Origin of the sequence: Luteimonas mephitis DSM 12574 (assembly GCF_000422305.1) — a bacterium.
Lineage (GTDB): Bacteria > Pseudomonadota > Gammaproteobacteria > Xanthomonadales > Xanthomonadaceae > Luteimonas > Luteimonas mephitis.
The window spans coordinates 145,001-526,227 of record NZ_AULN01000012.1 but is presented as its reverse complement, the minus strand read 5'-3'; the positions used below and the strand labels follow the sequence as shown (position 1 = coordinate 526,227).

The window sequence follows — 381,227 nt, the reverse complement described above, 5'->3', positions numbered from 1 at the left end:
CACTGCCCGAATCGATGATGCCGTACATGCTCTGCGCCAACGGCGTCTTGTCCTCGGCATCGGCGACGGTCAAGTAGCTGCCAGTGCCAAACAATACCCAACGGCGGTAAGTACGAGGGTCGAGTGCCACCGTAATCCCACCCGTGATCGGCTGGGCCTTGCCGGTAACATCACTGACCGCCGTGAACAGCTTGGTGGCAGTCCAATCGTCCGGGTTGGATTTCGTGAGGTCGAACTTCCAGACATTGCCCAGCAGATCGCCCGCATAGGCATAGGCAAGGGACTTGCCATCCGGGCCAACCGTGCCGGTCGGCGCGGACAGTCCGTTGGGGGTTGCTACCGAACCAACCCCAGTGTCGATCTCGCGAATGACATCACCCGTTGCCAGGTTCACTACTAGAAGCACCGCCCTGCCATTCTTGCTGTTCACACCATTGCCCAGCACGGCTGCCGCGGTGCGGGTCGTAGCGCTGGTCCTGACATCGGCAAGAATCGGCCTGCCCAGTACGAGCCCCATGTTCTCGCCATCTGTTTCGGCAAGCTCCCACTCCACATCACCTGTGCCGAACGACCCGGGAGTAGTCACGTCGAGACCGTATAGCCCCTTGCCACCCCGGCCGAGCGCACCCACCAGCAGGTTCTTGTTCGGCGTAAGCTTCCTGCTACTGACGACGATGGGGCCGTCGACGAAGAACCTGTGGGTGTAGTCGCCCCGGCTCAACGTGGCCAGATGATTGAAATTGATGATGCCTGGGACATAGGCGAACTGCTCCACGCCCGTGCTGGCATTGAATGCATGCAACATGCCGTCGTTCGCGCCGACATACAGCGTATTGGTATCTTCCACATAGGCCGGTGAAGAACCTACGATATCCCCCAGGACGCTGGTGCGGTTGCGCAAGAGACCACCATTGGCGAGTTCCCTGCTTTGGTCTCCCTTGATGTAATTGGCGTTCTCCTGGCCAGTGACCGGGTAGTTAACCGGCGTACCTTCGCGAAGCAACGCGGCTTCCTGCGCCGTTGTCGGGAAAGTTGCTCCACCAGTGCCTCTTGAGGTGAACACCTTGCGTGTGTTCCATCTCGGCATGGTTGCCGACCATGCTTCTGCAGCCGGTTCGCGATTCTCATCAAGCGCCCAGGCCTTCACCGCGCCTGTCCAGGTGCCGGACACATAGCTGGCGTTGAACACCAGCCCACCGGTCCGCAAGGACGCGGCATTGGTTGCAACGTTGGAGTACGAACTGGTGCGCTGGGCAATGGCAGCCAGTGCCTTTGCCAGACCTGCCGTGAATTCCGACGGGTTGGACGCCGATACGAACGCGCCGTGGCCATTGACGGCAGCATGCAGCAAATCGTCGATGCGGTCAGCGTCTTCTGCGTTGTTCGGATTGTTCCACGTAGCGGTAGCCGGCACATCCTCGACCGAGTTCCACCCGCTGGTTCCGGCCAAGCCAATGGAAATGCCGAAGGTCACCATGTGCTGCCAGAACGCAGGGTCTGCATCACTCTTGGGCACATTGTTGGTCAGCGTCGTGCGCAGGTCGTTCTTCCAGTACTTCATGGCCACATCGGCCAAGGTCCCGGAATCGCTGCTCTTGTAGGGCGCTGCCGGCGAGTACGTATAGCTCTGACTGTTTGATCCGGTGATCGTGGCTCCAGCAGCATTGTCTTGTTCGCCTACCCCGCCACTCCAGGAGCCGTTGCTCAGGCTACCGCTGTAGTTCGAGGAGTCATTCCAATAGCCGTCTGTTGTCAGAATGGCGAAGTTCTGCCGACAACTGTACTGGTCTACAGTCGCCTGCGGCCCGTAGGGGCCCGTGGCGCTGGTATCGCTAAAATACTGGCCAGCCTTGTCCAGCGCGCCATGCAAGGGAGTGCCGTTGTAACCAATTGCACTCTGGAGCCGCCTGTACCAGGTTGAGCGCGTGGTCGTGGACTCGTCGCCGACCGTATTCGGATCGTTCGGATTGTCCACGAAACGGCCGTCGTTGCCGTCATCGACGGGAATCGGCTTGTCGTGGCTCGCCCCACGCTCCCAGATGGTGCGGAAGCCCACGCGCACTTTGCTGTCCAGCGGATTGAACGCATCGCTGGCCCCGGCCTTCGCAGCCTTCATGCGGGTCCGATGATAGGAGAACCAAGTGGCAAAGTTACTTAGCTCGGCGCCCAGGTCACGTGTAGTCGTAGGCAGAGTAGCCGTGCAATCGACCCAGTCGTTTGCTCCGGAACCCGTGCCGCAGCGATTCGTACTGAAGTAGCTCGCCGACAAGGAATAGCTCGCGTCGGAGTTCGTGTTATTCCATCGCGACGTAATCACCTGATACGAGCCTGCGCTAGTGGAATTTATCGTGCAAGCTTGCGTGTTTCCTTCGTTTACCTGCCCATTACAGACATTGTCCCCACCGGGTGCCTTAACCACATACAGCACCGACCGTTGGGTCGACCTGATCGAGATCTCGAGCCTGGCATTCACCGGAACCGCACTTACCACATGGGTGTTGCTCCCATTGCCACGAACAGAACCTGCATTGGGGGTGACCGCGACATTCTGCGTTGTTTCAACCACGCCCCCCCACGAAGCGCGCTCTATCCTCGATCCGCCTGATGCGATTCGATATCGATAGTAATTACTGGCATCTCGCAGGTAGGAATTGCCTGTGTTGGACGGATCCCTAGGCACATAAAAGACCTGCTCTCCGCCACAAACATTCGTACCAGACGAGGGCTCGTCCACAGTGGCATTGGTGTTCCTGTTGAACGTGTGGCAACTATTGGAACTGCCGAGATTAATGGTTGTACCGCCTACCAGATTGAAGCTGCCATATGCAGCGCTGTAACTGGTACCGCCGGTCATGCGATTCCCGTTCGCCTGCATCCACGGCTGATAAATGACCGCCGGATTGTAGTAAAGCGTATTGCCGACATACGTGGTGTCGGTGATATTGGTTCCGCTGATGCAGTTGTTTGAACTGTTCCTTCTACAGATGGTTCCAACTTGCGCGCTCGGCATGGTTTCAAACGCCATCGATCCCGAGTCATCCAGGATGAACAGGATGTTCGGCGCAACGCGTGCAGCCGTGGTCAGCGGATCGTCCGGAATCGCAATATCTGCATTGACCGGCAAGGCCAGCATGGTGACCAGGAAGGCAGCGGGCGCGGACCACCACTGGCGCTGTACCGGCTTGGCGCGACGAGAGTGCATGCGTTGGGTTTTCATAGGATTCACAGCCGCGGGAAGCGATAGATGACGTCGTTCTGCAGGATCACCTCGGCGCGGCCGTTGCCTTGGCTGCGGGCGGTGATGCGGTACATCGGGCCGGTGGTCACGGAATCGGGCGAGGGGATCGTGCCGCCTGTCTCCATGTGGGCCTGGTTGATGCCGAGATATTCGATCCAGTAGTCGCTGGGCGTGTCCGGTACGTTCGAGTCGCTGGCGCCCAGAATCGGCCCCGCCCTCCACGTCGCTTCGCCCTGCTTCTTGAAGGTCGGGCAGATGCTCGAGTCAATGCAGTCCTGGTCGACAGGCACGGTGTCCTGCCACTTCGGCGCGGCGTTCAGCGCCTGCTGGCCGGCGTTCAAGCCGAGTTCTGCCGCCTGCATGGCCAGACTGCGGTCGTACATGTTGCCGCTCATGCGTTCCTGCATGGCCGAACTACGCAATACGGCGATACCGAGTACAGACGTAACCAGCAACAGGATCAGGACGACAAGGAGCGAGATGCCGGCTTGTCTCCGTCGCGGGCGAAAGGCATTGCATTGGATAGCATTCATGGCATGCGACTCCTGATTCCGATCACCGTGGCTGCGTTTCGCGTGAGAGTGTCGCCCTCGACCTGCTGCTTGCCATCGAGCTGCATCGTCATGCGGACGGCATTGACGTAAGCCCAGTCGCTGGGCGTGGCGGTATAGACATCGGGATTGCCGCCGGACGTCTGATGAAAGGTCATTGCCAGCTCCTGCACACCTTCCGCAACTTCCTGTTCCGCACCACCGAACCGCGATACGAACAGGGAATTGCCTCCCCTGCCATTGGCGTCGACGGACCAAAGGGAACTGCGCATCCGGGCGATGGAAATGCTGCCGGCCGCGGCATTTCTCGTATCCGACGGATCGAACTCAAGCGATGTCTTGAATGTAACCACCTTCCCCGACGTCGATGCCACCTCGACGAATCCGGTCATCGACGCATTGCAGACCATGACGATGTCGCCCTCATCGAAGATGTCGGACGCCACGGGGTTGTCCTCGGTTAGCGTGACCGAATTCGTCGTGGCGGTGAGCACGCGATAGGACAGGTCGTCGGCCGAAGTCAGGGCCAGCGCGTTGGCGTCGCCGCTAATCGGAGCCCTGAAGGCAATGCTGGTGTCGTCCGTTCCCATGACCAGGGCTTCGTTGGAACACGCCGAACTGCCGGTCGAACGGATGTCCCGCGACATCATTTCATAGGCCACACGGGCACTTTCCTGGATCCGGTTCAGCTCTTCGTTGGCGCCGTATGTGCGCTGGTTGGACTGGAAGACCGCGAACGCTGCGCCCAGCACCAGCAAACCAAGCACCATGGCGATCATCAGTTCGATCAGGCCGAAACCGGCCACGTGCCGCACAGCTGCGTTGTGGTTGTTCATATGCTGGCCCTGGTGACGAGTTGCCGTGTTCCCAGACCACCCGCGCGCTGGTCATTCCATTGCACGGTAATCAGGCAGTCATTCGCGGCGCAGCTGATCTGACCGCAGGCGGATGCATCGCCGCGGGTGATGGTGTCTTGCAGCGAACTCACCCAGGCGTTCAGGTCGTTTCCGGCCAGGGTCGTGGCGGCCGTGGTTGTGCAGCGCATGGCACCGCCGGTGTCGTAGCCGGCCACGTTGAGACGATTGGCCCGCATCGCCTCGATGATCGCGGTGGTCTGCATCACTGCCTGTGTGCTTTCCAATGAACTCTGCCCCCCACGCAATGCCACCGACTGCATGGCGGCAATGCCCAACATGCCCACGCCCAGCACCAGGACAGATACAAGGACTTCGACCAGGCTGATGCCGCGCATTTGCGTGGCGGCATTCGCCGCACCGTTGCAACGACGACGAACGACTGAAACAGCTTCCCGAAAAAGAATCATGCGCACGCACCGCCGCCATCGTGAGGAGTTGTGAAAAGGCTGCCGCTGATCATCACGGTGATGACCCGCTGGTTCTGCGCCGGGTTGGACACCGGCACGCATGCGGTGACTGTGGCCTGCGCATCGATGATGCCCGAGGGGCGGAAGACGATGCCTGCCGCCGGGCCAATGATCTGCACCGAACCGGACGGGGTCTGGTCGCGAATCACTTCGTTGGCTCCCGCGCTGTTGTCAGCACCAAGGACGATCCAGCGTGCCCACGTGCCGCTGTTGGCACAGGTGAGGCCATCGTTGCTGGCACAGACCGTGACCCGGGCATTGCGGCGTATCGCTTCGGCACGCGCCAACTGCAAGGTGGCGGTCACTTCGCCCGACGCACCACTCAGGCGATTGGCATTGAGCAGGCCCGTCATGCTGGGCACGGCGATGGCTGCCAGGATTCCCGCCACCGCCAGCGTCACCATGAGTTCAATCAGCGTGAACCCGGTATGCCGCAAGCGCCTCCGCTGTTTCCGGCACTCGACCAGCATGTTGCCCCATAACCTCGGCATACTGCCCCCTATAGTTCCGATTGCCACGGTAGCGACGGTGATTGACGATGGCCACGCAGCGCCGATGAGCGGCCTGTTCCCCGGCACGGGCGGTCAGATGCCCCTCGCGCGCCGTTGAATGCTTGCCACACACGAATTGGGGGAGAGCCGTCCTTGCCACCTTCTTCGCCATCCAATCCGCTGGAATCGCTTTGGCGCCCGACCGCGCTGATCACCATACTGCTGGCCGGTGAGGCGCTCGCCTTGATACTGACGCTGGCGCCCGGCGGCCAAGGCGACCGATTGGTGCGCTTCGGCTTGGCCTCGCTGGGTATCCAATGGATCGCGCTGGGCACGCTCGGGGCGATCTACCTGTCGCGGCGCCAGCTGGCCAGACTCTCGGCACCGGCGATGGCTTGGGCGTGCCTGGGCCTGCTACTGGCGCTGACGGCGATAGTCGCCGTTGGCGCATGGCAAGTCTTAGAGCTGGCCATGGACCCGGCGAGCAGCGGTGTGCAGTTCGTGCTGCAACTACTGGCGATGGCACTGGTAGTGGGCCTCCTGGCGCTCGTGGCCTTCCAGAATTACTTGCACGCGCAGCAGCTGCTGTTGCGCGCCAAGCAGCTGGAACTGGAAGCGCTGCAGGCAAGAATTCAACCCCATTTCCTGTTCAACACCCTCAATACCGGCGCGGCGCTGGTGCATGCGCGTCCGGACGAGGCCGAACGGGTGCTGCTTGACTTGGCCGACCTGTTCCGCTGCGCGCTGCGCGGGCCGCAGCATATTCCCCTGGCCGACGAGCTGGCACTGACTCAGCGCTACCTGGACATCGAATCGCTCCGCTTCGGCGAGCGGCTCCGGCTTGAATGGGATGTTCCGGACACCTTGCCGGACGTACAGGTGCCGTCGCTGTCGATCCAGCCGCTGGCGGAAAACGCGATCCGCCACGGAATCGAGCGTTTGCCGCAGGGCGGGCGCGTCGACGTGTCGGTGCAGGTCAGCGCCAGCGAGGTTGTCGTCAGCGTGGGCAACGACATGCCGAGCCTTGCCGGTGGAAACGGCGGGCATGCGGTAGGGCTGTCGTCCGCGCGCGAACGCGTGGACGCGCTGACCGAAGGCCGCGGCCGGGTGGAGGCGCGCGTCGAGGACGGGCGCCACCTCGTGCGAATGGTGTTGCCATTGGGGTGATTCAGGCGCGGGCGTGGGGCGGCCGCACGGCGTCTGTCGGAGGCCGGGCGCGTCGGGGGCGCAGCGGCGTCGGGGCATAGCCCGCTCGGGTACAGCGGAAGCGTCGGGGGCGTAGCCCCGACCTACGCGACCACTTCGTAACAGGGCCTGTAGTCGCCGCTGATCTTCATGCGGCGCTGCTCGACGAACGCCCGCAGCAAGGCGTCCAGCGACTCCATCATGTCCTTGTCTCCGTGGATCTTGAACGGGCCATGCTGCTCGATCCGGCGCATGCCGTCTTCCTTGACGTTGCCGGCGACGATGCCGGAGAAGGCGCGGCGCAGGTCGGCGGCCAGTTCGTGCGGCTTGCGGCCGTGGTGCAGGTCCAGCGCGGCCATCGCCTCGTGCGTGGGCTGGAAGGGCTGCTGGAACTCCAGCGGCACGTCCAGCGACCAGTTGAAGTAGAACGAGTCCTTCTGCGCCAGGCGGTACTCGCGCACGCTGCCGATCCCGGCGGCCATGCGCTTGGCCACCTTTTGCGGGTCGCCGACGATGATCTCGTAGCGCCCGGTCGCGGCGTCGCCCAGGGTCAGGCGGATGAACTTGTCGATCTGCTCGAAGTACGGCGCCGATGCCACCGGGCCGGTGAGGATCAGCGGGAACGGCAGCCGTGCGTTTTCCTCGCGCAACAGGATGCCGAGCAGGTAGAGGATCTCCTCGGCGGTGCCGACGCCTCCCGGGAACACGATGATGCCGTGGCCGAGCCGGACGAACGCCTCCAGGCGCTTTTCGATGTCCGGCATGATCACCAGGTGGTTGACGATCGGGTTGGGCGATTCGGCGGCGATGATGCCCGGCTCGGTGATGCCGATGTAGCGCATGCGGCGCTGGCGCTGCTTGGCATGGGCGATGGTGGCGCCCTTCATCGGCCCCTTCATCGCACCCGGGCCGCAGCCGGTACAGATGTCCAGGCCGCGCAGGCCCAGTTCGTAGCCCACGCTCTTGGTGTACTCGTACTCGTCGCGGCCGATCGAGTGGCCGCCCCAGCAGACCACGAGGTTGGGATCGGCCGGCTGCAGCACGGTGGCGTTTCGCAGCAGGCGGAACACGGCGTCGGTGATGCCGCCGGAGGTGTCGAGTTCGTCGGCGTATTCCGGGGCGAGTTCGATCGCGGTGTAGATCAGGTCGCGCACCACGGCCGCGAGCAGCTCGGCGACGCCGCGGATGATCACGCCGTCGACGAAGGCCATCGCCGGCGCATTGACCAGGTCGATGCGCACGCCGCGATCCTGCTGGCGCACCTCGATGTCGAAATCCGGATAGAGCTCCTGCGCCGCGCGCGGGTCGTCCGAGGTGCTGCCGGTGGTGAGCACGGCCAGCGCGCAGCGGCGCAGCAGGTCGTGCATGCCGCCGGTCGAGGCGCCGCGCAGGCGCGCGACCTCGTCGCGCGAGAGGATGTCGAGGCCGCCGCGCGGGTAGATGCGGGCGTTGACGGTGGGAAGCGGAGTCGTCGCCGGGGTGTCCTGGATCTTGGTCATTCAGTCGTCTGGTCTTGTGCTTGTCGTCGGACAGGGACTTTAACGCAGCCCGGGCAGTGCGAGCAGGTGCTGGCACCTGGATGGTTGGCATCCGTCCAAAAAAGAAACGGCCGGGTCGCCCCGGCCGTCCGATGTCGCAGCTTGCAGTGGAATCAGAACTCGTAACGCAGGGTCAGGAGCAGCGACCAGCGCGACACCAGGCGCGAGGGGTTGCGCGAGTCCGCGTCGTACGTGCTCAGGTTCTGCCACGACGGCTTGGTAGCGCTGCCAAGGTCGTACACGTAGGAACCATCGGGATTGACCCCGCCCAGGCGCGCCAAGTAACGGGTGTCGAAGCCGTTGATCTGCTTGGTCAGGCCCCAGTCCTTGTTGAGCATGTTGAGGAAGTTGTACACGTCCAGGCGGACGATCGACTTGTGCTCCTTGAAGAAGCCCGGCAGCTCCTGCTGGATGCTCAGGTCCAGCTGGTTGACCCACGGCATCCGGGTTTCGTTGCGGCCGGCGATCTGGCCACGGCGCGCCTGCAGGTACGGGTTGTTCGAGATGTACTCGTGGAACGCCGCAATCTGGGCAGGCGTGGCCGAGCCGTAGCTCACCTTGGAATCGTCGACCAGCGGGATGTAGGCCGGATCCTGGAAGATGCCGTCACCATTCATGTCGCCGTCGATCAGCCAGGTGTACGGCAGGCCGTTGCGACCGTTGTAGTAGGCGGTGACGCTGGTTTTGTAGTCACCGAAGAACGCACGCTCCCAGCCCAGCGAAGCCTTGATCGAGTTGCGGATCGCGCGGCTGGCGTTGGTGGAGATCTCCTCGTTCGGGTTGACCCGCGACACGAACTGGTAGCTCGACCAGGCCTGCGAGCTGGCATCCGAACCCACTTCCTGGGCATCGGTATAGGTGTAGCTGATGTTGCCGTACCAGCCGTTGGCCAGGGGCTTGTTCAAGGAGAACGTCACCGAGTTGGAGAAGCCCTTGTCGGTGTTGCCCAGGATGGTGGACTGGTTGCTGAAGTTGGAATCGCGGCCGCAGTTCTTGTTCGAGCTCGAGATCGAACCCATCGTGCACCAGTAGCTTCCGCGGCCGTCTGCCATCTGCCCGGTCGGCGCGTCGTACAGGCCCGACTCCGGGTTGTAGGCACCGATGTTGATCGCGCGGTAGAAGGCGGCATCCCTGGCGCGGATGGACTGCAGCTCGACCGAGCCGATCAGCCCGTACCACGGCAGTTCCGCGTCGTAGCCCAGGCTGAATTTCCAGACGGTCGGCAGCTTGAAGTCCGGATCGATGGTGTCGATCGAGAAGCCCCTGCCGTTGCCCGGCACGTTCTGGTTGTAGGGATCCGCGCTGAACGGCGTGGTCGCCGGGTCGAACGAGCGATACGACAGCAGGGTGACGCCGTTGTTCTGGTACGGGTTGGCCAGCCAGACGAACGGCGGCACGCTCTGGAACGAACCGATGCCGCCGCGCAACTGGGAGTAGCGCTCGGTATCGAAGCTGTAGTTGAACGAGAAGCGCGGCAGGATGACCTTGTTGCCCGAACCGAGTTTGTAGGCGTTCGAATAGCCGAAGGCCTGCTCGAAGCCCGGTGCGCTTTCCGGCGCCTTGTTGGCCTTCGGGATGTTGACGCGCACGCCATACATCAGCGACAGCTGGTCATTGACCTGCCAGGTGTCCTGCAGGAACGGGCTGACCTGGGTGTAGACCAGCGCGGCGGCGGTGTCGTTGATGGTGAAGCCCGGAGCGGGCGTGCGCAGGTCGTACTGGTCGTAGTTGCCGGTGGCGAAGTCCGCCAGGTTGGCAAACACGTACGAACCATGCAGGTCGCGGCCGTACAGGTTGAACACGTCGTGACGCTGGTAGTCGACGCCGCCCTTGATGACGTGGTCGCCGGCGTAGAACGTGCCGGAGATCGACCCGGCGAGCCGCTCGGTATTGATCTGGTTCTCGTGGCGGTTGTTGTCCTCGCCGATGAAGATCGAGCCACCGTTCGCGGTTTCGATCTCGACTTCCGGCTGGTTGATCGCGTTGCCGTTGACCTGGTCGAAGGTCTGCTTGCTCAGCTTGACCTCGGTGGAGAAGTTCTCAGTCCAGTCGCTGAACAGCTGCAGCGAGGTGTTCTTGGTGATGTTGTCGATGTCGTACCAGTGGCTGCTGAGGATCACGTTCTCGGCACGGTCGTCGTAGGGCGACGGGCGGAACTCCTCGGTCTGCTGGTAGGTCAGGCTGGCGCGGTGGTTGTCGCTGATGTTCCAGTCCAGCTTGGCCAGGTAGCGCTTGTTGTCCAGGTTGACGCCGGTCGAGCCGTAGGTGCCCGGGAACATGCCCAGCGCGGTCGCAGTGGCGATCGCCTCGTCGATCTCGGCCTGGGTGACGTTGCCGTTGGCCAGGCCATCGGAAGAGGATTCACCGCCGAAGTTCTTGATCGTCTGCTCTTCGTACGAACCGAAGAAGAACAGCCTGTCCTTGAGGATCGGGCCACCGATGGTGACACCCTTGGTGATGTCGGTGTCGAACAGCGCGTAGTCCTTGCCGTCGCGCTTGCCGACCATGCTGTCGGCGTCCTTGTACACGTAGTACACCGAACCGTGGAACTCGTTGGTGCCGGACTTGGTGACCGCATTGATGCTGGCGCCGACGGTGTCGGACGTGACGTCGTAGTCGGACACCTTGATGTCGTAGGCGGCGATGGTGTCGACCGAAATCGGCGAGCCGGTGTAGGGCATGCCGTTCGAGTTGAGGCCGAAGGGGTCGCCCTGCGACAGGCCGTCGACGGAGATGGTGTTGAAGCGGTTGTTGATGCCGGCGACCGAGATCGAGCCCGATGCCTGGTCGGTCACCTGGATGCGCGGGTCGAGACGGGCGATGTCGTCCACCGAGCGGCTGCTCTGCGGCGTGAGTTCCAGCTGGCGGCCGCTGACCGACGTGCCGACGCCCTTGTTGTCGGAATTGAACGTGGCCAGCGCGCGCGAGGCGGTGACCGCGACCGTGCCCAGCGTGGTGGCGTCGCCGGAGGCGAGTTGGGCATTGATGGTGCTGATCTTGTTCAGATCCAGGTACACGCCTTCTTCGGTGTCGACGCCCGCGCCGGGCTTGGTCACCGAGATCGTGTACGGACCGCCGACGCGCAGGCCGCGGGCGTTGTAGCGGCCGCTGCTGTCGGTGGTGGAGCGGCTGACCGTACCCGACTCGACGTGGGTGATGGTCACTTCAGCGCCCGCGACGGGTTCGCCGGTCGCATTGGTGACGAGGCCGTCGACGCCGGCGGAAAAACTCTGCGCAAAGACCGGCGCGGCGGCAAGTACGGCGATCAGTCCAAGTGACAGCTTGGAGAGTCGAAGACGGGAATGGGTCATGTCTGGTTGGCCTCGATACGATTGACGATGTTGCGCACGCGTGCGCAATCCTTTGGAAATGCGAAAACCTGGGAGATCCCCACCCCACGCGAGCTCGTCGCCCGTCTTCGGGGTTAACAACAGATTAACACGATAGGACGTCCGGATGACAGCCGGGTGACAGTTTCGGGAGCCCTTTTTCCGCGGGGAATTCCCGCCAGAACCTCTTCATCCCGACGCACTTCAGCAACCGGCGCTAAGTGTTTGTTGCTTTGTCCGGATCAGGCGCTGGAAGCGATTCCAAGATAGGCGCCGATGCCGTCGAGGAACATCTGCACCGAGATCGCGACCAGCAGCATGCCCATCAGCCGCTCGACCGCGGTCAGCGCGCGGGAGCCGAGCAGTTTGTACAGGACGGTGGCCGACAGCAGGATCACCGCTGTCGCGCCCCAGGCGATCATCAGGGCCAGGCTCCAGGCACCGAGGCGGTCGGGCTCCTGGCTGCCCATGAGCATCACCGCCGCCATCCCGGACGGGCCGGCGATCATCGGGATCGCGATCGGCACGATGAACGGTTCGCCGCCGGGCAACGCGCCCATCAGGCCCTCCGGCGGCGGGAAGATCATGCGGATGCCGATCAGGAAGAGCACGATGCCGCCGGCGATCGACACCGACTCCTGGCGCAGGTGCATCAGCTCCAGCGCGTACTTGCCGAACCACAGGAACGCCAGCAGCACGACCAGCGCGATCAGCAACTCGCGGACCATGACGATGCGCTGGCGCCTGGGCGTGAGCGGGCGCAGCAGGCTCAGCACCACCGGCACGTTGCCTAGCGGGTCGAGGATCAGGAACAGCAGCAGCGCGGCGGAGATGATGGTCATGGGGCGTTGCGTGTGTTCGTCACGGCGCGTTGCACGCTGGAGCGGCCCATGGGCGCGACGGCTTCATCGGGCTGCCATCGTGCCCATCGGGCGCTGCAGCGGCGGTCATGGCAACGGGCTCCACACCTGCCCGCGGCGCGCCACGCCCGCCGTCGACAGCAACGTCACGCAGTCATCCGCGTAGCGGGCGGGTTCGACGGCTTCACGGTCATCCTCTTCGACATAGGCCTGCGCCCGCAGCGACGTGCGCATCGGCCCCGGCTGCAGGCCGCTCACGCGCACCGGCGAGTTGGCCAGTTCGGCATGCAGCATGCCCACCAGCGCCGCGGCGGCGTGCTGGGCGAGGCCGTAACCACCCCAGTAGGCGCCACCGACCCGGCCCGGGTCGTCGACCACGAACACCACCGCGCTGTCGGGTGCCTGGCGCAGCAGCGGCAGGCAGGCCTGGGTCAGCCACGCGCGCGCGGTGAGGTTGACGTGCACGGCGCGTGCGAACGCCGCGGGGTCGCTGCGCTCGAGCGAGGTCAGGCCCCTGAAGTCGGCTGCGCAATGCAGCAACCCGTCTAGGCGCCCGAAACCGTCGCCGATGCGGTTGGCGAGTTCGGCATGGTCGTCGGGCGAAGCGCCTTCGAGGTCGAACGGATAGTTCACCGGTTCCGGCAGCCTTTCGCCGGACTTGGCAATGGCGTCGTAGACGCGATTCAACTTCGGCACCTTGCGGCCGAGCAGGACCACGGTCGCGCCCGCGCGCGCGCAGGCGATCGACGCCGCGCGCCCGAGCCCGCCGTGCGCGCCGGCGACCAGGATCACGCGGCCCTGCAGCGCGCCGGACTGCACGTCCGTCGCCATCGGCGCAGCCGCGCTCACGCCTTCTGCACTTCCGCGATCATGCGTGCCAGTTCACCGGACTCGTAAAGCTCCATGGTGATGTCGCAGCCGCCGATCAGTTCACCGTGGATGAACAGTTGCGGGAAGGTCGGCCAATTGGAATAGCGCGGCAGGTTGGCGCGGATCTCCGGCTCCTCCAGCACGTTGACGCTGTGCAGGTCGCCGACTCCGGCGGCCTTGAGCGCCTGCACGGTGCGGCTGGAAAAACCGCACATCGGGAACTGTGGCGTTCCCTTCATGAAAAGGACGATGGGATGGCCTTCGACTTCGGCCTTGATCCGCTCGAGAACGGGCATTGCACTCTCCTGCATGGCACCGCGCCGCGACGGGCACTGCCGCGGCCGTGCGTGGGGTTTCGGAAGGCCGTATTGTAAGCCCACGCACGGCGCCGCACCCGCATTGCGCCTTCCCGACCGCCCCAGGACGCCATGGCCATCGAACTGCCCCCCCTGCCCTACGAACACAGCGCACTGGAGCCGCACATTTCCGCGGAAACCGTCGAGTTCCACCACGGCAAGCACCAGCGCGCCTACGTGGACCGGCTTAACGCGCTGGTCGCCGGCACCGGGTTCGCCGAGGCTTCGCTGGAGGAGATCGTGCGCAAGGCCCAGGGCGAGATGTTCAACAACGCCGCCCAGGCCTGGAACCACGCCTTCTACTGGCAGTGCCTGCGGCCCTCGGCGGGCGGTGGCGGGGGCACGCCGTCCGGGGCGCTGGCCGAGGCGATCGACAAGGCGTTCGGCGGCTTCGATGCGTTCCGCCAGCAGTTTGATGCCCTGGCGATGAGGACCTTTGGTTCCGGCTGGGTCTGGCTCGTGCGCCGCACCGACGGCGGCCTCGCGCTGGCGACAACCGCGAACGCGGCCACGCCCCTGACCGGCAGCGACACGCCGCTGCTCACCTGCGACGTGTGGGAACACGCGTACTACATCGACTACCGCAACGCGCGGGCGAAGTACCTGGAGGCGTTCTGGAACGTCGTCAACTGGGATTTCGTGGCGTCGAACCTGTAGGTCGGGACTACAACCCCGACGCACGCAACAACACGCCGCGACGGATCACGATCCGCAGCGTCGGGCGCGTAGGCCCGACCTACGTCCTGGCGCGCGCAGCATCACGTCGCAACGGATCACGACCCGCAGCCTCGGGCGCCAGGCCCAGCCTACGCGCCTGACAGGCGTGCGATCACCGGCGCCACCTGCGTCTGGCGGCCAAGCGCCGCGCCTATCCGCTGCAGGGATTGCGCCAGTTCCGTCGGCGAATCCGCGCGCACGGTGGCGTGGCCGACCTTGCGTCCCGGCCGCGGCGACTTGCCGTAGTCGTGCCAGTGCGCGCCGGCCACGCGCAGCACGGCGTCGGCATCGGGCAGTTCGCCGATCCAGTTGAGCATGCAGGCGTGGCCGCGCATCGACGTCGAACCCAGCGGCCGCCCCAGCACGGCGCGCAGGTGGTTCTGGAACTGCGAGGTCTCGGCGCCCTCGAAGCTCCAGTGGCCGGAGTTGTGTACGCGCGGCGCGAGTTCGTTGGCCAGCAGCACGCCGTCGCGGCAGAACAGCTCCAGCGCGAACACGCCGACGTAATCCAGTTCCTCGGCGAGCCGCCTGGCATGGTCGAACGCGGTGGCCGTCAACGCGTCATTGGCGTACGCCGGTGCGAGGCTGGCCGAGAGCACGCCGTCGACGTGCCAGTTCTCGGTCAGCGGCCAGGTGCGGAATTCGCCGTCGCGGCCGCGCACCGCGACCACGCTGACCTCGCGGTCGAACGGCACGAAGGCCTCGAGGATCAGCCCCACCGTTTGCGCCTGCGCGCCGAGCGCATCCCAGGCGGCATCCGCGGTCGCGCCGGTTTCGGGCCGGATGCGGAACTGCCCCTTGCCGTCGTAGCCAAGCCGCCGGGTCTTGAGGATGCACGGGGTACCGATCCTGGCGACGGCCGCGTCGAGTTCTTCGCGCGACCCCACGTTGGCGAACTCCGGCACCGGCACGCCGACCTTGCGGAACAGCGTCTTTTCCGCGAGCCGGTCCTGGATCACCGCCAGCGCGCGCGGATTGGGGAACACCGGCACGCGTTCGCTGAGCCACTGCGCCGATTCGGCCGGCACGTTTTCGAAGTCGAACGTGGCCACGTCGACCCGCGAGGCAAATTCGGCGAGCGCCCGCTCGTCGCGGTAATCACCGACCAGCAGCGGCGCGAACTGCCCGGCGCAGGCGTCGGGCTCGGTGTCCATGACCAGGAAGCGCAGGCCCAGCGGCGCGCCGGAGAGGGCAAGCATGCGGGCGAGCTGTCCGCCGCCCAGTATTCCGACCGTGGTCATGCGCGTGACTGTCCCGGCAATCCAGCTTGCCCACCACGATGAACCCGCATGGCTGCGGCGATGGCCATGTCAGCTCCGGACCGGAACGCGCGGGTCGTCGTTGCGGGCGACCTCGTCGCTCTGGTGCTCGCGGAACGCTGCGAGCGCGGCAGCGACATCGGCGTGCTCGGGCGCCAGCATCGCGGCGGCGAACAGCGCCGCGTTCGCCGCGCCGGCGTTGCCGATCGCAAAGGTCGCCACCGGGACACCCGCGGGCATCTGCACGATCGACAGCAGCGAGTCCATGCCGTTGAGCGCTTTCGACTGCACCGGCACGCCCAGCACCGGCACTGCGGTCTTGGCCGCGAGCATGCCCGGCAGGTGCGCCGCGCCGCCGGCACCGGCAATGATCGCGCGCAGGCCGCGTGCCTGCGCCGTGGCCGCATAGTCGAACAACACGTCCGGCGTGCGGTGCGCGGACACCACGCGGATCTCGTGCGGCACGCCGAGCGCTTCGAGCCTCGCGGCGGCGTGCTGCATCGTCTCCCAGTCGGAGCGCGAACCCATCACGATGCCGACCAGTGCTTGCTTCGGATTGGCTGACATGGCCGCTCCCGGTGACAAAGACGTATTCTAGGGCCTGCCGGGCAAGTCCCGCGAATCCCATCCCCACGGTATCGCCATGGATCGCAAGCTGCTCGATCTCCTCGTCTGTCCCGCCAGCCGCCAGCCGCTGGCGCTGCTCGAAAAAGCCGGCCTCGATGCGCTGAACGACGCCATCGCCGCCGCCGGCGTCAAGCGCGGCGACGATACGCCGCAATCCGAACCGCTGCGCGAGGCATTGGTCACGCATGACCGCAAGACTGTCTACCGCGTCGACGACGGCATCCCGGTGCTGCTGGTCGAGGAAGGCCTGGCGACCGCGCAGGTGCCCGGTTTCCCGCAAGCATGAATGCAGTGGCGCCGATCCTGCCGCCGCAGGACGTGGTCCAGGCCGACGTCGCGCGCGCTCTGTCCGAGGACATCGGCAGCGGCGATGTCACCGCGAACCTGCTGCCCGACCACGACGACATCGCCTACGTGCTGTGCAAGGAGCCCGCCGTGGTCTGCGGGCGGCCCTGGTTCGACGCCTGCCATCGTGCCCTGAACCCCGACGTGGGCATCGAGTGGCGGGTGGCCGAAGGCGACCGCGTCGAGGCCGGCACCGTGCTCGCTACCCTTGCCGGAAGCGCGCGCGCACTGGTCAGCGCCGAGCGCACGGCGCTGAATTTCATGCAGACGCTCAGCGGCACCGCCACGATCACCGCCGCACACGTCGATGCCGTTCGAGGCGCGCGCGCGCCTGCGCCGGATCCGCAGATCCTCGACACGCGCAAGACCATTCCCGGCCTGCGCGTGGCGCAGAAGTACGCGGTGCGCGTCGGCGGCGGCGCCAACCATCGCATGGGCCTGTTCGATGCGGTGATGCTGAAGGAAAACCATGTCCGCGCCGCCGGCTCGCTCACCGCGGCGATCCGTGCCGCGCGCGCGCAGCAGCCATCGCTGCCGCTGATCGTGGAAGTCGAAACGCTGGCCCAGCTCCGGGAAGCCCTGGCCGAGGGCTGCGCGCGGATCCTGATCGACGACTTCGACGCCGCGACCCGGCGCGAGGCGGTGCGCATCGCCGCGAGCGCGCCGTTCAATCGCGCGATTCCGCTGGAAGTTTCCGGTGGCGTCGACCTGGCCGGCCTGCGCGCGATCGCCGAGGACGGCGTCGACTGCATTTCGATCGGCGCGCTGACCAAGCACGTGCACGCGATCGACCTGTCGATGAAGCTGGGACCGCCGCCGACCCCGTAGGTCGGGGCTACGCCCCCGACGCCCGGCGACGTGTCCGAAACCGACTTCGCCAGATCCGTGCCACCTGCGGGTTTTCGATATTGCTCGATCGTGCCGTAGGTCGGGGCACGCCCCGGCGCCTCGCGGCGTGCCCACAGCCGGCTTCGCCCGAACCGCGCGACCCCGCGCGTTCTCGACATCACATCGTCGGGGGTGTAGCCCCAACCTACGGCGCAGCGCGGGAAGCGGCCGGCTCAAGCCGACTCCGCGAATCGCGCCTCCCAGCGGGTCTTCGACATCACATCGCCGTGGTGTAGTCCCGAGCCATTTCGTAGCAAAGGATTGCGAACCGCGCATGCACCTGCCTACATTGGCGCCATGCCCAGCCTCGTGATCCTGATGATCGTCGGCGCCATCGCCGCGGCCCTGTGGAGCTCCGCCCGTGCCGCCGCGGAGCGGGCGGAAATCGTCGGGCGCAACGCCTGTCGCGCCGCCAACGTCCAGCTGCTCGACCAGACCGTGCACGCGACCGGCGTGCGCCTGCATCGCGGCGCGGACGGGCGGCTTGGCTTCGAACGCGCGTTCCGGTTCGAGTACTCCGAAGGCGGCGATGATCGCAACGTCGGCCGGCTGGTGCTGCGCGGCGGCGAACTGGTCTATTTCAGCGGGCCGGCGCAGGCGGCGAGCGTGGTGCACCTGCACTGATGCTATTCCCGCGCCGCCTGTAGGAGCGGCCCATGGCCGCGAACCGTTGCTGTTGCCCTGCAGGAGCGGCGGAAGCCGCGATGGCTCTTCCGGGGAAAGCTTCGCGGCTTGCGCCGCTCCTGCGAAAAGCAGGACCGGAAGCTCGCGGCCATGGGCCGCTCCTGCAGGTTGCGGGCGACCTCATCCGTGGCCCTCGGCCTTGCGCGGCTACTTGACCACGCGCAGGTGCCCGCCGCGCCGCGGGGGCGTGGGATCGTCGTCCGGGCCGGCGTCGGGCGACGCGTCTTCCAGTCCGGCCGCCGCGTCGGCACCGGCGGAGTCGCCGCTGCCGGCGATATCGTCCGGCAGCGCCATGCCCTGCCCGGTTTCGCGCGCGTAGATCGCCAGCACCGCCGGGATCGGCACCACCACCGGCTGGCTGACCCCGCCGAAACGCGCCGTGAAGCGCACGCTGTCGTTGTCCATCTCCAGCTTGGCCACCGCGCGGTCGGCGACATTGAGCACCACGCGGCCGTCCTTGATCGTGTGCGGCGGCACGCGGACGCCGGGCTGCGTGGCATCGACCAGCAAATGCGGGGTCATGCCGTTGTCGGCGATCCATTCGTAGAGTGCCCGCAGCAGGTACGGGCGATGGCTGGTCATGGGATGCGGCGCGTCGCTCATCGCTGAAGTCTAAAGCAAGCCACCCGAGGCGATGGGATCGCGCGTGCGCAGTGAATGGCTCGCTGCCACGCGGCACCCGCGGAAACACCGCACCGCACGCCCGACGGGCCTAGAGCGGTATGTCGCGCAGGTTCTTTTCCTGCGTGGTCAGGCTGCGGGCGAAGCCGGGATTGCGGAAGATCCGGTTGCCGTAATCCTCGATCGCCTTGCCGTCCTTCGGCAGCGGCACGTCGAGGGCCGGCAGGCGCCAGATGATCGGCGCCATGGCGCAGTCGGCCAGGCTCATCTCGGGGTTGAGGAAGAACTTGCTGGCCTTGAACAGCGGCACCGAGGCGGTCAGCAGTTCCTTGAGCCTCTTGCGGGCGGCATCGGCCTGCTGCCTGGTGCCGAACTGGATCGCCTGCACCTGCGGTACCCAGTCATGTTCGATGCGCAGCATCGCCAGGCGCAGGCGGGCGCGCGAAAGCGGGTCCACCGGCATCAGCGGCGGGTGCGGATAGCGTTCGTCGAGGTACTCGCTGACCACGCTGGCCGCGTAAAGCACCAGGTCGCGCTCGACCAGGGTCGGCACCGAGTGGTACGGGTTGAGGTCGATCAGGTCCTCGGGCGGGTTCTGCGGATCGACCGCGATCAGGTCGTAGGTCACGCCCTTGGCCGCCAGCACCAGGCGGACGCGATGGCACAGGACGTCGTCGACGGAGGAAAACAGGGTCAGTGCATTTCGCATACGCGGACTCGCAGCCATCATGGGCCTCTCCAACGACCGGAATCCGCCGGCCGCATCGACGCCGCCCGCGCATCGCGGACGGTCGCCCGGTTCCCCGAGCCATTCCTCCTGCGCAGGCATGGCCGGTGCGAAACCGGGCCACGCCGGAGCCGCGCGCGCGGCCCCGATGGTCGCCTGCGCGGAATTACTTCACGTCGCGCCAGTATTCCTTCTTCAGGAGGTAGGCAAGGAACGTGAAGAACGCCAGGAACAGGATCACCCAGACGCCAAGGCTCTGGCGCTTGAGCGCGGCCGGTTCACCGGCGTACTCCAGGAAAGTGGTGATGTCACGAACGGTCTGGTCGAACTCGACCTTGTTCTGGGTGCCGGGCTGCGCGATCTCGAGCCGTTCCACCGGCGCTTCGCCAGTGGCGGCGTCCTTCTTGCCGTAGACCGGACGCTGCAGTCCCTGCATTTCCCACAGCGGGTTGGGCATCGAGGCGTTGGCGAACAGGGTGTTGTTCCAGCCCAGCGGGCGCGACTCGTCCTGGTAGAAGGACGTGAGGTAGGTGAAGATCCAGTCGCTGCCGCGCACGCGCGAGATCACGCTCAGGTCCGGCGGCATCTTGCCGAACCACTGCGTCCCATGCTCCGGGGTCAGGGCGACCTGGATCTGCTCGCCGAACTTGGCGCCGGTGAAGTTGAGGTTGTCCATCACCTCTTCCTCGGTCAGGCCCAGGTCCTCGGCCATGCGCGAGTAGCGCAGGTACTTGAGCGAGTGGCAGCCCGAGCAGTAGTTCATGTACAGCTTGGCGCCGCGCTGCAGCGAAGCGATGTCACCGACATCGGTGCCCGATTGCCGCAGGTTGCCACCGCCGGCGGCGAGCGCCGACATGGAAAGCACCAGCCCGCCGGCCAGCAGGAGGGCACGCATGGCCAGCCGCGGAGTCTTGAAGATCTTAGTCATGCATCGTCACCCGTTCCGGCACCGGCCTGGTCTTGTCGAACTTGGTCCACAGCGGCATCGTGATGAAGAACACGAAGTAGAGGAAGGTCAGCACGCGGCCGATGATGGTCTCGACGGGATCGGTGCCGGGGCCGGCACCGATCTTGCCCAGCCACAGGAAGCACACCGTGAACATCGCCAGCATCAGCCACGACAGCTTGCCGCGGTAGCGGTACGACTTGACCGGGCTCTTGTCCAGCCACGGCACCAGGAACAGCACCGCGATCGCGCCGAACATCACCAGCACGCCCCACAGCTTGATCGCGAAGAACGACGGCACCACGCGCAACATCGCGTAGTACGGGGTGAAGTACCACACCGGCTTGATGTGCTCGGGCGTCACCAGGCGGTTGGCCTCGGTGAAGTTGTCGTGCTCGAGGAACCAGCCGCCGAAGGTCGGGGCGAAGAAGATGATGAAGGCCGCGAGGATCAGGAAGAAGCCGACGCCCACCAGGTCCTTGACCGTGTAGTACGGATGGAACGGGATGCCGTCGGCCGGCTTGGCGGCGTCCCAGCGGTTGCCCTTCGGGCCGTGCTTGATGTCCACGCCGTCGGGGTTGTTGGAACCCACTTCGTGCAGCGCACCCAGGTGCAGCACCACCAGCAGCAGCAGCACCAGCGGCAGCGCGATCACGTGCAGGGCGAAGAAGCGGTTCAGCGTCGCGTCGGCGGGCAGGTAGTCGCCCATGATCCATTCGGTCAGGCCGTTGCCGATCACCGGTATCGCGCCGAACAGCGAGATGATCACCTTGGCGCCCCAGAACGACATCTGGCCCCACGGCAGCACGTAGCCCATGAAGGCCTCGGCCATCAGCACCAGGTAGATCAGCATGCCGAGGATCCACACCAGCTCGCGCGGCTTCTGGTACGAGCCGTACATCAGTCCGCGGAACATGTGCAGGTAGACGACGATGAAGAACAGCGAGGCGCCGGTGCTGTGCATGTAGCGGATCAGCCAGCCCCACTCCACGTCCCGCATGATGTACTCGACCGACGAGAACGCTTCGGCCGCGGACGGCTTGAAGTGCATCGTCAGGAAGATGCCGGTGAGGATCTGGTTGACCAGCACCAGCAGGGCCAGCGAGCCCATGTAGTACCAGAAGTTGAAGTTCTTCGGCGCGTAGTACTCGGTCATGTGCTTCCGGTACACCGGCATCATGCCGGGCACGCGCTCGTTGACCCAGTCCCACACGTTGTTGGCGGTTCGCGAAATCACGTTCGACATGGCTTATGCAGCTCCCTTGCCGTTCGTCGGGTCGACACCGATGACGATGGTGGTGTCGTTTTCGTAGTGGTGCGGCGGCACCAGCAGGTTGATCGGCGCGGGGACGCCCTGGAAGACGCGGCCGGCCATGTCGAAGCGCGACTTGTGGCAGGGGCAGAAATAGCCGCCCTTCCATTCCGGGTCGAACGGCTCGGGCTTGATCTCGGCGACCATCTCCGGCGCGCAGCCCAGGTGGGTGCACAGGCCGACCAGCACGGAGATCTCCGGCTTGATCGAGCGCAGTTCGTTGCGGGCGTAGTCGGGCTGCTGGTCGGTGGTGGACTCGGGGTCGGCCAGCCGCGGGTCGAGCGTCGGCAGGATGTCCAGCATCTGCTTGCTGCGCTTGACGATCCAGATCGGCTGGCCGCGCCACTCATCGACCAGGCGCTGGCCTTCGGCCAGGGCGCTGATGTCGACGACCACCGGCGCGCCGGCCAGCTTGGCCCGGGCGCTCGGGTTCCACGACTTGATGAAGGGCACCGCGGCGAACCCGGCGCCGACCGCGCCGACCACGGCCGTGGTGGCGGTCAGGAAGCGGCGGCGGCCCAGATCGACCGTTCCCCCACCTTCGACAGGATCAAGCACTCGTTCATTGGCCATCCGGCACTCCGCAAATCTTTCGGTCGCTAGTCATTGGCTGCCGCGACCGCCCGGAAGGGAGCGGCCGCAAAAGACGACAAAGTGTAACGGAACGCTGAATCGCCCGACAATGCTCTGAACGCGAAGATCCCGTCAGTGGGCCGCCGAACCGGGGCCGGAACCCCGGAAAACGCCGTGCTGGCGGCTAGTTCGCGGTCGCCAGCGAACTGCGGTAGCGCGCGGCCAGGACGCCCACGCGCTGCACGTAGCGCTGGGTTTCGCTGTAGGGCGGCACGCCCTTGTACTTGTCGACGGCCCCTTCGCCGGCGTTGTAGCCCGCTGCGGCCAGGGTCAGGTCGCCGTTGAAGCGCTTCAGCAGCCAGGCCAGGTATTGCACGCCGCCCTGGATGTTCTGGCCGGCGTCGAACGGGTTGCCGACCCCGAAACGCTGCGCGGTGGCCGGCATCAGCTGCATCAGCCCCTGGGCGCCGACGCGCGACAGTGCGTTGGGGTTGAAGGCCGATTCGGCGTGGATGATGGCGCGCACCACGGCCTCGTCCACGCCGTACTGCTTCGCGGCCCTGCTGATTTCCGAGGAATAGGCGGACGTGTTCAACCGCAGCGTGCTGAAGTTCACGCCCGGGGCGCTGGCGCAGGCGAAGCAGGTTTCGAGGAAGCTGTAGCGGATCGTGCGCAGCGCGGTGGCACCGGCCACGCCCTTGGGCGGCTTGCTGGCGTAATGGCGCACGCCGTCCTTGATGTAGGAGTACACCTGCCCCTGTACCAGCCGCGTCGGCTTGCGTGCGGGCGCCGCGGAGGCCACCACGGGCGGCGCGGGCACGGCGGAAGCCGAGCCCGAATCAGAGCCCATGAAGGTGGCCGGCGCATTGGCGTTCACCCCGGCAGGCGCCGCAGGCGACGTGGCCGGGCGCCGCGGGGCGGGACTGGAATGGGCGATGGCGACGCACTTGGCGCCCGCGACCCGCTTGCTGACGTAGCTGCGGGCGCCGTCGGGCGCATCGCAGCGATACAGCGTGCCGGCCGCGGCCGGAGCGGCCAGCAGCAGGCAGGCGACCGTCAGTAGTGCCCCGACTCCCCTCATCCTGCCCCCCTTCATCGCGCGGAGTGTCACCCGTCCCTCCCTTCTTGCCAAGTCTCTGGATGGTCAAACGTGGCCCTGCGCCGTGGCAGGACGTGACCGATTACACTGATTGGACCTTTTCCAGCCATCCGGCGCGGACTAATCGCCGCCTCCCGGGCCCGCCATGACCGAATCCCAGTTCCCGGCCGACGCCGCCCCTGCCCCGTCCGCCTCGCATCCTGCCGGCAGCAAGTCCGCGCCAGCCGCCGGCTCGCCGGCCGGGAAGCTCTACATCCAGACCCACGGCTGCCAGATGAACGAGTACGACTCGGCGCGGATGGCCGACGTGCTGGCCGCGGCCGACGGCCTGGAACTCACCGACGACGTGACCGAGGCCGACGTGGTCCTGGTCAACACCTGCTCGATCCGCGAGAAGGCGCAGGAGAAGGTGTTCAGCCAGCTGGGCCGCTGGAAGTCGCTGAAGGCGGACGGCAAGCCGGTGATCATCGGCGTCGGCGGCTGCGTGGCCTCGCAGGAGGGCGCGGCGATCGTCAAGCGCGCGCCCTACGTGGACCTGGTGTTCGGGCCCCAGACCCTGCACCGCCTGCCCGAACTGATCCGCGCCCGCCGCGAGACCGGCACCCCGCAGGTCGACATCAGCTTTCCGGAGATCGAGAAGTTCGACCGCCTGCCGGAGCCGCGCGCCGAAGGCCCCAGCGCCTTCGTCTCGATCATGGAAGGCTGCTCGAAATACTGCTCGTTCTGCGTGGTGCCCTACACCCGCGGCGAGGAGGTCAGCCGGCCGTTCGAGGACGTGCTGGTGGAAGTGGCGCAACTCGCCGCCCAAGGCGTGCGCGAGGTGAACCTGCTCGGCCAGAACGTCAACGCCTATCGCGGGCCGATGGCGCCCGCCGAAAGCGGCGGAGCCGACGAGTTCGCCGACCTCGGCCTGCTGATCCGCACCATCGCGCAGATCGACGGCATCGACCGCATCCGCTTCACCACCTCGCATCCGCTGGAATTCAGCGATTCGCTGATCGAGGCCTACCGCGACGTGCCGCAGCTGGCCAACTACCTGCACCTGCCGGTGCAGTCGGGCTCCGACCGCATCCTCGCGGCGATGAAGCGCGGCTACACCGCGCTGGAGTTCAAGCAGAAAATCCGCCGCCTGCGCGCGGTGCGGCCCGGCATCTCGATCTCGTCCGACTTCATCGTCGGCTTCCCCGGCGAGACCGAGGCCGACTTCGAAAAGACCATGAAGCTGATCGAGGACGTCGGCTTCGACCAGTCGTTCTCCTTCATCTACTCGCGCCGTCCCGGCACGCCGGCCGCGGATCTCGAGGACCACGTGTCCAGCGAGGAGAAGCACGCGCGGCTGGCGCGGCTGCAGGCGCACATCAATGCGCATTCGGCCGGCATCTCGCAGGCGATGGTGGGCAGCGTGCAGTCGGTGCTGGTCGAGGGGCCGTCGAAGAAGGACGCCAACGAACTGACCGGCAAGACCGAGAACATGCGCTCGGTGAACTTCGCCGGCCATCCGCGCCTGGTCGGCCGGTTCGTCGACGTGGTGATCACCGAGGCACGCACCAATTCGCTGCGCGGCCGCGTCGCGATCGCCGACGGGGGCGCTGCGGCATGAGCAACCTGCCGCTGCACCGCGCGCCGGTTCCCCGCATCCCGTGAACGGACAACCGCCGGACGAGGCGCGGAACGACGCGGCCGCGCCGCGCGCGCCCTCGCTGATCCGCCGCTGCGCACTGGGCATCTGGCTGTGCGGGATCGCGCTGCTGGGCATGGTCGAGTTCCGCCGCTACGCGCAGGCCGGCGAAGGCCTGGCGATGACGCCCGTCGCGTGGATGTGGCTGGCCGGGTCGACCGTCACCGGCATCATCGGCGTCGCGCTGTTGCTGCGCGAACTGCGCAGGAATCGCCGCGCTCCAGAATGATACGAGGGGCTGTCCCTCCATGGCCGGGTAGCACGGCACGCAGCCCTCCTAGGAGCGGCACATGGCCGCGAGCCTTTGGACATTGCATCAACGAAAAGCTCGCGGCCATGGGCCGCTCCTGTGTGCTCCGGGAACGCACGACCCGTCAGGCCGGCTGCATGAATCCCAGGTTGCGGCTGGCGAAGTTGCCCAGGTTCGGGAAGATCAGGTCGATCTCCGATTCGCCGACGCCAAACCAGCGCGCCAGCGTCGCCGCGTACTGGTCGACCGACGTGGTGGGAATGATCTGGCCCCAGCCGGCGTCGTCCGGGCCGTCGTTGGCAAGCACCGGCATCCTTCCGTAGAAGCGCCCGCCGCGCACCGCGCCGCCGGAGACGAAATGATGCGCGCCCCAGCCGTGGTCCGAACCGTCGCCATTGGACGACAGCGTGCGGCCGAAGTCCGAGGCGGTGAACGCGGTGACGCTGTTGGCGACGCCGAGCTCCACGGTGGCCGCGTCGAAGGCGGTCAGCGCCTGCGACAGCTCCGCGAGCAGGCCCGGCTGGTTCTCGAGCAGGCGGTCGTGGTGGTCGAATCCACCCATCGAGACGAAGAACACCTGCCGCCGCAATCCGAGCGTGGCGCGCACGCTGATCAGGCGCGCCACCATCGACAGTTGCGCGCCCAGCGAACTGCCGGGGAACACCGTGGCCAGCTGCGGCGCGCCGTCAAGCGCGTCGGCCATCGCCTCCGCGTTGTCCATGTAGCGGTTGAACGCGGACGCATAGCCGCGCTCCAGCGGATTGGCCTGCGTTCCGGGCGCCATCAGCGGCATGAACCCGGCGCGGCGTTCGGCGTTCCACTGCAGGTCGCCGATGTTGCGCGGGCCGCCGCTTCCGATCACGTACTGGTTGCTGAAGGCCGCCCGGCCCAGTTCGCTCTCGAAGTTGAGCGAGAGCGCCATCGGGATGCTGGCGCCGGGATTCGCGTCCTGCAACAGGTCGGCGATGCGCCCGCCCCAGCCGAGGTTGCGCGCATCGTCCGAGCGCGAGGTCTGCCAGTAGGTTTGCTGGTCGTTGTGCGAGAACAGCTGCGGCGGCAGCGCTGCGGTTCCGGACTGGTACCGCGCCTTGGTCACCGGCGTGACCAGGGTGCCGACGTTGCCGAGGATCGCCGCGCGGCCCTTGTTGAACAGCCCCTGCAGCCCCGCCATGCCGACGGTGTCGCCGCCGCCGGTGGCCGATTGCAGTCCGTAGCTGGCGCCGTCCGAGGCGCCACCCCCTGCCAGCGGCACCAGCGGCAGCAGGTCGGATTGCGCGACCGCCAGGGTCGCGCGCGCCGAGGCGTACTGCGCGTAGTGGGTCGCATCGCGCGGGACCACCATGTTGAGGGCGTCGTTGCCTCCGTACATGAAGACGCATACCAGCGCCTTGTAGTCGCTGAAGGCGTTCGGGCCGTAGCCGCCGATCGCCGCCTCCAGCAGCTTCAGGTTGCCCATCGCGCTGTACAGCCCCACGCCGCCCAGTGCGGTGCAGATCGACCTGCGCAGGAAGTCGCGTCTGTTCATTGTGTCCGGCTCCGGGGCACGCTCATGCCTGCATGCTCATTTCTGCACGATGTATTCGGGCGAGTTGATGATGAAGTACAGCGCTTCCTGCACCCGGTCGCGCCCGCCGTTGGCATTGGGAATGGCGTTGAGCCGCGCCAGCAGCCGCTGCCGCATCGTTGGCGACATCTGCCCTGACATGAACAGCAGGTTGTAGCGATCCAGCAGCGCCCCGGGCGTCGCAGCCAGCGGCGCGTCGCGGGCAAGGTTGACGCTGATGTCGTCCGGGCCGACATCCGGATTGCCTAGGTAGTACTTGAAGATCTCCTCGCCGAACGCGGTCTGGGTCGCGGGGATCACGTTGTCGGTCGCCAGCTGCAGCTCCGGCGCCACCAAACCCAGCATCGTCAGTTCGCCGGTGGGCATGTAGTCGGGGCTGTAGAAGTTGAACACCGAAGGCGCTTCCAGCGGCGCCTGCGACAGGTAGGCCGCCGGATTGCGTTCGGACATGCGCCCGGTGCCGCTGCGCGCGTCGAGCGCGCGCCAGCCGTGGGTCAGGCGCAACAGCGGTTCGCGCACCTTGCCGAAGCCCGGCGGCTGCGCACCCACGTGACGCGCCTCGTCGTCGAGCAGGATCGCGCGCACCACCGCCTTCATGTCGCCGCGCACGCCGCCGCCGTTGTTGTCGAAAGCCGCGGCAACGCGCTGCACGTAGGCAGGGCTGGGATTGCTGGTGACCATGCGCTGGATCAGCTGCCGGCTGATGAAAGGACCGACGTTGGGATGCCCGAAGATATTGTCGAGCGCCGCCTTGAGGTCGCTGCGCGCGGTGCCTCCGGCCGGCAGCAGGCCGTTGGCCAGCTTCACGCCCGGATATTTCAGAAGCTGCTTGCTGTTGAGCGAATCATGCTCGGCCGCGTAGGGCGACATCGGCTGGCGCCACGCCGGCGCGTCGTGCTCGTAGTACCAGCACCATTCGAACCGCGTGTTTTCGCAGCCGGCCATGTTCCAGCCGGTGTAGACATGGGCGAAGCCGCGGACGGTGAACTGGTCGTAGGTCGGGAACTTCCTGCCCTGCGCATCCAGCTTCGGCGTGCCGTCCGGGTTGAGCATGACCAGGCCGACGCTGAACAGCTGCATCGCCTCGCGCGCGAAGTTCTCGTCGGGGCGGATGTTGAGTGCGGGGTTTGGCTTGCGGTTGCCCTGCGTGGACAGGTACACGCCCATTGCCGGATGCAGCGCCACCTGTTCGAGCAGCTGGCGATAGTTGCCGAAGGCGTTGCGCACCAGCACGTCGTAGTAGCTGGCCAGCGCATCGGGCTGGTTGCTCAGTGCCGAGTTCTCGTCCGAGACCACGAACACCTGGCTCAGCGCGAACGCCACCCGCTGGCGCAGCTGGTCGCGGTGCACGAGCGCAGCGTTGAACGGATTCTGCCCGCCGAGCGCATGCATGAACCAGGCCTCCATGCGCGCGCCGTGGTTGAGCTGGTACACGGCGTCCGCGCCGAGCTCGTCGAGGTACTCCACTTCATAGGACGCAGGCAGCGCGAACTGCTCGTCCAGCCAGCGCCGGTAGCCGATGCTGCGCACGTGCGCGATCTCGTCCAGCTTCGGGCCGAAGGTCGCCTGGGCGAGGAAGCGCGCCGCCGCCGCGTCCGAGGTGACTTCGCGCAGGGCGGGCGAAGGCCCCGACATGGGCGGCGCGGGACGCGCGGCGGTCGGCGCAGGCGCAACCGCCTGCGATCCCGGCGGCACCGGCGATTCCGGCTGCGGCACCGACGCACGGAACAGCAGCACGAATACCGCCAGCGGCAGCATCCGCGACGACAGCACCACCCACGTCCAGCGCGTCGACAACCATCCCATGGCAACCCCATCCCCGGTGTGTCGAGGCGATGCTAGCCTGCCGGCCCCGGGGGGAACATGACCGCCGGCACGCTCCGGCCTTCCGAGGCCGGGCGGATCAGTCCAGCCGCTTGCGGAAGCGCAGGATCGCCGCCGCCATCATCACCGTGGTGAACACGAGCAACGCCGCCACTTCCGGCCACAGTTCCACGAGGCTGGCACCGCGCAGCATCACGCCGCGGATCAGGCGCAGGAAATGGGTGAGCGGCAGCAGTTCGGCCAGCCACTGGACCGCGCGCGGCATGCCGGCGAACGGGAACATGAAGCCCGACAGCAGGATCGAGGGCAGGAAGATGAAGAACGTCATCTGCATTGCCTGGAACTGCGACTTCGCGCGGGTGCTGATCAGCAGACCAAGGGTCAGGTTGGCGACGATCAGCAGGATCGACGCGACGTAGACGTCCAGCACGCTGCCGCGCACCGGCACGTTGAACAGCCACATCCCCAGCGCCAGCACCAGCGTGGTCTGCAGCAGTCCGATCGCGATGTAGGGCAGCACCTTGCCGACCATCAGCTCCGAGCGGCTGAGCGGCGTGGCGATCAGCAGCTCCATGTTGCCGCGCTCGCGTTCGCGCACGATGGCAACTGCGGTGAACAGCACCATCGTCATGGTCAGGATCACCCCGATCAGGCCGGGCACGATGTTGACCGCCGAGCGCCGCTCGGGGTTGTAGAAGCTCACCACGCTGACCTGTCCGGGGCCGCCGCGCTCGTTCTTCGCGTTGCTGGCCGGCCGGGTGTCCAGCGGCAGCTGCGCAAGCTGCATTGCCGCGCTCTGCACCACCGTATCGCTGCCGTCGACCAGCACCTGCACCGCCTCGCGACCGTCGAAGCGGCGGCGTTCGAAGTCCGGCGGGATCACCACGCCAACGCTGATCTCGCCGCGCCGCAGCGCCTCCATCAGCTGTCGTGGCGAAGTCGCGCTCAGCGACGGACTGATGACACCCGTGGCCACCATGTCCATGACCAGCGCGCGCGAGGCAGCCGTGTTGGACTGGTCGGCAATGCCGGCATCCAGCCCGCGCAGGTTGAGGTTGATCGCGTAGCCGAACAGCACCAGCTGCAGCACCGGGATGCCGAGGATCATCGCCAGGGTGACGCGGTCGCGGCGCAGCTGGCGCACCTCCTTGACCACGATGGCGCCGAGGCGGCGGAGGTTCATGGCTGGATCCGCCTCGACCCATCATTCCCGTGCAGGCGGGACTTCGAACCGGCGAACGTCTGGTCGTCCGCGGGCCCTGGTCCAGAGGAACGGGTATCGACGGCAACGCCCATGGGCCTGCGCCCGCGCAGCAACGACGATCGGAACAATCCCGTGGCGCCCAGGGTTCTCATGCCGCATCCGCCTTGCCAGGCCGGTCGCCATCGCTGCTGCCGCTGGTCGCCGACACGAACACGTCTTCGAGGTTGGGTTGCGAGGCATCGACGTGCGCTCGTACGCCCGCCTTTCCGAGGACGTCGCGGATCCGCGCCGCCGCGTCGCCGTTGCGATCGGCCAGCACCCGCAGGCTGTTGCCGATCTGCGCGACGCTGAGCACGCCGGGTACGTCGACCAGCGCCTTCTGCGCGCGCCGCGGCTCGGCGGCGTCGACCAGCACCGTGCGCCCTTCGAGCGCGGCGGTCAGCTCGCGCGGCGTGCCGTCGGCCACCAGCGCGCCGTGGTCGAGGATCGCGATGCGATGGCAGCGCTCGGCCTCGTCCATGTAGTGGGTGGACACCAGCAGAGTGGTGCCGGCGTCGGCGAGGTCGAAGAGTTTTTCCCAGAAGTCACGGCGTGATTCGGGATCGACCGCGCTGGTGGGTTCGTCGAGGAACAGCAGTTCGGGCTCCTGGATCACCGCGCCGGCGAGCGCGAGACGCTGCTTCTGGCCGCCGCTGAGGGTGCCCGCGAGCTGCTTCTCGCGATCGCCGAAGCGGTACTGCTCGACCAGCGCATCGATCCGCGCGCGCGCCTTCGCCTTCGGCACGTCCTGCACGGCGGCGAGGAACTCGAGGTTCTCGCGCACCGTCAGGTCCTCGAACAGCGAGAACTTCTGGGTCATGTAGCCGATGCGGCTGCGCAGCTGCTCGGACTGCGCGGGGATGCGCAGGCCCAGCACTTCGATCTCGCCCTCGGTCGGCGTCAGCAGGCCGCAAAGCATGCGGATGGTGGTGGACTTGCCGGAGCCGTTCGGGCCGAGGAACCCGTACACGCAGGCCTTCGGCACGGACAGGTCGACCCGGTCCACCGCGAGCACTTCGCCGAAGCGCTTGCTCAGGCCGCGGGCGCGGATCGCGAGATCGGCGGCGGCTTGCGCGGGCGCATTCATGGAGCGCAGCCGCTGCGTTCCACCGTCGTTTCCGCCGCCGGGAAGCAAGTGCTCACTGCCCGCCCCCGCCCTCGAATTCCACCCGCAGCGGCACGCCGGCAGGCAGCGCCGCGGCGTCCTTGTCGAGCTGGATCTCGGCCAGGTAGCTCAGCCGCGCGGCGTCCGCGCCGGCCAGTGCGTAGTACGGGGTAAAACTGGGCTCGCTGCGGATCATGCGCACCGTGCCAGCCAGCGCCGCGTCGCGGCCATCGACGAACACGCGTGCGCGCTGGCCGACGGCGACGCCTGTGCGGATCGGTTCGGGCACGTACACCCGCGCGTACGGCGCGCCGCCGACCAGCATCACCACCAGCGGCGCGCCCACCGGCGCCTGGTCGCCGAGCTTGTAGGGAATGCTGTCCACGCGGCCGGCGCGCGGCGCCACCAGGTCCAGTTTCTGCAGGGTGGCCTGTTCGGCTTCGGCCTGCGCCTGCGCGGCCTGCAGCGCCGCCTCGCCCTGGGCGATCTGTTCGCGACGGGTGCCGTGTTCGAGTTCCGCGAGCGCGGCCTGCGCGGCGCGCACCTGTGCCTGCGCATTGCCGGCCGCGGCGCGGGCGCGATCGACCTCGGCCGCGGCGACAAGCTGTCGCCTCCCGAGCGGCTGCAGGCGTGCGTAGTAGGCGCTGGCATCGCGCGCCTGCGCCTGCGCCGCGTTGAGGTTGGCGCGCGCCTGGGCGATATCCTCGCTGCGCGGCCCCGCCTGCAGTTCGGCCAGCACTTCGCGCTGCCGCTGCACTTCGGCCAGCGCCGCCTGTGCCTGCGCGCCGGTGCGGGTGCGCTCCAGCGTGAGAAGTTTCGCACCGGCCTCGACCCGCTGCCCTTCGCGCACGTCGATCGAGACGATGCGCTCGGCCACCGGCGCCGGCAGGGTGACGCGGTCGAATTCCAGCGTGCCCAGCGCCTGCGGCGCGTCGTGGCGACAGCCCGGCAGCAGCACCAGGCCCATTGCCAACACCAGGAACCGGTTGCCAGGGGTTGTCATCGAAGTCTCCACCCGCGGCACTCCTGCAGACTCGCGCGGAGGGCACAGCGGGAATCGCGATGGGAGCGGAAGTGCTTCATTTCGCCGAAGGCTTCAGCTCGAGACCGCGGTCGAGCAGCGCGATGGCATGCCGGCGCACGTCGTCGAGGCCGAGGTCGTCGGCTTCGAACAGCGCGCGCCAGATCGGCGCGCCCGCCGCGGGCAGCAGGGTCAGGCCGACCAGCGAGGTCATCAGCAGGCGCGGGTCGAGGTCGGGGTTGAGTTCGCCGCGCGCCTGCGCCGCGGCGAACCGGCCGGCGATCGTGCGCGCCAGTTCGGGCGCGATCCGCGTCAGCAGCAGATCGCGCAGCGCGCCGCCCTCGCACAGCACTTCGCGCACCCACAGCTGCGGCCACCAGGGATGGCGCTTCATCGCTTCCGTCAGGCCGCAGACGAAGGCGGCCACGGTGTCGGCGACGTCGTCGCCGGCCGCCGCCACGCGCTCGCGCACCACGGCGAACGCCGGCAGCATCCGATCCTGCACCAGCGCCTCGACCAACTGCGCCTTGTCTCCGTAGTAGTAATGCAGCAGCGCCGGGGTGACATGCGCCTGGGTGGCGATTTCGCGCAGCGACGTCGCGGCGATGCCCTTGGTGGTGAAGCAGGCGATGGCGGCATCCAGCAGTGCCTCGCGAACGTCGCCGTGTCGCTGTCCCTGCTTGCGCACGGGCCGACCGGGCGCGCGCTTGGCACCGGGCTGGGCACCGGGCTTTCCCGGCTTCGCGCCGTCTGCCGCCGCACCCTTGCGCGTCGGCCGGCGTCCGGGTGCAGGCGCGGGAGCCGCTTTCGATGTCGCGGCCCGTTTCACGTGCCCCGCGGGCGTCCCGGATTTGCTTCGAGTCGGCATGGCGGCAAAATTTAATTCTTCAATTAATTAATTGCAAGGGGCGCGAATCGACGCCGCTCCGTGGCCATGCGTGCCCGCCGGCGCTACCCTTGCCATCCCCCGCCGACCGCCGCTTTCCGCGCGCCCGCATGCCCAATCCCCACCAGCGCGACTTCACCCTCGAACCCGACAACGCCGAACACCTGGCCAACTTGGCCGGCCCGTTCGACGGCCACCTGCGGCAGATCGAACTGCGCCTTGGCGTGGAGATCGCCAACCGCGGCAACGTGTTCCGCGTCACCGGCCCGGAAGCCGCGCCGGTGGCGCAGGCCGAACGGCTGCTGCGCACTCTGTATGCCGAGGCCGGCGAGGAGACGTTCGACGGCCAGTCGATCAACCTGCGCATGAACGCCGCCGGCGCGGGCGCCGACGCCGATGCCAGCGCCAGTGCGTCCAGCGGCAGCGGCGATTACGTTCCGCAGGAAGTCGCGATCCGCGTGCGCCGCGGCACTGTCCGCGGGCGCGGCCCCAACCAGCAGAAGTACCTGCACGCGATCGCCACCCACGACATCAACTTCGGCGTCGGCCCCGCCGGCACCGGCAAGACCTTCCTCGCCGTGGCCAGCGCGGTCGAGGCGCTGAACGAATCGCGGGTGCAGCGGCTGGTGCTGGTGCGCCCGGCGGTCGAGGCCGGCGAGAAGCTCGGCTTCCTGCCCGGCGACCTCTCGCAGAAGGTCGACCCGTACCTGCGCCCGCTGTACGACGCGCTGTACGAGATGCTCGGCGTGGAGAAGGTGCTCAAGCTGCTGGAGAAGAACGTCATCGAGATCGCGCCGCTGGCGTACATGCGCGGGCGCACGCTCAACGACGCCTACGTGATCCTCGACGAAGCCCAGAACACCACCATCGAGCAGATGAAGATGTTCCTGACCCGGCTGGGCTTCGGCAGCACCGCCGTGGTCACCGGCGACCTGACCCAGATCGACCTGCCCAAGCACGTCAAGTCCGGCCTGCGCGATGCAGTGGAAGTCCTGCACGAGGTGGAAGGCGTGAGCTTCACCTTCTTCGAGGCTCGCGACGTGGTCCGGCACCCGCTGGTGGCACGCATCGTCAACGCCTACGAGCGCCGCGATGCGCAGGATGCCGCCACGGGACCGGCGTAGACTGCAGGATCCGCCCTCGCACCGCCCGCCATGATCCGTCCCGTGTTCCTGAGCGCCGCCTCCGTGATCGCACTCGCGTCCGCGCTGTTCGTGCCCGCTGCCGACGCGCGACAGGAACAGGCACCGGGCGAGCGGAAGGCCGAGGCCCGGCCATTCATTGAAACCAGTTACGTGATCGCGCCGGAGCGGATCGGCGAGTTCGTCATCGAAGGCAGCAGCTACGACGCTGCGAACAAGTATGCCGGTGCCGGGTTCCGCTATGCCCTGCCGGGCCACCAGGAAACCCGCTTCGACGTCTACGTCTACCCCGCGGGACGCTCGGCCGAGGCCGACGCCGTCGAACGCGGGATGGTCGAGTTCAAGGCGGGATTCGCGGAGGCCGAGGAGGCCGGCTACTACGGCAACGTGCGGATCGTCGAGGAAAGCGACTTTACGCTGGAATTGCCGGGACCGGAGCCCGGATCAGCTTCGCCCGGCGACATGGCAGCGGACGCCGCCGCGCCGACCCGCGACGCGTCGGAACGGGAAGCGCCCGGCGAGCTCGACACCGGGGAGGCTGCCCTCGCCCGCATGCTGCTCGAAGCCAGCCAGCACACCGGGCGCCGCGTGAGCGTGCAGCTGGACCTGTTGCCGCAGGGCATGCCGATGCATTCCGACGGATACCTGTTCCACAAGCAGCTCTACTTCTTCAAGGTGCGCGTGTCGGCGGCGCGCGAGCGCATCGACGACGCCGGCTTCCGGGCCTTGGCCGACCGCGCGGCACGCAGCCTCGTGCCAGCCATCGACGTCGTCAACATCGGCGACTGCGCGAACGCGGTGATCACCGTGGATCCCGACGGCGACCCGCAGGCGATCGCCGAGGCCCTGGTCACGCAGTCCGTGGCTTACCAGCGCGAGAACTGCTTCAAGGACGCGGCGACCGCTGGCATCACGGAGAAGTCGGCGGACGCACGCGTGGTCGAGATCGGATTCGACGCACAGGATTGGCGCGGAAGATGACTCGTGGCCCCGTCCGCCTCGACGTTTCCGTGGGCTACGCCCTGCCCCGCGCCGGCCTGCCGGCGGCGGTGAGTTTCCGCAAATGGGTGGCCGCGGCGCTGGCCGGTCGCATCCGCGAGGCGGACCTCGCCGTGCGCCTGGTGGACGCACGCGAGGGCCGCGCGCTCAACCGCCATTACCGCGGCAAGGACTACGCCACCAACGTGCTCAGCTTCCCGGCCGACATGGCCGAGGGCGTCAAGCTGCCCAAGGGCGTGACGATGCCGCTGCTCGGCGACCTGGTGCTGTGCGCGCCGGTGGTCGCCCGCGAGGCCCGCGAGCAGCGCAAGCGGCTGAACGACCACTACGCCCACCTCACCGTGCACGGCGCGCTGCACCTGCTGGGCTGGAACCACGAGGATGCGCAGGAGGCCGAGTGCATGGAGGCGCTGGAGCGGGAAATCCTCGCCGGGCTGGGCATCTCCGACCCTTACCGGGACGAATTCGACGCCTGAAACGCGCGCGCATGCGCGGCCGTCCATGCCGGCGGAACCGCCATCCCGTTTCACCAGCCCGCCGCCGGGCCGCGCTAGACTCCCCCCGTGGCCCATCCGGGCGCTGACAAGACTGCAATGCCAGAGGACGACAGTAGTACTCCCCACGCCACCGAGATCCCGGACAAACGGCGCTCTTGGCTGGACCGCATCGGCTCGATGCTGTCCGGCGAACCCTCCACCCGCGACGACCTGATCGAACTGCTGCGCGACGTGCAGGCCGATGGCCTGATCGCCGCCGACACGCTGAAGATGATGGAGGGCGCGCTGACCGTGTCCGAGCTCAGCGTGGGCGACGTGATGATCCCGCGCTCGCAGATGGTGATGCTGTCGGCCGACGAGAAGTTCATCGACCTGATGAAGCACGTCGTCGAGTCGGGGCATTCGCGCTTCCCGGTGCACGGCGACGACAAGGACGAGATCCTCGGCGTGCTGCTGGCCAAGGACCTGCTGCGCGGCGTGGTCGCCGACAACGGCCCGGGCACCATCCACGAACTGCTGCGCCCGGCGGTGCTGATCCCGGAGTCCAAGCGCCTGGACGTGCTGCTGCGCGAATTCCGCCAGTCGCGCAACCACATGGCGATCGTGATCGACGAGTACGGCGGCGTCGCCGGGCTGCTCACGATCGAGGACGTGCTCGAGCAGATCGTCGGCGAGATCGACGACGAGCACGACGATGCCGAGGATCCCGGCGCGCTGATCGCCGCACAGGCCGACGGCCAGTACGTGGTCGACGCGCTGACGCCGATTTCCGACTTCAACGAACGCTTCGGCGCCGACTTCGACGACGACGAGTACGACACCATCGGCGGACTGGTCACCGCGGCCATCGGCCACCTGCCCGAAGCCGGCGAGGAACTGGCGCTGGGCCGCTTCGGTTTCCGCGTCGCGCGGGCGGACGCGCGGCGCCTGCACGCGCTGCTGGTGAGCATCCACGGCGATGACGACTGAGTCGCGGCGGCCGCTCTCGGCGCACTGGCATCCCGCGTCCTGCCTTCCCGCCGCGGCACGCGCGGGCACTCGCCTGTTGCTGGCATTGCTGCTGTCGGCGCTGGCCTGCGGGGCCGCGCTGGCCTCGCCTGCCCCGCGCATCGGCGTGGCGACGATGCAGCCGGGCACGGTGTTCTTCGAGCGCTTCGGCCACGACGCGATCGTGGTCGAGGACGCGGTGACGGGCACGGCCACGTCTTACAACTTCGGCTTCTTCGACCCCGATGAATCCGACTTCATCTCCAACTTCGTCTACGGCCGCATGCGCTACCGGCTGCAGGCGCTGCCGTTCGCCGACGACATGGCCTACTACCGCGACGTCGGCCGCGGCGTCTCGATCCAGTGGCTTAACCTCAGCGACGGCGAGGCCGCGCGCCTGGCCGCGGCGCTGGCCGAGAATGCGAAGCCCGAGAACGCACGCTACGGCTACGACTATTTCACCGACAACTGCGCCACCCGCGTACGCGACGCGCTTGACGCAGCGCTGGACGGGTCGCTCAAGCGCCAGATCGAAGGCCGTTCGCACGGCAGCACCTACCGCAGCGAATCGGTGCGCCTGGCCTCGCCTGCGCCATGGATGTGGCTGGGCTTCGACATCGGCCTGGGACCGGCCGCCGACCAGCCGCTGTCGGTGTGGCAGGAGTCGTTCGTGCCGATGCGCCTGGCCGACGCGCTGCGCGAAGTGGACGGCAGCAACGGCCAGCCGCTGGTGCTGGCCGAGGAAAAGATCCTGCCGCATCGCATCGCGCCGGAACCGGCCGAGGCGCCGCGGCCATGGTGGCCGTGGATGCTGGCCGGGCTCGCGATCGCAGTGGCCGTGGTGCTGGCCGCACGCCGCGCGCCGCGCACGGTCGCCGCGTGCGCACTGCCGTTGTGGGGGCTTTGCGTGGTGCTGGGCGCCTTGATGCTGTTCCTGTGGATCTTCACCGCGCATCGCTTCGCCTGGGGCAACCACAACCTGCTGCTGTTCAACCCGCTGTGCCTGCTGCTGCTTCCCGGCGGCTGGCGCATCGCGCGCGGACGCGCGGCCGGACCGTGGTTCGGGCGCTGGCTGGCGGTCGTCCTCGCCTGCTCCATTGCGGCCCTGTTCCTGCTGTGGCTGCCGGTGATCCCGCAGCGCAACGCATCGTGGATCGCGCTGCTGCTGCCGGTGCATGCGGGGCTGTGGCTGGCGTTGGGCAGGGGTGCGACGCGGCTGCGTCACGAATTCGAAGCGTCGGGGACGTAGATCGGGATTGCACCCCCGGCATTCGCCAGCCCGGACAGCGCGGGGCTGCGGCGCGAATCCATGCGTGGCGAATCCAGCCGCCGCGAGGATCTCGTGCGTCGGGGGCGTCGCCCCGCCCTGCGCCGGTGTTACTTGTCGGCCCGGCGCGGTAGGGGCACGATGACTGCATGACCCCGATCACCGACACCAGCCGCGCAGCCGCGCGCCCCGACGTCCCCGCCTGCGTGGTCAATGCGTCCGTCTACGACACCAGCGGCAAGCTGCGCGACATCTCGCTCGACGAGATCAGCGACGTGCTGGCGAACGAAGACGGCAGCTTCGTCTGGGTCGGCGTGTACGAGCCCGAAGGCGCCGTGCTCGACAAGCTGCAGGAAGAGTTCGACCTGCACGACCTCGCGATCGAGGACGCACGCAACGCACACCAGCGGCCCAAGCTGGAGGCCTATGGCGACTGCCTGTTCATCGTGGTCAACACCGCGCAGGTGGTGGACGAACGCATCCGCTACGGCGAGACCCACGCCTTCCTCGGACCGCGCTACCTGGTGACCGTGCGCCACGGCGCATCGCTGTCGTACGCGCCGGTGCGGGCGCGGGTCGAGCGCGAGCCGGAACTGCTGGAGCTCGGGCCGTCGTACGCGCTGTATGCGGTGCTCGACGCCGTGGTCGACAACTACCTGCCGATCGTCGACGAGTTCAAGCATACGCTGCTGGCGCTGGAGAAGGACATTTTCACCGAGGATTTCCGCCGCGGCACGATGGTGCGGCTGTACGACCTCAAGCGCGAACTGACCTACATGCGCCTTGCAGTCACCCCGCTGCAGGACGTGCTGTCGCAGCTGGTGCGCTCGCCCAGCGCGCTGCTCGTCCCCGAAGTGAGGCTGTACTTCCGCGACGTGCTCGACCATTCGGTGCGCAGCAACGAGACCATTGACGCACTGCGCGACATGCTTGGCACCGCGCTGGGCGTGAACCAGGCACTGGTCACGCTGTCGCAGGGCGAAGTGGTCAAGCGCCTGGCCGGCTGGGCCGCCCTGCTGGCCGCGCCGACGCTGGTGACCAGCTGGTACGGCATGAACTTCGAGCACATGCCCGAACTGGGCGGGCGCTACAGCTACCTGATCCTGATCGGCGCGCTGGCGCTGGGCTGCTTCGGCCTGTACCGCTACCTGAAGAAGGTGCGCTGGCTGTAGGTCGGAGCTACGCCCCCGGCGCCCGGGATCATCGACATTACGGAGCGTCGGGGGCGTAGCTCCGACCCACGGCCGCTCCCACAGGGGCCTCGGATTGATCCGGGTCAAGGCATGCGCCCACGCGCGCGATTACCTTTGCCTGCATGCTCGCCAATCCCACCTTCGACGCCGACCTGCTGCGCCGCTACGACCGGCCCGGCCCGCGTTACACCTCGTACCCGACCGCGCCGCAGTTCGCCGCCGGGTTTGGCGAGACGCAGCTTCGCGAGGCCGCACTGGCCAGCAACGGCGACCCGATCCCGCGCCGGCTGTCGCTGTACGTGCACGTGCCGTTCTGCCTGAGCCCCTGCTTCTACTGCGGCTGCAACCGCATCATCACCCGCGACAAGTCGCGCGCCGGCACCTACCTGGCGCGCCTGTACCGCGAGATCGGCCTGATGGCGGACCTGTTCGACCGCGACCGCGAGGTGATCCAGGTACACCTGGGCGGCGGCACGCCCAACTTCCTCGACGGCGGGCAGCTGCGGGAGCTGATGGAAACGCTGGCCAGCCAGTTCCGCTTCTCGCAGTCGCCTGCGCGCGACATCTCGATCGAGCTCGACCCGCGCTTCGTCTCGCCCGCCGACATCGCCGGCATGGCCGAGCTCGGCTTCAACCGCGCCAGCTTCGGCGTGCAGGATTTCGACCCGGCTGTGCAGGAGGCCGTCAACCGCATCCAGTCGGTGGAGGAAACCCGCGCGGTGGTCGATGCCTGCCGCGCGAACGGCTTCCGCTCGGTCAACATCGACCTGATCTACGGGCTGCCGAAGCAGAACGCCGCGGGTTTTTCGCAAACCCTCGACACAGTGCTCGGGATGCGTCCCGACCGCCTAGCGGTGTACGGCTACGCGCACCTGCCCGGGACGTTCAAGGCGCAGCGGCAGATCCTCGCCGACGACCTGCCTTCGCCACAGGCCAAGCTCGGCCTGCTGCAGCTGGCGATCGAGAAGCTCACCGCCGCCGGATACGTGTACGTCGGCATGGACCACTTCGCCCTGCCCGACGACGACCTCGCCCAGGCGCAGGCGCGCGGCGGCCTGCACCGCAACTTCATGGGCTACACCACCCACGCCGACAGCGACCTGGTGGGCCTCGGGGTCAGCGCGATCAGCCACATCGGCGACAGCTTCAGCCAGAACCCGCGCGACCTGCCGTCCTGGCAGCTGGCGATCGACGAAGGCCGGCTGCCGGTGTTCCGCGGCATGCGCCTGTCCGAGGACGACCGGCTGCGCGCCGACCTGATCCAGCAGCTGATGTGCCAGGCGCAGATCCCCATCAGCGCGCTGGAGCGGCGCTACGCGATCGATTTCCGCAGCTATTTCGCCGATGCGCTCGAGCAACTGGGCCCGCTGCAGGACGACGGGCTGGTGCGGCTCGAGCCCGACCGCATCGTCGCGACCACCCAGGGCCGGCTGTTGTTGCGTAATATTGCCATGTGCTTCGACCGCTACCTGCCACCTGCCGACGACGCCGGCGCCACGCCGCGCTTCTCACGCGCGATCTGACCACGCCGGAGATCCGCGCGTGAGCAATACCGCGTTCCCGCGCGTCGACCGCAGCGTGCTCGCCGACGACGGCGACGAGCTGAATTTCTGCTCGACCTGCGCGTTCTCGCAGGCCTGCCTGTCGCAGGGCATGGACAAGTCCTCGCTGCAGGACCTGCACATGCTGGTCGAGCACATCGGCCCGCTGCACGCGGGCGAACACGTGTTCCGCGTCGGTGACCCGTTCGAGGCGATCGCCGCGGTGCGCGCCGGCACGGTGAAGACCTACGTCATCGACCGCGACGGCCGCGAGCACGTGCTGGGCTTCCACTTCCCCGGCGAGGTGATCGGCCTGGACGCGATCGACGGCGACACCTACCCGTGCAATGCAGTGGCGCTGGACACGGTGATGCTGTGCCGGTTCTCGTTCCCCAAGATTTCGGTGCTGGCCGCGCGCCTGCCCGGGTTGCAGCAGCACCTGTTCCGGCTGCTGAGCCGCAGCATCGGCCGCGCCGCGCTGCTGGCCGGCGATTTCAGCGCGGACGAGCGCATGGCCGCGTTCCTGATCGGCATGTCCGACCGCCTCGCGGCACGCGGCTTCTCGCCCAACCGCTTCGCGCTGACGATGCCGCGGACCGATATCGCCAACTACCTGCGGCTGGCGCCGGAAACGGTCAGCCGCGTGCTCAAGCGCTTCCAGGAAGACGGCCTGCTGCAGGTCGAACGACGCGAACTGGAACTGGTCGGCCGCGAGCGGCTCGAAGCGCTGGCCGCGCCGGTGCTGCGGCACTAGACGTTCGCGGGGGATTGCGCGGCCTCGCGGCGGCGCAGCCGGCCGGAAGGCAGCCTCGACCACGCACTGCTCCACCCACGACCTGCAGGCACGCGCCCGCAGGCCCAAGGCTGCCCTCGCACGGGCCTGGCCTTCGCGCACTCCCGGCACGCGGCACGCGAGCTCGCCCCTGCTTGATTCAAATCAACATGCCGCCGCCCACGACTGGCGAAGATGGCGCACCTGTCCGGGAGAATGAGTCATGGAACCCAAAAGCGTGCAGATCACCAGGCGGCTATGGTGGGGCCTTGGGGCCCTGCTGGTCGTCAGCTTCGGCATCATGTTGTGGATCGGCAAGGACATCTACCAGACCGCGCCGCCGATGCCGGAGCAGGTGGTAACCGAAAGCGGGCAGGTGGTCTTCACCCGCGCGGACATCGAGCAGGGCCGCCACGTCTGGCAAAGCATCGGCGGCCAGCAGAACGGCTCGATCTGGGGCCACGGCGCACTGATCGCGCCCGACTGGTCGGCCGAATGGCTGCATCGGGAGGTCATGGCGATGATGGGCCTGCGCGCACGCGCGGAATTCGGCCTGGCCTATGACGCACTGAACGACAGCGAGAAGGCCAAGCTCCAGGCCGAGATCAAGCCGGAGCTCCGCCGCAACACCTACGATCCCGCCACCGGTTCGATCGTCGTTTCCGACGAGCGCGCGCAGGCGATCACGCAGGTGGCCGCGCACTACATGAGCGTGTTCTCCAACGACCCGGCCACCGCCGACCTGCGCGAAGCCTACGCGCTGCGCGAGAATCCGGTGCCGGATCTCGAGCATCGCCGGATGATGACCGGGTTCTTCTTCTGGGCCTCCTGGGCCACGGTCACCGATCGTCCGGGCGACGTGAAGTCCTACACCAACAACTTCCCGCACGAGCCGCTGGTGGGCAACGTCCCCACTGCCAGCAGCTTCATGTGGTCGATGTTCTCGATCCTCTTCATGATCGCCGGCATCGCGCTGCTGGCCTGGCACTACGCGGTCTACCACGGCAAGGAGAAGCCGCTGGTGCCGCCGGCCAGGGACCCGGCGCGCGCCATCGCGGTGACGCCGTCGATGCGGGCCACCGCCAAGTATTTCTGGGTGGTGATGGCGCTGTTCCTGGTGCAGATCCTGATGGGCGCGACCACCGCGCACTACCAGATCGAAGGCCAGGAGGCCTACGGCTTCCAGCTCGCCGAGTACCTGCCGTACGCGGTGACGCGCAGCTGGCACACGCAGCTGGCGATCCTCTGGATCGCGACCGCGTGGCTGGCGACGGGCCTTTACCTTGGCCCGGCGATTTCCGGGCATGAGCCGAAGTACCAGCGGTTCGGGGTCAACTTCCTGTTCGTCAGCCTGATCATCATCGTGGTCGGCTCGTTCGCCGGGCAGTGGTTCGCGGTGATGCAGAAGCTCGGCCTGGCCAACAACTTCTGGTTCGGCCACCAGGGCTGGGAATACACCGACATCGGCCGCTTCTGGCAGATCTACCTGTTCATCGGCCTGATGCTGTGGCTGCTCCTGGTCGGCCGCGCACTGTGGCCGGCACTGCGCAGCAAGACCCACGAGGCGCGCCACATCGCCGCGCTGCTGTTCCTGTCCACCGTGGCCATCGGCCTGCTCTACGCGGCCGGCCTGATGTGGCGCGAGGACACCCACATCTCGATCATCACCTACTGGCGCTTCTGGATCGTGCACCTGTGGGTGGAAGGCTTCTTCGAGGTGTTCGCGGTCGCGGTGATCAGCTTCATCTTCGTCAAGCTCGGCCTGGTGCGCGGCAGGTCGGCGACGATCAACGTGCTGTTCGCCACGATCGTGTTCATGGCCGGCGGCGTGCTGGGCATGTTCCACCACCTGTACTTCGCCGGCGTCGCCACCAGCGTGGTTGCGCTGGGCGCGAGCATCTCGGCGCTGGAAGTGGTGCCGCTGGCGCTGATCGGGCTGGAGGCGTACGAAACCTGGAAGAGCAGCCGTGCCACGCCGTGGATGGCGCGTTACAAGTGGCCGATCATGTTCTTCCTCGCGGTCAGCTTCTGGAACCTCGTCGGCGCCGGCCTGCTGGGCTTCCTGATCAACACGCCGCTGGCGCTGTTCTACATGCAGGGCACCAACCTCACCGCGGCGCACGGCCACACGGCGCTGTTCGGCGTGTACGGCATGCTCGGCATGGGACTGATGCTGTACTGCCTGCGCGGCCTGCGCCCCGACGTGGTCTGGAAGGAAGGCCTGCTGCAGGGCGGGTTCTGGTCGATGAACATCGGCCTTGCGCTGATGGCGATCCTGACCCTGCTGCCGATGGGCGTGCTGCAGCTCGAGGCGAACCTGGAGCACGGCTACTGGTACGCGCGCTCGGCGGAGTTCATGAACCGCCCGATCATCGACCTGCTGGTGTGGCTGCGAGTCCCCGGCGACACGATCTTCTCGGTCGGCGCGCTGCTGGTGGCACTGTTCGTGTTCCGGCTCTGGGTCGCGCCCAAGCGCGAGCCGGAGCCGACGGACGCGATCGAGGCGACGGGCACCCGCTAGCGGAAACACCCGCCCGGGCCGCGGCATTCGCCATGGCCCGGGCGGCACCTGAGCCGCCCCCGGGACCTCTTCAGGGAGGCCCCGGGGGCGATTCGCTTCACGGATCCGTGAATACGCTGCGTGCGCCGGGAAGCCGGCGCTCCGGCACGATCATGGATTGCCTCCACACGGTCCGCGGGCACCGCTGACCTGGATCAAGGCAGCGCTGCCCGCCTCGACGCACACTTCACGCCATGGACAAGCCATCCCCTTCTTCTCCGCAGCACATGCTCTCGCCGGCGATGCTCGCCCGCGCGCCGCACCGGCTGCTGTTCTTCATCGGCGCGGCCAACGTGTTGCTGGCGATGTTCTGGTGGACGCTGTGGCTGGTGGACGCGCGCTGGCACGTGATCGGCCTGCCGCAGCCGCAGGTCTACGGCGGCTGGATCCACGCCATCGTGATGCAGTACCACGTGCTCGCGCCTTTCATGTTCGGCTTCCTGCTGACGGTGTTCCCGCGCTGGATGGGGCAGGACGAACTTACCCGCTGGCACTACGTGCCGGTCGGGCTTGGCCTGTTCGGCGGCCAGCTGCTGACCCTCGCCGGCGCGCTGGGACCGGCGCACCTGCTGCACCTGGGCGCAGTGTTCACGCTGGCCGGCTGGGGCACGGGCCTGTTCTACCTGCTGCGCCTGCTGTGGCGCGACGGCGGCAAGACCTGGCACGCAGTGTCGTGCGCGGGCGCAATGTTCCTCGGCTTCGTCGGGCTGCTGGCGTACGCGGCGTTCCTGCACGTCGAGGACGCGCGGCTGATGTTCGCGGCGATCAAGATCGGCACGTTCGGGCTGCTGCTGCCGGTGTACTTCACGGTCGCGCACAGGATGTTCCCGTTCTTCGCCGGCAACGTGGTGCCGGGCTACAGGCCATGGCGGCCGATGTGGCTGCTGGCCGCGTTCTGGCCGCTGGTCCTCGCGCACCTGGCGCTGGAACTGGTGCACGGCTACCAGTGGCTGTGGCTGGCGGACGCACCGCTGCTGGCCCTGGCGGGCACGTGGCTGTGGCGCAACTGGCCGCGCGGGCCGGTGCCTGCGCTGCTGCGGGTGTTGTTCTTCGGCTACGCCTGGCTTCCGGTCGCGCTGGCGCTGTTCATCGCGCAGAGCCTGGTCTATGCGTTCGACGGCGACTTCATCCTCGGCCGCGCGCCGGCGCACGCGCTGTTCATCGGCTTCTTCGGCAGCCTGCTGGTGGCGATGGTGACGCGGGTGACGCAGGGGCACTCGGGGCGGCCGCTGGTATTCGGCGGCGTGGCCATGTTCGCCTTCATGGTGATCCAGCTGGTGAGCTTGATGCGCATCGCCGCCGAGCTCGTCCCCGACCAGATGGCCTGGCATGCCGCCGCTGCACTGGGCTGGCTGCTGGCGTTCACGCCATGGGTGCTGCGCTCGCTGCGGATCTACCTGGCGCCGCGCGCCGACGGCAAGCCGGGCTGATGACGGAGCGATACGGATGATCGAGTTCTACCCCCAGATCCGCAGTGTCCACATCCTTGCCGTGGTCCTCAGCGGCAGCCTGTTCGCATTGCGCGGGCTGTTCGCCGTGGCCGGCGCGCGCTGGCCGCACGCCGCGCCGGTGCGCTACCTGAGCTACACCATCGACACCACGCTGCTGACCGCGGCGCTGATGCTGCTGACGATCCTGCCCGGGGCGATGTTTGCCAACGGCTGGCTGGCGACCAAGCTGGTGCTGGTGGTGGTGTACGTGGTGCTCGGCGTGCTGGCGATGAAGCGCGGGCGGACGCGCGGCATCCGCTGGGGCTGCTATGTCGCGGCGCTGGCAACCTTCGCGATGGTCTACGGCATCGCGCGCGCGCACCATCCACTGGGTTTCCTGCATGCCTGGCTTGCCTGACGCGCCTGCGCAGGGCGCGGCGGATCCGGATCGCGGCTGGCTCGACGCGCTGTTCCTCGGCCCATACGGCGAGAACGACGCGCTGCTGGAGAAGCTGATGGTCGAGTTCCTGCGCGACCACGTCTACTGGCGCCGCAACTTCCATCCCGAAGACCCGCCGGCGATCCCGACCCACGCGGCGCGACATCCCGGCTACCAGGCGTTCGAATCGCGGCTGCGGCGCGAACTGCACCAGCTGTCGGCCGCGCTCAAGCGCTCGGTGCCGTTCCACAGCCCGCGCTACATCGGCCACATGGCCTCGGACCTGCTGCTGCCCGGCCTGGCCGCGCAGATCCTGACCCTTCCCTACAACCCCAACAACGTCAGCGAGGACGCGGCGCCGGTCACCATCGACCTCGAGGTCCAGGCCGGCCTGCAGCTGGCGCGGATGCTCGGCTATCCGGACGACACCTCGCGCCCGGACTGCGCGTTCGGCCACCTGACCTCGGGCGGCACCGTCGCCAACTACCAGGCGCTGCGGCTGGCGCTGGCGCTCAAGGCGTTCCCGGTCGCGCTGCGCGCCGGCGGCGTCCCCGACATCGACGTGCCGGCGGACGACTGGACCGCGTTCAACCTGGGCCCGGACGCCGGCATCGCCCTGCTCGAGCGCGCCAACGCCTGGCTGGCCGCACAGCCGCCGCGCGAGCAGCGCCGCTGGGTGCGCACGGTCGCCGCGCAGCGGATCGAGCAACTCGGGATGGTCGACTTCTTCGCCCGCCATCCGGCGCTGAAAGTGCCGAAGGTGCTGGCGCCGATCACCGCGCACTACTCGTGGAGCAAGGGCCTGAAGCTGCTGGGCCTGGGCCGCGGCCAGCTGGAACTGCTGCCCGAGCGCGGCATGCGGCTGGACGCCGATGCGCTGGAAGATGCGCTGGCGCGCTGCGAGCGCGAACGGCAGCCGGTGCTGATGGCGGTCGCGGTGCTCGGGACCACCGAATACGGAACGGTCGACCCGGTCGACGCCGTGGTCGATGCGCGTGATCGCTGGACCCGGCGCGGGCTCGGCTTCAGCGTGCACGTGGACGGCGCCTGGGGCGGCTACCTGGCGACCCTGTTCCGCAATCCAGACGGCAGCCTGCGCGCGCTCGCGGACGTGCGCGAAGGCTTCGCCCGCTTCCCGCTGCCCGAGGTGCATGCCGCCTTCGCCGCACTCGGCCGCACCGACTCGGTGACGGTCGACCCGCACAAGCTCGGCTACCTGCCCTACGGCGCCGGCGCCTTCATCTGCCGCGACCATCGCGCGGTGGCGCTGCTGGCCGAGTCGGCGGACTACGTGTTCCAGGACGCGCGCGACGCCGACTACCACGCGCGCTACCGACAGCTCGGCCAGTTCGTGCCCGAGGGCTCGAAGTCCGGCGCCATCGCCGCCGCGGTGTACGTGACGCACAAGGTGCTGCCGCTCGACCACGCCAACTTCGGCCGCCTGCCTCGGCAGACCGTGCTCGCGGCCGAGGCCTTCCACGCCGGCGGCGAACGGCTGGGCGCAGCGCTGCAAGGCGTGGCGCACGTCACGGTGCCGTTCGCGCCCGACAGCAACCTGGTGTGCCTGGCGATCAATCCCGCCGGCAACGCCGACCTTGCGGTCGCGAACGCCTTCGTCCGGCGCCTGCACGACGAGCTGCGTGCCGATCCGCGCCAGCCGCTGCAGGTCAAGCAGTTCTTCGGCTCGATGACCACGCTGCGGCCCGAGGCGGTGGGCGACGCGGAAATGCACCGCATCCTCGCTTCGATCGGGATCGACCCGGCCACGCTCGACTCCGACGGCGACGACAGCGACCGGCTGGTCATCCTGCGCCACACGCTCATGAACCCGTACCTGCTCGACCACGCCAACGGCATCAGCTACATCGACCAGTACATCGACCACCTGGGCCGTCGCATCCGCGCACTGCTCGCAGCAAGCCCGGAGCCGGCATGAACGCACGCCCCACCTCCATCATCGGCGACGATCCGCGCGAGTGGGCCATCGACGCTGTCGCCCGGCTGCACCGCGAGGCCGCGCGCTCGGCCGATACCCACCTGCTGCACGCCACCTTCCCGGGTTTGCCGGGCATCGACTTCTACTTCAAGGACGAAGCCGCGCATCCGACCGGCAGCCTGAAGCACCGGCTGGCGCGCTCGCTGTTCCTGTACGCGCTGTGCAACGGCCGGCTGCGGCCGGGGCAGGCGGTGGTGGATGCCTCGTCGGGCAGCACCGCGATCTCCGAGGCCTGGTTCGCGCGACTGCTGGGGCTGTCGTTCACCGCGGTGATGCCGGCCACCACCGCACCGGCGAAGATCGAGGCGGTGCACGCATTGGGCGGACACTGCGAGCTCACCGGCGCAGGCACCTGCCCGCAGGCGCGCGCGAAGGAGATCGCCGCGCGGGGCGCCTGCTTCCTCGACCAGTTCGGCCTGGCCGAACGCGCCACCGACTGGCGCGGCAACAACAACATCGCCGAATCGATCATCGGCCAGATGCAACGCGAGCGCTTCCCCGAGCCGGCATGGATCGTCTGCGGCGCCGGCACCGGCGGCACGTCGGCCACGATCGGCCGCTACCTGCGCTACCGCGGCCTGCGCACGCGGCTGTGCGTGGCCGAGCCGACCGGCATGGCGTTCGCCCGCGGCTGGCACGCGCGCGACCACGACGCACGCGCCACCCATGCAACCTGCATCGAAGGCATCGGCCGGCCCAGCGCGGAGCCGGGCTTCCTGTTCGAAGTCGTGGATGAGGTCGTCGAAGTGCCCGACGCGGCGTCGATCGCCGGCATGCAGTTGCTCGAGCACCACCTGGGCCGCCGCTACGGCGGTTCGTCCGGCACCAACCTCGTCGCCTGCCTGCAGCTTGGCGAGGCCATGCATCGCCGCGGCGAAAGCGGCAGCATCGTCAGCCTGCTGTGCGATCGCGGTGAACGCTACGACCGCACCCTGTTCGATCCGCAGTGGCTGTCGCGCAGCGGCATCGATCCGGCGGCGTGGCTGCAGCGCCTGCGCGCGATCGCCGACGGCGACCGCGCGCAGGACTGACACCTGGCACTCACTCGGCCGCGTCTTCCGCTGCCGGCTGCTCGCTGCCCGGATCGTCGAACAGCCGCGTGTAATCCGCGAGCGCCTCGCGCATCGACGCGATCGGGGCGACGTCGCTTGGGCTCGACTTCAGCGCCGAGGCATTCATCGCAAGCTTGCCGATGATCGGGTGCAGCGCCGCATCGGCGGCCGGCTCGAGCTTGCAGTTGGCGACGATCCAGCTGATGTCGCCGCCGATGCCTTCGGCCAGCGCCGCGGCGCGCGTGTCGCCCATGTGCCCCATCTCGTGGTGGCGCAGTTCGTCCACCTTCGCGCGGATGCGGCCCATGCCCGCGCGCAGGTCGGCGTCGGTCGCCCAGCGCTGGCCCTGGGCCGGCTGCGCGGCGGCGGGCGCCGATGCGTGTTCATGCGCATGGGCATGGCCGGCGTGCTCCTGTGCCAGCAGCGGCGTGGATGCAATGGCGAACGCGAGCGGAAGCACGATGCTCAGGATGCGCGGGATTGGCATGTCCATGGGGGTCTCCTTGGGAAGTCGGGATGGCGCCATGGTGGCCGCACGGCATCGGCCGCGCCCTGATCCAGGTCAATACCCGCGCCGCTGGCGCGCCGGGCGCGGGCCAGCAGCGATGCCGCTCGCGCCCGGGATCGCGGCTACAGGCTGCGGAACACCAGGGTGCCGTTGGTGCCGCCGAAGCCGAAGCTGTTCGACATCACCGTGCGCAGCTTCGCGTCGGTGCTTTCGCGCAGGATCGGGAAGCCCTCCGCGCGCGGATCGAGCTCGGTGATGTTGGCCGAGCCAGCCATGAAGCCGCCGCGCAGCATCAGCAGGCAGTAGATCGCCTCGTGCACGCTGGCTGCGCCGAGCGAGTGGCCCGACAGGCCCTTGGTCGACGACAGCGGCGGCAGCTTGCCGCCGAAGGCTTCGCGCACCGCTTCGAGTTCGACGATGTCGCCCAGCGGCGTTGAGGTGCCGTGGGTGTTGAGGTAGTCGATCGGCGTGTCGACGCCGTCCATCGCCATGCGCATGCAGCGCACCGCGCCCTCGCCCGACGGGGCGACCATGTCGACGCCGTCGGAGGTCACGCCATAGCCGACCAGTTCGGCGTGGATGCGCGCGCCGCGCGCCTTGGCGTGCTCGTAGTCCTCCAGCACCAGCATGCCGCCGCCGCCGGCGATGACGAAGCCGTCGCGGCCGGTGTCGTAGGGCCGCGAGGCGCTTTCAGGCGTGTCGTTGTGATGCGTGGACAGCGCGCCCATCGCGTCGAACTGCGCGGTCATGCCCCAGTGCAGTTCCTCGCCGCCGCCGGCGAACATCACGTCCTTGGCGCCGTGGCGGATCATGTTGGCGGCCGCGCCGATGCAGTGCGCGGAAGTCGCGCAGGCGGCGGAAATCGAATAGCTGATGCCGCGGATGCCGAACGCTGTCGACAGCGCGGCCGACACCGTTGATCCCATCGTGCGCGGCACCATGTACGGCCCGACCTTGCGCACGCCGCGGTTGCGCAGCAGGTCGCCGGTCTCGATCTGCCACTGCGGCGAGCCGCCGCCCGAGCCCGCGATCAGGCCGGTACGGGTGTCGCGGACGCTCTCGTCAGCCAGTCCCGCATCGGCGATCGCATCGCGCATCGACACGTAGGCGTACGCCGCGGCGTCGCCCATGAAGCGCTTGAGCTTGCGGTCGATCTGCGCGTCCAGGTCGATCTCCGGCGCGCCGGCCACCTGGCTGCGCAGACCCAGCTCTGCGTACTCGGGCATGAAGCGGATACCGGCCTTGAGCTCGCGCAGCGAAGCCGTGACGCTGGCCTGGTCGTTGCCCAGGCACGAAGCGATGCCCATGCCTGTGACGACGACGCGGCGATTGCCATCGGGGCCATTCATCAGAAGCCCTCCGTCGTGCGGAACAAGCCCACGCGCAGGCCTTCGGCGACGTAGATCTCGTTGCCGTCGACCAGCGTGCGGCCGTCGGCGATCACCAGCGCGAGCTTGCCGCGCATGACCCGGCGGATGTCGATTTCATAGCTGACCAGCTTCGCGTCCGGCAGCACCTGGCCGCTGAACTTCACCTGGCCCACGCCCAGCGCGCGGCCGCGCCCGGGTTCGCCCAGCCACGGCAGGTAGAAGCCGGTGAGCTGCCACATCGCATCCATGCCCAGGCAGCCGGGCATCACCGGGTCGCCCTCGAAGTGGCAGCCGAAAAACCACAGGTCCGGGTGGATGTCGAGTTCGGCGCGGATCAGGCCCTTGCCGAACGCGCCGCCCTCGCTGGCGATCTGCGTGATGCGGTCGAACATCAGCATCGGCGGCAGCGGCAGGCGCGCGTTGCCGGGGCCGAACATTTCGCCACGCCCGCAGGCGAGAAGCTGTTCGCGGTCCAGCGAAGAAGGTCTCGTCATTGATCCGATCCGGTCTTGGGGGAAACGGGAATTATGTCAGCAGTGCGGCGGAACCACGCGACCACACAGCACCATCGCGCCATACGGCAAGGTAGGTTCCGGGCGCGCGGCGGCATGCGGCGCTTTGATCCGGATCAAGCGCGTCCCCACCGGAAGCACACACAATTGTGCCGCTCCGGGCTTCATCCGGCTTGACTCAGGTCATGGGGTGAATGCCGCATCACGCTTACCGTACGCATACGGATGTTCATGCCCGCCCGGCATCGTCCTCCGCCGTATGAACACGCGAACACAACGCACTTCCATGCTTTAGTAAGTCACCCCAAACGGGAAAGGGACACAGACCATGAAACACCTCATCGCCTGTCTCGCCATCGCGACCCTCGTGGCCGCGGCCGGCTGCAAGAAGGACGCGACGCCGGAGGCCACGGCCACGCACGCAGCCGCGACCGCCGACTCGGGCGGCTCGCTCAAGGGCGACTTCGGTCCGCCGCAGGGCAAGCCGATCGAAGCGATCCTGACCTCTCCGCCGCACGTGCCGCCGCCGACCGGCCGCGACTACCCGGCCAAGGTCATCGTCGAACTCGACGTGGTCGAGAAGGAAATGGAAATCTCGGAAGGCGTGACCTACACGTTCTGGACCTTCGGCGGCACGGTGCCCGGCAGCTTCATCCGCGTGCGCCAGGGCGACACGGTGCAGTTCCACCTGCGCAACATGCCCGACAGCAAGATGCCGCACAACATCGACCTGCACGGCGTCACCGGGCCGGGCGGCGGCGCGGCGTCGAGCTTCACCGCGCCGGGCCACGTCACCCGCTTCACGTTCAAGGCGCTCAACGCCGGCCTGTTCGTCTACCACTGCGCCACGGCGCCGGTGGGCATGCATATCGCCAACGGCATGTACGGCCTGATCCTGGTCGAGCCGCCGGCAGGCATGCCGCCGGTGGACAAGGAGTACTACGTGATGCAGGGCGACTTCTACACCTCGGGCAAGTACCGCGAGAAGGGCCACCAGGACTTCGACATGCAGAAGGGCATCGACGAGAACCCGACGTATGTCCTGTTCAACGGCAGCGAAGGCGCGCTCACGGGTGACAAGGCCCTGACGGCCAACACCGGCGAGAACGTGCGCCTGTACGTCGGCAACGGCGGTCCCAACCTGGTGTCGAGCTTCCACGTGATCGGCGAGATCTTCGACAAGGTCTGGTTCGAAGGCGGCACGCGCTTCAACGAGAACGTGCAGACCACGCTGATTCCCGCGGGCGGCGCGGCGATCATGGACTTCCACCTGGAGGTGCCCGGCAGCTACGTGCTGGTCGACCACTCGATCTTCCGCGCCTTCAACAAGGGTGCGCTGGCGATCCTCAAGGCCGACGGCGCCGAACGCCCCGACATCTACTCGGGCAAGGAAGTCGACGCGATGTACATCGGCGACCGCGCCGCGCCCAACCTGGCCGCGGTCAGCACGGCGGCCAAGGCGCAGCAGTCGGGCGACCTGACGGTGGAAGAACAGGTCGAAGCCGGCAAGGCGCTGTTCGCCGGCACCTGCTCCACCTGCCACCAGCCCAGTGGCGAAGGCATGCCGGGGGTGTTCCCGCCGCTGGCGAAGTCCGACTACATCGCCGCCAACCCGAAGCGCGTGCCGGAAGTGATCCTGCACGGCATGCAGGGACCGGTGAAGGTCAACGGCCAGGACTACAACTCGATCATGCCGCCGATGAGCCAGCTGACGGATGACGAGGTGGCCAACATCTCCACCTACGTGCTCAACACGTGGGGCAACCCGGGCGGCCGTGTGACCAAGGCCGATGCGGCGGAGATCCGCAAGGTCAAGCCCGCCAACGCATCCGAAGGCCATTGAGGCAATCGCCATGCGCCGCATCGCCGCCCTGCTCTGCCTGCTGCCCGTCGCCGCCGTCGCCATCGCGGCGGCCGGCGGCGCGGCCTGGGTGAAACTTCCGGGTGGCAATTTCCGCTCGGCGCTCAAGTACGAGGACGCGCGCCAGGTGAAACTGGCGCCGTTCGAATTGCAGAAGCGTCCGGTCACGAACGCCGAGTTCCTCGAGTTCGTGAAATCGCACCCGCAGTGGCGGCGCGACAAGGTCGCCTCGGTGCTGGCCGAAGGGCGCTACCTGTCTCACTGGGCCGGCCCCGAAACGCTGGGCGGTGACGTGCTGCCGGAGCAGCCGGTGGTGCAGGTCAGCTGGTTCGCGGCATCGGCCTACTGCGAGGCGCAGGGCGGCCGGCTGCCGACGTGGTCGGAATGGGAATACGCCGCCGCGGCCGACGAGACCCGTCGCGACGCGCGCATGGATCCGATCTGGCGCGAGCGCATCCTCGGCTGGTACTCGAAGCCCTCCAACCAGGCGCTGCCGCGCGCCGGCCTGCAGACGCCCAACGCCTGGGGCGTGCAGGACCTGCACGGGCTGGTGTGGGAATGGACCGACGACTTCTCGTCGCTGCTGGTCTCCGGCGACAACCGCACGCAGGGCGACGCCGACAAGTTCAAGTTCTGCGGCGCCGGCGCGCTGTCGATGGACGACCGCGAGAACTACGCGGTGCTGATGCGGGTGGCGATGCTGTCTTCGCTCGACGCAGACGACACCACTGCAAATCTCGGCTTCCGCTGTGCAAGGGACGTGAAATGAAACTCTTCCGGACATCCATCATCTGCCTGCCGCTTGCGCTGCTGTTGCTCGCGGCCGGCGCGGTTGCGGCGCCGAAGCAGGCACCGCTGCCGCGCGATTCGGTCTACCAGCTTCCGGCCACGCTTACCGACCAGAACGGGAAGTCGTGGGACTGGCGCAGCCGGCGCGGCACGCCGCAGGTGGTGGCGATGTTCTACACCTCCTGCCAGTACGTGTGCCCGCTGATCGTCGACAGCGGCAAGGCGGTTGAGCGTGCCCTGACCGAAGCGGAGCGCGCGAAGCTCGGCATCCTGCTGATCAGCATGGATCCGGCGCGCGACGATCCCGAGGCGCTGATGTCGGTGGCGCGCAAGCGCAAGCTCGACGAAGCGCGCTGGTCGCTGGCCAGTCCAACACAGGACAACGTCCGCGGCGTGGCCGGCGTGCTGGGCGTGCGCTACCGGCAGCTGGCCGACGGCGAGTTCAACCACACCAGCGCGCTGGTGCTGCTCGACCGCGACGGTCGCATCGTGGCCCGCACCGAGCAGATCGGCAGCCAGGTCGACCCGGAGTTCGTCGCCGAGGTCCGGCGCGTGCTGGCGAACTGAGCGCCACGACTCCTCCTGCCTTGCAGCGGCGGTTCCCGCCGCGCCTCCTTCCCCATCCGGCAAACGGCCGGAAAGCGCGCGGCTGAAGCCGCTCCTGCACGGAAGCCCTGCCGTCGCCCGCGGACTACGACCAATGTCGTAGACCGTTTTTGCGCCGCAGCATCGTTTTCGCATTGACCGCCCGCAGCGCAAGCGAGACCCTGCCGGTTCCGGACGGAGGGCGACACATGAACGGTGGCTTCGCGAAGAAAATCGCATGGGCGGCGCTGGCGCTGCTGGGCGCGTTCTGCCTCGGCACCATCGCGCTGCGGCGCGGCGAATCAATCAATGCGCTGTGGATCGTGGCGGCCGCCGTTTCGATCTACCTGGTGGCCTACCGGTTCTACGGCAAGTTCATCGCCGACAAGGTGATGGGGCTGGACGGCAAGCGTGCGACGCCGGCCGTGCTCAACAACGACGGCCTCGACTTCGTGCCCACCAACCGGCACGTGCTGTTCGGCCACCACTTCGCCGCGATCGCCGGCGCCGGCCCATTGGTCGGCCCGGTGCTGGCCGCGCAAATGGGCTACCTGCCCGGCACGCTGTGGCTGATCACCGGCGTCGTGCTCGCCGGCGCGGTGCAGGATTTCATGGTGCTGGTGATCTCCAGCCGCCGCGACGGCCGCTCGCTCGGCGACCTCGTCCGCGAGGAGATGGGGCAGGCGCCCGGCACCATCGCGCTGTTCGGCGCCTTCCTGATCATGATCATCATCCTCGCGGTGCTGGCGATGATCGTGGTGAAGGCGCTCCAGGGCAGTCCGTGGGGCATGTTCACGGTGATCGCGACGATGCCGATCGCGATCTTCATGGGCATCTACATGCGCTACATCCGGCCCGGCAGGATCGGCGAGATCTCGGTGGTCGGCCTGGTGCTGCTGCTGGCCGCGATCTGGTTCGGCGGCCAGGTCGCCGCCAGCCCGACCTGGGGCCCCGCCTTCACCTTCACCGGCACCCAGATCACCTGGATGCTGATCGGCTACGGCTTCGTTGCCGCCGTGCTGCCCGTGTGGCTGCTGCTGGCACCGCGCGACTACCTGTCGACCTTCCTCAAGATCGGCACCATCGTCGCATTGGCGATTGGCATCGTGATCGTGATGCCGGAACTGCGGATGCCGGCGCTGACCCAGTTCACCGACGGCACCGGGCCGGTGTGGAAGGGCAGCATGTTCCCGTTTCTGTTCATCACCATCGCCTGCGGCGCCGTCTCCGGCTTCCACGCGCTGATCGCGTCGGGCACCACGCCCAAGCTGCTGGCCAACGAACGCGACGCGCGTTACATCGGCTACGGCGGCATGCTGATGGAATCGTTCGTCGCGATCATGGCGATGGTGGCCGCGTCGATCATCGATCCGGGCGTGTACTTCGCCATGAACAGCCCGGCCGCGATCATCGGCACCGATGCGGCCACCGTCGCGCAGACCGTGTCGAGCTGGGGCTTCGTGGTTTCGCCCGACCTGCTCACTGCGACCGCGCACGAGATCGGCGAAAGCAGCATCCTTTCGCGCGCTGGCGGCGCGCCTACGCTGGCGGTCGGCATCGCACAGATCCTGCACAGCGTGCTGCCGAGCGCCAACATGATGGCGTTCTGGTACCACTTCGCGATCCTGTTCGAAGCGCTGTTCATCCTCACCGCGGTCGACGCCGGCACCCGCGCGGGCCGCTTCATGCTGCAGGACCTGCTCGGCAACTTCGTGCCGGTGATGCGCCGCACCGAGGCCTGGGTCCCGAACCTCGTTGCCACCGGCGGCTGCGTGGCGCTGTGGGGCTATTTCCTCTACCAGGGCGTGACCGACCCGCTGGGCGGCATCAACATGCTGTGGCCGCTGTTCGGCATTGCCAACCAGATGCTCGCGGGCATCGCGCTGCTGCTGTGCACGGTGGTGCTGTTCAAGATGAAGAAGGAGCGTTACGCCTGGGTGTCGATCGTGCCGACGGCGTGGCTGCTGGTCTGCACCACCGCGGCAGGCTGGATCAAGATCTTCGACAAGGACCCGGGTGTGGGCTTCCTCGCGCAGGCCGGCAAGTATCGCGAGGCGCTCGCGGCCGGCGAACTGATTGCGCCCTCCAGGGATTTCGGAGGAATGCAGCAGATCATGATCAACAACTACGTCAACGCCGCGCTCACCGCGCTGTTCCTGTTCGTGGTGCTTGCGGTGCTGTTCTACGCGGTCAAGGCGATCGCCAGGGCGCGCGCCAGCACCACGCGCACCGATCGCGAACAGCCCTATATCGCGCTCACCCCCGAACAGCAGGCGTCGCAACCCTGATGGGCACCGCACTCGTCCCGCTCGGCCACTACCAGGCCCACAAGCTCGCCTGGCGACGGCTGGTGCAGGCCGCGCGGCTGTGCTGCGGCGTGCCGGACTACGACAACTATGTCCGGCATGTCCTCGAAAAGCACCCCGACCGCGAACCGATGGACTACCCGACGTTCTTCCGCGAGCGCCAGGAAGCGCGCTTCGGCGGCAGGAGTGGATTCCGCTGCTGCTGAGCCGGGTTTCGGATTGCAAGAACCCGGGACGCGATCACGGAATCGCGGCTGCATGGGCGTCGAAGCGATGCTAGGATCGGATCGAGTCGCGCCACAGGACACCCGCGCGACGCGAACGCAACGCAGCCGGAAAGGAACCCGCACATGCGCAAGCACGTCCCTGCCCTGGCGGCACTCGCGACATCCATCCTGATGGTTTCATGCGCCGCCGACCCGGCCGGTGCAAAGGAGCAAACCAGCATGTCCGCAGCGCTCAAGGACCCCGCCGCCCTTCCCTTCCACGATCCCGCGATCACACCCATGGCCGAAGCAATCGCCAAAGGCGATGTTTCCGCGATTCGCGCCCTCGCCCCGGCGACCGACCTGTCCGCGCGCGGCGACGACGACGTCACCCTGCTTGAATGGGCGATCTGGAACCAGAAGCCGGCCGCGCTGTCGGCACTGCTGGAAGCAGGGGCAGACCCCGCCGCGCCGGGCATGGACAACGAAACCGTCGCGCACATGGCCGCGCTCGTCGACGATCCGCAGTACCTGCAGGTGCTGATCGAGCACGGTGCCCCGGTGGATCTCGTCAGCACCCACGGCGGTCGCACCCCCATCTTCCGTGCGGTGCAGAGCCGTCGGGATGCCCAGTTCGACCTGCTGGTGCAGGCCGGAGCAGACCTCCGCCGTACCGACACGATGGGCAACTCTCTGCTGCACGTGGCTGCGCAGGTCAACGATGCCGATCGCGTGCTGCAATTGCTGCAGCTGGGCGTCGATCCAAACGCGGCCAACAGCCGCGGAGACACGTTCCAGGTCGCGCTGTTCTCCGGTTCGGATGCGCGGCTCAATGCCGCAGGCCTGCAGTCGCGGCAACGGGTCCGCGACTGGCTTGTCGCGCACGGGATCGCAATGCAGTAACGCAGTGCAGGAACGCACGGCGCCACCAGTCAGCTGGCGCCGCGAATGCCCGCCCACGAAGGGCCAGCTCACGCAAAGGAATCGCGCATGAACGTTTCCACAGGGATGTCCAGCACCTCGCCTTTCACTTCGCCTGGCGGCGGCTTTGCCGGCGATGTCTTCGGACAGCAACCGCATGCGGTCGACCGCGTGTTGTCGAGGCTGATCCAGGACAACTATGACGTTGCCGATGCGCGCCGCGGGGAACCCTTGCCCGAACCCGACCTGCCCGGCACCTGGGCACGCATGGATAACGCTGCGGTCCAGGCAGCGGGCATCGACCCGAGCCTGTTGCACGATGCCAAGACCGGCTTCGATGCCTCGCTCTACCGCGACGCCAGCGGGGCCGTTGTGGTGGCCTACGCCGGCAGCGACGAATTCCAGGACTGGCCCCACAACTTCCGCCAGGGCTTGGGGTTCCAGGACGCCCAGTACGACGAAGCCATTGCATTGGCACAGGAAGCGAAACGGGCATTCGGCGACAACGTGATCCTGACCGGACAATCACTAGGCGGCGGCCTGGCAGCTGCGGCAAGCATGGTCAACGAGGTTCCCGCGGTGACCTTCAACGCCGCCGGCGTGCACGACAAGACGCTGGAACGCTACGGCTTCGATGCCGACGTGCTGAAGCGGGAGGCCGAGCAAGGCCTGATCCGCAGCTATCGCGTCGAGAACGAGATCCTGACCCACCTGCAGGAAGACAGCATCCCGCTCAAATGGGCGATGCCGGACGCACCCGGGCACGAGATCGTCCTGCCGGATCCCGATCCGCTGTCGTTCTTCGAGCGCCTCGTGCCCGGCAAGATGCTGATGCATCGCGTCGACCTGCATTTCATCGAGGCGGTGATGGAGGCCCAGGACCTGGCACAGCTGCAGGTGCGCGAGCGCAGCGCAGGCATTCCTCCGCGCGCCACCGGCGACGCGGACAGCACATCGAGCCGGCTGCTGGGCGGCGCGCTCGGCGGCCTGGCCGCACAACGCCGGCAGCTGGACCTGGACGACAACGAACGCTTCTTCAACGTCGCTGCGGGCGTGGCGGCGCGTGCACGCATGGACGGACTGGAACATATCGACCACGTGCTCGCTTCCAGCAGCGGCGACCGCGTGTTTGCGGTGCAGGGCAACCTGCAGGATCCGGCCCACCGCCGTGTCCAGGTTGATATTGATATCGCCAGCCGCGTGCCGGCACAGCACAGTGCGTCGCAGCTGCGCGAACAGGACGCCCAACAACAGCTGCAAACCCGGCAGGTGGAAGAACGCCAGCAGCGTGCCGCGCTGGCGTTCTAGGTCCCACGCCTCTAACCGCCGGCCATCGACCTGAGGATGACCCCGAGCAGGTACGCCAGCCCGGTTCCGGTCGCGTAGCCAAGCGTGCCCAGCAGCGCGCCTACCGGCGCCAGCGACGGGTGGAACACCGATGCCACCACAGGTGCCGACGCGGGACCGCCGATGTTGCTCTGCGAGCCGATCGCGAAGTAGAAGAACGGCACGCGCAACAGTTTTCCGAACGCCCAGAGCAGGCCGATGTGGATCAGGATCCACACCAGTCCGAGCAGGAACAGCTCCGGCCGCTGCAGCAGCGCCATGATGTCCATCTGCATGCCGATGCAGGCGATCAGGAAGTACAGCAGCAAGGTGCCGATCTTCGACGCGCCCGCGCCTTCATAGGTGCGCGCACGGGTGAAGCTCAGCGCCAGGCCGATGAAGGTCGACAGCGCCACCACCCATACGAACGGTTCGTGCAGGCTGACCGTCTTCGCCCACGACACGTTGGCGCCGAACCAGGTCGACACGGGGGTCGCGATCGCGTGCGCAAGCCCGACCGCGCCGAAGGCAATGCCGATGATGATCATCAGGTCGGAAAGACTGGCGATGCGGGCGTGCTGGGCCTGGAAGCTGGACATCCGCTGCTTGAGGTCATCGAGCGCGCGCGTATCGGCGCCGCTGCGCTGGTCGATCGCGTCGGCGCGCCCGGCGAGGAAGATCAGCACCGCCATCCACACGTAGCCCACGCCCACGTCGACCACGGCGAACTGGCCGAACGTGGTGGCGTTGACCTCGAAGATCTCCTTCATCGCCATCATGTTGGCGCCGCCGCCGATCCAGCTGCCGGCCAGCGCGGTCATGCCGCCCCAGGTATCGCCGGCCACCGTCGCCGGGTGCACCGCGGCGAACAGCGCAAACGCCGCCACCGCGCCGATCATCACGCTGATCGACGACGCGGCGTACATCAGCAGCAGCTTCGGCCCGAGCCGGAGGATGCCCTTGATGTCGATCGTCAGCGTGAGCAGCACCAGCGCCGCCGGCAGCAGTACGCGGCTGGCCACGGGGTTGTAGAGGCTGGTGTTGTTGCCGTCGATCAGGCCGACGCTGTTGTAGATGCCGGGGATGAAGTAGCACAGCAGCAGCGCCGGCACGTAGGTATAGAACTTCTTCCAGATCCCGGTCTCGCGCGATTCGGTCCAGAAAATCACGCCCAGGGTGGCGGCGATCAGGCCGAGGACGACGATGTCGTTGGTGATCAGGGCGTGGCTGGCGCCATCGGTCATGGTCTGTGGTTTCCGGTTGGCAAAAAAACACGCCGCATCGCTGCGGCGTGTCGGGTGTCGCGTGGACTACTGGCCCAGGTGCTGCTTCAGCCAGCCATTCACCGTATCGTGCCAGAGAATGCTGTTGTCCGGCTTGAGCACCCAGTGGTTCTCGTCGGGGAAGTACAGGAACTTCGACTCGATGCCCTGGCGCTGCAGCGCGGTGAACGCGGCGATGCCCTGAGAAACGGGAATGCGGTAGTCGAGCTGGCCGTGGATCACCAGCATCGGCACGCGCCAGTCCTTGACGTGGTTGACCGGGTTGAACCGCTCGTAGCCCTTCGGGTTGTCGTACGGCGTGCCGCCGTTCTCCCACTCGCTGAACCACAGCTCCTCGGTGGCGTAGCCCATGATGCGGTTGTCGAACACGCCATCGTGGTCGACCAGGCACTTCCACGCGCCGGACTTCGGCGTGTGCCAGTTGCCGGCCATCCAGTACACCATGTAGCCGCCGTAGCTGGCGCCCAGCGCGCAGGCGTTGGCGCCGTCGAGGAAGTCGTACTGCTGCTGTGCTGCCGCCCAACCCTTCTGCAGGTCTTCCAGCGGGCGATCACCCCAGTGCTGGCTGATCGCATCGGTGAACGCCTGGCCGTAGCCGGTGGAGCCGTGGAAGTCGATCATCACCACCGCGTAGCCCTGGCCTGCATAGGTCTGCGGGTTCCAGCGGTAGCTCCAGCCGTTGCCGAAGCTGCCCTGCGGGCCGCCGTGGACCAGGAACGCGACCGGATATTTCTTCCCTTCCTCGTAGTTCCACGGCTTGACCACGTAGCCGTGAACGGTCTCGTTGTTCCAGCCCTTGAAGGTGAACTGCTCGAAATCGGCGAACGTGGCGTCCGGCACCATCTCGCCGGCGCTCGGGGTGATCGCGCGCAGCGATGCGCCGTCGAGGCCGGTGGTGAACAGCTGGTCGCCGGTCTTCATGGTGTTGCGCGAGAACGCGAGCGTTGGTCCGGCAATCTCGAACGAGGAAACCGTGCCGTCGCCAACCACCTTCTTCGCTTCGCCCGTGGCCACGTCGATCGCGAACAGCGGGTGCTCGCCCACGTCCTGCGCGGAGGTGTAGATCGTCTTGCCGTCCTCCGACAGGACGATGGCGTCGGCCGAACGGTCCCACTTCGGCGCGATCTCCCGGGTGTCGCCGCTGCCCAGGTCCATCGCCATCAGCGCGAAGCGGTCGGCCTCGAAGCCGGGGCGCTTCATCGCGCGGTAATAGAGCGTCTTGCCGTCGCTGCCGAATACCGGGCCGGTGTCCCAGGCCTTGTTCGCTTCGGTCAGGTTCCTGGCAGTGCCGCTGCCGTCGGCGCTGACCAGGTAGAGGTCGAAGTTGGTGGACCACGGCTCGCTGCGGTCGGACTTGCGCGCGCTGAGCACCAGGGACTTGCCGTCGGGTGCCCAGGCGTACTCGCTGCTGTCGCCGAATGGCTTGGACGGCACGTCGCCGATGACGTCGCTGCCGACAAGCGTCGCGCTGGCGGCGGCCTTCGCCTTCGCCGCGGGAAGCCGGGTGACGAACAGGCGGTTGAGGCGTCCGTCGTTCCATGTGTCCCAGTGGCGTATGAACATGCGGTCGAAGACCATGCCGCTGGCCTTGTTCTTTTCCGCCTGGTCCAGTTTCCCCTTGGTGCAGTCCAGCACGCCCTGCCCTGCATCGCCCTTGCAGTCCGGGAACGCACCTGCGCTGAAGGCAACGCTGGCGCCGTCGGGCGAGAGCTTGAACGAGTCGACGTCGACCGGGAACGCGGTCAGCTGCACCGGCGTGCCGCCCGCGGCCGGCATCGCGTACAGCTGCGACGAGCCGCCCTTCGCGCTGAGGAAATACACGGTGCTGCCATCGGGCGAGAACGCCGGCGTGTTGACGTTCCAGCCATCGGGCGTGAGCCGCTTCGGCGGCGCGGCATCGCGTGCGAACAGGTCCTCGATCCACAGCGAGGTGCTGGCCTTCCCGCTCTTGTCGTCCAGCACGCGCTTGGCGAACACCAGCCTGCGCCCGTCCGGTGACAGCGTCGGCGACGAGTAGCGGTCGAGCTTGACCATGTCGCGCACATCGAATCCGCGCGTGGCGGCCAGCGACGGCATGGCGATCAGCAGGGCGAAGGGCAGGACGAGGTAGCGGGATTTCATGACGACTCCTGGAATTGCGGATGCTGCAAGGGCTTTCTCCTTCCCCCAAAGGGGAAGGCCGTGATGGGGATGGGGTTGTCGATTCAAAGCAACCCCGTCCCTACCCAACCTTCCCTCGAAAGGGAGGGCTTCGAAGCGGGTTACATCGGGCCGGGTTCGGCGTCGCCGAGCGCGTTCTTCTTCGCGCCGCTGCGATACAGCAGCCAGCCGACCACGACCAGCACCGCCAGGCCGGCCAGCTGGCCGAACTGGAACTGTTCCGGCAGCGCCAGCACGTCGGCGCGTTCGGACACCACGATCGGGATCGCGATGGCGATGCCCATCAGCGCCTCGCCGGTGATCAGGCCGGCGGAGAACAGGGTGCCGGGTCGGTGGATGCGATCGCGCGCTTCCTCGTCACCCTTCTTCAGGCCCTTCCTGCGCTCGACCAGGTACGACAGCAGACCACCGATGAAGATCGGCACCATCAGTTCCAGCGGCAGGTAGATGCCGATCGCTGCGGCCAGCACCGGCACGCGGAAGCTGGACTTGCGCGCCTTGAGCCATTCGTCGAACGCGATGATCGCCGCGCCGATGCCGACACCGATGCCGATCATCGTCCACGGCAGTTCGCCGCCGAACATGCCCTTGGCCACCGACGCCATCAGGGTGGCCTGCGGCGCCGCCAGCGACTGCGGACGATCCGGCGTGGGTGCACCGATGCCGTATGCGGTTGCCAACAGGTTCAGCACCGGCGCCATGATCAGCGCGCACGAGAATGCGCCGATCGCCAGCATCAGCTGCTGCTTCCACGGCGTGGCGCCGACGATGTAGCCGGCCTTGAGGTCCTGCAGGTTGTCGCCGCCCACCGCGGCCGCGCAGCACACCACCGCGCCGATCATGATCGCGGCGACCGCCCCGATCGGCGAATCGCGCCCGAGCAGGAGCATCAGCACCACCGAGGCGAACAGGATGGTGGCGATGGTGATACCCGACACGGGATTGTTCGACGAACCCACCAGGCCGGCGAGATATGCCGACACCGACACGAACAAAAATCCGGCGACGATCATGATGATGGTCATCGGGATGCTCACCATCCACTGGTCGACGATCGCCTGGTACAGCAGGCCCAGCGGCACCACGAAGGCCACCAGCGCCACCAGCATCCACTTCATCGGCAGGTCGCGGTCGGTTTCGGCGACAACTGCGCCGGCGCCCTTGCGCGCGGCGGCAAAGCCGCTCTTGATGCCGGACGCGAGCGACTTGCGCAGCGAGAACAACGTCCACACCCCGCCGATCAGCATGGTGCCGACGCCGAGATAGCGGATCTTGGCCGACCAGATCGCCCCGGCAATGTCGGCCGCGCCCGCACCGGCCACCGAGGCGGCCAACGCCGGGTCGCTGTCCATGAAGAACGAGTGGTAGATCGGGATCGCGATGTTGAACGACAGGATGCTGCCCGACACCACCACGATGCCGACGTTGAGGCCGACGATGTAGCCCACGCCCAGCAGCGCAGGCGACAGGCCGGTGCCCATGTAACCCAGGTACTTGCCGAGGAAGCCGGCGCCGATCGCGCTGTCGGGGATCATGCGCAGGCCGCTGGCCGCGGCCAGTTTCACCGCTGCGCCGATCACGCCCGACAGCGCCAGGATCTTCAGCCCCGGCCCCGGGTTGTCACCGGCCTTGAGCACTTCGGCCGCCGCCTTGCCCTCGGGGAACGGCAGTGGCTCCTCGACGATCATCGTGCGCCGCAGCGGCACCGAGAACAGCACGCCGAGCAGGCCGCCGAGGCCGGCGATCGCCAGCACCCACGAGTAGCGGAAGTCCTGCCAGTAGCCGAGGATGATCAGTGCCGGGATGGTGAAGATCACACCCGCGGCGATTGACGAGCCGGCCGAGGCGCCGGTCTGGACGATGTTGTTCTCCAGGATCGTGCCGCCGCCGAGCAGGCGCAGCACGCCCATCGATACCACCGCCGCGGGAATCGCGGTGGCGATGGTCAGGCCGGCGAACAGGCCGAGATAGGCATTGGCGGCGGCCAGGATCATCGCCAGGATGACCGCCAGCAGGACCGCCCGCACCGTGAGTTGCCGTGTCGCCGGCTTGTTCATCTTCTACCCCTGTCCACGAAAGCCCAACACGCTAATCGCTGCCCCGGGCCAAGTCCAGTGCGCCCGGGCGCGCCCGCTATACTCGCGCGGATTCCGTACGGAGCAGCATGTGGCCGCCAGCATCGCGAGTGAAATCCCCGCCGGCGAGGACTTCCTCGGCCACCCCAAGGGCGTCTACGTCTGCTTCTTCACCGAGATGTGGGAGCGCTTCTCGTTCTACGGGATGAAGGCGCTGCTGTTGCTGTACCTGACCAAGTACCACCTGTTCGGCGACGGCCCCGGGCTCGACCTGCTCGGCGCCTACGGCGGCCTTGTCTATTGCATTCCGGTGATCGGCGGCGTGCTCGCCGACCGCTGGCTGGGCATGCGCAAGGCGGTGGTGTTCGGCGGCATCCTGCTGTGCCTCGGCCATCTCGGGATGGCATTCGAAGGTCACGCGGCGGTGAACGTCGGCGGCCAGGTCGTGCGCGACGAGGGCGCGCTGCGCATTACCTACCTCTCGCTGGCGCTGATTATCATGGGTGTCGGCTTCCTCAAGCCCAACATCTCCACCATCGTCGGCAAGCTCTACGCCGACAACGATCCGCGCCGCGACTCGGGCTTCTCGCTGTTCTACGCCGGCATCAACCTCGGTGCGCTGTTCGCCTCGCTGGTGTGCGGTTTCCTCGGCGAGGTCTACGGCTGGAAGTACGGTTTCGGCGCGGCCGGCATCGGCATGCTGGTCGGGCTGGGCATGTTCCTGTGGGGGCAGAAGTACCTGCACGGCCACGCCGAGCCGTCGGCGCCGCACACCCTGCGCGAACGCGTTGCCGGGGTGCCGCGCGAATGGCTGATCTACGGGCTCGCCATCGTCGGCGTGCTGCCGGTCGCGTGGCTGATGTGGGCGGCCGGCTCTGGGGCGTTCGCACTCGGCGGCCAGGTTTCGCTGGCGCTGATGCTGATGATCGTGGTGCTGGGCGTGGTGCTGCTGTGGTTCGCCTGGTTCACCGGCACCCAGTGCACGCCGGTGCAGCGGCAGCAGATGTTCGCGCTGATGACGCTGATCTTCATGGCGCTGGTGTTCTTCACCCTGTACGAGCAGACCTACGGCTCCTGGGTGACGTTCACCGACCGCATGCTGACCAAGGACATCGTGCCGTCGCTGGTGATCCAGGGCGGCACGCCGCTGCCGTGGTCGATCGCATCGCTGCTGCTGGCGCCGCTGTCGTTCGTGGTCGCGGCGCACATGTCCGACCGCAACCCGTCATCGGGCGCGCCGCGCGCACTGTTCATCGCGGTGGTCGCGCTGATGCTGGTGCTGCTGGTGCGCGACTGCGTGGTGCTGCCGCAGACCGCCGGCTCGCTGACCTATCTCGGCGCACTGTTCCTGGTGCTGTTGGCGCCGATCTTCGCCGCCCTGTGGGCCTGGCTCGACCGGCGCGGGCTGGATCCGTCGAAGCCGGTGAAGTCGGCCTGGGGGCTGGTGTTCGCCGGGCTGTCGTTCATCCCGCTGGCGTGGGCCGCGCAGCAGGTCGGCATGACCGGGCAGATGGCCAGCGTGTGGTGGCTGGTGCTGGCCTATCTGGTGCTGGAGATCGGCGAGATGTGCCTGTCGCCGGTGGGCCTGTCCGCGGTCACCCAGCTCGCGGTGCCGCGAGTGATGAGCCTGATGATGGGCACCTGGTTCCTCGCCACCGCGTTCTCCGAAACCCTGGCCGCGCTGTTCGGCAAACTCGCCGCGATCGACGTCCCCGAAGGCGAGGTGATGGACATCGCCCAGGCCTCGGCGAAGTACGCGCACTTGTTCTGGCTGATGATGTGGATCGGCCTGGGCTGCGCGGCGGTTGCGTTCATCGCCGCGCCGCTGCTGCGGCGGATGATGCATGGGGTGAAGTAACACGACCGAGGCGCGATGCACGCATCGTTGCGACACCCTCCGCGTCGACAGGTTCTCCGCAGGCGCAATGATCTGGTCGCGGGTTACGGTGCGGTCTGGTCGGTACTGCCCCCTCCTTTGGTTCGGGCCGCCCCGATGTTTCGATCCAGGAAGGCCAGCAGGCGCTGATAGAACTCGACTCGATGCGCCTGCACGTAGAAGCCATGCCCTTCGTTCGAGTAGTACAGCGACTCGACCGGCGTGCCGGCCTGCCTCAATGCGGCTTCCATCTTGCGGCTGTGCTCGATCGGCGCGATTTCGTCCTCGCCACCGGCGGCAAGGAATACCGGCACGCGGATCCTGTCGGCCAAGCGGTTCGGCGACACCGAGGTCAGCAGGGCCACGTCCGTGCCAACCCACTCGTCATTGAACGTCGCCAGCGACTTGCTTTTGCGCCGATCAGCCGAGGTCATCATCGGCAAGTCGTAGACGCCCACGTAACCGGCCGCACAGCGGTAGAGCGCCGGTTCCCTGGCTGCCCCCATCAAGGCGGCATAGCCGCCGTAACTCGCGCCATAAATGCATATCCGATCCGCATCCGCGATTCCCTGCGCGATTGCCCAGCGCGTGGCATCGGTCAGGTCGTCCTGCATCCTGCCGCCCCATTGCAGGGCACCGGACTGCCGGAACTCACGACCGTAATTTCCTGATCCGCGAAAATTCACACGCAGGACCGCGTAGCCCGCCTTGGCCAGCAACTGCACTTCGGTATTGAAGCGATTGGTCTCGAAAACGCCGAAGGGCCCACCGTGCGGAAACACGACCAGAGGCAATGCCTTCTGCGTGATGCCCAGCGGGGTTGTCAGGAATCCATGCAGCTGGACACCGTCACGCGCCCCCAGCGAGATGGCCCGCGTGGGTGCCATCTTGTCCGGATCGAACCAGTTGCCACGGCTGAGCAGGTACGCAACCTTTCCATGGCTTATGTCGAATACGTAGAAGTCGCCCGGGTTTCGGTCGCTGCTTACCTCAACCAGCGCCAGCGCACCGTCATCGGTCCGGGAGGTGATGTAGACCTCCTGGTCCGGGAACGTCGCCTCGAGCTTCCGATACAGGATCGCATCAGCAGAGTGCTCGTCGAAGAAGGCGGTCCTGCTGCGTGCACCACGGTACATCACGCCCACCGGGGCACTTCCATCCACGGCGTACAGCACGACGGAAGGATCGACGACAGGGTCACGCAACAAGGGCTTGCGTTCACCGCTTGCCGGGTCGAACGCCACGATCGCATCGGGTCCTTCGAGTTGCTCGGATCTCAGATAGGCGAGCTTGCCGTCGCTGGAGAACCCCAGCGGCCATTCCCGACGATGATTCAGACGCTCGTCATTGATCAGGCGCCACTCGCCATCCCGCCCGTCACGGTAGTAGAGCTTGTTGGCGTTGTCGCTGCCGGCGCCGTATGCGAAGCGCACCTCGCCCGCCCCGTCGGTGACGAATTCGGCATTCTGCACCGGCGCGCGCGCGACAACCGTCCTCCTTCCGCTATAGACATCGAGCCGCTCCGCGCGCGTGAAAGGATCGTCCTTGAACGGCCAGGCCGAAACGATGACACCCTTGTCGTCGGCGCGCAGATCATCGACCATGAACGCCGCGATCTTCTCCTGCTTCTTGGGGTTGATGCGGGTTCCCGCGCCGGCGCCGACCACGCGCTGGCCCACGAGGATCTCGGCGTCCTTGCCATTTGCATTGATCGCATACAGTTCCCCGGTCGGCTGCGGCTCGGCCAGCAAGCCAAACTTCTCCGAGATGCTGATCACCAGGCGCTCCGGGTTCACCCACCAGACGCGATCTACATGGCTGTTCTTGCCGAGCGCGAAGCTCGCCGTGACCTTCAGGTCGCTGCGCTGGAACACTACGACGCCCGTCCGGTCCTCCTTCGGGACGGTGGCCGCCAGGTACCTGCCGTCGGGGGATATCTCGATCGTCGTGAAATTGTCCTTGCGGACGTAGGGTTCCACGTCCACCTGCGCGGTCGCCGCAGTCATCCAGGCCGCCAACAGCAGCATCAGCCAGCGCGTCTTCATCATGTCCCCCTTCCCCTGTGCATGCCGCCACTCGTGCAAGCCGCTGCCAGCGCCCCCGCGCTGCGGCAACTCGGACTTTACCCCCTCCAAGGCGCGCGTGCGATCCTGCGCAAGTAGACGACAGCAGGCAATCCGCGGCTTTTCGGGAACGCGGCCTTGGCCGCCAACGCCCTGCGGGAGAAGACGGCGCGGCTACCTGATTCGCGCACGAATCAGGCGCGGACGCCACCAGCCAGCCTATCCAGGACTTGCGCCAGCGCATCGCGCCAATCCATTCCCGACAGGCCGAAATCGTCCTGCAGGCGGCTGTTGTCGAGCACCGAGAACGCGGGTCGCGCGGCGGGTGTCGGATAATCACTGGTGGGAATCGGGAGTACCCCCGGCGCCTTGTCGAGCAGCCCGCGCTCGACCGCGCCCGCCATGATCGCATCGGCAAAGCCGTGCCAGCTGGTTTGCCCGGTACAGGTCAGGTGCCACAGGCCGCTTTGGCGTGCGCCCTGCGCGAGGATGGCCGCGGTGGTGTCGGCGATGTGCGCCGCGGAGGTCGGACTGCCGACCTGGTCGGCGACCACGCGCAGCTCGTCGCGCTCGGCGGCCAGGCGCAGCATGGTCAGCAGGAAGTTGCGGCCGTGTGCGGCATAGACCCAGGACGTACGGAAGATCATGTGGCGCGCGCCGCTGTCGCGAACGGCCATTTCGCCGGCCAGCTTGCTGGCTCCGTAGACGCCCAGTGGCGCGGTCGGATCGTCCTCGCGGTACGGCCGCGCCGAGGTGCCGTCGAAGACATAGTCGGTCGAGTAATGGACGAGCAACGCATCGCGCGACGCGCAGGCTGCCGCGATCGCCGCAGGCGCCAGGGCATTGGCACGCATGGCCGCGTCCGGTTCCGTTTCCGCGCGGTCCACGGCCGTGTGGGCCGCGGCATTGACGACCAGGTTTGGCGCGACGCGATCGATGAGCGCCGACAGGCTTTGGGGATCGTCAAGATCCGCGACCTCGCAGGCCGAACCGTCCGTGAGCACGCCGTTGCGCGTTGCGACCACGACTTTCCCGAGCGGTGGCAGGCTGCGCCGCAGCTCTGTGCCAAGCTGGCCATTGCCGCCGAGCAGCAGGATTTTCAAGGTACGTACACCGGCAGCCGATCCGGTGCGACATCCGCAAGCAGCGGCGCGCGCATGTCCTTGTCCGACAACACCGGCTCGGCCACCGGCCAGTCGATTGCCAGCGCCGGGTCGTCCCAGCGAATGCCGGCATCGGCGTCGCGATCGTAGGTCTGCGTGCACAGATAGGTGAATGTCGCGCGCTCGCTGAGCACGGCGAAACCGTGCGCGAAGCCTTCCGGAATCCAGAAATGTCGCTTGTTCTCACCGCTGAGCAGCACTGCCTCCCACTTGCCGAACGTCGGCGAGCCGCGGCGGATGTCGACCGCGACGTCCCAGACCTCGCCGTCGAGCACCGACACGTACTTGCCCTGCGGCTTGGGCCATTGGTAGTGCAGCCCGCGCAGCACGCCACGCGTCGAGGTGGACACGTTGCCCTGCACGAAATTCGGCTCAAGCCCATGTGCGGCGAGCTTGTCGCGGTTGAAGGACTCGAAGAACTCGCCGCGGGCGTCGCCGAACACCTGCGGCTCGATCACCACGCAGCCCGGAAGCCCGGTTTCAATCAGCTTCATGCGACGTATCCACGTTCGATCAGGTCGAGCAGGTAGCGCCCGTAGCCGTTCTTCACCAGTGGCTGCGCCAGGGCACGGAGCTGCCCGGCATCGATCCAGCCGCTGTGGAAGGCGATCTCTTCGGGACAGCACACGCGCAGGCCCTGGCGTGCCTCGATCGTCTGGATGTAGTTCGAGGCTTCCAGCAGGGAACCGTGCGTGCCGGTGTCGAGCCAGGCGTAACCACGGCCGAGCTGTTCGAGATGCAGGTCGTCTTCTTCAAGGTAGCAGCGATTGAGATCGGTGATCTCGAGTTCGCCGCGAGGTGAGGGCTTGAGCGCGGCGGCAAAGTCGCTGGCACGCCCGTCGTAGAAATACAGTCCCGTCACCGCGTAGTTGGAACGGGGCTTTTCCGGCTTTTCCTCGAGGCCGACCACCTTGCCATCGGCACCGAACTCGGCCACGCCGTAGCGTTCCGGGTCGCGAACCCAGTAGCCGAACACCGTCGCGCCATGCTCGCGCGCGTCGGCGCGCTTGAGCAGCGCAGTCAGGCCGGGGCCGTGGAAGATGTTGTCGCCCAGCACCAGGCAACTGGGCTTGCCGCCGACGAACTCCCGGCCGATCAGGTAGGCCTGCGCCAGCCCGTCGGGGCTGGGCTGAACCGCATACTCGATCCGCATTCCCCACTGCGAGCCATCGCCGAGCAGGGTCTTGAACAGCGCCTGTTCGTGCGGCGTATTGATGATCAGCACTTCGCGGACCCCCGCCAGCATCAACACGCTGAGCGGGTAATAGATCATCGGCTTGTCGTAGACCGGCAGCAACTGTTTGCTGATCGCCTGCGTGATCGGATACAGGCGCGTACCGGAGCCGCCTGCCAGGATGATGCCGCGTCTGTTCGTCATTTCAATTCCCTGCAAGAACTTCTCTTGCCATCGATGGACACGGATGAGCATGCACCAGGACGAATCAATTCATGGGTAACGCTTGATTCGTGCAAACCGGTGTGGTCCTCCGTGGCAAGCACCCTTTGACTCTCGTGGCGTCAAACCGTCGCGCCAATGCGCTCGAGCCGATAGCTGCCGTCAAGCACGCGCTGCACCCACGGCTGGTTGTCCAGGTACCAGTCGACCGTGTCGGCAATGCCCTGCTCGAAGCTGTGCGCGGGCGTCCAGCCCAGCTCCGATTCCAGTTTCGAGGCGTCGATCGCGTAGCGGCGATCATGGCCGGGCCGGTCCTTGACATAGGTGATCTGCGAACTCCGCGGCTGGCCGTCCTCGCGCGGGCGGCGCTCGTCGAGCAGCGCGCAGATGACATTCACCACTTCGATGTTCGGACGCTCGGCATTGCCGCCGACGTTGTAGGTCTCGCCGACGCGGCCTCCGGCGAGTACGGCGCGGATCGCGGAACAGTGGTCGCCGACGTAGAGCCAGTCGCGCACGTTCATGCCGTCGCCGTAGATCGGCAGCGGCTCGCCGGCGATGGCTTTGGCGATCACCAGCGGGATGAGCTTTTCCGGGAACTGGTACGGCCCGTAGTTGTTGGAGCAATTGGTGGTCAGCACCGGCAGGCCGTAGGTGTGGTGGAACGCGCGCACCAGGTGGTCGGAAGCGGCCTTCGAGGCGGAGTACGGAGAGTTCGGTGCGTATGGCGTGGTTTCGACAAACTTGCCGCTGTCGCCGAGCGAACCGTAGACCTCGTCCGTGGACACGTGCAGGAAGCGGAACGCATCCCTGGCACCGCCCTCCAGCGACTTCCAGTAATCCCGCACGGCCTCCAGCAGCACCAGCGTGCCGACGACATTGGTCTGCACGAAAGCACCCGGGCCATCGATCGAACGGTCGACGTGGCTCTCGGCGGCGAAGTTGATGACGGCATCAGGCCTGTGCTCGGCAAGCAGCCGGGCCACCAGGTCGCGGTCGCCGATGTCGCCCTCGACGAACACATGGGCCGGGTTGCCCTGCAGCGATGCCAGCGTGTCGAGGTTGCCGGCGTAGGTCAGCACGTCCAGGTTGACCACGCGAATCCCGTCGGCAATCGCCTCCAGGACGAAGTTGCCGCCGATGAAGCCGGCTCCGCCGGTTACAAGCCAGGTGGTCACGCTTGAACTCCTTGGTGTTTTCACTGTACTGGGGAATCAGACCAAGCCACCACGGCGTCCGAAATCCCGGGATCGGCTGCAAACGGATGCAGGCGCGACCGGGGCCGTAGCAGCGCATCGCTGATTGTAAGACAGGGCCCTTCCCTACCGCCGCGGGGAGACCTGCCCGTTGTAATCGTGTTGAGCGGGCAATCCCTGCCATTTTTTGTGTTTTCGTGGCGCTGGACGTTCTGCGTATCGTGTCTTGCTCAAGCTGCCTGTGCAGATGAACCGCTGGCCTGCGGAAAGTCAGTCGAAGCCACTGTTTCCGTCATACAGAACATTGGCATCAGCAAAATGCCGACCATGGGCAACAGCTCGCCAGAAACTGGACATTGGAAGGGCTCGCCAGGAGCAGGCCCTTGCGAACCACGCTCTGGCCGACGCGTCGCCCCTAGAACGGAATGTCGTCATCCGAAAAATCATCCGCCGGAGGTGGCGCCGACTGGCGCTGTGGCGCCTGCCGCTGCGGCGGGGCGGACGACTCCTGGCGCGGGCGCGACATGCGCTCGCCACCGCCACCGCCTTCCGCGCGGCCGCCAAGCATCTGCATCTCGTTGCCGATGATGTCGGTGTAATAGCGCTTCTGGCCGTCGTCGCCGGTGTGTTCGCTGTAGCGGATCTCGCCTTCGACGTAGACCTGCGAGCCCTTGCGCAGGTATTCACCGGCGATCTCCCCGAGCTTGCCGAAGAAGGTCACCCGGTGCCACTGCGTGCTTTCCTGCTGGTTGCCGTCGCGATCCTTGCGGACGCTGGTCGTCGCCAGGCTGACCTTGGTGATGGCCATGCCGCCTTGGGTGTACTTGATTTCCGGATCGTTGCCGAGATTGCCGACCAGGATGGCCTTGTTGATGCCGCGTGCCATGGATGACCTCTTCTGGATTCTGTATTGGTGGCTTGCGCGCCGCCGCCTTGCATCCCTGCGCGGGACCTGCGGGCGAGCGCAGAATGGTTGCCCGTGCATGATACCGGGCTGGCCCGATTGCCGCGCCAGGACCACCCTACGGCGCCACCCGGGCACCGGCAACCTGAAAGTTGGGTCAGGGAACTCCGATCGCCGCGTCCGGGCACCGTGTTATCCTCGCCGCCCCCTTGGGGAGTAGCCTGCCTCCGGCGACGCCGTGAAGCGCCCGCGTCAACATGCTCGGCATCGCAACGTGCCGTGGCGCGGGCAACCAGTCCAGGTTGGCGAGACCATCGGCCTCCGGCGCAACGGAAGTTGGGCGCGCCGGCGTGCCGTCGTCGCCAAGCCCGACCCCGGATCAACCTGCATGTCCCCCGTTTCGATTTTCCTGATCGGCATCGCGATGTCGACGGACGCGTTTGCAGCCGCCGTCGGCAAGGGCGCGGCGATGCGCAATCCTCGCCTGCCCGAAGCGCTGCGCGCCGGGCTGATCTTCGGCACCATCGAAGGCCTGACCCCGGTCATCGGCTGGGCATTGGGCAGCGCGGCCTCGCGCTACATCACCGCCTGGGACCACTGGATCGCGTTCGCGCTGCTGGCCGCGCTGGGCGTGCACATGATCCACGCCGGGGTGCAGCCGCCGGACGACAGCGAAGACATGCCGCGCCGCCATGGGTTCTGGGCACTGGCCACCACCGGCTTCGCCACCAGCATCGACGCGATGGCAATCGGCGTGGGCCTGGCGTTCCTGGATGCGCAGATCGCGGTCGTCGCGATCGTGATCGGCCTGACCACGCTGGTGATGGTCACCCTGGGCATCATGCTCGGCCGCAGCCTGGGCCGCCTGGCGGGCAAGCACGCGGAAATCGGCGGCGGCGTGCTGCTGATCCTGATCGGGCTGGCGATCCTGTACGAACACCTCAGTGGCGCTACCGGCATCCCCGGCCAATAGCGCGCCGGCGGCGACGTCTGCATACAGGCATTGCTCCCTATAATCGCGCCTTTCCCATCGCCGGACCCGGCATGTCTGCTCCCGCAAGCCTGCAAATCCCCGCCCTGCCCGCCATCCAGGCCTTCGCGGCCGCCGACATGGCCGCCGTCGACGCGTTGATCCGCCGTCGCCTGGCCTCGGACGTGGTGCTGATCAACCAGGTGGCCGAGCACATTGTCGCCGCCGGCGGCAAGCGCCTGCGGCCGATGCTGCTGCTGCTGGCCGCGCGCGCGCTGGGCCACCAGGGCGCCGACGCGCACCAGCTTGCCGCCGTGGTCGAGTTCATCCACACCTCCACCCTGCTCCATGACGACGTGGTCGACGAATCCGACCTGCGCCGCGGCCGCCAGACTGCCAACGCGGTGTGGGGGAACGCGGCAAGCGTGCTGGTCGGCGACTTCCTGTATTCGCGCAGCTTCCAGCTGATGGTCGAACTCGACTCGATGGACGTGCAGCGGATCCTCGCCGACACCACCAACCGCATCGCAGAGGGCGAAGTGCTGCAGCTGCTGCACGTGCACAACCCGGACGTTGACGAAGCGGCCTACCTGCGCGTGATCGAGCGCAAGACCGCGGTGCTGTTCGCCGCCGCCACGCAGCTCGGCGCGCTGCTCGCCGGCGCCGACGCGGCCACCCGGCGGCGCCTCCACGATTACGGCCTGGCGCTGGGCCACGCCTTCCAGATCGCCGACGACGTGCTCGACTACAGCGCCGACGAAGCGGCGCTGGGCAAGCACTTGGGCGACGATCTCGCCGAAGGCAAGGCTACGCTGCCGCTGATCCACGCGATGGCGCATTCGGATGCCGCTACCCGCGATCGGCTGCGCGCCATCATCGAACAGGGCGACATCGACGCGCTGCCCGAGGCCGTTGCCGCGATCCGCGCGCAGGGCAGCCTGGACTACAGCCGTGCGCGCGCCGCGGAATACGCCGAAGCGGCCGAACGCGCGCTCGACGGGCTGCAGGACAACGAAGCGGTGGCCGCACTGCGCGGCCTGGCGCGCTACGCGACCGAGCGCGACCACTAGGCGCCAGCGGGGCGGAAGCTGTTGGTCACGGATGAACGCCGAAAGATCGCTGACAGCGCAAATGAAGATGCGGAGCGATGCAGCAGGTGGCTGATGCTTGGGTTGCAGGCCAGGCACAACCCGCTGCAGTCCATCCCCGAAACGCTTTATCCGCGCCTTCCGCGTTCATCCGCGGCAAACAGCGTCCGTCAATCCTCGCCGAAACGCTCGTCGAAGAAGTCTTCCATCATCCGGTAGGCCCGCTTCGCCACGCGCGGGTTGTAGACGCAGCCCGGCGGCCGGTTGGCAGCCTTCAGTGCGAAGCAGTGCACCGCGCCGCTGAAGTTGACGAACGTCCAGTCGGCACCGGCGGCATTCATTTCCTTCTCGAAACCGTCGATGTCCGGCGCGGTTCCGCGGTCGTCCGCGCCGTTGAGCACAAGCAGCGGCGTCTTCACCGCACCGGGTCTGGCCTGCGTCGTCGTCGACAGGCCGCCATGGAAAGTGACGATGCCGGCCAGCTGCGCGCCGCTGCGCGCCAGCTCCAGCACCGACGAGCCTCCGAAGCAATAGCCGAACGCGCCGATCCTCGTTGCATCCAGCGGCGCCTTGCCCACCTGCGCTTTCAGCACCTCCACCGCCTTTCCGACGCGCGCGCGCATGGCCGGCACGTCGGCGTAGAGCGTCTTCACTTGTGCCTGCGCCTGCTCGCTGTTCTCCGGCCGCACGTTCTTGCCGTACATGTCGGCGACGAGGATGACGTAGTCATCGCCGGCCACGTCACTTGCCTGCGCAACCGCGGCGTCGGTCACGCCCATCCAGTCAGGCACCATCACCAGGCCGGGACGCTTGGCGGACGAGGCATCGTCGTAGACCAGCACGCCGCTGAACGCCTGGTTGCCGACCTTCCATTCCACGGGTTTGGCCTGCATCGAGGCGAACACGGATGCGGACAGCGGCAGCAGTGCCAGCAGCAGCGCGGCGCGGCGCAGGATACGGCGGGACGATCGCATGGCTCTCTCCAGCGGAGGCGGTGCCGGCCAGCGTACGCGGGCGGCATTCAAGCCCGGTGAACGGGCGCCGATGCCACCGCTCCTGCGGCGGAGCGCCTGGCCGCGGGCTCCCGCCTCGCCGTCCTTTTCGTGGGCGAGGCTTGCGGCTGAAGTCGCTCCTGCCAGGGTACTCGGCACCCGCATCGCTCAGGCGATGCCGAGCCCCGGAATCCCGCTGATCGCGCCCGGGTCGAACCCGGCCAGTTCGGCGAAGTGCCGCCCGCGCTGCGTGTAGTCGCGATATGGCCCGAAACTCGGTGCACCGGGCGAGAGCAGTACCACGCCTTCGCCTGCAAGCGCGTCGCGTGCCGTGGCGACCGCCTCGGCCAAGTCGTCCGCGCTCGACAGGGCGAAGCCTGCCGCCCTTGCCACCGGCGCAAGCAGGTCGTGGATCCGCGGGCCGTTCTGCCCCATCGTCACGATCGCCGCCGGCGCGTGCGTCTTCATCGCCTCGGCGAACCCGGACCAGTCCAGGCCGCGATCGTGTCCGCCGGCGAGCAGCGCGACGCGGCGGTCGCGGAACACGTCGAGCGCGGCTAGGCTCGCGTGCGGCGTGGTGCTGATCGAATCGTTGACATAAGTGATGCCGTTGCGCACGCCAAGCGTCTGCAGGCGATGCGGCAACGGCCGGAACGAAGCCGCATGCGGCGCCAGCGCCGCGCCGTCGAAGCCGAGCGCCTCGACCGCGGTGAGCACGGCGCACAGGTTGCCGCGGTTGTGGCGGCCCGGCACCGGAACGTCGCGGGTGTCGAGGACGAAATCATCGCCGCGATGCAGCGCGTCGCCGCGCATGTGCCAGCCGTCCGCGCTGCCGAACCAGCGCACGTCGCTGTCCGGCAGGCGAAGCGCCGCCAGCCGCGGATCGCCGGCGTTGAGCACCGCGATGCGCGGCCGTGCTTCGGTCAGCAGCGCCAGCTTGTCCTCGACGTAGCTCTGCTCGCTGCCGTGCCAGTCCAGGTGTTCGGGGAATATGTTGGTCACCACCGCGATCTCGGGGCGCACGCCGCTGGCGGCGACGTCGCGCGTCTGGTAGCTCGACAGTTCGATCGCCCAGAGCTCGGCGTCGCCCTCGAGCAATTCCAGCAGCGGCAGCCCGATGTTGCCGCACAGCGCGGTGCGGTGGCCGCCCGCGCGCAGCAGGTGCGCCAGCAGCGCGGTGGTGGTGCTCTTGCCCTTGGTGCCGGTGACGCACACCGTGCGTGCCTCGGGCCGTTCGGCGAACCACAGCGCGGTCCCGCCGATGAAGAGCGTGCCGCTCTCGCGCGCAGTCAGCGCTTCAGGTCGGTACGGGCTGATCCCCGGCGACTTGATCACCACGTCGAAGGCGGAAAGCCGCGCCGCGCTGGCCTCTGTTTCCACCTGCAGCGCCCGATCACCGAGTGCGCGCACCTGCCCTGCTTCGTGCGCCGTGCAGAACAGCGTCAGCGGCAGCGTGCCCCGCTCCTCCGGGCCCCGAATCCCGGACCCCGAATCGCGCGCGCGCAGCGCGCCATATGCCGCGCGCCCCTCGCGTCCCCAGCCCCACAGCGCGACGCGCTTGCCTTCAAGCTGCGAAATGCGCACGCAGCTGCTCCCAGAGCGCGGGCGGGATTCGATGCTCGTCGTCGATCACCAGCAGCGGCGCGATATCGAGTTCCGATGCATCCAGCTGCGGCAGGATCTCGCGCGCGAAGCGCTTCACGATCGCGTCCTCGCGCCACTCCGGGCGCTGCGCCAGGGTCGCCATCGCCGCACGCGACTCGCGGCCCTCGCCGACGCACTCGAACGGCTTGTGGTCCCGGTATTCGAGCAGCGCATCGAAGCCGGGCACCTGCTCCGTGTCGTCAAGCAGGTTGCGGCCGAAGATCGCCACCAGTCGCGGTTTTGGCATGAACGGCGCGAGCGCGAGGAACACGAAGTGGCACTTCGGGCAGACCCCGCACCAGCGCCCGACCGGGCGTTCGCCCAGCAGGTGGAAGTTGCGGTTGCAGCTCGAGAAGTAGGCGTCGTAGCGGTCGCTCCTGGCGAACTGCCGCGCCACGGCCAGCTCGCTCAGGGGACGCAGCAGCGAGTAGTAGTGCAGGTCGGCGGCCACTTCGCGATGGATGCAGGCGCCGAAATCGCGCTCGAACGCCCAGCCCTTCGACCACTGGTGGTTCACCTCGCGGGTGTCCTTGCCGTCCTCGGACACGATCAGGCTGCCGTAGCTGGCCGAACGCTCGTTGGAAAAGACCACCTGGTCGGCATCCAGCAGCACCGCGGCGAAGACCATGATCGCCGAGTTGATCGCAGTCACCGGGATGTGCCCGTTCCACGCGCCCTGGCGGTTGTATTCGAACAGTTCCGGGGCCAACTGGCGGCCGATGTTGAGCGTGGGCAGCGCGGTGCGCCCGGCGCAGGCCCGGATCAGCTGGGAGCCGCCGATCCAGGTCACGGTCTGCTCGACGCCGGCAGTGCGCAGGGCTTCGATGGAAACCAGCGAATCCTTTCCGCCGCCGATGGCAACCAGCGCATGCTGTCGCAGGCCGAGCGTTGCTCCACCGGGCGTGCCGGCTTCCCCACCTTCTCCTTCAAGGGCAGGACTGGGATGGGGATGGGTCCCGCCAGGGCGCGGACGAACCGCATTCCCACCCGATCCCGCCTTTGCAGGGGGCGGCTTTGTAGCGGGGAACCTGATCTTTCCATGCAGGTCCAGGCCGTTGCGATACGCGAACTCGCCCAGCCCGTTGAGGTAGATCCCTTCGAGCATCCGGGCCGTCCCTGCGTCGATCGCGTATGAATCGATGCGGATGTCCCCAGGCACCGCCGCCTTGTAGTAGCTCACGCCGGCAATCAGGTGCAGCAGCCGCAGCGCCTGCTCCGCGGCGTGCGCACGCGCGCCATCGAGCGCGAACGGCGCGCCCGGTACGGTGATCGTCTCGATCAGCTCCGGGCCGTCGTCGAAGGCATACACCAGCTCCGCGACGCCGGTACCGGCGTCGAACCGGCAGCGCACGAAGCGGAAACTGCGCACCGCCTCCCGGTCGAACGGCGTCATCGTGCCCCCTTCAGATCCAGGCCGCGTGCCTGCCGCAGGAAGCGGCGGCACAGGAAATATTCGATGCACAGCGCCGGCATCGCGCCCAGCAACAAGCCGAACAGCACCGCGTACACCGCGATCGCGGGCACCCAGGCCAGCGCGTCGCCGAGGCGGCCGGATGCGCCGGAAAGCACGTGGCTGGCGCTTTCCATCGCCCCCATCCACAGCGTCGCCAGCGGCGCGAACATCAGGAACGCCAGCACCACCGTGCGCAGCGCCAGCCCGAACGCCGTCCACTTGCGCGCATCGCGATCCACGTTCTGCCACCACGCGGTGATCCACCACGACGCCAGTCCGGCCGCCATCGCCGCGGCCGGCGCCACGCTCAGCGAGGCGCGGGCATTCTGGTGCCACGACGCCAGTCCGGCGCCGCTGAGCATGCCGACGGCGATGTAGGCGAACAGCGCCAGCGCCGCCGCCGACGCCGCGCTTGCCCATGCCAGCTGCTTGCGCGTCATTCGAGCACGTCCTCGCGCGGCAGCGCGCGCAGGTTGTAGCGGTTGGCCATGACGAAACCGTAGGCGCCGGCATCCGCGACCAGCACCACGTCGCCCTCGCGCGTGGCCGCAGGCAGCATCCGCTGCGCGCCGAGCACGTCACCCGATTCGCAGATCGGGCCGACGACGTCGAACACGGCCTCGTTTCCTTCGTCCAGCCGCGAAAGGTTGTGGATGCCGTGGTACGCCTCGTACAGCGCCGGGCGCATCAGCGCGTTCATGCCCGCGTCGACGCCGACACGACGGATGCCCTGCTTCTCCACCACCTGGGTCACGTGCGCCAGCAATACGCCGCATTCGGCGACCAGGTAACGCCCCGGCTCCACCGCCAGCGCGTAGCGCGGGTATGCCGCCTTGATCTCGGCAAGCCCGGTCGCCCAGGCCGCGATGTCGAACGGATGCGCGTCGGGCTTGTACGGGATCGGCAGGCCGCCGCCGATGTCGATGGTGTCGACCGTGCCGACGCTGTCGGCGAAGCCGGCCAGTTCCGCATAGACCTCGCGCCAGTGCGCCGGGGTCACGATGCCGCTGCCCAGGTGCGCATGGATGCCGCCGATGCGCGCGCCGAGCCGCCGTGCTTCGGCCACGAAGGCATCGAAGGCCGCCAGCGGCAGCCCGAACTTCGACGCCGCGCCGCCGGTGACCACCTTGGCATGGTGGCCGTCGCCGCGGCCCAGGTCGATGCGCAGCCACAGCGTGCGGCCGCGGAAAACCTCCGGCCAGTTGTGCAGCGCCTCGACGTTGTCCAGCGTCACCGTCACCCCGAGCGCGAACGCAGCCTCGTACTCGGTGCGCGGTGCGAAGCTCGGGGTGAACAGCACCCGCGCCGGATCGAGTTCGGGCAGGGTCGCGAACACGTGCTCCAGTTCGCCCAGCGACACGCATTCCAGGCCGAAGCCCTCGGCCACCAGCGCCCGCAGCAATCCCGGATGCGGGTTGGCCTTGATCGCGAAGTAGCGGCGGTCGATCGCCTCGACGTCGAGCAGCGATCGCGCGCGTTCGCGCAGGGTCGGCAGGTGGTAGACGTACGCCGGCGTGCCTTCGGCGGCGCGTTCGAGCAGGCGCTCGCGCTCGCCCTGCCACCACGGCGCGACGCGCGGCGGCCGGCCGTGCTCGATTTCGTGCCAGCTCGGGCCGAACACGCTCGCGTCGCGCACCGGCATCGCCTCGCTTTCGATCAGCTCGGCGTGCAGCACCGGCAGCAGGCCGTCGGCGTCGGCCTCGTCGATCACGAAGGTCAGGTTGAGGTCGTTGGACGACTGCGAGATCAGGTGCACGCGCTCGCGGCCGAACGTGGCCCACACGTCCGACAGCTTGTGCAGCAACGAGCGCATGCCGCGCCCGACCAAGGTGATCGCGGCGCACGGCGCGATCACCTTGACCCGGCAGACCTTGGCCAGGTCCGCGGACAGCTCGGCCAGCACGTCGGTGGTGACCAGGTTCTCGCTAGGGTCGAGCGACACGGTGACGTTGGTTTCCGACGAGCCGATCAGGTCGACCGACAGTCCGTGCAGCTTGAACAGGTCGAAGACGTCGGCAAGGAAGCCGACCTGCTGCCACATGCCGGCGCTTTCCATCGAGACCAGCACGATGCCGTTGCGGCGGCTGACCGCCTTGACGCCGGGCACGGTGGTGCCGTTGCCGTCGATGCTGGTGCCCGGGAGGTCGGGCCGCTCGGTGTCGAGGATTGCCATCGCCACGCCGGCGTCGCGGCAGGGCTTGATCGAACGCGGATGCAGCACCTTGGCGCCTGTGGTGGCGATTTCCTGCGCCTCGGCGTAGTCCAGCCGGGTCAGCAGGCGCGCGTCGGGCACCACCCGGGGGTTGGCGCTGAACAGGCCTGGCACGTCGGTCCAGATCTCGACCCGGCGTGCGCCGAGCAACGCACCGAAGTACGCGGCAGACGTATCGGAGCCGCCGCGCCCGAGGATCGCGGTGCCGCCGTCGGCGTGGCGGGCGATGAAGCCCTGGGTGAGCAGCATCCGCGCCGGCTGCGCGCCGAAGCGCTCGTGGAAACCATCCGCGGGCTCGCGCCGGCACGACACCGACAGCCGCGTCGACCAGGCGTTCTGGTTCGGCAGCGCGATCGCGTCGAGCCAGTCGCGCGCGTCGCACCAGCCGAAGTCCAGGCCCTGCGCGCGCAGGTAGGCAGCGCCGAGTGCGGAAGACAGCAACTCGCCTTGCCCGAGTACGTCGGCCTGCCAGTCCAGCGCGCATCCGGCGGCGCGCGGGTCGATGCCCAGCACGCGCAGCGCGGCCAGGCGCTCGCCGATCACCCGGTCCGGGTCGAGGTCAAGCTCGCGCGCGAAGGCTTCGTGGCGCTCGACCAGCGCGGCGATCCGGGCATCGCGGTCCGGCGCGCCTTCGGCGATCGCCTGCAGCTCGTTAGTGACGCCCGACAGCGCCGACACCACCACCAGCACGCGCGAGCGGTTGTCATCGGCACGCTGTTCCGCCAGCCGGCCGATGGTCTCCCAGCGGTGGCGGCGCGACACCGAGGTGCCGCCGAACTTGAGCACGATCCAGGGATGGGAAGGGGAATTGATGGGCATTGAAGTCACGGCGCGCCCGCGAGCCGGGCATGAACACGCGATTCTAGGGCTTGCCGTCGCCCGCGCCCACCCTGCCCGAGCCGGGAAAACCGCAACGGCGACTCCAGGCGCGAATCCTTGATCGTCGCGTTCCCGCCCGCGCAACACTCGCCGCTGCTGCGGTTCCCGCCAACGGTTCATGCCATCGCGCGACGATGGCCGCCTACACTGCCCACCCCACGTCCTCCCCCGCCGCAAGGATCGTCCATGTCCAGCCGTCCCTACCTCCAGCTCGACGTCTTTGCCGATCGCCCGGGCGCCGGCAACCCGCTTGCGGTGGTGCTCGACGCGCAGGGCCTGGACGACGACGCCATGCAGGCCATCGCGCGCTGGACGCGCCTGCCCGAGACCACCTTCGTCTTTCCCGCCACCACGCCCGACGCCGACTACCGGCTGCGCATCTTCAGCCCGCGGCACGAGGTGCCGTTCGCCGGGCACCCCAGCGTGGGCACCGCGCACGCGGTGCTGGAAGCCGGGCTGGTCGCGGCACCCGACGGCCTGCTGGTGCAGGAAGGCATCGCCGGCGTCCTGCCGCTGCGGGTCGCGGGTCGCGGCGATGCGCGCACGATCGCGGTGCGCACGCCGCGCGCGCGGCTGCTGGAAATCGCCACCGCGACCGACCCGCGCCTACGCGACGCGCTGTCCGGCCTGGCGCCAGGCACGCTGCCGCCGGCGCTGATGGACGGCGGCCGCCGCTGGTGGCTGGCGGAGCTGCGCGACGAAGCCGCGCTGCGTACGGCCGAGCCCGACTGGGATGCGATCGGAAAACTCGCGCATGCCACCGGCAGCATGGGCCTGTGCGTGTTCGCGCGCAGCGAAGACCCGGTCTACTACCTCGCGGTGCGCGCCTTCGTCGGCGCGCCGGCGCGGTTCGAGGACGCCGCCTCGGGCGCGGCGAACGCGACGCTCGCTGCCTGGCTCGCCTCGCAGGATGCCCTGCCAAGCCGCGACGGCCACTACCGCGTCAGCCAGGGTCGCGAGGTCGGCCACGACGCGATCATCGAACTGTTCGTCGACGCCGCCGGCGAGGTCTGGTCCGGCGGGCGCGTGCAGACGGTGGTGCGGGGCGAGATCGACTGGTAAGGCCGCCGGCCGCGGCGGGGCTCAGCTGCCCCAGTTGGTGAAGACGCCGACCGCGAGCTCCGCCCACACCCACAGGAAGCCGAGCACGACGGCGATGCCGGCCCCCAATTGCGCCCGGCGCGACCGGAAGAGCGCTCTCGCCAGTTCAAGCGCCGAGCAGGTCGCCAGCAGCAGCACGCCGAAGACGACGAAGTCGCCGGCACTCCAGTTCACGCCGCTGTCGAATCGCATCGCCACCAGCGGCAGCAGCCACAGCGCCGCGGCGGCGCCCCAGATCACGATCCGCCAGCGCTTCACGCCGCGCCCGTCGCGGTTGCCGGTATTGGTGCCGATGTCCGCTGCCATTGCCGGGCCTCCGTTCTGGATGGGCTGTAGCCTGGGCGGCACCGGTGAGCGCACGAAGGCGCCGGCATGAAGCGGCGGTGAAGCGGGCCGGCCCCTACTTCGCTTCGTAGACCGGCTTGCCGTCGACCCAGGTCGATTCGATCTGCAGGTCGTCGAGCTGCGACGCCGGCGCTTGCAGGGGATCTTCGGCGAGGACCACGAAGTCCGCGCGCATCCCGGGCGCCAGCTTGCCGACTTGCTTCTCGTCGAAGCCCGCATATGCGGCATCCGAAGTGAATCCGCGCAGCGCCTCGCCCGCGCTCAGGCGCTGGTCGGGCAACCAGCCGCCGGGCGGCTGGCCGTCGCGATCCTGGCGCGTCACCGCCGCATACAGGCCCAGGCGCGGGTCGGGCGATTCGACCGGGAAGTCGGAGCCCAGCGCCAGCCGCGCGCCGCTGTGCAGGAACCTCTGCCAGGCGTAGGCGCCGAACAGGCGATCCTTGCCCAGGCGATCCTCTGCCCACGGCATGTCGGACGTGGCGTGGGTCGGCTGCATCGAGGCGATCACGCCCAGCGGCGCGAAGCGCGGGATGTCCTCCGGTGACACGATCTGCGCGTGTTCGACGCGCCAGCGATGGTCGCTTTTCGCATCGTCGCCGAGCACGCGTTCGTAGGTGTCGATGACGATGCGGTTGCCGCGATCGCCGATGGCGTGCGTCGCCACCTGCACGCCGCAGCCCTTGGCCTTGCGCACGATCCCCTCGTAGGTCGCGGGATCGGTGACCAGCAGGCCGCGGTTGCCGGGCTCGTCGCTGTAGTCGGCCAGCAGCGCGGCTCCGCGGCTGCCGAGCGCACCGTCGATGAACAGCTTCACCCCGCGCATCTGCAGGCGCCCTTCCAGATGATGGTAGGCGCCGTGTTCGCACAGGTCGGCCAGCGCCTGGCCGTCGCCGTCGGCGTAGGCGTCGATGCGCAGCGTCAGCTTGCCGGCATCGGCGAAGCGCTTGTACAGCGCCAGCGTCTGGCTGGACACGCCCATGTCGTGCACGCCGGTCAGGCCGTCGCGCGCGGCGGCGACGAGCGCGCGCTCGAGTGCCTCCGTAAGCCAGGCCTCGTCGGGCTCCGGCATCTGCGCCCGCACCAGGCCCATGGCCTCGTCGACGAACACGCCGGTCGCCTTGCCGTCGGCGCGCAGGATGCGGCCGCCGTCGGGTTGCCAGTCGCCGGCCAGCGGTTGTTCGGGATTGGCCTGTTCGACAAGCTGCATCGCCGCGCTGTTGGCCCAGCCGGCGTGTCCGTCCACGCGCTCCAGCCACACCGGGCGATCCGGGAACGCGGCGTCGAGGTCGGCAGCGGTCGGAAATGCCTTCTCCGGCCAGTCGTTCTGGTCCCAGCCGTTGCCGACCAGCCAAGCGCCTTCGGGCAGCGCTTCCTTCTCCGCGAAGGCCTTGAGCCGCGCGACGACGTCGCCCCTGTCGCGAGTGCCGACCAGGTCGGCCTGCATCAGCGCGTAGCCCAGGCCCATCAGGTGCCCGTGCGCATCGATCAGGCCGGGGACCACGGTCGCGGCGCCGGCATCGACGCGTTCGGCATCCGGGTAGCGGGCCAGCAACGCCTTGGCATCGCCCACGGCGAGCACGCGCCCCGAACCGTCCCAGGCCATCGCTTCGACCTGCGGTTGCGCGGGATCGGAGGTGTGGATGCGCGCGGCGGTGAGCAGGTGGACATCGGCCGCCTGCGCGGTGGCGGCAAGGCAGGCCAGCGCGGCGAACCAGGTGATGCGGCGCATGCGGGCGACTCCGTGTGGAATCGCGCCACTATGACGCCGCGCGCCGGCCACGGCAACGCACGCGCGCGCCCAAGCCCGGCGAGTGGCTTCAGCGGCGAGCAGTCATTTTGACTGCGTGGAAGCGGGCGCCTGGCGCGCGACCCCGCGGCCAGAACGCCTATTCCGCCGCCTGCACGTCGACGCGCACGCGGATCGTGTCGCCGGGGTGGTGGTCGGTGCGGGTGGTGTAGGTGCGCCCCGCGTATTCGTAGGTCACGTCGTAGGCGCCCACGCGGCTGTCGTCGACCGTGTAGCCGTTGCCATTCGCCGGCACGGGGTCGCAAACCGTGACCACCCGGTCGCGCTGCGGACGATGGCTGCTCTCGTAGACCTGGCGGCCGGCCATGCCGCCGACCATCGAACCGACCGCCGCGGTGGCATAGCGCGCCGAGCCTCCGCCGACCTTGCTGCCGAGCACCGCCCCGACCACGCCACCGATCACCGTGGCGACATTGCGCCCGGCGTCGCTGCCGGTGTTGCTGCCGGTGTTGCGATAACCGCCGTCGCGATAGCCGCCGTCGCGATAGCCATCATCGCGGTAGCCATCGTTGCCATAGCCGTCGTCGCGATAGCCGTCACCCGGATAACGACCGTTGCCATACGGATCGCGATAGCCATCGTTGCCGACGTAGCCGTCATTGCGCTGCGAATGGCAGCGCTGCCCCTGCCAGCCGTCACCGCCCTGCCCGTAGCCGGACACGATCACCGGATCGACGCGGACCACGCGCGCCTGGTCGTAGCGCACGTCGGTGGAACTCCCGTACGCGTCATCGCGAACAGGTGGATAGGCATTCGTCGGATAGCCGGACTGCGCGAAGGCGCTGCCGGTGGCAGCCGCCAGTCCGAGGACCAGCAGCGAAGCGGCGAAACGGTGCATGGCAGGCTCCCTGGCACCCGGGTCGGGCGCGGGAGACACGCTAGCGCCTGTGCGATAACGCATGCCTGAATCAAACGCACCGGCCCGCCTTGCCCTCGCCCGTGTTTAGCGCGCCGACAGCCACGCCAGCGCCTGCGCCGCGGCCTTCGCCGCATCGCGCCCGAGCAGCGGGCCGGCGTGGCTGAGCGCATCGACGCGGAGCAAATCCGCGTTCCAGGCCAGCGCGAGGGCGGCGGACAGCGCTGGCGGCACGTCTTCGTCGAGCTGCGAGGCGATGCACAGCACCGGGCACGCGGGGGGCTCGATGTCCACGCCCGCATACGCTGCGCGCATCACCGCACCGCTTTCGTCGCGCCAGTGGCGGAATGCGAACAGCGCGCTGGCATCGTCTGCATCGGGCACCGCGCGGCGGGTCGACGCAAGTCGCGCATCGCGCCGCCACGGAACGATGCCCGGCCATTCGCGCGGCGGCAGCTGCGCATGCCACGGCGCCGGTGGCAGCGGGTTGACCAGCACCAGCGCATCGGCGTCGTCCGCCGCCATCGCGGCCAGCAGGCCGCCGAGGCTGGCGCCTGCCAGCGCGCGCGGACGCCGCAGGCCGCGCAACGCATCGCGCACCTGCTGCAGGTAGTCCCCGAGGCCGGTGTGTTCGAGCCCCGCGGCGGACGGTGCCAGGTCGGGCGCTTCGACCCGCATGCCCGCAGCACCGAACACGCCGCGCCAAGCATTCCATTCCCAGCCGCCCGCACCCGCGCCGTGGACCAGCAGCGCGGACGCGAATGCATCAGCCAAGCAATTCCGCCTTCAGCGTGATCGGCACCGCCGAGAGCGCCTTGGAAACCGGGCAGTTCTGCTTGGCGTCGTCGGCGATCGCGCGGAACCGCGATTCTTCGATGCCCGGCACCTTCGCCCTGGTCTCCAGGCGGATCGCGCTGATGGTCGGGCCGCCGTCCAGCGTCAGGTCGACCTCGGCGCGGGTGTCGACCGACTCGGGCGCGTGTCCGGCCTGCGCCAGCGCGTTCGACAGCGCCATGGTGAAGCACGAGGCATGCGCCGCGGCGATCAACTCCTCGGGGTTGGTGCCCCGCTTGTCGCCGAAGCGGGTGTTGAAACCGTAGGCGGTCTCGGCCATCAGCCCGCTTTGCGGCGTGCTGATCGTGCCGCCCCCGGTCTTGAGGTCGCCGGACCAGTGGGCGGTGGCGTGGCGGGTGGTGGCCATGGGTGTTGCTCCGATGCTGTCGTGGGGAACGGCAGGTTAGCCACGGCCGCGTTACGCCCGCGTTCGCCATGCTGCGTTGCAACGGGACGCTGCGTTTGCCGCCGCGCTATCGTCCCGTTCCCGCCATGACCGCCCGCCGAGCACGCCGCTCGGTCGACGCGCTTCCCCAGCGGACAGCCATGACGTCGCGTGCGGATCCGTCGCGCCACCCGGCCTTCCACGGCCGGCCTCGCAGCCCGATCCGTCCACGGGAGCCCGGCCCGCTGGCCGGACTCTCCCTGCACCACGACGGGAGGAACTGGCCATGCCGTATTCGACTCCGGACATCCGCAACGTTGCCCTCGCGGGCCACCCTGGCGCCGGCAAGACCACGCTGTTCGAAGCCCTGCTGCATGCCGGCGGCGCCATCCAGGCGGCAGGCACGATCGAACGCGGCAACACCGTGTCCGATTTCGACCCGATGGAGAGGGAGCGCGGCCACTCCATCGACGCCACCATCGCCAGCATCGACCACGCGCCGGCCCCGGGACGGGCGATCCACTTCAACCTGATCGACACCCCCGGCTACCCGGATTTCCGCGGCCCCACCCTGTCGGCGCTGGCGGCGGTGGAAACGGTGGCGATCGTGGTCGACGCCGACAAGGGCGTCGAGTACGGCACCCGCCGGATGATGGCGCGCGCCCGGCAGCGCGGGCTGTGCCGCGTGGTGGTGGTCAACAAGATCGACCACGACGCGGCCGATTGCGCGCGCGTACTCGACGAACTGCGCGGCGAGTTCGGCGCCGAGGTGCTGCCGCTGAACCTGCCGGCCGACGGCGGCAAGGCGGTGGTGGACTGTTTCGGGCAATCGCCCGGCGGCGCGCTTGATGGAAGCAGCGACCTCGGCCCCGTTGCCGACTGGCACCAGAAGATCATCGACCAGGTGGTCGAGGTGAACGAAACGGTGATGGACCATTTCCTCGACCTGGGCGAAAAGGGGCTTGCCGGCGACGAGCTGCACGACGCGTTCGAACAGTGCCTGCGCGAAGGCCACCTGGTGCCGGTGTGCTTCGTTTCGGCAAGGACCGGCGTTGGCGTGGAGGAACTGCTCGATATCGCCGGGCGCCTGTTCCCGCACCCGGGCGAGGCCAATCCGCCGCCGTTCGCCAAGGGCGCCGGGGCGGATGCCGTGCCTATCGAGGCGCGCCCGGATCCGGATGCGCACGTGATCGCCGACGTGTTCCGCATCGTCAACGACCCGTTCGTCGGCAAGCTGGGCGTGTTCCGCGTCTACCAGGGCACGGTGCGCCGGGATTCGCAGCTGTTCGTCGACGATGGCAAGAAGCCGTTCAAGGTCGCGCACCTGTTCCGCCTGCAGGGCAAGGACCATGTCGAGATCACCCAGGCGATCCCCGGCGACATCGCCGCGGTGGCCAAGGTGGACGACCTGCACTTCGATGCGGTGCTGCACGACTCGCACGCCGACGACCACCTCCACCTGGCACCCCTGGATTTCCCGAAGCCGATGTTCGGCCTCGCCATCCAGGCCGGGAGCAAGGGCCAGGAGCAGAAGCTCGCCGCCGCGCTGCACAAGCTGGCGGAGGAAGATCCCTGCTTCCAGGTCGAACACCTGCCGGACACCAACGAGACCGTGATCCGCGGCCTGTCCGACCTGCACCTGCGCATCCACCTCGACCGGCTGAAGGCCCGCCACGGCGTCGACGTGAGCACGCGACCGCCGCGCATCGCCTATCGCGAAACAGTGTCGGGCAAGGCCGAAGGACATCATCGCCACAAGAAGCAGACCGGCGGCGCCGGCCAGTTCGGCGAGGTGTTCCTGCGCATCGAACCGCTGCCGCGCGGCGCGGGCTTCGAGTTCGTCGACGAGGTCAAGGGCGGCACGATCCCTGGCCAGTTCCTGCCCGCGGTGGAAAAAGGCGTGCGCCAGGTCCTGAGCGGCGGCGCGATCGCCGGCTACCCGATGCAGGACGTGCGCGTGATCGTCTACGACGGCAAGCACCACCCGGTGGACAGCAAGGAAGTCGCCTTCGTCGCCGCGGGCAGGAAGGCCTTCCTCGACGCCATCGCCAAGGCGCGCCCGCAGGTGCTCGAACCGATCGTCGACCTCGACGTGAACGCGCCGGAGCAGCACATGGGCGACATCAGCGGCGGCCTGGCCGGCAAGCGCGCGCGGATCAACGGCACCGATTCGGTGCGCGGCGAGATCGTGGTCAAGGCGCAGGTGCCGCTGTCGGAACTGGAGGGCTACGCCGCGGAACTGAAGTCGGTCACCGCCGGCCGCGGCCGCTACTCGCTCGACTTCAGCCACTACGAACCGGTGCCCGCGCCGGTGCAGCAGAAGCTCGTGGAGGCGTGGAAGCCGAAGCACGAGGACGAGTAGGCCACCCGCGGCACCGCTGGCCGCCCGCGCGCTCATCCCCGGCTACGCTGGCGGGGTGGTGCAGGCGACGCGCTCCACGTGGCTCCGGGGGTTCGCACGAAACCGCCGCGACCTGGCAGTCCAGGCCGCGGCAGTGCTCATCTTGCGGTGACCCGTCAGAGTGGATTGACGTAGTTCGACCCGCCCAGGCTGTTGCAGTTGACCAGCCCGAGCGCCAAGGACAGTGCGCCAGTGCCCAGCACCGTGTTGTCCTGCGCGACGCCATTGAGCACCAGGGCCTCACCGCAGCGGATACCGGCATCCAGCGTCAGCAGGCCGCCATTGAGGACCACCGTGTTGGACTTCACGCTGACCCGGTTGCCGCTGTCCACCCAGATGCCGCGGCGGAATCCGGACCCGGCCGGAACCAGTTCGCGCACCCGGTTGCCCTTCACCGTGCCCGCATCCATGTTCTGCAACAGGATGCCGTAGACATTCCCGGTGCTGCCGCTGGTGGCCACCACGCCGCTGATGGTGTTGTCGATGACGTCCATGCCGCCGGATGCCCGGATTCCTTCGATCTGGGTGACCCCTGACGCCGTGCCGCCGCCGGTGTCGATGACCTCGTTCCTGCGGATCGCCGATCCGCTTCCGGTGACGAGAATGGCGGTCCGCGTGTTGCCGTCGAACCGGTTGTCTTCGACCCGGGCCTCGCCGTTGAGCAGGGAAACGCCGGTCTGGAACCCACGGATGCCGCAATTGCGCACCGTTACGTTGATTTTTTCGACGGCACTGATGCCGGTCGCCTGCGTGCCGGGCCCCGCAGCGAGGTTGCCGATCTTGAACTCGTTGCAATCGATGGTCACGTTGTTGGTGTTGATCGTGATCGCGTTGCCAGATGCCAGACTCCCGCTGACGTGGTGCTTGAGACAGTAAACCCCCTGTGTACTGATGACGGCAGGGATCGAGTCGATCTCGTTGCATTCAATCGTTTCCGCGGCAGAGGGCTGCATCCATCCCGCGATGGCGAGCACACCGACTGTCGCGAATCCCCTGCAATAAATTCCGGTACTCATACTGCACTCCTTGCCATGCCGGCGTTAATACCGGCTTCCGACTAATATCAACCAAAGTGACCGGATGCTGTGCGCCACATCATGTAATTCCAGCGAAAAAACCGCGTTTTTCGGAAAGTTTGGATTCTGTGCGCACCATCACTCGGAATTATTCTCATGAAACTCCCGCGGCTGCACTTTTCGTCACAAGTGCATGCCCGGGCAATTTTCGCGCCAATCCTTTCTGGATGCCGTGGCAATGATTTGCATCGTCGCGCTCTCGCCTTGCATCCCATCCGGAATTCTCACTCGCAACCGATGTCGATCACATGCCCAGGCCGGCGGTGTTTGCCCGGACGTGGACACGTTCCGGCCCGCGCATGCCGTGCGCGGATCGAGTCGCCCACGTTACGGCACGTGCCGTTCCCGATCCGAGTCCGGCAGGCCTTCCCCATGCATCCGGGAGCAACACGCCAAGCGCTCCCGCGCAGCCAGCCCGGGACTCGTCCGCGACCTCGGACAACATGGTCGCGTCGATGCCTTGGGCGCCGCTTCCCGGGCCTGGCGGCGGGTCGGCATGAAGCCGGTAAACATGGGGTTTTTCTTCAGAAAACACTTGGCGCGGCCGGTTTCTTGTCCTACATTGCGCTTGCCGACGGGTTCGGCCCATCAATCAACCAACGAATACGGAATCACACACACATGGCGAAGAAAGCGAAAAAGGCAGTCAAGAAGGCTGCACCGAAGAAGGCCGCTGCTGCCAAGCCGGCCGCGCCGAAGCCGATCAAGGAAGCCCTGAGCAAGTCGGGCCTGGTCGCCCACATCGCCAACGCCACCGGCGTTGCCGCCAAGGACGTGCGCGCCGTGATGGCCGCGCTCGAAGGCGCCGTGCACGGCTCGGTCAGCAAGAAGGGCGCCGGTTCGTTCACCCTGCCGGGCCTGCTGAAGATCACCGCCGTGAGCGTGCCGGCCAAGCCGAAGCGCAAGGGCATCAACCCCTTCACCAAGGAAGAGCAGTGGTTCGCCGCCAAGCCCGCCTCGGTCAAGGTCAAGGTGCGCCCGCTGAAGAAGCTCAAGGACGCGGCCGCCTGATCCAGGCAAGCGCGTGACGGTGGAGCGGCTCGCCGCTCCGCCTGCAATCCGGGCCGGATGCCTTTCCTTCGGGAAATGCTCCGGCCTTTTTGTTTCCCCTCGTCTTTGTGTCCCCTCGTCCGCCCATGGAACGCAGCGTCTGCGCATCCCCGTCCACGGCGGACGGTGCGGGCATAGACTCCGTTTTTCCCCCAAGCCAGGCTGGCGGAGACTGGCGCGCAGGCCCGCTGTGCATCGCCGGCCTGGCCCGCATCCTGTCCATGGAGCAATACCGTGACGTCACTGTTCGATGCAACGACCCTGCTTGCCTATCTCGCCGCCGCAACGGTGCTGGTGCTGATCCCCGGGCCGGGCACAGCCTGGATCGTCGCGCAAACGGTCGCGGGCGGGACGCGCCGCGGATTGCAGGCGGGGCTGGGGCTCGAAACCGCAACCCTGATCCATGCCACCGCGGCCGGGTTCGGGCTGTCGGCGCTGCTGGCCACTTCCGCGCTGGCGTTCGAACTGCTCAAGTACGCTGGCGCCGCCTATCTGATGTGGCTCGGCATCATGGCCTGGCGCGACAAGGCCGAAGTGCCGGCAGCGGTCGCCGCGCCGCCGGCGAAGGCACACGTCTATCGCCGCTCGGTGCTCACCGGCGTGCTCAACCCGAAGGTCGCGCTGTTCTTCCTGGCCTTCCTCCCGCAGTTCGTGCATCCCGAACGCGGCATGGCCTGGCTGCAGTTCCTGGTGCTGGGTGCGCTGCTGTCGACGATCGGCTTCGCCAACAGCGCGACCCTGGCCTTCGTGATCGGCCGGTTCGGCCGGCGGCTGTCGGCCAGTCCGCGCCTGGCACGCTGGCGGCAACGGGCGATCGGCACCATCTTCCTCGGCATCGGCGTGCGGCTCGCGCTGCAACCGCGAGGCTGACATGGCCAAGGCACGCAATGCGGGCGAAGCCCGGCAACTGGCCGACATCCCCAACATCGGCCCGGCGATGGTCGAGGATTTCCGCAACCTCGGCATCGAGCGTCCCGCGCAGCTGGCCGGCAAAGATCCCTACGTGCTGTACGAGCGCCTGTGCGCGGTCACCGGCGTGCGCCACGATCCCTGCGTCATCGATACCTTCATCAGCGCGGTGCGCTTCATGGAAGGCGCGCCGCCGCATCCGTGGTGGCATTACACCGAAGTACGCAAGCAGCATGTCGCGGCCATGAAAGGCCACTGATCCGCGCACCTGCATTTCGACATCCATGGCAATCGAAACGCGGGCGATCCACGGCCGTTGCGGCGCACCGATGCGGACAGCTGCCCGGACACGCGCTAGCATCGCCCCAAGCCCAAGGACTCCAGGGGAGTCACCGATGCAAGGTCGTTTGTTGTGGGGGCTCCTGGCCACCGTGCTGCTGGTGTTCGCGATCGCGGGTTTACGCAGTTGCCGACAGGATCCGGTCATTGCTGCGGCAGTCATTCCGCCTGTTCCTGACACCACCTCGACCGCACCGACGCCGGAGGCTGCCAGTGACGTCGAAGCAGCAAAGTTGCGCGCGCGAATCAGGCAGCATGACGATGCGTTGTATGCAGCAGTCGCGGCGCTCCAGCAATATCTGGCGGCGCTTGGCGGCGGAGATCGCGCCAAGGCGGACGCGTTCTGGGTGGACAAGCGTCCGCCGATTGATTCGCACGAAGCCGACCTGCGTGAACTGAAGAACCTGCGTGGCCTTCGGATCGAAAATGGCAGGCCGAAGCCACTGGATTCAGACCCGGTACCGACCGCGCTCGAAATTCCGGTCGAATTGCGTGTTGGCGTCGAAGGCAGCCCGCTGCGACGCTACCGCGGCTGGTATCGCCTGCGCCGCGCGGTCGCTGATGGCCGGTGGGAGATCAGTTCCGCCTCCATCGACGCGGTGAAGCGCGCGGAGTAGCATCGCCGCGACATCGACGCAGCCCGCTCGATGCGTTGCCTGCAAGGGAGCACGCCATGGACAAGCGGTTCTGGGTCTGCGGACTGGTCATGTCGATCGCCGCGTTGCTGCTGGGCTTCATCGTGCACGGCCTGCTGCTGGCGCCGGACTATGCCGCGCTTGGCGCCATGTTCCGCAGCGACGACGACAGCCGTCACTACGTGCACTGGATGGTGCTGGCGCACGTGCTGATCGGTTTCGCGATGACCTGGATCTACGTGCAGGGTTTCTCCAGCGGCCGCTCCTCGTCGATGCAGGGCCTGCGCTTCGGCCTGGCGATGGCGCTGTTCTCGACGGTCCCCGGCTACCTGATCTACTACGCGGTGCAGCCCCTGCCTGCGGCACTCGTGATCAAGCAGTTGCTGCTCGGCATGGCGACCATGTTGCTGCTCGGCCTGCTCGTCGCCTGGCTGCAGCCACGGCGCAAGGTGCTTGCAGAATTGCCGTGAACGGTGGCGTCGCGTCGGAGACGATGCCGGCCGCCTTTCCGGGCGCGGCCTTTCCTCTTCCGGAAGACGCGGCCTGGCCATCCTTGTCCAGGCGGACGAGGTGGCGACTGATGCCGGCGGCGCATCGGCCGGACGCGCCCGCGAACCCTAATGCCGCGTTCATTTCTTTCGCGTAAGGTGCGCGCCATCGCTTCGCAACACGGATTCCCCATGCACAAGGCCGCACGGCTCCTGCTCGTCGCCACCACCGCCACACTGCTCGCCGCGTGCGCGACGATGGGCGCAATGTCGGCCTGGCTCAACGACCAGGTCGTGTTCACGCCGACGCAGCTGCAGCACTCTCTGGACAAGCGCTTCCCGCGCACGTTCGACAAGCTCGGCGGACTGGTCGCGGTGACACTGGCCAACCCGCGCGTGTCGATCCCGCCGGGCGAGACGCGGCTGCGGCTGGAGTTCGACGTCGGCATGGGCGCGCTCGGCAGCGAAGGCGCGCCGACCGGCCACCTCGCGCTGGCCAGCGGCCTGCGGTACGACCCGGCCACGCAGGGCCTGCACCTGGTCGATCCGGACCTGCAGCAGTTCGACCTGCCCGGCTCCGGCACGCTGCTCAAGGGTGGCGCGCGCGGCGTGGTCAACAGCCTGCTCGCCGAATACGCGCGCAGCGAACCGGTGTACCGCCTCGATCCCGACCTGCTCTCCAGGCTGCCCGCAGGCAAGCGCATCGGCAACGTCGGCATTGAACAAGGGATCGTCGTCATCCACCTGGATCGTTGAGTCGAGGTCATCCATGTCCGTGATTCAGAAGCTCTCCGCCCTCACCTGTGCGCTGGCCTGCGCCATCGCGCTGCCGGCATGCAACGACCATTCGGCAAGCGACGCACAACTGGCAGCCGGCCAAGGCGATGCGCTGCCGGCTCCGGCCCAGCCGGGCGATTCGGTGACCGGCATGTCTTCGCGCCCGGGTCCGGGGGAGGTACCGCTGTCCGGCACGCCGCCACAGCCTGCGGAAGCGGCCGAGCCGGCGGACCAGGTGGACCTGCTCAATCCCGAGACCGGCCTGCTTCCCGACCCCGCGATGCAACCGGCCGGGGACGCCGCATCGACTGGCCTGCCCGCCGAGCCCACCCCGCAGGACGCGGTGGCGGTGATCCGCGACTACTACGCCGCGATCGACGGCGGCAGCCATGCGCGCGCCTACGCGCTGTGGTCGGATGGCGGCAGGGCCAGCAAGCAGACGCCGCAGCAGTTCGCCGATGGTTTCGCCGGCACCGCGCACGTGGTCGCCACGATCGGCGAACCCACCAACTCCGATGCCGGCGCCGGACAGCGCTACATCCAGGTCCCCGTGGCGCTGACCGCGACCCGCACCGACGGCAGCGTGCATCGCTACGCCGGCACCTACACCCTGCACCGCACCGTCGTCGACGGCGCCACCGACGAGCAGCGCGCATGGCGCATCGCGTCGGCGGACCTGCGCGAAGTGAAGGCGGCGGAATAAGGCGGCCGTCGGCGCCGATGGTCGTCGATCAGATTTCGAAGCGGTAGCTCAGCTTCACCAGCAACTGTTCGTCGTCGCGCAGGTCGAAGCTGTCGCGCAGGCCGTCGAAGGGATCTTCCGGGAACCGGTCCTCGCGGTAACCGCCGCGGCCATAGACCACGTACAGGTAGGACAGCGGCGCCAGCTCGTAGCGGTAGCGGATCTGGAAGCCGAGGTTGCGCACGCTGAAGTCCTCGATCGGCTCGTCGCTGGGCACGGCGTTGCCCGAACCGTCCACGCGCCATGCCTGCAGCGCGCGCGCATCGATCGCCAGCGCCTGCAGCTTCACCCGCAGTTCCTGGCGGCTGCCGATGCTCCAGTCCAGGCCGGCGTTGAAGTGCCACTCGCGGCCTTCGAAGCTGCCGATCAGGTTGTCGTGCTGCCACACCAGCCAGTCGGGCGTCCGGTCCGCATAAAAACCGGCATTGATGCTGAAGGCGTCACTGACGAAGTAGGTCGGTTCGAACTCGAACGCATAGCCGACCTTGTCATTGCCCGCCAAGCCGCCGCTCACCGCATCCACCTCGAAGCCGTACGCCCAGTTGCCCTTGCGCGGCCGGTTGTATTCGAACCCGGCGTTGAAGTTCGCCGGCAGCTCCACCACGCCGTGACCGCGGGTGAGCAGGTCGTCGACGCCGGCACTGTTGACGTTGATCTGCGCGTACTCGCTGCTGCCGTTGCGCAGCTCGCTGCGGCGGCTCATCCGGAACTGGTCATTGAGCAGCTGGCCGTGGTCGTTGGTCACCCTGCTGACGCGCCAGCGCCAGTCCTTGGAGGCGTAGCGCGACGCCTCCGGCAGGCCGGTGAAGCGGCGCGACACTTCCCAGTGGCCGTAGTTGAGGTTGTTCCGCGACAGGTAGCCCAGGTCGTTGACCTGCAGTTCGTCGCCGAAGTGCATCGCGATCCACTGCTGGCGCCAGCCACCGTCCATCTCGTAGTCGGCCCAGAGCGTGGCGCCGAGGTCGTCCGCGTCCTGGCCCGGCTGCCGGACCTGGCTGCCGAACAGGCGGCTGCGGATGTTCCAGCGCTGGTTCGGGCGCCAGTTGTGGTCGACGCCCAGCACGGTCGCCTCGCGGTCGAGGTACGGCCGGTCGACACGGGTCAGCATCAGGCCCAGGTCCTGGCTGCCGAAATCGCGCACCAGCCGCAGCGCGCCGAACGTGCGGCCCGCCGCGCCCGATTCGTCGGCGGCGAACACGCCGTACTTGGTCGCGCCGAGGCTGCCGTTGAGCTTCACCGCCGCGGTGATGTCACCCGAGCCATCGCCATCGTCGGCCGGGCCGCCGACGCGGCGCGTGTACAGCAGCTGGCTGTAGTCCGACGGCGTGGTGTACTCGAAGATGCCCTGGTTCTCGGTGAAGAACGGGCGCTTGTCGCTGACGAAGGTTTCGGTCGCGTCGAAGTTGACCACAAGGTCGTCGCTCTCGACCTGGCCGAAGTCCGGGTTGAGCGTGGCGGTGAGCTGGAACTGGCCGCTGGGCTTCCAGAAGATGTCGGCGCCACCGCCGAAGTCGCTGTCGCCGCCGACGTTGTCGTACAGGCCGGAAACGTACGGCGTGACCGCCAGCAGCGACTGGTTGTACACCGGCACCTCGAGCGGTTCGAAGCCCGACAGGAAGCGCGACTGCATGAAACTCACCGCCGGCCACGCCGCGCGCTCGCCGGTCGAACCGATGACGCGGTCGACGTAGACCTTGAGCGTGCGCCTGCCGTCGCTGCCCTTGCGCATCGGCGCGATGTACCAGGGGATCAACATCTCCGCCGACCAGCCTTCGGCATCGTTGCTGGCGGAGTGCTTCCAGTTGCCGTCCCAGTCCTTGTTGAACCGCGTCTCGTTGGTGACCACGGCATCGAACACGCCGTCGGTGGAGCTCACGGTGAAGTTGTAGCCGGTGCGGCCGTCGCCGTCGAAGTCGACCATCAGGTTGACGCGGTCGACCTGCTCCTCGAAGTCGCGCTGCACGCGCTGGCTGGTGCGCGGCACCGACGCCGGCTGGGTGTTGCGGAACGCGACCGCCAGGCCCTCGGGCGTGGCCAGGATCCAGGCTTCGGTGGGCAGCGAGGCCGGCTCGCCGGACAGCGGCTGGACCTTGCGGAAATCGGTGACGTGGCGCGCGCCCTGCCATTCGGCCGGATCGATGCGGCCATCGATTTCCACGGCAGACGCGGGCGCGGACAGCAACGGCAGCAGCGCAAGGGCAAGGCGTGCAACGCGCATCGGAATTCCATCTCGTGCGGGGCGTCGCCCCAAGGTGCGTGCAACTTAACCGCGTGCCGGCGCGCGACCGACTGGCACAAGTCATGCAAACCTTCTGTCCATCTGCCGCATCCACGGTGCGGAAGCCCGCCGAGGCGGGCTTCCGGGTCAATGAATGTGACAGGCTCCGCGGATCCGGAACGCCTCAGCGCTTGGGCTGCAGCATCGTCCCCGTGCAGTTCTTCGCCCCGCACTTGCAGGCCCACAATTTCTTGAGCTTGGCGGTATGCGGCTCGTCGAGGGTGATGCCGTAGTTGTAGGTGAGTTCCTCGCCCGGCTTGATCCTGCGGATCGCCTCGATGAACACCTTGTCCTTGTGGCGCTTGCCCTTCTGGTTCTCCTCGATCACCGCCTCGCAGTTGGGCTTGCAGCTGTGGTTGATCCAGCGCGCGATGTTGCCGCCGACGTTGGCATCGACCACGTAGTCGTCGTTGAGGGTGAACAGGAAGGTATGTCCGTCTTCCTCGAGTTCGCCGTATTCCTCGTCCACCTCGTCGTGGCTGCGCAGCGTGCCGCGGTAGCGGACGATGCGTTCGCCCTTCTCGATGGTCTCGGTGGCGAACACGCCGTTGCCGTGGATGGGCGAGAGGCGGGCGGCGATCTTCTTCTTGGCCATGGGTCCGTTGGATGGTGTGCGGACCGCCATTGTGTCCCGAATCGCGCGGCGACGGGGCGCATTGGAGACTCGATGGCCGGCGCTGCCGCCGGCGCACGTTGATCCTGCGTCTCCCGCCGGAACCACGCCATGCGACTGCACCCGCTTCCGCTTCTGCTCACCGTGTCCATCGCCGCCGCGGGCGGCTGCTCGCAGTCCCGGGGCGGCGAGATCGGCGCCGCCGCCGCGCCCCATCCGCCCGCCACGATCGCCGACGCAGACGCACTGCTGGCGCGCGGCGAATACCTGGTCCGCATCGGCGGCTGCAACGACTGCCATACCCCCGGCTACGCCGAACAGCAGGGCGAGGTCGACAAGGCGCAGTGGCTGACCGGCTCGTCGCTGGGCTACCGCGGCCCCTGGGGCACCACCTATGCCGCCAACCTGCGACTGCTGGTGGCGGACATGGACGAGGCGCAGTGGCTGGACTACAGCGCCAAGCTGCGCACCCGCCCGATCATGCCGGACTTCACCCTGCGCGCGATGAGCGAAGGCGACCGGCGGGCCCTGTTCCACTTCGTCAAATCGCTGGGAGGGGCCGGAACGCCCGCGCCGGCGTACCTGCCGCCTGACAAGCAGCCGCCGCCACCCTATTTCGACCTGGTCCTACTCCCGGCACCGGCCGCGGCCGCACCGGCGGCCGGCTGACGCGCACCCCGGGGTTCAGCGCATGGGTTGGCGGCTGCGGGCCAAATCAGTACAATTTCGGTCCTGATTGATTCCCGCAGCCAGAACCGGTCCTCCGAGGCCGGGTTCGAGCCACCCGCCCATGCTCCGCGTCACCAAGCTCACCGACTACGCGACCGTCGTGCTCACCGTGCTGGCGAGCGCGCCCCACGTCGTCTCCAGCACCACCGAGCTGGCCGAACGCGCCGGGCTGGAAGCACCCACCGTGGCCAAGCTGCTCAAGCCGCTGGCCCAGGCCGGCCTGGTCGAGGCCTTCCGCGGCGCCAGTGGCGGCTACCGGCTGGCGCGCCCGGCCGACGGCATTTCGCTGTTCGAGATCGTCGAGGCGATGGAAGGCCCGCTCGGCATGACCGAATGCAGCGTCCACGCCGGCAGCTGCGGGATCGAGGATTCCTGCGGCGTGCGCGCCAACTGGCGCCGGATCAACGACGTCGTCGCCGACGCGCTGCGCGGCGTATCGCTGGCGCAGATGCTGTCGCCGCACTTCATTCCAACTTCCGGCAAGCCGTCGAGCAGCCGCGAGATCCCCGCGCGCCTGACTGCCAGCTGAGAAAGAGAGAACCCCACGTGTCCGTCGAAAACGCAGAAATCATCGAACAGCTCGGTCGCCGCTACGACGCCGGCTTCGTTACCGACATCGAGTCGGACAGCTTCGCGCCCGGCCTGTCGGAGGACGTGGTGCGCGCGCTGTCGGCGAAAAAGGAAGAGCCCGAGTGGATGGCTGAATGGCGCGTCGCCGCCTATCGCCACTGGCTGACCATGCCGGTGCCCCACTGGGCGAAGCTGAAGATCGCGCCGATCGACTTCCAGGCCATCAGCTACTACTCCGCGCCCAAGGGCCCCAAGTACAAGTCGCTGGAAGAGGTGCCCAAGGAGCTGCTCGACACCTACGACAGGCTCGGCGTGCCGCTGCACGAGCGGGCCAAGCTCGCGGGCGTGGCGGTCGACGCGGTGTTCGACTCGGTCTCGGTGGGCACCACGTTCCGCAAGGAGCTGGCCGACAAGGGCATCATCTTCTGCTCGATGTCCGAGGCCATCAAGGACCATCCGGACCTGGTGAAGCAGTACCTGGGCAGCGTGGTGCCGACCGGCGACAACTACTTCGCCGCGCTCAACTCGGCGGTGTTCTCCGACGGCTCGTTCGTGTTCATCCCGGCCGGGGTGCGCTGCCCGATGGAGCTGTCCACCTACTTCCGCATCAATGCCGGCCACACCGGCCAGTTCGAACGCACCCTGATCATCTGCGAGGACCGCGGCCACGTGTCGTACCTCGAAGGCTGCACCGCGCCGATGCGCGACGAGAACCAGTTGCACGCGGCAGTGGTGGAACTGGTGGCGCTGGAAGACGCCGAGATCAAGTACTCGACCGTGCAGAACTGGTATCCCGGCGACGAGAACGGCGTTGGCGGCATCTACAACTTCGTCACCAAGCGCGCCGAGTGCCGCGGCGACCGCAGCAAGGTCACCTGGACCCAGGTCGAGACCGGTTCGGCGATCACCTGGAAGTACCCGTCCTGCGTGCTGCTGGGTGACGACTCGACCGGCGAGTTCCACTCGGTCGCGCTCACCCACCACCGCCAGCAGGCCGACACCGGCACCAAGATGGTCCACGTCGGCAAGCGCACCAAGAGCAAGATCATCAGCAAGGGCATCAGCGCCGGCCGCGGCCAGAACACCTACCGCGGCCTGGTCAAGGTGGCCGCTTCGGCCGACGGCGCGCGCAACTACACCCAGTGCGACTCGCTGCTGATCGGCAAGAAGTGCGGCGCGCACACCTTCCCCTACATCGAAGTGAAGAACCCCGGCGCCACCGTCGAACACGAAGCCACCACCTCGAAGATCTCCGACGACCAGATGTTCTACTGCCGCTCGCGCGGCATCTCGCAGGAAGACGCGGTGAGCCTGATCGTCGACGGCTTCTGCAAGCAGGTGTTCCGCGAACTGCCGATGGAGTTCGCGGTGGAAGCCAAGAAGCTGCTGGAAGTCTCGCTGGAAGGATCGGTTGGCTGATGGTCATCCCTTCTCCCGCTTGCGGGAGAAGGTGGCGCGAAGCGACGGATGAGGGCGCTCGTGGCGAAAAGCCGCACCCTCGCCCCAACCCCTCTCCCGCTGCGCGGTAGAGGGGCTCAAGAAACGAAACGGATGACAACATGTTGAAGATAGAAAACCTGCACGCCTCCGTCGCCGGCCGCGAAATCCTCAAGGGACTTTCGCTGCAGGTGAAGCCCGGCGAAGTCCACGCCATCATGGGTCCCAACGGTGCCGGCAAGTCCACGCTCGGCAACATCCTCGCCGGACGCGAGGGCTACGAGATCGGCGAAGGCAGCGTGCAGTACGACAGCCGCGACCTGCTGGCGCTCGAACCGGAGGAGCGCGCAGCCGCCGGCGTGTTCCTCGCGTTCCAGTACCCGGTGGAAATCCCGGGGGTGAACAACACCTATTTCCTGCGCAGCTCGCTCAACGCCCAGCGCAAGACCCGCGGCGAGCCGGAACTCGACTCGATGCAGTTCCTGAAGATCGTGCGCGAGAAGCTGGCCGTGCTGCACCTGGACGACCAGCTGCTGCACCGCGGCGTCAACGAGGGCTTCTCCGGCGGCGAGAAGAAGCGCAACGAAATCTTCCAGCTGGCGGTGCTGGAGCCGAAGCTGGCGATCCTCGACGAGACCGACTCGGGCCTGGACATCGACGCGCTCAAGACCGTCGCCGAGGGCGTCAACGCGCTGCGTTCGCCCGACCGCGCGTTCATCGTCATCACCCACTACCAGCGCCTGCTCGACTACATCAAGCCGGACGTCGTGCACGTGCTGGCCGACGGCCGCATCGTCGAAAGCGGCGGTCCGGAACTGGCGCTGGAACTCGAAGCGCACGGCTACGCGTGGATCAAGGACCGGGTCGCGCCGGAGGCGGTTGCGTGATGGATGGCTGCCTCGCACGCCCCGACCTTGACCGCGTCTGCGACGGTGGTGCCCGATGAGCGCCCTCCTCGACTCGCTCGCCGGCAATTCCAGCGGCGACGGCAGCCGCAAGGCCACGCTGGACGCCATCGTGCGCGACGGCCTGCCCGGCCCGCGCAGCGAAGCGTGGAAGTACACCCCGCTGCGCGCGCTTGAACGCCGCACCTTTGCGCCGGTCGACGCCGCCGTCGCGACGTTCGATCCTGCGCTGCTCGCGGACATCCCGGCACCGCGGCTGGTGTTCGTCAACGGCGTCCACGACCCCGCGCACTCGGACCTCGGCGCATTGCCGTCCGGCGTCACCCTGGCGCCCGGCAGCGCCGGCGGATCGATGCCCGAAGACGGCACCGATGCGCGCGGCCGCGGTGACGACGTGTTCGCCAATCTCAACGCCGCGCTGGCGACAACCGGCGCGGTCGTCCGCGTCGAGGCCGGCGCACAGGTCGAAACGCCGCTGCACCTGGTCTTCATTGGCGCGTCCTCCGACGCCGACCGCGCCTGGCACCTGCGCCACGTCGTCGAAGTCGGCGAAGGCGCATCGGTGGCGCTCGCCGAGCACCACCTGGCCGCGGGCGCGCACCGCCACCTCGACACCGCGACGCTCTCGCTGCGGCTTGGCGCGCGTTCGCGCCTTCGCCACGCGCGGATCCACGATGCCGCCGACGGTGCGACCACCTTCCTGCGCACCGACGCCGCGCTCGCCGAGGACGCCGAGTACCGGCGCCTGGACCTGGAGCTGGGCGCCGCGCTCTCGCGCCACGAACTCAACGTGCGCCTGCTCGGCGACCGCGCACGCGTGGTCGCCAACGGCGTGCTGCTGGCCACCGGCAAGCGCCACCTCGACACCCGCCTGAGCATCGAGCACGTCGCCCGCGACACCGCCTGCGACCTGACCTGGCGCGGCATCGGCGCCGGTCGCGGCCGCGCGGTGTTCCACGGCGGCATCACCATCCACGAGGGCGCGGACGGCAGCGACGCCAACCTGTCGAACAAGAACCTGCTGCTGTCCGAAGGCGCGGAAATCGACACCCAGCCGGTGCTGGTGATCCACGCCGACGAGGTCAAGGCCGCGCACGGCGCCACCGTCGGCCAGCTCGACCCCACCGCGATGTTCTACCTGCGCTCGCGCGGCCTGCCGGAAGCCGATGCGCGCCGCCTGCTGACCACGGCCTTCGTGCGCGAACCGCTGGGCGTGCTCGCCTCCGACACGCTGCGCGCGGCGCTGGAAGCCCGGCTCGACGCTGCGCTCGCATCGCTGGCAGGCGACGCATGACGCCCGCCGCCGCCACCGGACCCCGCCCGGCGACCGGCGACCCGATCGACTGGGCAAGCGTGCGCGCCGACTTCCCGCTGCTGCGGCGCGAGGTCAACGGCAAGCCGCTGGTCTATTTCGACTCGGCCAACACCGGGCAGAAGCCGGCGGCGGTGATCGAGGCGGTCGACGACTTCTACCGCCGCCACAACGCCAACGTCAGCCGCGCCGTGCACACCCTCGGGGGCGAGGCGACCGAGCTTTACGAGAACGCGCGCCGCAAGCTGGCGCGCTTCATCAACGTGCGGCCGGAAGAACTCGTGCTGTGCAGCGGCACCACGTTCGCGATCAACCTGGTCGCCTACTCGTGGGCGCTGCCGCGGCTGAAGGCCGGCGACGCGATCCTGCTCACGCGCATGGAGCACCACGCCAACATCGTGCCCTGGCAGCTGGTGGCGCAGCGCACCGGCGCGCGCATCGAAGTGGTGGAACTGCTGCCCGACGGCGCGCTCGACCTCGACATGCTGCGCGCGAAGATGACCGCGGACGTGAAGCTGCTCGCCATCGCCCACGTCAGCAACGTGCTGGGCACGGTCAACCCGGTGCGCGAGATCTGCCACGAGGCGCGCCGCCGCGGCGTCGTCACCGTGGTCGACGGCTCGCAGGCCCTGCCGCACCGGCCGGTCGACGTCGCCGCGATCGGCTGCGATTTCTACGCCCTCACCGGCCACAAGATGTGCGCCCCCACCGGCACCGGCGCGCTGTGGGCGCGGCGCGAGCACCTGGACGCGATGCCGCCGTTCATCGGCGGCGGCGAGATGATCAGGGAAGTGCGCTTCGACGGCACCGTGTTCAACGACGCGCCACGCAAGTTCGAGGCCGGCACGCCGAACATCGCCGGCTTCGCCGGGCTGGGCGCGGCGGTCGACTACCTCGATGCGCTGGGCATGGCGAACGTCGAGGCACGCGAGCAGGAACTGCTGGCGCACCTGGACGAGGAACTGGCAAAGGTCGACGGCCTGCGCGTCTACGGCACCGCGCCGGGCAAGGCCGCGGTGGTGTCGTTCCTCGTCGAAGGCGCGCACGCGCATGACCTGGCCACCCTGCTCGACATCGAAGGCGTGGCGATCCGCTCCGGCCAGCACTGCGCACACCCGCTGCTGCAGTGGTTCGGCATCGGCGCCACCTGCCGCGCGTCGCTGGCGTTCTACAACACCCACGAGGAGATCGAAGCCTTCGTTGCCGCGCTGCGCAAGGTGCGCGGGCTGCTGGGCTGACGCCGGGATTCGGGATTCGGGATTCGGGATTCGGGATTCGGGATTCGGGATTCGGGATTCGGGATTCGGGAAAGGCTCTTGCCTTTGCCCCCTTTGGAAAAGGGGGTATGGGGGATTTGCTCTTGATCTTGCGATGCCAACCGCGGCCCCCCAAAAAGCTCGCGGCTTCCGCCGCTCCTGCAGACAGTTCCAAGGGCTATGGAAGAATCATCCCCCCCCATGACCAGCCTCACCTTCCGCAGTGCCACGCCCTCCGATGTCGACGCCATCGTCGCCCTCGTCACCTCCGCCTATCGCGGAGACGCCAGCCGCGCCGGCTGGACCACCGAGGCCGACTTCCTCGACGGCAACCGCATCGATCCCGGCGTGCTGCGCGCTGACATCGAGCGCGCGCGCAGCTGCGTCGTGCTCGCCGAGCGCGATGGCACGCTGCAGGCCTGCGCCCACGTCGCCGACGAAGACGGCCACGGCTACTTCGGCATGTTCTCGGTGGTGCCCGGCCTGCAGGGCGGCGGCATCGGCAAGGCGCTGCTTGCCGAATGCGAGCGCATCGCGCGCGACGACTGGCGGCTGCCCGACATGCGCATGACCGTGATCGACATCCGCGACGAACTGATCGCCTTCTACGAGCGCCGCGGCTATCGCCGCACCGGCGTGTACAAGCCGTTTCCGCACGGCGACGAGCGTTTCGGCATCGCCAAGCGCGACGACCTGCGCTTCGAAGTGCTCGAAAAACCCCTGTAGGAGCGCCCCGAGGGCGCGATGCCTTCGGTTGCGTTCCAGCGCGCCCACGGGGCGCTCCTACAATGACCGCATCCGACACGAGTGCCTGCCATGACCGACTGGATCCGCGTCTGCGCCACCTCCGAACTGCTGCCCGGCGAAACCGCGGTGGCCTGGGACGGCGACACGCCGATCATCGTGTTCAACGTCGACGGCGACTTCTATGCCCTGGAAGACCGCTGCAGTCACGAGGATTTCGAGCTGTCGGCCGGCGCCTTCGACGGCGGCGACGGGACGATCGAATGCACCCTGCACGGCGCCCGGTTCGACGTCCGCGACGGCCGGGCGCTGTGCGCGCCGGCTTATGCGCCGGTGGCGAAGTTCCCGGTGAAGGTCGAGGACGGCGCGGTCTGGACGCGCGACGACCGGTAGGAATCGCCCCGCTCCCGGACCGCGCTGCACCGCCAATGCGAAAAGTATTGCGAATCATTATCGTTTGCGGTTGAATACGCGCACTCCGCCGCCCTCTCCGGCGCCAGACCCAGGCCCTGGCCCCGAAAGACCGCGTCGAATCCAAACCGCCCCCAGCCCGCCCACAGGCCCGCTACGAGGTTCCGGATGTCCGCCGCCTCCCGCCCGTGTGCGCGTCTGGCCGGCCGGGCGCCACCCATACCGCAACGAAGGCAACATGGTCCACATCAAGAGTCGCAAGCACGCCGTTCCGGCCAAGTCGCCCCAGTCCCTCACCGCCGCCACCCTGCTCACCAGCCTCGCACTGGGGCTGCCGGCCAGCGCCGTGGCCCAGGAGGTCGATTCGGGCCCCAGCCCGGAGCCGCAGGCCAAGACGCTCGAAACGGTCGAAGTGCACGGGCTGAACAGCTTCGTGGTCTCGCCCAAGTTCACCCAGACCCTGCAGGACACCCCGCAGACCATCGAGGTGCTCGACAAGGAACTGCTCCAGCAGCAGGGCGCAACCACCCTGGCCGAAGCGTTGCGCAACAGTCCCGGCGTGGGCACGTTCTATGCCGGTGAAAACGGCAATACCACCACCGGCGATGCGCTCTACATGCGCGGCTTCGACACCTCCAGCAGCATCTTCGTCGACGGTGCGCGCGACCTCGGCGCGGTATCGCGCGACCTGTTCAACATCGACCAGGTGGAAGTGGTGAAGGGCCCGGCCGGCACCGACACCGGCCGCTCGGCGCCGACCGGCGCGATCAACATGGTGTCCAGGCAGGCCAGCCTGCGCGAAGCGGCCTCCGCCAGCATTTCTGCCGGGAACGACGGCCAGCAGCGCGCCACCGCCGACTGGAACACGCGGCTGGGTGAAACCGGCGCGCTGCGCCTGAGCGGAATGTGGCAGGACAGCGACGTGGCCGGCCGCGACCACGTCAACAACTCGCGCTGGGGCATCGCGCCGTCGCTGGGCTTCGGCCTGGGCAGCGACACGCGCGTGTTCCTCAACCTGCTGTACGTGAAGCAGGACAACGTGCCGGACGGCCTGGTGCCGACCATCGGCCTGCCCAGTTGGGCGCCGCAGCCGGGCCTGGAGCAACTGGCCGGGCATCCGGTCGATCCGGAGAACTTCTACGGCAGCGAGTTCGACCATGACGACGTGACCTCGCAGATGGCCACGCTCCGGTTCGAGCACGACTTCTCCGACACGCTGAAACTGAGCAACACGCTGCGCTGGGGAAAGACCAGGCAGGACTACCTCATCACCGCCTTCATGGGCACCGGCGGCACACCCGGCGACGAGCAGGCCGGCAACATCCACTGGACGGACAAGGACGACCTGTCCACCTACACCCTGGCGCGCGGCACCTTCAGCAGCCGCGACCAGCAGAACACGATCCTCACCGACCAGCTGAACCTGCGCGCGGATTTCGCCACCGGCGCGGTCGATCATTTCCTCAGCGCGGGACTGGAACTGACCCGCGAGGAACAAACCGCCCACGGCATCGCCATCGACAGCGCGCTCGACCCGGCCAGCCTGTACAACCCGGACTGGCGCGGCACCGGCACGCTGGCCTACGGCCGCAACGGCACGGTGGCCAACGGCAGGACCGACACCGCGGCGCTGTACGCGTTCGACACGCTTAAATTCGGCGAGCGCTTCCTGCTCACCGCCGGCGTCCGCGCCGACCGCTACACCACCCGTTACGACGCCACCGGCATCTGCACCACGGTGGTTCCGCTGCCGCGGCGCGGCATCGCCTGCCCGAGCGGCGTCGCCGACGGCAGCATCATTTCCATCGCCGACCTGAAGTCCTCCGACACCCTGCTCAACTACAAGCTCGGTGCGGTGTACAAGCCGGTCGAGGTGCTGAGCCTGTATGCCAACGCCGCGCTGTCGCAGCAGCCGCCGGGCGGCGCCAACTTCAGCCTGAGCACCGCCGCCAACAGCGCCGACAACGTCAACAACGACCCGCAGAAGGCGCGGACCTACGAGGTCGGCGCCAAGTGGGTGGCGCCCGGCAGCGGCCTGGCGCTGAACCTGGCGCTGTTCCAGACCACCGTGACCAACGAGATCACCGCCGACGACACCGTGCCGGGCGGCTATTCGCAGACCGGCGAGAAGCGCGTGCAGGGCGTCGAGGTGTCCGCGGTCGGCAACATCACCGACAACTGGAACATCTCGCTGGGCTACCTGCACCAGGACGCCAGTGTCAGGGAGGGCGCCGCCGTGAGCGAGGACGGCAGCAACCACCTGACCTACACGCCGGACGAAGCGATCACCAGCTGGACGACCTACCAGTTCCCGTCCGGGCTGACCGTCGGCGGCGGCATCCGCTACACCGGCGGCCTGCACAGGGGCAGCGACGGCGCGGTCGGCACGCCGGAATACACCAAGTCATGGACGGTGTACGACGCGATGGTCTCGTACGCGATCAGCGACAACGTCAGCCTGCGCCTGAACGGTTACAACCTGTTCGACAAGCAGTACGTCGCCGCCATCAACAAGAGTGGCTACCGCTACACTCCGGGCGCGCCGCGCACCTTCGTGCTCAGCGCCGACATCCGCTTCTGACCCGCATCGCTGCCAGGGCCTCGAGGAAACTCCACCATGCTGCTGCACGTCCCCGCGATCCTCGATGCTGCGCAGGTGGCGCATTTCCGCAAGGCGCTCGACGGCGGCGAATGGATCGACGGCAAGGCGACGGTCGGCGCGCAGGGCGCGCAGGTCAAGCGCAACCAGCAGCTGGCCGACGGCTCGCCGCTGGCGCGCGAACTCGGCGCGGCGGTGCTCGCGGCACTCGCGGCCAGCCCGCTGTACCACGCCGCGGTGCTGCCGCTGCGCACGCTGCCGCCGCGCTTCAACCGCTACCACGGCGGCGGCCAGTACGGACTGCACGTCGACGGCTCGGTGATGCACGTGGCCATGCCCGGCCAGCCCATCGGGGCATTGCGCACGGACATCTCGTGCACGCTGTTCCTGTGCGAACCGGACGAGTACGACGGCGGCGAACTGGTCGTCCACGACACCTACGGCGAGCACGAGGTCAAACTGCCGGCCGGCGACCTGATCATCTATCCGTCGAGCAGTCTGCACCGGGTCGAACCGGTCACGCGGGGCGCGCGGCTGGCGTCGTTCTTCTGGGTGCAAAGCCTGGTTCGCGACGACGGCCAGCGGCGGCTACTGTTCGAGCTCGACGCGTCGATCCAGAGCCTGACCCGATCCGGCGCCGACCGCGCCGCGCTGCTGCAGCTGACCGGCGTGTACCACAACCTGCTGCGGCGCTGGGCGGAGACCTGAGAGCAAGAACCGACGGCCAGGGCAACCGCACGACACGAGCGATTACTGGCGCCAGACGTGAGAATGATTCTCATCCATGCTCTATACTGTGCCTTTCCGCGCCGAATCTCCCGCCTTGCCACCGCCTTCCTTTTCTTCAAGCGACCCCGTACCCGCGCAACAACGCCGCGGCTTCTGGCTGCGCACCCTGCACCAGTGGCACTGGATCAGTTCGGCGGTCTGCCTGGTCGGCATGCTGCTGTTCGCGGTCACCGGCATCACCCTCAACCACGCGGCGAAGATCGAGGGCGATCCGCAGGTCGCCAACCAGGCCGCCACCCTGCCCGCGCCGCTGCTGCAGGCGCTCGGCACGCGCGAGGAAGGCAACGCGCCGCTGCCGGGCGCGGTGGCCGAATGGCTCGATGACACGCTCGGCACGTCGATCGGCACGCGCGATGCCGAGTGGTCGCAGGACGAGATCTACCTGTCGATGCCCGGTCCCGGCGCGGATGCGTGGCTGAGCATCCAGCGCGGCGACGGCGCGGTCGAGTACGAACGCACCGCACGCGGCTGGATCTCGTACCTCAACGACCTGCACAAGGGCCGCAATGCCGGCCCCGCGTGGGGCTGGTTCATCGACGTGTTCGCGATCGCCTGCGTGGTGTTCACCGTGACCGGGCTGTTCCTGCTGCAGATGCATGCGCGCCAGCGCCGCATGACCTGGCCGTACGTCGGCCTCGGCCTGCTGGTACCGGTGCTGCTCGCGCTGCTGTTCATCCACTGACTTTCCCCTGATTCCGATCGACGAGGTTTCCATGCGCGTCACGCTCACCATCGCCCTCAGCGGCCTGCTTGCCATGCCGGCGTACGCCGCGCAGTTCGACGTCGACGTCCAGATCCCGCAGCTCAAGGTCGCCGAGTACCACCGACCCTACGTGGCGGTCTGGATCGAGGGCGCCGACAGCAAGGCCGTCGCCGACCTCGCCGTCTGGTACCAGGACAAGGACACCAAGGAGGGCCACGGCACCAAGTGGCTGCCCGACCTTCGCCAGTGGTGGCGACGCTCCGGGCGCACGCTCGACCTGCCGGTGGACGGCGTCACCGGGCCGACGCGCCCGGCCGGCAAGCACGCGCTGGGCTTCGACTCCACCGACCCGCGGCTGGCGAAGCTCGCGCCCGGCAGCTACACGCTGGTGGTCGAGGCGGTCCGCGAAGTCGGCGGCCGCGAACTGCTGAAGATCCCCTTCACCTGGCCGGCGACCGCGCCGCAGTCCGGCAAGGCGCAGGGCAAGACCGAACTCGGCGCGGTCGCGCTGGCGATCAAGCCCTGATCGCGCCTTCTCCCATCCCGTCCGAATTCCGGAGCACGCCATGAAGCATTCCCTCGCCCCAGCAGTCGCACTTGCACTCGCCCTGGCCGCCGCGCTGCCGATCACCGCATCCGCGCACAAGGCCTGGCTGATGCCGTCGCAGACCGTCATCGCCGGTGAGAACCCGTGGATCACGGTCGATGCCGCGGTGTCCAACGACCTGTTCTACTTCAACCACGTGCCGCTGCGGCTGGACAACGTCGCGGTCGTCGCGCCCGACGGCAGCAAGGTGGAAACGCAGAACGCCGCCACCGGCAAGTACCGCAGCGTGTTCGATCTCGAACTCACCCAGCCCGGCACGTACAGGATCGGCATCACCAGCCACAACCTCACCGGCCGCTGGGAGCAGGACGGCAAGCCCAGGCGCTGGCGCGGCACCGCGGCAACGTTCGCCAGCGAGGTACCGAAGGACGCGAAGAACCTGGAGGTCGGCGAGTCGATCAGCCGCGTCGAGACCTTCGTCACCAGCGGCTCGCCCAACGACACCGCGCTCAAGCCCGATGGCATTGGCCTTGAACTGGTGCCGGTGACGCATCCCAATGACCTGTTCGCGGGCGAACAGGCCACGTTCCGCTTCCAGATCGACGGCAAGCCGGCGGCGGGCCTGGACATCGAGATCGTCCGCGGCGGCACCCGCTACCGCAACGCGCAGGACGAGATCAAGGCCACCACCGACGCCAATGGCGAGTTCAGCGTCACCTGGCCGGAAGCCGGCATGTACTGGCTCGATGCCTCGGCGCTGGACGACAAGGTCTCGATGCCGCAGGCAAAGCAGCGCCGGCTCGGCTACGTGGCCACGCTGGAAGTGCTGCCGCAGTAAGCCATGCGCCGTCGCGCCACCGCGGCGACGGCGCCCGGCCAGCGACTTCGCCCTTGAACCACACCACCACTTCCGGCGCGCGCGTCGTGCACGTGCTCCATGGCGACACCATGGGCACGCGCTGGCGCGTGTGCGTGGCCGCCGACGCGCGCCTGGCGCTGCCACCGCTGCATGACGCGGTGCAGGCAACGCTCGACCGCATCGTCGCGCAGATGAGTACCTGGGAGCCTGCGTCGGACATCAGCCGCTACAACCGCGCCGCGGCCGGCAGCTGGCAGGCGCTGCCGCAGCCGTTCGAAGCGGTGCTGCGCTGCGCGCTGGACGTCGCGCGGGCCAGCAACGGTGCCTACGACCCCACGGTCGGCCCGTTGGTGGACCTGTGGGGATTCGGCGCCGGCGGTCGCGACCCGCGCGTCGCGGATGCCGCCGAAGTCGCCGCCGCCAGCGCGCGCATCGGCTGGCAGCGGATCGCGCTGCGCGACGACCCGCCCGCGGTGCTGCAGCCGGGCGGCATCGCGCTCGACCTGTCCGCGATCGCCAAGGGGTACGCCGTGGACGCGGTGGTGGCCTGCCTGCGCGAACGCGGCATCGCCGACGCGCTGGTCGACATCGGCGGCGAACTGTTCGGCTGCGGCCGCAAGCCGGACGGCACGCCGTGGCGGGTGCTGGTCGAAGCCGCGCCCGATGCCGATGACGCGACGCCCTGCGTGCTCGCGCTTGAGGATTTCGCCGTGGCCACGTCCGGCGTCCATTGGCACCACTTCGAACACGATGGCCGGACCTTCGCGCACACGCTCGATCCGCGCACGGGTGCGCCGGTCGAACGCGCGCCTGCGGCGGTGACGGTGATTGCCGACGATGCGATGCGCGCCGACGCCTGGGCCACCGCGCTCACCGTGATGGGGTTCGACGAGGGCTTTGCATTTGCCCGGACGAACGGCCTTGCCGCGCGCTTGGTCGCCGCCGATGCCGGCGATGATGGCATCCGGATGACCGCCGCTTTCACTGCCCGGCTGCTCGCATCGTGAGCGCGAACATCGCGAGTACGGGCACTCCCGGCGTGCGTCGCGTGCCGTACGCCGCGATCGGCAACGGGTTCGCACTGCTTGGCTTGCTCGCACTTGCCATTGCCTTCGTCCCGCTGCATGACGACGCATGGTGGCCGGCTTCGCCGCAGCGAATGCGCTGGATCTGGGCGGCGGTCGCGATGACGTTGTATGCCGCCATCAGCGGCCGACTGCTGTGGCGTTCGCGTTCGCGTCCGCGCCGCGCGCGCGATGCGGCGACGAGCGGCGATCAGGTGCTGGTCGCGTGGGCCAGCCAGACCGGGTTCGCGCAGCAGCTTGCCGAGCGCACTGCCGCCACCCTCGCCGACGCGGGCATGGACGTGCAGCTGCGCGCATTGGCGCAGGTCGACGCGGCCACGCTGGCCACGGCATCGCGCGCGCTGTTCGTGGCCAGCACCACCGGCGAGGGTGATCCACCCGACCCGGCGCTGGCCTTCGTCCGCGACGTGCTTGCCGCGCCGGCCACGCTGCCGTCGCTGCAGTTCGCGGTGCTGGCGCTGGGCGATCGCGAGTACGAGCACTTCTGCGGCTTCGGCCATCGCCTCGACCAGTGGCTTCGCAAGGCAGGCGCGACGCCGCTGTTCGACCTGGTCGAAGTCGACAACGGCGACGCCGGCGCGCTGCGCCACTGGCAGCACCACCTCGGCCTGCTCGCGCAGCAGCCGGAACTGTCGGACTGGTCGCCGGTCACCTATGAGCCGTGGCGGCTGCGCGAGCGCGTCGAGCTCAATCCCGGCAGCGTGGGCGGTCCGGTATTTCGCCTCGCCCTCTCGCCGCCCGCCGGCATGCAGCCGACATGGCAGGCCGGCGACATCGCCGAGATCGGCCCGCGCAACGCGGCTGACGCCGTCGAGTCGCTGCTCGCGGCGCTCCAGCTTCCAGCGGCTGCGCAAGTCCGCTTCGGAGACCGCCAGCTTGCGCTCGGCGACGCGCTGTCGCGCGCGCACCTGCCGGAATCCGCCGCCGTCGCCGGCCTGGAGGCGCAGGCCCTGGCCGACACCCTCAAGCCACTGCCGCACCGCGAATACTCGATCGCCTCGCAGCCTTCGGAAGGCAACCTGCAGCTGCTGGTCCGGCACATGCGTCGCCCCGACGGCCGCAGCGGCCTGGGCAGCGGCTGGCTGTGCGAATACGCACAGCCGGGCGCGACCATCGACCTGCGCATCCGCGGCAACCCCAACTTCCACCCGCCTGCGCCGCAGCGGCCGATGATCCTGATCGGCAACGGCACCGGCATCGCCGGCCTGCGCGCACACCTGGCCGCGCGCGCCGAAGCCGGGGCACGGCGCAACTGGCTGCTGTTCGGCGAACGCAACCGCGGCCATGATTTCCTCTGCCACGACGACATCGAACGCTGGCAGGCCGACGGCCTGGTCGAGCGCGTCGACCTCGCGTTCTCGCGCGACGACGCCCAACGCCGCTACGTCCAGCACGTCCTGCGCGACGCCGCCGACACCCTGCGCACGTGGGTCGACGACGTCGCCGCCATCTACGTCTGCGGCAGCCTGCAGGGCATGGCCCCCGGCGTGGACGCCGTACTGCGCGAGGTGCTGGGCGATGCGCTCGTCGAGCAGTTGCTGCGCGATGGGCGCTACCGCCGCGACGTGTACTGATTCGATCCGCCGGGCAGGAGCGTCTCACGGGCGCGGTCTGGCCCGCCTGGAATGCGCATCGCGCCCGTGGGGCGCTCCTACGGGTTCGCGGCGGTCTCTGCCAGCCGGATCACCAGCAGTTCGCCGCCGCCATCCAGCAGGAAGCGCGTCCGCTGCGGCTCCTCGAGCAGCGCCGTATCGCCTGCCTGCAGCGGCGCCAACCCGGACCCTGCACCGAACCGCGCCTCGCCTGCCAGCAGGTGCAGCGCCCACATGGTGCCCGGTTCGGCAAAGAACACCATCGGCCCGACCAGGGGCCGGTGCAGCAGTTCGGCTGCCATCGCGTCGCGTCGCCACATCAGGTTGAAATCGTGCGTGGGGCCGTCGACCAGTTCGCCGGTCAGCGCCCGTTCGCCGGCGAAGCGCAGCCGGCCGTGCGGTGGTTCGAGCAGGTGCGCCTCGCCGTCGTCGAAGCGCAATCGCAGGCCGTTGCCCCGCAGCAGCACCAGCTCGCGGTCGACGCCGGGGAACGCCGAGAACGGCGCATCCCGTTCGATTTCGGCGATCGACAGCCGCCAGCTCCAGTCGCCGCCCTGGTCGGGTCGCTGCGCGTGGATCTCGCGGGTCCAGCCGAAGCCGTTGCGCCAGCGTTCGCGGCGATACTCGTTGGCGGGAATCACCCGCGACTGCTGCGTAGAGGACATGCCGCGAGTGTAGCGGGCGGGATGCGCCGTCCGGAACCGCGCCGGCGCGGGCCTCATTGGACGCGCGTCCGGCTACGCGCGGAAAAGATGCTGCTCGTGACCGAGGGGGAGAATCGCTGCGTTCGCGGGATGGCGTACGGCACGTGGCCGGGACCAGGCACGAACCTTTCCCGGAGTCCGGCGAAGAAAAAAAGCCACCCGTGCCGTACGAATTCCCGTACGGCGCGGGTGGCAAACGTCCCTGTAGGGCGTCATGCCCGTTCCAGCGGAGCCTCCGGCTCCCGACCGCCGGCCCCACCTTCCCTGGCGGGCCCCGGTGACGATCAACGCATCAGCGGTTGGCGGCGCCCATGTTCGCCCCTGCCGCTGACCTGACCGGCGTGGCCTTCCTCGCCGTGCCGAACGAGATGCGGTCACGGTTTTTCTCGACCGTCTTCAGGCCGATGCCCTTGACCATTGCCAGCTGCTCGACGCTCTTGAACGCGCCGTGCTCCTTGCGGTAGGCGACGATGGCCTCGGCCTTGGACGGCCCGACGTTGACCAGCACCCGGTCGATGGTGGCCACGTCGGCGGTATTGATGTTGATGCGCTCGCCGGCGAGCGCGCCTCCGGCCAGCAGCAGCGACAGCAGCAGCGAAGCGAAGATGGTCCTGATGGATGTCATGGCTTGAACTCCCTTGTAGAGGTGGATTCCGTTCCCCGGCGACCGATTGCGCCGGTGGGGACAGTCTCCGCCAGCGCATCGGCCGCGCCTATCGCCGCAAGCCGTCGCGTGGCGCAAGGCTTTGCCGCGTCCGGCCGTAGGAAAATTCCTACCCGGCTGCGAGGCGTAGAATCAGGGCATTCAAATCAGCGAGGCCCTTCCATGGATGCCAGCAAGATCGAAAGCTTCGTCGGCGCGAAGTGGGACGACGAGATCGTCCCGCAGCTCGTCGAATACATCCGCATTCCAAACAAGTCGCCGATGTTCGACACCGACTGGGTGAAGAACGGCTACATGGACGACGCGGTCAAGCTGATGGAGGCCTGGGCGCGCGCGCAGCCGATCCCCGGCATGCAGCTGGAGGTGGTGCGCCTGGAAGGCCGTACGCCGCTGATCTTCATCGACATCCCGGCATCGGGACCGGAAACCGGCGATGACTGCGTGCTGCTCTACGGCCACCTCGACAAGCAGCCCGAGATGACCGGCTGGGACGACGACCTCGGTCCGTGGAAGCCGGTGCTGCGCGGCGACAAGCTGTACGGGCGCGGTGGCGCCGACGACGGCTATGCGATCTTCGGCTCGCTGGCCGCGATCCAGGCGCTGCAGGACCAGGGCGCGCCGCACGCGCGCTGCGTGGTGCTGATCGAGGCCTGCGAGGAATCGGGCAGCTACGACCTGCCCGCCTACGTCGACCACCTCGCCGACCGCATCGGCAAGCCGTCGCTGGTGGTGTGCCTGGATTCGGGCTGCGGCAACTACGAGCAGCTGTGGTGCACCACCTCGCTGCGCGGCCTGGCCGGCGGCAACTTCACCGTCAAGGTGCTGGAAGAGGGCGTGCATTCGGGCGACGCGTCCGGCGTGGTGCCGTCGAGCTTCCGCCTGCTGCGGCAGCTGCTTTCGCGGATCGAGGACGCCGACACGGGCCGCATCCTGCTTGAAGGCCTGCATGCGGAAGTCCCCGCCGACCGGCTGGCGCAGGCGAACAAATGCGCGGAGGTGCTGGGCACCGCCGTGTTCGACAAGTTCCCGTTCCTGCCGGGCATGACGCCGATGGCCGAGGACCTCACCGAACTGGTGCTCAACCGCACCTGGCGCCCGGCGCTGTCGGTGACCGGCGTCGACGGCATGCCGCCGCTGGCCTCGGCCGGCAACGTGCTGCGGCCGCAGACCGCGGTGAAGCTGTCGCTGCGGCTGCCGCCCACCCTGGATGGCAAGGTCGCCGGCGACCTGCTCAAGGACGCGCTGCTGCGCGACCCGCCCAACGGCGCCCACGTCACCCTCGAACTCGAAAAGGCCTCCACCGGCTGGAACGCGCCGGCGATGTCGTCGTGGCTGGAAAAGGCGATCGACGACGCCAGCCAGGAGTTCTACAGCCAGCCGGCGATGTACATGGGCGAAGGCGGCTCGATCCCGTTCATGGGCATGCTCGGCGAGAAGTTCCCCGGCGCCCAGTTCATGATCACCGGCGTGCTCGGCCCGCATTCCAACGCGCACGGCCCCAACGAGTTCCTGCACATCCCGATGGGCAAGAAGGTCACCGCCTCTGTGGCGCGGGTGATCGCCGAGCACCACGCCGCCAGCCTGCGCGGCGAAACCACGGGCGCGGCGGTCGCCGCCGACAGCGGATCGCGGCACGGCGACCACGGCTGCTGCTGACGATCGACACTGGTGGCCGGGCCGCGGGCTGTTAAGCTTCGGCCCGGTCCTCCACCACGAAGGGGTTTGGAATGGAAGGTCTGTTCGGCAGCAGCAACTGGCTCTACATCATCCTGATCGGATTCATCGTCGGCGTCCTGGCACGCTTGCTCAAGCCCGGCAAGGACGGCATGGGCATCATCCTGACGACCCTGCTGGGCATCGCCGGCGCGCTGCTGGCAGGCTGGATCGGACAGGCGACCGGCTACTACCAGTCGGGCGAGCCGGCGGGGTTCATCGCCGCGCTGGCCGGCGCGATCGTGATCCTGGTCGTCGTGGGCCTGTTCCGGCGCAAGCGCACCACCTTGCCTCCACGCTGAGCGCGCGGGCGGCAAGGAAGGGCCGGATGAATGCCCGGCTCTTCCGGTTCTTCATCAAGCCACTGGAGTAATTGCTGCGGGTCTGGCGAACCTACGAGCGCCCGTAAACGTCCTCGTAGCGGACGATGTCGTCCTCGCCCAGGTAGTCGCCCGACTGCACTTCGATCAGCTCCAGCATCTCCTTGCCAGGATTCTCCAGCCGGTGCTTCGCGCCCAGCGGGATGTAGGTCGACTGGTTGGCGTGCAGTTCGAACACGTCGTTGTCGCGGGTCACGCGCGCGGTGCCGCGGACCACGATCCAGTGCTCGGCGCGGTGCCTGTGCGACTGCAGCGACAGCCGGGCGCCGGGCTTGACCTTGATCCGCTTGACCTGGAAACCGTCGTCCTGGTCGACGGAGTCATAGCTGCCCCACGGCCGGTGTACCTCGCGATGCAGGATCGCGTGGCTGCGGTGCCCGGCCTTGAGCCGGGCGACCACGTCCTTGACCTGCTGCACCTTGTCCTTGTGCGCCACCAGCACCGCGTCGTCGGTCTCGACCACGACCAGGTTGTCCACGCCAACCAGCGCCACCAGGCGCCGCGCATAGGCATAGCTGTCGTGGCTGTCGACCGCGATCACGTCGCCGTGGCGGGCGTTGCCGTCCGCGTCCTGCTCGCTGACGTCCCACAGCGCCGACCACGAGCCGACATCGTTCCAGCCGATGTCGACCGGCAGCACCATCGCGCGGTCGGTCTTCTCCATGACCGCGTAGTCGATCGAATCGGAGGGGCTGGCGGCGAACGCGTCCTTGTCGAGGCGGATGAAGTCGCCGTCGCGCTGCGCGGTTTCGAACGCGGCGCGCACGGCGGCGAGGATGTCGGGACGGAAGCGCTCCAGTTCGGCCAGGTAGCGCGAGGCGCGGAACAGGAACATGCCGCTGTTCCAGTAGTAACCGCCGGCGTCGAGGTATTGCCGCGCGGTCGCGGCATCGGGCTTCTCGACGAAGCGCAGCACGCGGCGCACGCCTTGGTCGCCGCTGTCGACTCGGCCGGCGTCGGCTTGAATGTAGCCAAACCCCGTTTCCGCCGACTCCGGCACGATGCCGAACGTGACCAGCGCGCCCTGCGCCGCTGCCGGCATGGCCGCGCGCACGGCGGCCTGGAATGCCGGCACGTCGCGCACGACGTGGTCGGACGGCAGCACGAGCAGCAGCGGGTCTTCGCCGCCGGCGACAGCCAGCAACGCGGCAGCGGCGATCGCCGGCGCGGTGTTGCGGCCCACTGGTTCGAGCAGGATCGCGGCGTGTTCGATGCCCACCTGGCGCAGCTGTTCGGCGGCGAGGAAGCGGTGCTCCTCGTTGGCGACCACGATTGGCGCCGCGCCGGCGGCCAGCGGCGCAACCCGCTGCCAGGTGTCCTGCAGCATGGTGAGTTCACCGGCCAGCGCCAGGAACTGCTTGGGATAGGCCTCGCGCGAGAGCGGCCACAGGCGCGTCCCGGAGCCGCCAGAAAGCAGGACCGGTTGCAGGCGCGTGGCTTGGTCGGACATCGGCGATGCTCGTCGGGGAAGGCGCCGGGAGTTTACCCTGTGCCCCGAATGCTTCCGTTGCCCGGAGTCCGGATGCCCACGCCAGCCACGCCCCCGACGCGTGAAACGCTCTCCCCTGACGGCGCAGCGCACGCCATCGGCGTCCCCGACGAAGTGCCGGCACCGCGGACGCGGCGGCCGGCAGCGGCATGAAGGCGCTGATCTTCGCCGCCGGCCTCGGCGAACGCATGCGGCCGCTGACCGACACCACGCCCAAGCCGCTGCTGGAAGCAGGCGGCAAGCCACTGATCGCCTGGCACCTGGAAAAGCTCGCCGCAATCGGCGTGCGCGACGTGGTGGTCAACATCTCATGGCTGGCCGACCGGTTCCCGCAGGTGCTGGGAGACGGGGCACGCTGGGGGCTGCGGCTCATCTATTCGCACGAAGGCCCGGTCCCGCTGGAAACCGGCGGCGGCATGCACCACGCCCTGCCGCTGCTGCGTGGAAACGACGATGCGCCTTTCATCGCGATCAACGGCGACATCTGGACCGATTACGACTTCGCCCGCCTGCCGCGCGAACCGGCCGGCGACGTGCACTTGGTGCTGGTCGACAACCCGCCGCACAACCCGCGCGGCGACTTCACCCTCGTCGCCAGCGGGCAGGTCGCCAGCGACGGCGACGAGCGCCTGACCTTCGCTGGCATCGGTGTCTACCGCCCTGCGCTGTTCGACCGCTGGCGCGACGTGATCGGTGACGCGCCAGGCGCCGACGCAGCGCCGCCTCGCTTCAGGCTCACGCCATTGCTGCGCGCAGCAATGACCCGGGGCCGCGCCAGCGGCGAGCACCACCATGGACGCTGGACCGACGTCGGCACGCCGCAACGGCTGGCGGAACTCGACGCAGCGCTGGCCTGAGCCGCGACGCGGCGCTCCCGGCATACGCACGCTGCGACGATTGCGTGCCTCCGCGCGTACCTTGATGCAATGTCCGATCCCTCTGATGCCAAGGATGACGAAACGCAACTGGTCCGCCGCGCACGCCGGGGGCAGGAAGCCGCGTTCGCCGAGATCTATCGCCGCCATGCGCGCGCGATCCACTCGCTCGCGCTGCGCCTGACCGGCAACCACGCGACCGCCGAAGACATCACCCAGGAATGCTTCCTGAAGATGCTGCAGTTCCTCGGCGGCCTGCGCGACGGCACGCCGCTGCGGCCGTGGCTGAAGCGGGTGGCGGCCAACGCGGCGATCGACCGCATCCGCCGCGACCGGCGCCTGCTCGCCATCGAGGACGACGACGCACAGCCCGCGAACGGGCCCGATCCACTGCTCCACGCCGAATCCCTCGGCCTGCTGCGACGGTTGAGCCCCACCGAACGTACCGTCGTATGGCTGCACGCAATGGAAGGCTGGTCGCATCCGGAGCTGGGCCGGCGCTTCGGACGCAGCGAGAGCTGGTCGAAGTCGATCGTCTCGCGAACCCTGGCACGGCTGCGGCTGGAACTGGACGAAGCACACCCCCATGACAACGAATGACGACATCCTGCAGGAGCACCTGCGGCAGCTGCCGGAAGCACCGCTGCCGGACAACCTCTGGTCGCGCGTCAACGGCGCACGCCGGCGCGGCCGCCAGCGACGGCTCGCCGTTGCGGCCACCACGCTGGCGGTGGCCGCGGTCATCGCCTTTTCGCCTCTGATGCAGCCGTCCGCGCCGGAAAACGCGCAACCTGCATCCACCGTGGCAGCGGCCGCTCACGCGCCCCGCAAAGCGGGTCCCGACGACGTGGACGCCGAACTGCGCGCGCTCGATCGCGCCCTGCAGGCCGGTTACGCCCGCAATGCCAGCGACGCCGAACTCGAACCTCTCTGGGCGCAGCGCCGGCAGCTGCTCGCCGGCAACAACGCCACCACCAACTCCCCGCTGCCCCGCAGCCTGCGCATCTGACCCGAGGATTTCCCCATGTCCGTCATCCGCGGCTTCACGCTCCTCGTCTGCCTCGTCGTCCCCGGCCTGCTGCTTGCCGCTGACAACGGCAAGCAGGTCGAGGCGGAAATGGACGCCACCCTCCTGCACCTGGCAGAGCGCGGCGCGCTGGGCAATTTCGACCAGCCGCTCGTCATCGCCCGCCCGGCACAGGTGCGCTATGAACTGGGCGCGGTGGTGGACGTGCGCAAGCCCGATCCGCAGGGGCTGGAAGTGCTCGCGATCACACCCGATGGCGCCGCAGCGCGCATGGGCCTGAAAACCGGCGACCGGCTGGTTGCGATCAACGGCCGCCGCCTCGACGGCCAGGCCACGCCCGCAACTTTGCTGCGTGACGCGATGGCGGCAAGCAACGGCAGCGTGCGGCTGCTGGCAGCTCGCGGCAAGACGCGCGTCGAACTCGCCGGCAGTGCCGATGCCGCAGCCGTCCCCGCCTACCGGCTCACCATCGGCGAAGCCACCGCGAACCACGCAACCGGCTGCGGCTATGTGACCTATTCCGCGTTGCCGCCGCGCAGCAAGGGCCTGTTCGAGGCGTTCATCAGCACCATCGACGGCCGCAGCACGCCGCCCGGACTCGTCAATCGCCTGCGCGTGGACGCCGGGCGCCACGTCCTGACGGTGCAGGAGCTGATTCCCGAGCATCGGCTGCTCCCCTCCCAGAACATGCAGCGTTCGTTGATGCAGCGGCAATCCATGGCGCGCGCCTACAAGCCGTTGGTCGTGGACATCAAGCCGGACACCGACTACCGGATCGGCGCGCGCCTGCGCAAGGAGCGGTTGGACCGTGACAGCATCCGCGCCAACGAGTACTGGGAACCGGTGGTGTGGGAGCAGCGGGCCGCCAAGTGCCGGTGATCCGCCACCAGTCGCTCAAGGGAAATCTGCAGACCAAGGGAGATGCAACATGTCGGGACCGCCAGCCATTGCATCCGGGCTCGGGTTGGCACTCGCGCTGTCGCTGCTTCCTTCCGGCTACGCACTGGCGCGCGACGACGGCCGGGCACCGCGCGTCTTGACCCTGCAGCCCCCGGTCGAACGCGAAGTGCGCGGCAATTACATGGGTGAGCCCGGCATCGATCCGGGCATCCTGACCGAGGGGTTCCTGTCCTCGCACCCCGACATCCGCTGGCGGCGCGAGGGCCTGTACTCCTACAACCGCAAGGAATACGACATCGCGGTGGCGCAGTTCCTGCGCGCGGCGCGCCATGCCGACAAGCCGTCGCAGGCAATGCTCGCGGAGATGTACTGGGAGGGCATCGGCGTGCCGCGCGATCGCGAGCTGGGTTACGCGTGGATGGACCTGGCGGCGGAGCGGATGTATCCCAACTTCGTCATCCTGCGCGAGCGCTACTGGCAGAAGCTGGGCGCGCGCCAGCGCCGCGACGCGATCGAACGCGGCCAGGCGCTGCTTGCCGAATATGGTGACGATGCGGCGAAGCCGCGGATGGAGCGACAGCTGCGGCTGGCGAACCGGCAGGTCACCGGCAGCCGCCTTGGTTTCGTCAACCCTGGGCTTTCGGTCATCCCCGTGACCGGTCCCCTGAGCGGCGTGTCCCTTGCCGGTGAAACGTTTTACAAACCCGAGTACTGGCGGACCAACAAGTACTTCGAGTGGCAGGACGAAATGTGGCATGCGCCGGCCCGGACGGGGCACGTGGACGTCGGCGACCTGCAGCCCGTCCATGACGACGCCAAGCCCGACCGTCCATCCCGCAGCCATCCGCCGGAGCCTGCCGGGTAGCGCACGTGTCCTTACCGGCGTCCCGGCATGCCGGGCCGAACACCGAAACCCCTGCGAAGGAGCACACGCATGAAAACGGCAATCGCCCTGATCGTCCTCGCCTCGTTGCCATCGCTCGCCAGCGCGGCGCCCCAGGAGACGACGAAGCGAACGCCGACGGCATCGTTCAGCACGCCGGACACGCCGGTGACCGGGCGGATGGTGCTGCGCGAGTCGACCGGCGACGCGCTCGCCACCCAGACCCAGGCGCTGCTCACGGCACGGCCTGACATCCGCTGGCGCATCGCGGGCGAACAGGCCCGGTCCGAAGGCCGCGACGAGGAAGCCTACCTGCGCTTCCAGCGAGCAGCCCGCTATGGCGACAAGCAGGCCCAGTCGATCCTCGCGCGCATGCACCACGATGGCTCCGGCGCCGTGCGCGACCCTGCGCTAGCGTTCGCATGGATGGCGATTGCGGCCGAGCGCGGCGACGGCACCTACGTCCAGCTCCGCGACCGCTATTGGCGGCAGCTCGATGCGGCGCAGCGCACGAAGGGCGAGGCCCATGTGCAGGCACTGCAGGCCGAGTACGGCGACGCACAGGCCGTCCCCAGGCTGCGACGGAGCATCCGCACGGCGCGCCACCAGGCAACCGGCAGCCGGCTCGGCTACGCGGGCGCGCTGGAAGTCACCACGACCAATGGCAGCAGCGATACTTCCGGCACTTCGCTGTCCGGGCCGGAGTACTACGATAAAAAGTACTGGCGCAGCCCGCAGTCCGCGGCCAACCAGGCGCCACCCCCGCCGGCCGGCACCTCCAAGGGAAAGAACAGTGGGCAATGAACTTCATTTTCGTGAAGACATCGGTCCAGTCCACCACGGTGGTGCTGGGCTTCCTGCCCGCCCCGCCACCTCGGCCAGCCCGCGCCATCGTGCGCTAGCCGCATGGATGTCGTCGTTCCTGCTCTGCCTTTCGTTCGCGGCCACGGCGCAGGCGCCGGCAAACGCGCGCGTGCTGACGGCGCAGCCGCCGCCCGAGCGCGCGGTGTACGGCAACTACCTCGGCGAACCTGGCATTCCGCCGGAAATGCTCACCTCGGGCTTCCTTACCGCGCATCCCGACATCCGCTGGCGGCGCGAAGGCGCGTATTCCTACAACCGCAAGGAGTACGAGCTGGCACTGGACCAGTTCACGCGCGCCGCGCGCTACGCCGACAAGCCCTCGCAGGCGATGATCGCCGAGATGTACTGGAAAGGCCTGGGCGTGCCGCAGGACCGCGAGCTGGCTTACGCCTGGATGGATCTGGCGGCCGAGCGCATGTATCCCAACTTCGTGATCAAGCGCGAACGCTACTGGGCACTTCTCGACGCCGACCAGCGCCGCGACGCGATCGAGCGCGGCCAGCAGCTGCTGGCCGAGTACGGCGATGACGCCGCCAAGCCGCGATTGGCGAAGGTCATGCGGCAGGCGAAGCGGGAAACCACCGGCAGCCACGCCGGCTTCGTCGGCGGCGGCCTGCGGATCACGCCGATGACCGGGCCGCTGGCCGGCACCGGCATGACGATAGCGCCGGAGAAGTACTACGCGGCCGAGTTCTGGGATCCGCAGGCGTACTTCGTGGCCCAGGATGCCGAATGGGGCTCAACCAGGCATGGACAGGTCGATGTCGGCGAACTCGAGAACGTGCCGGCAACGGAAGAAGCCACGCCTGATCCCGAGGCAACGCCCGAGCCCTGAGCGGCCGTCGCGCTGCCGGGGTACCCGCCTCCCGGGAATGCATCGGCCTGCCCTCGCCCACGCGGGCATGCCGGCGCGAGGCACCACGAGCCGCGACTGCGCTATTGCGTTCCCTGCCCCGTCTCGCCGCCCAGCACCTGGCGCAGGAACGGCACCGTGATCCGTCGCTGCTCGGCGAGCGAGGCGCGGTCAAGCCGGTCGAGCAGCCGCGCCAGGCTCGACAGGTCGCGGTCGACGCGGCGCAGCAGCCAGTCGATCGCGGCCTCGTCGATCGCCAACCCGCGCCGTTTCGCACGCAGCCGCAGCACCTGGCGGCGGCCGCCGTCATCCAGCGGCGCAAGTGCGATGCGCGGGCACTGCGACAGCCGCGAGCGCAGGTCGGGCAGCACCAGCGGCAGCGCATCGGGTGCGGCTCGCGCGGTGTAGAGCACGGCGATGCCGGCGTCGCGGGCGCGGTTGTGGAAGTCGAACAGCGCGACTTCGTCCTCGCGCCGGCCCGCCACCAGGTCGAGGCCGTCGAGCGCGATGAACGGCGTGTCGTGCAGCGCGTCGAGCGCTTCGCGCATCCGCCCTGCGGCGGCCGCGAGCGGCAGGTACGCGCTGCGGCGCGTGGCAGCCTGCGACGCGGCGCAGGCAGACAGCGCGAGATGGGTCTTGCCGGAGCCCGGCGCGCCCACTAGGTACAGCCAATCCGCGGAATGTCCGAGGGCCAGCGCCTCGATCTGCGCCAGCGCCCCGGCCGGCGCGGCGACGAAGCCGTCGAACCGCTGGTCCGGCGGATAGCGCAGCGCCAGCGGCAGCTGCGCGGCCGCCGGGGCATCCGGGCGGCTCACGCCTTGCCTTCGCCTTCGACGCCCGTATCGCCCGCGCCGCCACCGGGAACGATGATGCTCCCGCCGCTGGCGCGCTCGGCCGGGACGACGATGGCCGGGGCCTGCCCTGCGTACAGCCGGCTCTGGGTGTAGCGCACGTGCGCGTAGCGCAGCAGCACGTTGGCCACCGCCGCCACCGGCAGCGCCAACAGCATGCCGAGGAAGCCGAACAGCTGCCCGCCGGCCAGCACGGCGAAGATCACCGCCACCGGATGCAGGCCGATGCGGTCGCCGACCAGTTTCGGCGTCAGCCAGTAGCTCTCGATCACCTGGCCGACGCCGAACACCGCCAGCACCCCGGCCACGTGCTTCCAGTCGCCGTGCTGCACCAGCGCGGCGAGCACGCCGAACACCAGGCCACTGGTGGGGCCGAGGTAGGGCACGAAGGTCAACAGGCCGGCGACGATGCCGATCAGCAGGCCCAGGTCCAGGCCGATCGCCCACAGGCCGATGCCGTACATCGCGCCCAGGATCAGCATCACCGTGAACTGCCCGCGCAGGAAGCCGCCGAGCATGTCGCTGGACTCCGCCGCCAGCTGCGACACGACGCGCAGGTGGTCGCGCGGCACCAGCGAAGCGGCGCGTTCGATGAACACGTCCCAGTCGCGCAGGAAGAAGAACGTCAGCACCGGGATCAGCACCACGTTGGCCACCATCGCGAACACCGCGAAGCCCGAGCGCGACAGGTAGCCCAGCGCGGTGGTGGCGATGCCGCCGGCGCGGTCCCAGTGCACGCGCAATTGTTCGATCAGGTATTCCGGGTCCAGCCAGGTCGAGAGCTGCAGGCGCGTGCGCTGCTCCAGCCACGGGATCGCGGTGCCGGCGAACCACTCGCGGTAGTGCGGCAGCGATTCGACCAGGGTGACGACCTGGCGCTGCAGCGTCGGCACCAGGATCAGCAGCGCCAGCGCCAGCAGCAGCGCCATCAGCGCGAACACCAGGATCACCGCGGTGTTGCGCGAACGCCCGGCCCGTTCCAGCCGATCGACCATCGGGTCGCCCAGCCAGCCCAGCAGCGCGGCGACCACGAACGGCGTCAGGATCGGCCCAAGCAGCCACACCAGCCAGCCCGCGGCCAGCGCGACCAGCGCCCACTGCAGGCGCTTGAGGAAGCGGGCGATGTCGCTCGCGGCGGTGTCGTCCATCGGCAGCGTTCTCAGAGCAGGCGGAAGACTGCGGGGGCGACCACTTCGCCCGGCGTGGATCCTTCACCGACAGCGCCGACTTCCATCAGCACCTTGTCGTCGACCATGCGGCGAAAGCCCGGCAGGCCGGTGAGCAGGTCGAGGTCGACCTCGAGCCCCTCCGGCGTCGCCCGCAGCGGCGTCATGCCGCGCACCACCGACATGCCCTGCAACAGCGCGGACAGGCGCACATAGTCGGCGCCGTCGTCGATCCCGGTGAAGGTGACGCGATACTTGCCCGCGGGCCCGGCCGGGCTGTGCTTGGCATACCGCTTGGTCAGCGCATCCGCGGCCCCGTCGGCGCCGCCGGCCATCGCCCGGCGCGCGTCGCCCTCGCTGTTGCTCCAGCTCGACAACACGCGGCCGTTGTCGATGAAGGTCCAGTCCGCGGTCCAGCCGCCCTTGCTGCGATAGAGCTTCCCGACCAGTTGCATCGGCGGGCTGTAGCGCGAGGACAGTCGAGCGATGGCCGCGGTGTCGCCGCGCCAGATCGCACCCACCGCGGCCTGCTCCGCGGCGCTGCCCGAAGGCAACCCGAGGCTGAAACCGCGTGCCTTGGCCCGCTGCAGCACCGAACGGGCCACGTTGTTCTGCGCCAGCGCCACCAGGCGCGGCCCGGAACCGTCATCGATCGCCAGCCACAGCACCGGCTTGGGCCGCGGCGCCGGCCACACCGGCAGCCCCAGCGCGGAGGCGAGGCCATCGATATCGTCCTGGCGGAAGCGCACCACCAGCTTGGTGCTGAAGCTGGGCGCGCCGCTGGCCGAAACGCCTTCGTCCTGGCGATAGTCGTAGCCGTCCACGTAATCCCCGGCGCGGCGCAGCTCGCGGCCGACGCCCGGCCTGGACGCCGCACTGCGATCGCCCGACAGTTTCGCCAGCACCTCGGCCAGCGCGCGCGAGAAACCGGCGTTGCGTTCGGCCTCGCCCTGGCTGTTGACCGGTACCTCGGCGGCATAGAGCCCCTGCGCGATGGCGCGGTCGCCCTCGACGCGCTGCGCGCGGGCGCCGGTGGCGGCCAGCATCGTGGCCAGCAACAGCGCGGTCGCCCACGCCCACCGGGTTCGGATTGATCCCTGCATCGTTCCTTCCTGCCTGCACGCCAGTCGAAATGGTGCCACAAAGGCGCCCCTGCGATTCCGTGAACGCCCGGCGGGACCGCGTCACCCGGCAAGCCGCACCTGAACCGTCCGGCTGCCTGCCAGGCGCGGCCCAGGCCGCCCCGGCTGCTAAAATTGGCGCTTTCCCAGCCCAGCGAGCCATCGTGACCGGCACCAATCCCCCAGCACCCACCCCGATGACCTACCGCGAGGCCGGCGTCGACATCGATGCCGGCAACCAGGTCGTCGAACGCATCAAGCCGCTGGTCAGGCGCAGCTTCCGACCCGAGGTGATGGGCGGGCTGGGCGGCTTCGGCGCGCTGTTCGACCTGTCGGGCAAGTACCGCGAACCGGTGCTGGTGTCCGGTACCGACGGCGTCGGCACCAAGCTCAAACTCGCCCAGCAGCTCGGGCGCCACGACACCATCGGCATCGACCTGGTCGGCATGTGCGTCAACGACGTGCTGGTGCAGGGCGCCGAGCCGCTGTTCTTCCTCGACTACTTCGCCACCGGCAAGCTCGACATCGATACCACGGTGGCGGTGGTCGGCGGCATCGCGAAGGGCTGCGAGATGGCCGGCTGCGCGCTGATCGGCGGCGAGACCGCCGAGATGCCCGACATGTACGCGCCGGGCGAATACGATCTCGCGGGCTTCACCGTCGGCGCGGTGGAAAAATCCGAACTGCGCGACGGCGGCCGCGTCGAAGCCGGCGACGTGCTGCTCGGCATCGCCTCCAGCGGGCCGCATTCGAACGGCTATTCGCTGGTCCGGCGCATCTTCGACCGCGCCGGCCGTCCCGGCGACCTCGACCTGGGCGGCATTCGCCTCGAAGACGCGCTGATGGCGCCGACCGCGCTGTACGTCAAACCCATCCTGGAACTGCTGCGCGGCGACAACGGCGCCTCGATCCACGCCATGGCCCACATCACCGGCGGCGGGCTGACCGAGAACATCATCCGCGTCGTGCCCGATGGCCTGGGCCTCGACATCGAGGCGTCGGCCATCGTGCTGCCGCCGGTGTTCGACTGGCTGCAGCGCGAAGGCGCGGTGGCGGACTCGGAAATGTGGCGCACGTTCAACTGCGGCATCGGCTTCGTGCTGGTGGTCCCCGCATCGGCGGTGGCCGCGGTTGAATCCGAACTCGACCGCCTCGCGCTGTCGCACCGCCGGATCGGTGAAGTCGTCACGGCCAACGGCGGTGGTGAACGTGTCCACATCGGCTGACAGCGCGCCCGAATCCCGAATCCCGAATCCCGAATCCCGGTCTTATCGCATCGCCGTCCTCGCCTCCGGGCGCGGCAGCAACCTGCAGGCGCTGCTCGATGCGATTGCCGATGGCAGCCTGCCGGCGCGGATCGTGGGGGTGTTTTCCGACAAGCCCGCAGCCGTGGCCTTGCAGCGCGCGCGTGACGTCGGGATCCCCGCGCGGGCGCTGAGCCCCAAAGCATTCGCCAGCCGCGTCGACTTCGACGCCGCCCTGTTCGCGGCCGTGGACGAGGTCCGGCCGGACCTGATCGTCTGCGCCGGCTACATGCGCCTGATCGACGGCGCCGTCGTCGACGCCCGCCGCGGCCGCGTGATCAACATCCACCCGTCCCTGCTGCCGGCCTTCAAGGGCCTGCACACGCACCAGCAGGCGCTGGACGCGGCGGCGACCGAGCACGGCGCGAGCATCCACTTCGTCACTCCCGACCTCGACGGCGGCCCGGTGATCGCGCAGGCGCGGGTGCCGGTGCATCCCGGCGACGATGCCGACGCGCTGGCCGCACGCGTGCTCGAACGCGAGCATCCGCTGCTGGTGGAGACCCTGCGCTGGTTCGCGGCGGGCCGCATCCGGCTGGCTGAAGACGGCGTTCATGTCGACGGCCGCGCAAGCGTCCCGCTTCAGCTGGCAGCCAACCTGCGCTTTGCATGATGTCGACCCCATGAAGCCCTTCCCCGCACTTGCCCTGCTGGCGCTGCTGGCCTGCCTGCCTGCACGCGCCCAGGACACCACCGCGCCACCGGCCTCCGTCGCCGTCGAGGCCGAACAGGCACAGCCTCGCCCGCTGGAGCCGTTCGTCGCCACCTACGAGGCCTTCAACAAGGGCGACCTGGCCGGCAGCGCGACCATGCAGGTCGTGCACAACGAAGGCACCCAGTGGCGCGTGGACCTGGGTATCAAGGGCAACCGCGGTTTCGCCGGCATCCTCGGGCTCAACATCCAGCAGAGCACGGTGTTCGACGACATCGACGGCCAGTTCCGCCCGCTGACCCAGAGCACGATCCGCAAGGGCCTGTTCCTGGGCAAGAAGATCAACGGCGTCTATGACTGGAGCACCCGCAGCGCCCGCTGGCAGGGCAGCATCAAGGACGAGCGCAGCAAGCCGATCGCACTGCACGACGGCGACATGAGCGGCCTGCTGATCAACCTTGCGGTGATCCGCGACGCACGCCCCGGCGCGCGCCTGCAGTACAGGTTCGTCGACGGCGGCCGCGTCCGCGACCACGTCTACCAGGTGGCCGACCAGACCGAAACGATCAAGGTCGGCGAGCTGAGCTACGACGCGATGCGGGTTTCACGCGTCAACGGCGGCAACGATGAGACCATCTTCTGGGTCGTCAACGGCGTGCCGACGCCGGTCCGCATGCTGCAGCGGGAAGATGGCCGTGACGGCATCGACCTGCGCCTGATCGAATACCAGGGAATCCAATGATGAAGATCCTCCGCAAGAACAGGAAGTCCATCCTTTCCGCCGCCGCGCTGCTGCTTCTCGCCAGCATGCCGGCGCTGGCGATCGAGCCGTTCACCGCCATCTACCAGGCCAGCTACATGGGCCTGCAGGGCAACGGCCGGATGACCCTGGAGCCGCAAGGCAACGATCGCTGGAAGTACACGCTCAGCATCGGCAGCGGCGGCATCAAGCTCGACCAGAGCACCGTGTTCGAAGACCACGACGGCAAGTGGCGCCCGCTCTCGGGAACCGACTCGTCACTGCTGCTGATCAAGAAGACCGACAAGCAGGCGACCTACGACTGGGGCAAGGGCGTTGCCACATGGAGCGGCGACGTCAAGGCCGAGCGCGCCGGCCCGGTGAAGCTGCAGGCCGGCGACGTCGATGCGCTGCTGCTCAACCTCGAACTCGCCCGCGACGTTCCCGCGGGCAAGCCGCTTTCGTACCGGATGGTCGAGGACGGCCGGGTCAAGAAGCTGACCTACAAGGTCGTCGGCAAGGACACCATCACCGTCGGCGGCAAGCCACGCCCCGCGACCAAGGTCTCGTACGCCAGCGGCAACAAGGAAACCGTCGCGTGGGTCGTCGAAGGCCTGCCGGTGCCGGCGCGCATCCTGCAGCGCAAGGACGGCAAGGACGAGATCGACCTGCGGATCCAGTCGGTGCAGTAGAGCCGTTCCCGGATCGCAGTGCCGTTCCGGGAATCGTGCGGTCTGATCCGTCCTCTTCGAAGACGGGTTTCCAGCAGGGGAACGCCTGCTCGTCCAGCGCCTCCGGCATCACTTGCCAAAGCCCCTGCCCCTCGCCTTCCAATTTGACGGCAGCCGTCGGGTCATCCTCAGACCTTGGGACTTGGCTTTTCTTGCTTTTCCGCAAACAAATCTACGCCGCAGCTCCGCAGACCCGGAGGCGCCGCACGTCGTGTGCGGCGCCCTTCGGGTCTGCGGGAATGCGGTGTGAATTCATTTGCGGGAAAGAGCAAGGGCAAAGCAAAAGCTGGGGGCTGGGGGCTGGGGGCTGGGGGCTGGGAGCTGGGGGCTGGGAGCTGGGAGCTGGGGGCTGGGAGCTGGGAGCTGGGAGCTGGGGGCTGGGGGCTGGGGGCTGGGGCAATGGAACGGCTATTGCCGGCTACCCATGACGCATGGATCCCGCGTCAGTCTTCCTGCCCGGAAAACGTCGTCCGGCAGTCCACCCGGATCGGCTGGCCATCTTCTTGGCCGCGCCAGAAGAAACTGTGGCATTCGCGCTTGCCCTCGCGCGTGCTGCGCACGGTCACCGCGTACCACGACTGCATGGCTTCGCGCGTGGACACCTTGCCATCGCCGTTCCAGTCCATGTCCTGCGTGGCGATGCCCGAGGTGAACGCCAGGCCCGCATGCCACGCATAGCCCGAGTACAGGACCAGCAGCGCGAGCGCGCCGAACAGCAGCTTGCGCCGCAGCGGGATTCCCGATGGCCGGCCGGCGGGCTGCATGCTCAGTCGACGCGGCGGATCCGCGCGCCCAGCCCCGACAGCTTGCGCTCGATGTTCTCGTAGCCGCGGTCGAGGTGGTAGATGCGGTCGATGGTGGTGTCGCCCTCGGCGACCAGCCCGGCGAGGATCAGCGACGCCGAGGCGCGCAGGTCGGTCGCCATCACCGGGGCGCCGCTGAGTTTCGCCACGCCGGTCACGATGGCGCGGTTGCCTTCGACGTGGATCTCGGCGCCCAGGCGCGCCAGTTCCTGCACGTGCATGAAGCGGTTCTCGAAGATCGTTTCGTCGATGGTGCCGACGCCGTCGGCGATGCAGTTCATCGCCATGAACTGCGCCTGCATGTCGGTGGGGAAGCCGGGGTGCGGCGCGGTGACGATGTCGACCGCCTTCGGCCGGCGCCCGCGCATGTCGACGGTGATGCGGTCGCCACGCGTGCCGACGTCGGCACCGGCCTCGACCAGCTTGTCGAGCACCGCGTCGAGCGTGCCGGGGCGCGCGTGCGTGGCGGTGACGCAGCCGCCGGTCATCGCCGCGGCCACCAGGAAGGTGCCGGTTTCGATGCGATCGGCAACGACCCGATGGCTGCCGCCGTGCAGGCGTTCGACGCCGCGCACCACGATGCGGTCGGTGCCGGCACCCTCGATGTCGGCACCCATCGCCACCAGGCAGTCCGCCAGGTCGACGATCTCGGGTTCCTTCGCCGCGTTGTCGATGACCGTTGTCCCGTCGGCGAGGGTTGCTGCCATCAGCACGTTCTCGGTTGCGCCGACGCTGACGATGTCGAACGACACGTTGCCGCCGCGCAGCCGCGCGGCGCTGGCCTTGATGAAACCGTGCTCGACGGTGATCCGGGCGCCCAGCGCTTCGAGCGCCTTGATGTGCAGGTCGACCGGCCGCGAGCCGATCGCGCAGCCGCCGGGCAGCGAGACCTCGGCCGCGCCATGCTTTGCCAGCAGCGGGCCGAGCACCAGCACCGAGGCGCGCATGGTCTTGACCAGTTCGTAGGGCGCGACGTGGCTGCGCACGGTGCGCGGGTCGATCTGCAGGTCGGCGCCGTCCTGGACGATGACGCCCGCGCCAAGTTCGGCCAGCAGGCGCAGCGTGGTCTTGACGTCATGCAGGTCCGGCACGTTGCCGATCGATACCGGCTCGTCGGCAAGCAGCGTGGCGCACAGGATCGGCAACACGGCGTTCTTGGCGCCCGATATGGCCACCTCGCCGTTGAGCGCAATGCCGCCGCTGACGATGATTTTCTGCATTCGGGGCCTGCTGGCTTGGTGAGCGGACCGCGCCGGCCTCGGGGACACGCGCGGCAGGGGAAATGGAAAGTGTATGTCGATACGGACCGGGCACCGGAGCCGCGATCCGCGCTCTTGCCGCGCGGGCTGGTCGCCGGGGCGACTTCTACTGGGCGTGTTCTTCCGGGGTCAACGTGCGCAGCGCCAGGGCGTGGATTTCGCCGCCCATGAGATCGCCGAGCGTGGCGTAGACCAGCCGGTGCCGCGCCAGCGGCAGCTTGCCCCGGAACGCGTCGGAGACGACCAGCGCCTCGAAGTGCACGCCGTCGTCGCCCTGCACCGCGACGCGCGCGCCGGGCAGTCCCTGTTCTATGAGCTGGCGGATGGTGTTGGTGTCCAATGCCTGGAATCCTCGTGAAGCCCGCATGAGCGGGGGCGGCTCGCGGCCGATCGAGCGGGCTTTTACGCCGCGAAACGCATAAAATGAACCGATTAGCCTAACCCAAAGACCCCGGCTTCGATATGGCCGACAACACGGCTCCCTCCCCAACACCGCCCGTCGACGACGCCACGCTGGCCGCCAGCGGCCGCCGCGTCCTCGAAACCGAGGCCCGCGGGCTGGAAGCCGTCAGCGACCGGATCAACGGCGACTTCTCCAGCGCCTGCCGCATCCTGCTCGCCTGCCGCGGGCGCGTGGTGTGCATCGGCATGGGCAAGTCCGGGCACGTGGCACGCAAGATCGCCGCCACGTTCGCCTCCACCGGCACCCCTGCGTTCTACGTGCATCCCGGCGAGGCCGGCCACGGCGACCTGGGCATGATCACCGACGCCGACGTGGTGCTGGCGCTGTCGTACTCGGGCGAATCCGACGAGATCCTGATGCTGCTGCCGGTGCTCAAGCGCCAGGGCAACCCGCTGGTGGCGATGACCGGGCGCCCGCAGTCGACGCTGGCGCGCGAGGCCGACGTGCACCTGGACGTGAGCGTGCCCGTCGAAGCCTGCCCGCTGCACCTCGCGCCGACGTCCAGCACCACCGCTTCGATGGCGATGGGCGACGCACTGGCGGTGGCGCTGCTGGAAGCGCGCGGCTTCACCGCCGACGACTTCGCCCGCTCGCACCCCGCCGGCGCGCTGGGCCGGCGCCTGCTGCTGCATATCGGCGATGTGATGCACGCCGGCGACGAAGTGCCCGTCGTGCCCGCGGACGCTTCGCTGGCCGACGCGCTGATGGAGATGAGCCGCAAGCGCCTGGGCATGACCGCGATCGTCGACGGCGGCGGCCGCCTGCTCGGCCTGTACACCGACGGCGACCTGCGCCGCACGCTCGCCGATCCGTCGATCGACGTGCACGCCGCGCGCATCGCCGACGTGATGACGCGCTCGCCGGTGGCGATCGATGCCGGCGCGTTGGCGAGCGAGGCGGCGCGGCTCATGGAGGACCGCAAGATCACCATGCTGGTGGTACTCGACGACGAGCGCCGCGTGGTGGGCGCGCTCAACATTCACGACCTGTTGCGGGCCCGGGTGGTTTAAAAGCGGGGATTCGGGATTCGGGGTTGGGGACAGCCCGAGTCGCGTCGCGAAACCTTCCATGACCGCATGATGCGAACGCACTAACACGGACACGAAGCCAGCCGCATGCCGAACCACGACATCCCAGCCGACATCCTCGACCGCGCCGCGAAGATCCGCCTGGCGTGCTTCGACGTCGACGGCACGCTTACCAATGGCCGCCTGTACTTCGACGCCGACGGCCGCGAGTCCAAGGCCTTCAGCGTGCTCGACGGGCAAGGCCTGGCGCTGCTGCGCAAGTCGGGCATCGAGGTCGCCTTCGTCACCGCGCGCAGCAGCGCCGCCGCCGCTCACCGCGCACGCGACCTTGGCGTGCGCTCGCACGTCGGCGTCGGCGACAAGCTCGCCTGCGTCGAAGGGCTGGCCAGCGAACTGGGCATCGGGCTGGCGCAGGTGTGTTTCATGGGCGACGACCTGCCCGACATCCGCGTCATCCGCGCCGTCGGCCTGGGCGTGGCCCCGGCCAGCGCGCACGCCTGGACGCGCGAACGCGCGCACTGGTGCACCACCGCACGCGGCGGCGAAGGCGCGGCGCGCGAGCTGTGCGACCTGCTGCTCTCCGCCCAGGGCCACGTGGACACGCTGCTGGCCGCGGTGGACGCGCCATGAGCTGGCGCGGCGTGCTCACCCTGGTGCTGCTGGTCGCTGCCGCGGTCACCGGCTGGGCGGTGTGGCGCCAGCGCGCACCCGAACCGGCAGCGGCCGCCGCCGTGGCACGACCCGACTACGTGCTGCACGATTTCGAACTGGTGGCGCTGGACAAGCAGGGCAAGGAGGCCTTCGTGCTGCGCGCGCCGGAGCTCAGCCGCAGCCCCGACGACAAGACCCTGTCGATTGCCACGCCGCTGTTCCTGATCCCCGACAAGGAAGGCAAGCGCTGGGAGGTTCGATCGAAGACCGGCTGGGTCGCCGCCGACAACAGCGAGATCCGCCTGCGCGGCAAGGTGGAGGCCACCAGCCCGCCCGGCGATTCACGCCCCAGCACGATGAAGACCGAGCAACTGAACGTATTCCCGGATGCGAACAAGGCGGCTTCTGCCGTTCTGGTGACCGTCACCGGCCCCACCTCTACAATGCAGGGCACTGGAATGCGGGCCGACCTGGCCACCAACCGCATCCAGCTCCTTTCCAAGGTCAGCCTGAGCCATGATCCGACGCACCGCTAGTTTTCCGACGGTCCTCGTCGCGCTGCTGTGCCTGTGCGTGGGAAGCGCGTGGGCCAAGTCGTCCGACCGCAACCAGCGCATGAACGTCAGCTCCGACAGCAGCGACTGCTCGGTCAATGAATCCGAACCCTGCATCCTGCGCGGCAACGTGCACATCGTGCAGGGCACGCTCGAGATCCATTCGTCGAAGGCGGACGTCCGCCGCGGCGGCAACGAGCAGGTCATCAAGCTCAGCGGCTCGCCGGTGAAGATGAAGCAGCAGATGGACGACGGCGGCTGGATGAATGCCACCGCCGCGCGGATCGACTACGACCAGAACCGCGACACCGTGGTGTTCAGCGGCAATGCGGTGGTGAAGCAGCCCGGCCGCGGCAGCATCTCCGGCGAGCGCATCGTCTACAACATGGCGACCGGCCAGGTGCAGAGCGGCGCGGCCGCCGGCGCCGGCGGCCGCGTCAACATGACCTTCGAGCCGAAGAACCAGGCACCGGCCGGGGACGCGAAGCCCGAGCCGAAGGCCGAGCCGGCGCAGCAGGACAAGAACTGATGCTGGTCGCCAAGGGACTGCGCAAGCGGTACCGCTCGCGCGAGGTGGTGCGCGACTTCGGGCTGACCCTCGACGCCGGCGAGGTCGTCGGCCTGCTCGGCCCCAACGGCGCCGGCAAGACCACCTGCTTCTACATGATCGTCGGCCTGGTCCCGGCCGACGAGGGCGAGATCGTGCTCGACGGCCGCGACATCACCGCCGAGCCCATGTACACGCGCGCCCGCCTGGGCGTCGGCTACCTGCCGCAGGAACCGTCGGTGTTCCGCAAGCTCAGCGTCGCCGACAACATCCGGCTGGTGCTGGAGCTGCGCGACGATCTCGACCGCAACGCGCGCGAACGCGAACTGTCCAGCCTGATGGACGAGCTGCAGGTCGGCCACGTCGCCGAGCAGATCGGCGCCAGCCTGTCTGGCGGCGAGCGGCGCCGGGTCGAGATCGCCCGCGCCCTGGCAGCCAACCCGCGGTTGATGCTGCTCGACGAACCGTTCGCCGGCGTCGACCCGATCTCGGTCGGCGAGATCCAGCGCATCGTCCGCCACCTCAAGAACCGCGGCATCGGCGTGCTGATTACCGACCACAACGTCCGCGAGACCTTGGGCATTTGCGACCGGGCGTATATCCTCAGCGAAGGCAGCGTGCTCGCGCAGGGGGCTCCGGACGCGCTGCTGGCCAATCCGGACGTGCGTCGCGTCTACCTGGGCGAATCCTTCCGCCTCTAGGTCGAGGACGCATGGCAGGCGCCTCGAAGCGTCTTCCTCATCCTTGGCGACCGGCGATGGAAGGCCGGCCGCAACCTCCGGCACCGATGCCGTCCCGCCCCGGACGGCAGGTAGGATGGCCGAGGTCGGGTCCGGATATCGACGGGCGCTGCAGGGGAAGATGAAACCACGCCTCCAGACATCGCTGGGACAACAGCTCGTCCTGACGCCACAGTTGCGCCAGGCGCTGCACCTGCTGCAGCTTTCGGCGCTGGAACTCGAGGCCGAGATCAACGCCGCGGTCGAGAGCAACCCCCTGCTCGACTGGGATGAATCCGAACCGCTGCGCGTCGGCGACGGCAGCGACGATGCGCCGGGCACCGAGGCGGACGACGGCGACGCGAAAGACACCGAATTCCGCGACGACGACTGGGGCCAGTCCGGCGAAGCGTGGCAGGAATCGCGCGGCTGGCAGGGCGACGACGGCGACGATCCGGCCGACCGCGTGGCGCAGGCCGACTCGCTGCAGGACCACCTGTCATGGCAGCTGCACCTGACCCAGATGTCCGGGCGCGACCGGCGCATCGGGCTGATGCTGATCGACGCGATCGACGACGACGGCTACCTGCGCGAGTCGCTGGACGCGATCGCGCAATCGCTGCTGCCGGAGATCCAGTGCACGACCGACGAGGTGCTGGCCGTGCTGCACCACGTGCAGCGCCTCGATCCGGTGGGCGTCGGCGCGCGCGACCTCGGCGAATGCCTGGTGCTGCAGCTCGACAACCTGCCCGACGACACCCCCGGGCGCGCATTGGCGCGCCGCATCGCCACCGACCACATCGATCGCCTGCCCAGGATCGGCATCGAGGGCGTGGCCGCCGAGCTGCGCTGCGAACTGGAGCCCGCCGAACAGGCGCTGGCGCTGCTGCGCTCGCTCGACCCGCGCCCCGGCGCCCAGATCGGCGACCTGCCGGCCAACACCTACGTCACCCCCGACTGCGTGATCACCCGCCAGAACGGCATGTGGCGGGTGGCGCTGGCCAACGAACGCCTGCCGCGGCTCACCATCCATCGCGGCTACGAGCAGATGATCCAGCACGCCGGCAGCAGCGATGCCGGCTACCTGCGCGGCCGCCTGCAGGAAGCGCGCTGGCTGCTGAAGAACCTGGCACAGCGCGGCGAAACCCTGCTCAAGGTGGTGCAGTGCCTGGTCCGCGAGCAGTCCGGGTTCCTCGAATTCGGCCCGCAGGCCCTGCGCCCGCTGACCCTGCGCGAGGTCGCGGCCGAGGTCGGCCTGCACGAATCGACCATTTCCCGCTCGATCTCGCGCAAGTACGTGCGCACGCCGCGCGGGACGATTCCGCTGCGCGCGTTCTTCGCTTCCGGGATCGGCACCGATGGCGGCGGCGAGGCGTCGAGCATCGCCATCCAGGAAATGATCAAGCGCCTGATCGAGGCCGAGAACCCGCGCAAGCCGCTGTCCGATGCGCGCCTGGCCGAGACATTGAAGGCCAGCGGCGTGCCCGTGGCCCGGCGCACCGTGGCCAAGTACCGCGAACTGCTCAACATTCCCTCCTCGCACGAGCGCGTCCGCGTGGCGTGAGCACGCCCCCGCCCGCCCTGAACCTTCCCGCCGCCGGCACGCTGGGTTAACCTGTTTTTATCCCTTGCGCGCCCGCTTCGGGCGATGCTGGATCCCCGGCCAGCCCGGCCGGAAAACCAGGAGGTGGCGAATGCGTATCGATATCCACGGCCATGAGATCAAGGTGACCTCCGCGCTGCGCGAATACGTCGAAAGCAAGTTCGAGCGCCTGGGGCGCCATTTCGAACAGCCCTTCGAGATCCGTACCCAGCTCAGCCTCGACAAGCCCAACCACTGCGCCGAGGCCACGATCAACGTGGCGGGGCAGAACCTGCACGCCGATGCCAGCGCCGTCGACATGTACGCGGCGATCGACCTGCTGGCCGACAAGCTCGACCGGCTGCTGCTCAAGCACAAGCAGAAGATGGTGGACAACTACCGCCGCGGCGAAAGCATCGCGCGCAGCGGCGAATTCACCTGATCCGCACGGACGGCGCCGTCCCATGCCGATCGCCGACCTGCTCGCCCCCGGGCGCATCGTGATGCTGACTGGAGCGGGCAACCGGGACCAGGTCCTCGACGCCGCAGCCCGGCTGCTGGCGGACGCCTCGCCCGCCATGACCCCGCTCATCGGGACCGCGCTGCGGGAACGCGAGGCGCTGGGCAGCACGGCCATCGGCCACGGCGTGGCCATCCCGCACGCCCGCAGCAAGGCGTTCAGCGTCGCGCGCGGGGCCTTCCTGCTGCTCGACCACCCGGTCGACTTCGGCGCCCGCGACCACGCGCCGGTCGACCTGGTGTTCGCGATGAGCGTGCCGCAGCACTCGCCGCAGCAGCACCTGGAAATCCTGTCGGAACTGGCCGAACGGTTTTCCAGCCAGGGATTCCGCGACGCGCTGCGCGACGCCCGCGACGTGCGCACGCTGCACGCCATCCTGCTGGGCCTGCCGCAGCCGACCATGGCAATGCTGCATTGAACGCGAGCATCACCGCCGCCGACCTGTTCGAGCAGATGCGCGACAGCCTCGACCTGCACTGGATCGCGGGGCAGCGGGGCGAATCGCGCGTGCTGGAGGCGGTCGACACCGTTGCCCGCCGGCCGTCGCTGGCCGGCTACCTCAACACCATCTACCCCAACAAGGTGCAGATCCTGGGCACCGAGGAGCTGTCCTGGCTGGACTCGCTGGACTCGCGGCTGCGCTGGGAAATCATCGAGAAACTGATGCGCTACCGGCCGCTGGCGCTGGTGATCAGCAAGGACCAGCGCTGTCCCGACGACCTGGCCGAAGCGGCCGAGGAGTCGGACACGCCGCTGTGGAGTTCGCCACGGCGCGGCCATGAACTGCTCAACCACCTCCAGTACCACCTGGCCCGCAAGCTGGCGCCCCGGGTCACCCTGCATGGGGTGTTCATGGAGATCTACTCGATCGGCGTGCTGATCACCGGCGAGTCGGGATCGGGCAAGAGCGAGCTGGCGCTCGAACTGCTCTCGCGCGGCCATCGCCTGGTGGCCGACGACGCGCCCGAGTTCACCCAGATCGCCCCCGATGTGCTCGACGGCACCTGCCCGGAACTGCTGCAGGACCTGCTCGAACTGCGCGGCCTGGGCGTGCTGAACATCCGCGAGATGTTCGGCGACACCGCGGTGAAGCGGAACAAGTACCTGCGCCTGGTCGTCCACCTGACCCCGCCGCAGCTGGCACCGAAGCCCAGTGCCAGCGACGGCATGGAGCGCCTGACCGGTGATCTTGGCGTGCGCCGCGTCCTCGACCTGGACGTGCCGCTGATCACCCTGCAGGTGATGCCCGGCCGCAACCTGGCGGTGCTGACCGAAGCAGCCACGCGCATGCATATCCTGCGGGCCAAGGGCGTCGACCCGGCGGCGGCGTTCATGGCTCGCCATTCGCATTTCCTGGAGCGCGGCGTGCCATGAACGAATCCGTCGGCGAACCGACAACGAACGACACCAAGCCCGTCCTGCTGGTGGTCAGCGGAATGTCCGGCAGCGGCAAGTCGGTCGCGCTCAAGACCTTCGAGGACCTTGATTTCTACTGCGTCGACAACCTGCCGGCCGAACTGCTCGCCAGCTTCGTGCACAGCGTCGCCGAGGGCGACGGCGCGCCCCGCAAGCTCGCCGTCGGGATCGACGTGCGCAACCGCCACGGTGACCTCGCCAGCCTGCCGCAGTGGCTTTCGGAAGTCGGCACGATGGGGCTCGACCCGAAACTGGTGTTCTTCGACACCCGCGACGAGATACTGCTCAAGCGATATGCCGACACCCGGCGCCGCCACCCGCTGAGCCACCTCGGCCTCGCGCTGGCCGACGCCATCGCGCTCGAACGCCAGGTGCTCAAGCCGCTGCGCGCGCTGGCGGACGTGATCATCGACACCAGCGACCTCAACGTCCACCAACTGCGGCGCCAGGTCACCACCGACCTCAACCTCGGCCTGGACGCCTCGCTGTCGCTTCTGTTCGAGTCATTCGCGTACCGTCGCGGCGTGCCATCGGACGCGGATTTCGTGTTCGATGCGCGGGTGCTGCCCAACCCGCACTGGGATCCACGGCTGCGGCCGCTGTCCGGGCGCGACCGCGAGGTCGCCGACTACCTCGCCGCGCAGCCGGATGTGCGCGAGTACGTGACCCAGGTGACCGGCTTCCTCGACCACTGGCTGCCGCGGATGCGCACCGACACGCGCAGCTACGTGACCGTGGCTTTCGGCTGCACCGGCGGCCGCCACCGCTCGGTCTACCTCACCGAGACCCTGGCCGCGCATGCCCGCGAAGCCGGCTGGCCGGACGTGGCCACCTACCACCGCGAGCTCGACTGACCCTCGGCGGGCGCAAACCGCTACTCGCGGCATGCAACGCCGCGGCTTGCGTGCGACCATGCCGGCGCCGGGCTTCGCATTACCGCGAAGCGGCGCGGCATCCATGCACAGGGGAGCTCCATGTCGTATCGCATTTCGAGGGGCCCGTCCGGGTGGACGGGGTGGTTGAAGCGTCTTGCCTGCACCGCCTGCATCGCGGTCTCCGGTACATCCCTTGCGGCCAGCCTGCCGCCCGAGCAACTGCCGGCGATCCAGGCCGCGACCTTCGAGGTGGTGGCGGCCAAGCCCACTGACGATCCGCTGAGCTACGAAAAGCCGCTTCCGCTCGACCTGCTGCCCTTCCAGGAACGCAACGACAAGTACCACTCCATCGGCACGGCATTCGCCATCGGCAACGGGCGCTACGTGACCGCGGCGCACGTGCTGATGATCGGCGTGAACAGCCTGTGGGGGCCGCCGGCGCTGCGCGACAACGGCGGCCGCGTGTATGGGATCGCCGACGTGCAGAAATTCTCGCTGCAGCAGGATTTCGTGGTGTTCACCCTGGCCGAGCAGCCAAGCGCCATGCCGCTGGAGATCAACACCGTGGCCGCGGCCGGGCAAACGGTGTTCTCCGTCGGCAACGCGTATGGCACCGGCGTGGTGCTGCGCGACGGTCTGTACACCTCGGATACGCCCGAACAGCAGGACGGGCGCTGGAAATGGATGCGCTTCTCCGCGGCGGCCTCGCCCGGCAACAGCGGCGGCCCGCTGGTGGACCAGGACGGCAAGGTCATTGGCGTGGTGCTCGCGAAATCGCCCAACGAGAACCTCAACTACGCCCTTCCCATCGGGCTGGTGATGGACGCGCCCGATGGCCAGGCCGACATCGACGTGCGCAGTTCCTACCAGTTCGACGTCTTCGACAGCACGCTCACCGACACCCTCAAGGAGCGCTTTGCACTGCCGCTGCCGTTGGATGCGTTCTTCAAGACCTTCAGCAAGCGCACCAACGCCCACTTCGACACGCAGCTGGCCGCGTTGCTCGCGCAGCAGCGTGAACGGCTGTTCCCGAACGGAGAAGGCTCGACCAGGCTGCTGCACGAGATCGCCGACATGGGCGACTTCCCCAAGGTGATCGCGCGCAACAGCAATGGCGGCTGGGTGCTGTCGGGCAAGGAGGACAGCGACCTGCGCCTGTCGGCAAACGGCTACCTGACACCCGGATCGTTCGGCAAGAGCATGCTGTTCCACCTGCGCCGGCCCGACGACGTGCCCGCCGACAAGCTCTATTCCGATCCTGCCGTGCCCATGGACCTGCTGCTCAAGTCGGCGTTCATCAAGCGCACCATCGGCAGCGAGAACATCACCGTGACCTCGCTGGGCAAGCCGACCCTGGACGAGGCGCACGTGGATGCCTGGGGCCGCCGCTGGCAGGTCTGGGTATGGCCGATCCCGTATGCCAACACCCGGCTGGTGATGCTGGCGCTGCCGGTCCCCAATGGCTACGTGGGGCTGGCACGCTACGCCAACTCGATCCAGGACCACGACCAGCTGATCAACGCCAAGGCCCTGGCCGACTTCATCTACGTCAACTACGACGGCACGCTGGCGCAGTGGCGCGACTACCTGAAGCACGCGCCGCTGCATCCGGCCGCGATGAAAGACCTGCGCATCGATTTCGAGTACGGCAAGCGTTTCAGCTACGCCTCGAAGCGGATGGAGCTTTCGATCACGCCCGAGGTGCAGCTGATCCAGGCCGACAGCACGCTGACGCTGGGCTTCGCCTTCTTCCGCGACGGCGGGAAGGTGACCTGGGACGTGGCGGAGCTGTGGCTGTCGGCCAGGAACGACGACCGCAACTACATCATGGCGGTGCGCAGCCAGGCGCCTGCGGCGTCGATGGACGACGACGACAGGAACCAATGGGACAGGATCCTCAACCGCCGCCATCCCTACAACGCCACCGCACGCGACAGCGACGACCGCAGCAGGATCACCGACGTGGTCGGGCCCGCAGCCGCGGACAAGCCCGACGTCCTGTACTCGGTGCACTACGTCGAGGAAGGCAAGCAGGACGCCGAAGCGATGAAGGCCAAGCTCGACCTGCTGGTCAAGGGCGTCAGGATCCTGGAGTACTGAGGCCGACCAGCACCCCGGCGTCAAAACCGCGCCGGGCAACTGCCTGGCACTGCCATCGCAGCCGGCGACCACCACGCGAACCAGGCTGAGCGACGCACCTGTGTCGACGCCTCGCGCACCACCCGCATTGCACCACGCTCGCACCCCGCGTCGATGACGTTGGACGCGATTCGCATCGCGCGAAACCAGCAGCCGAATGATGTTGGCCGCAATTCCTGGCCATGTGCGTTCCCTCCGTGAGGGGTCTTGACCGAATCCGCGGAAGTCTTGGCCGAAAAGGCCCCGAAGGACACGCCATCCACTTCTGGAGAACATCAATGAGACTTGCTTCGCCATTTACAGCTATCTTGCTGGCCATGGCAGCCCTGCCGGCCCAGCTTGCCATCTCCACGCCAGCGCATGCGGTTGAAACGTTTCATACCTGCACCGGCTTCATCGATTCCATCCCGACGACGATCAGCACGCAGGGCACGTGGTGCCTGCGCAACAATGTCTCCACCTCGATTACCAGCGGCGCGGCGATCACCATTGCCACCAACAACGTCACCATCGACTGCAACGACTTCAAGATCGGTGGGCTCGGCGCCGGCGTCAACACGAATACTTCTGGCATATACGCGTCTTACAAGCTCAACGCCACAATCCGCAACTGCAGCATCCGCGGATTTCGGACGGGCATTAACTTGGGTTCAGCCGATGCAGCCGTGGTCCAGGACAACCGTCTCGACCAGAACACTTACCGGGGCATTTCCGTATCCGGCAACGGCACACTGATCCAACGCAACCAGGTCAACGATACCGGTGCCGGCCCTGCCGCCATCACGGAGGTCAGCGCCATATACACATCCGGCAGCACGACCGTAGAGGACAACATCGTCCAGAACGTGATCGCCTCCAACGGTACCAACGTGAGCGTCTACGGTTTCCAGATTACTTCCGGCGTTGGTTCCAGCGTCTCCCGCAACATCGCTCGTAATCTGGTAGCCAACGGGACTGGAGGCTCTTATGGCATCTATACCTCGAACGGCTTGAAGGCATTCATCACTGGCAACCGTGTGGCGGTAACCAACGCGAACGGCATCGGGATCCGATGCAATGCTTCGAACGGCAGCGCGAAGGACAACATCACCTGGGGATTCTCGACAGGCATCGATTCAGGCTGCTACAACGACGGTGGCAACACCAGCCACTGAGCCGCAACGGGGGGGCGGCGGCTTGCCGCCGCCCCGGACTTCACGAACAGCTCCGGGGCAAGCCGGACGCCGGCGCGCCGGGAGCAACCTGCCCCGGCGCCCCGATTCCGCCGCGCTTCCGGCGCGGCGCCCGCGTCTGTTAAGTTGACGGCATGGCCGTCGGCATTCTCCTCGTCACCCACACCGGCATCGGCAGCGCACTGGTTGCGGTGGCGTCGTCGCTGCTGCGCAACCTGCCGCTGAAGGTCGCGGCGTTCGAGGTGCCGTTCGACGGCGATCCCGACGTGCTGCTGCCGCAGGCCAGCGCGGCGCTGCGCAAGGTGGACTCGGGCGACGGCGTGCTGGTGCTCACCGACCTGTACGGCGCCACGCCCAGCAACCTGGCGGCGAAACTCGCCCACCTGGGCACGCCGGTGCGGCGGGTGGCGGCGCTGAACCTGCCGATGTTGCTGCGGGTGCTGAACTACCCCGAGCTTCCACTCGACGAACTGCCGGCGGTGGCCACCGCCGGCGCCCGCAACGGCGTGGTGATCGACGATGCATGAGCCGCAGCGACCGTTGAGGTGGAGCCGCGCGGCATGCGTTCCCCTGCCCTTCCCCACGCTCGCCCGTTGCCGCAGCGCGCGAGCAGAGACTGCCCGATGATCGAACGCGAACTCCTGGTCGGCAACAAGCTTGGCCTGCACGCCCGCGCCACCGCGAAACTGGTGCAGGCGCTGGCGCCGTATCGCTGCAACGCCACGCTCACCGCCAAGGGCCGCGAGGTCAACGCCAAGAGCATCATGGGGGTGATGCTGCTGGCTGCCGGGCACGGCACGCTGGTGGTGCTGCGGGTCGAGGGCGAGGACGAAGCGGCCGCGGCCGACGCCGTCTGCGCGCTGTTCGAGCGACGATTCGACGAGGAGAGCTGATGCGCCAGGTGCTGTCCGGTCATGGCGCATCCAGGGGCAACGCGCTGGGCCGGGCACGCCTGCGCCTGCCGCACGTCCTGGACGTTGCCGAAGACCGGATCGATGCCGCGGCGGTCGATGCCGAGCTGGCGCGCCTGCACGCGGCCGTGGCCACCGTGCGTTCGGAGATGCTGGCCCTGCGCGACCGCCTGCACGGCGCGCTCGCGCACGAAGTCGGCGAGTTCATCGACATGCACACGCTGCTGCTCGACGATCCCGAGCTGTTGCACGGCATCGAGGACCTGATCCGCAAGGGCCTGTACGGCGCCAACTACGCGCTGCGCCTGCAGCGCGACCGGCTCGCGGGGCTGTTCGCGGGCATGGACGACGCCTACTTCCGCAATCGCATCGACGACATCGACCATGTCATCGGCCGCCTGCACGCCGCCCTGCACAAGCGCAACGCGGAGGTGCGCGGCGTGGCCGGCGAGATCCTGGTGACCGACAACGTGGCGCCATCGGAGCTGGCGCAGCTTCAGTCGCAGGGCGTGGTCGCGATCGTTACCACCGGTGGCAGCGCGCTTTCGCACAGCGCGATCCTCGCGCGCAGCCTGCACCTGCCGCTGGTGGTGGGTGCGGCCCAGGCACTGCAGCAGGCGAACGACGGCGACGTCCTGGCGGTCGATGGCAGCAGCGGCCTGGTGGTCATCGAGCCCAGCGCAGCAGACCTGCGCGAGCACCGCACCCGCGTTCGCGGCGAGAAACGTGAACGCAAGCAGCTGCACCGGCTGCGACGCGAACCATCGCGCACGCTCGACGGCATCGACATCCGCGTCTACGCCAACGCCGAATCGCGCGAGGACGTCGCCGAAGCGCACGCGCTGGGCGCTGCCGGCATCGGCCTGTACCGCACCGAGTTCCTGTTCATGGGCGAGGAACTGCCGGACGAGGAAGCGCAGTTCCGCGCCTATCGCGATGTCGCCCTGGGCATGACCGGGCGCACGGTGACCATCCGCACCCTCGATATCGGCGCCGACAAGGCCGACCGCACCGGCCTGGCGTTGAGCGACGAACCCAACCCCGCGCTCGGCCTGCGCGGCGTGCGCCTGTCGCTGGCGCGCTCGGGCATCTTCGAGACGCAGATGCGCGCGATCGTTCGCGCATCGGGCTACGGGCCGATCCGCGTGCTGGTGCCAATGGTCAGCAGCCGCGACGAGATCGTTGCCGTGGCCGCCCTGCTCAAGCGCGTGCGCCACGACCTCGCAAGCCAGGGCCACGAGATCGCCGAGCACATTCCGCTCGGGGCGATGATCGAGGTACCGGCAGCGGCGATCTCGCTGCCCGGCTTCATCGACGCGGTGGATTTCCTGTCGGTCGGCACCAACGACCTGGTCCAGTACCTGCTGGCGGCCGACCGCAACAACGAAGCCCTCGGCGAACTGTATACACCGCTGCACCCGGCGCTGCTGCGCCTGCTCGAAAGCGTGATCCGCATTGCACGGCGCCGTGCCAGGCCGGTGGCCGTGTGCGGCGAGATGGCCGGCGACGCCCGCTTCGCGCCGCTGCTGCTGGCGTTGGGGCTGGAGGAGTTCAGCCTGCACCCCGGCACGCTGCTGGAACTGCGCCACGCGATCCGCGCCTGCGACCTGGGCACCCTGCGCGCGCGCGCGCCGGCGCTGCTGCGCGCGCGCGACCGCGCCGCGATCGAAAAGTGGCTGCAGGCGAACACGCCAATGGCGTCGTAGGAGCGCCCCATGGGCGCGAAATGCTTCACCGGGAAACCAGTTCGCCCAATGCGACGCTCCAGCCGGGCTCCCGCAGGGTGGGCAGATGTATGGCGACAAGCGATAATGCGCGCATGAACGCTTGATCCCTGTCGCGCGCACGCGTGCCGCGACGCAGCCACGGAAGTCCCGCATGGCCGAACCCGTCCGCCACGACAAGACCGCGCGCCAGCTGCGTCTGCTTTCGGACGCACTCGACAGCGGTCGCCTCGGGCCGGTACGGCGGCTGGTCAACACCCTCGCGCCGGCCGAGATCGGCAACCTGCTCGAATCGCTGCCGCCGGCCAAGCGCCAGGTGGTCTGGGGCCTGGTCGATCCTGAAGACGACGGCGAGGTGCTGGTCCACGTCGGCGACGAGGTGCGCGAGAGCCTGCTCGCCGACATGGATCCCGACGAGATCGTGGCCGCGGTCGAGGACCTCGACATCGACGACCTCGCCGACCTGGTCGAGGACCTGCCCGACACGGTCATCGACGAAGTCCTCAAGTCGATGGATCGCGAGAACCGCGAGCGCCTCGAGCAGGTGCTGTCCTATCAGGAGGACACCGCCGGCCGCCTGATGAACCCGGACGTGGTGACGGTGCGCGCCGACACCACCGTCGACGTGGTGCTGCGCTACCTGCGCCTGCGCGGCGAACTGCCCGAGCACACCGACCATCTGTACGTGGTCAGCCGTCGCCACCAGTACCTCGGCCGCATCGCGCTGCAGGTGCTGCTCACGCACGAGGCCAACACCCCGATCAACCAGCTGATCGACGACGAGCAGCCGGCGATCGACGTGCAGGAATCCGCCGAGGAAGTCGCGCGCCAGTTCTCCGACCACGACTGGATCAGCGCGCCTGTGGTCGACGACGGCAACATCCTGCTCGGCCGCATCACCATCGACGACGTGGTCGACATCATCCGCGACCAGGCCGAACACCAGGCGCTGTCCGCCGCCGGCCTGGACGAGGACGAGGACATGTTCAGCCCGGTGCAGCGCGCGTTCCGGCGCCGCGTCGTGTGGCTGGGCGTGAACCTGTGCACCGCGTTCCTCGCCGCCAGCGTGGTCGGCCGCTTCGAGGGCACGATCCAGCAGATCGTCGCGCTGGCGGTACTGATGCCGATCGTCGCCGGCATGGGCGGCAATGCCGGCACCCAGGTGCTGACGCTGATGATCCGCGGCCTGGCGCTCGGCCAGATCGGCAGTTCCAACTCGCGCACCCTGTTGTGGAAGGAAGTGCGGGTGGCGCTGATGAACGGACTGACCCTGGGCACCGGCCTGGGCCTGATCGTATGGATCTGGTACCGCGATATCCCGCTGTCGCTGGTGATTGCCTCGGCGCTGACGATCAACCTCAGTTCGGCCGCGCTCGGCGGCGTGCTGGTGCCGCTTGCCCTCAAGCGCATGGGCTTCGATCCGGCGCTGGCGGGCGGCGTGATCCTGACCACCATCACGGACGTGATGGGCTTCCTGAGTTTCCTCGGCCTCGCAACGCTGATCCTGCTGCGCTGATCCTGCTGCGATCGCCGTGCAGCGTCGAGCAGGCTGGCCGAGATCGTGTCGCGCGGGCAGCGTGCGTGAAACCAGGGTTCATCATCGCTGCCCTAGATTTCCCGGACCCGGCTTCCGGGAAAGGAGGACACGGATGAAGATCAATCTTGCCGCCTGCATGGCGGCCGGCCTGCTTGCAATCATGGGCATTGCGCATGGCGCGGACGGCGCCGACCGCGAGCAGCAGGACGCCAGGGTCGCCCAGTTCGCCATTCCGGGCCACGACGACAGTTCGCCCGGCTTCGAAAGCCTGTCGTTCCGGAGCGGTCCGCGCGGACGGAGCATCGATTACGAATACGGCGCCGACCACAAGCGCGTACGGCTGCGGAACCTCGGCACGAGCGCCGACGGCGGAGGTTTTGCCGTGCGTTTTCCGAACGGACTCGTGCTTGACGTGGTGCCCCAAGGCGACGCCCTGCAGGTCAGCGACCGCGGCGGCAAGTACAGCAAGACCTTCGAGTGGAAGTACGAAGGCCCGGTCAACGGCCGCGGCACGTTCTGCCAATCCTGCGTCGACAAACCCGAAGCGATCGCCTTCGTGCGCGAGCATTTCATGCACTAGGCTCGCAACTCCCGGCATCACCCATCGCAGCATCGCCGCACAGGATGGGTTTCGCTACGCCCTACCCATACTGCGGGCCTGCCGCCGGCGCCAGCAGCGCCTCCAGCACTGCCATCCGCGCCGCGACGCCGTTGGCGACCTGACGCAGCACCAGCGACTGCGGGCCATCGGCCACGTCACCATCGATCTCGACCCCGCGGTTCATCGGCCCCGGATGCATCACCACTGCATCGGGCGCCGCACGCCTGAGCCTCGCTGCCGTCAGGCCGTAACCGCGGTGGTAGTCGTCCAGCGACGACACCAGTCCCTGCGCCATGCGTTCGCGCTGCAGGCGCAGCATCATCACCGCGTCGACGCCTTCGAGCGCCTCGTCGAAGTCCTGCACAACTTCGCAGCCGGCGAGCGTGGTGTCATCAGGCAGCAGTGATTGCGGCCCGCAGGCGCGGAGCTGCCCGACGCCAAGCGTGCGCAGCGCCTGCAGGTCCGAGCGTGCGACGCGCGAGTGGCGGATGTCGCCGACGACCAGCACCTTGAGCCCGGAGAAATCCGCGCCCTTGGCCTGGCGCAGGGTGAGCATGTCGAGCAGGCCCTGGGTGGGGTGCGCGCTGCGGCCGTCGCCGGCATTGACCAGTGCGGTTTCCGGCTGCGCCTGCGCCGCCAGCGCGGCGACACCGCCGTCCTCGGAATGTCGCACCACGAACCCGCGCACGCCCATCGCCTCGATGTTCTTCAGCGTGTCGAGCGCGGTCTCGCCCTTGGTGGTGGACGACGTGGACGCGTCGAAGTTGAGGACGTCCGCGCCGAGCCGCTGCGCGGCGCGCTGGAAGCTCAGCCGCGTGCGCGTGGAGGGTTCGAAGAACAGCGTGCAGACCGCGGTGCCGGCCAGCGACCGGCCCGCTTCACCGTCGACGAAAGCCTGCGCACGGTCGAGCAGCGCGACGAGGTGATCGCGCGACAGGCCTTCGAGGGTGAGCAGGTGGCGCAGGCGGCCGTTGGCGTCGAGTTGCGGTGTCATCTGGGGCCCAGGTGCATAAAACCGTTTCGGTTGTCCACGGGAACGCCCTGTGGGCGCGATGCCCCGCAGGAGCGCCTTCGCGCCCATGGGGCGCTCCTACAGGTGCGTGGCATCGCCAGGCGCGGCAAACCAGCGTTCGACGATCACCGCCGCCGCCACCGCATCCAGTGCCGCGGCATCGCGGCGCCGGCGCCGGCCTTCGGAACGGTCGAGCGCAAAACGCTGTGCTGCCTCGACCGAACTGGAGCGTTCGTCCATCAGCACCACCGGCAGCTGGTAGCGCGCCTGCAGTTCCCGCGCGAAGGCGTGCGCGCGCTGGCGGATCGGCTGGTCGCCGCCGTCGAGCGTCATCGGATCACCGACCACCAGCCCATCCGGACGCCATTCCTTGAACAGGCGATCGATGGTGGGCCAGTCGATGTTGTCCGCGTGCACGTCGATCACCGCCAGGGCCCGGGCACCGTGGCCGAAGGCGCTCCCGACCGCAACGCCGATCCGGCGAGCGCCGACGTCGAAGCCGAGCACGGTGCCATCGGGCTTGATCGCCGCGGTGTTCATGCGTGGCCGCTGTAATCGGTCATCCGTGCCATGTCGACGCCGATGCGTCCGGCAGCGGCCTCCCAGCGCGCTTCCAGCGGCGTGGCGAACAGCAGGTCGGCGTCGGACGGTGCCGTCAGCCAGCTGTTCTCGGTCAACTCGTACTCCAGCTGCCCGGCACCCCAGCCCGCGCAGCCGAGCGCGACGGTCGCCCGTCCCGGCCCCTCGCCGCGGGCAATCGCCTCGAGCACGTCGCGCGAGGTGGTGACGAACAGGCCCTCGCTGATCGCCAGGCTGGAATCCCACTCGCGCGCGCCATCGTGCAGGACGAAACCGCGTTCGGGATGCACCGGGCCACCGGCGAGCACCGGTTGCCCGCTCAGCGCGGCATCGCCGGTCTTGATCCCCATCTGCTCGAACACGTCGCCGAGGGTGTACTCCGACGGCCGGTTCACCACCACGCCCATCGCGCCGTCCTCGTCATGCTGGCAGATCAGCGCCACCGACCGCGCGAAATTGGGATCGGCAAGCGACGGCAGCGCGATCAGCAGCTGGTTGACCAGCGATGTGGACTGGGCAGGCATGGGCGCATTCTACCGGGCAGGCCGCGGCGCGTCGCCGCTCAGGCGATGCCGAACTGGATCTCGTCGGGCGTGGCCAGGCGCACGTCGATGACCTCGACCCGGGCCCGGAAAGGGGATCCGGCCAGCGGATGGTTGCCGTCGACCGTGATCGTGTCGCCGTCGACCGCGGTCACCACCACGTCGAGCGGGCCGCGCGCGGTCTGCGCCTTCAGTCGCGCCCCGACCCGTGGCGCGTCGCCGGCGCCGAGCATGCTGCGCGGCAGGGTCTGCACCAGCCCGTCGTGGCGCTTGCCGAAGCCCTGCTCGGGCGCGATTTCCACCTCGAACTGGTCGCCGGTCTTCTTGCCCGCCAGCGCTTCTTCCAGTCCCCGCACGATGCCGCCGGTGCCGTGCACGTAGACCAGAGGATCGTGGCCGTGGGTGGTGGTGACCTGCCCGCCCTGCTGGTCGAGCAGGGTGAAGTGGATGGTGGCGACGCGGCGGTCGGCGATTTCCATGGTGGACCTGTCGTTGCGAGGGATTGCCGGCATGGTCGCGCAGCGATGAATCCGGTTGCAACCCCGGGCCGGCCGCAGGCGCCGCGGTTCGCTAGACTGTCCGGCATGGGCAGCTGCTACTGCGACATCGCGCCGGGACATCCGCTGCACGGGCCGTACCACGACCACGAATACGGCTTCCCGCAGCGCGATGAACCCGTGCTGTTCGAGCGCCTGCTGCTGGAGATCAACCAGGCCGGCCTGAGCTGGGAAACGATCCTGCGCAAGCGCGAGGGGTTCCGCCTCGCGTACGACGGCTTCGACGTGGACACCGTCGCCGACTACGGCGAGGCGGACCGCGCGCGCCTGCTGGCCGACGCCCGCATCATCCGCAACCGGCTGAAGGTGGACGCGGCAATCCACAACGCCGGGGTAATCCGCGGCCTGCGCGACACGCATGGCGGCTTCGCGCAGTGGCTCGACGCCCACGCAAGCGAAAGCAGCCGCCCGCGCGACAAGGCGTCGTGGGTGAAGCTGTTCAAGCGCACCTTCAGGTTCACCGGGGGCGAGATCACCGGCGAATTCCTGATGAGCCTGGGCTACCTGCCGGGCGCCCACAGGGCCGGGTGTCCGGCGCTCAGGCGGATCGCGGCGGCGCGCAAGGCACTTGGCGTCTGATCGATCGCATCGCTTTAGCCTTGGCCTCGGCCTTGGCCTTGGCCTTGGCTTTGGCTTTGGCTGGCTTTCACGTTCTCCACGAATGAAGCAGCGCCGAGAATCCGCAGACCCGGAGGGCGGCGCACATGGATGTGCGCCATTTTTCTATGAGGCAGGAAGCCGATTAGAAAAATCCCCGCGTCAATGAATCACCTGGTGAGCTCTGTGCGGGGAAGCGTTTTTCTTTGCTTCCGTTTCTTTGACGCTTATCAAAAGAAATGAAGCCGCCGAAGGCGGAAGCTTCTGACTTTCGCCATTGATCTTCGCCTCTTATTTCTTCGGCCGGAATTGCACCGGAAGCCGAAGATCAAGAGCGTTTCGTCCGCTCCGCGGCCGAGTTCATTTCTTTGATAAGCGTCAAAGAAACGAACCAAAGAAAGCGCTTTCCCCGTACACACCTCCCGCAGCAGCGTCGCGTTGCGCAGGGATTTTTCTAATCGGCATCCTGCCTCATAGAAAAACGCCGCACGTCCTGTGCGGCGCCCTCCGGGTCTGCCGGATGACGCCGTTGATTCACTGACAGGGCGACGGCAACGGCAACGGCGAAAACAAAGGCGAAAGCAAGGGCGAAAGCAAGGGCGAAAGCAAGGGCAAAAGCAAGGGCAAAAGCAAGGGCAAAAGCAAGGGCAAAAGCAACGGCAAAAGCAACGGCAAGGCAAGGCAACGGCAAATGCTGCGCCGTTCCGCAGCCGCCGGACTCCGGATGCTCCAGAACGAAAGAGGCCCGGCATTGCCAGGCCTCCTCCAAAACATCATGCGGCTGCCGCTAACACGCGGGGCTGCGCCAGGCTCAGCCCTTGACGGCTTCCTGGTAACGACGCTCGACCTCGTTCCAGTCGACCACGTTGTAGAACGCGCCGATGTAGTCCGGGCGGCGGTTCTGGTATTTCAGGTAATAGGCGTGCTCCCACACGTCCAGGCCCAGGATCGGGGTGTTGCCCGAACCAATGCCCTTCATCAGCGGGCTGTCCTGGTTGGCGCTGCTCTCGACCGAGAGCTTGCCGGACTTGTCGACGCTGAGCCATGCCCAGCCGCTGCCAAAACGGGTCAGCGCCGCCTGGGTGAAAGCTTCCTTGAACTTGTCGAAGCCGCCCAGGTCGCTGTCGATGTGGCTGGCGACATCGCCGACCGGCTGGCCGCCGCCCTTGGGCGACATCACGGTCCAGAACAGGGAGTGGTTGGCGTGGCCGCCACCGTTGTTGCGCACGGCGCCGCGGATCTTCTCGGGCAGCGCGTCGAGGTCGCGGATCAGCTCCTCGGCGGGCTTGTCGGCCAAGTCGCTGCCTTCCAGCGCCTTGTCGAGGTTGTTGATGTAGGCCTGGTGGTGCTTGGAGTGGTGGATCTCCATCGTCTGCGCGTCGATGTGCGGCTCGAGCGCGTCGTAGGCGTAGGGCAATGCGGGGAGGGTGTGGGCCACGTCGATCTCCTGTCTGGAAAGCTGAACCGGTATTGTCCTATGGATGGAGTAAAGAAGGCGAAAAGAAAAGGGCGCGTTTGCGCCCTTTTCCCGGTTTCGCCACAACGATGTGTTTCAGTCCGGCAGCTCAGTTCGCCTCCGCGACCTCCACCCCGTCCAGCCCCTGCGACAGCGTGCGTGCGTCACCGCCCTGGGCAAGCTTGATGCGCAGGCGTACCTCGTTGGCCGAGTCGGCGTAGCGCAAAGCATCCTCGTAGCTGATCTCGCCGGCCTGGTAGAGTTCGAACAGGCTCTGGTCGAAGGTCTTCATGCCGAGGTTCGTCGACTCCTTCATGACTTCCTTGAGCTTGTGGATCTCGCCGTCGCGGATGTAGTCCTGCACCAGCGGCGTGCCGAGCATGATCTCCATCGCCACGCGCCGGCTCTTGCCGTCCGGTGTCGGGATCAGCTGCTGCGCCACCACGCCCTTGAGGTTGAGCGACAGGTCCATCAGCAGCTGGCCGCGCCGGTCCTCGGGGAAGAAGTTGATGATGCGGTCCATCGCCTGGTTGGCGTTGTTGGCGTGCAGCGTGCACAGCACCAGGTGGCCGGTTTCGGCGAAGGCGATGGCATGGTCCATGCCCTCGCGGGTGCGCACTTCGCCGATCATGATCACGTCCGGCGCCTGGCGCAGGGTGTTCTTCAGCGCCGCGTCCCAGCTGTCGGTGTCGATGCCGACCTCGCGCTGGGTGATGATGCAGCCCTCGTGCTTGTGCACGAATTCGATCGGATCCTCGATGGTGATGATGTGGCCGGTCGAATTCTGGTTGCGGTAGCCGATCATCGACGCCAGCGACGTCGACTTGCCGGTGCCGGTGGCGCCGACGAAGATGATGATGCCGCGCTTGGTCATCGCCAGGGTCTTGATGATCGCCGGCAGGTTGAGCTCCTCGATCGTCGGGATCTTGGTCTCGATCCGGCGCAGCACCATGCCCACCTGGTTGCGCTGGTAGAAGCAAGAGACGCGGAAGCGACCGACGCCGGACACGCCGATGGCGAAGTTGCACTCGTGGGTGCGCTCGAACTCCTCGCGCTGCGGCGGCGACATCACGTTGAGCACCAGCTCGCGCGCCTGCTGCGGCGTCAGCGGGTTCTGGGTGATCGGCGAGATCTTGCCGTTGACCTTCATCGACGGCGGCATGCCGGCGGTGATGAACAGGTCCGACGCCTTCTGGTGCGCCATCAGCTTGAGGAACGAGGTGAAATCGATGCTGCTCATGTTTGGCTCCTGCGGAGCCGGGGATCGGGGATCGGGGATTGGGGATTCGGAGAAGCGCGCCCGCGCCATCGTCGAATCCTGTCCCTGCGCCCTTCCCGGCTTTTACGAATCCCGAATCCCCAACCCCTGATCCCGCCTACTCGAAAAGACGCTTGTCCTTCGCGTAATCCTTCGCCTGCGCGCGCGTGACCAGGCCGCGCTTGACCAGGTCCTGCAGGTGCTGGTCGAGTGTCATCATGCCGTGCTGCTGGCCGGTCTGGATCGACGAATACATCTGCGCGACCTTGTCCTCGCGGATCAGGTTGCGGATGGCGGGGATGCCCACCATGATCTCCCACGCCGCGGTGCGGCCGCCGCCGACCTTCTTCAGCAGCGCCTGCGAGATCACCGCGCGCAAGCTTTCGGACAGCATCGAGCGCACCATCGGCTTCTCGCCGGCGGGAAACACGTCGATGATGCGGTCGATGGTCTTGGCCGCGCTCGAGGTATGCAGGGTGCCGAACACCAGGTGACCGGTTTCCGCGGCGGTCAGCGCCAGGCGGATGGTTTCCAGGTCGCGCAGCTCGCCGACCAGGATGTAGTCCGGGTCCTCGCGCAGCGCCTCGTTGAAGCCGTGGGTGTCGCGGTGCACCTCGCGCTGATTGATCAGGCACTTCTGCGCGGTGTGCACGAACTCGATCGGGTCCTCGATGGTGAGGATGTGCCCATACTCGTTTTTGTTGACGTGGTCGACCATCGCCGCGAGCGTCGTCGACTTGCCCGAGCCGGTCGGGCCGGTGACCAGGATCAGGCCCTGCGGCTGGTCGATCAGCTCCTTGAAGATCCGCGGCGTGGCCAGGTCCTCGAGCGTGAGCACCTCGGACGGAATGGTGCGGAACACCGCGCCCGCGCCGCGGTTCTGGTTGAACGCGTTGACGCGGAAGCGCGCCAGCCCGGCGATCTCGAACGAGAAGTCGACCTCGAGGAACTCCTCGTAGTCGCGGCGCTGCTTGTCCGACATGATGTCGTACACCAGCGCGTGCACCTGCTTGTGGTCGAGCGCCGGGATGTTGATGCGGCGCACGTCGCCATCGACGCGGATCATCGGCGGCAGCCCTGCCGACAGATGCAGGTCCGATGCCTTGTTCTTGACCGAGAACGCCAAAAGTTCGGCGATATCCATGCATGCTCCCCTGGCACTGCGACTGGAAATGAACAACCCCTGCGCGGCAGTATAGCCCCGGACCCGCGCCAGAAATCCAGTCCGTCCCCGCCGGAACCGCATGTACGCGCAAGCCCTGAACGCCGTCCTCGAACGCCTCGCCGCAGCCGCGCGCGACGCCGGGCGCCCGCTGCCGCGCCTGCTCGCGGTTTCCAAGACCCAACCTGCGACGGCCGTCGCGGAAATGGCGTCCGCCCTGCGCGCATCGATCCCGCCAGGCGCCTCCGCAGCCGGCCTTGCATGCGCCCCGGCGTTCGGCGAGAACTACGTCCAGGAAGCGCTCGCAAAGCAGTCCGCGCTGGCTTCGGAAACGCTGGAATGGCACCTGATCGGCCACCTGCAGTCGAACAAGGCCCGCGAGGCCGCGGCCGCGTTCGACTGGGTGCAGACCGTCGATCGCGACAAGCTGGTTGCCGCGCTAGCCCGCCACCGCCCCGCCGGGCTGCCGCCGCTGAACGTGCTGGTGCAGGTCAACATCGACGACGAGTCCAGCAAGCACGGCTGCGCGCCGGAAGAGGTGCCTGCGCTTGCCGCCGCCGTCGCCGCGCAGCCGCGGCTGCTGCTGCGCGGACTGATGGCGATTCCCGCCCCGCACCCGGACCCCGGCCGTCGACGCGACGCTTTCGCCCGGATGAAGGCACTGTTCGATGCGCTGGCCGGGCAGTATCCGCAGGTCGATACGTTGTCGATGGGCATGAGCGACGACATCGAACTGGCAGTCGCCGAGGGCGCGACGATGGTGCGCGTGGGGACGGCGCTGTTCGGGGCCAGGGGCAAGTAGCCGGGATTGGGGATTGGGGATTGGGGATTGGCAGAACGGCCGGCCTGCCCGGCGCCCGCGCAATGCCGGCAGCCATGCCGCGCGCGGCGATGTCCTACCATCGGCGTTCCACCCGCAATGCTTTGATCGCCGATGGCTGCTTCCCCGAATCCCGAATCCCGAAATCCGAAGCCCGGTTCCTCGGACCGCATCGCCTTCATCGGCGGCGGCAACATGGCCCGCAGCCTGATCGGCGGGCTGGTGACGCGCGGCGTGCAGGGCGACTCGATCCGTGTCGCCGAACCGGTCGAGGCCGCACGCGAGGCGCTGGCGGCCGACTTCGGCGTCGCCGCGTTCGCGACCGGCACCGAGGCCGTGGACGGCGCCGGCGCGTGGGTCCTGGCGGTCAAGCCGCAAGTCCTGCGCCAGGTGTGCGAAGCGCTGGCGCCGCAGGCGCGGGCGCAGCGGCCGCTGGTGATCTCAATCGCCGCCGGCATCACCTCGGCGCAGATCGCGCGCTGGCTCGGCGGAGACGATGCGGCAACGGCCATCGTGCGATGCATGCCCAACACCCCGGCCATGCTCGGCGCCGGCGTCACCGGCCTGTACGCGACGCCCGCAGTCGATGGCCCGGGCCGCGCGCAGGCCGAAGCATTGCTGTCGAGCGCCGGCAAGACGGTGTGGATCGACGACGAAGCGAAGATGGACGCGGTCACCGCCGTGTCCGGCAGCGGACCGGCGTATGTCTTCCTGCTGGCCGAAGCGATGGAGGACGCGGCCCGCCGCCAGGGCCTGCCCGACGACACCGCCCGCACCCTGGTGCTGCAGACCGTGCTCGGCGCCGCGCGCATGCTCACCGAATCGGAGGAACCGCCGGCCGAGCTGCGTCGCCGCGTCACCTCGCCCGGCGGCACCACCCAGGCCGCGATCGAGACCTTCGAACGCGGCGGCCTGCGCGCGCTGGTGGACGAGGCCATCGGCAACGCCGCCGAGCGGGGCCGGCAGCTGTCGGCAGCCAATGACTGACGCAGCGCGCCGCGCCGCGATGGCGCTGCTGGTCGGCCTGGGGCTTGCCGGCTGCGGCAGCGGCGCACCCGGCCCCGCCGGCAACCACGCGCAGGCGCAGCTCGAGGCCAGCGCGCGGATCGGCGACGTCATCGTGCGCGTCAACGCCGTCCCCACCGCGAGCCTCGGCGAGGCGGTCGCCCGCCAGTACGGCATCGAGCGCAGCAACCGTACGATCATGCTGCTGGTCGGCGTGCGCCGCGACGACGGCAACGGCAACGAAACCGCCCTGCCCGCACGCGTGGCCGCCGTGGCCACCGACCTGCTCGGCAAGCGCCAGCAGCCGGCGATGCGCGAGGTGCGCAGCGGCGAGTTCATCGACTACGTCGGCACCGCCAGCGTGATCGCGCCGGACACGCTGCGCTTCGACATCGACATCACCGTCGAGGGCGGTCCGGCGATGGAACTGCACTTCAACCGGGACTTCTTCCCGGATCGTCCGTAGGAGCGCCCCATGGGCGCGATGGCCTCATGACGTTCGCTGCGGAAAACATCGCGCCCATGGGGCGCTCCTGCGAGTCCGGTTGCGGCCCTAGCGCTGGTTGATCGCGTAGCGCCCCGGCCCGAACAGCGCGATCGCCAGCGCGGTGAACAGGAACATGCCCTGCAGCTCCAGCGCCCAGCCGCCCTGGTCGTTGAGCTGGCCGAGCTGGCCCATGTGCACCAGCGCGATCGCGAACAGCATGTTGATGGCGACGATCACCGCGCCGATCCGCGCATACGCGCCGAACAGCAGCATCAGCGGCGCCAGCACCTCGCCGGCCAGGACGCCGTAGGCGAGGAAGCCCGGCAGTCCCCGGGCCAGCACCATGCCCTCGATCGGGCCGAGCCCGTTTTTCAGCTTCGAGATGCCGTGCAGCAGGATCAATGCGCCCAGCGCGATACGCAGCACCAGCTTGCCGAAGTCCTGCATTGCCGCCTGGTTCATCGCCGTGTCCCCGTTGGTTGGACGCGCATCATCGCAGGGCGGGGGGAGCTTGTGTGTTGCTGCGCGACCGGCTCCATCGTAGGAGCGCCCCATGGGCGCGAGCTTCGTGGCAACGCCTTGTCGCGCCCATGGGGCGCTCCTACGGCAGCCTTGCCTTCTGCGACCAGTCGCGGATGATCCGCGCGATCTCGCCCACGCCGTCGGTCAGCGCCGCCGGGCCGGGCTGCAGGATGATCGGCGACTTGATCTCGTGCAGCTCGCCGTCGCGCACCGCGGGGATCGCGTCCCAGCCCGGACGCGCGGCCACCTTCTCCGGGCGGAATTTCTTGCCGCACCAGGAGCCGAGGATGATGTCCGGCGCGCGCCGCGCCACTTCCAGCGGGTCGGCGAGGATGCGCTGCTTCGCCAGCGATTCAGCGGCCAGTTCCGGGAACACGTCGTCGCCGCCGGCGATGCGCACCAGTTCGGCGACCCAGCGGATGCCGGTGATCGGCGGCTCGTCCCATTCCTCGAAGTACACGCGCGGCCGTCGCGGCAGGCGCGCGGCTTCGGCGGCGATGTCGTCCAGGCCTCGCTGCAATTCGTCGGCCCAGGCATCCGCGCGCCCGCCGGCGCCCACCAGCGCGCCAAGCCGGCGCACGTAATCGATGATCCCGGCGACGCTGCGATGGTTGCTGATCCACACCTCGACGCCGCGGCGCACGAGTTCGGCGGCGATGTCGGCCTGGATGTCGGAGAAGCCGACCACGAAGTCCGGTTCGAGCTTGAGGATCTCGTCGATCTTCGCGCTGGTGAACGCGCTGACCTTGGGCTTCTCCCGGCGCGCCCGCGGCGGCCGCACGGTGAAGCCGCTGATGCCGACGATCCGGTCCTGCTCGCCGAGCGCGTACAGCACCTCGGTCGGCTCCTCGGTCAGGCAGACGATGCGCCGTGGGCCGCAAAGCCGGGATTGGGGATTGGGGATCGGGGATTCGGAGAACCTGCGATTCCGCTCTTCCGAATCCCCAATCCCCAATTCCGAATCCCGGCTGCTCACGGATACAGCATCCGCTTGGTCCAGCCCCCCGCCACCGGGTCGCCCTCGTACAGCCAGCGCTCGTGGAGGCGGGAATCGCCGGCGTACCAGAACTCGATCGAACGCGGGCGCACGCGCAGGCCGGTCCAGCGCGGCGGGCGCGGCACTTCGCGGCCTTCGAATTCGGCCTCGGCCGCGGCCAGCGCCTGCTCGAAGGCCTCGCGCGATTCCAGCGTCTCCGACTGCTTCGACACCCACGCGCCGACCTGGCTGCCGCGCGGGCGCGTGGCGAAGTAGGCGTCGGCTTCCACGTCCGGCACCTGCTCGACCATGCCCTCGATGCGCACCTGCACGCCGCTGCGCACGCGCGGCCAGTGGAACAGCAGCGCGGCGCGGTGGTTGGCCTGAAGCTCGCGGCCCTTGCGCCCGTCGAGGTGGGTGTAGAACACGAAGCCGTGCTCGTCGTGCGCCTTGAGCAGCACCGTGCGCGCCGAGGGACGGGCAGTGTGCGATGCGGTGGCGACGACCATCGCGGTGCGGTCGGGCTCGCCGGCCACCAGGGCTTCGTCGAACAGCTGGTCGAACGTGGCGAGGGCTTCGGCGAGCAGCGGGTCTGTGGCGTTCATTGGGCTATTGTGGCCCGATGTCCACGGGTACGCACGCCGCCGCCGAACCGGGCTTTCCAGCCGACTTCGTCGCCCGCTGCCTCGACGACGCACTGGCCCACGGCGCACGCACGTATGGCATGACCGGCCTGCAGGGCACCGGCAAATCCACCCTCGCCGCGCAGGTGGCGGCACTGGCTTCCGATCGCGGCCTCGCGGTCGCGGTGCTGTCGGTGGACGACGTCTACCTCGACCACGACGTGCGCGCCGCGCTGGCACGCGACGTGCACCCGCTGCTCGCCACCCGCGGGCCGCCGGGCACGCACGACGTCGGGCTGGCCTGCCGCACGCTGGATGCATTGCGCGCCGGCGAACCAACGGTGCTGCCGCGCTTCGACAAGCTCGGCGACCGTCGCCTGCCGGAACCGGCCTGGCCGCGTGCCGGCGCGGTCGACCTGGTGCTGTTCGAAGGCTGGTTCCTCGGCACGCCCGCGGAACGGGACGCGGCGCTGGACGAGCCGGTCAACGACCTCGAACGCAACGAAGACCCCGACGGCCGCTGGCGCCGCTGGTGCAACGATGCGCTGGCGCGCGACTATCCCGCGCTGTGGCGGCGCATCGACCGCCTGCTGTTCCTGCAGGGGCCGGGTTTCGACATCGTGCCGCGCTGGCGCTGGCAGCAGGAGCAGGCGCTGCAGGCCAGGCATCCCCGGCGCAAGGCGATGACCCGCGAACAGGTCGAACGCTTCGTGCAGTTCTTCGAACGCACCAGTCGCCGGGCCATGCGCACGCTGCCCGGCATTGCCGACCGCACCGTGCGGCTCGACGCCGATCGCACCCCCCCGTAGGAGCGCCCCATGGGCGCGATCGGGCTTCACCGGGGGGCGCCATCGCGCCCATGGGGCGCTCCTGCGGGCCCATCCCCGCCAAGCCGGCGGATGCGACACCGCCCACGACGGTGTCGCGATGCATCCGGGACTACGCCACCACGAACGTGATGCGCAGGTTGACCCGCCATTCGGTGATGTCGCCGCTGTCGTTGGTGACGGCCTTGATCTCGTTCACCCACACGCCCTTGATGCCCTTGACCGTTTCCGCGGTCTTCTTCAGGCCGTGCCGGACGGCGTCCTCGACACTGGTGGTCGACGATGCGTTGACTTCGATGACCTTGGCGACTGCCATTGCGTTTCTCCTGTCGGGGCGGCGGCGCCGCCGGAACGCGCAGGCTAGTCCGCGCCGCGTCAAGGCCGCGCGACGCGGTGCTAGCATCCGGCCATGGATCCGGCACCCAACCTCGTCCTCGTCGGCCCGATGGGCTCGGGCAAGTCGTCGATCGGCCGGCGCCTGGCCGAGCGGTTCGGGCTGGCGTTCTTCGATGCCGACCGCGAGATCGAGGCGCAGGCCGGCGCCAGCATCGCCACCATCTTCGAATGCGCCGGCGAAGCCGCGTTCCGCGCGCGCGAACGGGTCGTCCTGGCCGCGCTGCTGGCCAACGAGGGCGCGGTGATCGCCACTGGCGGCGGCGCCGTCCTCGACCCGCGCACCCGTCAGCTGCTGCACCAGCGCGGCTTCGTCGTGCACCTGCACGTCGACATCCCGCAGCAGCTCGCGCGGCTGGCGCGCGACCGCAGCCGTCCGCTGCTGGCCGGCGACGACCGCGAAGCCGTGCTGCGTCGGCTCGCCGACATCCGCGACCCGCTCTACGCCGACGTCGCCGACCTGCGCTTCGACACCGCGTCGATGAGTGCCGCCGAGACCGCGGCGAAGCTCGGGCGCCTGCTCGATGCGCAGTGGCACGTCCCCGCGTCCACCGCCGCCGGCGGCAGCTGCCCATGAGCGTGCGCACGGTCGACGTCGGCGGCGCGCAGCCCTACCGCATCACCATCGGCGCCGACCTGCTTCGCGACGGCACGCTGCTCGCACAGCCGCTGCGCGGCCGCCACGCGCTGGTCGCCAGCGACGCCAACGTCGCCCCGCTGTACGCACGGCGCGTCGTCGACGCCCTGCGCGCCGCGCGCCCGGACGCGCACATCGCCACTTGCGTGATGCCGGCGGGCGAACAGGAAAAAACCCTGACGCGCTTCGGCGACACCATCGACGCACTGGCCGCGCTCGGCGCCACCCGCGACGCATGCGTCTACGCGCTGGGCGGCGGCGTGGTCGGTGACCTGGCCGGCTTCGCCGCCGCGTGCTGGATGCGCGGCATCGACTGCGTGCAGCTGCCGACCACTCTGCTGGCGATGGTCGACTCCTCGGTCGGCGGCAAGACCGCGGTCGACCTGCCGCAGGGCAAGAACCTAGTCGGCGCCTTCCACCCGCCGCGCGCGGTGCTGGCCGACGCCACCACGCTGCGCACCCTGCCTGCTCGCGAACTGCGCGCCGGCCTGGCCGAAGTGGCGAAGTACGGCGCGATCGTCGACGCCGCGTTCCTCGACTGGCTGGCCGGGCACTCCGAAGCGCTGCTCGGCGGCGATGCGGAGGTGCTCTGCGAGGCCATCGCCCGCAGCTGCGCGCACAAGGCCGCGATCGTCGAACGCGACCCGTTCGAACACGGCGAACGCGCGCTGCTCAATTTCGGCCACACCTTCGGCCACGCCATCGAGGCCGCGCAGGACTACGGCGCGCTCAACCATGGCGAAGCGGTCGCCATCGGCATGGTGCTGGCGGCTCGGCTTTCGGCTGCGCTGGGGCTGGCCACCGATACCGACACGATGATCCTGCGGGCCCTGCTGCAGCGCTTCGGCCTGCCGACCGCACTGCCCGCCGGCCTGGACCCCGACGCGCTGCTTGCCCGCATGCGCCTGGACAAGAAGGCCCAGGCCAGCGGCCTGCGTTTCGTGCTGTGGGAGGGCCTGGGCCGCGCCCGCGTGGTGCCGGATGTGCCCGAAGATGCAGTGCTGGGAATCCTGCGCAACGCATGAAAAGCAACATGCTTTCGTAGGAGCGGCGGCAGCCGCGAGCTCTTGCGTTGCGGCGTAAAAGCAAGAGCTCGCGGCTGCCGCCGCTCCTACGGACACCCCCGCGGATTGCCGCCGTCCGAAATTCGCCGCTGAAGCCGCTCCCACAACAGTCGGTTCCAGATGCCGACCCGGCCGCTCGCCCCGCCCGCGCCGTACAATGCCCGGCCCATGCGCCTGTTCCTGCAACAACGCCCCGACAGCCACGACGCGCCGCGTTTCGTGCAGCTGATGCTGCAGCCGGACCTGCTCGGCGGCTGGGAACTGGTGCGCGAAACAGGACAGATGGGCGGCCGCAGCACCGTTCGCCGCGAACAGTTCCTCGACCAGGCCAGCGCGGTCGCCGCGCTGGAGCACGCGCGGGACCAGCAACTCAAGCGCGGCTTCCAGCTGACGTTCGCGCAGGGCTCGGACGCCCCCAAAAACCCGTAGACCGAGGTGACACCCCCGACGCTCGCGACTGCCGGGGTCCCGGCGTCGGGGGTGTCACCCCGACGCCATCCTGACTTGTCCGGAGATTCCGCTTGGCCATCACCCCACTGAAGAACGACCGATTCCTCCGCGCCCTGCGCCGCGAACCCGTGGACCACACGCCCGTCTGGCTGATGCGCCAGGCCGGCCGCTACCTGCCCGAGTACCGCGAAACCCGCAAGCGCGCCGGAAGTTTCCTGGCGATGGCGAAGAACCCCGAGATCGCCTGCGAAGTCACCCTGCAGCCGCTGGCGCGCTTCCCGCTCGACGCCGCGATCCTGTTCTCGGACATCCTCACCATCCCCGACGCGATGGGGCTGGAGCTTTACTTCGTCGAAGGCGAAGGCCCGAAGTTCCGCCATCCGGTGCGCGACGCCGCGGCGATCGCGAAGCTCGCGGTGCCGGACATGGAAACCGAGCTGCGCTACGTGATGGACGCGGTGCGCGTGATCCGCCGCGAGCTGGACGGCAAGGTGCCGCTGATCGGCTTCTCCGGCAGCCCGTGGACGCTGGCCTGCTACATGGTCGAAGGCGGCGGCAGCAAGGACTACGCGCGCATCAAGGCAATGGCGCACAACGATCCGAAGGCGCTGCATGCGCTGCTGTCGGTCAACACCGACGCCGTGATCGCCTACCTGTCCGCGCAGCGCGCGGCCGGCGCGCAGGCGCTGCAGGTGTTCGACACCTGGGGCGGCGTGCTGTCGCCGGCGATGTACCGCGAGTTCTCGCTGCCCTACCTCACCCGCATCGCGCGCGAACTCCCGCGCGGCGAAGGCAGCGAACGCACGCCGCTGATCCTGTTCGGCAAAGGCAACGCCACCCACCTCGAAACACTGGCCGACAGCGGCGCCGAGGGCGTCGGCGTCGACTGGCTGGTTGAACTGGGCGAAGCGGCGCGCCGCACCGGCGGCAAGGTCGCACTCCAGGGCAACCTCGACCCGGCCACGCTGTACGGCTCGCCCGACGCGATCCGCACCGAGGTGCGCCGCGCGCTCGACAGCTACCGCGACGGCAACAACGGCTCGCGCGACGGCCACGTCTTCAACCTCGGCCACGGCATGTCGCCGGACATGAATCCCGACCACGTCGCCGCACTGGTCGACGAAGTGCATGCCTACAGCGCGCGCTGACGCACGCACCACGCAGGCCGGGGCCCCGGCCCCGGCCCTGCGAACCCGAAGCCACCCGCAGGTCCGGGATACGTGCGTGACGAACCGCGAACCGCGAGCCGCGATCCGAAGATCAAAAGCGTCGCGGATGTAACCCCGACCTACGCCTCCGGCGCCGGCTGCAGCTCCGTCGCCAGCTCCTCGAAATCGGCGATCACGCCCTCGAGCGCCTCGTGCAGCTCGCCCCCAGACAAGCGCTTCCCCGTAGGTCGGGGCTACGCCCCCGACGCCCGGCGAACCGCAAACCGTGAACCGCGAGCCGCGAACCCGAAGATCAAAAGCGTCGGGGATGTAACCCCGACCTACGCCTCCGGCGCCGGCTGCAGCTCCGTCGCCAACTCCTCGAAATCGGCAATCACGCCCTCAAGCGCCTCGTGCAGCTCGCCCTGGCGGACCATCAGGTCGTCGATCTTCGCGGTCCTGCCCAGCTTCGACAGTTCGCCGTCGAACAGCAGCCACTGCGCGGTCAGCGTTTCCACGTTGTTGGCGGAGTAGTGGCGCATCTCCTTGAGCTGCGCCAGCGTGTCCTGCACGTGGTCCAGTTCGGTCTTGGCATGGTCGGGCATCGCGCACCTCCGGAACGATCGGATGGCGCCCACCCTAGCGGCGGCCGGGGAACGACAACGTCAATTCCCGCGCGCGAACATGAACGCTTCCCACGCGCGCGCCGGCATTGTTCGGAGTTTCCGGACAATCCATCCAGCCGGCGCCGGCCAATCGCGGGCACCCCGCTTCATAGAATGAACTCCCCTCCACGGGAGATTCCGCATGGCCGACCATTCGATCCAGGGCAAGGTGGCGCTCATCGCCGGCGGCGCCAAGAACCTCGGCGGCCTGATCGCCCGCGACCTCGCGGACGGACACTGGCTGGTGGCTACGCGGCGTCCGGCAGCGGCCGCGCGATGCCCTGGGAGCACCTGGACGCGGACGGCGCATTACGTACCGCGGCGCTGCCCGCGCGGGTCGTCGTCGACAACGCCGAAAGCTATATCGCCTGCTGCCGCGCCGGGCTGGGGATCATCCAGGTCCCGCGCTACGACGTGCAGCCGATGATCGACCGCGGCGAACTGGTCGAAGTGCTGGCGCAGGCGCGCGCCGCGCCGATGGCGGTGTCGATGCTCTACCCGCACCGGCGCCAGCGCTCGCAGCGTCTGACCGCTTTCGTCGACTGGTTCCAGGCGCTGATCGCGCCGCACCTGGAGCCGCCGGCACGCGGCGCCAGCGCGCCGCGCTAGTCGGCGCACCGTGATCCGGGTTTCTTCCGCCTCCGCAAGCACGTGCGGACGCGACCGCCCAACAGCAGTCCATCGAAAGTGATGTGCACGCCGCACGCCGCACGTCGGAACCGCGCGCGCCGACGCACCCGGCGCACCGCGCGGTCAGCCGCGCAGTTCCGCCTCGATTGACAGGTTCTCCAGGTCGCGCCCCACCGACGCCGCGGCGACGAGTTTGCCGCGCCGGTAGTAGCGCGCGGTGAAATCGCGCGCGGACGGCTCGCCGTCGATCCGCACTTCGTCCCAGCCGTGCAGGGTGCCGCTGCAGCGCAGCTCCACGCCCTGATGATGGGTCCAGAAGAACGGCACGTCCGTGAACGCCTGCGCGGCGCCGAGCATGTTCGCGGCCGCCGCCTGGCCCTGGCGTTCGGCGTGCACCCAGTGCTCCACCCGCACGCGCTGCCCGTCGTGCGGATAGCGCGCCACGTCGCCCGCGGCATAGATGCCTGCCACCGACGACTGCAGTCGTGCATCGACCACGATGCCGTCGTCCACGTCCAGCCCCGCCGCCGCGGCCAGCTGCGTGCGCGGCGTGACACCAACGCCGACGACCAGCATGTCGGCGTCGATCGTGGTGCCGTCGGCCAGCGTGAGCACGCGCCCGTCGAAGCCGGTCGCGGTCGCGCGCAGGTGGAACACGACGCCCTGCGCGCGATGCAGTCCGGCCAGGAAGCCGCCGACTTCCGGCCCCAGCGCGCGCGCCATCGGCACCTCGCCCGGCTCGACCACGTGCACCTCCAGGCCGCGCGTGCGCAGTGCACCGGCGGCTTCCATGCCGATGAAGCCGGCGCCGACGAAGGCCACCGATCGCGCGTTCGCGCAGGCCGCGATCATCGCGCGCGCATCGGCCAGCGTGCGCAGCGTGAACACGTTGGGCCGGTCGAACCCGGGCAGCGGCAACCTGCGCGGCTCGGCGCCGGTGGCGATCAGCAGGGCGTCGAAGCCCAGGCGTTCGCCCGATCCGGTGACCACCTGCCGCGCCGCGGCGTCGATCGCGGCGACTTCGCAGCCCAGCCGCAGGTCGATCCGGTGTTCGGCGTAGAACTCCGGGCCCTGCAGCGGAATCCAGTCCTCGTCCGCGGTGCCGGCCAGGTAATCCTTCGACAGGTTGGGACGGTCGCAGGGCGCATCGGCGTCGGCGCTGAGCATCGTCAGCCGACCGCTGAAGCCCAGGTCGCGCAGCCGCGTGGCCGCCGCGAATCCCGCCGCGCCGCCGCCGACGATGACGATCGCGCCCGGATCGACGCGCGGGCGCGACGGCTGCGCCGGCGCCGCATCCTCCTGCGCGCGCACGAACACCGTGTCGCCCACCACTTCCGTGTGCCACCGCGCCAGCGGCGCGAACGCCGGCGCGCGCAGCGCCTCACCGGTGCGCAGGCTGAAGCACGCGTGGTGCCACGGGCAATGCACCTCGCCATCGACCACCAGTCCCTCGCCCAGCGGCGCGCCGTAGTGGGTGCAGCTGCCGCCGACCGCGTGGCAACCGTCGTCGAGCCGCGACAGCAGCACCGGCTCGCCATCGACGTGTCCTGCAAGCACGCCGCCGCGCGTCACGCTCGCCAGCGGCACGCCCTTGCCCAGGTCCGGGCCGGGCGGAACCGAATCAGTGTGTGCCATGGCCAACCTCCTCGAATGCAGTTGCGAAAGCATTGGCGGGAGCGCGCATCGGCGCGACTCGACCGCGACGGAACATCGCGCCCATCGACGCATTTCTGGCAGTACGGCGCTGCGTCCAGCGTACGCCGCATTGGACGAGGCAGGCGTCATCAGGTTCCCGCCTGCCGCTGCCGCGCGGGAACCTCACGCGCGCTGGCGCATCTGTTCGGGTATCCCCGCTTGAAACCACGCCATGCTCGAAGACCTCCAGACCAGCGTCGAGAACACACACGCGCTGCAGGACAACCCGCCGCCGCACCTGCGCCCCAGTCGCGAGGAAGCCGAGGCCGCGGTGCGCACCCTGATCCGCTGGGCCGGCGACGCGCCAACGCGCGAAGGCCTGCGCGACACGCCGGCGCGCGTGGTGCGCGCCTACGAAGAATGGTTCGGCGGCTACGCGCTCGACCCCGACCGGATCCTCGGCCGCAGCTTCGACGGCGCCGGCTACGACGACATCGTGCTGCTGCGCGACATCCCGCTGCGCTCGATCTGCGAACACCACATGGCGCCGATCCGCGGCGTCGCCCACGTCGCCTACCTGCCGCGCGAACGCGTGGTCGGCATCTCCAAGCTCGCGCGCGTGGTGGATGCCCATGCTCGCCGACTGCAGATCCAGGAACGCCTGACCCGCGAGATCGCCGACAGCCTCGAGCGCGTCCTGCATCCACGCGGCGTGGCCGTGGTCATCCAGGCCAGCCACGAATGCATCTCTTCGCGCGGCATCGGCATGCACGGCGTGGCGATGGTGACGCGGCGGCTGACCGGACAGTTCGAACGCGACCCGTGGCGACGCGACGTACTCGACGCACTGGCGATCTGAGAGGATGACCCTGGTCACCAAACACCTCCAGCGAAACCCGCAGGACGCAACTGCAGGACGCAACCTGTAGTAAGAAACCTGCATGAAGAAACCTGTGCAAAGAAACCTGCAGGAGCGGCTTCAGCCGCGAGCTCTTTGCCAACGGGATCGGAACGAAGAACTCGCGGCTGAAGCCGCTGCTACAACAGCAGGCTGATGTCAGCTCCCGCCGCCGGTCACCGCCGCGCCCCGTGACGGCTCCGGCCCGAGCTTGAAGCGGCAGACCTGGCCGCCGCGGACCATGCATTCCATGTGGTGGATGCGGCGCCCGGTGGCCGCCTCCATGTAGGCGATGTCGAACTTGCACACCTGCGGATGCTGCCTGGCCAGGCCATGGAACACGCAGTTGAACGCCTCCACCTGCCAGTCGTCGCCATGCCGCGCCGGGATCGCTTCGTAGCCGAGCGCGTCGAGCCGCTGCGCCAGCGCACGCGCCAGCGCTTCGCCGCTGTCGGCCTGCAGCGGGACCTGGGTGGCGGCCACCGTGGTGCCGAGTTCCTGCAGCATCGCGCCTACTTCCGCCTCGCCCACGCGCGCTACCAGCTGCGAGATCAGCGCCGCCGAAATCGCACCGTAGTTGCGCGGGAACAGCTCCCGTCCCTGCTCGGTCAGCGCATAGCGCGCCTGCGGCCGGCCGCCAGTCGGGCGCGGCTCGACGCGCTGGACCAGGCCGCTGACGATCAGCGTGGTCAGGTGCTGGCGTACCGCGTTGTGGCTGATGCGCAGGCGCTCGCACAGCTCCTCGACCCCGGTCCCGTCGCGGGCCAGCAGCAGCTGCCTGAGCAGCCGCTGCCGGGTATCTCCGAACTGCGCGAGCCCTTGCATCGTCGCGCCCTCAGCTGGCCTTGTCCGGGAACTGCTTTGCGATGGCGGCGGCAAGTGCGTCGGCGATCATGTCCATGTGCGCCTGCATCGCGGCCCACTCCTGCGCCTCGCCTGCGGTGTCGTCGGCCAGGATCAGGTTGATCTGCTGCGCATGGTGCGCGCCGTGCGCCAGCATCAGGCCGTGCACGGTGTCTTCGGGCAGGTTGGGATTGGCGCCGGCGAGGAACTTGGCGATCGCGGCGGCGTTGGCGTTGAGGTCGTCGATTGCCTTGGTCGCGCCGGCGTCGTCCTTGGCCGCGCGGGCATCGGTCAGCGCCTTCACTGCGCCCCAGTGGCCACCCAGCAGGGTGAGCATCTGGTCGCCGCCGGCCTGGCCGTAGAAGCCGGCGACCGCGCCGCTGATCTGCCTGGCGTTGTCGACCACCGCATCGGCGGCGGCCTTGGCGTCGGCATCGTTGCCGGCATGCACGGCGATCACGTAATCGCGCGCGTGGACGATATGGCCGTGCCACAGGTCGCGCATCGCCGCCTGCAGCTGCGGCGCGGGGACGGCGGCGGCTTCGGCGGCCGGCGCGGCGTCGGCCACGGTGGTGGGGGCCTCGGCCGCGGTGTCGGCCGGAGGCGCCAGCTCGGCGGTGTCGGCCGACGGCGCGGCCTGGCTGCAGCCGGCCAGCGCCAGCGCAACGGCAAGGCCAAGGGGTTTGAATGAGGTGGACATCGGAGGGCTCCCGGACATCGCGGATCGCGACCAGGACATCCTGCGCCGCCGGAAGTTATTCCACCATGACATATGTGTAAAGCCCGCCGTCACTGGCTTTTCGGCACAAAAAGCCGCCGCCTTCGCGCCCCCTGGCTGCAGGGGACCGGAAGCGCCGCGCACCTACCCCGCCGGCATCGCCTCCGGATCCATCCAGAACGGCCCCCAGATGTGCCCGTCGGGATCGCCCAGGTCGCGGCCGTACATGAAGCCCAGGTCCTGCACCGGATTGATGTCGCCGGTGCCGCCGTGCGCGGCGGCCGCTGCGTTCATCGCATCCACCGCCTCGCGGCTGTCCATCGACAGCGCCAGCGACACCTCGCTGGACGTCGGCGGCGGGATCGGCCGGCTGGTGAACGTGCGCCACTTCGCGTGCGTCAACAGCATCACGTGGATCACCTCGCTCCAGACCATGCACGCGGCGGTGTCGTCGCTGAACCGCGGGTTGTTGGTGAAGCCCAGGGCTTCGTAGAAGGCCATCGAGGCCGGGAGATCGGAGACCGGGAGGTTGACGAAGATCATGCGGGCCACGGCGCGTTCCTTTTCGTTGGGTGATGCCCGTGCGACGAGCGAGCGGGGCCGGAATCGACAATCCCGGGCCCATCGCTTCGAAGCGCGCAAGAGAACGGGTGCCGTAAACGATTACGCCTGCCCGCCGCTGAACACCGCCGGCCGCCCTCAGAGCCTATTCATCGGCCATGCGCAAAGTGGATGCCGGGCCAACCGCTACGTTGGCGCGCTGAAGCAGGTGACCGACATGACACTTTCCCTCTCCCGGCAGATCGTGGGCCCGATCGCGCTTGCCGCCGTTCTGGCCATGGGCGTTGCATCGCCCGCCGCCGCGCGCGACCAGCCGCGCGGCGAACGCGTGGACCAGCAACGCCAGCACGATGATGCACGCGACAACCGGCAGAAACACCAGCGGCCCGAACGCCGCGACAGCGACCGGCAGGACGCCCGGCGCGACCAGGCCTCGCGGCAGCAGGCCGAACGCCGTGCAGGCGAACAACGCCAGCAGGCCGAGCGCCGTGCCGGCGAGCAGCGACAGCGGGCCGAGCGACAGCAGGCCGCGCAGCGCCAGGCGGTCGAGCAGCGCCGGCAGGCCGAAGCGCGCCGCGACAGCGACCGCCGCGCCGGCGAACAGCGCGCCCGCCAGCAGCAGGCCGAAGCGCGGCAACAGGCACAGCGCGAGCAGGCCCAGCGCCAGCAGGCCCAACGCCAGCAGGCCGAGCGCCAGCAGGCCCGGCAGGAGCAGGCGCGTCGCAACGAGCAGCGCCTGAATCGCGAGCGCACCGAGCGTCGCGCACAGCTGCAACGCCACGATGACGACCGCGCGCGCGCCAATGCCCGCGAACAGCAGGCGCGCGAACAGCGTGCCCGCGACCAGCAGGCACGCGAAGCACGCGAACGCGAGGCCGGTGCGCGCGACGCACGCCAGGCACGCGACGCGGACCGGCGCCCGCAACAGCGCCGCCACGACGCGCCGCGCGTGGTGGGCGGCGCCCTGCCGCGCACCCGCGCCAACGACGACGGCCGCCGCGACAGCGAGCGCCGCGCACGCCAGCGCATCGAGGACCAGCAGCGCCTGGGCCGCGAACAGCAGCAACGCCGCATCCGCGAAGAGCGCCAGCGCGCCGAGCGCTACCGCCACGAGCGCCGCGACTGGGAGCGCAGCGCGGAGCAGCGCGCCTACCGGCTGCAGCAGCAGCACCGCATGGCCAAGTACCGCTACCAGCAGCAGTACTACAACCGCGTGCGCCAGCAGCAGGCGCGCTGGAACGCCCGCGCCTACAACTACTACAACGACCCGTACTACTACACGCCCGACAACTATCGCTACTCCTACCGCGGCAGCTGGCAGCGCACCAACCGCTACGGCGCCGAGCTGATCCGCCAGGCCATCAACTATGGTTACCAGGAAGGCCTGTACGCCGGCCGCGCCGACCGCCAGGACGGCTGGCGCGACGACTACCGCGACGACTACGCCTACCAGGACGCCAACTACGGCTACAACGGCTATTACATCCCGCAGAGCGAATACAACTACTACTTCCGCCAGGGCTACCAGCGCGGCTACGACGACGGCTACGGCGACCGTTACCGCTACGGCTATCGCGACGACAACGGCAACTACGCCATCCTCGCCGCAATCCTTACTGCGGTGGCCGGGTTCCAGCTGCTCAACTAGGCAGCGCATGGCAGGCCCAAGGCGCGGTGCCTGCGGCTTCCGTCCGGCTCGTTCGGCGGAAGCCGCATCGCCGCGGATCCGCGAAACGGGTTGCGCTTGAACGGGCTGTCAGCTGCGCGGACTTGATCGCCGGGATGCCGCCGCGCACTTGCCGGTCAATGCATCAAGCTCCCTGAACAGCTGCGGATCGTCGGCGGTGAAGTTGAAGCACGACTTGCCCTGCATCCTCTTGCGCAGCGCGTCGCTGATGCCGTCCAGGAGCGCGGGATCCTCGTACACCGGCATCAGGTGGTAGCTGACGTAGGACTTCTTCGCCTGCACCGCACCGAAGAACCCGGGCTTGGCCCTGGGCGTCGCCGCGGGAAGTTCAACGTAGAGGTTGCCGGGCACATCGGTCTTGATGGACATCCCGGCAGCGTGCCTGCGAAGCAGCGCGGACAGCGATGCGAAGGTGGGGCCGAAATCCGTCATGCCGTGCTCCTCGTTGATTCGGACTGGATGGCCGCGCGGCTTGCACCCGCGCCTGCGGCCACCTGGGGATGAGCGGTCAGGCCTCGACCCGATCCGCCGGGTGGTTGACCCCGTCATTGACGGGCACGTCCGCAATGGCGAACGGGTTGACGCCCTCGAGGCATCCGACATTGAAGCCGTACTGCCCGGGATTGGAGCGGCGCTGATGATGCGTGTAGATGCCACAGATGCCGCAGAACCAGTGCCTGGCCGTGCGGGTGTTGAACTCGTAGAGCCGCAGGTGCTCCGCACCTTTCACGACACGGATGCCGGACAAGGGCACGGAGGCCACCACGGCACCCTTGCGACGGCAGATCGAGCAGTCGCACCGGCGTGGATCCTCGATGCCGTTGGGCAGGTCGAGCTCCAGCACCACGGCGCCACAGTGGCATGAGGCCAGGTGCCTGGGCTGGATGGCAACGCCGCCGACTTCTCTGAGCACCTGCAGGCCCTCCCTCGAAATCCAACGCCCGGATCAAACGGCGCCACGGAGCGGCACCGGCCCCGGACGAATGGCCAGGCCGCGCCGATGCCGGCAACCTGGAAGCCCGGCACAGGCGATGGCCATCTGCACGGCAAAGGCCGTGAAGCGGATGGTAACCGCCCGCGGCGGCGCGGAAGCCGCGTGAACGGCCGACTGGAAGATCCCGGCACCAGGCCACGGGCGGGCCAGGGGATCCGCCATGGCCGGACTGTTCGAGGCGATGGCAACTTCGTGGCGATGGCAACGGGAAGAAGCGCGCCGGGCATGGGAAGTTTCTCGAGATCGTTGGCGTGCGCCGGGCAAGCCGCCGCAGGAAGGGCGACAGGTTGGCGTTGCCAGGCGTGGAGCCGTCAACACGCATCTCCGCGCAACACCAGCTGCCACCGGACGGCTGCCATGAGGGCGAGCAGTACAAGCGTCCAGGCGATGAAGGCAGTCAGTGCGATGGCGCCGGGCAAAGACGTTGCGCACCTCCCCGGCGAGGCGGGGTTTCCTGCCCATCCCCGGCAATGACGGGCAGCAGCGCCGAACCCACCGCCCCCGGCATCAGGCGACCAGCGCGACATGGCCCGCCGGCAGGGCGATGCGCCGGGCGCGCGACGGCGCCGCCCCGGATCCTGCCATCACGGCCACCACGGCCACCGGCCACGGGAGACCTGCCACCCGCGACGAAAAAAAAGGCCCCGCGATGCGGGGCCTTCCGTGCGTGGATCGCGTTGCCAGGGGAGGAGCCACGCGATCACGCAGCAGCGGGTTACGGCGAGGACTCGGGTGTGGGCGTGGGCGCCGGCGCTGGGGGGGCCGCGGCGGGGCGCGGGCTGCGGGCGAAGCGGGCGGAAAGCATCTGCCGCAGGCTCTCAAGGCCCGCGCCCTTGCCGGACACCTTGAGCACCGCGTAGCCCTCCAGCGAGTTCGCCATCAGGTCACTGCCCAGCGCCGTTTCGGTGTCCTGCATGCGCTCGAACAGCCGGCCCATCTTCGACAGGCGCGGGCGCAGCGCGTCGAGCATGGCCAGGTCGCGCCGGTAGGCGTCCAGGTCGAAGTTGCGCGGCAGCACGTCCGGGTTCTCGGTGAAGGCGACCACCGCCTGCCGGCAGAACGCCTCGGACTTGTCGCCCATCCGGCTGAGCCCCTTGCGCTCGTCCGGGCTCAGCCCGACCAGCGGGGCGAGGTGTTCTTCCAGCACGCCCAGCGCACCGTCGACGGCCGCCAGGGCCTCGGTGGAAAGTTCGATATCGATGCGGTTCTGACTCATGTGCATTCCTTTGTCCGTGTCGGACCTGCCTGATGGATGGAAACCGGCCTGCCTGACCGGTGCAGACAGTTGACCGCAAACCGCCCGCCCGGCCTATCAGCGGCAGCCGCGTCCTCGCGTAGGAAAAGTCCGCATTGGGCGGTCGGAATGCCCTGACTCTCGCCTCCGACCGCCCCCGCCGGCGGCCAACCACCGACCGCCTACTACCAATCGCCAACCGCCCACCACCCATCGCCCGCCACCGACCGCCGTAGGTCGGGGCTACGCCCCCGACCGCTGCGCCCTCACCTCCCCTCGACCCCTGCGCCCTCACTCCACCTCCCCACGCCGCCCCAACCCCGCAAGCCGCGGCCCCTTGCGCGCAAGGGTCGAAGCCTTGCGCGCAGACCCCGGACCCTTGCGCGCAAGCCCGTAACCGCTGCACGCAACCCCCGAACCCCTGCGCGCAAGCCAAAAACCCCCGACCGCCGACCGGATCACCCCGAACGCCGCCGCCCAGGCTTGCGCGCAAGCCCCCGGCGCCCCGATCCGCAAGCCCCCGACCCTTGCGCGCAAGGGTCAAAGCCCCGCGCTCCGACCCGAAACCCTTGCGCGCAAGCCCGCGACCCTGCGCGCAGGCCCGGAACCTTGCGATCCGCAAGCCCCGCACCCTTGCGCGCAAGGGTCCAGGCCTTGCACGCAAGGCGGATCGGTCGGAAGCCGGCACTTTTTCATTCGCGCGCAAGGGTTTTGCGCTGGCGCGCGGCGGTTCCGCCATCGCACGCGGGGCTTTTCGGTTGGAACTAGGCGCTCGCCGGTTCGCGGGGCGGGTTGTTTCGCCGGCAACTCGCGGTGCCCTGCCGACGTGCGCCAGTGGCTGGGCGGGATTTCGCAGACCACGGCTGGCGTTCGCCGCGTGAAGCTTGATGCGCTGAGCTATTGCTTGCAGCGTTGGACGGATATCACCCGCGGCTCAGCCCGACGCGCTACGCCTGCTTGCGCTCCCCGAGCGTCCTTCCTTGCGCATCCTTCCATTCGATCCAGCCATTGGCGGTGCGGCCGGTCACGCAGGCCGCGGCGCCGCTGGGCGACTGGAACAGGTGGTCGCGGGTGAAGCGAATGCGTCCACCTTCGGCCGCCAGCACCCCCTGCTCCAGCAACTGCTCGCGCACGCGGTGGTAGCCGTGGCTCTGGAAGGACGGCACGGTGTCCAGGCGGCCGCTTGAACCGGCCAGCACCACGAAGCCTTCCTCGGTGTAGAGGCCGCGCGCGTCGGCCTCCGAGGCGCGGCAATAAAACACCTCGTCCGGCTGCGCCACCACCTCGGACCGCGCCAGCGGCTGGAAGACCGGGTAGCCGAGTGTCGCCAGCAGGACCCGGATCGTCTCGTGCAACTCATCGCACTCGGCTTCCAGCGGCGGCGGGGTGTGCGGCCGGCCGCCGGCATTGCCGTTGTCCAGCAGGTAACGACCGGCCTTCTGCGCCTGCGCGATGGACAGCCATTCCAGATAGCTGGCATGGGTGTTGGTCAGGCTGTTCGTCAATGACACCGCCACCAATGCGCGATTCCAGAATTCCTTCTGCTGGCCGTGCTGCGACAGCCGCTGCCTGAGCGTGCCGGTCTGTCCGATGTACGCCTTGGGCGCGCCGGCCTGCTCGTCCTCGCCGAACAGGAAGTACACGCCGACCTGCTCGGCTTCCGGCATCCTGAAAAAATCGGACAGCAGGCTGCGCGGCACCTCGATCATGCGCACGATGCGGGTGGTGATCTCGGCGGTCCGGATGCCCTGCGGGTCGCCGGACGGCAGGAAAATCTGGATGGTTTGCGGGCGGCGATCCATGCTCATGGCAAAGGCGCCAACCCAAGCTCCGCGAGAAACGCATTGTGGCGCTGCTTCGCCTTGTCGATCTCCGTTGCGATCGCTTCCAGCTCTGCGTGCACGTCCTTGAGCACGATCTCCTTCTCCGCCTCTGCCGTGCTGACATAGCGCGAGATGTTGAGGTTGTAGTCGTTGTCGATGATTTCCTGCATCGGCACGCGGCGCGCGTAGCGCTCAACCGGTTTCTCCGGGCGCTGCTGGTAGGTATCGACGATGCGCCGGATGTGCCCGTCATCCAGCTGGTTCTGGCGCTTGCCCTTGCTGAAGTGCTCGGCCGCGTTGATGAACAGCACGTCGTCCGGCTTCTTGCACTTCTTCAGCACCAGGATGCAGACCGGGATGCCGGTGGAATAGAACAGGTTGGCCGGCAGGCCGATCACGGTGTCGATGTGACCGTCCTTGAGCAGCTTGGTACGGATGTCCGCTTCCTTGCCACCGCGGAACAGCACGCCGTGCGGCAGGATGATGGCCATCACGCCGTCGTCCTTCAGGTAGTGCAGGCCGTGCAGCAGGAAGGCGAAGTCAGCGGCGCTCTTGGGTGCCACGCCATGGTTCTTGAATCGCATGTCCTCAGCCGTGGCCTCGCCCGGCTCCCAGCGGTAACTGAAAGGTGGATTGGCCACCACCGCATCGAACTGCGGCTTCTTCGCCGGGTTGGTCTCGCGGAGGAAGTCCCAGTCGTTGGTCAGGGTGTCGCCGTGATGGATCTCGAATTCGGTGTCCTTCACCCCGTGCAGCAGCATGTTCATCCGCGCCAGGTTGTAGGTGGTGATGTTCTTCTCCATGCCGTAGATGCGGCCGATGCTACCGCCCGCCTTCTTCATGCGGTGCCGCACGTTAAGCAGCAGCGAGCCGGAGCCGCAGGCGAAATCGAACACGCTGTCCAGCTTGCTGCGCGGGCCGGCCTTCGGCTCCTGGCTGTCCAGGGTGACGATGGCGGAGAGGATGTTGGAGATCTGCTGCGGGGTATAGAACTCGCCGGCCTTCTTGCCGGAACCCGCGGCGAACTGGCCGATCAGGTATTCGTAGGCATCGCCCAGCGCATCGACGTCGGTGGAGAACTCGGCGATGCCCTTGGCGATCTCGGTGATGATCGCGCACAGCTTGGCGTTGCGGTCGGCGTACTTGCGGCCCAGCTTGTCCGAGGCGAGATTGATCTCCGAGAACAGGCCCTGGAAGTGGCTCTGGAAGGATTCTTCCTCGATGTACTTGAAGCCCTGCTGCAGGGTGTTCAACAGCTCGTCGTTGTGGGTCTTGGCCAGATGGACGATGTGGCCCCACAGGTACTGCGGCTTGACGACGTAATGCGCCTTGCGCCGCATCTGCTGCTCGAACGCAGGCACGTCGGCAGCATTGTCCGCATACCACACCGACAGCGGCGTCCTGCCGCCGTTGCCGATTGCTTCCGGGTCCGGGTAGTCGGCACCCAGTTCCTTCTTCGCGGCCTCCTCGTAGTTCCACGACAGGTAGCGCAGGAACAGGAAGGACAGCATGTAGTCGCGGAAGTCGTCCGCGTTCATTGCGCCGCGCAGCTGGTCGGCGATGGCCCAGAGGGTCTTGCCGAGTTGTTTCTGGTCTTTGTCGTTCATGGCTTCAAACGTTTCTTGATCCTGTTTTCCAGCGCGGCCAGCTCGGCCTCGTCGGCGGCATCGGCGGCACGGGCTTCCTGCTGTTTTCGCTGTTCGGGTTGTAGACCGCGACCAGCCGGCGCACTTCGCGCCCGCCCTCGCGCTGAACTACCGAGGATTCCTCGGTAGTTCGTTCAGGCTCCAACTTCCTGTCTGAAATGATGTTTTTCAGATGCTGGCAGATGTTTTCGGTGGTGACATCGAACAGCTCCGCCATCTCGGCCTGCGTCAGCCAGACGGCCTGGCCGTCGGCGCGCAACTGGATGCGGCTGGCGCCGTCCTCGGTGGTGTAAAGGATCACGCCGCTCATGCGCTGACCGCTTCCGGCGCGGGGAACAGCTGCTGCATCAGGCCCTGCTTGTGGGTCTTGAGGGCGGCGAGCTCTTTGGATTCGGCGGTGATTCGGGTGTCGAGGGAGGCGAGGCAGTCGGCAATGCGTTGTTGTTCGGCAAGAACTGGCGCAGAGACTTTCAGAGCTAGTACGTCGGTCTTGCCGATGTTCTTCATCGTCCCCGAAGACCCTGCCGCCAACTCAGACAATGCAGCTCTCCCTTGGTCTGAGCCAAGAACGTAAGCCAGGAAGCGCGGATGTCCTTTGCCTGTCGCCTTCGCGGCCCACAGTCTGTCAGGAAGGAACAGGCCCGGCATGTCCCTCTCAACGAATGCATTGGCGCCAACCAACGCAATCGTATTCATCCGACTGATAATTATCGTGTTTGCGCGGACGGGTTCCTTCACGCGTCGAAGCTCATGTGCTTCAAGGACAACCTTGTTCTCGGAATGATCGAAAACGCCATTGGTTACGCAACTTGTCTTCAGAATTCCGACCTCCTTTTCAAGGGCAGGCCGATCTCCTGAATTGACACTCACACCTGCATCCAAGGTTTGGATGTAGCGAGATAACGGGTCAACTCTCCACTCCGGCGCATCGCGGAACTCGGGGAAGCGGAGGCGGGGGCGGGTTTCGCCTTCGCGGGGGAACAGCTGCTGCATCAGGCCGCGCTTGTGCGCCTTCAACGCTTCCACCTTGCGCCCCTGAGCGGCAATCACCTCGTCCAGCGACGTCAGGCAGTCGGCGATACGCTGCTGCTCAGGAAAAGGCAGGTCGGGAATCGCGAGCTTGGCGAATGTCTCGCGAGTTAGGTGCCTGATTCCTCCACCCGTGAACAAACTCTCAAAGGCAGTTGTTCCGGCAATTGCCTCCAAGTACAGAACAAGAATCTTCGGCACAAACGGCCCGTGAAAACGGACTCGATGAATTGCCTTCTGAAATTTCAGATCAGGAAGTCGCCCATCCCAAACCGCAGAACGTCCCGGCTCACCACCTTCGCAGACCAAGACATCGCCCTCTTGTAAGCCGTAGCGCTCGAGTTCGCTTTCCTTGAAGCGCATCTGAGGAAGGCTTGATGTATCCACGCTATTCCATCGCAACGAAATATTGTTGATGTAGGGAAGCAGGCGCCCATCCGTGTGCTTGTTGGCGTCAAGCATCTTTCCTAGTTCTATCTCGGCAATTTTTCCAAGCGAAGTCCGTTGCCATGCCGGAGCGTCTCGAAACTCCGGAAACCTCAGCTTCGGCAGAACGAAGCGAGAAGTAGAAAGTGAGCAGTTGGAAGCAGGCGAAAGCGTAGCCAGCTTGCCTGCGCTGCTTTTCTTTCTCACTTCTGATTTCTCATTTCTCACTTTTCTGTCTCATAGGCAGAAAGCCCGGCGATCTCGCGCCCGCCAGCGCGCTTGCGTAACAGCGGAGTCAACTCATCCATCAGCGCTTCTTCCTTCTGCGCGCGCGCCTTCCAGCCCAACTCCAGCGGCGCCAGTAGTTCGGTCAGCGCCTCGCCGTCGAGGATGCGTCGCGCCAGCACGGCTTCGACGAAGGCCTGCAGGCGGGCGACCGGCAGGCCGTGCGTTTCTGCCACCGCAGCCAGCGCACGGGCGGCCTTGTCCTGCTTGAAGGCCTCGTAACCGGCACGAATGGCGGCTTCGTCCAGGCCGGCACCGGCCTTCAGGCCGCGCACGTACTCGCTGATCTCCTCGCGCTCGTCGATGAACTTGGCATCGCCGGCGATCAGGCCGATCAGCTGCTCGCGGCTCATGCTGGCCTTGCCGGCCGGCTGCATGGAGATGTCCGCCGCCAGCTTCATGATGTAGTCGTAGTCGATGGTGGCGGAGGCGAACAGCACGAACTCGAAATCGAGCTGGTCGATGTCCTCGTTCTTCTTGCCGTCCGGCTTGGCCTGCTGCGCGCGCAGGCGCTGCGCGGTTTCGAGGTAGGCGCCGCGGAAGGCGTTGAGTTCGTCGCGCGGCAGCACCTGGTCGATCTGCTGCGCCTGTTCGGGGGTGAGGTCGGTGTACTGATCCAGTTGCACCTTCAGCTTCTGCACCTGCTTGAAGCGCTCGACGAAGCCGGCGCGGGCGGCATCGCCCTTGAGGTTGGCGATGTCCTCGGGTTTCCCGCTTAGGCCCTGCGAGGCCATGAAGCTGTCGAGTTGGTCGCGCGCTTCCTTGAGCTTCTCGATCACCACCGGCGCGGTGTCCACCAGCCAGATGGTGCGCGCCTGCTCGGCCTTGACCCCGGAGAACAGGGCGATGGCGGCATCGACCTCCTTCTGCTGGCCGCGGAAGTCGAGGATGTTGCCGTAGGGCTTGGTGTCGTTGAGCACGCGGTTGGTGCGGCTGAACGCCTGGATCAGGCCGTGGTGTTTGAGGTTCTTGTCCACGTACAGGGTGTTGAGGTACTTGCTGTCGAAGCCGGTGAGCAGCATGTCCACCACGATCACGATGTCCAGCTTCTCGCGGCCCTTGCGCGGCAGGTCGGCATTGGGGAACTGCTGGTCCTTGATGCGCTGCTGCACGTCCTGGTAGTAGCCGTCGAACTCCTCGATGCGGTGGTTGGTGCCGAACGCGGCGTTGTAGTCGCCGATGATGGCCGCCAGCGCCGCCTTCTTTTCCTCGGGATTCCTCTTGTTGTCGGCCTGCTCCTGCGGCAGGTCTTCCTGCAGCTGCTTCACGTCGGCGCTGACATCGGCCGGCGGGGAGAACACCGCGGCGATGTTGAGCGGCACGTAATCGGGATCGGCCTGCTGCTTCTCGGCCTGCGCGGTCTTGAACAGCGCGTAGTACTCGATCGCGTCGTTGATGCTTGCTGTGGCCAGCAGGGCATTGAAGCGGCGCCCGCCGGTGGCGGTGTGGTGCCGGGCCAGAATGGCCTCGACCACGGCGCGCTTGGCCAAAGGCTCGCCGGGCTTGACCGGGTGCTTGCCGTCGGGCTTGAAATAATCCACGTGGAACTTCAGGACGTTCCTGTCCTCGATGGCGTGGGTGATGGTGTATTCGTGCAGGGACTGCTGGAACAGATCTTCCGTGGTCTTGAGCGTCTGTTCCTCGCCCTCGATGCGCTTGTAGCTGGCGTTCTGTTCGAAGATGGGCGTGCCGGTGAAGCCGAACAGCTGGGCGTTGGGGAAGAACGCCTTGATGGCCTGGTGGTTGTCGCCGAACTGCGAGCGGTGGCATTCGTCGAAGATGAACACGATGCGCTTGTCGCGCAGGGCCTGGAGCTGCTCGGCGTGCGTGGTGAGGCCGCGCTGCTCGCGGCTCTGGTTGCGCGTGCTGCCGCCGTCCAGCGCCAGACCCAGCTTCTGGATGGTGCAGACGATGACCTTGTCGGCCGCATCGTCGGACAACATGCGCCGCACCAGTGCGCCGGTGTTGGTGTTCTCCTCCACGCAACCTTCCTGGAAGCGGTTGAACTCCTCGCGGGTCTGGCGATCCAGGTCCTTGCGGTCGACCACGAACAGGCACTTCTCGATGGCCGGGTTGGCCTTGAGCAGGATGGAGGCCTTGAAGCTGGTGAGGGTCTTGCCGCTGCCGGTGGTGTGCCAGACGTAGCCGTTGCCCCGGTTCTCGTCGATGCATTTGACGATATTCTCGACCGCGTAAATCTGGTACGGCCGCATCATCAGCAGCTTCTGCTCGCTGGCCACCAGCACCATGTACCTGCTGATCATCTGACCCAGCGTGCACTTGGCCAGAAAGGCCTCGGCGAAGGCGTCGATGCCCTTGATCTTGCGGTTGTCCGGTGCGGCGTATTCGTACACCGGCAGGTAGCGCTCGTCCGCGTTGAAGGAGAAATGCCGGGCGTTGTTGTTGGCGAAATAGACGGTGTTGTCGCGGTTGCTGACCACGAACAGCTGGATGAAGCACAGCAGTGTGCGCGTGTAGCCGTTGCCGGGATCGTTCTTGTACTCGACGATCTGCTCCAGCGCGCGACGCGGGTTGATACCCAGCGTCTTGAGTTCAATCTGCACCACCGGCACGCCGTTGATCAGCAGGATCACGTCGTAGCGGTGGTGGCTGTAGTCGGTATTGATGCGCAGCTGGCTGGCCACCTCGAAGGTGTTCTTGCACCAGTCACGGATGTTGACCAGGGTGTAATTCAGCGGCGTGCCGTCGTCGCGGGTGAAGGCGTTGCGGTGGCGCAGGGTGTGGGCGGCGGCGAAGACGTCGGGAGTAACGATGTCTTCCAGCAGGCGCTGGAACTCGGCGTCGCTCAGGGTGACGCGGTTGAGCGCCTCGAAATGCGCGCGGAAGTTGCGCTCCAGCGCGGCGCGGTCGCGAATGTCCGCGCGCTGTGTGTACTTGAGCTCGCCGAGTTTATCGATGAGTTCCTGCTCGATGGTGCTTTCCTTGACGTGCATGGAACCCTCGTGAATCGGTCTCCCACTGTGAACCGACTGGTCTATGAGCAGTGAACTTGTGGTGCAGGAGAGTTTAGCTGCTGTCGGGAGATCAGCGGCTTCTCTGCGTGCGCCTACATTTCTGGAATCGCGTCCAGTGCGGCCCGATTTCCCGTCGCCTGTGGTAGCGAGCCTGATGCCCGGCCACGTTCGGTATCGGCGCGGAATCGGGCGCGCAAGGCCGGGTCGAGGGAGTCGACCTTGCGTTCGCGCTGCAGCAGGGCGACGTCGCCGGGGGCGAGCTGGCAGTTGCGGCCAAGGCTGTCGGCTTCGTCGCGGGTGCGGGGATTGGCGTTGCGCAGGTGGACGACGACGGCGAGGGTATCGCCGAGCGGTTCCAGCCGCTGGCAGACCTGGTCGATGAAGCCGTAAGTGCGGAGTTCGGCGCCGGTGATGCGCACGAGCAGGTTGCTGCGATCGAGCCAGGCGACGGAGCGCACGCCGGGCATGGTGCGGATGGCGGCGCGCGCGGATTCCGGGTCGATGGGGCGGCCGGCGTCGGGCAATTTCATGGCGCGGCGCACGTCTTCGGTCATGGCTTCCATGTTCTGGCGCACGCCTTCCTGGTTGCCGGTGATGGCGGCCACGCGCGCGGCGGCGATGTGGCCGGCGGTCTTGAGGGGGTCGACGGGCTGGCCGGCTCGCTGGGGCGCGGGCGCCTCAATGGTGCTGGCACGGGGTTCGTGCTGCGGCGTTTCCGCGACGCAGGCGGCGGCGAGCAGGCAGGCCGCGAGGGTGGCGATGGGTTTGGTTGTTTTCATGCGCGCGCCCTCCCCTGGTGCGTGCTGTTCATGGCTGCGTCTGGGGAAACCTCCGCCCGGGGTCGATGCCCTGGCTCCGGGCCGGACAAATCGCGGCCATGGGCCGCTCCTACGAAGGGCGCGTGGCGCGGTGGTTATGCCCCCGCGCGGCAAATCCTCGAAAACGAAGCACTCCCCGGCTGCGCGTTGTTGATCGTGTGCAGGGCGATCTTGCAGGCCTGCCCGCTGGCGCTGGTGTAGGCGATCGCTTCGCCGGGGTTGAGGGTCTTGCGCACCGAGGTGTCGCTGTCGCGCGAGGTGAGGTTGATGGCGACGTAGCTGGCGGCGACGCCGTCCAGGCCGATGGATGTCTCGGGGTCGATCTGCCAGGCGCTGTTCTCGCCGACGATGAAGTCCGAGCCGCCTTCCATGCCGGTGGCGTCGCGCACGGCCTGGCGCAGGGTGTCGTTCTCGCGCTTGGCCAGGGTGAATTCCTCGATCAGGCGGGCGTTGGTGTTCTTCAGCGCTTCGGCCGCGGAGGCGACGTTGCGCAGGGCGGCGTTGCCGCTGCCGTCGAGCGAGCCCTTGAGTTCGGACAGGCTGTTCCTGAGGGCGTCGAAGTTCTGCTTCTGCTCGTCCTTCATCTGCACGAGGAAGTCGTCGGGCTCGCGGAAGTTCTGCATCACCCGGTCGGCCGCTTCGTTGCCGAGCACGCCGAGCACGAACAGCGCGATGGCGAACACGGCGCCCTTCAGCGGGTGTGCGGTGATGGTGGTGCGCCAGGTGCGGAAGTCGCCCAGTTGCCGGGTGAGCCAGCCGGGCGCCTGCTCGGGTGTCGCGGCCTGGGTGGTTGCTGCGGTGCCGGTCTGCTGTTCCATGTCCCGATCCCCTGTCGTTGGACGTTGTCGCGAGGTTTCAGTGGCAGTCGAGGATGCGCCGGCGCTCGACCTCTTCGGCCGAGCGCAGCGGCAGGCGCGGCCTGTGGCCGGCCAGTTCGTGCATGCGCCCGACGGCGATGTCGAATTCGCCGGCAACCACGACGTTGCGGGTGGCGAACACGTGCGCCAGCGACTGGTAGTAGCCCAGCGTGCCTTCGCGGCCGCCGTTGAAGCGATCGAACACGGCCACGCCGATGGCGGCGTTCTCGAGGTCCTGGACGATGGCGCGGGCGTTGTGGAGCTTTTCGCAGGCGCTGACGAGCAGCACGCTGTCGTCGGCGTCGATGGTGTTGGCCAGGTGGGCGCGCTTGCGGTCGTACCAGTTGCTGCGGGCAATCTCGGGATCGGCATCGGCGGCGCGGGCTTCGGCGGAGACGTCGGTGCAGGCGATGACGATGTCGACGACGGCCTCGCCGAACAGGGCGCGGATCATGGCTTCGTGGGCCTGGCCGCAGTCCTCGATGGTGTCGTGCAGCAGGGCCGCGATGGCCTGGTCCTCGTTGCCGCCGAACTCGATCACCAGCGCGGCGACGCCGAGCACGTGGCTCAGGTACGGGACGTAGGTGCCCTTGCGCAGCTGCCGCGCGTGGGCGATGCGGGCGTAGTCGACGGCCCGGCTGAAACGATCGGTCAGTGTGGTCATGCTCCCCCCTGTCCTGCCCTGCGTGCGACGGGACCGACGCGGGGCAAGGGAGGGAATGGTAGCCGCGGGAAGGGGTGGATCGGGGCCGGGGGAGAAGTTTTCCTAGGAATGCCGGGCCGCGCCGGGCGATTCCTGGTGGGGCTGCGTGCGGGCTGCTTTGCTTGCCAACAAAATGGGGTGACGCGGGTTCGCGGCTGAAGCCGCTCCTACAAGGGCGGGGCAGGCGGGGCCGGCGGGACGGCGGGGGCGCTGGCGGGGGCGGCGGGCAGCAGCGCCTGGATGGCGTCGGCGAGGATTTCGCCGGTGACGGGTTTGCGCAGGAAGCCGTCGAAGCCGGCGGCCCGGGCCTGGGGTTCGGCATCGGGGTCGGCGCGGGCGGTGACGGCGAGCAGCGGCTGGGTGAAACCGCTTGCGCGCAGCTGCCGGGCCAGGGCGAGGCCGTCGAGGCCGGGCAGGTCGAGGTCGAGCAGGGCCAGGTCGAAGCGCTGCGCGGAAGCCTCGGCCAGCGCGGCCAGGCCGTGGGCGGCGTGGACCACGCGGTGGCCCTGCGCGCGCAGCAGGCCGGTGATGACTTCGGCCACGGTGGGGTCGTCTTCGACCAGCAGCAGCTGCTGGGGGCCGGGCGCGGCTGCCTCGGTCGCGGGGCGGGCGGCGGCGGCCGTGGCCGGGGACGCGACGGCGGGCAGCGGCAGGTCGACGCTGAAGCGGGTGCCCTGCCCCGGCGCGCTGTCGACGACGATCCGGCCGCCCATGGCGTCGGCGAGTTCCTGACAGATCGCCAGGCCCAGGCCGCTGCCGCCGTAGCGGGCCGCGGTGCGCGCGCCTTCGGCCTGTTCGAAGCGGCGGAACAGGCGCTGCTTCTGCTCGTCGTTGAGGCCGGGGCCGGTGTCGCCGACCACCGCGCGCACGCCATCGCCGTGCGGCTGCACGCGCAGCGCGACTTCGCCCCGGTCGGTGAACTTGATGGCGTTGCCGAGCAGGTTGAGCAGGATCTGGCGCAGGCGCACGGCGTCGCCGCTGACCCAGCGCGGGGTGTCGGCGGCCAGCGATTGCTCGAAGCGCAGCCCGCGCTTGCGCGCCACCGGCGCCATCAGCGCGACCACGTCGGCGACCAGCGCATGCAGGTCGAACGGACGGGCGTCGAGTTCGAGCTTGCCCGCTTCGATCCGGGCCAGGTCGAGGGCGTCGTTGACCAGCCGCATCAGGTGGTCGCCGGCATTGCGGATCGATTCGGTGTAACCGCGCTGGCGGGCATCGAGGTCGGTGGCCAGCAGCAGCTCGCTCATGCCCAGCACGCCGGTCATGGGCGTGCGCACTTCGTGGCCCAGGGTGGCGAGGAAGCGGCTCTTGGCCTGCGAGGCCTGCTCGGCGACTTCGCGCTGGTGCTGGGCCATCTGCCAGTCGCTGCGGCGGCGCAGGCGCTGGCGATAGTCGGTGGCGCCCTTCCACAGCATCAGCAGCGCGGCCAGCACCAGCGCCACGCGCGCCCACGCGGTGCGCCACCACGGCGGCCGCACGACGAGCTTGAGCACCTGCTCGCCGGCGGCGGCGCCGGCGGCGTCGGCGGCGCGCATGCGCAGCGTGTACCTGCCGGCGGGCAGGCCGGTGAAGCTGCGTTCGCCGCTGGCACCCTGCTGTACCCAGTCGCTGTCGAAGCCTTCGAGCTTCGACCAGTAGCGGTTGGACTCGGGGTCGTCGTAGGCCAGCAGGCGCGCGCGCACGGTGAACTCGTGTTCGCTAGGCGACAGCGACATCGCCGGCTGCAGCGGCAGCGGCTGCCAGCGGCCGTCGCGGCGCACCGCGAACGAATCGATCCGCAGCGTCGGCGTGGCCGGCGCGTGTTCTGCAGCGAGGGTATCGACCAGCACCACACCGCCGTCGGCGGTGGTGGCGGCGAGCATGCCGCCGGCGGTGATGGTGATGGCGCGCTCGAGGAATTCCTGGCTGCCGATGCCCTGCTGGACGCCGTACTGGCGCAGGCGCAGGGTCGACGGCGTCCAGCGGAACAGGCCGCGCGTGGTGGACATCCACACCCGGTGCTGCGCGTCCACGAGCAGACCGGCGGCACCCACCGACGGCAGGCCGGCTTCGACGCCCACGCTGGCGCTGCGCCGCCACTGGCCGTTGTCGCGTTCGTAGCGCTCCAGCCCGGACAGGCGCTGCAGCCACAGCGCATCTGGGCCGTCGAAGGCGAAGGCGAACACCTTGGCGCCGGCCATCGCCGGCACCGGCACGAAACGGCCGCTGGCGGCATCCAGGCGCGCCAGGCCTTGCGCACCGGCGATCCACGGTTCGCCGCTGCCGGGGGCGAACGCCAGTTCCTCGGTTTCGCCATTGCCGACGCCGTCGCCATCGCCCGTCGGCCAGGCATGGAGCACCGCGCCATTGGCGGGGTTGCGATGCTGGATGCCGCCGCCCTTGCTGGACAGCCAGAGGCTGCCATCGGGGGCGATGCGCAGCAGGTCGACGTAGCCGGGCAGCATGGCGTCGCTGGTGCGCGCGCGCTTCCACTCGTCGATGGCGCCGTCGGACGACAGCCGCAGCAGGCGCCCGCTGGCGCCGATCCACAGGCGGCCGTCCAGGTCCTCGGCGATGGCGTACATGCGCACGTCGCGCAGCCGGTCGCGCACGTCGTCGCCGAAGCTGGAAATCTCGCCTTCGGCGTCGATGTGCTCGACCAGGCCGTTGTAGGCACCGAGCCACACGCCGCCGTCGTGCGCCGGCGCGATGGCGCGATAGAACTCGCCCTGGAGCACGCCGCCGGCGCGCGAGAACTGCGCGACCGAGCGCCAGTCCGAACGCAGATACCCCAGGCCCGCGCCGGCGACCGGCACCCACAGCGCGCCGTCGTCGGTGCGCAGCAGCGCGGTGATCGGCCTGACGATGCCCGGCCCGCCCAGCGGCACCGGCACCGGCACCTGTCCCGGCAAAACGCGCCACAGGCCGCGCTGGCTGCCGAGCCAGTACGCACCGTCGTCGTCGCGTGCGATCTGGATCAGCGCGTTGGGGCGCTCGAACATCGGCGTCCATTCCGGCTGCGACCAGCGCTCGCCGGCGCCGAGCACGTACACGCCCTGCGCGGTGCCCACCCACAGGTCGTCGTCCACCAGCGTTGCCGCGTACAGCAGCGGCGTTGCCTCCATCGGCATGGCAACGCGCTGGACGCGGCCGTCGGCGAACTTCGCCACGCCGGCGCGGGTGCCGATCCACAGCGTGCCGTCGCGTGCGAACGCCAGCGACATGATGGTGTCCGACGGCAGGCTGTCGGGATCGCCGTCGTCGTGCGCGTAGCGGGTGATGCGGCCGTCCGGCGCGAGGTGGTGCAGGCCGCCTTCGTAGTTGCCGAACCAGATGTCGTCGCCGCGGCTGGCGATGGCGAACACGTCGTCGCTGCCCATCTGCGGGTGGTCGGCCTTGCGGATGTGGCGGAAGCCGCGGCGATCGCGGTCGAGCACACTCAGGCCGCCATTCTCGGTGGCCACCCAGACCCGGTCGCGGTGGTCGACATGCACGTATTGGACGTTGTTGCCGGGCAGCGACTCCGGATCGCCGGGCTCGTGGCGCCAGACGCGCATCTGCAGCCCGTCGTAACGCGCCAGGCCGTCGCCGGTGGCGATCCAGATGTAGCCGTCATGGTCGCGGGCGATGCCGAAAAAATCGGTGGACGGCAGCCCCTGCGCGGCGCCGATGATGCGGAAGCGCGGCGTTTCCGGCACCGCGGCGCGGGCGCTGCCGGCGATGGCCAGCAGCGCGAGCAGCACTGCGAGCGGCAGCACGATCAATGTGCGCAACATGGTTCCCTCCCCCGGCGCGCGCTCCCCGGCGCCCGTGAATCCTCGCAACGCAGCGTTGCGCATGCAAGGCCGGCCCCGCCCGGGATGAACGGCCACGACCGGCCGCATGCCCCTAGAATCCCCCTCATGTCCCCGCCGACTCCCGTCCTGGCACGCAGTTCCCGATTCGCGTCGTGGCCCGCATCGCGCACGGCTCGCCTGCATGCCGCTGCCTTGCTGCTGGCGCTGCTCGCCGCGCCGGCGGCGGTATTCGCGCAAGCCGAACGCTACGCCATCGATCCGGTGCATACGCGGGTGATGTTCGAAATCTCGCATGCCGGTTATTCGCAGGCGATCGGCACGGTGTCGGGCAGCACCGGGACGCTGGTGTTCGATCCCGAGGACTGGGCCAGCGCGCGCGTCGAGGTCAGCGTGCCGCTGGCGCGGCTCGACCTGGGCGACGACAAGTGGAACCGCGCGGCGCTCGGCGGCAACCTGCTCGACGGCGACGGCCATCCGCATGCGCGCTTCGTGTCGACGCGGGTGGAGCCGGTCGATGCAACCCACGCCCGCGTCTTCGGCACGCTGACCCTGCGCGGTGTGTCGCGCGAGGTGCAGCTCGACGTGGCGTTCAACCAGCTCAAGCGCTACCCGCTGCCGCCGTTCCGCCGCACGGCCGGCTTCTCGGCGACCGCGACGATCAGCCGCAAGGCCTTCGGCATCGACGCCTGGCCGACGGTGATCGGCGACAGCGTCACGCTGCGCATCGAAGCCGAGGCGCAGCGCGTGCGCGGCGGCGACGCACGCGACGACATGCGCGACGACAACGACAGCCAGGCGCCTTCCGAAGACACCAGCCCCGCCGAACCGACCACGCCCCCGGACCCGACGCCATGACCTGGAAGAACACCGCCGACCGCTGGGGCCCCGTCAGCCAGCTGCTGCACTGGCTGATCGTGCTGCTGGTCCTGATGCTGGCGATCGTCGGCCTGACCCTGGACGAGCTGCCGAAGACGCCGAAGTACTTCTGGGTCTACACGATGCACAAGTCGGTCGGCATCACCGTGCTGGCGCTGGTGCTGGTACGCATCGCCTGGCGGCTGTACGCGGGCACGCCGAAGCCGGTGGCCGGCACGCCGTCGTGGCAGCTGCGGGTCGCGTCGCTGACCCATTTCCTGCTGTACGCGCTGCTGCTGGCGATGCCGCTGTCGGGCTGGCTGTACGACTCGGCCAGCGGGCTGCGCCCGTTCCGCTGGTTCGGCCTGGTGCTGATGCCGAAGCTGTCGGCGCCGAACCAGGGCCTGAGCGAACTGTCGCACGATGCGCACGAACTGCTGTTCTGGGTGCTGGTGGCGCTGGTCGCGATGCACGCGGCGGCGGCGTTCTACCACCACCTGTTCCAGAACGACGCGACGTTGACGCGGATGCTGCCCAGACGGCGCAGTCGCGACTCTTCGAATCACCGGTAGGAGCGGCCCATGGCCGCGACGGGAACGATCGCGGCCATGGGCCGCTCCTACATGTCCCCACAGGAGTCCTGACATGTCCCACAAACTCACCACGCCGGCTGCCGTTGCCGCCACCCTCGTCGCGCTGCTGGCCGCCGCGCCCGCATCGGCTGCCGACTACGTGCAGGACGCCGGCTCGACCCTGGTGTTCGCGACCAAGTACGACGGCGAGGTGTTCACCGGCACCTTCCCCGGCTTCTCGACGAAGCTCAGCTTCGACCCGGCCAACCTGGCAAGCGGGAAGCTCGACGTCACCATCCCGCTGGCCGGCGCAAAGACCGGCAACGACGACCGCGACGCCACCCTGCGCGGCAGCGACTTCTTCAACGTGGCGAAGTTCGCCCAGGCGCGCTACCGCGCGACCGGGTTCCGCAGCCTGGGTGGCGACCAGTACGCCGCCGACGGCACCCTGGAACTGCGCGGCGTGAGCAAGCCGGTCACCCTGACCTTCACCTGGACCCCGGGCACCGCGCCGGTGCTGGCGGGCAAGGCGACGGTGAAGCGGCTGGCGTTCGGCGTCGGCGGCGGCGACTGGTCCGACACAGCGACGATCCCCGACGAGGTCGCGGTGAGCACGAAAGTGGTGTTCAAGCCGGCCCGATAGCGGCACCCGCCGCAGGTCGGGGCTACAGCCCCGACGGCTCTTGGCCGCGCGCATCTGCTGGACGGCGACGACGGGTTACGCAGGGATCAGGCGCATAGCGGAGCGTCGGGCGCGCAGGCCCGAGCTACGGCTGGCTCTTGGCCGCGGGCATCCCGCAGACGATGACGATGAGTTACGCGGAGCGTCGGGCGCGTAGGCCCGACCTACGGCTGGCTGTTGGCCGCGGAGCATGCAGCGGGCGGCAGCGATGGATTGCGCGGAGGCGCCCAGGCGGCCTACCCCGTTGCCCAGCCCGGGACAACCCTAGGTAGGGCACGCCCGGGATGGCCGGTGCCGTGGCGCGATGTTGGAATCGACGCAGCTGGAGCACGGGGAGCTCGGGCGTCACCTTCCGCGAGCGCAAGGAGCATCCATGGGCATTTCGCCGGTCTCTTCCCAACACAACCCGGCCGCGCGCAACGCGCAGGCCAGCTACACCATCGAGCACGGCGACACGCTGTCGGCCATTGCCCGGCAGAACGGCGTCTCGCTGTCGGCGCTGCTGGCGGCCAACCCGCAGATCCGCAACCCCGACGTCATCTATCCCGGCGACCGGCTCGACATCCCGGGCGGCGGTTCGCCAGCCGGTTCGACCGGCAGCGCGGGCAACGCCAGTCCCGCCGGCGACGTGGCGTCGACCGGCGGCAAGTTCGACTACGACCGGATTTCCGGCGTGCAGGGCAACCCCAACGTGACCCCGGCCTTCATCAAGGGCGTCGAGGACATGGCCGCGCGCCTGGGCACCAAGCCCGAATACCTGATGGCGGTGATGAGCTTCGAGACCGGCGGCAGCTTCTCGCCCGGGCAGAAGAACAACGCCGGCAGCGGCGCGACCGGCCTGATCCAGTTCATGCCCAATACCGCCTCCGAGCTGGGAACCAGCACCTCGGCGCTCTCGCGCATGAGCTCGGTCGACCAGCTGCAGTACGTCGAGAAATACTTCATGCAGCGCGCCGGTGCGCACAACGGCAAGCTGTCCACGCTCGAAGGCGTGTACACCTCGGTGCTGTACGGCTCGCCCAAGTCCGATCCCGCCTCGACGCTGTGGTCGAGCGGCAGCAGCGCCTACCGGTGGAACAGCGGGCTGGACCGGAACGGCGACGGCCGCATCACGGCCGGCGAAGCGGCGAACGCGGTGCGCGGCCGCGTCGACGGCAACATCGACCAGGGCGGTTCGTCGATCCCGGACAAGCCGGGCCCGACCGACCCGGGCAAGGGCGGTGGCAACAGCGGTGGCACCAGCAGCAGCTATACCGTGCGCTCCGGCGACACGCTGTCGCAGATCGCGGCGAACAACGGCATGTCGCTCGATGCGCTGATCCGCGCCAATCCGCAGATCAGCAACCCCAACCTGATCCATCCGGGCCAGGCCATCCACCTCTCCGGCGGCGCGGGCGGTGGCAGCTACACCGTGCGCAGCGGCGACAACCTGTCGGCCATCGCGGCCAGCCACGGCGTTTCGCTGTCGGCCCTGGTCAACGCCAACCCCCAGATCCACAACCCGAACCTGATCTACCCGGGGCAGCAGCTGCATATCCCGGGTGGCGGCGGTACTTCGGGCACTTCAGGCACTTCGGGAACCTCGGGCACATCGGGGACGTCAGGCACTTCGGGCACGTCCGGCACCGGCAACGGCAACATCGTCGACATCGCCCAGCGCTTCCTCGGCCGCAACGCCTCGGACCTCAAGCGCAGCGGCGAGCTGCCGATGGAGTCCTGGGTGCCGAACAACGTCAACTGCGCCAACTTCGTCACCGCCGTGCTGCAGAAGGCCGGGGCGATCAACTGGCACGACAACACCGTGGCCGGCACCGCCAGCAGGCTCAAGGCGCAGGGCTGGAAGGTGGTCCCGGCAGCGCAGGCCAAACCCGGCGATGTGTGCATCCTCAACTACGGCGGCCACGTCGAACTGGTGGCCAGCAACAACAACGGCAACGTCAAGCTGATCGGTTCCAACAACATCAACCCCGACGGCTCGCAGCAGGTCAGCTACGGCAATCCCTACGGCAACGCCTACTACCTGTCGCCTCCTTGATCCCCCAGGGGATGGCGGGCGACGACGCCCCAATCGTCGTCACCCGTCGGCCCAGCCCCCCGGGCCACGGACGAACGGTCGCGCAAGCGGCCGTTCGTCTTGTCTGGCTCGCACGTTGTCCTGTTTGCACACGGGAATGACGCGGCGCTTCCGGCCTGTCGTTGCGGGAGCGGCTCCAGCTGCGAGCTGTTGCAAGGATGCGGCGCAAGAAGCAAGCCCGCCTGCGCCGAAGGCATTTCCTCGGCGTGCCTTGCTGCTGTTTCCTCGGCATGCCTTGCTGCAGGCGGTTTTGCGCTTTCCAGAATCAACCGCGCGGGGTCGCGAACGCCCGCGGCTGGAGCCGCTCCGGCGAATTACGGCAGGCGCCGCATCGCGCGTGGGCGCCGGGCCTGCCGGCGCGGCGTCATTCCTCGAACAGGGCGTGCGGCGCGCCGTACTTCTCCGGCCAGGCCAGCCACACCATGTCGGTTGGGCCGATCGCGTCGGCACGCAGCACCCATTGGCCGTCAACGCGCTGCAGCAGCGCCACGTAATCGGGCGAGACGTAGCCTTGTTTGGCCGCGTCCGCGAGCGGGGTGCCGGCATAGTCGATCACCGCTCCGCTTTCGTCCTGCATCCGTGCATACACGAATCCCCAGCCTTCGCCGATGCGGACCTGTTCAACCGCGAAGCGCACATCGCGACCCAGCTTCTGCCGTACCGGGGCGCGCGCCGTGTCGAGCAGCTGCTGGCGCTCGCTGCTGCCCTTTTCCGGGGTGTGGATGGCGTCGGCGGCGTAGCTGCTGTTCATGAGGATCATGCCCAAGAAAAGGAAAGGAAGGCGTTTGCGGATCGGCGTGCGCGGCAGCGGCATGCTTCGCATCGGTCTGCTCCTGGCGCGGCGGCGCGTTGCCGCGAACCGGGCCAGTATCGCCATCACGGCGTTAACGATGCGACTAGGGCCTGCCCTACCGGGCCGATCCCTGGCCTGCCGGCCCTATCGGGCGAGCCTGCGTTGCATAACCTGCAACCACCACGCACGGACACGCTCGGCATCGAATGGCCAGTCCAGTTCCGCGCCGCCAACCGTGTCGCGCAGCACCGGCACGCGCGCGCCGTACGCGGTTTCCAGCGCATCCACGTCGTCGATCCAGACCGTGTCGAACTCGGGCACGCGGGCGGCGGCGAGCACGGCCAGCGCCTGGTCGCACAGCGGGCAGTCGTCGCGCTGGATCAGCTGCAGGCCGGGAGCGGCATTCGTGGTGGAAGGATTCATGGCGGGGGCCTCCATGGCCGGAGCCGGCCCTTGCTCGCGGTTGGCGGCATAGAATACCCGCATGGCCGTCAGCACCTTCGACCTCTACAAGATCGGCATCGGGCCGAGTTCCTCGCACACGGTGGGGCCGATGCGCGCCGCGGCGCGTTTCGTCGAGCACTGGCTGCAGGACGCTGGCCGGCTGCAGGACGTGGCGCGCATCTGCGCCGAAGTGTTCGGTTCGCTGGCCCTGACCGGACGCGGCCACGGCACCGACAAGGCGGTGCTGATGGGCCTGGAAGGCCACTGGCCCAACCGGATCGATCCGGACATCATCCCCACCGCGCTCGAACGCATCCGCGGCGAAAAGCGCGTGCTGCTCGGCGGCATCCACGCCGTTGCCTTCGACGAGAAGCGCGACCTGGTGATGAACAAGCGCCAGAAGCTGCCGTACCACACCAACGGCATGCGCTTCACCGCGTACGACGCCAGCGACGGGATCGTGGCCACGCGCGACTACTACTCGGTCGGCGGCGGTTTCGTGGTCAACCAGGACGAGGCGGCGGAAGACCGCATCGTCGCCGACACCACGCCGGTGCCCTATCCGTTCCACAGCGGCGACGAGCTGCTGGCGCAGGCCCGCGAACACGGCCTGAGCATCGCGCAGCTGATGATGGCCAACGAGAAGTCCTGGCGCAGCGAGGACGAAATCCGCGCCGGCCTGCGCGAGATCTGGGACGCGATGCAGTCGTGCATCAACCGCGGCATCGCCCAGGGCGGCACCCTGCCCGGCGGCCTGCACGTCTCGCGCCGCGCGCCGGCGCTGCATGCGGAGCTGTCGAGCAAGCCGGAGGCGGCGATGCGCGACCCGCTGACCACGCTCGACTGGGTCAACCTCTACGCCCTGGCCGTCAACGAGGAGAACGCCGCCGGCGGGCGCGTGGTGACGGCGCCGACCAACGGCGCGGCCGGCATCCTGCCCGCGGTGCTGCGCTACTACGACCGCTTCATCCCGGGTTCGAACGAACAGGGCGTGTTCGACTTCCTGCTCACCGCCTCGGCGGTCGGCATCCTCTACAAGGAAAACGCCAGCATCTCCGGCGCCGAAGTCGGCTGCCAGGGCGAGGTGGGCGTGGCCTGCTCGATGGCGGCAGCGGGTCTGACCGCGGCGCTGGGCGGCAACCCCAGCCAGATCGAGAACGCCGCCGAAATCGGCATGGAACACAACCTCGGCCTGACCTGCGACCCGATCGGCGGCCTGGTGCAGATCCCGTGCATCGAGCGCAACGCGATGGGCGCGGTGAAGGCGATCAACGCCTCGCGCATGGCGCTGCGCGGCGACGGCAAGCACAAGGTCTCACTCGACAAGGTCATCAAGACCATGCGCGACACCGGCCGCGACATGCAGGACAAGTACAAGGAAACCAGCCGCGGCGGGCTGGCGGTGAACGTCATCGAGTGCTGAGCGACCCCTCTTTCTTGTAGGAGCGCTTGTAGGAGCGGCGGAAGCCGCGAACTCTGGTGTCCGGAGAAGAGCGAAAAGCTCTCGGCTTCCGCCGCTCCTGCAGGAGCAATCCTGCCTCCCCCTTTCACGAGCCCGCTGCGCCGCCGTCCCTATCCTTGGCGCGATCCGCTTCCGGACTCCGCCATGCACCGCCCGCTCCTGCTCGCCCCGGCCCTCGCACTCGCGTTTGCCGCCGCGCCCGCTCCGGCCGCGCAGCCGCCGTTCTACGGCCCGCGCCTCGAAGGCTTCGCCTATCCGCATCCGGTCAGGCATTTCGAATTCGAATCGCAGAAGCAGGCGCTGTCGATGGCCTACATGGACATTGCGCCCACGGTCGAAGCCAACGGCCGCACGGTACTGCTCCTGCACGGCAAGAACTTCTGCGCCGCAACCTGGGAGTCGGCGATCACCGCGCTCGCAGGCGCCGGTTTCCGCGTGATCGCGCCGGACCAGGTCGGCTTCTGCAAATCGAGCAAGCCGCGCCGCTATCAGTTCAGCCTCGGCCAGCTGGCCGACAACACCCACGCGCTGCTGCACTCGCTGGGGATCACGCGCGCGGTGGTAGTCGGCCATTCGATGGGCGGCATGCTCGCGGCGCGCTACGCGCTTCAGTACCCGGACGGGACCGCGCAACTGGTGCTGGTCAACCCGATCGGGCTGGAAGACTGGCGCGCCGAGGGCGTGCCGTGGCGCAACGTCGACGCGTGGTACGCGGGCGAGCTCAAGACCAGCTTCGACAGCATCAAGGCCTACCAGCAGAAGGTCTATTACGGCGGCAAGTGGAAACCCGAATACGATCGCTGGGTGGCGATGCTCGCCGGCATGTACGCCGGGCCCGGCAAGGCCGCTGTGGCCTGGGACCAGGCGCTGGCGTCGGACATGATCTTCAACCAGCCGGTGGTGTACGAATTCCCGCGCATCCGCGTGCCGACCACGCTGCTGATCGGCCAGCGCGACCGCACCGCGATCGGCCGCGACCTCGCCTCGCCCGAGCTCGCCGAACAGCTCGGCGACTACCCTGAGCTCGGCAAGCGCGCCGCGCGGCTGATCCGCAACTCGCGGCTGGTGGAGTTCGAGGAGCTCGGCCACTCACCGCAGGTGGAGGCACCGGCGCGCTTCAACGCCGCGCTGCTCGAAGCGCTGGAATAGACGCGCCGGTGGCGGTATCCGCCGCCGATGGCAGGCCTGCGGAAGGCATCCAGACGCCGGCAAGCCCGCGAACACCCGACCCGTGCCTGCCATCAGGGTGGGCATCCGCGGAGTCGCGGTCGCCGCGCAGGTGCCGCGCTGCCAGAGGCGCACATGTGGTGATCCAGTGGTTCCCGCGTCCGCGCGTCCCCGCGCTATCGCCCGGCCACGATGCGCAACAGGTCATCCACCAGCGCCGCCGCCGTTACCCCCGCGCCTGCGCCCGGGCCCTGGATCAGCAGCGGCTGGTCGCGGTAGCGATCGGACCAGATCGCGACGCGATTGTCGGTGCCGGCGCCGGCGGCGAGCGGATCGGCGCCGTCGAGAGCCTCCGGCCCCACCGTCGCGCGGATGCCGCCGTCGTCGTTGCACTGCAGGCGGGCGATGAAGCCCAGTTTCGCGCTGCGCTTGCAAGCCGCCGCATAGCGTGCGCGCAGCGGCGCATCGAGGTCGCCCAGTGCAGCGTCGACAGCGTCGTGCGAAGCGGCCGCCAGTGCGGGCGTCAGCAGCGACTCCACGGCCACCTCGCGCGCTTCGAGCGCGATGCCGGCCGCACGCGCCAGGATCAGCAGCTTGCGGCGCACGTCCTCGCCGGACAGGTCCTCGCGCGGGTCGGGTTCGGTATAGCCGGCGTCGCGGGCCTGGCGCACGAAACCGGAGAATGGCCGGCGTCCGTCGTAGCGGTCGAACAGCCATGCCAGCGAGCCCGAGAGCACGCCGGCGATCGCACGGATGCGGTCGCCACCGGCGCGCAGGTCGCGGATCGAACGCAGCAGCGGCAGCCCGGCACCGACGGTGGCGGCGTCGCCGTAGCAGGCGCCGCCTTCCAGCTGCGCGCGCGCGACGGCCCGCGCGCGCTCGCCATCGGCACCGGCGCCGAGCTTGTTGGCGGTGACCACGTGGATGCCGCGCGCCAGCCATTCGCCGTGCCAGCCGGCGACCAGGTCGCTGGCGCTGGCATCGACGAGGATGTCGCCGCGGCGCAGCGATTCGGCCTCCACCCACGGCGACCACGGGCCCGGGTGCGGCGGCGCCGCGCGCAGGCGTTCGAGCGCAAGTCCGGGCACGCCGTCGACGCAAGGGTCCAGCGCGCGCGAGTTCGACAGCCACGCGAACGCCGGCAGCGGCACGCCCGCCGCGCGCAGCGCGTCGCAGCGGGCGACGAAGGCGCCGCCGACGTTGCCGGTCCCCAGCAGCGCGATGCGCGGCGGATGCGCGGTGCGCGCGGCCGCGACGGCAGCAGGCAGGGGCAGGCTGACGACGTTGTTCATGCGTCCACCTTCGCGGCCTGGCGGCGGGTGGCGCCGTCGATCACCGCCTGCGCGCGCGCCAGCGCAGCGGCGAGGTCGGCATGCAGGTCGGCCAGCGCCTCGATTCCGACCGACAGCCGCAGCAGCCCGTCGGAGATCCCGGCATCGGCACGCGCTTCCGGCGACATCGCCGCGTGCGTCATGGTGGCGGGATGCGCGACGAGGCTTTCCACCCCGCCCAGCGATTCGGCCAGGGTGAAGCACTGCAGGCCGTCGAAGAAGGCGCGCACCGCCAGTTCCCGCGCCGCATCGTCATCGCCACCGAGCTCCACGCCCAGCATCGCGCCGAATCCCTTCTGCTGGCGCGCCGCCAGCGCGTGGCCCGGATGCGTCGCCAGACCCGGGTAGTACACCTGCGCCACCGCGGGATGCGCGTCGAGCTGCGCGGCGATCGCGGCGGCGTTCTCCTGGTGCACGCGCAGGCGCGCGTCCAGCGTGCGCAGCCCGCGCAGGGTCAGGAAACTGTCGAACGGCGCGCCGGTGATCCCCAGGCAGTTGGCCCACCACGCGAAGCGTTCGTGCAGCTCCGGCGTGCGCGCGACCACCGCGCCGCCGACCACGTCGCTGTGGCCGTTGATGTACTTGGTGGTCGAATGCACCACCGCGTCGGCGCCGAAGTCGATGATCGGGGTTTGCAGCGCGGGCGACAGGAAGGTGTTGTCGACCACCGCCAGCGCGCCGGCGCGGTGCGCGGCGTCGATCACGAAGCGCAGGTCGGTGACGCGCAGCAGCGGGTTGGACGGCGTCTCGATCCACACCACTTTCGGCGCCGGTTGACCGTCTGCAGGCGAAAGCGCCGCGGCCAGAGCGCGCGGATCGGTCAGGTCGGCCAGCACCAGTTCGAACGCGCCCTTGGCCGCCAGCGCCTTGAACAGCCGCCAGCTGCCGCCATACCCGTCGTGCGGCACGACAAGGCGGTCGCCGGGTTGCAGCAATGCGTGCAGCACCAGGGTGATCGCGGCCATGCCGGTGGCGGTGATGGTGCCGCCGGCGCCGCCCTCGAGTTCGGCCAGCGCTTCACCGAGCAGGTCGCGGGTGGGATTGCCGCTGCGGGTGTAGTCGTAGCGGCGCTTGTCGTTGAAGCCGGCGAAGCTGAAGTTGCTCGACAGCACCAGCGGCGGGGTGACCGCGCCGAAGGCTTCGTCGCGGTCGATGCCGGCGCGCACGGCGCGGGTGGCAGGCCGGCAGCCGGCTTCCGCGGGCAGGTCGTGCAGGCTCATGGCGCACCCCCGTTGGCGCGCAGCGCGGCGGAAAGAATCGCGTCCATGCGGTCCGGCTCCTTGAGGAACGCGTCGTGGCCGTAGCGCGAGCGCAGCAGCCGCAGCTTGCCCAGCGTGCCCAGGCCTTCGACCAGGGCCACGGCGTCGGACAGCGGCACCAGCCGGTCGCCTTCCACCGCCACCACCACGGTGGGGATGCGCACCTGCGCCGGATCCACGCGGTGCAGGTCGATCGATTCGGACAGGCGCCGGAACGCGGTGGCCGGCGTGCGCCCGACGTAGCGGGCACCGACGGCATCGAGGTAATCCTCGGCCGCGACGCGCACGCGGCCGTGCACGAGTTCGGGCGCGGCGTCGAAGCGCTGTTCGAACTCTTCCGGCGTGCGATACGACAGCATCGCGAACTGCCGCGCCAGCGACAGCCCCTGCCCGTCCGCGCACTGCAGCTGGCCCAGGTCCACCGCCTTGCGCTGCAACGCGCGCCACGCCGCCGCATATGGATGCGGGCGGTGCGCACCGCTGACCGCGACCAGCTTGCGGACGCGTCGCGGATGCCGCACGGCCAGCTGCAATCCCACCAGCGCGCCATACGAATAGCCGACCACGGCGTGCAGCGCGTCGATGTCGAGCGCGTCGAGCAGGCCGCGGATCGCATCGGCCTGGTCGGCCGGGTCGATCGGCGCGTCGAGCGTGCCATCGGCGCCGATGTAGTCGAAGGCGAGGATGCGCCGGCGCGCGGGATCCAGCGCACGTCCCGGGCCGACGAGGTCGTTCGCCCAGCCAGCCTCGGGAAAGCGTGCGCTGGCGGCGACGTGCCGATGCGCGGAAATGCCGCCGGCCACCAGCACCACCGGCGCATTGGCCGCGCCGACGACCTCGAACGCGACGCGCACGCTGCGCACGCCGGCATGGCGCATCGGCAGCAGGAGGTCGACGTGTCCACGCAGCGCGGGCACGGACGCGGACGCATGGTCTTCGGCCGGTGGCGCGAAGCAGGGCTGGAAGTGCGGGACGGGACTTTGCCCGGCAGGGCTTTCGACAAGGCTCATTGGCGCATTCCGATGGCGGGGAGAGCCATCAAGTCGCGCGGGGCATGCCGAAAGCGGCCGCGTGGCGGCACGTGCGAGCCCGCCGCAAAGGAGGATCCGCAACCATCTTCCGGTGGACGCACAGGTCCCCGCAGGAATTGGCACCGCGATCGAGCGCATCCACAAGGGAAGCGCTCCATCAGGTTGCCCCGGCGTCTTCGGGCCTGTCCCTCAGCCGGTCTCGATGGAGCGCACAGGTTGCCCGTGGAATCCACACCTGTCAATCGCTTTATCGGCATGAAGCGATAAATTTCTCGAAGGAGTGGCCCCGGCCGCCTGTCGACCTGCCTGGACCGTCTCGCGCATACTCCGCCGATGTCGAAGAATGCCCTGTTCAGCATTGCCGCTGCCGTCTGCCTCGCAGCCTGCACCACGCCCGCGCCGCGAACGCCCGCGCCGCCGCCCCCCGCGAACGTCCCGCCCACCGTGGTGATCCCCGAACGTTATGTGTCCGCCGAGGATCCGCGCGACGAGCTCGACTCGCTGGCCACCTGGCCCGCCGAAGACGGCCAGACCTGGCTGATCGCCACCGCCAAGTCGACCCATTCGCTGGTGGTGTTCGACGCCGATACCGGCGAGCGCCTGCGCAGCTTCGGCCACAAGGGCCAGGCGCCGGGCGAGTTCAAGCGCCCCAACGGCATCGCGGTGCAGGGCGATCACCTGTTCGTGGCCGAGCGCGACAACCACCGCGTGCAGGTGTTCTTGCTGCCGGATTTCACCCCGCTCGGCACGTTCGGCGCCGACCAGTTGCGCAGCCCCTACGGACTGTGGATCCACGAAAGCGCACCGGGCGAGTACGAGGTCTACGTCACCGACAGCTTCATGGAAGGCGAGCATTACGACGTGGTGCCGCCGTTCGACCAGCTCGACCGGCGCGTGCGCCGCTACCGCATCATGTTCGGCGACGACCAGGCGCGCTTCACCGTGCGCGACGAAGGTTCGTTCGGCGACACCAGCGAGGCCAAGGCGCTGCGGATCGTCGAATCAATCGCCGGCGACCCGGCACAGCAACGACTGCTGGTCGCCGACGAGTTCACGTCCGGCGAAGGCGGAACCCACGCATCCAACCTGCGCGAGTACACCTTCGACGGCAAGCCGACCGGGCGCGAGCTGCCCGTGGGCACGTTCGAGGCCGAAGCCGAAGGCGTGGCGCTGTGGAGCTGCACGCCGGACGCCGGCTACTGGGTCGCGGCCGACCAGCGCTATCCGCAGACCCATTTCCTGCTGTTCGACCGCGACACCCTGGCATCGCGCGGCGGATTCATGGGCGAGGTCACCGCGCATACCGACGGCATCGCCCTGCATGCGGCGACGACCGCCGCGTTCCCCGCCGGTGCGCTGTTCGCGGTGCACGACGACAAGGCGGTGGCTGCGTTCGACCTGGGCGAAGTCGCCCGCGCGCTCGACCTGGACCCACGCTGCGTCCAGTAGCGGCGCAAACGAAATCGCCGGCCCGAAGGCCGGCGATCCGGATGCGGTGCCGTCGATGCGGGGACGTCAGGCGCGCCCGATCGTGATGTTGACCTCGAGCTCCGTCTCGAACGGCAGCGGCAGTGCGATGCGCTCGGACTCCTCGCTGCCGGAGTCGAGGGACACCGACAGGAACTGGCCGGAGAACGAAACCGACAGCAACCCGCTGAACTCGCGGAACATGCTGCTCAGCTGCGCAACCATCGAACTGCCCTGCAGCTTGACCTCGTCGGTCGCGTTGATGAACGCCTGGTCGACGCCGCGCAGCTTGCCCTCGCCGTCGACCGCGACGAAGCCGCGGCCGTTCTCGTTCTCCTGCAGGACGTTGCCCTCGCGCACATTGCTGGTGAGCCTGCCGGTGCCGCCGGTGACATCGATGTCGACGAAGCCGAGGTCCCCGCGGGTATTGGAGTCGACGCCCTCGATGTGCGCGCCGTACTGGCCGCCACCGTCGAGGATGGTGACCTGCGAAGCGACCGTGGCGCCGTTGTGGCCCTCGTTCCACGGCGTGGTGGCGATGGTGACGCGGGTGCCGTCATCGAGCACGAAGGTCGTCTGCCCCCAGAAGTCGAAGGCATGCTTGCCGTCGACTTCGACGTGCGGGTCGCCCCAGATCCGGTAGTTTTCGCCGGTCGCCTTGTTGTGGATCATCACCTCGTTGTTGTCGTCGGCGGTGATGCGATAGTTGTCGTTCTCGAACTGGACCTTGCCGTCGGCGGTCCGGCTGGTACTGGGGCCTTCGCCGCGCCCGATGCAGCCGCCCGCGGCGATCTGCTGGCTGGCGCCGAGGCTGATGTTGCCGCTGATGAAATCGCCCATCGCTGTCCTCCCGGGATGCGTATCCATGCATGATTCGTGCATGCATTGGAACGCCAGCACCACCGGCCTGCCATCTAGGGCCTGCCCCACTGGGGACAACCCGAGTGCGCCCGCGACGCGCGGTGGCCCGCGCCGGCGCGGCCGACGCCTGCACCGCCTGCAACCGGCGCTGGCACTGCTGCTCGGACTGGTCGCATGCGCCGTCGCGCCTGCAGCGGACCGGAGCGACGACGTGCGTCTCCGCGTCGAGGCCGGCGACGGCGCCTGGCTGGCCTGGGCCGACAACACGCTCCCCGGCCCGGTGGAAGTGATGCTGCGCTCCAGCCGCGACGGCGTCGCGGGCGAGCCGGCACTGCCCGCGCGCGCCACCGTGCCGGCCGACACCAGCGTGCTGGTCGCGCGCGTGCACCAGGGCGCCACGTCGCGTGGCGGCCTCGGGCTGCGCCTGGACATCGTGCCGGGCAGCGTCAACGCCCGTCCGCGCGATTACGAATACCTGTTCCCGCTGCACTTGCCCGAACCACGCGTCGAGCAGGCCTGGGGCGGCAGTTACAGCCACGCTGATGCGGAGAACCGCTATGCGGTGGACTTCGCCGCGCCGCCGGGCACGACCGTGCTTGCCGCGCGCGACGGCGTGGTGCTGCAGGTCGAGATGTCGACGGTGGAGACCCCCGGCCACCATGGCGATGCCAACCTGATCCGCATCCTCCACGACGACGGCGGCATGGCCGTGTATGCCCACCTGGCACCGGACGGTGCGCTGGCCAGGCCGGGACAGCGAGTGCGGCGCGGCCAGCCGATCGGCGTTTCCGGCAACAGCGGCGCCAGCACCGGGCCGCACCTGCACTTCGCTGTGCAGGCCAACCGCGGCATGCACCTGCAGTCGATCCCGTTCCGCATGTTCGGTCCCGGCGGGATCCTGCGCTTCAGCGAACCGGCCGCCGACGCGCATTGAGCCGCCACGGCATTCGCCCGCCGCACTCCAGCGCCTGGCGTTCATCCTGCCCCGGGCCGCTCGCGCCGTCCGTGGCAAAACAGGCTCCCGCCCCCGGCGAACCGTATAATCCGCCCCTCCCCGAATCACCGTCGCGCCATGCAGGCGCCTTTCGCCATGCCTGACGTCGCCGCCGAAGCCGCCCGCCGCCGCACCTTCGCGATCATTTCGCACCCGGACGCGGGCAAGACCACCCTGACCGAGAAGCTGCTGCTGTTCGGCGGCGCCATCCAGATGGCCGGCTCGGTCAAGTCGCGCAAGACCAATCGCCACGCCACCTCCGACTGGATGGCGCTGGAACAGGAGCGCGGCATTTCGGTGACCAGCTCGGTGATGCAGTTCCCCTACGAGGGCCGCATCGTCAACCTGCTCGACACGCCCGGCCACGCCGACTTCGGCGAGGACACCTATCGCGTGCTGACCGCCGTGGACTCGGCGCTGATGGTGATCGACGTGGCCAAGGGCGTCGAAGAGCGCACGATCAAGCTGATGGAGGTATGTCGGATGCGCGACACGCCGATCATGACCTTCATCAACAAGCTCGACCGCGAGGGCCGCGACCCGATCGACCTGCTCGACGAAGTCGAAAGCGTGCTCGGCATCCAGTGCGCGCCGGTGACCTGGCCGATCGGCATGGGCAAGCGGCTGAAGGGCGTGGTGCACCTGGTCAGCGGCGAGGTGCACCTGTACGAACCGGGGCGCAACTTCACCCGCCAGGACTCGACCATTTTTGCCTCGATCGACGACCCGCAGCTCGAAGCGAGGATCGGCGCCAGCATGCTGCGCGAGCTGCGCGACGAGCTGGAGCTGGTGCAGGGCGCCTCGCATCCGTTCGACCTCGAGGCCTACCTCGCCGGCCGGCAGACGCCGGTGTTCTTCGGCTCGGCAGTCAACAACTTCGGTGTGCAGCTGCTGCTGGATTTCTTCGTCCGCCACGCGCCGGCGCCGCGACCCCGGGAAACCACCACGCGCATGGTCGAACCGGCCGAAGCGAAGCTCAGCGGCTTCGTGTTCAAGATCCAGGCCAACATGGACCCGATGCACCGCGACCGCGTCGCGTTCATGCGCGTGTGCTCGGGCCGGTTCGTCGCCGGCATGAAAGCCCTCCACGTGCGCAGCGGCAAGGAGGTCAAGCTGGCCAACGCGCTGACCTTCATGGCCAGCGACCGCGAGATCGCTGCCGAGGCGTTTCCCGGCGACGTGATCGGCATCCACAACCACGGCACGATCTCGATCGGCGACACCTTCACCGAGGGCGAGCCGGTTTCGTTCACCGGCATCCCCAACTTCGCCCCGGAGCTGTTCCGCCGCGCGCGGCTGCGCGACCCGCTGCGGCTCAAGCAGCTGCAGAAGGGGCTGGCGCAGCTCTCCGAGGAAGGCGCCACCCAGTTCTTCCGCCCGCTGATGAGCAATGACCTGATCCTGGGCGCGGTCGGCGTGCTCCAGTTCGACGTGGCCGCGTACCGGCTCAAGGACGAGTACGGGGTGGAAGCGGCGTTCGAGCAGGTGCAGGTGGCGACCGCGCGCTGGATCAAGTGCGACGACGCGAAGAAGCTGGAGGAGTTCCGCGAGAAGAACGCGCTGAACCTGGCCATCGACGGCGCCGGCGAACTGGTCTACCTCGCGCCGACCCGGGTCAACCTGCAGCTGGCGCAGGAGCGCGCACCCGGGGTGGAGTTCATGGCCACGCGCGAGCAGGCGCACATCGTCGCGGCGCGCTGAGGCGCCGCGGCACCGCGACTGCGCGCAGGGCGGGGCGATCGGCCATCTCCCGTGCGCAGGCCAGCGCTGCGCCCGCGTGAGCTTTCTCCGCCGCAGGCACCAGCGAAGCATCGCAATGCCGCTCCGGGGTGCCTGTCGAGCAATTGCTCGGTACGTGCGGCGCATGGTGTGCGGATGCACGCCGTGCCTGCCATCGTCCACGACCCGCGCGAGGAAATCGCCAGCGCGCTGACCCACGGCGTCGGCGCGGCCGCGGCGCTGGCCGGCGGTGCGGTGCTGATCGCGCTGGCGGCGCTGCGCGGCGACGGCTGGCAGCTGACCGCCGCGATCGTGTTCGGTATCTGCCTGCTGCTGCTCTACGTCGCCTCCACGCTGTACCACGCGGTTTCGCACCCGGTGGCCAAGACCCGGCTGAAAGTCTTCGACCACTGCGCGATCTACCTGCTGATCGCCGGCACCTACACCCCGTTCACCCTGGTCGGCCTGCGCGGCACGCTGGGCTGGTCGCTGTTCGCGGCGATCTGGACGCTGGCGCTCTCCGGGGTGGTGTTCAAGCTGTTTTTCACCGGCCGCTTCAAGCTGCTGTCCACGGCGATCTACGTCGCCATGGGCTGGCTGGTGGTCGTGGCGATCAAGCCGGTGATGGCCGCACTCGACAACTGGACGCTGGGCTGGCTGCTGGCGGGCGGCCTGTTCTACACGCTGGGCACGGTGTTCTACCACCGCGAATCGCTGCGCTATTCGCACGCCATCTGGCACCTGTTCTGCATCGGCGGCAGCGTCTGCCACTACGTCGCGGTGATGGCGCAGGTGCTGCCGGCGCGATGAACCGCCACTGAGCATGTTCACCGGCACTTGATCGGCATGCGGCGAAGGTGGCGGCGTGTCCACTCCTTCCCCGCCAACCGCAGGCAAGCGCGCGCGCGACGCCGTCACCGGGCACCCGTGGCGCACGATCGCGGCCGCCGTCGCGCTCGCGCTGGTGGTGCTGGCGCTACTGTGGGACTGGAACTGGTTCAAGGGTCCGGTCGAGCGCGCGGTGGAAGCGCGCACCGGGCGCAGCTTCGAGATCGGCGGCGACCTCGACGTCGACCTCGGCCGCACCACGACGATCCGCGCCCATGCACTGCGGCTGGGCAACGCCGACTGGTCGAAGCAGGCGACGATGGCCAGCGCCGATCGCCTCGAACTCCGGATCCGGCCGTTCGCCCTGCTGCGCGGCGACGTCGTCATCCCGGAGATCCGCCTGACAAGGCCGGACGTGCGCCTGGAAACCGGTCCCGCAGGCGGCGGCAACTGGGATTTCGACATGGCGCCGGGAGACGGCGAACCTGCGCGGCTTCGGAAGGTCTGGATCGACGACGGCCACCTGCGGTTCGTCGATGCCGGCAACAGGACCGACATCCAGGTCGACGTCGCCAGCCGCGCGGCGAAGACGCCGGGCGACGCGCCGCCGGTCGAGGTCGAGGGCGGCGGCAAGTGGGCCGGCAACCGCTTCACGCTGGAAGGCGTGGCCGAGTCGCCGCTGGAACTGCAGAACACCGACAAGCCCTACCGCATCGACCTGCGCGCCGCCGCCGGCGCGACGCGGGCGCACGCGCGCGGCACGCTGGTCAATCCGTTCCGGTTCCGCAATTTCGACCTGCGCATGGCGCTGTCGGGCAAGAACCTCGAGGACCTCTACCCCCTGCTCGGCATTTCGCTGCCGCCGACGCCGCCGTACGCGCTCGATGGCCGCTTCACCCGCGACGGCAACACCTGGCGCTACGAAGGCTTCACCGGCAAGGTCGGCGACAGCGACCTGGGCGGCACCGCGAGCGTGGAGACCGGCGGCGAACGCCCGTTCCTGCGCGCGGACCTGGTGTCGAAGCGGCTGGACTTCGACGACCTGGCCGGCTTCATCGGCGGCGCGCCGCAGGCCGGCGGCGACGAGTCGACGAATCCCGAACTCGCGGCGCTTGCCGCGCAGCGCGACGCCGACCCGAAGCTGTTGCCGGACACGCCGTACAAGCTGGAGAAGCTGCGCGCGATGGACGCCGACGTGCGCCTGAAGGCGCATCGCATCAACGCGCCTTCGCTGCCGCTCGACGACATGGATGCGCACCTGTTCCTCGACGACGGCCTGCTGCGGCTGGAGCCACTGGACTTCGGCGTCGCCGGCGGCGACATCCGCTCCACCATCCGCATGGACGCGCGCGAGAAAACCATCCGCACCCGCGCCGATGTCACCGCGAAAGGACTCAACCTGGGCGAACTGTTCCCGGACGCGAAGCTCACCGACGACGCGATCGGCAAGATCGGCGGCAAGGTCGCGATCACCGGCACCGGCAATTCGATCGCGCAGATGCTCGGCAGCGCCGACGGCGACATCGCGCTGGGCATGGGCCGCGGGCAGATCAGCAACCTGCTGATGGAACTGGCCGGCATCGACATCTACGAGTCGCTGAAATTCCTGATCGGCAAGGACCACAAAGTGCCGATCCGCTGCGCGTTCGGCGACTTCGGCGTCAAGGACGGGCTGATGACTTCGCGCGCGCTGGCGTTCGACACCACCGACACGATCATCGTCGGCGAGGGCAAGGTGAACCTGCGCGACGAAACCCTCGACCTGCTGCTCAAGCCGCGGCCGAAGGATCGCAGCATCCTGACGCTGCGCTCGCCGCTGGTGGTGGACGGGACGTTCAAGGATCCCTCGTTCCGGCCCGACTTCAAGCGCCTCGGCCTGCGCGGCGCGATCGCGGTCGCGCTTGGCAGCATCGCGCCGCCGGCGGCGCTGCTGGCCACCATCGACCTTGGCGGCGGCAAGGACAGCAACTGCGGTGGCCACTACGCGAAGTGAGTGCGCGACCGCTGGCGATCACCGACAGTTGACCTTGCCACGACGACAATCGGGGACCCGCTCCGGAGACCGCCATGCGCAAGTCCTCCACCACCCTCGCGGCCGCGCTGCTGTTCGGCTGCCTCGCGGCCTGCGGCGACCACGGCGCCGCGACGCCTGAACTCCCCGCCGGAGCCCAGGCGGCCTCCGGACAGGCGCCGGAGAACGCCAACCAGGACGGCGATGCCGTCGCACGCTATGCCTGCCAGGGCGACACCGAAGTCGTCCTGCTCGACAAGGGCGTGGCCCGCGTGTCGTTGCCCGGTGGCGAACGCCATACGCTGGAGCGGGTTGCCAACAGCGACCCGAAGGTCTATGCGGGCGATTCGCTGTACCTCACCCTCGGCACAGGGAACGCGCACCTGTCACAGCAGGATGGCACGCGCGAACTGGCCTGCACCCTCGACGCGACCGCGGGCTGATCGCGTAAGTCGCGGGCATCGCCTGCCGGCTAAGAAGCGATGTAGCGCTGCAACTGGTCCAGCTCGTGCCGCTGGTCCTCGATCACGGCCTTGACCAGGTCGCCGATCGAGACCACGCCGAGCACCGCGTCATGGTCGAGTACCGGCAGGTGGCGGATGCGGCGTTCGGTGACGATCTGCATGCAGCGTTCGGCGGTGTCGTCCAGGCCGACGCTGATGACCTGCGCGGTCATGATGTCGCGCACCGGGGTGTCGGAAGACGAGCGGCCCTGCAGGACCACCTTGCGCGCGTAGTCACGCTCGGAAAGGATGCCGGCCAGGTGGCCCCCCTGCATCACCAGCACCGCGCCGATGCCTTTTGCCGCCATCAGCCGGATCGCCTCGATCACCGGCACGTCCGGACCGATCGCGAAGACCTCAGGCGCCTTGCCTTCCAGCAGGTGTCGTACGGTACGCATGGGACTCTCCCTCGCCATGGACACGGCCCGAGGATACCTCCAACCCCGGGCGCCAGCTATCGACCAGGTACAGCGGCCGCTGCTTGGATTCCTCGTACAGGCGGCCGAGGTACTCGCCGATCATCCCCAGCGCGACCAGCTGCACGCCGCCGAGGAACAGGATCACCGCCATCATGCTCGGATAGCCGGCCACGTCGTCGCCCCACAGCAGCGCCTTGGCCACGACCCACAGCGCATAGACGAACGCCAGCAGCGCGGTCAGCACGCCAAGGTAGGTAGCCAGCCGCAGCGGCACGGTGGAAAAGCTGGTGATGCCCTCCAGCGCGAAATTCCACAGCCGCCAGAGGCTGAACTTGCTCTTCCCGGCCAGCCGCGGCTCGCGGTGGTAGGCGATCGAAACGCGTTCGAACCCGACCCAGCCGAACAGCCCCTTCATGAACCGGTGCCGCTCGCGCAGCTGCCGCAGCGCCGCCAGCGCCCGCGGGGACAGCAGCCGGAAGTCGCCGGTGTCGGCGGGGATCGGCGTCTTCGACAGTCGCTGCATCACCCGGTAGAAGGCGTGCGCCGTGGTCTTCTTCAGCCAGGTCTCGCCCTCGCGGCCGACGCGCGTGCCGTGCACGTCGTCGTAGCCCTCGCGCCACTTGGCCACGAACTGCGGAATCAGTTCCGGCGGATCCTGGCCGTCGGCGTCGAGGATCATGGCCGCGCCCTGCTCGACCCGGTCCAGGCCGGCGGTCAGCGCGGCCTCCTTGCCGAAGTTGCGCGACAGCCGCAGCAGCGACACCCGCGCGTCGCCGTTGGCGATCCCGCGCATCACGTCCCAGGTGCCGTCACGGCTGCCGTCGTCGACGTACAGCACGCGACCGTCCACGTCGCCCTGCAGCCCGTCCAGCACTGCCGCGATGCGCGGGTGCAGCGACGGCAACGCCTCGGCCTCGTTGAAGGCGGCGACGACGATGGTGAGCGGGTCGCGGTCGGCGGCACGGCTGGTCATGGCGGCATGGTAGCCGACCCGATCCCCGCCATGACCCGCCCGCAAAGGACACGCGGAACCGCATGCCTGGGCTGCGCCCCCGCCGCCCAGGCGGGCGGACATGCAGCAAGCGACAGCGGGAACGCGACCGCCGGCGCGCGCTTCGACCCGGGCGCATCCGCGGCGGCGCCGGGGCGATCCCGGCCCGCTTCGTCAGTCCAGTGTGTCGAGGTACGCAGTGCCGCCGATCCGGTGCACGTTGCGTTCGATCCAGCGCGCGCGCCGCTGCACGTACGGCCCCGGCCGCGCCGCGCTGTAGCGCTTCGGGTTGGGCAGCACCGCGGCCAGCGTGGCGCTCTGCGCCGGCGACAGCCGCGCGGCGTCCTTGCGCCAGAAGCTGCGGGCGGCGGCCTGCGCACCGTAGATCCCGTCGCCGAACTCGGCGACGTTGGCGTACACCTCGAGGATGCGCGACTTCGGCCAAAGCGCTTCGATCAGCAGCGTGTACCAGGCCTCGACGCCCTTGCGCACCCAGCGCGACGCCCGGCTCCGCCCGCTCCACAGGAACAGGTTCTTGGCCAGCTGCTGGCTGATCGTGCTGGCGCCGCGCACCTTGCGCCCGCGTGCATTGCTCGCGCGCGCCTTCTCGATCGCCGCGAAGTCGAAACCGTCGTGGCGGGCGAAGTTCTGGTCTTCGGCGGCCACCAGCGATACCGGCAGGCTGGCGGCGATCTGGTCCAGGTCGCGCCAGTCGTAGGTGATGCGGAAGCCCCAGTTGCCGTCGCCCCAGGCCTGCAGTTGGCGCGCCGCCATGAACGCGGTGAACGGCGGATCGACGAAGCGCAGCGCCAGCACTTGCAGCACGCTCAGCGCGAGCAGCAGCAGCGGCAGTTTCCACAGCCAGCGCAGCCAGCGACGACGTCGTGATCCGGCGGTCATGCAGGTGTCCCCTGCCCCGGCAGCAGCCTGGGCCAACCCGCCCAATGGTAACCTTGAAGCCTCCTCGACCGCACGGTTTTGCCCTTGGAAGCGCCCGCACAAGCACGCATCGCCGAACTCGTCGCGCAGGCCGAACAGCTGGCCCAGCGCGGCCAGTCCGATGCAGCGCTGTCGTGCTGGCAGCAGGTCCTGGCGCTGCAGCCCGGGCACGCACTGGCATCGAACCATCTTGGCGCGCACGCGATGGCGCGCGGCGACATCGCCGCGGCGAAGCAGCTGTTCGAGAACGCGATCGCATCCGATCCCGCGCTCGCGATCGCGCACGCCAACCTGTCCCGCCTGCACTCGGCGCAGGGCAACGCGGGCGCGGCGCTCGAACAGATCGAACTGGCCATCCGCGCCGACCCGCTGGCCTGGGGCGCGCACATGGAGCGGGCACGCCTGCTGCAGGCTGCCGGACGCGTGCGCGAGGCCGCGATGTCGTGGAGCAACGCGCTGGCCTACATGCCCGAGCCGGTATCGCGCGCGCCGCACATGCAACCGTGGATCGAACAGGCCCGCACGGCGATCAGCGAGAACCAGGCACAGCTGTACGCACACCTGCGCGAGCGCGTGCAGCCACTGATGGGCAACAGCGAGCGGCGCGAACTGCAGCGCTTCGAACACTGCCTGGACATCGTCTCCGGTCGCCGCCCGTTCGTGACCGCGCGCCCGCTGATGCTGCCGTTCCCGCGCCTGCCGGCGATTCCCTTCTTCGAACGCGAGGATTACCCGTGGGTCGCGGAGGTGGAAGCGGCCTTCCCGGCGATGCTGGAAGAACTCCAGGGCGTACTCGCCAGCCAGCAGGCCTTCGAGCCCTACGTGAAGACCACGCCGGGCGAACCGCCTGCGCAGTTCGCCGCGCTCGACCACAACCTCGACTGGGGCGCCTATTTCCTGTGGAAGGACGGCATGCGGATCGACGCGCATGCGGACCTGTGCCCGCGCACCGAAGCGGCACTCGCGCGCGCGCCGCAGAACACGGTGCCGGGCCGGGCACCGGTGGCGTTCTATTCGGCGCTCAAGCCGGGCACCCACATCCCGCCGCACAACGGCGCGACCAACACCCGCCTGACCGTGCACATGCCGCTGATCATCCCGCCCGACTGCGCGCTGCGCGTGGGCGACGAAACCCGTGCCTGGGAGCCGGGCAAGCTGCTGATGTTCGACGACACCATCCGCCACGAAGCCTGGAACTACAGCGACCGGCTGCGGGTGGTGCTGATCTTCGACGTCTGGCACCCGATGCTGACCGAACTCGAACGCGAACTGGTGTCGCAGACCGTGCAGGGCATGCTGTCCTACTACGGCAGCGACGCCGACCTCGGCGAACTGTGAGCCCCATGACCGTGAACGCCAGCGCCGACGACGGCGACCACCTGACCCGTTTCCTGCTCGACCGCGCCGGCGTTCGCGGCGTGCACGTGCACCTGGGCGACAGCTGGACGCAGATCCGCAGCCGCGACGACTACCCGCTGGCGGTGGCCGAACTGCTGGGCGAGGCCACCGCGGCCGCGGCCTTGTTCACCGGCCACGCCAAGATCGACGGCCGCCTGTCGGTGCAGCTGCGCGGGCAGGGGCGGCTGCGCACCCTGTTCGCCGAGTGCACGGCGGCGGGAACCCTGCGCGGCATCGCCCAACTGGCCGAGGGCGACGTTTCCCCGGTTTCACGCGACCTGCGCGAACTGGGCGCCGGCGCGATGCTGGCGATCACCATCGAAAGCCGCAGCGCGGCCGGGCGCGAGCCGATGCGCTACCAGGGCATCGTGGCGCTGGAGGCCGACTCCCTGGCCGCCGCGTTCGAACAGTACTTCCGGCAGTCCGAGCAGCTCCCCACCCGGCTGCTGCTCGCGGCCGACGAACAGCAGGCCGCGGGCCTGATGCTGCAGAAGCTGCCCGGCGACGAAGGCGACGAGGACGGCTGGAACCGTGCCAGCGCGCTGTTCGACACCCTCAAGCCCGGCGAGTTGCTGCAGTGGCCGGTGCAGACCCTGCTGGCGCGTTTGTTCCATGAAGACGGGGTCCGCCTGCTCGGTGACAAGCCGCTGCGCTTTGCCTGCTCCTGCTCGCGCGAACGGGTGGCGGCGATGCTGGAGTCGCTGGGTCCCGACGAGGCCCGGGCGGCGGTCATCGGCGGGAGCGCCCACGTCCGCTGCGAGTTCTGCGGCCAGGCCTACGAGTTCACGGGCGACGAGGTCGACGCCCTGTTCAGCCGCACCGGCCCGGAAATCGGGGCACCCGGTGCACTTCAGTAAACGGAAAGGCTCGGGGGATTGTTAAAGAAACATAAACCGGATAGAGTCAAGAGCCCCGCCACTGCGGGAACTTCGATCAGCAAAAGGGGTCGATTCCAAGCTCATGCGACTGCGCCTCGTCCAACTGTCGATCGTCCTCGTGCTCGCCCTCGGCGCGGCACCGGGCGCGTTCGCGCAGTCGAAGGCGGGCTCGACCAGCACTTCGGCCAATACCGCGGTGCTTCCGGTCATCTACAGTGATTCGGGCAACGGCAACAAGGTCGGCGCCTATCTGCTGCTGGAGCCGACCGACAATCCGCAGACCGGCGCACGCTGGCGCTTCGGCGGCAAGAACGAACTCGACGCGGCGTTCGGCCTCGATGCCGGCGATTCGCTGGCCCTGCTGTGCAGTGGCAAGAGCGGCATCGGCAGCGCGCTTTCCAGCCTGGTCAACAACTGCAAGCTCGGCTCGATCAGCGACGATGGCGACGATGGCAGCCACCACGCCAGCGCCACGGCCGCGCTGAGCAGGCCCGGCGGCAGCGTCGGCATCACCGCCGGCAAGGGCAAGGCAAGGCTGCCGGCGTGGCTTACGCCCAATGCCGGCCGCGCGGGCGACATCAACATCAACGACCTCACGGTCTTCGCCCAGAAGAACATCGGCCGCGAAGGCACGGTATCGATCGCTGGCACCATGGCCAAGGCGCAGCTGATCCCCAGCGGCGACATCCCCGCCGGCCTTGCCGACAACTGGGACAGCAAGACCCTGTCGATCGGCGGTGCCTACGGCGCATTCGGCGCGAGCATCATCGGGCAGGTCGTCAGCACCCCCGGCCAGCAGCAGTGGGAGGGCCTCGGCATCGGCCTGACCTGGCGCACGCCCTGGAGCGGGCAGCTCACGATCGGCGCCGACAACCTGGTGACCCGGGGCAAGAACCCGTTCTCGCCGAGCTCCGATGCCAAGCAGGACGAGGGCGCCATCCCCTACGTTCGCTACGAGCAGGATCTCTGATCCGCGCCGGCCTGTTGCCGGCAACGCGGCACCCCGCAGCCCCCGCGGTTCCCCGAAGCCATCCGATAGGCATCGCCATTGCGGGCCGCTAACCTTGCCCGGATGACGACACCGCATTCCCCAACCCCCGCCCGCGAGGCGGCAAGCGCCCTGGCACTTGGTCGCGAGCAGGCCTCGCGGGGCGATTTCGACGGTGCGCGCCGCAGTTTCGAGCACGCAACGCGGCTCGACCCGGGCCAGTTTGACGCCTGGTTCCTGCTCGGCATCACGCATATGCGTGACGAACGCCGGCTCGAAGCCCTGCCCGCCCTGCGCCAGGCGCATCGGCTGCAGCCCGGGCAGGTCGACGCAACGCGCGCACTGGCCGACGCGGAGTTCTACGCCGGCACGCCCGGCGATGCCCTGCCCCTGTGGCAGGCGGTGGTTGCGGCGCGGCCGGGCGATGTCGACGCCAGGCTCAAGCTGGGCGAGACGCTCAACCGCCTGGGCCTGCTCGGTGACGAGATCGCCAACTACCTGGACGCACTGGCATTGCTCCCGGAATCGGCGGACATCTGGATGGCCCTCGCCCAGGCGCACGAGGACGGTGGCGACCGGGACGAGGCGCTCCATGCCTACCGCCAGGCGCTGCGTTTCCGGCCGGGCTGGGCCACGCCGCTGGGCGGGCTGCTGGCCCTGCAGCGCAAGGCCCCGCCCGCCGAACTGGTGGAGCAGGCGATGGCTTTCCAGGCCCGCCATGATCTTCCCGACCGCGACCGCGCATTGCTTGGCTACGCGCTGGGCAAGATCCACGACAGCCGCGGCATGCACGCAGCCGCCATGGCCAGCTGGCACGATGCAAACGCCGCGCGGCGGCGAACGAACGGCCAGTACGACCAAGCCCATGCTGAAGCGGCAACCCGGCACCTGATCGACACGTTCGACGCCCGCTTCTTCACGCGCCCGGGCGCCGCCGTCGGCAGCCTGGACGAACGGCCGGTGTTCGTGGTCGGGATGCCGCGCAGCGGCACTACGCTCACCGAGCAGATCATCGCGATGCACTCGCAGGCCCACGGCTGCGGAGAACTGCCGGACCTGCCGCTGCTGGTCAAGACGCTGGGCAACGACTGGCCGGGTAATGCGGCCGGAACAGGGCGTTCATTCCTCGAGGAGCGAGCCGCGCGCTACCTCGAAGCCGCATCGAGGCAGGCGCCCGATACCGCGCTGCGCCTGGTCGACAAATCGCCGCTGAACTACTTCAACCTCGGCCTGGCCGCGATGCTGTTCCCCCGCGCCCGCGTCATCTGGTGCCGCCGCGATCCGCGCGACATCGCGCTGTCCATCTACAGCGAGAACTTCGCGCTCGATGCACGGTTCGCCACCGACCTCGAAGCCATCGCGCATTCCATCGCCCTGCAGACGCGGCTGATGCGCCACTGGCAATCCGCGCTGCCGCTGCCCATCCACGAGCTGCAGTACGAGGCGCTGGTCGAATCTCCGGAATCCCAGGCCCGGGCCCTGGTCGCCTTCCTCGGCCTGCCATGGGAAAGCGGCTGCCTCCAGTTCCACCGCAGCAACCGCGCCGTGCAGACGCCGAGCCGCTGGCAGGTGCGCGAACCGATCCACGGACGCTCCGCGGGGCGCTGGCGCCACTACGCCAACAGCCTGCCCGGCTTCGACCCGGACTCGTTTCCCGGCGCGGCCGCGGATCGCCCCGGCTGAATCGGGCGTCGATTCCGGCCAGGGAAGGCCCGGATAGCCGCAATCCGTTGTTGCGGCCGCCATCCCGGAACGGGCCGGATCGATGGCGCAGGATTCCCCATTACGTTCGAAATGGCAGTCGGCCGGGCGCGATCGGACGGGCACGGCCCTCCCCGGTGACGACCGCCGCGCCAGGTTTCCCCATCTTCTTGATTGGCAAGAAGATGGATCCGCCCACGATCCCTCGCATACGGTCGCGTACTGAACGCGACCCCCTGCCTGCACGCCAATTTTCCTGTTTGTTAACGACACTTTAATTTTCCGGCGGGCGGGGATACTATCGGCGACAGCCTTGCCGGCTTTGGTGTCTTTTTTGACGTCACCGGGGAGGTTCCCATGGGTTTTCCCGAGCACTCTACGTTTGGAGAGAGAGATGACGTTCAAGACCACCAAGCTCCGCGACGCGATCACCTTCGCGCTCGTTGCGGGCGTCACCGGTATCGCCGGCACCGGTGTTGCGTTCGCGCAGGATCAGGACCAGAGCGAGACCACTGCTGCTGCCGACACCACCACCCTCGACCGCATCGAAGTCACCGGCTCGCGCCTGAAGCGCGCCGAGATCGAAGGCGCCATGCCGGTCACCGTGATCGACCGCGCCACGATCGACGCCAGCGGCGAAGTGTCCGTCGCCGACTACCTGCGTACCACCAACTTCAACTCGGTCGGCCAGTTCCGCCCGCAGTCGGGTAGCTCGGCCCAGGCCGGCGCGTTCGCCGACCTGCGCGGCCTCGGCGGCCAGCGCACCCTGGTCCTGATCGACGGCCACCGCGCGCCGAAGGCACCGTTCGCCGCCGGCGCCGGTACCGACCTCAACGCCATCCCGCTGGCGGCCGTGGAGCGCATCGAAGTGCTCACCGACGGCGCCTCGGCGATCTACGGTGCCGACGCGGTCGGCGGCGTGATCAACCTGATCCTGCGCAAGGACTACAACGGCGCGCAGGTCACCGTCGGCCATTCGAGCCCGAAGTGGGGCCCGACCGATGAAGCCTCGATCCTGTTCGGCGTCAGCGGCGACCGCGGCCACATCGTCGGTGGCTTCTCGCACAACCGTCGCGCGATGATCTACACCAACAGCCGTCCGTGGGGCGGCGAGCTCGGTGCCAGCACGTACGGCAACAACTACGTGTCGATCGACGCCAACGGCAACCGCGTCAACCACAACTACGTCACGATCAACCCCGCCACCGGCAAGCGCATCGACGTCTACGACGCGGTCCCGGGCGGCTGCACCAACGACAACTTCTACATCAGCCCGACCAACGGCCGCTGCGTGTACGACTTCAACGCCGTTGCGGCGGACGAAGCCAGCTACGGCAACAAGGCGTTCTTCCTGAACGGCGAAGTGCAGATCAATGACGACTGGTCGACCTACTTCAGCACCAACGTCACCAACGCCAAGAGCTTCGGCCGCTACGCGCCGACCCCGGGCATCGTGAAGGTCGCCCCGAACACCGTGCAGAACCTCGGTCCGGCCGGTTCCACCATGTACCTGTACCACCGCTTCGCCGCCGCGGGCAACCGCGACAACGAGACCAACGCCAACGTCTACGACGTCATGCTCGGCTTCCGCGGCACGGTCAACGACACCATCGACATCGATGCCGGCGTTCGCTACAACACCTACCGCTACGACGAGTTCGGCAAGAACTACATCGTCGGCTCGCTGGCCGCGCAGGCGATCAACGACGGCAGCTACAACATCTTCGATCCGGGCGCCACGCCGGTCGACGTGCTGAACTCCATCAAGGCCACGATCACCCGCAACAGCACCTTCACCACCAAGGAAGCCTTCGGCAACGTCACCTTCAACGACCTGTTCGAAATGGGCGGCGGCAGCGCCGGCCTGGTCGTCGGTGGCGAGTTCCGCAAGGAAGACTACGCCGACATCTACGACTCGCTGTCCTCGGCGGGCGTGATCCTCGGCAGCTCCGGCGCCTCCTCGGGCGGCGGTCGCGAGGTGAGCTCGGTCTATGCGGAAATGCTGCTGCCGTTCACCTCCACCCTCGAGGCCGACATCGCCGGCCGCTACGAGAAGTACTCGGACTACGGCAACAACTTCGCCCCGAAGGTCGCGCTGCGCTGGCACCCGATCGACAGCCTGACCCTGCGTGGTTCGGTGGGCCGCGGCTTCGTCGCCCCGACCCTGGACATCATCACCCAGGAAACAGCGTTCTCGGCCGACTCGATCGTCGATCCGGCCACCTGCGCCTTCCAGGGCTACAGCAGCACCGACGCGTGTGACCTGGCCGGCGGCGTCCAGGTTGACTCCTACCGCGAGAAGGCCGAGGGCCTGGGCGCGGAGAAGTCGACCCAGTACTCGTTCGGCGTGGTCTGGGATGCGACCGACTGGCTGAACCTGACGGTCGACTACTGGAACATCAAGATCGAGGACCGCATCGCGTATTACAGCTCGCAGAAGCTGGTCAACATCGACAACGGCGACGATACCAGCCCGATGCCGGGCGCGCCGTGCTCGCTGACCCGCGATCCGGGCTTCGACAACGCGGTGGTCGAGATCCACAACTGCTACTTCAACCAGGGCGAGGTCAAGACCGACGGCGTGGACCTGGCGGTCCGCACCAACTTCGACCTCGGCGGTGCCGGCAAGCTGAGCAACGTGCTGCAGGCCAGCTGGCAGAACAAGTACACGATCGATGGCGGTGAAGACCAGGTCGGGACGCAGGGCTTCCCGTCCACCCGCGTGACGTTGAACAACCAGTGGAGCCGTGGCGACTGGGGCGTGGGCTACATCGCGCGCTACATCGGCTCCAACGGCAGCGGCTCGAGCTCCACCGACAGCTACCTCACGCATGACCTCCAGGCCAGCGTGGAACTGCCGTGGAACGCGAAGTTCACGATCGGCGTCAACAACGTGACCGACAAGATGCCCGAGCTGATCGGCTACGACGGTCGTCCGTTCAACTTCTACCTGTACGACGCCTACGGCCGCACGCCGTACGCCCGTTACGAACAGCGTTTCTGATCTGTTCGCAACATTGCAATGATTGGAGGGGCCTTCGGGCCCCTCTTTTTTTGTCCGCTCCCGCAGGCCGGGGCTACGCCCCGACGCTTCATGCGCCGAGCGTGGGGCGTATAGGCCCGACCTGCGGCCGCTATACTTCCGCCCATGTCCAACCTCCACGGTCGCCAGGCGGCATGGTCCCGCTACTGGCGGCACGGCGCGCTGCACTCGCTGCCCGACGACTTCGACGGCAACTACGCCGGCACGATCCGCGCGTTCTGGCTGCGCCAGTTCCAAACGCTGGCAAGCGACCAGCGTGTTCTCGACATCGGCACCGGCAACGGCGCGCTGCCGCAGCTGGTCTGCCAGGCCTGCACGGGCGCCACGCCGCACGTCGACGCGATCGACCTCGCCGAAATCTCTCCCGATTGGATCGCGTCGCAGCCCGGGGCGTGCCGGGACTCGCTGCACTTCCACTCCGGCGTGTCGGCCGAAGCACTGCCGTTCCCGGACCGATCGTTCGACCTTGCCACCAGCCAATACGGCATCGAGTACTGCGACGCCGCGCGCACGGTGCCGGAGCTTGCGCGGGTGCTCAAGCCGGGCGGGCGCGTTGCGCTGCTGCTTCACCACCACGATTCACGGCTGGCCGAAGTGGCGCGCGAAGAACTGCGCCTTGCAGACTGGCTGCTGCAGGAAGGCGGTTTCCTCGACTGCCTGGAAGCCATCATTCCCCGGGTCGCACAGGCCGCTTCCGCCGAAGGCCGCGAGCGGCTGCGTGCCGACCCTTCAGCCAACCGCGCCCGCGAGGATTTCAATCGCGCGATGCAGGCATTGGCGACGGCCGCAGCGGCGAGCCCGTTCCCCGACCTGCTCGAAGAAGCCCGCGCGTTCTCGGCGCAGGCGCTGAACGCGCTGCAGGGCGAATCCGCCGCAGACATCCTGTCGCGCTGCCACGAGTACCGCGAGTCTCTGCAAGACGCCAGGCTGCGCTACGCGGAGCTGTGCGAATGCGCGATGGATGAAGCGACGGTGGCATCGTTCGCCCGGCGCCTCGCCGACAGCGGGTTGGTGGCGATCCGCTACGCGCCGATCAGCCACGACAACGGCATGTTGATGGGCTGGACGCTGGTCGCAAGCGCGGCGGAAGCATAGCCCCGGCCTGCGCTGCATTGCGTAGGAGCGCCCCATGGGCGCGTTTGCTCTTGCGGGCAGGCCATCGCGCGCATGGGGCGCTCCTGCGCGAAGCTGGACATCCGACAACGACCCCGCGCGCGCCATGCACCGCATGCGACCTGCAGGAGCGGCTTCAGCTGCGAGCTTTTGGACCGATGCGAGAAGCTCGCGGTTGAAGCCGCTCCTGCAAGGTTTGCCCGGCTGCCGCCGACGTCAGCGCCGCGGGATGGGTTGACCGGCTGCGCCGTTGCAAGCCGCTGCGCTCAACCCATCCCGTGGACTCAATCCCGCAAACCGGCCGCGATGCGCTGTTGCTCGGCGTGCAGCGCCTGCGGCATGCGCTCGCCGTACTCGGCGAGGTAGGCGCCGATGCCGTCGAACTCGCTGCGCCAGCCATCGCGCTGGAAGCCGAACAGCTTCTCGATCGCTTCGCCGGAAAGCGCCACCCCGGCCAGGTCGAGGTCTTCCGGCCTCGGCAGCGCACCGATCGGGGTATCGACCGCGCCCGCCTCGCCCTTCACCCGCGCGATCATCCATTCGAGCACGCGCAGGTTGTCGCCGAAGCCCGGCCACAGGAAGTCGCCGCCGTCGCCCTTGCGGAACCAGTTGACGTGGAACACCTTCGGCAGCTTCGCGCCCGGCTTGTCGAACGACAGCCAGTGGCCGAAGTAGTCGCCGAAGTTGTAGCCGCAGAACGGCTTCATCGCCATCGGGTCGCGGCGCATCACGCCGACCTGGCCAGTGGCCGCGGCGGTGGTCTCCGAGCCCATCGACGCGCCCACGAGCACGCCGTGGGTCCAGTCGCGCGCCTCGAACACCAGCGGCACCAGCGACGCGCGGCGGCCGCCGAAGACGATCGCCGAGATCGGCACGCCCTGCGCGGCCTCGGCCTGCGGCGAGTACGACGGGCACTGCTTCGCGCTCACGGTGAAGCGCGAGTTGGGATGCGCGGCCTTGCCGCTGCCGGCGACGTAATCGCGGCCCTGCCAGTCCTTGGCCGGCACGCGGTCGTCGAGGCCTTCCCACCACGGCTGGTTGTCGTCGGTGACCGCGACGTTGGTGAAGATGGTGTCGTGCTGGATCGAGGCCAGCGCGTTCGGGTTGGACTTGTCCGAGGTGCCCGGCGCCACGCCGAAGTAGCCGGCCTCGGGATTGATCGCGTACAGCCGGCCATCCTCGCCGGGGCGCATCCAGCAGATGTCGTCGCCCACCGTCCATACCTTCCAGCCCTTCTCGCGATAGGAATCGGGCGGGATCAGCATCGACAGGTTGGTCTTGCCGCAGGCGCTCGGGAACGCCGCGGCGATGTAGTGCGTCTCGCCCTGCGGGTTCTCGATGCCGACGATCAGCATGTGCTCGGCGAGCCAGCCCTCGTTGCGCGCCTGGTGCGAGGCGATGCGCAGGGCGTGGCACTTCTTGCCCAGCAGCGCGTTGCCGCCGTAGCCGGAGCCGTAGGACTTGATGCTCAGCTCGTCGGGGAAATGCATGATGTAGCGGCGGTTCGGGTCGAGTTCGCCGGTCGAGTGCAGGCCGCGCACGAAGCTTCCTTCGCGCTCGATCCGCGCCAGCGCGGGCGCGCCCATGCGCGTCATCAGGCGCATGTTGGCGACGACGTACGGCGAGTCGGTGATCTCCACGCCGCAGCGCGACAGCGGCGAATCGATCGGTCCCATGCAGTACGGGATCACGTACATCGTGCGCCCGCGCATGCAGCCGTCGAACAGCGCATCGATCTTCGCGTGCGCCTCGGCCGGCGCCATCCAGTGGTTGTTCGGGCCGGCGTCTTCTTCCTTCTCGTGGCAGACGAAGGTCAGGTGCTCGACGCGCGCGACGTCGTCCGGGTCGGAGCGGTGCAGCCAGCTGCCCGGGTGGGTCTTGTCGTTGAGCGGCAGCAGGGTGCCGTCGGCCTGCATCTGCGCGGTCAGCGCGTTGAATTCGGCATCGCTGCCATCGCACCAGTGGATCCGGTCGGGCCGGGTCAGCGCTGCAACCTCCGCGACCCACTCATTCAGGGCCTCCAGGGAACTGGGGGGCGAGGAAGGAAGGGGATTCGCGTTCATCAATTGCTCTCATGCCTTGGAAGGGGTGGAATCAGCGTTGCCATCATGTGCTCGACGTAGGCCTCGAACTCGTCGCGCGGCGGCCGGGACTTCTGCAGCTGAAGCTGCAGCTGCAGGAAGCCCACGTAGGCCGCGTACGCCAGCCGGGCACGGTGCTGGGCGTCGCTGCGGCCGAGGCCGGCCTGGCGGAACGAGGCGGTGAGGTATTCGAGCCGACGCTGCGACACGCGCTCCATCACCGGCTGCACCGCCGGGTGGTCGAGCGCTTTGAGCAGCGCGCTGTAGATCACGTGCGACTTGGCCTCGTGCGCGACCAGCTGGAACAGGTCGCGCAGGCGCTCGCGCGGATCGGGGATGGCCTCGAGGGTGCCGAACACGGCCTCCTGCTCGAAGCTCTCCCAGCGCTCCAGCGCGGCCTGCAGGAGCGCGTCGCGCGAAGGGAAGTGCCAGTAGAAGCTGCCCTTGGTCACGCCCAGCCGGCGCGCCAGCGGTTCGACCGCCACCGCTGCCACGCCCTGTTCGGCGATCAGGTCGAGCGCGGCCTGGGCCCAGTCCTCGGCACTCAGGCGCGCCTTGCGTTCCGGTTTGTCGGGTGCCGGTGCCGATGCGATGGACGTCATGGCTGCCAGTGTATCCATACGCCACCGACCGGAACAGTATCGTTCCGCATTTGCCAGCGGTGCGCGGCGTATCGGCTACTGTTTGCAGAATTCCATACTTGTGCGTATGGTGGTCGAATCGCGCGATGGCAACATCGTGCGGGCTACCCTCCCTGTTCAGGCAGCTCACCGGAGTCCGAGAGATGAGCATCTTGCTTCCCTTCGTCGCTTTCCTCCTCGCCGGGGCGGTCGCCGCCTATCACCGGCTGCGGCTCGCCTACTGGGCCGCCATCACCGCGACCCTGCTGGTCGCCTGCTGGCTGCTGGGCGCCAACCACGCCGCCGTGATCGTCGCCGCCGTACTGGTGGCCCTGATCGCGGTGCCGCTGTTGATCCCCGGCATCCGCAAGCCGCTGGTCACCGCGCCGCTGCTGAAGTTCTACCGCAGGATCCTGCCGCCGCTGTCGCAGACCGAGCGCATCGCGCTGGAGTCCGGCTCGGTCGGCTTCGAGGGCGAGCTGTTCTCGGGCGCCCCCGATTGGAACCAGCTGCTGTCGCAGCCGGCACCGAGGCTCACGGACGAAGAGCAGGCCTTCCTCGACGGCCCGGTCGAGGAGCTGTGCAAGCAGATCAACGACTGGGAGATCACCCACGTCCATGCCGATCTGCCTCCGGCGATGTGGGATTTCATCAAGCAGCACAAGTTCTTCGGGATGATCATCCCGAAGGAGTACGGCGGCCTGGGCTTCTCCGCGCTGGCGCACCACAAGGTGATCCAGAAGATCGCCTCGATGTCGAGCGTGGTCAGCTCCACCGTCGGCGTGCCCAACTCGCTCGGCCCGGGCGAGCTGCTGGTGCACTACGGCACCCAGGAACAGAAGGACTACTACCTGCCGCGCCTGGCCGCGGGCGTCGAGGTGCCCTGCTTCGGCCTGACCGGCCCGTTCGCAGGCTCCGACGCGACCTCCATCCCCGACTACGGCATCGTCTGCCAGGGCGAGTGGAACGGCGCCAACGTGCTCGGCATCAAGCTCACGTTCGACAAGCGCTACATCACCCTGGCACCGGTGGCGACGATCATCGGCCTTGCCTTCCGGCTGTACGACCCCGACGGCCTGATCGGCGACACCAACGACATCGGCATCACCATCGCCCTGGTGCCGCGCGACACCGAGGGCGTGGACATCGGCCGCCGCCACTTTCCGCTCAACTCGCCCTTCCAGAATGGCCCGATCCACGGCCGCGAGGTGTTCATCCCGCTGAGCCAGCTGCTCGGCGGCGAGGATTACGCCGGCAAGGGCTGGCAGATGTTGAACGAACAGCTGTCGATCGGCCGCTCGATCACCCTGCCCTCCACGGCCAGCGGCGGCGCCAAGATGGGTGCGATCGCGACCGGTGCGTACGCGCGCATCCGCAAGCAGTTCGGCCTGTCGATCGGCCGCTTCGAGGGCGTCGAGGAGGCGCTCGCGCGCATCGCCGGCAAGGCCTACGCGATCAGCGCGCTGTCGCAGGCCACCGCGATGGCGGTGGATCGCGGCGAGACCCCGGCGGTTCCGTCGGCGATCGCCAAGTACCACTGCACGACGATGGCGCGCGAAGTCTCGAGCGACGTCATGGACGTGCTCGGCGGCAAGGGCATCATCCTCGGCCCGCGCAACTTCGCCGGCCGCAGCTGGCAGGCGGCGCCGATCGCGGTCACCGTCGAAGGCGCCAACATCATGACCCGCAGTCTGCTGATCTTCGGCCAGGGCGCGATCCTGTGCCATCCGTGGGTGCTCAAGGAAATGAAGGCGGCGCAGAACCCGGACGAGCGAGCGGGGCTGGAGGAGTTCGACCGCAACCTGTTCGGCCACATCGGCTTCGCGATCTCCAACGCGGTGCGCTCGTTCTGGTTCGGCCTGACCGGCGCCAAGGTCGGCAAGGCGCCTGGCGACGACTACACCCGCCGCTACTTCCGCAAGCTCGACCGCTACTCGGCCAACCTGGCGCTGATCGCCGACGCCTCGATGCTGCTGCTCGGCGGCAAGCTGAAGTTCAAGGAGTCGCTGTCCGGGCGCCTGGGCGACGTGCTCAGTCATCTGTACCTGACCAGCGCGATGCTCAAGCGCTACCAGGACGAGGGCCGGCCGGCCGGCGACCAGCCGCTGCTGGCGTGGGCGTTCCACGACTCGGTGCACAAGATCGAGCTGGCGCTGTCGACGGCGCTGCGCAACTACCCGATCCGCCCGGTGGGCTGGCTGCTGTGGGCGCTGGTGTTCCCGTGGGGCCGCCGCGCGCAGGCGCCGAGCGACCGCCTCGGACACCGCACCGCAGCCCTGCTGATGGCGCCGAACGAGGCGCGCGACCGGCTCGCCAACGGCGTGTTCACCACGCCGTGCGAGAACAACCCGGCCGGCCGCATCGACAGCTACCTGGCCAGGGCGATCCTCGCCGAACCGGTGGAGCGCAAGTTCCTCAAGGCGCTGAAGAACAGCGACATCGAGGCGCTGGACTTCGCCTCGCAGCTCGACGAGGGCGTGCGCGAGGGCTGGATCACGGCCGACGAGCGCGCCCAGCTCGAGGAACTGCGCGCGTTGACGCTCGACGCGATCACGGTCGACGACTTCGACACGCATGAACTGCGCGCCGCGTCGTACTACGACCTGCCGCAGCACAAGCGCGTGCCGCTCGAGGCGGCCTGACGCGCCGTCGGGTACTTGCCCCCTGCCTTGCGGGAGCGGTTCCGGCCGCGAGCGTTGTTGCTGCCCCCTGCCTTCACGGGGGAGGAGCAGAAGCTCGCGGCTGAAGCCGCCCCTGCGGCACTTGAAGGTCATCGCCATGTCCACCTCCGTCCTCGCCCTCTATCGCCGCATCACCCGCTGGCCCGCGGGCCACTGGCTGTTCTCGCGCGCGGTGTGCTTCAAGGCGCCCTACTTCGCCAGCATCCGTCCGCGCATCGAACTGCTTGAACCTGGCCGCTGCGTGGCCAGCCTGCGCCACCGCCGCGCGGTCACCAATCACATCGGCACCGTGCATGCGATCGCGCTGTGCAACCTGGCCGAACTGACCGGCGGATTGATGATCGACGCCAGCCTGCCGGCGTCGATGCGCTGGATTCCCAAGGGCATGGCGGTCGAGTACCTGCACAAGGCGGTCGGCACCATGCGCGCCGTGGCGACGCCTGCGCAGCCGGCGATCGAAGCCGCCGCGGGCTACGAACTGCCGGTCGACGTGGAAGTCACGAACCCCGCCGGCGAAGCAGTATTCCGCGCCCGCATCTCGATGTGGATCTCACCGCGCCGCTGAAGCGCGACTGCAGCCGGCGTCTAGGCACGCCGGCCTTCAAGCACCGGCTTCAACATCGCCTCGCTGGCGCGGAACCGCCCGCTGGTGCACTGGGACTCCTGGAATCGTCGGGGGTGCAACCGCGACCTACGCAAGCCACAGTGCCGCGATCGCGGCCAGTGCCGGTGCGGCCTGCACGTAGAAGATGCGCCGGCTGACCGTCGCCGCGCCATACAGCCCGGCGACCATCACGCAGGCGAGGAAGAACAGCGCGACGTCCTGGCGCGAGGTCGCTCCCGCCCACAGCAGCCCGGCGGCGAGGAAGCCGTTGTACAAGCCCTGGTTGGCCGCCAGCACGCGCGTGACGGCGGCCTTCTCGGGCGTGTTGCGGAACACCTTCATCCCTGCCGGACGCGTCCACAGGAACATCTCGAGCACCAGGAAGTACAGGTGCAGCAGCGCGACCAGGACGATCAGGACAACGGCAACAATCGGCATTTCCAGTTCCTGCACGGATACGGATGCAACGTGGACGGCATCGCTTCGCAACGCCCCGCCTCCGCCGGCATGCCGAGGCCCCGGCAGCGGCTCAGAGCTCGGCCCCTTCCGCGATCCCGTTCCGGCTCTGTGCATCGTAACGCCGATCACGAAACTCGTACTTCAGCCTGGTCCGACGCAGCTGCCGGCTGGCCGCATCCCTGACCTGCTTGCAATCGGGCTGCAAGCCGATCGCCTGGATCCGCGCCCTCGCCTCCTCCGCCGCCGCGCGCGCGTTCGCGCGATGCGTCGCCTCGTGCCGTTCCAGCGCGGCCAGCGCCCGCTCCCAGCGCTCCAGTTGCCAGGCCGGGACCATCTGGGCGGGGTTCCATTCGGGCAGCGTCACATCGATGTCGAGCCGCACCTCGAGGTCGCGCAGGCGGCACCCTGCGGATGACCTGTCGAACTCGTAGGCGATCGTGATATCGCTGCGGGTGCGGCCATGCGTTCCCTCCGCCCCCCGCAGCGCGGGAATGTCGTGCTGCAGCTGCGCGCGCAGCTCGTCGATCGAGCCGGCGACCAGCGTGTAACGAATGATCGTTTCGTTGATCCGGACCGACGAGGGACCGGTCCGCCCGGCCGGCCCCGCGTGGAGCGGGTGGCAGCACAAGGCCAGTGACAACAGCGCGACCGCAACGACCCGCTGTCGCGGGCGACGCCGGGCGCGGGGACATTCCTGCTCGACCGGGTAGCGTTCCAGCATCACCGCACAGGGCGCAGCGGCATCGCCGCCCGCGCCATCGCTGCGGATCGGCCGCATCCACGGGCTTGCATCGGCAACATGGACGCCATCTCCACGCGCGCTCAGCCCGCGCCTGCGGCCGGCCGCGCGCCGGCATCGGTGCCGCCGGCAGGGCCGCCGCGCACATCCGCACGCTCGGACGGCAGCCTGGCTTCCTCCTTCAGCAACCGCCACGCGCTGAGGGTCATCACGCTGGCGAACAGCAGGCCGACGCCGAACACCATCTGCGAACCGAACGCCGCCAGCACCTTGTACGTCCACGAGAAAGTGATTTCGCCGCCGCGGAAGAACGCGGTGTCGATGGCCGCGCCGGCCTTGTAGCGCCATTCCCGCGGCACGCGCGTGTAGATGGTCTCGCGGCCCGGCTTCATCAGCGAAAACTCGTTGGAACGCGTGACCACCTGGACGATGCCGACCACGATCGGCAGCGGCGACGCGGTGAGCACCGCGAAGCCGACCAGCAGGCACGCCATCGGGATCATCAACACCGCCAGCAAGCCGTAACGCGACAGCAGGAAGCGGGTCAGCAACAGCTGCACGACCAGCGTCAGCACGTTCACCGCGATGTCGATACCGGCGTAGTAGGCGGTACGCGCCTCGGCGGTGGCGAAACCTTCGCGGGCGATGGAGGCCTGTTCGTTGTAGAGCAGCTGGCCGACGCCGACGCCCAGGAACACCATCGCCGCCAGCCAGCGCAGCAGCGGCTCCTTCGCGATCAGCTTCAGGCCGGCCAGCACGTCGCCGCCCATCGCACTTTCGTTGTCGCGCCCGGTTTCGCGCTCACGCGACACCGCCCATCGGCGCAGCTTCCAGATGCACACCACGCAGGCGGCGAGGAAGCACGCCGATACCAGCATCAGGTTCGCCAGGCCCACCTTCTCCGCCAGTGCGCGGGTGATGAGCGGGCCGGTGAACGCACCTATCGTGCCCGCCGCACCGATGTAACCGTAGTACTTGCGCGCCTCGGCATTGGTGAACACGTCGGCCATGAAGCTCCAGAACACGGCCACCGAGAACACATTGAAGACCGTGACCCACAGGAAGAACGCCATCCCGCGCCCGGCAACCTGGCTGTCGAACAACAGGTGGAAGCCGAGCAGGCACAGGATGAAGAACCCGAACAGCACCGGCAGGAACACGCCGCGCGGGAAGCGGCTGACCAGCGCGCCGTAAACCGGCTGCGCGACCAGGATCAGGATGAAGGAACAGGTGGACAGCACTTGCAGGATCAGCTCCTGCAGCGGGATGCCATGGGCGGCGAAGAAGCCCACCATCTCCGGCGGGAACACCGCTTCGACATCGCTCGACGCACCCATCGCATCGCGCACCGGCCGCAGCACGTAGTAGCCGCTGAGCAGGCAGAAGAAGTACAGGAACGACCACAGCAGCGGCGGCGACTCGGCCAGTGCCGAGCGCAGGCGTGCGGTGCGGCCCGCGGTGGCGCCATGGTCGGTCGTGCTGCTCAATTCGGTATCCGCCCCGTGGGCCGCGCAAACGTTATCCCATGCCCGCGCGACGCGCTACCTCGCAGAGCATATGCTCTAGTCCCGCTCCCTAACTTGGCCGGATGACCGACTCCAAGAACAACGCGCGTGCCGCCTACGACTACATCATCGTCGGCGCCGGTTCCGCCGGCTGCGTGCTCGCCAACCGCCTGTCCGAGGATCCCGCCTGCAAGGTGCTGCTGCTGGAAGCCGGCGGGCGCGACTGGCATCCCTTCATCCACATGCCGGCCGGGTTGGCAAAGATCGCTGGCAACCGGCGCATCAACTGGGACTACAGCACCGTGCCCGAGCCGCAGCTCGGCAACCGGGTGATCTGGTGGCCGCGCGGCAAGGTGCTCGGTGGCTCCAGCTCGATCAACGCGATGTGCTACATCCGCGGCGTCGCCGGCGATTACGACGACTGGGCCGCGCAGGGCGCGCACGGCTGGGACTGGGCCAGCGTGCTGCCGTGGTTCAAGCGTGCAGAAGGCAATACCCGCGGCGGCGACGCGTTGCACGGCGGCGACGGCCCGCTGACGGTTTCGGACCTGCGCAGCGTCAATCCGCTCTCGCAAGTGTTCATCGAAGCCGGCCAGCAGGCGGGCCTGGCGCGCAACGACGACTTCAACGGCTCCGCGCAGCTCGGCATCGGCCTGTACCAGGTCACCCAGCGCGACGGTGCGCGCTGCTCGGCCGCGGTGGCCTACCTCGACCCGGCCAGGCCGCGGCCGAACCTGACCGTGCGCACCGGCACCCTGGTCGAACGCATCCTCTTCGACCGGCAGCGCGCCGCCGGCGTGGCCTGCGTGCAACAGGGCAAGGCGCGGCGTTACCTGGCCTCGCGCGAAGTGATCCTCAGCGGCGGCGCGATCAATTCACCGCAGCTGCTGATGCTGTCCGGCATCGGCCCGGAAGCGGAACTGCGACGGCACGGAATCGAAACAGTCGTCGCGAGCAACGGCGTCGGCACCAACCTGCAGGACCACCTCGACGTGTGCACCCTGCAGCACGAAACCCGGCGCACCAGCTACGACCGCGCCAACGAACTGAAGCTGGCCTTCGACTACTTCCTGCGCGGCCGTCGCGGCCCGGGCACCAGCAACATCGCCGAAGGCGGCGCGTTCCTGCGCTCGCCGCTGGCCACCGACGAGCGCGCCGACATCCAGCTGCATTTCATCCCGGCGATGATCGACGACCACGGCCGCAACCGCCTGCCCGGCGACGGCTACACCATGCACGCCTGCAACCTGCACCCGCGCAGCCGAGGCCGGATTACCCTGGCCAGCGACCGTGCGACCGACAAGCCGCGGATCGAAGCCAACTACCTGGGCGACCCGGAAGGCTTCGACCTGAAGGTGATGGTCGAATGCGCGCGCATCTCGCTGGACATCCTCGCGCAGAAGGCGTTCGACGATTTCCGCGGCGCGCCGATCTTCCCCGCCCGGCTCCCGCGCAACGATGCCGAGCTGGTCGAGTTCGTCCGCGCCAAGGCCGAGACCGTCTACCACCCGATCGGCACCTGCCGCATGGGCAGCGACGACGCGGCCGTGGTCGACCCGCAGCTGCGGGTGCGCGGCATCGACGGGCTGCGCGTGATCGACGCGTCGGTCATGCCGACGCTGCCGACCGGCAACACCAACGCACCCACGATCATGATCGCCGAGCGCGCGGCGGACCTCGTCCGCGGCGGGAATTGATTCCCGCGCGGCGATAGCCGGGCTTTCGCGCAGGTGCGCGAACCGGGGCGGGCATCCGGCAGCTGCCGTCATCCGGGCGCTGCGGGAAATCCGACGGGCAGCCGCGAGCCGGAGTCCACCCGGTTCCGCGGCGCCCAAGCGCAGGCGGGAATCCAGCGGCTTCGCGCGAAAGAGTTTCCGCGCGCGCCGCAAACGCCGGGTGTTACGCCCGCTCCAGCATCGGCGGCAGCGGGCAATGCAGCACGCCGCAGATCGTGCGCAGCAGTTCCGCTTCGGCCACGCAGATGCGGCCGTCGTGGCTGGCTGCGGCGGTGATCGCTTCGACCATCACCTGCTTGGCAAGCGGATCGAGCGCATCAAGCGGCTCCCACACCGCATCGAGCGCCAGCACGCCGTTGGCCGGCGGCGCGTAGGGCACGTGGTCGCGCGGCAATACCCGCTGCATGCCGGCCAGGTACGCACGCTGCGCTTCGGCCGGGTCGTCGCTGCCGGCGTTCGCAACCACCGCCAGCAGGGTCGCGAATTCCTGCTTGACGTTGCCCGGCTTGCGTCGGCCAAAGCGTGCATAACGCGCCGGGTCGAGCGATTCGCGCACCTGCACGTGCAGCAGCCGGCCGAGGCAGTACTCGAACAGCGATACCTGCCCGTCGGCGTTGACCGCGGCGAACACCGCGTCCATGAACACTTCGAGCTCCGGGCGCGGGCGCAGCCGAAGCACCGGAAACGCGAGCGCCGCCAGCGGCAGGCGCTGCATCGGGTGCAGGGCCTGCGCCAGCCTGCCGCGGAAGGCAAGCGCAACCTCGGCCGCTTCGTTGCCCATCCGCGAGGCGATCTCGATGCGCTGCTTGCCGAGCACCGCCGGATCGCTGGCCAGCAGCATGCCCAGCAGCAGCGGCATCACCTGGTCGCGCTGGCGCGCCAGTTCGCGCAGGTCGTCCGGGATCGTGTTGACGATGGCGTCGGCGCGCCGGTAGTCATCCTGCTCGGGCTGCGCCACCTGCGAAGCCACCATTGCCGGAGTGACGTTGATCCGCGACGAAGCCGCCGGCAGCGCATCGTGCGCGCCGGCCAGGCCCATGCGCGCGTCCTCCTGCAGGCCGTTGGGCGGCGTGGTGCGCCACTGGGCCTGCATGCGTTCGAGCTGCTCGGCGCGGAAGCCCGGCTCCAGCGCCTGGATGCGCTTGAGGATCGGCGGATGGGTGGCGAACAGGCCGCTGAAGCCGATCCCGTCGCCGAACAGCATGTGGCTGATCTCCTCCGTCTCGCCGCGTGAGCCCAGCCGCGAACCTTCGTGGATGCCGGCGATCTTCTTCAGCGCGCCGGCCAGGCCCGCGGTCTGGCGGGTGAACTGCACCGCCGAAGCATCGGCCAGCGACTCGCGCGTGCGGCTGATGCCGGCCTTGATCATGCGCCCGAACAGCAGCCCGACGTAGCCGATCACGATCGCCACCAGCGCCATCACCAGGAAGATCGCCACGCCGTCGCGGCTGTTGCGGCTCATGCCGCCGTGCATCATCAGCCGGCGGCCGATGATGCCCATCACCATGATCCCGAACAGCACGCCGATCAGGCGGATGTTCAAGCGCATGTCGCCGTTGAGGATGTGGCTGAACTCGTGGGCGATCACGCCCTGCAACTCGTCGCGGTTGAGTTTCTCCAGCGCCCCGCGGGTGACCGCGATGGCCGCGTCCGAGGTCGAGTAGCCCGCCGCGAAGGCGTTGATCGCCGACTCGTGCTCGAGCACGTACAGCCCGGGCATCGGCACGCCCGATGCGATCGCGATCTCCTCGACCACGTTGCGCAACCGCTGCAGGTAGCGGTCGGTGGTGTCCACCGGTACCGGCGTGCCGCCGAACTGCAGCGCCACCGCCTCGCCACCGCCGCGCAGCGACGCGATGCGGTACATCGAGGCCCCGCCGATCACCGCCAGCGTCACCAGCGTGGTGAACAGCAGGATGCCGGCCGCCCCGTCGCCGCGGCCGAACACCAGCATCACCGCCAGGTCGACCGCGACCACGATCGCGATCACAGCCAGCGCAAACAGCACCACCAACCGTGTCGACGTGCGCCGCGCCGCGGCCTGGTGTTCGAAGAAGTTCATCGGGAAACCGGGATTGGGGATTCGGGATCCGGGATTCGAAAAGCCAGGCTGACGAAGCCTGCGCGGGAGGGGGAGCCTTCACCGGCGGCGTAGCGGCGCCGCCTTTTCGAATCCCGGATCCCCACCCCCGATTCCCGGCCAGTCAGAACTCGACCTTCGGCGCCGCCCGTACCTGCGCCTGCTGGTCGGCCGGGATCTCCAGCAGCGCGGCCGGGGCGAAGTTGAACATGCCGGCGACGATGCTCGAGGGAAACACCTCGCGCTTGTTGTTGTAGGCCATCACCGAATCGTTGAACGCCTGCCGCGCGAAGGCGACCTTGTTCTCGGTGCTGGTGAGTTCCTCGGTCAGCTGCATCATGTTCTGGCTGGCCTTGAGGTCCGGATAGGCCTCGACCGTCACCAGCAGCCTGCCCAGCGCGCCATCGAGCATGCCCTGGCTGCGGCTGAGTTCGGCCATCGCCGCCGGGTCGCCCGGGGAAGCCTTGGCCGCGGCCAGGCCCGCCTGGGCGGCGTTGCGGGCCGCGGTCACCGCTTCAAGGGTGCCGCGCTCGTGCTCGAGGTAGCCCTTGGCGGTCTCGACCAGGTTGGGGATCAGGTCGAATCGCCGCTGCAACTGCACGTCGATCTGGGCGAAGGCGTTCTTGTAGGCGTTGCGCGCCGTGACCAGGCCGTTGTAGATACCGATGGCCCAGAATGCGAACACCACCACAATTGCGAGCAGGATCAACAAAGTAACCATCAAAGCTCCCCTTGTTCATGCAATCCGGAAATCAGGCGTTATGATCAGCCTGCAGTCGCAGCATACGCAGGGGGCAGGCCCGATGAAAGACGACAAGAGGCGGCATCGGCTCACCTGGCGAGGCGGGCTGACCGGCGTGTTGCTGTCGATGGCACTGGCGACATCCGCGCAGACGCCGCTGCGCTGGAACACCCAGCCGGCATCGCCCGCGCCCGCCATCGCCCAGCACGAACCGCTGCCGACCCAGCCTGCTTCGATCCCGGGCTACCTGCCGCCGGTCGAGGAGGTCATGCCACCCTCCTCGGACTTCAACGTCCGCCAGCTCGAGGCAATCGCGCAGGAGCTGGTCGCCAACCAGCGCGTGCCCGGCCTGGCCATGACCATCGTCCAGGGCGGCCGCGTGCTCAGCGCGCGCGGCTACGGCATCACCGACGTCAGCAATGCCGAGCCGGTCGATGCGCATACCGTGTTCCGCCTCGCCTCCTTGTCGAAGGCCTTCGCCGGCACCGTCACCGGGCTGCTGGTCAACGAAGGCTCGCTGCGCTGGGACAGCCATGTCGCCGACTACATGCCGTCTCTGCAGTTCTCCGAACCCGGCGCCGCGCAGCAACTCACGGTGGCCGAGGTGTTGAGCCAGCGTGTCGGCCTGACCCACAACGCCTACGATCGCGAGCTCGAGCGCAACGTCGACTACAACACCCTGGTGCAGAAGCTGGCCTATGCGCCGATGAAGTGCGAACCGGGCGAGTGCTACAGCTACCAGAACGTCGCCTTCAGCCTCGTGGGCAACGTGGTCTACGGCGCGAGCGGGCAGTTCTTCAGCGAAGCGGTGAGCCGCCGCATCTTCAAGCCGCTGGGCATGAACGATGCGAGCTACGGGCTCGAAGGCATCGAGGCAAGCCCGAGCTGGGCACGCCCGCACGTGCGCGCCGGCGGCGGCTGGCGTTCGCTGACGCCCAAGCCCACCTACTACCGCGTGGCGCCGGCCGCCGGCGTCAACGCCAGCGCCAGCGACATGGCGCAGTGGCTGCTGGCGCAGACCGGGCACCGCCCGGACGTCCTGCCGGCACCGCTGCTGGCAACGTTGCACGCACCCGTCGTCGCCACCCCCGGCGAAACCCGCGGCTCGTCGTGGCGCCGCCAGCGGTTGAATGCCGCCGGCTACGGGATCGGCTGGCGCATCTACGACTATGCCGGCCACCGCGTGGTCTTCCACGGCGGCGCGGTGCAGGGGTATCGCGGCGCGATCGCCCTGCTTCCACAGCGCGATCTGGGCATCGCGATCCTGTGGAACAGCGAAAGCAGCCTGCCCTCGGGACTGCTGCCGACGATCCTCGATCGCGCGATCGGACTTCCAGCGCAGCGCTGGCTGGATGTCGATCCGTTCCCGGACGTGCTCTACGCCGAAGACGACAGCCGGCCGACCCGGCCCAACCTGCCCCGCACCGACAAGCACGGCGGCGCGCACGCATCGTCGGCCAACGCGAACCCGCGCTGAGCCATCGCTGTTAGCGAGATCGTGTCGCCTCGGCTACCGGCCACCCCGTGTCCGCACTGCGCAGCGACACCGGGGAAGGCTTGAACAGCCCTGCCGTCGTCCGCCGCTCCCGCAAGCGCAGGGGCTTCAACAGGCGAACGCCGGTCATCCAGTAGCGCTCCTCGACGCCTGAAGTTCCAGGCTCCCCGCAGTCTCGGGGATGGCGACGATCGTCCAGGTGCCGCTGCTGCCCTCGCACGACCGTTCGCCTTGTCCCGCAGGTAACCCGGGCGGGCCGTTGCTCCGGCGCATAAAAAAACTCCCTCTCCGCCTGGGCTGCGGAGAGAGAGTCCTGATGACCGCTGATCCGGTTTTTCTTCTTACATCATCGGAGCAGGTGCGGACGGGATTGCCACGGAGGCAGCCTTCTTCGCACGCTTGGCCGGTCGCTTGGCTTTCTTTGCAGGCTTCTTCGCAGCCTTCTTGGCCGTCTTCTTGGCAGCCTTCTTGGCCGGGCGCTTCTTTGCCGCCTTCTTGGCGGTCTTCTTCGCCGGGCGCTTGGCGGCCTTCTTGGCTACCTTCTTCTTGGCGACCTTCTTCTTCGCTACCTTCTTCTTGGCAGCCTTCTTCGTCACCTTCTTGGCGACCTTCTTCTTGGCGGCCTTCTTCGCTACCTTCTTGGCAACCTTCTTCTTCGCTACCTTCTTGGTGGCCTTCTTGGCCGGCCGCTTCGCGACCTTCTTGGCGACCTTGCGGGCGGCCGACTTGCGAACTGCCTTCTTCGCGGTCTTGCGGACCGCCTTCTTCGCCGCCTTCTTGGCGGGACGTTTCTTTGCAGCTTTCTTCGTGGCCATGTGATGGCTCTCCTCGTCAGTGGAACTATCGGGTGTAGCAGCCCAGTTCAAAACAGCGCCGCGGGTATCGGACCCGCGACCAACCGCCAACGCGCGAAGCGCGCCGGGACGGATTCGGATTCGGCCTGCACCCCCTGGTGCCGACCGCTTGCGTGGAGGCCCTGCCCGTCGGCATGCCGCCCGCATAAAAAACCCGCATCGCATGGCGACGCGGGTGGTGATCATGGAGACGTTGCGTTTTCGCAGCGGAGACGATGCCTGATTCCACCTTGAGGAATTTCCGGGCAGAGGTCTTTGTTGTGCTGCGCGTTTTCGCTTGGGTTCGACTCACTCTCTTCTGCGTCGACGTCTGTTGCAGCGAAACCTAATCACGGTTTTTTCAACTGTCAACACCCCCGCAAGGTTTTTCTTCGCCGTCCACCCGGGCAGCGATCACACGTTCGCGCCCGCCAACCCGCGCCCGCACGCTGCGTCTGCGTCATGTCGTCCACGCAACGCAAGGAACGAGATTGAAATAGCGCGGAAAACAAGCTGTTTTCTGCAAGCACGCCAGCGCGCATGCGCGTTGGCAACGATGCGCACGACACGCGTCGCATGCATCGCACGCGACAGGACGAAGCTGCACGCAGGCTGTCGACGCACCTCTTCCGGGCGACGCGTTTCCGGCACTGCACAAGCCGGATTGCGCAAAACTGCGCAAGAAGAACGGCTGCTTCACCGACCGTCCGGGAAGCAGTCCGAACCGGTTTGCAGACCCGGCGACGGATGACGATGCACCGATTGCATGCTGTCGGGAACGGCACGCGCGCATGCGCGACCTGCCTTCGTTCCTGTCCGGAACGCATGCCCGAAGCGCGCATCAAGGGCTGGTTGTTCGCGCCTCGTTCCGGGGATGCGAGCGCGCGACAGACGATGAATGCGGCAGCGGCAAACGCTCGCGAACGAAGCTGCCCGCGCACGGCCAACTGCATCGACACCGCTCGACTCCCGGCAGTCGGCTGGCAGGGCATCGCGCGGCACCGCCACCTGCCCGTCGCCTGCCGCGGCATCGTCGTCGCGTGCGCCACTTCCGCGGCACGCCAGGCGCGTCCGACCGGCCGCACCGCGCGCGCGTCCAGAGTCACCCATCCAGTGCGGCGTGCAGCGGACGGCCAGCGGCAACCGTCACGCCACCGCGTTCAGCGCGGGTCTCGTCGCTGTCGACGCAGGAAGGAGCGGCGACAGAGAACGCGTCGCGCGCCCGGCCTGCGTTCGCGCAGGGGGCGCCAGGATCGATACCGGTTTCATGAACGGGGCGCGGAGTCGTTCGCTCCGCGCCCGAGGGCTTGCGCGCCTGTGCGGCGGCGCCGCCAGCGACTCGTCAGCTGTCGTCTTCTTCCAGCAGTTCGGCGTAGTCGTCGGGATCGAGCATCTCGTTGAGCTGGTCCGGGTCGTCGATCTCGACGACGAAGATCCAGCCTTCGCCGAAAGCGTCCTCGTTGATGGTCTCGGGCTTGTCGGCCAGCGCGGTATTGACCGCGGTGATGGTGCCCGACACCGGCGAGTAAACGTCGGACGCCGCCTTCACCGATTCCACCACCGCGCATGCGGTGCCGGCCTCGGCGCGCTCGCCCACCGTCGGCAGGTCGACGTAGACCAGGTCGCCGAGCAGTTCCTGCGCATGGTCGGAGATGCCGATGGTGACCTTGCCGTCGCCTTCGACGCGGGCCCACTCGTGGGATTTCATGAACTTCAGGTCGCCTGGGATCTCGCTCATGGGATCGTGCTCCGGATCTGCTGCGGTCGATGGAAGGGGACGCTAGTTTAGCGAAGGAACGCCGGGGTGGCAGTGCGTCGTGTCGCCTCGCGGCGACGCCGATGCCGGCGACCGGTCAGATGCCGTCCTGCGGCTTGCCGTCGCGCACGAACGGGAACCTGACCACGCGCACGGGGACTTCACGGCCGCGGATGTCGACCCGCACGCCCGCGTCATCGGCCGCGTCGCCCGCCGGCACGCGGGCGAAGGCGATCGCCTTGCCCAGCGTCGGCGAGAACGTGCCCGACAGGATCTCGCCTTCGCCATTCGCGGTGAGCACCTTCTGGCCGTGGCGCAGCACGCCCTTGTCGTCCATCACCAGGCCGATCATGCGGCGCGCGGTGCCGGCGGCCTTTTGCGACTCGAGCGCGCCGCGCCCGATGAAGTCGCGACCTTCGTCCAGCGCCACGGTCCAGCCGAGCGCGGCTTCCCAGGGAGAGACGGTTTCGTCCATGTCCTGCCCGTACAGGTTCAGTCCGGCCTCCAGGCGCAGCGTGTCGCGCGCGCCGAGTCCCGCCGGCTTCACCCCCGCGGCGAGCAATCCATTCCACAGGGCAACGGCATCGCCTTCGGGCATGACGATCTCGAAACCGTCCTCGCCGGTGTAGCCGGTGCGGGCGACGAACAGCGACGCGCCAGCGGCCGACCGGGCCTCGATGCCGGCGAACTTGCCAAGCTTGCCGACGCGGGTGCGGTCGCCCTCGGCGATCAGGCCGAGCGCCTTGTCGCGCGCGTTGGGACCCTGCACGGCGATCATCGCCAGGTCGGTGCGTTCGCCGACGTCGACTTCGAACGCGGCGGCCTGCTGGTTGATCCACGCCATGTCCTTGTCGCGGGTCGCGGCGTTGACCACCAGGCGGAACCATTCGGCCCCGCCCTCGTGCGGCATCAGGTAGATGATCAGGTCGTCGATCACCCCGCCCTGCGCGTTGAGCATGCAGGTGTACAGCGCCTTGCCGGGCTTCTGCAGCTTGTCCACCGAGTTGGCGACCAGCCTGCGCAGGAACTCGCGCACCCGCGCGCCGCGCAGGTCGACCACGGTCATGTGCGAGACGTCGAACATGCCGGCATCGCGGCGCACCTGGTGGTGCTCCTCGATCTGCGACCCGTAGTTGAGCGGCATGTCCCAGCCGCCGAAATCGACCATCTTCGCGCCGAGGGCGCGGTGGGCGTCGTTGAGGATCGTCTTCTGGGTCATGGCGGGCTCGTCCGGGACAAAGGACGGATTATCCCAGACCCGCACGCGACTTGTGGGAGCGTCGCGCGGGCGCGATCGCGCGGACGAGGCAACCAAGCGCGCCCGTGCCCCCATGGGCGCGATCAGTTCGCGGCTTCGACCTGCAGCGTCATGCCGTCGGCACCGACGACGCGCACCTGCACGCCGGCCGGCAGGTCCGGGCCGCTGACGTCCCAGTAGGCGTCGGCGATCTGCACCCGGCCGCGCCCCTGCACGATGGCGCTTTCCAGCGGCACCACCCGCCCCGCCAGCGCCGCGGCGCGGCGATTGAGCGCGGGCTGGTCGCTCTTGGGTTCACGGCTGCGGAACCACTTCCGGTAAACCTGGATCGAAACGAAGCTCAGCACGATGAACGCCGCGACCTGCGCCAGCAGCGGGATGCCCGGTACCAGCAGCGTGCCGACGAACACCACCACCGCCGCGAAGCCGAGCCAGAGCATGAACGCGCCCGGCGCCATCGTCTCGGCCGCGAACAGCAGCAACGCGACCGCGGCCCAGGTGAAGACGTCCCAGCGCATGGCTCAGCCCCCTTGGCGCGGCATGGCCGGCGGCTGCGCCGCACGCGCGGCCTGCTGCCCGAACGATTCCTTCGCCAGCTCGGCAATGCCGCCGAGCGAGCCGATCACACCGGCCGACTCCATCGGCATCATCACGAACTTCTGGTTCGGCGCCATCGCCAGCGCCTTGAACGCCTCGATGTACTTCTGCGCGACGAAGTAGTTGATCGCCTGCACGTTGCCGCCGGCGATCGCCTCGGACACCATCTGCGTCGCCTTGGCCTCGGCCTCGGCCAGGCGTTCGCGCGCCTCGGCGGCGAGGAACGCGGACTGGCGGTCGCCCTCGGCATCGAGGATCGTCGACTGCTTCTCGCCCTCGGCCTTGAGGATCGCCGCCTGGCGGAAGCCCTCGGCCTCCAGGATGTTGGCGCGCTTCTCGCGCTCGGCCTTCATCTGCCGCGCCATCGCCTCGACCAGGTCGCGCGGCGGCGCGATGTCCTTGAGTTCGATCCGGTTGACCTTGATGCCCCAGGGATGCGTGGCCTGGTCGACCGCCAGCAGCACCTTGGTGTTGATCTCGTCGCGCTTGGACAGCGACTCGTCCAGGTCCATCGAGCCGATCGCGGTACGGATGTTGGTCATCACCAGGTTGAGGATCGCGATCTCCAGCGTCGCCACCTCGTAGGCGGCCTTGGCCGCGTCCAGAACCTGGAAGAACACGATGCCATCGACCTTGACCACCGCGTTGTCCTTGGTGATCACGTCCTGGCTCGGCACCTCGAGCACCTGCTCCATCATGTTGATCTTGCGCCCGACGCTGTACATGATCGGGATCAGGAAATGCAGGCCCGGCGTCATCGTGTGGGTGTAGCGGCCGAAGCGCTCCACGGTCCACTCGTAGCCCTGCGGCACCACGCGCACGGTCTTGAACAGGATGACCACGCCCGCGATGAGCAGGACGATGGCAAGCAGCGATCCACTGAACATGACGATCCCCTTCGTTTGATGGCCCCAGTATAGGGTCGCCGAAGCGCCATCGGCGCTGCTGCGACGCTTTCGCCCACCGCGGCATCCATGCAGGGGAATGCTGATCGAAACCGTCCCCGCCGCTGCCATTCTCACCCCCGCGTCCGGGCGTGCCTCAAGCTTCGCGATCGAGGTCCCGGAGGCGCTGCTGGCCCGCGCGCGGGCCGGCGAGCACGCGGCCTTCGAACAGATCTATCGCCGCTTCGAACGGCCGGTGTTCACCCTGGCGGTGCGCATCTGTGGCGAACGCGAGGCCGCCGCCGACGTGCTGCAGGAGACGATGCTGAAGGTGATTGCAAGGATCGGCGACTTCCGCGGCCGCGGCAGTCCGTTTTGGGGCTGGCTGCGGCAGATCGCGGTCAACGAGGCGCTGATGCACCTGCGCCGCGGGCGCCGCCAGGCCGGGGAACTGCCGGTCGACGGCCACGAGCCGGCCGACGAACAGGCGCTGCCGCCCCCTGCCGCCGCCGATGCCGCCCAACTGCAGCGCGCGCTGGCGCAGCTGCCGGCCGCCACCCGCGGCGTGCTGTGGCTGTACCACGCCGAGGGCTACACCCACGAGGAGATCGGCGAGCTGATGCAGCGCACGCCGAGCTTCTCGAAATCACAGCTGGCCCGCGGCACGCGGCGATTGCGCGCGCTGCTGCAGATCGAGGAAAACGACCATGCCTGACTTCACTTCCCGTCCCGTCGATCCGCCTGCCGGCTGGCACGAGGCGCTCGCCGCGCTGCCGCTGGAGGACGCGCCCGCCGGCGGCTGGGCCGCGGTCGCGCAGCGGCTCGACGCGCGCCGGTTCGACCCGCGTCGCCGCATCCCGCGCTGGCTGCCGCTGGCCGCCGCAGCGGCGCTGGCGCTGGCCGTCGTGCCGGCGTGGCTGCCGCAGCCGGCCGACGAGCAGCCCGCGGCGGCGGCAACGCCGCCGGCCGCGATCGCGCGAGAGGACACCGAAGCCGGACCCGCGAGTATCGAACAGTTGCATGCCGAGTCCGCGCGCCTGGAGGCGCTGCTGCAGTACGCCCGCGACGGGCGTGTGGCCAGCGGCGCGGCCGCAGTGATGGCAGCCGAGTTCGAAGCCCGCATCGGCGCCATCGACGCGGCGCTGATGCGGCCCGGCCTCACGGCGGCGCAAAGGACACGGCTATGGCGCGAGCGCGTGGACGTGCTGCGCGACTTCGCCGGTTTCGAAAGCACGCGCCGCTGGCTGGCCGCCGGCGGCGAGCAATACGACGGCGCGCTGGTAAGCATCAATTGAGCCGCGCCGCGCAACGCACCTACCGCCCTCAGGCACGGAGACCCCATGAACACCACCACCAAAACCATTCTCGCCCTCGCCTTGGCGACATGCCTGGCCCCGACTGCACAAGCGCAGGCGCAAGGCATGACCGTGCGCCCGGCCGACGACACGACCTCGCGACTGACGCTGGACCAGATGCGCAAGGAGCGGTTGGGATCCTTCGGCGAAAAGTTCGACCGCAAGCGCAATGGCGCCGAGTCGCTGCTGCGCCCGGTGATCGGCGTGGTGCTGTCACCCGACGACGTGGCCGGCGTGCGGATTTCCGGCGTCACGCCTGGCGGCGGCAGCGCCAAGGCAGGGCTGAAGCCCGGCGACCGCATCGTCGTGATCGACGGCCGCCAGCTGCAGGGTTCCAGCGGCACGCTGCGGCTGCACAACGCGCAGAAACTGCTGTCCCGGCTGGAAGCGGGATCGCCGGTCCGGATCGGCTACGTGCGCGATGGCAAGCCGGCCAGCATCGCGGTGACGCCACAGATCGACCAGACCGTGTATCTCGTGCGTGACGACGGCTCATTGCTGCGGGCCGATGGCAACGTGCAGATGCTGCGCGATCGCGCGGGCCGGATCCAGGTCACTGCGGATCGCATCGACAACTCGCTCGCCCCCGGCGTGGCACCCGAGGTTCGCCGCGAGATCATCCGCATCGGCCCCGGCATTGCATGCAAGGGCAACGAATGCGACATGCCGGCGCTGATGTCGGCGTTCCGCTGGAACGGCCTCAACCTGGCCTCGGTCGACAAACAGCTGGGCCGCTACTTCGGCACCGACCAGGGCGTGCTCGTGCTGTCGAACGGCGAACTGGCCGGACTGCAGGCCGGCGACGTGATCCAGCGCATCGACGGCAAGCCGGTGTCCAGCCCGCGCGAGGCGATGGCGGCGATGGGCAACAAGCCCGGCGGCGCGAAGGTGACGGTGGATTACCTGCGCGACCGCAAGGCCGGCAAGGCGCAGGTCACGGTGCCGAAACTGGCACCGCTGCCGCTGCCACCCGCGCCGCCCGCGCCGCCCGCGCCTCCGACCGCACCAAAGGCGCCTCCGCCGCCGCCCGCGCCGCCTGCACCGCAGGCCGCGGCGCCGTCACTTCCGCCTGGACCACCGATGGCACCGGCAGCGCCGCGCCCGCCCGCGGTGCCGGACGGCGCCGGCATGTTCACGCTCGTGGCGGACGACGGGCCATCAGTCTCGTTCGCATGGAATGCCGGTGATGCCACGCCCGTGGACGTGGAGTAAGCGGAAGAATGCTCGTCGAGAGGTTCGGCCGGACGCCGCATAGCGAGCGAGCGCGGCGCTGTCGCCCGCAAGCTGAAACGCATGGGTGGGCTCAACGAAGTCGAAGGGCGTTCGGCGAGCCGGCGTCCAGCGTGGTTGCCGGCTGGCGGGCGACCTGAAGGGATGCGTGGCCGGCAGGGAGCCGGATGCGGATGCCCCCCGCCGGGACCCAGGCCGGTCCGGCACCTATTTGGTCAGGATGAGCTTGTCGTTGCGGGTATGGCGCAGGCGATAGCACTCGTTGCCGTGGCGGATCAGCAGTTCACGCTGGCCCTTGAGCAGGCGGTTGCTGTCGATCTCGATGGTCTCGACGGCTGCGGGCCGCTCACCGGCATGGTGGGCGACGGGATGGCTGGTGGCGCTGTGGGACGCGGCCTGTGCGTGCGACTGGGCAACGAACATCGATCGGCTCCCTCGATAGGAGTCGCCAATGATAATGATTCTCATTTGCCTGTCAAGCGGTTCCAGTCAGCCGCGTGATCAGGCCATCGCCGCCTCGACCCGTGCCCACTCCGCGTCGCCCATGCGCGCGGCCACCTCCAGCGCCTCCAGGTTCTGCAGCAGCTGCGCCACCCGGCTGGCGCCGAGGATCACGCTCGACACGTGCGGATTGCGCAGGCACCAGGCGATCGCCAGCGCCGCCGGCGAAACACCCAGCGTCGCCGCGAGCGCGGTGAACGCGCGTGTCCGCACCAACCGCCGCGACGCGTCGTCGCCAAGCACGTCGCGCTGCAGCCAAGCGTAATCTTCGCTGGCCAGCCGCGAATCGGCCGGCACGCCCTCGTTGTACTTGCCGGTCAGCAGGCCGGAGGCCAGCGGCGACCAGGTCGTCGTGCCCATGCCGAAGTCGGCATAGAGCGATGCGTACTCGCTCTCGACCCGCTCGCGGTGCAGCAGGTTGTACTGCGGCTGCTCCATCGTCGGCGCCTGGAAACCGCCCGCGCGCGCGGCTTCGTGCGCCTCGCGGATGCGCTCGGCCGGCCACTCCGAGGTGCCCCAGTACAGCACCTTGCCCTGCCGGACCAGCACATCCATGGCCGCCACGGTTTCGGCGACCGGTGTGTCCGGGTCGGGCCGGTGGCAGTAATACAGGTCGAGATAGTCCACGCGCAGGCGCTTCAACGCCGCGTGGCAGGCATCGTGCACATGCTTGCGCGACAGGCCCTTCTGCGTCGGCCGTGGCTTGTCGACCGCGCCGAAGAACACCTTGCTCGACACCACGAAACCGTCGCGCGGCAGGCGCAGGTCGGCGATCACGTCGCCCATCACCTGCTCGGCCGCGCCGTTGGCATAGGTCTCGGCGTTGTCGAAGAAATTGATGCCGTGGTCCCACGCCGCGGCCACCAGGTTGCGCGCGTCGCCTCGCGCGACCCGGCCGCCGAACGTGGCCCAGGCGCCGAACGACAGCGCGGACAGCTGCAGGCCCGAGGAACCGAGGCGGCGGTACTGCATTGGAATCTCCTGCCGCATGGACTAACGCGGCGATCCGGGACGGGAACCAACAGTCTATGGGCATCGCCATCCTGGCCGCATCACATGACAGCGGCGCGCCCGCCCGCTTCGCCCTGTCGCCTTGTGCTTCCGTACCTTCGGCTTGCGTTGCCCTGGCGGACACCTCGGGCGCGACGAAGCCCGCGAGAAACCCGCATCGATCCCGCAACCCCGCGTATCGCCGCGTCACGAGAACGGGCGGACCGTCCGTGGCCACGCGCCGTTGCCCACGCCGCTGCGCCGCGACCCTGCGCGACGAGCCCGGGTCCATGCACGACAACACGCCACGCCTCTGCCGGCTCGAGCCCCACGCAGCACCCCGCCGAGGAAGCCCACGCCCCACGGTATGCTTCGCACCCGGGGGAAACACATGCGTGAATCGATCGACAACCTGAAAGGCCTCGTGGACAGGCTGCTCGCACGCCCCGACGAGATCATGCTCGCGCTCGGCGCAGGCGGCGAACTGCTGGTCGCGCGCCTGCGCGCATTGCTGTCCCTGCTCATCCTCGTCATGCCGATCGTCGGCGCACTCGCCGGGTCGAAGACCAGCGAAGTCGTGATCGGGCTCAGCCTGGCGGTGTTCATCAACCTGATGGCGCAGATCTGGCTCGGGCTTGCGCGCCGGCCGCTGCGCTACGGCTGGCTGCCCTACGCCACCGGTGCCTACGACATCACCCTGACCACCCTGGTGCTGTCGCTGCTCGCCCTGGGCGATCCGGTGTCGGCGACCAACAGCATCGTGGTGTGGTGCTTCTACCTGCTCGCCATCGCCATCACCGCGCTGCGCAACGACGGCCGCCTCACCCTGTTCGTCACCGCACTGGCGCTGGCGCAGTACGCAATCCTGGTCACGGCGGTGTTCTCGCTGGCTCCCGCGCGGGAAAGCCTGGTTTCGATCGACTACGGAACCGCCGCGATCTCCACGCAGATCGAAAGGCTGATCCTGATCCTGATGATGGGCCTGCTCACGTCGGCCATCGTCTACCGCATGCAGCGGCTGGTGGAAATGTCGGGCAACGATGGCCTCACCGGGTTGCCCAACCGCGCCTGGCTGCTGCAGGGCATGCCACGGATGTTCGAGACGATCCGCAACGATGGCGGGTCGCTCACCCTGGCGCTGCTCGACCTGGACCGCTTCAAGCGCATCAACGACGAAATCGGCCCGCGCGACGGCGACCGCGCGCTGCGCCACTTCGTGGCCGCGGTCAACGAGATCCTGCAGGAGAAGGAACGCTTGGTCCGGATCGGCGGGCAGGAATTCGTGGTGCTGATGCACTGTCCGATCGGCAGCGCGTGGGAGCGGCTGGATCGACTGCGGCGCTCGATGGGCGACCGCCCGTTCCTGCCCGAGTCCGGCCGCGACCCGCAGGTCATCACCTTCAGCGGCGGTCTCGCCGCTTACCCGCAGGACGGCGGCGACGTGTCGGCCCTGCTCGGCAGCGCCGACCGGCGCCTGCAGCTGGCCAAGCACGATGGCCGCAACCGGGTGGTCGCGCGCGACGGCTGAACCTGCCGCGCTTCACTCGCCCGCGATTTGCCCTTACCCTGCCGCAGCGATTGCCGCACGGGGCGGCCTGCTCAAACGGGGAGAATGCCGGGTGAGCCTGAAGCTGCGTCTGATCGTGATGAACTTCCTCCAGTTCTTCGTCTGGGGAGCGTGGCTGATCACCATCGGCGCGTACTGGTTCCAGAACAAGGGATGGTCCGGCACCGCGTTCGGCGCGATCTTCTCCACCATGGGCATCGCCTCGCTGTTCATGCCGGCGCTGATGGGCGTGGTGGCGGACAAGTGGATCAACGCCGAAAAACTCTACGGCCTGCTGCACATCGGCGGCGCGGTGATGCTGTTCTGCGTGCCGATGGTGGACGACCCGCACACCATGTTCTGGGTGATGCTGCTCAACATGATCTTCTACATGCCGACCATCGCGCTGGCGATCACGGTGGCCTACAACGCGCTGAAGAAGGACGGCCGCGACGTCGTGCGCGACTACCCGCCGATCCGGGTCTGGGGCACGATCGGCTTCATCGCCGCGCTGTGGACGACCAGCCTGCTGCACCTGGAAACCACGTCCGGGCAGTTCTACGTGGCCTCGGCCGCGGCGCTGGTGCTGGGCCTGTACGCGTTCACCCTGCCGCCAGCGCCGCCGCGGATGGGCCACAGCGAAAGTCGCGCGCTGGTCGACGTGCTCGGGCTGACCTCGTTCCGCCTGTTCAAGGACCGCAACATGGCGGTGTTCTTCGTCTTCGCGATGCTGCTTGGCGCGGCGCTGCAGCTGACCAACGCCTACGGGGACACCTTCCTGCACGACTTCGCCAACGTGCCGGCGTTCAAGGACACGATCGCGGTGAAGTACCCCGCCATCATCATGTCGATCTCGCAGATCTCCGAAACCCTGTTCATCCTCACCATTCCCTTCTTCCTGCGCCGCTTCGGGATCAAGGCGGTGATGACGATGAGCATGCTGGCGTGGTTCCTGCGCTTCGGCCTGTTCGCCTACGGCGACCCCGGCGACCGGCTGTGGATGATCGTGCTGTCGTGCATCGTCTACGGCATGGCGTTCGACTTCTTCAACATCTCCGGCTCCCTGTTCGTCGAGCAGCAGAGCGACTCGCGCATCCGCGCCAGCGCGCAGGGTTTGTTCATGGTGATGACCAACGGCGTGGGCGCGGTGTTCGGCAGCCTCGCCTCGGGCTTCCTGATCGAGCACTTCTTCACCGCCGCCGACGGCAGCAAGGACTGGCATGGCATCTGGTTGACGTTCGCGCTGTACGCGCTGGCGATGGCGGTGGTGTTCGTGCCGCTGTTCAAGCACAAGCACGATCCGGGCGCGACGCGCCGGGCACAGGCGCCGGAAGGCGACCTGGTGCCCTGAGCATGGCGAGAACGGGAGCCGGCCGGTGAGTCGCGTCGTCGTCGTCGGCTCGTTCAACGTCGACCACGTCTGGGCGACGGCCGTGCTGCCGCGCCCGGGCGAGACGCTCAGCGGCCGCTACAGCACCGGGCCCGGCGGCAAGGGCTTCAACCAGGCCATCGCGAGCGTCCGCGCCGGCGCGGGCACCACTTTCGTCTGCGCGATCGGCGGTGATCCCGGCGCGCAGGTGGCGCAGTCGCTGGCGGCCGCCGACGGCATCGACCTGCGCGCGCTGCGCAGCGACGAGCCGACGGGCACCGCCGGCATCTATGTCGACGGCGAGGGCCGCAACAGCATCGTGATCGGCCCCGGCGCCAACGGCGCGCTGTCGCCCGCGCACGTCGATGGCCAGGCTGACGCCTTCGAACGCGCCGGCGTGGTGCTGGCACAGCTCGAATCCCCGCCCGACGCCGTCGCCGCGGCACTGCGTTCCGGACGCGACCACGCGGCCATCGCCATGCTCAACCCCGCACCGGCCAACGCGCCGACCACGCGCGAACTGCTGGCGCTGGCCGACATCATCACTCCCAACGAAACCGAGTTCGCCGGACTGGTCGCGCGCCACGTCGGCGAGCGCGTCGATGGCGATGCCATCACCGCGCTGGACCAGCCCCACCTGCACGCGCTGTGCCGCGAACTCATGCCCGCCGGGACGATCGTCGTGACCCTGGGCGCAAGCGGCTGCTTCGTGTCTCACGCCGGCGATGCACTGCGCGGCGACGGCAAGGCCTTCTACCGGCTCGCTGCCGAGCACGTGCATGCCGTCGACACGACCGGCGCGGGCGACGCCTTCAACGGCGCGCTGGCAGCGGCGCTGTCGGGCGCGCCCGACGCAGCGTTCGCGGGGCACCTGCGGTTCGCCTCGCGCTATGCAGCGCTGTCCACCGAACGCCAAGGCGCGGCGCTGGCGATGCCGCGGCGCGAAGAGGTCGTCGCGCGCTTCGGCGCATGACGATTGCATCAGCTGCGCGACTGCAGAATCCGGCTTCCATCCGCACGATCCGGGGAGGCATGGCAGGCAAGTTCGAGATCAGCAAGCGCGCCCACGGCGAATTCCGGTTCAACCTCAAGGCCGGCAACTGGCAGGTGATCCTGACCAGCGAGGGCTACTCCACCAAGTCCTCGTACACCGGCGGCATCGGTGCGCAGGAACAGCAAGGACGACGCCCGCCTCGAGCGCAAGACCGCCAGCAACGGCAAGTCTTCCTCAACCTCACTGCGACCAACGGCCAGGTGATCGGCTGCAGCCGGATGAACGCCGACGAGGGCGGGCGCGACAACGGCATCGCCTCGGTTAAGGCCAATGCGCCTGATGCGACGGTGGACGACCAGCCCACCTGATCCGTTCCGCGCGAGCCCGGCGCCGGCCGGGCGCGCTTCCGGCGCGGGTAGAATCCCCGCCATGCGGATCGGTCCCCACCACATCGAACCCCGCGTGATCCTCGCCCCGATGGCGGGGGTCACCGACAAGCCGTTCCGGCTGCTGTGCAAACGGCTGGGCGCGGGGCTGGCGATGTCGGAGATGACCACGAGCGATCCGCGCTTCTGGCGCACGGAAAAGTCGCTGCGGCGCATGGACCACGTCGACGAACCCGACCCGGTCGGGGTGCAGATCGCCGGCACGGTGCCGGAGATCATGGCCGAGGCGGCGCGGTACAACGTCGAACACGGCGCGCAGATCATCGACATCAACATGGGCTGCCCGGCGAAGAAGGTCTGCAACGCCTGGGCCGGCTCGGCGCTGATGCGCGACGAAGAGCTGGTCGCGCGCATCTGCTCAGCCGTGGTGCGCGCGGTCGACGTGCCGGTGACCCTGAAGATCCGCACCGGCTGGGACGCCACCCATCGAAACGCACCCGCGATTGCGCGCATCGCGGAGGATGCCGGGATCGCCGCGCTCGCCGTGCACGGCCGCACCCGCGACCAGCAGTACACCGGCCTGGCCGAGTACGACACCATCGCGCAGATCAAGTCGGCGCTGTCGATCCCGGTGATCGCCAACGGCGACATCGATTCGCCGCAGCGCGCGGCGTTCGTGCTGCACCATACCGGCGCCGATGCGGTCATGGTCGGGCGCGCGGCGCAGGGCCGGCCGTGGATCTTCCGCGAGATCGCGCATTACCTGGCCACCGGCGAACTGCTGCCATCGCCGTCGCTCGCGGAGATCCGCGACATCCTCCTCGGCCATTTGCATGCGCTGCATGATTTCTACGGAGAGCCGTCCGGCGTGCGCATCGCGCGCAAGCACCTGGGCTGGTACGCGAAGGACCGCCCCGAGAACGGCCCGTTCCGCGCGGTGGTCAACCAGGCCGAGACGGCGGCCATGCAGGTCGCGCTGACCCGCGATTACTTCGATGGCCTGGCGGCGCCGCGCGCATTCGCCGCGTAGCCGCGACCACGTCGTCCGCCCGCATCCCTTACCCTGACCGCGATGCGTCCCGAGCGGCGCGCCTCCAGGCCCCGGGGTAAACGAACGCATGCGGATAGCGGCATCATCGACAACGGCCTTGCTGGCCATCCTCATTGCGGCACTGAGCCTGTCGCCTTCGACGCGAGCATCGGCCCGGTCGATGGATGGCGCTCAAACTCAGGCGACGGCGCAACCCGCCACAGGCGCGGACCAGCCGCTCCGGGTGGGAATCAAGGTCGCGCCGCCGTTCGTGATCAAGCGGCAAGGCAGCTATCACGGCCTGGCGATCGACCTGTGGCAGGACATCGCCGCCGAACACCACTGGACGTTCGAGTACCGGGAATACGATCTCGATGGCCTGCTCGACGCGGTCACCAACGGCCGCGTCGACCTCGGCATCGGTGCGATCACCGCCACGGCCGGGCGCGAGCGCGAGATGGACTTCAGCCACCCGATCACCAGCTCCGGACTCGGCGTGGCGGTGCCGCGGCAGCAGGGCGCGGGCTGGCTGGCAGTGGCGCGCTCGTTCTTCTCGCCCGGGTTCCTGAAGCTGCTGCTGGCGCTGTCGGTGGTGCTGCTGGTGGTCGGGCTGCTGACGTGGCTGTTCGAACGCCGGCGCAACTCCGCGCAGTTCGGCGGCAAGCCGGCGCAGGGCATCGGCTCGGGCTTCTGGTGGGCGGCGGTCACCATGACCACCGTGGGCTACGGCGACAAGGCACCTGTGACGCTTGGCGGGCGCATCGTCGGCCTGGTGTGGATGTTCACTGCGCTGATCGTGGTCTCGACGTTCACCGCGGCGATCACCAGCGCGCTGACGGTGGGGCAGCTGTCGTCACAGATCCGAAATCCGGACGACCTGGCCGGCGTGCGCGTCGACACGCTGGCGGGCACGACCAGCGCCATCTGGCTCGCGGAGCGCGGCATCGCCGACCACGAAGTGCAGAGCCTCGGCGAGGCACTCGACCGCCTCGCGCGCGGGCGCACCGATGCGGTGGTCTACGACGCGCCGCTGCTGCGCTGGACCATCGCCCAGCGCTATGGCAAACGCCTGGAAGTGCTGCCGTTCGTGCTGGAGCGGCAGGACTACGGCTACGCGATGCCGACCGGCAGCCCGCTGCGCGAGCCGTTGAACGAATCGCTGTTGCGCCATGTCAATGCCGCCGACTGGCACAAGCGCGTGGACCGGTATCTGGGGACGGCCGACTGAGCAACCGGTCGCGCGGGGAGATCCCGTGGTGCGACCCCGCGTCGCGGACATGCATCGATCTGCCCGCTTCCGGCCACCGCACCACGCGCCGCTTGACCCCAGCCGACGATCGCGGTTATCAAGCTGCGACTGGACACGGAGGTGACATCGATGGATCGGAGCCCGACCCCGGCGGAAACCGATGCCGGCAACCGACGACCCATCGCCGCACGCAGCAACGCGCTGGTGCAGCGCTTCAGCGCCCTGCTCGCACGCAGCGGCATTTCGCCGAACCTGATCTCGCTGGCGAGCATTGTCTTCGCCGCCCTCGGCGCGGCTGCGCTGCTTGAGCTCGAATCCCCCTGGGGACCCTGGCTCTGCGCGCTGGCGATCGTGCTGCGGCTGCTGTGCAACCTGTTCGACGGCCTGGTGGCGGTCGAACACGCGCGCAGGACGCCGACCGGCGTGCTCTACAACGAAGTGCCCGACCGCGTCGCCGACAGCCTGTTCCTGGTCGCGCTGGGCTACGCCGCCGGCTTGCCGTGGTGCGGCTGGCTGGCGGCGCTGCTGGCCGCACTGACCGCGTACGTCCGGACCCTCGGTGGCACCGTGCTGGGGTCGCAGGATTTCCGTGGGCCGATGGCCAAGCCGCACCGGATGTGGCTGATGGTCGCCGCCTGCGTGCTGGCGCCGCTGGAAACGCGCTTCGCCGGCACCGCGTACACGCTGCACGCGGCCGTCGTCGCCATCGCCGCCGGCTCCGGGCTGACCTGCTGGACGCGGCTGCGCGCGATCGCGCGACAGCTGCGGGAGGCGGCGTGATCGAACGCGCCGCTGCGGCGGCGCTGGTCGGCACCACCCGGCTGCTGGTCGGCGCGCGTGCGCAGTGGCGCGCGGCGCCGCCTGCCGGGCAGTGCCTGTATTTCGCCAACCACAGCAGCCATCTGGACACGATGGCGATCTGGTCTGCACTGTCGCCGGCGCAGCGCGCACGCACCCGGCCTGTGGCCGCCCGCGACTACTGGGACAAGCCGGGATTGCGCGGCTACGTCGCCGGCAAGGTGCTGCACGCCGTGCTGATCGAACGCCGCCGCGAGGAGCGCGACGGCGATCCGCTGGAACCGGTGATCGCGGCGCTGCATGCCGGCGACTCGCTGATCCTGTTCCCCGAGGGCACGCGCACCGCCGAACGCCTGCCGCAGCGCTTCCGCGGCGGCCTGTTCCGCCTCGCCGAGGCTTTCCCGGAGCTGCACCTGGTGCCCGCCTACCTCGACACCCTGCATCGCAGCATGCCCAAGGGCGCGCACATCCCGCTGCCGCTGTACTGCACCGTGCGTTTCGGCGAGGCGATGCAGCGCGTCGGCGGTGAAGCGCGCGATGCCTTCCTCGAACGCGCGCGCGATGCGGTGGTGGCGCTGGCATGAACGCACAACACAAACTGCTCTGGGTCTTCGGCGGCATCGTCGCCCTGCTGGCGCTGGCCTCGCTGGTCGGCTGGGTACTGCAGCAGCGCAAGGGCCGCACCGAGGTCGTGGCCAACCTCAACGCACGGGTGCGCGCGTGGTGGGGAATGGTCGCGGTGCTGGCGGTGTGCTTCTGGCTGGGGCCGGTGGCGAACCTCGTGGTGTTCGCCTTCATCTCGTTCTTCGCCCTGCGCGAGTTCATCACCCTCACGCCCACCCGGCCCGGCGACCACCTGCCGCTTGTGGTCGCGTTCTACGTGCTGATCCCGGTGCAGTACTGGCTGATCGGCGACCACTGGTACGGGCTGTTCGCGATCTTCATCCCGGTCTACGCCTTCCTCGCGCTGCCGGCGCTGGCGGTGCTGGGCGGCGACACCAGCGACTTCCTCGAGCGCACCACCAAGATCCAGTGGGGCGTGATGATCGCGATCTACTGCATCAGCCATGCGCCGGCGCTGCTGATCCTCGAACTGCGCGGTTACGAAGGCCAGGGCCCGCTGCTGTTGCTGTACCTGATGCTGGTGGTGCAGATCAGCGACGTGATGCAGTACGTGTTCGGCAAGCTGTTCGGCAAGCGCAAGCTGGCGCCGACGGTCAGCCCGTCGAAGACTGTGGAAGGACTGGTCGGCGGCGGGCTGGCGGCGGTCGCGATCGGCACGGCGCTGTGGTGGATCACCCCGTTCACGCCGCTGCAGTCGGCGCTGATGTCGACGCTGATCGTGGTTTGCGGCGTGTTCGGCGGGCTGGCGCTTTCGGCGGTCAAGCGCAGCCTCGGCGCCAAGGACTGGGGCCACATGATCGAAGGCCACGGCGGCATGATGGACCGGATGGATTCGGTGACCTTCGCCGCGCCGATCTTCTTCCACATCACCCGGTACTTTTTCTCGGGCTGAAGCCGCACGCCCCGTAGGAGCGCCCCATGGGCGCGAAAGGCGTTCGCCGGTAAAGTCGCATCGCGCCCATGGGGCGCTCCTACGGCGGCGCGTTTCCGGCGCGCGGCTCGTGCCAGATGCGCTGCCAGGTCGCCTGCCACAGCTGGCCGAAATCGCGCCCCGGGTCGAGCTTGCGCGGCGGCGCGATCGCCTGCCATGCATCGCCCTGGCGACGCGCCACCGCGTAGCTGAAAAAGTACCTGGGCTCGCTGCCCATGCGCAGGTCGCTGAGCACCAGTTCCCCATCGACTACCTGCGTGCGCATGAAGCCATGGTTGAACCAGGCCAGTTCGCGCACGGCCGCGATGTCGCGCGCCTCCGCCAGCGCCTGCGTGTTCGATGGGTAGCCGCGGAACACCATCGACCCCTCGTCCGCCACCACCGATCGGAAGCCTTCGACGTAACCGTCCGGCGTCATCGCCACCACCCGCCAGAGCAGCGTGTTGAGCGGCATCGGCACCGAGAAGCGCGGCGCGCCGACGAGGCCCATCGCGGCGAGCGCGCGGTCCGCCTCGCGGTCGACGAGGGTCTTGGCGATCCACGACCAGCCGAGATAACCGATGCCCAGCGCAATGCCGGCGGCCAGCGCATGCCGGCCGACCTGCTCGCGCGCAAACCATGCGACCACGAACGCCGCCAGCCACGGCAGCAGGAACAGCGGATCGATGATGAACAGGCTCGACCACATCAGCGGCCGCATCGGCAGCGGCCAGAACAGCTGCGTGCCGTAGACCGTGAACGCATCGAGCAGCGGATGCGACATCAGGGTCACCAGGATCACCCGGAACCAGCGCGCCGGTTCCACCGCCACCCGCCCACCGCGGCGCCTGAACAACGCCCACAGCGCCCAGGCCACGAACGGCAGCACCAGCCACGAATGCGTTGCGGCGCGGTGCCAGGTCATGCGCACCACCGGGTCGTCGCACAGCGCCAGCGGGAGCACGTCGAGGTCGGGCAGCGTGTTGAGCGCCATGCCGGCGAGCAGGGCGGCACGCCGGTGCGCGCGCGGCGCGATCGCCGCGGCGATGACGCCGCCGTAGAACAGGTGGGTGATCGAATCCATCGCCGGATGCTAGCGGCGGCCCGGCCGGCGTCGGCCCGCCCGAATCGACCCGCTTAACCCCCGCCAACCCGCCACGCGGCACAATGCACGGCCGGCTGCGCCCGTGTATGATGCGCACCCATCTTTCCATCCGAATCAAGGGATATAAGGCCGATGTCCAGCTACCTCTTCACCTCCGAATCGGTCTCCGAAGGCCACCCGGACAAGGTCGCCGACCAGATCTCCGACGCGGTGCTCGACGCGATCCTGACCCAGGACAAGCGCGCGCGCGTGGCCTGCGAAACCATGGTCAAGACCGGCGTGGCGATCGTGGCCGGCGAGGTCACCACCTCGGCCTGGATCGACCTGGAGGCGCTGACCCGCAAGGTGATCGTGGACATCGGCTACGACTCGTCCGAAGTCGGTTTCGACGGCGCGACCTGCGGCGTGCTGAACCTGATCGGCAAGCAGTCGCCCGACATCGCCGCGGGCGTCGACGGCACCAAGAAGAAGCAGAAGAAGCCGGAGGAACAGGGCGCGGGCGACCAGGGCCTGATGTTCGGCTACGCCTGCAACGAGGCGCCCGAGTTCATGCCGGCGCCGATCTATTACTCGCACAGGCTGGTCGAGCAGCAGGCCAAGGTGCGCAAGAACGGCAAGCTGAAGTGGCTGCGCCCGGATGCGAAGTCGCAGGTCACCCTGCGCTACGGCGACGACAACAAGATCCAGGGCCTCGACGCCGTAGTGCTGTCGACCCAGCACGACCCGGGCATCAAGCAGAGAGATCTTGTCGAGGGCGTGTACGAGCACATCCTCAAGCCGGTGCTGCCCAAGGCGATGCTGGAGAAGCTGCCGAAGAACAAGGTGCACATCAACCCGACCGGGATCTTCGTGATCGGTGGCCCCGTGGGCGACTGCGGCCTGACCGGCCGCAAGATCATCGTCGACACCTACGGCGGCATGGCCCGCCACGGCGGCGGCGCGTTCTCGGGCAAGGATCCGTCGAAGGTCGACCGCTCGGCCGCGTACGCCGCGCGCTACGTCGCCAAGAACATCGTCGCCGCCGGCATTGCCGACAAGTGCGAGGTGCAGGTGTCGTACGCGATCGGCGTGGCCGAGCCCACCAGCATCTCGGTCACCACCTTCGGCACTGGCAAGATCAGCGACGACAAGATCGAGAAGCTGATCCGCAAGCATTTCGACCTGCGCCCGTACGGCATCGTCAAGATGCTCGACCTGATCCACCCGGTGTACCAGTCGACCGCCGCCTACGGCCACTTCGGCCGCAAGCCGAAGGACGTCAGCTACACCGATGCCGCGGGCAATAGCCACAAGGCCACGGCGTTCTCGTGGGAGAAGACCGACAAGGCCGAGGAACTGCGCAAGGCGGCTGGCTTGAAGTAGCGGTTCCGTCGCCGTCCCTGGCGCAGCGGGGAATCCATTGCGGCTCTGCCGCAGGACCGATCTCCCGCTTCGCCCACGATGGCAATCGAGGAAACGGGCCGCCACGCGGCCCGTTTTCTTTTCAGGCAAGCAGGACACCGATTGCCCTGCAAAACCAGGAATCCCTCGTTCGACCGAACTGGACTACGCTGCTTGACCACCACGACCGCCGCCCTGCCCTCCATGGATCCCACCGATCCCACCCTGTCCGATCGCCTGCGCGCCGCACTCGAAATGCTGGAATCCGTCGCCACCGATCATTCGCTGCTCGACGCGATGCCCGCGGACGAGCGCAAGCGCCTGCACCAGGCCGTGGCCGCCATCTACCATCCCGATCCGCGCGCGCGCCGGCAGCGATTGAAGGCGCGCGAGCGCGAGCGCAACGCGGAGAACATCCGCCGCGCCGAAGCCGTGCTCGAGCAGACCGGCATCCGCACGCTGCGCCGGCAGCCGGTGTTCACCACGCCCAACTATTTCGTGCCCGAAGGCGGCGCACCGCAGGCACTCGCGCATGAAGGCGTGGACCACGCTGCCGCGGCATCCGCGACGCATGGTTTCAAGGAATCCCCCGAACTGCGGCACTGCTACGTCTGCAAGCAGAAGTACACCCTGGTCCATCACTTCTACGACCAGCTGTGCCCCGCCTGCGCCGAGTTCAACTTCGCCAAGCGCACCGAGCTTGCCGACCTCAGCGGCCGCGTCGCATTGCTGACCGGCGGCCGCGTCAAGATCGGCTACCAGGCCGGCCTGAAGCTGCTGCGCGCCGGCGCGCGCCTGGTCGTGACCACGCGCTTCCCGCGCGATTCCGCCGCGCGCTATGCGCAGGAACCGGATTTCGCGCAGTGGGGGCACCGCCTCGAAGTCTTCGGCCTGGACCTGCGGCACACGCCCAGCGTCGAGGCGTTCTGCCGCGAACTCTCGTCGCGGCTGCCGCGGCTGGACTTCATCATCAACAACGCCTGCCAGACCGTTCGCCGACCGCCCGGGTTCTACGCGCACATGATGGAAGCCGAGACCGCGGCGCTGCACGACGCGCCGGATGCGGTGCGCAAGCTGCTGGGCAGTTACGAAGGCCTGCGCGGATACGCGATGCTGCCCGAAGGCCCGGCGCCCGAAGCCGATGCCGCGGCGATGCAGGTGGCGATCGGCCAGCGCATGTCCGCGGCCGCAGGCCTCACCAATCCGGCGGAGCTGTCGCAGGTGCCGTTGCTGGCGGAGGAACTGCTGGGCCAGAAGCACCTGTTCCCCGAAGGCCGCCTCGACCAGGACCTGCAGCAGGTCGACCTGCGCGGGCGCAACTCGTGGCGGTTGCTGATGGCCGAAGTGCCGTCGGTCGAACTGCTGGAGACGCAGCTGGTCAACGCGATCGCGCCGTTCATCATCAACGCGAGATTGAAACCGCTGATGCTGCGCACGGACAACCGCGACAAGCACATCGTCAACGTGTCGGCGGTCGAGGGCCAGTTCTACCGCAACTTCAAGACCACCCGGCACCCGCACACCAACATGGCCAAGGCGGCGCTCAACATGATGACCCGCACCGCCGCGGCGGATTACCACGGCGACGGCATCCACATGAACAGCGTCGACACCGGCTGGGTCACCGACGAGGATCCCGCCGAGCTCGCCGCGCGCAAGGTTGTCGAGGAGCGCTTCCATCCGCCGCTGGACATCGTCGACGGCGCCGCCCGCATCGTCGACCCGATCATCCATGGCCTCAACACCGGCGAGCACGTCTGGGGACAGTTCCTGAAGGACTACAAGCCCACGGACTGGTGACGCCGTCGTGGCGCCCGGCGAGCTGAGCCGGGCCTGACGCCACCGCTGGCCGCCATGCGACCCGGACATCGTTTCGACGCGAAGAAGCCATATAATCCCGACCCTCTGCCGAGGGGCGCTGCATGCCATCCGTCCACCGCGACGTGAAAGGGCTCAGGCTCGGCGAGCTGACATAGCGACAACGGCGCCCGTTCAATGCGAGTCCTCTCCATCCCCGGACTCACAAACAACGGAGCAACACCATGAATGCCGTAGCCAAAACCTTCTCTACCGAAGGCGACTACAAGATCGCCGACATCACCCTGGCCGACTGGGGCCGCAAGGAACTCGACATCGCCGAGCACGAGATGCCGGGCCTGATGTCGATCCGCCGCAAGTACGCCGCGCAGGCGCCGCTCAAGGGCGTGCGCGTGACCGGTTCGCTGCACATGACCATCCAGACCGCGGTGCTGATCGAGACGCTGAAGGACATCGGCGCCGACGTGCGCTGGGCCTCGTGCAACATCTTCAGCACCCAGGACCATGCCGCCGCCGCGATCGCCGCGACCGGCACGCCGGTGTTCGCCTGGAAGGGCGAGACGCTGGAGGAATACTGGGACTGCACGCTCGAAGCGCTGAGCTTCCCCGACGGCAAGGGCGGCTTCCTCGGCCCGCAGCTGGTCGTGGACGACGGCGGCGACGTGACCCTGCTGATCCACAAGGGCTACGAACTCGAACAGGGCGACCGCAGCTGGGTTGACAGCCCCGGCGCCAGCCACGAGGAGCAGGTGATCAAGAACCTGCTCAAGCGCGTCGCGACCGAGCGCCCCGGCTTCTGGACCACCGTGGTCCGCGACTGGAAGGGCGTCTCGGAAGAGACCACCACCGGCGTGCATCGCCTGTACCAGCTGGCCGAAGCCGGCAAGCTGCTGATCCCGGCGATCAACGTCAACGACTCGGTCACCAAGAGCAAGTTCGACAACCTGTACGGCTGCCGCGAGTCGCTGGCCGACGGCCTCAAGCGCGCGATGGACGTGATGCTGGCCGGCAAGGTCGCGGTGGTCTGCGGCTACGGCGACGTGGGCAAGGGCTGCGCGCATTCGCTGCGTGCCTATGGCGCGCGCGTGGTGGTCACCGAAATCGACCCGATCAACGCGCTGCAGGCGTCGATGGAAGGGTTCGAGGTCAACACCGTCGAGAGCACCCTGGGCCGTGGCGACATCTACGTCACCACCACCGGCAACAAGGACGTGCTCACGCTCGAACACCTGAAGGGCATGAAGGACCAGGCGATCGTCTGCAACATCGGCCACTTCGACAACGAGATCCAGGTCGACGCGCTCAACGCGATGGCCGGCGTCACCAAGATCAACATCAAGCCGCAGGTCGACAAGTACGTGTTCCCGGACGGCCGCGCGATGTTCCTGCTGGCCGAAGGCCGCCTGGTGAACCTGGGTTGCGCCACCGGCCATCCGAGCTTCGTGATGTCCAACTCGTTCTCCAACCAGACGCTGGCGCAGATCGACCTGTGGGAGAAGAAGGACACCTACGAGAACAAGGTCTACATCCTGCCCAAGAAGCTCGACGAGGAAGTCGCGCGCCTGCACCTGGAGAAGATCGGCGTGAAGCTGACGACGCTCTCCAAAGAACAGGCTGCCTACCTCGGCGTGCCGGTGGAAGGGCCGTACAAGCCGGACCATTACCGCTACTGATCGGTTCCGGTGGCTTCACGAGAAAACGGGCGCCCAGGCGCCCGTTTTTTCGTGTCTGGTGATCATGTCTTGATGTGGCGCGGGGCGTAGGGGGCGTAGCCCCGACCTGCGGCCTGCCGGCTTCACCATGGTCATGGGCCTGATGGGGCGTGGGGCTGCGATCCGATTGACCCGACGCGGTCGGCAGGCCTTCGGGGCAAAATCACGGGGGAGGCGTCCGCCGCCAGGCGGATGCCGGAGGACATTTGCCTCGAAGGCCTGCCGGCCGCGTCGGGGTCCGTCAGGTTGCGACGAGGGTGTGTACCAAGTGGCAGCGCCCCCTGGACTCAGGGCCGCCAGTTGGCATTGTTCTCCCAGAACTCGACGCTGCGCCGGTACGCCTCGCGATCCAGCGGCACGCCGGAGCCGCCCTCTTCGACACCCAGCGCGTTGCGCATCATCGTGATCGGCGCCATCGGGATTTCCCCGGGCTGCGCGGTGTAGAGGCACCCCACTACACCCCAGTCGGCAGCGATCGCCACGCCCTCCTTCGCCAGTTGCTCGCGGCTGTAGAGGATCACGACGAAGTAGCCTGCGACCGGCGGCTCAACCCCCTCGAACCAGCGCACCAGCACCGGCAGTTCGTCGCGCGTGCGCGCCTCGTAGGCCGAGCGCAGCAGGTGCCTGTTGTCGTTGGTGACGGGCATCGTCAGGCAGCGCGTCGACGTCCAGTTGCGATGCACGTGCAGCTTGCAGAACGGCGCGTAGCCGTCGAGCACCTCCAGCGGCGGCACCTCGTTGAGGTGGCGCTCGAACGTCTCGGGCGTGCAGTCCTGGATGGTGTTCGCCCGCCGCTCGCCCGGGAACAGGCGCGCGCGGGCAAAGGGCGTCAGGACGATCGACATTGGCTGCATCCGGGGAATCGAAACGGCCCGCGAGTCTAGCCAATCGTCGGACGCACCACTTGCGCGGGTGCCGCCTGCACGTGGCCGGCAAACGGCATGGCAGCCGTTTCCCCCTGCGACCGCCATGATTTATAACATTCATCGCGATAAAGAGATATTATCGCCCCTCGCCCCGTCCAGACCGCCACGATGACCGCGCTTTCCTTCGAGTTCTACCCGCCGAAAACCGACGAGCAGCGAGCCCAGCTCGACCGCACCGCGCAAAAGCTCAAGGCGCACGCGCCCGAATACGTGTCCTGCACTTTCGGCGCCGGCGGATCGACGCTGGACTACACGCCGGAAACCATCGGCCACCTGCATGGACAGCACGGCCTGGACGCCGCACCGCACATCTCCTGCGTCGGCGGCACCCGCGCCGAACTGTCGGCGCTGCTGCAGCGCTACAAGTCGATGGGCTGCCGGCGCATCGTCGCGCTGCGCGGCGACCTGCCGTCGGGCATGGGGCATCCGGGCGAATTCCGCTACGCCACCGACCTGGTGGACTTCATCCGCCGCGAACACGATGGCGACTTCCACATCGAGGTCGGCTGCTATCCCGAGACGCACCCGCAGTCCGAGCATGCGCTGGCCGACCTGAAGCACTTCAAGGCCAAGGTCGATGCCGGCGCGGACGGTGCGATCACCCAGTACTTCTACAACGCCGATGCGTACTTCCACTTCGTCGACTCGGCGCGCAAGCTGGGCGTGACCATCCCGATCGTGCCCGGCATCATGCCGATCTCGAACTTCAGCCAGCTGCGGCGGTTTTCCGAAACCTGCGGCGCGGAAATCCCGCGCTGGATCGCAAAGCGCATGCAGGCGCACGGCGACGACGTGGAAGCGGTGCGCGAGTTCGGCGCCGACCTGGTCGCGGCGCTGTGCCGACGCCTGCTCGACGGCGGCGCGCCGTCGCTGCACTTCTACACCCTCAACCTCGCCAGGCCGACCGAAGCCGTGCTTGCGCGGCTGGCCTGACTCCTGCGCGGGCGGTTCCACGGCCGGCGCTCACTTCACGCCGGCCGCGCGCGCGGCTAGTCTTCACGGGATGCGCCTTCGCATCTCCCTTTTCGCCGTGGCGGCCATCGCGGCGACGCTGTGCTGGCCGCTCCCCGGCGATGCGCAGATCCGCCGCTGCACGCGCCCGGACGGCGAGGTGGTGTTCACCGATCGCGCCTGCAGCGACGTCGGCGGTGCCGACCGACCAGCCCCCGCCGTCCACTCGCCGGTCTATGGCGGCAAGGCCTACGCGCGCGGCTGCTCGCGCAGCCTGCGCGACCTGATCTTCGAGGTCACTGCGGCGATCGACAGCCGCGACGTCAACCGCCTGGCCGGGGTCTACAACTGGACCGGCATGTCGAACCGCAACGGCTACGCCGTGCTCGAACGACTGGACACCATCGCCAACCGCCCGCTGCTGGACGTGAGCGCGGTCCTGCCCGCGCCGCAGCTCAGCCTCCAGTCCGACGGCGACATGACGGTCAGCGGCACCGTGGACGCCCAGGCCTGGCCGGGCGCAACGGTCGTCCAGCGCAGCCCGGTCGCACTGCGCGTCGAGCAGACCCTTGCCAACGGCTCCACGCCCTCGCGCACCGTGTTCGGGCTGCGTCGCCACATGGGCTGCTGGTGGATCGTGCTCTAGGCGGCTGCGGCAGGTACAAGCGGGACTGCAGTGAACGATGACGGCAAGCGTCCGCTGGACGTTCCGGGCGAAGCAAGAACGCAGCTCATGTCGCGGCAAGAAACGATCCCGCGCCCTGCCCGGGATGACGGCAACGGCTCGAAAGACAGTCGTTCCCGCCCGCTTTCCCTCCATCTGGCAAAATGACGGTTTCCCCTCACTGCAGGCGGCCGGCATGCAATACCCCGAATGGATCTGGCAGAACGGCACCATCAAGCCGTGGGCCGAAGCGACCACGCACGTCATGTCGCACGCGCTGCACTACGGCTCGTCGGTGTTCGAGGGCATCCGCAGCTACGAAACCCCCGACGGCCCGATGATCTTCAGGCTGTCCGACCACAATCGCCGGTTGTTTGCGTCGGCGCGCATCTACGACATGGCGATCCCGTATTCGCTCGACGAGATCAACGCCGCCTGCCGCGCGGTGCTGCAGAAGAACGCGCTGGGCAAGGCCTACCTGCGGCCGGTGGCGTGGCGCGGGCTGGGCGGCTTCGGGCTGTCCGCTGAAACTCCCATCGACGTGGCGGTCGCAGCGTGGCAGATGGGCGCCTACCTGGGAGACGGCGTGCTCGAGCAGGGCATCGACGCCTGCGTGTCGAGCTGGCAGCGCTTCGCGCCCAACACGATCCCCGCGGGTGCCAAGGCCGGCGGCAACTACCTGTCCGGCCAGCTGATCGCGCGCGAGGCGCGCCGCCTCGGCTTCGGCGAGGGCATCGCGCTCGCCTCCACCGGTTTGCTCAGCGAAGGCGCCGGCGAGAACATCTTCCTGGTCTTCGACGGCGCGCTGCACACCACGCCGGTCAGCGCGGCACTGCTCAACGGCATCACCCGCAACAGCCTGATCACGCTGGCACGCGATGCCGGCATCGAGGTGGTCGAGCGCGACATTCCGCGGGAATACCTCTACCTGTGCGACGAGCTGTTCATGTGCGGCACGGCGGCGGAAGTCACTCCCATCCGCTCGATCGACGGCCGCCAGATCGGCGCCGGCAAGGCCGGCCCGGTGACGCGACGGATGCAGGAACTGTTCTTCGGGCTGTTCGATGGCAGCACGAAGGACAGGCATGGCTGGCTGGAGCCGGTGGACCCCGCGTAGGTCGGCCCTGCGTGGCCGACGGCCCGCGCAGGAATGCCGGCTTGTGCCAGTTTACACGCGCGTCGGGGACGTAGCCCCGACCTACGAAGCGACGTTCGCGGCCGAGAATGTCAGCGTCGCCACGACGCCGCGCTCCTCACCGGGCACCACGCGCACCTGCCACTCGTACAGCGCGCACAGGCGGCGCACGATCGACAGGCCGATGCCGCCGCCGAGCGAATGCTCGGCGTGGGTGCCGCGGTAGCCGCGTTCGAACAGGCGGGCCGCATCTTCCGCGGACAGGCCGGGGCCGGAGTCGATGACCTCCACCGCGTTGTCCAGCAGGCGCACGATCACCTCGCCGTGGGTGGTGTACTTGACCGCGTTGCCGATCAGGTTGCCCAGCGCGACGTTGACCGCCGATTCGGGCGCATCGACCACCATCTCGCGCCCGCCTTCCAGGCGCAGCTCCAGGGGCTTTCCGCCCAGCTGGGTACGGTGGGCATCCAGCAGCTGTTCGGCGACGCGCTGCACGTCGGTGGCGCCGTGGCCGCGCTCGTTGCGCGACAGCAGCAGCAGCGCGCTGATCAGGTCGGTGCACTGCTGCTCGGCGCGCTGGATTCGCAGCAGCCGCGCCCGCGTCTTCTCGTCGAGGCCGGGCTTCGACAGCAACAGCTCGACCGCTCCCTTCACCACCGCCAGCGGCGTGCGCAGTTCATGGCTGACGTCGGCGTTGAACTCGCGGTCGCGCTGCACCACCTCGGTCAGGCGCGAGGCGTAATCGTCGAGGGCGGAGGCGAGCTGGCCCACTTCGTCTTCCGGGAAGTGCAGCGCCAGCGGCTCGGGCTGGGTGCTTCCACCCGAGGCCTGCAGGCGCCGGGCAAGCTCGGACACCGGGCTCATGACCCGCGAAGCAGCCCACCAGCCGACAAGCAGCGAAAACAGCGTGAACACGAAGACCGACGCATACAGCGCCCGGTTGAACTGCTCCTCGCCACGACTGGCCTGCGACATGTCGTAGGCCAGGAAAAACCACGCATTGGGCGTCTTGCGCACGGCAAGCTTGTACGACATCTGGTTGCCCAGCTCATCGGTACCCGTGATCCCGGTGATGCCGTCCTTCAACGCATACCATTCCGGTCGATTCCTGCGCACCTGTTCGAACTTGTCCGGCGTGTACACAAACGCGCGAATCTGGTTGACCGGAAACGAGACGTTGCTGGGGTCCTGCTCGAACTGGCGCGCCGCCTCGCTGATGTTGCGATTCATCACGTCCTCGATGATCGCTTCCTCGACACGATTGCGCGCATAGTTCGTCGCGAACGCAAACAGCGTGGTCAGGCCGAAGCCCAGCAATACGAACGACAGGATGATGCGGCTGCGCAGCCGCCGCCGGTAGCGCCGCTTCCGGCTCCGCGGCTCTTTACGCGCTCGCATCGGGCGCAGCGATGCGGTATCCGATGCCGTGACGGGTCTGGATCAGCAGCACGGGGAACGGCTTGTCGACCACCGCGCGCAGGCCGTGGATGTGGACGCGCAGCGAGTCCGAATCCGGCAGTTCCTCGCCCCAGACCCGGGTCTCCAGCTCCTGCCGCGTGACCACCGCCGGCGAGGCCTCCATCAGCGCCTGCAGGATCTTCAGCGCGGTGGGGTTGAGCTGCAGCAGCTTGCCGCCTCGGCGCACTTCCAGGGTGTCGAGGTTGTACTCGAGGTCGGCCACTTCCAGCACCCGCGTCTGCACGCCGCGGCCGCGCCGCGACAGCGCGTTGAGGCGCACCTCGACTTCCTGCAGCGCGAACGGCTTGACAAGGTAGTCGTCGGCGCCGGAATCGAAGCCGGCCAGCTTGTTGTCGAGGCTGTCGCGCGCCGTGAGCATCAGCACGGGCGTCTGCTTGCGCGCGTCGTTGCGCAGCTTGCGGCAGACCTCCAGGCCGTCCATGCCCGGCAGGTTGAGGTCGAGCACGATCGCATCGAAGTCGTGCACCACGGCCAGGTGCAGGCCGGTCACGCCGTCGGCGGCGAAGTCCACGGTGTGGCCGCGGTCTTCGAGATAATCACCGAGGTTGGCGGCGATGTCCTGGTTGTCTTCGATGACGAGAATGCGCATGGGTTTGTTCTAAAAGCCTTCTTTTGGCATCTGGCGGGGCGGCGAACGCCTGAGCATTTCCTGGGACTCTTCCTGCGCGCGGTTGCGCGCGGCAACGGTCATGCACTGGTTGCTGCTCATGTGCGAGCCGGTCTTCTTCACCCGCTTGCAGACCAGGCGGCTGTTCTCGCCGGCCTTGGTCAGGATGTTGTTGACCAGCTCCTGGTCATTGAACACCGCGACCTTCTGCGGCTCCCCGAGCTGGTCCACGCCACCGGCCTGGTCGAGCGTCGTGGTGATCCGCGCCAGCGCCGCTTTCACCTTCTCGCGGTCCGCGGCGTCGATCTCGCTGTAGGTTTCGCCGTCGCCCAGCTCCTTCAGTATGTTGTCGCGCTGCGCCGTGAAACCGTTGTCGACGTCTACCCGCGTGCCCGTATCGGCCGCCATCGCACTGCCCGCAAACAGCATGAGCGCCGCAATCAATATCCCCCTGTGCATCTGTCGCATCCTCTGTGTGGCCCGTGGCCGGTGAATGGCATTGGAGTCTGGCACAAAACAAAAGGCCCAAGCGAGGTGGTCGCTTGGGCCGAAAGGGTACTGCCCCGATAACCGTAATCCGCCGACTGACCTGATGGAATGTCTGGAGAGAGCGCAACTCCGGTCCGGGAAACGTTACGACCGGGACGGTTAGTCGGTCGTTAAAAACCTTGTTATTTTTTCATTAAGGCGGGGCGCATCAACGACTTCGCCCGCCGCGCCGGCAACGCCGGGGCGCCGGACGCGACGTGGTCGATGATCAGGCCGGCGATATCCACGCCGGTGGCCTGCTCGATCCCCTCAAGTCCCGGCGACGAGTTGACCTCCAGCACCAGCGGGCCACGGTTGGAGCGGATCAGGTCGACCCCCGCGACCCCCAGCCCCAGCACCTGCGCGGCGCGCACGGCCACCGCCTGTTCGGCCGCGCTCGCGCGCACCGCCTTGCCGATGCCGCCGCGATGCAGGTTGGAACGGAAGTCGCCCTGCGGCGCCTGTCGGCGCATCGCCGCGACCACCCGGTCGCCGACCACGAAGCAGCGCAAGTCCGCGCCCTTGGCCTCCTCGATGAACTCCTGCACCAGGAACGTGGCATAGAGCCCGCGCAGGGTCTCGATCACGCTGCGCGACGCCGACGGCTTCTCGGTCAGCATCACCCCGCTGCCCTGGGTGCCCTCGTTGAGCTTGATCACGTGCGGCGGCGGCCCGAGCATCGCCAGCAGGTCGCCGGTGTCGTCGGGGTTGTCGCCGAACACGGTCACCGGCAGGCCGATGCCCTGCGCTGCGAGCAGCTGGTGGCAGCGCAGCTTGTCGCGCGCGCGCATGATCGCGACCGACGGGTTCGGGGTGCAGCTGCCCATCAGCTCGAACTGGTGCAGCACCGCGTTTCCGTAGCGCGTGATCGAGGCGCCGATGCGCGGGATCACCGCGTTGTAGCCGGCGATCGCCCGGCCCTTGTAGCGCATGTCGAAGCCTTCGACGCTGATGCGCATGTAGCAGCGCAGCGGATCGAGCACGCGCACGCTGTGGCGGCGCTCGCGCGCGGCCTCGACCAGGCGCCGCGTCGAGTACAGCTTGCTGTTGCGCGAAAGGATGGCGAGCTTCATGCGGTGGGCCCGGGCTGGTGTCGCGGCGGTTTGCCGTGGAGCGAGGATCGTGCGGGGTCGACCGTGAACGCACCCGCGATGGCGGTGCGGCCGAGCAGCATCGGGAACAGCATGTTGCGGCGATCCGCCAGGTTGATTTCGATGTCGCGTTCCATCCCGGCAAGCCACAGCCGGGTGGCGAGGAAGACCCGCCGGGTGCGCCGCCCGCCGGAGTCGGCCACCTCGCGCTCATCCAGGATCGGCGCGCGGGCTTCCACCGCTGCGTGGCTCCCACGCATCGGGGTGATGCGGAAGCCCACCCACGGCGCGCCGGCCTCGCTGAACCGCCACTGCGCGTCCACGTGCAGCGCCGAGGTGCGGACGCCGGTATCCACCTTGGCCCTCAGGCGCGCGATGCCGAGCGCCGGCAAGCCCACCCATTCGCGCCAGCCCAGCTCGACCATCGTTCGTCCTTCGCGCGCGCTGCAAGGCGTGCCATCAAAAACGGCGGCCCGCCCATGGGACGCGCCGCCGTCGGAACCTGGAGCGGGTGAAGGGAATCGAACCCTCGTCAGTAGCTTGGGAAGCTACAGCTCTACCATTGAGCTACACCCGCACAAGCCACCAGTTTATGCCCGCGGCGCGCGCCGTGGCAATCCGGCCGGCAGCAGGCACGGCCGGAAAAACGAAGGGCCCGCGAGGGGCCCTTCGTGTGTCGCCAGAACGCGGCAATCGTCAGAAGCTGCTGCCCACCGTCGCAAAGACGGTGGCGTTGTTGCCGCCGCCCTGCTGCACGGTGGCGATGGCGCCGATGTTGGCATCCAGGCCGAGCAGGCGGGTGCGCGCACCGATGACGATGGAGGTGTAGTTGCGGTCGTACGACAGCCCCGGCACCGCGTATTCCAGCGAACCGGGCAGCGACTGCGCGCTGGCGAAGACCTGCCTGTCGCCTTCCTCGAACTCGTGGTCGTAGGTGAGCTTCGCGTACGGCACGAGGTGGTCGTTGATCGCGTAGCTGGCCTGCCAGCCGATGCTGCCGATCAGCGAATCGAAGCTCTGGTCGGCGTAGGCCAGCGACGAGGACAGCGCCGGCTGGCTTTCCTTGTAGCCGTCGACGTCGATCTGCTGCGATACCACGCTCAGCACCGGGCCGTGCTGCAGCGCGCCGCTGCCGAAATTCCAGCCGGCGTTGATCGCGGCGGTGATGTTGTCACCGTCGGCCGAGCCGGTGTGCACGCGGGTGGCCTGGCCAAGCTGGAGCTTGCGGTCCACGTCGAAATCCAGCTGCGAGTAGCTCAGCTGGCCGTTGACCCAGGCGCCGCCCTCGCCGTACCAGCCGATGAAGCCGCCGAGGGTGGCCTCGGACTGGTCGAACCTGCCGGTGTTGCGGCCGAAGTCGATGCGGCCGCGTCCGTAGCCGGCGAAGCCGCCGAACACGAGGTTGCCGCGGGTCCAGTCGACGCCGCCGGCCAGCGCCGGGATTGCGCCGTCGTACTCGTCGCCGCTGCCGTAGCGCTGGAAATCGCCGCGCAGGTTGGTCCACCAGCGCATGCCGTCGGACTCGGGGGCGCCGGACACGTGCGAACCGACGATGTCGGCGCGCGCGCGGCCGGTGGTCGCCGCCGAACGCGGCAGCACCGCGATCTGGCGCGGCGCCTCGAGCATGTTGATCGCCAGCTGGCTGATGATCTGGTGCGCGCCGGCGCTCGGATGCACGCCGTCGGCGAACAGGTAGCTGCCCTGCACGTTCGGATTCACGTACGAGGCGGGGTTGCAGAACAGCGACGAGTCGCCCGCCGGGGCCGGCTGCATGCCGCAACCTGCATCGGTCACGTTGACCAGGCCGTAGGCCGAGGGATCGGCCACGACTTCCTGCAGGAAATGGAAGGTGTCGACCGGGATGACCTTCAGGCCACTGCTCGCCAGCCCGCCGAACAGTGCGTTGTTGTAGGCCGTCGCCAGCGCCGTGCCCTGGCCCATGCCGGCGGCACCACCGGCACGCGCGGACGGCGTGAGTCCGATGTCGGGAATGGTCGGCACCAGCACGTACTGCGCGCCCGCCGCCTGCAGCGTGCCGACGATGCCGATCTGCGCGGTGACCGCGCCACCGATGATCGCCTGCGCCTGCGACGGATCGGCGGCAACGGCGAACAGGTCGTTGGCGCCGCCCCACACGGTGTACAGCGCGTTCGGATCGGCCTTGCCGCCGTTTGCGGCGAGGTACTTGTTCATCTGCGTGGCCAGCGACGGGATCGGGCCGAGGCCACCGGCAGTGTCGATACCCACCCGCGCGCCGCCAGCGGCATAGTTGTCGCCGCTCTGGCCGTTGCCGTTTGGCGAGGCATCGGTGCCGTAGTACTGCGCCAGGTATTCGGACCAGACCAGGCCCGGATTGGTGGTGAACTTGCCGATCAGCGCGCCGGAGGGGCCCACCACCTGCACCAGCACGGGGCGGAAGTAGCCGCTGTCGGTGAGGCTGTCACCGAAGAACACGGTGTTGCTGTAAGGGCTGCTGCCCTGCGCGAAGACCGGGGCGGCGGCCAGCGCCAGCGCGGCGGCGAGGGTGTGGCGGATGGGACGGGACAGCAACGCCATGTCTGGAATCTCCTTGGGAATGGGGCCGCCGGCGGCATACGCAGGCGGATGGTGGCGCATGTTTCCACGAACACCGGATGCGCTCAAGGTGCGCCGCCGCATCGCCGATGCAGGCGTCGCGGCAAGCGGCCACAATACGCGCATGGACATCCTGCTCAACGGCGAACCGCTGCCGCTCCCGGAACACACCACCCTGGCTGCCCTGCTCGAGGCCCAGCACCTGGCCCAGCGCCGCGTCGCGGTCGAGATCAACGGCGAGATCATCTCGCGCAGCCGCCACGCCGAACACCTGCTGCAGGCCGGCGACAAGGTCGAGATCGTCCACGCGCTGGGAGGCGGGTAAGCAGGCACGCCTGCGAGGCACCACCTCGCGCCTTGGACGAACGCACCGGGTGCTGCACGGGTTCGGGCTGGCCGGGCCAAGCGATCCGGAGTCCCGGTGCCCCTCCACGGACGGCACCGACAGCCCTTGAGATGCAACGCGTGCTCCACCGGCATCCGCCGCGCCCGCCTACCCCCACCCCACGCTGACTCCCGGCAGGCGGAATCCCTGACTCGCCCGCGCACTTGCGCGATAATTCGGCGATGGATACCCAAGCGCACCACGGCGACGCACTGGTCGTTGCCGGCAAGACCTACCGCTCGCGCCTGCTCACCGGCACCGGGAAGTTCAAGGACCTCGACGAAACCCGCGCCGCGACCGAAGCGGCGGGCGCCGAGATCGTCACCGTTGCCATCCGCCGCAGCAACATCGGCCAGAACCCGGGCGAGCCCAACCTGCTCGACGTGCTGCCGCCCGACCGCTACACCATCCTGCCCAATACCGCCGGCTGCTACACCGCCGAGGACGCGGTGCGCACCTGCCGCCTGGCGCGCGAGCTGCTCGACGGCCACGCCCTGGTCAAGCTCGAGGTGCTGGGCGACCAGAGGACGCTGTTCCCGGACGTGGTGCAGACGCTCAAGGCCGCCGAGCAGCTGGTCGCCGACGGCTTCGACGTGATGGTCTACACCTCCGACGATCCGATCCTGTGCAAGCGGCTGGAAGAAATCGGCTGCGTGGCGGTGATGCCGCTGGCCGCGCCGATCGGCTCGGGCCTTGGCATCCAGAACCGATGGAACCTGGTCGAGATCGTCGAAAACGCCAAGGTCCCGATCATTGTCGACGCCGGCGTCGGCACCGCCTCCGACGCCGCGATCGCGATGGAACTGGGCTGCGACGGCGTGCTGATGAACACCGCCATCGCCGGCGCCAGGGACCCGGTGCTGATGGCCCACGCGATGAAGCTGGCGATCGAAGCCGGGCGCGCAGCGTTCCGCGCCGGGCGCATCCCGCGCAAGCGCTACGCCAGCGCATCAAGTCCCGTCGACGGACTGATCGACTGATGGCCGCGGCGGGAACGGCCACCGCCGCGACGGGCCTGCCACTGCCCGACCGCGCGGCCCTCGCCGCTCCCGCCACGGAGACCGGGCCGCGATGACCGACCCGTTCTCCAGCAGTGGCGCCAAGACCCCGCCAAAACCGTTCACGGTCGAGGAAGGCCGGCGCCGCGTGCGCAGCTTCGTGCTGCGGCAGGGCCGGTTCACGCCGGCGCAGCAGCGCGCGTTCGACGCGCTGTGGCCGCGTTTCGGGCTGGATTACACCGGCGCGCCGCGCGATTTCGACGCCGTGTTCGGCCGCACGGCCAGGCGCGTGCTCGAGATCGGCTTCGGCAACGGCGAAGCGCTGCGGTTTGCCGCCGCGCGCGACCGCGAGCGCGACCATATCGGCATCGAAGTCCATGCTCCCGGCGTCGGCCGCCTGCTCAACGCGCTGGACGAGGACGGCAGCGACCACGTGCGCCTCTACCACCACGATGCGGTCGAAGTGCTGGAGCACGAGGTCGCCGACGGCGCGCTGGACGAGATCCGCATCTACTTCCCGGATCCGTGGCACAAGAAGCGCCACAACAAGCGCCGCCTGCTGCAGCCTGCGTTCGCGGCGCTGCTGGTGAAGAAGCTCGCGCCCGGCGGCCGGCTGCACCTGGCCACCGACTGGCAGGACTACGCCGAACAGATGTGGGACGTCCTCGATGCGACGCCCGGCCTGCGCAACCGCGCCGGGCTGCGTGGCCACGTGCCACGTCCCGACTGGCGGCCGCAGACGCACTTCGAGACGCGGGGCCAGCGGCTGGGGCATGGCGTGTGGGATCTGCTGTATGACCGGGATTCGGGATTGGGGATCGGGGATTCGGAATGACCAGCCGTTCGGCTGTCGACAACGGAGATTCGTAAAAGCATGCATTCTTGTCGCGTGTCCGTAGCGGAGCGAATCCCGCCAGGCACCCGCGATCCAACCGTCATCCAGCGCGTTCCCGCATCCCTGATCCCCAATCCGCGATCCCGCCCCTGAATGGACACCTCCCTCACCCTCACCACCGACATGGCGCTCGTGCTGGGCCTGGTCGTGATGACGATGGTGTTGTTCCTGTTCGAGCGCGTGCGCGCCGACGTGGTGGCGCTGGTGGTCCTGGTGATGCTCGGCCTGACCGGGCTGGTGGCGCCCGAGGACATCTTCAACGGCTTCTCGTCGGACGCGGTGATGAACGTGATCGCGACGATGATCCTGGGCATGGGCCTGGACCGCACCGGCGCGCTCAACCGCCTCGCCAGCTGGCTGCTGCGGCGCTCCAACGGCATCGAGCAGCGACTGCTGCTGCTGTCGTCGGCAATCGCCGGACTCAACTCGTCGATCATGCAGAACACGTCGGTGACGGCGCTGTACCTGCCGATCGTTTCGCGACTGTCGGCGCGCACCGGCGTGAGCCTGTCGCGGCTGCTGATGCCGGTGTCCGCGGCGATCATCATGGGCGGCGGCCTGACCATGGTCGGCAACTCGCCGCTGATCCTGCTCAACGACCTGCTGGTCGCGGCCAACGCCAACCTGCCCTCCGGCGTGGGCACGCTGGAACCGCTGAACATGTTCGCGCCCGCACCGATCGGCCTGGTGCTGCTGCTGGCGGCGCTGGCGTACTTCCACTTCTTCGGCAACAAGCAGCTGCGCGACGACACCGACAAGGGCGTCACCCCCGCGCGCACGCAGAGCTACTTCGCCAAGTCCTACGGGATTGAGGGCGAGGTGTTCGAGCTGACCGTCAGCGCCGACAGCCCGCTGGTCGGCATGTCACTGGGCGAAGCCGAAGCGCTGCACGGCGCGCCGCTGCTGCTCGCGCTCAAGACCGGCAACGAATCGCGGCTGGCGCCACCGGGCGACGCCCGCATCTGGGTGGGCAGCGTGATCGGCGCGATGGGACCGCGCCAGCAGGTCGCGGATTTCGCCCAGAACCAGTTCCTGCGCATGAGCACGCGGCTGCGCGAGTTCGGCGACCTGTTCAACCCGAGCCGCGCCGGCATCTCCGAGGCGGTAGTGCCGCCGACGTCGAAGTTCATCGGCAAGACCCCCGGCGACCTGCACCTGCGCAAGACCTACGGCATCAGCCTGCTGGCGATCAACCGCGACAAGGAGGTATTGCGCGAGAACGCGCGCAACGTGCCATTGCGCGCCGGCGACATGCTGGTGCTGCACAGCATCTGGCAGGACCTGGCGGAGACCGCGGCCAACCGCGACTTCGTCGTGGTCACCGACTATCCGAAGGGCGAGCAGCGGCCGCACAAGTTCAAGATCGCGATGGTGATCTTCGCGGTCACGATGCTGATCGCGCTGTCGTCGAAGATCCCGACCTCGATCGCGCTGATGGCCGGCGTGGCGGGGATGCTGGTCAGCGGCGTGCTGAAGATGGACGAGGCCTACGCCGCGATCAACTGGAAGACGGTGTTCCTGATGGCCTGCCTGATCCCGCTGGGCTGGGCGATGGATTCAAGCGGCGCTGCGGCGTGGGTGGCCGGCCACAGCATCGAACGCCTGCCCGACGGCCTGCCGGGGTGGCTGATCCAGTTGGCGCTCGCGCTGCTGACGACGCTGTTCTCGCTGGTGATCAGCCACGTCGGCGCGACCATCGTGATGGTGCCGCTGGCGATCAACCTGGCACTGGCCGTGGGCGGCGACCCGACCGCGTTCGCGCTGATCGTGGCGCTGTCGGCGTCCAACAACTTCATGACCGCGTCCAACCCGTCGATCTCGATGATCACCGGCCCGGCCGGCTACACCGCGCGCGACATGTGGCGGGTGGGCGGACCGCTGTCGCTGGTCTACACCACGATCGTGGTGCTGATGGTCAACCTGATGTTCTAGATGACGGGCGGGGCAGCCCGGAGCGCAACGCGTGCGTAGGTCGGGGCTACGCCCCCGACGCACGTGCTGGTTGAAATTGGCAACGGCTCCGGCCGCGAGTTCCTGGACTTGGCAGGCGCAGGCGTCCGGGCGTAGCCCCGACTACGGCAGATCGAGGAAAACCTTGCCTTCGCGGACGACGACGGCCACCGGGCGCAGCGACTCGCCGCGGCAGGGGCCGGCCACGCAGACGCCGCCGGACAGTTCGAATGTGGCGCCGTGCACGGCGCAGACCAGGTGGCCTTCGCGGTTCTTGAGGAACTGGCCGGGCGCCCAGTCCAGCCGACGACCGGCGTGCGGGCAGATGTTGAGCCAGGCCCGGACGCTGTCGCCGTCGCGATGCAGGATCAGCGATTCGGCGTCGCCGTCGATGGTGGCTTCGGCCTCGGCGAATCCACCGTCGTCGATCTGCGAGAACGCGACCAGGCTGGTTCCGCCATCACCCGCGCTTAACAAACTCCTTACATCTTCACTCATTGCGCGGCCGATACTCCGTCACCTGCTCACTATCGTAACGCCACGACCGCATCATGTCCGACCGCCTGTTCCGCAGCTTCCAGACCCGTTTCTCCAGCGCCGGCCTGTCCGCGATGTTCGCGCCACGCAAGCCGCGGCACCCGCTGCTGCGCGTGCTGCTGGGCGTGGTTGGAGTGCTGCTGCTGGCCGCGCTGCTGGTGGTCGGCCTGGTCGTGGGCACGGCGATGCTGGCGGGCGGCCTGGTCATGCGGCTGCTGCGCGAACGCGGCAAGCCCAGGGCGACGCCCAGTCGCGTGGTCGACGGCGAATACCACGTCGTGAAGACCGGCCAGCCGCTGCTGCGCTGAACACGCCCGCGTCCACGTCGACGCGCAGGCCCGCTGCATCCCTCCCGGAACATCCATGACCGACGCTTCCCGTGATGTCGTCCCCGTGCTGCCGCGCCCGCGCGTGCCGGTCCGCGGCGGCGGCAGCTTCCCGGCACACCGGATCTACTGCGTCGGCCGCAATTTCGCCGACCACGCCCGCGAAATGGGCGCCGCCGTGCCGGCATCGAATGCCGAGCGCGGCGAGCCCGTGCTCTTCCTCAAGCCGGTGGACGCGCTCGTCACCGCCGGCGAAGCCACCTACCCGCCCGGCACCGGCAACCTGCAGCACGAGATCGAACTGGTCGTCGCGCTGGGCCACGACGCCCCGCCAGGCCTGCTTGGCCGTGACGCCGCGCAGGCGCTGGTGTTCGGCTACGGCATCGGCCTGGACCTGACCCGCCGCGACCTGCAGGCCGCGGCGAAGGCCAAGGGCCTGCCCTGGGACACCGGCAAGGCGTTCGACCAGTCGGCGCCCGTCAGCGAGCTGCTGCCGGCGGCGATGGTGGGCGAACTGGCCGCGCGCACGCTGTCGCTCACGGTCAACGGGGTGCTGCGCCAGCGGTCGCGGCTGGACCAGTTGATCTGGGATGTCCCGGACATCCTGCAGGCGCTGTCGAAACTCTACGCCCTGCGCGCCGGCGATCTCGTTTTCATGGGCACGCCGGCCGGCGTCGGCCCGCTGCAGCCCGGCGATGCCTGCTTGGGCCGTCTCGACGACCTGCTCGAGCTGCATTGCCGCATCACCGCACCGCGCGTGTAGGCTATGGCCATCACCACCGCGAGCGAGGGCAATACATGGGCATGATGAGTGAGTTCAAGGAATTCGCGATGCGCGGAAGCGTCGTCGACCTCGCCGTCGGTGTCGTGATCGGCGCGGCCTTCGGCAAGATCGTCACCGCGCTGGTCGACAAGGTCATCATGCCGCCGATCGGGCTGCTGATCGGCGGCGTGGACTTCTCGAAGTGGGTGATCACGCTGAAAGAAGCAACGGTGGACGCGGCCGGCGAAGCGGTGCCTGCGGTGGTCATCGGCATCGGCGAGTTCCTCAACGCCGTGATCCAGTTCGCGATCCTGGCGTTCGCGATCTTCCTGCTGGTCAAGGCGATCAATCGCATGAGCAAGAAGGAAGAAGCCGCCCCCGCCGCGCCGGCCGAAGACGTGCTGCTGCTGCGCGAGATCCGCGACTCGCTGAAACGATAGGACCCGCCTGCGCGTGATGCGACCGCTGCCACGCGCGGCATGACTTGTGCCACGGGTCACCAGGCCGCGAGGGCTGCCACCCTCGCGGCTTCGTCTTTTCCTGGCGCATGCCGGCCGGTCGCCGCGCGATGCGTCGCTTCCGGAGACACCCATGCGCCTCGCCCCGCTGCTGCTCGCCCTCGCCCTCGCACTGCCCGCCATCGCAACGCAGGCCGAAACCCGCATCCCCGACCGGGCGATCGAGCAGGCCGCGCAGTTGCGCGAGCAGGCGCTGGCCAGCGACCTGGGCTGGAAGATCACCGAATCGCTGACCACCGAGGTCGGGCCGCGCCTGGCCGGCAGCGAGGCCGACGCGCGCGCGGTGGCCTGGGCGAAGGCGAAGTTCGAGCAGCTCGGCTACGACAAGGTCTGGACCGAGCCGGTCACGTTCCCGAAATGGGTGCGTCGCGGCGAACACGCGCAGGTGCTGGGCGAACACGCGCAGCCGCTGCTGCTGACCGCGCTGGGCGGCAGCCCCGGCGGCACGGTCGAGGGCGAGGTGGTGCGCTTCGCCGACCTCGACGCGCTCAAGGCCGCGCCCGACGGTTCGCTGGCCGGCAAGATCGCCTTCGTCGACTACCGGATGAAGAAGCAGCGCGACGGCGGCGACTATCGCAACGGCGGCGGCATCCGCGGCCGCGGGCCATCGGTCGCGATCCGCAAGGGCGCGGCGGCATTCCTGATGCGCTCGGCCGGCACCGACTCCTCGCGGGCGCCGCATACCGGCAATACCCGATTCGAGGAGGGGCTCGAGCCGATCCCGTCGGCGGCGCTGTCGGTCATCGACGCCGACCAGCTCGCGCGCCTGGTGGCACTGGGGCCAACCCGCGTGCGCGTCGCGCTCGACTGCGGCTATGACGGCGAATACACCTCGCACAACGTGATCGGCGAGATCACCGGCAGCGAGCGCCCCGACGAGATCGTGCTGATCGGCGGCCACCTGGATTCGTGGGACCACGGCACCGGCGCGATCGACGATGCCGCCGGCGTGGCCATCACCATGGCCACCGGCGCGCTGCTCAAGCCGCTCAAGCCCAGGCGCACGATCCGCGTGGTCGCGTTCGCCAACGAGGAGCAGGGCCTGTTCGGCGGCCGCGCCTACAGCGACAAGTACGCGAAGGACGTCGCGAAGCACGTGATCGCCGCGGAGAGCGATTTCGGCGCCGGCCGCATCTACGGCTTCGACAGCAGCGCGCGCGACAGCGAGAAGGCCGCGTTCGCGCAGATCGCGGCGGCGCTGGCGCCGCTGGGCATCGAATCGATGCCCGGCCAGGGCGATCCGGAGTCCGACATCGGCCCGCTGACCGAGCGCGGCATGGCCTGGGCCTGGCTGGGCCACGACGGCACCGACTACTTCGACCTGCACCACAACGCCGAGGACACGCTCGACAAGATCGACCCGAAGGCGCTGGCGCAGAACGTCGCCGCGTACACGGTGTTCACCTGGCTCGCGGCGCAGGCCGACGGCGGTTTTGGCAGTGCACCGAAGGCGGCGCAGGCGGGCGACTGACGCCGGCTGCCCTTCGGAACCCCCGCGCGCGAAAAAACGGCAGGGTCGAACCCCGCATCGAGTCCGTGCCGACCTGCAACCTCCGCTGCGCTGCAGACGCACGCAATCCGGGCCGACATGGCCCGTTGTGCAGCGCCACGGGGAAAAGCCCCGCGGGCGCTGCGGGTCAGCTCATCGCAAGCGCGCCCACTGCGCCAGCAGCACCGCGGTGGCGGCGGAGACGTTGAGGCTTTCGACCGCGCCGCTGCCGGGGATCGACAGCCGCAGGTCGCAGCCGTCAGCCAGCGCTGCATCCATGCCCTCGCCCTCCGCTCCGAGCACGTACACCAGCCGCGCCGGCAAGCGTGCGGAAAACAGGTCCGCACCGCCGCGCACCACCGTGGCGGCAAGCGTGAAGCCGGCGCCGTGCAGCTGCGCGATCGCGTTGTCCTCGCGGCCGAGGCGTACGAACGGCACCGCCTCGGCGCCGCCTTCGGCCACCCGCGCGGCGGCGCCCGACAGCGCCAGCGGCGAATGCTTCGGCAACAACAGCGCCGAGACACCGAAGTGCGCGGCCGACCGCAGGATCGCGCCCAGGTTGTGCGGGTTGCCGACGCCGTCGAGCCACAGCGCGCAGCACGGTCCGGCCGGCAATGCGCCAAGCCACGCGGCCAGCGACTGCGGCGGCTCGCGCAACACGTCGGCCACCACGCCTTCGTGGTGCTTGCTGGCGGCGAGTTTGTGCAGGTCGGCCTCGTCGACCACGCGATAGCCGACGCGGTTGGCCACGCACCATTTCAGCAGCGGCTGCAGCCGTGGGATGCGGTCTTCGGCCAGGTAAAGCTTGCGGATCGCATCGGGACGGCGCGCGAACACCGCCTGCACGGCGTTCAGCCCGTACAGGCGCAGTTCTTCGCTGCGCGCGGGGCGTTCCGCAGGCTGCGGCGCTTCGTGCGCCTGTCCTTCGCGCGCATGGCGCGGCGCGGCCGGCCTGGCGTCCGGTTGCCGTGGATGCCGCCTCCACGGCGACGAGGGAGGATCAGTCGGCATCGTCGAGCGTGTCCCGGGTCCTGGCGAAGCTGCGCAGGTCGTGCAGCTTGCCACGCTTGAGTACCGCGCGGCGCTGCGTGCCTTCCTCGATGAAGCCGTTCTTCAGCAACACCCGCGCCGAGGCGCTGTTGAAATCGAGCGCCGCCGCCTGCAGCCGGTACAGCGACAGCGCGTGCATCACCCAAGGCGCGAACGCGCCGACGACACGGGTCATGTGGCCTCGGTGCCAGTGGCGCCGGCCGAGCCAGTAGCCCAGCTCGGCGCCGTGGCGTCGCTCGCCGTGCCCGGGGCGCACGCCGATGCCGCCGCAGGCCTGGCCGTCGAGTTCGATGGCGAACACCGGCGCGTTGAAGTCGACCACGCGGCCGGTGAGGAACGCCTCGCCGTCGGCGCGCGTGTAGGGAAACGGGAAGCGGTCGCTGGTGCCGCGCGAGACCTGCTCGTCATTGGCATGCAGCAGCAACGCATCGAGGTCGCCGGCATGCCACGGGCGCAGGAGCACCCCGGCGCCGGCGTCGAGCCGCACGGCCTTCCAGTCCCGCTTCGCGACTTGCCCGGTCATGCCGCGCAGGATACGCGAGCCTTGTTCGCGCAAGTCGGGGCTGCGCCCCGGCGCTTCGCGATCGTTGGACCCCGCGCAGCCCTGGAATCCCGGGGCGTCGGGGCATGGCCCCGACCTATGCGTGGCCACCCACCGACGGCGTTTCCGCCTCCAGCTTTTCCAGCTCCTGCGCCACCGCATCGGGCGAGCGCGTGAACGGCGCCAGCAGGGCGTAGAACGCGGGCACCACGAACAGCGACAGCAGGGTGGAAAACGACACGCCGAAGACCACCACCACGCCGATGGTCGCGCGGCTCGCCGAGCCCGGGCCGCCGGCCAGCACCAGTGGAATCGCGCCGACCGCTGTGGCGATCGAGGTCATCAGGATCGGGCGCAGGCGCACCACCGACGATTCGACGATCGCCTGCTGCACCGAGCGGCCGGCGTCGCGCAGCTGGTTGGCGAACTCGACGATCAGGATGCCGTTCTTCGCCGCCAGCCCCACCAGCATCACGATGCCGATCTGGCTGAACAGGTTGAGCGTGCCGCCGGTGATCGCCAGGCCGATCAGCGCGCCCAGCACGCCCAGCGGCACGGTCAGCATGATCACGAACGGATGGATGAAGCTCTCGAACTGCGCCGCCAGCACCAGGTACACCACCAGCAGTGCCAGGGTGAACGTCAGCAGCACCGCGCTGCCCGCCTTCTGGTACTCGCGCGACTCTCCCTTCCAGTCGATCTGCGCGTAGTCGGGAAGCTCGTTGCGGGCGACCTGTTCGAGGAAATCCAGCGCCTCGCCCATGCTGTAGCCCGGTGCCAGCCCCGCGCTGATGGTGATCGCGCGCATGCGGTTGAAGCGGTTGAGGCTGCCCGGCTCGGCCAGCTCGCTGAGCGTGACCAGGTTGGACAGCGGCACCAGGTCGCCGTTGCGCGCGCGCACCCGGATCGCATCGAGGTCGGCGGGATCGGCGCGGCCGGCGCGGCCGGCCTGCACCAGCACGTCGTACTCCTCGCCTTCCTGCACGAAGGTGGTGACCTGGCGGCTGCCCATCATCGTTTCCAGCGCGCGGCCGATGTCGGTGACGCTCACGCCCAGGTCCGAGGCACGCGCGCGGTCGATCTGCACCCGCATCTGCGGCCGCGTTTCCTTGTAGTCGGAGTCGACCGAGAAGAAGCCGGGATTGGCTTCCATGCGCTGCATCATGATGTCGCGCCAGCGCGCGATCTCCGGGTATTCCGGCCCGCCGAGCACGATCTGGATCGGCTGCCCGCGGCTGCCGACCAGGCCGCCGCCAACGCGCGGCTGCGCGCGCACGCCGCTGAGCGTGCCCAGGTCCTTGCGCAGCGAGTCGGCGACCTGCGCCGTGGACTGGTCGCGCTTGTGCCAGTCCTCGAGGAACACGATCACGTTGCCGGTATGCATCTCCTCGTTGGCACCCCAGCCGCCAGGGACGCGGGTGTTGTACCGGCGGATCACCGGATCTTCTCCCTGCACCCGCCGCGCGAAGATCGATTCGACCTGCTTGATCTGCTTGACCGTGTAGTCGAAACCCGCCCCCTCGGGGCCGACGATCGAGACGAAGAACGCGCCGCGGTCCTCGGCAGGCGCGAGTTCCGAAGGCACGAACCTGGCCAGCCCGTAGATCGCCGCGACGCAGGCGACCATCGTCAGCGCCACGCCGGCGACGATCCGCCACGGTCGCAGCGCGACCAGCCGCGCAAGCGCGCCGCGATAGGCGTTCGCCACCCACGCCAGGCCGTGGTTGAACCATCGGTTGACCGGGTTGGATTTCTCGTGCGCATGCGGGCGCACCAGCTTCGAGGCCATCATCGGCGTCAGCGTCAGCGCCACGAACGCCGACAGCGCCACCGCGCCGGCCAGCGCCACCGACAGCTCGCGGAACAGGCGCCCGGTGTTGCCTTCCATGAAACCCACCGGCAGGAACACCGCCACCAGCACCGTGGTGGTGGCGATCACCGCGAACGCCACCTGGCGGGTGCCGCGCACCGCCGCCACCAGCCGCGGTTCGCCCAGGTCGACGCGGCGCTGGATGTTCTCCAGCACCACGATCGCGTCGTCCACCACCAGCCCGATCGACAGCACCAGGGCCAGCAACGTGAGCAGGTTGATCGAGTAGCCGAACAGGTACAGCGGGATGAATGCCGCCAGCAGGCACACCGGCACCGTCACCGCCGGGATCAGCGCCGCGCGCAGGCTGCCCAGGAACAGCCAGATCACCAGCAGCACCAGCGCGACCGCCTCGCCCAGCGTCCAGTACACGCGTTCGATCGAGGCTTCGATGAAGACCGTGTCGTCGAAGGCGACGAAGATGCGGGTGCCCTCGGGCAGCGACTTCTGGATCTCCACCGCCATCGCCCGCGCGGCGCGGGTGACGTCGAGCGCGTTGGCTGTCGAGGTCTTGATGATGCCAAGGCCGATGTTGGGCTGCCCGTTGCTCTGGTAGTACGCGCGGCGTTCGGCCGAGGCCAGTTCCACCTGCGCCACGTCGCCCAGGCGCACCACGTAGCCATCGTCGCCCTTGCGCAGCGGGATCGCGGCGAAATCGCCCGGCGTGGTGTAGCCGCGCGCCACGCGCAGGGTGAAGTCGCGGGTCTCCGATTCGATGCGGCCGGCCGGCAGTTCGACGTTCTCGGCGCGCAGCGCCGCCTCGACGTCGTTGGGGGTGACGCCGCGCGCGGCCATCGCCGCGGCGTCGAGCCAGATGCGCATCGCGTAGCGCTGGCGGCCGCCGATGCGCACCTGGGCCACGCCGTCCAGGCTCGACAGGCGGTCGACGATGTAGCGGTCGGCGTAGTCCGACAGCTCCAGCGCGTCCATCGTCGTCGAGCTCATGTTGAGCCACATGATGGTGTCCGAATCGCTGTCGGCCTTCTCCACCTCGGGCGGATCGGCCTCGTCCGGCAATCGATCGGCGACGCCGCTGATCGCGTCGCGCACGTCGTTGGCCGCGGCCTCGATGTCGCGCTTGAGGGTGAACTCCAGGGTCACCGCGGAGCGGCCGTTGACGCTGCGCGACTGGATGGTCTCGACGCCCTCGATGCCTGACAGCGCGTCTTCCAGCACCTGGGTGATGCGGGTTTCGACCACCGCTGCCGAAGCGCCGGGATAGTTGACGTCCACCGAGACGATCGGCGGATCGATCGCCGGCAGCTCGCGCAGGGTCAGCCGCGAGAACGCCATGATGCCCAGCACCATCAGCAGCAGGCTCACCACGGTGGCGAAGACCGGGCGGCGGATGGAAACATCGGACAGCAGCATGGCTCAGTCCCCCGCGGCAGGCGCGGCCTTGCGCGGCGCAGGCGACGCAGCGGGCACCGTTGCCTGGCCTGCCGGCGCGGAGCCGGGCGCGGGGGCCGCGGCCTCGCGGATCGCGATGCCCGCGCGCAGCTTGCCGGTGCCGTCGACCACGATGCGCTCGCCCGGCGCCAGTCCTTCGAGGATTTCGGCGCGTCCGCCGGCGCGCGCGCCGACCTTCACCGGGGCCTGCTCGACGGTGTTGTCGCCGCGCACGCGGTAGACGAACGAGTCGCGGCCGACCTGCACGATCGCGATCTCCGGCACCAGCAGCGCCTGCCGCTCGGGCCGCTCCAGCTCGACCTGCAGCAGCATGCCGGGGCGCAGCGCGCGATCCGGGTTGGCGAAATCGCCGCGCACCATGGCCGCGCGCGTGGCCGCGTCCAGGCGCACGTCGACCACCGACACCACGCCGTCGAACACGCGCCCGGGGAAGGCGCCCGCCGTGCCGCGCAGGCGCTGGCCCGCCGCCACCTTCTCCATCTGCACTTCCGGTATCGGGAAATCGACGTACACGCGGGCGATGTCGTCGAGCGACGCGATCACCGTGCCCGGCGTGACCAGCGCACCGGGACTGACCCGGCGGATGCCGAGCCGGCCGGCGAACGGCGCGCGGATCACCCGGTCGTGCAGGTTGGCCCGGATCTGTTCGACCTGCGCGCGCGCCGCATCGCGGGTGGCGCGCTGGGTATCGAGCGTGGCGTGCGCGATCAGCTGCTGCGCGGCCAGTTCCTGCTGGCGCTTGTACAGCCGCTCGGCCTCGGTGGCCGCCGCCTGCGCCGCCGCCAACGCGGCATGTTGCTGCTGGCCGCTCAGGGTCACCAGCGGTGCGCCCGCGGCGACTTCGTCGCCACTGTCGAAATGGACCTGCTGCACCGTCTCGCTGACCTTCGCGGTGACATCCACCGACTCGCGTGCCTTCACCGTGCCCAGCGCGCGGATGTGGTCGTTCCAGGGCTGCATGCCCACCGTGGCGGTGGTCACCAGCTCGACCGGGGCGCTGTCGTGTCCCCTGGCTTCCTCGCGCGCGCCGCACGCGGCAATGCCGAGGCCCAGCAGGGCGATGAAGGCGAGGCGATGCGGGGCGATGATGGTGCGGGAGTCGGACATCTATCTGCAGGAAGCGACGAAGGGAAACCGGTCGAGTTTATCGGTTCGACGCGGCGCCAACGTATGCCATCAGCCCCGTCTGGAAAAGCCGCTTCGTCGTCAACCTCCTGCCCGCTCGTGCGTTACGCGAACTGCCCCGCAGCCGCCGGACGGTTGTTTCGACTCGCCGGCAGGCTGGAAGACGGGACGCCTGCGCCGTGGCCCGCCACGCCCGGAACGGCAGCGCCGGCCCCGGCCTTGCCCATAGCGGCCGCGCCATCGTTCCACCAGCCGATTGCCGGCGTGCCATTTGCAGGCGTGCGCGAGGCCGTCGGCGGGCGTAGTGTCGGCCCTTCCCCCCCAAGGCAGGTCTGGCCATGATCCACGACAGCATCCTCGACACCATCGGCCGTACCCCGGTGGTGCGCCTGAACCGCATCGCGCCCGCCAGTGTTTCCTTGTACGCCAAGGTCGAATCGTTCAACCCCGGTGGCTCGGTCAAGGACCGGCTCGCGCTCGCCATCATCCTCGACGCCGAGGCCCGCGGCCTGCTCAAGCCCGGCGACACGGTAATCGAGGCGACCTCCGGCAATACCGGCGTGGCGCTGGCGATGGTCTGCGCGGCGCGCGGATACAGGTTCGTCGCGATCATGACCGAGACCTTCTCGATCGAGCGCCGCAAGCTGATGCGCGCGTACGGCGCGAAGGTGATCCTGACCGCGGCCGCCGAACGCGGCACCGGCATGGTGCGCCGCGCCGAGGAACTGGCCGCGAAGCACGGCTGGTTCCTCGCCCGCCAGTTCGAGAACCCCGCCAACCCCGCCTACCACCGCCAGACCACGGCGGCCGAAATCCTGCGCGACTTCGCCGGCCGGCGCCTCGACCACTTCGTCAGCGGCTGGGGCACCGGCGGCACGCTGACCGGCGTCGCCGACGTGCTGCGCGTGGCGCGCCCGGAAGTGACGGTCACCGCCGCCGAGCCGGCCGTGGCCTCGCTGCTGGCCGGCAAGGACTGGTCGCCGCACAAGATCCAGGGCTGGACCCCCGATTTCGTGCCCGCGGTGCTCGACCGCAAGGCCGCGTCGCGCATCGTGACGGTCGACGACGCGAGCGCCCGCGACACCTCGCTGCGGCTTGCGCGCGAGGAAGGCATCTTCGTCGGCATCTCCGCGGGCGCCACCGTGGCAGCGGCGCTGGAAGTTGCGAAATCGGCGGACGACGGCGACGTGATCCTGGCGATGCTGCCCGACACCGGCGAACGCTACCTGTCGACGTTCCTGCTCGAGGGCGTGGAAGAAGGGTCCGACGACGCCTGGCTGGCGTCGCTGGACTGAGCCGCGGCGCACGGATGCGGATCGAGGTCGTCGAAGGCGACATCACCGCGCTGGCGGTCGACGCGATCGTCAACGCCGCCAACGAGTCGCTGCTCGGCGGCGGCGGCGTGGACGGTGCGATCCACCGCGCCGCCGGCCCGGGCCTGCTCGCCGAATGCCGCGCGTTGCCGGAGATTCGGCCCGGCGTACGCTGCCCGACCGGCGAGGCGCGCATCACCGGCGGGCACCGGCTGCCGGCGCGCTTCGTGATCCACACCGTCGGGCCCGTGTGGCACGGCGGCGATGCCGGCGAGCCGGCGTTGCTGGCCGCCTGCTACGCCAATGCGCTGCGACTGGCCGCAGCGCACGGGGTGGCGTCGATCGCGTTCCCGGCGATCAGCTGCGGTGTATTCGGCTATCCGCATGCGCGGGCTGCCGCCGTCGCGATCGCACGGCTGCGTGCGTGGGATGCACCACTGCCCGTGCACGTGCAGCTGGCCTGCCGCGACGCCGGCATCGCAAGGGAATACCGCGGACAACTGCGGGACTGAAGCCGCGTCGGCGCCTGCACGGGCGTGCTCCGCGACGGAGGATCCTGGCGCGGAGCGCGCTCAGGCGCTGCCGAACAGCCACCATCCCAGCGCGACCAGCGCCACGGCCAGCACCAGCAGCAGCCAGCCGTGGCTGCCGCTGTCGCCGGCGACCACGGTCGGCACCCGCTGCGAATGCATCGGCATCTTCCGTGACGCGGCGGCCGCGGGCGGCGGCGCTCCGCCGGCGCGAATCCGGTCCACCGCTTCTTTCGCCGCGGCCAGGCCCAGTGCCGGGTTGGCTTCCCGCAGCAGCGCAATCGCCGCAACAAGCTCGCCACGCGCGATGGCGTCGGCCGCTGCCTGGGGAAACACGAACTTCCCGGGCGCGCCGTTCCCCGGCAATCCCGGGGACGCCCCCGACCGCTGTGCGGCCGCGTAGGCATCCACCGCGTCCTTGGCCTCCTTCAGGCCCAGCCCGGTGGTCGCTCGCACGATCTTGACCGCTTCGATCATCCGGCCGCGCGCGAGCGCGGCCACGGCGTCGGGCGGCAGCTGGAGGGAACTCGACGACATGGCGCACCCCGATGCGGACTTCGCAGACAGCCTACGGTACCAGCCGATAGCGGCGAATCTCCGGCCGTACCGGTCGCGCAACAGGCGACGCACCGTGCGCCCCTGCAACCGGCCGCCCGACTCGCCAGAAAAGGAAACGCCGGCATCGCGCCGGCGTTTCCAAGACCTGCCGATCGCCAGGGCGATCAGGCCGTGCGGTCCCACTGGCCCAGCGCGGCCATGCCGTTGTCGCGCGCACGGGCGAACACGGTGTCCTGCGCGCCGGCGTAGTTCTTCACCAGGTCCTGCGACCACAGCTTCAGCGCCGCCGACTGCATCGCGCGGCCGTACGAGAACGACAGCGGCCACGGGTTCGGGCCGAGGCGGTTCATCGCGTCCAGGTGCGCGGTGGCGTCTTCGTCGCTCTGGCCGCCGGACAGGAACACGATGCCCGGCAGGATCGCCGGCACCGAGGACTTCAGGCACATCAGGGTCGCTTCGGCCACTTCGTCGACGCTGGCCTGCTCGTCGCAGTCCTTGCCCGGGACGACCATCGACGCCTTGAGGATCGTGCCCTCGAGCGCCACGTTCTGCTGGTACAGCGCATCGAACAGCGAGCGCAGGGTGACTTCAGTGACCTCGAAGCAGGTTTCGATGTCATGGTCGCCTTCCATCAGCACTTCCGGCTCCACCATCGGCACCAGGCCCTGCTCCTGGCACAGCGCGGCATAGCGCGCCAGCGCGTGGCTGTTGGCCTCGATGCAGGTGCCCGAGGGGATGTCGTCGCCGATGTTGATCACCGCGCGCCACTTGGCGAAGCGGGCGCCGAGCTTGTAGTACTCCTCCAGCCGCGCGCGCAGGCCGTCGAGGCCCTCGGTCACCACTTCGCCCGGGAAGCCGGCCAGCGCATGGGTGCCCTTGTCGACCTTGATGCCCGGGATCATGCCGTTGTCGGCCATGTACTTCGCGAACGGCACGCCGTCCTTCGTCTTCTGGCGGATGGTCTCGTCGAACAGGATCGCGCCGCTGATGTGCTGGCTGAGGTTGGGCGTGGTCAGCAGCAGCTCGCGGTAGGCGCGGCGGTTCTCTTCGGTGTTCTCTACACCAACGCCGGCAAAGCGCTTGGCGATGGTGCCGGTGGATTCGTCGATGGCGATGATGCCCTTGCCCGGCGCGACCATGGCCAGGGCGGTTTCGGCAAGCTGTTCGATACTCATGTCGGAAGGCTCGGAGGCGGCGGAAAGACCGCTGATTATAGCCTGTTGCACGCCTGTGCCCGCCTGCGCAGGAGCATGCAACCGGTTCCAGCCGCCCGGACAGTGGATGCGGAAATCCACGCGGGACGCCTCGCCGTGCCGTCCCTCAGGGCTTCACGTTTACCCGGCATCCACACATCCGGACGCACCGGCGCCCGGCCCTTGGTCCCGCGCAAGCGACGGCGGCTGAGTGTGTCCGTCACCGTGGCATCCGGCATGGATGACGGAGGCCTGGATGGTCGAGCCGGACGCTGGATGGACGCTGTCCACCACGTCGCCGGTGGTACTCGCTCCCGAACGGTTTGAGTACGGAGGCACCATCATTCGCCCGGGCCTGGAGGATAACGTTCGAACGCAGGCAGCGTGCCGAGGTGCGGAACCCAGGATTGCTGCTCAGCCGTTTGAACCTGGACAGCCGGTGGCAGCGCATTGGGGTCATCAAGCGTTGCGGCCTGAACGTCCATCAAGCCCGGCAGGGTTTCATCGTTCCGGTAAAAAAGCCCCGTTCCGCACTCTGCGCAGAACGAACGCATGGCGGCGCCCGATGAATTGAAGGTTTTCGGGGCCCCGGACAGGATCCTGACGCCGGACTCCGGGAACATGGCCCACGCAACCATGGGAGCGCCCGCACTGCGTTGGCAGTCCCTGCAATGACAAACTGCCACCCATTTCGGATTCGCCGTGAGTTGGTACGTTACGGCCCCACATTGGCAGCGGCCAGTCAGATGCATGAGCAAGCTCCCGGACTTCGAAGGCGAGAAGATTCATTCGTTTTGCAGCCAGCACGCAATGGTATCGGCTTGATGCTGTGACGACTGCCGCAAGACTACCGGACGGCGGCGCGATGCCGTCTACAGCTCGCCCAGTCCTTCGGCCCTGCCGTCCTCCCCCACCTTCAGCAGGCGCAGGGTGTTGGTCGCGCCGCGGTGCTCCATGTGGTCGCCGCTGGTGAACATGATGTGGTCGCCGGCGGCGAGCAGGCCGGCGTCGTGCAGCGCCTGGACCGCGTCGCGCGCCGCTTCGCGGGTGGCCAGGCCGCGGCTGTCGAAGTCGATCGGGAACACGTCGCGCATCAACTTCATCCGGCGCCGCGCCCCCGCATGCCGCGACAGTGCGTAGATCGGCACGCTGGAGCGGAACCGCGACAGGTATCGCGCGGTGCCGCCCGATTCGGTCATCGCCACGATCGCGCGCACCGCCATGTGTTCGGACAGGAACATCGCCGCCATCGCGATCGCCTGGTCGGCGCGCTGCATGTCGCGCGAGGCCTTGCCGAAGTCGATGTCGAATTCGAACTGCTTCTCGGCGCCGACGCAGATCCGCGCCATCGCCTCGACCGCGCGCACCGGGAAATTGCCGGCCGCGGTTTCGGCCGACAGCATCACCGCGTCGGTGCCGTCGATCACCGCGTTGGCCACGTCCAGCACCTCGGCGCGGGTGGGAATCGGGCTGTCGACCATCGACTGCAGCATCTGGGTGGCGGTGATCACCACCCGGTTCTGCGCCAGCGATTCACGGATGATCTTCTTCTGCAGGCCGGGCAGCTCGGCGTCGCCGATCTCCACGCCCAGGTCGCCTCGGGCGACCATGACCACGTCGCTGGCCTCCACGATCTCGGCCAGGTTCTCGATCGCCTCGGCGCGCTCGATCTTCGACACCAGCGCGGCGTGGCTGCCGTGCGAACGCGCGACCGCGCGCGCGTCGTGCATGTCGGCGGCGTTGCGGCAGAACGACACCGCGATGAAGTCCGCATCCATGTCGGCGGCGATGCCGATCAGCTCACGGTCGCGATCGGTCAGCGCGCCCAGCGACAGGCCGCCACCGAGCCGGTTGAGCCCCTTGCGATCGGACAGCACGCTGTCGTTGATCACGCGGGTGACGATGCGTTCGCCTTCGATGCGTTCGACCCTGAGTTGCACCACGCCGTCGTCGAGCAGCAATACATCGCCGGCCCGCAGGTCCTGCGGCAGCGCGAGGTAGCTCACGCCGACCTGGGTCGCATCCCCGGGCGGCGCGTCCTCGCTGGCCACCAGGTCGAAGCGGTCGCCCGCGCGCAGCGGCACTCGGCCTTCGGCGAAGGTCTCGACGCGGATCTTGGGGCCGGGAAGGTCGGCCAGGATGCCGACCTCGACGCCCGCGCGCGCAGCTGCCTCGCGCACCGCCTGCGCACGCGCGAGCTGCGAGGACGGGTCGCCGTGCGAGAAGTTCAGTCGCACCACGTCGACCCCTGCACGCAGCAGCGCGTCGAGCACGCCCGGTGCATCGGTGGCCGGGCCGAGGGTGGCGAGGATGCGGGTGCGGCGACGGTGCTCGGACATGTACGGTGACCACTGGCTGGCGAAGCCGCCATCCTAGCCCAGCCCGATGACCGGACAGTGCCCGACAGGCGCGGGCCATGCGCGACCGCGTGACGGGCAGCCGGCTCCGCGAGTCGAGGACCGCTTCTCCCTGACCGTCCTACGGCGTGCCGCGCGCTTCCAGCGCCGCGACCGCCGGCAGGACCTTGCCTTCAAGGAATTCGAGGAACGCGCCGCCGCCGGTGGAGATGTACGACACGTCATCGGCGATGCCGTACTTGTCGACCGCGGCAAGGGTGTCGCCGCCGCCGGCGATCGAGAATGCCTTCGAAGCGGCGATCGCGCGCGCCAGCGTTTCGGTGCCCTTGCCGAAGGCGTCGAACTCGAACACGCCGACCGGACCGTTCCAGACCACGGTGCCGGCGTTGGCGATCAGTGCGGCGTAGCGCTGCGCGGTGTCCGGGCCGATGTCGAGCACCATGTCGTCGGCACCGATCGCATCGACGGCCTTTACCGTCGCCGGCGCATCGGCCTTGAACTCGGGCGCGACCACGACGTCGGTCGGCACCGGGATGTCGGCGCCGCGCGCCTTCGCATCTGCCATGATCTGCTTCGCGGTGTCGACCAGGTCGGCCTCGAACAGCGACTTGCCGACGCCGAAGCCCTCGGCGGCGATGAAGGTGTTGGCGATGCCGCCGCCGACGATCAGCTGGTCGACCTTGCCGACCAGCGACGACAGCAGTTCGAGCTTGGTGCTGACCTTGGAGCCGGCGACGATCGCCAGCAGCGGCCGCGCCGGATGGTCGAGTGCCTTGGCCAGCGCGTCGAGTTCCCCCATCAGCAGCGGACCGCCGGCGGCCTGCTTCGCGAAGCGGATCACGCCATGGGTCGAGGCCTGCGCGCGGTGCGCGGTGCCGAAGGCGTCCATGACGAACACGTCGCACAGCGCGGCGTACTGCTTCGCCAGCGCTTCGTCGTCGGCCTTCTCGCCGGCGTTCATGCGGCAGTTCTCCAGCAGCACCAACTGGCCGGGGGCGATGTCGACGCCGCCGAGATAGTCGCGCACCAGCGGCACTTCGCGGCCGAGCAGCTCCGACAGGCGCGCGGCGACCGGCGCCAGCGAATCGGCTTCGCTCCACGCGCCTTCCTTCGGCCGCCCGAGGTGCGACATCACCATCACCGCGGCACCGGCATCGAGCGCAGCGCGCAGTGTGGGCAGCGAGGCGGTGATGCGCTGGTCGGAGGTGACCCTGCCGCCGTCGACCGGAACGTTGAGGTCCTGGCGGATCAGCACGCGCTTGCCGGACAGGTCGAGGTCGCTCATTCGCTGGATGGTCATGGGGTTTCGTCGCTCGGAAAGTGGTGGCAAGGGCCGGGTTGCGCGGGCGGGCCCGGCGCGTGGTGCGGCAATCAGCGGGATGTCATTGTCCGGGTACGCGCAGGGGCAGGCAAACGGGCATGCGGCCGTGGGCACGGCAAAGCCGAGCGCCTGTGCTCGCCACCGCGAACCGGGGATCCGTGCCAGGAACCGTGCTTCGCCGGTCCCGCGCCCTCATCCGCCCTTCGGACACCTTCTCCCGGTTGCCGCCGAAGGGTTGGTGCGGCGCGTGGCGCTCCGCGCGCAGGCACCTGCTTTCGCGAGCGGGCGAGGCCCCGCGGCATGGACGGCCTCGGGCCGGCAGTTGACCCAGGTCAATGCGGCGCATCCACGCCCGGTGCACGCTCAGAAGGATGGCCGCCTGGTACCCATTGATCCTGCTGCTGCACCTGGCCTGCGCGATCCTGTTCGTCGGCGCAGTGGCGTTCGAAGTCCTGGTGCTCGAATCGCTGCACCGGCAGTTCGAACCCGCGGTGATGGCGCGGATCGAGGCCGCGGTGATGGCGCGGGCGCGGCGCTTCATGCCGTTCGTGGTGGCGCTGCTGTTCCTGAGCGGGTTCGCGCTGTTCGACATCCGCTGCAACGGCTTCGCCTGCATCGGTTCGCGCTTCGGCTGGCTGCTGGCGATCAAGGTCGCGCTCGCGTTCGGCGTGCTGGCGGTGTTCGTCACCGCGGTGCGCGCGGCGATGCGTGGGACAATGGACCCGTGCCGGTTCCGGCGTACCCACCATCTCGTGCTGGGCCTGATGGCCGCCATCGTGGTGCTGGCCAAGCTGATGTTCTATTGATCGCACGGCGCGCCACGCGCGCCGTCGTCGTCAAACCCCCTTCTGCATCGAGGAGTCACGTCATGTCCCAGGTCACTTTCCACGGCAACCCGGTCCGCGTCGACGGCCGCTTCCCCGTCGCCGGCGAGCAGGCCCGCCCGTTCACGCTCGTCGGCAAGGACCTGGCCGACGTGTCGCTGGCGTCGTTCAAGGGCAAGCGCAAGCTGCTCAACATCTTCCCCAGTGTGGACACCGGCGTGTGCGCGACCGCGCTGCGCAAGTTCAACGAACTGGCCTCGAAGCCGGACAACGCGGTGGTGCTGGGCATCTCCGCCGACCTGCCGTTCGCGCAGGCGCGTTTCTGCGGTGCCGAAGGGCTGGATCGCGTGGTGATGCTGTCGACGATGCGCGGGCGCGGCTTCCTCGAGGACTACGGCGTGGCGATCGCGGAAGGCCCGCTGGGCGGCGTCGCGGCGCGCGCGGTGGTGGTGCTCGACGAGAACGACCGCGTGGTCCACGCGCAGCTCGTCAACGAGATCGGCGAGGAACCGGACTACGAGGCCGCACTCGCGGTGCTGGCCTGAGCGCTGCGCTCAGCTCCCGCGCAGCGTCACCGCCGGTCCGAATGGCGAGCGCGTCTCGCCCGGCTCCGGCAGTCCCAAGCCGTAGCGCAGGCTGCGGCCGATGCGGTTTGCATACTCGTGCAGCAGCTCGGCGTGCTCGGGCGCGAGGATCTCGTCGGCCGTGGCGCGCCACAGTTCCAGCCATTGCACGAAGTGCTCGGTGGTGATCGGATGCGGGCGGTGCGCGGCCATCGGGTTGCCGCGGTAGGTGCCGGCGCGCAGGACCACCGAGGTCCAGAACGACACCAGCAGGCGCTTGTGCTCGTCCCAGTCGTCGACCGCGGCGTTGAACACCGGGCCGAGCGTGGGGTGGACCTGGATACGGTCGTAGAAGCGGTCGACGAGGGCTTCGATCTGCTCGTGGGTGGGCTGCGTGGACATGTCGGCAAGATGCGGGCGCGGCGCGGGATCACAAGCGGCGCGCGGAGGGAGGCGGGCCCGATTGTCGCGCCGAAACGGCGGCCGGACCTTGACGCAGGTCAGGGCAACGCACGATCGTGGCGCGCAGACTATGGGCGTCCCCGAGCGCCCCAAGCATCGTGACCCACGTCGTCACCGAGAACTGCATCAACTGCAAGCACACCGACTGCGTCGAAGTGTGCCCGGTCGACTGCTTCCACGAAGGCCCGAACTTCCTGGTCATCGACCCGGAAAGCTGCATCGACTGCACCCTGTGCGTGGCCGAATGCCCGGTGGGCGCGATCTACCCCGAGGACGACGTGCCCGGCGGGCAGGAGCACTTCCTCGCGATCAATGCCGAACTGGCGCCGCTGTGGCCGGTGATCGACCGCAAGATCCCGGCCATGCCCGACGCGAAGCAGTGGGACGGCGTGCCGGACAAGCTGAAGCTGCTGATCCGCGAAGCGATCGGCTGAGCCCGCCCGGGCACGACTTCCGGCATTCGGAAGCGCCGTCGCGCGCGCGTAAGCTGACGCGGGGCAAGCGGGGGCAATCTCGATGGCGACGCCACATTTCAGGCTCTGGCACGGCGCGCTGTCGCGGCCGGCACTGGGCCTGCTGATCGCGCTCGCACTGGCGCGCCTGCTGCTGCACCTGCTGACCAACGGCCAGTACGGTTTCCACCGCGACGAACTGGCGGTGCTCGACGACGCCCGCCAACTGGCCTGGGGTTACGTCGCCTATCCGCCACTGGTGCCGTTCCTCGCCCATGCGTCGATGCAGCTGTTCGGCGATTCGCTCACCGCGTTCCGCGCGCCATCGGCGCTGGCGCAGGCGCTGGCGCTGCTGTTCTCGGGGCTGATCGCGCGCGAACTCGGCGGCCAACGCTTCGCGCAGGCGGTGGCGGCCATCGCGGTCGCCTGCGTTCCGTTCTCGATGCTCGCTGGCTCGATGCTGCAGTACACCAGCCCCGACTACCTGTGGTGGGTGCTGGCGGCGTGGCTGCTGCTGAAGCTGGCCAACGGCGGCGACCCGCGCTGGTGGCTCGCGCTGGGGCTGGTCATCGGCCTGGGGATGATGACCCGCTACACGATGCTGTTCTGCGCAGCCGGCATCGTCGTCGCGGTGCTGGCCACGCCGCTGCGGCGGCAGCTGGGCAGCCCGTGGCCATGGGTTGGCGTGCTGGTGTCGCTGCTCGTATTCGCACCGAACGCGTGGTGGCAGTGGCGGCACGACTTCATCTATCTCGACTTCGTCCAGCACATCCACGCGCGCGACGTGCGGATCGGGCGCACCGAAGATTTTCTCGTCGGGCAGCTGATGCTCGGTGCCGGCCCGCTGCTGGCGTGGCTGTGGCTGATCGGCCTGGGGTGGCTTGCCTTCGCCGCCGCCGCGCGACCGTGGCGCGCGCTGGCCTGGCTGTATGCGGCCGCGCTGCTGCTGTTCTGGCTGGCCGGCGCGCGCGATTACTACCTGGCACCGGCCTATCCGATGCTGCTGGCAGCGGGCGCGGTGCTGCTGGAGCGTGCCATCGTGCGCCTGCGCCCGCGCACGGCGATCGCGGCACGTGGCGCGGCCGTGCTGGTGCTGCTCGCAGCGCTGGCGACGAGCGCACTGGTGGCGCTGCCGGTGGCGCCGATCGGCTCGCAAGGCTGGCAGATCAGCCGCAGCTTCCACGACAACTTCGCCGAGCAGGTCGGCTGGCCGGAGCTGGTCGCGCAGGTCGCCGCCGTGTACCACGCACTGCCCGACGCCGAACGCGCGCGCACCGCGATCTACGCCAACAACTACGGCGAAGCCGGCGCGATCAACCGCTACGGCCCGGCGCACGGACTGCCCGTGGCGATCAGCGGCATCAACTCGTACTGGGCGCGCGGCTACGGCGCCCTGCCACCGACGACGGTGATCGTGCTGGGCGACGACGCCGAAGGCATCGCCGACACCCCGGCTACCTGCACGCTCGCCGGCCGCATCCGCATCCCGCACGGCGTGGAGAACGAGGAGAGCGGGCACCCCGACATCTACGTCTGCCGCGATCTCAGGTTCGACTGGGCGAAGGCGTGGCCGCTGATGCGGAGCTTTGGCTGATGCGAGCGTCAGTGGCCTGCTGGCGATTCGTCCGATGGCCACCGTGCGCGCCCGAGTTCGGTGCATGGCGGGGCGCCGGGTACGAGTGCCCTTGGGTGCGAATGTCCTCCGGCACCGGCCTTACGGCCGACGCCCCCCCCTTGATTTCGCACCCAAGGGCACTCGCACCCGTGCTCGGATTTTCGCGGTGGCTTTGCAAGCGCAAGCCTAAGCCCAGCTTTCCGGCAAGCCTGCGATCTGGTCGCTCCGATGCGGTCGGCAGGCCTTCGGGGCGAAATCAAGGGGGAGGCATTCGCCGCAGGCGGATGCCGGAGCACATTCGCCCCGAAGGCCTGCCGGCCGCATCGGCGCCCCATCAGGTCGCGACGACGCGTGCGTCAGATGGCGGTACAGCGCATGGCCGGAAAATCAAGCGCTGAGCTCTCCGGAACAGGGAGAAGAACCAGAAAAAAGCCCCGCGGATGCGGGGCTTTCCCGATGCGGCAATGTCGTCGCGGATTACTTCGCGATGACGCGCACCATTTCCAGGCACTTGTTGGAATAGCCCCACTCGTTGTCGTACCAGCTCACCAGCTTGACGAAGGTGGAGTCGAGCGCGATCCCGGCTTCGGCGTCGAAGATCGACGTGCGGGTGTCGCCGCGGAAGTCGGTGGCGACCACCTTGTCCTCGGTGTAGCCCAGGATGCCCTTCAGCGCGCCTTCGCTCTGCGCCTTCATCTCGGCCTTGATTTCGTCGTAGCTGGCCGGGTTGTCGAGCTCCACGGTCAGGTCGACCACCGACACGTCGGACGTCGGTACGCGGAAGCTCATGCCGGTGAGCTTCTTGTTGAGCTCGGGGATCACCACGCCCACGGCCTTCGCCGCGCCGGTGGACGACGGGATGATGTTCTCGAGGATGCCGCGGCCGCCGCGCCAGTCCTTGTTGGACGGGCCGTCGACGACCTTCTGGCTGGCGGTGGCGGCGTGCACGGTGGTCATCAGGCCGCGCTTGATGCCCCACTTGTCGTGCAGCACCTTGGCGATCGGCGCCAGGCAGTTGGTGGTGCACGAGGCGTTGGAGATGATCGCCTCACCCTTGTAGCTCTTGTCGTTGACGCCGTAGACGAACATCGGCGTGTCGTCCTTTGACGGCGCCGACAGGATCACCTTCTTCGCGCCGGCGTCGAGATGCTTCTGCGCGGTTTCCTTGGTCAGGAACAGGCCGGTGGACTCGATCACCACGTCGACGCCGACCTCGCCCCACTTCAGGTTGGCCGGGTCGCGCTCCTGGGTCAGGCGGATCTTCCTGCCGTTGACGACGATGTTGCCGCCGTCGACCTTCACCTCGCCGCTGAAACGGCCGTGCACGGAGTCGTACTGCAGCATGTAGGCCAGGTAGTCGGGTTCCAGCAGGTCATTGATGGCGACGACCTCGATGTCGCTGCCGAAATTCTCAATGGCCGAACGCAACACGTTGCGCCCGATGCGGCCGAAACCATTGATACCAACCTTGATCGCCATGTCACGCTCCTGCAGGGAAAGACGGTGGAAGAACCGGGAAAAGACGGACGGAAAGTGATAAAGCACGTTATTTTAGCCGTTTCCCGACCGCGCTTTCAGCCCTGCCGAGCCCCATTTCGCCATGAAAACGATGCCACGCCTGCTTCTCGCCACTTTCCTGTTGCTTCTGGCGCCCGCCGCACTGGGCTGGGCCCAGCTCGGCCATCGCCTGGTCGGCGAACTGGCGCAGCGCCACCTCACCCCCGCGGCCGGCGCCGAAGTCGCGCGGCTGCTGGCCGGCGAGAAGGACCCGACCCTGGCCGGCGTCGCCGCCTGGGCCGACACCCTGCGCGACGAGGACCCGCCGCGCTTCAAGGCCACCTCGAAGTGGCATTACGTCAACACGGCGCCCGGCGCGGACTGCCGCTACGACGCTGCGCGCGACTGCCCGGACGGCAACTGCGTGGTCGGCGCGATCGAAAAACAGCTGGCGATCCTCCGCGACCGCAGGCAGCCGATCAAGGCCCGTCGCGACGCGCTGAAGTTCGTGGTCCATTTCGTCGGCGACGTGCACCAGCCGCTGCACGCCACCAACCACACCGATGCCGGCGGCAACGGCTACCAGATCAGCCTGCGCACCGACCTGCCGCCCGAAGCCTATGCGCGCAAGCACTACGCCGACGGCGTGATGGGCACCAACCTGCATTCGGTGTGGGATTACTACATCCTCGGCACCGCCGGTTTCGGCGCCGACCGCAAGGCGGTGACGCCCTACGCCAACCGCCTCGACACCCTGCCCTGGCCGCCGATGGCCGAAGCCGGACGCAGCGCCCCGGAAGCCTGGGCCGGCGAATCCTGCCGGCTGGTCGACGCACGCGGCCTGTACCCGGCCGGCACCCACAAACTCGACAAGGCCTACCTCGACGAATACCGCCCACTGGCCGAACAGCGCGTGCGCCAGGCCGCGTACCGGCTGGCGCAGGTGCTGGACGCGGCCCTCGGCGACTGAGCGGCGGCGCGCCCCGTGCCAGGGCGCATCGCAACGGACTCAGCGGTATCGGCGCAGGTAGCGCTTCTCGAATACGACCTTGGCCCAATGCATCACCCGCAGCGGCGGCAGGGCGCGGCTGCCGCCTTCCCGGCGGGTCACCAGCATGCCGCGGTCGAGCGAATCGACGATGCACGCCAGTTCGCTGCGGAAGGTTTCCTGCGCCGGCTCGCCGCGCAGTTCACGCAGCAGGTTGCGGGCGGCCACCTCGGCCTGCAGGTCGGCCTGGTGCGCCTGCTTGGGCATCCAGTCCGGCCCCGGGAAGCTGCCGCCGTCGCCGGCGACATAGGTGCGGGCGAAGCCGGGCACGCGGCAGCTGGCCTCGCCTTGCACGAAGCCGCCCGGCGAGCGCGGCAACGGGGTGTCGTCCAGCCAGGCCTGGCCGGTCAGCCCGGGCATGAACACGATCAGGTCGCTGTCGATGCGGCTGCGCTCCAGCTGCACCGCGCCGGCCTCGAAGCGCTGCGGTTTTTCGCCCAGCACGGTGTCGATGCCGCGCTTGCGCATTTGCCCGAGGATCATCCCCACCGCGCGCTCGCCCAGCCGCTGCCCCGGTGTCTGCGAGGGACTGAAGAACACCAGGCGGAACCTTTCCCGGCGGCGCTGCTTGCGCAGCAGGGTGTCGATGCCGAACACGAATTCGAACACCGGCCCGCCGCGCATCGCGATCGGCTCGTTCGGATTGCTGCCGAAGCCGAAACACAGGGTGCCGCCGTCGAGCGCCGCCAGCCGGTCGCGGATCGCCTCGCCTGCCGCCACGCCTTCGCACGGAATGATGGCGTGCTCGATGCCCGGCAGCTTGCGCAGGTAGCGCGCGCCGGAGGCGATGACCAGGCCGTCGTTTTCCACGTCGCCGGCCTCGGTGCGCAGCCGGCGGCCGTCGTCCGACAGCCCGGTGGCGCGGGCGGCATGGAACGCCATGCCTTCGCGGCGCAGGAAGCCGTCCAGCGGCACCACCAGGTCCTCGCTCCGGCGCTTGCCCGAGGGAAGCCAGATGGTCCCCGGCAGGTACTGCAGTTCGGGGACCGGCGCCACCAGGGTCAGCCGGGCAGCGGGCGCCTGCCCGCGCAGGGTGCGCAGTGCGGTCAGGCCCGCAAACCCGGCCCCGACGACGGTGATCCGTGCATTGTCCATGTCGCGCCTCCTATGGGTCGATGCCCAGCGCCTGCCTGAGCCGGGGCTCGGTGCTGGTCATCCCCGCCTTGCGGCCCAGTGCCAGCGTCGCGTCCGCCGGCACGCCATGGAATTCCGCCTGTTCCAGCGCCAGCAGCGCGCCGGCGCGGTTGCCGCTGGCGCAGTGCACCAGCACCTGGCCGTGGTCGGGCGACAGCGCATCGTGCAGCCGGCGGGCGTTGTCGGCGGTGATGCCGTCCGCACCGGCGACCGGGATCTGGACGTAGCGCAGCCCCGCTGCGCGCACCTCGGCGGCTTCGTCGCGCCCGGCCAGTTCCTCCGTGGTCCGCAAGTTGACGACCGTGGCGATGCCGTTGGCCGCGATCGCATTCCAGTCGCCGGGCGCGGGCTGGCCGGACGTGTATAGCCCCGGCAACGCCTCGATCAGCTCCACGCCGGGCGCCATGGTCGTCGGCGCGACCGACGCACATCCAGCGAGCAACGCCAGCGAAGCGATCGCAATCCAATGCGCGGGCCACCTGCGGGTTGCGCGGACCACCGCCGCAAACGCGCGCGTGTTCGCGCGGCGCCGGGGCGCGGCGGCGGTGATGACGGCGGCGGAGGGCTGGATCAGGTCGGCATGGGACTGATTCATCGGGGTTTACGCTCCATTGGCGTCCGCAGGATAGACGTTCGCGCTGCGTGGGCACGCGGCGACAAGGCGCGAGGTCACGCCAGCTGCGCGCGCGTCCAGCGCACGATGTCGGCCGCCGCCATCGCGCCGGCCTGCCGCGCGAGTTCGCGGCCCTCGTGGAACAGCGCCAGCGTCGGGATGTTGCGGACACCGAAACGGCTGCCCAGCGCCGGTTGCGCTTCGGTATCGATCTTGGCCAGGCGCACGCGTGGCTCCAGTTGCGTAGCGGCCTGCTCGAACTGCGGCGCCATCGTCCGGCACGGCCCGCACCACGGCGCCCAGAAATCGACCAGCACCGGCAACTGGCCACGCTCGACATGCGCGGCGAAGCTCGCAGCGTCCAGCGCCAGCGGGCGACCGGTAAACAGGGGCTGGTGACAGCGTCCGCATTCGGGCTGCTCGCCCAAGCGCGCGGCGGGCACCCGATTGAGCGACTGGCAGTGCGGGCAGGCGACGAGCAGCGGATCGGTCATGCGGCCTCCTCGCGCGGCGCCGCGGTCGGGCGCGCGCGCAACAACGCGTAGTACAGCAAGGGAATCACGACCAGCGTGAGCGCCGTGCTGACGAGGATGCCGAACACCAGCGACACCGCCAGGCCGTTGAAGATCGGGTCGTCGAGGATGAAGAACGCGCCGAGCATCGCCGCCAGCCCGGTCAGCACGATCGGTTTGGCGCGCACCGCGCAGGCATCCACCACCGCCTCGGCCAGCGCCACGCCGCGCGCGGTTTCCTGGTTGATGAAATCCACCAGCAGGATGGAATTGCGCACGATGATCCCGGCCAGCGCGATCATGCCGATCATGCTGGTGGCGGTGAACTGCGCGCCGAGCAGCGCGTGCCCCGGCATCACCCCGATCACCGTCAGCGGGATCGGCGCCATGATCACCAGCGGCACCAGGTAGCTGCGGAACTGCGCCACAACCAGCAGGTAGATCAGCACCATGCCGGCGGCATAGGCGATGCCCATGTCGCGGAAGGTCTCGTAGGTGATCTGCCATTCGCCGTCCCACTTGACCGCGAACCGGCTGCTGTCTTGCGGCTGGCCGATGAACGTCTGTTCGAGTTCGTGGCCGCCGACGGGTTGCCGGCGCAGCTGCCCGACCAGGTCGAACATGCCGTACAGCGGGCTGTCGAGCCGGCCGGCCTCGTCGCCGGTGACGTAGACGACCGGCAGCAGGTCCTTGTGGTGGATGGCGCCGTCCCACGGCGCCTCCCGCACCGCCACCAGCTCCGACAGCGGAACGAGCTGGCCTTCGCCGCCACGCACCTGCAACGCGAGCAGGCGCTGCATCGTGGCCTGGTCGCCCGCGGGCAGGCGCAGGCGCACCGGGCGCGGGTATTTCGACGCGCCATCGTGCACATAGGTGGCGTCCAGGCCGGTCAACGCCGCGGCCAGCGCGTCGGCGATCGCCGACTGCGGCACGCCCAGGCGCGCGGCGCGCGCGCGATCGACCACCAGCACCTCGCGCGGGGCATCGCTTTCGACGCTGGTATCGACGTCGACGATGCCTTCGGTGGCGCGGAAACGCTGTTCCAGCGCCTTGGCCAGCCTGCGGCTGGTGGCGTAGTCCGGGCCGTACAGCTCGGCGACCAGCGGCGCCAGCACCGGCGGCCCCGGCGGCACTTCGACCACTTTCACCGACGCGCCGTGGCGGCGCCCGATCGCGTCCAGTTGCGGCCGCAGCGCGCGCGCGATGTCGTGGCTCTGGCGTTCGCGCTGGTGCTTGTCGACCAGGTTGACCTGCAGGTCGCCGACGTTGCCGCCGCTGCGCAGGAAGTACTGCCGCACCAGGCCGTTGAAGTTGATCGGCGCAGCGGTGCCGGCATAGCCCTGGTAATCCAGCACCTCGGGCACCTTGTCCACGGCCGCGGCCAGTTCCACCAGCAGCGCATCGGTGGCTTCCAGGGTGCGGCCTTCGGGCAGGTCCACCACCACCTGCAGCTCGGACTTGTTGTCGAACGGCAGCATCTTCAGCACCACCGCCTGGAACACGGCAAGCGATGCGGCCAGCAGCACCAGCGCGGCGATGCCGCCGAACAGCCACAGCCGCCGGCGGCCTCCGCGCGCGGGATCCAGGAACGGCCGCATCAGCCTGGAGAACATGCGCTTGAGCCTGGTTTCGCGGGCGGCTTCGGCTTCGCCGGCATGGTCGCCGTCGCCCGCGGCGGGCAGGTGCCTGCCGAGCAGCTTGAGCGACAGCCATGGCGTCACCACCAGCGCGATCGCCAGCGACAGCAGCATGCCGACCGAGGCGTTGATCGGGATCGGCCGCATGTATGGCCCCATCAGGCCGGAGACGAAGGCCATCGGCATCAGCGCGGCGATCACTGTGAAGGTGGCGAGGATGGTCGGGCCGCCGACTTCGTCCACCGCCGGCGGGATCGCCTCGCGCAGGGTCCTGCCTCCGAGGGCCATGTGCCGGTGGATGTTCTCGACCACGACGATCGCGTCGTCCACGAGGATGCCGATCGAGAAGATCAACGCGAACAGCGACACCCGGTTGAGGGTGAAGCCCATCGCCCACGACGCGAACAGGGTGACCGCGAGCGTCAGCACCACCGCGCTGCCGACCACGATCGCCTCGCGCCAGCCCAGCGCGAACAGCACCAGCAGCACCACCGAGCCGGTGGCGAACACCAGCTTCTGGATCAGCTTCATGGCCTTGTCGGTGGCGGTCCGGCCGTAGTCGCGGGTGACGGTGGCATGCACGCCGTCGGGGATCAGTTCGTCCTGCACCTGGCGCAGGCGCGTGGCGACCGCGCCGGTGATGTCGGCGGCATTGCTGCCGGGCTTCTTGGCGACGGCGATGGTCACCGCGGGCGCCAGTCCCGCGACCGGCCCGGCGCGTCCGGGCGGTGCGCCGTGCCACGCATAGCGCGTGGCGAGGTCGCCCCCGGCGCGCACAGTGGCGACGTCGGACAAGCGCAACGGCTTGCCGCCGGACAACCCGACCACCAGGTCAGCGACATCCCGCGCGCTGGCCAGGAAGGTGCCGGCGGTTACCGGCACCGCGGCATTGCCGGCGACGCGCTCGCCGACCTGGCGCACGACGTTCGCCGCCTTCAGCGCCTGCGCCAGGTCGGGCACCGCCAAGCCGTACGCGGCAAGCCGCGCCGGATCCAGGGTCACCGCCACCACCCGGTCGGGCGCGCCGACGGTGTAGATGTCGCGCGTGCCGGGCACGCGCTTGAACTCGGTTTCCAGCGTGTGCGCGACTTCCGCCAACTCGGCGGGCCCGCGTTGCATGTCGTCGGTCCACAGCGTCACCGCCATGACCGGGACGTCGTCGATGCCCTTGGGCTTGATCAGCGGCTGGCCCACGCCCACGCCCGGCGGCAACCAGTCCTGGTTGGAATAGACCTGGTTGTAGAGGCGCACGATCGCCGGCTGGCGCTCGACGCCGACCGTGTATTCCACGGTCAGCACGGCCATGCCCGGGCGACTGATCGAATAGACGTGCTTGACGCCCTCGATTTCCGAGAGCTTCTGCTCCAGCGGCGTGCTGACCAGTTGCTCGACGTCGCGCGCGCTGGCGCCCGCGAACGGCACGATGACGTTGGCCATGGTGACGTCGATCTGCGGCTCTTCCTCGCGCGGCGTGACCAGCACCGCCACCAAGCCCAGCAACAGGCCGAGGATCGCCAGGACCGGCGTCAGCGGGTTGGCCTGGAAGGCGGCCGCCAGGCGGCCGGGCAGGCCCAGCCGGCCGTGGCCCGGCTCATTCATCGCTGCCACCGGCGGCCTTGCGTTGCGCCGCCAACGCCTGCAACGCCGCAACCGGATCGATGGCGATGGCGTCCCCGCGCTCCAGGCCGGCCATGACTTCCACCCGGTCGCCGCGGCGACCTCCCAGCCGCAACTGGCGCAGCGACAGGCGGCCGTCCTGCAGCACGTACACACCGCTGACTTCGCCGCGCTGGACCAGCGCCGACGCCGGGATGCCGATCGTCGCCGGCGTGGCGCCGCCGCTCGCGATCGGGAACACGACCTTCGCGGTGGCGCCTGGCATGGGAGCGTCGTGCACGTCCGGCAAAGTCACGCGCACGCCGACGCTGTGGGTCGACGGGTCCGCGGCCGGAAACACGACGACCGCCGCCGCGGCGACAGCGCGCCCGTCGGCGAACACGACTTGCGCGCGGCCGGCGCCGCGGATCGCGTCGGCCTCGGACTGCGGCACCTGCACTTCGATCCGCAGCGCGCCCGGCGCATACACCGACATCAGCGGCTGGCCCGGATTGACGCTTTCGCCGGGTTCGACCCGCCGCGCGCTGACGATGCCGGCGAACGGCGCGCGCACCACCGTGTACCCGGCCTGCTGGCCGGCCTGAGTTAGTTGCGCGCGTGCCGCGTCGCGCGAGGCCACCGCGCTGTCGCGGGCCGCGCGCGCCTGGTCCAGCTGCGATTTCGACACGTACTGGCCACCGGCCAGCGCGGCGAAGCGGCGATAGTTGGACTCCGCTTCCGCCGCCGCGGCATCGGCGGCGCGCAATTGCGCGCGCGCGGTGTTGGCGCCGGCCTGCTGCTCCACGGCGGTCAGCCGCAGCAGGACCGCGCCGGCGGCGACGCGGTCGTTCACGTCCGCGTTGACCTCGGTCACACGCCCCGTGGTCTGCGCCGACAGGTCGGCCTGGCGCACCGCCTCGACCACGCCATCCCAGGCGCGGCCGGCGTCGCCGGCGGGCGCTTGCACGGTCAGCGTCCGCAGCCCGCGCAGCGGTGGCGGCGATGCCGGTGCCGGTTCCCCGCCGCAGGCCGCCAGCGCGGCCAGCAACGCGGTCGCAAGCATTGCGCGCATGCGGATCAACGGCAGCAACTCGCGCCCTCGGCGTTCTTGCCGATCCCCAGCCTGCGCATGACCATGCCCGCCGGACAGAATCCGGTGAATGCGGACTGGAACAGGTTGAGGCCGATGAAGGCGGTGAGGACCCACCACCACGGCGAGACCAGCTGGGTCAGCGCGACGCTGACCAGGACCATCACGCCGGCGAAGGCCATGATGGCGCGATCCAGGGACATCGGGGTTTTCATGCGCTTGCTCCAGATTGGGGGGGAATCGGGGGAGGACTACTTTTTCGCGCCTTGAGCCGCTCGATGCCGAGCAGTCCCATGATGTACTTCTCGTAGATCGGCTCCGATGTGCCGTGGCGCATCTTGTAGAGGAAGTACTTCTCGAAGCCGACCTTGGCCAGGTGCACCCACTTGCCCTCCCTGGCCCAGGTGACGTTGCGCGGCGGGATCTGCGGCAGCGCGACGAAGGCCACGCCGGTATCGCCCATGTCGGCCAGGCACACCGCGTTCCAGGTGCCCTCGAAGTCGGCGGGCTTGCCCTGCAGTTCGGCCTGGATGTTGCGCACGATGGTGGTGACCATCGACTCGATCATGAACCCGGTCTTGGGCGCACCGGTCGGCACCGGCGTCGCCTCCACCGGCGGGATCGCCACGCACACCCCGGCGGCGAAGACCTGCGGGTATTTCGGGCTGCGCTGGTGCTTGTCGACGATCACGAAACCGCGCGGGTTGCACAGCCCCTCGACCGCGGCGACCGCCTCCACGCCCTTGAACGCCGGCAACAGCATCGCGTACTTGAACGGCACGACGTGCTCGTCAAGCGGCAGCCCCTTGGCATCGTGCTCGACGGCCACGACTTCGCCGGGACGCACTTCCTGCACCTTGGCATTGGTGATCCACTTGATGTGGCGCTGGCGCAGTTCGTACTCCATCAGCCCCTTGGAATCGCCGACGCCGCCCAGTCCCATGTGGCCGATGTACGGCTCGCTGGTGACGTAGGTCATCGGCACCTTGTCGCGCAGCTTGCGGCGGCGCAGGTCGGCGTCGAGGATCAGCGCGAACTCGTAGGCCGGACCGAAACAACTGGCGCCCTGCACCGCCCCGACCACGATCGGGCCGGGGTCCTGCAGGAACTTCTCGTACGCCTCCCAGGCGCGCTGCGCGTGCGGCGTGGTGCAGACCGACTGGGTCAGTCCGGTATCCGGACCGGTGCCGGGGACTTCCTCGAACGCGAGCCGGGGCCCGGTGCACACCAGCAGGTAATCGTAATCGAGCACCTTGCCCGAGCCGGTATGTACCTGGCGGGCTTCGGCATCGATGCGTTGCGCGCCGGAGCCATCGAAGGCGATGTCCTTGCGCCCCAGGTGCTCGGCGGCATCCAGGGTGAAATCCCCGGGTTTGCGCCAGCCCACGGCGAGCCACGGGTTGGAGGGGGTGAAGCTGAAGCGGTCGCCCAGCCCGACCACCGTGACCGGGTGCTCCCTGCCCAGCGTTTCGCGCAGTTCGTAGGCCGCGGCCATGCCGCCCAGCCCCGCTCCCAGCACCACGATCCTGGCCATCTCAAGCCTCCCTCCGGCGCCTGGCGCCGTTGTGTTGGATGAACATTAGTTATTTCTTATATTAGTGTCAACTGATATTATTGCCGGGCGCGAATCGGAGGAAACCGCCATGCCCGCCAGTGCTGCCACCCGCGTCGGGGAGGCGTGTTCCCGGATCCGGGAAATGGCTCTCCGGTCATTCGGCGCCTGCCCGCGGGCAGGCGTCTTGATCGATGTCAGGCAACCGGCGGAGTTCGGGGCCCGTGAGACCGCCTGCGGCGCGTCCGGCTGGACTGCGGCCGGCCTGCCCGCGACCATGCGCTGATGCCCAACATCGATCCCGAAGCGATGCGTGTCCACGCTGCCGAGGCCGCGCAACTGCTCAAGGCGCTGGGCAACGAGAAACGGCTGATGCTGCTGTGCCTGCTGGCCGAAGGCGAGCGCTCGGTCGGCGAGCTCAATGCGCGGCTGGACCTGAGCCAATCGGCGTTGTCGCAGCACCTGGCCCTGCTGCGCCAGGACGGCCTGGTGACGACGCGCCGCGAAGCCCAGAGCATCTACTACTCGCTGGCCAGTGGCCCGGCGCAAGCCATCATTGCTACCCTGCACGGCATCTACTGCGGCGACGATCCGCCGCTGTGAGAGGGATCGTGAGCGACGACGGCCTGCACATCGAGTCCTTCTTCCACTCCGACACCGGCGCCTGGAGCTACCTCGTCCTGGACCCCGCCAGCGGCGACGCCGCGCTGGTCGACCCGGTACTCGACTACGCCGCCTCCTCCGGGCGCACGTCCACGCAATCGGCGCAGGCGTTGGTGGATGCGGTGCGCGAACGCGGCGCGACCGTGCGCTGGCTGCTCGAAACCCACGCCCACGCCGATCATCTCTCGGCGTCGCACTGGCTGAAGACGACGCATTATCCCGACGCCACGCTCGCCATCGGCGCCGGCATCCACAAGGTGCAGGCCACCTTCCGCCCGATCTTCAACCTCGGCGACCACTTTCCGGTCGACGGCTCCCAGTTCGACCACCTGTTCGCCGACGACGAAACGTTCGCGATCGGCGGCATCGCCGCGCGCGTGATCGCCGTGCCCGGCCACACCAGCGACAGCATCGCGTACCTCGTCGGCGACGCGCTGTTCACCGGCGACTCGCTGTTCATGCCCGACGGTGGCACCGCGCGCTGCGACTTCCCCGGCGGCAGCGCGCAGACGCTGTACCGCTCGATCCGGCGCCTGTTCGAACTGCCCGACGACACCCGCGTGTTCGTCTGCCACGACTACGGTCCGGGCGGCCGCGAGCCGGCCTGCGAGACCACGATCGGCGAACAGAAGCGCGCCAACATCCATGTCCGGGACGACACCGCCGAGGACGACTACGTGCGCCTGCGCGAGGCGCGCGACGCGACCCTGGCGATGCCGGCGCTGATCATCCCTTCGCTGCAGGCCAACATCCGCGCCGGCGCGCTGCCGGAAGCGGAGGACAATGGCGTGCGCTATTTCAAGATTCCCCTCGACACACTCTGATTCCATGCAGACGACATTCACCCCGGTCAGTGCGGCACTGGGCGGCATCGCGATCGGCGCGGCAGCCGTGCTGCTGTACGCCGGCATCGGCCGCATCGCCGGCATAAGCGGCATCCTCAACGCCGGCATCGAGCAGCGCGACGGGCGCGCGTGGCGGCTGCTGGCGCTGCCGGAGATGACCGATCCCGACAAGGTGCTCAACTTCCTCGACGTGTCCGGCCACTGGGATCCGTCGCTGGCACTGGTCATGGGCGGCGCGCTGGCGGTGACCTTGCCGGGCTTCGCGTGGGTGCGGCGACGCGCGCGGGCGCAGCCCTGCGACGCGCCCGCGACGCGCATCGACTGGCGCCTGCTCGCGGGCAGCGCATTGTTCGGGGCCGGCTGGGGGCTCGCCGGCTACTGTCCCGGGCCGGCGTTGGCCAACCTCGCGCGCGGCAGCGGGGAAGCGATCGTGTTCGTCCTCGCGCTGCTGGCGGGTTCCTGGCTGGTTCGCCTGCTGCCGGCGCGGCCATGACCGCGCCCCGACCCCTGCCGCTGTTCGCTGCGCTGCTGCTGTCGGCCTGCGCCAGCCACGGGCCGCCGCGCACCGTCCCATCCCCGCCGCCAGGGCCGCCGACGACCGATGCGACCGCCGCACCGTCGACCCACGACCCGCACCTGCACGCCGCGCCGCCGCAGGCGCCGGCGCTGCCCTCGCCGGTGGTGGTGCCGCTCGATGCCGCCACCCTCGCCGCGCTGCCGCGCACGACAGTCGACGCCGCTGCGCACGGCGAAGCGCTGCGGTGCGAAGGCGTCGCGCTCGCCGCTTTGATGCAGGCTGCCGGCGCGATGCCTGCCGAGCCGCTGCGCGGCGCGCAGCTGGGCCGTTACGTGCAGGTCGACAGCCGCGACGGCTATCGCGCGCTGTTCGCGCTCGCCGAGTTCGATCCGACGCTGGGCAACCGCAGCGCGTTCGTCGTCGATCGCTGCGATGGCAAGGCGCTGGGCGATGACACGGGGCCGCTGCGGCTGGTCGTGCCTGGCGAAGCGCGTCCTGCGCGCTGGGTGCAACAGGTGGAGGCGATCACGGTGATCGTGGCGCCGTGAGCGCAATGCCTGCCCCTGTAGGAGCGCACCTGGGCGCGACCGCTTTACCGAAGATCCCGGTCGCGCCCAGGTGCGCTCCTACATCCAGTGCGTTGGGCATTCATCCATGACGACTCGCGCCGCCAACTCGTTCCATCGCATCCTGCGTCTTGCCTGCATCGTCCTCGCGCTGTGCGTCATCGCGCCCGCACCCGCAAAGGCCGCGCGGCCGCCGCTCACCGTCTTCGCCGCCGCCAGCCTCAAGGAATCGATGGACGAAGCCGCCCTCGCCTTCCAGCGCGACACCGGGCAGGCGGTGCGCGTGTCCTACGCCGGCAGTTCGGCGCTTGCGCGACAGATCGAACAGGGTGCGCCCGCGGACGTGTTCCTTTCCGCGGACCTGGACTGGATGGATGAACTGCAGTCGAAGGGGCTGATCGACGCCGCCACGCGCAGCGAACTGCTCGGCAACACGCTGGTGCTGGTCGCGCCGAAAGACAGCACTGCGAAGGCGATGACGCTTGATGCGGGCGCCGACTTGCTGCCGCTGCTCGGCCAGCGCGGCCGGATCGCGCTGGCGCTGGTCGACGGCGTGCCCGCGGGCAAGTATGCGAAAGCCGCGTTCATTTCGCTTGGCATTTGGGACGCGTTGCAACCGCACCTGGCCGAATCGGAGAACGTGCGCGCAGCGCTGCTGCTGGTCGCGCGCGGCGAAACGCCGCTGGGCGTGGTCTACGGCAGCGACGCGCGCGCCGAGCCGCGGGTGAGGGTGCTGGCGACGTTTCCGGAAAGCTCGCATCCGCCGATCGTGTATCCGGTGGCGAAGGTGAAGGCGAGCACGCATCCGCGCGCGGCGGCGTTCGTGCAGTGGCTGCACACGTCCGCCGCCGCCGCCATTTTCCGACGCCACGGCTTCAGCACGCGCTGAAGGCACGCCCGCAGGAGCGCACCTGGGCGCGACAAGGCTTTGCCGGCGAAACAGGTCGCGCCCAGGTCGCTCCTGCGGGGAGGTTGCCGTTCGCCTGATGCGACGGCATCGACACAGGGCGCCTGCCGCCGCGCGACAATGCTACAACTGCACCTCCTTGACCTTCCCCTGCCGCCGCAAGGGAGGGAGCACCGACCCCTTTTTGCCGACATGTTCGACTTCACCACCGCCGAACTGACCGCCATCGCACTGAGCCTGAAGGTCGCCACCGTCGCCGCGCTGGCCAGCCTGCCGTTCGGCATCGCGACCGGCTGGCTGCTGGCGCGCAGGCGCTTCTTCGGCAAGGCGCTGCTCGACGCGCTGGTGCACCTGCCGCTGGTGCTGCCGCCGGTGGTGGTCGGCTACGTGCTGCTGGTGGTGCTGGGCAACAACGGCGTGGTCGGCGGCTTCCTCATGCAGCACTTCGGCGTCGGCGTCGCGTTCCGCTGGACCGGCGCGGCGCTGGCCAGCGCGGTGATGGGATTTCCGCTGATGGTGCGCACGATCCGGCTGTCGATCGAGTCCGCCGACCGCCGCCTCGAACAGGCCGCGGCCACGCTCGGCGCGACGCCGTGGCGGGTGTTCCGCAGCGTGACGCTGCCGCTGGCCTGGCCGGGCATCGTTGCCGGCGCGGTGCTGGCGTTCGCCAAGGCGCTGGGCGAATTCGGCGCGACGATCACCTTCGTGTCCGCCATTCCCGGCGAGACGCAGACGATCTCGTCGGCGATCTACGGCCTGCTGCAGGTGCCCGGCGGCGACGCCGGCATCTGGCGGCTGGCGCTGGTGGCTGTCGGTATCTCGCTGCTGGCGCTGCTGGCATCGGAATGGCTGGTGCGGCGCCAGCGCGGCGAGCAGGCGCGCTGATGCTGGCGCTCGACGTCGTGCTCGAACGCGGCACGCAAGCGGTCGGGGGATTCCGTCGCCACGTCCGCATCGAGGACGACGCGCGGGTGATCGCGCTCGCCGGCCATTCCGGCGCCGGCAAGACCTCGGTGCTGCACGCAATCGCGGGCCTGGTCACGCCGCGCGACGGCCGCATCGAGGTCGGCGGCCACGTCCTGTTCGACCGCGCGCGCGGCATCGACGTACCGGTGCACCAGCGCCGCGTCGGCTACGTGTTCCAGGACGCGCGCCTGTTCCCGCACCTCGACGTGCGCGGCAACCTGCGCTACGGCCGGCGCGCCGCCGGCAGGGCCTCGTTCGCGTTCGACGATGTGGTTGCCCTGCTCGGCATCGGCGCGCTGCTCGAGCGCCGCACCGCCAACCTCTCCGGCGGCGAAGCGCAGCGGGTGGCGATCGGCCGCGCGCTGCTGTCGCAACCCGCGATCCTGCTGCTCGACGAACCGCTGTCGAACCTCGACAGGGCGCGCCGCGAAGAGTTGATTCCCTACCTGCAGCGCGTGCGCGACGAAACCGCGCTGCCGATCGTCTACGTCAGCCACTCGGGCGACGAGGTCGAGCGCCTGACCGCGGCGGTGCACGTGCTGGAGTGACCGCTGGCCGATCGACTCAATGCGCCGCGGCGTCCTGCAGCGCGGGAACGGGCTGCGGCCTGCGCACCACTCCGACGCGCTTCCTGCCATTTCGGCTGTTGAAGGTGAAGGCGTAGTCCAGCCGCACCGGCACCCGGCGCACGGTGACTTCCGGACCAGTGCAGTCGCCGCGCTCGCGCTTGTCGAGCGACTGTGGCGGGAATTCGCAGATCATCGCCGGGGTGAACTCCCAGCGCCGCAGCGCCTCGGCCACCGACTGCGCATAGGCGAGCGAGCGCGGCTGCGTGCCGGCCGCGCAGTCCGGCGTGCCGTCGAACGGCGCGACCCGGGTGACGTCGCCATCCGCGGACAGCCACACTTCCGCGCAGACGACGACTTCCACCGGCACCCCGGCATCGGCTCCGGCCGGAAACGCGGGCTCCGGTGCGGCCAGCGTCACCGGCATCACGAACAGCTGGGTTGGCGCAAGCTCGTGCCGCGCGCCAGCCTCCGGCAGCAGCATGCGGTGGTCGACGCTGGCGCTGCGGCTGGCGCAGCCTGCGACGACGATGGAAAGCGCTACCGCTGCCAGCGCCCATGCAGGCCTCGGCTTCACGACTGGCCTGCAGTCCGCTTGAGCTGGCCGCAGTACACGACACTGCTTCGTGAGTCCGCCTGGACGACATCACATGCCAGCCGCTGGACACTGCTGTCCGCGGCCGTATCGATCCGGATCCAGTCATGCGCGGCGGAGTCGGCTTCCCTGTCCGCGCCGACCTTCATCGGTGCGCCGCTGTCCTCACCGCCCCCTTTTACGTCGAAGTCCACCGGCACCCGCACGCGACCGGCAACCGGCTTGCCATCCTTCATCGCCGGCTTGATCTTCCAGTCCTTCGCAGCGCCAAGCGCGGCCTGGTCGAACACGCCTGCCGGCTCGGACGTTTCCACCTGCGCATCGGTCACGCTGCCATCGGCGGCCACGTCGACCAGCAGCACCACCTTCCCGCTCACCTTGTTGGCCACCGCATCGGCGGGATATTTCGGCGGCGTCAGCACGTTGCCGTCGGCATCCGCCTGCGCCGGCCGGTCATGGGCAACCGACTTGACCGGCGGGTCCGCGGCCGTGGCGGCGGCCGCGCTGCCGGTCACCGCCTTGGTCGCCGGGCGTGCCGCCCAGGTGGCCCAGGCGGTGCCCGCCACGACCATGCCTGCAATGACCAGACCGATGAGCACGCGACGCGCGCCGGGAACGGGACGCTTGAGCATGGCAATTCTCTCCTTGAGCGGATGGCCGCCAAACCAGTGGCAGGCCAGGGGCGCCGGCATCGCCGACAGTTGGGTTTTCACCATCGCCTCGCCGTAGACGCGGCGGGCGTGTGGATGGCGGGTCACGACGGTTTCGTCGCAGGCCAGCTCCTGGTCGCGGCGGAAGCGGTCGGCGGCAATCCACGCGAGCGGGTTGAACCAGTACACGCAGCGCAGTGCCGCGATCAGCGCGTTGCCGAGCACGTCGCGGCGTGCGACGTGGATGCGTTCGTGGGCAAGGATGAGTTCGCGTTCGCCGGTGCTGTAGCGGGCCTCGAAATCGGCCGGCAGCACGATCCTGGCGCGCAGCCCGACCACCGCCGGCAAGCCGGCGCAGCGCTCGGCGCGCAGGTGTCCGTCGGCGTCGCCGCGCACGGCGCCAAGGCTGCGATGGAACCGCCGCTGCAGCGCGACCTGCCACAGCGCGAACGCGACCACGCCGGCCAGCCAGGCTGGCAGCAACCACGCGGCGAACCAGGCATCCGCCGCCGTTGGCATGCCGTCCGCAACCACGTCCGCGCCCACGGAGACCATCGCATCCGACGCCATCACGCGCACCACCCGCGCCGGCAGCGACGCGGCCAGCACCGCCAGCGGCAGCAGCGACCACAGCAGGTAGGCCGCGTTGGCGCCGAAGGCGGCGCGCATCGGCCGTCGCAGCACCAGCACCAGCGCGATCGCCGCGCTGCTGGCGCAGGTGCTTTCCAGCAGCCAGCGGCAGAGGTCAGCGGGCGTCATCGTCGATCTCCTCCAGCAGCCGCCGCAGCTCGGCGATGTCGGCCTCGCTTAGGCGGCCGCGCTCGCTGAAATGCGCGACCAGCGGCGCGACGCGCCCGCCAAACATCCGCTGCACGAAGCCTTCGCTCTGCTGCGCCGTCCATGCCTGCCGCGTAAGCACCGGCGAGTAGAGGTACCGGCGGCCCTGCCTGGCCGCCTCGATCGCACCCTTGTTGAGCAGCCGGTTGAGCAGGGTTTTCACGGTCGGCTCGGCCCAGTCGGTACTGGACGCGAGCGCGGCCACGACATCGTCCGCGCTGCGCGGATGGCGCTCCCACAGCACCTGCATGACCTGGGCTTCGGCATCGCTGATCGGCATTTCGATTACATCCGTAATTTTTATTGATTACAGACGTAAATCCAGCCCGTGTCAAGGGGGTCTGGGCGGCGGCGTCCTCGACTGACAGCCATTCACGCCCCGCTCCACTCCACCCCTTAACGTCCGCCTCCGTACCCTGCCGCGATGACCGAATTCCTCGATTCGCTCGATCTCGCCGTCGACCGCGTGTTGGCGCGGATTCCAGGGCCGCTGGCCGTCGGTGCCCCGCTGGGCATCGGCAAGCCGCACCGCCTGCTCAACGCGTTATACGGGCGCATCGAACGCGATCCCGCGCGCAAGCTGACGCTCTACACCGCGCTGTCGCTGGCTCCGCCATCGCGTGGCAAGGGACTGGAAGGCCGTTTCCTCGGCCCGTTCGTGGCGCGTCATTTCGGTGACGACTTCCCGCGGCTGGCTTACGTGGCCGCGCAGAAGCGCGATGCGCTGCCGGCCAACATCACGATCGAGGAGTTCTACCTGCAGTCCGGCGCGCTGCTGGGCTCGTCGCAGGCGCAGCGCCATTACGCCAGCCTCGATTACACCCATGTCGCGCGTTCCCTGGTCGACCGTGGGCTCAACTGCATGGTGCAGAAGGTCGCGGCGAACGCCGAGGGTACCCAGCTGTCGCTGTCGTCCAACACCGACCTGACCTTCGACACGCTCGACGCGCTGGCCGCGGCGGGCGCGCCGCGCCCGCTGCTGGTGGCCGAGATCGACCCGCAGCTGCCGTGGCTGGGCGACCGCGCCGCGGTCCCACTCGACTTCTTCGACCTCGTGGTCGCGCCGCCGCCGCCGTATCCGAAGCTGTTCGCGCTGCCGCGGCAGCCCGTCGGCGACGCCGAGCACGCCATCGGCCTGTACGCCAGCGCCCTGGTACGCGACGGCGGCACCCTGCAGGTCGGCATCGGTGCGCTGTCGGACGCGCTGTGCCACGCGCTGGTCCTGCGCCACACCGACAACGCCAGCTACCGGCGCGTGCTGCAGGCGCTGGACCCGGAGCTCGAACACCATCGCGCCGTGGTCGCCAGCGGCGGACTGGGGCCGTTCGAGCAGGGCCTGTACGGCTGCAGCGAGATGATCAACGAGGGCTTCAAACTGCTGGTCCAGCGCGGCGTGATGCGACGACGCGTGGTGGACAAGCTACCGCTGATGCAGCGCATGAACGACGGCACCGCGAACGAGATGGAGCGCGAACTGGTCGCGCGCGACGGCCAGTTCCTGCACGGCGCGTTCTACCTGGGTTCGCAGGACTTCTACGACTGGTTGCGCGACCTCGACGACGACACGCGTCGCGGCATCGGCATGTGTCCGGTCAGCGAGGTCAACGAACTGTACGGCGGCAACGAAATGCTCGAACGCGCGCAGCGTCGCGACGCGCGCTTCTTCAACACCTGCATGATGGCCACCGCGCTGGGCGCAGCGGTCTCGGACGGCCTCGACGACGGGCGCATCGTGTCCGGCGTCGGCGGCCAATACAACTTCGTGGCGATGGCGCACGCGCTGCCCGATGCGCGCTCGGTACTGCTGCTGCGCGCCACCCGCGAAGCCGGCGGCAAGCTGCAGTCCAACATCCGCTGGAACTACGGCCACTGCACCATCGCCCGCCACCTGCGCGACATCTACATCAACGAATACGGCATCGCCGACCTGCATGGCCGCAACGACGAGGACTGCGTGATCGCGATGGCCGGCATCGCCGAGTCACGCTTCCAGCACGGCCTGGTCGACGCCGCGAAGCGCAATCGCAAGCTGCGCGCGGACTTCACCATTCCGCCGGCATGGTCGCGCAACACGCCGCAGCGGCTGCGCGAAGCACTCGCGCCGTTTCGCCGCGACGGCACGCTGCCGGATTATCCGCTGGGCAGCGATTTCACCGAAGTCGAACAGCGCCTGCTCAAGGCGCTGGACTGGCTGAAGGCGCGCGCCGGCAGTACCGGCGGCAAGGCGCGCACCGCCGCCGCGGCACTGCTGTCGCCTGGCGCGCGCGATGACGAGTCGATGGCACGGATGGGGCTGTCCGCGCCGAAGGGCGTCGGCGAATGGCTGGAGGCCAGGTTGCTGCGCCATGCGCTGGCAAGAACAACGCCGTAGGCCCGGCTACCGCGACGCGGCACATGGCGGACCCGCAGGAGCGGCGGAAGCGGCGATGGCTTTACCGGAAAAGCTTCGCGGCTTCCGACGTTCCCACGGAACCTGATTCAGCGCAGGGCGTTCGCCACCTCGACCACGCGCTCGACGGTGAAGCCGAAGTGCGGCATCAGCGCTTCGATCGGGGCGCTGGCACCGAACGTGTCGATGCCGACCACGGCGCCATCGAGACCCACGTACTTGCGCCAGAAGTCGGTGACCCCGGCTTCGATGGCCACGCGCCTGCGGCAGGCATCGGGCAGCACCGATTCGCGGTACTCCGCAGGCTGGCGGTCGAACACGTCGGTGCTCGGCATCGACACCACGCGCACCGTGTCGCCCAGCTGCGCGGCGGCCTGCATCGCCAGGTCGACTTCCGAGCCGGTGGCGACCAGGATCAGCCCGGGCGCGCCGGCGCTGTCCTTCAGCACGTAGCCGCCGCGCGCGATGTCCGCCACCTGCGCGTCGCTGCGCGGCTGGTGGGCGAGGTTCTGGCGCGAGAACACCAGGCAAGTCGGGCCGTCGCGGCGCTCGATCGCCGCGCGCCACGACACCGCCGACTCCACCGCGTCGCAGGGGCGCCAGACGTCGTTGTTGGGGATGTAGCGAAGGCTCGCCACGTGCTCGACCGGCTGGTGCGTGGGGCCGTCCTCGCCCAGGCCGATCGAATCGTGGGTGTAGACGTGGATCGCGTGCGCGCCCATCAGCGCGCTCATCCGCACCGCGTTGCGCGCGTAGTCGCTGAACACCAGGAACGTGGCGTCGTAGGGAATGAAGCCGCCGTGCACGGCAAGGCCGTTGCTGATCGCGGTCATCGCGAATTCGCGCACGCCGAAATAGATGTAGTTGGCGTTGGGGCTGTCGCCCACCACCGACTTGCTGCCGCTCCACAACGTCAGGTTGGAGCCGGCCAGGTCGGCCGAGCCACCGATCAGTTCGGGCAGGTGCGGCGCGAAGGCCTCGATCGCCATCTGCGAGGCCTTGCGCGAGGCGACCACCTTGCCATCGGCCTGCAGCTTGGCGATGTAGGCATCGGCCTCGGCGGCAAAGCCTTCCGGCAATTCGGCGTGCGAACGGCGCACCAGTTCCTCGGCCAGCGCAGGATGGCGCGCGGCGTACTGGTCGAACATCCGGTTCCACTGTTCCTCGCGCACCAGCCCGGCGTTGCCGGCACGCCAGCCGTCGCGGATTTCCTGCGGGATCTCGAACGGGCCATGTTCCCAGCCCAGCGCCTTGCGCGTGGCTTCCACTTCGTCCTTGCCCAGCGCGGCGCCGTGCGAGGACTCCTTGCCGGCCTTGTTCGGCGAGCCGAAGCCGATGGTGGTGCGGCAGCAGATGAGCACCGGCTTGTCGTCGTGCGCCAGCGCCTGTTCGATCGCGGCCTTGATCGCGTCGGCATCGTGGCCGTCGACGCCGCGGATCACGCGCCAGCCGTAGGCTTCGAAGCGCGCCGGCGTGTCGTCGGTGAACCAGCCCTCGACCTCGCCGTCGATCGAGATGTGGTTGTCGTCCCAGAACGCGACCAGCTTGCCCAGGCCCAGGGTGCCGGCGAGCGATGCGGCTTCGTGCGAGATGCCTTCCATCATGCAGCCGTCGCCCATGAACACCCAGGTGCGGTGGTCGACGACGTTGAACTCGGGGCGGTTGAAGCGCTGCGCCAGCACCTTTTCCGCGAGCGCCATGCCCACCGCGTTGGCGAAGCCCTGCCCGAGCGGGCCGGTGGTGGTTTCCACGCCCGGGGTGACGAAGTTCTCGGGATGGCCCGGGGTCAGCGAACCCAGCTGCCTGAAGCCCCTGATCTGCTCGATCGGCAGGTCGTAGCCCGACAGGTGCAGCAGCGCGTACTGCAGCATCGAACCGTGGCCGTTGGAGAGCACGAAGCGGTCGCGGTTGAACCACTTCGGATTGTTGGGGTTGTGGCCCAGGTAATCGTTCCAGAGCACCTCGGCGATGTCGGCCATGCCCATCGGCATGCCCGGGTGGCCCGAGTTGGCGGCCTGCACGGCGTCGATGGCGAGGAAACGGATGGCGTTGGCGAGGTCGCGGCGGCTGGGCGTCGTCATGGGCTCTGGAGTCTTGTATGCGGACGCGGGCGCATCCGCAGGGCGGCGCCCGGCAATTCGCGGGCGGCGTATTGTCCCACGCCCCCGCGGGGAAGCAAAAAGCAGCAGGTCGGGGCTACGCCTCCGACAGTTCGATTCGGATCACTCGGCGACGCCATTCTGGACGCGGGGGCGCCGGGCACGGGTGCCCTATAGGCGAATGTCGCCCGGCGTCGGCCTATGGCCGGCGCCTCCTCCTTCATTCCGCGCCAAAGGCACCCGCACCCGGCGCTGCAAGTTGTGTGGCGGCTGTAGAAGCGCCAAGCGAAGCATGGCTCCCCGGCAAGCCTGCGATCCGACGCCCCGGCGAGGCCGGCAGCCCTTCGGGGCGAAATAAAGGAGGAGGCATCCGTCGCAAGGTGGACGCCGGAGGGCATTCGCCCCGAAGGGCTGCCGGCCGCGCCGGAACCGCCAGCTCGCGGGGAGGCGTGCGATCACGCGGAAAAGCCGTCGGACCCGTAACCTCGACCTGCTTTTTGGCAAGCCCACGATCCAATGCCTCGGCGTGTTCGGGAGGCCCGTCAGGTCGCGATGTGGCGTGCGATCAACCGTTGCCCTTCGCCGCCTCGTCGAGCATCGTGGTTTCCGGCTCGCCCTTCGACACCATCGCCGCGATCGCCAGGTCGCCGGTGACGTTGACCACCGTGCGCGACATGTCGAGGAAATGGTTCACGCCCAGGATCAGCCCGATGCCTTCCGGCGGCACCCCGACCATCGCGCAGATCAGCGCCACCACCGGCAGCGAGCCGGACGGCACGCCGGCGGTGCCGATGCCGCCGAGGATGCACACCAGCATCACCATCACCTGCTGGCCCATCGACAGTTCGACGCCGAAGAACTGGGCGAGGAAGATCACCGTCACGCCCTCGAACAGCGCAGTGCCGTTCTGGTTGGCGGTGGCACCGATGGTCAGCACGAAGCGCGACACCCGCCGTGGCAGGCCCAGTTCGTTGTCGGCGACATTCAGCGCAGTGGGCAGGGTGGCGTTGCTCGACGCGGTCGAGAACGCCATCAGCATCGCTTCCTGCACGCCCTTGAAGAACTTCATCGGCGAGTAGCCGCCAATGAACCTCAACGACAGCGAATACACCACCACCGTGTGGATCACCAGCGCGCCGAACACCACCAGCACATACCAGCCCAGCCGCACCAGCAGTTCCCAGCCGAACAGCACGGCGAGGTTGAACATGAAGCAGAACACCGCGTACGGCGCCAGCCGGATCACCAGCCCGATCAGGGTCATCGAGACTTCGAACAGGCCTTCGATGCCGCGACGCAGCGTTTCGATGCCCGGCGTGGCCTTGCTGACCACGATGCCGACGCCGAACATCAGCGCAAAGAACATCAGCGCAAGGATCGACGCGTTGCTGGACGCCGCGCCGACCACGTTGTCCGGGACGATCGACAGCAGCATCTCGACGCCGCTGGCCTGGCCCTGGCTGTCGCGCACGATGGCCTGCGCCCGCTCGGCGCCTTCGCTGAGCAACTGCTGCGCGAGCACCGGGTCCACGCCGGCGCCCGGCTTGAACACGTCGACCATCACCAGCCCGAGCACCACCGCGATGCCCGACAGCAGGATGGTGTAGGCCAGCGTGCGCCAGCCGATGCGGCCGAGCGAACGGATGTCGCCCATCTCCGAAACGCCCGTGACCAGCGCCGAGAACAGCAGCGGCACGATCAGCATGAAGATCAGCGACAGGAACAGCCTGCCGCCGGGCTGGGTGACGCCCTGCACGAACAGGTCGACCACCGGGCGGCAGTACCACGCCGGCTCGTTGGCCATGCACGCGGCGGACGTCAGGTCGACCGGCGTCCAGTCGTGCAGTCCCGTGTAGTACACCAGCAGACCGATGGCCAAGCCCAGGAAGAAGCCGATCGCGATCTTCCAGTGCAGCGGCATGGCCGCCTTGGCGGGCGTGGTCGGTTCGATCATGGGCGTTGTCGCTCGCGGCGCGGGAAGGCCCGGAGCTTAGCAAACCGGGCCATGCGCCATCGGCGATGCCGCCACCACGGGCGATCGGCGACGCCGGGTTACCTGGCGCGCGGATATCGCGACATCGCCCGTTGCGCGCGCCAACGCGCTTCCATCATCCGTCCGGGTACAGCGGTGGCAGCGGTTCTTTGGCCCGGCCGACTTCATGCCCACGCCAGCGGGGGCCGGATGCGAACGCCCCGCGCAGGCTGGCGCGTGCGGCCGGACCGTCACCATCACCCCAGCGCGCCCGCTGCAATTGGGTGACGGCGTCGCGCTGCGCGGCATCGTCCAGGCGCGCACGCACGGCATCGAGGTCGGCGGCCGGCGGATCGGCCATTGCAAGCAGCACGACGGCGACGTCATCGAAGCCGCCGCTGTCGAGTGCGCGCTTGAGTTCGCGCAGGCTCGCGTGCGGCGGCGCGGCAGTCGCCGTTTCGGCGCGCCGGCCTGGTTGCACCGCCGGCTGCGGCTTGCGCTGCAGCGCCCATACCAGCGTGGCCAGCCACAGCAGTGCGAACCCGGCCGTCGCCCATGGCCAGATCCGTGCATTACCGCGCACGACCGGCAGGCGCGAGGCATCTTCATCGGCGGACACGCCGCTACCCGCATCGCCAGCCGCTGCAGCCGGCGCATCATTGCCCGTCGCGCCGGGCGCAACCTGCCACTGCAGGTCGGGCAGCGACGCGGCGCGTGGCGCCGCCGCGCGCACGTCCCACCACGCGATGCGCGGGCCGGGGATGCGCAGCGCGCCGGGGCGCGTGGGCACGATCGAGAACTTGCGCGTCACCGTGAGCTTCGGGCGGCCGTCTTCGAAGGTCTCGTCGGTCTGCGCAGGTTCGGCGAACACCTGTGCGCCGTCGATCGCGGGCATTTCGATCTCCGGGAACTGCGCCGCGGTGGCGCCGTCCGCGCGCGCCTCGATGGTGACCGTGGCCGCTTCACCGGCGCGCACACCCTGCGGCGTGGCGACGTAGCGCAGCCCAAGCCCGCGCAGCGGCAGCCACGGCTGCGGCGCCTTCGCGGGCACCGGACGCACGGTGACGAAGCGCGGCGCGCCGTTCGCGCTGAGCTCGCGCGAGCCGTCGCCGAACATGTCGTCGAAGAAGCCGCCGGTACTGCGCCCGCTGAAGCGCGCCCCGGGGATCGTCAGCGGCCCGCTGCGCTCGGGCACCAGCAGGAAGCGGCGCTCGACCACCGTGTAACGCTTGCCGCCCACCTGGCGCGTGTACTGCAGGTCGCTGCCGACGCGCTGCAGCGAAGCACCGTCGGGCGCGGCCTGGTCGAGCTGGCCGGACACCAGCGGCGTGGCGTAGTACAGGCGCAGCGTGTATCCCACGGCCTGCTGCACGTACGGCGTTTCGTCGTCGAGCTGCGCCTCGATGAAGGCGGCGCTGCCCGCGCGTGCCGGCGGCGCCGCGGCAGTGACCGTGAGCGGCAGCGGCTGCGTCCTGTGGCTGCCGATGGCCAGCGCAGGCACCGTCAGCAATCCTTCGCGCCGCGGCTGCAGGGCAACGGCGAACAGCAGCCGGGTGCTTGCACTGCCGTTGACGATCTCGACCTGGCGGCTGCTGCTGTTGCCGCTGACGATGAAGTCCTTGTCCAGCGGCGACCAGTCCGGCGGACCGGCGCGGGCGTCGTCGGTCTCCACGTTGAGGGTCAGGGTTTCGCCAAGCGCCACCTGGTCGCGATCGATCCAGGCGCGCGTCTGCGCCTGCGCGGCAACGCTCGCGAACAGGATCAGCAGGCAGGCCAGCGATGTGATCCAGCGGGGCATCAGTGTTCTCCAGTCTGCTGGCGACGCTCGTACTCGAGCCGGAACTTGGCGCGCAGCAGGCCGCCGGGATCGTCCGGCACGCGCCGCAGCCAGGCTTCGTTGGCGCGCTGCTTTTCGCGCTCGGCGGCGCTCGGTGGCTGCGCGGGTTCACCGGCTTGCGGCTTGCCGTCGTCGCCACGCTTGTCCTTCTGCGGCTCGCCCTGCAGCGCCTGCTGCATGCGCGCGCGCTGCTCGGCATCGGCCTTGCGCTGGGCTTCGGCGTCGTCCGGCTTCGGCGTCTTGCCGTCGTCCGACGGCGGCTGTTGGCCACTGTCGCTGTCGTGCGGCTGGCCGTCGCCGGACTTGTCCTGCGCGTCGCGCGGCCCGGTGCCGGAAGGCGACGGCGACTGCCGGCCCGAATCCTCGTCCGTACTGGACTTGCCGTCGTTCGGCTTGCCGCTGTCGGGCCTCTTGTCCTGGTCGCCGCGGCCACCGGGCTGCTTCGACGGCGGCGGCTTGCGCTTCATCGCGGCCTCGACCAGAGCGCGGTTGCTGGTTGCGTCCGCCATGCCCGGCTGCTGGCGCAGCGCCTCGTCATAGGCGGCGATGGCATCTTCGTAGCGGCCGGCCTTCGCCAGCGCATTGCCGCGGTTGTAGGCGGCATCGGCGCCGGGAATCGCCTGCCACGCCTTCGCTGCCGCCGCGTAGTCCCCGCGGCGATAGGCATCGGCGCCGTCCTGCATCCGTTCATGCCGGACCTGGTCGGCACGGCGCCACGGCGTGCCGTCGTCCGCCGCCAGCGCCGCGTGCCAGGGCAGGCACGCGCACAGCAGCAGCACTGCAAAACCACCGCCGCGCCGGAACGCGAACAGTGCGAGCAGCATCAGCGGCGGCAGCAGCCAGTACCCGTCGTCGCGCCACACCGCGGTCTTGCTGCTGGCGACAGCCCCGCGTTCGGCCGCCGACGCATCGAGCACGCCGAGCGCGACCAGATCGCCGGTTCCGGCTGAAAGGGCTTCGTAACGCCCGCCGCCCGCGCTCGCCAGCGCGCGCAGCGATGCCGCATCCAGTCGCGTGCGGGCGATCGCGCCCTTCGCGGTGCGATAGGCGGCGCCCGCCGGCGTGCCGAGCCCGAGCGCCGACACGCGAAAGCCGGCGCGCTTCGCATCGGCCGCCGCATCGCGCGCGGCGGCATCGCCCTGGCTGCCGATCAACAGGATGTCGCCGCTGGTGAAGCCCGCCTGCCGGAGCAGGCGCACGGACTGTTCGATGCCGCGCGCAGGGCGGCTGCCGTCCACCGGCATCACGTCCGGCGCCAGCGAGTCGAGGAACAGTGCGACGTTGCCGGCGTCGCGCGTGAGCGGCGCCACGGTGTAGGCATCGTCTGCGAACACCACCAGCCCCACCTGCCCACCGCTGCGCCTGTCCAGCAGCGCGGCCAGCTTGGCGCGCGCCTGCAGCAGCCGCGACGGCGGCAGGTCGCTGGCGAGCATCGCGCTGGACAGGTCGAGCGCGACCACCAGCGGCGCCTCGCCCTGCAGCAGCGGCTGCTCGCCCTGGCGCCAGCTCGGCCCCGCCAGCGCGAGCACCGCGATGCCGACGCCGAGCAGCAGCGCGCACAGCGCGACCACGCCGCGCCGGCTTTCGCCGCGGTCGAGCAGGTGCGGCAGCAGGTGCGCATCCACCGCGCCGCGCCACACGCTGTTGCGCAAGCGACGCCGCCGCCACGCCCACGCCAGCAGCGGCAACACCAGCAGCGCCCACAGCCACTGCGGGCGCAGGAAATGCAGCGCTTCGAATGCGTGCACGAGTGCCTGCGGATTCACGTTGCGCCTCGCAGTCGCAGCCTCGTTCCACGCGGAAGCGCGAAGCCCAGCAGCGCGCACAGCAGCGCGGCCGCCAGTGGCCACGGATAGCGTTCCAGCCGCGGCTGCACGCGCTCGCCCGGCCGCTGCACCGGTTCGAGGCGATTGATCTCGGCGTAGATGCCGGCCAGTTCGGCGGTGTCGCGCGCGCGGAACGCGCGACCGCCGGTGATGTCGGCGATGCGCTTGAGCGTGGCCTCGTCCATGCTGTCGTCGCCGCCCGGCGTCGGCAGGCGGAAGCCGAACACCGACACCTCGCCACCTTCGCCGCCGAACGCGATGGTATGCACGCGCACGCCGTTGTCGCGCGCAAGTTCGGCGGCCTTGACGGGTTCAAGCTGGCCGGCGTTGCTGACCCCGTCGGTCAACAGGATCACCACCCGCTGCCCGGCCGGCTGCGCGCGCAGGCGCTTGACCGCCAGGCCGATCGCGTCGCCGATCGCGGTCTCGCGCCCGGCCAGGCCCACCACGCTGTCGCGCAGCTGCTGGCGCACGCTTTCGCGGTCCAGGGTCAATGGCGCCAGCGCGTAGGCCTTCTGGCCGAAGACCAGCAGGCCGACGCGGTCGCCGACGCGGCGGTCGAGGAAGTCGGCGATCACCGCCTTGGCCGCGGTCAGCCGGTCGACGACGGCGTTGCCGAGCGTCATGTCCTCCTCGCCCATGCTGCCGGACAGGTCGACGGCCAGCATCAGGTCGCGCCCGCTCTGCGGCGGTTGCACCGCTTCGCCCAGCTGCTGCGGCCTTGCAGCGGCCACGCACAGCAGCAGCCATGCCAGCCACAGCCACCACGGGGCATGGCCGCCGCGTGCGAACCCGCCACCGCCGGCAATCGCATCGAGGCGCGCGCCATACGGCACCTTGAGCGCGGCCGAGGTGCTGCGCGCCGCCGGCAGCAGGCGCCGCATGAGCCACGGCAGCGGCAGGGCCAGCAGCAGCCAGGGCCAGGCGAAGCCCGCGAACCACTCGCCGCCCAGGGCAGGCCACGACGCGCTCATCGCCGCACCGCCATCAGCTCGAGATAACGTCGGCGCGCGAGCGGCAGCAGCGCCGCCGCCTCGGCCTCGTCGATCTCGCGGCGGAACCCGCCGTCGAGCAGCACGCGCCCGGCGCCATCGGAAAACGGGCCGGGCGCGGCCTTGCTGTCGCCATCGAGGAATGCCAGCCAGGCATCGCCCTGCAATCGATCGGCCGCCGGGTCGCTCCGACGCGATGCGCGACGCAGCAGCTCGGACATCGCCGCGACGCGTTCGACCGGCGTCGCCGCAGCGCGCACCCGCTCGTCGAACAACCGCACGATCGCAGCGCGACGGCGACGCGCGCGCAGCCACCACCACGCCGCGAATGCCAACAGCACCAGCAGCGTCGCCGCCAGCCACCACCAGCCCGGCGCAGGCGGCCACCACGGCGGCGCCGGCGGCTGGTGGATGTCGCGCAGTGGCAGCTCTTGCATCATCGTCAGGCCGCCCTTGGCCCGGCGCGCCCCGGCAGCCAGGAGTCACTGGGCGCGTCGCTGGACAGCACCTGCACGCGCACGCCGCGCGCCGGCAGCGTCGCCAGCGCATCCTTGACCGGCGCGACGAATTCGTTGCGCCAGCGCTGGCGCTGCGCGGCGACGCCGAGGTCGAGTTCCAGCCGGTGTGCCGACGTGGCGAACGGCAGCGGCGCACGCGGCGGGTCGCGTTCCAGCGGGTCGGCGAGCAGCAGTACGATCACCTCGCCGTGCATCGACAGCGCCGCCCAGCGCGATGCGGGGACGCCAGCGACGCTGGCGGCATCGGCCAGCACGACCATCCGCGACCCCGGCCGCAGCAGGCGCCCGGCGTGATCGAGGGCGAGCGCCAGGCCGCCATCGTCCGCGGGCGGTTGCGAGTACCAGCGCACCAGCGCATCGAGCACGCGCAAGGCACCACGCGGCCCCGCTGCCGGCGGCACCGGCGGTTCGGACGCACTGCCGCGCAGCGCCGCGATCCGGTCGCCGTCGCGCACCGCGGCCCATGCGGCCACCGCGCCCGCGCGCGCGGCCTGCACCGACTTGAACCGCACCCGGGTGCCGAAATACAGCGCCGGCGCGGTGTCGGCGACGATCAGCGTCAGCCGTTCGCGTTCGGCCTGGAACAGCTTGGTGTGCGGCTTGCCGCTGCGCGCGGTGAGCCGCCAGTCGATGTGCCGCGCGTCATCGCCAATCGCATACTCGCGCGATTCCGCGTACTCCATGCCGCGCCCGCGCAGCGGCGACGGCGCCTGCCCGCTCACGCCGTGGCGTCCGCGCCGCGGCGGCCGGCGGCCCTGCGCCGCGGCGCGCAGCGCGACCAGTTCGGCCAGGGTGGGTTGAATGCCGGGTTTGGGGATTCGGGATTGGGGATTCGGGGAAGCGCCTGCTGCCACCTGCGGCACGACCAGCGTCTGCGGAGCCTGCTCTTTCGAAGTCCCAATCCCGAATCCCCAATCCCGGCTCTTCACGGCAACGGCACCTTGTCGAGCAGGCCGGCGACGAGGCGATCACCGTCCCAGCCTTCCGCGGTGGCCTCGTAGCTGGGCAGTACGCGGTGCCGCAGCACGTCGGGTGCGATGGCGCGGATATCGTCAGGGGTGACGAAATCGCGGCCCGCCAGCCAGGCGCGCGCGCGCGCGCAGCGTTCGAGCGCGATCGAGCCGCGCGGGCTTGCGCCCCAGCTGATGCGGCGCGCCAGCGCCGGGTCATAGCGCGCGGCGTCGCGCGAGGCCAGCACCAGTTCGATCAGGTAGCGTTCCAGCTGAGGGGCGAAGTGGAGGTCGAGTACCGCGGCGCGCGCGGCGAACACGTCGGCCTGCGAGATGCGTTCGACTGCCGCGCCTTCGGCCTGCAATCCCTGCTTGGCACGCTCGCGCGCCAGCCGCAGGATCTCGCCTTCGGCGTCGGCCTCGGGGTAGCCGATGCGCACGTACATCAGGAATCGGTCGAGCTGCGCCTCGGGCAGCGGGAACGTGCCCTCCTGTTCGATCGGGTTCTGCGTCGCCATCACCAGGAACAGCGGCGGCAGCGCGTAGGTCTGGCGGCCGACGGTCACCTGGCGCTCGCCCATCGCCTCGAGCAGCGCCGACTGCACCTTGGCCGGCGCGCGGTTGATCTCGTCGGCCAGCAGCACCGAGTGGAAGATCGGCCCGGGCTGGAATTCAAACCGCCCGTCCTGCGGGCGCCAGACCTCGGTGCCGGTCAGGTCGGCCGGCAGCAGGTCGGGCGTGAACTGGACGCGGGCGAAATCGGCTTCGACGCGCGCGGCCAGGGCCCGGATCGCCGTGGTCTTGGCCAGCCCGGGGGCACCTTCGACCAGCAGGTGCCCGTCCGCCAGCAGGGCGATCAACAGGCGCTCGACCAGTCCGGACTGGCCGACGATCTGCTTCGAAAGGTCTTCGCGCAGGGTGGCGAACAGGCCGTGCAGGCGGGAAACGTCGTGGCTGGGTGTATCCATGGATCGGCCATGCGGCGGCGCCCGGATGGCGTCGGGTCCAGTTTGACCGAAGTGCGACCGCATGGTTCCGGTCGGCGTTCAGCCACGCGCAGGTTGTGGAGCCGGCACGGGCAGCGCCTGGCGATGTCCGTGGATTCCCGCAAGCCTCTCCTTGCCGGGCGGATCCCGCAAAAACGGAAACGGGGCCCGAAGGCCCCGTTGATCCGTCTTGCTGGACGGGCAAGCTAGTTGCGCTGGGCCACCCGCAGGATCTTGGGCGTGACGAACACCAGCAGCTCGGCCTTTTCCTTGCTGCGCGTCTTGCGCTTGAACAGGTTGCCGAGGAACGGGATGTCGCCGAGGAACGGGATCTTGGACACGTCATTCTGGTCCTTGAACTCGTACACGCCGCCGATCACCACCGTCTGCCCGTCGTCGACCAGCACCGCGGTGTTGACCTCGCGGCGGGCGATGGTCGGCACGTAGCCGAAGTCGCCCAGGTCGATCCGGCCGTCCTGCTCGTTCTTGGTCACGAACATGTTGAGGAACACGCGGCCATCGTTGGTGATGGTGGGCGTGACCTTGAGCTGCAGCAGCGCTTCCTTGAACTGCACGGTCGGCACATTGTTGCTCTGGCCGCCGGTCACGGTGATGTAGCCGATCTCGCGGCCCTGGGTGATCACCGCTTCCTTCTGGTTGCTGGTGACCACGCGCGGGTTGGAGATGACCTCGCCGCGGCCTTCGGTCTGCAGCGCCGACAGCTCGACGTCGAGCAGGTAGCCGGCGTTGAGGATCGACAGCGCGAACGAACCGGCGCCCGCGAGCGTGGCCGGCAGGTTGACGCTCAGGCCATGCGAGGCATCGAAGGTCCGGTCGCCGTTCATCACCGCGTCGCCGCGATTGATCGCGTTCGTGCTGGAATCCGAGGTGGTGCCGCCAAAACCCAGCGAACTGCGGTCGCCCGGCTTGCCGGTCGCACCGTTGAACCCGAACTTGGCGCCCAGTTCGCGAGCGAACGATTCGGTTGCGATCACGATGCGCGCCTCGATCACCACCTGGTCGACCGGGCGGTCGAGCTCGCTGACCAGGTTCTTGATGTTGGCGACGCGCTCGGGAATGTCGATCACCAGCAGGGTGTTGGTACGCCGGTCGAAGCTGAGGCTGCCGCGCGACGACAGGAAGCCGCGGCTCTGGTTGTTATTGCCACCGCCGGAATTGCCGCCACCACCGCCGTTCATGCTGTTCTTGCTTTCTTCGGTCAGCAGCTTGGCAATGTCCTCGGCGCTGCCGTAGTTGACCGGGATGTACTCGGTCACCATTTCGGCACGTTCCTCGATCGCGATGCGAGCATCGGCCTTGGCCTTCTCGTACCCGGCGATTTCCACTTGCGGCGCAACCCAGATGACGTTGCCGCTGCGGCGCTTGTCCAGGCCCTTGGCCTGCAGCACGATGTCCAGCGCCTGGTCCCACGGCACGTTGTCCAGGCGCAGGGTCACGTCGCCGGTCACCGAATCGGAGGCGACGATGTTCAGGTGCGACTCGTCGGCGATCAGCTTCAGCACCGTGCGCACAGCGATGTTCTGAAAGTCGAAGGTCACCGGCTTGCCGGTGTACTTGCGCTCGAGTGGATCGACGTCGCTGCTGCGGGCCGCGGACTGCGGCGCGCCTACCGCACGCGTCGACGCCGCGGCACGCGGCACGATCTCGACGATGTAGTCGCGGCCGGTCTGGTAGGCCATCGACTCGAACGGGCCATTGGTGCTGAGCACGATCTGCGAGCCGACGCCGGCCTGGCTGGCGTCGATCCGCTGCACCGGCGTGGCGAAGTCGGTGACGTTGAGCGGGCGCTGCAGCGCGGGCGACAGGCTCGCGTTGCCCACGTTGATGACCACGTCGGAGCCCTGCTTGCGCAGGTCGGGCATGGCACCGTCGCCGCTGAAACGCATGATCAGCTTGCCGGAGCCGCCGTCGCCGCGCTTGAAGTCGATGCTGGAGACGGCCAGTCCGCCGGCAACCTGCCTGGCCGGGTCGTGCGCCGCGGGCGCGGCAGCCTGCGCGACCGCGAAGTAGGACGCGGCAGCGGCGGGTTGCTCGGCATGCACGGCGCCGAAGGCCGAGACCAGCCCCACGACGAGACCGGCCATGCTGGCTCGCAAGGGCATGGCACGCCGGCTCTTCTGCAGGTGTTGCGCTTGGGTAACGGTCATCTGGCTTCCCCTATCAATTGTCTTCGAGCGCGACCGACGCCGGCCTTTCCAGCCAGCCGCCCGCGCCATCCGGCACAAGTTCGACGAGTTCAATGCGATCTTCGCGAACGGCGGTCACGCGACCGTCGTTCTGCCCCATGTAGACGCCGGGCTGGACCCGGTACACGACCTTGTCGGGTGCAACCACGAGCCCGATGACGCTGTTGCCGCGACCGATCGTACCGACCATGTCGAGGCTGTCGAGCGGGAACTGCTCGAGCGTCTGCTTGCGGCGATGCGAGTCCGGGCGCGGGCCGCTGCCACTGTCCTGCGACGTGAACGCATCGCTGAACGGGTCGCGCATGCCCTGGGCGGCATATTCGAAGGATTCGAACTGCTGCATCACCGGCAGCGGATCCAGTGGCGGGGCCGGCTTGGCCTTGACGTTGGCAGCCCACTCTTCGAGGTTGGGCGCGGGTTCGGGACCGCTGGTGACGCTGCGCCCGCAGGCGCCGAGCACGAGCGCGAGACCGACGGCGAGCGTGCCGCGGATGACGGCTTTCGACATGCCCATGTCAGTGTCCTCCCTTGGCGCCCTTCGGCGACTTGTCCGCGGCTGCCGCGCTTTCCTGCGCAGCCGCCTCGTCCTCGTCAAGGTACCGGTAGGTCTTCACCGTGCCTGCGAGCTCAAGGCTGGAATTGGGCCGGATCGAGGCGGCCGGATCCTTGTCGGCGTTCACCGGGCGCAGCGAAATGTCGTGCATGGTCATGATCACCACGCGCGGCAGCGAGGCGACGCCGCTGACGAAGGCGCCGAACTGGTGATAGGTGCCCACCATCTTCAGCGCGATCGGCTTCTCGGCGTAAAACTCCTTCGGCGTCTCCGGCCCGGGCTGGAACAGCTCGTTCTGGATACCGGTGGCCAGCGCGGTCTGCGAGATGTCGACGATCAGGTCGGGCATCTCGGTCTTGCTCGGCAACTGCCGCAGCATCTGCTGCAGCTGCTGCTCCATTTGCGCGAGCTGCTGCTTGAGCGGCTCGAGGTTGGCCGCGCGGCCCTGCTTGGTCTCGAACTCGGTGCGCAGTTCGGTCTCGCGCTGGTCGAGCTGCTTGAGCTGGTCGCCCTTGTCCCGGGTCACCACCCACCACAGCAGGCCGAAAATCAACAGGCCGAGCAGCACGCAGAAGCCGATCTTGTACTGCCTCGGCCAGCTGCCGGGGCTGTTGATGTCGAGCTCGCTGATCTTGACTTTCTTCTGGCTCACGAGGCGGCTCCTTCTTTGGCAGGGGCAGCCGGCGTCGCGCCGTCAACGGGCGCCTCGCCCACGGGCGGAGCCGCGTCGGGAACGCCATCGCCGTTCTCGTCCTTGGCCGCGTTGGGATTGGCCAGGGTGACGGTCAGCGAGAACGCGTAGGGAAGGCCCTTCACCGTGCCCTTGGCCTCGATGATCGACAGCTCCGGCCTGGTCATCCAGCCGGACCCTTCCAGGTTGCGCATGTAGGTACTGACGCGGGCGTTGGACTGCGAGCGACCTTCCAGCGTGAGCTTCTCGCCTTCCTGCTTGATCGAGGTCAGGACGACGCCGTCGGGGATCGTGCGCACCAGCGAGTCGAACAGGTGCACCATCTGCGAGCGGTTGGCCTGCAGCTGCTCGATGACTTCCTTGCGCGCCAGCAACCGCGCCTTCTGCTTGTCGAGCTCCTCGATCTCCTTGATCTTGCCGTCGACCTGCGTGATCTCGGTCTGCAGGTAGGCGTTGCGCTCGTTCTGGCCGTCGATCTGGTTGTTGTAGTAGGTGTTGACCAGGAACCACAGCGCCAGTCCGGCCAGCGCTGCAAGGACCAGCATGACGCCGAATTCCTTCTGGCGCACCTTGCGGCGTTCTGCACGCCACGGCAGCAGGTTGATCCGGGCCATCAGTCGAAGCTCCTCAGTGCGAGGCCGCAGGCGATCATCAGCGCCGGGGCGTCCTGGGCCAGCGCATGCGCCTGCACGCGCGGCCCGAGCGTCATCTGTGCGAGCGGGTTGGCGACCACCGTCTGCACGCCGAGCTGCTCCTCGACCATCTCGGCCACGCCGGGGATCGACGCGCAGCCGCCGGCCAAGACCACCTGGTCGACGCGGTTGAACTCGCTGCCGGCGTAGAAGAACTGCAGCAGGCGGCTGATCTGCTGGACCAGCGCCTCCTTGAACGGCTCGAGCACTTCGATCTCGTAGCTTTCCGGCAGCCCGCCCTGGCGCTTGGCCAGGCCGGCTTCCTCGTAGCTCAGGCCGTAGCGGCGCATGACCTCGTCGGTCAGCTGCTTGCCGCCGAACACCTGCTCACGGCTGTACAGGCTGCGGCCGTTGCGCAGGATGTTGAGCGTGGTCATCGTCGCGCCGACGTCGACCATCGCCACGATGCCGTCGTGCGGGATGTTGAGCGAGTTGGCGAGCAGCGCGAAGGCGTTCTCGATCGCGAAGGCCTCGACGTCCATCACCCGCGCGGTGAGACCGCCGAGCTCCAGCGCCGAGGCGCGCATCTCGACGTTCTCCGAACGCGAGGCAGCCAGCAGCACCTGCACCATCTCGGCGTTGCCCGGCATCATGCCCAGCACTTCGTAGTCGAGGTTCACTTCCTCGATCGGGTACGGGATGTAGTTCACCGCCTCGAGTTCGACCTGCGACTCCATGTCGTCGTCGTCCAGGTCGGCGGGCATGGGGATGATCTTGGTGATCACCGCCGAACCGGCGACGGCCGCGGCGGCCTGCCTGGCGCGCGTGCCGGAGCGCGACACCGCCCGGCGGATGGCCTCGCCCACCGCCTCGACCTCGACGATGCTCTTTTCGACCACCGCATTGGGCGGCAGCGGCTCGACCGCATAGTGCTCCACGCGGTAGCGGTCACCCGACCGAGACAGCTGGAGCAGCTTGACGGCAGTCGAGCTGATGTCGACGCCGACGAGCGGTGCCTGACTTTTTGTGATGAGCCCCACGATTTCTCCCCTTGTCACGGGCGCTTACGCGCGCTTCGTGCCCCGTTGCATTAAATAACGGACTTTTCACCCCTTGGCAACAGCGCGATCACCGGATCGTGCCGCCTGCCGCATTCCGGGCCCGCTTTCCCCACCGCCGTCCGGGCGGGCCCGGTGGCCGGCTCCTCTATACTCCGCGCCTCCGCCCCCTGCAATGCGCGCCACAGGAATTTTCCACAGATGCCACGTTTTCGCCGTTTGCTGCGCTGGGCGCTGATCGCATCCCTCGCGGCGATCGTACTGGGCGGCCTTGCCCTCGCGACACTCTACTTCGTTGTCTCCTCCAAGCTCCCCGACGTGCAAAGCCTGCGCCACATGGAGATGCAGGAGCCGATGTACGTCTACGCCAGCGACGGGCGCCTGATGGCGCTGTTCGGCGAGACCCGGCGTTATCCAGTGGACATCGAGGACGTGCCCAAGCGGGTCAAGCAGGCCTTCCTGGCAACCGAGGATGCGCGCTTCTACGAGCACCACGGCGTCGACTACAAGGGCGTCGCGCGCGCGGTCTGGCTGCTCGCCACCACCAACGACAAGCGCGTGCCGGGTGGCTCCACCATCACCCAGCAGGTCGCGCGCCAGATCTTCCTGAGTTCGGAGTACAGCTATTCGCGCAAGCTGGCCGAGATGCTGCTGGCCATGAAGATGGAGCGCGAGCTGACCAAGGACGAGATCTTCGAGCTGTACCTCAACAAGTCGTTCTTCGGCAATCGCGCCTACGGCGTCGGCGCGGCGGCCGAGTTCTACTACGGCAAGACGCTGGACCAGCTGGATCTGGACGAGATGGCGTCGCTGGCCTCGATCCCGAAGTTCCCGTCCAGCGGCAACCCGCTGTCGAACCCCGAGCGCGCCCGCGAGCGGCGCGACAACTACGTGCTCAGCCGCATGGCGGAGCTCGGCTTCATCTCCGAGGCCGAAGCCGCGCAGGCCCGGGCGGTGCCGATGCACGCCAGCCCGCACGAGCGTCCGATCGAGGTGCATGCGCCCTATGTCGCGGAAATGGTCCGCCAGGAGATGCTGGCGCGCTACGGCGGCGACGTGCTGACCAAGGGCTATCACGTCACCACGACGATCGACCCGACCCTGCAGGCTGCCGCCGACAAGGCGATCCGCGACGGACTGGAGATCTACGACCACCGCCACGGCTGGAACAAGGTCGAACAGCATTTCGATCTCGCCGACGACGAGGACGCCGCCACCGCGTCCGCGCGCCTGCGCCGCATTCCCGCCCAGGCCGGACTGATCCCGGCCGTGGTCATGCGCAGCGGCGACGGCCGCATCGACGTGGTGCTGGCCGATGGCAGCACGCTGACGCTCGACGCCAGCGCCAGCCGCTGGACCGGCCGCGCGCCGTCGGCGCTGGCCAAGCGCGGCGATCTGGTCCGGGTGCGCAGGATCGAAACGCCGGTGAAGAAGAAAGCCGGCGAACCGGCAAAGGACACGCCAGCCGGCGACAGCAAGGTTGCCGATGCCACGGACGCCGACGCCGGAACCGCGACGGTGCCTGCCAAGGTGACCTGGCAGCTCGACCAGCTGCCGCGGGCGCAGTCGGCACTGGTGTCGCTGAACCCCGAGAACGGCGCCCTGCTGGCCCTGTCCGGCGGCTTCAGCTTCGCCGGCAGCAAGTTCAACCGCGCCACCCAGGCGCGGCGCCAGCCGGGATCGAGCTTCAAGCCGTTCCTGTACGCGGCCGCGTTCGAGCGTGGCTACAACCCGGCCTCGATCGTGCTCGACGCGCCGGTGGTGTTCCGCATGCGCGGCGGCAAGGTCTGGCGGCCGCAGAACGACAGCGGCAACTTCGCCGGCCCGATGCGGCTGCGCGAGGCGCTGGTGCAGTCGCGCAACCTGGTGTCGGTGCGCCTGCTCGACGCGATCGGCGTGGACTACGCGCGCCGTTACATCAGCCACTTCGGCATCGACGAGGCGCTGCTTCCGCCGAACCTGTCGATGTCGCTGGGCACCGCGTCGCTGCCGCCGATGGACATCGCGCGCGGCTACTCCGTGTTCGCCAACGGCGGCTTCCGGATCACCCCATGGTTCATCGACGAAGTCCGGGACCGCGACAACAAGGTCATTTTCAAGGAAAAGCCGGCGACCGCATGCCGCCACTGCGCCGCTGTCGGGGGCTCGCAGTCGGTCGTGGTGTCGAACGTGGTGGACGGCTTCAACCTGGGCCCGGCGCAGTCGGCGCCGGCCAAGCCCGCGCCCAAGGCCGACGACGCGCCCGCCCCGGCCGAAAAGCCCGCCGCACCACCCGCGGACGCGGTGCTCGCGCCGCGCGCGATCGATCCACGCGTCGCCTACCAGGTCGTGTCGATGATGCGCGACGTGGTCCAGCGCGGCACCGGCACGGCGGCCAAGGTGCTGGGACGCGAGGACGTGGCAGGCAAGACCGGTTCGACCAACGATTACCGCGACGCATGGTTCTCCGGCCTGGGTGGCGACGTTGTCACCACCGTGTGGGTGGGCCGCGACGACTTCCGTTCGCTCGGCTACCGCGAGTACGGCGGCCGCGCCGCGCTGCCGATCTGGATCGACTACATGCGTGTCGCGCTGAAGGATCGCCCGGTCATGCCCAACGACCCGCCCGACGGCATGGTCAAGGTATCGGTGGCCGGCAACGGCACGCTGATCCCCGACAGCGGCGGTGGCGGGATCACCGAATACGTCAAGGTCGAAGACCTCGAGCGCATGCAGAACTACACCGACTACAACAGCGACGATTCGCTGGACGAGGAAGCATTCGACATCTTCTGACCACGCGCGCCCGCACGGCCAGCCGGGGCCGCGCGGGCACGGGTCGCGCACCGTCCGCCCCGCCCGTGGATCGACTTCCTCGCGGCATCCTGTAAAGTCGGCGCGTCGCTCCTGCCGGGAGACAACATGCACCGCGCCCGCCAGCACGCCGAAACGCGCACGCGCGAACGCCGGCACCGCCTCGCCCACGAAGCCGCGAAACTGATGGCCGAAGGCGGCATCCGCGACTACCACCAGGCCAAGCTGAAAGCCGCGACCCGGCTGGGAATCCTTGATGACGCCTCGCTGCCGCGCAATCGCGAGATCGAGGATGCACTGCGCGAATACCAGCGCCTGTTCCTCGGCGACAGCCACCGTGCCGCCCTGCGCCTGCGTCGCGAGGCCGCGCTGCGCGCGCTGGAGTTCCTCGCCGGCTTCGACGCTCGCCTGGTCGGCCCGGTGCTCGACGGCACCGCGGACGACAACACCCCGGTCGCCCTGCAGCTCTACACCGATGACGCCGACGCGGTGCCGCGCTTCCTCGACGAGCATCGCATCCCCGCCGATGCCCGCAGCCGCCACCTGCGCCTGGACCGCGCGCGCGAAGGCGATTTCCCGGTCTGGATTTTCAGCGCCGAGGAGCTGACCTTCGACCTGACCGTGCTCCCGGCCGACGCGCTGCGCCAGGCGCCGCTGTCGGGCATCGACGAGAAGCCGATGAAGCGCGCCTCGGCGTCGCAGCTGCGCGAGTTGCTGGCCCAGGACGAGATCGACGGTTACGAGTCTTGGCAGGGCTGAACGAGCGCATCTGCGCGAAGGTTCACCGATCTACGAGCGCTGCGCCCGTGATGTGAGTGCCCTTGCAAGAGAAAAGCAGGAGCCTTGCCTTTCGGCAGGCCTGCGATACGACAGTCTGTCGCGGTCGGCAGCCCTTCGGGGCGAAATCAAGGGGGAGGCATTCGCCGCCAGGCGAATGCCGGAGGACATTCGCCCCGGAGGGCTGCCGGCCGCGTCGGGCCCGCCAGGTAGCCGCGAAGCACGTAATCGAACAACTTGCTGGTCGGAAGAAGAATCAGAACGAAAGCGAAAACGCCCCGCGATGCGGGGCGTTCTGCCGTGGCGCGATTGCGGCCGGGATCAGCGCTTGGCGACCGGCACGTAGTCGCGCACGTCGTGGCCGGTGTAGATCTGGCGCGGGCGGCCGATCTTGAACTCCGGATCTTCCTGCTGTTCCAGCCAGTGCGCGACCCAGCCGGCGGTGCGGGCGATTGCGAACATCACCGTGAACATCTCGGTCGGGATGCCCAGCGCCTTGTAGATGATGCCGGAGTAGAAGTCGACGTTCGGGTACAGCTTGCGCTGCACGAAGTAGTCATCCTTGAGCGCGGCTTCTTCCAGTTTCATCGCCACTTCCAGCAGCGGGTCGTTGACGCCAAGCTCCTCGAGCACCTGGTGGCACATCTCGCGGATGATCTTCGCGCGCGGGTCGAAGTTCTTGTAGACGCGGTGGCCGAAGCCCATCAGGCGGAAGCCCGACTCCTTGTCCTTGGCCCTGTCGACCGCCGACTGCACGTGCTTCGCGTCACCGATCTCGGCCAGCATCTTCAGCACCGCCTCGTTGGCGCCGCCATGCGCCGGGCCCCACAGCGCGGCCACGCCGGCGGCGATGCACGCGTACGGGTTGGCGCCGGTGGAACCGACCAGGCGCACCGTGGAGGTGCTGGCGTTCTGCTCGTGGTCGGCGTGCAGGATGAACAGCAGGTCCAGCGCCTTGGCCGCGACCGGGTTGATCTCCAGCGGACCGCTCGGCACCTCGAACATCATGTGCAGGAAGCGGTTCACGTACTCCAGGTTGTTGCGCGGGTAGCGCAGCGGCCAGCCTACCGAATGACGGTGGCAGGCGGCGGCGATGGTCGGCAACTTGGCGATCAGGCGGATCGCCGCGAGGCGGCGCTGCTGCGGATCGTCGTAGTCCAGGTCGTTGTGGTAGAAGCTGGCCATCGAACCCAGCATCCCCACCAGCATCGACATCGGGTGCGCATCGTGGCGGAAACCGTCAAGGAAGCCCTTGAAGGCTTCGTGCAGCATCGTGTGGTGGGTGACATCGTGTTCGAAGCTGGTGAACGCCTGCTTGTCCGGCAGCTCACCATTCATCAGCAGGTAGGCAACTTCGAGGAAACTGGAATCCTTGGCCAGCTGCTCGATCGGATAGCCGCGATACAGCAGCACGCCGGCGTCGCCGTCGATGTAGGTGATCGCCGACCGGCACGCCGCGGTGGCGGTGAAGCCCGGGTCGTAGGTGAAGCAGCCGGTTTCCTTCGGCAGCTTCGCGATCTCGATGCAGGGGGCACCCAGCGTGCCGCGCGCGACCGGCAGCGTGACTGCCTTGTCGCCGGCGTTGAGCGTGACTTGATCGATTGCGGATGGTTCGGACACTGATGCACTCCTCGTGGCCCGTCCGGACGCCGCTGGCGTCCCGGCACGGGATGGATGGAATCCGCGGCATGCCGCGATGCACCAATTATCGCACAGCGCACTGGAGCCGGGACTCGGCCCCGCCGTCCATCCGGCCCCGGCGGCCGGATGCAGCGTTGCGGGCATGGCGTGCGAACCGCCCTCCCGGAAACGAAGACGGCCGCACGATGGCGGCCGTCGGCATGCGCCTGTGCGGCGCCGTCGCGCGTCTTACTTCGCGTAACGCTTGCGGAACTTGTCCACGCGGCCGCTGGTATCCATGATCTTGTTCTGGCCCGTGTAGAACGGGTGGGTCGCAGACGAGATTTCGACCTTGATCAACGGATACTCGTTGCCGTCTTCCCACTTGATCGTCTCCTTGCTGCCAAGGGTCGAGCGGGTCAGGAACTTGAAATCGGAAGTCACGTCCTGGAACACGACTTCGTTGTATTGGGGGTGGATGTCGGCCTTCATGGCGGCACCGGTTCTGCTGTGGACAAGAGCGGCATTTTAGCCCGCGGGGCCCGGCGGGCGCAAGCCACCTCAGGCGGCGCCCACCGCGCCCCTGACCAGGGCCTCGAACCGGGCCTGGTCGTAGCGCAGCAGGATCCGGGCCCGGTCCGGCCGGCCGGTCTGGCGCTGCCAGTCGACCAGGGTGGCGCCGCGGGCGTGCGGGCCTTCCAGCGCCACGTCCAGCGGTCGCTCGGCCGTCTCCAGCGCACCGTCCGGGTGCAGCGCATAGGCCATCGCCAGCCCGTCGGCGGAATGCCAGTGGTCGCCCCGGCGGTCGGCCGACCATTCGCGGGTCTTGCGCGAGATGCGCTCGTAGAACGCCGCGACGTCGCCGCCGCCGCGCAGCCACTCCACCACCGAGTCGTGGTGCAGGCCGTGGGCGACGGTCGCCTCCCAGTCGGCGAGGTCGAAATGCGGGAAGGCCTCGAACACGATGCGCGCGGCCTCGGGGTCGAAATAGACGTTGAACTCCGCCGCCGGGGTGATGTTGCCGTGGCAGGTCACCGCGCCGCCCATCACCACCAGACGCGCGACGCGCTCGGGCAGCGTGGGGTCGAGCTTCAGCGCCAGCGCGAGGTTGGTCAGCGGACCGAGCGCGACCAGCAGCAGTTTCCCCGCATGCCGGTGCGACAGGCGCAGGATCGCCTGCGCGGCGTGCTCGGTTTCCGGCAGCCGCACGGCGGCTTCGTAGCCGACGTCACCGAATCCGTCCAGGCCGTGCACGTTGCCGGCATCGGGCGACGGATGCAGCAGCGGCGCCTCGCAGCCTGCGTACACCGGGATGTCGCCGCGCCCGGCCACCTCGCACAGCTTCAGCGCGTTGGCGACTGTGTGGTGCAGGCCGACGTTGCCGGCGGCGATGGTGAGCCCGACCACGTCGTGGCGGGTGTCGGCGAAAGCCATCAAAAGCGCAAGCGCGTCGTCGACACCGGGGTCGGTGTCGATCAGCAGCGGGATCCGTTCGGTCATCTGGGAATCGGGTTGTCGGGAATCGAAATCAATGTGCCGTAGGAGCGCCCCATGGACGCGATGCATGACCGGAAAGTCACATCGCGCCCATGGGGCGCTGCTACGGTGCGTGGCGTTGCATCACGCTGCAGCATACCTTGCCGCGCCGCCGATCCAGCGCTCGACCAGCCTGTCCGCGACCTCCGGCGCCTCGCTCTGCAGGCGCTCGCCGATGCGCTGCGCCAGCGGCAGCAGGTCGGCGTCGCGGGCCAGGTCGGCGACGCGGAACGCGGCCAGGCCGGTCTGCCTGGTGCCGAGCAGTTCGCCGGGGCCGCGCAGCTCGAGGTCCTTTTCGGCGATGACGAAACCGTCGCTGGTATCGCGCATGGTTTCCAGGCGCTGCCGCGCCATCTGCGACAGCGGCGACTGGTACAGCAGCACGCAGCTCGACGCCGCGCTGCCGCGCCCCACGCGCCCGCGCAGCTGGTGCAGTTGCGCAAGCCCGAGGCGCTCGGCGTTCTCGACGATCATCAGCGAGGCGTTGGGGACGTCGACGCCGACCTCGATCACCGTGGTCGCGACCAGCAGGTCGAGCTCGCCGGCCTTGAACGCGCGCATCGCAGCCTGCTTGTCGCCCGCCTTCATGCGTCCGTGCACGAAGCCCACGCGCAGCTCCGGCAATGCGCCGGAGAGCAGTTCGAACGTGCTCTGCGCGGCCTGCGCGACGATCTCGTCGGACTCGTCGATGATCGTGCACACCCAGTACGCCTGCCGGCCCTGCGCACACGCGGCGCGGATGCGTTCGACCAGCTCCGGGCGCCGCCCCGCACTGAGCACCACGGTCTGCACGGGCGTGCGGCCGGGCGGCAGTTCGTCGATCGCCGAGACGTCGAGGTCGGCGTAGGCGGCCATCGCCAGGGTGCGCGGGATGGGCGTGGCGGTCATCACCAGCTGGTGCGGCACGCGCCCGCCCTCGCCGCCCTTGTCGCGCAGCGCCAGGCGCTGGTGCACGCCGAAACGGTGCTGTTCGTCGATGATTGCCAGCGCGAGGTCGTGGAACACGACGCCTTCCTGCATCAGCGCATGCGTGCCGACAACAAGCTGCGCGCTGCCATCGGCGACCTGTTGCAGCGCGGCGGCGCGCGCGCGGCCGGTGACCTTGCCGGCGAGCCATGCGATGCGCACGCCGAGCGGTTCCAGCCACGTGCGCAGGTTGGACAGGTGCTGCTCGGCGAGCAGTTCTGTCGGCGCCATCAACGCGGCCTGCCGCCCGCTTTCCACGGCGAGCATGGCGGCCAGCGCGGCGACCACGGTCTTGCCGCTGCCGACGTCGCCCTGCACCAGCCGCAGCATCGGCACCGGCTTGCCGAGGTCTTCGCGGACCTGCGCGAACACCCGCTGCTGCGCGCCGGTCAGCGCGAACGGCAGAGACGCGCGCAGGCGCTCGGCCAGCGCCTGGTCTTCCAGCACCGGCGCGGCGTGCGCCTGCAGGGCGATGCGCTGGCGGCGCAGGCTCAGGTGGTGGGCGAGCAGTTCCTCCAGTGCCAGCCGGCGCTGCGCGGGATGGGTGCCGGCAATGAGCGCGGCGACATCCGCGCCCTGCGGCGGGCGATGCATGGTCAGCAGCGCCTCGCGCAGTCCCGGCAGGCCGGCGGCCAGCCAGTCGCGCGGCAGCAGTTCCAGCGCCGCCGCGTCCGGCAGGCGGTCGAGCGCCTGGCCGATCAGCCTGCGCAGCGTCGCCTGGCCGATGCCTTCGATCGCGGGGTAGACCGGATCGAGGCTGTCGCCGAGTTCTCCGGCCTCGTGTTCGCCGACGACGCGGTAGCTGGGATGCACGATTTCCAGCCCGTGCTGGCCGAGCCGCGGGGTGCCGTAGCAACGCACGCGCGTGCCCGGTGCGAACTGCGCGACCTGCGCGGCGCGGAAATGGAAGAAGCGCAGCACCAGCGTGGCCTGCGAGTCGTCGCCGATCGCCACCCGCAGCATCGGCCGGTAGCGGAAGCCGCGCTCGACCGCCTCGACCACGCCCTCCACCTGCGCCGCCACGCCCGCCTGCAGGCCGCGGATCGGGCTCAGGCGGGTGCGATCTTCGTACTGGCGCGGCAGCTGCAGCCAGAGGTCCTGCAAGGTCGTCATCCCGCGCGCGGCGAGCTTTTCCGCCACGCGCGGACCGACGCCCGGCAGGCCGGTCAGCGGGGCGTGGGCAGGATCGGGCGACGCGGCGGCGGAAGAAACCGGCATCGCACAAGGATGCCGGGATCGCGCGCAAACAAAAACCCCGGCGCTGCGCGGCGTGGCGTCGGGATTGCGCCCGCCAATGCGTCAGGGTCCGGCCCTTGCCCCGACAATCGCGCGGGACGAGCACCGGGCTCGCGGTCGCGTCGCCCTCAGGCGAGGCCGGTGTCTTCCGGTCGACGGGAACCGGGCTGCGCAGGCGCGCGCAGTACCAGCACGTCGTTCGGCGCCACCTGCACGATCCGACGCGTGGTACCGCCAACCAGCAGGTGGAAGGCGAGGCCGCGACGGAACGCGCCGATCACGGTGAGGTCGCTGTCGTGCTCCAGCGCATGCTTGCGCAGCATGCTTTCGGGATGGCCGTGCTCGACCAGCCGCTGCATGCGCCGGCGCAGGTCCGCGGGCAGCTGCGCCTGTGCCACGAATTCCTCGATCGTGGCCATCTCCAGGCGGACAAGGTCGGCGCGGCGTGCCGGGTCGAGCCAGAGTGATTCGTAGGGGATGTCGAGCGCGTGCAGCAGCGTGAGCGCGGCATCCGGGAACAGCGAGGCGGCAGTGTCCAGGCCATGGCGCGACTCGGGAGTGAGGTCCGTGCCCACCAGCACGCGCCGATAGGCGCCACGCGGCCGCTGCTTGACGACCAGCACCGAGGCCGGCGAACTGCGCACCACGATTTCGACCGTACTGCCGAGCAGGCGACGCCCCGACGTTTCGCTTGCATCGCCCAGCACGACCAGGTCGCAGCGCTGGCGCCTGGCCACGTCGAGGATCACCTCGGCCGGCTCGCCCTGCTCCACGTGGATTCGGGCATCGGTGACATCGCCTTGCACGTCGCGCTCGATGCGCTGCCGGATCGACGCCGGCGTGTCCACTGCCGACCATGCCCCGATCGCGTCGCGCGGCGCCACATGGACCACGTGCAACGGCACCTGCCACTGCATGGACAGCTGCACGGCGCGATCCAGCGCGCGGTCGCAGCGGGCGCTGAGGTCGGTGGCCACCAGGATTCCCTGCAGCCGGCCCGGGACCGGACTGGCGTTGCTCATGCTTGATCTCCCCGCAGCGGTGGCTGCTCCAGGCCAGGATTGCAACCCACCATTGCACAATCGCCGGTCGGTAGCGACGGTTGCCGCACGGAGTTGCCGTATAGAATCGGACACCAGCCACGCCTCGCGCAGGATCGATCGATTTGCGCTGCGCCGGCCGCCCCCTGCACGACCCAATGCCTGCCGGTGCGGTACTGCGCTCGCCCGCAGGCACGGCTGCAATGACGCCCCCGTTTTTCCACCCCGACACCGGAGCCTGCTTGTCCGAGGTATCGCCACCATCCTGCAACGTGCGCGTGGCAGCATGCCGCCGCCACGTGCGTGCGGCCGGCGCGGCCCGGCCAGCGGTCGGCATGCCCTTCCTTCGAGCCCTTGATTGATGCCTGACCACGTCGTGCCAAGCGCCATCCTCTGGCTGCCGTTCGCGGCGAGCCTGGTGGTGTTTGTCCTTCGCGGCCGCGGCCGCAACGTCGCCGCCTGGTTGATGACCTGCACGGCGCTGGCCTGCCTCGCGCTGACACTGTCGCTGTATCCGGCGATCGCGGGCGGGGCCGTATTGCGGCACGTGTTCGAATGGGCGCCGTCGCTGGGCCTGGACTTCACCCTGCGGGTGGACGGCTTCAGCTGGCTGTTCATGCTGCTGGTCTGCGGCATCGGCATGCTGGTGGGTGTCTACGCGCGCTACTACATGCCGGCGGACGACCCGCTGTCGCGCCTGTTCGCACTGTTGCTGGCGTTCATGGGCGCGATGCTCGGCATCGTGATGTCCGGCAACGTGGTCCAGCTGGTGTTCTTCTGGGAACTGACCAGCCTGTTCTCGTTCCTGCTGATCGGCTACTGGCACAACGGCGCGTCGGCACGCGACGCTGCGCGGATGGCGCTGATCGTCACCTCCGGCGGCGGGCTGTGCCTGCTGGCGGGCGTGCTGCTGCTCGGCCAGATCGTGGGCAGCTACGACCTGGATGCGATCCTCGCCGCGGGCGACATCGTTCGCGGGCACGCGCTGTATACGCCGACGCTGGTCCTGGTGCTGCTGGGCGCGCTGACCAAGAGCGCGCAGTTCCCGTTCCACTTCTGGCTGCCGCAGGCGATGTCGGCGCCGACGCCGGTCTCGGCGTACCTGCATTCGGCGACGATGGTGAAGGCGGGCGTGTTCCTGCTGGTGCGGTTCTGGCCGGTGCTCGCGGGCACCGAGCAGTGGTTCTGGATCGTCGGCGGCGCCGGATTGATCACGCTGGTACTGGGTGCGTATGCGGCGATGTTCCAGCAGGACCTCAAGGCCGTGCTGGCGTATTCGACGATCAGCCACCTGGGCCTGATCACGATGCTGGTCGGGCTGGGGAGCGCACTGGGCGTGGTCGCGGCGATCTTCCACATCGTCAACCATGCCACCTTCAAGGCGTCGCTGTTCATGGCCGCCGGCGCGGTCGACCACGAGACCGGCACGCGCGACCTGCGCGAGCTCGGCGGCCTGCGCCACTTCATGCCGATCACCGCGACCCTTGCGGTGGTCGCGGGCGCGGCGATGGCGGGCGTGCCGCTGCTCAACGGCTTCCTGTCGAAGGAGATGTTCTTCGCCGAAACGCTGGCGGCGCAGCGCGGCATGCTCACCGGCATGGTCCCGGTGCTGCTGGCGATCGCGGCCAGCGCGTTCGGCGTGGTCTACTCGCTGCGCTTCGTGCGCGGCGTGTTCTTCGGCCCGGCGTCTACCCGGCTGCCGCGCCAGCCGCACGAGCCGCCGCGCTGGATGCGCGTGCCGATCGGCCTGCTGGCGCTGGCCTGCCTGCTGGTCGGCATCCTGCCGGCGCAGGTGATCGGACCGTCGCTCGCGGCGGCCGCGCATTCGGTGCTCGGCGCGCAGACGCCGGCCTACAGCCTGGCCGTCTGGCACGGCTGGACCGCACCGCTGCAGATGAGCGTCATCGCCTTCATCACCGGCTGCCTGATGTACGTGGCGCTGCTGGCGTACTTCAGGCGCTGCGGGCGCACGCCGCTGATCGGGCGGCTCAGCGGCAAGCGGACCTTCGAGCGCGCGCTGGCGATCTTCGCCGCGGACCTGCCGGGCTGGCTGGCGCGCTTCTTCCCGGCCAGGCGGCTGCAGCCGCAGTTGCTCCTGATCGTGCTGGTTGCACTGCTTGCCGGCAGCATGGCCGCGACCACCGCGCCGTTCGACGCGCCGCCGCCGCGCTGGTCGGGCATCGACCCGGCCTTCGCCCTGCTGTGGCTGCTGGGCACGGCGTGCGCGATCGGCGCCGCCACCCAGGCCAAGTTCCACCGCCTGGCCGCGCTGATCCTCACCGGCGGCGCGGGCCTGGTGTCGTGCGTGAGCTTCGTGTGGCTGTCCGCGCCGGATCTCGCGGCCACCCAGCTGCTGGTGGAAGTGGTGACCACGATCCTGATCCTGCTCGGCCTGCGCTGGCTGCCCAAGCGCATCCAGGGCGTATCGCCGGATGGTCCGCTCACGCGCCTGAAGCGCTGGCGCGATGCGCTGGTCGCGCTGGTCGTCGGCGGCGGGGTTGCCGGCCTGGCCTACGCGGCGATGATGCATCCGGTGTCGGACTCCATCTCGCGCTTCTTCCTCGAGCGGGCGTACCTGGAAGGCGGCGGCCGCAACGTGGTGAACGTGATCCTGGTCGATTTCCGCGGCTTCGACACGCTGGGCGAAATCAGCGTGCTGGCGATCGTGGCGCTGACGGTGTTCGTGCTGCTGCGCCGCTTCCGGCCGGCGGCGGAGAGCATCGCCGCGCTGCGTCGGCAGCGCCGCAACTCGGTGCAGGACCCGGCCGGGTCGGATCGCGTGATCGACCAGTCGCTGGCCGACTACCTGATGATCCCGGGGCTGATCGTGCAGCTGATGTTCCCGGTGATCCTGCTGTTCGGCGTGCACCTGTTCCTGCGCGGGCACGACTTGCCCGGCGGCGGGTTCGCCGCCGGCATCACGGTTTCGGTGGCGCTGATCCTGCTGTACATGGCGCGTGGTGCGCGCTGGGTCGAAACGCACCTGCGCGTGCTGCCGGTCCGCTGGATCGGCACCGGCCTGCTGCTGGCCGTCGGCACCGGCCTGGGCTCGCTGCTGTTCGGCCATCCGTTCCTGACCTCGCACTTCCAGTACCTGGAGCTGCCGCTGCTCGGAAAAATCCCGCTCGCCTCGGCGGTGCTGTTCGACCTGGGCGTGTTCTGCCTGGTGGTCGGCGCCACCACGTTGATGCTGATCGCGCTGGCGCACCAGTCGCTGCGCCGGCCGCGCGTGTCGACGGTGGTGGCCGCGGACGGGACGATCGAGCCGGAAGGCGCGGGCTGATGGAACTGGTGCTGGCCATCGCCATCGGGGTCCTGGTCGCGTCCGGGGTGTGGCTGCTGCTGCGGCCACGCACCTTCCAGGTGATCATCGGGCTGACCCTGATCTCCTACGCGGTGAACCTGTTCATCTTCTCCATCGGCGGCCTGCGCACCGGCGCCGATCCGGTGCTGCGTGAAGCCGCCGGCAGGATCGAGCAGTACACCGATCCGCTGCCGCAGGCGCTGGTGTTGACCGCGATCGTGATCGGCTTCGCCACCACCGCGCTGTTCCTGGTGGTGCTGCTGACGTCGCGCGGCCTGACCGGCAACGACCACGTCGACGGCGGGGACGGCACGCCGTGAGCCCGCACCTGCTCGTCGCGCCGATCGTGCTGCCGCTGCTGGTGGCTGCGCTGCAGCTGCTGGCCGGAGAACGCCGCCAGCGTCTGGCGGTGGCACTGAGCCTGGCCTCGTGCCTGGCACTGGTGGCGCTGGCGACGATGCTGCTGCTGGCTACCGCGCAGCAGGGCGGCGACGGCGCGCTGGCGGCGGTCTATCGAATCGGCGACTGGCCGGCGCGTTTCGGCATCGTGCTGGTGGCCGACCGGCTGTCGGCGCTGATGCTGCTGCTGGCCGCCGTGCTGGCGCTGGCGGTGCTGCCGGCCGCGCTGGCGCGCTGGCAACATCGCGGCCACTATTTCCAGCCGCTGTTCCAGTTCCTGCTGATGGGCTTGAACGGCGCGTTCCTGACCGGCGACCTGTTCAACCTGTTCGTGTTCTTCGAGGTGCTGCTGGCGGCATCCTACGGGCTTGCGCTGCATGGTTCGGGCGCGCGCCGGGTCAGCGCCGGGCTGCATTACATCGCGGTCAACCTGACCGCCTCGATGCTGTTCCTGCTCGGCGTCAGCCTGATCTTCGGGGTCACCGGCACTCTCAACATGGCGGCGCTGGCGGAGTTGATCCCGACCGTGCCGGAGAACACCCGCACCCTGCTGCACGCCGGTGCGGCGATCCTCGGCGTGGCGTTCCTGATCAAGACCGCGATGTGGCCGCTGGGCTTCTGGCTGCCGCGCACCTACGCGGCGTCCGCGCCCGCGGTGGCGGCGATGTTCGCGCTGATGACCAAGGTCGGCATCTACGTGCTGCTGCGGCTGAGCCTGCTGCTGTTCGGCGACGGCGCCGGTCCGGCTTCGCGCAATTTCGGCAGCGACTGGATGCTGTGGGGCGGCGTGGCCACGATCGTCGCCGGCATCGTCGGCATGCTCGGCGCGCGCGACCTGGGCAAGCTGGCCGGCTACAACGTCATCATTTCGTCCGGCACCCTGCTGGGCGCGATTGCGCTGCAGCAGCCCGCGGTGACCGCCGGCGCGCTGGCGTACCTGGTGATCTCCACCCTGGGCATTGCCGCGTTCTTCCTCGTCGCCGGCCTGCTCGCGCCGGAAGGCGAGGAAGAAGCCGACGATGCCCTGCAGCTGGAACCCTACGAGCCGATGGGCGGCGACGTCGGCAGCGCCGGGCTGTACGCGGACGAGGACGAGAGCCGCGTGGTGATCCCGGCGCCGGTGGCGATGCTGGGCGTGAGTTTCCTCGCCTGCACGGTGCTGCTGGCGGGGCTTCCGCCGCTGTCGGGGTTCCTGGCCAAGTTCGCGATGCTCGCGCCCATGCTCGACGCGCTTGCCCTCGACGCGGCGCCACGAACCGGCGCGCTGGCATTGTTCACGCTGGTCATCGTGGCGGGCTTCTGCACGGTCATCGCGCTGTGCCGCGCCGGCATCCAGATCTTCTGGGCCGAACCGGAGCGGCGCTTCCCGCAGGCCCGCGTCACCGAGGTCAGCGCCATCGTGCTGCTGCTGGGCCTGTGCCTGCTGCTGACCGTGGCGGTGCAGGCACCCCTGGACTTCCTGCACGATGCCGCGCGCCAGCTGCACGATCCGGCGAACTACATCCACGGCGTCCTGCCGGCGGAAGGTGCGTCACCATGAGCCTCTTGCGGCGCTGGCTGCCCTATCCGCTGCTGTCCGCCCTGCTGGCGCTGATCTGGCTGGTGCTCAACCAGAGCCTGTCGCCGGGCACGGTGCTGCTGGGCATGGTGCTTGGCGTCGCGCTGGCGAGGGTATTCGGCCTGCTGCACCCGCCGAAGGCACGCATCCGCAACTACCCGCTGGCGGCGCGGCTGCTGCTGCGGGTCGTGTACGACATCGTGCGTTCGAACTTCGCCGTCGCCAGGCTGATCCTGCGCGGCGCCGGCCAGGTGCATTCCGGCTTCGTCGCCATCCCGCTGGCCCTCACCGACCGCTACGGCCTGGCCGTGCTGGCCTGCATCATCACCTCGACGCCCGGCACCATCTGGGTCAGCTACGACCCCGCTGCGAACGTGCTGCTGATCCACGTGCTTGACCTGGTGGATGAAGCCACCTGGATCGGCACGATCCAGCAGCGCTACGAGCGCCCCCTGCTGGAGATCTTCCAATGAGCCATGCCCTGCTCGCCGTCGCGATCACGCTGGCGCAGATCCTGCTGCTGCTCGCCATGGGCTTCTCGATCATCCGCATGGTGCGCGGGCCGCGCGCGCAGGACCGCGTCGTGGCGCTGGACGCGCTGTACGTCAACGCGATGATCCTGTTGCTGACCATCGGCATCCGCAGCGGCAGCGTACTGTACGTCGAAGCCGGGCTGATCATCGCCCTGCTCGGCTTCGCCAGCACCATGGCGCTGGCGAAGTTCCTGATGCGCGGCGAGGTGATCGAATGAGCCACCTCGACGCCCTGCCGCCGTGGGCGGCGATCCTGGTCGCGATCTTCGTGCTCTCCGGCGCGCTGCTCGCGTTCATCGGCTCGCTCGGCCTGCTGCGGCTGAAGAATTTCTACCAGCGCGTGCACGCGCCGACGCTGGGCACCACGCTGGGCACGTTCTGCATGCTCGCCGGTTCGATCACCTGCTTCTCGGTGCTGGGCGGCCGGCCGATCTTCAATGAGATCCTGATCGGGGTGTTCCTCACCGTGACCACGCCGATCACGCTGATGCTGCTGGTCCGCGCGGCGCTGTATCGCGACCGCGAGGAAGGATCGGAATACGTGCCGCAGGTCGCCAGGAAGGGGCCGGCCAGCGGCCCCGGCCAGCCGCCCGCGGGCACGCCGCGCGGGTAACGCAGGCACGGGTGCCGCGACTCGCGCGCAACCTCGTCCATGGTCGCCGGTGCGACCAGACGGCTGCCGGCATCGCTCCGGCAACCCCGAGCCTGCGCATCAGGCCGAAAGACAACGGCCGGCATCCGCGAAGATGCCGGCGCGCGTCGCACCTGCAGGTCAGAAGCGGTAGCGCAGCTCCATGCCGTAGTAGCGCGGCTCGCTGATCGTCGCCCCGGTGGTACCGAACACCGTGGTGCCGTACTGGTTCAGGCCGTGGACATAGCGGTTGTTGAACATGTTGTTGGCGTACAGCGCCACCGCCCAGGTATCCGTCGGCGAACTCCACTGGACGAACACGTCGGTGCGGTTCTGCTCCTCGCCGATCGTGAAGTTCATGTAGCGGCCGCAGTTGCCCTGCGTGCTGGAACTCGTGTTGCACCGGCTCGCACCGCGATACGCGTGGCGCACGGTGAAGCGCAGGCGGCCGCTGTCGGCCAAGTCGACGAGATAGTTGGCGCTCGCGGAGTAGGAGAACCACGGCTCGCCGGTGGCCTGCCCGCTGAGGTCGCGCCCGTCGGGCGTCACGTAGTCGTCGTAGGTGGAGTTGATCCAGCTCGCGTTGAAATCCATGTTGAAGGCGCGGCTGGGGAACCAGCGCGTGCTCAGCTCCATGCCCCAGGCGGTCAGGTCGCTGACGTTGGTCACGTAGCGCGGCACCTGCGGCGTGGTGTCGAGCCAGATCGCCTGGCGGTTGTCGTAGACATAGCGGAACGCGGATGCCTCGAGCTGCACGCGCTCGTCGACGAAGGTGCGCTTGATCCCGGTTTCGAAGTTCCACACTTCCTCGTTGTCGAAATGCGCGCCCGGCGAGAAGGCGTTGTAGCCGCCGGCCTTGTAACCCTTTGCCAGCGACGCGAACACCATGGCGTCGTCGGAGAGGTGGTAGTCCACGACCAGGCGCGGGCTCACGTCGCTCCATGAATTGCTGGCGCTGTTGAGCTTGCCCTTGTTGGCCATCGAGACCGGGTCCTGGAACGCGAGGTCGAGGCCGGCGAAGTAGTCGGCATTGAGCCCCAGCCCGGCGAGGATCCCGGCCTGGTCGAGCACCTGCAGGGCCTGGTTGAGCTCGTCGGCCTTGTGGAAGTCGTTGAACCAGGTGAAGCGCTTCTGGTCGCGCGTGTAGCGCAGGCCGAAGGTGAGGTTGAGGCGGTCGGTCGCGTGCCAGATGACGTCGCCGAACACCGCGTACGCCTTTGCGTCCAGGGTGTTGTGGTACGCCTCCATCCACGGATTCCCGAACAGCTGCACCGGGATGCCGTAGCCGTCGGCAGCGCCCTGCAGCAGGCTGAAGATCGGCATGCCGAACACGTAGTTGGCGGCGGTGTCGATGCTGTCGCTGTACAGGTCCACCTGGCTGGTCTGCCTGGCGTCCTCCTGGAAGTAGCTCGCGCCGGCGACCCAGTCGAAGCGGTCGCTGCTGCCGCTGAACTTGAACTCCTGGTACCAGGTGGTGTTGTCCTCGAGGTTGACCGTGTCGATGTACAGGTAGCGGCGGTTGGTCCCGTCCTCCTCGGCGCGGTTGATGGTGTCGAAGTTGCGCCACGCGGTGGTCGAGGTGAGCCGGCCCCAGTCGAAGCCGTGCTCGAGGATCAGGGTGGCGCCGTCGAAGGTCCGGCCTTCGTCGTTGCCGGCCACGTCGGTGTACGCCGGCTGATCGAACGGATTGCGGTAGTCGTCCGGGTTCGCCGGGAACGCGGGCAGGCCCGGCGCGGGCGGCAGGTCGACGATGCCGATGGTCGGGCGCGAGCGCTGGTCCAGCTTCTCGTGGTCCCAGCTGAAGGACAGCGACGTGTTGTCGCCGATGTTCCAGCGCAGCGCGGCGCGCAGCGCCTGGTTGTCGCCGTCATTGAGCGACTTGCCGGTCGCCGCGTCGTCCAGCCAGCCGCCGGTTTCGCTGTGCAGTGCATTGACGCGCAGCGCGACGTCCTCGCCGAGCGGCACGTTCAACATCCCGTCGAAGTAGCGCTGCTCGTAATTGCCCAGCCGCAGGCGCGCGCGGCCTTCGAAGCCTTCGGTCGACGGCTGCTGGGTGATGATCGAAATCGCGCCGGCCGCCGTGTTGCGGCCGAACAGCGTCCCCTGCGGGCCCTTGAGCACCTCGATCCGCTCGACGTCGATGAACGGCAGCACGGTGCCGCCGCCGCGCCCTGCGTAGACGCCGTCGACGTACACGCCCACGGTCGGGTCGGTGCCGATGCCGAAGTCGCCGGTGCTCAGGCCACGCAGGCGGAACCCCGCCTGCGTCGGCTGCATGTCGTCCACCACCAGGCCCGGGATGAAGCCGTCGAGGTCGCCGATGTCGCGCGCCACGGAGGTTTCGAGCACGTCCTGGCCCACCACCTGCAGCGCGATCGGCACGTCCTGCAGTTCCTGCTCGCGGCTCTGCGCAGTGACCACGATGCGGTCGAGGGTCAGCGCGTCGCCCGGCTGCGCCGCGTCTGCCGAGGGCTGCGCGGCGGGTTCGGGCGGCGATTGCTGTGCCATCGCCGCCAGCGGAAGCGCGCAGGCACCGGCCAGGGCGCGGCGCAGGCAGACACTCAGGATTCCTTGCTTCAACGTCATCGCGTTCCCCTTCCCCAAACTTGTGATGGTGCGTGTGTGCGTCCGGACCCGGCAGCGCCGGTCCGGCTCAGGTTTCGTCGCAGTTCCCCTCCATCGCCGCGATCCAGTCACGGATCAGCTCGACGCCCTCGCGATGGACCACGTCCCGGCCGATCTCCGGCATCCTCACGCCGGGCCTGTCGCTGTCCATCCGATAGACGAGGATCGACTCGTCGGGATTCCCCGGCACGATACCGAAACGGTGGTCGCCCGTGCCCTGCCCGGCCGCGACCGTCGGCTTGCACAGGCCGAGGTGGCGCGGCGGGTGGTCGCCGACGTCGAGCCACAGGCCCGAAGTGTCCGCCGGCCCCTTGTCGTTGTGGCAGTGGCCGCAGTTGATGTCGAGGTAGGCACGCGCGCGGCCGTCGAGGCTGGCGTGCGCGGCGTCGCGCCAGTCGGCGTTGCGCGGCACGCCGGTTGCCGGCACGCCGCGCAGGTAACCGACCTTCTGCAGGTGCGCGAGCTGGTTCTCGCGGCCGCCGGCGTAGTCGTAATCCTTGTTGAGGTGGCGCGCCTTCGGTCCCAGCGGCACGATCTGGCGGGTGGTGTTGTTGCTGGCGTGGCAGCCGGCGCACTGGTTCTGGTCCGGGACCTCGTACACGAAATCCTCGCTGCTGCCGTCGGCGGCGACCAGGCGCAGGGGGACATCGGCGCCGGTGCGCGCCAGGGTGGCCTCGGTCTGCGCCTCGTTCCAGGCATAGGGGATCGCCACCCAGCCCTGCTCACGGCGCACCATCAGGCGGGTTTCGATCATGCGCACGTTGTGCAGGTCGAGGCCCTCGCCGACGTGGTCGTGCGAGGTGTCGCCGGTCCGCGCGACCGCGTCCTTGCCCTCGGCGGTCGGGTAGAAGAACGTCTTGCTGATGATGGTACCGACCGGGAAATCCAGCGCCTCGTGCGTCTGGTAGTCCGCGATCGTGCCCTCCGGCATCCACACCGTGCGCAGCTTGTGCGCGTAATCGCTGAACAGCGGCGTGTTGAGGTCGAACGGCACCACGCGGTCGTTGAGCGCAAGCGTCTTGCCGTCGACGTAGACCACGTTCCACTCGCTGAGCTTTTCCGGATACCCGTCGGCGTGGAAGGTGACCGGCGCCGGCGGCCGGGCGCACGCGGCCACCAGCAGTGCAGTCGCCACGACGGCCCAGCGCGCGGCCATTGCCGCGAATGCACGGGTCGGCCCGCGCCTGTCGCGGCGAACGGCCGTGCCCTGTCGCGCGGGCGCGACCGCAGCCGCGTCGTTCCCGCGCTTGCGGGAACCTTGGTGCAAAAGAGGATCCACCATCATCGTGCTCAAGCCTGCTTCAGCTCCACCGCCGGCAGTGGATCGAGCTTGCAGTCGAACGGCTTGGCATCGGATTTCGGGTTCTTGAACTTGTTGGGCGCATCCGCGTCGAGCACGCCGGAGGCGCCCTGCACGCAGATCTGCGGGCCTTCCGCGCGCTTGGCGTTGACGTAGCCGTCCCAGAAGACGTCGGGGAAACGGCCGTTGAGGCCGAACATCGCCACCTTCAGCGCCTTCATGTCCAGGCCGTCCGGGGAATCGCCGCCGCCGGAGAAGCGGTTGTCGTGGACGTAGATGTACTCGGGATAGGGATCGAACGCCGCCGACGGCTTGTACTTGCTGTCGTAGCCGGCCGAGTAGTGGCTGGCGACCAGCACGTTGGCGGTCTTGTTGTCGGCGATCTCGTTGTCGAAGATCTCGACCCGGTCGTTGGACATGATCACCACGCCCGAGCCCGCCGGCACCGCCGCCACGGCCGTGCCCTTGCGGCCGAAGTTGGCGGTGTTGTTCTTGAAGATGCGATTCTTGAACACGCGCGTGGTGTGGCCGGGCTGCGGCAGGTCGGGCATGTTGAACACGAGGATGCCACCGGTGTTCTCGGTGGCGACGTTGTCGTAGACGTCGGCGCCGATACAGTTCTCGATCTCGATGCCGGCGACGTTGCGCTCGGCGCGGTTGCGGCGCACCACGACATCCTGCGACTGGCCGACGTAGATGCCGGCATCCGACGCGCCGATCACCACCGAATCCTCGATCAGCACGTTCTTCGTCTGCACCGGGTACAGGCCGTAGGCGCCGTTGTCGGTGTGCGGGCCGTTGGTCCATTCCACGCGCACGCCGCGGATGACGATGTCCTCGCCCTCGTTGACCTTCAGGCCGTCGCCCTTGCTGTCCTCGATCGCGAGGTTTTCCAGGGTGAAGCCGCTGGCGTTGACGATCAGCCCTTCGGCGCCGCTGCGCTGGCCCTTGAAGCTCAGCACGGTCTTGTCCATGCCGGCGCCACGGATGGTCACGCCGTCCACGCGCAGGCTGAGGCTGCGGTCGAAGCTGAAGCGGCCGGCGGGGATCTCGATGACATCACCGGGCTTTGCGTCCAGCAGCTGTTGCTGCAGCGCCTTCTGGTATCCGCCGTCGGCGGGCACGGCCGGCGCGGCCTGGTCGGCACCGCCGCCACCGCAGGCAGCCAGCAGGCCACAGGCGGCCAGCGCGAACAGCGTCATCTTCCCCATCGGTCCCATCTCCCGGCCTGCACACGACGGCGGCCTTCCCCGCAACAGTCTCGGCGTTCACGTCCGTGCGGGTGGAGGGCATTGGCGGCATACTCATGGGGGGCAAAACGGACAAACTCACCAGAGCCACATGAATCGCGACAGCCTAGACCCGCGCCTGACCGCGGCCAGCATCGCCACCAACATCCTGTCCGGGCTGTGCCTGATGGCCGAGGAGCGGGGTATCGCCTGCGAGCGCTGGTTCGCCGGCCTGCGCCTGACCCGCGCCCAGGTCGACGACGCCTCGGTGCGGGTGTCCTACCGCCAGGCCAGCCGCGTCGTGCAGCGCGCGCTGCGCGACCTGCCCGAGCCCGACATCGGCCTGCGCCTTGGCCGGCAGCAGACCACCGGCAACTTCGGCCTGCTCGGGCTGGCGATGACGACCGCGCGCACGTTCGGCGATGCGGTGGCGATCGGCCTGCAGTACGCGCCGGTTTCCGGCAGCCTGATGGACCTGGAACTCGATACCTCCCACCCGGACGCGCTGTGCCTGGTGGCCAGCCCGCGTTCGGCGGACGACACGATCCTGCCGTTCCTGTGCGAGGAACTGTTCGCCAGCACGCTGATGCTCTGCCGCGGCCTGGTCGGACCGTCGTTCCGGCCGCTGCGGCTGGAGCTGGCCTACCCGGCGCCCGCATACGCGCACGAGTACGAGGCGTTGTTCGAATGCGAAATCCGCTTCGGCATGCCGCGCAACCGCGAACTGATCGACCCGGGATGGATGTCGCGCCGACTGCCTGCCTACAACCCGGTCAGCGCGCAGCAGGCGCTGGCCCTGTGCCGCGCGCAGATGCCGCGCGGACCGGCCAGCGGGGAGATCGTCGCCGCCGTGCGCCAGCTGCTGCGCTCGCGCCTGCACGAAGCGCCGGGACTCGGCGACATCGCCGCCAAGCTGCACCTGACGCCACGCACCCTGCGCCGGCAACTGGTCGCCGCCGGCAGCGGCTTCCGTGCGATCCACGACGAAGTCCGCAGCGAGCGCGCCCGCGAACTGCTGCGCGACAGCGAGCTGTCCATCGCCCAGGTCGGTGCGAGCGTCGGCTTCCGGGATGCGCGCGAGTTCAGGCGCGCCTTCAAGCGCTGGACCGGGGCCGCGCCGAGCGCGATGCGCGCGCCACCGCGGGCCGGGGTTACGCCCGCAACCGGTTCCTGATGCGCTGGTGTTCGCGCCGGCAAGGACCGGCGCCGGTACCCTCCACCGAGCGGCGAACGCCGCTCCGGTCGATCAACCGAGCACCATCACCGCATCGACTTCGAATGCCGAATCCTTCGGCAATGCCGCCACGCCGATCGTCGAACGCGCCGGATAGGGTTGCTCGAAATACTCCGCCATCACCGCATTGACCTCGGCAAACTGGCCGAGGTCGGTGAGGTACAGGCCGACGCGGACGATGTCGTCGAACGAGCCGCCGGCGGCTTCGCAGACGGCCTTGAGGTTGTCGAACGCGCGGCGCGCCTGCGCACGGATGTCGCCTTCGACCAGGGCGCCGGTGGCGGGATCGATCGGGGTCTGGCCGGACAGGTAGACGGTGCCGCCTGCCCGCACGGCCTGCGAGTACGGGCCGATGGCGGCGGGGGCGTTGTCGCTGTGGATGGGCTGTCGTGGCATGGCTGATGCATCCGCTGATGGAATCCGCTGATTGTAGGAGCGCACCATGGCGCGATCCAGCGCCTGGGCAGGCAACAGCCTTGCCCACGGACGCCCATCGCGCCCACGGGGCGCTCCTACAGCCGCTGTACCCCGTGCACCACGTGCAGCCGGCGCGTGCGCCGGATCACGTCGGCCAGGTGCTTGCGGCTCTTGACCTCGATCGAGAAGTGGATCGCGGCGACGTTGGTGTCGCGCTCCAGGTATTCGACGCCGTCGATGTTGGAGTGCGCCTCGGCGATTGCCGCAGCCACCTGCGCCAGCACGCCGGGACTGTTTTCCACTTCCACCCGCAGCGCAGCGTCGAAGTCGCCGCTGACCTCGCGGTCCCAGCCGATCGCAACCCAGCGTTCCGGCGACTTGCGGTAGTCGGACACGTTCGGGCATTCCATCCGGTGCACCATGATGCCGCGGCCGGTGGTGTGGTAACCCATGATGTCGTCGCCGGGAATCGGCATGCAGCACGGCGCGAAGGTGATGATGCCGCGCTCGTGGCCGGTGATCAGGATCTTGTCGCCGGTGCGCGGCATGGCCTCCGAGTCGGGCACGCCGGCCTCGCCGTCCTTGTCGCGGGTCAGCGTCAGCGCCACCTGCGCGGGCATGCGGTTGCCGAGCGCGATGTCGGCCAGCAACTCTTCGAGCCGCGGATAGCGCAGCTCGCCCAGGTAGGCGTCCAGGCGCGCGACCGGCAGGCGTTCGAGCGAGCTGCCGCGCTCCTCGAGCGCGCGGTCGAGCATCCGGTGCCCGAGCTGCATCGCGTCCTCGTGCTCGAGGTGCTTCAGCTGGTGGCGGATCGCGGTGCGCGCCTTGCCGGTGACCACGAACTCCAGCCACTGCGGCTTGGGCATCGAGGATTTCGCAGTCACGATTTCCACCTTCTGCCCGCTCGCCAGCTTGGTGCGCAGCGGCACCAGCTTCTTGTCCACGCGCGCGGCCACCGCCTGGTTGCCGACGTCGGTGTGCACGGCATAGGCGAAGTCGAGCGCGGTGGCGTTGCGCGGCAGCGAGAGGATGTCGCCGTTGGGCGTGAACAGGTAGACCTCGTCGGGAAACAGGTCGACCTTGACGTTCTCCAGGAACTCCAGCGACGAGCCGGTGCCGCGCTGCGATTCGAGCAGGCTGCTGATCCACGAATGCGCGCGCACCTGGGCGCTGTTGGGCGCTTCGCCGCCGTGTTTGTAGGTCCAGTGCGCGGCGATGCCGCGCTCGGCGATCAGGTCCATTTCCTGGGTGCGGATCTGCACCTCGATCGGCGAGCCGTAGGGCCCGAACAACACCGTGTGCAGCGACTGGTATCCGTTGGCCTTGGGGATCGCGATGAAATCGCGGAAACGCCCGTCGAGCGGCTTGTAGACCGAATGCACCACGCCCAGCGCGTGGTAGCAGTCGGCGACCGTGCCGACGATCACGCGGAAGCCGAACACGTCCATCACCTGGGTGAAGGTCTTACCCTCGGCCTGCATCTTATTGTAGATGCTCCAGGGCGACTTCACGCGTCCCACCAGCCGATGCTGCAGGCCTTCGTTGGCGAGCTTCTGCGCCAGCTGCGCTTCGATCCTGGCCAGCGCCTCGCGCCGCAGCAGCGGCTGCGCGCGGATGCGCTTTTCCAGCACCGCGTGGCGGATCGGGTGCAGCGCGCGGAAGCCGAGGTCCTGCAGCTCGGCCTTGATCAGGTTCATGCCCAGGCGCTGGGCAATCGGGGCGTAGATCTCCAGCGTCTCGCGGGCGATGCGCTCGCGGGCTTCGGCCGTCTGCGCGCCGAGGGTGCGCATGTTGTGCAGGCGGTCGGCGAGCTTGATCAGGATCACGCGCAGGTCGCGCGCCATCGCCAGCAGCATCTTGCGGAAGCTTTCCGCAGCGGCTTCCTGGCGATCCTGGAACTTGAGCTTGTCGAGCTTGGTGACGCCGTCGACCAGTTCGGCCACTGTCTCGCCAAACTCGGCCGCCAGCTGCGCGTGGTCGAGCGGCGTGTCCTCGATGGTGTCGTGCAGGATCGCCGCGACCAGGGTCTCGACGTCTACCTTCTGCTCGGCCAGCACCCGCGCCACCGCCACCGGGTGGGTGATGTAGGGTTCCCCGGACTTGCGCAGCTGTCCCGCATGCGCCGCCGCGCCCACCGCCCAGGCGCGCCGGAGCAGCGCACGCTGTTCGGCCGACAGGTAGTCGGCCGCACGCTCCAGGTCTAGGACGTAATCCGGGGCGGAGTCGTCGACGGGCGTCGGGGTCTCGCGGTGGACGGGCTCGGCGGGGGTCATGGCGTCGAGCCTAAGGCCTCAGGCCGGGATTTGGGAATCGGGATTGGGGATTCGGAATGGCCAGGGCGATGGTCGGCGCCGTCCAGCGGCGTTCAGGGGCCGGAAACGCCACGGCCCCGCTTTCGCGGGGCCGCGCAAGATCCGGCACTGGAGGGAAACGCCGGGATCCGCTTCTCCGAATCCCCAATCCCGATTCCCAAATCCCGCCTTCTTACAGGTCGTCGCCCTTCGACATGTCCTCGTCGGCCACCACCTCGGCGGCGGCCCATTCCAGCGCCTCGCGCTCCTTGCGCTCGCGCTCGATCTTGTCGACGGCGTCGATGTAGGGCTGGTCGATGCGGCGGGCGGCGATCTCGCGCAGGGCCAGCACCGTCGGCTTGTCGTCGTTCTCGGAGTTGTCGATCTGCGGCTCGACGCCATTGGCGAGCTGGCGCGCGCGCTTGGCGGCCATCATGACGAGCTCGAAGCGGTTGTCGACCACTTCCAGGCAATCTTCCACGGTGATGCGGGCCATAACTCTCCCGGCGGCCGGTCGGGCCGTCGACTCAATAGATAGGGGGACGCGGATTTTACGGGATTGTCCGGGCTCGGCACAAGCGTTGCACCGAAAAATCAATCACTTGCGCATCTTTTCGACCGCCGCAGCGTTCCAGTTCCCGCTGGAACGGCTGCCAGCCGCGGGCGTTTCCGAAGATCGCCGACGCAAGAAGCCCGCGACCGTGTAACGCTCCCGCAAGCGCGGGAAGCCATCGCCTATTCCCCGGCCAGCAACGCGGCAACCAGTCCGGCATGCCGCTGCGCCTGGATCTCGCGACGCAGCCGGCTGGCGGTGAAGATCGCGCACATTTCGTCCACCGCGGTGTCGAAATCCTCGTTGACGATGACGTAGTCGAACTCGTCGTAGTGCGACATCTCCTCGCGCGCGGCCGCCAGCCGCCGCGCCATCACGTCCTCGCTGTCCTGCCCGCGCTTGCGCATGCGCTGGTCGAGCGCATCGCGCGACGGCGGCAGGATGAACACGCTGACCGCATCGGGCACCTGCCCGCGCACCTGGCGCGCGCCCTGCCAGTCGATTTCCAGCAGCACGTCGCGGCCCTGCGCCAGGCGCGCGTCCACCGCCTTCTTCGCCGTGCCCTTCCAGTCGCCGTGCACCAGTGCGTGCTCGAAGAAATCGCCGGCGTCGATCATGCGCTGGAACTCCTCGCGACCGACGAAGTTGTAGTGCTCGCCATCGTGCTCGCCCGGGCGCGGCGCGCGCGAGGTGTAGGAGATCGACAGGCAGATGTTGGCGTCGCGCGCCAGGCAGGCGTTGACGATGCTCGACTTGCCGGCGCCCGACGGCGCCGCGACGATGAACAGCGTGCCACGCATGGGCGCGGGGGTCGGGGATTCCGGATTCTGGATTCGAGAAGACAAGAGCCTGCCCCAGGATTACGAAGCGAATCGTAACCGCTTTTGCGAAGCCCGAATCCCGCGCTTCCGGTCCCGGCTACTCAATGTTCTGCACCTGCTCGCGGATCTGGTCGATCAGCACCTTGAGCTCCACCGCGATGTTGCTGGTGCGCGCGTCGACCGATTTCGAGCCCAGGGTGTTGGCCTCGCGGTTGAACTCCTGCAGCAGGAAGTCGAGGCGGCGGCCGACCGGCTGGTCCTGGGTGAAGATGCGGCGGATCTCGACGACGTGGCTGTCGAGGCGATCAAGCTCCTCGTCGACATCGAGCTTCTGCAGCCACAGCACCAGTTCCTGCTCCACGCGCCCGGGATCCGCGGCCTGCGCCAGGTCGGCGATGCGGGCGTCGAGCTTGGCACGCTGGCCGGCGCGGATCAGCGGGATCAGTTCGCGCACCTGCGCGGCCTGCGCGGCGATGCCGTCGACGCGCTCGAGGATCGCGGCGACCAGCTTGCCGCCCTCGCGTTCGCGCGCGGCGACGAATTCGGCCAGCACCTCGTCGAGCAGCTCCATCGCCTGGGCATGCAGCGCAGCCGGGTCGCCGGCCTTCGACTGCAGCACGCCGGGGAACTGCAGCAAGTCGGTGAACTGGGTGCGCAGGCCCGGGAAACGGGTGCTCACGCCGGTCGCCAGGTCGGACAGCTGCCGCAGCAGCGCGTCGTTGACCTGCAGCGTGCCGCCGCCTTCGCTCGAGCGCAGGCGCAGGGTGAGGTCGACCTTGCCGCGCGACACACGCGACGAGACGCGTTCGCGCAGGGCAGGCTCCAGCAGCCGCAGCTCGTCGGGCAAGCGCACGCCCAGCTCGAGGAAGCGATGGTTGACCGCGCGCATCTCGCAGCCGAGCGTGCCCCATTCGGTGCTGCGTTCGCCGGCGGCGAAGGCGGTCATGCTGCGGATCATGCAAGGCCCTGCGGGAGAGTCGGGCGGAAAGTATGCCATCGGCGGCGTTTGCGGCCATGAGCGACCGATCGCCGCGTGCCGGCTGCGCAGGCCTGCGGCGCATGCCGGCGAATGTGCGACGCCCTGTTAAACTCGCGCACCGCGTCAGGCAAACACCCACATGTCCAGTTCCACTCCGGCGGCCTTCGCCCGCCCCAGCGGCCGCGCGCCCGGCCAGCTGCGCGACGTGCGCATCGAACGCGCCTTTACCCGCCACGCCGAAGGCTCGGTGCTGGTGAGCTTCGGCGACACCCGCGTGCTGTGCACGGCCAGCGTCGAGAACCGCGTGCCCGGCTTCCTGCGCGGCAAGGGCGAGGGCTGGGTCACCGCCGAGTACGGGATGCTGCCGCGCTCGACCAACACCCGCAACGACCGCGAGGCCGCGCGCGGCAAGCAGGGCGGGCGGACGCTGGAAATCCAGCGCCTGATCGGCCGCACGCTGCGCGCCTGCGTCGACCGCCGCGCACTGGGCGAGCGCACTGTCACCCTGGATTGCGACGTGCTGCAGGCCGATGGCGGCACCCGCACGGCCGCCATCACCGGTGCCTACGTGGCCCTGGTCGACGCCGTGCGCTGGCTGCAGGCGCGCAAGGACATCAGCCGCGATCCGATCTTCGGCGCGGTGGCCGCGGTTTCGGTGGGCGTGTATCGCGGCGTGCCGGTGCTCGACCTCGATTACGCGGAAGACAGCGACTGCGACACCGACATGAACGTGGTGATGAACGACGGCGGCGGCTTCATCGAGCTGCAGGGCACGGCCGAGGGCCACGCCTTCCGCCGCGAAGAGCTCGATGCCCTGCTTGGCCTCGCCGAAAGCGGCATCGGCCAGTTGCTGGCCGCGCAGCGCGAGGCACTGGCACGCTGATGCATCCGCGCGACGACGGCCCGGCGCATTGAAACTGGTCATCGCCAGCGGCAACCGCGGCAAGCTGGCCGAGTTCGCCGATCTGCTGGGCGACAGCGGCATCGACTGCGTCGCGCAGGGCGAACTGGGTGTCGGGGACGTCGACGAAACCGGCCTGAGCTTCGTCGAGAACGCCCTGCTCAAGGCCCGCCACGCTGCGCGCGCGACCGGCCTGCCGGCGCTGGCCGACGATTCGGGCCTGTGCGTGGATGCGCTTGGTGGCGCGCCCGGGCTGTACTCGGCGCGCTACGCAGGCAGTCACGGCGACGCCGGGGCCAACATCGACAAACTGCTCGACGCGCTGCGCGATGTTCCCGACGAACGCCGCGGTGCGCATTTCCATGCCGCGATCGTGCTGCTGCGTCATGCCGATGACCCGCAGCCGCTGATCGCAGAGGGCAGCTGGCATGGCCGCATCCTGCATGCACGGCGGGGCGACGGCGGCTTCGGCTACGACCCCGTGTTCCTCGACCCGCAGCGCGGCCGGTCGGCGGCCGAGCTGGATCCGTCGCTGAAGAACCGCATCAGCCACCGCGGCCTGGCGCTGGCGGCGCTGCGCGAGAAACTGGCGTCCCTGTAGGAGCGGCTGCAGCCGCACGCCTCCTGCAGAACACCTCCCTCCGCAGGGGCCTGCCGGGCGTGACTGGCAGCACCCGGCAACGCCCGTTGCGCCCAGGTGCGCTCGCGCAAGCAATCCCTTCATCGTGCAAGAAGCTCGCAGCCGAAGCCGCTCCTGCACAAGCCGGCGCGCGCATGCAATGCCGGCCGCTCCTACAATGCCCGCCATGCTTACCCCGCCGCCGCTGTCGCTGTACGTCCACCTGCCCTGGTGCGTGCGCAAGTGCCCGTATTGCGACTTCAACTCGCATGAATTCCGCGGCGCGGGCGGTACGCCGCCGTTCGCGCAGTACGTCGAGGCGCTGCTGGCCGACCTGGACTTCGACCTGCCGCTGGCCTGGGGCCGCACCGTGCACAGCGTGTTCTTCGGCGGCGGCACGCCGAGCCTGTTTCCGGCCGAAGCCATCGACGCGTTCCTGCAAGGCGCCAGCGCGCGCCTGCGCTTCGCGCCCGGGCTGGAGATCACCCTGGAAACCAATCCCGGCACCGCCGAACACGGCCGCTTCGAGCACTATCGCGCGGCCGGCGTGAACCGGCTGAGCTTCGGCGTCCAGACTTTCGACGACGAGGTGCTCAAGCGGCTGGGTCGGATCCACGACAGCGCCGAGGCCGAAGCGGCGGTGAAGCTCGCCCGCGATGCCGGCTTCGACAACTTCAACCTCGACCTGATGTACGCGCTGCCCGGGCAGACCCTGGCGATGGCCGAGCGCGATATCGAACGTGCGCTGGCGCTGCAGCCGGCGCACGTCTCGCATTACCAGCTGACGCTGGAGCCCAACACCGTGTTCGCCGCCAGGCCGCCGCGCGACATCCCCGACGAAGACGCCGCGTGGGACATGCAGGAACGCTGCCAGCAGATGCTCGCCGATGCCGGCTACGCGCAGTACGAAGTCAGCGCCTACGCAAGGCCCGGCCGGCAGTGCGCGCACAACCTCAACTACTGGCGCTTCGGCGACTACCTCGGCATTGGCGCCGGCGCGCACGGCAAGCTCACCCTGGGCGCCGACCAGGCGATCCTGCGACGCTGGAAGCACAAGCACCCTGCGGCCTACCTCGCCACCGCCGGCACCGCGGAGGCCATCGGCGGCGACGACACCATCGAGCCGGCGCGCAGGCCGTTCGAATACATGCTCAACGCCCTGCGCCTGGTCGAGGGATTCACGCTGGCCCAGTTCGAGGCGCGTACCGGCCTGCCCCGCGCCGCGATCGCCGCGCCGCTGGCGCAGGCGCGGGATCGCGGCTGGTTGCAGCTGGACGGCGATCGCGTGCGGCCGACCGCGCTGGGCCGTCGTTTCGGCAACGACGTGATCGCGCTGTTCCTGGACGCGTAGCGACCGCCGCCCCATGCCATCGCGAGCCCGGGGGCGCTGGCCGAAGGCCCTCGCCGAATCCGTACGCTGGCCCCGCCTGCCCCCGGCGTGATAAGAAGCCTGCAGGGGAGCACAATCACATCCATGTCCGCTTCGACGCCATCGAACGATGCCACGCCGCGCACGCTTGCCGCCGCGGGTTTGCCCCGGCGCGTGCGCAAGTCCCTGGAACACGCCCTCTCGCTGGTCTCCGACGAGCTGGACAACAGCCTCGGCACGATGCTCAGGGAGTTCGAGCAGGAACTGTTCCGGTTGGCCGACCTGGCCCGCAGCCCCGGCGTCGAATCGGGCTACATGCAGACCCTGCGCACCCTGCGCATGAACCGGGCGGACCTGATTCCGCGCTTCATGCTCGAACTGGAAGCCGGGGTTGCCGGGATTCGCAGCGCACGGCCCCCGGATGAAGCGCCCGCGGCCGGCACGCGCGCGCCGTTCCAGAACCTCAGCCTGGTCGAAGACGAGGTGATGGATGAAGGCGCGGTGCTGCGCGAGATCGCCGCCCGCCAGGAGTCGCGTGCGGCGCTGCCGCTGCACCTGCTGGGCCAGCGCTTCGGCGTGCTCGCCGGCAGCCCGGCCTTTGACGCCGAACGCATTCCGCTCGGGCCGCGGGCGCTATGCAGGGCGATGCGCAACGCCAGCCAGACGCTGCAGGTGCCCTACGAGGCGCGCCTGCTGCTGTACCGCGTCTTCGACCGCCAGGTAATGTCGGGCTATGCGCGCAGCCTCGAGAAGCTGGACGAGGCGATGGACGTCGAGGGTGTGTTGCCCGGCCTGACCTTCGTGCCGGTACGGGCTCGCGCCACGCCGCAGGGCACCCCCCGGGATGCCCGCTCGGCTGACACCGGGACTGGCGCAGTCCCCCGGACCCGAGCGGATCAGCACGCTGATGCACCTGCCGCAGATTCGGACGCCGTCGCAGGCACGAGCGATGGGCGCGGTGGCGGTGGCGGCGGTGGTGGCGGCGGCGGCGGTGGACACGGTGGCGGCGCTGGCGCCGGCGATACCGCTCCCGCGGCGAATGCTCCGGCCGGCCGGCCGCCGTCGGCCCAGCCGCGCCCGCATACCGCCTGGATGGGCGAGTCCTGGGACGACCCGGACAACGGCGACGAACAGGCCTCGCTGGCGATGCTGCAGCAGCTCATGTCGGGGCGGCGCGCGCTGATCGGCAAGCTGCGACCGCGCCAGCCCGGCGGTCCACGTGAAGAACTGAGCACGCGCGACGTGTTCAGCGCTTTGGGCGCCCTGCAGGCGCAGCCCGCCGGCAGCACCCACAGCCTGCACGACGTCAAGCAGACGCTGCTGGCCCAGGCAAGGCAGCAACACGGCAAGGGCGCGACGCTGTCGCAACGCGACAACGACACGTTCGAACTGCTGTCGATGCTGTACGGGCAGATCGAGGAGGAGATCCGCGCCGACGCGCCGGCCGCCGCGCTGGTCCGCCGCCTGCAGTTGCCGCTGCTGCGCGTGGCGCTGCAGGACCGCGCGTTCTTCGTCCGGGGCCACCACCCCGCGCGCCGGCTGCTCAACACGGTCGCCGAATCCGCGGCCCGGTGGCTGGACAAGGACGACTACGACCCGCAGATGCTGCTGCCGCTGCAGCAGGCGGTCACCCACGTCGTCGAGAACTACGACGGCGACGATGCGGTCTTCGACGCCAGCAACAACAAGCTCGAGAGCCACCTGCAGGAACAGGTGCGCAAGGCCGAATTGCTCGAACGCCGCCACGTCGAGGCCGCGCGCGGCAAGGAAAAGCTTGAAGTCGCCAAGCTGCGCGCCACCGAGACGCTCGACGCGATCATCGGCGACCGGCGCCTGGCCAAGTTCGCCCGCGCGCTGCTCAACCAGGCCTGGGCGGACGTCCTCACCCTGACCCTGCTGCGCCAGGGCGAGGGCTCGGACGAATGGCGCAAGCAGGTGCAAGCCACCCAGCAGATCGTCGCCGCCTGCTGCAGCGACGACGCGCTCGCCGACCCGGCGCTGACCGCCCACGTGGCCGAGGCACTCGGCCAGGTCGGCTACCACGCCGACGAGGCCGGGGTGATCGCGCAGCGCCTGACCCAGTGCGTGCCCGAGGACGAGGACGACCCGGCCTCGCGCACCGAACTGGCGGTCAAGCTCAAGGCGCGCGCACGGCTGGGCGAAGACCCTGCCAAGGCCAAGCGCCCGAAGCTGCCGCCGCGCACGCCGGAAGAACAGGCCCGCTATGAACAGCTGCGGGTGATGCCGTTCGGCACCTGGATCGAATTCGTCGTCAACCAGCAGGGCGACTTCGTGCGCCAGCGCCTGTCGTGGTTCAGCCCGGTTACCGACAACGCACTGTTCGTCAACCAGCGCGGCCAGCGCACCGGCGAGCACTCGCTCGACAACCTCGCGCGCATGATCGCCGCCGGGCAGGCCCGCATCGTCACCGCCGAACGCGGGCGCCTGGTCGACCGCGCCTGGCAGGCGGCGGTCAGCGCGCTGCGCAGCTTCGCCGGCCGCGGCGAAGAGCCCGCGCTGCTGGAGTCGAGATGATCAACGAATTCCGCCGCGCACGCCGGCGCAAGGCCGCCGACACGATCATGGTCACCGATGCGATGACCGAGCGCGTGGTCGGCCACATCGGCAACCTGTCCGAAAGCGGCATGCTGCTGATCGCCAGCGAAGCCCTGGTCGACGACGCGCTCTACCAGCTGCAGTTCGCGCTGCCGGACGGCGCCGGCAAGTCGGCGATGGTGGAAGTGGGCGCGCACCTGCTGTGGATGGATCGCGCCAGCGCACCGGGCCAGGCCTGGATCGGCTTCCGCTTCATCGCCATCGCACCGAAGCACCGGATTCACCTGCAAAAGTGGATCGAAGCGCCCGGCGGCCACTACGAATGAGCCGCGCCGCGCACTGACCGCAGCGCCTGTCCGCGACAGCGCGTTCGGCGAATGCCGCCGGCGCCGCTTCATTCGCGCTGGTAGAGCACGCGCTCCGGCCGGTGCAGCGCGAACCCCTGCCCGTAGTCGACGCCGAGCTCGCGCAGCAGCTCGGCGGCACCGACACTGGCCACCCACTCGGCCACCACGTCGAGCCCGCGCTGGTGGCCGATCTCGGTGATGGCATCGACGATCGAGCGGCTCATCGGGTCGCTGTCGAGCTCGCGGATGAAGCTGCCGTCGATCTTGATCACATCGACCGGCAGGTTCTTGAGGTAGCCGAACGAGGACATGCCGGCGCCGAAGTCGTCCAGCGCGACCTGGCAGCCGACCGCGCGCAGGCGCTGCATCACCCGCACCGCGCGCGCCAGGTTGCGCACCGCCTCGGTCTCGGTGATCTCGAAGCACAGCCGCGCCGGGGCCACGTCGTGGCGTGCGATCAGGTCGAGCACGTAGTCGGCCAGGCCGTCATCCTCGAGCGTCGAGGCGGCGAGGTTGATCGCACAGCGCCCCGGCGCGCATCCGCTGGCGTGGAGGCGGTCGAAGTTCGCGATCGCCTCGCCGATCACCCAGCGGTCCAGCGACGGCATCATCCCGTAGCGCTCGGCCGCCGGCAGGAAGGCGCCCGGCGGCACGATCCGGCCGTCCTCGTCGCGCAGCCGGATCAGCAACTCGATATGCGGATCTGGGCAGGACTGGCCCTGCAGCGGCAGCACTTCCTGGTAATCAAGCAGCAGCCGGCCTTCCTCGATCACCCACCGCAGGCGGTTGGCCCACTCCATCTCGCCGCGGCGCCGCACCTGCTCGTCGTCCTGCGCGGAGTACGCGTGGACGCGGTTGCGGCCGTGGTCCTTGGCCATGTAGCAGGCCGCATCGGCATGCGCGAACACGTCGTCGAGGGTCAGGCCGGCGCGATCGATCATCACCATGCCGATGCTGGCGCTGATCGTGTACGAACGCTGTTCCCAGACGAAGACCAGGCCTTCGATGCGCGCGCGCATGCGTTCGGCGAGCTGATGCGCGACGTCGGGGGTCACGTTCTGCGCCAGCACGCCGAACTCGTCGCCGCCCAATCGCGCCAGCAGGTCGTCGCCACGCAGGTGTTCGGCCATCGCCAGCGCCAGCTGGCTCAGCAACTGGTCCCCGGCCAGGTGCCCCGAGGTGTCGTTGATCAGCTTGAACTGGTCCAGGTCGATGTACAGCAGCGCCGCCGGGGTACCGTCGCGGGCGACCGCCTGCAGGGTCCGGCGCACGCTGCGCTCGAACTCGCGCCGGTTGCACAGGCCGGTCAGCGCATCATGGGTGGCCTGGTAGCTCAGCAACTCGGTGAGCTGGCGCTGCTCGGACGTGTCGTTGGCCACCATCAGCAGCTTGTCCCGGCCGGTGAGCTGGACCTGGCTGATCGAGGTGGAGGCCCAGAACCGGTCGCCACCCAGGGTGCGCAGCGTCGTATCGACATTGCTCCAGCGCGCCCCGTCCCCGGTCGCGGACAGCGCGTGCTGCAGCGCCGGATCCTCGAACAGCGAGGCCAGCGGCGTCGCGCCGCCGGCCACGTCCGCGCCCAGCCGCGCGGACGCGGCTTCGTTGGCATAGACGATGCAGCCGTCATCGGCGCGCGCCATCAGCACCAGCGCCGGCAGCAGGTCGTTGAGGGTGCGGAAGCGCTCCTCGCTCTCGCGGTGGCGTTGAGCCAGCTGGCGGCCCAGCGTCACCGCGCGCCGACGCGTGGTCGCCGCCGACCACAGCAGCAGTGCCAGCAGCAGGCTGGCGATCGTGCCGGTGATCGCCATCAGCCACAGCAGGCTCGCGTCGTAACCGGCGCCACGCGGCTGCAGCACGATCTTCCAGTTGCGTTCGCCGAAGGCGACATCGCCGCCATAGCTGCGCGCGCCTGGCATCGTGTCGCCGCCGGAATCGAACAGCATCACGCCCGCACCGTCGGTGTTGTCGAGCACGCGCACCCGATAGAGGCGCAGCGCGTCCGCCGGCAACCCGCCCAGCAGCAGCGAACGGACCCGCATGCTGATGCCCAGCGCACCGAGTTCGCGCTCCCGCCGCTGCGCCACGTCGGTCGGCTGCGGGCCGGCGCGATACACCGGCAACCGCACGACCACGCCGAGCGCGTCGCGCGGGTCGCTGACCGGCTGGCGCAGCGGGAAGGCGGCGGACATCACCGGCTGGTCAGTGTCGCGGGCGCGCAACAGCGCCTGCAGGTTCACTTCCTGCGCGGCCATGTCGAAGCCGACCAGGCTGCGGTTGCCCGCCAGGGGCACCACGCTTTCGTAGACATAGCGCGGCCGTCCCCCGGGCGCCGCGGGGTTCTCGCGACGGGCAAACACCATCGCCTCCAGGCTCGGCAGCACGTCCCCGGCGCGCAGGTTGTCATGGACGTCGACAAACTGCCGCCGGTCGATGCCGTCGTTGACCATGAACGACGATTGCAGCGCGCGCAGCAGCAGGCCGCTGGTCTCCAGTTGCCGCTCCACCTGCGCCACGCTGCGGCGGGCAACCTGGGAGTCGTGCAGCCGCGCCTCGGCCTGGAGGTTGCCGCGTTCCAGCAGCACCACCGCGCCGGTCACGAGCAGGCCCGCCAGCATGCCGGCCAGCGCGAACGCCCACGCCGGCATCCCCAGCAACAGCGACTGCGCCGCGGCGTCTTCTGCCTGCAGCGGTGTCGCGGTTGCGGCAGAATGCCCTGACCTCTCCATCGTGCTCCGTCGATGAATGCAGAACCTGCAATCCTATATGCCGCGCATCTGAATGTGCTGAAAATCCGCGCCGACGCCGCGCTCGAGCGCGCCGGGCTGGACCACCTGGTCGTGCCCAGCGGCACCCTGCACTACCAGGTGTTCGACGACCGTGACTATCCCTACGCCGTCAATCCCCAGTTCAAGGCCTGGCTGCCGCTGACCCGCAACCCCGGCAGCTGGCTGGTGTACACGCCCGGCGAAAAGCCGCGCCTGGTGTACCTGCAGCCGCACGACTACTGGCACGTGGTGCCGGAGGCTCCGAACGGCTACTGGCTCGAGCATTTCGACGTGGTGGTGATCCGCGAGCCCGACGAGGCGCAGCAGCACCTGCCGAAGAACGCCACCCGCTGCGCGATCCTGGGCGAGCCGCAGAGCGCGCTGGGCAAGTACGGCGCGTTCGCGCCCAATAATCCGCGGGCGGTCGTGGACTACCTCGAGTACCACCGTGCGTTCAAGACGCCGTACGAGATCGCGATGATGCGCGAGGCCACGCGTCGCGGCGTTCGCGGCCATCGCGCGGCCGAACGCGCGTTCCGCGCCGGCGCCAGCGAGTTCGGCATCCACCTGGCCTATTGCCAGGCCGTCGGGCAGGACGCCAGCGACCTGCCCTACAGCAACATCGTCGCACTCAACGAGCACGCCGCGGTGCTGCACTACACCGAACTGGGCCGGCTGCCGCCGAAGCCGGCGCGCAGCTTCCTGATCGACGCCGGCGCCAGCCACGGCGGCTATGCCAGCGACATTACCCGCACCTACGCGGCCGATCCCGGCGACGAGTTCCAGTCGCTGGTCGACGCGGTCGACGCCGCGCAGCAAAAGATGGGCGCGCAGGTCCGTGCCGGCGCCGACTACAGGCAGCTGCACCTGGACGCGCACCTGGCCCTGGCCGCGATCCTCAAGGATTTCGGCGTGATCAAGATCCCGCCCGAAGACGCGCTGGCCAGCGGCGTGAGCTCGGCGTTCTTCCCGCACGGACTCGGCCACGGCATCGGCCTGCAGGTGCACGACGTCGCCGGCTTCGCCGCCTCCGACGCCGGCGGCACCATCGACAAGCCCGACGGCCACCCCTACCTGCGCCTGACCCGCGTGCTGGAGCCGGGCATGGTGGTGACCATCGAGCCGGGCATCTACTTCATCGACATGCTGCTGGAGAAGCTCAGGCACGATGGACATGCCGATGCGGTCGACTGGTCGCGCGTGGACGCGTTCCGCCCTTACGGCGGCATCCGCATCGAGGATGACGTGGCCTGCACCGACGGCGAGCCGGTGAACCTCACGCGCGAGGAGTTCGCCAGCGCGGGTTGAACGTCGCAGGCACCTTCCGGAATGCGGACGCAGGTCGGTTCGCCTTTGGAACGCACCGCAATTCGATAGTGCGCAGACCCGTCGGATCGTCCTGCCCGGTCATCCATGCCCGGGCGTTCGCGGGCGCAGCCGATGGCGCATCGGCTAGCGCGTCCGCTCAGCCATGAAAGCCTCGATCTCGTCGGCGCTGCGCGCCAGGCCCGCGGTCAGGACTTCATGCCCGTCCTGGGTGACGAGCACGTCGTCCTCGGTGCGGATGCCGATCCCGCGCCATTTTGCCGGCACCGACATGTCGTCCGGCGACACGTACAAGCCCGGCTCGATGGTGAACACCATGCCCGGCTCGAGCTGGCGCGATTCGCCGTCGATGCGGTAGTCGCCGACGTCGTGCACGTCGAGCCCCAGCCAGTGCCCGGTCTTGTGCGGATAGAAGCGCTTGTGGTTGCCGTCGGCAATGTTCTTTTCCAGCTTGCCCTTGAGCAGGCCGAGCTTGAGCAGGCCTTCGGTCAGCGTCGCGACCGCGGCGTCATGGCCGGCCTCGTAGGCAACGCCCGGGCGGGCCTGCGCCAGTGCCGCAACCTGCGCCGCGCCGACCAGGTCGTGCAGCGCCCGCTGCTCCTTGTTGAAGCGGCCATTGACCGGGAACGTGCGGGTGATGTCGGCGGCGTAGCCGCGGATCTCGGCGCCGGCATCGACCAGCACCAGGTCGCCGTCCTTCGCCTGCGCGTTGTTGGCGATGTAGTGGAGCACGCAGCCGTTGGCGCCTGCACCGACGATGGTGCCGTAGGCCGGACACGCGTCGCTGGCGCGGAACACGCGCTCGATCTCGGCCTGCAGCTCGTACTCGCGCACGCCCGGCCGCGCCGCGCGCATCGCCGCCTCGTGCGCCAGCACGCTGACCGCGGCCGCGCGGCGCATCAGCTTGAGCTCGTCGCGCGACTTGAACAGGCGCATCTCGTCGAGCAGGTGGCCCAGTTCGAGGAACTCGTGCGGTGACTGCGCCCCGCGTCGCGACTGCGCGCGCACGCGGTTGAGCCAGCCGATCAGCTTGAGGTCGAAATCGGTGTCGCGGCCGAAGTGGTAGTACACGCGGGTGCGGCCTTCGAGCAGGCCGGGCAGGATGTCGTCGATGTCGTCGATCGGGTAGGCGTCGTCCATGCCGAAGGCTTCGACCGCGCCCTCCGGTCCGGTGCGCGGCCCGTCCCAGGCTTCACGCTCGGGGTTGCGCTCGCGGCAGAACAGCAGGTTTTCGCCGTGCTTGCGCCCCGGCACCAGCACCAGCACCGCCTCGGGTTCCGGGAACCCGGCCAGGTACAGCAGGTCGGAGTCCTGCCGGTACGGGTAGCGGGTGTCGCGGCTGCGGACGCGCTCGGGCGCGGCAGGCAGGATCAGGATCGCGTCGTTGCCCGCCATGCGCATCAGCTGCTTGCGGCGCCGTGCGTAGCTGGCCTTGGGAATCACGGGGTTGCTGGCCATGGTGTTCCGGAATCGGGTCGGGCCGGCGGGCCCGGGGCTGGCGGGTTCGATGTGGCGAGCTCCGGATCGCATGCACCCGTCGCTCAGTTGAGGTTCCTGCGATGCCGCGGCCCGAGCGCGCAGTCGCCGTGCAGCAGCAGCGTTGCCACGCGCACGAACTCCTCGATCTCGGCCAGCGCGGCCTCGTCTTCCTCGTCGCCATCCTCCTGCGGCGAGGCGGCGGCAAGCCTGGCGATGTCGGCCAGTGCTTCGTGCCCTTCGTCCGACAGCGACGGATCCTTCCCGGCCGCCAGGCCAAAGGCGCCGAGGAACCCGCGACACCAGTCGAACAGCGCACCGCTGCGCTCGGCCAGCCCGGCATCGTCGTCGGGCAGCAGCAGCACGAAGCCGAAGCTCCGGTCCTCGAGCTGTGCGGCGCTGGCCCTGGCCATGCGGTCAAGGGCGCTGCCCTCGACGACCGCGGGCAACGTGTCATCGACCAGCAGCTTGCCCAGCCACTCGGGACCATCGCTACCGCCTCCGGCCAGCCAGCCGCACAGCGCGCCGTGCAGTTCCGGCGCGGTCACGCCCAGCCCGAGGCTGCGGCTGGCATCGTCGATCTCGGGCAGGGAAGGCAGGGCCGTGGACAAAGGCAGGCGACCGGAATCGGTGGGGCACCAGTGTACCAACGCCGCGCCGATGCCCGCGCCCGCTTTGCGCGCGCATAACTGGATTACACTGCATCCAGCCGCGGGGGCGGCGGCGGAGGGGCTCGCCTTGATCGATCATGCCGACCTGCTGGTGCTGGGGATCACTCTCCTGGTGTTGGCATTGGTCGTGGCGCTGGCAGTCCTGACGACGCTGCGACGACGCAGCGAACGGGCGTACGTCGACCAGCTCAGGGATCGAGAGGAGCGGCTGAAGCTGGCACTTTGGGCCACCGGCGAACACTACTGGGACTACGACCTGGTCGCCGACAAGCTGCGCCGGTCGCAGCCGGACGGAACCGCATCCGACGACGGGCTGCCGCAGTTGCCGCAGCTGGTCGAACTCGTCCAGGTAATCCATCCCGATGACCTGCCGCTGGTGCGCGAACGCCTGCGCAAATACCTTGAAGGCGCGACCCCGATGTTCCGCTCCGAGCACCGCGTGCTCGACGTCAGGGACGAGTGGACCTGGATCCGCGCGCGCGGCCGCGTGGTCGCCCGCGATGCTGACGGCCGCGTGCGACGCGTGGCGGGCACCTCACTCAACATCACCAACGACCGGCACGTCGAGCGCGAGCGGCGCATTGCCAGCGCGGTGCTGCGCAACATGAACGAAGCGGTCACGGTCCTCGACGGCGATTTCAGGTTCGTCTCCGTCAACCCGGCGTTCACCCGCATGACCGGCTACGAGGACGAACAGGTCATCGGCCGCGGCGCCGACCTGCTCGACAGCCCGCAGCACGACCCGGCCTTCTACCGCCACGTGCGCGACATCGCCACCCGCCAGGGCCGCTTCTCGGGCGAAATGTGGCAGCGGCGCAAGGACGGCGAAGAGTTCCTCTGCGCGATCGAGACCAGCGTGGTGCAGGAGGCCGAAGGCGAGCCGCCGCTTTACGTCGCGGTGCTCAGCGACATCACCCAGCAAAAGCGCGCCGAGCAGGAGCTGCGCTACCTGGCCAACTTCGACACCCTGACCAACCTGCCCAACCGCACCCTGCTGTCGGAACGGCTGTCGCGCGCAATCGTGCGCGCGCGGCGCGAGAACAACCGCGTCGCCGTGCTGTTCCTCGACCTCGACCGCTTCAAGGACATCAACGACTCGCTCGGGCACGCCGCCGGCGACCGCATCCTGCGCTCGGCCGCGGTGCGGCTGCAGCAGACCGTCGGCCAGCATCACACGGTTGCGCGGCTCAGCGGAGACGAGTTCACCGTGGTGCTGGAGAACCTCGACACCCTGGCCGACGCGGACAAGATCGCGCGCGAGATCATCATGGCGTTCGAGGCGCCGCTGATCATCGACGAGCGCCAGGAAATCTCGATCTCGCCCTCGATCGGCATCAGCGTCTACCCGGACCACGGGCAGGTCCCGACCGAACTGCTCAAGCAGGCCGACACCGCGATGTACCAGGCCAAGGCCGCGGGCCGGCGCACCTTCGTCCGCTATGACGACGTGATGGACGTGTCGATCCGCCAGCGCGCGACCATCGCCGGTGCCCTGCGCAAGGTCATCGATCGCGGCGAGTTGCACCTGGTTTACCAGCCGCGGCTGGCGCTGGAATCCTCGCGCATCACCGGGGTCGAGGCACTTCTGCGCTGGACCAGCGTCGAACACGGCGTCATCCCGCCCAGCGTGTTCATCCCGCTTGCCGAGGAAAGCGGGCTGATCCTGGAGATCGGCGAATGGGCGCTGCGCGAGGCCTGCCTGACCCTGCGGCGCTGGCGCCAGCACGGCCTTGCCGACCTGAACATGGCGGTCAACATGTCGGTGCTGCAGCTGCTGCGCGGCAATTTCCCCGACGTGGTGCGGCGGATCCTGGCCGACACCGGGATACCGCCCGGCGCGCTGGAGCTCGAGCTGACCGAGAGCGTGCTGATGGCGAACGCGGTGCAGACGGCGAACAAGCTGCAGGCCTTCCGCGCGATCGGCGTGTCGCTGGCGATCGACGACTTCGGCACCGGCTATTCGTCGCTCGCCTATCTCAAGCGGCTGCCGATCACCACGATCAAGATCGACAAGGAGTTCATCGACGACCTCTCCCGCGACCCGGACGATGCCGCGATCACCAGCACGGTGATCACCATGGCCCATTCGCTGGGGCTGAACGTCGTTGCCGAGGGCGTGGAGACGCAGGCCCAGCTCGACTTCCTGCGAAACAAGGACTGCGACGAGATCCAGGGGTTCTGGCTGTCGCCGCCGCTGGAAACCCACGCCTGCCTGTCGTTCATCCAGCACTGGAACCAGGGCCAGGGCCGGACGGGCGCGGGCACGCCTTGACCGCCCCCTGCCGCGTGCCTATCGTGCCGACATGGACAGTCAGGATGTGATCGAACAGCTGCGCGCACTCGGCGAACGCTTCGACACGCTTGCCGATCGCACCCGGCGGCTGGCCGAGGAAAACCGCAGCCTGCGCCAGCAGCAGGAACAGCTGGCCGGCGAACGCTCGCAGCTGCTGGCGAAGAACGAACAGGCGCGCTCGCGCGTCGAGGCGATGATCGCGCGGCTCAAGTCGCTGGAGCAGCACACGTGAGCGCCAGCGAACCGACCAGCATCCGCGTCCTGGATCGCGAATACACCGTTGGCGTCGAACCCGGCGAGCGGGAAAGCCTGATGGCCGCCGCCAAGCTGCTCGACGCCAGGATGCGCGAAGTACGCGGCGCCAACCGCATGGCCGCGGTCGATCGCGTCGCCGTCCTGGCAGCGCTCAACTTTGCCCACGAACTGCAGCAGTTGCGCGACGAATCCGGCCACCGCGACCGCGAGATCGCGCGCACGCTGGGCGAACTCCAGCGCAAGCTCGACACGCTGCTCGATGCCTGATCGCAGCGTTTGCACGCGGCCGATGCCGCCGACTGCGATGAACGCCGACCGACGAACGGAACCGGCCGGACACCTTCCCGGGCTATACTCCCCACGCGTCCTCTGCCGTGATCGACGGCGTGCACAAACATACGCCTTGTCCCTTAATGACGACCACGGGGGCGCAGTGGAAACCGGGTGTGCAAGCCCGCCTCGCAGCGGTAAGCCCGATGGATTCCCGGCGCTCCCACTTGAACCCCGGGTTCAAGGTCGTTTGGCATGCATCGACATGGCGGAGGACGTGTTTTCCCGCGCCGGGGCACCAGCCTTCGGAGCCGCGCGTGCGATGCAGTTGCCGCTGATGGGCACTGCATGAACCAGGACGCCCGCGCACTGCGCCGCGCCATCCGCGCACAACGCCGCACCACCCCGGCCAGTGAACGCATCGCCGCAGCCGAGGGCCTGGCCGAACAGCTGCTCTCGCTGACCTTCATGCCCGGACGCGGCCACGTCGCCGGCTACTGGGCGGTCGACGGCGAGATCGGGCTGCACGCCTGGCAACTGCGGCTGCCACCGACCCTCACCTATTGCCTGCCCGTCCTGCACGGGGAGCAGCTTCGCTTCGCACCGTGGCGCCCCGGCGCTGCGCTGGTCTCGAACCGCTTCGGAATCCCGGAGCCCGACGTCGCGCCCGATTCCCTGCTCACCGCCGAGGACATGGCCCTGGTCGTCGCGCCGCTGGTCGCATTCGACGCAAACTGCCATCGCCTCGGGATGGGCGCCGGCTGGTACGATCGCAGCTTCGCATTCCGGCATGATCGCGCGCCGCCGCCGTGGCTGGTCGGTGCGGCATTCGCCAGCCAGCAGGTCGACGCGATCGCTGCCGAGCCCTGGGACGTGTCCATGGACGCCATCTGCAGCGAGCGCGAAACCTTTCCCGCACCGCCCGGCACCGCCAAATGAGTCCACGCAAGCGCTACTGGCTGATGAAATCCGAACCGACGGATTTCTCGATCGACGACCTGCAGCGGGTCGGCAACGAGCCGTGGACCGGCGTGCGCAACTACCAGGCGCGCAACTTCATGCGCGACGACATGAAAGTCGGCGACGGCGTGCTGTTCTACCACTCCAACTGCGAGGTTCCGGGCATCTACGGGATCGCCGAGGTGGCCAGCGCGGCCTATCCGGATCCGACCCAGTTCCAGAAGAAGTCCAAGTACCACGATCCCAAGGCGACGCAGGAGCAGCCGCGCTGGTTCCTGGTCGATGTCCGCTTCGTGCGCAAGCTCGACGCACCCGTTTCCCTGGATGCCATCCGCGGCCACGCCGATGCGCTGGGCGAGGACTTCGCCCTGATCCGCAAGGGCACGCGCCTGTCGGTGCTGCCGGTGACGGCCGCGCAGTGGAAACACCTGCTGTCATTGGAGCCCGGCTCATAGTTCATGAATCGCGCCTCGCGTCGACTGGCGGGAGCGGCCTGATTCGCAGACGTCTGCCATTACGATCGACAAGCCCGCGGCCCAAGCCGGCCAGCGAAACCCTTCTCAGCTTTACCCGCCATCAAACGGACGCATATGACTGACGCCAAGCGAGACGCCGCCGAGAAAGCCATCGACTATGTCGAGGATGGCATGGTCGTGGGCGTCGGCACCGGTTCGACCGTTGCCTATTTCATCGACGCCCTGGCACGGATCAAGCACCGGATCGCGGGCGCGGTTTCCAGCTCCGAGCAGAGCAGCGCGCGCCTGCGCGGGCATGGCATCGAGGTCATCGAACTCAACCATGCCGGCCAGCTGCCGCTCTACGTTGACGGCGCGGACGAGTGCGACCCACGCAAGTGCCTGATCAAGGGTGGCGGCGCAGCACTGACCCGCGAAAAGATCATTGCCGAAGCCAGTAGCAAGTTCGTATGCATCATCGACCCGGGCAAACGGGTCGACGTGCTTGGCAAGTTCCCGCTGCCGATCGAGGTCATCCCGATGGCGAGGAGCCTGGTCGCACGCGAGATCGTGGCCGCCACAGGCGCGCAGCCGGTCTGGCGCGAAGGCGTGGTGACCGACAACGGCAACTGGATCCTCGACGTGCATGGCCTGGCCATCAGCGAGCCGCTGGTCCTCGAACGCGAACTCAACCAGATCCCCGGCGTCGTGAGCGTCGGCCTGTTCGCACGACGCCCGGCCGATATCGTCATCGTCGGCGGCGACACGCCGCTGCTGCTCTAGCGCAGGCGGCCGCCGTCATTCCGACTGGTTGACTGGCTGAACAACCTCCGTCGCGAGGTCGCCCACTGCTTGCCTAACGCGCGGGACACCCGGCATCCACGGCAGAGCCGGAATGCGGGATCGCCGAATCCCCTGCCAACCATCTTCGGCCATCGATGCCGGGGCGGATATCTGTCTCGTCGCCCCCTTGGAACTACCGACTTGAGCTGCTCTCACAGCGCAACTGCCAGTAGCCCGATCAAAAAAGAAACCCCGCAGCCGTAGCTGCGGGGTTTCGGGGTAAAGACCCTGGCAATGACCTACTCTCGCATGCTAAGTGCACACTACCATCGGCGCGTGCGCGTTTCACTTCCGAGTTCGGGATGGGATCGGGTGGTTCCACGCAGCTATTGTCACCAGGGAGAGGGTGGAGGGTCGCGAAGCCGGTCAACTGGCCCATAAACGCGCACACGCTCTCGTTGGTTGCCTCGGAACAAGCCCATGACGCGGCCTGCCGTTGGCGAATAAGTTGGGACGTAGCGAAACTGTTTGGTTCGAACACCGACGTGTCGTCGAGTCCAAGGCCACTTGAGGTTATATGGTCAAGCCACACGGATCATTAGTACAGGTTAGCTCAACGCATTGCTGCGCTTACACACCCTGCCTATCAACCACCTAGTCTTGATGGTTCCTTCAGGGGGCTTGTGCCCCGGGAGATCTCATCTTGAGGCGCGCTTCCCGCTTAGATGCTTTCAGCGGTTATCGCTTCCGAACATAGCTACCCGGCAATGCCACTGGCGTGACAACCGGAACACCAGAGGTTCGTCCACTCCGGTCCTCTCGTACTAGGAGCAGCCCCTCTCAAATCTCCAACGCCCATGGCAGATAGGGACCGAACTGTCTCACGACGTTCTGAACCCAGCTCGCGTACCACTTTAAATGGCGAACAGCCATACCCTTGGGACCGACTACAGCCCCAGGATGTGATGAGCCGACATCGAGGTGCCAAACACCGCCGTCGATATGAACTCTTGGGCGGTATCAGCCTGTTATCCCCGGAGTACCTTTTATCCGTTGAGCGATGGCCCTTCCATACAGAACCACCGGATCACTAAGTCCTACTTTCGTACCTGCTTGATCCGTCGATCTTGCAGTCAAGCACGCTTATGCCTTTGCACACAGTGCGCGATGTCCGACCGCGCTGAGCGTACCTTCGAGCTCCTCCGTTACTCTTTGGGAGGAGACCGCCCCAGTCAAACTACCCACCACACACGGTCCCCGACCCGGATTACGGGCCCAGGTTAGAACGTCAAGCACGACAGGGTGGTATTTCAAGGATGGCTCCACCTCAGCTAGCGCCAAGGTTTCACAGCCTCCCACCTATCCTACACAGACGAACTCAACGTTCAGTGTGAAGCTATAGTAAAGGTTCACGGGGTCTTTCCGTCTTGCCACGGGAACGCTGCATCTTCACAGCGATTTCAATTTCACTGAGTCTCGGGTGGAGACAGCGCCGCTGTCGTTACGCCATTCGTGCAGGTCGGAACTTACCCGACAAGGAATTTCGCTACCTTAGGACCGTTATAGTTACGGCCGCCGTTTACTGGGGCTTCGATCAAGAGCTTCGCCTTGCGGCTGACCCCATCAATTAACCTTCCAGCACCGGGCAGGCGTCACACCCTATACGTCCACTTTCGTGTTTGCAGAGTGCTGTGTTTTTGATAAACAGTCGCAGCGGCCTGGTCACTGCGGCCCCTCCCAGCTCAGCTACGCATGTAGCCACCAGAAAGGGCGCACCTTCTCCCGAAGTTACGGTGCCATGTTGCCTAGTTCCTTCACCCGAGTTCTCTCAAGCGCCTGAGAATTCTCATCCTACCCACCTGTGTCGGTTTACGGTACGGTCTGCATAAGCTGAAGCTTAGGAGCTTTTCCTGGAAGCGTGGTATCAGTCACTTCGCTCTAATGAGCTCGTCTCGGTGCTCGGAATAAAGGATCCCGGATTTGCCAAAGATCCATCCCTACCTCCTTTCCCCAGGACAACCAACGCCTGGTAGACCTAACCTTCTCCGTCCCTCCATCGCACTTATGCGAGGTGCAGGAATATTAACCTGCTTCCCATCGACTACGCATTTCTGCCTCGCCTTAGGGGCCGACTCACCCTGCGTCGATTAACGTTGCGCAAGGAAACCTTGGGCTTTCGGCGTGCGGGCTTTTCACCCGCATTATCGTTACTCATGTCAGCATTCGCACTTCCGATACCTCCAGCAGACTTCTCAATCCACCTTCACCGGCTTACGGAACGCTCCTCTACCGCGCATCACTTGCGTGATGCACCCCAAGCTTCGGTTTACCGCTTAGCCCCGTTAAATCTTCCGCGCAGACCGACTCGACCAGTGAGCTATTACGCTTTCTTTAAAGGATGGCTGCTTCTAAGCCAACCTCCTGGCTGTCTGTGCCTTTCCACATCGTTTTCCACTTAGCGGTAATTTGGGACCTTAGCTGTGGGTCTGGGTTGTTTCCCTTTTCACGACGAACGTTAGCACCCGCCGTGTGTCTCCCGGATAGTACGTGCTGGTATTCGGAGTTTGCCATGGTTTGGTAAGTCGCAATGACCCCCTAGCCATAACAGTGCTCTACCCCCAGCAGTATTCGTCCGAGGCGCTACCTAAATAGCTTTCGAGGAGAACCAGCTATCTCCGGGTTCGATTAGCTTTTCACTCCTAATCACAGCTCATCCCCGTCTTTTGCAACAGACGTGGGTTCGGGCCTCCAGTTGATGTTACTCAACCTTCACCCTGGCCATGACTAGATCACCCGGTTTCGGGTCTACTGCCCGCGACTATGCGCCCTTATCAGACTCGGTTTCCCTTCGCCTCCCCTATACGGTTAAGCTTGCCACGAACAGTAAGTCGCTGACCCATTATACAAAAGGTACGCAGTCACCCCGAAGGGCTCCTACTGCTTGTACGCACACGGTTTCAGGGTCTATTTCACTCCCTTCACCAGGGTTCTTTTCGCCTTTCCCTCACGGTACTGGTTCACTATCGGTCGGTCAGGAGTATTTAGCCTTGGAGGATGGTCCCCCCATGTTCAGACAGGGTTTCACGTGCCCCGCCCTACTCACTTTTCATCATTCCGGCCCTTTCGCATACAGGGCTGTCACCTTCTATGGCCAGTCTTTCCAGACTGTTTTGCTAGAACCGGAACAACTTTTGGGCTGCTCCCCGTTCGCTCGTCGCTACTGGGGGAATCTCGGTTGATTTCTTTTCCTCCGGTTACTTAGATATTTCAGTTCACCGGGTTCGCTTCCAATGGCTATGTATTCACCATTGGATACTCCTTGCGGAGTGGGTTTCCCCATTCGGACATTGCCGGATCAAAGCTTGTTGCCAGCTCCCCGACACTTTTCGCAGGCTGCCACGTCCTTCATCGCCTCTGACCGCCAAGGCATCCACCGTGTGCGCTTATTCGCTTGACCATATAACCCCAAGTCGCCTCGGAGTTAATGTCGTTGCGAACACAACGAACTACAACTTCAATAAAGGTGCCTCTCGACACCTCGCCTTAGCCTCTACG

Annotated in this window: 350 protein-coding genes, 1 tRNA gene, 2 rRNA genes, 1 other RNA gene and 2 riboswitches; of the genes, 181 read left to right on the top strand and 173 right to left on the bottom strand. The window is 68.7% G+C overall.

The window, feature by feature from the left end; genetic code table 11:
- The 5 genes from H570_RS0102530 to H570_RS16050 form a co-directional block, all read right to left on the bottom strand.
- Positions 1–3,217 (bottom strand): pilus assembly protein (locus tag H570_RS0102530; RefSeq protein ID WP_281167550.1); only part of this gene is annotated, 3,217 nt, incomplete at its 3' end.
- Between the two features lie 5 nt (positions 3,218–3,222).
- Positions 3,223–3,771, bottom strand: coding sequence for a pilus assembly PilX family protein (locus tag H570_RS19065; protein WP_084499632.1), 549 nt, complete (start codon positions 3,769–3,771; stop codon positions 3,223–3,225).
- Entirely contained in the window at positions 3,768–4,625 is an 858-nt protein-coding gene (locus H570_RS0102520) for a PilW family protein (RefSeq protein WP_027079379.1), read from the bottom strand. The genes H570_RS19065 and H570_RS0102520 overlap by 4 nt, the downstream gene beginning before the upstream one ends.
- Positions 4,622–5,113 carry a type IV pilus modification protein PilV gene (gene pilV, locus H570_RS0102515; protein WP_245559517.1) on the bottom strand — a complete coding sequence of 164 codons (492 nt, stop codon included), beginning with the start codon at positions 5,111–5,113 and terminating at the stop codon, positions 4,622–4,624. The genes H570_RS0102520 and pilV overlap by 4 nt, the downstream gene beginning before the upstream one ends.
- Positions 5,110–5,643, bottom strand: coding sequence for a GspH/FimT family pseudopilin (locus H570_RS16050; RefSeq protein ID WP_169447721.1), 534 nt, complete (start codon positions 5,641–5,643; stop codon positions 5,110–5,112). Before H570_RS16050 ends, pilV begins: the two co-directional genes overlap by 4 nt.
- A 174-nt stretch (positions 5,644–5,817) precedes the next feature.
- Between H570_RS16050 and H570_RS0102505 the strand changes: the two genes are divergently transcribed.
- On the top strand, positions 5,818–6,831 hold the full coding sequence (locus tag H570_RS0102505) for a sensor histidine kinase (RefSeq protein WP_027079377.1): 1,014 nt from the start codon (positions 5,818–5,820) through the stop codon (positions 6,829–6,831).
- 122 nt (positions 6,832–6,953) lie between these two features.
- Here H570_RS0102505 and ppnN read toward each other — a convergent pair whose 3' ends face one another.
- From ppnN to grxD, 5 genes are all read right to left on the bottom strand, one after another.
- Entirely contained in the window at positions 6,954–8,348 is a 1,395-nt protein-coding gene (gene ppnN / locus H570_RS0102500; protein ID WP_051175997.1) for a nucleotide 5'-monophosphate nucleosidase PpnN, read from the bottom strand.
- 152 nt (positions 8,349–8,500) lie between these two features.
- Positions 8,501–11,698 (bottom strand): TonB-dependent receptor, encoded by a 3,198-nt coding sequence (locus H570_RS0102495; protein WP_027079375.1) that lies wholly within the window; start codon positions 11,696–11,698, stop codon positions 8,501–8,503.
- A 260-nt stretch (positions 11,699–11,958) separates the two neighbouring features.
- Positions 11,959–12,558 (bottom strand): YhgN family NAAT transporter, encoded by a 600-nt coding sequence (locus H570_RS0102490; protein WP_027079374.1) that lies wholly within the window; start codon positions 12,556–12,558, stop codon positions 11,959–11,961.
- A 105-nt stretch (positions 12,559–12,663) separates the two neighbouring features.
- On the bottom strand, positions 12,664–13,407 hold the full coding sequence (locus H570_RS0102485) for an SDR family NAD(P)-dependent oxidoreductase (protein ID WP_027079373.1): 744 nt from the start codon (positions 13,405–13,407) through the stop codon (positions 12,664–12,666).
- Between the two features lie 14 nt (positions 13,408–13,421).
- The gene (gene grxD, locus H570_RS0102480; protein WP_027079372.1) at positions 13,422–13,742 is read right to left on the bottom strand and encodes a Grx4 family monothiol glutaredoxin; all 321 of its coding nucleotides are present in this window, start codon (positions 13,740–13,742) and stop codon (positions 13,422–13,424) included.
- Between the two features lie 132 nt (positions 13,743–13,874).
- Between grxD and H570_RS0102475 the strand changes: the two genes are divergently transcribed.
- Complete coding sequence (locus H570_RS0102475; RefSeq protein ID WP_027079371.1) at positions 13,875–14,459, top strand: superoxide dismutase; 585 nt, start codon at positions 13,875–13,877, stop codon at positions 14,457–14,459.
- Positions 14,460–14,608: 149 nt separating this feature from the next.
- Here the strand turns inward: H570_RS0102475 and H570_RS0102470 are convergent, their stop codons facing one another.
- Together H570_RS0102470 and purE are read right to left on the bottom strand one after the other, a co-directional pair.
- Entirely contained in the window at positions 14,609–15,760 is a 1,152-nt protein-coding gene (locus tag H570_RS0102470) for a 5-(carboxyamino)imidazole ribonucleotide synthase (RefSeq protein WP_027079370.1), read from the bottom strand.
- 69 nt (positions 15,761–15,829) lie between these two features.
- Entirely contained in the window at positions 15,830–16,345 is a 516-nt protein-coding gene (purE, locus tag H570_RS0102465; protein WP_027079369.1) for a 5-(carboxyamino)imidazole ribonucleotide mutase, read from the bottom strand.
- Positions 16,346–16,421: 76 nt separating this feature from the next.
- Here purE and H570_RS0102460 point away from each other — a divergent pair, with 76 nt between their 5' ends.
- The 3 genes from H570_RS0102460 to H570_RS0102450 all read left to right on the top strand — a co-directional run bounded on the left by H570_RS0102460 (position 16,422) and on the right by H570_RS0102450 (position 18,262).
- Positions 16,422–16,691 (top strand): Trm112 family protein, encoded by a 270-nt coding sequence (locus H570_RS0102460; protein WP_027079368.1) that lies wholly within the window; start codon positions 16,422–16,424, stop codon positions 16,689–16,691.
- A complete protein-coding gene (gene nadC, locus H570_RS0102455; RefSeq protein ID WP_027079367.1) occupies positions 16,688–17,578 on the top strand; it encodes a carboxylating nicotinate-nucleotide diphosphorylase in 891 nt (296 codons plus the stop codon). The genes H570_RS0102460 and nadC overlap by 4 nt, the downstream gene beginning before the upstream one ends.
- A 357-nt stretch (positions 17,579–17,935) precedes the next feature.
- On the top strand, positions 17,936–18,262 hold the full coding sequence (locus H570_RS0102450) for a DUF3301 domain-containing protein (RefSeq protein WP_027079366.1): 327 nt from the start codon (positions 17,936–17,938) through the stop codon (positions 18,260–18,262).
- A gap of 207 nt (positions 18,263–18,469) precedes the next feature.
- On the opposite strand, the gene H570_RS0102445 is transcribed toward H570_RS0102450, so the two are convergent.
- The 6 genes from H570_RS0102445 to H570_RS0102420 form a co-directional block, all read right to left on the bottom strand.
- Positions 18,470–18,925 (bottom strand): ClpXP protease specificity-enhancing factor, encoded by a 456-nt coding sequence (locus H570_RS0102445; RefSeq protein ID WP_027079365.1) that lies wholly within the window; start codon positions 18,923–18,925, stop codon positions 18,470–18,472.
- A 109-nt stretch (positions 18,926–19,034) separates the two neighbouring features.
- Positions 19,035–19,670, bottom strand: a complete 636-nt coding sequence (locus H570_RS0102440) for a glutathione S-transferase N-terminal domain-containing protein (protein WP_027079364.1) — start codon at positions 19,668–19,670, stop codon at positions 19,035–19,037.
- A gap of 166 nt (positions 19,671–19,836) precedes the next feature.
- Positions 19,837–20,565 (bottom strand): cytochrome c1, encoded by a 729-nt coding sequence (locus H570_RS0102435; RefSeq protein WP_027079363.1) that lies wholly within the window; start codon positions 20,563–20,565, stop codon positions 19,837–19,839.
- A gap of 25 nt (positions 20,566–20,590) precedes the next feature.
- The gene (locus H570_RS0102430; RefSeq protein WP_027079362.1) at positions 20,591–21,862 is read right to left on the bottom strand and encodes a cytochrome b; all 1,272 of its coding nucleotides are present in this window, start codon (positions 21,860–21,862) and stop codon (positions 20,591–20,593) included.
- A 3-nt stretch (positions 21,863–21,865) separates the two neighbouring features.
- Positions 21,866–22,501 (bottom strand): ubiquinol-cytochrome c reductase iron-sulfur subunit, encoded by a 636-nt coding sequence (petA, locus tag H570_RS0102425; protein ID WP_027079361.1) that lies wholly within the window; start codon positions 22,499–22,501, stop codon positions 21,866–21,868.
- A 184-nt stretch (positions 22,502–22,685) separates the two neighbouring features.
- Entirely contained in the window at positions 22,686–23,582 is an 897-nt protein-coding gene (locus tag H570_RS0102420; RefSeq protein ID WP_027079360.1) for a lytic transglycosylase domain-containing protein, read from the bottom strand.
- A 163-nt stretch (positions 23,583–23,745) separates the two neighbouring features.
- Between H570_RS0102420 and miaB the strand changes: the two genes are divergently transcribed.
- Complete coding sequence (miaB, locus tag H570_RS0102415) at positions 23,746–25,200, top strand: tRNA (N6-isopentenyl adenosine(37)-C2)-methylthiotransferase MiaB (protein WP_027079359.1); 1,455 nt, start codon at positions 23,746–23,748, stop codon at positions 25,198–25,200.
- Positions 25,201–25,240: 40 nt separating this feature from the next.
- Complete coding sequence (locus H570_RS0102410) at positions 25,241–25,507, top strand: hypothetical protein (RefSeq protein ID WP_027079358.1); 267 nt, start codon at positions 25,241–25,243, stop codon at positions 25,505–25,507.
- 145 nt (positions 25,508–25,652) lie between these two features.
- Here H570_RS0102410 and H570_RS0102405 read toward each other — a convergent pair whose 3' ends face one another.
- The 6 genes from H570_RS0102405 to H570_RS16035 form a co-directional block, all read right to left on the bottom strand.
- Positions 25,653–27,053, bottom strand: coding sequence for a DUF1501 domain-containing protein (locus H570_RS0102405; RefSeq protein ID WP_027079357.1), 1,401 nt, complete (start codon positions 27,051–27,053; stop codon positions 25,653–25,655).
- 36 nt (positions 27,054–27,089) lie between these two features.
- Positions 27,090–28,898: a DUF1800 domain-containing protein gene (locus H570_RS16045; protein ID WP_051175996.1), complete on the bottom strand. Its 1,809-nt coding sequence runs from the start codon at positions 28,896–28,898 to the stop codon at positions 27,090–27,092.
- A 97-nt stretch (positions 28,899–28,995) separates the two neighbouring features.
- On the bottom strand, positions 28,996–30,099 hold the full coding sequence (locus tag H570_RS0102395; RefSeq protein WP_027079356.1) for an ABC transporter permease: 1,104 nt from the start codon (positions 30,097–30,099) through the stop codon (positions 28,996–28,998).
- Positions 30,100–30,268: 169 nt separating this feature from the next.
- Positions 30,269–31,210 (bottom strand): ABC transporter ATP-binding protein, encoded by a 942-nt coding sequence (locus H570_RS16040; RefSeq protein ID WP_051176020.1) that lies wholly within the window; start codon positions 31,208–31,210, stop codon positions 30,269–30,271.
- An 88-nt stretch (positions 31,211–31,298) separates the two neighbouring features.
- The gene (locus H570_RS0102385; RefSeq protein ID WP_027079355.1) at positions 31,299–32,267 is read right to left on the bottom strand and encodes an HlyD family secretion protein; all 969 of its coding nucleotides are present in this window, start codon (positions 32,265–32,267) and stop codon (positions 31,299–31,301) included.
- Positions 32,268–32,343: 76 nt separating this feature from the next.
- On the bottom strand, positions 32,344–32,973 hold the full coding sequence (locus H570_RS16035) for a TetR/AcrR family transcriptional regulator (protein WP_036134698.1): 630 nt from the start codon (positions 32,971–32,973) through the stop codon (positions 32,344–32,346).
- Positions 32,974–33,281: 308 nt separating this feature from the next.
- Between H570_RS16035 and H570_RS0102375 the strand changes: the two genes are divergently transcribed.
- The 13 genes from H570_RS0102375 to H570_RS0102315 all read left to right on the top strand — a co-directional run bounded on the left by H570_RS0102375 (position 33,282) and on the right by H570_RS0102315 (position 49,025).
- On the top strand, positions 33,282–34,295 hold the full coding sequence (locus H570_RS0102375; protein WP_027079354.1) for a PhoH family protein: 1,014 nt from the start codon (positions 33,282–33,284) through the stop codon (positions 34,293–34,295).
- A gap of 30 nt (positions 34,296–34,325) precedes the next feature.
- Positions 34,326–35,294, top strand: a complete 969-nt coding sequence (locus H570_RS0102370) for a hypothetical protein (RefSeq protein WP_051175995.1) — start codon at positions 34,326–34,328, stop codon at positions 35,292–35,294.
- Entirely contained in the window at positions 35,291–35,788 is a 498-nt protein-coding gene (ybeY, locus tag H570_RS0102365; RefSeq protein ID WP_027079352.1) for an rRNA maturation RNase YbeY, read from the top strand. Before H570_RS0102370 ends, ybeY begins: the two co-directional genes overlap by 4 nt.
- A 117-nt stretch (positions 35,789–35,905) precedes the next feature.
- Positions 35,906–36,778 carry a CorC family transporter gene (locus H570_RS0102360; protein WP_027079351.1) on the top strand — a complete coding sequence of 291 codons (873 nt, stop codon included), beginning with the start codon at positions 35,906–35,908 and terminating at the stop codon, positions 36,776–36,778.
- A complete protein-coding gene (locus H570_RS16030) occupies positions 36,768–38,045 on the top strand; it encodes a lipoprotein N-acyltransferase Lnb domain-containing protein (protein WP_084499626.1) in 1,278 nt (425 codons plus the stop codon). The genes H570_RS0102360 and H570_RS16030 overlap by 11 nt, the downstream gene beginning before the upstream one ends.
- Before the next feature lie 167 nt (positions 38,046–38,212).
- A complete protein-coding gene (locus tag H570_RS0102350) occupies positions 38,213–39,235 on the top strand; it encodes a magnesium and cobalt transport protein CorA (protein WP_051175993.1) in 1,023 nt (340 codons plus the stop codon).
- 143 nt (positions 39,236–39,378) lie between these two features.
- On the top strand, positions 39,379–40,779 hold the full coding sequence (hemN, locus tag H570_RS0102345) for an oxygen-independent coproporphyrinogen III oxidase (protein WP_036134694.1): 1,401 nt from the start codon (positions 39,379–39,381) through the stop codon (positions 40,777–40,779).
- Between the two features lie 19 nt (positions 40,780–40,798).
- Positions 40,799–41,551 (top strand): helix-turn-helix domain-containing protein, encoded by a 753-nt coding sequence (locus tag H570_RS0102340; protein WP_027079348.1) that lies wholly within the window; start codon positions 40,799–40,801, stop codon positions 41,549–41,551.
- Between the two features lie 256 nt (positions 41,552–41,807).
- Positions 41,808–44,090, top strand: a complete 2,283-nt coding sequence (locus H570_RS16025) for a nitric-oxide reductase large subunit (RefSeq protein ID WP_156899804.1) — start codon at positions 41,808–41,810, stop codon at positions 44,088–44,090.
- A gap of 233 nt (positions 44,091–44,323) precedes the next feature.
- Complete coding sequence (locus tag H570_RS0102330; protein WP_027079347.1) at positions 44,324–45,559, top strand: NnrS family protein; 1,236 nt, start codon at positions 44,324–44,326, stop codon at positions 45,557–45,559.
- Between the two features lie 16 nt (positions 45,560–45,575).
- Complete coding sequence (locus H570_RS0102325; protein ID WP_027079346.1) at positions 45,576–45,977, top strand: SirB2 family protein; 402 nt, start codon at positions 45,576–45,578, stop codon at positions 45,975–45,977.
- Positions 45,961–47,934: a pyridoxal phosphate-dependent decarboxylase family protein gene (locus H570_RS16020; protein WP_051175992.1), complete on the top strand. Its 1,974-nt coding sequence runs from the start codon at positions 45,961–45,963 to the stop codon at positions 47,932–47,934. Before H570_RS0102325 ends, H570_RS16020 begins: the two co-directional genes overlap by 17 nt.
- Positions 47,931–49,025: a PLP-dependent cysteine synthase family protein gene (locus tag H570_RS0102315; protein WP_027079345.1), complete on the top strand. Its 1,095-nt coding sequence runs from the start codon at positions 47,931–47,933 to the stop codon at positions 49,023–49,025. Before H570_RS16020 ends, H570_RS0102315 begins: the two co-directional genes overlap by 4 nt.
- A 10-nt stretch (positions 49,026–49,035) precedes the next feature.
- Here H570_RS0102315 and H570_RS16015 read toward each other — a convergent pair whose 3' ends face one another.
- From H570_RS16015 to fabA, 3 genes are all read right to left on the bottom strand, one after another.
- Complete coding sequence (locus tag H570_RS16015) at positions 49,036–49,539, bottom strand: hypothetical protein (protein WP_036134677.1); 504 nt, start codon at positions 49,537–49,539, stop codon at positions 49,036–49,038.
- A 137-nt stretch (positions 49,540–49,676) separates the two neighbouring features.
- Positions 49,677–50,903 (bottom strand): beta-ketoacyl-ACP synthase I, encoded by a 1,227-nt coding sequence (gene fabB / locus H570_RS0102305; RefSeq protein ID WP_084499624.1) that lies wholly within the window; start codon positions 50,901–50,903, stop codon positions 49,677–49,679.
- Positions 50,903–51,418 carry a 3-hydroxyacyl-[acyl-carrier-protein] dehydratase FabA gene (fabA, locus tag H570_RS0102300; RefSeq protein WP_027079343.1) on the bottom strand — a complete coding sequence of 172 codons (516 nt, stop codon included), beginning with the start codon at positions 51,416–51,418 and terminating at the stop codon, positions 50,903–50,905. Before fabA ends, fabB begins: the two co-directional genes overlap by 1 nt.
- Before the next feature lie 346 nt (positions 51,419–51,764).
- Between fabA and nirK the strand changes: the two genes are divergently transcribed.
- The 7 genes from nirK (at position 51,765) to H570_RS0102265 (ending at position 59,412) form a co-directional block, all read left to right on the top strand.
- Entirely contained in the window at positions 51,765–53,279 is a 1,515-nt protein-coding gene (gene nirK, locus H570_RS0102295; protein ID WP_027079342.1) for a copper-containing nitrite reductase, read from the top strand.
- A 10-nt stretch (positions 53,280–53,289) separates the two neighbouring features.
- Entirely contained in the window at positions 53,290–54,066 is a 777-nt protein-coding gene (locus H570_RS0102290) for a formylglycine-generating enzyme family protein (RefSeq protein ID WP_036134673.1), read from the top strand.
- Positions 54,063–54,653: an SCO family protein gene (locus H570_RS0102285; protein WP_036134670.1), complete on the top strand. Its 591-nt coding sequence runs from the start codon at positions 54,063–54,065 to the stop codon at positions 54,651–54,653. Before H570_RS0102290 ends, H570_RS0102285 begins: the two co-directional genes overlap by 4 nt.
- A 227-nt stretch (positions 54,654–54,880) precedes the next feature.
- Positions 54,881–56,959, top strand: coding sequence for a carbon starvation CstA family protein (locus tag H570_RS0102280; protein WP_027079339.1), 2,079 nt, complete (start codon positions 54,881–54,883; stop codon positions 56,957–56,959).
- Complete coding sequence (locus H570_RS0102275) at positions 56,959–57,183, top strand: YbdD/YjiX family protein (protein ID WP_027079338.1); 225 nt, start codon at positions 56,959–56,961, stop codon at positions 57,181–57,183. Before H570_RS0102280 ends, H570_RS0102275 begins: the two co-directional genes overlap by 1 nt.
- Before the next feature lie 144 nt (positions 57,184–57,327).
- Positions 57,328–58,086 (top strand): ankyrin repeat domain-containing protein, encoded by a 759-nt coding sequence (locus H570_RS0102270; RefSeq protein ID WP_027079337.1) that lies wholly within the window; start codon positions 57,328–57,330, stop codon positions 58,084–58,086.
- Positions 58,087–58,173: 87 nt separating this feature from the next.
- The gene (locus H570_RS0102265) at positions 58,174–59,412 is read left to right on the top strand and encodes a Tle-like phospholipase domain-containing protein (RefSeq protein ID WP_027079336.1); all 1,239 of its coding nucleotides are present in this window, start codon (positions 58,174–58,176) and stop codon (positions 59,410–59,412) included.
- Between the two features lie 11 nt (positions 59,413–59,423).
- Here the strand turns inward: H570_RS0102265 and H570_RS0102260 are convergent, their stop codons facing one another.
- The 3 genes from H570_RS0102260 to H570_RS0102250 all read right to left on the bottom strand — a co-directional run bounded on the left by H570_RS0102260 (position 59,424) and on the right by H570_RS0102250 (position 64,930).
- Positions 59,424–60,674, bottom strand: coding sequence for a DUF819 family protein (locus H570_RS0102260; RefSeq protein ID WP_036134667.1), 1,251 nt, complete (start codon positions 60,672–60,674; stop codon positions 59,424–59,426).
- A gap of 66 nt (positions 60,675–60,740) precedes the next feature.
- Positions 60,741–62,834 (bottom strand): alpha/beta hydrolase family protein, encoded by a 2,094-nt coding sequence (locus tag H570_RS0102255; RefSeq protein ID WP_027079334.1) that lies wholly within the window; start codon positions 62,832–62,834, stop codon positions 60,741–60,743.
- 140 nt (positions 62,835–62,974) lie between these two features.
- Entirely contained in the window at positions 62,975–64,930 is a 1,956-nt protein-coding gene (locus H570_RS0102250) for an OPT family oligopeptide transporter (RefSeq protein ID WP_027079333.1), read from the bottom strand.
- A gap of 109 nt (positions 64,931–65,039) precedes the next feature.
- Here H570_RS0102250 and H570_RS0102245 point away from each other — a divergent pair, with 109 nt between their 5' ends.
- The gene (locus tag H570_RS0102245; protein WP_027079332.1) at positions 65,040–66,806 is read left to right on the top strand and encodes a peptide MFS transporter; all 1,767 of its coding nucleotides are present in this window, start codon (positions 65,040–65,042) and stop codon (positions 66,804–66,806) included.
- Positions 66,807–66,889: 83 nt separating this feature from the next.
- Here H570_RS0102245 and H570_RS16010 read toward each other — a convergent pair whose 3' ends face one another.
- The 6 genes from H570_RS16010 to ssb form a co-directional block, all read right to left on the bottom strand.
- Positions 66,890–68,869 (bottom strand): alpha/beta hydrolase family protein, encoded by a 1,980-nt coding sequence (locus H570_RS16010; protein WP_084499653.1) that lies wholly within the window; start codon positions 68,867–68,869, stop codon positions 66,890–66,892.
- Between the two features lie 212 nt (positions 68,870–69,081).
- Positions 69,082–69,990 (bottom strand): dTDP-4-dehydrorhamnose reductase, encoded by a 909-nt coding sequence (gene rfbD / locus H570_RS0102235; RefSeq protein WP_027079331.1) that lies wholly within the window; start codon positions 69,988–69,990, stop codon positions 69,082–69,084.
- Positions 69,987–70,544, bottom strand: a complete 558-nt coding sequence (rfbC, locus tag H570_RS0102230) for a dTDP-4-dehydrorhamnose 3,5-epimerase (RefSeq protein ID WP_027079330.1) — start codon at positions 70,542–70,544, stop codon at positions 69,987–69,989. The genes rfbD and rfbC overlap by 4 nt, the downstream gene beginning before the upstream one ends.
- Positions 70,541–71,428, bottom strand: coding sequence for a glucose-1-phosphate thymidylyltransferase RfbA (gene rfbA, locus H570_RS0102225; RefSeq protein WP_027079329.1), 888 nt, complete (start codon positions 71,426–71,428; stop codon positions 70,541–70,543). Before rfbA ends, rfbC begins: the two co-directional genes overlap by 4 nt.
- Before the next feature lie 140 nt (positions 71,429–71,568).
- Complete coding sequence (gene rfbB / locus H570_RS0102220; RefSeq protein WP_027079328.1) at positions 71,569–72,624, bottom strand: dTDP-glucose 4,6-dehydratase; 1,056 nt, start codon at positions 72,622–72,624, stop codon at positions 71,569–71,571.
- Between the two features lie 433 nt (positions 72,625–73,057).
- The gene (ssb, locus tag H570_RS0102215) at positions 73,058–73,528 is read right to left on the bottom strand and encodes a single-stranded DNA-binding protein (protein ID WP_027079327.1); all 471 of its coding nucleotides are present in this window, start codon (positions 73,526–73,528) and stop codon (positions 73,058–73,060) included.
- A 406-nt stretch (positions 73,529–73,934) separates the two neighbouring features.
- Between ssb and H570_RS0102210 the strand changes: the two genes are divergently transcribed.
- Together H570_RS0102210 and H570_RS0102205 are read left to right on the top strand one after the other, a co-directional pair.
- Positions 73,935–74,519 (top strand): manganese efflux pump MntP, encoded by a 585-nt coding sequence (locus tag H570_RS0102210; RefSeq protein ID WP_027079326.1) that lies wholly within the window; start codon positions 73,935–73,937, stop codon positions 74,517–74,519.
- 71 nt (positions 74,520–74,590) lie between these two features.
- On the top strand, positions 74,591–75,586 hold the full coding sequence (locus tag H570_RS0102205; protein WP_027079325.1) for a polyprenyl synthetase family protein: 996 nt from the start codon (positions 74,591–74,593) through the stop codon (positions 75,584–75,586).
- 188 nt (positions 75,587–75,774) lie between these two features.
- Here H570_RS0102205 and H570_RS0102200 read toward each other — a convergent pair whose 3' ends face one another.
- The 5 genes from H570_RS0102200 to H570_RS0102180 form a co-directional block, all read right to left on the bottom strand.
- On the bottom strand, positions 75,775–76,578 hold the full coding sequence (locus H570_RS0102200) for a dienelactone hydrolase family protein (RefSeq protein ID WP_051175991.1): 804 nt from the start codon (positions 76,576–76,578) through the stop codon (positions 75,775–75,777).
- A gap of 186 nt (positions 76,579–76,764) precedes the next feature.
- The gene (gene murD / locus H570_RS0102195) at positions 76,765–78,180 is read right to left on the bottom strand and encodes a UDP-N-acetylmuramoyl-L-alanine--D-glutamate ligase (protein ID WP_027079323.1); all 1,416 of its coding nucleotides are present in this window, start codon (positions 78,178–78,180) and stop codon (positions 76,765–76,767) included.
- Positions 78,161–79,633, bottom strand: a complete 1,473-nt coding sequence (locus H570_RS0102190; protein WP_027079322.1) for a MurL-like N-terminal domain-containing — start codon at positions 79,631–79,633, stop codon at positions 78,161–78,163. Before H570_RS0102190 ends, murD begins: the two co-directional genes overlap by 20 nt.
- Positions 79,630–80,133, bottom strand: coding sequence for a hypothetical protein (locus H570_RS0102185; RefSeq protein ID WP_027079321.1), 504 nt, complete (start codon positions 80,131–80,133; stop codon positions 79,630–79,632). The genes H570_RS0102190 and H570_RS0102185 overlap by 4 nt, the downstream gene beginning before the upstream one ends.
- Positions 80,130–82,724, bottom strand: coding sequence for a bifunctional aspartate kinase/diaminopimelate decarboxylase (locus H570_RS0102180; RefSeq protein ID WP_027079320.1), 2,595 nt, complete (start codon positions 82,722–82,724; stop codon positions 80,130–80,132). The genes H570_RS0102185 and H570_RS0102180 overlap by 4 nt, the downstream gene beginning before the upstream one ends.
- 246 nt (positions 82,725–82,970) lie before the next feature.
- Here H570_RS0102180 and H570_RS0102175 point away from each other — a divergent pair, with 246 nt between their 5' ends.
- Entirely contained in the window at positions 82,971–83,846 is an 876-nt protein-coding gene (locus H570_RS0102175) for a PhzF family phenazine biosynthesis protein (protein ID WP_027079319.1), read from the top strand.
- 21 nt (positions 83,847–83,867) lie between these two features.
- Here the strand turns inward: H570_RS0102175 and H570_RS16005 are convergent, their stop codons facing one another.
- From H570_RS16005 to H570_RS0102150, 5 genes are all read right to left on the bottom strand, one after another.
- Positions 83,868–84,191 (bottom strand): hypothetical protein, encoded by a 324-nt coding sequence (locus H570_RS16005; protein WP_051175990.1) that lies wholly within the window; start codon positions 84,189–84,191, stop codon positions 83,868–83,870.
- Positions 84,192–84,285: 94 nt separating this feature from the next.
- On the bottom strand, positions 84,286–85,959 hold the full coding sequence (locus H570_RS0102165) for an amidohydrolase (RefSeq protein WP_036134663.1): 1,674 nt from the start codon (positions 85,957–85,959) through the stop codon (positions 84,286–84,288).
- A gap of 157 nt (positions 85,960–86,116) precedes the next feature.
- Entirely contained in the window at positions 86,117–86,875 is a 759-nt protein-coding gene (locus H570_RS0102160; protein WP_027079317.1) for a glycine zipper 2TM domain-containing protein, read from the bottom strand.
- 105 nt (positions 86,876–86,980) lie between these two features.
- Positions 86,981–87,667, bottom strand: a complete 687-nt coding sequence (locus H570_RS17995) for an alpha/beta fold hydrolase (RefSeq protein ID WP_027079316.1) — start codon at positions 87,665–87,667, stop codon at positions 86,981–86,983.
- The gene (locus H570_RS0102150) at positions 87,660–88,094 is read right to left on the bottom strand and encodes an OsmC family protein (RefSeq protein ID WP_027079315.1); all 435 of its coding nucleotides are present in this window, start codon (positions 88,092–88,094) and stop codon (positions 87,660–87,662) included. The genes H570_RS17995 and H570_RS0102150 overlap by 8 nt, the downstream gene beginning before the upstream one ends.
- 304 nt (positions 88,095–88,398) lie before the next feature.
- Between H570_RS0102150 and fusA the strand changes: the two genes are divergently transcribed.
- Positions 88,399–90,474, top strand: a complete 2,076-nt coding sequence (gene fusA, locus H570_RS0102145) for an elongation factor G (RefSeq protein ID WP_027079314.1) — start codon at positions 88,399–88,401, stop codon at positions 90,472–90,474.
- A gap of 155 nt (positions 90,475–90,629) precedes the next feature.
- Here the strand turns inward: fusA and H570_RS0102140 are convergent, their stop codons facing one another.
- Entirely contained in the window at positions 90,630–91,487 is an 858-nt protein-coding gene (locus H570_RS0102140; protein WP_027079313.1) for a right-handed parallel beta-helix repeat-containing protein, read from the bottom strand.
- A gap of 723 nt (positions 91,488–92,210) precedes the next feature.
- Between H570_RS0102140 and H570_RS0102135 the strand changes: the two genes are divergently transcribed.
- The 7 genes from H570_RS0102135 (at position 92,211) to H570_RS17990 (ending at position 96,490) form a co-directional block, all read left to right on the top strand.
- The gene (locus H570_RS0102135) at positions 92,211–92,600 is read left to right on the top strand and encodes an HU family DNA-binding protein (protein ID WP_027079312.1); all 390 of its coding nucleotides are present in this window, start codon (positions 92,211–92,213) and stop codon (positions 92,598–92,600) included.
- 273 nt (positions 92,601–92,873) lie between these two features.
- Positions 92,874–93,509: a LysE family translocator gene (locus tag H570_RS0102130; protein ID WP_051175989.1), complete on the top strand. Its 636-nt coding sequence runs from the start codon at positions 92,874–92,876 to the stop codon at positions 93,507–93,509.
- A 1-nt stretch (position 93,510) separates the two neighbouring features.
- Positions 93,511–93,807, top strand: a complete 297-nt coding sequence (locus tag H570_RS0102125; protein ID WP_027079310.1) for a helix-hairpin-helix domain-containing protein — start codon at positions 93,511–93,513, stop codon at positions 93,805–93,807.
- A gap of 136 nt (positions 93,808–93,943) precedes the next feature.
- Positions 93,944–94,504 carry a hypothetical protein gene (locus H570_RS18755; protein ID WP_156899792.1) on the top strand — a complete coding sequence of 187 codons (561 nt, stop codon included), beginning with the start codon at positions 93,944–93,946 and terminating at the stop codon, positions 94,502–94,504.
- A 56-nt stretch (positions 94,505–94,560) separates the two neighbouring features.
- Positions 94,561–94,992 carry a hypothetical protein gene (locus H570_RS0102115; RefSeq protein WP_027079308.1) on the top strand — a complete coding sequence of 144 codons (432 nt, stop codon included), beginning with the start codon at positions 94,561–94,563 and terminating at the stop codon, positions 94,990–94,992.
- Between the two features lie 210 nt (positions 94,993–95,202).
- On the top strand, positions 95,203–95,766 hold the full coding sequence (locus H570_RS15995; protein ID WP_051175987.1) for a DUF1439 domain-containing protein: 564 nt from the start codon (positions 95,203–95,205) through the stop codon (positions 95,764–95,766).
- A 13-nt stretch (positions 95,767–95,779) separates the two neighbouring features.
- Complete coding sequence (locus H570_RS17990) at positions 95,780–96,490, top strand: hypothetical protein (RefSeq protein ID WP_051175986.1); 711 nt, start codon at positions 95,780–95,782, stop codon at positions 96,488–96,490.
- Positions 96,491–96,518: 28 nt separating this feature from the next.
- On the opposite strand, the gene H570_RS0102100 is transcribed toward H570_RS17990, so the two are convergent.
- Positions 96,519–98,747, bottom strand: a complete 2,229-nt coding sequence (locus tag H570_RS0102100) for a DUF5916 domain-containing protein (RefSeq protein WP_027079307.1) — start codon at positions 98,745–98,747, stop codon at positions 96,519–96,521.
- Positions 98,748–98,931: 184 nt separating this feature from the next.
- Positions 98,932–99,402, bottom strand: a complete 471-nt coding sequence (locus H570_RS0102095) for an SET domain-containing protein (protein ID WP_027079306.1) — start codon at positions 99,400–99,402, stop codon at positions 98,932–98,934.
- Between the two features lie 129 nt (positions 99,403–99,531).
- On the opposite strand from H570_RS0102095, the gene H570_RS0102090 reads away from it, so the two are divergent.
- From H570_RS0102090 to H570_RS0102020, 15 genes are all read left to right on the top strand, one after another.
- Positions 99,532–100,089, top strand: coding sequence for a hypothetical protein (locus H570_RS0102090; RefSeq protein ID WP_211219061.1), 558 nt, complete (start codon positions 99,532–99,534; stop codon positions 100,087–100,089).
- A gap of 121 nt (positions 100,090–100,210) precedes the next feature.
- Positions 100,211–100,678 (top strand): SUF system Fe-S cluster assembly regulator, encoded by a 468-nt coding sequence (locus H570_RS0102085; RefSeq protein WP_027079304.1) that lies wholly within the window; start codon positions 100,211–100,213, stop codon positions 100,676–100,678.
- A gap of 17 nt (positions 100,679–100,695) precedes the next feature.
- Positions 100,696–102,138 carry a Fe-S cluster assembly protein SufB gene (gene sufB, locus H570_RS0102080; protein WP_027079303.1) on the top strand — a complete coding sequence of 481 codons (1,443 nt, stop codon included), beginning with the start codon at positions 100,696–100,698 and terminating at the stop codon, positions 102,136–102,138.
- Positions 102,139–102,278: 140 nt separating this feature from the next.
- Entirely contained in the window at positions 102,279–103,043 is a 765-nt protein-coding gene (sufC, locus tag H570_RS0102075; RefSeq protein WP_027079302.1) for a Fe-S cluster assembly ATPase SufC, read from the top strand.
- A gap of 55 nt (positions 103,044–103,098) precedes the next feature.
- Entirely contained in the window at positions 103,099–104,355 is a 1,257-nt protein-coding gene (sufD, locus tag H570_RS0102070) for a Fe-S cluster assembly protein SufD (RefSeq protein WP_027079301.1), read from the top strand.
- On the top strand, positions 104,352–105,611 hold the full coding sequence (locus tag H570_RS0102065) for a cysteine desulfurase (protein WP_036134657.1): 1,260 nt from the start codon (positions 104,352–104,354) through the stop codon (positions 105,609–105,611). Before sufD ends, H570_RS0102065 begins: the two co-directional genes overlap by 4 nt.
- 219 nt (positions 105,612–105,830) lie before the next feature.
- Positions 105,831–106,355: a GNAT family N-acetyltransferase gene (locus tag H570_RS0102060; RefSeq protein WP_027079299.1), complete on the top strand. Its 525-nt coding sequence runs from the start codon at positions 105,831–105,833 to the stop codon at positions 106,353–106,355.
- 90 nt (positions 106,356–106,445) lie between these two features.
- A complete protein-coding gene (locus H570_RS0102055) occupies positions 106,446–106,766 on the top strand; it encodes a non-heme iron oxygenase ferredoxin subunit (protein ID WP_027079298.1) in 321 nt (106 codons plus the stop codon).
- Positions 106,767–107,022: 256 nt separating this feature from the next.
- Positions 107,023–109,365 (top strand): catecholate siderophore receptor Fiu, encoded by a 2,343-nt coding sequence (locus H570_RS0102050; protein ID WP_027079297.1) that lies wholly within the window; start codon positions 107,023–107,025, stop codon positions 109,363–109,365.
- A gap of 36 nt (positions 109,366–109,401) precedes the next feature.
- Entirely contained in the window at positions 109,402–110,091 is a 690-nt protein-coding gene (locus H570_RS0102045; protein ID WP_027079296.1) for a Fe2+-dependent dioxygenase, read from the top strand.
- Between the two features lie 115 nt (positions 110,092–110,206).
- Positions 110,207–110,854: a PepSY-associated TM helix domain-containing protein gene (locus H570_RS0102040; protein ID WP_027079295.1), complete on the top strand. Its 648-nt coding sequence runs from the start codon at positions 110,207–110,209 to the stop codon at positions 110,852–110,854.
- A gap of 31 nt (positions 110,855–110,885) precedes the next feature.
- Entirely contained in the window at positions 110,886–111,401 is a 516-nt protein-coding gene (locus H570_RS0102035; RefSeq protein WP_027079294.1) for a DUF2271 domain-containing protein, read from the top strand.
- 40 nt (positions 111,402–111,441) lie between these two features.
- Complete coding sequence (locus tag H570_RS0102030; RefSeq protein WP_027079293.1) at positions 111,442–112,260, top strand: DUF4198 domain-containing protein; 819 nt, start codon at positions 111,442–111,444, stop codon at positions 112,258–112,260.
- Positions 112,261–112,313: 53 nt separating this feature from the next.
- Positions 112,314–113,288, top strand: a complete 975-nt coding sequence (locus tag H570_RS0102025; RefSeq protein ID WP_425411536.1) for an FAD:protein FMN transferase — start codon at positions 112,314–112,316, stop codon at positions 113,286–113,288.
- On the top strand, positions 113,285–114,940 hold the full coding sequence (locus H570_RS0102020; RefSeq protein WP_245559510.1) for a sulfite reductase subunit alpha: 1,656 nt from the start codon (positions 113,285–113,287) through the stop codon (positions 114,938–114,940). The genes H570_RS0102025 and H570_RS0102020 overlap by 4 nt, the downstream gene beginning before the upstream one ends.
- Positions 114,941–115,017: 77 nt before the next feature.
- On the opposite strand, the gene H570_RS0102015 is transcribed toward H570_RS0102020, so the two are convergent.
- Both H570_RS0102015 and H570_RS0102010 read right to left on the bottom strand, forming a co-directional pair.
- A complete protein-coding gene (locus H570_RS0102015; protein WP_027079290.1) occupies positions 115,018–115,623 on the bottom strand; it encodes a HutD/Ves family protein in 606 nt (201 codons plus the stop codon).
- Positions 115,624–115,954: 331 nt separating this feature from the next.
- A complete protein-coding gene (locus H570_RS0102010; protein ID WP_027079289.1) occupies positions 115,955–116,287 on the bottom strand; it encodes a ComEA family DNA-binding protein in 333 nt (110 codons plus the stop codon).
- A 201-nt stretch (positions 116,288–116,488) separates the two neighbouring features.
- Between H570_RS0102010 and H570_RS0102005 the strand changes: the two genes are divergently transcribed.
- Together H570_RS0102005 and H570_RS0102000 are read left to right on the top strand one after the other, a co-directional pair.
- Positions 116,489–117,982 (top strand): M20 family metallopeptidase, encoded by a 1,494-nt coding sequence (locus H570_RS0102005; RefSeq protein ID WP_027079288.1) that lies wholly within the window; start codon positions 116,489–116,491, stop codon positions 117,980–117,982.
- A gap of 71 nt (positions 117,983–118,053) precedes the next feature.
- Positions 118,054–118,341, top strand: a complete 288-nt coding sequence (locus H570_RS0102000; RefSeq protein ID WP_027079287.1) for a GlsB/YeaQ/YmgE family stress response membrane protein — start codon at positions 118,054–118,056, stop codon at positions 118,339–118,341.
- Between the two features lie 91 nt (positions 118,342–118,432).
- Here H570_RS0102000 and H570_RS0101995 read toward each other — a convergent pair whose 3' ends face one another.
- Positions 118,433–119,869, bottom strand: a complete 1,437-nt coding sequence (locus tag H570_RS0101995) for a mannose-1-phosphate guanylyltransferase/mannose-6-phosphate isomerase (RefSeq protein WP_027079286.1) — start codon at positions 119,867–119,869, stop codon at positions 118,433–118,435.
- A 188-nt stretch (positions 119,870–120,057) separates the two neighbouring features.
- On the opposite strand from H570_RS0101995, the gene murU reads away from it, so the two are divergent.
- From murU to H570_RS15975, 7 genes are all read left to right on the top strand, one after another.
- On the top strand, positions 120,058–120,765 hold the full coding sequence (gene murU / locus H570_RS0101990; protein ID WP_027079285.1) for an N-acetylmuramate alpha-1-phosphate uridylyltransferase MurU: 708 nt from the start codon (positions 120,058–120,060) through the stop codon (positions 120,763–120,765).
- A gap of 69 nt (positions 120,766–120,834) precedes the next feature.
- A complete protein-coding gene (locus H570_RS15985) occupies positions 120,835–121,383 on the top strand; it encodes an RNA polymerase sigma factor (protein ID WP_051175984.1) in 549 nt (182 codons plus the stop codon).
- Positions 121,370–121,792: a hypothetical protein gene (locus H570_RS0101980; RefSeq protein ID WP_027079284.1), complete on the top strand. Its 423-nt coding sequence runs from the start codon at positions 121,370–121,372 to the stop codon at positions 121,790–121,792. Before H570_RS15985 ends, H570_RS0101980 begins: the two co-directional genes overlap by 14 nt.
- A gap of 15 nt (positions 121,793–121,807) precedes the next feature.
- Positions 121,808–122,689 carry a PDZ domain-containing protein gene (locus H570_RS0101975; protein WP_027079283.1) on the top strand — a complete coding sequence of 294 codons (882 nt, stop codon included), beginning with the start codon at positions 121,808–121,810 and terminating at the stop codon, positions 122,687–122,689.
- 49 nt (positions 122,690–122,738) lie between these two features.
- Positions 122,739–123,575, top strand: a complete 837-nt coding sequence (locus H570_RS0101970; RefSeq protein WP_156899791.1) for an SEL1-like repeat protein — start codon at positions 122,739–122,741, stop codon at positions 123,573–123,575.
- 69 nt (positions 123,576–123,644) lie between these two features.
- A complete protein-coding gene (locus tag H570_RS15980; RefSeq protein ID WP_156899790.1) occupies positions 123,645–124,397 on the top strand; it encodes an SEL1-like repeat protein in 753 nt (250 codons plus the stop codon).
- A gap of 106 nt (positions 124,398–124,503) precedes the next feature.
- Positions 124,504–125,292, top strand: coding sequence for an SEL1-like repeat protein (locus H570_RS15975; RefSeq protein WP_051175981.1), 789 nt, complete (start codon positions 124,504–124,506; stop codon positions 125,290–125,292).
- A gap of 101 nt (positions 125,293–125,393) precedes the next feature.
- On the opposite strand, the gene hda is transcribed toward H570_RS15975, so the two are convergent.
- The 3 genes from hda to H570_RS15965 are packed head-to-tail and all read right to left on the bottom strand — an operon-like array spanning position 125,394 to position 128,430.
- On the bottom strand, positions 125,394–126,125 hold the full coding sequence (gene hda, locus H570_RS0101955) for a DnaA regulatory inactivator Hda (protein ID WP_027079281.1): 732 nt from the start codon (positions 126,123–126,125) through the stop codon (positions 125,394–125,396).
- Positions 126,122–127,309 (bottom strand): AI-2E family transporter, encoded by a 1,188-nt coding sequence (locus H570_RS15970; RefSeq protein ID WP_051175980.1) that lies wholly within the window; start codon positions 127,307–127,309, stop codon positions 126,122–126,124. The genes hda and H570_RS15970 overlap by 4 nt, the downstream gene beginning before the upstream one ends.
- Positions 127,310–127,320: 11 nt before the next feature.
- Positions 127,321–128,430 (bottom strand): DUF2066 domain-containing protein, encoded by a 1,110-nt coding sequence (locus tag H570_RS15965; RefSeq protein ID WP_051175979.1) that lies wholly within the window; start codon positions 128,428–128,430, stop codon positions 127,321–127,323.
- 215 nt (positions 128,431–128,645) lie between these two features.
- Here H570_RS15965 and purM point away from each other — a divergent pair, with 215 nt between their 5' ends.
- Genes purM through H570_RS0101925 form a run of 4 tightly spaced genes read left to right on the top strand, consistent with a single transcriptional unit; the run spans position 128,646 to position 131,835 of the window.
- The gene (gene purM / locus H570_RS0101940) at positions 128,646–129,674 is read left to right on the top strand and encodes a phosphoribosylformylglycinamidine cyclo-ligase (protein ID WP_036134650.1); all 1,029 of its coding nucleotides are present in this window, start codon (positions 128,646–128,648) and stop codon (positions 129,672–129,674) included.
- Between the two features lie 19 nt (positions 129,675–129,693).
- Positions 129,694–130,365 (top strand): phosphoribosylglycinamide formyltransferase, encoded by a 672-nt coding sequence (gene purN, locus H570_RS0101935; protein ID WP_027079279.1) that lies wholly within the window; start codon positions 129,694–129,696, stop codon positions 130,363–130,365.
- Positions 130,366–130,375: 10 nt separating this feature from the next.
- The gene (locus H570_RS0101930; protein WP_027079278.1) at positions 130,376–131,146 is read left to right on the top strand and encodes a DUF3108 domain-containing protein; all 771 of its coding nucleotides are present in this window, start codon (positions 130,376–130,378) and stop codon (positions 131,144–131,146) included.
- Complete coding sequence (locus H570_RS0101925) at positions 131,143–131,835, top strand: DUF3108 domain-containing protein (protein WP_425411535.1); 693 nt, start codon at positions 131,143–131,145, stop codon at positions 131,833–131,835. Before H570_RS0101930 ends, H570_RS0101925 begins: the two co-directional genes overlap by 4 nt.
- 482 nt (positions 131,836–132,317) lie before the next feature.
- Here the strand turns inward: H570_RS0101925 and H570_RS0101920 are convergent, their stop codons facing one another.
- The 3 genes from H570_RS0101920 to H570_RS0101910 form a co-directional block, all read right to left on the bottom strand.
- On the bottom strand, positions 132,318–132,638 hold the full coding sequence (locus H570_RS0101920) for a hypothetical protein (protein ID WP_036134647.1): 321 nt from the start codon (positions 132,636–132,638) through the stop codon (positions 132,318–132,320).
- A gap of 2 nt (positions 132,639–132,640) precedes the next feature.
- Positions 132,641–133,897 (bottom strand): UDP-N-acetylglucosamine 1-carboxyvinyltransferase, encoded by a 1,257-nt coding sequence (gene murA, locus H570_RS0101915; protein ID WP_027079275.1) that lies wholly within the window; start codon positions 133,895–133,897, stop codon positions 132,641–132,643.
- Between the two features lie 145 nt (positions 133,898–134,042).
- On the bottom strand, positions 134,043–134,276 hold the full coding sequence (locus tag H570_RS0101910) for a BolA family protein (protein ID WP_027079274.1): 234 nt from the start codon (positions 134,274–134,276) through the stop codon (positions 134,043–134,045).
- A 122-nt stretch (positions 134,277–134,398) separates the two neighbouring features.
- Here H570_RS0101910 and H570_RS0101905 point away from each other — a divergent pair, with 122 nt between their 5' ends.
- From H570_RS0101905 to H570_RS0101825, 17 genes are all read left to right on the top strand, one after another.
- Positions 134,399–135,409 (top strand): KpsF/GutQ family sugar-phosphate isomerase, encoded by a 1,011-nt coding sequence (locus tag H570_RS0101905; RefSeq protein WP_027079273.1) that lies wholly within the window; start codon positions 134,399–134,401, stop codon positions 135,407–135,409.
- Between the two features lie 105 nt (positions 135,410–135,514).
- Positions 135,515–136,057, top strand: a complete 543-nt coding sequence (locus tag H570_RS0101900) for a KdsC family phosphatase (RefSeq protein WP_027079272.1) — start codon at positions 135,515–135,517, stop codon at positions 136,055–136,057.
- A complete protein-coding gene (gene lptC / locus H570_RS0101895; RefSeq protein WP_027079271.1) occupies positions 136,054–136,614 on the top strand; it encodes an LPS export ABC transporter periplasmic protein LptC in 561 nt (186 codons plus the stop codon). Before H570_RS0101900 ends, lptC begins: the two co-directional genes overlap by 4 nt.
- Positions 136,595–137,161 carry a lipopolysaccharide transport periplasmic protein LptA gene (gene lptA / locus H570_RS0101890; RefSeq protein WP_051175977.1) on the top strand — a complete coding sequence of 189 codons (567 nt, stop codon included), beginning with the start codon at positions 136,595–136,597 and terminating at the stop codon, positions 137,159–137,161. The genes lptC and lptA overlap by 20 nt, the downstream gene beginning before the upstream one ends.
- On the top strand, positions 137,161–137,880 hold the full coding sequence (gene lptB / locus H570_RS0101885) for an LPS export ABC transporter ATP-binding protein (protein WP_027079269.1): 720 nt from the start codon (positions 137,161–137,163) through the stop codon (positions 137,878–137,880). Before lptA ends, lptB begins: the two co-directional genes overlap by 1 nt.
- A gap of 160 nt (positions 137,881–138,040) precedes the next feature.
- Positions 138,041–139,462 carry an RNA polymerase factor sigma-54 gene (locus H570_RS0101880; RefSeq protein WP_027079268.1) on the top strand — a complete coding sequence of 474 codons (1,422 nt, stop codon included), beginning with the start codon at positions 138,041–138,043 and terminating at the stop codon, positions 139,460–139,462.
- Between the two features lie 130 nt (positions 139,463–139,592).
- Positions 139,593–139,922, top strand: a complete 330-nt coding sequence (gene hpf, locus H570_RS0101875; protein WP_027079267.1) for a ribosome hibernation-promoting factor, HPF/YfiA family — start codon at positions 139,593–139,595, stop codon at positions 139,920–139,922.
- A 22-nt stretch (positions 139,923–139,944) separates the two neighbouring features.
- On the top strand, positions 139,945–140,418 hold the full coding sequence (locus H570_RS0101870) for a PTS sugar transporter subunit IIA (RefSeq protein WP_027079266.1): 474 nt from the start codon (positions 139,945–139,947) through the stop codon (positions 140,416–140,418).
- Positions 140,415–141,374: an HPr(Ser) kinase/phosphatase gene (hprK, locus tag H570_RS0101865; RefSeq protein WP_027079265.1), complete on the top strand. Its 960-nt coding sequence runs from the start codon at positions 140,415–140,417 to the stop codon at positions 141,372–141,374. Before H570_RS0101870 ends, hprK begins: the two co-directional genes overlap by 4 nt.
- A complete protein-coding gene (gene rapZ, locus H570_RS0101860; protein WP_051175976.1) occupies positions 141,371–142,270 on the top strand; it encodes an RNase adapter RapZ in 900 nt (299 codons plus the stop codon). The genes hprK and rapZ overlap by 4 nt, the downstream gene beginning before the upstream one ends.
- Before the next feature lie 165 nt (positions 142,271–142,435).
- Positions 142,436–144,391, top strand: coding sequence for a S1 family peptidase (locus H570_RS0101855; RefSeq protein ID WP_027079263.1), 1,956 nt, complete (start codon positions 142,436–142,438; stop codon positions 144,389–144,391).
- 317 nt (positions 144,392–144,708) lie between these two features.
- Positions 144,709–145,584 (top strand): right-handed parallel beta-helix repeat-containing protein, encoded by an 876-nt coding sequence (locus tag H570_RS0101850; protein WP_169447720.1) that lies wholly within the window; start codon positions 144,709–144,711, stop codon positions 145,582–145,584.
- 152 nt (positions 145,585–145,736) lie between these two features.
- Complete coding sequence (locus H570_RS0101845) at positions 145,737–146,129, top strand: PTS sugar transporter subunit IIA (protein WP_027079261.1); 393 nt, start codon at positions 145,737–145,739, stop codon at positions 146,127–146,129.
- A gap of 96 nt (positions 146,130–146,225) precedes the next feature.
- Entirely contained in the window at positions 146,226–146,495 is a 270-nt protein-coding gene (locus tag H570_RS0101840) for an HPr family phosphocarrier protein (protein ID WP_027079260.1), read from the top strand.
- The gene (ptsP, locus tag H570_RS0101835) at positions 146,495–148,219 is read left to right on the top strand and encodes a phosphoenolpyruvate--protein phosphotransferase (RefSeq protein ID WP_027079259.1); all 1,725 of its coding nucleotides are present in this window, start codon (positions 146,495–146,497) and stop codon (positions 148,217–148,219) included. The genes H570_RS0101840 and ptsP overlap by 1 nt, the downstream gene beginning before the upstream one ends.
- A gap of 172 nt (positions 148,220–148,391) precedes the next feature.
- Entirely contained in the window at positions 148,392–149,753 is a 1,362-nt protein-coding gene (gene mgtE / locus H570_RS0101830; RefSeq protein ID WP_027079258.1) for a magnesium transporter, read from the top strand.
- A 133-nt stretch (positions 149,754–149,886) separates the two neighbouring features.
- Entirely contained in the window at positions 149,887–150,354 is a 468-nt protein-coding gene (locus H570_RS0101825; RefSeq protein ID WP_027079257.1) for a hypothetical protein, read from the top strand.
- A gap of 61 nt (positions 150,355–150,415) precedes the next feature.
- Here H570_RS0101825 and H570_RS0101820 read toward each other — a convergent pair whose 3' ends face one another.
- From H570_RS0101820 to H570_RS0101805, 4 genes are all read right to left on the bottom strand, one after another.
- Positions 150,416–151,369, bottom strand: a complete 954-nt coding sequence (locus H570_RS0101820) for an aspartate carbamoyltransferase catalytic subunit (protein WP_027079256.1) — start codon at positions 151,367–151,369, stop codon at positions 150,416–150,418.
- A 96-nt stretch (positions 151,370–151,465) separates the two neighbouring features.
- Complete coding sequence (gene ruvX / locus H570_RS0101815; RefSeq protein WP_027079255.1) at positions 151,466–151,927, bottom strand: Holliday junction resolvase RuvX; 462 nt, start codon at positions 151,925–151,927, stop codon at positions 151,466–151,468.
- The gene (locus tag H570_RS0101810; protein WP_027079254.1) at positions 151,924–152,490 is read right to left on the bottom strand and encodes a YqgE/AlgH family protein; all 567 of its coding nucleotides are present in this window, start codon (positions 152,488–152,490) and stop codon (positions 151,924–151,926) included. The genes ruvX and H570_RS0101810 overlap by 4 nt, the downstream gene beginning before the upstream one ends.
- 38 nt (positions 152,491–152,528) lie before the next feature.
- Positions 152,529–153,020, bottom strand: a complete 492-nt coding sequence (locus H570_RS0101805; protein WP_211219059.1) for an FKBP-type peptidyl-prolyl cis-trans isomerase — start codon at positions 153,018–153,020, stop codon at positions 152,529–152,531.
- Positions 153,021–153,092: 72 nt separating this feature from the next.
- Between H570_RS0101805 and H570_RS0101800 the strand changes: the two genes are divergently transcribed.
- Positions 153,093–153,644 carry a DNA-3-methyladenine glycosylase I gene (locus H570_RS0101800; protein WP_027079252.1) on the top strand — a complete coding sequence of 184 codons (552 nt, stop codon included), beginning with the start codon at positions 153,093–153,095 and terminating at the stop codon, positions 153,642–153,644.
- A gap of 472 nt (positions 153,645–154,116) precedes the next feature.
- Here H570_RS0101800 and H570_RS19055 read toward each other — a convergent pair whose 3' ends face one another.
- The 4 genes from H570_RS19055 to H570_RS0101785 all read right to left on the bottom strand — a co-directional run bounded on the left by H570_RS19055 (position 154,117) and on the right by H570_RS0101785 (position 157,520).
- Positions 154,117–154,431 carry a hypothetical protein gene (locus H570_RS19055; protein ID WP_169447714.1) on the bottom strand — a complete coding sequence of 105 codons (315 nt, stop codon included), beginning with the start codon at positions 154,429–154,431 and terminating at the stop codon, positions 154,117–154,119.
- Between the two features lie 42 nt (positions 154,432–154,473).
- Positions 154,474–155,100, bottom strand: a complete 627-nt coding sequence (locus tag H570_RS0101795) for a superoxide dismutase (protein WP_027079251.1) — start codon at positions 155,098–155,100, stop codon at positions 154,474–154,476.
- A gap of 127 nt (positions 155,101–155,227) precedes the next feature.
- Entirely contained in the window at positions 155,228–156,358 is a 1,131-nt protein-coding gene (locus H570_RS0101790; RefSeq protein WP_027079250.1) for a PilT/PilU family type 4a pilus ATPase, read from the bottom strand.
- A gap of 136 nt (positions 156,359–156,494) precedes the next feature.
- Positions 156,495–157,520, bottom strand: a complete 1,026-nt coding sequence (locus H570_RS0101785; RefSeq protein WP_027079249.1) for a type IV pilus twitching motility protein PilT — start codon at positions 157,518–157,520, stop codon at positions 156,495–156,497.
- A 100-nt stretch (positions 157,521–157,620) separates the two neighbouring features.
- On the opposite strand from H570_RS0101785, the gene H570_RS0101780 reads away from it, so the two are divergent.
- The 3 genes from H570_RS0101780 (at position 157,621) to H570_RS15960 (ending at position 159,829) form a co-directional block, all read left to right on the top strand.
- Positions 157,621–158,340: a YggS family pyridoxal phosphate-dependent enzyme gene (locus tag H570_RS0101780; protein ID WP_027079248.1), complete on the top strand. Its 720-nt coding sequence runs from the start codon at positions 157,621–157,623 to the stop codon at positions 158,338–158,340.
- 132 nt (positions 158,341–158,472) lie between these two features.
- Positions 158,473–159,345 carry a pyrroline-5-carboxylate reductase gene (gene proC / locus H570_RS0101775; RefSeq protein WP_027079247.1) on the top strand — a complete coding sequence of 291 codons (873 nt, stop codon included), beginning with the start codon at positions 158,473–158,475 and terminating at the stop codon, positions 159,343–159,345.
- On the top strand, positions 159,338–159,829 hold the full coding sequence (locus H570_RS15960; protein WP_084499616.1) for a DUF4426 domain-containing protein: 492 nt from the start codon (positions 159,338–159,340) through the stop codon (positions 159,827–159,829). Before proC ends, H570_RS15960 begins: the two co-directional genes overlap by 8 nt.
- An 87-nt stretch (positions 159,830–159,916) precedes the next feature.
- Here H570_RS15960 and H570_RS0101765 read toward each other — a convergent pair whose 3' ends face one another.
- From H570_RS0101765 to pdxH, 3 genes are all read right to left on the bottom strand, one after another.
- Positions 159,917–160,312, bottom strand: a complete 396-nt coding sequence (locus H570_RS0101765; protein ID WP_027079246.1) for a DoxX family protein — start codon at positions 160,310–160,312, stop codon at positions 159,917–159,919.
- Positions 160,313–160,451: 139 nt separating this feature from the next.
- Complete coding sequence (locus tag H570_RS0101760) at positions 160,452–161,276, bottom strand: cobalamin-binding protein (protein WP_027079245.1); 825 nt, start codon at positions 161,274–161,276, stop codon at positions 160,452–160,454.
- Between the two features lie 68 nt (positions 161,277–161,344).
- Positions 161,345–161,953, bottom strand: a complete 609-nt coding sequence (gene pdxH / locus H570_RS0101755; RefSeq protein WP_027079244.1) for a pyridoxamine 5'-phosphate oxidase — start codon at positions 161,951–161,953, stop codon at positions 161,345–161,347.
- A gap of 17 nt (positions 161,954–161,970) precedes the next feature.
- Here pdxH and H570_RS0101750 point away from each other — a divergent pair, with 17 nt between their 5' ends.
- Positions 161,971–162,780, top strand: coding sequence for a kinase (locus H570_RS0101750; RefSeq protein WP_027079243.1), 810 nt, complete (start codon positions 161,971–161,973; stop codon positions 162,778–162,780).
- A 130-nt stretch (positions 162,781–162,910) separates the two neighbouring features.
- On the opposite strand, the gene H570_RS0101745 is transcribed toward H570_RS0101750, so the two are convergent.
- Positions 162,911–163,114: a dodecin family protein gene (locus tag H570_RS0101745; RefSeq protein ID WP_027079242.1), complete on the bottom strand. Its 204-nt coding sequence runs from the start codon at positions 163,112–163,114 to the stop codon at positions 162,911–162,913.
- A 93-nt stretch (positions 163,115–163,207) separates the two neighbouring features.
- Between H570_RS0101745 and H570_RS0101740 the strand changes: the two genes are divergently transcribed.
- From H570_RS0101740 to hemE, 4 genes are all read left to right on the top strand, one after another.
- Positions 163,208–163,768 carry a shikimate kinase gene (locus tag H570_RS0101740; RefSeq protein WP_027079241.1) on the top strand — a complete coding sequence of 187 codons (561 nt, stop codon included), beginning with the start codon at positions 163,208–163,210 and terminating at the stop codon, positions 163,766–163,768.
- Positions 163,765–164,853: a 3-dehydroquinate synthase gene (aroB, locus tag H570_RS0101735; RefSeq protein ID WP_036134637.1), complete on the top strand. Its 1,089-nt coding sequence runs from the start codon at positions 163,765–163,767 to the stop codon at positions 164,851–164,853. The genes H570_RS0101740 and aroB overlap by 4 nt, the downstream gene beginning before the upstream one ends.
- A 207-nt stretch (positions 164,854–165,060) precedes the next feature.
- Positions 165,061–165,321, top strand: a complete 261-nt coding sequence (locus tag H570_RS0101730) for a WGR domain-containing protein (RefSeq protein ID WP_027079239.1) — start codon at positions 165,061–165,063, stop codon at positions 165,319–165,321.
- A 98-nt stretch (positions 165,322–165,419) separates the two neighbouring features.
- Positions 165,420–166,490 (top strand): uroporphyrinogen decarboxylase, encoded by a 1,071-nt coding sequence (hemE, locus tag H570_RS0101725; RefSeq protein ID WP_027079238.1) that lies wholly within the window; start codon positions 165,420–165,422, stop codon positions 166,488–166,490.
- 341 nt (positions 166,491–166,831) lie between these two features.
- Here hemE and H570_RS0101715 read toward each other — a convergent pair whose 3' ends face one another.
- Positions 166,832–167,095, bottom strand: coding sequence for a hypothetical protein (locus tag H570_RS0101715; protein ID WP_027079237.1), 264 nt, complete (start codon positions 167,093–167,095; stop codon positions 166,832–166,834).
- A gap of 336 nt (positions 167,096–167,431) precedes the next feature.
- Between H570_RS0101715 and H570_RS19180 the strand changes: the two genes are divergently transcribed.
- Positions 167,432–167,764, top strand: coding sequence for a LysR substrate-binding domain-containing protein (locus H570_RS19180; protein WP_027079236.1), 333 nt, complete (start codon positions 167,432–167,434; stop codon positions 167,762–167,764).
- A 144-nt stretch (positions 167,765–167,908) separates the two neighbouring features.
- On the opposite strand, the gene H570_RS0101705 is transcribed toward H570_RS19180, so the two are convergent.
- Positions 167,909–169,420 carry an FAD-dependent oxidoreductase gene (locus tag H570_RS0101705; protein WP_027079235.1) on the bottom strand — a complete coding sequence of 504 codons (1,512 nt, stop codon included), beginning with the start codon at positions 169,418–169,420 and terminating at the stop codon, positions 167,909–167,911.
- Positions 169,421–169,652: 232 nt separating this feature from the next.
- Here H570_RS0101705 and folE point away from each other — a divergent pair, with 232 nt between their 5' ends.
- Positions 169,653–170,279, top strand: coding sequence for a GTP cyclohydrolase I (gene folE / locus H570_RS0101700; RefSeq protein ID WP_027079234.1), 627 nt, complete (start codon positions 169,653–169,655; stop codon positions 170,277–170,279).
- Positions 170,280–170,477: 198 nt separating this feature from the next.
- On the opposite strand, the gene H570_RS15955 is transcribed toward folE, so the two are convergent.
- From H570_RS15955 to H570_RS0101680, 4 genes are all read right to left on the bottom strand, one after another.
- The gene (locus H570_RS15955; RefSeq protein WP_051175973.1) at positions 170,478–171,143 is read right to left on the bottom strand and encodes a helix-turn-helix transcriptional regulator; all 666 of its coding nucleotides are present in this window, start codon (positions 171,141–171,143) and stop codon (positions 170,478–170,480) included.
- Between the two features lie 10 nt (positions 171,144–171,153).
- Positions 171,154–171,861, bottom strand: a complete 708-nt coding sequence (locus H570_RS15950) for a hypothetical protein (protein ID WP_051175972.1) — start codon at positions 171,859–171,861, stop codon at positions 171,154–171,156.
- A gap of 162 nt (positions 171,862–172,023) precedes the next feature.
- On the bottom strand, positions 172,024–172,422 hold the full coding sequence (locus tag H570_RS0101685) for a VOC family protein (RefSeq protein WP_425411538.1): 399 nt from the start codon (positions 172,420–172,422) through the stop codon (positions 172,024–172,026).
- Positions 172,423–172,585: 163 nt separating this feature from the next.
- Positions 172,586–173,377: a hypothetical protein gene (locus tag H570_RS0101680; RefSeq protein ID WP_156899788.1), complete on the bottom strand. Its 792-nt coding sequence runs from the start codon at positions 173,375–173,377 to the stop codon at positions 172,586–172,588.
- Positions 173,378–173,392: 15 nt separating this feature from the next.
- Between H570_RS0101680 and H570_RS18745 the strand changes: the two genes are divergently transcribed.
- Positions 173,393–174,088, top strand: a complete 696-nt coding sequence (locus tag H570_RS18745; RefSeq protein ID WP_027079231.1) for a hypothetical protein — start codon at positions 173,393–173,395, stop codon at positions 174,086–174,088.
- A 108-nt stretch (positions 174,089–174,196) separates the two neighbouring features.
- Here H570_RS18745 and H570_RS15945 read toward each other — a convergent pair whose 3' ends face one another.
- From H570_RS15945 to H570_RS15920, 12 genes are all read right to left on the bottom strand, one after another.
- Positions 174,197–174,559 (bottom strand): hypothetical protein, encoded by a 363-nt coding sequence (locus H570_RS15945; protein ID WP_051175971.1) that lies wholly within the window; start codon positions 174,557–174,559, stop codon positions 174,197–174,199.
- A 76-nt stretch (positions 174,560–174,635) separates the two neighbouring features.
- Positions 174,636–175,040: a GFA family protein gene (locus tag H570_RS0101665; RefSeq protein ID WP_027079230.1), complete on the bottom strand. Its 405-nt coding sequence runs from the start codon at positions 175,038–175,040 to the stop codon at positions 174,636–174,638.
- 796 nt (positions 175,041–175,836) lie between these two features.
- A complete protein-coding gene (locus H570_RS0101660) occupies positions 175,837–176,337 on the bottom strand; it encodes a hypothetical protein (RefSeq protein ID WP_027079229.1) in 501 nt (166 codons plus the stop codon).
- Positions 176,338–177,302: 965 nt separating this feature from the next.
- The gene (locus H570_RS0101655; RefSeq protein WP_036134854.1) at positions 177,303–178,157 is read right to left on the bottom strand and encodes a GIY-YIG nuclease family protein; all 855 of its coding nucleotides are present in this window, start codon (positions 178,155–178,157) and stop codon (positions 177,303–177,305) included.
- 2 nt (positions 178,158–178,159) lie between these two features.
- Positions 178,160–179,785 (bottom strand): type I restriction-modification system subunit M, encoded by a 1,626-nt coding sequence (locus H570_RS0101650; RefSeq protein WP_027079227.1) that lies wholly within the window; start codon positions 179,783–179,785, stop codon positions 178,160–178,162.
- 4 nt (positions 179,786–179,789) lie between these two features.
- Entirely contained in the window at positions 179,790–180,134 is a 345-nt protein-coding gene (locus tag H570_RS15940) for a virulence RhuM family protein (protein ID WP_051175970.1), read from the bottom strand.
- A complete protein-coding gene (locus H570_RS15935) occupies positions 180,131–181,486 on the bottom strand; it encodes a restriction endonuclease subunit S (protein WP_169447719.1) in 1,356 nt (451 codons plus the stop codon). Before H570_RS15935 ends, H570_RS15940 begins: the two co-directional genes overlap by 4 nt.
- A gap of 17 nt (positions 181,487–181,503) precedes the next feature.
- Entirely contained in the window at positions 181,504–184,518 is a 3,015-nt protein-coding gene (locus H570_RS0101635; protein ID WP_027079226.1) for a type I restriction endonuclease subunit R, read from the bottom strand.
- Between the two features lie 113 nt (positions 184,519–184,631).
- Entirely contained in the window at positions 184,632–185,318 is a 687-nt protein-coding gene (locus H570_RS15930; protein WP_051175969.1) for a hypothetical protein, read from the bottom strand.
- A gap of 134 nt (positions 185,319–185,452) precedes the next feature.
- Positions 185,453–186,175, bottom strand: a complete 723-nt coding sequence (locus tag H570_RS18740; RefSeq protein ID WP_027079225.1) for a hypothetical protein — start codon at positions 186,173–186,175, stop codon at positions 185,453–185,455.
- Positions 186,176–186,212: 37 nt separating this feature from the next.
- A complete protein-coding gene (locus tag H570_RS15925) occupies positions 186,213–186,878 on the bottom strand; it encodes an HD domain-containing protein (RefSeq protein ID WP_051175968.1) in 666 nt (221 codons plus the stop codon).
- A gap of 206 nt (positions 186,879–187,084) precedes the next feature.
- Entirely contained in the window at positions 187,085–190,672 is a 3,588-nt protein-coding gene (locus H570_RS15920) for a hybrid sensor histidine kinase/response regulator (RefSeq protein ID WP_051175967.1), read from the bottom strand.
- A gap of 216 nt (positions 190,673–190,888) precedes the next feature.
- Between H570_RS15920 and H570_RS0101610 the strand changes: the two genes are divergently transcribed.
- The 4 genes from H570_RS0101610 to H570_RS18730 all read left to right on the top strand — a co-directional run bounded on the left by H570_RS0101610 (position 190,889) and on the right by H570_RS18730 (position 194,837).
- A complete protein-coding gene (locus H570_RS0101610; protein WP_425411537.1) occupies positions 190,889–191,548 on the top strand; it encodes a YceI family protein in 660 nt (219 codons plus the stop codon).
- Positions 191,545–192,120, top strand: a complete 576-nt coding sequence (locus tag H570_RS0101605) for a cytochrome b (RefSeq protein WP_027079223.1) — start codon at positions 191,545–191,547, stop codon at positions 192,118–192,120. The genes H570_RS0101610 and H570_RS0101605 overlap by 4 nt, the downstream gene beginning before the upstream one ends.
- Positions 192,121–192,193: 73 nt before the next feature.
- Entirely contained in the window at positions 192,194–192,763 is a 570-nt protein-coding gene (locus H570_RS0101600; protein WP_027079222.1) for a YceI family protein, read from the top strand.
- Positions 192,764–193,175: 412 nt separating this feature from the next.
- Positions 193,176–194,837: a LysM peptidoglycan-binding domain-containing protein gene (locus H570_RS18730; protein WP_051175966.1), complete on the top strand. Its 1,662-nt coding sequence runs from the start codon at positions 193,176–193,178 to the stop codon at positions 194,835–194,837.
- A gap of 403 nt (positions 194,838–195,240) precedes the next feature.
- Here H570_RS18730 and H570_RS17980 read toward each other — a convergent pair whose 3' ends face one another.
- Both H570_RS17980 and H570_RS0101585 read right to left on the bottom strand, forming a co-directional pair.
- A complete protein-coding gene (locus H570_RS17980; RefSeq protein ID WP_051175965.1) occupies positions 195,241–195,690 on the bottom strand; it encodes a hypothetical protein in 450 nt (149 codons plus the stop codon).
- Between the two features lie 123 nt (positions 195,691–195,813).
- Complete coding sequence (locus H570_RS0101585; protein WP_027079221.1) at positions 195,814–196,092, bottom strand: glutaredoxin family protein; 279 nt, start codon at positions 196,090–196,092, stop codon at positions 195,814–195,816.
- A 61-nt stretch (positions 196,093–196,153) separates the two neighbouring features.
- Between H570_RS0101585 and H570_RS0101580 the strand changes: the two genes are divergently transcribed.
- On the top strand, positions 196,154–197,536 hold the full coding sequence (locus H570_RS0101580) for an L-serine ammonia-lyase (protein WP_027079220.1): 1,383 nt from the start codon (positions 196,154–196,156) through the stop codon (positions 197,534–197,536).
- Between the two features lie 183 nt (positions 197,537–197,719).
- Positions 197,720–198,724 carry an alpha/beta fold hydrolase gene (locus H570_RS0101575; RefSeq protein WP_027079219.1) on the top strand — a complete coding sequence of 335 codons (1,005 nt, stop codon included), beginning with the start codon at positions 197,720–197,722 and terminating at the stop codon, positions 198,722–198,724.
- A 194-nt stretch (positions 198,725–198,918) separates the two neighbouring features.
- On the opposite strand, the gene H570_RS0101570 is transcribed toward H570_RS0101575, so the two are convergent.
- From H570_RS0101570 to metX, 3 genes are read right to left on the bottom strand one after another with little or no spacing between them, the layout of a single operon-like run.
- Positions 198,919–200,034 carry a homoserine dehydrogenase family protein gene (locus tag H570_RS0101570; protein ID WP_027079218.1) on the bottom strand — a complete coding sequence of 372 codons (1,116 nt, stop codon included), beginning with the start codon at positions 200,032–200,034 and terminating at the stop codon, positions 198,919–198,921.
- Positions 200,031–201,293 carry a cystathionine gamma-synthase gene (gene metB, locus H570_RS0101565; protein WP_027079217.1) on the bottom strand — a complete coding sequence of 421 codons (1,263 nt, stop codon included), beginning with the start codon at positions 201,291–201,293 and terminating at the stop codon, positions 200,031–200,033. The genes H570_RS0101570 and metB overlap by 4 nt, the downstream gene beginning before the upstream one ends.
- On the bottom strand, positions 201,290–202,342 hold the full coding sequence (gene metX / locus H570_RS0101560) for a homoserine O-succinyltransferase MetX (protein WP_084499606.1): 1,053 nt from the start codon (positions 202,340–202,342) through the stop codon (positions 201,290–201,292). Before metX ends, metB begins: the two co-directional genes overlap by 4 nt.
- A gap of 99 nt (positions 202,343–202,441) precedes the next feature.
- Positions 202,442–202,572: riboswitch (SAM riboswitch) on the bottom strand.
- A gap of 124 nt (positions 202,573–202,696) precedes the next feature.
- Between metX and H570_RS0101555 the strand changes: the two genes are divergently transcribed.
- The gene (locus H570_RS0101555) at positions 202,697–203,812 is read left to right on the top strand and encodes an NHL repeat-containing protein (RefSeq protein ID WP_051175964.1); all 1,116 of its coding nucleotides are present in this window, start codon (positions 202,697–202,699) and stop codon (positions 203,810–203,812) included.
- A gap of 66 nt (positions 203,813–203,878) precedes the next feature.
- On the opposite strand, the gene H570_RS19050 is transcribed toward H570_RS0101555, so the two are convergent.
- Positions 203,879–204,670, bottom strand: a complete 792-nt coding sequence (locus tag H570_RS19050) for a DUF1521 domain-containing protein (RefSeq protein WP_051175963.1) — start codon at positions 204,668–204,670, stop codon at positions 203,879–203,881.
- A gap of 40 nt (positions 204,671–204,710) precedes the next feature.
- On the opposite strand from H570_RS19050, the gene H570_RS15895 reads away from it, so the two are divergent.
- The 5 genes from H570_RS15895 to H570_RS0101525 all read left to right on the top strand — a co-directional run bounded on the left by H570_RS15895 (position 204,711) and on the right by H570_RS0101525 (position 210,686).
- The gene (locus tag H570_RS15895) at positions 204,711–205,625 is read left to right on the top strand and encodes a M23 family metallopeptidase (RefSeq protein WP_169447718.1); all 915 of its coding nucleotides are present in this window, start codon (positions 204,711–204,713) and stop codon (positions 205,623–205,625) included.
- Positions 205,626–205,781: 156 nt separating this feature from the next.
- Positions 205,782–207,386, top strand: coding sequence for a peptide chain release factor 3 (locus tag H570_RS0101540; protein ID WP_027079214.1), 1,605 nt, complete (start codon positions 205,782–205,784; stop codon positions 207,384–207,386).
- 183 nt (positions 207,387–207,569) lie between these two features.
- Positions 207,570–208,214, top strand: a complete 645-nt coding sequence (gene trhA / locus H570_RS0101535; RefSeq protein WP_425411534.1) for a PAQR family membrane homeostasis protein TrhA — start codon at positions 207,570–207,572, stop codon at positions 208,212–208,214.
- A 55-nt stretch (positions 208,215–208,269) separates the two neighbouring features.
- Positions 208,270–210,225, top strand: coding sequence for an AsmA family protein (locus H570_RS0101530; RefSeq protein WP_027079212.1), 1,956 nt, complete (start codon positions 208,270–208,272; stop codon positions 210,223–210,225).
- A gap of 74 nt (positions 210,226–210,299) precedes the next feature.
- Positions 210,300–210,686, top strand: a complete 387-nt coding sequence (locus tag H570_RS0101525; protein ID WP_027079211.1) for a hypothetical protein — start codon at positions 210,300–210,302, stop codon at positions 210,684–210,686.
- A 29-nt stretch (positions 210,687–210,715) separates the two neighbouring features.
- Here H570_RS0101525 and H570_RS0101520 read toward each other — a convergent pair whose 3' ends face one another.
- The 3 genes from H570_RS0101520 to mtgA form a co-directional block, all read right to left on the bottom strand.
- Positions 210,716–211,144: a CBS domain-containing protein gene (locus H570_RS0101520; protein WP_027079210.1), complete on the bottom strand. Its 429-nt coding sequence runs from the start codon at positions 211,142–211,144 to the stop codon at positions 210,716–210,718.
- Positions 211,104–212,138, bottom strand: a complete 1,035-nt coding sequence (locus tag H570_RS0101515; protein WP_027079209.1) for a glycosyltransferase family 2 protein — start codon at positions 212,136–212,138, stop codon at positions 211,104–211,106. The genes H570_RS0101520 and H570_RS0101515 overlap by 41 nt, the downstream gene beginning before the upstream one ends.
- A 192-nt stretch (positions 212,139–212,330) precedes the next feature.
- The gene (gene mtgA, locus H570_RS0101510; RefSeq protein ID WP_027079208.1) at positions 212,331–213,056 is read right to left on the bottom strand and encodes a monofunctional biosynthetic peptidoglycan transglycosylase; all 726 of its coding nucleotides are present in this window, start codon (positions 213,054–213,056) and stop codon (positions 212,331–212,333) included.
- A gap of 84 nt (positions 213,057–213,140) precedes the next feature.
- On the opposite strand from mtgA, the gene H570_RS15890 reads away from it, so the two are divergent.
- The 6 genes from H570_RS15890 (at position 213,141) to H570_RS17970 (ending at position 222,198) form a co-directional block, all read left to right on the top strand.
- Complete coding sequence (locus H570_RS15890; protein ID WP_051175961.1) at positions 213,141–214,433, top strand: aspartyl/asparaginyl beta-hydroxylase domain-containing protein; 1,293 nt, start codon at positions 213,141–213,143, stop codon at positions 214,431–214,433.
- Positions 214,434–214,438: 5 nt separating this feature from the next.
- Positions 214,439–215,350: an Hsp33 family molecular chaperone HslO gene (hslO, locus tag H570_RS15885; RefSeq protein WP_051175960.1), complete on the top strand. Its 912-nt coding sequence runs from the start codon at positions 214,439–214,441 to the stop codon at positions 215,348–215,350.
- A 139-nt stretch (positions 215,351–215,489) separates the two neighbouring features.
- Positions 215,490–216,341, top strand: coding sequence for an XOO1806 family protein (locus H570_RS0101495; protein ID WP_027079207.1), 852 nt, complete (start codon positions 215,490–215,492; stop codon positions 216,339–216,341).
- A 102-nt stretch (positions 216,342–216,443) separates the two neighbouring features.
- On the top strand, positions 216,444–218,042 hold the full coding sequence (locus tag H570_RS17975; RefSeq protein ID WP_051175959.1) for a tetratricopeptide repeat-containing sulfotransferase family protein: 1,599 nt from the start codon (positions 216,444–216,446) through the stop codon (positions 218,040–218,042).
- Positions 218,043–218,454: 412 nt separating this feature from the next.
- Positions 218,455–221,064, top strand: a complete 2,610-nt coding sequence (locus H570_RS0101485) for a TonB-dependent receptor (protein WP_027079206.1) — start codon at positions 218,455–218,457, stop codon at positions 221,062–221,064.
- A 144-nt stretch (positions 221,065–221,208) separates the two neighbouring features.
- Positions 221,209–222,198: a class I SAM-dependent methyltransferase gene (locus H570_RS17970; RefSeq protein ID WP_051175958.1), complete on the top strand. Its 990-nt coding sequence runs from the start codon at positions 221,209–221,211 to the stop codon at positions 222,196–222,198.
- Positions 222,199–222,500: 302 nt separating this feature from the next.
- Here H570_RS17970 and H570_RS0101475 read toward each other — a convergent pair whose 3' ends face one another.
- Both H570_RS0101475 and H570_RS0101470 read right to left on the bottom strand, forming a co-directional pair.
- Positions 222,501–224,279 (bottom strand): phosphoenolpyruvate carboxykinase (GTP), encoded by a 1,779-nt coding sequence (locus H570_RS0101475; protein WP_036134617.1) that lies wholly within the window; start codon positions 224,277–224,279, stop codon positions 222,501–222,503.
- A complete protein-coding gene (locus tag H570_RS0101470; RefSeq protein ID WP_051176014.1) occupies positions 224,279–224,899 on the bottom strand; it encodes a TetR/AcrR family transcriptional regulator in 621 nt (206 codons plus the stop codon). The genes H570_RS0101475 and H570_RS0101470 overlap by 1 nt, the downstream gene beginning before the upstream one ends.
- A gap of 182 nt (positions 224,900–225,081) precedes the next feature.
- Between H570_RS0101470 and H570_RS0101465 the strand changes: the two genes are divergently transcribed.
- Both H570_RS0101465 and H570_RS0101460 read left to right on the top strand, forming a co-directional pair.
- Complete coding sequence (locus tag H570_RS0101465; protein ID WP_027079203.1) at positions 225,082–227,559, top strand: acyl-CoA dehydrogenase; 2,478 nt, start codon at positions 225,082–225,084, stop codon at positions 227,557–227,559.
- 136 nt (positions 227,560–227,695) lie between these two features.
- Positions 227,696–228,163 carry a hotdog fold domain-containing protein gene (locus H570_RS0101460; RefSeq protein ID WP_027079202.1) on the top strand — a complete coding sequence of 156 codons (468 nt, stop codon included), beginning with the start codon at positions 227,696–227,698 and terminating at the stop codon, positions 228,161–228,163.
- A 126-nt stretch (positions 228,164–228,289) separates the two neighbouring features.
- On the opposite strand, the gene H570_RS0101455 is transcribed toward H570_RS0101460, so the two are convergent.
- From H570_RS0101455 to H570_RS15870, 3 genes are all read right to left on the bottom strand, one after another.
- A complete protein-coding gene (locus H570_RS0101455; protein ID WP_027079201.1) occupies positions 228,290–228,640 on the bottom strand; it encodes a DUF1304 domain-containing protein in 351 nt (116 codons plus the stop codon).
- 91 nt (positions 228,641–228,731) lie between these two features.
- Positions 228,732–229,439, bottom strand: coding sequence for a DUF922 domain-containing protein (locus H570_RS0101450; protein WP_027079200.1), 708 nt, complete (start codon positions 229,437–229,439; stop codon positions 228,732–228,734).
- Between the two features lie 44 nt (positions 229,440–229,483).
- A complete protein-coding gene (locus tag H570_RS15870) occupies positions 229,484–230,887 on the bottom strand; it encodes an NTP/NDP exchange transporter (protein ID WP_245559507.1) in 1,404 nt (467 codons plus the stop codon).
- 101 nt (positions 230,888–230,988) lie between these two features.
- Between H570_RS15870 and H570_RS0101440 the strand changes: the two genes are divergently transcribed.
- Positions 230,989–232,602 carry a GMC family oxidoreductase gene (locus tag H570_RS0101440; RefSeq protein ID WP_027079199.1) on the top strand — a complete coding sequence of 538 codons (1,614 nt, stop codon included), beginning with the start codon at positions 230,989–230,991 and terminating at the stop codon, positions 232,600–232,602.
- A gap of 202 nt (positions 232,603–232,804) precedes the next feature.
- Here the strand turns inward: H570_RS0101440 and H570_RS0101435 are convergent, their stop codons facing one another.
- Together H570_RS0101435 and H570_RS0101430 are read right to left on the bottom strand one after the other, a co-directional pair.
- Complete coding sequence (locus tag H570_RS0101435) at positions 232,805–234,703, bottom strand: M48 family metallopeptidase (RefSeq protein ID WP_027079198.1); 1,899 nt, start codon at positions 234,701–234,703, stop codon at positions 232,805–232,807.
- Between the two features lie 142 nt (positions 234,704–234,845).
- A complete protein-coding gene (locus H570_RS0101430; protein ID WP_036134613.1) occupies positions 234,846–235,442 on the bottom strand; it encodes a LemA family protein in 597 nt (198 codons plus the stop codon).
- An 82-nt stretch (positions 235,443–235,524) separates the two neighbouring features.
- Here H570_RS0101430 and H570_RS0101425 point away from each other — a divergent pair, with 82 nt between their 5' ends.
- Positions 235,525–236,940, top strand: coding sequence for a serine hydrolase domain-containing protein (locus H570_RS0101425; RefSeq protein ID WP_036134807.1), 1,416 nt, complete (start codon positions 235,525–235,527; stop codon positions 236,938–236,940).
- 359 nt (positions 236,941–237,299) lie between these two features.
- Here H570_RS0101425 and H570_RS19555 read toward each other — a convergent pair whose 3' ends face one another.
- The 5 genes from H570_RS19555 to H570_RS0101400 form a co-directional block, all read right to left on the bottom strand.
- Complete coding sequence (locus H570_RS19555; protein ID WP_027079195.1) at positions 237,300–237,773, bottom strand: hypothetical protein; 474 nt, start codon at positions 237,771–237,773, stop codon at positions 237,300–237,302.
- Between the two features lie 1,360 nt (positions 237,774–239,133).
- Positions 239,134–239,529 carry a glycine cleavage system protein GcvH gene (gcvH, locus tag H570_RS0101415; protein ID WP_027079194.1) on the bottom strand — a complete coding sequence of 132 codons (396 nt, stop codon included), beginning with the start codon at positions 239,527–239,529 and terminating at the stop codon, positions 239,134–239,136.
- Positions 239,530–239,644: 115 nt separating this feature from the next.
- Positions 239,645–240,766: a glycine cleavage system aminomethyltransferase GcvT gene (gene gcvT / locus H570_RS0101410; protein ID WP_027079193.1), complete on the bottom strand. Its 1,122-nt coding sequence runs from the start codon at positions 240,764–240,766 to the stop codon at positions 239,645–239,647.
- 122 nt (positions 240,767–240,888) lie between these two features.
- Complete coding sequence (locus H570_RS0101405) at positions 240,889–241,323, bottom strand: NfeD family protein (RefSeq protein WP_027079192.1); 435 nt, start codon at positions 241,321–241,323, stop codon at positions 240,889–240,891.
- A 3-nt stretch (positions 241,324–241,326) separates the two neighbouring features.
- Positions 241,327–242,289 carry an SPFH domain-containing protein gene (locus tag H570_RS0101400; RefSeq protein WP_027079191.1) on the bottom strand — a complete coding sequence of 321 codons (963 nt, stop codon included), beginning with the start codon at positions 242,287–242,289 and terminating at the stop codon, positions 241,327–241,329.
- 97 nt (positions 242,290–242,386) lie between these two features.
- Here H570_RS0101400 and H570_RS0101395 point away from each other — a divergent pair, with 97 nt between their 5' ends.
- Genes H570_RS0101395 through H570_RS15860 form a run of 3 tightly spaced genes read left to right on the top strand, consistent with a single transcriptional unit; the run spans position 242,387 to position 244,853 of the window.
- Positions 242,387–243,001: an RNA polymerase sigma factor gene (locus H570_RS0101395; RefSeq protein WP_051175957.1), complete on the top strand. Its 615-nt coding sequence runs from the start codon at positions 242,387–242,389 to the stop codon at positions 242,999–243,001.
- Positions 242,994–243,581, top strand: coding sequence for a hypothetical protein (locus H570_RS17965; protein WP_027079189.1), 588 nt, complete (start codon positions 242,994–242,996; stop codon positions 243,579–243,581). The genes H570_RS0101395 and H570_RS17965 overlap by 8 nt, the downstream gene beginning before the upstream one ends.
- Positions 243,582–243,626: 45 nt before the next feature.
- Positions 243,627–244,853 (top strand): PDZ domain-containing protein, encoded by a 1,227-nt coding sequence (locus H570_RS15860; RefSeq protein WP_084499597.1) that lies wholly within the window; start codon positions 243,627–243,629, stop codon positions 244,851–244,853.
- Positions 244,854–245,078: 225 nt separating this feature from the next.
- On the opposite strand, the gene hemP is transcribed toward H570_RS15860, so the two are convergent.
- Together hemP and H570_RS0101375 are read right to left on the bottom strand one after the other, a co-directional pair.
- Complete coding sequence (gene hemP / locus H570_RS15855) at positions 245,079–245,294, bottom strand: hemin uptake protein HemP (RefSeq protein ID WP_036134607.1); 216 nt, start codon at positions 245,292–245,294, stop codon at positions 245,079–245,081.
- 78 nt (positions 245,295–245,372) lie between these two features.
- A complete protein-coding gene (locus H570_RS0101375; RefSeq protein ID WP_027079188.1) occupies positions 245,373–246,344 on the bottom strand; it encodes an aldo/keto reductase in 972 nt (323 codons plus the stop codon).
- 409 nt (positions 246,345–246,753) lie between these two features.
- Between H570_RS0101375 and H570_RS17960 the strand changes: the two genes are divergently transcribed.
- From H570_RS17960 to H570_RS0101330, 9 genes are all read left to right on the top strand, one after another.
- Positions 246,754–247,890 carry a GGDEF domain-containing protein gene (locus H570_RS17960; RefSeq protein ID WP_027079187.1) on the top strand — a complete coding sequence of 379 codons (1,137 nt, stop codon included), beginning with the start codon at positions 246,754–246,756 and terminating at the stop codon, positions 247,888–247,890.
- A 91-nt stretch (positions 247,891–247,981) separates the two neighbouring features.
- Positions 247,982–249,259: a nucleoside permease gene (locus H570_RS0101365; protein WP_027079186.1), complete on the top strand. Its 1,278-nt coding sequence runs from the start codon at positions 247,982–247,984 to the stop codon at positions 249,257–249,259.
- A 25-nt stretch (positions 249,260–249,284) separates the two neighbouring features.
- Positions 249,285–250,250: a ribokinase gene (locus tag H570_RS0101360; RefSeq protein ID WP_027079185.1), complete on the top strand. Its 966-nt coding sequence runs from the start codon at positions 249,285–249,287 to the stop codon at positions 250,248–250,250.
- A gap of 59 nt (positions 250,251–250,309) precedes the next feature.
- The gene (locus H570_RS0101355) at positions 250,310–250,639 is read left to right on the top strand and encodes a YegP family protein (RefSeq protein WP_036134604.1); all 330 of its coding nucleotides are present in this window, start codon (positions 250,310–250,312) and stop codon (positions 250,637–250,639) included.
- 61 nt (positions 250,640–250,700) lie between these two features.
- Positions 250,701–251,687: a tRNA dihydrouridine synthase DusB gene (gene dusB, locus H570_RS0101350; protein WP_027079183.1), complete on the top strand. Its 987-nt coding sequence runs from the start codon at positions 250,701–250,703 to the stop codon at positions 251,685–251,687.
- Positions 251,688–251,931: 244 nt separating this feature from the next.
- Complete coding sequence (locus tag H570_RS0101345) at positions 251,932–252,915, top strand: transporter substrate-binding domain-containing protein (RefSeq protein WP_051175956.1); 984 nt, start codon at positions 251,932–251,934, stop codon at positions 252,913–252,915.
- 150 nt (positions 252,916–253,065) lie between these two features.
- On the top strand, positions 253,066–253,716 hold the full coding sequence (locus tag H570_RS0101340; protein ID WP_027079181.1) for a CDP-alcohol phosphatidyltransferase family protein: 651 nt from the start codon (positions 253,066–253,068) through the stop codon (positions 253,714–253,716).
- On the top strand, positions 253,713–254,318 hold the full coding sequence (locus H570_RS0101335; protein WP_027079180.1) for a lysophospholipid acyltransferase family protein: 606 nt from the start codon (positions 253,713–253,715) through the stop codon (positions 254,316–254,318). Before H570_RS0101340 ends, H570_RS0101335 begins: the two co-directional genes overlap by 4 nt.
- Positions 254,315–255,250 carry a phosphatidate cytidylyltransferase gene (locus tag H570_RS0101330; RefSeq protein WP_027079179.1) on the top strand — a complete coding sequence of 312 codons (936 nt, stop codon included), beginning with the start codon at positions 254,315–254,317 and terminating at the stop codon, positions 255,248–255,250. Before H570_RS0101335 ends, H570_RS0101330 begins: the two co-directional genes overlap by 4 nt.
- A 79-nt stretch (positions 255,251–255,329) precedes the next feature.
- Here the strand turns inward: H570_RS0101330 and H570_RS0101325 are convergent, their stop codons facing one another.
- The gene (locus H570_RS0101325) at positions 255,330–256,352 is read right to left on the bottom strand and encodes a metal-dependent hydrolase (RefSeq protein ID WP_027079178.1); all 1,023 of its coding nucleotides are present in this window, start codon (positions 256,350–256,352) and stop codon (positions 255,330–255,332) included.
- Between the two features lie 153 nt (positions 256,353–256,505).
- Between H570_RS0101325 and metK the strand changes: the two genes are divergently transcribed.
- The 3 genes from metK (at position 256,506) to ahcY (ending at position 261,244) form a co-directional block, all read left to right on the top strand.
- Positions 256,506–257,735, top strand: a complete 1,230-nt coding sequence (gene metK, locus H570_RS0101320) for a methionine adenosyltransferase (RefSeq protein ID WP_027079177.1) — start codon at positions 256,506–256,508, stop codon at positions 257,733–257,735.
- A gap of 222 nt (positions 257,736–257,957) precedes the next feature.
- Positions 257,958–259,553, top strand: coding sequence for an SDR family NAD(P)-dependent oxidoreductase (locus H570_RS0101315; RefSeq protein ID WP_027079176.1), 1,596 nt, complete (start codon positions 257,958–257,960; stop codon positions 259,551–259,553).
- 104 nt (positions 259,554–259,657) lie between these two features.
- Positions 259,658–259,750: riboswitch (S-adenosyl-L-homocysteine riboswitch) on the top strand.
- Between the two features lie 45 nt (positions 259,751–259,795).
- Positions 259,796–261,244, top strand: a complete 1,449-nt coding sequence (gene ahcY / locus H570_RS0101310) for an adenosylhomocysteinase (protein WP_027079175.1) — start codon at positions 259,796–259,798, stop codon at positions 261,242–261,244.
- Between the two features lie 326 nt (positions 261,245–261,570).
- On the opposite strand, the gene H570_RS0101305 is transcribed toward ahcY, so the two are convergent.
- On the bottom strand, positions 261,571–262,128 hold the full coding sequence (locus H570_RS0101305; protein ID WP_027079174.1) for a DUF3228 family protein: 558 nt from the start codon (positions 262,126–262,128) through the stop codon (positions 261,571–261,573).
- 189 nt (positions 262,129–262,317) lie between these two features.
- Here H570_RS0101305 and metF point away from each other — a divergent pair, with 189 nt between their 5' ends.
- The 3 genes from metF (at position 262,318) to H570_RS0101290 (ending at position 264,941) form a co-directional block, all read left to right on the top strand.
- Positions 262,318–263,142: a methylenetetrahydrofolate reductase [NAD(P)H] gene (metF, locus tag H570_RS0101300; RefSeq protein ID WP_027079173.1), complete on the top strand. Its 825-nt coding sequence runs from the start codon at positions 262,318–262,320 to the stop codon at positions 263,140–263,142.
- A gap of 97 nt (positions 263,143–263,239) precedes the next feature.
- Positions 263,240–263,806 carry a hypothetical protein gene (locus H570_RS15845; protein WP_169447717.1) on the top strand — a complete coding sequence of 189 codons (567 nt, stop codon included), beginning with the start codon at positions 263,240–263,242 and terminating at the stop codon, positions 263,804–263,806.
- Positions 263,807–264,020: 214 nt separating this feature from the next.
- Positions 264,021–264,941 carry a branched-chain amino acid transaminase gene (locus tag H570_RS0101290; protein WP_027079172.1) on the top strand — a complete coding sequence of 307 codons (921 nt, stop codon included), beginning with the start codon at positions 264,021–264,023 and terminating at the stop codon, positions 264,939–264,941.
- An 81-nt stretch (positions 264,942–265,022) separates the two neighbouring features.
- Here H570_RS0101290 and H570_RS0101285 read toward each other — a convergent pair whose 3' ends face one another.
- The 7 genes from H570_RS0101285 to H570_RS0101255 all read right to left on the bottom strand — a co-directional run bounded on the left by H570_RS0101285 (position 265,023) and on the right by H570_RS0101255 (position 271,220).
- Entirely contained in the window at positions 265,023–266,357 is a 1,335-nt protein-coding gene (locus H570_RS0101285) for a sensor histidine kinase (RefSeq protein WP_027079171.1), read from the bottom strand.
- On the bottom strand, positions 266,344–267,027 hold the full coding sequence (locus H570_RS0101280; protein WP_027079170.1) for a response regulator transcription factor: 684 nt from the start codon (positions 267,025–267,027) through the stop codon (positions 266,344–266,346). The genes H570_RS0101285 and H570_RS0101280 overlap by 14 nt, the downstream gene beginning before the upstream one ends.
- A 9-nt stretch (positions 267,028–267,036) precedes the next feature.
- A complete protein-coding gene (locus H570_RS0101275; protein ID WP_027079169.1) occupies positions 267,037–267,504 on the bottom strand; it encodes a hypothetical protein in 468 nt (155 codons plus the stop codon).
- 212 nt (positions 267,505–267,716) lie between these two features.
- Positions 267,717–268,646 carry a 30S ribosomal protein S6--L-glutamate ligase gene (rimK, locus tag H570_RS0101270; RefSeq protein WP_027079168.1) on the bottom strand — a complete coding sequence of 310 codons (930 nt, stop codon included), beginning with the start codon at positions 268,644–268,646 and terminating at the stop codon, positions 267,717–267,719.
- Positions 268,643–269,089 (bottom strand): ATP-dependent zinc protease family protein, encoded by a 447-nt coding sequence (locus H570_RS15840; RefSeq protein WP_036134593.1) that lies wholly within the window; start codon positions 269,087–269,089, stop codon positions 268,643–268,645. Before H570_RS15840 ends, rimK begins: the two co-directional genes overlap by 4 nt.
- Before the next feature lie 78 nt (positions 269,090–269,167).
- A tRNA-Gly gene (locus tag H570_RS0101260) sits at positions 269,168–269,241 on the bottom strand.
- 119 nt (positions 269,242–269,360) lie between these two features.
- Positions 269,361–271,220: an autotransporter domain-containing esterase gene (locus H570_RS0101255; protein WP_027079167.1), complete on the bottom strand. Its 1,860-nt coding sequence runs from the start codon at positions 271,218–271,220 to the stop codon at positions 269,361–269,363.
- 142 nt (positions 271,221–271,362) lie between these two features.
- On the opposite strand from H570_RS0101255, the gene thiS reads away from it, so the two are divergent.
- From thiS to H570_RS0101235, 4 genes are all read left to right on the top strand, one after another.
- A complete protein-coding gene (gene thiS / locus H570_RS0101250; RefSeq protein WP_027079166.1) occupies positions 271,363–271,563 on the top strand; it encodes a sulfur carrier protein ThiS in 201 nt (66 codons plus the stop codon).
- A 242-nt stretch (positions 271,564–271,805) separates the two neighbouring features.
- The gene (locus tag H570_RS0101245; protein WP_036134590.1) at positions 271,806–272,603 is read left to right on the top strand and encodes a thiazole synthase; all 798 of its coding nucleotides are present in this window, start codon (positions 271,806–271,808) and stop codon (positions 272,601–272,603) included.
- A 91-nt stretch (positions 272,604–272,694) separates the two neighbouring features.
- The gene (trmB, locus tag H570_RS0101240) at positions 272,695–273,456 is read left to right on the top strand and encodes a tRNA (guanosine(46)-N7)-methyltransferase TrmB (RefSeq protein WP_027079164.1); all 762 of its coding nucleotides are present in this window, start codon (positions 272,695–272,697) and stop codon (positions 273,454–273,456) included.
- Positions 273,457–273,609: 153 nt separating this feature from the next.
- Positions 273,610–275,448 carry an SLC13 family permease gene (locus tag H570_RS0101235; protein ID WP_027079163.1) on the top strand — a complete coding sequence of 613 codons (1,839 nt, stop codon included), beginning with the start codon at positions 273,610–273,612 and terminating at the stop codon, positions 275,446–275,448.
- A 141-nt stretch (positions 275,449–275,589) separates the two neighbouring features.
- Here the strand turns inward: H570_RS0101235 and H570_RS0101230 are convergent, their stop codons facing one another.
- On the bottom strand, positions 275,590–275,964 hold the full coding sequence (locus tag H570_RS0101230; protein ID WP_051175954.1) for a Rieske (2Fe-2S) protein: 375 nt from the start codon (positions 275,962–275,964) through the stop codon (positions 275,590–275,592).
- Positions 275,965–276,017: 53 nt separating this feature from the next.
- On the opposite strand from H570_RS0101230, the gene H570_RS0101225 reads away from it, so the two are divergent.
- From H570_RS0101225 to H570_RS0101210, 4 genes are all read left to right on the top strand, one after another.
- Positions 276,018–276,311: a hypothetical protein gene (locus H570_RS0101225; protein WP_084499586.1), complete on the top strand. Its 294-nt coding sequence runs from the start codon at positions 276,018–276,020 to the stop codon at positions 276,309–276,311.
- A 55-nt stretch (positions 276,312–276,366) separates the two neighbouring features.
- Complete coding sequence (locus tag H570_RS0101220) at positions 276,367–277,092, top strand: fumarylacetoacetate hydrolase family protein (RefSeq protein WP_036134587.1); 726 nt, start codon at positions 276,367–276,369, stop codon at positions 277,090–277,092.
- Positions 277,093–277,127: 35 nt separating this feature from the next.
- On the top strand, positions 277,128–277,532 hold the full coding sequence (gene mscL / locus H570_RS0101215; protein WP_027079159.1) for a large-conductance mechanosensitive channel protein MscL: 405 nt from the start codon (positions 277,128–277,130) through the stop codon (positions 277,530–277,532).
- A 151-nt stretch (positions 277,533–277,683) separates the two neighbouring features.
- Positions 277,684–279,081, top strand: a complete 1,398-nt coding sequence (locus H570_RS0101210) for a M28 family peptidase (protein WP_027079158.1) — start codon at positions 277,684–277,686, stop codon at positions 279,079–279,081.
- A 171-nt stretch (positions 279,082–279,252) separates the two neighbouring features.
- Here the strand turns inward: H570_RS0101210 and H570_RS0101205 are convergent, their stop codons facing one another.
- The 4 genes from H570_RS0101205 to H570_RS15835 all read right to left on the bottom strand — a co-directional run bounded on the left by H570_RS0101205 (position 279,253) and on the right by H570_RS15835 (position 285,077).
- Positions 279,253–280,110: a TrmH family RNA methyltransferase gene (locus H570_RS0101205; RefSeq protein WP_027079157.1), complete on the bottom strand. Its 858-nt coding sequence runs from the start codon at positions 280,108–280,110 to the stop codon at positions 279,253–279,255.
- On the bottom strand, positions 280,100–280,672 hold the full coding sequence (locus tag H570_RS0101200; protein WP_051175953.1) for a GNAT family N-acetyltransferase: 573 nt from the start codon (positions 280,670–280,672) through the stop codon (positions 280,100–280,102). The genes H570_RS0101205 and H570_RS0101200 overlap by 11 nt, the downstream gene beginning before the upstream one ends.
- 115 nt (positions 280,673–280,787) lie before the next feature.
- Positions 280,788–283,931 carry an efflux RND transporter permease subunit gene (locus H570_RS0101195; RefSeq protein WP_027079155.1) on the bottom strand — a complete coding sequence of 1,048 codons (3,144 nt, stop codon included), beginning with the start codon at positions 283,929–283,931 and terminating at the stop codon, positions 280,788–280,790.
- A 3-nt stretch (positions 283,932–283,934) separates the two neighbouring features.
- Positions 283,935–285,077: an efflux RND transporter periplasmic adaptor subunit gene (locus H570_RS15835; protein WP_156899784.1), complete on the bottom strand. Its 1,143-nt coding sequence runs from the start codon at positions 285,075–285,077 to the stop codon at positions 283,935–283,937.
- A 356-nt stretch (positions 285,078–285,433) separates the two neighbouring features.
- Between H570_RS15835 and cysK the strand changes: the two genes are divergently transcribed.
- The gene (gene cysK, locus H570_RS0101185) at positions 285,434–286,390 is read left to right on the top strand and encodes a cysteine synthase A (protein WP_027079154.1); all 957 of its coding nucleotides are present in this window, start codon (positions 285,434–285,436) and stop codon (positions 286,388–286,390) included.
- A 14-nt stretch (positions 286,391–286,404) separates the two neighbouring features.
- Entirely contained in the window at positions 286,405–286,920 is a 516-nt protein-coding gene (locus tag H570_RS0101180; protein ID WP_027079153.1) for an O-acetyl-ADP-ribose deacetylase, read from the top strand.
- Positions 286,921–286,980: 60 nt separating this feature from the next.
- Here H570_RS0101180 and H570_RS15830 read toward each other — a convergent pair whose 3' ends face one another.
- The 5 genes from H570_RS15830 to H570_RS0101155 all read right to left on the bottom strand — a co-directional run bounded on the left by H570_RS15830 (position 286,981) and on the right by H570_RS0101155 (position 292,346).
- A complete protein-coding gene (locus H570_RS15830; protein ID WP_036134584.1) occupies positions 286,981–287,475 on the bottom strand; it encodes a ribosomal protein L7/L12 in 495 nt (164 codons plus the stop codon).
- A 185-nt stretch (positions 287,476–287,660) separates the two neighbouring features.
- Complete coding sequence (locus H570_RS0101170) at positions 287,661–288,671, bottom strand: class I fructose-bisphosphate aldolase (protein ID WP_027079152.1); 1,011 nt, start codon at positions 288,669–288,671, stop codon at positions 287,661–287,663.
- 359 nt (positions 288,672–289,030) lie between these two features.
- Positions 289,031–289,441: a GFA family protein gene (locus H570_RS18425; RefSeq protein ID WP_084499583.1), complete on the bottom strand. Its 411-nt coding sequence runs from the start codon at positions 289,439–289,441 to the stop codon at positions 289,031–289,033.
- A gap of 120 nt (positions 289,442–289,561) precedes the next feature.
- The gene (gene pyk, locus H570_RS0101160; RefSeq protein WP_027079151.1) at positions 289,562–291,028 is read right to left on the bottom strand and encodes a pyruvate kinase; all 1,467 of its coding nucleotides are present in this window, start codon (positions 291,026–291,028) and stop codon (positions 289,562–289,564) included.
- 139 nt (positions 291,029–291,167) lie between these two features.
- Positions 291,168–292,346: a phosphoglycerate kinase gene (locus tag H570_RS0101155; RefSeq protein ID WP_027079150.1), complete on the bottom strand. Its 1,179-nt coding sequence runs from the start codon at positions 292,344–292,346 to the stop codon at positions 291,168–291,170.
- A gap of 392 nt (positions 292,347–292,738) precedes the next feature.
- On the opposite strand from H570_RS0101155, the gene H570_RS0101150 reads away from it, so the two are divergent.
- Both H570_RS0101150 and tpx read left to right on the top strand, forming a co-directional pair.
- Positions 292,739–293,173 (top strand): membrane protein, encoded by a 435-nt coding sequence (locus tag H570_RS0101150; RefSeq protein WP_027079149.1) that lies wholly within the window; start codon positions 292,739–292,741, stop codon positions 293,171–293,173.
- Positions 293,174–293,235: 62 nt separating this feature from the next.
- Positions 293,236–293,736, top strand: a complete 501-nt coding sequence (gene tpx, locus H570_RS0101145; protein ID WP_027079148.1) for a thiol peroxidase — start codon at positions 293,236–293,238, stop codon at positions 293,734–293,736.
- Positions 293,737–293,745: 9 nt separating this feature from the next.
- Here the strand turns inward: tpx and H570_RS15825 are convergent, their stop codons facing one another.
- Entirely contained in the window at positions 293,746–294,156 is a 411-nt protein-coding gene (locus H570_RS15825; protein WP_036134581.1) for a group III truncated hemoglobin, read from the bottom strand.
- 158 nt (positions 294,157–294,314) lie between these two features.
- Between H570_RS15825 and fdxA the strand changes: the two genes are divergently transcribed.
- Positions 294,315–294,650, top strand: coding sequence for a ferredoxin FdxA (gene fdxA / locus H570_RS0101135; protein ID WP_027079147.1), 336 nt, complete (start codon positions 294,315–294,317; stop codon positions 294,648–294,650).
- A gap of 82 nt (positions 294,651–294,732) precedes the next feature.
- Positions 294,733–296,262 carry a glycosyltransferase family 39 protein gene (locus tag H570_RS15820; protein WP_051175952.1) on the top strand — a complete coding sequence of 510 codons (1,530 nt, stop codon included), beginning with the start codon at positions 294,733–294,735 and terminating at the stop codon, positions 296,260–296,262.
- Between the two features lie 498 nt (positions 296,263–296,760).
- Here H570_RS15820 and gap read toward each other — a convergent pair whose 3' ends face one another.
- On the bottom strand, positions 296,761–297,762 hold the full coding sequence (gap, locus tag H570_RS0101125) for a type I glyceraldehyde-3-phosphate dehydrogenase (RefSeq protein WP_027079146.1): 1,002 nt from the start codon (positions 297,760–297,762) through the stop codon (positions 296,761–296,763).
- Between the two features lie 121 nt (positions 297,763–297,883).
- On the opposite strand from gap, the gene H570_RS0101120 reads away from it, so the two are divergent.
- Positions 297,884–298,750 (top strand): S1/P1 nuclease, encoded by an 867-nt coding sequence (locus tag H570_RS0101120; RefSeq protein ID WP_027079145.1) that lies wholly within the window; start codon positions 297,884–297,886, stop codon positions 298,748–298,750.
- Positions 298,751–298,789: 39 nt separating this feature from the next.
- Here the strand turns inward: H570_RS0101120 and H570_RS0101115 are convergent, their stop codons facing one another.
- From H570_RS0101115 to H570_RS0101085, 7 genes are all read right to left on the bottom strand, one after another.
- On the bottom strand, positions 298,790–299,923 hold the full coding sequence (locus H570_RS0101115) for an NAD(P)/FAD-dependent oxidoreductase (protein WP_027079144.1): 1,134 nt from the start codon (positions 299,921–299,923) through the stop codon (positions 298,790–298,792).
- A 10-nt stretch (positions 299,924–299,933) separates the two neighbouring features.
- Positions 299,934–300,557 carry a protein tyrosine phosphatase family protein gene (locus H570_RS0101110; protein WP_051175951.1) on the bottom strand — a complete coding sequence of 208 codons (624 nt, stop codon included), beginning with the start codon at positions 300,555–300,557 and terminating at the stop codon, positions 299,934–299,936.
- A gap of 74 nt (positions 300,558–300,631) precedes the next feature.
- Positions 300,632–301,069: a thioredoxin TrxC gene (gene trxC, locus H570_RS0101105; RefSeq protein ID WP_027079142.1), complete on the bottom strand. Its 438-nt coding sequence runs from the start codon at positions 301,067–301,069 to the stop codon at positions 300,632–300,634.
- Complete coding sequence (locus H570_RS0101100) at positions 301,066–304,323, bottom strand: efflux RND transporter permease subunit (RefSeq protein ID WP_027079141.1); 3,258 nt, start codon at positions 304,321–304,323, stop codon at positions 301,066–301,068. Before H570_RS0101100 ends, trxC begins: the two co-directional genes overlap by 4 nt.
- On the bottom strand, positions 304,316–305,383 hold the full coding sequence (locus H570_RS0101095; RefSeq protein ID WP_036134796.1) for an efflux RND transporter periplasmic adaptor subunit: 1,068 nt from the start codon (positions 305,381–305,383) through the stop codon (positions 304,316–304,318). The genes H570_RS0101100 and H570_RS0101095 overlap by 8 nt, the downstream gene beginning before the upstream one ends.
- A gap of 14 nt (positions 305,384–305,397) precedes the next feature.
- Complete coding sequence (locus tag H570_RS15815) at positions 305,398–305,625, bottom strand: YgaP family membrane protein (protein WP_245559505.1); 228 nt, start codon at positions 305,623–305,625, stop codon at positions 305,398–305,400.
- Positions 305,622–306,944 (bottom strand): NAD(P)/FAD-dependent oxidoreductase, encoded by a 1,323-nt coding sequence (locus H570_RS0101085; RefSeq protein WP_027079139.1) that lies wholly within the window; start codon positions 306,942–306,944, stop codon positions 305,622–305,624. Before H570_RS0101085 ends, H570_RS15815 begins: the two co-directional genes overlap by 4 nt.
- A gap of 303 nt (positions 306,945–307,247) precedes the next feature.
- Between H570_RS0101085 and H570_RS0101075 the strand changes: the two genes are divergently transcribed.
- The 7 genes from H570_RS0101075 to H570_RS0101045 all read left to right on the top strand — a co-directional run bounded on the left by H570_RS0101075 (position 307,248) and on the right by H570_RS0101045 (position 311,974).
- Positions 307,248–307,565: an ArsR/SmtB family transcription factor gene (locus H570_RS0101075; RefSeq protein ID WP_027079137.1), complete on the top strand. Its 318-nt coding sequence runs from the start codon at positions 307,248–307,250 to the stop codon at positions 307,563–307,565.
- An 8-nt stretch (positions 307,566–307,573) separates the two neighbouring features.
- Positions 307,574–308,449 carry an MBL fold metallo-hydrolase gene (locus H570_RS0101070; protein ID WP_245559503.1) on the top strand — a complete coding sequence of 292 codons (876 nt, stop codon included), beginning with the start codon at positions 307,574–307,576 and terminating at the stop codon, positions 308,447–308,449.
- 4 nt (positions 308,450–308,453) lie between these two features.
- A complete protein-coding gene (locus H570_RS0101065; RefSeq protein WP_245559501.1) occupies positions 308,454–308,963 on the top strand; it encodes a YeeE/YedE family protein in 510 nt (169 codons plus the stop codon).
- Positions 308,960–309,535 (top strand): molybdopterin-binding protein, encoded by a 576-nt coding sequence (locus H570_RS17955; protein ID WP_051175950.1) that lies wholly within the window; start codon positions 308,960–308,962, stop codon positions 309,533–309,535. The genes H570_RS0101065 and H570_RS17955 overlap by 4 nt, the downstream gene beginning before the upstream one ends.
- Before the next feature lie 106 nt (positions 309,536–309,641).
- Positions 309,642–310,442 (top strand): molybdate ABC transporter substrate-binding protein, encoded by an 801-nt coding sequence (gene modA / locus H570_RS0101055; protein ID WP_051175949.1) that lies wholly within the window; start codon positions 309,642–309,644, stop codon positions 310,440–310,442.
- Between the two features lie 210 nt (positions 310,443–310,652).
- Positions 310,653–311,345 (top strand): molybdate ABC transporter permease subunit, encoded by a 693-nt coding sequence (modB, locus tag H570_RS0101050; RefSeq protein WP_027079133.1) that lies wholly within the window; start codon positions 310,653–310,655, stop codon positions 311,343–311,345.
- The gene (locus H570_RS0101045; RefSeq protein WP_027079132.1) at positions 311,345–311,974 is read left to right on the top strand and encodes an ATP-binding cassette domain-containing protein; all 630 of its coding nucleotides are present in this window, start codon (positions 311,345–311,347) and stop codon (positions 311,972–311,974) included. The genes modB and H570_RS0101045 overlap by 1 nt, the downstream gene beginning before the upstream one ends.
- A 16-nt stretch (positions 311,975–311,990) precedes the next feature.
- Here H570_RS0101045 and H570_RS15805 read toward each other — a convergent pair whose 3' ends face one another.
- The 3 genes from H570_RS15805 to H570_RS0101030 are packed head-to-tail and all read right to left on the bottom strand — an operon-like array spanning position 311,991 to position 314,354.
- Positions 311,991–312,569 (bottom strand): hypothetical protein, encoded by a 579-nt coding sequence (locus tag H570_RS15805; RefSeq protein ID WP_051175948.1) that lies wholly within the window; start codon positions 312,567–312,569, stop codon positions 311,991–311,993.
- Positions 312,566–313,996 (bottom strand): TonB family protein, encoded by a 1,431-nt coding sequence (locus H570_RS15800; protein WP_051175947.1) that lies wholly within the window; start codon positions 313,994–313,996, stop codon positions 312,566–312,568. The genes H570_RS15805 and H570_RS15800 overlap by 4 nt, the downstream gene beginning before the upstream one ends.
- The gene (locus tag H570_RS0101030; protein WP_027079131.1) at positions 313,983–314,354 is read right to left on the bottom strand and encodes a BlaI/MecI/CopY family transcriptional regulator; all 372 of its coding nucleotides are present in this window, start codon (positions 314,352–314,354) and stop codon (positions 313,983–313,985) included. Before H570_RS0101030 ends, H570_RS15800 begins: the two co-directional genes overlap by 14 nt.
- Positions 314,355–314,498: 144 nt before the next feature.
- Here H570_RS0101030 and H570_RS0101025 point away from each other — a divergent pair, with 144 nt between their 5' ends.
- On the top strand, positions 314,499–316,445 hold the full coding sequence (locus H570_RS0101025; RefSeq protein ID WP_027079130.1) for an acetyl-CoA hydrolase/transferase C-terminal domain-containing protein: 1,947 nt from the start codon (positions 314,499–314,501) through the stop codon (positions 316,443–316,445).
- A gap of 107 nt (positions 316,446–316,552) precedes the next feature.
- Here H570_RS0101025 and tkt read toward each other — a convergent pair whose 3' ends face one another.
- The 13 genes from tkt to H570_RS0100960 all read right to left on the bottom strand — a co-directional run bounded on the left by tkt (position 316,553) and on the right by H570_RS0100960 (position 332,766).
- Positions 316,553–318,544 (bottom strand): transketolase, encoded by a 1,992-nt coding sequence (gene tkt, locus H570_RS0101020; protein WP_027079129.1) that lies wholly within the window; start codon positions 318,542–318,544, stop codon positions 316,553–316,555.
- A 583-nt stretch (positions 318,545–319,127) separates the two neighbouring features.
- Positions 319,128–320,516 (bottom strand): dicarboxylate/amino acid:cation symporter, encoded by a 1,389-nt coding sequence (locus H570_RS15795; protein ID WP_051175946.1) that lies wholly within the window; start codon positions 320,514–320,516, stop codon positions 319,128–319,130.
- A gap of 154 nt (positions 320,517–320,670) precedes the next feature.
- Positions 320,671–322,332 (bottom strand): BatD family protein, encoded by a 1,662-nt coding sequence (locus tag H570_RS0101010; RefSeq protein WP_036134575.1) that lies wholly within the window; start codon positions 322,330–322,332, stop codon positions 320,671–320,673.
- The gene (locus H570_RS0101005; protein ID WP_027079127.1) at positions 322,332–324,137 is read right to left on the bottom strand and encodes a tetratricopeptide repeat protein; all 1,806 of its coding nucleotides are present in this window, start codon (positions 324,135–324,137) and stop codon (positions 322,332–322,334) included. Before H570_RS0101005 ends, H570_RS0101010 begins: the two co-directional genes overlap by 1 nt.
- The gene (locus H570_RS0101000; RefSeq protein WP_051175945.1) at positions 324,134–325,171 is read right to left on the bottom strand and encodes a vWA domain-containing protein; all 1,038 of its coding nucleotides are present in this window, start codon (positions 325,169–325,171) and stop codon (positions 324,134–324,136) included. The genes H570_RS0101005 and H570_RS0101000 overlap by 4 nt, the downstream gene beginning before the upstream one ends.
- The gene (locus H570_RS0100995) at positions 325,168–325,629 is read right to left on the bottom strand and encodes a DUF4381 family protein (RefSeq protein WP_036134573.1); all 462 of its coding nucleotides are present in this window, start codon (positions 325,627–325,629) and stop codon (positions 325,168–325,170) included. The genes H570_RS0101000 and H570_RS0100995 overlap by 4 nt, the downstream gene beginning before the upstream one ends.
- A gap of 2 nt (positions 325,630–325,631) precedes the next feature.
- Complete coding sequence (locus H570_RS0100990) at positions 325,632–326,570, bottom strand: DUF58 domain-containing protein (RefSeq protein WP_036134571.1); 939 nt, start codon at positions 326,568–326,570, stop codon at positions 325,632–325,634.
- A 62-nt stretch (positions 326,571–326,632) separates the two neighbouring features.
- On the bottom strand, positions 326,633–327,625 hold the full coding sequence (locus H570_RS0100985) for an AAA family ATPase (protein ID WP_036134569.1): 993 nt from the start codon (positions 327,623–327,625) through the stop codon (positions 326,633–326,635).
- A gap of 224 nt (positions 327,626–327,849) precedes the next feature.
- Positions 327,850–329,811, bottom strand: a complete 1,962-nt coding sequence (locus H570_RS0100980; RefSeq protein WP_027079122.1) for a type IV pilus secretin PilQ — start codon at positions 329,809–329,811, stop codon at positions 327,850–327,852.
- Positions 329,812–329,824: 13 nt separating this feature from the next.
- Complete coding sequence (locus tag H570_RS0100975) at positions 329,825–330,358, bottom strand: pilus assembly protein PilP (RefSeq protein WP_051176006.1); 534 nt, start codon at positions 330,356–330,358, stop codon at positions 329,825–329,827.
- 7 nt (positions 330,359–330,365) lie between these two features.
- The gene (locus tag H570_RS0100970) at positions 330,366–331,055 is read right to left on the bottom strand and encodes a type IV pilus inner membrane component PilO (protein ID WP_027079120.1); all 690 of its coding nucleotides are present in this window, start codon (positions 331,053–331,055) and stop codon (positions 330,366–330,368) included.
- Entirely contained in the window at positions 331,052–331,708 is a 657-nt protein-coding gene (locus H570_RS15790) for a PilN domain-containing protein (protein ID WP_084499579.1), read from the bottom strand. Before H570_RS15790 ends, H570_RS0100970 begins: the two co-directional genes overlap by 4 nt.
- Positions 331,708–332,766: a pilus assembly protein PilM gene (locus H570_RS0100960; RefSeq protein ID WP_027079119.1), complete on the bottom strand. Its 1,059-nt coding sequence runs from the start codon at positions 332,764–332,766 to the stop codon at positions 331,708–331,710. Before H570_RS0100960 ends, H570_RS15790 begins: the two co-directional genes overlap by 1 nt.
- Positions 332,767–332,985: 219 nt before the next feature.
- On the opposite strand from H570_RS0100960, the gene H570_RS0100955 reads away from it, so the two are divergent.
- The gene (locus H570_RS0100955; RefSeq protein WP_027079118.1) at positions 332,986–335,559 is read left to right on the top strand and encodes a penicillin-binding protein 1A; all 2,574 of its coding nucleotides are present in this window, start codon (positions 332,986–332,988) and stop codon (positions 335,557–335,559) included.
- Positions 335,560–335,685: 126 nt separating this feature from the next.
- Complete coding sequence (locus H570_RS0100950; RefSeq protein WP_027079117.1) at positions 335,686–336,336, top strand: hypothetical protein; 651 nt, start codon at positions 335,686–335,688, stop codon at positions 336,334–336,336.
- A 339-nt stretch (positions 336,337–336,675) separates the two neighbouring features.
- Here H570_RS0100950 and H570_RS0100945 read toward each other — a convergent pair whose 3' ends face one another.
- From H570_RS0100945 to H570_RS15785, 5 genes are all read right to left on the bottom strand, one after another.
- Entirely contained in the window at positions 336,676–337,974 is a 1,299-nt protein-coding gene (locus tag H570_RS0100945; protein ID WP_027079116.1) for a citrate synthase, read from the bottom strand.
- A gap of 249 nt (positions 337,975–338,223) precedes the next feature.
- On the bottom strand, positions 338,224–338,466 hold the full coding sequence (locus H570_RS0100940; protein ID WP_027079115.1) for a type B 50S ribosomal protein L31: 243 nt from the start codon (positions 338,464–338,466) through the stop codon (positions 338,224–338,226).
- Positions 338,467–338,535: 69 nt separating this feature from the next.
- Complete coding sequence (locus H570_RS0100935) at positions 338,536–339,474, bottom strand: nucleoside hydrolase (protein WP_027079114.1); 939 nt, start codon at positions 339,472–339,474, stop codon at positions 338,536–338,538.
- Between the two features lie 120 nt (positions 339,475–339,594).
- The gene (gene recG, locus H570_RS0100930) at positions 339,595–341,694 is read right to left on the bottom strand and encodes an ATP-dependent DNA helicase RecG (protein ID WP_027079113.1); all 2,100 of its coding nucleotides are present in this window, start codon (positions 341,692–341,694) and stop codon (positions 339,595–339,597) included.
- A 146-nt stretch (positions 341,695–341,840) separates the two neighbouring features.
- A complete protein-coding gene (locus tag H570_RS15785; RefSeq protein WP_051175944.1) occupies positions 341,841–342,734 on the bottom strand; it encodes a universal stress protein in 894 nt (297 codons plus the stop codon).
- Between the two features lie 379 nt (positions 342,735–343,113).
- On the opposite strand from H570_RS15785, the gene H570_RS0100920 reads away from it, so the two are divergent.
- The 6 genes from H570_RS0100920 to mnhG are packed head-to-tail and all read left to right on the top strand — an operon-like array spanning position 343,114 to position 349,159.
- A complete protein-coding gene (locus H570_RS0100920) occupies positions 343,114–346,035 on the top strand; it encodes a monovalent cation/H+ antiporter subunit A (protein ID WP_027079112.1) in 2,922 nt (973 codons plus the stop codon).
- Positions 346,035–346,376 (top strand): Na+/H+ antiporter subunit C, encoded by a 342-nt coding sequence (locus H570_RS0100915; protein ID WP_027079111.1) that lies wholly within the window; start codon positions 346,035–346,037, stop codon positions 346,374–346,376. Before H570_RS0100920 ends, H570_RS0100915 begins: the two co-directional genes overlap by 1 nt.
- Positions 346,373–347,995 (top strand): monovalent cation/H+ antiporter subunit D, encoded by a 1,623-nt coding sequence (locus H570_RS0100910; protein WP_027079110.1) that lies wholly within the window; start codon positions 346,373–346,375, stop codon positions 347,993–347,995. Before H570_RS0100915 ends, H570_RS0100910 begins: the two co-directional genes overlap by 4 nt.
- Positions 347,992–348,486, top strand: coding sequence for a Na+/H+ antiporter subunit E (locus H570_RS0100905; RefSeq protein WP_036134566.1), 495 nt, complete (start codon positions 347,992–347,994; stop codon positions 348,484–348,486). The genes H570_RS0100910 and H570_RS0100905 overlap by 4 nt, the downstream gene beginning before the upstream one ends.
- Positions 348,483–348,764 carry a K+/H+ antiporter subunit F gene (locus H570_RS0100900; protein WP_027079108.1) on the top strand — a complete coding sequence of 94 codons (282 nt, stop codon included), beginning with the start codon at positions 348,483–348,485 and terminating at the stop codon, positions 348,762–348,764. Before H570_RS0100905 ends, H570_RS0100900 begins: the two co-directional genes overlap by 4 nt.
- Positions 348,761–349,159 (top strand): monovalent cation/H(+) antiporter subunit G, encoded by a 399-nt coding sequence (gene mnhG / locus H570_RS15780; RefSeq protein ID WP_051175943.1) that lies wholly within the window; start codon positions 348,761–348,763, stop codon positions 349,157–349,159. The genes H570_RS0100900 and mnhG overlap by 4 nt, the downstream gene beginning before the upstream one ends.
- A gap of 159 nt (positions 349,160–349,318) precedes the next feature.
- Here mnhG and H570_RS0100890 read toward each other — a convergent pair whose 3' ends face one another.
- The 3 genes from H570_RS0100890 to H570_RS0100880 all read right to left on the bottom strand — a co-directional run bounded on the left by H570_RS0100890 (position 349,319) and on the right by H570_RS0100880 (position 354,313).
- Positions 349,319–351,763, bottom strand: coding sequence for a TonB-dependent receptor (locus H570_RS0100890; RefSeq protein WP_027079107.1), 2,445 nt, complete (start codon positions 351,761–351,763; stop codon positions 349,319–349,321).
- 67 nt (positions 351,764–351,830) lie between these two features.
- Positions 351,831–352,958, bottom strand: coding sequence for an SO2930 family diheme c-type cytochrome (locus tag H570_RS0100885; protein WP_027079106.1), 1,128 nt, complete (start codon positions 352,956–352,958; stop codon positions 351,831–351,833).
- A gap of 134 nt (positions 352,959–353,092) precedes the next feature.
- Complete coding sequence (locus H570_RS0100880; protein ID WP_027079105.1) at positions 353,093–354,313, bottom strand: parallel beta-helix domain-containing protein; 1,221 nt, start codon at positions 354,311–354,313, stop codon at positions 353,093–353,095.
- A gap of 130 nt (positions 354,314–354,443) precedes the next feature.
- Between H570_RS0100880 and H570_RS15775 the strand changes: the two genes are divergently transcribed.
- Entirely contained in the window at positions 354,444–355,505 is a 1,062-nt protein-coding gene (locus H570_RS15775) for an AraC family transcriptional regulator (protein ID WP_084499571.1), read from the top strand.
- 72 nt (positions 355,506–355,577) lie between these two features.
- On the opposite strand, the gene H570_RS0100870 is transcribed toward H570_RS15775, so the two are convergent.
- The 5 genes from H570_RS0100870 to H570_RS0100845 all read right to left on the bottom strand — a co-directional run bounded on the left by H570_RS0100870 (position 355,578) and on the right by H570_RS0100845 (position 360,605).
- Positions 355,578–355,961 (bottom strand): RidA family protein, encoded by a 384-nt coding sequence (locus tag H570_RS0100870; protein ID WP_027079104.1) that lies wholly within the window; start codon positions 355,959–355,961, stop codon positions 355,578–355,580.
- Positions 355,962–356,077: 116 nt separating this feature from the next.
- The gene (locus H570_RS0100865; protein WP_027079103.1) at positions 356,078–358,255 is read right to left on the bottom strand and encodes a RelA/SpoT family protein; all 2,178 of its coding nucleotides are present in this window, start codon (positions 358,253–358,255) and stop codon (positions 356,078–356,080) included.
- Between the two features lie 211 nt (positions 358,256–358,466).
- On the bottom strand, positions 358,467–358,769 hold the full coding sequence (gene rpoZ, locus H570_RS0100860; protein WP_027079102.1) for a DNA-directed RNA polymerase subunit omega: 303 nt from the start codon (positions 358,767–358,769) through the stop codon (positions 358,467–358,469).
- A 239-nt stretch (positions 358,770–359,008) separates the two neighbouring features.
- Positions 359,009–359,626: a guanylate kinase gene (gene gmk / locus H570_RS0100850; RefSeq protein WP_027079101.1), complete on the bottom strand. Its 618-nt coding sequence runs from the start codon at positions 359,624–359,626 to the stop codon at positions 359,009–359,011.
- Between the two features lie 118 nt (positions 359,627–359,744).
- Positions 359,745–360,605 carry a YicC/YloC family endoribonuclease gene (locus H570_RS0100845; RefSeq protein ID WP_027079100.1) on the bottom strand — a complete coding sequence of 287 codons (861 nt, stop codon included), beginning with the start codon at positions 360,603–360,605 and terminating at the stop codon, positions 359,745–359,747.
- 160 nt (positions 360,606–360,765) lie between these two features.
- Here H570_RS0100845 and rph point away from each other — a divergent pair, with 160 nt between their 5' ends.
- From rph to H570_RS0100820, 5 genes are all read left to right on the top strand, one after another.
- The gene (gene rph / locus H570_RS0100840; protein ID WP_027079099.1) at positions 360,766–361,509 is read left to right on the top strand and encodes a ribonuclease PH; all 744 of its coding nucleotides are present in this window, start codon (positions 360,766–360,768) and stop codon (positions 361,507–361,509) included.
- Positions 361,510–361,537: 28 nt separating this feature from the next.
- The gene (gene rdgB / locus H570_RS0100835; protein WP_027079098.1) at positions 361,538–362,128 is read left to right on the top strand and encodes an RdgB/HAM1 family non-canonical purine NTP pyrophosphatase; all 591 of its coding nucleotides are present in this window, start codon (positions 361,538–361,540) and stop codon (positions 362,126–362,128) included.
- A gap of 196 nt (positions 362,129–362,324) precedes the next feature.
- Positions 362,325–363,497, top strand: coding sequence for a radical SAM family heme chaperone HemW (gene hemW, locus H570_RS0100830; RefSeq protein WP_027079097.1), 1,173 nt, complete (start codon positions 362,325–362,327; stop codon positions 363,495–363,497).
- Positions 363,498–363,620: 123 nt separating this feature from the next.
- On the top strand, positions 363,621–366,050 hold the full coding sequence (locus H570_RS15770) for a DUF1631 domain-containing protein (RefSeq protein ID WP_051175942.1): 2,430 nt from the start codon (positions 363,621–363,623) through the stop codon (positions 366,048–366,050).
- Positions 366,047–366,397 (top strand): PilZ domain-containing protein, encoded by a 351-nt coding sequence (locus tag H570_RS0100820; protein WP_027079096.1) that lies wholly within the window; start codon positions 366,047–366,049, stop codon positions 366,395–366,397. Before H570_RS15770 ends, H570_RS0100820 begins: the two co-directional genes overlap by 4 nt.
- A gap of 68 nt (positions 366,398–366,465) precedes the next feature.
- Here H570_RS0100820 and H570_RS0100815 read toward each other — a convergent pair whose 3' ends face one another.
- A complete protein-coding gene (locus H570_RS0100815; protein ID WP_245559498.1) occupies positions 366,466–369,144 on the bottom strand; it encodes a bifunctional diguanylate cyclase/phosphodiesterase in 2,679 nt (892 codons plus the stop codon).
- 12 nt (positions 369,145–369,156) lie between these two features.
- Here H570_RS0100815 and pepQ point away from each other — a divergent pair, with 12 nt between their 5' ends.
- On the top strand, positions 369,157–370,491 hold the full coding sequence (gene pepQ / locus H570_RS0100810; protein ID WP_027079094.1) for a Xaa-Pro dipeptidase: 1,335 nt from the start codon (positions 369,157–369,159) through the stop codon (positions 370,489–370,491).
- A gap of 144 nt (positions 370,492–370,635) precedes the next feature.
- Here pepQ and H570_RS0100805 read toward each other — a convergent pair whose 3' ends face one another.
- Together H570_RS0100805 and H570_RS0100800 are read right to left on the bottom strand one after the other, a co-directional pair.
- Complete coding sequence (locus H570_RS0100805; RefSeq protein ID WP_027079093.1) at positions 370,636–371,967, bottom strand: aminopeptidase P N-terminal domain-containing protein; 1,332 nt, start codon at positions 371,965–371,967, stop codon at positions 370,636–370,638.
- 83 nt (positions 371,968–372,050) lie between these two features.
- Entirely contained in the window at positions 372,051–372,596 is a 546-nt protein-coding gene (locus tag H570_RS0100800; RefSeq protein WP_036134564.1) for a UPF0149 family protein, read from the bottom strand.
- A gap of 127 nt (positions 372,597–372,723) precedes the next feature.
- Here H570_RS0100800 and H570_RS15765 point away from each other — a divergent pair, with 127 nt between their 5' ends.
- From H570_RS15765 to rpiA, 7 genes are all read left to right on the top strand, one after another.
- Positions 372,724–374,928, top strand: coding sequence for a putative bifunctional diguanylate cyclase/phosphodiesterase (locus H570_RS15765; protein WP_245559496.1), 2,205 nt, complete (start codon positions 372,724–372,726; stop codon positions 374,926–374,928).
- A 31-nt stretch (positions 374,929–374,959) separates the two neighbouring features.
- Positions 374,960–375,181, top strand: a complete 222-nt coding sequence (locus H570_RS0100790) for a TIGR02449 family protein (RefSeq protein ID WP_027079091.1) — start codon at positions 374,960–374,962, stop codon at positions 375,179–375,181.
- Positions 375,178–375,471 carry a cell division protein ZapA gene (locus H570_RS0100785; RefSeq protein WP_027079090.1) on the top strand — a complete coding sequence of 98 codons (294 nt, stop codon included), beginning with the start codon at positions 375,178–375,180 and terminating at the stop codon, positions 375,469–375,471. Before H570_RS0100790 ends, H570_RS0100785 begins: the two co-directional genes overlap by 4 nt.
- Before the next feature lie 96 nt (positions 375,472–375,567).
- Positions 375,568–375,753: non-coding RNA, 6S RNA (ssrS, locus tag H570_RS18420), on the top strand.
- 69 nt (positions 375,754–375,822) lie between these two features.
- Positions 375,823–376,413: a 5-formyltetrahydrofolate cyclo-ligase gene (locus tag H570_RS0100780; RefSeq protein WP_027079089.1), complete on the top strand. Its 591-nt coding sequence runs from the start codon at positions 375,823–375,825 to the stop codon at positions 376,411–376,413.
- Positions 376,410–376,889, top strand: coding sequence for an EVE domain-containing protein (locus tag H570_RS0100775; protein ID WP_027079088.1), 480 nt, complete (start codon positions 376,410–376,412; stop codon positions 376,887–376,889). Before H570_RS0100780 ends, H570_RS0100775 begins: the two co-directional genes overlap by 4 nt.
- Before the next feature lie 135 nt (positions 376,890–377,024).
- Positions 377,025–377,672, top strand: coding sequence for a ribose-5-phosphate isomerase RpiA (rpiA, locus tag H570_RS0100770; protein ID WP_027079087.1), 648 nt, complete (start codon positions 377,025–377,027; stop codon positions 377,670–377,672).
- Positions 377,673–377,958: 286 nt separating this feature from the next.
- On the opposite strand, the gene rrf is transcribed toward rpiA, so the two are convergent.
- Together rrf and H570_RS0100760 are read right to left on the bottom strand one after the other, a co-directional pair.
- Positions 377,959–378,072: ribosomal RNA gene (gene rrf, locus H570_RS0100765) — 5S ribosomal RNA — on the bottom strand.
- A 177-nt stretch (positions 378,073–378,249) separates the two neighbouring features.
- A 23S ribosomal RNA gene (locus tag H570_RS0100760) occupies positions 378,250–381,129 on the bottom strand.
- Between the last annotated feature and the right edge of the window lie 98 nt (positions 381,130–381,227).

Bases quoted from the DNA above. Each gene is read 5' to 3' on its own strand.
- H570_RS0101455 (WP_027079201.1), bottom strand. From the start codon at position 228,640: ATGCCGATTGTTGCCGTTGTCCTGATCGTCCTGGTCGCGCTGCTGCAC.
- rfbA (WP_027079329.1), bottom strand. From the start codon at position 71,428: ATGACGAACAGACGCGGCATCATCCTGGCAGGCGGCTCCGGTACGCGC.
- H570_RS0101170 (WP_027079152.1), bottom strand. From the start codon at position 288,671: ATGAGTATCGAACAGCTTGCCGAAACCGCCCTGGCCATGGTCGCGCCG.
- H570_RS15955 (WP_051175973.1), bottom strand. From the start codon at position 171,143: ATGCAAGGGCTCGCGCAGTTCGGAGATACCCGGCAGCGGCTGCTCAGG.
- H570_RS0101235 (WP_027079163.1), top strand. From the start codon at position 273,610: ATGGACACCTCCCTCACCCTCACCACCGACATGGCGCTCGTGCTGGGC.
- hpf (WP_027079267.1), top strand. From the start codon at position 139,593: ATGCGTATCGATATCCACGGCCATGAGATCAAGGTGACCTCCGCGCTG.
- H570_RS0102205 (WP_027079325.1), top strand. From the start codon at position 74,591: ATGTCTGCTCCCGCAAGCCTGCAAATCCCCGCCCTGCCCGCCATCCAG.
- H570_RS0101660 (WP_027079229.1), bottom strand. From the start codon at position 176,337: ATGAGTCAGAACCGCATCGATATCGAACTTTCCACCGAGGCCCTGGCG.
- fabB (WP_084499624.1), bottom strand. From the start codon at position 50,903: ATGAATGGCCCCGATGGCAATCGCCGCGTCGTCGTCACAGGCATGGGC.
- H570_RS0102375 (WP_027079354.1), top strand. From the start codon at position 33,282: ATGCCCAATCCCCACCAGCGCGACTTCACCCTCGAACCCGACAACGCC.
- H570_RS0101075 (WP_027079137.1), top strand. From the start codon at position 307,248: ATGCCCAACATCGATCCCGAAGCGATGCGTGTCCACGCTGCCGAGGCC.
- H570_RS0101635 (WP_027079226.1), bottom strand. From the start codon at position 184,518: ATGCACGTCAAGGAAAGCACCATCGAGCAGGAACTCATCGATAAACTC.
- H570_RS0102520 (WP_027079379.1), bottom strand. From the start codon at position 4,625: ATGAACAACCACAACGCAGCTGTGCGGCACGTGGCCGGTTTCGGCCTG.
- H570_RS0101520 (WP_027079210.1), bottom strand. From the start codon at position 211,144: ATGCGTACCGTACGACACCTGCTGGAAGGCAAGGCGCCTGAGGTCTTC.
- lptC (WP_027079271.1), top strand. From the start codon at position 136,054: ATGAGCTGGCGCGGCGTGCTCACCCTGGTGCTGCTGGTCGCTGCCGCG.
- H570_RS17990 (WP_051175986.1), top strand. From the start codon at position 95,780: ATGTCCGTGATTCAGAAGCTCTCCGCCCTCACCTGTGCGCTGGCCTGC.
- H570_RS0101010 (WP_036134575.1), bottom strand. From the start codon at position 322,332: ATGCCCCGCTGGATCACATCGCTGGCCTGCCTGCTGATCCTGTTCGCG.
- H570_RS0100870 (WP_027079104.1), bottom strand. From the start codon at position 355,961: ATGCCACGACAGCCCATCCACAGCGACAACGCCCCCGCCGCCATCGGC.
- H570_RS15770 (WP_051175942.1), top strand. From the start codon at position 363,621: ATGTCCGCTTCGACGCCATCGAACGATGCCACGCCGCGCACGCTTGCC.
- H570_RS0101340 (WP_027079181.1), top strand. From the start codon at position 253,066: ATGGATCGGAGCCCGACCCCGGCGGAAACCGATGCCGGCAACCGACGA.
- H570_RS0102490 (WP_027079374.1), bottom strand. From the start codon at position 12,558: ATGACCATCATCTCCGCCGCGCTGCTGCTGTTCCTGATCCTCGACCCG.
- H570_RS15795 (WP_051175946.1), bottom strand. From the start codon at position 320,516: ATGATCGAACCGACCACGCCCGCCAAGGCGGCCATGCCGCTGCACTGG.
- H570_RS19065 (WP_084499632.1), bottom strand. From the start codon at position 3,771: ATGAATGCTATCCAATGCAATGCCTTTCGCCCGCGACGGAGACAAGCC.
- H570_RS0101460 (WP_027079202.1), top strand. From the start codon at position 227,696: ATGTCCACCTCCGTCCTCGCCCTCTATCGCCGCATCACCCGCTGGCCC.
- H570_RS15835 (WP_156899784.1), bottom strand. From the start codon at position 285,077: ATGTCCGACTCCCGCACCATCATCGCCCCGCATCGCCTCGCCTTCATC.
- H570_RS0102165 (WP_036134663.1), bottom strand. From the start codon at position 85,959: ATGCGCCGCATCACCTGGTTCGCCGCGCTGGCCTGCCTTGCCGCCACC.
- H570_RS0102270 (WP_027079337.1), top strand. From the start codon at position 57,328: ATGCGCAAGCACGTCCCTGCCCTGGCGGCACTCGCGACATCCATCCTG.
- H570_RS0102050 (WP_027079297.1), top strand. From the start codon at position 107,023: ATGGTCCACATCAAGAGTCGCAAGCACGCCGTTCCGGCCAAGTCGCCC.
- hslO (WP_051175960.1), top strand. From the start codon at position 214,439: ATGACCGTGAACGCCAGCGCCGACGACGGCGACCACCTGACCCGTTTC.
- H570_RS0101765 (WP_027079246.1), bottom strand. From the start codon at position 160,312: ATGAACCAGGCGGCAATGCAGGACTTCGGCAAGCTGGTGCTGCGTATC.
- lptB (WP_027079269.1), top strand. From the start codon at position 137,161: ATGCTGGTCGCCAAGGGACTGCGCAAGCGGTACCGCTCGCGCGAGGTG.
- H570_RS0102095 (WP_027079306.1), bottom strand. From the start codon at position 99,402: ATGGCCAAGAAGAAGATCGCCGCCCGCCTCTCGCCCATCCACGGCAAC.
- H570_RS0101095 (WP_036134796.1), bottom strand. From the start codon at position 305,383: ATGCTTGCGACCGCGTTGCTGGCCGCGCTGGCGGCCTGCGGCGGGGAA.
- H570_RS0101000 (WP_051175945.1), bottom strand. From the start codon at position 325,171: ATGAGCGCGTCGTGGCCTGCCCTGGGCGGCGAGTGGTTCGCGGGCTTC.
- metF (WP_027079173.1), top strand. From the start codon at position 262,318: ATGACCGCGCTTTCCTTCGAGTTCTACCCGCCGAAAACCGACGAGCAG.
- rimK (WP_027079168.1), bottom strand. From the start codon at position 268,646: ATGAAGCTCGCCATCCTTTCGCGCAACAGCAAGCTGTACTCGACGCGG.
- sufC (WP_027079302.1), top strand. From the start codon at position 102,279: ATGTTGAAGATAGAAAACCTGCACGCCTCCGTCGCCGGCCGCGAAATC.
- H570_RS17975 (WP_051175959.1), top strand. From the start codon at position 216,444: ATGACGACACCGCATTCCCCAACCCCCGCCCGCGAGGCGGCAAGCGCC.
- H570_RS0101290 (WP_027079172.1), top strand. From the start codon at position 264,021: ATGCAATACCCCGAATGGATCTGGCAGAACGGCACCATCAAGCCGTGG.
- H570_RS0101475 (WP_036134617.1), bottom strand. From the start codon at position 224,279: ATGAACGCGAATCCCCTTCCTTCCTCGCCCCCCAGTTCCCTGGAGGCC.
- H570_RS0100995 (WP_036134573.1), bottom strand. From the start codon at position 325,629: ATGATGCAAGAGCTGCCACTGCGCGACATCCACCAGCCGCCGGCGCCG.
- H570_RS0101405 (WP_027079192.1), bottom strand. From the start codon at position 241,323: ATGCGCTGGGACGTCTTCACCTGGGCCGCGGTCGCGTTGCTGCTGTTC.
- H570_RS0101685 (WP_425411538.1), bottom strand. From the start codon at position 172,422: ATGATCTTCGTCAACCTCCCGGTCTCCGATCTCCCGGCCTCGATGGCC.
- H570_RS0101525 (WP_027079211.1), top strand. From the start codon at position 210,300: ATGCGCAAGTCCTCCACCACCCTCGCGGCCGCGCTGCTGTTCGGCTGC.
- mtgA (WP_027079208.1), bottom strand. From the start codon at position 213,056: ATGACCGCCGGATCACGACGTCGTCGCTGGCTGCGCTGGCTGTGGAAA.
- rpoZ (WP_027079102.1), bottom strand. From the start codon at position 358,769: ATGGCCCGCATCACCGTGGAAGATTGCCTGGAAGTGGTCGACAACCGC.
- tpx (WP_027079148.1), top strand. From the start codon at position 293,236: ATGTCCCAGGTCACTTTCCACGGCAACCCGGTCCGCGTCGACGGCCGC.
- H570_RS0102085 (WP_027079304.1), top strand. From the start codon at position 100,211: ATGCTCCGCGTCACCAAGCTCACCGACTACGCGACCGTCGTGCTCACC.
- H570_RS0102285 (WP_036134670.1), top strand. From the start codon at position 54,063: ATGAAACTCTTCCGGACATCCATCATCTGCCTGCCGCTTGCGCTGCTG.
- H570_RS0100775 (WP_027079088.1), top strand. From the start codon at position 376,410: ATGAGTCCACGCAAGCGCTACTGGCTGATGAAATCCGAACCGACGGAT.
- H570_RS0101395 (WP_051175957.1), top strand. From the start codon at position 242,387: ATGCTGATCGAAACCGTCCCCGCCGCTGCCATTCTCACCCCCGCGTCC.
- H570_RS16030 (WP_084499626.1), top strand. From the start codon at position 36,768: ATGACGACTGAGTCGCGGCGGCCGCTCTCGGCGCACTGGCATCCCGCG.
- H570_RS19555 (WP_027079195.1), bottom strand. From the start codon at position 237,773: ATGGCCACGAAGAAAGCTGCAAAGAAACGTCCCGCCAAGAAGGCGGCG.
- H570_RS0100865 (WP_027079103.1), bottom strand. From the start codon at position 358,255: ATGACCCCCGCCGAGCCCGTCCACCGCGAGACCCCGACGCCCGTCGAC.
- rapZ (WP_051175976.1), top strand. From the start codon at position 141,371: ATGAACGAATCCGTCGGCGAACCGACAACGAACGACACCAAGCCCGTC.
- H570_RS15985 (WP_051175984.1), top strand. From the start codon at position 120,835: ATGTCCGATCCCTCTGATGCCAAGGATGACGAAACGCAACTGGTCCGC.
- H570_RS0101440 (WP_027079199.1), top strand. From the start codon at position 230,989: ATGACCGACTCCAAGAACAACGCGCGTGCCGCCTACGACTACATCATC.
- H570_RS0101045 (WP_027079132.1), top strand. From the start codon at position 311,345: ATGCTGGCGCTCGACGTCGTGCTCGAACGCGGCACGCAAGCGGTCGGG.
- H570_RS19180 (WP_027079236.1), top strand. From the start codon at position 167,432: ATGCCCTGGGAGCACCTGGACGCGGACGGCGCATTACGTACCGCGGCG.
- ruvX (WP_027079255.1), bottom strand. From the start codon at position 151,927: ATGAACACCGCGGCGATCAAGCCCGATGGCACCGTGCTCGGCTTCGAC.
- H570_RS16050 (WP_169447721.1), bottom strand. From the start codon at position 5,643: ATGCTGGTCGAGTGCCGGAAACAGCGGAGGCGCTTGCGGCATACCGGG.
- H570_RS0101780 (WP_027079248.1), top strand. From the start codon at position 157,621: ATGTACGCGCAAGCCCTGAACGCCGTCCTCGAACGCCTCGCCGCAGCC.
- H570_RS0102200 (WP_051175991.1), bottom strand. From the start codon at position 76,578: ATGCGATCGTCCCGCCGTATCCTGCGCCGCGCCGCGCTGCTGCTGGCA.
- H570_RS15965 (WP_051175979.1), bottom strand. From the start codon at position 128,430: ATGCAGGGATCAATCCGAACCCGGTGGGCGTGGGCGACCGCGCTGTTG.
- H570_RS0101065 (WP_245559501.1), top strand. From the start codon at position 308,454: ATGCAGACGACATTCACCCCGGTCAGTGCGGCACTGGGCGGCATCGCG.
- H570_RS0102035 (WP_027079294.1), top strand. From the start codon at position 110,886: ATGCGCGTCACGCTCACCATCGCCCTCAGCGGCCTGCTTGCCATGCCG.
- H570_RS15960 (WP_084499616.1), top strand. From the start codon at position 159,338: ATGACTGACGCAGCGCGCCGCGCCGCGATGGCGCTGCTGGTCGGCCTG.
- H570_RS0101750 (WP_027079243.1), top strand. From the start codon at position 161,971: ATGTCCACGGGTACGCACGCCGCCGCCGAACCGGGCTTTCCAGCCGAC.
- H570_RS0102100 (WP_027079307.1), bottom strand. From the start codon at position 98,747: ATGCGCGTTGCACGCCTTGCCCTTGCGCTGCTGCCGTTGCTGTCCGCG.
- H570_RS0102005 (WP_027079288.1), top strand. From the start codon at position 116,489: ATGGATGCCAGCAAGATCGAAAGCTTCGTCGGCGCGAAGTGGGACGAC.
- H570_RS0100780 (WP_027079089.1), top strand. From the start codon at position 375,823: ATGAACCAGGACGCCCGCGCACTGCGCCGCGCCATCCGCGCACAACGC.
- H570_RS0100890 (WP_027079107.1), bottom strand. From the start codon at position 351,763: ATGACGTTGAAGCAAGGAATCCTGAGTGTCTGCCTGCGCCGCGCCCTG.
- H570_RS0100880 (WP_027079105.1), bottom strand. From the start codon at position 354,313: ATGGGGAAGATGACGCTGTTCGCGCTGGCCGCCTGTGGCCTGCTGGCT.
- H570_RS0102065 (WP_036134657.1), top strand. From the start codon at position 104,352: ATGACGCCCGCCGCCGCCACCGGACCCCGCCCGGCGACCGGCGACCCG.
- dusB (WP_027079183.1), top strand. From the start codon at position 250,701: ATGCGGATCGGTCCCCACCACATCGAACCCCGCGTGATCCTCGCCCCG.
- H570_RS15925 (WP_051175968.1), bottom strand. From the start codon at position 186,878: ATGACCACACTGACCGATCGTTTCAGCCGGGCCGTCGACTACGCCCGC.
- H570_RS17955 (WP_051175950.1), top strand. From the start codon at position 308,960: ATGACCGCGCCCCGACCCCTGCCGCTGTTCGCTGCGCTGCTGCTGTCG.
- H570_RS17960 (WP_027079187.1), top strand. From the start codon at position 246,754: ATGCGTGAATCGATCGACAACCTGAAAGGCCTCGTGGACAGGCTGCTC.
- H570_RS15970 (WP_051175980.1), bottom strand. From the start codon at position 127,309: ATGGACGACACCGCCGCGAGCGACATCGCCCGCTTCCTCAAGCGCCTG.
- H570_RS0101905 (WP_027079273.1), top strand. From the start codon at position 134,399: ATGGCCGACAACACGGCTCCCTCCCCAACACCGCCCGTCGACGACGCC.
- H570_RS0101225 (WP_084499586.1), top strand. From the start codon at position 276,018: ATGTCCGACCGCCTGTTCCGCAGCTTCCAGACCCGTTTCTCCAGCGCC.
- H570_RS0101705 (WP_027079235.1), bottom strand. From the start codon at position 169,420: ATGGCACACACTGATTCGGTTCCGCCCGGCCCGGACCTGGGCAAGGGC.
- H570_RS0101975 (WP_027079283.1), top strand. From the start codon at position 121,808: ATGTCCGTCATCCGCGGCTTCACGCTCCTCGTCTGCCTCGTCGTCCCC.
- H570_RS15800 (WP_051175947.1), bottom strand. From the start codon at position 313,996: ATGACGCCCGCTGACCTCTGCCGCTGGCTGCTGGAAAGCACCTGCGCC.
- H570_RS0100820 (WP_027079096.1), top strand. From the start codon at position 366,047: ATGATCAACGAATTCCGCCGCGCACGCCGGCGCAAGGCCGCCGACACG.
- H570_RS15980 (WP_156899790.1), top strand. From the start codon at position 123,645: ATGAAAACGGCAATCGCCCTGATCGTCCTCGCCTCGTTGCCATCGCTC.
- H570_RS0102420 (WP_027079360.1), bottom strand. From the start codon at position 23,582: ATGAGGGGAGTCGGGGCACTACTGACGGTCGCCTGCCTGCTGCTGGCC.
- H570_RS0101430 (WP_036134613.1), bottom strand. From the start codon at position 235,442: ATGGTTACTTTGTTGATCCTGCTCGCAATTGTGGTGGTGTTCGCATTC.
- metX (WP_084499606.1), bottom strand. From the start codon at position 202,342: ATGAGCCTTGTCGAAAGCCCTGCCGGGCAAAGTCCCGTCCCGCACTTC.
- H570_RS0100950 (WP_027079117.1), top strand. From the start codon at position 335,686: ATGCACCGCGCCCGCCAGCACGCCGAAACGCGCACGCGCGAACGCCGG.
- H570_RS0101995 (WP_027079286.1), bottom strand. From the start codon at position 119,869: ATGTCCGACCAAGCCACGCGCCTGCAACCGGTCCTGCTTTCTGGCGGC.
- H570_RS0101920 (WP_036134647.1), bottom strand. From the start codon at position 132,638: ATGCAGCCCGCCGGCCGGCCATCGGGAATCCCGCTGCGGCGCAAGCTG.
- H570_RS0102090 (WP_211219061.1), top strand. From the start codon at position 99,532: ATGCGACTGCACCCGCTTCCGCTTCTGCTCACCGTGTCCATCGCCGCC.
- H570_RS0101280 (WP_027079170.1), bottom strand. From the start codon at position 267,027: ATGCGCATTCTCGTCATCGAAGACAACCAGGACATCGCCGCCAACCTC.
- H570_RS0101450 (WP_027079200.1), bottom strand. From the start codon at position 229,439: ATGCGGCCGATCCGCAGCGATGGCGCGGGCGGCGATGCCGCTGCGCCC.
- H570_RS0101715 (WP_027079237.1), bottom strand. From the start codon at position 167,095: ATGCCCGACCATGCCAAGACCGAACTGGACCACGTGCAGGACACGCTG.
- H570_RS0100905 (WP_036134566.1), top strand. From the start codon at position 347,992: ATGAGCCTCTTGCGGCGCTGGCTGCCCTATCCGCTGCTGTCCGCCCTG.
- H570_RS15930 (WP_051175969.1), bottom strand. From the start codon at position 185,318: ATGAAAACAACCAAACCCATCGCCACCCTCGCGGCCTGCCTGCTCGCC.
- H570_RS0101515 (WP_027079209.1), bottom strand. From the start codon at position 212,138: ATGACCAGCCGTGCCGCCGACCGCGACCCGCTCACCATCGTCGTCGCC.
- H570_RS0100805 (WP_027079093.1), bottom strand. From the start codon at position 371,967: ATGGCCAGCAACCCCGTGATTCCCAAGGCCAGCTACGCACGGCGCCGC.
- H570_RS0101580 (WP_027079220.1), top strand. From the start codon at position 196,154: ATGGCCGTCAGCACCTTCGACCTCTACAAGATCGGCATCGGGCCGAGT.
- rpiA (WP_027079087.1), top strand. From the start codon at position 377,025: ATGACTGACGCCAAGCGAGACGCCGCCGAGAAAGCCATCGACTATGTC.
- H570_RS0102435 (WP_027079363.1), bottom strand. From the start codon at position 20,565: ATGCGTGCCCTCCTGCTGGCCGGCGGGCTGGTGCTTTCCATGTCGGCG.
- trxC (WP_027079142.1), bottom strand. From the start codon at position 301,069: ATGACCGATCCGCTGCTCGTCGCCTGCCCGCACTGCCAGTCGCTCAAT.
- H570_RS0101820 (WP_027079256.1), bottom strand. From the start codon at position 151,369: ATGACACCGCAACTCGACGCCAACGGCCGCCTGCGCCACCTGCTCACC.
- H570_RS0102360 (WP_027079351.1), top strand. From the start codon at position 35,906: ATGCCAGAGGACGACAGTAGTACTCCCCACGCCACCGAGATCCCGGAC.
- nirK (WP_027079342.1), top strand. From the start codon at position 51,765: ATGAAACACCTCATCGCCTGTCTCGCCATCGCGACCCTCGTGGCCGCG.
- H570_RS15825 (WP_036134581.1), bottom strand. From the start codon at position 294,156: ATGTCCACGCAGCCCACCCACGAGCAGATCGAAGCCCTCGTCGACCGC.
- pdxH (WP_027079244.1), bottom strand. From the start codon at position 161,953: ATGAACGCCACAGACCCGCTGCTCGCCGAAGCCCTCGCCACGTTCGAC.
- H570_RS0102325 (WP_027079346.1), top strand. From the start codon at position 45,576: ATGATCGAGTTCTACCCCCAGATCCGCAGTGTCCACATCCTTGCCGTG.
- H570_RS0100940 (WP_027079115.1), bottom strand. From the start codon at position 338,466: ATGAAGGCCGACATCCACCCCCAATACAACGAAGTCGTGTTCCAGGAC.
- H570_RS0102255 (WP_027079334.1), bottom strand. From the start codon at position 62,834: ATGAAATCCCGCTACCTCGTCCTGCCCTTCGCCCTGCTGATCGCCATG.
- H570_RS0102185 (WP_027079321.1), bottom strand. From the start codon at position 80,133: ATGACGCGCAAGCAGCTGGCATGGGCAAGCGCGGCGTCGGCGGCGGCG.
- pyk (WP_027079151.1), bottom strand. From the start codon at position 291,028: ATGTCCGAGCACCGTCGCCGCACCCGCATCCTCGCCACCCTCGGCCCG.
- ahcY (WP_027079175.1), top strand. From the start codon at position 259,796: ATGAATGCCGTAGCCAAAACCTTCTCTACCGAAGGCGACTACAAGATC.
- H570_RS0101655 (WP_036134854.1), bottom strand. From the start codon at position 178,157: ATGGATCGCCGCCCGCAAACCATCCAGATTTTCCTGCCGTCCGGCGAC.
- aroB (WP_036134637.1), top strand. From the start codon at position 163,765: ATGAGCGTGCGCACGGTCGACGTCGGCGGCGCGCAGCCCTACCGCATC.
- thiS (WP_027079166.1), top strand. From the start codon at position 271,363: ATGGACATCCTGCTCAACGGCGAACCGCTGCCGCTCCCGGAACACACC.
- H570_RS0101540 (WP_027079214.1), top strand. From the start codon at position 205,782: ATGCCTGACGTCGCCGCCGAAGCCGCCCGCCGCCGCACCTTCGCGATC.
- H570_RS0101650 (WP_027079227.1), bottom strand. From the start codon at position 179,785: ATGAACGACAAAGACCAGAAACAACTCGGCAAGACCCTCTGGGCCATC.
- H570_RS15775 (WP_084499571.1), top strand. From the start codon at position 354,444: ATGAATCGCGACAGCCTAGACCCGCGCCTGACCGCGGCCAGCATCGCC.
- H570_RS0101330 (WP_027079179.1), top strand. From the start codon at position 254,315: ATGAACGCACAACACAAACTGCTCTGGGTCTTCGGCGGCATCGTCGCC.
- H570_RS0102010 (WP_027079289.1), bottom strand. From the start codon at position 116,287: ATGACATCCATCAGGACCATCTTCGCTTCGCTGCTGCTGTCGCTGCTG.
- grxD (WP_027079372.1), bottom strand. From the start codon at position 13,742: ATGCCCGTTCTCGAGCGGATCAAGGCCGAAGTCGAAGGCCATCCCATC.
- H570_RS0100900 (WP_027079108.1), top strand. From the start codon at position 348,483: ATGAGCCATGCCCTGCTCGCCGTCGCGATCACGCTGGCGCAGATCCTG.
- rfbC (WP_027079330.1), bottom strand. From the start codon at position 70,544: ATGAAGCTGATTGAAACCGGGCTTCCGGGCTGCGTGGTGATCGAGCCG.
- tkt (WP_027079129.1), bottom strand. From the start codon at position 318,544: ATGACGACGCCCAGCCGCCGCGACCTCGCCAACGCCATCCGTTTCCTC.
- H570_RS0101800 (WP_027079252.1), top strand. From the start codon at position 153,093: ATGGGCAGCTGCTACTGCGACATCGCGCCGGGACATCCGCTGCACGGG.
- H570_RS0102265 (WP_027079336.1), top strand. From the start codon at position 58,174: ATGAACGTTTCCACAGGGATGTCCAGCACCTCGCCTTTCACTTCGCCT.
- H570_RS0101230 (WP_051175954.1), bottom strand. From the start codon at position 275,964: ATGAGTGAAGATGTAAGGAGTTTGTTAAGCGCGGGTGATGGCGGAACC.
- H570_RS0101930 (WP_027079278.1), top strand. From the start codon at position 130,376: ATGAAGCCCTTCCCCGCACTTGCCCTGCTGGCGCTGCTGGCCTGCCTG.
- murU (WP_027079285.1), top strand. From the start codon at position 120,058: ATGAAGGCGCTGATCTTCGCCGCCGGCCTCGGCGAACGCATGCGGCCG.
- ppnN (WP_051175997.1), bottom strand. From the start codon at position 8,348: ATGACCAAGATCCAGGACACCCCGGCGACGACTCCGCTTCCCACCGTC.
- H570_RS0101200 (WP_051175953.1), bottom strand. From the start codon at position 280,672: ATGACCGGGCAAGTCGCGAAGCGGGACTGGAAGGCCGTGCGGCTCGAC.
- H570_RS0102180 (WP_027079320.1), bottom strand. From the start codon at position 82,724: ATGCCCATCAATTCCCCTTCCCATCCCTGGATCGTGCTCAAGTTCGGC.
- rph (WP_027079099.1), top strand. From the start codon at position 360,766: ATGTCCAGTTCCACTCCGGCGGCCTTCGCCCGCCCCAGCGGCCGCGCG.
- modB (WP_027079133.1), top strand. From the start codon at position 310,653: ATGTTCGACTTCACCACCGCCGAACTGACCGCCATCGCACTGAGCCTG.
- H570_RS15820 (WP_051175952.1), top strand. From the start codon at position 294,733: ATGGCGACGCCACATTTCAGGCTCTGGCACGGCGCGCTGTCGCGGCCG.
- H570_RS0102350 (WP_051175993.1), top strand. From the start codon at position 38,213: ATGACCCCGATCACCGACACCAGCCGCGCAGCCGCGCGCCCCGACGTC.
- H570_RS0101425 (WP_036134807.1), top strand. From the start codon at position 235,525: ATGAAAGACGACAAGAGGCGGCATCGGCTCACCTGGCGAGGCGGGCTG.
- H570_RS0102405 (WP_027079357.1), bottom strand. From the start codon at position 27,053: ATGAACAGACGCGACTTCCTGCGCAGGTCGATCTGCACCGCACTGGGC.
- H570_RS0102370 (WP_051175995.1), top strand. From the start codon at position 34,326: ATGATCCGTCCCGTGTTCCTGAGCGCCGCCTCCGTGATCGCACTCGCG.
- purE (WP_027079369.1), bottom strand. From the start codon at position 16,345: ATGTCAGCCAATCCGAAGCAAGCACTGGTCGGCATCGTGATGGGTTCG.
- H570_RS0101880 (WP_027079268.1), top strand. From the start codon at position 138,041: ATGAAACCACGCCTCCAGACATCGCTGGGACAACAGCTCGTCCTGACG.
- H570_RS0102015 (WP_027079290.1), bottom strand. From the start codon at position 115,623: ATGTCCTCTACGCAGCAGTCGCGGGTGATTCCCGCCAACGAGTATCGC.
- hemW (WP_027079097.1), top strand. From the start codon at position 362,325: ATGCCCGCCATGCTTACCCCGCCGCCGCTGTCGCTGTACGTCCACCTG.
- H570_RS0100980 (WP_027079122.1), bottom strand. From the start codon at position 329,811: ATGACCGTTACCCAAGCGCAACACCTGCAGAAGAGCCGGCGTGCCATG.
- H570_RS0102395 (WP_027079356.1), bottom strand. From the start codon at position 30,099: ATGAACCTCCGCCGCCTCGGCGCCATCGTGGTCAAGGAGGTGCGCCAG.
- H570_RS16015 (WP_036134677.1), bottom strand. From the start codon at position 49,539: ATGGACATGCCAATCCCGCGCATCCTGAGCATCGTGCTTCCGCTCGCG.
- H570_RS0101315 (WP_027079176.1), top strand. From the start codon at position 257,958: ATGGATCCCACCGATCCCACCCTGTCCGATCGCCTGCGCGCCGCACTC.
- hemP (WP_036134607.1), bottom strand. From the start codon at position 245,294: ATGTTCGTTGCCCAGTCGCACGCACAGGCCGCGTCCCACAGCGCCACC.
- H570_RS0102445 (WP_027079365.1), bottom strand. From the start codon at position 18,925: ATGAGCGACGCGCCGCATCCCATGACCAGCCATCGCCCGTACCTGCTG.
- H570_RS0101375 (WP_027079188.1), bottom strand. From the start codon at position 246,344: ATGCAGTACCGCCGCCTCGGTTCCTCGGGCCTGCAGCTGTCCGCGCTG.
- H570_RS17970 (WP_051175958.1), top strand. From the start codon at position 221,209: ATGTCCAACCTCCACGGTCGCCAGGCGGCATGGTCCCGCTACTGGCGG.
- H570_RS0101570 (WP_027079218.1), bottom strand. From the start codon at position 200,034: ATGAACAACGTCGTCAGCCTGCCCCTGCCTGCTGCCGTCGCGGCCGCG.
- fabA (WP_027079343.1), bottom strand. From the start codon at position 51,418: ATGACGAGACCTTCTTCGCTGGACCGCGAACAGCTTCTCGCCTGCGGG.
- H570_RS0101605 (WP_027079223.1), top strand. From the start codon at position 191,545: ATGACCTGGAAGAACACCGCCGACCGCTGGGGCCCCGTCAGCCAGCTG.
- H570_RS0102190 (WP_027079322.1), bottom strand. From the start codon at position 79,633: ATGACGCCGTTCGACCGGGAGGCGGTGCGCAGTTTCCGCTTCGTGCGC.
- H570_RS0101100 (WP_027079141.1), bottom strand. From the start codon at position 304,323: ATGAATGAGCCGGGCCACGGCCGGCTGGGCCTGCCCGGCCGCCTGGCG.
- H570_RS0102160 (WP_027079317.1), bottom strand. From the start codon at position 86,875: ATGCACCGTTTCGCCGCTTCGCTGCTGGTCCTCGGACTGGCGGCTGCC.
- gcvH (WP_027079194.1), bottom strand. From the start codon at position 239,529: ATGAGCGAGATCCCAGGCGACCTGAAGTTCATGAAATCCCACGAGTGG.
- H570_RS0101840 (WP_027079260.1), top strand. From the start codon at position 146,226: ATGATCGAACGCGAACTCCTGGTCGGCAACAAGCTTGGCCTGCACGCC.
- H570_RS0101245 (WP_036134590.1), top strand. From the start codon at position 271,806: ATGGATACCCAAGCGCACCACGGCGACGCACTGGTCGTTGCCGGCAAG.
- ptsP (WP_027079259.1), top strand. From the start codon at position 146,495: ATGCGCCAGGTGCTGTCCGGTCATGGCGCATCCAGGGGCAACGCGCTG.
- mscL (WP_027079159.1), top strand. From the start codon at position 277,128: ATGGGCATGATGAGTGAGTTCAAGGAATTCGCGATGCGCGGAAGCGTC.
- H570_RS0101575 (WP_027079219.1), top strand. From the start codon at position 197,720: ATGCACCGCCCGCTCCTGCTCGCCCCGGCCCTCGCACTCGCGTTTGCC.
- H570_RS0100885 (WP_027079106.1), bottom strand. From the start codon at position 352,958: ATGGCCGCGCGCTGGGCCGTCGTGGCGACTGCACTGCTGGTGGCCGCG.
- H570_RS0102460 (WP_027079368.1), top strand. From the start codon at position 16,422: ATGGATCGCAAGCTGCTCGATCTCCTCGTCTGTCCCGCCAGCCGCCAG.
- pepQ (WP_027079094.1), top strand. From the start codon at position 369,157: ATGAATGCAGAACCTGCAATCCTATATGCCGCGCATCTGAATGTGCTG.
- H570_RS0101220 (WP_036134587.1), top strand. From the start codon at position 276,367: ATGACCGACGCTTCCCGTGATGTCGTCCCCGTGCTGCCGCGCCCGCGC.
- H570_RS15895 (WP_169447718.1), top strand. From the start codon at position 204,711: ATGCATTGGAACGCCAGCACCACCGGCCTGCCATCTAGGGCCTGCCCC.
- H570_RS0101585 (WP_027079221.1), bottom strand. From the start codon at position 196,092: ATGAATCCTTCCACCACGAATGCCGCTCCCGGCCTGCAGCTGATCCAG.
- H570_RS0101115 (WP_027079144.1), bottom strand. From the start codon at position 299,923: ATGGACAATGCACGGATCACCGTCGTCGGGGCCGGGTTTGCGGGCCTG.
- H570_RS0102210 (WP_027079326.1), top strand. From the start codon at position 73,935: ATGTCCCCCGTTTCGATTTTCCTGATCGGCATCGCGATGTCGACGGAC.
- H570_RS0102125 (WP_027079310.1), top strand. From the start codon at position 93,511: ATGGCCAAGGCACGCAATGCGGGCGAAGCCCGGCAACTGGCCGACATC.
- H570_RS0101970 (WP_156899791.1), top strand. From the start codon at position 122,739: ATGTCGGGACCGCCAGCCATTGCATCCGGGCTCGGGTTGGCACTCGCG.
- H570_RS15860 (WP_084499597.1), top strand. From the start codon at position 243,627: ATGAACACCACCACCAAAACCATTCTCGCCCTCGCCTTGGCGACATGC.
- murA (WP_027079275.1), bottom strand. From the start codon at position 133,897: ATGCAGAAAATCATCGTCAGCGGCGGCATTGCGCTCAACGGCGAGGTG.
- H570_RS0101485 (WP_027079206.1), top strand. From the start codon at position 218,455: ATGACGTTCAAGACCACCAAGCTCCGCGACGCGATCACCTTCGCGCTC.
- H570_RS0100920 (WP_027079112.1), top strand. From the start codon at position 343,114: ATGCCTGACCACGTCGTGCCAAGCGCCATCCTCTGGCTGCCGTTCGCG.
- H570_RS15815 (WP_245559505.1), bottom strand. From the start codon at position 305,625: ATGAAAACCCCGATGTCCCTGGATCGCGCCATCATGGCCTTCGCCGGC.
- H570_RS0100915 (WP_027079111.1), top strand. From the start codon at position 346,035: ATGGAACTGGTGCTGGCCATCGCCATCGGGGTCCTGGTCGCGTCCGGG.
- H570_RS15790 (WP_084499579.1), bottom strand. From the start codon at position 331,708: ATGGCCCGGATCAACCTGCTGCCGTGGCGTGCAGAACGCCGCAAGGTG.
- ybeY (WP_027079352.1), top strand. From the start codon at position 35,291: ATGACTCGTGGCCCCGTCCGCCTCGACGTTTCCGTGGGCTACGCCCTG.
- H570_RS0102385 (WP_027079355.1), bottom strand. From the start codon at position 32,267: ATGACAACCCCTGGCAACCGGTTCCTGGTGTTGGCAATGGGCCTGGTG.
- hemN (WP_036134694.1), top strand. From the start codon at position 39,379: ATGCTCGCCAATCCCACCTTCGACGCCGACCTGCTGCGCCGCTACGAC.
- H570_RS0101255 (WP_027079167.1), bottom strand. From the start codon at position 271,220: ATGGCGTTGCTGTCCCGTCCCATCCGCCACACCCTCGCCGCCGCGCTG.
- H570_RS17965 (WP_027079189.1), top strand. From the start codon at position 242,994: ATGCCTGACTTCACTTCCCGTCCCGTCGATCCGCCTGCCGGCTGGCAC.
- H570_RS0101790 (WP_027079250.1), bottom strand. From the start codon at position 156,358: ATGAGCAGCATCGATTTCACCTCGTTCCTCAAGCTGATGGCGCACCAG.
- H570_RS0101600 (WP_027079222.1), top strand. From the start codon at position 192,194: ATGTCCCACAAACTCACCACGCCGGCTGCCGTTGCCGCCACCCTCGTC.
- H570_RS0101745 (WP_027079242.1), bottom strand. From the start codon at position 163,114: ATGGCAGTCGCCAAGGTCATCGAAGTCAACGCATCGTCGACCACCAGT.
- H570_RS0102430 (WP_027079362.1), bottom strand. From the start codon at position 21,862: ATGTCGAACGTGATTTCGCGAACCGCCAACAACGTGTGGGACTGGGTC.
- H570_RS0102450 (WP_027079366.1), top strand. From the start codon at position 17,936: ATGCCCAGCCTCGTGATCCTGATGATCGTCGGCGCCATCGCCGCGGCC.
- gmk (WP_027079101.1), bottom strand. From the start codon at position 359,626: ATGCGTGGCACGCTGTTCATCGTCGCGGCGCCGTCGGGCGCCGGCAAG.
- H570_RS0102175 (WP_027079319.1), top strand. From the start codon at position 82,971: ATGTCCAGCCGTCCCTACCTCCAGCTCGACGTCTTTGCCGATCGCCCG.
- recG (WP_027079113.1), bottom strand. From the start codon at position 341,694: ATGCCGGTTTCTTCCGCCGCCGCGTCGCCCGATCCTGCCCACGCCCCG.
- H570_RS0100935 (WP_027079114.1), bottom strand. From the start codon at position 339,474: ATGACCGAACGGATCCCGCTGCTGATCGACACCGACCCCGGTGTCGAC.
- H570_RS0102275 (WP_027079338.1), top strand. From the start codon at position 56,959: ATGGGCACCGCACTCGTCCCGCTCGGCCACTACCAGGCCCACAAGCTC.
- H570_RS0102055 (WP_027079298.1), top strand. From the start codon at position 106,446: ATGACCGACTGGATCCGCGTCTGCGCCACCTCCGAACTGCTGCCCGGC.
- H570_RS0101025 (WP_027079130.1), top strand. From the start codon at position 314,499: ATGACCGAATTCCTCGATTCGCTCGATCTCGCCGTCGACCGCGTGTTG.
- H570_RS16010 (WP_084499653.1), bottom strand. From the start codon at position 68,869: ATGAAGACGCGCTGGCTGATGCTGCTGTTGGCGGCCTGGATGACTGCG.
- H570_RS0102115 (WP_027079308.1), top strand. From the start codon at position 94,561: ATGGACAAGCGGTTCTGGGTCTGCGGACTGGTCATGTCGATCGCCGCG.
- H570_RS17980 (WP_051175965.1), bottom strand. From the start codon at position 195,690: ATGCCGCTGCCGCGCACGCCGATCCGCAAACGCCTTCCTTTCCTTTTC.
- H570_RS15785 (WP_051175944.1), bottom strand. From the start codon at position 342,734: ATGAGCAACGCCAGTCCGGTCCCGGGCCGGCTGCAGGGAATCCTGGTG.
- H570_RS0101400 (WP_027079191.1), bottom strand. From the start codon at position 242,289: ATGTTCAGTGGATCGCTGCTTGCCATCGTCCTGCTCATCGCGGGCGTG.
- H570_RS15950 (WP_051175972.1), bottom strand. From the start codon at position 171,861: ATGTCCACCTCATTCAAACCCCTTGGCCTTGCCGTTGCGCTGGCGCTG.
- H570_RS0101120 (WP_027079145.1), top strand. From the start codon at position 297,884: ATGAAAACGATGCCACGCCTGCTTCTCGCCACTTTCCTGTTGCTTCTG.
- H570_RS0101805 (WP_211219059.1), bottom strand. From the start codon at position 153,020: ATGCCGGCAATCCCTCGCAACGACAGGTCCACCATGGAAATCGCCGAC.
- H570_RS0101150 (WP_027079149.1), top strand. From the start codon at position 292,739: ATGGCCGCCTGGTACCCATTGATCCTGCTGCTGCACCTGGCCTGCGCG.
- proC (WP_027079247.1), top strand. From the start codon at position 158,473: ATGGCTGCTTCCCCGAATCCCGAATCCCGAAATCCGAAGCCCGGTTCC.
- H570_RS0101845 (WP_027079261.1), top strand. From the start codon at position 145,737: ATGGCCGTCGGCATTCTCCTCGTCACCCACACCGGCATCGGCAGCGCA.
- mnhG (WP_051175943.1), top strand. From the start codon at position 348,761: ATGAGCCACCTCGACGCCCTGCCGCCGTGGGCGGCGATCCTGGTCGCG.
- H570_RS0102250 (WP_027079333.1), bottom strand. From the start codon at position 64,930: ATGAACAAGCCGGCGACACGGCAACTCACGGTGCGGGCGGTCCTGCTG.
- H570_RS0101825 (WP_027079257.1), top strand. From the start codon at position 149,887: ATGAAGATCAATCTTGCCGCCTGCATGGCGGCCGGCCTGCTTGCAATC.
- H570_RS0101470 (WP_051176014.1), bottom strand. From the start codon at position 224,899: ATGACGTCCATCGCATCGGCACCGGCACCCGACAAACCGGAACGCAAG.
- sufD (WP_027079301.1), top strand. From the start codon at position 103,099: ATGAGCGCCCTCCTCGACTCGCTCGCCGGCAATTCCAGCGGCGACGGC.
- H570_RS0102440 (WP_027079364.1), bottom strand. From the start codon at position 19,670: ATGGCTGCGAGTCCGCGTATGCGAAATGCACTGACCCTGTTTTCCTCC.
- H570_RS15945 (WP_051175971.1), bottom strand. From the start codon at position 174,559: ATGACGGATTTCGGCCCCACCTTCGCATCGCTGTCCGCGCTGCTTCGC.
- H570_RS0101275 (WP_027079169.1), bottom strand. From the start codon at position 267,504: ATGCACAGGGGGATATTGATTGCGGCGCTCATGCTGTTTGCGGGCAGT.
- H570_RS0100845 (WP_027079100.1), bottom strand. From the start codon at position 360,605: ATGATCCGCAGCATGACCGCCTTCGCCGCCGGCGAACGCAGCACCGAA.
- H570_RS18740 (WP_027079225.1), bottom strand. From the start codon at position 186,175: ATGGAACAGCAGACCGGCACCGCAGCAACCACCCAGGCCGCGACACCC.
- H570_RS0100975 (WP_051176006.1), bottom strand. From the start codon at position 330,358: ATGTCGAAAGCCGTCATCCGCGGCACGCTCGCCGTCGGTCTCGCGCTC.
- H570_RS0101205 (WP_027079157.1), bottom strand. From the start codon at position 280,110: ATGCCGACTGATCCTCCCTCGTCGCCGTGGAGGCGGCATCCACGGCAA.
- metK (WP_027079177.1), top strand. From the start codon at position 256,506: ATGTCCAGCTACCTCTTCACCTCCGAATCGGTCTCCGAAGGCCACCCG.
- H570_RS0102330 (WP_027079347.1), top strand. From the start codon at position 44,324: ATGGACAAGCCATCCCCTTCTTCTCCGCAGCACATGCTCTCGCCGGCG.
- H570_RS0102290 (WP_036134673.1), top strand. From the start codon at position 53,290: ATGCGCCGCATCGCCGCCCTGCTCTGCCTGCTGCCCGTCGCCGCCGTC.
- H570_RS16045 (WP_051175996.1), bottom strand. From the start codon at position 28,898: ATGGGATGGTTGTCGACGCGCTGGACGTGGGTGGTGCTGTCGTCGCGG.
- H570_RS0102030 (WP_027079293.1), top strand. From the start codon at position 111,442: ATGAAGCATTCCCTCGCCCCAGCAGTCGCACTTGCACTCGCCCTGGCC.
- purM (WP_036134650.1), top strand. From the start codon at position 128,646: ATGACCTACCGCGAGGCCGGCGTCGACATCGATGCCGGCAACCAGGTC.
- H570_RS0102135 (WP_027079312.1), top strand. From the start codon at position 92,211: ATGGCGAAGAAAGCGAAAAAGGCAGTCAAGAAGGCTGCACCGAAGAAG.
- H570_RS0101355 (WP_036134604.1), top strand. From the start codon at position 250,310: ATGGCAGGCAAGTTCGAGATCAGCAAGCGCGCCCACGGCGAATTCCGG.
- H570_RS0102260 (WP_036134667.1), bottom strand. From the start codon at position 60,674: ATGACCGATGGCGCCAGCCACGCCCTGATCACCAACGACATCGTCGTC.
- H570_RS0101435 (WP_027079198.1), bottom strand. From the start codon at position 234,703: ATGAACTTCTTCGAACACCAGGCCGCGGCGCGGCGCACGTCGACACGG.
- H570_RS0101155 (WP_027079150.1), bottom strand. From the start codon at position 292,346: ATGACCATCCAGCGAATGAGCGACCTCGACCTGTCCGGCAAGCGCGTG.
- H570_RS15940 (WP_051175970.1), bottom strand. From the start codon at position 180,134: ATGAGCGGCGTGATCCTTTACACCACCGAGGACGGCGCCAGCCGCATC.
- H570_RS0102280 (WP_027079339.1), top strand. From the start codon at position 54,881: ATGAACGGTGGCTTCGCGAAGAAAATCGCATGGGCGGCGCTGGCGCTG.
- H570_RS0101740 (WP_027079241.1), top strand. From the start codon at position 163,208: ATGGATCCGGCACCCAACCTCGTCCTCGTCGGCCCGATGGGCTCGGGC.
- H570_RS15840 (WP_036134593.1), bottom strand. From the start codon at position 269,089: ATGGTCGAGCTGGGCTGGCGCGAATGGGTGGGCTTGCCGGCGCTCGGC.
- H570_RS0101900 (WP_027079272.1), top strand. From the start codon at position 135,515: ATGCCGAACCACGACATCCCAGCCGACATCCTCGACCGCGCCGCGAAG.
- H570_RS0102315 (WP_027079345.1), top strand. From the start codon at position 47,931: ATGAACGCACGCCCCACCTCCATCATCGGCGACGATCCGCGCGAGTGG.
- H570_RS0101030 (WP_027079131.1), bottom strand. From the start codon at position 314,354: ATGCCGATCAGCGATGCCGAAGCCCAGGTCATGCAGGTGCTGTGGGAG.
- lptA (WP_051175977.1), top strand. From the start codon at position 136,595: ATGATCCGACGCACCGCTAGTTTTCCGACGGTCCTCGTCGCGCTGCTG.
- H570_RS0100955 (WP_027079118.1), top strand. From the start codon at position 332,986: ATGCCACGTTTTCGCCGTTTGCTGCGCTGGGCGCTGATCGCATCCCTC.
- H570_RS0102485 (WP_027079373.1), bottom strand. From the start codon at position 13,407: ATGGCGACGGACGTGCAGTCCGGCGCGCTGCAGGGCCGCGTGATCCTG.
- H570_RS0101465 (WP_027079203.1), top strand. From the start codon at position 225,082: ATGAGCATCTTGCTTCCCTTCGTCGCTTTCCTCCTCGCCGGGGCGGTC.
- H570_RS0101110 (WP_051175951.1), bottom strand. From the start codon at position 300,557: ATGAATCAGTCCCATGCCGACCTGATCCAGCCCTCCGCCGCCGTCATC.
- H570_RS15975 (WP_051175981.1), top strand. From the start codon at position 124,504: ATGTCGTCGTTCCTGCTCTGCCTTTCGTTCGCGGCCACGGCGCAGGCG.
- H570_RS0101850 (WP_169447720.1), top strand. From the start codon at position 144,709: ATGAGACTTGCTTCGCCATTTACAGCTATCTTGCTGGCCATGGCAGCC.
- nadC (WP_027079367.1), top strand. From the start codon at position 16,688: ATGAATGCAGTGGCGCCGATCCTGCCGCCGCAGGACGTGGTCCAGGCC.
- mgtE (WP_027079258.1), top strand. From the start codon at position 148,392: ATGGCCGAACCCGTCCGCCACGACAAGACCGCGCGCCAGCTGCGTCTG.
- H570_RS0101210 (WP_027079158.1), top strand. From the start codon at position 277,684: ATGCGCCTCGCCCCGCTGCTGCTCGCCCTCGCCCTCGCACTGCCCGCC.
- H570_RS15830 (WP_036134584.1), bottom strand. From the start codon at position 287,475: ATGTCGTCGAGTTCCCTCCAGCTGCCGCCCGACGCCGTGGCCGCGCTC.
- H570_RS16005 (WP_051175990.1), bottom strand. From the start codon at position 84,191: ATGGCAGCGGACATCGGCACCAATACCGGCAACCGCGACGGGCGCGGC.
- H570_RS0102495 (WP_027079375.1), bottom strand. From the start codon at position 11,698: ATGACCCATTCCCGTCTTCGACTCTCCAAGCTGTCACTTGGACTGATC.
- H570_RS0101285 (WP_027079171.1), bottom strand. From the start codon at position 266,357: ATGCGAGCGCGTAAAGAGCCGCGGAGCCGGAAGCGGCGCTACCGGCGG.
- ssb (WP_027079327.1), bottom strand. From the start codon at position 73,528: ATGGCACGCGGCATCAACAAGGCCATCCTGGTCGGCAATCTCGGCAAC.
- H570_RS15920 (WP_051175967.1), bottom strand. From the start codon at position 190,672: ATGTTGCGCACATTGATCGTGCTGCCGCTCGCAGTGCTGCTCGCGCTG.
- miaB (WP_027079359.1), top strand. From the start codon at position 23,746: ATGACCGAATCCCAGTTCCCGGCCGACGCCGCCCCTGCCCCGTCCGCC.
- H570_RS0101870 (WP_027079266.1), top strand. From the start codon at position 139,945: ATGCCGATCGCCGACCTGCTCGCCCCCGGGCGCATCGTGATGCTGACT.
- H570_RS0101325 (WP_027079178.1), bottom strand. From the start codon at position 256,352: ATGGATTCGATCACCCACCTGTTCTACGGCGGCGTCATCGCCGCGGCG.
- H570_RS0101555 (WP_051175964.1), top strand. From the start codon at position 202,697: ATGTCGAAGAATGCCCTGTTCAGCATTGCCGCTGCCGTCTGCCTCGCA.
- H570_RS0102475 (WP_027079371.1), top strand. From the start codon at position 13,875: ATGGCCATCGAACTGCCCCCCCTGCCCTACGAACACAGCGCACTGGAG.
- H570_RS0102150 (WP_027079315.1), bottom strand. From the start codon at position 88,094: ATGGCCACCACCCGCCACGCCACCGCCCACTGGTCCGGCGACCTCAAG.
- fusA (WP_027079314.1), top strand. From the start codon at position 88,399: ATGCCGTATTCGACTCCGGACATCCGCAACGTTGCCCTCGCGGGCCAC.
- petA (WP_027079361.1), bottom strand. From the start codon at position 22,501: ATGGCCAATGAACGAGTGCTTGATCCTGTCGAAGGTGGGGGAACGGTC.
- H570_RS0100985 (WP_036134569.1), bottom strand. From the start codon at position 327,625: ATGGATACACCCAGCCACGACGTTTCCCGCCTGCACGGCCTGTTCGCC.
- H570_RS0101305 (WP_027079174.1), bottom strand. From the start codon at position 262,128: ATGTCGATCGTCCTGACGCCCTTTGCCCGCGCGCGCCTGTTCCCGGGC.
- metB (WP_027079217.1), bottom strand. From the start codon at position 201,293: ATGAGCCTGCACGACCTGCCCGCGGAAGCCGGCTGCCGGCCTGCCACC.
- H570_RS18730 (WP_051175966.1), top strand. From the start codon at position 193,176: ATGGGCATTTCGCCGGTCTCTTCCCAACACAACCCGGCCGCGCGCAAC.
- modA (WP_051175949.1), top strand. From the start codon at position 309,642: ATGACGACTCGCGCCGCCAACTCGTTCCATCGCATCCTGCGTCTTGCC.
- H570_RS0101730 (WP_027079239.1), top strand. From the start codon at position 165,061: ATGCGCCTGTTCCTGCAACAACGCCCCGACAGCCACGACGCGCCGCGT.
- H570_RS0100790 (WP_027079091.1), top strand. From the start codon at position 374,960: ATGGACAGTCAGGATGTGATCGAACAGCTGCGCGCACTCGGCGAACGC.
- H570_RS0101925 (WP_425411535.1), top strand. From the start codon at position 131,143: ATGATGAAGATCCTCCGCAAGAACAGGAAGTCCATCCTTTCCGCCGCC.
- gap (WP_027079146.1), bottom strand. From the start codon at position 297,762: ATGGCGATCAAGGTTGGTATCAATGGTTTCGGCCGCATCGGGCGCAAC.
- gcvT (WP_027079193.1), bottom strand. From the start codon at position 240,766: ATGACCCAGAAGACGATCCTCAACGACGCCCACCGCGCCCTCGGCGCG.
- H570_RS15995 (WP_051175987.1), top strand. From the start codon at position 95,203: ATGCACAAGGCCGCACGGCTCCTGCTCGTCGCCACCACCGCCACACTG.
- H570_RS18425 (WP_084499583.1), bottom strand. From the start codon at position 289,441: ATGCATCTGACTGGCCGCTGCCAATGTGGGGCCGTAACGTACCAACTC.
- H570_RS19050 (WP_051175963.1), bottom strand. From the start codon at position 204,670: ATGGGCGATTTCATCAGCGGCAACATCAGCCTCGGCGCCAGCCAGCAG.
- H570_RS0102470 (WP_027079370.1), bottom strand. From the start codon at position 15,760: ATGACCACGGTCGGAATACTGGGCGGCGGACAGCTCGCCCGCATGCTT.
- H570_RS0101195 (WP_027079155.1), bottom strand. From the start codon at position 283,931: ATGCTGCTGTCCGATGTTTCCATCCGCCGCCCGGTCTTCGCCACCGTG.
- H570_RS0101180 (WP_027079153.1), top strand. From the start codon at position 286,405: ATGCGGATCGAGGTCGTCGAAGGCGACATCACCGCGCTGGCGGTCGAC.
- H570_RS0102000 (WP_027079287.1), top strand. From the start codon at position 118,054: ATGGAAGGTCTGTTCGGCAGCAGCAACTGGCTCTACATCATCCTGATC.
- H570_RS0101980 (WP_027079284.1), top strand. From the start codon at position 121,370: ATGACAACGAATGACGACATCCTGCAGGAGCACCTGCGGCAGCTGCCG.
- H570_RS0101085 (WP_027079139.1), bottom strand. From the start codon at position 306,944: ATGGCCAGGATCGTGGTGCTGGGAGCGGGGCTGGGCGGCATGGCCGCG.
- H570_RS0100815 (WP_245559498.1), bottom strand. From the start codon at position 369,144: ATGGAGAGGTCAGGGCATTCTGCCGCAACCGCGACACCGCTGCAGGCA.
- H570_RS0102045 (WP_027079296.1), top strand. From the start codon at position 109,402: ATGCTGCTGCACGTCCCCGCGATCCTCGATGCTGCGCAGGTGGCGCAT.
- trmB (WP_027079164.1), top strand. From the start codon at position 272,695: ATGACCGACCCGTTCTCCAGCAGTGGCGCCAAGACCCCGCCAAAACCG.
- H570_RS0101785 (WP_027079249.1), bottom strand. From the start codon at position 157,520: ATGGATATCGCCGAACTTTTGGCGTTCTCGGTCAAGAACAAGGCATCG.
- H570_RS0101810 (WP_027079254.1), bottom strand. From the start codon at position 152,490: ATGCCTGCCCAGTCCACATCGCTGGTCAACCAGCTGCTGATCGCGCTG.
- H570_RS18755 (WP_156899792.1), top strand. From the start codon at position 93,944: ATGCAAGGTCGTTTGTTGTGGGGGCTCCTGGCCACCGTGCTGCTGGTG.
- pilV (WP_245559517.1), bottom strand. From the start codon at position 5,113: ATGATTCTTTTTCGGGAAGCTGTTTCAGTCGTTCGTCGTCGTTGCAAC.
- cysK (WP_027079154.1), top strand. From the start codon at position 285,434: ATGATCCACGACAGCATCCTCGACACCATCGGCCGTACCCCGGTGGTG.
- folE (WP_027079234.1), top strand. From the start codon at position 169,653: ATGCTCGAAGACCTCCAGACCAGCGTCGAGAACACACACGCGCTGCAG.
- H570_RS16020 (WP_051175992.1), top strand. From the start codon at position 45,961: ATGCCTGGCTTGCCTGACGCGCCTGCGCAGGGCGCGGCGGATCCGGAT.
- H570_RS0102060 (WP_027079299.1), top strand. From the start codon at position 105,831: ATGACCAGCCTCACCTTCCGCAGTGCCACGCCCTCCGATGTCGACGCC.